Genomic DNA, 362,000 nt, shown 5'->3' with positions numbered 1-362,000 from the left:
CCTGCCCGGCCCCCGGCAACAACCCGCACCCAGGCCACCGGCCCGCAGCGGGCACCACCAAGCCCGTCCGGCGATTGAGGACATCAGTAAGCCGCACCCGCCCACCGGGCAGACGCCACAAACAGAGCCCGTCCGGCGATTGAGGACAAGTAGGAAGCCGCGCCCCCCGCCGGGGCGCAGACGCCCGTCCGGCGTGAGGGCAGAGGGAGCGCGACGAACGTCGCGGAGCGATCCGCCGAGAGGGTGCCGTCACGGGCACCCCGTGCGTGCCGTGGCAATAAGGACGGATTGCCTGATTAAGTTGTGAACGTGTCGGAACGCAGATGGATGTCCGCCCAGGAACCCGATGAATCCGAACCGAGCGACGCCGAGGCGGGCGCGTGGCCCGTCTGGGAGGTCCAGGGCTACGGCACCGTCACCACGGCCGGCGACCCCCTGGTGGGCCCGGCGCGGCGGGAGATCCGGCCACCGTGGGTGGACATCCGGCTGACCTTCGCCGACGGCGCCCGCATCGACGTGCTGGCCGTGGTCCACGAGGGGCGCATCGCCATCGAGGACGCCCAGGCCGACCCCCCGCTGCCGCTGGACGGCTTCGCGGCCCTCGCGGGTGTGATCGAGGCGCCGTTGCAGGACGCGTGCAAGGTGGTGGCGGGGCAGGACGGCCCCCCGGCGCCAGGGCCTTCGCCGGCACCCGAGCCCGCGCCCACGTTCTCACCGACGCCCGCGCCCTCGCCGACACCGACGCCCGCGCCCTCACCGACGCCCACGTTCTCGCCTTCGCCACCACCCGAGCCCGCGCTGGCGCCCGCGCCCACGCCGACGTTCTCGCCGACACCGACACCGACGCCCGCACCCGCACCCGCGCCCGAACCCGAGCCCGCGCTGGCGCCCGCGCCGACACCGACGCCCGCGCCGACACCCATGCCCGGCCCCGAACCACCCGTACTCGACCTACCTGACCCGCTACCCGACCCGCCGGCCCCCGCAGCCGCGCGCGAACCGGAACCCGGGCCCGGGGAAGCCGGCTCCGGGGCGGGCCCCCAGGTCGGCGGACGCCACCGTGCCGGCCCCGCTCGCGGCGGCCCCGGCCACCGCACAGTCGCCGGCATCTACCGCGCGGCCCAGCGCGACGGCCTGGACCCGGTGCTCGCCGTCATGTCCGCCACCGGATTCAGCCGCCGCAAGTCGCTCAGGCTGATCGCGGGCGCCCGCGACGAGGGACACCTGTCACCCCGTCACCACCGCCGCTGACCGGCAGGATCGCGCCAGGACAACGGCGGGGTCACCGCAGGGCCACGCCAGGACCACCGCAAGGCCAGGGCGGGGCCACGACAGAAGCCGCGCAGGGCAACGCCAGGCCCACCGCAGGGCCACGTCAGAACCACGCCAAGGTCACCGAAGGGCCACGCCCACCGCAGGACCGCGGCGAGGACACGTCAGGACCACGGCGAGGTCACCGCGAGGCCACGCCAGGACCACCGCAGGGCCAGGGCGCAGCCCCAACAGAACCCCCGGCAGGATGCCGCCGCACCACCGCCGAACCCCGGCGGCCCGCCGCCGAACCCCCCGCCCCATCAAAGCGCCCGCATCCGCGCCATCTCCGACGTCTGCTGCGCGATCACATCCCCGGCCATCTCCTCGACCAGCACGTTGTTGCCCGACGACAACGCCTCCGTCGCCATCGTGATCGCGCCCTGGTGGTGCGTGATCATCAGCGTCAGGAAGAGCTCGTCGAACGCCTTGCCCTTCGACGCGCGCAGCTGGTCCAGCTGCGCCTCCGTCGCCATGCCCGGCATCGCGCCATGGTCATGTCCTGACGTCTTCTTTGCCCCACCGTTGATTTCCAGCCACCCGGCCATGACGTCGATCTCGGGCTTCTGGGCCGAGGCGATGCGTTCCGCCAGCCGCTTCACGGAGGTCGAAGCTGCTCGCTTCGGGACAAGTTCGGTCATCTTCAGTGCCTGCGTGTGATGCACGATCATCATCTGCGCGTAGGTGAAATCAGCCGAGTTGGGGCTGTCGTCCGGTGCGGCCTTGAGCGCTTCGTCGGGGGACAGGGTCTTCGCCGGTTCACCCGGCCTCCCCGGTGCCACCACCCCAAGTCCCTTGTCCCCTTTGCTCTTTGACGCGCCGGAAGCGTCGTCGTCGCCCGAGTCGCAGGCTCCCAGGGCGAGTACGGCGACGACGACGGCCGTCGCGACGGCGGCCACGCGGGAACGCGGGTTCCTGCGGCGGATCAACACAGCTACCTCCTGCGGCACATGATCTCGAAGAGACGAAGAAGAGACTAGAAGAGACTCCGTACTAACACGCTTCCGCAACCAAGTGATCAAAAACTTTCATTACGTCTCTGTTGCCATCTGTTGAGATGTACATGAGAGGGACGATACTGCCGTCGTCTGTATGCCGTTCAACTCTGAACGGATGAAAGGGAGGACGCAGTGACCTCGTTGCACACCACCCGCGTGCGGCGGAGACGTCTGGGCGTGGCGGCAGCCGCGGCCGGGCTTTTCGCCACCCTGCTCGTAGCAGGACCCGCGGTCGCCACACCCGACCCGGGTGACGCATCCGCTCCGGCGAAGATCTCGGCCGCCGCCGTCGCCGACGCGACGGCCGCGATCAAGAGCGGTGAGATACCCGGCGTGGACGAGATCGTCCACAGCCGCAACATCGAGCACCTGAGCAACACCCCCAAGGACGCGCTCGCCGGGACCAACTCGGACCTCGCGTTCCAGGGCAAGTACGCCTTCGCGGGCAACTACGACGGCTTCCGGATCTTCGACATCAGCAATCCGAAGGCCCCCAAGACCGTCGCGCAGGTCCTCTGCCCCGGTTCCCAGAACGACATCACCGTCTCCGGGGACCTCCTCTTCCTGTCGACCGACTCCTCACGCAGTGACAACTCCTGCTCCAGCGTGACGCAGCCGGCCTCGGAGAAGTCCTCCTGGGAGGGCATGAAGATCTTCGACATCAGCGACAAGCGGAACCCGCAGTACGTCGCCGCCGTCGAGACGGCGTGCGGCTCGCACACCCACACGCTGGTGCCCGAGCGCAAGGACGTGTACATCTACGTCTCCTCGTACTCGCCCAGCGCCAGCTTCCCGGACTGCCAGCCGCCGCACGACGGCATCACCGTCATCAAGGTGCCGCGCAAGGCCCCCGAGAAGTCGTCGATCGTGAACTTCCCGCTGCTCTTCCCGGACGGCGGCAACCCGGGCGGCACCACCAACCCGGGCGTCTCCACGACCTCCGGCTGCCACGACATCACCGTGCTGCCCTCGAAGGACCTGGCCGCCGGCGCCTGCATGGGTGACGGCATCCTCCTCGACATCAAGAACCCGGCGCGGCCGAAGGTCATCGACCGCGTCCAGGACAACGTCAACTTCGCGTTCTGGCACTCGGCCACCTTCAACCAGGACGCCGACAAGGTCGTCTTCACCGACGAGCTGGGCGGCGGCGGCGCCGCCACCTGCAACGAGGCGATCGGCCCGAACAAGGGCGCCGACGGCATCTACGACATCGTGGGCCGCGGCGACCACCGCAAGCTGGTCTTCCGCAGCTACTACAAGATCCCCCGTTACCAGGGCAGCACCGAGAACTGCGTCGCCCACAACGGCTCGATCATCCCGGTCAAGGGCCGCGACATCATGGTCCAGGCGTGGTACCAGGGCGGCATCTCCGTCTGGGACTTCACCAACTCGTCGCGTCCCACGGAGATCGGCTACTTCGAGCGCGGTCCCCTCTCCGCCACCACCAACGCGACCGGCGGTTCCTGGTCCGCGTACTACTACAACGGCTACATCTACTCCAACGACATCGCCAAGGGCTTCGACGTACTGAAGCTCGACGACCGCAGGACGGACCCGGCGAAGCGCGTGCGCGTCGACGAGCTCAACGTCCAGACGCAGCCCGACTACTTCGACGGCCACGGCCACGACCACGACCGCCACGACGACTGAGGTCGCCGCGGGGTGATGCCCCATCCGTTCCGCCGGGCGGTCAGCCGTCCGGCGGAACGCCGAGCTCCCACGCCAGTCCGTACCGCGTGAACAGCTCGCCGCGCAGCCGCCGCCGGGGCATCGGAGCCCCCGGTATCAGGACGGCGAAGACCGCGCCCATCAGCAGGGCGCGCAACAGCGGGTAGTCGCTGTCCACGTCCGGTGAGCCGTACCGCACCACCGTCTCGCGCAGCAGATGCGCGAGACGCTGCTGTTCCGGGCACTGTACGAAGCCCTCGGCCTGGAGGATTCCGGCCATGTGGGCCCGCATCAGGACAGGGCTGTCGACGGCCAGGCCGAGGATCGCGTCGATCGCGCGCGCCAGCAGCTCCGGGCCGTCGTCCGTACGCGGCTCGCGCTCCAGCCCCGCCTCCAGCGTGCGGTGCATCAGCCGGTGGACCGCGGACTGGAAGAGCTGGCGCTTGCTGGGGAAGTAGTACGACACCAGGCCCCGCGCGGTTCCGGCCCGGTCGGCGATGTCGGCCAGCTTCGTGGCCTCGTAACCGTGCTCGGCGACCAACTCCACGGTGGCTTGCAGCAGTCGATCCCGGGATCGCCGACGCAGCTCTTCATTGACCGACGCGCTCCGCGGGGACATGCTGGACTCCTGCGTTGACTGGCTTTCAACCAGTATACTCAGAGCGTCCTGCCGCAGGCCTCTCCGTGCCTGCTCAGCGGGGCTGCCGCCTGCCTTGGGCGACGCGGGGGATCGCCCGAGGCAGACGGCTTTTCCGTACGTACGGCCCGGTCCGGCGCGGAGCGTTCGTACCGTACGGTCCCGCTCGGCGCGGCGTGTTCGTACCGTACGGCCCCGCCCGGCGCCCCCTACACGAGCGGCCCGCAGCCCGCCAGCGCGATCACCGGCCGCAGACCCGAGGGCCGTTCCTCGACCGGCAGATGGTCCACGAAGTGCACCGCGCACCCCAGCCGCGCCGCCCCGCCGTCCGCCGCGCGGTCGTCGCCGACCATCAGGACGTCGTGCGGGTCCTGCCCCAACTCGTCGCACGCCGCCCGGAAGAGCCGCTCGTCGGGCTTCTGCACGCCGTGCTCGAACGACAGCACGTACGCGTCCACGAGGGAGTCCAGGCCGTGGGCCCGGAAGACGGGCCGCAGGTCCCAGCCGATGTTGCTCACCACGGCCACCCCGACCCCGCCCTGCCGCAGCGCGCCGAGCACGGCGCCCGCGTCGGCGTACGGCCGCCACGCCTCCGGCGTCATGTGGCGTTCGTAGAGCGCGTCGTACAGAGAAGGGTCGGGCAGTTCCACCTGACGGGCCAGTCCCGTGTACGCGGCGCGGTGCTCCGCCGCGCTCCGGTCGCGTGTCGCCCACAGCGCGGCGAGGTCCGGCGGGACCCGCTCCGGCGCGGAACCACCCGGCAGCGCCCCGGACACGGCGAGCGCCATGGCGTACCGGCGCACCTCGTCGGGCGGTACGGCGGCGCCCGCCTCGTCGAGCACGGCGCGCAGCCAGGATCCCGCCGATTCGATACGGAAGAGGGTTCCGGAGAAGTCGAAGAGCACACCCTTGAACGTCATGGGCCCGATACTTCCCGGGTCAGCGCCCCCGCGACAAGGCCAGACGCCCGTACGTGGTGATGAACAGTGCGACGAGGCACCCGCCCAGCAGCCAGCCGGCCAGCACGTCCGAACTCCAGTGCACCCCCAGCCACAGGCGTGTCAGACCCACCCCCACCGCGGAGACGACCGCGACGGCCACCGCCGTACCCCACAGCCACCCGTTCGCGCCGGCGCGCCGCAGGAGCCAGAGGAACAGCCCCAGGGTGAAGGTGGCGGTCATCGCGTGCCCGGACGGGAAGGACGCGAAGTGCGCCGAGTCCACGGGGTCGGGCCAGCTGGGGCGTTCACGGCCCACGACGGCCTTGAGGCCCTGCTGGAGGGCGGTGGTCACCACGGCGCCCACGACGACGGCCGCGGCGAGCGGCCGGGCGCCCCGCGACCACAGCACGATCACCGCGACCGCCGTGAGGATCCGCATCGTCCACGGGTCCCACACCCAGTCGGTCAGCACCCGGTTGGTGTGGGTGAGGCCGGGCTCGGCCACCGCCCAGCGGTGCAGCCGGTCGGCGGACGACCGGTCGAAGGAGAGCAGTGGCCCCCACTCCGCCGCCACGAGCGCCGTCAGGACGGCCGAGACGGCGGCGAGGACGGCGGCCGTCCGCGCGGGGGTGACGAGCGGGCGGGGGGCCGGGGGAGCCGGCGCGGGGGAGTGGGTCGGCGGCGAGTGCATGGGGTGATCCTTGCCGACGAAACGGCGCCCAAGCTATCCGAGGGCGCGCAGGGCCGGTACGAAGGCGACCAGCAGGGGGACGGCCGGGACCAGCGTGGCCGTGGCGGTCAGCCACAGGCGGCGGCCGGCGGTCAGCCGGGGGCCCGGCGCCAGCAGCCGGTTGACCCGCTGCGGCAGTTGCGCGTCCGGGGTGGTGCCGGGCCCGAACACGCCCCGGTGCTCGTTCAGTTCGACCAGGGCGAGGGCGGTCGTCCGCCGGCCGAAGCGGCGCGAGGCCATGTCGTCCGCGGCCAGTTCGACCAGCCGGTGCATCTGGTCGCGGAACGCCGCGAACACCGGCACCTGCGGGAAACCGTTCGCCAGCGCGGCCGAGCAGTGCCGCAGCCAGTCGTGCCGGGCGCGCGCGTGCCCCTCCTCGTGGGCCAGTACGGCGTCGAGCTGACGGCCCTTCAGCCGGCGCAGGGCGGCCGTGGTGATGACCAGCCGGGGCCTGGTGCCCGGCAGCCACCAGGCGTCGGGCCGCTCGCCCTCCAGCACGACGAGCGGATCGCGGCCTGACTCCTCGCCGGGCAGGGCGGGGGAGCGGAGGAGCAGTTCCGTACGGTCGTTCCTGCGCCGCGCGCGGGAACGGTGGATCTCCCGGGTCAGCATCGCCGCCGTCCACAGCCCGCCGCCGAACAGCACCACCGCGATCACCGCGGACCACGGGCGGTGGGTGCCGAGCGCGTACGCCTCCATCACGCCGCGCGGGGCGGGGGCGAAGACGTGTCCCCGTACCGCGGCCCAGGCGGCGGCCGCGCTGAAGGTCATGGCGAGGGTGAAGCTCAGCAGCACGGCGGCCACCACGCACTGCCACACCCACAGCGCCACGACGGGCTCGCGCTCCGGCCAGTCGGCGCGGGCCAGGAGCCTCGGGGCGACGACGGCGGCCAGCGCACCGAGCAGCAGCAGCGCCAAGGAGACCATCATGGTCACCAGACTATGAGGGCGGCGCCGCACGGGGGTACGGTCCGGCGGGCCATGTGACTCAGGACACGTTTTGTGAGGGGCGCGGCGAGGAGTGCCGTGCACGGTCCTGTGCGTGGTCCCGTACGCGATGCCGTACGGGGGGCTCAGCCGGTACGGCCCCGCTCACAGCCCCAGCAGCATCGCCAGCATCGCGAGGCCCATCGACAGCCGGCAGACCAGCGTCAACTCCGGCCGCTCGCCCCAGCCGGCGGCCACCGCCCCCGCCGCCCCGCCGGGCGGCCCACCACCCCGGCCGCCCGCCACGCCTGCCGCGCCGGTGACGTCCGCCGCGTCCGCCGGGTCCGGCAGCGGCAGCAGGCGGGCGCCCGCCCACAGGACGTACGCCGTGTAGTAGAGCAGCAGCCCGCCGGTGACCAGCGGCGCCCCGGCCGCCGTGTGGACACCGTGCGCCCCGCCCGGCGTCTGGGCCATCGCCCCCGCCATGTAGACCATCGCGAGCATCCCCAGCAGGTGGTGCGCGTGGTGCGCCGAGCCCCGCGCCCGGACGGCCGTCCCCAGTGCGGCCGCGCCGAACACCGCCGCGTACGCCCACCACACCCACCTCGGCGGTGACAGCACCACCGCCGGGACGGCCATGGCGGCCATCCCGAATCCCATCAGCGCCTCGCCGCCCGCCGTACCGCGCGCCTCACCCGCGACACCGCGCATCCGCAGCAGGCAGTAGCCCCCGGCTCCCGCGCAGAGCGCGACCAGCAGCCAGCCGGCCGTCGCCGGTCCGTGCACCGCGCACCTCCCCCCTTCGACCCACGACCTTCGCCCGGATGCTGCCCGGCACGCTCGGTGCGCAAGCGAGCGCAAAGGGTCATGAGGGGAGCGCGCCGGGCGCGCCCGATACGGCCGGGACTTCCCGCGCGCTTTTCCGCATTCCGCCGGAAACGGAAAGTGGCAAGTAAATGAACTGACAGACCTTCGCATTTTCTTGACGGAATGCATGCACAACGCACCTTGTGCGGGATGGGCAGCCCGACTACCTTGCACAGGCGTGCCCTTGGGGCCGGACGGACTGCCACCGCCCAATAACTCCCCCCACTCCCGAGGGAATCGTGTGTTTCTGGCAGACACCTACCGGGAGGATATCCTCCGTGAGCGTTTCACGACGATCGGTCATCGCGTCCGCGCTGGCCGCATCCGCTTCCGTGGGCGGCGTTCTCGCTGCCCAGCGGGGTGCCATGGCGGCCGAGGCCGCCCCCCTCGCCCCCGCCGCGAGTCCGCCCGGCGACGTCGTCGGGAAAATCACCGTCGGCTATCAGGGATGGTTCGCCTGCGTCGGCGACGGCGCCCCCATCAACAGCTGGTGGCACTGGAGCAGGAATGCCGGCCAGCCCCCGTCGCCGAGCAATACCACCATCAAGTCGTGGCCGGACATGCGGGAGTACAGCCGCGGCTACCGCACGGCATACGCGAACACCAACGACGGACAGCCCGCGACGCTCTTCTCGTCGTACGACCAGCAGACGGTCGACACCCACTTCCGGTGGATGCGGGAGAACAACATCGACACCGCCGCGCTCCAGCGGTTCAACCCGTTCGGCGGCGAGGGCCCCACGCGCGACGTGATGGCACAGCGGGTACGGCAGTCGGCGGAGGCCAACGGCCGGAAGTTCTACATCATGTACGACGTCACCGGCTGGACGAACATGCAGTCGGAGATCAAGCAGGACTGGACGAACAAGATGCGGGCGCACACCGCGTCCAGCGCCTACGCCGTGCAGAACGGCAAGCCGGTCGTCTGCATCTGGGGCTTCGGGTTCAACGACGACGGACGGCCGTTCGCGCCGGGTCCGTGCAAGGACGTCGTCGACTGGTTCAAGGCGCAGGGCTGTTACGTGATCGGCGGCGTGCCCACCCACTGGCGCAGCGGGAACGAGGACTCGCGCCCCGGGTTCGCCGACGTCTACCACGCCTTCAACATGCTCTCGCCCTGGATGGTCGGCCGCATCGGCAACGTGAGCGACACCGACCGTTTCTTCACCTCCGTCAACACCCCGGACCAGGCGGACTGCAACGCCCACGGCATCGACTACCAGCCCTGCGTGCTCCCCGGCGACCTCCAGGAACGCCAGCGCGCACACGGCGACTTCATGTGGCGGCAGTTCTACAACATGGTCCGCGTCGGCGCGCAGGGGATCTACATCTCCATGTACGACGAGTTCAACGAGGGCAACCAGATCGCCAAGACGGCGGAGACCGGCGGACAGGTGCCGGCCGGGTCGGGGATCTACGCGCTCGACGAGGACGGCACGAGCTGCTCGTCCGACTACTACCTCCGGCTGACCGGTGACGGCGGCCGGATGCTGAAGAAGCAGATCGCGCTGACGGCCAACCGGCCGACCCGGCCGCGCGTCTGACGAGGCATCACACACGCCCGCCCGGTCCGCGCGTTCGCGCGTGCCGGGCGGTGCCCTCAAGCGCGCAGGCCGCCGGACGCACCCGGCGGCCTGCGTTCTCCCCGCAGGCGCGGGGTGAACGTGGCGTGGAAGAGCGTCGAGGCGGCGCCCACCGCCGCGGCCTCCGCGCTCAGCACGGACGGCTCGACCTCGACCCGCCGCAGCCGCCTGGCCGTCGGGAACTCGTTGACGGTACGGGTGATCTCGTCCAGGTAGAAGTCGGCGACGTCCGCCGTGAAGAACGGGCCGCCGAGCACGATCAGGTCGATGTCCAGCAGGTCGACCAGCCCGAGCGCCCCGCGCCCCACCGCCTGGGCCACCTCCCGTACGGCCGCGGCCGCCGCCGGATCACCGGCCGCCGCCGCCTCGCCCACGGCCAGGTAGGCGGCCGTACTGCCGGAGCCGGCGCCCCCCGCCGCGAGGGCGGAGCCCCCGGCCGCACCCCGCATCCCGCCCCTCAGCGCCAGATCGGGCACGGACACCGGCGGGTTGCACTCCGGCACCATCTCCGGCCTGCCGTCCTTGTCCACCCGCCCCAGCGCGATGGCGCACAGCTGCCCGAATTCCCCGGCGTTCGAGCTGATCCCCCGGTAGAGGTCACCGTTGAGATAGAGCCCGGTGCCCACCCCCGTACCGAGATACAGGTACGCGAAGTCCCTCGCCCTGCGGTCCCGGCCGATCCACCGCTCCCCGGCCGCCGCGGCGGTCGAGTCCTTCTCCATCAGCACCGGGCACGGGAAGTGGTCCTTGAGCAGGTACAGCAGCGGCAGATCGCCCCACGCGGACATCAGCGGCGGGCCGAGGACCGTGCCCGACGCGATGTCGACCGGCCCCGGCACGGCCACCCCGATCCCGAGGAAGCCGTCTTCGCGCACCGCCCCGCGCGCCTCCGCGAGCGTCTCCCGGCCCAGCGCGGCGACCCGTTCGACGAACTCCGCCGGATCGGTGTCGGCGGTCACCGGCCTGCTGCGGGTGCACACGATCGCCCCGTCCAGGTCGATGACCACCGCGGTCAGGACCTCCGGGTCGATGTGGATGCCGAGCGCGTGCGCGGCCGTGCCCGAGAGCCGTACCGGCGTGCGGGGCTTGCCCGACGTGGCCCGCCGCTGCGCGTCCTCGATGAGGATGCCCCGGTCCAGCAGCGAGCGGGCGATGCGGGACACCGACTGCTGGGTGAGGCCCGTGCGGTGGGCGATCTCGCCGCGGGTGATGGTGCCCGACAGCCGCACGGTCTCGATGACCACACACTCGTTGAACGAGCCGAGGTCGATCTGGTTGACCCCGCTCCACGACAGGTTCGGCGCCGGGCCGTCCGGGGCCCGCTCCGCGCGCAGGTGGCCTGCGACGTTCTCCCGCAGCCACCGCACGGCCGCGCACGGCCGGTCGGCGCGAGTCGCCGCGTACCGCTTCAACTCCGCGGCCAGGTCCAGGTACACGCGGCGGGAGGACTCCGGGTGGCTGGTGCTGTCCAGCGCAATCATGGCGCGCAGGAAGGTCCGCCAGGTGGAGCGTGCCGGTATCCGATGGAGCGTCAGAGGCGCTTCCGGCGGCCCGGTTTCGGTCCCGTCCGGCGGCTCCCAGAGCGTGATGGCGTGCAGCAGCAGATCCGGATGACTGCGGCTCGCCTCCGCGAGATACCCGGCCAGGCCGGCGCCGGGCGGTGAGGCGGAGGTACGGCCGGCCTCGGACACCGGTCCCGCGGAGGCACCGCCCGTCCCGGAACTTGCCGGGGCGGAGGTACGTCCCGCCGCCCCGGACCCCGGCCCGGTGGCGTCCGCCCCGGGACCCGGCCCCGCGGCCAGCACCGCGTCCAGCGCCCGGTCGAGCCCGGCGAGCACGTCGGCGCCGATCACCGTGCCCGTCGCGGCCTGCGGCCCCGCGCCCCGGCCGCCGGCGCCCCGGCGGGTCCCCGCCAGCAGCACGGCCCGCTCCGGGTCCACGTACAGCCCCATCACCCACACGTCGGCGCCGGGCAGCGGCGGCCTGGTCGGTACGGACGGGGCCGGGGCCTCGTCCGGGGTCAGCCGCCAGCGCCGCCGTATCCCCGCGACCGTCGCGTGCGAGAGGCCCAGCTCCCGGGCCACGGCCCGGGACGCGCCGCTGCCGCCGGGCGCCAGCAGCGTACGGGTGACCACCTCCGCCTCGTCCACCGTCGCCGGTCTGCCGGTACGGGGCCGCTGCTCCAGCCCGTCGATCCCCGCGCTCGTCCAGCGCTGCCGCCAGTTGCCGACGGTCTGCCGGGACACCCCGAGCCGCCGCGAGATCTCGGCGTCCCGCAGCCCCTCGGCGGCGAGCAGGACCACACTCGCGCGGGTGGCCAGGGACCCGCCCGCCGCCTCCCAGCGCCGCAGGACGGCCCGGTGCTCGGCGGACAGGGGACCGGCCGCCCGGTCGGCGGGACCGCCGGCCGTCCGCTCGGCCGGACGCGCGTCAGGCACCGGTGTGCTCCGTCCGCCGGCCGTCCCCGCGCACCAGCCGCAGGGTGAGGATCTGGAACGGCCGCAGGGTCAACGCCACGGGCCCGCCGTGCCGCTGACGGACCGTCAGGGTGTCCTCCAGCAGATCGGTCTCGTGCACCGCCGCGACCGGGAAGGCCGCGGTCAGGGTCGTACGGGCCCGGCCGCCGCGCGACTCGTAGAGCCGGACGACCACGTCCCCCGAGCGGTCGTCCGCGAGTTTGACCGCCTCCACCACCACGTCGGGGCCGTCCACGCGGACCAGCGGGGACGCGCCCCGCCCGGCCGGCCCCGGGCGCAGCGGCAGGTTGAGTGCGTACCCCTCGGCGATCGCGTCGCCCACGTCCGCGCCGGGGCGCAGGGTGTGCCGGAAGCGCTGGGGACCCCGGTCCGCGTGCGGGTCCGGGCTGTGGGCGGCGCGCAGCAGGGAGAGCCGTACGGTTGTGGTCGTCCCGGCGTCCGCGCGGGTCGTGCGCGACACGTCGTACCCGTACGTGGAGTCCCCGGCCAGCGCCACCCCCCAGCCGTGCTCGCCGACATGGATCCAGCGGTGCGCCCAGGTCTCGTAACGGGCCGCGTCCCGGGCGGTGTTGTCGTGCGTGGGGCGCTCGACGTGGCCGAACTGGATCTCGCCCCTGCTGTGTTCGGCGTGCACGTCCAGCGGCCAGGACGCCTTGAGGAGGGTGTCCCGCTCCCGCCAGTCGACCTCGGTGTCGAGCGTGAGGACCCGGCTCCCGGCGGCCAGGGACAGCTCCTGCCCGACGGTGGACCGGCCGGTGGACCGTACGACCCTGACCGCCGCCAGGAGGGGGCCGTGCTCGGTGACCTCCACCGAGTCCGCCCCGTCGAGGTCACGGCAGCCGGCCCGGGGCCGCGGGTCCAGGTGCCGGGCGCTCCAGCGTGCCGGGTCGTCGCGGTGCAGCTGGAGGAGGTTGCCGGCGGCCCCGGGGGCGATGGCCTCGCGGCCGGTGGTCAGGTCCAGCGCGGAGCGGACCAGCCCCTCCGCGTCGATGTGGACGCGCAGCAGGCCGTTGTCGAGCGTGTGGCCGCCGCCCTCGGCGGGGGCGACCGTCACGGGCGCGACGTCCCCCTGCGGCAGCCCGGCCGGGCCCTGGCCCAGCGCGGGCGCCTCGGCGAGGACGGCGATCCGCCCGTCCGTCAGCAACTGGCCGCCGTCCGCTGGCCGGTCGCCGTCCAGGACGACGATCTCGCGGCGGGGGAGCGGCCCCGCGTTGAAGACGGAGACCTCGGACACGGACACGGCGTCCGGCGCGCCCACGGCCCGCCGGATCAGGTGCTCCAGCCTGCGGTGGACCTCGCGGTACGTCTGCTCCGCCTCCTGGTGCGCCCAGGCGATCGACGTCCCCGCCAGGACGTCGTGGGACTGGTGCAGCAGGACCTTCCGCCAGAGCGATTCGAGTGCGTCGTACGGATACGGGATGCCGTCCCGCACGGCGGCCGTCGCCGACCACAACTCGGCCTCGCGCAGCAGGGATTCGCTCCGGCGGTTGCCGCGCTTCGTGCGGGCCTGGCCGGTGTACGTGCCCTGGTGGGCGGCCAGGTCCAGTTCGCCGCGCCACACCGGCGCGTCCGGGTACTCGTCCCGCGCGTCGCGGAAGAAGTGCGACGGGGGCACCATCTCGACGCGCGGGGAGCCTTCGAGGTCGGCCAGTCTGCGGGCGCGCTCCAGCATCTCGCGGGTCGGCCCGCCGTCGGCGTCGCCGAAGGGCATCAGCGAGCGGGTGCCGCCGCCCTTGTCGGCGAACGCCTCGACCGCGCCGGCCAGTTCGTCCCCGGTGAGCGCCGCGCCGTACCCGTCCCCGTCCGGCTCCGCGTCGCTGACGCCCGCGGGGGTGAAGTGGCTGAACAGCCGCGTGCCGTCGATCCCCTCCCACCAGAACGTGTGGTGGGGCACGGCGTCCGTGTCCTCGCCGGGCAGTTGGCGGGAGAGGAACCAGCGGGCCCCGGCGAGCGCGGCCACCTGCGGGAAGGCGGCGCTCATCCCGAGGGATCCCGGCAGCCAGACGCCGTCGGTGTCGGCCCCCAGCTCCTCGCGGCAGAAGCGGCGGCCGTGGACGAACTGCCGTACCAGCGCCTCGCCGCCCGGCAGACTTCCGTCCGGCTCCACCCACATCCCGCCGGCCGGCACCCAGTTGCCGTCGGCGACGGCCTTGCGCACCCGCTCGAAGACGTGCGGGTGGTGGTCCCTCATCCAGGCGTATTGCTGCGCGGAGGAGGCCGCGAAGGTCAGCTCCGGATACTCCTCGGCCAGCGCCGCCACGCTGCTGAAGGCGCGGGCGCTCCTGCGGACGCTCTCCCGCGCCGGCCACAGCCGGGCCGCCGGGGGAGGGACGTGGCCCACGGCGGCGACCGTGTGCGCGGAGTCGTACGCGCGGCGGGCGAGGACGGGGGCGAGGACCGCGCGGGCCCGCGCGGCGGTCCCGGGGACGTCCCGGGGGTCCACCGCGTCCACGGCGTCCTCCAGGGCGCGCAGGAGGGCGTGACGGCGCGGCAGTCCGGAAGGGAGCGCGCGCATGAGCCCGTCCAGGACATCGATGTCATGGATGAGCTGCCAGACGTCCTCGTCGCGGACCGCGAGATCGGCGCGCACCAGCCGGTGGAGCGGTTCGTCGCCGACCGTCAGCGGGTCGCCGTAGTGCGTACCGGTGCCCGACGCCGCGTCGATCGGGGGGTTGGCGGCGGCCTCGACCAGCAGATGGACGGGCTCGCCGCCGCTCGCGGCCGTGGAGAGGAGAACGGAGCGGTCGCGCGCGTGCACCCCCTGGAGGGGCGTGCCCAGTTCGTCGTGGACGAGGCCCTCGGCGGACCCCAGGTCCAGGACCGCCTCGACCCGCAGGCCCGCCCAGCGCTCCGGGACGTCCGCGCGCAGCCGGAACCACGTGGTGGACCACGGGCCGCCCCAGGAGTCGCCGACGACGAACGGCGCGTACTCCGCGCGCAGGGCGACCTCGACAGGGACCGGCTCACCGGGGATGTGCCAGGCGTCCACGTCCATGGGAAGCCGGCCGGTATACAGCGCGGGACGCAAACGGTCGGCAAGAAAATGGGCTATTCGCGCCTCACCGGACTTCCTGCGGTCATGCATGGGCGGCCCTCCCTGTCCAGCCAGTAACCGCCATGTAAAACCAAGAGTGTTATCAAGTCAACGGCTTTCGCCTTTCCGTCGCGGTACTGGTGAACAGGGGGCTGCGAGAGGGTGTGTCAGGTAAATAAATTTCCGAGAAGTGAAGTGGACGGAAATTAAGTGGCCTGACGAATGGCCGGACATTTACAGGGAATACGAGCCCCCGCTACGGGTGCAACGCCACGGGATCGGGCCGCGCGCAGGTCGATTCCACCGGGAGCGCGGAGCCCTCCCGGGCGGAGTCGAGCAGTGTCAGCATCACGTCCAGGACATGGCGGGCCACCTCGGCCGACGCCCGGTGCGGCCGGCCCGCGGCGATGGCGTCCGCCAGGTCGGACAGCCCCTCCCCGCGCCCCGCCCCGACCCGGCCCGCCGACACCGGGAGCGTCCGCCACGCGCCGTTCGCGGGATGCAGGTCGACGTCTCCGTCGAAACCGTTGGGGTCGGGGACGGAGAGGGAGCCCTCCGTGCCGTGCACCTCGATGCGCGGCAGCCGCGCGGCGTGGACGTCGAAGCTCATGACGAGGGTGGTGAGCGCGCCGCCCGCGTGCTCCAGGACCCCGGTGACATGGGTGTCCACCTCCACCGCGAACCGCTCGCCCGCCCGGGGCCCGCTCCCGATCTCCCGCTCGGCGCGCGGCCGGGACGCCGCGCCGGTGACCCGTACGACAGGACCGAGCAGGTGCACGAGGGCCGTGAGGTAGTACGGCCCCATGTCGAGCAGCGGGCCGCCGCCCGGCCGGTAGTAGAACTCCGGGTCGGGGTGCCACCGTTCGTGCCCCGCCGTGGTCATGAAGGCGGTCGCGGCGACCGGCCGGCCGATCAGCCCGTCGTCCACCGCCCTGCGCGCGGTCTGGACGCCCGTGCCGAGGACGGTGTCCGGCGCGCAGCCGATCCGCAGCCCGTCGGCCTCCGCCGAGGCGAGCAGCGCGTCGGCCTCCTCGCGGGTGGCGGTGAGCGGCTTCTCGCCGTACACGTGTTTGCCGACGGCGAGCGCGACCCGCGCCACCTCGGCGTGCACCGCGGGGACGGTCAGGTTCAGCACCGCGTCCACGTCGGACCGTACGACCAGCTCCGCGACCGAACCCGCCACCTCCGCGCCCGGCACCCGCGCGGCCGCGGCCCGGGCGCGGCTCGCGTCGAGGTCGGTCACGGCGGTGAGCCGGACGTTCTCCAGCCGCTCCAGGGTGTCCAGATAGGCCCCGCTGATCTTGCCCGCGCCGACCATGCCGATCCTCAGCGGCTCGCCCACAGCAGACCCCTCTCGGTGAGTGCGCGTACCTCGGGTACGTCGAAGTCGTCCGCCTTGTGGCCGATCGTGGAGACGAACACCCGCCCGGCGCCGGCGGTCCTGGTCCAGACGGCGGGCATGGTGACGGCGCGCGGCCGGTCCTCCGCCGCTTCGAAGACGGTGGTCGCCAGGACGTCGACGTCCGGGTCGGTGGCCAGCCAGTACTTCTCCGTGTGGACCCGGAAGTCGCCGAGTCCGGCGATGACCGGATGGTCCGCGCGGTCCCCGGCGAGGGTGACGGTGTGGTCGGAGAACCCGGGCGGGTGCATGAGGAACTGACCGCCCGTCAGCAGGGTGTAGCCGACGTCGCCGCGGAAGGAGTCCACGATCCCGCCGTGCCAGCCCGCCAGCCCCGTCCCGGCGCGCACCGCTGTGACCAGCCCCGCGCTCTGCTCGCGCGTCAGGCTCCCCATCGTCCAGCACTGCACCACCAGGTCGGTGGCGGCGAGGAGTTCGGCGTCGGCGTAGACGTCCAGGGACTCGGAGACCGTCACGTCGAACCCGCGCTGCCGCAGGAAGGGCAGGAAGAGGTCCGTGATCGTCACGGGGTCGTGCCCCTCCCAGCCGCCCCGGACCACCAGGGCCCGCCTGGCGTCGGATGCCTCGTGTGTCACGGTCGTTGCACACTCCCGTCGGTGTTGCGCAGCAGGGCCCAGCGGTCGTGCACCAGGGGCTCGGGCACCGGGTACCGGCGCGCGGCGGCCTCGTCGAAGTCGACGCCGTGACCGGGTGTCTCGTACGGTACGAGGCCGCCGTCCCGCGCGGTGATCGTGCCCGGGAACACCTCGTGGACCGGGGGCTTGAAGACCGCCGCCTCCTGGACGCCGAAGGCGTGGCTGCTGATGTCCAGCGCCAGGGTGGCGGCCTGGGCCACCGGGCTCACGTCGGCGGGGCCGTGCGGAGCGAGCCGTACGCCCCGCAGTTCGCAGTAGGCCGCCAGCTTCCTGGCCGGGGTGAGCCCGCCGAGGGTGGGGACGCGGATCCGGGCGAAGTCGATGGCGGGCCCCTCCAGCAGCGGCAGGAACTGCCCGACGTCGCTGAACAGTTCACCCATCGCGAGCGGTACGGAGGAGGTGGCGCGCAGCCCCGCGAAGTGGGACGCGTCCTCCGGGGCCAGCAGATCCTCCACGAAGTACAGCCCCGCGTCCTCGACGCGCCGCAGGAAGTCCCTGGCCTGGCGCGGGTCGAGCCGCTCGTGCACGTCGTGCAGCAGCTCGACCCCGTCCCCGACGCGCTCCCGCACCCCGGTGAGGACGCCGGGCACGAACCGTACGTACGCGGCGGAGTCCCACGGCACCGAACGGGTGCGCAGCGCCCGGGGGTCGGCGGCGCCGCCCGCCTTCGTGCCGTACGTGTCGGAGCCGGGGACAGCCGCCTGGATCCGGACATGGCGGTAGCCGCGCTCGCGGGCGGCCGTGACCAGGTCCGCGATCTCGGCGGCGTCGGCGCCGTCGACATGGGTGTAGGCCTCGGCGAACGCCCGGACCCGGCCGCCGAACAGCGAGTACAGCGGGGCCCCGAGCCGTTTGGCCTTGAGGTCCCAGAGGGCGACGTCGATGCCGCCCAGCGCGTTCCCGGTGAGGGAACCGCCGCGCCAGTAGGCGCTGTTGAGCAGCAGGCGGTGGAGGTCGTCGATGTCGTCGGGGTCGCGGCCGGTGAGCATCGGGGCCAGATAGTCGTCCAGGACGGATCGCACGGCGAGGGTGCGCTGCGGGTCGCTCGCACACCCCAGGCCGTACAGCCCCGGTTCGTTGGTCTCGACGCGGACGACGAGATGGGGACAGCCGTGCGGGGCCGTCAGGAACGTGCGTACGGCCGTGATGCGGATCTTGGCGCCGCGTTCCTCGACCCAGGGGGCCGGAGCGAGGATCTCGGAGCGGGCATCAGGCTGAGCCATGCGAACTCCAGCGTACAGATAGCAGGATGGTGTACCGCCATCCGAACGTACGGAGCCCTGGATTCGTTTGTCAATCTATTTGTCAACGACTCTACCAAATGGCGTCGGGCGCGTCTTCAGTGCTGACCGAGCCGTTTGAGGAGGGTGCGCAGCGAGTGCGCGGCCTCCGTCACGGCCCTGGCCACCTCCTCCGCGCGGGCGTCGTCCATCCGGCTCTTGGGCGCGGAGCAGCTGATCGCGTCGCCGCCCCCCTGGGCGGTGCCGAGCGCCACCGCCACGCACCGGATGTCCGGCGAGTTCTCGCCGTCGTCCATCGCCCACCCCCGCAGCCGCGCCTCCGCCAGCTGTCCCAGCAGCTCGTCCGGGTCGGTGACGGTGTCCGGGGTCAGCCGCTCCAGCGGCCAGTTGAGCCGCATCTGCACCTCCGACGCCTCGTACTGGGAGAGCATCGCCTTGCCCAGCGCGGTGGCGTGCGCCGGCAGCCGGCGCCCCACCGCCGAATACATCCGCAGCGCGTGCCGCGACTCGCGTTTGGCCAGGTAGACGACGTCCGTCCCGTCCAGCCTGCCCAGGTGTACGGACTCTCCGGTCTCCTCCGCGAGGGCGTCGAGCACCGGTCCCGCGAGGCTCGCCACGTCGTCGCCCTCCAGATAGGCGGTCCCCGTCAGCAGGGCCTTGAGGCCCAGGCTGTACCGGGTCCCCGACGCGTCCAGGTCCACCCAGCGGCGTGCCTCCATCGTGCGCAGGATCGCGTGCAGGCTGCTCTTGGGCACGGCCATCGCACCGGCCATCTCGGCCAGCGAGAGCCGGGCGCCCTCCGCGCCGAGTAGTTCGAGCACCTCAAGCACCCGAGCGGCGGACTTGACCTCTTCGGGCCTGCGCCCGCGCGCTGCTGCTGCCACCGATTCCACGGAACCTCCGCTTCCCGCACCGGCGCCCCTCGGCGATCCGGTCAGCACGAATCCTGACGTGCGTCTTGACGCTATATCACTACGACCATAAATTCAGTCACTCCAACGCCATTCGGCCTTCTGAACGGTTGATTCTTAGGTAGGGGCCATGCGCATACCTTTCACGCGGAATGTCCGGCTCGCGGTGGTCGCCGCGGCCGCCGCCCTCTCACTCACCGGCCTGTCCGCCTGTAGCGGCTCCTCCGGTTCGGGCAGTGACGCGAACTCACTGGAGATGTGGACCTTCAAGCAGTCCCACGTCGGCGCCCTGCGCACCGCGGCCGCCGAGTTCAAGAAGCAGACGGGCATCACCGTCAAGGTCGAGGCCTACACCCCCGACGACGCGTACACCACCAAGGTGCAGAGCGCGGCGAAGACCGGGGACCTGCCGGACGTGCTCGAAGTGCACTCCGACGGAGAGGACCGCGTCCTCGGGGCGGCCGGGATCCTCTCCGACCTCAGCGGTGACTTCAAGGGCGACTGGGCCGGGCGCATCCAGCAGTCCGTGCAGCAGTCGGGACTGGTCACCGCCCAGCGCTTCAAGGACTCGCAGCCGGGCACCGCCAAGGACCACGGCATCAAGGAGGGCCAGCGCTTCAGCGTCCCCCTCACCGTCGGCACCTTCGGCATCGTCTACGCCAACAAGAAGATCCTGGCCGACGTGGGCATCAACAAGGCCCCCGACGACTGGGAGGGCTTCCTCGACGCGCTCCGGGTGACCAAGGACAAGAACCCCGCCACCGGCGGCCTCGCCCTCGGCCTCAAGGTCCAGTCCACCGGGCTGAACTGGGTGCTCCAGCCGCTCGCGTTCAGCCAGCTCGGCCAGTCCGGCTACGAGAGCCTGTTCGGCGAGAACAAGAACGCCGACTTCGCCTCGCCCAACGGCCTCAAGGTCCTCCGGATGTACAACGAGCTGACGCCGTACTGGATGCCGGGCGCCCAGAGCCTCACCATCGACGAGGCCGACCAGGCCTTCGCCCAGGGCAAGGCGGCCTTCGACGTCGGCGGCACCTTCACCCTCGCCTTCCTCCAGCAGAACGGCATGAAGCCGGACGACGTGATCGCCTTCGGGCTGCCCTCCCCGAAGAACGGCGCCATCCCGCACCGCGCGCTCGGCCCGCTCGCCCTCACCGGCCTCAGCCTCACCGCGACGAGCAAGCAGCCCGACAACGCCAAGAAGTGGATGGAGTTCCTCTCCCAGCAGAAGGTCGCCGCGCAGTTCGCGAAGGACGCCTCCGACGTCCCGGCCACCGAGCTGGGCGCCGGCGCCGCCACGGTCCTCGGCCCCACCCTCTCCGCGCTGGTCGACAGCTTCAAGGGCACCCCCCGCACCACGTACGACCCCAGCCGCGGCAACGAGTTCCGCGCCCCGGGCTACGAGCAGGACGACGCCGGCGCGATCCTCGCCGACCTCACCCCGCTCAAGCAGCAGTCCGTGGAGGCGACCGCCAAGAAGCTCCGTGAGCTCAACGCCTCCTACTGGGCGGCGGCGCGGCAGTGACCACAGCTCCCCGACAGACCGTGCCGGGGACGGCGGGGACCGGCGGCGAGAGCCCCCGGCCCCCCGCCGGCGCCCCCGGCACGGGCGGGACCGGGAAGAGCCGGCGCCCGCGCTCGTACGAGACCCTGACTGGGTACCTGTTCGTCGGCCCCGCCGTGATCCTCTTCTGCGTCATGGGCCTGTACACCGTGGGGTACGGTTTCGCGCTCAGCTTCGCCACCTGGAACGGCTTCACCCCGAACTGGACCTGGGTCGGCCTCGACAACTACGCCGACCTGCTCTGGCGCAGCCCCGTCTACGCGCCCCGCGTGCGGCACGCGGCCCTCAACACCCTCTGGGTGATGATCGCCTCGCCCGCCCTGACCGTCGCGGTGTCCTTTCCGCTGGCCGTCCTGCTCAACCGGGTCAGCCGGCTCCAGTCCGTCCTGCGCTCGGTGTACTTCCTGCCGTACGTCACCAGTGGTGTCGCGGTCTTCTTCGCCTGGCAGTACATCCTCCAGCCGGACGGCGCGATCAACTACCTGCTGGACAGCGTCGGCCTGGGCTCCCTCAGCCAGCCGCAGGGCTGGCTCGGCAACCCGTCCACCGCCATGCCGACCATGGTCGCGGTCACGGTGTGGGGCCATGTGCCGGTCGCGATGCTGCTCTACCTGACCGGGCTCCAGGGCATCGACCGCAGCGTGCTGGAGGCCGCGGAGCTGGACGGCGCCGGCTGGTGGCGCACCAACGCCTCCGTCATCTGGCCGCTCGTCCGGCCGATCACGGCCATCGTCATGCTGCTCAACCTGCGGGAGTCCCTCCAGGGCTTCCAGACCTTCCTGGTGATGACGAACGGCGGCCCGGGGGACCACACCAACGTGCTGGGCCTGGAGGCGTACCGCCTCGCGTTCCTCAAGAACCTGGCGCCCACCCTGGGGCTCGCCAGCGCGCTCGGCTGGATCCTGTTCGCCGCCGCCCTGGTCCTCGCCCTGATCAACCTGCGAGCGCTGCGGAGCAAGACATGACCTCGATATCCGTCAAGGCCCGGCCGGGCGCCTCCGACGACAGCCGGGCCCGCACCCGCAGGCGGATCGCCCGCCTGGTGGTCGGCGTTCTGCTGGCGCTCTACGGCCTCGTCAGCGTCTACCCATTCCTGTGGATGGTGTCCGCGGCCTTCAAGGACCAGATCGAGGTCGTACGCGGCGGCCATCTCATCCCGCAGAACCCGACGTTCGACACGCTCGTCGACACCTGGAACAAACTGCACTTCTTCGACTTCTTCCTGAACAGCCTGCTGGTCACGCTCTACACCGTGGTGCTGACCCTGGTGGTCTACGCGGCGGCCGGCTACGCCTTCGCCGTCCTGCGCTTCCCCGGCCGCAGCCTGCTCCAGAAGCTCTTCGTCTCCCTGCTGTTCGTGCCCGGCATCACGGTGATGCTGCCGATCGTGCTGCTGGAGAACAAGATGGGCATCCTCGGCACCCACTTCGGGCTGGTACTGCCGTTCGTCAACGGCGGTGCCCCGCTGTCGATCCTGCTGATGACCGGCGCCTTCCTGGCCGTCCCGCTCGAACTGCGCGACTCCGCGCGGGTCGACGGCGCGAGCGAGCTGCGCATCTTCGCCAGCGTCTATCTGCCCCTGGCCAGACCGGCGTTGATCACCGTCGGGCTGCTGACGGCGATCCCGACCTGGAACGAGTTCCTGCTCACCCGGGTCTCGCTGAACGACCCGTCCACGTACACCCTGCCCCTCGGGCTCCAGACACTCTCGGCGGAGAACGTGCCGCACTACAACAACCTGATGGCCGGCGCCCTCATCGTGGTCATCCCGGTGATCATCCTCTTCCTCAGCCTCCAGCGGTACTTCGTCAACGGACTGGTCGGGGCGGTGAAGGGCTGATGCGTGTCCTGGTCACCGGAGCCGCCGGCCACATCGGGCGGTACGTGCTGGACGAACTCCTCGTCCGGGGCAACGAGATCACCGCCGTCGACCTCGTCCCCGTCGAGGACCCCCGCGTCGCGTGTGTCCACACCGGCGACCTCCAGGACCGCGACCTGGTGCGCAAGGCCATGGACGGCGCCGAGGCGGTGGTCCACCTCGGCGCGATCCCGCACCCCAACAGCGACGACGACGGCGCCCTGTTCGCCACCAACTGCCTCACCGCGCACCGCGTGCTGGACGAAGCGGGCCGCGCCGGGATCCGCCGCGTGGTGGCCGCCTCCAGCCTCTCCGCCGTCGGCCTCGCCTGGTCCCCGGTGCCGCAGTCGCCCCGCTACGTGCCGCTCGACGAGGAACACCCCGTCCTCGTCCAGGACCCGTACGGCCTCTCGAAGATCGTGCTGGAGGAGACGGCCCGCGCCACCCACCGGCGGTACGGCACCGACATCGTCTGCATGCGCTTCCCCTTCACCGGCACCGGCGAACGCCTCACCCGCCAGCTCGCCGCCGTACGGGAGGACCCCGCCGCCCACCGGATGGACCTCTGGGGCTGGCTGGACACCCGGGACGCGGCCGCCGCGATCCGCCGCGCGCTCCACGCCGAGCTGCGCGGCTGCCACATTCTCAACGTCGCCGCACCCGACACGTCATCCCCACTGACGACGGCGGCGCTGATGCAGGAGTACCACCCCGGTGTGCCCGTCCTCGCCGAACTGGACGAGTACACCTCGCTGTTCGACAGCACGGCCTGCGCCCGGCTGCTGGGGTACGTCCCCCGGTTCGGCTGGCGCGCCGGTCCTGCTTCCCCCACCGGAGAGACCATCCCCAGAGGAGACACCTGATGTCTGCCACCCCACGTCGCAGGCTTTCCCCCACCCGCAGGACCTTCCTGGCCGGCGCCGCCGCGGCGGCCGGAGCCACCGTCCTCGGCGCCCCCACCGCAGGGGCCGCCGGGTCCGTGACGGCCGCCGCCGCCGCGCTCAGCACCAACGTCCACATCTTCTACTACCCGTGGTACGGCTCCCCGAAGGTGTACGGCTCCTGGCGCCACTGGCAGCAGGGCAACCTCACCCCGCCGAACGCCGTGTCCTCCGACTTCTACCCGAAGCTCGGGGCGTACGACTCCGGGGACCGCGCCGGAGCCGTCGACCAGCACATGCGGTGGATGCGCGCCGCCGGCACCGGTGTGCTCGTCACCAGCTGGTGGGGGCGCGGCAGTTACGAGGAGTCGCTGTCCCGGGTCGTCCTGGACGCCGCCGCCGCGGCGGGGCTCAAGGTCGCCTGGCACATCGAACCGTACGGAGGCCGCACCGCCGCCTCCGTCGCGGACGACGTCCGCTACCTCGTCAACACGTACGGCGGCCACCCCGCGTACTACCGGGACGCCGCCCACGGCAACCGCAACGCCTTCTACGTCTTCCAGAGCCTCAACATCCCCGACTGGACGGCGATCGAGGCGGTCAAGAGCCTCGGCATCGTGCTCACCCAGACCACCGACACGTCCAAGGCCGCCCACTTCGGCGGGATGTACACGTACGACGGCATCGCCGCCGCCTCGCTGCCCAACTGGAGCGGCGTCGACCGCTTCTGCACGGCGAACGGCCTCGTCTGGTCGCCGTCCTTCGGCCCCGGGTACATCGACGACCGCGCCGTGCCCGGCAACACCACGCCGACCGTCGGGCGCGCCAACGGCACGACGTACGACCGGGTGTGGCAGCACACCCTGACCAGCGGCGCCACCGGCCGGCCGCCGACGTGGGTCAGCATCACCTCGTTCAACGAGTGGCACGAGGGCAGCCAGATCGAGCCCGCCAGCGCCACCCCGCCGTCCGTCCTCCCGTACCAGACGTACAACGGGGCGTACGGCAAGACCGGGGCCGCCGCCGAGACGGCGTACATCGAGCGGACCCAGTACTGGGTCCAGCAGTACGTGGCCCAACGCCCCGCCTGACGCCGCGCACGCCCCTGACCCCGGAGGTCGTCATGTTCCGTCAGAGAGCCGCCCGCGACAGAACCGTCCGGCGCAGATCTCCCCGGACGCTCCCGCTCTTACTGCTCCTGGTCATCGCGCTGATCGCGCCCACCGCCGCGACCGCCGCACCCCGCGCCGCCGGCCCCGACATGTACCCGCACGGTGTCGGTGCCGACCTCGGACCCACCCCGAAGACCCTCGGCGTCACCCCCACCGCGGGCGACGACCCGGCGGGCCTGGTCACCGGCGAGGCGGACGGCAGGACCTACTGGCAGACCGACCACGCGGCCGGCACCGGCCACCTGGACTTCGCCCTCGCCGCCGACTACCTCGCGCGGCTCACCTCCCCGACCGCCGTCTTCAGCGTCACCTACCGCGACACCGGCACGGGCGCCCTGGAACTGCGCCCGGCCGGCGGCGGCACCCCCGCCCGCACCGCCTTCACCGGCACCGGCACCTGGCGGACCAGCACCTTCGACGTCACCGCCGCCGACGCGGAGGCCGGGCCGCTGCGCCTCAGCGGCTCGGACGGGGACAGCGCCCGGGACATCACCGTCGCCGCCGTCCGCGTCGGCACCCCCGGCGCGTCCGTCGCGCTGGGCACCGCCGTACGGTCCGACGGCGTCAGCCCGCGCGCGGGTGACGCCTCGACCGGCCTGGTCACCGGCGAGCGGGACGGGCGCGGCTACTGGCGGACGAACCGGTCCGCGCCCGCCCCCGGCCTCAACTTCTTCTACATGAACGTCGCCGACACGTTCCTCTACCACACCACCGACACCGTCCTCGTCAGCGTCGACTACTTCGACGAGGGCAGCGGAAGTCTCGCCCTGCACTACGACTCACCGGGCGACACCATCCCCGACATGTTCAAGTCCTCCGAGGTCTTCACGTACGGCGACACCAAGACCTGGAAGACCCACACGTTCACGCTCGACGACGCCCTGATGACCAACCGCTCCAACGGCTCCGACTTCCGCATCCACACCGCCGATTCGGCCGTGGAACTGACGGTCGCCGCCGTCCGGATCACCGTCATCCCGGCCGAACTCAAGCCCACCGAGGGCCTGGAACTCCTCATCTCCGAGGCGCGGCGGGTCCACACGGCCGCCCGCGAGGGCACCAGGGACGGCCAGTTCCCGGCCGGCGCCAAGGACACCCTGGCCGCCGCGATCGCCGCCGCCCGGCGGACCGCCGACGGCCAGGACACCACCGAGGCCCAGCTCAAGGCCGCGCTGCTGACCCTCGACACCGCGCTGCGCACCTTCCGCGGCTCGGCGCTGACCACCAACCTCGCCCGTACGGCGAAGGTCACCGCGAGCAGCACCTCGGCGGGTTCGCCGCAGGCGGTGACCGACGGCGACGCGGGCAACGGCTGGACGAGCGGCGAGGACGGCGCGGGTGAATGGCTCCAGGCCGACCTCGGCAAGGCCCTCACGGTCAACGAGGTGAAGATCGCCTGGGGTTCGGCCTTCTCGCCCGACTACACCGTGCGTGTGTCCCGGGACGGCAAGGACTTCACCACCGTCGGCCACAACGGGGCCATCGGCGGCAAGACCATCCGTACCGCCTTCGAGCCGGTGAGCATCCGCTACGTCCGGCTGAACGTGACCGGCTACTCCGCCGGTTCGAAGAGCGTCACGGTCGGTGAGCTGGAGGTCAGGAAGCAGCGCACCGTCCGCCCCGAACCCCGTCTCGTCAAAACCGTCCACCCCGTCGAGTCACCGGTCGTCGCCGACTTCGACGCCCGCGACTACGGCGCCGACCCGAAGGGCGTCAAGGATTCCACCAAGGCGATCCAGCAGGCGCTGTACGACTGCTACGACGCGGGCGGCGGCACGGTCTGGCTGCCGTCGGGGACGTACCGCGTCACCACGTCCGTCGAGGTCCACTCCTTCTGCACGCTGCGCGGCGACCGGCGCGATCCCGATGTGGGCCGGGGGAGTTACGGCACGGTCGTCTCGGCGGACTTCCGGCCCGGCGCGGAGGGGCCCGTCCTCTTCCGGATCGGCGGCAGCGCCGGGGTCATGGGCGTCACCACCTACTACCCCCGGCAGAACGCGGCCGACCCCGTCCCGTACAACTCCACCTTCGAGATCCCCGGCGACGCGTGGATCGGCAACGAGAACTACATGATGGCCACCGTCGCCGACGTGACCATGCTCAACTCGTACCGGGGCGTGGGCGTCAGCACGATGCCCAACGACCAGGGCCTCGCACCGAGCGCCGGACAGGTCCACGAGTCGACCACCCTGCGGAACATCAAGGGCACGGTCCTCTCCGAGGGCTTCCGCGCCTACAACGGCGCCGACGTCGGCACGTGGGAGAACATCACCCTCGACAACGGCTACTGGGCGAAGGCCCCGGCCGCGTACCACCCGCCGAAGCGCGCCGCGCTCGACGCCTGGACCCGCGCCCACGGCACCGGCTTCGTCCTCGGTGACCTGGAGTGGGACCAGTTCTACAAGATCAGGGCGGCCGACTACCGGACCGGCATCCACATCGTGCCGGGCCAGCGGGCCTCGTTCACCGGCACCTTCCTCCAGGCCGACATCCGCCGCACGGACGTCGCCGTGGAGGCGGAGAGCTTCGACTCCCGCTGGGGGCTGTCGTTCGCGGCGAGCACCCTGGAGGGCAGCGAGGCGGCCGTACGGAACAAGGCCCAGGCCTATGTGAAGCTGACCGACACCGACGTGACCGGCGAGGTCTCCGGCATCGTCCACAGGATGGCGGGCGCCGTCCCGCGCTACGAACAGACCGCGCTGCCCAAGCCCGCCCGCGCGGCCCTGTACGACGTGACGAAGGCCCCCTTCGCCGCGCCCGTCGGCCACGGGATCCCGCCCGTGCGCGACGCCACCGCCCGGATCCAGCGGGCCCTGGACCAGGCGGGCCGGGACGGCGGCGGCACGGTCTACCTGCCCGCCGGGTGGTACCGGATCGACAGCCACCTCCGCGTCCCCGCCGGGGTCGAGCTGCGCGGGGCCTCCGCCGTACCGAACCGCGATCTGAACGGCGCGAGCGGCGGCACGGTCCTGATGGCGTACGAGGGCAGGAACACCCCGAGCCCCGACACCGCCACCGCCCTGGTCACCCTCGGCGGGACGAACGCGGGCGTGCGCGGACTGCGCGTCCTGTACCCGGAGAACAACCCCGCCGCGACCGTGCCCGGCGAGGACGGCAGCCCCGTGCCCTACCCGTACGCCGTACGCGGCGCCGGGACCGGCACGTACGCGATCGACCTCGGCCTGCCCAACGCGTGGAACGGTGTCGACATGGCCGCCCACCGCAACGACCGCTTCACCGTGCGCAAGCTGGCGGGCGCGGTCTTCAACCGGGCGATCAGCGTGGGGAAGAGCGACCGGGGCCGGATCGAGGGCGTGCTGAACAACGGCAACGCCGTCGGGCGCGTCGGGTTCGCGCTGCCGAACTGGGTGCTGGAGAGCAACATCTTCCCGCAGGTCATCGACGATCCGATGCGGCTGCGGGCGCAGATCGTGACGGTCGACGGGGCCACCCGTCTGACGGTGTTCAACGCCTTCGCCTACGGCTTCCACCACGGTCTGGTCGTCTCGTCCGGTGACGTACGGGCCTTCAACCTGGGCACCGACAACCTCGGCGCCGACGGCTTCACGGTGAAGGCGGACGGCGAGGACGTCACCGCGGTCAACGTCATGCGCTACAACGGCGCCACCAGCAGCGGAAAGGCGAAGCTCTACAACGTCATGGCCATCAACATGGTCCAGCAGGCGGTGACCGCGACCGCCGAGCCCGCCGGGGCCGGGACCGTACGGCTCGGGGGCAACGAGTCCGAGCCGGGCCGCTACGAGAAGGGCAGCCGGGTGACCGCCACGGCGGTGCCGGCGGCCGGACAGCGGTTCGTCCGGTGGACCGTGAACGGCGAGGAGGTACCCGGCGGCGCCGAGGTCACCCTCGACGTGACCGCCGACCTCGCGGTGACGGCGCACTTCGCGCCGGTGGCCGGGGAGTGAGCGCGCGGCCGTTCCCCGTGCCTCCAGGGGCGGGGAACGGCCGCGTTAGGCTGCGGACGTTCGACCCGCAGCGCAGATACGGAGCACCAGCCCATGGACACCGCACCCGACACCGCACTCCTCACCCACCGGGACGCCACGCCGTCCGACACGGAGACCCTCGTCGCCCTCATAGAGTCGGCGTACCGGGGCGACAGCAGCCGGGCCGGGTGGACCACCGAGGCGGACATCCTCCACGGGCGGCGCACGGACCCGCAGGCGGTGCTCGCGGTGATCGGGTCGACCGCCGGCCGGCTGCTGGTCTTCGAACGGGACGGCGAGACGGTCGCCTGCTGCCAGCTCGAACACCGGGGCGAGGTCGCCTACTTCGGGATGTTCGCGGTCCGGCCCACCGCCCAGGGCGGCGGCCTCGGCAAGCGGGTCATGTCCGACGCCGAGCGGGTGGCCCGGGAGACCTGGGGGGTGACCGAGATGCAGATGACGGTCATCTCGGTGCGCGAGGAGCTGATCGCCTGGTACGAGCGGCGCGGCTACCGCCGTACGGGAAAGAGGACACCGTTCCCGTACGGCGACGACCGCTTCGGCATCCCGCAGCGCGACGACCTGGAGTTCGAGCTGCTGGTCAAGACGCTCGGCTGAGCGCGCGCCCGCAGCACGCCCAGCGTCCGCACGACCCTCAGGGGGTCGGCGTCGAGCCGTACGCGGTCAGGAACCGGTCGCGGAACTGGTCCATCCGCCAGACCGGCGCGTCGGGCCCGGGCTCGATCCCGTCCTGCCAGCCCCAGCCCGAGATCCGGTCGAGCACCTTCGGGTCGTGGGCGACCAGCGCGATCGGCACGTCCCGGCCGAAGGCGTTGTGCGTGACCGCCGGGACGGGCTGGTGGTCGCCGAGGAAGACGAGCACGGTGTTCTTGTCGCCGTACTTGACGACGTAGTCGACGAGGTTGCCCACCGAGTACTCGACGGAGTGCGCGTACTCGGCGCGCACCCGCTTGGGGTCCTTCCACACCTCGGCGCGCGTCTTGCCCTCCGCCTTGATCCCCTCGTACACCGAGCCGTCCCCGACCTGGTCCCAGCCGATGGTCTTCGGCAGCGGCGCCCACGGGTTGTGGCTGGAGACGAGGATGATCTCCGCCATCAGCGGCTCGCGGTCCTTCCTGCCGTGCTCCAGCTTCTCGAAGGCCGACAGGCTGTACTGGTCGGGGATGGGCGACCAGCCGAACTTGGGCCCCTGGTAGCCGAGGTGGTCGGAGTCGTAGACGTGGTCGAGGCCGTAGAACTTCCCCTCGGGCCAGGACTGGGTCACCCCCGGCATGATGCCGACCGTCCGCCAGGCGTCGGTGCGCTTGAAGGCGCTGGTGAGGGACATCCGGTCGCTGGTGGTGATGGAGTCGTACCCCTGCTGGTTCTTGATCCACAGACCCGTGTTGAAGGTGGAGTGGGCGAGCCAGCTGCCGCCGCCGTACGTCGGTGAGGTGAGGAAGGCGCTGCGGGAGGAGAACCCGGCCGCGCGCAGCTTCTCCGTCCCCTTCGTCAGCATGGCCCCGACCTCCGCCGACGTCTGCGGCTCTTCCAGGGCGTTGCGTCCGTAGCTCTCGATGAACGCGAAGATGACGTCCTTGCCGCGCAGCGCGGGAAGGAGCTGGTCGGGCGGGGTGTCCGCGAAGTGGTCGACGGCGGCGGCCCGGGACAGCTCCCGCTCGTCCCGCCAGCTCTCGCCGACCAGCCGCGCGTGATGGTCGACCAGGGCGGCGGTGTTCCTGGCGGCGACGGGCGCGCCGGCGATCTGCGCGCCGAGGGCCGCGCAGGCGATCCAGGCGGTACCGAACACGGCGGTGGTACGGAGTGTCACGCTGCGGTGCCGTGCCAGCAGGCCGCTCAGCCGGACGACCGCCAGCGTCATCAGGACGAGTACGGCCACCACGAGCACGACCACCCCGATCACGGCACCGATCGCGGCGGCCCCGCCGACCGAGTCCCGGACGAACGCCTCGCCGTCGTCGAACAGGACCCAGTCGAGCCGGATGTCGAACGGCCGGTCGAAGTTCGAGTAGAAGCCCATGTCCAGGAAGGTGAGGAGGGTCAGCAGCCCGAGGCCGAACCCGAACAGAACCGCCGCCACCCGCCGGGGCCTCGGCGGCAGGACGACGAGGACGACCGCACCGAGGACGCCTTCCACCGGTATGCGGCCGAACGCGCCGGGGGTGAGGCGGTCGAGGTTGTCGGGCAGCAGCAGGGCGGTGAGCACCAGCAGGGCGGACAGGACGGTGAGGACCCGCGCCACGGCCGGGCGCCGGAACCACCGGCCGCCGTCGCCGCCGCCGGTGCCGTCCGGTGCTGACGGGCCGTCACCGGTGGTGGTCGTGGGGGTGTCCGGCCGCTGACGGGAGTGCGTGAAGAGAGGCAACCCGGGGATCCTTCCGTGCGAGGCCCGCTGAGGGCACGGCGGACCCGGTTCGGAAGTGGGGGCCGCCGTCAGGGGTACGGGCCGCCGGCGGTTTCGGTTCAATCACCACGCACCTGATTCAGGCGGATGTACGCCCCATGCGCCGGATCTCCGGGAAGTCCGTGGTGACACCTGCCAGTCGGAACGCCCGCGCGAGCCGCAACTGCTCCTGCGTGTTGACCACCCAGCCGATCACCCGGATGCCCTCGGCGTGCGCGCGCTCGACGGTCTCCAGCGTGAGCCGGCGGAGGTTCAGGGCCAGCGTGGCCGCGCCCACCGCCTTCGCCCGGTCGACCACGTCCGCGCCCCAGCGGCTGGCGATCAGCACGGTCCGTACGTCCGGTACGAGGGCGGCGATCTCGGCGACCGCCTCGTCGTGGAACGACGACACCTCGACCCGCCCGGCCAGGTCCCGCCGGCGCATCACCCCGGCGAGCGCCCGCGCCGCCGCCGCGTCCTTGATCTCCGCCTGGAGCGGGGACCCCACGGCGTCCAGGACCTCCTCGAAGACGGGAACCCGCTCCCCGTCCCCGGCGTCCAGCTCGCGCAGCTCGGCGAGGGTGTGCCCGGCGATCGCGCCGGTGCCGTCGGTCGTACGGTCCACATCCGTGTCGTGCATGACGACCAGGGCGCCGTCCTTGCTCAGGTGCAGGTCGAGTTCGAGGGCGTCCATGCCGGCCTTCTCGGCATGCAGGAAGGAGCGCAGGGTGTTCTCCGGCTCGACCCCCATCACCCCGCGGTGGCCGATGATCTGGAAATTCACGGTCGTCTCGCTCCCGTCGACGGCCCCGCCGCGCGGCGCGCGGCGCTCACGCGGCACGGCGGCAGCCTAGTGGCCGCGGGACCGGCAGAGGGCCGGCCCGTGCCGCGCCAGTGGCGGGCAGGAAAAACTGCGGCGACCATGGGGGGAGGGCAGGATAATTTCCCTTGGTTGCCTTGTATAGGAGAACTTCGCACATATACGCTGTCTTGACGCAAGATTCTCCTGTGGAGGAAGTGACATGACGGAAATTCTTGAGCAGGACCCCGCTGGGCGCCGCATATTCGGCGATGCCCCGGTGACCGCTCACCCGGCCTGGCCGGAGCTCAAGAGCGCCGTCGAGGAGATCCGCCCCTGGCAGTCCAAGGACGGCTCCGTGGACTTCGGCGCGGAGTACGCGCCGACGCGTACCGAGGCCGGAGCCGCGGTCGACCGGATGATCGCCGCCGTCGAGCAGCTCGCCCCGCTCCTCCCGCACGACGCCGCGTACCACACCGCCCTCGTCGCGGACCTGCGCGGATGGGCCGCCGCCGACTTCGCCGTACCGGACTTCCTGGACTCGCTCCTCGCCTTCCGGCCCGCCGCCGACCGTGTGGACGGCCTCCAGCACCTCGCGGTCTTCCCCATGTACACGCAGAACGGGAATCCGGACCGCAACTTCGAGGCGGTCGTGCTGCGCATGGTCTGGCCCGACTGGCTGGCCGAGCTGGAGCGCACGCGCTACGACAACCCGCTGTTCTGCGGCATCACCTTCGAGGACTTCACCGCCGGGTACGACACGAACTCGGCCGTGTTCTTCCCCGAGACCATCGCCGTGCGCGAGGCCCCCGAGCGTTTCAGCTGGGGCGGCATCTTCTGCGACCGCGAGGCCGCCCGCTTCCGCCGGGTCACCGACGCGGCCGTCGGCGTCCTCGGCGTCGAACTGCCCGACGACATCCGGGAGATGGTCGCCGACCAGGAGCGCTGCCAGCAGGCCTTCGTGCTCTGGGACATGATCCACGACCGCACCCACAGCCACGGCGACCTGCCCTTCGACCCCTTCATGATCAAGCAGCGCCAGCCGTTCTGGATGTACGGCCTCGAAGAGCTGCGCTGCGACCTCACCGCGTTCCGCGAGGCCGTCCAGCTGGAGGCCGACGGCTTCCCGCAGGGCCGTGACGTGCAGTACGCGATCCTCTTCGACCGGATGTTCCGCTTCCCCGTCACGGGAGCGCGCGAGCGCAACTACGACGGCCTCGGCGGCCAGCTGCTCTTCGCCTACCTGCACCAGCACGACGTGGTGCGCTGGACGGACAACACCCTGCGCATCGACTGGGAGCGCGCCCCCGAGGTCACCAAGCGGCTCTGCGCGGAGATCGAGGACCTGTACCGGGCGGGCATCGACCGCCCCAAGCTGGTCCACTGGTTCGCCGCGTACGACCTCGTCTCCGCCTACCTGGCCCCGCACCCCGGATCCCGGTGGGCCAAGGGCCCCGACGCCCTCGACCTGACCCAGCCGCCCCGTAAACTGGTGGACGACGTGCTGCCGGACGAATTCCCGCTCAGCATGTTCTACGAGGCGCTGTCCAAGAAACTGAAGAACGTGATCGCCTCCACCAAGGGGATCACCGCGACGAGCACCGAGCGAGTGGCCGCGTGACCACCCGCGAGCCGGAGGCGACGGTCATGGACGAGGCGACGGTCATGGACGAGAACGGCGAGCCCAACGCGAGCTGGTGGATCGAGGGAAGCGGCAGGCTGGACGGCGCCGTGATCGCCGTGGCCGGGGCCGCGGGCCCGGCGGGCCGCGCCGCCCTGCTGAGGCTGGCCGAGGCCGGCGCGACCGTCGTCGGCTCGGACGCGGACGCCGCGCGCCTCGCCGAGGCGGTCGACGCCGCCCGGTACGCGCACGGCGGGGCCACGGTCACCGGTGACACCGTCGACCTGCTCGACCTCGACGCCACCCGCGTGTGGGCCGAGAAGACCGAGAAGGAGTTCGGCCGGATCGACGGCCTGGTCCACCTGGTCGGCGGCTGGCGCGGCAGCGCCACCTTCGCCGGGACCGACCTGGCCGACTGGGACGTGCTGGAGAAGCTGCTAATCCGTACCGTCCAGCACACCTCCCTCGCCTTCCACGACGGACTCCTGCGCAGCGACCGCGGCCGCTACCTGCTCATCAGCGCCGCCGGCGCGTCCAAGCCCACCGCGGGCAACGCCGCGTACGCCGCCTCCAAGGCCGCCGCCGAGGCGTGGACCCTGGCGCTGGCCGACGCCTTCCGCAAGGCGGGGGGCGACGAAGGGCCGCGTTCGGCGGCTGCCATCCTGGTCATCAAGGCACTGGTGCACGACGCCATGCGCGCCGAGCGCCCGAATGCGAAGTTCGCGGGCTTCACCGACGTCACCGACCTGGCCGAGGCCATCGCCGGTGTCTGGGACAGGCCCGCCCAGGATGTGAACGGAAAGCGCCTGTGGCTGACCCCCGAGTCGTGAAGTCAGGCCGGCCGGACTCCCCCGCGCCGGCCGGCGGTACGGACGCCCGCCGCCACCACGATCCCCAGGTGCGCGGCTTCGCCAGCGACAACTACGCCGGCGCGCACCCGGAGATCCTCGCCGCGCTCGCCCTCGCCAACGGCGGCCACCAGGTCTCCTACGGCGAGGACGACTACACCGGCCACCTCCAGCAGGTCATGCACAGCCACTTCGGCGCGTCGGCGGAGGCGTTCCCCGTCTTCAACGGCACCGGCGCCAACGTCGTGGCGCTCCAGGCGATGACCGAGCGCTGGGGCGCGGTCATCTGCGCAGAGTCCGCCCACATCAACACCGACGAGGGCGGCGCCCCCGAGCGGATGGGCGGCCTCAAGCTGCTGACCGTACCGACCCCGGACGGCAAACTGACGCCGGAGCTCATCGACCGGCAGGCCTTCGGCTTCGACGACGAGCACCGCGCCATGCCCCAGGTCGTGTCGATCACCCAGAGCACCGAGCTGGGCACGCTCTACACCTCCGAGGAGATCCGGGCCCTCTGCGCCCACGCCCACGGTCTCGGCATGAAGGTCCACCTCGACGGCGCCCGGATAGCCAACGCCGCCGCCGCGCTGGACGTCCCGATGCGCACCTTCACCAACGCCGCGGGCGTCGACGTCCTCTCCTTCGGCGGGACGAAGAACGGCATGCTCTTCGGCGAGGCCGTCGTCGTCCTCGACCCCGACGCCGTACGGGCCATGAAGCGGCTGCGCAAGCTGTCCATGCAGCTGTCGTCCAAGATGCGGTTCGTCTCGGTCCAGCTGGAGGCCCTGCTCGCGGGCGACCTCTGGCTGCGCAGCGCCCGCCACAGCAACGCCATGGCCCGGCGGCTCGCCGAGGGCGTGCGCGCGCTGGGCGGGGTCGAGATCCTCTACCCCGTCCAGGCCAACGCGGTGTTCGCGCGCCTCCCGCACGACGTGGGCGTACGGCTCCAGAAGCGCTTCCGCTTCTACTTCTGGGACGAGCAGGCCGGGGACGTCCGCTGGATGTGCTCCTTCGACACCACGGAGGACGACGTGGACCGCTTCCTGTACGCCCTGAAGGAAGAACTCGCCGCATAGGTATGTAGCAATCCGGATATTCAGTGGATGACCGGCTCCGCGTTCCCTAGAGTGACGGGTATGCAGCTGATCCAGCGCAACCCTGATCTCTCCGCCTATCTGGCGGCCGATGAGGCCATCGATCATGACCACCCGCTGGTACGGGAGACGGCGGCGCGTCTCCGTACCGCGGAGGGCGGTGCATACGCATACGCGAAAGCCGCCTACGCGTTCGTCCGCGACGAGATACCGCACTCGTGCGACACGGGGGACCAGCGGGTCACCTGGCGCGCCTCCGACGTGATCGGGCGGCGCACCGGCATCTGCTACGCCAAGTCCCACGCCCTGGCGGCGCTGCTGCGGGCGGAGTCGATCCCCGCCGCGCTCTGCTACCAGGAGTTCGACGTCGTCCACGGGCTGGTCGCGATCCGGCTGCCGGGCCGCGAGCGCTGGGACCGGCAGGACGCGCGCGGCAACAAGCCGGGGGTGGACGCCCACTTCTCGCTCGACCGTGAGCAGCTGGCCTTCGCCCCCGAGCCGCAGTTCGGCGAGAGGGACCACCCGGTCCTGTTCGAGGCCCCGCACCCGGCGATCCTGCGGGCGCTGCGGGCCGCGCCCGACCTCGACCACCTGGTCAGGACGCTGCCTGCCACGCTCGGCTGAGACGGTTCGGGCCCCGGGCCCCAGGGAAACGGGCGGGTGGTCAGGCGGTGGTGGTGGGACGGCCGGTCTCGGCCTCCCGGACCTGGGCCGCCGTCGGAGCCGTACCGCCGAGGTGCGCGGGCACCCACCAGGTGTCGTTCGCGTCCTTGGGGCGTACCGGATAGGCGCGCTGTGCCGCCTCCAGCAGCTCCTGCACCCGGTCCCGCAGCCGCCGCGTGAGGGCGCCCGCGTACTGGTCGGCCGGGGCCGCCATGGGCTCGCCCACCCGCATCGTCACGGGGATGTGGCTGCGCCGGAAGTTGCGCGGCCGGCCCTTGGTCCACAGCCGCTGGGTGCCCCACAGCGCCATCGGGATCAGCGGGACGCCGGCCTCCTGGGCGAGCCGGACGGCGCCCGACTTGAAGCTCTTGAGCGTGAAGGACGGGGAGATCGTGGCCTCGGGGAAGACCCCGATGATCTCCCCGGCGCGCAGCGAGTCCAGCGCGTGCGCGTACGCCGTCTCACCCTGCTCGCGGTCCACCGGGATGTGCTTCATGCCGCGCATCAGCGGACCGGAGATCCGGTGCCGGAAGACCGCTTCCTTCGCCATGAAGCGCACCAGGCGCTTCTGGGGGAGCGTGGTGAGGCCCGCGAAGATGAAGTCCAGATAGCTGATGTGATTGCTGACGAGCACAGCTCCGCCGGTCCGCGGGATGTTCTCCGACCCCTGCGTGTCGATCTTCAGGTCCAGCGCCTTGAACATGGTGCGGGCGGCGCCGATGACCGGCCGATAGACGAGCTCTGCCATCTGGGGTGGACCCTTCTGTTCCGGGGAGGGTTCTCCCGGCGGAAGTTACGCAGCCGTAGGTTTTCGGCAATGCGCCGATCGTGCCCCATACGGGGCGCCGTGGCCAGTCCTGGTCTGCGCACGGGGCGAGATTCTCGTCACGTCGGCGTCACGTCAACGTCGCGTCGGCGTCGCGTCGGCGCACCGCCGCCGTCGTCCGGCGCAGCACCAGGTACATCTCGCAGCCGAGGCAGTAGCCGAACGCGGCGTTGAGGAACGCGGCGGCCAGCGCGCACGCCGTCGCCGCGAGCCCGAGCCACTCCGGGCCCGCGAAGAACCCCACCAGTCCGACCGCGGCGAAGACCAGCCCGACGGCCTGGGCGAAGCGCGGCGGCGCCGGGGACTCGAACTCCACCGCCGGGCCCAGGCGCGGCCTGACGACCGTACGGAACAGCCAGCCGTACGGGGAGCGCCGGACGCCCCCGACCGCGCCCGCCGCGAAGGCGAGCGTCTGCCAGGCGAGAAGGACGCCGCTGCCCGTGACGAGGACCGCGGCGAGTACGACGGTGGTGACGGCCGCCCCGAAGCGCGGCCCCCTGATGTCGAGATCCATGGCCTCAGCATCTCCCGCCCGCGCGCCGGCGCGGTCGCGGAATATTTTGCAGTCGTGTGAACGCTGCCGCTGAGGATGACGACGACAGGACTGATCGTGTGCGCGGCGGTACTCGCCGTGGCGGCCGTGTTCGGGCTGTGGCACCGGCGGGGCGAAGGAAGGCTGAGGATGCGCGGGCGGGACGGCGGGAAGCGGCTCGGCGAGGCCGAGCTGGGCGTGGGGCTGGGGGAGCGGGCGACACTCGTCCAGTTCTCCAGCGCGTTCTGCGCGCCCTGCCGGGCGACCCGGCGCACGCTCGCCGAGGTGGCGGAGATGGTCGACGGGGTCTCCCACGTGGAGATCGACGCCGAGGAACGGCTGGAGCTGGTACGGGAGCTGGGCATCCTCAAGACCCCGACCGTCCTCGTGCTCGACGCGGGCGGCCGTGTCGTCCGCAGGGCCGCCGGGCAGCCGCGCAGGGCGGACGTGATCGCCGCGCTCGGCGAGGCCGTGCGGCCGTGCTCTTGACCGCGTCCCGAGGGGGCGCCCTTGACCGCGACCCGCGCCCTCGGCACCCTGTCGTGGTGCCCCGGGAACTCCTGTTGTACGGACGGGCCCATGTGGACCTGGCCCGTCACGCGAGCGCGCGCTGTCCGGGTGTCTGAGCACCCACGGAACCGCTCCCCTCTACTCCCGGAAGGACGACGCATGACGGCGACGCCCGAGCTCAGCACTCCCCGGACCGCCACCCCCGACCTCTTCCGCTCCGTCTTCCGCCGGCACGCGGCGGGGGTCGCGGTCATCACCGCCCGGGGCGGCGGCCTGTCCGGCGGCCGGCCCGTCGGCTTCACCGCCACCTCGCTCAACTCCGTCGCCGCCGAACCCCCGTTGGTCTCGTTCGGCGTGGCCACGTCGTCGTCCAGCTGGCCGGTGATCGCCGAGACCGACTACCTCGGCGTCCACATACTCGGCGACCACCAGGAGGAGTTGGCCGCCACGTTCGCGCGCAGCGGCGCCGACCGGTTCGCGCCGCCCACGGGGTGGCGCACCGGACCCGAGGGCGTGCCCGTGCTGGACGGCGTGCTGGCCTGGCTGGTCTGCCGTGTCGTGGCCCGCGTCCCGGCCGGCGACCACCGCATCGTGGTGGCCCAGGCCGTCGTCGGCGACCCGGCGGGCGCGGGCCGGCCGCTCGTCTACCACCAGGGCCGCTTCAACACCCTGCGCGACTGAGAGCCCCCTGGGCGTCTCCGCGGGCATCTTCTGAGGTGCGTCGGGAAGGTCACAGTGCACAGCGCTTGCTCACGGGGCAGGCTCTGGATGTACTGACGAGTAATATTTACTCCGGTGCGCCGGTCTCCGGACCGGAAACCGTCCCATAAGGCGCCTATGCTGCGTGCAACAAGGCAGCCCAGAAATGACGATGCGGTAGGAGAGCCGGCGTGAGCCTGAGGATCGTTGTCTGTGTGAAGTACGTGCCCGACGCCACCGGAGACCGGCATTTCGCCGACGACCTGACTCTGGACCGGGACGACGTGGACGGCCTGCTGTCGGAGCTCGACGAGTACGCGGTGGAGCAGGCGCTCCAGATCGCCGGCGAGGCGGACGACGCGGAGGTCACGGTGCTGACCGTCGGCCCCGAGGACGCCAAGGACGCGCTGCGCAAGGCGCTGTCGATGGGCGCCGACAAGGCCGTGCACGTCGAGGACGACGCGCTGCACGGCACGGACGTCCTCGGTACGTCGCTGGTCCTCGCCAGGGCCATCGAGAAGACCGGCTACGACCTGGTCGTCTGCGGGATGGCCTCGACGGACGGCACGATGGGCGTACTGCCCGCGATCCTCGCGGAGCGGCTCGGGGTCCCGCAGGTCACGCTGCTCTCCGAGGTGTCCGTGGGCGGCGGCCAGGTCAAGGGCCGCCGGGACGGCGACACCGCGAGCGAGCTGCTGGAGGCGTCCCTGCCGGCCGTCGTATCGGTGACGGACCAGTCGGGCGAGGCCCGCTACCCGTCCTTCAAGGGGATCATGGCGGCGAAGAAGAAGCCGGTGCAGTCCTTCGACCTGGAGGACCTGGACATCGAGCCCGGTGACGTCGGCCTGGCGGGTGCCTGGACCGTGGTCGACGGGGCCACCCAGCGCCCGGCCCGCACGGCGGGCACGGTCGTCAAGGACGAGGGCGAGGGCGGCAAGCAGCTGGCCGCGTTCCTCGCGGAGCGCAAGTTCATCTGACCCGCCCCGGGGCCGCGGGCCGTGCCGGACGCCGGCCGGGCCCCGGTCGCCCACCCCATCATTCCCGCCCTCTCGCACGCGCAGGAGACCCGCACCATGGCTGAAGTTCTCGTCTATGTCGACCACGTGGACGGCGCCGTCCGCAAGCCCACCCTGGAACTGCTGACCCTGGCCCGCCGCCTGGGCGAGCCCGTCGCCGTCGCCCTCGGCGCGGGCGCCGAGGCCACCGCGGCCGTCCTGGCCGAGCACGGCGCGGTGAGGGTGCTGACGGCCGACGCGCCCGAGTTCGCCGACTACCTCGTGGTCCCCAAGGTCGACGCCCTCCAGGCCGCCCACGACGCCGTCTCGCCCGCCGCGGTGCTCCTGCCGTCGTCGGCCGAGGCGAAGGAGATCGCCGCCCGCCTGGCGGTCCGCATCGGCTCCGGTCTGCTCACCGACGCCGTCGACCTGGAGGCGGGCCCGGAGGGCCCCGTCGCCACCCAGTCGGTCTTCGCCGCCGCCTTCACGACGAAGACGCGCGTCTCCCGGGGCACCCCGGTCATCACCGTCAAGCCGAACTCCGCCCCCGTCGAGGCCGCCCCGGCCGCGGGCACCGTGGAGACGCTGGCCGTCACCTTCGGCGAGAAGTCCACCGGCACGAAGATCGTCTCCCGGTCTCCCCGCGAGTCGACGGGCCGCCCGGAGCTGACCGAGGCCGCGATCGTGGTCTCCGGCGGGCGCGGCGTGAACGGCGCCGAGAACTTCGCCGTCATCGAGGCCCTCGCCGACTCCCTGGGCGCGGCGGTCGGCGCCTCCCGCGCCGCCGTGGACGCCGGCTGGTACCCGCACGCCAACCAGGTCGGCCAGACCGGCAAGTCGGTCTCCCCGCAGCTCTACATCGCCTCCGGCATCTCCGGTGCCATCCAGCACCGCGCGGGCATGCAGACCTCCAAGACCATCGTCGCCGTCAACAAGGACGCCGAGGCGCCGATCTTCGACCTGGTCGACTACGGCGTCGTCGGCGACCTGTTCGACGTCGTGCCGAAGCTGACCGAAGAGGTCAAGGCCCGCAAGGGCTGACACCCGCCGGACGTCTCCCCCGCAGGGCCACGCGGTCGCGCCACCGTGTGGCCCTGCGCCATTCGTGTGGCTGACGGGACACCGTTGACGGGGCTCGACCGCGCCGATTAACTTCGGTGAACTTCCTCTCAACGGAATGTTGATTCCGCAGAGCGGAAAAGTTGGAGCTGTACGGGCGACCCGTACGGGACGGGCACGAGGAAGGCAAGCGGATGGCACAGCAGGAGACGGTGACCACCAGCCTGGCGAGCGCGGTCGGCGAGGACATCGCCGCGCGTCTCGCCCCGGTCGACGCGGACCTCGCCCGCCGCTACCCCGGCGACCCCGGGACCAGACAGCCCGTCCACACCGTCTACGTCCCCGCCGACGCCCTCACCGCCGGCACCGTCCGCTCCTGGGGCGACCAGGCCCTCGCCGCCCTCGACGAACACGCCCCGGACGCCGCCGCGCTGGCCGCCGTCCTCGGCCTCCCGGACGAGCTGGCCGGGCCGGTGCACGAGCGCGTACGGGCCAAGCTGGCGCGCGAACCGGTCGAGGACCTGCGGATCGACTTCGAGGACGGCTACGGACCGCACCCGGACGCCGACGAGGACGCCCACGCGGCCCGCGCCGCCCGGTTGGTCCACGCGGCCTACGCCGACGGCACCGCCGCCCCGTACACCGGCATCCGGATGAAGTGCCTGGAGGAAGCCGTACGCGACCGGGGGATCCGTACCCTCGACATCTTCCTCAGCGGACTGATGGAGGCGGGCGGCCTGCCCGACGGGCTGGTGCTGACCCTGCCCAAGGTCACGTATCCGGAGCAGATCGAGGCGATGGTACGGATCGCCGAGGCGTTCGAGACGGCCCGCGGCCTGTCCCCGGGACGGCTCGGCTTCGAGATCCAGATCGAGACCAGCCAGTCCATCCTCGCCGCCGACGGCACCGCGACCGTGGCCCGGATGATCGACGCGGCCGACGGGCGCGCCACCGGGCTGCACTACGGCACCTTCGACTACAGCGCCTGTATCGGCGTCAGCGCCGCGTACCAGTCGAGCGACCACCCCGCCGCCGACCACGCCAAGGCCGTGATGCAGGTCGCGGCGGCCGGCACCGGCGTACGGGTCTGCGACGGCTCCACCAACGTGCTCCCGGTCGGGCCCACCTCCCAGGTCCACGACGCCTGGCGGCTGCACTACGGCCTCACCCGGCGGGCCCTCGCCCGCGCCTACTACCAGGGCTGGGACATGCACCCGGCCCAGCTCCCGACCCGCTACTCCGCCGTCTACGCCTTCTACCGCGAGGGCATGGCGGCGGCGGCCGCCCGGCTGGTCGCGTACGTCACCAGGGCGGGCGGCGCCGTGCTCGACGAGCCGGCCACGGCCAAGGCGCTCAGCGGCTACCTCCTGCGCGGCCTGGACTGCGGCGCCGTGGACGACGACGAGGTCACCCTCCTCACCGGCCTGGCCCGTCCGGACCTGGAAGCACTGGCGGTCCCGCGCCGCGCGGCCAACGCCCTGTGAGGCGCGGGCGCTTGAGCCCCTGACCGTCCTGCCTACCGGTCCGACGGCGGCGGGATCTCGCCCGAGCCCCGGGCGATCAGCCGGGTCGGCAGCACCACCCTCGACGGGGCATCCGCCGCCCCGTCGAGGCGCTGGAAGAGCCGCTCGGCGGCCGTACGGCCCAGGGTCGCCGCGTCCTGCGCGATGACCGTGACCCCCGGCTCCAGCAGATCCGCCAGCTCGATGTCGTCGAAGCCGACGAGCGCGACCGGCCGGTGGTGCGCGGCCAGGACCCGTACCGCCGTCACCGTCACCCGGTTGTTGCCCGTGAGGATCGCCGTGACCGGCTCGGGCCCGCCGAGCATCGAGGCCACCGCGTCCCGTACCCGGTCGGGCGCGGTCGTGCCGAGCGCCACCCAGTCGTCGTGGATGGCGAGACCCGCGTCCGCCATGGCGGTGCGGTACCCGCGCAGCCGCTCGATCGCCGTGTGGATCCGGGGCTGGTCGCCGATGAAGCCGATACGGCGGTGGCCGTGTGCGATCAGGTGCGCGGCGCCCGATCGGGCGCCGCCGAAGCTGTCGGAAAGGATCACGTCCGCGTCGATGCGCCCGGCGGGGCGGTCCACGAAGACCGTCGCGACCCCGGCCCTGATCTCCGGCTCCAGATAGCGGTGGTCGTCCCCGGCGGGGATCACGATCAGCCCGTCCACCCGGCGCGCGCACAGCGCCAGCACCAACTCCTGCTCCCGGTCCGGGTCCTCGGCGCTGGACCCGTTGATGAGCAGCGCGCCGTGCGCCCGCGCCACCTCTTCCACGGCGCGGTTCAGCGGACCGTAGAACGGGTCGGCCAAATCCTCCAGGACCAGACCGATACTCGCCGTACGCCCTTTACGCAGCACGCGCGCCGAATCGTTGCGCCGGAATCCCAGCGCGTCGATGGATTCCTGCACCCGCCTTTCGGTGTCCGGGGTCACCCCCGGCTCGCCGTTCACCACCCGGGACACCGTCTTGAGTCCCACCCCGGCGCGCGCGGCGACGTCTTTCATGGTGGGCCGATTGCCGTAGCGGTTCTCGGGGCGGCGGGAGGTGTCGGCCACAGTGCGCTGTCCTGTCGTCGTCCGGGTACGAGTGGGTACGCGTCTGCACATCTCCGCGTACACCGGGGCGGATCCGGGTTCGCTGCGGATATGGCCGCCGGTTTGCCATTCAAGGCTGTGGCGACGAGCATAGGCCCTGGACAACGTTGTCAGGTGAATAGAGACTGTTCATCGAAGCGCAGGTCCGGTCATTCCCCGCACGGGCGGGGATACCTCGTCCCCGGGAGATCCGACACCGATGCATATCGACCGCGTTGCCGCACTCGACATCGGCGGCACCAAGATCGCCGGCGCGTTGGTCGACGGCAACGGCAGGATCCTCGTCCGGGCACAGCGGCCGACCCCCGCCCGGGAGGACGGCGAGAGTGTCATGCGTGCCGTCGGGGAAGTCCTCGCGGAGGTCGCGGCCTCGCCGCTCTGGCCGGGGGCCACGGCGATCGGCATCGGCAGCGCGGGCCCGGTGGACGCCTCGGCCGGTACGGTCAGCCCGGTCAACGTGCCGGGCTGGCGCGGGTTCCCGCTGGTGGAGCGGGTACGGGAAGCGACCGGCGGCCTGCCGGTGACGCTGGTCGGCGACGGGGTCGCCATGACCGCGGCGGAGCACTGGCAGGGCGCGGCCCGCGGCTACGACAACGCGCTGTGCATGGTGGTCTCGACCGGGGTGGGCGGCGGGCTCGTCCTCGGCGGCACGCTCCACCCGGGGCCCACCGGCAACTCCGGGCACATCGGCCACATCAGCGTGGACCTGGACGGCGACCTCTGTCCGTGCGGCGGGCGCGGCTGCGTGGAGCGGATCGCCAGCGGTCCCAACATCGCGCGCCGGGCGCTGGAGGGCGGCTGGCAGCCGGGCCCCGACGGGGACACGTCGGCGGCTGCGGTCGCCGCGGCGGCCCGGGCCGGCCACCCCGTCGCGATCGCGTCCTTCGAACGCGCCGCCCAGGCGCTGGCCGCCGGCATCGCCGCGACGGCCACGCTGGTGGAGATCGGCATCGCGGTGGTCGGCGGGGGCGTCGCGAACGCGGGCGAGGTCCTGTTCGCCCCGCTGCGCCGCTCCCTGGGCGACTACGCGACGCTCTCCTTCGTCCGGCAGATCAAGGTGGCCCCGGCCCTCATGGGCACGGACGCGGGCCTCGTGGGCGCGGCGGCGGCCGCCGCGCTGGGCACCCGCGACGGGGAGACGGCGACGGTCAGCGGCTGACGTTCTCGGGCTGATGTTCCCGGGCCGGCGTTCTCGCGCACGCGGGGGCGCGCGAGGACCGGAAGCGGCGGCTCGGCGGGAGACGGCTCAGCGGGTCGTCTGGCACGCCATGCGCCGGCTGCCCCGGAACTTCACGCACAGCTCCGTGTCCCTGCCGGTGTGGTGCGCCGGCCAGGTGTACATCAGCGCCTTGCCCGAGCGCGTGGCCGTTCCCGTGCCGGCGAGCCGGCCGTTCCGGTACAGCGACACCGCACGCGAACCGACGTGCGCCGGCGGATTGGTCCAGATGCCGGTGACCGCGTTCGTGGCGCCCCGGCCGTCCAGCCGGACGCAGATCTGCGGGCCGGAGAAGTGGTGGGTGCACGCGCTGCTGTCGGCCGCCGCGGGTGTCGCGGTCAGCGAGACCGCCACCCCCGCCAGGGCGAGCGCCACGGCGGACCGCCGGGCGGGGGAGCGCGGGGCGAAGGGCGCGGGCGGAACGGGTGGCATGTCGGCTCTCCGGCTCGTACGGCGGGCTGGGCGGGCACACGGGCGCGGGCGGGACCGTTCCCGCGCGGACACGCGCTACGTCGCCGCTTCCGCCGCCGTCGCCTGTGGGGGGACCACCACCAGGAAGAAGTCCGAGTCCAGGTCCATGACCACCTCGGCCGGTGTCCCCTCGTCCCGCCGGGCCCGTGCGAACTCCTCCGCGGGCCAACTGCCACGCGGCCCACCCGCGGGAAATCTCTCCAGCACCGTACGGCGCATCGTGTACCCCCTCGTCACATCGAGTTCCAACGATGTTCCTCGGGATTGTGTTACGCCCGGCACGGACATCGGTTCGTACAGTAGGCCGCTGTCCTGCCGAAACGGAAGCGGAACGGAAACGGACCGGCAACGGCTGGGACACGTCCGGATCTCCGGCAGCCGGTCCTGACGGCCGCTCCGACCACCCCCGGGGTTTCCGTGGCAGGGTGTTGCGGGCAATCCACTGGGGGCTACGGAAGAGGGGGATGCCGTGATTGTCTGGGTCAACGGGGCGTTCGGAGCGGGGAAGACCAGCACCGCACACGAACTGGTCGATCTGATCCCCAACTGCACGCTCTACGACCCCGGGCTCACCGGCGCGGAACTGGCGCGGCTGCTCCCGCAGAAGCGGCTCGCCGACGTCACCGACTTCCAGGACCTGCCGATCTGGCGCCGCCTGGTGGTGGACACCGCGGCGGCCCTGCTGGCGGAGCTGGGCGGGGTGCTGGTCATCCCCATGACGCTCCTGCGCCAGGAGTACCGCGACGAGATCTTCGGGGGACTGGCCGCCCGGCGCATCCCGGTCCGGCATGTGCTACTGGCAACTGACGAAACGATCCTGCGTGGGCGCATTGCGGCCCGGGAGGCCCCGGACGGCGACCGGGAGGCGGCCGAGCGTGACCGTCAGTGGTGCGACGAACACATCGAGCAGTACCGTACCGCCCTGCACTGGCTCACCGCCGACGCCCACGTCGTCGACACCAACACCCGGACGGCCCGCGAGAGCGCCGAATGCCTCGCGGACGCGGTGCTGACCGGCACGGCACGCGCCTGCGCGATCGTGCAGACCCCCGAACCCACCGCCGAGACCCTCGCCGCCGGGGTGCTGCTCTTCGACGAGCGGGATCGGGTGCTGCTCGTGGACCCCACGTACAAGCCCGGCTGGGAGTTCCCCGGCGGTGTGGTGGAGCAGGGCGAGGCGCCCGCGCGGGCCGGCATCCGCGAGGTGGAGGAGGAGATAGGCATCCGGCTCACCGACGTGCCGAGGCTGTTGGTGATGGACTGGGAGCCACCCCGGCCGCCCGGCTACGGCGGACTGCGCCTGCTGTTCGACGGCGGACTGCTGCCCGCCGGGCTGGCCGGTCACGTACGCCTGCCGGGGCCCGAGTTGCGTGACTGGCGCTTCGTCGGGGAGGAGGAGGCGGCCGGTCTGCTGCCGCCCGCCCGCTTCGAGCGGCTGCGCTGGGCGCTGCGGGCCCGCGAGCGGGGGATCGTGCTCAACCTGGAGGACGGCGTTCCCGTCGGCTGACCCGGCCGGTCACCGGGGCGGCGGCACCGGCCCGGCGACCGGCGCCCCGAAACCGGGAGTCGGGTCGCCGTGCCCGTAACAGACCGTGGACGGCCGCAGGGTGAGCAACCGGTCCATCGACTCCTGCGCGCGCTCCCGGTCCACGTGGAAGACCCCGAGGGTGATCCCGTTCACCGACGCCAGGGTGTCCCCGACGAACAGCACACCGTGGGACGGCAGATGGACCGCGATCGAGCCGTCGGTGTGCCCCGGCGTGTGCACCACCCGGGCCCCGTCGCCGAAGCCCAGCTCGTCGCCGTCCTCCACCTCGCGGTCCACGCGGGTGGGCGGCGCGGGCGGCACGGTCAGGCCGTGCTCGTACAGCGGGATCTCCCAGTCGAGCAACACCGGGTCCGGCACCGGCACATCACCCCGGACGACCGGGGCGTCCAGCCGGTGTGCGACGACCTCCGCGCCGTGGCGCCGCGCCAACTCCCCTGCGGAGCCCACGTGGTCGCGATGGCAGTGGGTGAGGACGATACGGCGCAGCGCGCCCGGGTCCTGCCCCAGGCGGGTGACCGCCTCCTCGATCTCCGTCGCGGCACCGCTGTGCCCGGCGTCGATCAGGGTCAGTTCCGTACCGTCGCGCCACACGTACGCCTGGCCGACCGGGAAGCGCAACAGGTGGAGGTGCGGGCGTATTTCGACGAGGTCGATGAGGTCCATGCGACGACCGTAGGCAGCGGGGGGCCGCTCGCGCGCCCTTCTACGCTTCGGGCGATCTTCGCTGTCCGCTGAACCGGCGCACCGCTCGTGGAACCGCCCCACCGCCCCACCGCCCCGCAGGGCCGGCAGGGCGGCCGACGTACGGCTCAACCCCGCTTCGACTCCGCGTAGTTGACCAGGAAGTGCGCCTCGGTGACGGACAGGCGCTCCAACTCCTCCGGCGAGACACTCTCGTTCACCGCGTGGATCTGCGCCGCCGGCTCGCTCAGCCCGATCAGCAGGATCTCGGCGTTCGGATACAGCGCGGCCAGGGTGTTGCAGAGCGGGATGGATCCGCCCTGGCCCGCCGTCTGCATCTCCTGGCCCGGATACCCTGCCCGCATCGCCTCCGCCATCGCGGCGTACGCGGGGCTGGAGGTGTCCGCGCGGAACGCCGAACCCTGCCCGATCTGCTCCACCGCGACCCGCGCACCCCACGGAGTGTGCTTCTCCAGGTGCGCGGTCAGCAGCTTCGTCGCCTCGGCGGTGTCCTGGCCCGGCGGCACCCGCAGGCTGACCGTGGCCCGCGCGCCCGCCTGGATCGAGGGCGTGGCGCCCACGACCGGCGGGGCATCGATCCCGATGACGGTGACGGACGGGCGCGCCCAGATCCGGTCGGAGACCGTCCCGTCGCCGATCAGCTCGACCCCGTCGAGCACCCTGGCGTCCGTACGGAAGTCGGCCTCCGGGTAGTCGAGCCCGTCCCACACGGCGTCCGCCGCGAGCCCTTCCACCCGGGTCGAACCATCCTCGGCGCGCAGCGAATCCAGGACCCGGATCAGCGCCGCGAGCGCGTCGGGGGCCGCGCCGCCGAACTGCCCCGAGTGCAGGTTCCCTTCGAGGGTGTCGACCCGCACGCGCAGGAGGGTCATCCCGCGCAGGGTGGCCGTCACGGTCGGCAGGCCGACCCGGAAGTTGCCCGTGTCGCCGATCACGACGGTGTCGGCGGTCAGCAGCTCCGGGTGCGCCTCCGCGTACCGCTCCAGGCCGCCCGTCCCCTGCTCCTCCGAGCCCTCGGCGATCACCTTGACGGTCACCGGAACCCCGCCGTTCGCCTTGAGGGCGCGCAGGGCCAGCAGGTGCATCAGGAAGCCGCCCTTGCAGTCGGCCGCTCCGCGTCCGTACCAGCGGCCGTCGCGCTCGGTCAGCTCGAACGGCGGGGACAGCCACGCCGCCTCGTCCAGCGGCGGCTGTACGTCGTAGTGGGCGTAGAGCAGCACCGTCGGGGCGCCCTCGGGGCCGGGCAGGACACCGTAGACGGACTGGGTGCCGTCGGGGGTGTCGAGGACCGCGACCTCCTGGAATCCTTCGGTACGGAGCGCGCCGGCGACCCACGCGGCCGCCGCCTCGCACTCGCTCTTCGGGAACACCGCGGGGTCCGCCACCGACCGGAAGGCCACCAGTTCCGCGAGCTCGGCCCGGGCGCGGGGCATCAGCGACGCGACGGTTTCGGCAATCGGATCGGCGGTCATGGGCACGCTCCTCGTGGGTGCGACGTTCTCCGGGGAGGAGGACGTGAGTGGTACGGCGAAGGCACCACAGATCCTCCCACAGCGGTTCCGGGGCCCACGCGCCGTAGGATGCCGTTCGACAACAGGGGCCACCGGTCGGATCAGGAGCAGAAGCACATCGTGAGCAGCGAGAACGCAGACGCCGGAAGCGAGCACGACGAGCCGGTGTGGGATGTCGTCGTGGTCGGAGCAGGGCCGGCGGGAGCGTCGGCGGCCTATGCCGCGGCGGTCGCGGGCCGTCAGGTGCTGCTGCTGGAGAAGGCCGAGTTGCCCCGCTACAAGACCTGCGGGGGAGGCATCATCGGTCCCTCGCGCGACGCGCTGCCCCCGGGCTTCGAGCTTCCGCTCAGGGACCGGGTGCACGCGGTCACCTTCTCCCTCAACGGCAAGCTGGCCAGGACACGCCGGTCGAAGCGGATGCTCTTCGGGCTGATCAACCGCCCCGAGTTCGACGCGAGCCTGGTCGAGCACGCGCAGAAGGCGGGCGCCGTGCTCCGTACGGGAGCGACGGTCTCCCGGGTCGAGCAGCACGGCCCGGCCGTGCCCGACCGCCGTACGGTCGCGGTGGTGCTCTCGGACGGCGAGACGGTGCTGGCGCGGGCCGTGGTCGGCGCCGACGGCAGCGCCAGCCGGATAGGCGCGCACGTCGGGGTGAAGATGGACCAGGTCGACCTGGGCCTGGAGGCGGAGATCCCCGTGCCGGAGACGGTCGCGGAGGACTGGGCGGGACGGGTCCTCATCGACTGGGGCCCGCTGCCGGGGAGTTACGGCTGGGTGTTCCCCAAGGGCGACACGCTCACCGTCGGGGTGATCTCGGCGCGGGGCGAGGGCGCGGCGACCAAGCGGTATCTGGAGGACTTCATCGCCCGGCTCGGTCTCGCCGGGTTCGAGCCGTCCGTCTCGTCCGGGCACCTGACGCGCTGCCGCAGCGAGGACTCGCCGCTGTCGCGCGGCCGGGTGCTGGTGTGCGGGGACGCGGCGGGGCTGCTGGAGCCGTGGACGAGGGAGGGGATCTCCTTCGCCCTGCGGTCGGGGCGGCTCGCGGGGGAGTGGGCGGTCAGGATCTCGGAGTCGCACGACGCCGTGGACGCCCGCAGGCAGGCGCTGAACTACGCGTTCGCGATCAAGGCCGGTCTCGGTGTGGAGATGGGCGTCGGCCGGCGGATGCTCGGCATCTTCGAGCGCCGTCCCGGGTTGCTGCACGCGGCGATCACGGGCCTGCGCCCGGCGTGGAACGCGTTCGCGGACATCGCCCGTGGCTCGACGTCGCTGGCCGGGCTCGTACGGACCCATCCGCTGGCCCGGCGCGCGCTGGACGTCCTGGACCGCAGGCAGGCGGCGGCCGCGGCGGCCGCCGAGGCCGAGGCGGGCACGTCGGAGGCCGGTACCACGGAGACCAAGGCACCGGAGGTGGGCGCTCCGTAGAGCACCGACGCACTCCCGGCCGCCCCGCCCGGTACCGGGTGTCCGGGGGCGGGGCGGCCGAGCCGGCGCCGCCGCGACGGCCTCCGCGCCCGCAGGCAGCGCGTCCTGGTCCCCCCGGACCCCGACGCTCCCAGTGCCACGACGCGACGGACGCCCGCGCCGCGTTGCACCCGCCGTGCGTCGCCGCAGCTACGACTCCGGCCCGCGTCCCGCGTCCGGGGCGCCGTCCCGGTACGGCGCTGTGCCCGCGTCGGGGTCAGGCCGCGGGTACCGAGAGGGCGCGGAGCGCGGGCCCCGGTTCCGCCGCTGTTCGGCGGGCGTTGTTCCGGGCCGGGGCCCGAGGCTCCAGTGTCGGGGGCGGCGGTGGGCCGGGGTCTCGCTCGTACATCCTCGTAGAGAGCAGCCAGCGCGGGCCCCGGTTCCGCCGCCGGGCGGGCGTTGTTCCGGCGCGGCGCCCGTGCCTGTGTCGGGGGCGGCGGTGGGGCCGGGGTCTCGCTCGTACATCCTCGTGGAGGGCACCCAGCGTGGGCCGGTTCCGCCGCCGTTCGGCGGGCGTCGTCGGGCGGTACGGCGGTCGTGCGTGGGGGTCGGGCCGTTGCTACCGGTCTCGGCGGCGGGGCCGAAGCCTCGCGTCGTACGGCGTCGTAGCGGGCGCGCGGCGCCGGGCCCGGTTCTGCCGCCGTTCGGCGGGCGTCCCCGAAGCGGCGGCGTCCCCGTGTCGGGGTCAGGCCGCCGGAGTCGATCCCGGCAGCGGGGTCGGAGTCCCGCGCAGTATCTCCTCGTACCGGGCGCGCAGCGCCGGTCCCGGTTCCGTTGACGTCGCCTCTGCGATCCTCGTCCGCGCCTCTTCGTACGCCGCCAGTGCCGCCGACGGGCACCCCGCGCGGTCGAGTGCCAGTACCAGTAGGTCGGCCAGCGGCTCGCGGAGTGGGTGGGTGGCCACCAGCCGGGTCAGTTCGGCCACGCACTCCCGTGCGCGCCCCCGCTCGATCTCGACCGCCAGCCGTGCCTCCCGTTCGCGCGTCCGCTCCTCCGCCCAGCGTCGGCGTTCCGCCTCCAGGTACGGCCCCGCCAGCCCCTCCGCGTACGCGCCGCGCCACAGCGACTCCGCCCGCGCGGCCAGGTCACCGGCGCTCCGCAGGTCCCCGGAGGCGCGTGCCTCCCCGGCCGTGCGCAGCAGGGCGTGCCGCTCGCGCAGGTCGTCGATGGTCGCGCCGGCGAGGCGGTAGCCCCGGCCGGTCCACGCCAGTTCCGGGGCGGCCCCCGGCTTCCCGGCGCCCGGTCCGAACGCCAGGGCGTGGCGCAGGCCGGAGACGTACTTCTGGACCAACGCCCTCGCCCGCGACGGCGGTTCGGCTCCCCAGACCGCGTCGACGAGCGCGTCGTACGGCATCGCCCCGCCATCCTGGTGCAACAGGACGGCGAGCACGGACCGTTGCAGCGGCGGCCCCAGCGGCACGTCGCCGTCCGGCCGCAAGGCCCTGAGCGGGCCGAGCAGTTCGAACCGTATGCCCGCCGCGCGTATTCCGTCCGTCATGTCCCGAGCGTATCCCGCCGCCCCTCTCGTGACGGTCCGCCCCCACCCGGCCGCCCCGCCGGCCGTACTCCCCGGGGAGTACGGAGGGTCACCTCGCCGGGCTGACGCCCGACCGGGCCGCCGGGGCTAGCGTGGCCGGTATGGAAGACCAGCACACCCGCCGTGACCGGGGCAGGGGCCGCCCGGCGTTCCTCCGCGCCCGGCGGGCCGGCGGGCGGGAGCGGCGCGTGCCCTGGCCCTCCACGCTGGCCCTGGCGGTCCTCGTCGTCGTCGGGACGGTCTTCGCCGGTCGGCACCAGCATCGGACCGGCCTCGACGTCTACGCCTTCCTGCTGCTGCTCGCCGGTCCCGCCCTGCTGCTGTTCCGGCGGCGGCATCCCGTCGTCGCGGTGTACGGAGTGGTGGCCGCCACGCTGGTGTACCTCGGCGCGGGCTATCCGTACGGACCGGTCTTCGTCACCGTCGTCGTCGCCGCGTTTGCCGCCATCGCGGCGGGCCACCGCCACGCGGCCTGGGGGGCCGTCGGCCTGCTCTGGGCGGGCCACGTCCTGCTCACGCACTGGCTGTACCGGTGGCTCCCGCCGGCCGGCGACCACGCCGCGCCCTGGGGACAGGAGGTGGTGATCGCCGCCTGGGTGGCGGCCGTCTGCGCCGCCGCCGAACTGCTCCGGGTGCGCAGGGAGCAGTGGGCCAAGGAGGACGCCGAGCGCGAGGCCGCCGAGCGGCGCAGGACCGACGAGGAGCGGATGCGCATCGCCCGCGAACTGCACGACGTGCTGGCCCACTCCATCTCGGTCATCAACGTCCAGGCGGGCGTCGGGCTCGCCCTGCTCGACGCCGACCCCGAACAGGCCCGCTCGGCCCTCACGACCATCAAGGCGGCCAGCAAGGAGGCGCTGGGCGAGATACGCCAGGTCCTCGACACCCTCAGAACACCCGGCGACGCCCCGCGCGCCCCGGCCCCCGGCCTCGACCGCCTCCCGGAGCTGGTCGAACAGGCCGCAGGCGCCGGTCTCACCGTGGAGGTCCGGCGCGAGGGCGAGGCGGCGCCGCTGCCGCCCGGGACGGATCTGGCGGCCTTCCGGATCATCCAGGAGGCGCTGACCAACGTGGTACGCCACTCCGGCTCCCGTACGGCACGGATCACGCTCGGCTACGAACGCGGGACGTCCGGCCGTGCGCCCCGCCTGCTCCGTATCCGTATCGACGACACGGGACCCGCCACCCACGGCGACGCGGGCGGCGGCGGCAACGGCCTCGTCGGCATGCGGGAGCGGACGGCCGCGCTCGGTGGCACGATCGAGGCGGGCCCGGGCCCGGACGGCGGCTTCCGCGTCCACGCCACGATCCCCCTGACGACCGAGGAGACCCCGTGATCCGCGTCCTGCTCGCCGACGACCAGTCCCTCGTACGGGCCGGATTCCGCGCGCTCCTCGACGCGCAGCCGGACATCGAGGTCGTGGACGAGGCGGCGGACGGCGAGGAGGCCGTGAGCCGGGTGCGCGAACTGCGCCCGGACGTCGTGCTGATGGACATCCGCATGCCACGCCTGGACGGTCTCGCGGCCACGCGCACGATCACCGGCGACCACCGGCTCGACGGGGTGAAGGTGGTCGTGCTGACCACGTTCGAACTCGACGAGTACGTCTTCGAGGCCGTCCGGTCCGGTGCCTCGGGATTCCTCGTCAAGGACACCGAACCGGACGAACTCCTGCGCGCCGTCAGGGCGGTGGTCGCCGGGGACGCGCTGCTCTCGCCGAGGGTGACCCGCCGGCTCATCGCCGAGTTCGCGTCCCGCTCGAAGGCCCCGGCGGACGCCCCGGGTCTCGCTGGGCTCACCGAGCGGGAGCGAGAGGTGATGGCCCTGGTGGGCATCGGCCTGTCCAACGACGAGATCGCCCGGCGGCTGGTCGTCAGCCCGCTCACCGCCAAGACCCACGTGAGCCGGACGATGGTGAAGCTGGGCGCGCGGGACCGGGCCCAACTGGTCGTGCTGGCCTACGAGTCGGGACTCGTACGGCCGGGCTGGCTGGGCTGATCCCCGGAGGGCCGATCTCCGTACGGCTGATTCCCGTACGGCGGATCCTCGTCCGGCGCCGGGTCGTACGGAGTCGGGTCGCCCGGCACCGGGTCGTACGGGGTCGGGTCGTACGGCGCGCGGTCACCCAGCGCCCGGTCGCGCGGGAAGCGCCACAGCACATGCACCACCCGCACCACGAACGTGATGCCCGCGGCCGCCCCCGCCACGCGGGCGAGACCGCCCGGCAGGCCGAAGTACCACACGGGCGCGTACAGACCGCCGTACACGAGGCAGGCGACGAAGCCGGCGCTCACCAGCGCGTAGCCGATCTCGACGGTGGCGGCGTCCCGTTGCGCTCGGCTCTGTGTCCCCATCCGCCGAGTTTCACCGCATGTGCGGCCCCGGGCAAGGGAGTTCACCCGGCGGTTCCGGCCGGGGTCAGGCCTCGCGGGGGTGCGCGGGCCGCGGCCGGTCGCGCAGCAGCCGTACGAACGCGCCGAGCGCGGCCGACTGGATCAGGACCGACAGGATCAACGCGGCGTAGGCGAACGCGGCCGATCCGGCCACCCCGTCACCGAACACTCCGCCGTCCATGAAGAAGACGAAGACGGTCGGCGCGGCGAGGAAGAAGAGCCAGACCCCGGCGAACGACGCGTCCTGGTGCGGGACGAAGAGGGTGTCGGCCGCGACGAACACCGTCACCGCGGCCACCAGGCCGAGGTAGACCTGCGAGGCGCGGTTGCCGAAGGTCAGCCGTGCCAGTCCGGTCAGCCGTCCTGCGTTCATGTCGTTCTCCCTGGTCCCCGTCGATGGGCGACGTGCGTGAAGTGATGCCCTTTCAGGATGCGGCGGACCGAACTGATGTGCCTGAGTACGCCTACTCAGTTGCCGGGAGTACGCCGTGCGCGGAGGCCGGCTCCGCGGGCGCGGACGGCACGTCGCGTGCCGCGTAGCCGATGACGGACGCGGCGGCGGCCAGTACGGCCACCGTGGTCAGGGCGAGCGGCAGCGTGAACCAGTCGGCGAGGAAGCCGATGGCGGGCGGGCTCAGCAGCATGCCGCTGTAGCCGAGCGTGGACGCCGTCGCGACCCCGCCGGGGCCCGCCAGCGCTCCGGCCCGGCCGATGGCCATGGGGAAGATGTTGGCGAGGCCCACACCGGCGACGGCGAAGCCCAGCAGGACGAGCCAGACCGACGGCGCGAGCGCGCCGACCAGCATGCCGACCGCGGCGGTGGCACCGCCGAGGACCAGTGCGCGGGTCTGGCCGAGCCGCTCCTGGAGGAGGGTGCCGGAGAGCCGTCCGGCCGTCATGGCGAGGGCGAAGAGCGAGTATCCGGCCGCCGCGAGGCCGGCGGACGCGTCGAGGTCCTGGGTGAGGTGCAGCGCGCTCCAGTCGGCCATCGCGCCCTCGCCGTACGCCGTGCAGAGCGCGATGACCCCGAAGACGACCACCGCGCGGCGGGTGCGGCGGTCGGGCTTGGCCGGCCCGGCCGCGCGTGCGGATCGTCGCGGGAGGTCCGCTGCCGGGCGGGCGCGCTGTGCCGGCGCCGGGACCGGCGCCGGGTGGCGCAGCAGCGCGGGGCCCGCCACGGCGGTGACGGCCAGGCCGAGCCCGGCCAGGAGGAGCAGGTGGACGGTGGGGGAGAGGCCGCCCGCGAGCAGCCCGCCGAGCCCCGCGCCGGCCATGCCACCGAGGCTGAACGCGGCGTGGAAGCTCGATATCACCGGCCGCCGCAGCGCCGTGACCAGGTCGACGGCCGCGCTGTTCATCGCCACGTTGGTGGAGCCGTAGGCCGCGCCGAAGAGCAGCAGCACGAGGCCGAGGGCGAGCGCCGAGTGGGTCAGCGGGGGCAGGACGATGCTCAGGGAGAGCAGCGTCACGCTGGCGACGGTCACCGGGTGGTTGCCGAAGCGGCGGCAGAGCCGTCCGGTGAGGGTCATGGTCACGACGGCGCCCGCGGACACCCCGAGGAGCGCGAGGCCGAGGTGGCTGGCGGAGGCTCCGGTCTGTTCCTTGATCGCGGGGATCCGGACGACCCAGCCGGCGAACAGGAAGCCGTCCAGGGCGAAGAAGAGGGTGAGGGCGGTACGGAGGGCGGACAGCGAGGACGCGGCGGAGGCGGACGGGGCGGGGGCGGACGAGGCGGGACTCATTTTGTTTCGGAACGGCACAAAAGGAGGATAGGGGCGGTGCCCCGTTCCGTACAAGGCGTTCGCCACCCCTCCGGATCATGGGAGACTCGCCCCCATGAACGGCAAGGCGACCACCCGGGCGAAGCTGGAGAGGGGCCGTGGTGCGCTCGGCCCGGCACTGGAACTGGTCCACACGGGACGGGCGCCCACCCGCGCCGTCCTCACCGCCGAGCTGGGTGTGACCCGTGCCACGGCGGGCGCGGTCGCGGCGGAGCTGGAGGCGCTGGGCCTGATCCGGGTCGATTCGCGCCCCGGGGCGGCGGCGGGTTCCCAGGGCCGTCCCTCGCACCGGCTGTCCGTGGACGACACCGGACCGGTCGTGCTCGCCGCCCAGATCCACGCCGACGGATTCCGGGCCGCGCTGGTCGGGCTCGGCGGCCGCATCGTCGCCACCGCCCCCGCCCGGCGTACGGTCACGGCCGACCCGGCCCAAGTGCTGGGCGAGGTCGTCGAGGTGGGGGCCGGACTGCTGCGCGCCGCCGGGCGGCGCTGCGTGGGCGCGGGACTCGCCGTACCGTCGGCCGTCGCCGAACCCGAGGGTACGGCCCTGAATCCGCTGCACCTCGCGTGGCCGGCCGGTGCCCCGGTCCGCGAGATCTTCGCGGAGCGGGTGGGCGCGGCGGGCATCGAGGGCCCCGCGTTCACGGGCAACGACGTCAACCTCGCCGCCCTCGCCGAACACCGCCACGGCGCCGGGCGCGGCGCCCAGCACCTCCTCTGCGTCGCCACCGGCCACCGGGGGGTGGGCGGCGCGCTCGTCCTCGACGGCCGCCTGCACACGGGCAGTTCGGGCCTCGCCCTCGAAGTGGGCCACTTGACCGTCAACCCCGAGGGCCGCCCCTGCTACTGCGGCGGCAAGGGCTGCCTGGACGTCGAGGCGGACCCGCTGGCCTTCCTCACGGCGGCGGGCCGCGAACCGGGCCCGGAGGTCTCGCTGTTGCAGCAGTCCCGCGACCTGCTCCGCACGGACGGCACGGATCCGACGGTACGAAGAGCCGTGGAGGAGTTGATCGACCGCCTCGGCCTCGGCCTCGCCGGCCTGGTCAACATCCTCAACCCGGACCGCATCATCCTCGGCGGCCTGCACAAGGAACTGCTCGAAGCGGACCCGGACCGCCTGCGCGCCGTGGTGGCGGACCGCAGCCTCTGGGGCCGCAGCGGCGGAGTCCCGATCCTGGCCTGCACCCTGGACCACAACAGCCTGGTCGGCGCGGCGGAAGTGGCCTGGCAGCCGGTCCTGGACGACCCCCTGGCGGCACTGGCGCCGTGAAGTCCCCGGCTTCTGGCGGGAGTCGGGGGTCGTCCCGGCGTGGACACACCCTTCAGCGCGCGGCGTTCGCCGTCAGCGCCGCGCGCTCCGGCTGGGACACGTGGAGCACCTGGAAGCGGTCGCCCACCGCGCGCGGGGTGTCGTGGTCCCACAGGGTGAAGTGGACCAGCTCCCAGCGGCGCGGATCCAGCGCGAGTGCCGCGCACACCACCCCGGCGGCCCCGGACAGCCGCCGGGTCTCCTCGACCGCCTCCGCCAACAGGCCGGGCAGCGGGGCGTCTTCGGGGACGCGGTGACGGCGGCGTACGGCCGTGCGCGCGGCACTCGCGCGCGCCGGGCCCTCCTCGAAGGCGAGACCGGTCCAGTGCTGGACCTCGGGTCGGCCGAAGTCCCTGACGATGCCCTCGAATCCGGCTCCCCGCAGGAAGGCGTTCATGCCGTCCTGCGCGGCCCAGAGGTAGAACGGCGCGTACTGGTTCACCACCGACTGCTCGCCGCGCTCACGCATCAGGTACGCCTTGAGGCCCAGCCCGGGAAACGCGTCGAGCAGATGGCCCTTCGCCGCGACGCGGCGGCGGATGACGCCCATGTCGTAGTCGGCGGGCAGGGTGATCTCGTACTGCATGGCATGCATGCGGGGGGTCCTCCGTGGCGGGGGTCGGAATACGGCTGCGCTACGGGGGCGCGGGCGCCCCGGTCGGGTCAGGCCACAGCGCCGCGGGGCCGGAGCAGCGCGAGCAGCCCCCGCACCCCCGCGTCGAACGCCGCCGGTGACCCCGAGGCGCGGGCCAGCACGTATCCCCCCTGGACCGTCGCGAGGATGGCCGACGCGACCTCCACCGGGTCGCGGCCGGCCGCGAACTCGCCGCTCGCCACGCCCTCTTCGACGATCTCCGCGAGCCGGCCCCGCAGCCAGCCGATCGTCGCGTCGACCGGCGCGCGCAGCGACGCGTCGGCCATGAGGTCCGGGTCCATCGTCAGCCGCCCGACCGGACAGCCGCGCAACACGTCCCGCTCGCGCAGGAGATACGCGGAGATCCGGTCGTACGGCGATCCGCCGCCCGAGAGCACGGCCTCCGCCGCCGCCCGCATGTCGTGCGCGGTCCGCTCGATGGCCGCCAGCGCCAGTTCGGGCTTGCCGGCGAAGTGGTGGTACATGCTGCCCTGCCCCGCGCCCGCCCGCTGCTGGATCGCCCTGGGGCTGGTGCCCACATAGCCCCGGTCCCACAGCAGTTCCCGGGTGGCCTCGATCAGCCGCTCCGAAGTGTCCATGCCCTGAATGTACATACTAGTAGGTACAGAATCCAGCGAGGGGCACGGCCCGCCCCCGGCCGGGGGCGCCGCGCCCCCCGCCGTACTCCGTGAGGTCGCGGTGGACCGATCGGGTGGACCCGGGGCCCGATGGGCCCCGGCCGCCCCGGTCCGCCCCGGTCCGCGCGTCCGTTCAGCCCACCACGGCCGAGCGCGCGGCGTCGGTGGGGCCGTGTTCCCTGATCACCGCGCTGAGTTCCGTCCCCCGGAAGGGGCCGTCCGTCGTCGCGCCGTACACGGGGCGCGGCGGCAGGGCCAGGGCGGCCGGGGGCGCGGGCAGGGTGAACCAGATGCTCTTGCCCAGCTCGCCCTCGGGACGGATGCCCCAGCTCTCGCTGACCGCCGCGATCAGGGCCAGCCCGCGGCCGCCGGTGTCGAGGAGTTTCGCGTCGTTGACCGTAGGCACCCGGGGGTCGTGGTCACTGACCGAGACCGTGAGCCGGTCGAGCAGCAGCGCGATGTCGACGGTGCACATCTTGTCCGGCTGGGCGTGCCGGTGGACGTTGGTCAGCAGCTCGGTGACTCCGAGTGCCGTGGGATCGATCAAGGGATCGAGATGCCAGTAGCGCAATTGCGCGGAGATGATTCTGCGGACCTGACCGATCCGCGACGGCAGGGCCTGGAGCTCCACCGTGCAGTGCCTGCTTGGCTGGCTGATCACGGCTGCGACTCCCCGAATTGAGGTCCGGAAGACGGCGAAGGACCGGATCCAGCAACTGGCTCGCTGCTGTTCCCGCCCGGCGGGGCTGGATCGCAGCGTCACCGCCGGTACACCCTGAGTGAGGGGTGAGACCAGAGTGAACCAGGGGATACGGCTCCGCAACTCGCGGACAGCAGGGGAGGGACCCGCGACCCGGAGGATCCGGGGCGGGTCCGTGGCTCGGCCTCAGCTTTTTCGTACGGTCAGCTCTTCGTACGGGCCGCCCTGCTCACGGCCTCCAGGAACCGGCCCGCCAGCGCCGACGCGTCCGGCCTGCGCCCGCCGCTCCGCTGGCCCATGGTCAGCCGGTAGCGCGTGCCGTTGACGGTCGCGACCGTACTGCCCTTGCCCGCGAACCACGGCCTCGCGGCTCGGACCGCCCGGAGCGGAGCACTGTCGATCACCCGCCCGTAGCTGGTCAGCAGCGCCAGCCTGCCGTCCTGGATGAGCACCTGCCCGGCCCGGGTGAGGGAGCGGGGCCACCGCTCTATCCGTACCCCGCGCGCGCTGAAATCGGGCTCTGCCATGGCCTCTCAGCCCCCTCCGTGCCACTGACCCGAGCATGGTCCTCACCCAGTATGCCGGTCGGTGCCAGAAGCTGGTGCCATGGATACCCAAAGTCATCATTGGCGTAGGTGGTGGCGGTAGCGTGACGGACCGGGGACCGGAGCCGACAACAACCGAGGAACGGCGCGCATGACGGAACAGCACCAGGCCGCACCGGCCGGACGCGCGGGGGCGCCAGGAGACGGGGCGGACACCCGCGTCGTGACCGTCGACGTGGACCGTACCGACCCCCGCTACCGCGCCTGGCTCAAGGAGGCCGTACGGAAGGTCCAGGCCGACGCCAACCGCTCGGCGGACACCCACCTGTTGCGCTTCCCGCTGCCCGAATCGTGGGGCGTGGACCTGTACTTGAAGGACGAGTCGACGCACCCGACCGGCAGCCTCAAGCACCGGCTGGCCCGCTCTCTCTTCCTCTACGGCCTGTGCAACGGCTGGATCAGGCCCGGCAAACCGGTGATCGAGGCCTCCAGCGGCTCGACCGCCGTCTCCGAGGCGTACTTCGCGAAACTGATCGGCGTGCCCTTCATCGCCGTCATGCCGCGCACCACCAGCCACGAGAAGTGCCGGCTCATCGAATTCCACGGCGGGCAGTGCCACTTCGTGGACGACTCACGGACGCTCTACGCGGAGTCGGCGCGCCTCGCCGAGGAGAGCGGCGGCCACTACATGGACCAGTTCACCTACGCGGAGCGGGCCACCGACTGGCGGGGCAACAACAACATCGCCGAATCGATGTTCCAGCAGCTCAGGCTGGAACGCCACCCCGAGCCCGCCTGGATCGTCGCCACGGCCGGCACGGGCGGGACGTCGGCGACCATCGCCCGCTACGTGCACTACATGCAGTACGACACCCGGATCTGTGTGCCCGACCCGGAGAACTCCTGTTTCTTCGACGGCTGGACCCGCGGGGACGCCACCGCGAGCGCCGACCGCGGGTCCCGGATCGAGGGCATCGGCCGCCCCCGGATGGAACCGAGCTTCGTGCCCGGCGCCATCGACCGGATGATGAAGGTCCCGGACGCGGCGAGCGTCGCCGCCGTACGCACCCTGGAGCGGGTCGTCGGGCGGAAGGCCGGCGGCTCCACCGGCACGGGACTGTGGAGCGCGCTGCGGATCGTGGCGGAGATGGTGGCCGGGGGACAGCGGGGGAGCGTGGTCACCCTGCTCTGCGACCCCGGCGACCGCTATCTCGACAAGTACTACTCCGACACCTGGCTCGCCGGACAGGGCCTGGACATCGACCCGTACACGATCACGCTCGACCGGTTCCTGGAGACGGGCGTCTGGCCGGCCTGACCCGGGGACAGCCCTCAGCCGCGCAGCAGGCGGTCGACCGCCCGGCCGAACACCAGCCGTCCGGTCCGCGCGGTGAGCGGGCCGAACGACCGGGGCAGCCGGCGCAGGCTCAGGTCCTCCTCCCAGGACACGGACGACCCGGTGCCCTCCGCCCGTACCCGGATCTCGGCCCACCCGGTCATGACCGTGCCCCGCTTCTCCAGCCGGCAGCGGCCCGGCGCGCCCGCGACGGGAGGCTCCCAGAGGACGACCTCCATCGGATCGTCGAAGCCGACGGCTCCCAGCGCGCTCCGGGCGACGAAGACCGTACCGACCCGGGTGGGTCCGGGCGTGCGGACGGAGATCGTCGTCAGGGGCACCTGGTCCGCGTGCGCGGGCCAGTCGGTGAGCCGCCGCCAGGCCTCCTCGGCGGCGAGCGGTGTGGTGCGGTCGATACGGAACGCGGTCATCCGGATCCGTCCTCCTCCGGCCCTCCGGCCGCGGACGGTTCTCCCGCCGCGGCTTCCCCCGCCGCTGATTCCCCCGCCACCACCAGGCCGGGCAGCACCTCGGCGATCTCCTCCCGGGCCCCCGCCGACAACCCGGCGTCCGTCACCAGCGTGTCGACCTGGTCCAGCGTCGCGAACGAACTGAGCCCCACCGTCCCCCACTTGGTGTGGTCGGCGACCACCACCACCCGGCGCGCGGACCGCACGAACCGCCGGTTGGTCTCCGCCTCGCCCAGATTCGGCGTCGAAAGCCCCGCCTCCACGGAGATGCCGTGCACCCCGAGGAACAGCACGTCGAAGTGGAGCGAGCGGATCGCCTGGTCGGCGATCGGGCCCACCAGCGAGTCCGACGGGGTCCGCACCCCGCCCGTCAGCACGACCGTGGCCGCACCGGGGCGCCGGCCGCCCACCGCCCCCGCCGACTGCGCCGCGTGGAACACGTCGGCCACCCGCACCGAGTTGGTCACCACCGTCAGGTCCGGTACGTCCAGCAGCCGCTGCGCCAGCGCGTAGGTCGTCGTACCACCCGACAGTGCGATCGCGCTGCCGGGCACGGCCAGCGCCGCCGCCGCCCGGGCGATGTCCTCCTTGGCGCTCAGCTCCAGCGCCGACTTGGCTTCAAATCCCGGCTCGTGCGCGCTCGCCTCGACCACCGGGACCGCGCCGCCGTGCACCTTCTCGATCACACCCTGGCGGGCGAGCGCGTCCAGGTCCCTGCGCACGGTCATGTCGGAGACATTGAGCTTGCGCGTCAGCTCGTTGACCCGGACCCCGCCGCGCCGGCGCACCTCGTCCAGGATCACGGCACGACGCTGCTCCGCGAGGAGGTTCTGGTTGTCGCTCACCACGGGAGCAGTCCTTCCGCTTCGGCACGCCTGTTTCATCCTCCCACGCGCCCGTGACCCGCGCGGCGGGGATTGGCGGCGGTGGCGCCCGGGGAGGTTCCCCGTGTCGGCCGAGCCGCCGGCCGATCCCGGCATCCGGAGGGTGAGTGACCGAAGTGCCCCCTGAGACTCCTGTTCCGCACCGTGGCGGACCCGCGCTCGAACTGCTCGTGCACGGTGTCGGTGGCACCACACCGCAGGAGATGCTCGGCGATCCGCGTACGGTCCGGGTCACGGGCGACGACACGGCGGCGGTGTTCCGCCGCGCGGACGACGTGAACGCGGAGGACCGGACCGCCGGGGGCGCGAGGACCGGGGACGCGCAGGCCGGGGACGCGACGGCCGACGGCCGCCCGGTGCCGGAGGCGTACGTCTGGTGCAACCTCACCTCGGGAAACGGCTCACGGGCCCTGTGGCTCTTACTCCTGCCCTTCATGGTCGTCAATCTGGCGCACTGGATGCGCCCGGCGACCAAGGGCCTGATGAAGCTGCAACGGCTGTACGGCGTCCTGGTACGGCTGGTCGCCCTCACCCTCACCGTGCTGCTGACCGCCGCCGCCTCCGAGGTCGCCCTCGACCTCACGGCCTGGCAGTGCGCCGGGTCCGCGCACTGCGTCGCCGACCGGTCCTGGCTCGGGTTCCTCTCCCCGGAGGGGCACGGCTGGTGGGCGCAGCCGGGCCGCCGGCTGGCCCTCGCCTCCCTGGTGCCCACCGCGCTGGTGGGGCTGCTCTGGTACCTCTCCAACCGGACCTGGAGCGCGTACGAGTCCCAGCGCCCGCCCACCGACGCCCGCCCCGGTGGGTTCCCGGAAGCGGAGGCCGACGACACCACGGCGGCGGACACCGCGACGGACGCCCCCACCGACACCGCGACGGACACGGCGGCGGACACCGCACCCGCGTCCCCGCCCGTCCCCGGTTCGGACATCCCCACCATCCGCCCCGCCCTCGGCCGCCCCGGCTTCTGGTACGGCCGCCGCCTCGTCGCCCGCCTCCGCGCCGCCCACACCGCCGCCGGATTCCTCACCGTCGCCACCGCGCTCGTCGGCGCCGCCGCCCACCACGACCGTACGGCGGCCGGCGCCCCCGCCGACCTCCTCGGCCGGCTGCTCCAGGCCGCGCTGCTCGTCTGCGCGGCCGTGGTCGTCCGCGTGGTGTGCAGCAGGGGCCGCAGCGAGCGCCGGCGCGACGCCACCCTCGACCGGGCGCTGGTCACCTGGCTGCCCGCCACCTCCCTCGTGCTGCTGGCCGCCGCGATGCTCTACGCCGGGTGGTCCCGCCCCGGCTGGGTCTCCTCCGGCGCGCTCCCCAGCGACCTCACCTTCCGGGTGATCGTCCTCGCCCAGGTCGCCCTGATCCTCGCCCTGCTGGTCACCGCCTGCGCCCTGCACCGAGGGGCCCCGCACGCCAGGACCGCCCTGTGGGGCCTCGGCGGCCCCGCCGTCGCGATGCTCGCCTGCGGCCTGGCCGGCGTGATGACCGGCGGCATCGCCCAGCGCGTCGCCGACTGGCTCGACCGCGGCGCCACCCCCGGCATGGGCGAGGGCGCGATGGCCGGCCCGCCCGTGCTGCTCAGCTGGCAGGCGGCCGCCATCCCCGTGCTGCTGGTGCTGCTCCTCGTCCCGCTGACGGTCCTCGCCGTCCGTACGGTCCGCGCCGGGCGCCGGCTGGCCCCGGTCGTGGAGGCGGAGTACGGCCACGTGACCGTCGACGCCCTCCGTACCCGCCAGATCGCGGGCGCCCGCGCGCGGGCCGCGCTGACCGACGCGGCCCCCTGGCTCGTCGGCACCCTCTCCGGCGCCGCCCTGCTGCTCGGCGCCGCCGCCGTCGCCGGGTCCTGGCTGAGCGGCGCGGTGCCGGGACAGGCCGCCGAGGGCAGCAACTCCCTGCTGGAGTCCGTCGCCGACACCGCCCAGGCGCTGGGTTCCTGGCTGATAGGGCTCGGCTTCATACTGTTCGTCACCTGGGGCCGCCGCGCCTACCGCGACCCCTCGGCCCGCCGCACGATCGGCATCCTCTGGGACGTCGGTACGTTCTGGCCGCGCGCCGCCCACCCCTTCGCGCCGCCCTGCTACGCCGAGCGGGCCGTGCCCGACCTCACCTGGCGGATCGCGTCCTGGACCGCCCGTACGGGCGGCCGGCTCGTCCTCTGCGGGCACTCGCAGGGCAGCGTGCTCGCCGCCTCCGCCGTCTGGCAGCTGCGGCCCGCCGCCCGCCGCCGCGTGGCGCTGCTGACGTACGGCTCACCGCTGGAGCGTCTCTACGGCCGCTGGTTCCCCGCCTACTTCGGCGCGGGCCCCCTGGCGGGACTGAGCAAGGAGGTGCACTGCTGGCGCAACCTGTGGCGCGCCACGGACCCGATCGGCGGCCCGGTCAGGATCCCGGCGGACGGGGACAGGCCCGAGGTGGACCGCGGACCGCTCAAGGACCCGCTCGCGTACGGCCGTTCGGCGCGCCATCCGCTGCCCGAGCCGATCCTCGGGCACTCCTCCTACCAGACCGACCCGGTCTTCACCGAGGAACGGGACGCGCTGCTCGACCGGTTGCCGCCCGCGCCGCTCCCGCGCCAGGCGTCCCCGTACCAGGAGTCCCGGCGCCGGAAACCCCCGCGCCCTCAGGGCAGTTCGGGCAGGTCGTCCGGGTAGAGGAGGGTCAGGTCGTCCGTGCTGGTCTGCGGCAGCTGGGCGACCCGGCCCGCGTGCCGCTCCACCATCGACTCGAACGTCTGGCGCGCGGTACGGCCGTTGCCGAAGGCAGGACCCTTCGGCAACGCCGTGAAGTACTTGAGCAGCGCCTCGCCCGTGCCCTCGCCGAGCCGGTACTCCTGCTCCTCGGACTGCTGCTCCACGATCCGCAGCAGCTCCTCGGGGACGTAGTCGCTGAAGGTGATGGTCCGTGAGAAACGGGACGCCACACCGGGGTTGACCGACAGGAAACGTTCCATCTCCGCGGTGTACCCGGCGACGATGACGACGACCGCCTCCCGGTGGTCCTCCATCAGCTTCACCAGCGTGTCGATGGCCTCCTTGCCGAAGTCCCGGCCGGAGTCCTCGGGCGACAGCGCGTACGCCTCGTCGATGAAGAGCACGCCGCCCCGCGCCCGGTCGAACGCCTCCTGCGTCCGGATCGCCGTCGAGCCGATGTGCTCCCCGACGAGGTCCACCCGGGACACCTCGACCAGATGGCCGCGCTCCAGCACCCCCAGCGAGTGCAGGATCTCGCCGTACAGCCGCGCCACCGTCGTCTTGCCGGTACCGGGGGAGCCGGTGAAGACCAGGTGGCGGCGCACGGACGCGGCCTTCAGACCGGCCTCCTTGCGGCGCCGGCCGACCTCGATCATGTCGGTGAGCGCCCGGACCTCCCGCTTGACGCTCTCCAGCCCCACCAGCGTGTCCAGCTCCCCGAGGACCGCCTCGGACGCGCGCGGCGGCGTCGCGGGCGGCTCACCGACCGCCGGAGCGGCGGCGGGCTGCGGGGGTACGGTGCCGAGCACGCCGCCGGAGTGCGTCGCGGTCAGGACGGGCAGTGGCTCCACCGGCGGGGTGAGCACCCCGCTCTCGTCGCTCGTGCAGTCCTCCGCGACGGGGCCGTCCTCCGCGAACTCGTACCCGCCGCGCGCGCACCGCTCCGTACGGCAGCGGGTCAGCGTCGAGCGGCAGCCGTCCATCACGTGGAAGCCGTAGCCCCCGCTGCCCGTGACCCGGCAGTTGTGGAACGTCCCCCGCCCCTCGGCGGAGACGTAGAAACCGGCCTCGGCGGGCGAGGTGACCGTGCAGCGCTCGATGGTCGGGTCGGCGCCCTTGGTGACGATGACCCCCGTCTGCACGGAGTCGATCGTGCAGGAGTTCAGCGTGCCGCCGCTGCCGTGGTCCCGGAACCACGCGCCGGTGGACGCCTCCCTGATGCGGCAGTCGTCGAGCTGCGCGGTCGCGCCGTCGCTCACCGACACCGCCGTGTTCCGCACCTGCGAGAGATCGCTGTCGACGACGTCGACCCGCGAGCCCCGGTCGAGGACGAAGAGCGCGTCGGGGACGTCGTGGAGCCGGCACGAGTCGAGCACGGCGGTGGCGCCGTCGCTGATCCAGACCGCCGGGTAGTCGCCCGTACTGTCGTGGATCTCGCACTGGTTGGCGTCGACCCGGGTGCCCGGGTCCCACACGGAGAGGCCGTTGCGGCCGAAGCGCCGGACGGTGGAGCGGGTCAGGGTCAGCACCGAACGCGACCGCAGGTCGATCGCGTTCTCGGGGATGTCGTGGATGTCGCAGTCGGAGAGCGTGAGCACGGCGTCCGTGTCGAGCGTGATGCCGTCGGCCGAGGTGCGGTGCACGGACGAGTCGGTGAGGTGGGCCGTCGCGCGGGAGGCGATCTGGACACCGGTGCCCTTGATCTCGTACACCTCGCAGCCGAACGCCTCCAGGCCGCTGCCCTCGCCGGTGACGGAGAGGCCCGACCCCGAGGTGTGGTGGACACGGCAGCGTTCCAGCCGGGGGTGCGCGCCGCCGCGTACCGAGATGCCGGACTGCCCGGCGGCGACGACCTCGCACTCCTCGAACACCCCGCCGGCCCCGTCGATTATCCCGACGCCGACCCCGGCGGGGTTGTCGACCGTGCAGCGGCGGACGGTGGGGCGGGCCCCGCCGCCCCGTACCTCTATCCCGGCCGCGGAGCGGGTCACCACCCGCAGGTCCAGCAGCTCGGGGGTGCCGTCCTCGACGAGCACGGCGGGCGCGGTCGTGTCCTGGCCCTCGACGTGGAGGTCCTGGATCGTGGCGGAGGCGCGGACGGTCAGCGGTACGCCGTCGACCGGCGCGATCCGCACCGAACCGAGCGAGCCCTCGGGGCCGCGCAGGGTCACCGCGCGCGCCACGATCAGGTTCTCCCGGTAGGTGCCGGGGGCGATGGTGAGTATGTCGCCGTCGGCGGCGGCCTCCAGGGCTGCGGCGAGGGAGGCGTATTCGCCCGTGCGGCGCCGCCAACGCGATGTTCCGGTGTGCGTCACCTGGACCGTGCCCTGTGCCATGGCGCTGTTGTGCCCCCACCTCGTGCGTGTGCCCGTGACGATCCGTTCCGGGGCCCTGCCCCTGGCCCGCCCCGGCCGAGACAGCGGACCGGGAGGCACCACCGTAGCGCGCGCGGAACCGCTGGGTTGACGCAAGCGCGGGTCTCGTCCCGGCCCCGCGGGCCGCGGCACCCGCCGGTGCTCACGCCCCGTGGCGGAGTCTCAACTGCCCGCGCCCGTACGGCCCCAGTCGGGACCGGCCTTCGCCCAGGCCCGGTCGAGCCTGCTGTACCGCCGCCGTACGAGTCTCCACAGGACCAGCCGCCGCAGCAGCTCCACCAGCACCGCGGCCACCAGCGTCGTGGCCGCCCCCGCCATCACGGCGTTGAGCCGTGCCCAGTCGCCGTTCATCGGGCCCTTCACCGGCTTGCCCGCGGGGTCGGTCCAGATGGTGAACGTCGCGCCGGGGGTCACCCGGCGGCCCGGCGCGGTGAGGGTGCCCGTGCGCCGCGTCCCGTCCGCCGCCGACCACGCCGCGAGCACCCGGCTGCCGCCGTCGTGGTCGGTGGCCGACTCGGCGTCGAAGGCGTTGTGGTGGTGCTCCTTCGGCCGGCCGGTGACCACGACGGTCGTCCGGTGCCGCTCCTCGCGTTGCAGGCGCACCGTGTGCTGCAACGAGGAGTTGATCCGTGACCCGCAGATCCAGCCGGTGGCCGGAGTGGCGAGGGCGAGCAGCAGCGCCGCGACCAGCGCCACCCACGCCTCCAGGAGATCGGTGCCCCGGCGCAGGGGATTCTTGCGCCAGCGCCAGAGTCCGACGATCGATCGCACAGTCCCGCACCCCCTTCCGTATCCGTTGTAGCCCGGGACAGCTCGCGTGACGCCCGGCGGACGCGGAGAGAGAGCAAACTCACTTCGATGTCCCATGCACTCAACGCGCTTGCCACGGCCCGGTGTTCCCGGCCGGGGCGGATTCGCGCGAAGGCCGTCGGAAGGGTCCCGCGCGCGATGAAGGACGTGTGCCCCCGGCTCCCCGGCTCCCGGGTGCGGACCGGGAGCGGGGGAATCGGGGGCACGGAGAAGTACGGGTAGGACCTCCACCCTGGTACGTCGTGGTACGGGGCTCGGGGGCGGTCAGTACCCCCGGTTCTGGTACGGCCGGTTGTACGGGTCGTCGTACGGACTGGGCTGCGGAGGCGCGGGCCGCGGGGCCGCGGGACGCATCGCCTCGTACCCGGTGCCGGGCATCGGGCGCTGCTGCTGTTGCTGGGGCGGCGCGCTCTGGTAGCCGCGGGGCGCGCCTGCCTGCTGCGGGATGTACGGCGCCGGCGCGTGTTGCAGCGGGACCGGCTGCTGCGTCGGCATCTGCTGGGGATATCCGCCGTACGCCGGGGAAGGCGCGGAGGGACCCGCGGGGAGGGCCGGCAGGGCGGAGGGCAGAGCCGGCAGATAACTGTTGCCCGTGTCGTAGGCGGAAGGCACTCGGATCGGGGCGATCTGAGGCGTGCCCCGCTCCGCGACCAGGGAGTCGTAGATCGGGGTGTCCGGGAACGACGGCGCGGTGTAGTAACCGCCGCCGTAGGTGGCGCGGGGGGAGGTCATGGAACAAAGTTAAGCCCACCGTGTGCCGGTTGGGGAGTCCGAAAAGATGGTTCTTTCGGGACCTGTGGGTTACTTCGGATCCCCAATGCGAGCGAACTTGGGAAAAACGGTCGCCCAGCCGTGTACGGATCGTGTAAAGGGCAGGTTGGCGGCGGGTTTCCGGTGGGTACCGGCGGGTCCCGGGGGGCCGGAACCGCCTTGCGGGGATTAGGTTTGACGGCAGGGAATCTTCGGGACCCCGACTCGTGATGGGGGCGAGCATGTCCATGCTTAAAGGAGCCAATCTTCCGGTGGCGGCGTCCGCCGTCCGCGTCGAATTGGGATGGCGTTCAGGGGCGGGAACGCCGGACGTCGACGCCTCGGCGTTGCTGCTGGTGACCGGTAAAGTGCGCTCCGACGCGGACTTCGTCTTCTACAACCAGCCCGCGCACGCCTCGGGCGCCGTACGCCACGAGGGCAAGAGGCCCGCCGGGGACGCCGTCACCGACACCCTGGCGGTGGACCTGGCCCGGGTGGAGCCGGAGGTCGAACGGATCGTCCTGGCCGCGTCGTCGGACGGCGGCACCTTCGGGCGGGTACCCGGACTGTACGTACGGGTGCTGGACGCCGCGTCCGGCGCGGAGATCGCGCGGTACGACAGCCAGGACGCCACCGTCGAGACGGCGTTCGTCCTCGGTGAGCTGTACCGGCGTCAGGGGAGCTGGAAGTTCCGGGCGGTGGGCCAGGGGTACGACAGCGGACTCGCCGGTCTGGCCACCGACTTCGGCATCTCGGTCGACGAACCGCGGCGGGCGGCGCCGGCCGCCGCCCCCGCGCCCCCGGCGGCCCCCGCCCCGCCCCCGGCGCCCGCCGCCCCCGTCCGGCTCGGCAAGGTGACCCTGACGAAGGAGGCGCCCTCCGTCTCGCTCACCAAACAGGGCGGCACGTCGGGCACCATGCGCGTCAACCTCAACTGGCAGGTCCGTAAACAGTTCAAGGGCTGGGGAGCCAAACTCGGCCGCGCCGTCGCCGCCCACAGCGATCTCGATCTCGACCTGTGCGCACTCTACGAACTGACCGACGGACGCAAAGGCGTCGTCCAGGCACTCGGCAATGCCTTCGGATCGCTCTCCCGCCCGCCGTACATCCATCTCGACGGCGACGACCGTACGGGCGCGCTCTCCAGCGGCGAGAACCTCACGATCAACCTCGACCACAAGGATCAGCTGCGCCGCGTGGTCATCTTCGTGACCATCTACGAAGGCGCCCGCAGTTTCGCCGATCTCGACGCGACCGTCACTCTCCAGCCGCAGCACGGCGCCCCCGTCGACTTCTCGCTCGGTGAATGCACCGTGCCCTCGACCGTCTGCGCGCTGGCGCTGATCACCAATACGGGATCGGACCTCGTCGTCCAGCGCGAAGCGCGCTTTCTCGTACCGGATCGAGGCGTCAGCCCGCAGCGCACCATCGATTACGCCTATGGCTGGGGCATGAACTGGACACCCGGCAGGAAGTGACCTACGCACCGCCGGCCGGCTACTGCGGCCGGGGCTCGCTCCCGGGACGGGCGTACGTACGCCCCTTCCAGGCCGCGCCCCGGCCCTGGTAGTGCCGCACGGCCGAGTCGACGGTCATCAACAGGTACAGGAGCGCCGTGAAGGGGAGGAGCGGAGCCAGCCACGACGACTGCCGGTAGTACCGCAACATGGGGAGGTACGTCCCCGCCATCACCGCCCACGCCGCGAACCCGAGCCACCCCGCCGCCCCGTCCCCGCCGAACAGCCCGGCGCCCACCGCGACGGGCGGCGCCAGATAGATCACCGCCAGGCCGGCCACCGTACCGAGGAGCAGCAGCGGATTGTGCCGCAGCTGCGCGTACGCGCTGCGCGCCACCATGCGCCAGAGATCGGCCAGCCGGGGATACGGACGGATGCTGTCGACGCGCTCCGCGAGCCCCAGCCAGATCCGCCCGCCGCTGCCCTGGACCGCCTTCGCGAGCGAGACGTCGTCGATGACGGCCTGGCGGATGGACTCCGGCACCCGCGCGCGGACGGCGGCCTCCGTACGGAGGAGGACACAACCGCCCGCGGCGGCGGCCGTCCTGGCGCCGGGACGGTTGATCCAGCGGAACGGGTACAACTGCGCGAAGAAGTAGACGAAGGCCGGGACGACGAGCTTCTCCCACCCGCTCGCCACCCGCAGCCGGGCCATCTGGGAGACCAGGTCCAGCCGGTGGCCGAGGGCGGCGGCGACCAGTTCCCGCAGGCTGTCCGGCTCGTGGGCGATGTCGGCGTCCGTCAGCAGCAGGTACTCGGGATCCTTCGGGCCGCCGCGGGCCAGCGCGATGCCGTGCCGCAGCGCCCAGAGCTTCCCGGTCCAGCCGGGCTCGGGCTCACCCGGCGAGGACACGGTGAGCGGCAGTCCGCCGTACCGGACGGCGAGGTCACGGGCCAGCTCGCCGGTGCCGTCCGTACTGCCGTCGTCGACCAGGAAGATCTCGGCGGCCCCCGGATAGACCTGCGCCAGCAGCGACGGCAGGCTCTCCGGCAGCATGTCCGCCTCGTCCCGGGCGGGCACGACGACGGCGACGGACGGCCAGACGCCCTCGTCCCCTCCGGCCGGGACCGCCGTACCGGATGTGCCCGGCGACGGGGAGGCGCCGGGCGACGCGGAGGCACCGGGCAGGACGGACGGGCCGGGCGACGCGGGTGTGGGCAGCCGCTGGTCCGTCCGCCAGAAGAAACCCTGGCCCAGGGACAGCCAGCCCCACGCGGCCAGCGAACTCAACGCGATCCAGGCAATGGCGCTCATCCGCCGCAGTCTGCACCACAACTCCCGTGCCGCGAGCGCCGTCGACTATGGTGACCGGGTGAAGATCGCGCTCATGGATTCCGGTATCGGCCTGCTCGCCGCCGCCGCCGCGGTACGCCGGCTGCGGCCCGACGCCGATCTCGTCGTCTCCCTGGACCCCGACGGCATGCCCTGGGGCCCCCGTGCCCCGCACGACGTGACCGAACGGGCGCTCGCCGTCGCGCGGGCCGCCGCCGCCCACCGGCCCGACGCCCTGATCGTCGCCTGCAACACCGCCTCCGTGCACTCCCTGCCCGCGCTGCGCGCCGCCCTGGAGCCCGACCTCCCGGTCATCGGCACCGTCCCGGCGATCAAGCCCGCGGCGGTCGGCGGCGGCCCCTTCGCCATCTGGGCCACCCCGGCGACCACCGGCAGCCCCTACCAGCGCGGGCTGATCCGGGACTTCGCCGACTCCGCCGAGGTCACCGAGGTCCCCTGCCCCGGACTCGCGCAGGCCGTCGAGCGGGCCGACGAGGACGCGATCGACCGCGCGGTGGCCGCCGCCGCCGCGCTCACCCCCCGCGGGGTGAGGGCCGTCGTCCTCGGCTGCACCCATTACGAACTGGTCGCCGAGCGCATCCGTACGGCCGTCCAGCAGCCCGACCTGCCCCCGCTCGTCCTCCACGGCTCGGCCGACGCGGTCGCCGCCCAGGCGCTGCGCCGCCTCGGGGACCTCTCCGCCCCGGGAGCCCCGGCGGCCCCGGAAGCCCCCTTCGACCCCCGGCTCACCGTGCTCCTCAGCGGCCGCGAGGGCGATCTTCCCGTCCGCGCGCTCGGCTACGCGGAGGGGCGGCTGCTCGCCGCCGTCACCCAACCGGGCTGACCACGTGTCCGGTGTCACGGATCCGGCGGAGGACTTCCGTCCGCGCGGAACGTGGGTACGCTGCTTGGCATGACGGAGCACCCCCGGCAGGAGGGCGACACCGTGGAACCCCTGCCCGAGATCTGGACCGGCCGTGCCACCAACCGTGCGCAATGGCTGCTCGCCGCGGTGGGACTCGCCTGCATCGCCCTCGGCGTCGTGCTGGCCGTCCAGTCGAACTGGACCTCCGGCTTCGCGGCCCTCCTGATGTCCGTCATCGGCTGTGTCGCCGCCGGGCTGCTCATCCTCTTCGGCACGCTGGCCTTCGTCCATGTGGCGGTCCGCGTCGACGGCGACTGCCTGGAGGTGCGCTGCGGCCACATGGGACTGCCGCGCCGCCGGATCCTGCTCGCCCACGTCGTGGACGCCGACTTCGCCCCCAAGGTCAACCCGCGCCAGTGGGGCGGCTGGGGCTACCGCTGGCGCCCCGAGATGGGCACGGGCGTGGTCGTGCGCAGAGGCGAGGGGCTCGTCCTGCGCCTGGGCGACGGCAGGACCTTCACCGTGACGGTGGACGACGCGGAGGCCGCCGTACGGATCATCCGGAACCGCCTGGTCCTCGGCCGCCCGGGAAGCTCGGCGGCCGGCACCTGATCGGCCCGGCACCCGATCGGGCCACGCGCCTGATCGGCGCGGCACCCCCGTCAGCCCCGCATCCCCCGCTCAGCCCGCCGCCCGGTCCAGCGCCGGCAGCGCGTGCGGTACGAGCCGCCCCGCCGGCCGGGCCGTCGCCAGCCCCGCCAGCAGCCCTGCCCCCGCCGTCACCGGCGCGAAGCTCAGCGCGTTCCCGACGCTCGCCAGGGTCGCCAGCGCCGTCAGGGTCGCCCCCGCCGTCAGGACCACCGGAGTGGAGCAGGGCGAGCGGACCAGTCCGTAGAGCAGCCAGCCGAACACCGCCCCCAAAAGGAGCAGCCCCACCACCCCCTGCTCGGACACCTCCTGCAACGCCGCCGAGTGCGGTTTGCCGTCCGTGTCCAGCGACTGGAGCGCCGTCGGGCTGAGGTCGCCGAACCGGTCGGGCCCCACCCCCAGCAGCGGATGGTCCTTCGCCAGGTCGACCGCCTCGTGCCACAGCTGCACCCGGTTCGTGGTCAGCTGCCCCTCCAGCGAGACGGACAGGCCCTCCGGCAGCCCGCCCTCCGCCACCGCCCACGAGCCGCCCACCACCAGCGCCGCGACCAGCGCGAGCCCGGCCAGCGCCGCCGACCTGCGCCGCATCCGGGCCGCCGCCAGCGAGCAGAGCAGCACCCCGAGCACCGCCACCAGCCCCGCGACTGAGCCCAGCAGCAGGGCGACGACGCCGATCCCCACCGCCAGCAGCCGCAGCGCCACCCGCGACCGGGGGCGCCGCGCCGCCGTGCCCGCACAGCACGCCGCCCCCGCGGCCAGCGCCAACAGCGCCGCGACCGCGCCGGAATCACCCTGCGGGGTGGCGACGGCCACCGCCCCCGCCGGGGTCTCCCGGCCCGAGGCGAGCGCCGCGGCGAGCGCGGCCAGCGCCACCACCGAGGCGGCGGCCACCGGCACCGTGCCCCCGCTGATCCGGCCGCACGCGTACCCCGCGGCGACGGCGAGCACGGCGAGCAGTATCCCCTCGGGCCGGCCCCCGCCGGCCGCCGCGCTGATCACCGCCCACACCGCGCAGGCGCCGAGCACCACGGCGCCCACCACGTCGGGCGCGTTGCCCCGCTCCCGTACGGCGGCGGGCCGTTCTGCCGGTACAGCCATCCCGTCGACCATTCCGTCGACCCCTTCGACCTGTGCGAACCCCGTCCCACAGCAGCCGGATCCGGCCAGGTGGCAAAGGCTGGCGCACACGTTAACGGCAAGAAGGGGGATTTGTGGACACCTTGCGGAGGAACGCTGCCGCACCCGCCCCGGCACACGTCCGCCGGCCCGACCGTCACCCTGACCGGCAGCACGCGGGGACGCACTCCCCTCCACACAGACACCCACCGTAGACTCCGCCCGGTGAGCACCACCATCGCCCCCGTCGAGACGCCGCCGCCCGCCCCCTCCGCCCGGCGCGAGAGGCGACTGGTCAGGCCCGGCGCCGCCGTGCTGTCCGGCCTGATGCTCTACGCGAGCTTCCCGCCCCGCCCCCTGTGGTGGCTGGCCCTGCCGGGCTTCGCCCTGATGGCCTGGAGCCTGCACGGCCGCCGCCCGCGCGCCGGCCTCGGCCTCGGCTACCTCGCGGGCCTGGGGTTCCTGCTCCCGCTGCTGATCTGGACCGGCGCCGAGGTGGGCCCGGGCCCCTGGCTCGCCCTCGCGGCCGTCGAAGCGGTCTTCATCGCCTTCGTCGGCATGGGCGTCGCGGCCGTCTCCCGGCTGCCCGCCTGGCCGGTGTGGGCCGCCGCCGTCTGGATCCTCGGCGAGGCCGTGCGCGCCCGGGTGCCGTTCGGCGGGTTCCCCTGGGGCAAGATCGCCTTCGGCCAGGCGGACAGTGTGTTCCTGCCGCTGGCCGCCGTCGGCGGCACACCGGTGCTCGGCTTCGCCGTCGTCCTGTGCGGCTTCGGCCTGTACGAGGCGGTCCGCCAGGCCCTCGCCTACCGGCGTACCGGACGGCTGCCGCGCCGGGCCGCCGCCGTCGCGGCGGCCACCGTGTTCGTGCCGGTGCTCGGGGCGCTCGCCGCCCTGCCGCTGGTGTCCGACGCGGCCGAGGACGGCACCGCGACCGTCGCCGCCGTCCAGGGCAACGTGCCCCGGGCCGGCCTGGAGTTCAACGCCCAGCGCCGCGCGGTCCTCGACAACCACGTCCGCGAGACCCTCCGGCTCGCCGCCGACGTCAAGGCGGGCAAGGTGCCCCAGCCCGACTTCGTCCTGTGGCCCGAGAACTCCTCGGACATCGACCCGTACCGCAACGAGGACGCCCGCCAGGTCATCGACCAGGCGGCGAAGGCGATCGGGGTGCCGATCTCGGTGGGCGCCGTGATCACCCCGGACACCGGGCCGCTGCGCAACACGCAGATCCTCTGGGACCCGGTGAAGGGCCCGACGGCCACCTACGACAAGCGGCAGATCCAGCCGTTCGGCGAGTACCTGCCCCTGCGCTCCCTGCTCCGATCCATCACCCCCGGGTACGCCGACATGGTCGCCCGCGACTTCGGCCGCGGTTCAAAAACGGGGGTCTTCGACATGGCGGGTACGAAGGTCGGCCTCGCCACCTGCTACGAGGCGGCCTTCGACTGGGCGGTACGGGACACCGTCACCGACGGCGCCCAGCTCATCTCCGTACCGAGCAACAACGCGACCTTCGACCGCAGCCAGATGACGTACCAGCAGCTGGCGATGTCACGGGTGCGTGCCGTCGAGCACAGCAGGACGGTCGTGGTGCCCGTCACCAGCGGGGTCAGCGCGATCATCAGGCCGGACGGGACGATCGTGCGGCAGACGAAGATGTTCACCCCGGACACCCTGGTCGACAAGGTGCCGCTGCGCTCCTCTCTGACCCCCGCCACCCGCCTGGGCACCCTCCCGGAAGGGCTGCTGGCGGCGGTCGCGCTCGGCGGCCTGGGCTGGGTGACGGTTCTGGCGGTACGGGCCCGGCGGGGCGCGGCGGCCGTCTGAGACCCGTCCGGCGCGCACGCGTCCTGGGCGGTGACACGGGCCGGTGAGGCCCGGAAGGAGGGACCCATGGGGAGACACGTGCCGTTCGGGGGAGTGCTGCGCGCCGAGCTGGGAGCGCCGCGGCGGTCGCACCGCCTGGAGAGCAGCCCCCGCTCCCGGGTGTGGCGTGTGGAGCTGGCCGGGGGGCCGGCGGTGGTCAAACAGTTCGTCGAGGGCCCCGGCGCCGCGGAGCGCTACGCGCGCGAGGTGGCCGGGCTGCGGCTCGCCGCCCGCGCCGAGCCGGCCGTGGTGCCCGCCCTGCTGGGCACCGACCCCGACGAGCGCGTCCTGGTCCTCTCGCACGTCGCACACCGGCCGCCGCCGCGTGAATGGATCGTCGGCTACGCGACGGCGCTGGCCCGCCTGCACGCGACCGCCCTCCCGGCGGACGCCGGCCTCCTGCCCGCCTGGAGCGGACCCACGCGGGCCGACGCCGACTCCTTCCTCCACCTGGCCGAGACGCTCGGCGTGACCGTCGCACCCGGCGTCCCGGCCGAACTCGCCGCGCTCGTGGACCGGCTCGCCCGGGCCGGGGGACATGCCCTGCTGCACGGGGACCCGTGTCCCGGCAACGACCTGCACACGGACGACGGCGTGAGGTTCATCGACTTCGAACAGGCGTCCCTGGGCAACGGCCTGGTGGAGCTGGCGTACCTGCGGATCGGGTTCCCCACCTGCTGGTGTGTCACGAAGGCGGCCCCCGCGCTGCTGGACCGCGCCGAGACCGCCTACCGCACCACATGGACGGAGGTGACCGGCACCGACGCCGGCGGCGACCTGACCGACGCGTGCGCCGGCTGGCTCCTGCGCGGCGACGCGCTGGTCGAGCGGGCCCTGCGCGGGACGGCCGACCACCTGGCGAGGCTCCCGGACCACGACTGGACGTGGGGCACGGCGACGGCACGGCAGCGGCTGGCCCACCGGCTCGGTGTGGTCGCGGGGATGACGGCCGGCCGCGACGACCTGCCCGGGCTGCACGCCGTCAGCACGGACCTGCGCCGGGCCGTGCTGGAGCGGTGGCCCTCGGTCCCACCCGTGCCGGCCGACCGCCCGTGAAGCCCTGAGGGGAGGATCCGCTACCGGGCGGGCCCGCCCCGGGTGGTGTCCGGGTCGCCCGGTGTGCCGGGATCGAACCACGTCGGTGCGTCGGCGAGCGCCTGCTTGATCCTCATCAGGGAGAACTCGGAGAGATCGGGCAGCGCGTCCAGCGGGAACCACCCCACGTCCAGCGACTCGTCGTCGTTGACGCGGGCCTCGCCGCCCGTCGCGCGGCAGAGGAACGTGATGTCCATGAACTGGCAGCGGTCCTCGTTGGGATACTGGACCGGCTCAAGACCCTGGACGAGCACCACCCGCTCCGCCCGGCAGCGCACGGCGGTCTCCTCCTCCACCTCGCGCACCACCGCCACCGCGGGCTGCTCGCCCGGCTCGGGGATGCCCCCGACCAGCGACCAGCCACCGGTGTCGGCGCGGCGGGCCAGCAGGACCCTGCCGTCGTCGTCCAGGACCACGGCGCTCACTCCCGGCAGGTAGAGGAGCTGGTGGCCGGCCGAGGCGCGGATCGTACGGATGAAGTCGGGTGTCGCCATGTCAGGAGCCTAACCGCCCCTCCCACCCGCGGCAGGTCGGCCGCCGGGCACTCCGCCTCCGGGGTACGGGTGCGTACGGCGGCGTGAGGGACCGGAGTGGATCGCGAACGCACGATATGCGTCAACGGCTGACACAATAAGGCGAGTTGTGCTCTGTCCTCGTTCGCCGGCACCGGGGCGTGTCCGCGGCGGAAGGTGGTCGGCGTGTTACGCATTCACTTCACCGGTGAGGATCTGACCCGGGTGACGGTCGCCGCCCGATCGGACCCCCTGTGGGACGTCCTGCTCAGCCTCCACATGGTCCAGGAACCCGACCGTTCGCTCGCGTTCGCCGAATGGCGGCGCAGGACACGGGCGTTACGGATGCCGTCCGTGCGCCCGCTCCTCGAACTGGCCCGCCCCTGGGGGTACTCGCCCGACTTCCTGACGCCCGGCCGGGGAGAGGCGGACTTCGCCCACCAGCTGGAGGACGTCCTGTCCACACCGCGCGGCCGGCTCTCCGACGAACTGTCCATCCTGGCCGAGGAGAGCGGGCCCACCCCGTGGATCCGCCGACTCGCCGGCGGGGACCGCCAGGTCATGGCCCGCCTGGGCGACACCCTGACCGCGTACCACCGCGTCGCCCTCGCGCCGTACCAGGAACGGATCCAGGCGCACGCGGAGGCGGACCGGGCCCGGCGGGGCCTCGCGCTGCTGAACGGCGGGGTGGAGCGGCTGCTCGCCGAACTGCACCCCCGCGTCCGGTGGGAGGCGCCGGTGCTCCAGATCCCGGTCTACGCGGACCAGGACGTGTATCTGGAGGGCCGCGGCCTCGTGCTCGTCCCGTCCTTCTTCTGCCGCATCCAGCCCATCACCCTGATGGACCCGGACCGGCCGCCGGTGCTGGTGTACCCGCTCTCGCCGCGCCTGGGCTGGCTGAGGCCGCCGGGGGCGGAGGGGGACCGGGACGGCCTGGACCCGATCGTCGCCCTGGTCGGCCGGACCCGCGCCCATGTGCTGGACGCCGCGGCGGCCGGCGGGACGACCACCGAGCTGGCGGCCCGGGTCGGGGTGGCGCTCCCGGTCATCAGCCGCCAGACGGCCGTCCTGCGGGAGGCGGGGCTGCTGGACACCCGCCGGGAGGGCGGATCCGTCCGGCACCACGTCACCCCGCTGGGCCTCGCGCTCCTCAACGGGGAACTCGCCGCCGACGGAACACTCGGCTGATCCGCGAGCGCCGCCGGCAGGGACGGCCGGGGCCGGAACACCGTGCCAGGATGAGCGGAGGCCGGTCACCCGCGGGACCGGACGACGGCCCCCGCGGCGCCCGGCCCGCTCCACCGCTTCCGCGCCCCACCCCGCACCCCTGGAGGCCAGCATGAGCACCATGTCCGTTCCCGCAGCGGTCCAGCGGGCCCTCGACGCCGCGAACAGCGCCGACACCGAGGCGTTCCTCGACGCCTTCACCCTCGACGGAGCCGTCGACGACTGGGGCCGGGTCTTCGGGGGCCGGGACGCGATCCGCGGCTGGAGCGACAAGGAGTTCATCGGCGTGAACGTCCGCCTCGACGTGACCGGCGTCAACCGATCGGGCGATCGGGTCACGGTCAGCGCGGTGGTGGGCGGCGACGGCTTCAACGGCCCCTCCGACTTCACCTTCGTCGTGGCCGACGACGGCGTGTCACTGATGCGGATCACCGGCTGACCGCCGGCCCCTGCCCCCTCTCTTGGGTGATCACCCGATCACCCGATCACCTGATCGGCCGCGCCGCCCGCTCCTGCGGATCACCGAGCAGGTGGAGACGGCGACCACCGACAGCAAGGGCCGCGTGGTGTCCCGGCGAGCCCCCGCGCCCGCCCGCTCACGCCCCGGCCAGCTCCGCGACCGTCGCGGCGATGGCCGGGGACTGTTCCTCCTGGAGGTAGTGGCGACCCGCGAGGACCGTCGGGGAACCGACCCCCAGCGCGTCCAGTACCGCCCGCAGCCGGGGCAGACCCAGGATCGGGTCGTCGCGGGCCCAGACCACCTGGGCGGGGTACGGGCGCGACGCGAGGCCCTCGTAGTAGAAGGCCTGCTTGGCGTCGGTCAGCTCGAAACCGCGCATGGTCCTCAGGAAGGCGCGCCCCGCGTCCTGCCGCGTGACCAGCGCCAAGTGGGCGTCCACCTCCGCGTCGGTCAGCGACGCGCCGTCGGCGAGACCCACCCGCCGGAAGAACCGCCGGGAGACCGGCGGGCGCAGCACGGGCAGCCAGGCCTCGCCCGCGACGGGCACGGTGAAGGGCCGCATCGACGGGGGCGGCCGGTACGCGGCGACGTCGACCAGGGTGTCGAGCGCCGTCAGGGACAGGACACGCCCGGGCCGGGTGATCGCCCATTCGAAGCCGACCGGCCCGCCGGTGTCATGCACGACCAGATGACACCGGTCGATCCCGAGCGCGTCCATCGCCCGGTCGGTCCACCGGGCGAGACCGCTCCACGAGTAGTCGAACGCGAGCGGCCTGGCCCCCAGACCGGCGCCGGGAAAGTCGGGGGCGACGGCCCGGAACCCCCGCGCCGCCAGCTCCGGCACGAGCTTGCGGTAGAGGAACGAACTGGTGGGCGCGCCGTGCAGACACACCACCGGCGGCCCCTCGCCCCGGTCCAGTGTGAAGCCGCGGATCCCACCGGCGCGGAAGGTATGACCGGAGGCGTGGTGCTGTGCGACCACGTCGTCGGCGGCGCGGGACGCGCGGGACATGGGCGGCCCCTCTCGGAGATCGGGCGACGCGGCGCCCTGCTTTCCCTTTCCCAGTTTACGAGCCGTGCGCGCCCCGCGCCGGTACGCGTCCGCACACCTGCCGGACCCACCGGAATCCCGTGGTTACAATCCGCCCATGAGCGTTGTCGAATCGATCCACGATTCCGCACCCCAGTTCGCGAATTCGCGGGACTTCTACGTCGGATACGGCGACCAAAAGCGTTCCGACGACCCCGAATTCATGATCTACCGCAGTCGTCTCATGAAGCCGCGACGCAATGGAGTGCTCAGATACACCCGTGGCGAGGACGCACTCGACGCGGCGATCGCGCGGGCCCACGCGGAGCTGGACCCCGTCCCGTGGCTGTGGTGGGTCGGGGCGGACAGCTCCGCCGGGCTCGCGGACCACCTCCTCGCCCGGGGCGCCGCGCAGGTCGGCGTGCTGCCGCTGATGGCCGCGGAGATCGACCGGCTCGACATGCCGGCCGCCCCGCCCGGCGTACGGGTCGAGGAGGTCAACGGCGCGCGGGAGCTGGCCGCGTGGGTCGCCTCGTACTCCCCGTCCTTCGGTCTCACGCCCGAACAGGTCCCCGGCAACCAGGCCAACGAGGCCCACCGGGCCGACGCACCGGGCAGCCTGGTCCGGTTCGCCGCCCGGCTCGACGGGCGCGTCGTCGGCACCTCCGCGCTCTTCGACCGGCACGGCGTCGCGGGCGTGTACGTCGTGAGTACGGAACCCGACTGCCGGGGCCGCGGCATCGGCGCGTTCCTGACCCTCGTGGCCCTGCGGGCGGGCCGGGAAAGGGGCCTGCGGATCGGCACGCTCCAGGCCAGCACGGACGGCCAACGGCTGTATTCGCGGATGGGCTTCGAAACCGTCGCGTATTACCGGCAGTTCCAACTGCCCCGGCTCTGAGACACCCCTTCGCGGATATGCCGGAAGGCCGGGATCACAAAGGCCGGGATCACAGCTCCGCGCGTATTCCGGCGATGAGTTGCCGGGTGCGGTGCGCGGATTCCGCGTGCGCGACCATCCGGTCCATCGCCTCCATGTGCGCCGTCACCTCGGCCTGCCCGTCGAGGTACAGCGCCCCCGTCAGGTGCTCGATGTAGACCATGTCCGGCAGTTCGGGGAGATCGAAGCGGAAGAGGGTGAAGGGGCTGTAGGTCCCCGGGTGGTGGCCGGACGCGAACTCCGCCATCTGGAGGGTCACGTGGGGGAGTTCCGAGACTTCCAGCAGCCGGTCGATCTGCGCCCGCATCAGCGCGGGCGAGCCGACGGGCCGGCGCAGCACCGTCTCGTCCAGCACGGCCCAGACGACCGGGGCGTCGGCGCGGGTGAGCAGCGTCTGGCGCTCCAGCCGCAACGCCACCTGGCGCTCGATCCGCGCGGGAGTGCTCGCCAGCCCCAGCGCGTCCGGCGCGAGGATCGCCCGGGCGTACTCCTCGGTCTGGAGCAGACCGGGCACGAAGTGGGGCTCGTACGTACGGATCGTCCTGGCGGCTTCCTCCAGGCTGACGTAACCGCTGAACCAGTCCGGCAGGATGTCGTGGAAATGCTGCCACCAGCCCGGCCGGCTCGCCTCGTCCGCGAGCTGGAGGAACACCGCGATCTCCGGCTCCGGCACACCGTACGCGGGCAGCAGCATCTGGACGTACGGGATCTTGAGCCCGACCTCGGCCGACTCCATCCGGCGGACGGTGGCGGCGGTGACCCGGAGCAACGCACCGGCCTGCTCACGGGTGAGGCCGGCCTTCTCCCGCAGCACACGCAGCCGCCTGCTGAGCACGAGCTGACCGACCGTCGGTGCCGACCGTGGCTCGCTCACACTCCACCCCCCAGCCTCGCGGACGCGCCGCCGGGCAGTCTGCCACAGCAACAGGCCGCTGAGCACGGCTTGTTGGGAGAAAACCCACGAGTGTTTCCGGAGCTTTTCCGGGGACGTTCCGGGGCGGCTCCGGTGTGGTCCCGGGGCGGTTCCCGGTACGGCGCGGGCGTCGCACTTGATCGTCCGGCACGCGCGTGAGCATGCTTCCCCCATGACGTCCCCCATGTCCTCCTCCTCACCCGCCCCCGCTCCCCGGCCCGACTTCCCGCTCGGCGGTACCACCACGATCCCCCGGCTGGGTTTCGGCGCGATGCAGCTGCCGGTCGCGCGGAACGGTTCCCACGACCGGGACGCCGCGCTGGCGGTCGCGCGCCGCGCCGTCGAGCTGGGCGCCCGCCACATCGACACCGCGTCCTTCTACTTCTCCGGCGACGTCCGCGCCAACGACCTCCTGCGCGAGGCGCTGCACCCGTACCCCGCCGGTCTGACGATCGCCACCAAGATCGGCCCGCTGCGGAACCCGGCCGGGGAGATGTACGGGGAGGCCACCGCCGAACAACTGCGTCCCGAGGTGGAGCGCAACCTGCGGGAACTCGGCGTCGACGTGCTGGATCTGGTTTATTTGCGGGTGGGGCGGCTCTCCGCGAAGGGCGGCCCGCCGCTCGGCGACCGATTCGCCGTCCTGGCCGCGCTGCGCGACGAGGGGCTGATCCGCCACCTCGGGGTCAGCAACGTGTCCGCCGGGCAGCTCGCCGAGGCCAGGGCCGTCGCCCCGGTCGCCGCCGTGCAGAACCGCTTCGGTGTGCTCGACCAGGAGGACGCGGCCCTGGTCGACACCTGCGCGGCGGCCGGCATCGCCTACATGCCGTTCTTCGCCCTCGGCGGCAGCCACGGCAGCCTCGCCGACGACCACCTGCGCGCGGTCGCCGAACGCCACGGCGCGACCGCGCACCAGGTGGCGATCGCCTGGGGCCTCGCGCGGTCGCCCTCGATCGTCCAGATCCCGGGCACCGCCTCGCTCGCCCACCTGGAGCAGAACATGGCGGCGTCCGGTCTGGTCCTCGGCCCGGCCGACCTGGAGCTGCTCGGCCGGGCGGGAGGCCGACGCGTCAGCGGACCAGCAGGGTGACGGCCGCGCAGGTGCCCGTCGCCGCGCCGGCGGCCACCAGCGCGGCGGCCACGCAGCGCGTCCTGAGCTGTTCGTAGCGCTCCGTGTACTCGCCGCGCAGCTCGTGGGCGCGCTCCGCGATCCGTACGAGCACCGCCTTGGACACCGCGATCCGGTCGGCGGTGTACACCCGCTCCACGTCCTCGCGCTGCGCGGTGGTCAGCCACGGCAACTGTGCGGTGAACAGGGCCGCCCGCCGGTTGATCTCCTCGATCTCGGCGCTCCACAGGAGGTAGCCCTCCAGCTGGACCAGCCCCCGGACGCTGTCCTCCTCCGGCTTCACCGCTGCTTGTCCCCGGGCGCCACGGTCGTGGAGTCGACGGGCCGGTTGCTCTCCTCCTCCAGGGCCCGGATGGCCGGATGGTGGAGGTCGAAGGCGGGGGACTCGGAGCGGATCTTCGGCAGGGTGAGGAAGTTGTGCCGCGGCGGCGGGCAGGACGTCGCCCACTCCAGCGAGCGGCCGTAGCCCCACGGGTCGTCCTCCTCGATCTTCCTGCCGTACCGGGTGGTCTTCCAGACGTTGTAGAAGAACGGCAGCATCGACAGGCCGAGGACGAACGCGCTGATCGAGGAGACCATGTTGAGCGCGGTGAACCCGTCGGCGGCGAGATAGTCCGCGTACCGGCGGGGCATGCCTTCCGCGCCCAGCCAGTGCTGCACCAGGAACGTGCCGTGGAAACCGCAGAACAGCGTCCAGAAGGTCATCTTGCCGAGCCGTTCGTCCAGCATCTTCCCGGTGAACTTCGGCCACCAGAAGTGGAATCCGGCGAACATAGCGAACACCACGGTGCCGAACACCACGTAATGGAAGTGCGCGACCACGAAATACGAGTCGGAGACGTGGAAGTCCAGCGGCGGCGAGGCGAGGATGATGCCGGTCAGTCCGCCGAAGAGGAAGGTGACCAGGAATCCGACCGACCAGAGCATCGGTGTCTCCAGCGACACCGAGCCCTTCCAGATCGTGCCGATCCAGTTGAAGAACTTCACCCCGGTCGGTACGGCGATCAGGAAGGTCATGAACGAGAAGAACGGCAGCAGCACCCCGCCCGTGACGAACATGTGGTGGGCCCACACCGTGATCGAGAGGCCCGCGATCGAGATGGTCGCCGCCACCAGCCCGATGTAGCCGAAGACCGGCTTGCGGCTGAAGACGGGCAGGATCTCGGTCACGATCCCGAAGAACGGCAGGGCGATGATGTACACCTCGGGATGACCGAAGAACCAGAAGAGGTGCTGCCACAACAGCGCGCCCCCGTTGGCCGGGTCGAAGACGTGCGCGCCGAACTTGCGGTCCGCCTCCAGGGCGAGCAGCGCCGCCGCCAGGACGGGGAAGGCGAACAGCACCAACAGGGCTGTGAGCAGCACGTTCCAGGTGAAGATCGGCATCCGGAACATCGTCATGCCGGGCGCGCGCATGCAGATGATCGTGGTGATGAAGTTGACCGAACCGAGAATCGTGCCGAAGCCCGACAGCGCCAGACCCATGACCCACAGGTCGCCGCCGATGCCCGGCGAGCGGACGATGTCGGTGAGCGGGGAGTAGGCGAACCAGCCGAAGTCGGCGGCGCCGTTGGGCGTGAGGAGACCGCTGACGACGATGAGCGAACCGAAGAGGTACAGCCAGTAGGCGAGTCCGTTGAGCCGGGGGAACGCCACGTCGGGCGCGCCGATCTGGAGCGGCATGATCCAGTTGGTGAATCCGGCGAACAGCGGGGTCGCGAACATCAGCAGCATGATCGTGCCGTGCAGCGTGAACGCCTGGTTGAACTGCTCGTGCGAGACGATCTGGATGCCGGGACGGGCCAGTTCGGCGCGCATGAAGAGCGCCAGCACCCCGCCGACGATGAAAAAGGCGAATGAGGTGATGAGATACAACGAACCGATCGTCTTGTGGTCGGTGGTGGTGAGCCAGCCCACGATGATATTACCGGGCCGTTTGCGCAGGACCGGCATTTCGTTCTGGTAGCTCTCGTCGGCCTCGGCCGACCCTTCCGTACCCATCGTCGTCACTGCGACGCTCTCCTCCGGCTCGACGGTCGCGGGTGGACTCGGCAAGCAGCATGGCGGCGGATTCACCGGGCGGGTGACACCGCCTCATTCCCGGCGCGTCGCATATCGCGTACCGGTACGTCCCGCTCGCCTTGCGGGGGCGCCGAGTTGCCCCGGTGTCCACCGTTCGCGGCCCGCGGTGATTTTCACCCGGGAGAGGGACGTGGGCGGTCCACGACGGACAGCGCCGGGCCCGCCCCGGGCGGGGGCGGGCCCGGCGCTGTCCGTGCGCTGTCCGTACGGTGTCTCAGCCCGCGAGGGCGGCCGCGACGACGGCCTTCGCCTCCTCCTGCACCCGCGCGAGGTGGTCGGGGCCCTGGAAGGACTCCGCGTAGATCTTGTAGACGTCCTCCGTGCCCGACGGGCGCGCGGCGAACCACGCGCTCTCCGTGGTCACCTTGATGCCGCCGATGGCGGCGCCGTTGCCGGGCGCCTCGGTGAGCACCGCGGTGACCGGCTCCCCCGCGAGGGTGTCGGCCGTGACCTGGTCGGGCGAGAGCCGCCCCAGGATCGCCTTCTCCTCGCGGGTGGCGGCGGCGTCGATGCGCGCGTAGGCGGGCTCGCCGAAGCGGGCCGTGAGCGCGCCGTAGTGCTCGGAGGGGGTCTTGCCGGTGACCGCGAGGATCTCGGAGGCGAGCAGCGCGAGGATGATGCCGTCCTTGTCGGTGGTCCACACCGAACCGTCGCGCCGCAGGAACGACGCGCCCGCCGACTCCTCCCCGCCGAAGCCGATCGATCCGTCGGACAGCCCGTCCACGAACCACTTGAAGCCGACCGGGACTTCCACCAGCGGGCGGCCGAGATCGGCGGCGACCCGGTCGATCATCCCGGAGGACACCAGGGTCTTGCCGATGCCCGCGCCGGCCGGCCACCGGTCGCGGTGCGCGTACAGGTAGCCGATGGCCGCCGCCAGGTAGTGGTTGGGGTTCATCAGCCCGGCGTCCGGGGTGACGATGCCGTGCCGGTCGGCGTCGGCGTCGTTGCCGGTGGTGATCGCGAACCGGTCGCGCCCCTCGATGAGCGAGGCCATCGCGTACGGCGACGAGCAGTCCATCCGGATCCTGCCGTCCCAGTCCAGCGTCATGAACCGCCAGGTGGGGTCGGCCAGGGGATTGATCACGGTCAGGTCGATCCGGTGCTGTTCCGCGATCCGGCCCCAGTAGCCGACCGACGCGCCGCCGAGCGGGTCGGCGCCGATCCGTACCCCCGCCGCGCGGACCGCGTCCAGGTCCAGTACGGCGGGCAGGTCGGCCACGTAACCGCCGAGGAAGTCGTAGCGGTCCGTCGTCTCCGCGGCGAGCGCGCGGGTGTACGGCAGGCGCCGTACGTCCTTCAGGCCGGCCGCGATGATCGCGTTGGCGCGGTCCTGGATCCAGCCGGTCGCGTCCGACCCGGCGGGACCGCCGCTGGGCGGGTTGTACTTGAACCCGCCGTCCCGGGGCGGATTGTGCGACGGGGTGACGACCACACCGTCTGCGAGGTGGGAGGCGCGGCCGCGGTTGTACGTGACGATGGCGTGCGACACCGCCGGGGTGGGGGTGTAGCCGTCGGCCGTGTCGAGGAGCAGGGTCACGCCGTTGGCGGCGAACACCTCGACGGCGGTCACCCGGGCGGGCTCGGAGAGCGCGTGGGTGTCGATGCCGAGGAAGAGGGGCCCGTCGGTGCCCTGGTCGGCGCGGTACTCACAGATCGCCTGGCTGGTCGCGGCGATGTGGTCCTCGTTGAACGCGGTGTCGAGCGACGACCCGCGGTGTCCCGAGGTGCCGAACGCCACCCGCTGACCCGGTTCGTCCAGGTCGGGATGGAGGGCGTAGTACGCGGTCACCAGGCGGGCGACATCGGTGAGATCCTCCGGGCGCGCCGGCTGTCCCGCTCGTTCGTGTGCCATGTGCCCACTCCTCCACATCGGTCCCTGCGATCAGACGATCGGTTCATCATCCCGGGTTACCGTGAATAACGACGGGTGACCCGCCGGTCCGCGCACGATACCGGCGGGGGTACGGCACACTCCTCCGCCCTCGCCACGTTCGGTGACGCGGAACGGGGGCAGACGCAGCACCCGGCGCGAACGTGCCGTATTCAAGAAAGGCGGTCGTTGTGCGCAGTGTCGGTGTGGAGGAAGAACTGTTGCTCGTGGACGCCTCGACGGGCGAGCCCCGGGCGCTGTCCGCGGCGGTCCTGGCCTTTGCCTCCCGGGGCAGCAGTGACGCGGACGTGTTCGAACTGGAACTGCACGGTTCCCAGCTGGAGTTCGCGACGCACCCGCAGACGGACATGGGGGAACTGTCGCGGGAGATCCTGCGGTGGCGGGCCGAGGCGGCCGATCACGCGGCGAACGCGGGAGCCGCGGTGGCCGCGCTGGCGACCTCGCCGCTGGTCGTGGGGCCGTCCATCAACCCGGGCGAGCGGTTCGACTGGCTCAAGGAACAGTTCGGGCTGACCGCGCAGGAGCAGATCACCTGCGGCTGCCACGTCCATGTGGCGGTGGAGTCGGACGACGAGGGTGTGGCGGTGCTCGACCGGATCCGGCCGTGGCTGTCGGTCCTGCTCGCGATGAGCGCGAACTCCCCCTTCTGGCAGAGCAACGACACCCGGTACAGCAGTTACCGCAGCCGGGTCTGGGGCCGCTGGCCGTCGGCGGGGCCCGTGGAGGTGTTCGGCTCCGCCGAGCGCTACCACGCCCTGGTCGACGCCATGGTCGGCACCGGTGCCCTGCGCGACACCGGGATGATCTACTTCGACGCCCGGCTCTCGGCGGCCTGGCCGACGGTGGAGATCCGGGTGGCGGACGTCTGCCTGGACGCCTCCACCACGGTGCTGATCGCCACGCTGGTCCGGGCGTTGGTGGAGACGGCGGCCCGCGACTGGCGGGCGGGCAAGCCCGTGGTCGACCCGGGGGTCGGGCTGCTCAGGCTGGCGTCGTGGCGGGCCGGCCGGTCCGGGCTCGACGACGAGCTGATCAACCCGGAGACCATGAAGCCGGAGCGCGCGGAGGCCGTCGTGGCGGCGCTGCTCGCCCACGTCCATGAGGCGCTGGACGACAGCGGCGACCTGATCGCCGCGCAGGAGGAAGTGGCCCAGCTGTTCAAGACCGGCAACGGCGCCCGCGTCCAGCGGGAACTGTTCGAGCAGAGCGGCAGCCTGCGCGAGATGGTCGCGGAGTGCGCCCGGCGCACCTCGGCGGGCCCGGCCTGACCGACCGGGCGGGGCGGGGTGTCCTGGCCGGCCGGTCAGGACACCCCGCCCGGATGGTGGCGCCGGTAGTGGCGCGCCACGCGGGCGCGGTTGCCGCAGCCCGCCGAGCACCACTCCCGGCGCGGATGCGCCCGGACGAAGTACCGCACACAGCCCGGGGCGTGGCAGGCGCGCAGCTCCGCCGCGCCGGGTCCGGTGAACAGCAGTACGGACTCCTCCGCGATCCGTGACAGGGCCCGGGCCTCCGGGCCGTACGACGAGCCGTCGGCGCGCGCCGGCGGCTCGCCCTCGTTCCAGGACAGGTACGACCAGCCGGGCGCGTGGGCGCAGGCGCGGTTCACGGCGGCGACGGCCGCGGCCAGGGACGCGACCGGGGAGACGGCGGCCGGCCGGGTGTCCTCCGTCGCCACGGCGGCCAGCCGCCGCAGCGCGTCGCGCAGCTCGCGGAACCACTCCACGGGCGGCCCGTCCGGGCCGGACACGGCCCCCGCCCCCGTTCGCGGCCCGTCCAGCTCCAGGGGCGGCGAGAAGTACCCCTCCACGGCGCGCAGCCACCTCGCCAGGTCGCCCGCGTCCACCAGCGCGTCGTACACCCCCTCCCGGTCCGCCCAGACGGTGTTCATCAGCTCGACCGGGAGGGGCTCCCCGAGAGGCGGCGGCGGGGCGCCCGGCGGGGCCGCGGCCGGTGGATCCGTGCTCTGCATGTCCTCACCCTAACCAGGGACCTAATGGTTGTCGATCGCCTCATCCATTTGACGTGCCCGGCCGACCGTGGTTCTCTTGACGCGCACCTAATGGTAAGGGTGCATCTCAAGCGTTAGGGGTGGCGGGAATGGGCGGTCCGACCGGTTTCCACGAGGGTGAGCTGGCCGTACAGCGGCGCGCCGGGGTCGGCGGCCCGGCCGCCCGTCTCGCGGGCATGCTGGCCCCGCCCGACCTGAGCGGCGGCGCGGCGACCTTCCTGCGCGACCGCGACCTGGCCGTCCTCACCGCCCGCGACCGCGACGGTCGCCTCTGGACCTCGCCCCTGCCCGGTACCCCCGGCTTCCTCGTCGCGCGGGACCGGTCCCTGGAGGTCCACGCCCTGCCCGCGCCCGGCGACCCGCTCGCGGACCTGGCCGAGGACCAGCAGGTCGGCATGATCGCGATCGACTTCGCCACCCGCCGCCGGCTCCGGATCAACGGCTCCCTGGCCGGGGCCGGCCCGTCCGGCCTCACGGTCGCGGTGGACCAGGCGTACGGCAACTGCCCCCAGTACATCCAGCGCCGCCACCTCCACCGCCCGCCGGGCCGCGCGGGCACCGCTGTCCCCGAGGTGCGGTCGGGCGACTCGCTGGACGCCGAGGGCGTACGGCTGGTCCGGGCGGCCGACACCTTCTTCCTGGGCACGGCCCACCCGACGCGGGGCGCCGACGCCTCCCACCGGGGCGGCACCCCCGGCTTCGTACGGGCCGACGGCGACGGCCTGTGGTGGCCCGACTATCCGGGCAACAACATGTTCAACAGCCTGGGCAACCTGGCGGCCGACAGCACCGCCGCCCTTCTCTTCCTGGACTTCACCACCGGCACGACCCTCCACCTGTCCGGCACCGCGGCCGTCGACTGGACCGCGCCGGGGGTCCCCGGCGACGACGGCGGTACGGGACGGCGGGTGCGCTTCACCCCGCGCCACGTCGTCACGACCGCGGTCCCGGTGCTCGCGGACACGGTCGCCCCGTACCCGCGCAACCCGCCCCTCACCGACACCCCCGACCGGGAGACACCGTGACCACAAGGCCCGTCGCGGCCACCGGCGCCTCCGCACTCCTCCGGGCGTCCCTGCGCCCGCCGGAGACCCCGGCCGCCCCGGCGCGCCGAGGCGGCCGGGGCGGTGGGTGGGGGTGGGCCAGGTGGTGTGAGGGCCGTCAGCGGAAGGGAACGCCGGGGAGCCGGGCCGCGGGGACGGTCAGCACGTCGGGACTCCGGGCAGCCACGCCTCGGGCACGTCGATGAAGATGTTCGAGACATAGCCGCCGTGGTCCGGCAGGTAGGCCCAGCCGTCGTTGGTGATGCCCTCCACCGTGATCCGCTCGCCGTGCACCTGGCACGAGACGGTGACCCGGGTCGGCCCCGGCAGCCGTGACACCTCGCGGGACTGGGTGGTGGGCTGCGCCCGGACCCGTACATCCGTGCCCCAGGTGGGGAAGGACGTGCCCGCCGAGCCGCCGGTCCAGAGGTAGGTGACGGTCACCCAGCCGTTGTCCGCCAGGCCGATGTTGGCGAAGGTGCCGTCCGCGAGATCGATGCCCGCCGGGTTCGCCACCAGCCGGCCCGAACCGTCGCGGCCGCCGTTGTATCCGCTCTCGTACGCCGCCTGCGCCTCCGGCCTGCTCTGCGGCAGGTCCTTGAAGGTCTCCCGGACCGACGACGGGTTCCAGTAGTCGTCCCGGGTGTTCCACGGGCCGACGTCCCAGACCGGCGCCGTCTCGCAGCGCGCGGGGCCACAGACCCGTACGGAGTACTGGCCGCTGCCGTTCGGCGACAGGCCGCGCCGGGACGGCAGGGCGACGAAGTGGTCGCTCGGCTGGATGACATGGCCGTTGGCCGTCGTCCGGCCGACGAGCCCCTCGCGGGTCGCGAAGACCCGGGCGCTGACGGCGGCGGCCGCCCCGGCGGCCCGCGGCTCGGGGCCGCGGTCGGCGGTCAGCCGCAGTCCGTCGACCCGGGCCCGCCCGTCCCCGTCCCACAGGGTGAGGCGGGCCTGGACGGTGGCGACCGTACGGGGCAGGGCCACCGCGGTGGTGCCCGCCGCCTCGCGCCACTCCGTCCAGGCCCCGTCGGCGGACCGCCCCCGGACCTCGACGGTGACCCGCGCGCCGGAGGGGGTACGGGCGGACAGCTCGGCCCTGACCCGGTTGACGGGACGGTCGAGCGTCCTGGGCGCGAGGACCTGCGCGCCGTACCCCCGCTCGCCCGCCGTGGTGGCGGTCGCGGCGGTGTCCGTACGGCGCAGGCCCAACGCGCCTTGTACGAAGCGGACGTTGACGTCGTCGGCGTCGACCCGCGACAGGTCGGCGGACCAGGAGACCGGGCCCCGCGCTACGCGCGTGGATTTTTGGGTGTCGGCCGCCACGGCCGGTGACGTGGTCACCGCCGGGCCCAGCAGGGCGAGTACCGACAGGAGCCCGGTCACCCAGCGGAGTCGCTCTCGTCTGTGACGCATGCGCGCATCTCTCTCGTTCGGAGGTGTCGGAACGTGATGAAGCGGATCTCTTGCGAGTGACGGGGCCGGCGTCGGCGGCAAGTATGCCATGTCCACATCAAGTTGTGGTGCGATTCTCGGACGTGTTCTGGCGCGTTCCTGACGCATGTCCGGGGAATGCCGACCCGGCGGAACCCGTCGTACGGAATTCGCCTCTTCTGTTCAAACGCGCTCTCAATTGATCGTGTGGACCTCAACTGAAGCTCGAAAAAGGGCAGTTGTGGTCCGAAATCACTTCAGCGTTGGGGGAGACTTGCTCAGAAGCAGGAGAACGAGAGCGGGAGCGGCCATGGTCGCCGCCCTGCTCACGGCGGGCCTCACGACGGGCGTGACCGCCGCCGCACCGCCCACCGGCGCCACTCCGGCGGGGGAGGCCCCGCGGACCGGCGGTGGCTCCTCCGTCATCACCCTGGTCACCGGCGACCGGGTCCACGCGGACGCCGGGGGCCGGGTCAGCCGGGTGCGGCCGGCCGAGGGCCGCGACCACATCGCCATGGCGGTACGCCGCTTCGAGGGCAGGACGTACGTCCTGCCGGCCGACGCGGCGCGACTGGTGTCCCAGGGGAAGCTGGACCGCCGGCTCTTCGACATCACCGGACTGCTCGCGGACGGGTACGACGACGCGCACCGTACGACGCTGCCGCTCATCGTGTCGTACACCCGGCAGAAGGCACGGGCGAAGTCCGCCTTCGCGGCGGCCGACGTGTCGGTCCGCCGCAGCCTGCCGGTGCTCTCCGCGGAGGCGGTGACCGTGCCGAAGGCGGCCTCTCCGGAGGTGTGGCAGGCGCTCACCGCCCCCGACACGCGGGGGAGTTCGGCGCGCGTCGCCGGGGCGGGCATCGGGCGCGTCTGGCTCGACGGCAAGCGCGAGGCGAGCCTGGACCGGAGCGTCGCGCGGATCGGCGCGCCGGCCGCCTGGCGGGCCGGGTACGACGGCAAGGGCGTGAAGATCGCCGTACTGGACACCGGCGTCGACGAGACGCACCCCGATCTCCAGGGCACCGAGATCGCGCAGAAGGACTTCTCCGGGGCGGGCAACACCGTCGACCACGTCGGCCACGGCACCCACGTCGCGTCCATCGCGGCGGGCTCCGGGGCCAAGTCCGGCGGCACGTACAAGGGGGTCGCGCCCGGCGCGAAGATCCTCGACGGCAAGGTCCTGGACGACTCCGGCTCGGGTGACGAGTCCGGGATCGTCGCCGGTATGCAGTGGGCCGCCGACCAGGGCGCGAAGGTGGCCAACCTCAGCCTCGGCGGGTACGACTCCCCGGAGGTGGACCCGATCGAGGCGGCGGTGGACAGGCTCTCCGCCGACCGGGGCATCCTCTTCGTCGTCGCGGCGGGCAACGAAGGACCCGGCGCGCGCACCGTCGGTTCCCCCGGCAGCGCCGCCTCGGCCCTCACCGTCGGCGCCGTCGACCACGCCGACAGGCTCGCCGCGTTCTCCAGCACCGGACCGGCGGCCGACGGGACGCTGAAGCCCGACCTCACCGCGCCCGGCGTGGACATCGTCGCGGCCAAGGCGGCCCAGGGCCAGATCGGCGACCCGGCGGCCGACGGATACGTGGCCCTGTCCGGTACGTCCATGGCGACCCCGCACGTGGCGGGAGCCGCCGCGATCCTGGCCCAGGAGCACCCGGACTGGACCGGCGCGCGGATCAAGCAGGCGCTCACCGCCTCCACCGCGCCCGGCGCCGGGCTCTCCGCGTACCAGCAGGGCACCGGCCGGGTGGACGTGGCCCGGGCGGTCACGCAGTCGGTCGTGAGCGACCAGACCTCCGTGAGCTTCGGGGTGGCGCAGTGGCCGCACGCCGACGACACGCCCGGCTCGCGGACGGTCACGTACCGGAACAGCGGCGACACGCCGGTCACCCTCGACCTCGCCGTGGCCGCCACGGGTCCCGACGGCAGGGCGGCCCCGGCCGGCGCCTTCGGCCTGGACACCGCCCGGCTGACCGTGCCGGCGGGCGGCACCGCGGACGCCGTCCTCACCTCGGACACCCGGATCGCGGGACCGGACGGCGCCTACTCCGGCTCCGTCGTCGCGACGGCCACCGAGGGCGGACAGCGTGTGCTCACGTCCTTCGGCGTCCTCCGCGAGGAGGAGTCGTACGACCTCACGCTCAAGTTCCTCGACGCCAAGGGCAGGCCCACGGCCGCCGCGGCGGAGGTCGTCGGGCACACGAACGGCGTATGGGAGTCCCCGTACGACGAGGACGGCGACGGGACCGTGAAGGTCAGGGTCCCCAAGGGCACGTATCTCTTCGACGTGGCGGTGGACGGCCCGAAGACCGACGGGGCTCCGTCCCTCGCGCTGCTCGTGCGGCCGCAGTACGACGTCACGAAGAACGCCACGCTCACCTTCGACGCCCGCAGGGCGAAGCCGGTGAGCATCACACCGCCGGGCAGGGCGAAGGAGCTCTCCGCCTACACGAACTACCTGATGATGGCGGACGCGGACCACATGTTCGGCTCCACCTGGTTCCTGAACAGCTTCCAGGGCGTCTCCACGGCTCAGATCGGCGCGGCGCTCCCCGCCGAGCGGTTCACCGCGCAGCTGGGCTCGCTCTGGCAGCAGGGCAGCACGAACTACCACCTGCTCTACAACCGCGCCGGTTCGGTCTACACCGGGTTCAGCCGCAGGGCGACGACCGGTGAACTCGCCCTGGTGAACCTCAGGATCGGCGCCTCCGCCAAGAAGCGCACGGGCTACGTCAGCTCGTCCTGGAGCGCGAACGGCCTCGGCATAGGCGCCGGGACCGGGTTGTTCGCCCTGCCCACCACGGCGAAGACCTACATCACGGCCCCCAAGGGCTTCACGTGGGACTTCGGCGTGGGCCAGCAGCAGAGCGGGGAGGAGGACGGCGTCCGCCTCGGCTCCGACGACGCGAAGAACTACCGGGCGGGCAAGACGTACACGAAGACCTTCAACGTGGGGGTGTTCAGCCCGCGGGTGGGCCCGTACAGCGGTGAGCGGCAGGACGACTCCATGATCGTCTGCGTGGACGAGTTCACCGACGGGGCCGGGCACTGGGGCCGGTCGGCGGTCACCAAGCAGCGCACGGTGATCACTGCCGACGGCAGGAAGATCCTCGACAAGCGCGAGGATCTCTGTCAGATCGTCGCGAACCTGCCGGCCGCGGCGGCGCGTTACGTCGTCAGCACCGACGCGACCCGCTCCACCGCGCTGGCGGGCGTCACCACCCGCCTCGTCGCCTCCTGGTCGTTCGTCTCCGAGCGGCCGTCCGCCGAGGGCGCGGACCTCCCGCTGTCCACGGTCCGCTTCCTCCCGAAGCTCGACCTGGCCAGCACCGCGGCCGCGGGCAAGAAGTTCACGGTCCCGCTGGCGATCGACGGCCCGGCGGCGGGCAGGGGCTTCAAGTCCCTGTCCGTACAGGTCTCGTACGACGGCGGTACGAAGTGGGCGAAGGCTCCCGTCACCACCGGCAAGGGCGGGAAGAAGAGCCTGACGCTCAGCCACCCGAAGAAGGCCACCTCGGTCTCCTTCAGGGCGAGGCTCACGGACACGAAGGGCTACACGTACGACGTGACCGTCGTGAAGGCCTACCTGCTCACGTAGGCGGCGGACACGGCGGACCGACCAGTACCGCGCCCGGGGGACCGGCAGGACTCCCCGGGCGCGGCGTCATGACCGGCGCGGGCCGCGCCGGAACCGCCCACGTAGGCTTCGGGCGTCAGCAGCCAGGCAGGGAGGAACGACCGTGCGCGTCGCCGTGTTGGACGACTACCAGAACGCCGCTCACCGCTTCGGTGACTGGCGGAGCCTCGACGCCGAGGTCACCTTCCTGCACGAACACCTCGCCGACACCGACGCACTCGTCGAGGCCCTGCGCGGCCACGACGTCGTCGTCGCGATGCGCGAACGCACCCCGTTCACGGAAGAGCGCTTCGCCCGCCTGCCCGACCTGAGGCTGCTCGTCACCACCGGCGCCGCCAACGCGGCCATCGATGTCGCGGCCGCGCACCGCCACGGCGTCACCGTCTGCGGCACGGAGAGCAAGCCGTACGCCACCCCCGAGCTGACCTGGGGCCTCATCCTCTCCCTGATGCGGCACCTCCCCGAGGAGTCCGCCGGGATGCGCCGGGGGGAGTGGCAGCACACCCTCGGCGGCGACCTGCACGGACGTACCCTCGGCGTGGTCGGCCTCGGACGGCTGGGTGCGCGGGTCGCCGCCGTCGGCAACGCCTTCGGCATGCGGGTGACCGCCTGGAGCACTCACCTCGACCCCGCGCACGCCCGCGCGTGCGGCGCCGAACCGGTCGGCAAGGACACGCTGTTCTCGACGGCCGACGTGGTGACCCTGCACTACAAGCTCAGCGCGCGCAGCACCGGCCTCGTCGGCCGCCGCGAGCTGGCGCTCATGAAGCCCGGCGCCTACCTCGTCAACACCTCACGCGGCCCGCTCGTCGACACGGCCGCCCTCGTCGAGGCCCTGCACGAGGGCCGGATCGCCGGGGCCGGCCTCGACGTCTACGACGTGGAGCCCCTGCCGGCCGACGACCCGCTCCGTACCGCGCCGCGGACCGTACTGACCCCGCACCTCGGGTACGTCACCGAGGAGACGTACCGCGTCTTCTACGGCGGCGCGGTGGAGGACATCGCCGCCTACCGGGCGGGGGCGCCGATCCGTACGCTCACCCCCTGACGCGCCCGCGCGCGCGGCGCCTCACGCCCTGCGCGCCGGGATCCGCCCGTGCACCGGCAGCGTCGGCACGTCCACCGGGACGGTCTCCGGGTACTTGAGCCCGCTGCCCGTGTTCAGCACGACCACGTTCTCGCCCCCGTTCAGCCACCCGGAGGCGCGCAGCCGCTCCACGGCGGCGAAGCACGCGGCGCCCTCGGGGCAGACGAAGGCGCCCTCCGCGCGGGCCACCGCCGCCTGCGCGGCCAGCAGTTCCTCGTCGGTCACCGCGATCGCGGTGCCCTCCGTCTCCCGTACGGCGTCCAGGACCAGGAAGTCACCCAGCGCCTTGGGCACGGTGATGCCGAAGGCGACCGTACGGGCGTCCACGGCGGCGACACTCTCGCGGTCACCGCGCGCGAACGCGTCCACGATCGGCGCGCACCCCGTCGCCTGCACCGCGACCAGGCGCGGCAGGTCCCCGGTCAGCCAGCCCAGCTCCCGCATCTCCAGCAGGGCCTTGTGGATGCCGATGATGCCGACCCCGCCGCCGGTCGGGTACAGGATCACGTCCGGCGCCCGCCAGCCCAGCTGCTCGGCGATCTCGTACCCCATGGTCTTCTTGCCTTCGAGGCGGTACGGCTCCTTGAGCGTGGAGACCTCCTGGTAGCCCTCGCGCTCGGCGACCGCCGCGGCCACCAGCTTGCCCGCGTCCCCGATCAGGCCGTCCACCAGGTACAGCTCCGCGCCGGACACCACGCATTCGGTACGGGTGATCTCCGGGGCGTCGACCGGCATCGCGATCAGGCTGCGCATCCCGGCGCGGGCGGCGTAGACGGACCACGCCGCGCCCGCGTTCCCGTTCGTCGGCATCGCGATCCCGGTCACGCCCAGCTCGGCCGCGCGGGAGACACCGACGGCCGCGCCGCGCGCCTTGAAGCTCCCGGTCGGGACGAGCCCCTCGTCCTTCATGCGCAGCCCGGGCACGCCCACGCTCGCGCCGTAGCGCGGCAGATCGAGCATCGGGGTCATGCCCTCGCCGAGGGAGACCACGTGGCGCGCGTCGCGGACGGGCAGCAGCTCGTGGTAGCGCCAGAGATCGGGGGCACGGCCCGCGATCTCCTCGCGGGTCACGGTGGCCCGTACCCGCTCCAGGTCGTAGCGCGCCAGGAGCGGGGCGCCCGCCGCGGACGTCCCCTGGACCACGTCGGGGTCGCTCACCGCGCCGGTCCTGGAGCATTCGAGGCGGTCCAGGGCCGAGAAGAACGGAGCCGGCATGTCGTTCCTTCCACAACGGGTGTCCGGAACGGGCGCGGTCCGGCTTCTTCCCGAGGAGAACGCACGATGATCGTTCCCGTCAAGGCCCGGCCGTACGGTCCCGGGGACCCCGGGGATCTCTCAGAAGGCCAGCAGCGCCAGCGCCCGGCGGGCGTCCTGCGCCGCGCCCGCCGTGTACTCGACGCCGAACGCGTCCGCGCCGAGCGCGGCGATCAACCGCTCCCGCAGCGCGTCCTGCTCGACGGCGTCGTCCGGGTCCGGGATCTGCCCGGCCGCCCGGTACGCGCCCACCGCGGCGCCCAGCAGCCGGGCCGACCGGGCGTGGTCCCCGTCCGCGTCGGCGATGACGGCCGCGTCGGCCGTCACGTACGGCAGCATGTCGGGCCAGTCGGCCGCCAGCGCCTGCGCCCGCACCTCGGCGAACAGGTCCCTGGCCCGGTCCTGGTGGCCCAGGCGCAGCTCCACGTAGCCCAGGTTGTGGTGTTCGACGGCGACCATCCGGAGGTCGCCGATCTCCTCGTGGAGGGTGACGCTCTCCCCGATCAGGACCCGGGCCGATTCGAGGTCGCCGGACATCGTGGCCACACCGGCGAGGAGGTGCGCGGGGCCCGATCCGAGCCGCTTCTCGCCGCTTCCGTCCGCCACCTCGCGGGCCTGCGCGGCCCACCGCCCGGCCTCGGCGAGATCGCCGCCGCGCACCTGGACGCGGGCGAGCATGCAGAGCGCGTCCACCTCGGCCGCGGGGTCGCCCGCCCCGCGCGCCCGGTCCAGTTCGCGCCGGCTCAGCCGCTCCACGACGGCGGTGTCACCCCGCCGGAACGCGTCGCGCGCCTCCTCGTAGAACGTCATGCCCTCCACGCTACTGCGGTCGCGCGGGTACGGCAGGGGCCCGCGCGACCGCCGGGGCACGCCCGTCCGTCAGGTGGCGAGCCCCGCCAGCTCCGACCCGGCGAGCAGGAACGCGCCCACCCCGAAGTCGGCGGTGCTCCCGTACGTCACCGGCTGGCTCGACTCCGGCCGGTCGCCGACCTTCTGCACGTAGCCGAGGAAACCGTCCGGGTGCACGGCGGTGGCGACCATCCCGTTCCAGGCGCGCGCGGCGACCGGCAGGTAGGACGCGCGGGCGACCAGCCCGGTGGCGACGGCGTACGCGGTGCCGTACACGAAGAAGGACGTGCCGCTGGTCTCGGGTCCCGGCAGGTGGGCGGGGTCGGCGAGGTTGACGTTCCAGAAGCCGTCCGCGCGCTGCACCGCGGCCACCGCCGTCACCAACTGCGCGAGGGCGGTGCGGTATTCGGCGACGTGGCGTTCGGAGGACGGCAGGGCCTTGAGCGTCTTGACGTGGCCGCCGGCCACCCAGCCGTTCCCGCGTGACCACACCACCGGCTTGCCGCCCGGTGAGACGATCTTGCCGGGGAGGAACCGGTCGTCGCGGTACCAGAGGCCGGTGGACGCGTCGTACAGACCCGGGCCTCCCCGGACGCGTTTGGTGTGGTGGTAGAGGCTGTACAGCTTCTCCCAGTACTGGGTGTCGCCGCGCAGCCTGCCCAGGCGGGCGAAGGGCGGCATGGCCATGTGCAGGGCGTCGTCCCACCACCAGTCGTCGTTCTTGGCGGGCTGGTCGGTGTACACCATGCGGCGCAGGGACGCCTCGATGGCCGTGAGCTTCTGCGCCGACGGCTCGATCTCGTACAGGTCGAGATAGGCCTGTCCCGCGTTGTGGTTGTCGGCGTGGCGGGTGGTGACCCCGCCGCTCAGTCCGTAGGCGTGTTTCTCCGCCCAGCGCCGCGCGTAGGTGAGGTAGCGGGCCTCACCGGTCAGCCGGTGCACGGCGAGCAGACCGCTGAAGAAGGTGGCGTTGGCCCAGCCGTTGTCACCGGAGTCGCCGTGCGCGCCGATCCACTGGTCGGCGACCCGGAGCAGTACGCCGATGATCGCGGCCCTGGACGGCAGTTGGGGCGAGGGGGCGGCGGGCGCGGGGGCCGCCGCCGCGGTGGGGGCGGGCAGGACGGTCGCGGCCGCGGCGAGCGCGGCGCCGCCGGCGAGCAGGTGTCGTCTATCCATGTGAACGACTCCTTGAGGTGGGGGACCCCCATCTTCAGGTCCGGACCTTTGTGTGTCCATGGTGAGTACGGGTTTTCCACCGGGCGGGCGGAGTTCACGTCCGGGCCGTGAGTTCACGTACGAGAACATCCGGCCCGGGTGAGGGCGTGAGGTCGGCGGGGGAGTCGTCGGAGGAGGTCCGATCAATGGAACTCCAGCCAGGGCGAGAAGGCCGGAAATACTTCTGCGCAACTGCTTGACGGCCGGAAACCTCCGATGTTCACTGCGTGTTGCGCGCATGTCACGTCGCTGCTTCGCGCTGTTCCCCGATCCCCGCCCGGTTCCGCCACCACCCGCCGCATTCCGCACGTTCCCCCGCACCTCCCCCTCGCCGCCCGTGGGAGTGACACACCATGAGAGCCACCCGACTACCCGTCTTCCTCCTTGCCCTCGCCTGTCTGTTCGGCGGTCTCGCCGGTGCGTCGGCCTCCGCGTCGACCACCGACGCCGCGTTCAACTCCTCGACCGGTGCCCTGGACGTGGACTACGCGAGCTATCTCTCCAAACACGACATCGTCTACAACCGGCCCAACACCAGCCCCGTGCAGGGCCTGACGGTCGGCAACGGCAAGACCGGTGCGATGGCCTGGCAGGAGAACGGCCTGACCATGCAGGTCTCCGGGGTCGACACCTCGCAGCAGACCGCGTTCGGCGCCGGCCTGCTCAACCTGCGGACCACCCCCGCGATGGACTCGGGCTACTCCACGTACCAGCAGCGCCTCTCGCTGTACGACGGGACGCTCACCACCAAGTACGACAACAACCGCACCGTCACCGTGATGGGGTCGCCGAACTCCGAGGTCATGGGCGTCCACGTGGAGGACACCCGCGGCGGGATCTCCAACATCTCCCTCGACCTGAGCCTCTGGGACGTCTCCCAGCTGGGCAACAGCGGCGACGTGCCCAACCTCGACACCTGGAAGACGGTGTCGACCTACGCGGACTCCACCGGCGCCGGGCTGAGCCGGGGCCAGGCCGACCCGCAGAACTTCGGCTACACCCTGGCGGCGACCGTCGAGGGCGCGCCGTACACCGCGCAGGTCGTGGACGGCCGCAAGGTGCGGCTCACCATCACCCCGTCGACCAGCTACACCATCTGGTTCACCGCCAGCAGCCGGCTCAACGCGCCGTCGCACAACTCGGTCACCCAGGCCAAGAACGCGCTGAACGCGGTCAAGGGCACGGGATACAACACCACGTACACCAACTACCGCAACTGGTGGCACGCGTTCTGGCAGAAGTCGTTCGTCCAGTACTCCAACGGGTCCAAGGACGCGGACTACATGGAGAACATCTACTACCTGAGCACGTACATGATCGCGGCGGGCGGGTACGGCACCAAGCCCTTCCACTTCATCAACGGGGTCTTCCGGGCCACCGGGGACGCGACGAAGTGGAGCAACGCGTACTGGTACTGGAACCAACGCGACGTCTACAACTCGTTCCTGGCGTCCAACCACAGTGATCTGCTCAACGGGTTCAACCGGTTGTACAGCGACAACTTCAACGCGCTGAAGTCGGCGACCCAGACCAGATACGGCGTGGACGGCATCTGGGTGCCGGAGACGATGGGCTGGGACGGCAACGCGCGCGGCACGGTCAACAGCGACTACACGAAGAACATCTGGTCGACCGGCGCCGAGGCCGCGTACAACATGTTCCTCCAGTACAAGTACACGAACGACGCCAACTACCTGCGGAACACGGCGTATCCGTTCATGCGCGAGGTCGTCAAGTTCTACCAGGCGAAGCTCTCCCGCAACGCGAGCACCGGCCAGTACTACGTCGCGACCTCCAACTCGCACGAAACGTACTGGAACGTGCCCAACGCCATCACCGACCTCGCGGCCGTCCGCATGCTCTTCCCGCTCGCCATCCAGGCGGGATCGCAGCTGGGCCTCGACGCCTCCCTGCGCCCGCAGTGGCAGTCGATCCTCGACAACCTGATCCCGTACCCGGCGGACACCAACACCTACCTGCCGCACACCCCGCCGATCGCCCAGACCCGCAACAACGAGAACGTCGCCTCCGAGCTGATCTGGCCGTACGACCTCACGGGCATCGGCTACCCGGACCAGCAGAAGGCGATCAACACCTGGAACGCGCGGCCCTTCCCGTACGGGAACGTCTGGGCGCCCGACGCCGTGCAGGCGGCCCGGCTGGGCCTGGGGGACCAGACCTACCAGGGCATGAAGACCATGCTGCGGCAGTACCAGAACTACCCGAACGGCATGACGACCAACACCAACGGTGTGTTCGAGTACCTCGGGGTGCACCTGACCGCGATGAACGAGTCGCTGCTCCAGTCGTACAACGACAAGATCCGGGTCTTCCCCGCCGTGCCCACGGACTCGACGTTCGTCGGCAAGTTCAGCCTCCAGGCGAAGGGCGGCTTCACGGTCAGCTCGGAGCGTGAGGGCGGCGAGGTCAAGTACGTCGGTATCAAGAGCCAGTTCGGCAACAGCGCCCGCGTCGTGAACCCCTGGGGCACCCAGCAGGTCCGGGTCCGCCGGGTCTCCGACAACGCGATCATCACCACCGGCACCAGCGCCGAGATCACGTTCGCGACGGCGGCCAACACGGTCTACGTCGTCGAGCGCACCGCCAAGCCGCTGTCCAACTACACCACCACGCGGCTCACCGGCACGGCCAACCAGGGCTCCAAGGCGCTGAGCGGCACGGCCTCCACCCTGGGCATCTCCGGCACGTCGAACCCCATGGTCAACAACACCGCGCTGACCTACGACAGCAACTGGCACCTCACCAGCCCGCGGGGGTACGGCGACTACAACGACGACACCCACCACAGCAACACGGTGGGCGCCGTCGCGCAGTACACCTTCACCGGGACCGGCATCCAGTACCTGTCCGAACGCAACGGGGACATGGGGACGGTGGACGTCTATCTGGACAACGTCCTCCAGGCCACGGTGAATCTGAACGTGTCCGGAGCACGGCAGGTCCAACAGGTGGTCTGGCAGAAGTCCGGACTCTCCTCGGGCACGCACACGTTCAAGGTCATCAACAGGAGCACCCAGGTGGGGATGATCGACGCGCTGCGGATCACTCCGTAGTCCGGATCGTCCCCCGGGCCGGTCCTCCGGCCGGCGGCCCAGGCGCTGTCCCGCAACCGGGACAGCGCCTGGGCGTCGCCTGCCGGCCCGCCCCAGGACGCCCGGACGTCGCGCGCGCCTGGGACACTCACGGCGAGAGCACTTCCCGGCAGGTGCCCGCGCACCACGGACCAGGGACGACCGAGCCGATGGCCCTACTTCACCCGTCCGTCCCGCCCGGCGGACTCCTCCGGCGGCTGCCGCTGCGGCAGATCCTCATGGTCCTCCCGGTCGTGGCGGTCGGCGTCTGGGTCGCCCTCCACTGGCCGCTGATCGTCTCCGGCGGCCGGCAACTGCTCACGGCCGACCGCTCCTGGCTGCTCGCCGCGGTGGCGGCCACCGGGCTCGGCTGGGTGGCCGTGTCCTTCACCCGGCAGGGGACCGTCCTGGAGAGACTGCCCGCCGGACGGCTCCTCGCCACGCAGTTCGCCGCGGGCGCCGCCAACCACCTGCTGCCCGCCGGGCTCGGCGCGGGCGCCGTCAACCTGCGCTTCCTGCGCCGCTGCGGCCTCCCGCTCTCCCGCTCCTCCGCCTCCCTCGCGCTGTACCTGCTGGCCGAGTCCGTCGGGCGTGTCGTCCTCCTGATCGCCCTGCTGACGGCCTTCCCCCGGGCGCTGCGGCTGGACGGCCTCGTCCCGGACGGGGCGGGGGTGCCCCTCGCCCTGACGGCGGGCGCGGTGCTCGTCGCGGCGGCCCTCGCGCTCCTCGCCGTACGGCCCCTGCGCCGCCTCGTCGGCGGCTTCCTGCGCGTCGCGCTGACCGAGGCGCGCGGCCTGCACACCCGGCCGTCCCGCGCGCTGGCCCTGTGGGGCGGCTCGCTCGCCTTCCCCGCCCTCCAGGCGGCCGGACTGGTCACGGTGGCGCTGGCGCTCCACGTGCCCGTACCGGCGGTCCACGTGGCCATCGCCTACCTCGCGGCGAGCGTGGCGGCGGCGGCCGTACCGACACCGGGCGGCATCGGCTCGGTGGACGCCGCCCTGGTCGTCGCGCTGGTCACGGCGGGCGCGTCGGTCGCCGTGGCGACGTCGGCCGTCCTCGGCTTCCGCATCATCACGGTCTGGCTGCCGCTGGTGCCCGGCGCACTGGTACTGGGCCACCTGGTCCGCAGAAAGGTCGTCTGAGGCGGCATTGCCGCCGTCACGCGCGTGACCTGCGGAGCCGCCGTGGCGGACCGTGTCGTTTGGGCGCCCGGGGCGGTGGGTACAGAAGTTCGGTTACGAAGTGTGTCGCCGACGGCCTATCGTGGACCCATGTCCGCTCCCGCGCTGATCCGTATCGTCTCCCGCGACTCGCCCATGGCCCTCGCCCAGGTGGAGCGAGTCCGTGCCGAACTGGGCGTGCTCCACCCCGGCATCGCCACCGAGGTCGTCCCGGTCAAGACCACCGGCGACAAGTGGATGGGCGATCTGTCCCAGGTGGAGGGCAAGGGGGCGTTCACCAAGGAGGTCGACGCGGCCCTGCTGAACGGCGAGGCGGACCTGGCCGTGCACTGCGTGAAGGACGTGCCCGCGGACCGGCCGCTGCCGGCCGGCACCGTCTTCGCCGCGTTCCTGCGCCGGGACGACATCCGCGACGCGCTCGTCCACCCCGGCGGCCTCACGCTCGACGAGCTGCCCGCGGGCACCAGGATCGGTACGTCCTCGGTCCGCCGCGTCGCCCAGCTCGCCGCGTCCCACCCGGACCTGGAGTGCGTGCCGTTCCGCGGCAACGCCAACCGCCGGCTGGAGAAGCTTGCCGCGGGCGAGGCCGACGCGCTCCTGCTCGCCGCCGCCGGCCTCCGCCGCATCGGCCGCGAGGACGTCATCAACGAGATCCTGTCGCCCGAGGCGATGTGCCCCCCGATCGGCGCGGGCATCCTCGCCCTCCAGTGCCGCGAGGGCGACACGGACCTCATCGACACGGTGAGCGACCTCGGCGACCCGGACACCCACCGGGAGGCCACCGCCGAGCGGATGTTCCTCCACGTCCTCCAGGGGCACTGCAACAGCCCGATCGCCGGGTACGCGAAGGCCGGGCGCGGCGGCGAACTCTCGCTGCGGGCCTGCGTGTTCACCCCCGACGGCAAAACGGTCCTCAACGCCCACGAGTGGGCAGGCCGGTTGGATCCGGCGACTCTCGGTACATCCGTGGCGGTAGCGCTCCTGCGGCAGGGCGCGCGCGAGCTGATCGACAGCATCGCGCACTGACCTCCGCACGTCCTGTTGGGCGGTTCCCCACTCCGGGGAGCCGCCCAATTCGCGTGTCAGGACGTCCGTTTGATCGCCGTATGTGGCATGTAACTGACAACACAAGGTCAAATCCTCGTATCGGATCTGTCCGAACGAGGCTCTTCGATGTCACTCTCTGGACGGCTCACCGCGCGTAGACCGTGCGGTGGATCCGCGTGGCACCCACGTGTTGCTCCAGCGCCAGGAAGGCGGCCCACCCCACGGCCGCCGCCGTACCCCCACAAGGGCCGCCGACCGGTGGCCCGACACTCTTGGAGACTGAGTGAGACTCGTAGCTTCCACCCCCCGCAAGAACGCCGTCCGCGTCGCCGCGCTCGTCGCCTCGGCCGCGATGGTGGCCGTCGCCTTCCAGAGCGGCCCGGCCGTCGCCCAGCCCGACGCCGCCCGTGACAGCGGCGCCGTCGCCGTGGCGTTCACCGCCGCCCAGCGTGTGACCGCCATCCAGTCCGCCCAGGCGGACACGGCGAGCGAGGCCAAGACCCTCGGTCTCGGCGCGCAGGAGAAGCTGGTCGTCCGGGACGTCATCAAGGACGCCGACGGCACCGTGCACACCCGGTACGAGCGGACCTTCGCGGGCTTGCCCGTCCTCGGCGGCGACCTCGTCGTCCACGAGAGCCCGGCCGGCAAGCAGACCGTCACCAAGGCGACCTCGGCCAAGATAGCCGTGGCCACCACCGACGCCGCCGTCACCGCCTCCGGCGCCAAGTCGACCGCGCTCAAGGCCGCTTCGGCGGAGAAGACCGCCAAGGCCGAGACGGGCACCGCGCCCCGCAAGGTCGTCTGGGCCGCCAACGGCACGCCCGTCCTCGCCTGGGAGACCGTCGTCAAGGGCTTCCAGCCCGACGGCACCCCGAGCGAACTGCACGTCGTCACCGACGCCGCCACCGGCAAGGAACTGTTCCGCGACGAGGCCATCGAGACCGGCACCGGCACCGGCAAGTACAACGGCACCGTCCCGCTCACGACCACCAAGAGCGGCAGCACGTACAACCTGACCGACGGCGCGCGCGGCGGTCACAAGACGTACGACCTGAACCAGAAGACGTCGGGCACCGGCACCCTCTTCACCGACGCCGACGACGTCTGGAGCGGCGGCCGCCAGACCGCCGCCGTGGACGTCGCCTACGGCGCGGCCGAGACCTGGGACTTCTACAAGAACGTCCTGGGCCGCAACGGCATCAAGAACAACGGTGTCGCGTCCTACTCCCGCGCCCACTACGGCAACAGCTACGTGAACGCGTTCTGGGACGACAGCTGCTTCTGCATGACGTACGGCGACGGCTCGGGCAACGCCAACCCGCTCACGTCGATCGACGTCGCCGCCCACGAGATGAGCCACGGCCTCACCGCGGCCACGGCGAAGCTGACCTACTCGGCGGAGTCCGGCGGTCTCAACGAGGCCACCTCCGACATCTTCGGCACCGCGGTGGAGTTCTACTCCAACACCTCCACCGACCCGGGTGACTACCTCATCGGTGAGAAGATCAACATCAACGGCAACGGCACGCCGCTGCGCTACCAGGACAAGCCGAGCAAGGACGGCGCCTCCAAGGACGCCTGGTCGTCGACGCTGAAGAACCTCGACGTCCACTACTCCTCGGGCCCGGCCAACCACTTCTTCTACCTGCTGGCCGAGGGCAGCGGCGCGAAGACCATCAACGGCGTGAGCTACAACAGCCCCACGTCCAACGGTTCGACGGTCACCGGCATCGGCCGGGACAAGGCCATCCAGATCTGGTACAAGGCGCTCACCACGTACATGACGTCGAGCACCAACTACGCGAAGGCGCGCACCGCGACGCTCAGCGCGGCCGGCGCGCTGTACGGCACGACCAGCGCCGAGTACAAGGCCGTCGGCGCCGCGTGGAGCGCCGTCAACGTCGCGTGATCCGGCGTAGCACCCAGCGGTAGGCGGTTCCCGGGCACGGGTCCCTCGCGTTCGCGACGCGAGGGACCCGTGCCCGGCCGTTTCCGCCGGGCCGCGGGGGGTGGTGAAGGTCCGTCACGCGCCCCCACGGCGAGGTGGCGTGTGCCGGGACGCCGCCCGGCCGCATGATGGGCGGACCTGCCCGTGGGGGGACGCCCAGTGAGAGGAAGACGGCTCCGTGTCCTCGCAGCCCCCCGACCCCCGGCGCTGGAAGGCGCTCGCCGTCTGTCTCGTCGCGGCCTTCATGACCCTGCTCGACGTGTCCATCGTCAACGTCGCGCTGCCGTCGATCCGGGAGGGGCTGGGCGCCCCCGAGTCCGACCTCCAGTGGGTCGTCTCCGGATACGCCCTGGTCTACGGCCTCTTCCTGATCCCCGCGGGCCGCCTCGGCGACGCCCGGGGCAGGCGTCCGGTCTTCATGGTGGGCCTCACCCTCTTCGTCCTCGCGTCGGCGGCCTGCGGCGCCGCGCAGTCCAGCGGGTGGCTGGTGACCGCCCGGCTGATCCAGGGAGCGGCGGGCGGTCTCGTCGCCCCCCAGGTGTCCGCCCTGATCCAGCAGATGTTCTCCGGCCGGGAACGCGGCCGGGCCTTCGGCATGTTCGGCACCGTCGTCGGGATCTCCACCGCCGTCGGCCCCCTGCTCGGCGGGCTCATCATCCAGGCGGCCGGCGCGGACGACGGATGGCGGTGGGTGTTCTACGTCAACCTGCCGCTGGGCGCCGTCTGCCTCCTGCTGGCCCGCCGTCTGCTGCCCGACACCCCGGCGGCGGGCCACGTCCGGGTCCGCGACCTCGACCCGGTCGGCGTGCTGCTGCTCGGGTCGGGGGTGGTGGCTCTCCTCCTGCCCTTCGTGGAGTCGCGCGAGTGGCACGGGAACACCAAGTGGCTGCTGCTGGCGGTCGCCGCCGCACTGCTGGCGGCCTTCGTACGGTGGGAGGCCCACAGCCGGAAGGGCGGCACCCAGCCGGTTCTGAACCTGGCCCTCTTCCGTATCCACTCGTTCTGGCTGGGCTGTCTGATGATCCTGTTCTACTTCGGCGGCTTCACCTCGATCTTCTTCATCACCACGCTCTTCCTCCAGAGCGGACTGCACTACTCGGCGCTCCTGGCCGGACTGACCATCACCCCCTTCGCCCTGGGCTCCGGAGTGTCGGCGGGCATCGGCGGACGGCTGGTCGGCCGCTTCGGCCGGCCGCTGATCGTCGTCGGGCTGACCATGGTGGTGGCCGGACTGGCGCTCACCGTCCTCGCCGTCCATCTGGTCCCCGGCCACCACGCCGGCTGGGCGATGGCCGGGCCCCTGCTGCTCGCCGGACTCGGCAGCGGCCTGGTCATCTCGCCGAACCAGACCCTCACCCTCGCCGAGGTGCCGGTCGCCGGCGCGGGCAGCGCGGGCGGCACACTCCAGACGGGACAGCGGGTGGGCTCCTCGATCGGTATCGCCGCCATCGGCTCCGTCTTCTTCGCGGAGGTCCCCCGGGACGGCTGGGCGTCGGCGTACGACCACGGCCTGATCGTGTCGGTGGCCTTCGCGCTGGCGGCCCTCGTCGTGGCGGTGACCGACGTGATCGTGGGACACCGGAAGAAGAAGGCGGCGGGGTCGTAGGGGAGAGCGGGTCCAGGCGTACGAGCCGCAGGGGTACGGGACACCACGGCCGCGCCCGCCCACGGGCCGGGGATCCGGTACGCGGACGGGCGCGGCCCGTGCGGAACGGCTCGCTACGCGCGGGCGGCCCCGGGCCCGGCCGCCTGCCGGCGGAGCGTCAGGGCCGTACCGGCGAGACCCACGGCGGCGACGGCACACACCACCGCCACCACGGACGCCCCCGGGAACGCGCCCAGACTGCTCGACAGCAGGTCCATGCCGACGACCGCCGAGACGGCCTGCGCGACCACCACCGCCAGGGCCGCCGAGGCACTGGCCACCCAGAGGACCACGGTGTCCCGTACCGCCAGCCACACGGCGCTCACCACGCACACCACGGTGAGTGCGAGGGACAGCACGTCGGCGACGCTCCCGGACCCCAGACGCGTGTAGTCCGTGGGCAGGTGGAGCACCGCGCACATCACCAGCAGCGCCATGGCCGGCCAGCGCAGCACCGACCGCGGGGCGGCGGCGGGCGCGGGGACAGCGGCCTTGCCGGCCCGCCGCTGGGGCCGGACACCCGCCGCCGGGGCGGGGGAGGGCTCCGGGGCAGGGCGGCTGAACGCCGCCGCGATCCCCGCCCGGCGCATCGCCCGCGCCGGAGCGTCCTGCCCGGCCTCCCGGTCCCCGTCGTCACCGGCCTCCGCGGTGTCCGGCTGTACGGCGTCCGTCTCCGCGGGCTCCAGCTCGACGGCGTCCGGCTCTACGGCGTCCGCCTCGACGGCGGTCGGCTCCACGGCGGACGCCGCCGCCCCGCGACGCCCCGCGGACCGGGCGGTCCCGCCCTCGTCGCCGAAGATGCTCACCAGCTCGGCCACGTCCTCGATCGGCCTGCCCACGGCCGCCGCGCGCAGCGTCGTGTCGGCCTCGTCGAACTCGTGCGGAGGCTCGTGCAACAGGGCGACCAGCTGCATGACCTCCTCCAGGGGCCGGGCCACCGCGGCGGCGCGCAGCGCCTCGTCACCGGGGCTGGGCACCTCACCGGTCCGCCGCAACAGACTGACCAGCGCGGCGACCTCCTCCAGCGGCCGGGCGGTCGCGGCCGTCCAGAGCAGCGTCCGTATCGGCTCCTGACCGGGCTCCATGGACAGGGTCTCGGTGTCGGTGAGGCCGGTGAGGGCGGCGAGAGCGGCGGCGTCCGGCGGACGCGGACGGCTCCCGTCGCGCTCCTTGGTCACGGGATCGAGGTGGGGGTCAAGAGACATGGCGCGGCTCCCTCTGCCGAACTCCACGGGCGGGCACACACCCTGGTGGTCACCGTGCGGCCACCTACGGCGCACGCTTTGTTACATGAAATGCCCTGGTGGGGAGATTGCGCCATCCGGGACCGGCATACGAGGGGTTCTCGCCGTCCCGCGCATGGTCAGCGCGGCCGGGCGGCCCTCGTTCCCGGCCGGGTGGCCGACCGGGCGGCCGGCTGGGTGACCGGCCAGGTGACCAGCGTCTCGTCGGGCTGCGGCACCTCGCCGTAGTCCTCGTCCGCGCTGTCGACGCGCAGCCGGTTGACGACGGCCTCCAGCGCGGCGGGCAGCGTGGGATGCCTGCCCCGGTGGCACTGCCCGATGAGGTCGTGGAGGACGGCCTCGGGCAGCAGCGAGGACAGGGAGGGCACCGGGGACGGCGCGGCGTCCGGGGAGGTACGGCCGGAGCCGGCCAGCCTGCGGGACTCCGCGCGCCAGTGGGCCGCGTCCCGGAACTCGGCACGCTGCTGGTGGGCGAGGAACAGACAGAACGCCGCCGTCCGGTTGCCGCCGCCCGCCGCGAACTGCCACCAGAACTGGGCCGCGTCCCGGTGTCCCGTCAGATGGAGCAGGGCGGCGAAGACGACGGCGCCCTGCGGGTCTATCCGGTCGTGGTCGACCAGCTGCGCCAGGCAGCCGGCCGCCTCGGGGGCGTTCAGGACGAGCGCGACGGCCAGGTCCAGGTCGCGGGCGGCCTGTTCGTGCGTCGTGGCACAGCTCCCGGGCGCCCGCACCGGCCCCTCCGCCCGCTCCCGGGCCCGCTCCCCGGCCCGCGCGGCGGCGCGCCGCAGGGCGCTGTCGGTGTCGTAGTCGTCGTACGCGCCCGCGAGGACCTCCGCGTCGTCCAGCAGCACCTGGACCCGGGCGCCTTCCGTTCCCCTCACCGGGCGGGTCCCAACTCCCTGGCCAGCCGTCGCCGTGCGTGCCGTACGTGCGAGCGTACGGTCGGCACCTCGATGCCCAGGTACTCGGCGACCACCTCGTCCGGCACGCGCAGGACGTAGCGCAGCACGACGACGTCGTACTGCCGCTCGGGCAGCCGTGAGATGGCGCCGTACAGGCCGATCTCGTTCTCCAGGACGGTGAACTGATCGGGCGTCCCATGCTGGAGGAGCTTGCGGGCGGCCGCGTCGAACGCCGCGGTGTCGACGAGCGCGGGCGGTCCGTCCTGCGCGTCCTGCCGCCGGGCGACCTCTTCCTTGAGGACCGCCCAGGCGTACTGCGACACGGACTCCTGGAGCAGGACGTGCGGCCAGTTCTCCAGCAGCCGGGCGCACGCCGACTCGACCACGGACTCGGCGGCGGGCCGGGAACCGACCTGGGTGTGGGCGTACCGCAGCCACAGCCGGTGGTGGTGGGCGGCGAAGGCGTCGAACGTCAGGGCCAGTCGGCGGCTGGAAGGGTCCGTGTGCCGGCGTACGCCGGGCGCGGTTGGATCCGGTCCCACCGGGTCGCGCGGATCCGGACGGGCCGGGTCGCGTACCTCCACGCCCAGGGCCCCGTCGCTGTCACGGGCCATCAGGTGCCGCCCTTTCGGTACTTCGCCGTCATGGAGGGGATTTCCTTCCGGGGGTCAGTCAACCGGATGTCTGGGGTGGCAGTGGAGTGGTTCGGCGAAAAATCTTTTTGCGTGTCACCCTCCGCGCAGGGGGAGTTGACGTGTCTCGTACCGTGGTTCCTCCTAGTGGGCGGACGTGGGAAGTGGGGCGTGCGGTGGCGGACGGCGGCGCGGTGGACCTGGAGCTGGACAGGGCGCATTCAGCCCGGATGTACGACTACTACCTGGGCGGTACGACCAACTTCCCGGCCGATCGGGAGGGGGCGGCGCGCGCGATGAGCGCTTTCCCCTCGATCCTGGCGACCGCGCGGATCAACCGGCGTTTCATGCACCGTTCCGTGCGGTTCCTCGCCCGCTCGGGGATGGACCAGTTCCTCGACATAGGCACCGGTATTCCCACGTCACCCAACCTGCACGAGGTGGCACAGGCGGAGGTCCCGCACGCGCGTGTCGTCTACACGGACAACGACCCGATCGTGCTGGCGCACGCCCGCGCACTTCTGCACAGCCATCCGGCCGGGCGTACCGCGTACGTGGAAGCGGACGTCAAGGCGCCCGAGGCACTGCTGGCCGCCGACGAGATCCGTACCACCCTGGACCTCACCCGGCCGGTCGCCCTCAGCCTCAACGCGCTGCTGCACTTCGTGACCGACGACCACGGCGCCCATGGCCTGGTGGACGTCCTCAAGGCCGCGCTGCCCTCCGGCAGCACGCTCGCGATCGCCCACGTGACGACGGAGTTCGACCCCGAGGGCATCGCCCGCCTCACGGAGGCGTACCGCGCCTCCGGTACGCCGGGGCAGGCCCGTACGCGCGAGGAGATAGCCCGCTTCTTCGACGGCTGGGAGCTGCTGGAGCCGGGGATCGTCGCGTCCCACCGGTGGCGCCCCGACCCCGGCGAGGGCCAGGACGGCTCCACCGACAAGGAAGCGGCCTGCTACGTGGGCGTCGCCCGCAAGCCCTGACCAGGGGCGCGGCGTCCGTCAGAGGTCCCGCGCGGCGGATCCGGCGCGCGGGACGGCTCCGCTCCGTTACCGAGTCGTCGCCTTCGGCGCCCGGCCGACGTGTTCCCTTCCCGGCGCGAATGCGGTACCCATGACGGACGCGGACGAGGAGCGGCCGGTGCCCGGGGCGGGGCACCGGTCGCTCCTCTGCCGCCGTGTCCGGATCTCTCCGGTCAGCCGGCGGCTGCCTGGACACCGGCGGCGGGACCGACCAGTTCGTCCAGGACGTCTTCCATGGTGACAAAACCGATGACGGTTCCCCGGTCGCCGGTGACGGCGGCCAGATGCGTGCCGGCGGCGCGCATCGCCGTCATCGTGTCGTCGAGCGGCGTGTCGATCTCGACCCTGACCATGGTGTGCAGGGCGGAGCGCGGGAAGGGCCGCGTCCGGTCGGCCGCGCCGAGGGCGTCCTTGATGTGCAGATAGCCGAGGACGGTACGGTCGGGGCCGGTCACCGGCAGCCGTGAGAAGCCGGACGACGCGGCCGTACGCTCCAGCTGCTGCGGGGTGATCCCGTGGTCCACCATGACGGTCCTGGCCAGCGGCACCATCACCTCGCCGGCCGGCCGGGTGCCCAGCTCCAGGGCGTCCCGCAGCCGCTCGCCGTCCGCCGGGTCCAGCAGCCCCGCCTCGCTGGAGTCCTTGACCAGCCGGGCGAGTTCGTCGTCCGTGAAGACGGACGTCACCTCGTCCTTGGCCTCGACCCCGAGCAGCCGCAGCAGCAGGTTGGCGAACGCGTTGATCCCGAAGACCACCGGCCGCAGCGCCCGGGTGAGCGCGATCAGCGGCGGCGCGAGCAGCAGCGCGGTCGGCGCGGGCGCGGCCAGCGCGATGTTCTTCGGCACCATCTCGCCGATGAGCATGTGCAGATACGTGGCGAGGGTCAGCGCGACCACGAACGCGATCGGGTGGATCAGCGCCTCGGGCACCCCGACCGCCTCGAACGGCGGCTCCAGCAGGTGCGCGATGGCCGGCTCGGCGACCGCGCCCAGCACCAGCGAGGAGATCGTGATGCCGAGCTGGGCGGTGGCCATGGCCGCGGAGAGGTGCTGCAACCCCCACAGTGTGGTCTTGGCGCGCCGGCCGCCCTTGAGCGCCGCCGGTTCGATCTGGCTGCGCCGGACCGAGATCAGGGCGAACTCCGCCCCGACGAAGAACGCGTTCGTCAGGAGCGTCAGCGCGCCGATGGTCAGTTGCAGGCCGGTCATCGGGCGTCCTCCGTCAGCGTGGCGGGGAGCGGTGAGGTGATTCGTACCCGGTCGGCCCGGTGGTGCTCGACCCGCAGGACGGCGAACCGCCAGCCGTCCACGTCCAGCCGGTCGGCCGGCACGGGCAGCCGCTCCAGCCGGGTCGCGAGCAGGCCCGCGAGCGTTTCGTACGGTCCCTCGGGGGCGGTGAAGCCGATCTCGTCCAGCTGGTCGAGCCGCAGGCTGCCGTCGGCCTCCCACACGCTGCGCCCCCCGGGGCCCGCGGCGACGGGGACCAGGCCCGGGGTCTCGTCCGGGTCGTGTTCGTCCCTGACCTCCCCGACGACCTCCTCCACGATGTCCTCGACGGTGGCGACCCCGGCCGTCCCGCCGTACTCGTCTATGACGACCGCCATCGTCCGCGCCTGGCGCAGCCGCCGCAGCAGCCGGTCGACCGGCAGGGAGTCGGGGACGAGCAGCGGCTTCGTCGCCAGCGCGGTGACCGGGGTGCGGTCGCGCAGGCTCTCGTCCAGGGCGAGGACGTCCCGGATGTGGACCGTGCCGATCACCTCGTCCAGGCTGTCCTGGTAGACGGGGAAGCGGGAGAGGCCGGTGGCCAGGGTGAGCCGGGCCGCGTCCGACGCGGTGGCGTGCGCCTCCAGCGCGCGGACGTCCACGCGGGGCGTCATCACGTTCTCCGCCGACAGGTCGGCGAGGTGCAGGGTCCGTACGAACAGCTCGGCGGCGTCCTCCTCGATGGCCCCCTCCCGCGCCGAGTGCCGGGCCAGGGCGACCAGTTCCTCGGGTGTCCGCGCGGAGGCCAGCTCCTCGGCGGGCTCCAGGCCGAAGCGCCGCACCAGCCGGTTGGCGGTGTTGTTGAGGTGGCGGATCAGCGGGCCGAAGGCCGCGGTGAACACGCGCTGCGGTCCGGCCACCACCTTGGCGACAGCCAGCGGGCGGGAGATGGCCCAGTTCTTCGGGACCAGCTCACCGACCACCATCAGGACCACCGTGGACACCATGACGCCGAGCAGGGTGGCGGCGGTGGACACCGCGCCCCCGGGCAGCCCCACGGCCTCCAGGGGACCGCGCAGCAGCACGGCCAGCGACGGTTCGGCGAGCATGCCGATCACCAGGGAGGTCACCGTGATGCCCAGCTGGGCACCGGAGAGCTGGAAGGTCAGGCGCTTGGCGGCGGCCAGGGCGCTCGCGGCCCCGCGCTCACCGGCCTCGGTGGCGCGCTCCAGCTCACCGCGCTCGACGGTGGTGAGGGAGAACTCGGCGGCGACGAACACCGCGCAGGCGAACGTCAGCGCGAGAGCGAGCGACAGCAGAAGCACTTCGGTCACCGTGCCACCTCCGGCCCCTGGTGCGGCGGGACGGGGAGGGCACGGCTCGTACTGGGAGGTTCACCCATGGGGGGACCGCAGCTCCTTACGCTGATCAACGACGCGGGATGGGACGGCCGCGCCGTCCCACGTCGATCAATAGTAAAGGAGTCGCAAAATAATGCAATGTGGCGTCCGGCACGGTCCGGCCGGCCCGGCGAGCGCTACCGGACGTCGGTGAAGTCCGTCCCCACGGTGAGGGTCACGACACCCGGCGACGCCTGCGCCGACTCCCGCGCGGCGACGTCCGGCAGGCGCGAGGCGAGGACCCGGGCCTGGGGGCCGAGGCCGCCGGGGTACTCCACCGACGTCCTGCCCGTGGTCCCGGGCGCGTTGCCGATGGAGGCGACGGTGAAGCCTGCCGTACGGAGGGTCTCGGCCACCGCGGCGGCCCGCCCCGCCGTGCCCGTGCCGTTGAGGACCTGGACGCGGACCGTGCTGGCGTAGACCGGGGTCCTGGCGGCCGCCTCCAGCCTCTTCTTGCTGACCTCCCTGTCCCGGGCCAGGGACGTGAACAGGTCGGACGCCTGCGGGTACTGCCACACGACGTTGGCCCGGTCGGCCGGCACGTCCGCCTCGCGCGGGTAGTTCGGCACGGTCAGGAAGGCCAGCCGGTTCTCCGGGATGCCCTTGATCTCGGAGGCGAGGGCGTACAGCGGCTTGATCCCGGCCAGCGGTTCGTCGGTCGTCAGCGACTTGGTGGCCGAGTCCAGGAATCCGTACAGCGCCTTCGGGCTGGTCAGTTTCTTCTGCGCCTTGGCGGCCACGGCCTCCATGAACTCCTGCTGCCTGCCGATCCGGCCGAGGTCGGAGCCGTCCCCGACGCTGTAGCGCGTCCGGACGTACCCGAGCGCCTTCTCGTCGCGCACGGTCTGGCAGCCGGCCTCCAGGTCCAGGTGCGCCTTCTTGTCGTGGATCGCGGTCCCCGGGCAGACCTCGATGCCGCCCAGCGCGTTGACCATGCCCTTGAAGCCCTGGAAGTCGACCGACATGAAGTGGTCGATGCGCAGCCCGGTGTTGCGCTCCACGGTCCTGATGGTGCAGGCGGCGGCCGCGGCCACGTCCCCGCCGGTCCCGCCGATCGCGAACGCCTCGTTGATCTTGAAGTGGTGGGGGCCGGACTCGCTGCCGTTCCCGCGGTCGCAGGCGGGGATGGTGACCCAGGAGTCGCGCGGCAGGGAGACGACGGTGGCCCAGTCCCGGTTCGCGGCGATGTGCAGCACCATCAGCGTGTCGGACTGCATGGTGGTGAGGTCGCTGCCGTACTTCGCGTTGGCGCCCGTACGCGAGTCCGAGCCCACGACCAGGATGTTCTGCGAGCCGGGACTCGAATTGACCGGCCGGCCGCCGCCGATCTTGCCGTCGATGTCCGCGCCGTGGATGTTGCCGTCGAGCCGCTGGTAGATCCAGGTGCCCGCGCCGCCCGCCCCGAGGGCCCCGACGGCCAGCGCGCCGCAGACCCAGACCGCCACCCGGCCGCGCCGGGTGAGGCGGGTCCGGCCCGCCCCGGCGCCTCTGCGACGACCACTGCTCGCGGCGCCGGGCCGGCGCCTCCTGGTTTCCGTCCCCACCTGGTCCTCCGTGCCCCGCTCCCCGTCCGGTCCGTCCGCCGGGCCGGCCGCCGCCCTCTGGCGACGGACCGACTCTACAGCCGTGTAGAAGCCACCCGTCAGCTTTCCGTGTCGTCCACGGGAGTGCCGCCGGATTCCGTTCCGCCGTCCGTGAGGAGGGCGCGCAGCACCTCCGCGTCGTGGGGGGAGAGGGCCGAGACGAAGCGGGAGAGCACCGCGTCCCGGTCGTTCCGCTCGTCGAGGAGCCTTCGCATCCGCAACGCGGTGAGCCCGGCGCCGTCGGCGACCGGGGTCCAGAGGAAGGACCGGCCCGACCGGGTGCGGGTGACCGCCTGCTTGTCGAGGAGGCGGGTCAGGATCGTGATCACGGTGGTGTACGCGAGGTCGCCGTCGAGGCGCTCCTGCACCCAGGAGGCGGCCACCGGGCCGGTCGCGGACCCGAGGAGGGCGAGCACCTGTGCTTCGAGCTGGCCCTGGCCCCGCCTGCGGGTACGGGACTCCTCCCCCCGTCCGCCGGGCTTCCCGGCGTTCACGGCCCTGCCGACATGTCCGGCCACGAAGATTGGCCTCCTCCCACGGTGCCGCGCCAGGCGACCTGGTGCCGGGGCATCCTAACCAGGGTCACCGGGGCCCGGCCCGGGGTGCGGGGCGGCGGCCCGGCGCCCCCAGGTCGTGCCCGCCAGGACCAGCCCGGCCCCCAGCACGCCGAGCGCGCCCAGGTGCTCACCGCCGAGGGCGATCCCGGTGGCGGCGGCCCACAGCGGCTCCGTACCGAGCAGCAGGCTCACCCGTGACGGCGAGGTGCGCCGTACCGCCCACATCTGTACGAAGAAGGCGGCGAGCGTGCAGAACACCGACAGGAACAGCAGCGCCGCCCAGTCGCCCGGGTCGAAACCGGCGGCCACCGACCAGGGCGAGGGGCCCGTGCCCGGCACCGAGGCCAGGACGGCGAAGACCGCGACCGCGCCGCCGAGCTGAACGGTGGTCAGCGACAGCGCGTCGGCGGTGCGCACCGCCTTGATCCGCGCCATGGCCAGCACATGGACGGTACGGGCGAGCGCGGCCAGCAGCATCAGCAGATCGCCCGCCGACGGCGCGGTGAAGCCGCCGCCCTGGGTCAGCAGCACCACGCCGGCGACCGAGAGCCCGGCGGCGGCCACGAAGGACCCCGGCGGGCGGGTCCGGGTGGCCACGGCCTCCGCGAGCGGCGTGAAGATCATGGTGAGGCTGATGATGAGCCCGGCGTTGGTCGCCGAGGTGTGCACGACGCCGTACGTCTCCAGCAGGAAGATCCCGCTCAGGACCAGCCCCAGCAGCCCCGCGCCGCGCCACTGCGCCGCCGTCAGCGCCCGCAGCCGCCGCCACCCGGCGGCCGCCAGGACGGGCAGGACCACCGCGAAACGCAGCACCAGGACCGCGACGACGGTCGTCGGGGTGGTGACCCCCTTGGCCGCCAGATAGCTGGCCCCCCACACGACCGCGATCGCCAGGACCGGCAGGTCGGTCCGTCATGCCCGGCGGGGTACGAGGGCGGGGGCGGCGATCGAAGAGGTCACGGGGGCGGGTCTCCGGCGGACGGGGGGCGCGGAGACGGCGGCGGCTCACACGGGGACGATCACCGTACCGGTCCGTCCCCACCGCCGGAACCGTCGTGTTCCTCCCGCAGCCCCTCCGGCTCCCGCGCCATCCGCCGCACGAACACGTACTCGTGGTAGATCCGCCCGACCAGCGCCCCGCCGTAGACGACAAAACCCACCCCGACCAGCCACGACTGGAGGACGAGGACCGTGCCGAACGGGCCGTACGTGACGGCGTTGGACGCGATCAGCGGCGAGAACACCAGCCGGGAGAAGCCCCGCAGGCCCAGCAGCCCGAGCGAGGTCGCGACGGACCCGGGGATCAGCGCCCGCCAGCGGACCCGGCCCGCGAGGAGCAGCCGCTGGGACCACCAGAAGAACAGGAACGTCACGACGACGTCGGCGGAGGTCACGAAGATCGTGTCGACGACGGACTGGGCGCGGACCTGCGTGTTGACGAAGGCGACGAGGAACCCGACGAGGACCGCCAGCCACACCACGTGCCGCCACACCTGGTGCCAGCGCGCCGTGGACAGCTCCCAGACCTTCTCGTACCCCGTCTGCACCGCCGACCCGAAGGTCAGGCCGAACACGGCGAGCGCGGCGAGACCGAACGCCGTCGTCCGCTGGAGCGCCTCGCCCGGCTTGCCGAACAGCTGCTCGATCTCGCCCTGCGACGACGCCGAGACGCCGACGCCCTGGGCGAGCCAGCGGGCGAAGCTCTGACCGCTGGCCGGGTCGGCCGCGGCGACGAGGATCAGCAGGGGAACGAGCGTGAGGAAACCGAGCGCGGCGAAGGACATGGCCCGGTGCATCAGTTCCGTCTCGCTGCTGCGGCTCACCGTGAGCGCGACAGGAGAGTCCATGATCCTGCGGTACAGGTCCCGGAGCCGGTGCGCGTGCCTCTCCACACCGAAACGCTTTCGGGTCATATGTCGTCTACTACCCCGGAGCGGGCCGTGTCGCGTCCAGGGCCCCCGGATGGGTGCCGACGACTGGCCACGGTTCGGCCACCCCGCCCAGGGCTACGGTACGACCGCCGCCGGCCCGGGGGGCCGTACGGTCACCGGATCCGTGGGCCGCACGGTCACCGGATCCGGTCGTCGTGGTGGCGGCCGAGCGCCCGTCCGAACCGCTCCGAGAGGGCCGGCATGAGGCTCTCGCCCTCCGCGGGGCGCGGCAGGCCGAAGACGTACCCCGGGAAGTCCAGGTCCTTCTGGACCTCCCAGATCGCGTCGTGCTCCCCGGGCGGCAGCACCCGCGCCGGATCGCCGACGGCCACCCACCCGATCGGGACCGTGGAACCGGCCGGCAGCACCGTGCGCAGATGCACGATCCCGTTGATCCGCACCTCGGAACGCGCCCCGATCCGGGCGCCGTTGAAGACCCGGGTGCCCGTCGCGAGGAAGACCTCGTCCTCGACGGCGCAACCGGTCAGGTACGAGGTGGGCCCGACGAGCACGGCACGCCCCAGCCGCAGCGGATCGCGGCGGACGCCCCGCAGGACCGCGTTCTCCATCACCACGCAGCCCTCGCCCAGCTCCACCGGGCCGCCCTCGGCGGTCAGGACGGCGCCGAAGAGGATCCGGCACCCGGCGCCGACCCGGACGTCGCCGCTCAGCGTCGCGTTCGGGGCGACGTACGCGGACGGATGCACGGTGGGCGACACCCCGTCATGTTCGATGAGCATGCGTCGCATCATGCCCGACCGGACCCCGCTCATCACCGACCGGACCCCACGGGGGGACCCGGACCTGGGCGTTCGCCCGTTCGTGGCACACTGACGGCCGATCCGCCGAAGGAGCCCGCCGTGTCGATGATCCGCAACCTCCGCAGAACCGTGCGCAGGGCCTATCGCCGCACCGTGGACCTGAGCCACCCGGCCCGCTCCCCGCTCGGCAGCGCGGTGGTGAACTGCGTGGTGTACCGCGACGGCGAGCGGCAGCTCGACCACTGCGCGGCGGAGGAGGCGCTGCGGCGCGTCCGCAGGGCCGGTAGCGGCTTCGTCTGGATCGGGCTGCACGAGCCGGACCGCGAGGAGTTCACCGGAGTCGCCGAGCTGTTCGGCCTCCACCGGCTCGCCGTCGAGGACGCGGTCACCGCCCACCACCGGCCCAGGGCGGAGCTGTACGACGAGACGCTGTTCGCCGTCTTCAAGACCGTCAGCTACGTCGAGCACGAGGAACTGACCGCCACCAGTGAGGTGGTCGACACCGGTGAGCTGATGGTCTTCGCGGGGGCCGACTTCGTGATCACCGTACGGCACGGCCGCCACGGCTCGCTGGGCCCGCTCCGGGAGCACCTGGAAGCGTTCCCCGAGCAGCTCGCCAAGGGCCCCGCCGCCGTCCTGCACGCGATAGCGGACCACATGGTCGACGAATACCTCGGCGTCGCGGACGCCATCCAGGACGACATCGACGCGGTCGAGACCGGCGTCTTCTCCGCGCAGGCGGCCCGCGGCGAGGCGGGCCGGATCTACCAGCTCAAGCGGGAACTGCTGGAGCTGAAGCGGGCGGTGGCGCCGCTGGACCGGCCGCTGCGCAAGCTCGCCACCGAGCCGAGCCGGCTGGTCGGTACGGAGATCCAGAAGTACTTCCGGGACGTCTCCGACCACCTGGCGCGCGTCACCGAGCAGATAACCGCCTTCGACGGCCTGCTCGACTCCGTCCTCCAGGCCCACCTCGCGCAGGTGACCGTCGCCCAGAACGAGGACATGCGCAAGATCACGGCCTGGGCCGCGATCATCGCCGTACCGACCATGGTCTGCGGGGTGTACGGCATGAACTTTGAGCACATGCCCGAGCTGCGGTGGACGTACGGCTACCCGCTCGTCGTCGGCGTGATCGCCGCCGTCTGTTTCGGCGTCCACCGCACGTTCCGGCGCAACGGCTGGCTCTGAGGCGCCCTGCACCATCCGGCCCGGGCTCCGGCCGTGCGCGTTGTGCTCACTGCCGCGCCGCCTCCGTCAACCGCGCCTGCGCCCGGCGCAGATGGGTCCGCATGCGCGCGGCGGCCGTCTCGTCGTCGTTCTCGCCCATCGCCTCCAGGATCCGCTCGTGCTCCCGGCAGGTCTCCTCCGCCCACCCCTCGCGGAACGACAGCCGGTACTGATGCGTGTGCGCGTGCAACCGCTCCAGGGTCGAGCGCAGGAACACGTTCCCGCTCAGGAGCGCGATCCGGTCGTGGAACACGGCGTCGTGGTGCAGGTACAGCAGCAGGGTCGACCGGCTCGCGAAGTCGCCCGCCGCGCCCCGCATCTCCGCCAGCTGGTCCGCGAGGTGGAGCAGGTCCGCCGGGGTCACCCGGGAGGCCGCGGCGGAGGCCGCCGCCGGTTCGAGCAGCAGCCGTACCTCGAACAGCTCCCGCAGGCCACGCCCGCTGAGCAGCGCCGCGGCGGTGTACCCCGCCAGCGACCGCTTCACCACCAGGCCGTCCGCCTCCAGCCGCGCGAGCGCCTCCCGCAGCGGGGTCGGTGAGATCTCCAACTCCTGGGCGAGCGTGTTGATGTTGAGCTTCGACCCCGGCTCGATGTCGTGGTCGACGAGCCGCCGCCGGATCGTGTCGTAGGCGGTCTCCGCGAGCGCCTGCCGCCGCGGAGTGGGGGTGACTGCCATCGTGCTGCTCCTGGGTGTCGCCTGTGGTGCCTCGCCGGTGGTTCCTCGCCCACCGATTGTATTTTTTCGTGCGCTCCTGTGCGTTCCTGTCCGCCCGACGGTCCCACTTCGGTAAAGGTCGGTACGAGTATTGACTGTTTTCCGATGCTGGCTACTCTTCTGAAAAGTATACGAAATAACGTTGTCTCGGATCGGACCGGAGCGGGCCCTCCGGGGTCCGCAGGGCGGCGCACGGCGGCCGGAGTCGGCCGTATCACGTGAAGCATCAAGGAGGACGACATGAAGCGCAGAACTGCCCTCACGGCGGCGGCCACCGGTCTGGTGAGCTGTCTGGCGGTCACGGGCTGCTCCACCAGCGGCACGTCCGGGGGTGGCGGCGGTGGCAGTCTGACCTTCATGACCTTCGAGACGCCGGCGCTCACCGCGGCGTTCTGGGACACCTCCATCAAGGAGGCGCAGAAGGCCGTTCCCGAGGTCAGCGTCAAGAAGATCGTGTCGCCGGACGCCGACAGGACCGCGTACGCCAAGCAGTTGCAGGCGTCGGGTCAGTTCCCCGACATCCTCTCGTCCGTCAACCCGAAGGACTTCACGGCGGCCGGGCTCCTCCAGCCGCTCGACCAGAAGTGGCTGGACGACCACTTCACGGACCCGGACGGCAACCGGATCGACGGCAAGTCGTACATCCCGCCGACCAACTCCCAGATCATCCCCATGGTCTTCTACAACAAGAAGATCTTCGCCGAGCACCACCTCGAGGTCCCCACCACGTGGGAGGCGTACCTGAACGTCGTCAAGACCCTCAAGAAGGCCGGTGTCACCCCCGTCGAGATGGCGGGCGGCGAGCCCTGGTCGGCGGCCCTGCCGCTGGCCGGCCTCATCAGCGCCGACGTGCTCGGCGCCGACCCGCAGTGGATCCAGAAGCGCTACAAGGGCGAGGTGAAGTTCACCGACCCCGCGATGACCGGGGCCGTCGGCAAGTACCGGCAGCTCGTCGAGGCCGGGGCCTTCGACAAGGGCGCGCTGAGCGTCAGTTACGCCGACGCCAACAAGCAGTTCCTCGACGGCGGCAGCGCCATGTACCCGATGGGCAGCTGGTTCATCGGCCAGATCCCGGCCGCGGACGCCGCCGACTTCGGTACGTTCCTGCTGCCGAGCAGCACGGGCAAGACGATCGTGCCGTTCAACACCGGTGGTACGACGGCGGTCAGCGCGAAGTCCGCGCACGTCGCCGACGCGACCCGGTTCGCCGAGGCGTGGTCGCTGTCCAAGCCCAACCTCAAGACGCTCATCGAGACCGACGGCGCCTTCCCCATGCTGAAGAACGTCCCCTTCGAGGACTTCGGCGCGAAGGTGACGCCCGTCTACACCGACGCCTTCAAGCTCGTGACCGAGGACAACGCGAAGGTCAGCGCGTTCGGCCAGGTCAACAACGACGACGCGCTGCCGCCCGGTGTGGTCGAGCAGTTCAACGCCCTGTCCCAGAAGCTGTTCACCAGTTCCGACGTCAAGGGGCAGCTCGCCTCGTTCGACGAGAGCTGGGACAAGGCCGCCCAGTAGCGGGAGCCCGCCGGGACGGACGGGCCGGCTCTCGGCACGGCCCGCGATGACATCGTTGTCAGAACCCGTGCCCGGCGGTCGGGCATCCCCCGCAGTTCAGCACCCCCGATTGTCCAGCCCAGCACCCAGCACCCCCGACTCGAAGGAGAGCCGCGATGGGGCAGAAGAGAACAACACGGAGGGCGATCCGCGCACTGCGACGGATACGCGGGTACGCGGTGGTGGCGGCGCTCGCCGTCGCCGCACCGCTGGTCGTCCCCGGTACGGCGGTGGCGGCGGGACCGCCGACCGCCGCACAGCAGTGGGACACACTGAAGGCCAAACTGACCGGCATCAAGGGCGTCTGGACCGACCAGAGTTACGCGGGCGCCGTGTCCAACACCATGCCGAACACCGCCCTGTTGGGCAACGCCGACGTCGGTGTGACCTCGGCGGGCAGCACGGGCGTCAAGACGTTCCTCGTCTCCAAGGGGGACTTCTGGAACGCCAACCCCACACCCCGCCCCGCCCCCATCGGCGGCGTGACCCTCACCGGCACCGCCGCGCAGCCCACCGGGAATCTCGCCCTCGGCGCCCGCGCCACGGCGAGCAGCACCGAGGGGTCCTTCACCCCCGACCGTGCCGTCAACGGCCAGTGGACCAACGGGTACGAGGGCTGGGTGTCCCAGGTCGGCAAGCCGCAGTGGATCACCCTCGACCTCGGCGCCGTCAAGAGCGTCGCCCGCTACGTCGTACGCAACGACAACGCGGCCCGCCCCGGCAACGCCGCCTTCAACACCAAGAACGTGGCCTTCCAGACCAGTTCCGACGGCACCACCTGGAACAGCGTCGACACCGTCACCAACAACACCGCCGACGTGATCGACCGTACGGTCACCGCCGTGTCGACCCGCTACGTCCGGCTGAACATCACCGAGCCCACCCAGAGCACCACACCGGACTCGACACAGAACCCGCGGGCCAGGATCGGACAGATCGAGCTGTACGCGCAGGGCGGCGGCACCACACCCCCGCCCGCCCCGCCGTTCCGCGAGGAACAGAACATCGTGGACGGCACCGTCACCACGTCGATGTCGCTGGGCAACACCCCGGTGTCGATGAAGACCTGGCTCGCCGCCGACCGCAACGTCCTGGTCACCTCGGTCACCTCGACCGGCACCCAGCCGGTGCAGCTCCAGGCGTCCACCTACGCCGGGGCGACCACCCCCAACTCCGCCTACAGCAACTCCGCGGGCGTGGACGGCCAGGTCATGTGGGCCGAGCGCGCCACCGCGTCCGGCAGCCGGTGGGTCTCCCGGGGCGCGCTGGCCACCACGGTCCTCGGCGCGAGCGCCGTCCAGCCCCCGACCGTCTCGGGCGCGACGGCCAGAACCGTCTTCACCCTGCCGGCCGGTGCCACGGTCCGGCTGGTCACCCAGGTCACCGGCGGCGGACAGAACCCGGCCGCCCCGCACAACGACGCGGTGACCCAGGTCCGTACCCACACCACCGCCTCGCTCGCGACGCTGGACACCCAGCGCGCCGACTGGTGGAAGACCTACTGGATGCAGTCCGGTGTCGAGCTGGGCGACGCCGTCCTGGAGAAGTACTACTACGCCGCCCAGTACTTCATCGGAGCGGCCAGCCGGGCCGGGAAGATGGCTCCCGCCCTCTACGGGATCTGGACCACCACCGACAACCCGCAGTTCAACGGCGACTACCACCTGAACTACAACGCGCAGGGACCGTTCTACGGCGTCTACTCCAGCAACCGCCCGGAGCTGTCACTGCCGTTCCACGAGACGATCCTCGCGTACGTGCCCGAGGCGCAGCGCCGCGCCAAGCAGGATCTCAACCGCGTGAAGCCCGATTACATCAGCCGGCGCTTCCCCAGCGGCGGGGTGCCGGCCGGGGTGCTCTTCCCCGTGGGCATCGGCCCGTACGGCACGACCACCGACGACCAGTACCACCAGCAGGTGTCCAACTCCCTCTTCTCCGCCTCGCAGTTCGTCGCGTACTACGAGTACACCCAGGACACCGACTTCCTCAGGAACAAGGCGTACCCCTTCCTGAGCCAGGTCGCGTCGTTCTTCGAGAGCTACCTGGAGCGCGACTCCGCCGGGCGCTACTCGCTGTGGAGCGGACCGCACGAGGGCACGTGGGGCCAGAACTCCTCCGCGGACCTGGGACTGTTGAAGCAGACTCTTTCCACCCTGATCGCCGCCAGCCAGAAGCTGAACGTCGACGCCGGCCGCCGGGCCACCTGGCAGACCATCCTCGACAACCTCCCGGCCCAGCCCACCACGGTGTACAACGGGAAGACGGTCTACTCCCTGGTCAGCCCCGGCACCATGCAGGGGTCCGACACCCGTGACATCCACCCCGGCGACAACACGATCAACCTCGAATTCATCCAGCCCGCCGACCAGCTCGGCATCAACTCCGACCCCGCGAAGCTGCGGACCGGCGTCGACACCGTCGACGCGATGAACTCCTGGGGCCAGGACAACAGCTTCCCCAAGATCTTCGCCCAGGCGGCCCGGGTCGGATACCCGGCGCAGTCGCTCATCGACAGGTTCAAGCAGGTCATCACCTCCCGCATCGCGCCCAACCTGCGGATCGCCGACCCGTCCCACGGCATCGAGAAGTCCGGGGCGACCGAGGCGGTCAACAGCATGCTGATCCAGAGCGACCAGGGGATCATCAGCCTCTTCCCGGTCTGGCCCGCGGGCAAGAACGCGAGCTTCTGGCAGCTGCGCCAGAAGGGCGCGTTCGTCGTGTCGAGCGCGAAGCAGGCCGACCGCGTCGGCTACGTCGACGTCCAGGCCAAGGCCGGCGGCACGCTCAAGCTCAAGAACCCGTGGGGGAGCGGCACGTTCACCGTGACCAACACGAGCGGCGCCGCGGTGCCGTTCACCACGGCGAACGGGGTGATCTCCGTCCAGACGACCGCCGGGCAGACGTACCACATCCTCCCGGCCTGACCCTTCACCGCTTCACCGCTTCACCGCTTCACCAGCAGAACCGCCGGGCCCCGGGAAGCAGTACGCCTCCCGGGGCCCGGTCGTGCGGCCCTCGCGACACCGTGCACACCAGGACGACAAGTCAGCACGCTGAGCAGATACGGACGGGTGTACCGCTGCGAGGATCCAGTCAGGCCCCCCTGGGGCCTGCGCCGGTCGCACCCGGACCGGCGAGGAACAGCGCACGAGGAGCGTTCGATGGGCATCGTCACCACCACCGACGGCACGGACATCTTCCACAAGGACTGGGGCAGCGGACAGCCGGTCGTCTTCAGCCACGGCTGGCCGCTCAACGCCGACGCCTGGGACGGCCAGCTCAAGCTGGTCGCCGACCACGGCTACCGCGCGATAGCGCACGACCGGCGCGGGCACGGCCGGTCCGCCCAGCCCTGGCAGGGCAACGACATGGACACCTACGCCGACGACCTGGCCCAGGTCATCGAGACCCTCGACCTGCACGACGTCGTGCTGGTCGGACACTCCACCGGAGGCGGCGAGGTCACCCGCTACATCGGCAGGCACGGCACCGCGCGCGTCGCCAAGGTCGTCCTCCTCGGAGCCGTACCGCCGCTGATGCTCAAGACGGACAGCAACCCCGGCGGACTCCCCATCGAGGCGTTCGACGCGATCCGCGACGGTGTGCGCACCGACCGCTCGCAGTTCTACCGGGACCTCAGCGTGCCGTTCTACGGCTTCAACCGGGCCGGAGCGGCCGTCTCGCAGGGCGTCAGCGACGCGTTCTGGCTGATGAGCATGCAGGTCGGGCTCAAGGGCGCGCTCGACTGCGTCCGGGCCTTCTCGGAGACCGACTTCACCGAGGACCTCAAGAAGTTCGACGTCCCGACCCTGGTCGCGCACGGCGACGACGACCAGATCGTCCCCATCGACGCGTCCGCCCACCGGACCGCCCAGCTGGTCCAGGACGCCACGCTCAAGGTCTACCCGGGCGCCCCGCACGGTCTGTACGGCGCGTTCGCCGACGCGTTCAACGCCGACCTGCTGGAGTTCCTGGCCCGCTGAGCCGGCGCCGGACAGGCTCCGGCCTCCCGGTACCCGTTCACCCGCCCCGCCGACCCGTGGTGCAGAGGACCGACGCCAGATGACGAACGTACGCATCACCCACGTCGGCGGTCCCACGGCGCTGATCGAGTTCGACGGCTGGCGGCTCCTGACCGACCCCGCGTTCGACGCCCCCGGCCACAAGTACCCCTTCGGCCGGGGGATGTCGGCGCGCAAGACGACCGGGCCGTCGATGGGCGTCGCCGACCTGCCGCCCATCGACGCCGTGCTGCTCAGCCACGACCAGCACCCCGACAACCTCGACACCACCGGGCGCGGGGTGCTCGCGTCCGCCGGCGTCGTCGTCACCACCCGCTCCTGCGCCCGGCGGCTGCGCAGAACGGTCCACGGGCTGCGCCCCTGGGGCACCACGACCCTGGAGGGCCCGGGCCGCCCACCGATCCGGATCACCGCCACGCCCTGCCGGCACGGCCCCCCGCTGTCGGGACCGCTGTCCGGCGAGGTGACCGGCTTCTCCCTGCGCTGGACCGGCCAGCGCCACGGCGAGCTGTGGATCTCCGGCGACACCGTGCTCTACCGGGGGGTACGGGAGATCGCGCGGCGCCTCGACGTCGGTACGGCCCTCCTCCACCTGGGCGGCGCCCGGCACCCCGCGACCGGTCCCGCACGCCACTCCATGACCGCCGCGGACGCCGTACAGCTGTGCCGGCTGCTGCGCCCGCACACCACCGTGCCCGTGCACTACGAGGGCTGGTCGCACTTCCGGCAGGGCCGGATCGCGGTGGCGCGGGAGTTCTCGCACGCGCCACCCGAGGTCCGTACGTCCCTGACCTGGCTCTCGCCGGGGGCCGCCACCCAGATCACCGTATGAACGGATCGCCGTAAAGGCGGATTGCCGTACGGACGGACCGCGTGAACCGACCCGCGTGAACCGACCGGTATGAACCGACCGGCATGAACCGACCCGCCTCAGCGGCGGCCCAGGCGCCGCTCGCCGCTCGCACCCGTCTTGTACGGCAGCCCGTAGTGCGAGAAGACCCGCGGCTCGTCCTCGGCCAGCAGCTCGCCGTCGGCGTCGATCCAGGGCGCCTCCCTGGCCAGCTTCTTGTCCCAGGGAACCTTCAGATAGCCGGGGCCGACCGTCGCGTCGGCCAGCGGCACGAAGACCAGCCGGCGCTTCATGGGCATGCCGATCGTCACGGTCGCGAACGACGGGGCGTCGGTCGCCGTGTCGACGTACACCGCTTCGAGCGTGCCGATCTTCTTCTTGTCGGCGTCGACCACGTCGTGGCCCCGCCATTCCCGGATGTCATCAGCCTCGAACACGAGTGATCCGCCTTCTGTCCAGCGCTCGTCCAGTGGTGCCGCAAAGGTCGTTCCTGTGCCGAATACCCGCTATTCGCGGCCCCGCACCCGCCCGGGAGCCCGGACCGCCCGATCGGGTCTGTCCCCGCCTGCCCGCCGGCCGGCCGGTTACACTGGCCCCAAGACGCCTCAGACCCCGGCTTCCCGCTGTCCCCGGACCCGGGCAGCAGTACTCGTCGCGTCACCGCAGTGGAACCTTGGACCGCACTCAGCAGACAGCCGCTGTGTGATCCCGCTGCTCACCTGTTCCCGGTCGGCAGCAGAAGCACGTCCCTGCGATCTCCCGTCGGAACATCCGCGGCCGTACGTCCCCGCGCATCCACCGAGCCACCCTGCCTGCGGTCATCACGTCGGCACAAGGCGGTCGTGAACGACCCGAAAGGCGAGGCTGCATGTCCGTCCACACCACTGGTGAACCCACCGTCGTGCAACAGCGGGGGGAGAGCGGCACCGCCGGCAGTGACTTCTCCCGGCTCTCCAAGGCGATCACGGCGGCCGGCCTGATGCGTCGCAGGCCCTGGTACTACGCGGTGAGGATGTCGCTCGTCGCCCTGTCGTACGGCGCGGCCTGGGCCGTCTTCGCCGTCGTCGGCGACAGCTGGTGGACGCTGGCCGTGGCCGCGCTCCTCGCGGTCGTCTTCGGCCAGGTCGCGCTCGTCGCCCACGATGTCGGGCACCGCCAGGTGTTCCGGCTGCGCAAGGCCAGCGAGCGCACCGGCCGGATCGCCGGCAACCTGGGCATCGGCATGGGCTACGGCTGGTGGCAGGACAAGCACTCCCGGCACCACGCCAACCCGAACCACGAAGAGCTGGACCCGGACGTCAACCCGGACATCTTCGTGTGGTCCCAGGCACAGGCGCGCGAGGCGACCGGCCTGCCCAAGTTCATCGGCCGCCTCCAGGCGTATCTGTTCTTCCCGCTCCTGACGCTCGAAGGCTTCAACCTGCATGTCGCGGGGGTACGGGCGCTCGCCGACCGCACGCTCAAGCAGCGCAGGAAGGAGGGCTTCCTGCTCTTCGCGCACTTCGCCCTCTACCTGGGCGCGCTGTTCGTCGTGCTGCCCCCGGGCAAGGCCGTGCTGTTCCTCGTCGTGCACCAGTGCCTGTTCGGCCTCTACCTGGGCTCCATCTTCGCGCCCAACCACAAGGGCATGCCCACGCTGACCGGCGCGGACCGCCCCGACTTCCTGCGGCGCCAGGTCCTCACCTCGCGCAACGTGCGCGGCGGCTGGTTCACCGACCTCGTGCTCGGCGGGCTGAACTACCAGATCGAGCACCACCTGTTCCCGAGCATGCCGAGCCCGCACCTGCGCAAGGCGCAGCCGATCGTCGCCCGCTTCTGCCAGGAGCACAACATCGGCTACCTGGAGACCGGGCTGATCAACTCGTACCGGCAGGCGCTCAAGAGCCTGCACGACGCGGGCGCGCCCCTGCGGGCGGCGGCCGCGACGCCGGGGCCCCGGGGCTGACGCCGGGTCCCCGGGCCGGCCGGGTGTGTGTTCCCGGCCGGCTCCGTACGTGGCCGTTCAGCGGTCCTGGAGGACGGAGAGGATGTTGCCCGCCGGGTCCGTGAACCACGCGATGTACGGACCGCCGCCGCGGAAGATGCCCTTCTCGTCCGCCTCCATGCCCGGGTAGCGCTCGAAGACCACACCCCGGGCGGCCAGCGCGTCGACGGCCGCGTCGATGTCGTCCACCGGGAAGTTCAGGACGGTGAAGGTGGCCGGGGTGTGGTGGGGCTTGGGGTAGAGCAGCACCCGGGTGTCCCCGGCCAGACGCAGAGTGAGGAGCCCGTGCTCCTCGCTCGTCTCCAGCCCGAGCGTCTCGTCGTAGAACCGCTTCGCCTTCTCGATGTCGTTCACCGCGAACCCGCTGAACGCCTTGCTGCTGCCGAGCATGACTGCTTCCCTTTCCTCGGTCCTGTGCGATTGTTCTTCCCGGTCCGGCCCGCTGATTGACTACAGTGTCGTAGACCGTCCGCTGTCGCGGGTGGACGAGGAACCGGGAGGAGCGTCCCCATGGGCGACGAGAGCGCGGAACGCCGGCCGGCCGGGGAGCTGGAGGCCGAGGTGCTCGCCGCCCTGTGGGCGGCCGGGGAGCCGCTCACGCCCGGCGGGGTCCGGAAGGCACTCGGCGTACCGCTGGCCCGCACCACCGTCACGACGATTCTGTCACGGCTCCACGAGAAGGGCACCGTCGGCAGGATCCGGTCGGGGCGCGGCTACGCGTACGCCCCGACCGAGGACGCTCCCGGGCTGACCGCCCGCAGGATGCACTCCGAGCTGGCGAAGGACGAGGACCGCGGCGCGGTCCTCGCCCGCTTCGTCTCCCAGCTCAACGACGAGGACGAGCAGCTGCTGCGCGCGCTGCTCGACGACGGGGAAGCCGGCTGATCCCGCCGGCCCCGGCCCCGCCGCCGCCCGTACCCGCGCGGCCGCCCGTACCGCCGATCGCCCGGCCCCGCGCCCCCGTTCAACCACCTCCGCCGATCGGTCCGCCCAACCGCACCGTGTCCGCGGCGGGTTCGCCCGCATTCCACCACGGGCCCGTCGCGCTTTTCCTGACACCCTCCCTGCGGGCGGGCCCCGGCATTGCCCCCGGGTTGATGAGAACCGGAATCGCGCGGTCCATTCTCATGGCGTCCACCGATTCCGCGAGCAGTTCGTATTCGGTGGTGTCGTCGTGCGTGGCGACTCGAATGAGCCGCCCCGCGGCCAAATGTTCACCGACGATATTCTGATGGATCACATCGTCCCGCCAGGCCCGCAGCGTATGCGGAACGTCCGGCACGCCCGGTCCGACCGGAGTGAGCGCGGAGGCGGGGAAATGATCGCTCTCGGGACTCGGGTCGAGCCGCTCGGCGATCCAGGTCGCCCGGTCCCGCAACCACCACAGTGCAAGAGTCAGAGTGGGTGCGCGATAGGTGCCGAGGGGTACGCCGACACGCTCGCCGCCGCAGACCCCGTATGCGGTGACATGGCACAGGAATTCGTCATGCACGGCCGCTCTCCTCGCGCCGTTCTGTGGAGGCCGGAGGCCTGGTCGTTGGTCTTTCGCAGTGACGCTGTACGGTGTGTCGCAGGGCGATTCCCGGGAGAGCCCGTCATTGATCCGTGGTCGCCCAACTTGCCATTATGTTCATTTCTGATGTGCAGTCACCACGTTGTTCTGGCCAGAGTTCGGGTGAATTCCCCGACCCGATGGCCGAAATTCTCGGCCGATCGCCCACGGGTTATATAGCCGATGGGCTATGTTCGCCGAATGCCCATACCGTTCGACGTTCTCGCGGACCCGAGCCGCCGGAGGATTCTCGATCTCCTGCTGGAGCGCCCGCACCTGGTGGGCGAGTTGACCGAACGGCTCGGGCTGAGCCAGCCGGGCACCTCCAAGCACCTGCGGGTGCTGCGGGAGGCCGGGCTCGTCCGGGTCCGGCAGGACGCCCAGCGGCGGTGGTACGCACTCCGGTACGAACCCCTCGCGGAGCTCGACTCCTGGCTCCACCAGTACCGGCACCTGTGGTCCGGCGCGCTCGGCGCGCTCGAACGGCATCTCGACGCGACAGAGGACACCTCCCCATGAACACGACCCCGTGGCCCGACTCCCTCACCACGACCGCCGACGGCAGGTCCGTCCTGCGCATGGAGCGCCGGCTCCCGCACCCCCCGGAGCGCGTCTGGGCGGCGCTCACCGAACCGGCGGGCCTGGGGCAGTGGTTCCCCGCCGAGGTCTCGGTGGAGCCACGCCTCGGCGGGGCGATGACGTTCCGCTTTCCCGGCCCCGGTCCCGGCGCCGAGGGGCCGCGGATGACCGGTGAGGTCACCGGCTTCGACGCGCCCCGCGTCTTCGCGTACACCTGGGGGAGCGAACACCTGAGCTGGACCGTCACCCCGGACGGCGACGGGTCGTCGCTGACGCTCGTGCACACCTTCGACGACCGCGCGGGCGCGGCGAGTTTCGCCTCGGGCTGGCAGTTGTGCGTCGCCGCGCTGGGCCGGCTGCTCGACGGCGAGCCGGGCGCGGTGGGCCGTGACACGGGCGAGCTGCACGAGTCGTACGTGCGCCGGTTCGACCTGGAGCGCGGGGTCACCGAGACCGTGCCGGGCGGCCGGCGGGTGCGGTTCGAGCGGCAGTTGGTCCGGCCCGCCGAGACCGTGTGGGAGATCCTGTCCGCGGGCATCGAGCCGGTGGCGGGGCTGCCCGTGCCGGAGGGCTTCACGGCGGAGAAGGTCCCGGCGGGGCCGGTCACCGAGGTACGGGCGCCGAGGTCGCTCACGTACACCTGGCAGGTGGACGGGACGGTCGACTGGGAGCTGACCGAGGGGACGGGTCACGGCGCCCGCCTCGTGCTCACCCAGACGGGCCCGGAGGACTTCGACACCGCCGGGGCGTTGGCGGCCTGGCAGGCCCGGATCGAGGAGCTGGCGGCGCGGCTGCTGGAGTCCTGAGAGGGGGCGCGGGCCCGGGCCCGGCCTGTACGTGTGTGTGGTGCCGGTCGCGTCAGGTGTGACGCGGTCCCGGTCCGCGCGCCCGGCCGGCGGCGTGCAGGGAGCCGAGCAGGGCGAGGGAGCCGGCGTCCGCGCTGCCCGGCTCGGCGGTGCCGACCAGGAGGTACTGTCCGGGCGCGCCCTGGACGTCGAACGTCTGGTACGTCAGCTCGATCCTGCCGACGTCCGGATGGTTGAACACCTTGGACTTGCGGCCGAGGGCGCCGACGCGGTGATCGCGCCAGAGCGCCGCGAACTCCTCGCTCCCGGCGAGGAGTTCCCCGACCATCCGGGCGGTCCCCGGGTCGTTCCTCCGGTGTCCCGCGCCCAGCCGCAGCGCCTCGACGGTGTCCCGGGCCACGGTGTCCCACTCGGCGAACAGCTCCCGGGCGGCGGGGTCGTGGAACAGGGAGCGCACCATGCGGCGGGGGTCCGCGAGCGGGGAGAGCAGTGCGTCGGCGAGCGCGTTCGAGGCGAGGACGTCCAGGCGGCGGTCGACGACGTACGCGACGGCGGTGGGGAAGTGGTCCATGAGCCCCAGCAGCGCGGGGTCGACCTCGTCGGGGCTGCCGGGCGCCTCCGGTTGCGGTACGAGCCCCGCGAGCCGGTACGCGTGCCAGCGCGCGTCGCCGTCCAGGCGCAGGGCCCGCGCGAGGGCGTCGATCACGGGACCGGACGGGCTTCTCTCCCGGCCCTGCTCCAGGCGGGCGTAGTAGTCGGCGCTGACGCCCGCCAGGACGGCGACCTCCTCGCGGCGCAGCCCGGCGACGCGGCGGGACCCGGAACGGGCCATGCCCACGTCCTCCGGGGTCAGCAGGGCTCGTCGGGCCCGCAGGAACTCGCCCAGTTCATAGCCGCTCATCCACGAATTCTACGTCGGCGGGTCCCGCCGCCCGGGTCCCGCTGTCCGGCTCCCCGGCCCGGTCCCGGCACCCGGTCCCGCCGTCCGGTCCCGGCGTCCAGCCAGGGTGTGGCACACCCAGGAAGTCCCGCCCTGCCTCTCCCGCCCGGTCCGGCGCAGGCTGGTGAGGGCCGGCGGTCCACCGCCGCGCTTCTCCCTCCGCCCCGCCCCACCTTCACCGAACGGGTTCCCATGACTGTCGTGTCCACCACCCCCACCAGCAAGGTCGTCCTGATCACCGGAGCGAGCGGTGGAATCGGCGAGGCCACCGCCCGGCGGCTGGCCGCGGCGGGTCACCGGGTGTTCCTCGGCGCCCGCCGGACCGGGCTCGTCGCCACCGTCGCCCAGGACATCGAGGCCGCCGGGGGAGTCGCGGGACACCACGCCCTGGACGTGACCGACCGCGGCAGCATGGGAGCTTTCGTACGGGCGGCACGGGACCGGTACGGACGGGTCGACGTCCTTGTCAACAACGCGGGGATCATGCCGCTGTCGATGCTGGAGGCCCTGAAGGTCGACGAGTGGGACCGGATGATCGACGTCAATCTGCGCGGGGTGCTGTACGGCATCGCCGCCGTCCTGCCCCTCATGCGGGAGCAGGGCTCCGGTCACATCGTGAACGTCGCCTCGGTCTCCGGTCACCGTGTCGACCCCACCGCGGCCGTCTACAGCGCCACCAAGTTCGCGGTCCGCGCGGTCTCGGAGGGGCTGCGGCAGGAGAGCCGTGACGTACGCGTCACGGTGATCACGCCCGGCCTGGTCACCAGCGACCTGACCGGTGGCATCACCGACACCGCGGTACGGGGCGCGGTCGAGGGGATGATGGAGATCGCGATCCCCGCCTCGGCCGTCGGCGACGCGATCACTTATGCCGTCGGCCGCCCCGCCGACGTCGACGTCAGCGAGATCGTCATCAGGCCCACGGCCCAGGGGTAGAGGACCGCCGCGCGCCGGCCGCCTCGCGGGGCGTCGCCCGCCGCCCCGCGGAGGCCGGTGCCCCGCGGAGGCCGGTGCCGGCCGGCTCAGAGGTCGAACTCGTGCGGCGCCAGGTCCAGCGCGAAGCACGCCTCACGGACGACCGCCTGCTCGTCCTTGTCGAAGTCCCCGTCCGCGCCGCCGATGACGATGCCGATCTGGATGACCGCACGCGCCTCGGCCGGCTTCTTCTTCGCCTTGCCGATCTCCTGGAGAATGCCGACCTTGCCGAACGCGAAGTCCGCCGCGAGCTTGTCCAGGGCGGCGTCGAAGCGGCGCTGGAGGTCCTCCGCCGGGAAGTTCTGGAGCACCTCGTTGCTCGCGATCAGCGACGCGACCCGCTGGCGCTCGGACGGGTCCACCGAGCCGTCCGCCGCGGCGACCAGGGCGCACATCGCCATGCTGGCATCGCGGAACGCGCCGCTCTTGAGGTCGTTCTTCTTCGCCGTGAGCTGCGTCTGCATCGTCGCGGCGGATTCCTTGAAGCGGTCCCACAGAGCCATGGCGCCATCTCTCCTCGTGTGTCGTCTACACCTGTCCCGTCCAACGTCCGGGGCTGCCGGGGCGTGCCCGCCGAACGGGTGATCCGCGCGACGGAGGGCACTGCTTGAAGCTTCAATGACGAGGCGTAGGGTGCGGAAGGGTGCGGGACCGCCCCGTGGGTCCGGCCGGAGACCGCGCACGTCCGTGCGCGCCCACGCCGCCCCGTACACGGAGGAGAAGAGCCGCCGCCATGCCGTACGCAGAACAGTCCCCCCTGGTCGTCCGCTGGTCGCGTGCGGAGGCTGACCGGGACGGCACGCCCCTGCTCGTGGCGCTGCACGGCCGGGGCTCCGACGAGCGGGCCTTCTCCGGGATCGCCCCGTACCTCCCCGGAGACCTCACCGTCGCCTTCGTCCGCGGCCCGATCGCGGAGGGCGGCGGCCACACGTGGTTCACCAGCCGGGGGATCGGACGGCCCGTCGCCGAGTCGATCGCCGACTCCGCCGGACAGGTCCTCGACTGGCTCGACACGGTGGCCGCCCGGCACACCTCGGTGAGCCTGCTCGGCTTCTCCGGGGGCATGGCGATGGCGGGAGGGCTCCTGCTCGCCCGGCCGGAACGTTTCTCCTCCGCCGTGCTGCTCTCCGGCACCCTGCCCTGGGACGCCGGACTGCCCACCGAGCCCGGCCGGCTGGCCGGTGTACGGGTCCTGTGGGGGCGCGACGACGCCGACACCGTGATCCCGGCGGACCTGGTGACCCGTACGGGGGAGTGGCTGCGCGAGAAGTCCGGCGCCGACCTGGCGGAACGGGTCTACCCGGCCCTCGGCCATGCCATCGGCGAAGGCGAACTGAACGACATCCATACTTTCCTGACGGAGGCGGGCGACCGGCCTTCGTGAGCACCGTCATCCCCTGCGTCTGGAGCCTTCCATGCCCACAGATCCCACCCCGCACAACGTCGAGTTCCCCAGCGCCGGCGGCACGGCCTACGGCTATCTCGCCCTGCCGCCCGCCGGACACGGCCCCGGGGTCATCGTCATCCAGGAGTGGTGGGGCCTGACCGACCACATCAAGGACATCGCCGACCGCCTCGCGCGCGAGGGCTTCGTCGCGCTGGCCCCCGACCTCTACGGGCGGACGGTGGCCCACGACTCCGCCGAGGCGCTGCGCCTGATGAACGAACTGCCCACCGCCAAGGGCGTCGAGCTGCTCGAAGGCGCGGTCGGCCACCTGCTCTCCCTGGAGGAGACGCGGGGCGACACGGTCGGGTCCGTCGGCTTCTGCATGGGCGGCGGATTTGTCCTCAGCCTCGCCGCCGCGGACCAACGGGTCTCCGCCGCCGTCCCCTTCTACGGCCTCAACCGCGACGGCGTCCCGGACTTCTCGCACCTCAGGGCGGAGATCCTGGGCCACTACGGGGAGTTGGACGAGAGCGTCCCGCCGTCCTCGCTCGCAGAGGTGGAGGCGGCGATCGTGGAAGGCTCCGGCATCGTCCCGACCTTCCACGTCTACGCCGGGGCGGGCCACGCCTTCTTCAACGACGGCCGCCCCGGGGTGTACCACGCCGAGGCCGCCGAACTGGCCTGGACGCGCACCCTCGACTTCCTGCGCGACCGGCTCGACCCGGCGGTCTGACGACGGGGCTCCGACCCGGATGTGGTGACCTCGCGGGGGTGTTCCCGCGAGGTCACCGCCCGAGCAGCGGGCCGGCCGTCACCGGGCGTCGCGAAACGCCCGCCCCGCAGGGGTGATGGCCGGCCCGCTGCGGTACAGGCCGGTGCTGGGACCGGTGTCGGACGCGGGCAGGCCGAACCACGCCCAGCGCTGGACGTACGGCAGCCCCGCCAGCATCTTCGCCGCCGAGGCGAGGAACGCCGCCTGCTCGTCCTCGGTGGGGAAGCGCGGCGTCGCCTGCGAGAAGTCGGTGAGCGCGAACTCCGTCAGCCAGATGGGCTTCCCGTAGCGCGCGTGGACCGCCTCGATGTACGAGCGCAGCTGGCCGACGGCCGCCTCCGTACGGAAGTCACCCCCGTACCAGTGCAGCGTGATGAAGTCGACGCGGTAGCCCCGGGACTTCGCGCCACTCATGAAACGGTCCAGCCATCCCCCGGCGGTGTCGCCGCCGAAGGCGACCGCGGGGCTGCCCAGGATCTTGCCGTTGTCCTGCAACTTGGGCCACAGGGCGAGCGCCTGATCGACCGTCATGTTCGACTGGGCGCCCATGTCCGGCTCGTTGAAGCCGAGGAGGTACGGTCCCGCCGCGCGCGCCCGCGCCAGATTCGCCGCGTCGACGGAGTCCTTGCCCCAGATCATCGGGACGTACTCGGCGGACCCGGAGCCGACGAAGGAGTGGTCGGTGCCCCAGGTGTAGTACCACCCGGCCCCCGAGTCGCTCAGCGCCTCGGTCGCGCCCCCGTTCCAGTTCCACACCCCCACTCCCTTGCGGGCCGACGCGACCGGGGCGGTCCGGGGCGGCGGGGCCGCCGCACGCCGGGTGGGCTTCGCGGACGCGGTCGGCTTCGGCTTCGCCTTGGGCTTGGCCTTGGGGGAGCGGGACGCCGAGGGAGAGGCGGAGGCCGACCGCCGCGGTGACGCCGAGGGCGACGCGGCGGGGGCGGCGGCGGGCGCGTCCGCGGTGGTCACGGAGGTGTCCTTGGCCGGTGACTCACCGGGCAGGAACGCGACGACGAGCAGGGCCGCCGCGGCCACCGCCCCCGCCGCGAGGCCCGCGGTCAGACCGCGCCTGCGCTGGACGGTCCTGCGGGCGGCCCGGCGGCGCCCGGCGCGCCCGCCCGTACCGCCGGCGCCGGTCCCCCCGCCCTCGCTCCCGACGACCGTGATGTCGTGGGGCGAGGCCGCGTCCGGGTCCAGGCCGGCGGAGGCGGACGCGCTCCAGGAGACCGCCTCGGCGGGCAGCGGCAGCAGGGGAAGCCCGCCCAACAGCCGCTCCACCGGCACCCGTTGGTCGTCCGCCGCGCCGCAGACCGCGCACGCGCGCAGATGCCGGGCGAACCGCTTGCGCCACAGCGGCCCCGGCTCCCCGGACCAGCGGTCGGTCAGGGAGTCCAGCCCGGGGCACCGCTCCTTGCCCGCGTCGGCGGCCAGCGCGCGCACGATGCCCCGGCACACCTCTATCTGCTCGCGGAGCCGCTGCACCCGTACCGCCGCGTGGCGTCCCGACAGCCCGAGAGCCTCGGCCAGTTCGGTACGGCTGACCTCGCCGGTCGTCTCCAGCCACCACAGGGACAGCAGGGTGCGGTCGTCCTCGTCCAGCCAGCGCGTCGCCTCCGCGACCTCGCGCCGCTGGTCGGTGAGGCCCAGGCGCAGGATGGTGACGGAGGCGAAGTCCGAGGACGGGTCGGCGACCTGGTCGGCCGCCTCCAGGGACGCGGTACGGTCCAGGGCCGCCGCGCGGTGCTGCTCACGGTCGCGCACCTGCCGTACCGCGATCGCCACCGCCCAGGAGCGGAACGCGTCGGGGTCGCGCAGGCCCGGCAGCCCCCGCACGATTCTGACCAGCGTCTCCTGGACGACGTCGTCCACGTCGCTGTGGCCGTCGAGCGCCCGCCCCACGATGTTGTAGATCAGCGGCATGCCGGCCGCCACCAGGGCGTCCAGCGCCCGCGGATCACCTCCACGGGCGGCGAGCACCGTGGCACGATCGGGTCCATTGCGGTCACTTCGGTACACGACGCTCCACCTTGTTCTCGTCCGTCACTCAGGAGACGGCGCGGCGCGGTGCCGGACAACAGAAAACCAGGTGGAATCTTCTCGGATTCTCGCGGGGGTACGGGGGCGGGGTCCGGGGGCGCGGAACCCGACCCACCGCGAGCGGGCCGGTGCCGGCCGGGTCAGCGGCGACGGCGGCTCGGCGACCAGCCCGTACCGAGACCCGCGACATGCAGGGCGAGCAGCGTCAGGCCGAGGAGCATCAGGCTCGTCGGGGTGAAGATGGCGTGATCCACCGAGGTCTCGGTGCCGTTGATGATGAAGGCGATCGCGAAGAGCGCCGCAGCTATGAAGCCGAGCATCTGTGTTCTCCCGGTGTTCCGAAGGCCGCCGCGGCGGAACGCCGTGGTTGTGCCGTGGCACCCGGGTGCCCCCGGCCGGGCGGTTCAGTCCTCCGGCGCGTAACAGAATCTGACGTGGTGTCAGCCAGGCTGGTCAGGACGGGCCCGCGCCCTGCCACAGCAGCAGCGCCACATCGATCCCGGCGACCAGGATCGCCGCCCGGAACGGGACTTTGGGCCACCGGCGCCCCAGCACCGACCCGCCCGTCGCGGCCACCAGCGCCCCGGCGACGGCGGCGATCCCGACCGGTCCCGGCCGGCCGGCCGCCAGCAGCACCGTGGCCGCCACCAGCGGGGCGGGCAGGAGGAGCCGTACCGCTGCGGGCCCGAGCCGCTGCGGCCAGCCCCGTACGTCCATGGCCAGGTCGTCGTCGATGTCCGGCAGGACGTTGGCGAGGTGCGCGCCGACCCCCACCAGCGCGGAGGCGGTCACGACCCACCAGGCGGGGACCGGGGTGCCCGGCAGGCCGAGTGTCACGAAGGCGGGCAGGGACGCGAACCCGATCGCGTACGGCAGCCAGGAGAGGACGGTCCGCTTGAGGCGGAGGTTGTACACCCAGGCCGCGCCGACCCCGGCCAGGTGGACCGCCCCGGCGAGCAGCCCGTACGCCAGGGAGAGCGGGACGCACAGGATCAGGGCGGCGCAGGCCGCGGCCCCCACGGTCCGCGCGCCGACCGTCCCGTCCGCCACCGGCTTGTCGGCGCGGCGGGTCGCGGTGTCGCGTGCCGCGTCGACCGCGTCGTTGCTCCAGCCGACCGACAACTGCCCCGCCAGCACGGCGGTGGCGGCGAGCGCGCCGCCGGCGGCGTCCTGGCCCGCGGCCACCGCGAGCCCGGTGACGAGGAGGGTGACCGCCACGGTGGGGCCGGGATGACAGGCCCTCAGCAGCCCGGCCACCACGCCGCGCGCCGACCGGCCCGGCGCGTCACGGGGCGCCTCGCCGACCGGCCCGCGAGCACCCGCCCCGGCCGCGGCCCCGACCTGTGCCTCTGCTCGCTCCATGGCGTCCACCTGCTCATCGTAGGCCGCCCGCAGGCGGGTTGGGGGTGCGTCACCGGAGGGCTGTACGGGTGACGGGTGTCCCGGCCCCGCAGGCGGCCGCCCAGGCGCTTTCGCGGGGCCGTACAGGCGACTTCGGGTGTGGCGTCGCGGAGCGGGGGCAGGAATGGCACGTCCCACATCCCCCAGCCTCGGACCGCAGATGACTCGCATCGCAGCCGTCCATGGAGCCCTGGCTCCGCATCAGCACAGCCAACAAGAGCTCACCGACATGGTCGCGAGGACGTGTCTGCCGGTGGGAGCCGACCGCCGGGTCCTGGACCGGGTGCACCGCGGCGCACGGGTGGAGACGCGTCACACGGCACTGCCTCTGGAGACGTACGGAGATCTCAAGGACTTCGGGGCCAGCAACGACGCCTTCATCGCCACGGCCGTGCCGCTGGGCGCCGAGGTCGTCGGCGCCGCGCTGGACGAGGCGGGCCTGTCCCCCCGCGACGTCGACCTGCTGATGTTCACCTCGGTCACGGGCATCGCGGCGCCCTCCGTGGACGCCCGGCTGGTGGGACTGCTCGGGATGCGGCCCGACGTCAGGAGGGTCCCCATCTTCGGTCTCGGGTGTGTCGCCGGGGCGGCGGGCATCTCGCGGCTCGACGACTACCTGCGGGGGCGCCCCGACGACGTGGCGGTCCTGCTCTCGGTCGAGCTGTGCTCGCTGACCTTGCAGCGTGACGACATGTCGGGCGCCAACCTGGTCGCCTCCGCGCTCTTCGGGGACGGCGCCTCGGCGCTGGTCGCCACCGGCGCCAGGCGCCGGGGCGCGGGGCCGGTCGTCGTCGACACCCGCAGCCACATGTACCCGGACACCCAGGAGGTCATGGGCTGGGACATCACCGGCTCCGGCTTCCGGATCGTGCTGGACGCGGGCGTCCCCGACCTTGTACGGAAGAACCTGGCCCCGGAGGTGGACTCCTTCCTCGCCGACCACGGCCTCACCCGCGACGACATCACCGCCTGGGTGTGCCACCCGGGCGGGCCGAAGGTGCTGGAGGCGATGGAGGACATCCTCGAACTGCCGGACGGCGCGCTGGATCTGACGTGGCGTTCGCTGGCGGCGGCGGGGAACCTGTCGTCGTCCTCCGTGCTGCACGTCCTGCGTGACACGCTGGCCGAGCGCCCGCCGCCGGCCGGCGGCGCGGGACTCGTGATCGCCATGGGACCCGGATTCTGCTCCGAGATGGTCCTGCTGCGCTGGTAGAGGGAAGGGGAGGGACCGACGAGATGATCTGGTACACCGCGCTGATCCTGGCGGTCGGCGCCGAGCGCCTGGCCGAACTGGTCGTCGCCAAAAGGAACTTGCGCTGGAGCCTGGAGCGCGGCGGCGTCGAGCGGGGGCAGGGGCACTATCCGCCGATGGTGGTCCTGCACACCGGTCTGCTGCTCGGCTGCCTCGCCGAAGTGTGGCTGGCCGACCGGCCGTTCGACGCCGTCCTCGGCTGGTCGGCGCTGGCCGTCGCGGTGGCCGCGCAAGGGCTGCGCTGGTGGTGCATCCGCACGCTGGGCCCGCGCTGGAACACCAAGGTGGTGGTCGTCCCCGGGCTGCCGCTGGTGACGGGCGGACCGTACCGGTGGTTCCGCCACCCCAACTACGTGGCGGTGGTGGCCGAAGGGATCGCCCTGCCCCTCGTGCACACCGCCTGGACGACGGCGCTCGTGTTCACCGTGCTCAACGCCTGGCTGCTGACCGTCCGCATACGGTGCGAGAACCGCGCGCTCGACACGGCCGCCGTCGGCGTCCCGACGTGATCGACCTCCTCGTCGTCGGGGGCGGACCCGCGGGGCTGGCGACCGCCGTGCACGCCACCCTCGCCGGGATGGAGACGGTGGTGCTGGAACCGCGCCCCTCCCCGGTCGACAAGGCCTGCGGCGAGGGCGTGATGCCCAGCGGCGTACGGGCGTTGCGCGCCCTCGGTCTCGAACTCCCGCCCGGTCACCCGCTGCGCGGGATCCGCTATGTCCGCGGCCCCCACCACGCCGAGGCGCCGTTCGGCGACGGTACGGGGCTCGGGGTCCGCCGTACGGACCTGCACGCCGCCCTCACCCGGCGCGCCGAGGAGGCCGGCGTCAAGATCGTGACGGACCGCGCCGGCGAGATCGGGCAGAGCGCGGACTCCGTCACGGCGGCCGGGCTGCGGGCCCGCTGGCTGGTGGCGGCGGACGGGCTGCACTCGCCGGTACGGCGCGGACTCGGCCTGGACCTGCCCGACCGCAGGCCCCGGCGGTACGGCCTGCGGCGCCACTACCACGTGAGGCCCTGGACGGACTTCGTGGAGGTGCACTGGTCGGCGGCGGGGGAGGCGTACGTGACCCCGGTCGCCGAGGACGTGGTGGGGGTCGCCGTCCTCAGCAGCCAACGGCGCGGCTACGAGGAGCACGTGGCCGGCTTCCCCGATCTGCTCGCCCGGCTCGACGGACCGCCCGCGACCTCCGTACGCGGGGCGGGCCCCCTGCGGCAGCGGGTGCGCCGGCGCACGGCGGGGCGGGTGCTGCTCGTCGGGGACGCGGCGGGGTACGTCGACGCGCTCACCGGCGAGGGGGTCGCGCTCGCCCTCGCCTCGGCGGAGGCGGCCGTACGGTGCCTGCGGGCGGGCCACCCCGAGCGGTACGAGCGCGAGTGGCGCCGGCTCTCCCGCCGGCACCGGCTGCTGACGGAGGGTCTGGTACGGGTCGCCGGGCGCCCGGCGGGCGCCCGCCTGATCGTCCCGGCGGCGGCCCGCCTGCCGTCGGTCTTCACGGCGGCGGTGCGGGCGTTGCAGTGAGCGGTGCGGGGGTGCGGTGAGTACCCGTTTCCGGTCCTCGCTCGGGGTGCCGGCGGCCGGCTGGTGAATACTGGCCGCATGTCGACCGATGGGGTTCTGCGCGAGGTCAGGTTCTCCGGTCGGGCGGTCACGCTGGCCGGTTCGCTGGGAGTTCCCCGGGGAAGTGGCGGGGCGTCTCCGGGCGTGGTTCTGATCGGTGGGTCGGGATCGTCCGACCGGGACAACGACACGTACTTCCCGCCGATCCGCCGGCACCTGCTGAACGCCGGATTCGCCGTGCTGTCCTACGACAAGCGCGGGGTCGGTGAGTCGTCCGGGGACTGGCGCGCGTCGACCCTGGACGATCTGGCGGCCGATGCGGCCGCCGCGCTGGACTTCCTCCGTGCTCGGCCCGGGGTGCGGGCCGACGCCGTGGGACTGTTCGGCCACAGTGAGGGCGGCTGGGTCGCCCTGCGCGCCGCTGCCGCACGGGACGACGTGCCCTGGGTGGTCACCAACAGCTGTCCGGGGACGACTCCGGCGGCCCAGGAGCGCCACGCACTGGCCAACTCCCTGCGGGCCCGGGCCGCACAGCGGGACACCGAAGGCATCCTGGCCCTCTACGACCGGCTCACAGAAGCGGGCCGCCGCGGCGCCGGCTTCACCGAGGCGACAGAACTCGTCGACTCCGCCGGGAGCCCGTCCGGACTGGCCTCCTACTGGGCCGGGATGGACGAACGGCTCTGGGAGTTCCTCGCACGCAAGCAGGACCACGACCCGGTGCGGGACGCCGCGCGACTCCGCTGCCCGCACCTGGCGATCTTCGGCGGCGCGGACGAACTGGTGCCCGTCGCCGACAGCGCCGGCCTGTTCACCACCACGGCTTGCCACCCCGACCGCGATCCTCACGCGACGCTGACCGTGGAGGTGTTCCCCGGCGCCGACCATCGCGTTCGGACGGGCGAAGGCGCACACCTCGCACCGGGTTATCTCAGCAGACTGGTCCAATGGATCGAGAACCGTGCACCGGCCCCGGCCTCCGGCCGTTCACCTCGGCCCTGACAGGACCTCTCCGCGCCCGGTCAGGGCGACAGGCCCGCCGACTCGTCCGCCGCCTGGACGGTCAGTGCGTTCACCACGTGGGGCAGGACGTGCGCGACATAGTCCTCGATGGTCGCCTCCAGTCCCACGTCGCGTCCCGCCTTCTCCGACAGGTACCAGCGGTGCTCCAGCACCTCGTGGTAGATCTGCGCCGCGTCCATCTCCCCGCGCAGCTCCAGGGGAACCGCCCGCACGGTCGGCCGGAACACGTCGCGGACCCAGCGGTGCGCGAGCACCTCGGGGCGCGCCCCGAGCGGATCCCCCGGTACGTAGTCCTCCTCCCCGGCCATCCAGCTCTCCAGGTCGTTGAGCAGCCGCCGCGCCTGGTTCTCCTCCGCGTCCAGGCCGGTCAGCCGCAGCAGTTGGCGCTGGTGGTGGCCGGCGTCCACGACCTTCGGCAGGAACGTCACCGTGTCCCCGACGGGTGAGCGCTCGATCTGCATCTCGGCCACGTCGAAGCCCAGGTCGTTGAGCCGCCGTATGCGCCGGTCGATGTAGTGCCGCTTGCCCACCGGGTAGACGGACTCGCGGGTCAGCTCGTGCCAGAGGTCCTCGTACCGCTGGACGATCGCCGCGCCGAACGGGATCGGGTCGACGGACGGATGCAGTGCCCCCGACGCCTCCAGGTCCATCAGCTCCCCGGCGATGTTCATCCGGGCCAGCTCGATGTCGTACTCCCGCTGGCCCCGGCTGAGGTTCTGCTGGAGCTGGCCGGTCTCGGCGTCCACCAGGTACGCGGCGTACGCGCCCGCGTCCCGCCGGAACAGCGCGTTGGACAGCGAGCAGTCGCCCCACGCGAAACCGGCCAGGTGCAGCCGTACGAGCAGCACGGCCAGCGCGTCCATGAGCCGCTTCACGGTGGACGGGCGCATCGTCGACTCGAACATCGAGCGGTACGGCAGCGATCCCTTGAGGTGGCGGGTGATCAGCGCCGACTCCAGCGGCTCGCCGTCCGCGTCCACCCGCCCGGTCACCACCGCCAGCGGGTCCACGGCCGGGATACCGAGCCGGTGCAGGTCCCGCAGCAGCCCGAACTCCCGTACCGCCGCCCGCTCGGTGATCTCCTTGACCGCCACCACGTCGGGGCCCGCCGACGCGAAGCGCACGACGTGGCGCGAGATGCCGCGCGGGAGCGCGACGAGGCACTCCGGGGGCCACTCGTCGAGCGGGGCGTTCCAGGGCAGGTCGAGGAGCACGGCGGGCTGCTCCGGATTGGTCGCGCTGATCTGTAGCGCCATCGCGTCTCCCACGGCGGTTGTCGGGCGCGAACCGGACCCGGAACCGCCGGTACCAGTGTGCCGGGCGGTGCGAGCCGTCCCGGCGGCCGGGGGAGCGGTGTGGTGAACATCCGTGCACCCCGGGGTGCCGGTGAGGGTGCACAGGTGTTTACTCTGAGGGGGTGAACGCCTGTGCACCCCCGGGGTGACCGGGCGCCCCGGCCGCCGCACCGCCCGTACGGAGAGACATGTCAGCAGCGATACCCGCACCCGCCCCCGCACCGCACGCCCGCTTCCTGGTGGCGGTGCTCGCCTTCTGCGGGGTCGTCGTCGCCGTCATGCAGACCCTGGTCGTGCCCCTGCTGCCGCACATCCCCCAGCTCACCGGCGCCACCCCGACGGCCGCCAGCTGGCTGGTCACCGTCACCCTGCTCACCGGGGCCGTCTGCACCCCCGTGCTCGGGCGCGTCGGCGACATGTACGGCAAGCGGCGGGTGCTCCTCGCCTCCCTCGGGGTGCTGGTCGCCGGATCCGTCCTGTGCGCGATCAGCTCCCAGATCGCCGTGCTCATCGCGGGCCGCGCCCTCCAGGGCGCGGCGCTCGCGGTCGTCCCGCTCGGCATCAGCATCATGCGCGACGAGCTGCCGCCCGTCCGGGTCCTGCCCTCGATCGGGCTGATGAGTTCGACGCTCGGCATCGGCGCGGCCATCGGTCTGCCGGTCGCCGCGCTGGTGGTGGAGCACTACGACTGGCACACCATGTTCTGGGCGTCGGCCGGGCTGGGGCTGCTGGACCTGGTGCTCGTCCTGCTCGTCGTACCGGAATCGCCGGTGCGCTCGCGCGGGCGCTTCGACGCGCCCGGCGCGCTGGGGCTGTCCGCCGCCCTGGTGAGCCTGCTGCTCGCGGTCACCCAGGGCGGCTCGTGGGGCTGGACGTCCGTCCGCACGCTGGGCCTGCTGGTCCTCGCCATCCTCATCGGACTGGTCTGGGGCGCGTACGAACTCCGTACCACCAGCCCCATGGTCGACCTGCGGGTGTCCTCGAAGCCCGCCGTCCTGCTGACGAACATCGCCGCCCTCCTGATCGGCTTCGCCTTCTACGCCAACTCCCTGTCCACCGCGCAGATGGTGCAGGAGCCGAAGAGCACCGGGTACGGTCTCGGCGCGTCGATCGTCGTCAGCGGACTGTGCCTGCTGCCCGGCGGGCTCTCGATGGTCGCCCTGTCCCCGGTGTCGGCGCGGATCTCCGCGAGGTACGGGCCCAAGACCGCTCTCGCGCTCGCCGCCGCGATCCTGGCCGCCGGCTATGTGGTGCGGTTCTTCACCAGCCACCAGCTCTGGACGATCATCCTCGGCGCGACCGTCGTCTCGGCGGGGACGGCCATCGCCTACTCGGCGCTGCCCGCTCTGGTGATGCGAGCCGTGCCGGTGACGGAGACGGGCGCGGCGAACGGACTCAACACCCTGATGCGGTCGGTCGGGCAGGCGTTCTGTAGCGCGGTGGTCGCCGCGGTGCTGGCCAACGTCACCTTCCAGGCGGCCGGGCGGACCGCCCCCACCCTCCACGCGTATCTGCTCGTCTTCCTCATCGCGGCGGGCGCGGCGCTGCTCGCGCTGGCCGTCACCCTGTGTCTGCCGCGTCAGCGGCCCGCGGCCACCGGTAGCGTCGGGCGGGACAGGGCGCGAGCGACGACGGCGGGCGTCCGTCCTGGCCGCCGGGAGGGCGCATGAACGGGCAGACCGACCACATCACCGGGGGCACCACCGCCGGGGGCGGCACGGGGGAGGGTGGTGGTACGCGTGGGGGCGCCGATACGGGAACGGGCCGCCAGGCGATCGTGCGCGCCGCCCGGCGCGCGTTCGCCTTCCGCCCGTACGCCGAGGTGACCCTGCGGGCGATCGCCGCCGACGCGGGGGTGAGCCCGTCCCTGATCGTCAAGCACTTCGGCACGAAGGAGCGGCTGTTCAACACGGTCGCCGACTTCGGCCCGGCGGCCGACGCCCTGCTGGCCGCACCGCCCGCCTCCCTCGGCCGTCACCTGGTACTGGCCCTGCTGAGCAGCCGCCGCGAGCAGCAGTCCGACCCCTTGCTGCGGGTGGTGTTCTCGCTGGGCAAGGACGACGAACGGACGCTGTTGAAGGAGCGGTTCGACGCCCAGTTCACCCGGCGGCTGGCCGCGCTGCTGCCCGGCGCCGAGGCCGGCCTCCGCGCCGAACTGATCGCCGCGCAGGTCCTCGGCCTCGGGGTGACGCTCAGTCTGTACCGTACGGGCGCGGCGGGGCGGACCACCGACGAGCGGCTGGCGGACCTCTACGCGCCGGGCCTCCAGCGCCTCATCACCCCCGCGTGACGGGGTGAGGGCGGCACCCGCGATACGGGTGCCGCCCTCACGTTGTACGTTCCCGGCGCCGAGGCGTCAGAGGACGTTCCCCGAATCCGCCGGGAAGTCCGGCGGCCAGGGCCCGTCGAACAGTGACTCCCGGCCGTCCATCAGCGCGTACTCCGCCTCGCGCCAGCCCGGAACGCCACCGACGACAAAGCTGTCTCCGTCAGGGTCCAGCAGCCAGGTGTACTCCGCGTCGTCGGGCTCCAGCCCGTGCCGCTCCGCCAGCACCGCGAACGTGTCCGGATCGGCGCGCCGGATGTGCAGGCCGTTGCGGTAGTAGGGCTGGAGAAGCATCAGCGTCACATGGCCGATGCACACCTCGACATGGGTCGAGGTCTTGTCGATCAGCGTCGCTTCACTTTGCAGGAAGAGGTACCGGTGGGACGGGTTGAACCCCACCACCCGGAACAGCCTCCCGGTACGGATGAAATCGGTCATGCCCGAAGCCCTCTCTCGGTCACGGCACCGGCTCCCCGTTGGCCAGCTTGAAGGGGTCGGGGAAGACCCGCTTGCCGCCCATGTGCCACTCGATCGACTTCCAGGTGCGCTGGCCCAGCCTGACCGCGGTGCGCAGCTTGATCATCTCCCAGGCAGTGCCGTAGCCGCTGGACCTGATCAGTTCCCAGTCGTTGCCGCTGATCGTCTCACCGCGCAGGAGGAGCGCGCTGAGCGCCTCGTTCTCGTTGGCGGCGCCGGCGACGCCGTCCAGTGAGACCGACAACTTCACGTTGGGGTTGGACACCGTCCTCTCGACTCCGACCGTCCAGATCGGACGCTCGCCCATCCCCATCTCGCGCGGCAGGTTCGTTCCGTAGGCCTTGTTGTTGAACGTGTCGGCGCCGATCGCCTCCGCCAGCTCGTCCGCGTAGGGGTTGATGCCGAGGACGATGTGGTCCCCGTCCTTCACCAGGTCCTTGAGGATCTTCTCGACGCACTCCTGAGGCGACCCCTGCGCGGCGAGCGCCCGGGCGCCGGAGGCCGCCGGCGCCCTCGAAGAGGCCGATTCACACGCCCTGTACACCGCCTGCATGATCTTGGCGGCGATGCCCGCGACGGCGACCTCGGACAACCGGAGGGAGCGCAGCGCGGCCCACGCGTCGATGAACCCGATTCCGGTCCTGGCGGCACCGTCCATCGCCCGGACGGCGTCCGCGATGGGGCGGATGATCTTGCCCGCGAACAGGCTCGCCACATCCACGACGGCCCAGGCGCACCCGCCCCAGCTTCCGTTCTCACCCCCGGGGGTGAGTTTCTGGGCGCAGCGGATCCAGCTTCCGAAGAGGATGTCGACGGGGTCGACGCCCTGCTGGTACTCCGCGATCGTGATGGTGTGCGTGACCTCGGTGTATACCGTGTCCGTCTTCTGCTCGCCCAGGTACAGGGTGTCCCCGGAGAAGCACGAGTTCTCCCACACCTCCGTGGTGCACAGGTAGAGGTCGAGATCGGCCTTGTAGCCGATCTTCTGGGTCATCGTGCAGTCGCCGTCGTAGAAGAGCTGGTCGAACCAGCCGTCGCAGCCCTCCGTCTTCCTGATGACCTTCGGTTCGCCGACCTGCTCGATGTGGTCGACGACGTAGAACACGCCACCGATCAGTCCGCCGGCCTCGTCCGGGACCGTCCCGGCCTCGATCTGCCCGGTGTTCGCCGCGTTCTCGGCCTGGGTCGCGGCCTCCTGGGCGGACTCGGCGTACTTCTGGGCGTCCTTGGCGGCTTCCTCCGCCGCCGTCGCCGCGGCGTCGGCCCGCTCGGCGGCGGCCCTCGCCGCGCTCGCGGACTCCTCCGCCCGCGCGGCGGCCGCGCGGGCGGCGTCGGCGTCGAGGGCGGCGGCGTCGGCCGAGGTACGGGCGGCCTCGGCGTACCCCTCGGCACGGCCGGCGGCCTGGTCGGCGGCGTCCGCGTCGGCCGTGGCCTGCCGGTCGTACTCGATGGTGCGGGCGAGTGACTGCTGGGCCTTCGCCGCCGCGGTCGCCGCCGCGGCCGCGTAGCTCAGCGCCTCCTTCGAGTAACTGCGGGCGTCCGCGGCGTACTTGGCGGCGGTCGCCGCGTGCTGATAGGCGGACTTGGCGTCGCCCTGTGCCTGGTCGGCGATGACCTGGGCGGCGGCCGCCTCCTCGGCCGCGTTGGCGGCGTGGGCGTCAGCGACGGCCTTCTGCTGCTCGGCGACGGTCTTCGCCGCCTGGCCGGACAGGACCACCAGAGAGGCGGCCGAGTCCGTGGTGACGTACGGCGAGCCGAGCTGGATGGCGTCGTTCGCGGGAGCCGCGACCTGTGACGCCGCGTTCCCGGCGTCCACCGCCGCCTGCGCGGTGACGTAGGCGAATCCCGCGGCCTTCGCCGAGGCGGCGGTGGCCTTGTCGGCCTCGGCCTGGGCGGCGTCCGCCTCGGTCCTGGCCGTCTTCGCGTGCGTCTGGGCGGCGTTGGCCGCCTCGACCGACAACGCGGCCTCGGCCGACGCGTGTGCGGAGGCGTCGATGGCGTCGGCGGCGGCGCTCGTCGCGGTGCGCACCGCGGCGTCCGCCCGCAGCTTCGCCGCCTGCGCCGCGTCCGCTGCCGCCCGGGAGCGCTCGGCGGCGGCCTCCGCGCGGGTCGCCGCCGCGTCGGCGTCCGCCGCCGCCCGGGTGGCCGCGTCGGCGGCGGTACGGGCCCGGCCCGCCGCGGCCTCGGAGTCGTCCGCGTGCCGGTCGGCGTCGTCGGCGGCCGTCCGCGCGGCGTCCGCCGCGTCCCCCGCGTCCAGGGATTCGGCGTAGGCCTGCTTGGCGTCGGCCTTGGCGCGCTCCGCGTCCGCCTTCTGCTGGGCGTCCCACGCGTCGTCGCGCAGTTCCCTGGCCCGGTCCCGGGCGCCCTCGGCGTCCTTCTTCCTGGCCACCGCCGTGGCCTCGGCCGTCTCGGCCCTGCCCTTGGCGCTCTCGGCGTTGGCCGCTTCGGTCTCCGCGGTCTGCCGGTGCCGGGCCGCCTCCGACTTCTTGAGGTCGGCGGTTTCCTTCTCCGACTTCGCCGTGGCCTCTTCGGCCTCGGCCTTCAGCCGCTTGGCGTGCGCGTCGGCCGCCGCCGCCTTGGCGTCCCCCTCCGCGACCAGGGACTCGGCGAGCTTGGCCTCGGCCAGCTCCTTGTCCTTCTTGGCGTTGTCACGGTGCAGCTTGGCCGCGTCGGCGGCCGCCTTGGCCTGGAGTTCGGCCCGGTACGCCGCCTGATTGCGGAACTCCGCCTTGGACTGCGCGGCCTGCGCCAGCGCCCGCTGGGCGACCGTGGCGCTGTCCGCGGCAGCCGCCCGGGTGGCCGCCTCGGCGGTCTCGCCCGCCTTCACCAGCGCCGCGACCGCGGCTGCCGCTCCCTGCGTGACCTGCGCCTTCTGCTGGCCCACCAGCAGACCGCGGCCCCGTGGCGCCCCGTTGGCGTCCGCGATGGCGTACGCCGCCTGTTCGGCGGTGGTGCTGGCGGTCTGGGCGGCCGTCGCGGCCGTCGACTGGCGCTTCAGTTCGGCCAGTTCGGCCAGCGCTCCCGTGCGGGCGGCGCTGAGCCGCTGCGACGCCTTGGTGAACTCCGCCGTCGGGGGAACGGTGCCGTCGTGCGCGGAGACCTTGAACAGCACCTTCTGCGTGGCGGCCGTACCGCACGCGGCAGCGAGCGCGTCCTGTCCGACGGTGTACGCGGGGAAGTTCAGGCACTTGTTCACCCCCAGGTTCTGGAGGGTGGCACTGGCCCGGACGCTGAACTTCCACACCTGCGTGGAGGCGCCGTTGCAGGCCGAGATCTGGATCTTCGTCTGGTTGGTGGCGACGTCGAGGCACTTCTGCGCGTTGACGTTCTGGAGGCTGTAGCCCTCGCCGTAGCCCCCGTTGATCCGCCACTGCTGCGCGGCGGCCGTGCCGCAGGTGACGACCTCGACCGCCGTGCCGTTCGCGGTGCCGGACCCCTGTACGCCCAGGCACTTGCCCGCCGCACCCGGGATCTGGACGGCCATCGGGGCGTAGCCGATCCAGCCGATGCCGCCCGAGGACCAGTAGTCCTGCCAGCGGGTGATGTGGTCGGCGACCCACGCGTGGCCGAGCATCCTGCCCATCGACTCGGAGGCCACGGTCAGCGCCTGGACGGCGTTCTTGTTCGCGGTCAGGATGTCGTTGCGCTTGGCGGCCTGGGAGACGATCTCCTGCTGCCACTCCGCCCCGGCGGTGGCGGACACACCGCCCAGGACCTTCTCGGGGTCCATCGGGTCACGCCACGCGCACGCGGCGAAGCGGGACTTGAGGTCCTCCACCGCGACCCGGTACTCGGCGGTGCCCGGCACCGGCGCCTTGTCCGGGAAGCCGCCCGAGCTGAGGAAGAGGCGCGCGTTGTCCGCGCCGGTCGGCTCCAGGCTCCAGGCCGTCAGGTGCTCGTAGGCGTCCCGCAGGGCGACCTGCCGGTCCCAGTCGGGCGCGGACGGGCTGGGGGCGCTGCCGTACAGCGGTTTGCCCAGCGCCTTGACCGCTTTGACGGTCGCCGCGTCGGCCGGCGGGGTCGCGTCCTCGTAGAAGTCGTCCTCGTGCTTCCAGAACCGGTCGGCGATCCACGTCGTGAGGCCGGTCTGGGTGTGGAAGTCCTGGCCGTCGTCACCGCTGGTCCCGGGCGGCCACTCGAAGTCGACGACGGACTTGAAGCCGCCCGGCGTCTCCAGCCCGGTGATCTTCCAGCTGTCGTGGAGCGCGTCGAGCCGGTCCAGCTCGGCGGACGCGGCATTCTGGTCCGACGCGTACGCGGCGGCGAGCGGAGTGTCCTCCCAGAACTCCCGGTCGGCCAGCTGCCGCAGCCGCTCCGGAGTCTGGTTGAGCGCGTCCTTCGCGGTGGTGGCCATGGCCGGCCCGCCCAGCCGCAGGACGTCGCTCATCAGGCACTGGTCCTGCCGCAACTGCTCGGCGGCGGTGTCCTCGTACCAGTCGTAGTCGGCGGCCAACTCGGTTCGCGGGGGTGTGTAGCCGCTGTTCACACCGGCCCCGGCCAGTACGGCCAGGGCGAGCAGGGGCGGGAGCAGCCGGCCGGTCACACGGGAGAGTCTGAGCAAGGGGGTGGGAGACCCCGTGGGTCTGAGGCGCAAGGGAGTACCAGTTCTGGTCAGGGAGCCGACCGAAAGGCACGGCGGGGCCGGCACGGCTGAGCGGCCTCGCGCCCCCGAACCTGACGGTCACTCAGGAATGGGTCCGAACACAGCGCAAGCCTGGACCTGCGGCTGGATGCTAACCGGAGAGCGGCAGCCCTGGATACCGAATAATCGTCCCTGGTACGGGAGTTGATCCCGCCGCCCGCTCAGCGCCTCAGCAGCAGCTCGGTGTTGCGGTCCGTGGACGTGCCCGCGCCGGCCTTGCCCGCGCCCGGTGCGTTGAACGAGAACTCCCGGTACAGGGACGCGAGTCCGGTCTGCGAGAGGTCGTGGAAGTCCGTGCGGTGCGGGGCCGACGACTCGATGAGCGTGGTGAAGAGGGAGAGGGTGCCGTCGTTGTTGTCGGCGATCTCGATCACCCGGGCGAGCTGCGGGAAGTCGATGTGCGAGGCGGTGGAGATTTCCCAGAAACTCCCGTGCGCCAGCACCGAGTTGCGGTGGCTGTGCCCGTTGACCCAGGCCAGCACGGAGCGGTGCTTCTGGAGCAGCGCGACCACCTCGTCACCGGAGTGCCGGGCCTCGCCGGGCTTCGCGGGGTCGCGGTGGGTGTTGGTCATCGTCCAGCTGTTGTGGTGGCTGAAGACGACGACGTACTGGTCCTTGTGGGCGGTGAGCGTGCGCTCCAGCCAGGTCAGCTGTTCCGTGCCGAGCGACCCGAGGAAGTGGCCTCCCCGGTCCGTGGTGTCCAGGCTGATGCCGGTGACGTTCTCGCCCATGGGGAAGGTGTAGTAGAGCGTGTCGCTGTCCAGGTTCTCCGCCGTGTAGCCGTGTCCCGCCGGACCCGCCCCCGCGCGCGCCGGGTCCAGGTGCGCGGTCAGGTACTCGCGCGGGCCGAACGGCGCCCGGCCCGGATCGGGCGTGATCGCGCGCATCGACCGCGTGGAGGCGCGCAGCAGGTCGACCAGGCCACCGCCGGCCGGGCGGCTGCCGCTCTTCAGGGTCTGCCGGAGAGTGGCCGCCGCGCTGTCGGAGACGCCGTACAGCTTTTTCCCCCCGACCGCGAAGTCCGCGAGGAAGCCGCTCCGGTCGGCCATGGCGCCGCTCGCCAGCGTGTCGTGGTTGCCGACGGTCGAGAACCACGGCATCCGCAGCCCGGGGCTGTTGACCGGGCGGATCGCCGCCGCGAGGAACCCCTCGATCCCTGGGTAGCCGAGCTTCTTGTCCGTGTCCGGGCGGGTGTCCTCCGGGTGCCAGAACAGCCGCTCGCCGGAGTTCTGGGCGCCCTCGTACCGCCGGGGGTCCCCGGTGTTGGGGGTGACCCGGCCCCCGCTCATCACCGTCAGGAACCAGTCCAGCTCCGCCAGCGAGTTGTTGTCGGTGTTGTCGCCGGTCGTCACCGCGAAGGAGAGCGGGGCGCCGGTGGCGGGGCCGTTCCGCAGGGCGTTGATCTGCTCGACCAGCGCGACCGCGCCCGGCACGGTCAGCGCCTCCTGGGGGCGCCACGACGACAGGTCCATGGAGCGCAGGTACTCCGTGCGCACCGGGTGCTGGACGTCCACCAGGTGCAGGTCCGTGAGCTGGACGAACGAGCTGAGGACGGTACGCCGGCCCTCGCGGCCCGACCGGGGGGCGGCGAGGTCGTCCCGTACGACCCTGTGCCAGCCGGGCCCGTCGCCCAGGCGGCGGTACGGCGCGGCCTCGCCGCGCGGCGCGGCCACCGTGTCGAGGGTGGTACGGGCGGGGAGGGGACGCGGGGAGACGGGGACGGGGGCGGCCGGCGGGCGGGGCGCGGGGACGGCCGGGGTGGTCGGCGCGGCCGCCGCGGACGCCTCGCCCGAGCCGCCGCCCGCGCCGAGCGCGAGTCCGATTCCCGCCGAGACGCCGACCGCCCCGGTGGCGGTGAGGAAGGACCGGCGGTCGACCGCGGTGACTGCGGAGCGTATGCGTGACATGGTGCGGTCTCCCCGAGTGCGAACGCATCAGCAAGCGTGCCGGAGGTCGGCCCCCTGGCTACTCCTTGATGGTTGGCACCGGGTGTGGCCTGCGCGTGAACGACGTTCCAACGCTCGACACCCATCACCGCACAGGGATCACCGGCGGTGGCGAACCGTCGCCGGGCCCTCCCGCGCCGTACCGGATCCGGTCACTCCCCGTTCATCGCCGGGGGAAGACGCGCCGCGCGCGGGGCGCCGTGCGCGCCGACCGGACCCCCGGCCGTGCCCGAACGGTCACGACCGCTGTGCTCCAGCCATTTTGTTTTATCTGTTGACGAATTACGGAGGGTGCGCCAGCATCGCAGCGACTTTCCGCAGACATGACCAACTGCCAAAGCCAGTACAGGGAGAGCGACGCATGTCGACCCGTACCGCCCCGCTGCCCGTGCACAACCCGGGAACAGGCGAACTCCTCGGCGAGATCGAGGACAGCACTCCGGAACAGCTCACCGCCGCCCTCGCCACCGCCGAACGCGGCCAGCGCGCCATGGCCGCCCTGCCCGCCCACGAACGGGCCCGACTGCTGCTCCGTACCGCCGACCTGATCGAGGCCGAGGCCGCCGACCTGGCCCGGTTACTCGCCGCGGAGAACGGCAAGCCCCTCTTCCAGACCACCGAGGAGGTCAAGGCGGCGATCCGGATCTTCCGCGGGTACGCCGGCGAGGCCACCCGGCTCTTCGGGCGGCAGATCCCCCTGGACGCCGTGCCGGGCCTGGAGCGCCACCTCGCCGTGACCGTCCGCGAACCGCTGGGCCCCGTCGCCGCCCTGGTGCCGTTCAACTACCCGGTCGAGCTGTACGCGCACAAGGCCGCCGCCGCGCTCGCCGCGGGCAACGCCGTGCTCGTCCACCCGCCCGTACGCTGCCCGCTCGCCCTGGTGCGCATCGCCGAACTGGTCGCCCGCGCCGGCGCCCCCGAAGGCGCCCACCAGCTCCTCACCGGAGGCGTCCACGTCTCCCAGGAGCTGGCCTGCCGGCCCGGCGCCGCCGCCGTCAGCCTCACCGGCAGCACCCACGCCGGCCGTGAGATCGCCCGCCGCGCCGCCGACACCCTCAAGAAGGTCCACCTCGAACTCGGCGGCAACGACGCCCTGATCGTCTGCGACGACGCCGACGTGGAGGCCGCCGCCCAGGCCGTCGTCCTCGGCCGGCTGGCCCGCGGCAACGGCCAGATCTGCTGCGCGGTCAAGCGCGTGTACGTCCAGGACGGCATCCACGACGCGTTCGTGGACGCGCTCCTCGCGGGCGCCGCCAAACTCACCGTCGGCGACCAGCTGGCCGACGGCACCGACGTCGGACCGCTGATCAGCGAGGACGCGGCCGAACGCGTCGAGGCCGCCGTCGCCGCACTCGTCTCCGACGGCGCGCGCAAAGCCGCGGGAGGCGGCCGCCGGGGCGCGTTCAGCGATCCCACCGTGCTCGTCGACGTCCCCGCCGACAGCCCGGCGCTCGCCGCCGAGATCTTCGGCCCGGTCGCGCCCGTCGCCCGGTTCACCGACCCCTTCGACGCCGTACGCATGGCCAACGAGTCCCCGTACGGACTCCAGGCCGCCGTCTTCACCCAGGACATCCGGCGCGCCTTCCAGCTCGCCCACCGGCTCGACGTCGGCGGGGTCGTCATCAACGGCTCCACCGCGCTGCGCGCCGAGAACCTGCCCTTCGGCGGCCCCAAGGACACCGGAGGCTCCGCCGAGGGCCTGCACGACACGGCGCTGGAGTTCACCCGCCAGAAGACCATCGTGGTGATGGAGGCCCTCGGGTGACCAGCACGACCCGTACACCCCCGGCCCCCCGGCCGTCCGCCCCGCCCGCCCTGGAGATCCGCGGGGTGCGCAAGGCGTACGGCGCCACCGAGGTGCTGCACGGCGTCGACCTGACCGGGCACGCCGGTGAGGTCCTCGCCGTGGTCGGCGCCAACGGGGCCGGCAAGTCCACCCTGATCAAGATCCTGGCCGGCGCGGAACGGATGAGCGCCGGTGCACTCCTGCTCGACGGCGAGCACGTCGACCTGCGCTCCCCGCACGACGCCCACCTCCACGGCATCCGTACGGTCCACCAGGAACTGACCCTCGTACCCGAGCTGTCCGTCACCGAGAACCTCCTCATGGGCCACTTCCCGCGCCGGCTCGGCGGCTTCATCGACTGGCGGGCCGCCCATGCCCGCGCCCGGGACCTGCTGGAGTCCATCGGGTACGGCGCCATCGACCCCCGCACCCGGGCGGGCCGCCTCACGGTCGCCAGACAGCAGATGGTCGAGATCGCTAAGGCACTGGTCAGCGAGGGCAGCGAGCCGCGCGTCCTCGTCCTCGACGAGCCCTCCGCCGTCCTGGCGGGCCACGACCTGGAGGCGCTCTTCGCGCTGATCCGCCGCTTACAGCAGCGCGGTGTCCTCATCGTGTACGTCTCCCACCGCCTCGCCGAGGTGACCGAACTCGCCACCTCCATCGTCGTGATCAAGGACGGCCGGGCCGTCGCCACCACCACCCCCGACCGCACCGACGAGAACGAACTCATCCGGCTGATGGCCGGGCGCCGGCCGGGCCAGCTCTACCCGGACCGCCGCCACGACCCGGGCGCACCGCTGCTCACCGTCTCGGGGCTGCACCGCCCGGGGGAGTTCGCCGACATCTCCTTCACCCTGCGCGCGGGTGAGATCACCGGACTGTTCGGCCTGGTCGGCTCCGGGCGCAGCGAACTGGCCCGCTGCGTCTTCGGCGCCGAACCCGCCCGCTCCGGGACCGTCAGGACGGCCGGCGGCACCGCCGACCGCTTCCGCACCCCGCGGGAGGCGATCGCCGCCGGACTCGCCCTCGTCACCGAGGACCGCAAACGCACCGGCCTGGTCCTCGGCCTGTCCACCGCCGAGAACATCGGCCTCACCACCCTGCGCGCCTTCACCAGGGGCCCGCTGCTCGACACCGGCGAACGCGGACGCCGGGTCGAGTCGATGGTGCGGCAACTGGACATCCGGCCCGCGCACTCCGCGAAACTTCCCGTCCGCGCGCTCAGCGGCGGCAACCAGCAGAAGGCCGTTCTCGCCAAATGGCTGCTCACCGGGCCGCGCGTCCTGCTGCTGGACGAGCCGACCCGGGGCGTGGACATGGCCACCCGCGCCGAGATCTACCGGATGCTCGACCGGCTCGCGCGGGAAGGGCTCGCCGTCCTGCTGATCTCCTCCGACCTCACCGAGGTGCTGGGCGCCACCGACCGGGTGCTGGTGATGCACGAGGGCCGGATCGCCGCGGACCTCCCCTCGGACCGTACGACCGAGGACACCGTCCTCGCCCACGCGATCGGACACGCCGCATGACCGACCAACTGACCAAGCCCCCCGAGTCGAACGGTCCCGGCGGCCCGGCGCGGCCGGCCGGGGAGGAAACGCCCGCGCGGCGGACGCCGAGGCTGATCGTCGGGGGGCGCGACCTCACCCTGGAGGCCGGGCTCGCCCTGCTGCTGATCGTGTTCGTCGCGGTCGCGGGCTCCACCACGGACGCCTTCCTCACCGAGGGCAACATCACCAACCTGCTCAAGCAGATGGTCACCACCGGCCTGCTGGCCTACGGCATGCTCACCGTCATCCTCACCGGCGGGATCGACCTGTCCGTCGGCTCGGTGGTCGCCTTCTCCGGCATCGTCGCCGCCGGGCTGTCGTCCGGGCTCCCCGTCCCCCTCGCCATGCTCGTCGGCATCGTCTCGGGGATGGCCTTCGGCATGGTCAACGGGACGCTGGTGGCCCGCTTCCAGCTGGCGCCGTTCGTGGTGACGCTCGCCGCGCTCACCACCATCAGAGGGCTGGCCTTCGTCTATTCGGAGACGCCGGTGGCGCCCGAGAAGGAAGGCTTCTTCGAGCTGGGGTCCGCCGTCCTCGGACCCATCCCAGTCTCCACCCTGATCATGCTCGGGGTCTTCCTGTTCGGCGGGATCTTCCTCAGCCGCACCCCGGCCGGCCGCTCCCTCGTGGCGATCGGCGGCAGCGCGGAGACCGTCCGGCTGGCCGGCATCGGCGTACGCCGCCACATCGTCCTCGCCTACACCATCAGCGGCGCCTGCGCGGGCCTCGCCGGGGTCATCCTCGCCAGCCGCGTCGGCATCGCCCAGCCCAGTGTCGGCACCGCCTTCGAACTCGACGCGATCGCGGCCTGCGTGATCGGCGGCGCGAGCCTGGCCGGCGGCAAGGGCTCCGTACGGGCCACCTTCGCCGGTGTCCTCGTCCTCGCGCTGATCAACAACCTGCTCAACCTCTACGACGTGCAGAGCTTCTGGCAGCAGGTGCTCAAGGGCCTGATCATCGTCGCCGTCATCCTCGTCCAGCGCACCGGAAAGGCACGAACCTCATGATCACGAAGAAAGCGTCCGGGGTCCTGGTGGCCGGAGCGCTCGCCGCGTCCCTCGCCGGCTGCTCCTCCGACGGCGGTACGGGAGGCAAGGGCGACGGTTCGTACACCGTCGGCATCGCCAACTTCACGCTCAGCGGGCCCTACTTCAACGGCATGGACCGGGCCATCAAGGCGCAGGCGGAGAAGAAGGGCGTCGAGACCGTCAGCACCGACGCGGGCGGCGACGCGGCGAAGCTCGCCTCCAACGTCGAGGACCTGCTGAGCAAGGACGTGGACGCCGTGATCGTCTCGGGCGGCCCGCTGGAGTCCGCGCCCGCGGTCCTCAACTCCATCAAGGCCGCGGGCAAGCCCGCCGTCCTGGTCGACCGCAAGTTCCGCACCGGCACGTACAGCAGCTGGATCGGCCCCGACAACGAGGCCATCGGCAAGCAGAACGGCCAGTTCCTCGTGGAGCGGCTCGCCCAGGGCGGCACGGTCGCCCTGGTCAAGGGCGGTCCCGCCGACAACAGCATCGGCCAGGCCCGTACGAACGGCGTGAAGTCGGCGCTGGAGGGCGCCCCCGGCATCAAGATCGTGGAGGCGCCCGACTTCGGCAACTGGAGCTCGGACGGCGGCCTGACCGTCATGGAGAGCCTGCTCGCCTCGCACAGCGACCTCGACGCCGTCTTCTGCGAGAACGACGCCATGTGCCTGGGCGCCCAGCGCGCCATCAAGGACGCCGGCCGGGACAAGGACATCGTGCTGGCCGGCGTGGACGGCCAGGCGGAGGCGCTCAAGGCCATCCTCGACGGCACCAACTACCTGGTCACCGGACTCAACGACGCCGACGTGATCGGCGGCCTCGGTCTCGACAGGACCGTGGACATCCTCGACGGAAAGAAGACCGAGAAGGACACGGTCGTCCCGTCCCCTCGTGTCACCAAGGAGAACGCCCAGAAATACTACGATCCGGAAGGCAATTTCTGATGACCCGCACTCATCGTTACGCGCTGGCGGGCCTGGTCTGCGGCGCGCTTGTCGTTCCCCTCACCCTCGGTACGGCCTCGGCCGCGCCGGACGAGGACGCGACCACCCGGGCGGCGGCCACCCAGGCCGGCGCGCCCGCGGCCGCCGCCCCCAAGGCACCGGCCTGGCAATTGCTGCACTCGGAGAACTTCAGCAAGCCGCTCGACCCGAACCGCACCCCGTGGACCCGCGAGACGTACAGCCAGCCGTTCGACACCATCATGGAGGACAACGGCCAGTGGTACCGCAACGACTACGGCCCCGCCTGGGACACCGCGTTCAACTCCTTCGCCACGTACCGCAAGGAGTTCAAGGTCGGTGACGGCGGCTGGCTCACCGCCTCGCTGTCCGCCCGCGACTGGAACAAGGACGGGCAGATCGAGAAGGCGCCCTCCATCACCAACGGCAGGGCGGGCGGCAAGACCGTCGCCCAGCTCAAGGTGCCCGACCACACCGGCGGCGCCATCTTCCGCCCCACCCAGGCGCTGCCCGACCAGTACCGCATCGAATACCGCCTGAAGACCCTGGACTTCGGCGGGAAGCGCAACGGGACCATCGACTACGGCAACCGGATCAACGGCTACAGCAAGGACGGCTGCAAGACGCAGCACCCCTGGGGCGAGGGCTCCAACAGCCCCGGCTGGGAGGGTGACGCGTCAGCGCCGTACTGCGAGTGGCAGGACGTCCGCGCCGGGAAGTACGGCTACAACGGCTTCCACTACCTGTCGATCGTGGACTTCGCGAACCCCGCCCCCCGCAACAACCACTTCTGGCACTACCGCCGCAAGGTCCTGATGGACTCCTTCGCCCAGCACCCCGACCGGGTGGGCACCGGCACCGGCGGACGGGTCTGCAACTCCGCGACCAACACGTACTACGACTACAAGGACAGCAGCTTCAACACGGTCAACATGTGGATCAGCGGCCTGCCCAACTGGAACCCCGGCAAGGGTGGCCTCGCGGGCAACTCGCAGTGGTTCATGACCAGTTGCTCCGGCGGGGTCGCCGAGCAGCAGCTGTCCTCGGCGGCCGAGCTCCAGCCCGAGCTGATGCCGAACCAGGACTACGTCTTCGCCATCGAGCGGGACGCGACCGGCTACACGCTGGAGGCCAGCGGCAACTTCGCCCGCGCCGGGCAGAAGACGCTGCGGTTCCACCGGCCGTTCATCGTCGACAACAAGCCGATCTGGCACTACAACGTCAAGGCGAGCGAGTACGACGGCCGCTTCAACAACACGCTCACGCAGAACGACAACAACGGAAGCGCCACCTGGCCGAACCAGTGGCCGGCGGGATCCGCGTACCCCGACTCCTTCGTCATCGGGGACCTGTACACCAACGTGTACGAGGGCAGCGCGAGCCTGACCGACATCAAGATGTTCGTGCCCAAGGCGGTGAAGACCGCCAAGAAGTAGCGCGCCGCGCACGCCCGGCCGGCGCGGGCCGGGCGTGCGCCCCGCACCTCACCTCCCCGTCTCCTTCCCGCGCCGTGCCTCCGCCTCCGCGAGGCGCCGCGCGAGATGACGCCGTTCCGCGTCCGTCGGTGCCAGCGCGACCGCCTCGCGGTACGCGTCCACCGCCCCGTCCCACCGGCCGAGCCGGCGCAGCAGATCGGCGCGGGTGGCGTACAGCGGGAAGTAGCCGGCCAGTTCCCCCGCCGAGACCAGGTCCTCCACCAGCGCGAGGCCGTGCGCGGGACCCTCGGACATCGCGACCGCCACCGCGCGGTTCAGCTCCACCACGGGCCCCGGCGACCACCTGGCCAACTCGCGGTAGAGCAGCGCGATCTGGGGCCAGTCCGTGTCCGCCGCGTCGGACGCCGAGGCGTGGCAGGCCGCGACGGCCGCCTGCACCTGGTACGGCCCCGGCCTGCGCCGCAGCAGCGCGTCCTCCAGGACGGACAGCCCCTCGGCGATCCCGTCCCGGTCCCAGAGCGAACGGTCCTGCCGCTCCAGCGGCACCAGCTCCCCGGCGGCGTCGACCCGCGCGGCACGCCGTGCGTCGTGCAGCAGCATGAGCGCGAGCAGGCCCCGTACCTCCGTGTCGTCCGGCAGCAGCCCGGCCAGCACCCGGGTCAACCGGATGGCCTCGGCGGTCAGTTCACGTCGTACGGGCACCGCGCCGGCCGAGGCGCCGTACCCCTCGTTGTAGAGCAGGTACAGCACGCTCAGCACCGCCGCCGTCCGCTCCGGCAGGCGGTCGGCCGACGGCACCCGGAAGGGGATCCGCGCGTTCCGGATCTTGTTCTTCGCCCGGACCAGGCGCTGCGCCATGGTGGACTCGGAGACCAGGAACGCGTGGGCGATCTCCGCCGTGCTCAGCCCCGCGAGCGACCGCAGGGTGAGGGCGACGCGCGCCTCGGGCACCAGCGCGGGGTGGCAGCAGGTGTAGATCAGCCGCAGGCGGTCGTCGGGCAGCGAGCCGTCCCCGTCCACTCCGTCCTCCTGTTCCGCCGGTGCGCCCGCCGGCGCGCGGTCCGCCAGGCCGGCCACTTCCCGTACGGCCCTGGCCTCGGTCCGGGCGCGGCGCAGCCGGTCCAGCGCCCGGTTGCGGGCGGTGGTGGTGAGCCAGGCGCCGGGGCGGCGCGGCACCCCGTCGCGCGGCCAGCGTTCCACCGCCCGCGCGAAGGCGTCCTGCGCGCACTCCTCGGCCAGGTCCCAGTCGCCGGTGAACCGGATCAGGGACGCCACGATCCGGCCCCACTCCTCGGCGTACGCGCGGGCGACCGCGTCGCCCACGGCGTCGCCCACCCCCTCGCTCACTCCGTCACTCCGTCACTCCGTCCAGAACGGCCACACCTCGACCATGCCGAACCGGGCCATCGGGTGCTTCGACGCGATCTCGACCGCCTCGTCCAGATCCGCGCAGTCGATCACGTCGAAGCCGGCCATGTGCTCCTTCGAGTCGGCGAAGGGACCGTCCGTGAGGAGCAGCGAGCCCTCCCGCACCCGTACGGTCGTCACGTCCTCGGCGGGCCGCACCCGGTCACCCATCAGGCGCGCGCCCCGGCCGTCCATCTCGTCCACCCAGGGCTGGGCGTCGAGTTCGGCCGGGTCGTCGATGGTGACGGAGTCGTCCGTGCAGATCAGCAGCAGGTATTTCATGGTTCCTCCTGGGGCGGATGGTGCCTCTGGGTCGTCCTACATCAGTACGACGCGCGTCGCACGACAGGATCGACAGGTCCGCCGGAAAAACTTTTCGGTCCGTACGCATATGCCGTGGGACACCGGGCAGACGCATGTCGACCCGAGTTCGCGGCCCGTCCCCCCGGGCCGCCGAGGTCCTCGGCCCACCGGCCACCCCCTTGCCGGTGCGTGCCCCGGCCCCACCGGCTACCCCCCCTTGCCGGTGGGGCCGCTTCACGCCGTCGTACGCCTCCGGCCCCCGTACGGGTTCAGCCGTCCTGGCCCGTGATCACGACCGGGCCCCCGCCCGGATCCGTCCGGTCGATCCAGTCGGCGGAGACGTACAGCGGACGGTTCGGCAGCGCGCCGCGCCGCAGGCGCTCGCGGTGCAGCACCCGGCCGTCCTGGCTGACGACCAGCGCCGACAAGCGGCCGGCGGGCCGTGCCGTGCGGAGGGCGAAACGGCCGAGCGGCGGGCGCGGGCCCCGGGGGTCGATCCGGTTCGGCGCCACCCACCGCAGGGGCGCGTCGACCTCCACCGCCAGCTGCCGGTCCGGCCACCGCCCGTCGGAGAGGTAGCGCAGCACCGGGCCCGCGACGAGCCGCCCCTCCCGGGCGGCGGTGCCCGCCGGCTCGACGGCGTGCAGCAGGTTGCCGACGGCGAAGACCCCGGCCGTGCCGGTACGGAACACGGTGTCGACGGCGGGGCCCCGCGTGCCCCGGTCCAGCGTGATGCCGCCCAGGCGGACCAGCTCGTGCTCGGGGATCCAGTCGCCGGTGAAGACGACCGTGTCGCAGCCGAGGGTGACCGTCCTGCCGTCGGTGTGCCGCAGCGCGACGCCGGTCAGCCGGCCCCGGCCGAACAGCTCGGTCACTGTCGTGCCCGTCAGGAGCGGTACGCGCCGGTGCAGGCGGGCCCCGAACCCCGCCGGCCAGGAGGACTGAGGGCGCGGCTGGTCGGTGACCATGGCGGCGACCTCCACCCCGGCGTCGCGCAGCGTGCGTACCGCGGAGTAGCTGACGGGCTCGGCCCCGACGACGACGGCGCGGGCGCCGACCGGCTGGTGGTGGAGGTGGACGGCCTGCTGGAGCTCCCCCGTGGTGAACACGCCCGCCGGCCGGGTGCCGGGCACCAGCCGCGCGGCGCGCGGCCGTTCGCGCGCGCCGGTCGCCAGGACGACCGCGCCCGCCGTCAGCCGCTCCAGTCCGTCGCGGCTGGTGGTGTCCACGGTCAGCGGACCGGCCCAGCCGGTCACGGAGACGCCCGTACGGACGAGGGCACCGGCCCCCGCGGCCGTGTCGGACCAGTGGCGGGCGTACGCGGGGCCGCTCATCGGGCGCCGCAGGTCCCGCAGGCCGAACCCGGCGTGGTAGCAGTGCCGGGGGATCCCGCCGGCCTGCTCCTCACGGTCCACGACCTCGACCGCGCCGGCTCCGGTGGCGGCCAGCCGGGCCGCCGCCGCGAGACCCGCCGGGCCCGCGCCGACCACCAGTACGTCGACGGAGCGCTCCCGGCGGACGGCGCCGGGCGGCCCGCCGTTGTCTGCTGTCGCGTTCATGGTCCGGCCTCCGGCCGCAGGGGGGACGCGCCGCCGTCGGACGTGACGGGGGCGCCGGTGGTGTCGGGACGGGGGCTGGGCGTGCCAGGATTTTCGGCGTCGAGCAGCGCGCGTACGGCGGCGCCGCAGTGGAAACCCTGGCACCGGCCGGCCCGTGCGCGGGTGCGCCGCCGCAGTCCGTCGAGCGAGCGGGCCGGGACGGTGGCGGCGAGGGCGTCGCGGATCTCGCCGCGCGAGACCCGCTCGCAGTGGCAGACGAGCCTGCCGTACTCGGGATCGGCGGCGATCAGCTCGGGGCGCTCGTACGGGCGCGGAAAGGTCCGGCCGAGACAGGGCATGGTCACCGGTTCGAGGGTCCGGGGCTCGCCCAGCTTCTCGCCCGCCTCCGCCAGCAGCCCGACCACATGGGCGGCGATCGCCATCGACGCGGTCAGCCCGGTGGAGCGGATCCCGCCCACCGTCACGTACCGCTGCCCCGGGTGGCAGCGGATCCGGTAGTCGTCCTCCCCGGTCGCGGCGCGCAGCCCCGCGTACACGGCCGTCACCTCCTCGTCGAGGAGCGCGGGCACGATCCGCCGCCCCTTCGCCCGCAGGAAGGCGAGCCCCTCGGCCGAGGAGTGGGTGGCGGTCCGGTCGGTCAGGTCCTCGGCGGTCGGGCCGAGCAGGACGTTGCCGTACACCGTCGGCGCCACCAGCACCCCCTTGCCGAGGGCGGTGGGCACCGGCAGCAGGATGTGCCGGACCAGGTCCCGCGCGAACGTGTCGAAGACCATCAGCTGGCCCCGGCGCGGGGTCACGGTGAAGTCGGTGTGGCCGAGCTGCCGGTCGAGGTCGTCCGCGTACAGCCCGGCGGCGTTGATCAGCACGTGCGTACGCAACCGGCCCCGGCCGGTGGTGAGTTCGTGCGGGGACCCGCCGCTCACCCGCTCCACGCGGCAGTTGAGGTGCAGGTCGGCTCCGCCGCGTACCGCCTGGGTGGCGTACGCGAGGGTCGTCGTCCACGGGCAGATGACGCTCTCGCCGGGCACGGTGAGCGCGCCGAGGGCGCCGGGGCCGAGGGCCGGCTCGCGCCGGTAGACCTCCTCGGGCCCGATGACGCGGGTGTCGTGGCAGTCGTTGCGCTCGGCCTTCTCCATGAGCCGGGGCAGGGCGGCCAGTTGCTCGTCGTCCCACGCCACGAGCAGCGCCCCGACCGGCTCGAGTGGGATGCCGCTCTCCTCGGCGTACGCGGCCAGCCGCCGCTGCCCCTCCCGGACCAGCCGGGACTCCAGCGAGCCCGGCACGGCGTCGAAACCGGTGTGCAGAATGGCCGTGTTGGCCTTCGACGTGCCGTCCCCGACGTCGTCGGCCGCGTCCACGAAGGCGATCCGCAGGTCGTACCGCGTCAGTTCGCGGGCGAGGGCCGCGCCGACCACCCCGGCGCCGACGACCACGACGTCGTACACCTCGTCCGGCAGGACCCCCGCAGTGGTGACAGTCATGGTGCTCCAGGCTCAGGGGGCCGCGACGGGCGGGGGAGTACGGTCCACCAGCGCGGCCACGGCCGCGCGGAAGACCCCGAGGCGGCCGGCGGCCTCGGCCGGGCCGATCCGCGGTTCGTAGACGGCCGACGGCTTCCACGGCGGCACCACGTCCGGCAGCGAGAGGCCCGGGTCGAGTCCCAGCCGCGCCAGGGCGCCCACGCCCAGGGCCGTGGCGTCCGGCAGCGCGGACACCTCCACGGGCCGTTGCAGCAGGTCCGCCTGGGTCTGCATCAGCAGCGCCGACCGGGTCAGACCGCCGTCGACCCGCAGCACGGTCAGCGGCACCCCGACATCGGCGGCCACCGCGTCGGCCAGCTCCACGACCTGGGCGGCGATCCCCTCGCACAGGGCGCGGACCAGATGCCCCGCGCCGGTGTCGAGCCCCAGACCGGTCACCGAGCCCCGCAGGTCGCCCCGCCACCACGGCGCGGCCAGCCCGGCGAGCGCCGGGACGAACGTGACCCCGCCGCTGTCCGGCACGGACAGGCCGACCGGATCCAGGTCGCCGGCCCCGGAGATCACCCCGAGATCGGTGAGCCACCGTACGGCGGAGGCGGCCGTGTAGACCTGCCCGTCCAGGCAGTAGCTCGTCCGGCCGCCCAGCCGCCAGGCGACACAGCTGACCAGGCCCGAGGCGCCCCTGCGCGGCCGGTGCCCGGTCTGCGCGAGGAGGAACGCCCCGGTGCCGTAGGTGCACTTGGCGGTGCCCGGCTCCGTCACGTCCTGGGCGAGCAGCGCGGCCTGCTGGTCGACCAGCAGGCCGGTGAGCGGGATCTCGGGCCCGAACGCGGTGGTGGTGCCGACGGGTCCCGCCGCGTCCACGATCCCGGGCATCGCCTCGTCGGCCAGCCCGTACAGCGCCCGTGCCTCCGGCGACCACTCCACACGGTCCAGGTCGAGGAGCTGGGTCCGCCCGGCGGTCGCGGCGTCGGTGACAAAGGCGCCGGTCAACCGGTGGACCAGCCAGGAGTCGCTGGTGGTGACCACGCCCTCGCGGGTGAGCCGGCGCCGGATCCAGGCCATCTTGGGCGCGGCGAAGTACGGGTCGACGGGCAGGCCGGTCAGCTCTCTCAACCGGGCGGCATGCGGGGCCAGTTCGGCGCAGAGCGGCTCCGCCCGCCGGTCCTGCCAGACGATCGCGTCGGTCAGCGGGGCGCCCGTCCCCGGATCCCAGGCCAGGACCGTCTCGCCCTGGTTGGCGAGGCCGACGGCGGCGACGGGCTCACCGGCGTCCGCGAGCGCCCGGCGGCCCGCCTCGACGACGGAGGAGAGGAGCAGGGCCGGGTCCACCTCCACCGTGCCGCCGGGGCCGTAGCGGGGGGCCGCCGGGGCCGATCCCGTACCGATCACACCGCGTTCGGGACAGATGACCAGTGCCTTGGTGGACGACGTGCCCTGGTCGACGGCGAGCACCGGCCGGGAGGAGGGCGCCGGGACGCCGGGGAGGGAGTGCTGGGCCGGGCGCATGTCCCCGTTCTTCGCTCGCAGGAGGTGGTGCGGGTGGTCGTGATCGCTCTGCGAAAGGGTGGTGCAGGTCAGAGACGGCGTCAAGGGCGGCACGGCGGACCGGGGAGCACGGGAACGCGCCCGCGCGCCGGGCGGATCCGTACGAAACTCCCGTGACGCGCGTGACGAGTTGTAAAAAGTCGGTCGAGCGACCGGATTTTGACGGGACGGGACCTACAATGATCGCCGAGCACCGGCAGGGCGCCCTTGAATCGCCCGACCAGCAGCGGATCGCTTCGCACTCCACCGCGCCAGAGGATCCATGACCACCACATGCCTATCCGGGTGTTGCCCGCGCCGCACCCGACACACCCGACGCACGCGTGTTCCGGGTCCACCGGGGCCGGGCTGATGGCGGCCGAGCACATACGCCCCGTCTACCACCCGGCGGGCCACGACAGCGAGTTGCGTGCTGCCGTGCAGGACCTCAAGGCCGGGCGCTGGGTGTCGATGCGCAACCTGCTGGCCGCTACGCCGGGTTGGGGCCTGTGGACCCAGCGGACGCAGGTCCTCGCGGCCGTCGCCGCCGGTTCGGACGCCGTCCAGACCTGGCGCGCCGAGGAACCCACGAATGTCGCCGCGACGGTGATGCACACCCGTGTCGTGGTCGAACGCGCCCTGCGGGCGCACCGGGAGGGGCATCCGCGCACGAAGGAACTGTGGCAGCTGGGGTGGGAGGCGTGCGGCGCCGCGGCCAGGATCGCCCCCGACGACCCGGTGCCGTGGGTGTGCCTGCTCGCGCTGTCCCAACTCGACTCCCGGCAGCGGCTGGAGGAGCACCGGCTCGCGCCGCCGGGCCCGATGCTGTTCCCCGGCCCCTGGGAACTGCTGTCCGAGGCCGACCGGCGCGACCCGTACAACCGCGAGGCGTACCACCGCATGCTCCAGTTCGTGTACGCGCGCCGGGGCTCCCGCTCGCTCGCCGAGGCCGTCAACTTCGCCCAGTGGGCGGCCTCCACGGCGCCGGCGGGCTCGGCCCTGCACGTGCTGCCGCTGTACGTACGGGTGGAGCGCTACCGCCGTGAGAACGGCCAGGAGAAGGCCCTCGACCTGCACTGGGTCACGGAGGACGCCACCCGGGACGCGGCGCGGGCGCTGGACCTGTGGTTCGACCGGGCGGTCCTGGCCGAGGCCTCGCTGCTCGACCTCAGCCATCTCGCGCACGCCCTCTGGGGATCGCTCCAATTCGAGTCCGCGGCGCGGGTGTTCGAGGCGCTCGGACCGTTCTACGCGACCCTTCCCTGGGCCTACCGCGCCCGGGACCCCGGGCAGGCGGAGGAGATGTTCCTCCGCGCCCGGAGCCGGTCGCTCGCCGGTGCCCGCGAGGCCCGGGGCGACCCGCCGGGCTGAGCCGGGGCCCCGGCCGGCGCGGCCGCGTTCCGACCGCACGACTCCGGCGCGCCGACTCCGTGCCGCCGGACCCCGTACTCCTGCATTCCGTACTCCCGCACGCTGTACTCCCGCATTCCGTACCGCCGCACCGCGTTCCGCACCACCCCGTTCGCCCGTACCGGTCCCCTCGTCCCGCTTCATCCCGGAGGTAAATCCCGTGTCCCTTTCCCCGCCGGCCTGGTCGAACTCCGGCCTCGGTCCGCAGAAGGACGAAGAACAACGGCTGCGGGAACTGGGCTACCAGCCGGTCCTCGCCCGCCGCATGGGCGGGTTCGGCAACTTCGCCATCAGCTTCTCGGTCATCTCCATCCTCTCCGGATGCATGACCCTGTACGGCTTCGGCATGAACACCGGCGGTCCGGCGGTGATGCTCTGGGGCTGGGCGGGCGTCGGCCTGTTCGTCCTCTGCGTCGGCATGGCACTCGCCGAGGTGACCAGCGCCTATCCGACCTCCGGCGCCCTCTACTACATGGCCGACCGGCTGGGCGGCCGCAAGTGGGGCTGGTACACCGGGTGGTTGAACCTGCTCGGGCTGCTCGGCGCGATCGCCGGAATCGACTACGGCGCCGCGCTGTTCACCGGGGCCTTCCTCAACCTGCGCTTCGGGTTCGAGCCCACCCCGGGCTGGACCATGGTCATCTTCGTCTGCATCCTGCTGCTGCACGCCGTGCTCAACCTGTTCGGCGTACGGCTGGTCAGTGTGCTCAACTCGGTCAGTGTGTGGTGGCACCTGGGCGGTGTCGCCCTCATCGTCGGCGCCCTGGCGATCGTGCCGTCCCACCACCAGTCGCCCAGCTACGTCTTCACCGAGTTCGTCAACAACACCGGCTGGCACAACTCGCTGTACGTGGCGGCGGTCGGACTGCTCCTCGCGCAGTACACCTTCTGCGGGTACGACGCCTCCGCCCACCTCTCCGAGGAGACCTCGAACGCCTCCGTCACGGCCGCGCGCGGCATCGTGCGCGCCATCTGGGTCTCCTGGATCGCCGGCTTCGCCCTGCTGGCCGGCCTCACCTTCGCCATCCAGGACTACGCCGGCGCCCTGAACAGCTCCACCGGCGTGCCGCCCGCGCAGATCCTCATCGACGCGCTCGGCACGAGCGGCGCCACCGCGATGCTGCTGGTCGTGATCGTCGCGCAGCTGTTCTGCGGCAACGCGGAGGTCGCCGCCGCCAGCCGGATGGTGTTCGCCTTCAGCCGCGACAACGCGCTGCCGGGCTCCGCCCTGTGGCGGCGCGTCAGCAGCCGTACGCAGACCCCCGTCAACGCGGTGTGGCTGTCGGTGGCCGTCGCCTGCGTGCTCGCCCTGCCCTCGCTGTACTCGACGACCGCGTACAACGCCGTCGTCGCGATCAACGTCATCGGCATCACCCCCGCGTACGCCATCCCGATCTACCTGCGGCTGCGCGCGGGCAAGCGCTTTGAGCCCGGGCCGTGGAACCTCGGCCGCTGGAGCAGGCCGGTCGGGTGGATCGCGGTGACGTGGGTGGCCGGGGTGACCGTCCTCTTCTGCCTCCCGCAGGCGAGCCCGGTGACCGTCGACTCCATGAACTACGCGGTGGTCGCGCTCGCCGTCGTGCTCGTGCTCGCCACGGTGTGGTGGTACGTGGCCCGTGGCTCGTACAGCACGCCACAGTCGTACGGGAACGCGCGCGAGCAGTCGGAGATCTCCGAGGGGATCGTCTAGTCGTTCGACTGTTTGACCGTTCGACCGTTTGATTGTTCGACTGTCTGACCTTTTGACCGTGCGCCGAGCGGCCCCGTCCTGAGCAAGGGCGGGGCTGTTCTACGTCGCGCCGCCGTTCTCCCGTACGAACTTCTTCGCCAGCGCGTCTCCGAGCCGGACCGCCTCGTCGTGGTTCTCGATGGGGGAGACCCGGGTGTTCTTGAACAGGATGTACGTCACCCCCGAGGCCACACCGCCCCGCTGGGGGTGCGCCGGGATGCCCAGGCTCTCCGCCGTGGCGTACGAGGCCTCCCCGATGATGCCCACCGGGCCGGTGTCGCCCACCACCGCGTACCGCACCCGCCCGCCGTGCACGACGGCCACCACCCCGCCCCCGCGGATGCCCGACGCCGGGTAGCTCCACAGCTCGCTCGGCGCCGGCACGACGACGAACGGCAGCTTCTCCGAGTTCAGCGGCTTGCCGTCGGACTGGGCGAACGCGGTGCTCTCCTGGAACCAGGGGTCGGTCGTCGTGTTGCAGTGGGCGGTGACCTGCCCGTCGCAGTCGATGTCCATGTCGGCCTTCCAGAACACCGCGCCCGTCGTGCCGCAGACGGGAACCGTGGCCGCCGCGCCCGCGTCGGTGCGGTACTTCCCCTTCGAGACCGGAGCGCAGGCCGTGGTCGCGGCCAGCAGGTCCGCCGCCCGTACCGTGCCCTCCTGGCCCGGCGCCCGCCGCTCGCCGCGCGGCCCGGCCGCCCCCGCCGGGGGGCCGGCGGGGGCGGCGGGGACGGCGGACAGCGCCTCGGCGGGGAGTACGGTCGCGGGCAGGGCGGCGGCCAGCAGGGCGGTACCGACCGTGCCGAGCGCGCGGGTACGACGAGCCATGGGCTGATGCCTTTCCGGGCGTTTCCGGCGTTTCTGGGGTACCTGGTATTCCTGGTATTCCTGGTGGCGAGGCCTCACTCGCCCGGCGGAGGGGGAAGCGGACGGTCGTCGTCCGCTATCCGCTCCGCCAGCAGGGCCGCCAGCCGGTCCAGGAACACCCGCTGACCCGCCACCAGGCGCCGCGCCGCCTCCGGCAGGGCGAACCAGGCCACCCGGTCGATCTCGGGGAACTCGCGCAGGACACCGCTGCCCCGCGGCCACTCCATGGTGAACGTACCGGGCACGGCGAGCGCCGGGTCCAGCTCCCCCTCGACCGCCCAGACCGTCACGATCTTGCCGCCGCGCTGGCGCGACTCGCCCAGCGGCGTCCAGGGCCCCTCGGGCGGCGGCAGGCCCAGCTCCTCCTGGAACTCGCGGCGCGCGGCGGCCTCGGCCGGCTCCTCGGGGCCGTACTCCCCCTTGGGGATCGACCACGCGGCGTCCTCGCGCCCCGCCCAGAACGGGCCGCCCATGTGTCCGAGCAGCACGGCGACACCGGTGTCGGTGACCCGGTGGACGAGAAGTCCCGCGCTGCGCTTGCCCGGCATGCCGTCAAGTCTGCGCGGTCCCGGGCCACTCCGCCCGAACTGATGAGCCGTGCGGGGCACGGCCCGACGCGTGGACGGCCGGGCACGGGGTAGACGCACGGCAGATCGACCCGCCCACGGCTTCGGAAGCCATGGATCCCGCGTCCCCAGGAGACAACATGGCCGGCATGCTCGACCGCATCAAGCAGTTCACCCGCAGCCCGCAGGGGCAGCGCGTCACGGAGCAGGTACGGCGCGCCTCGGCCGACCCGCGGAAGCGGGAGCAGGCGCGCAAGCTGTTCGGCAAGCTGCGCGGACGGCGCTGACGCGCCGGTACGCAGCGAGCAGGGCCCGTCCTCGGATCGAGGACGGGCCCTGTCGTGTGCCGACTGTCAGATCACCGGATCACCGAGATCAGTGGTTCACCGGATCAGTGGTTCACCCGGTCAGTGGTTCACCGGACTACGGGAACGAGGTGATCGTCGACGGGACCGTGCTGGTGCCGGACGTGGCCGACCCCAGACTGTTGATCACGTGGTTGTACTGACCCATCCCACCGAGGGACACGACCAACAGGTCGTGGAACTTCACACCGGGTTTGACCGGCGCCTGGAAGCCGTGCTCCTGGATGATGTTCGGATCCGACGTGTAGTTGCAGTAACTACCCAGACCCCAACCCTCGTGGTTGTTCACGGAGTCGGCCACCTTGTAGGCGGCGTACCCCCTGATCGAACCGTTCTGGATGGCCGCCTGGTTCGGCGCGTCGTACGCCTTCTCGTTCTGGAAGAAGATCGTCTTGCCGTTCTCGCCGTACCACTCCACGTCGTACTTGTTGAAGTGTTCGACGAACAGGCCGGTGGCGAGGACGTCGTCGCCGTTGACCCGCAGACCGTAGTCGGCGCGGTTGGTCTCCCAGCCGACGCCGGCGCCGTGGTCGGCCCGCCAGATCCAGGTGTGGTCGATGATCGTGTCATCGCTGTTGATCACCATGCTGGTGGTGGCCTTGCCCGGACCCGCGCCACCGATGCGGATGAAGACGTCCTGGACGGTGGTCGGGTTCGCGGAGTGGTCCGCCGACGCGCCCTGGGGTCCGACCTCGAGGAGCGTCGGGGAGTTGACGGGACCGGCGTCGATCAGGAAGCCGGCGAGCTTCACGCCGTCCACGTCGGCGACCTTCATCGCGGTCACCCCGTTGTCCGGGATGATCGTGGCGAGACCCAGACCGAGGACGATCGTGTTGGGACGGGTCACGTTGATGGTCTGGTTGACGTGGTAGACACCCGGCGTGAACAGGAGGTTGAGCCCCTGCGCGAGCGCCTGGTTGATGGTCGCGGCGGTCGCGCCCGGCTTGACGACGTAGAACTGGTCGAGCGGCACGGACGTACCCTGCGGCGCGCCGTTGCCCCACGTGGTGCCGCGGGCGTTGGTGCGCTTCGCCGGGGCGAAGACCTTGTAGGTGTTGCCGTCCAGGTACAGGAACGGCTTCTCCCGCGAGGTCGGGGTGTTGTTCAGCGTGGTGTACGGCGGGTTCGGGAAGCCCTGTGCGGGCGCGCCCTCGACACCGGAGAACACCATGTTCCAGACGCCGTTGGTCCAGCCGCCGACGGAGCTGTCACGGGTGTACCACTGCTGCTGGGAGTACGGGCCGACGGTGCCGTCGATCTTGCTGTCGGCGATGTAGCCGCCGCTGGCCCAGCCGTATCCGTTGGGCGCCAGGTTGAGCCCGCCCTTGACGTGCATCCGGCGGAACGGCGCGGCCTGCGCGACGGCCCAGCGGTTGGTGCCGTTGACCGGGTTGACGGCCAGGTTCTCGGCGGAGCGCCAGAAGTTCTGCGTGGCGTTCCCGTTGAACCAGCCGGCGTCCACGGTGATGTCACCGTTGATGTTGGTGTCGTCGGGCGACAGACCGAGGCCGGAGATCGAGGTGTAGAAGCCCAGTTGGGCGTTGAGGCCGTTGTACGTGCCCGGCTTGAACAGGAACTGGTAGCGGCCCGAGCCGAACTGGTCCGACTCCTGCTGCTGGAAGACCTGGTCGAGCCTGCCCTGGATGTTGGGCGTCGACGGATCGAAGACGATCACGTTCGGACCGAGGTCACCGCCGCCCGGCAGCGGGTTGCCCGTGCCGCCGTCGGTGCCGCCGAAGACCTGGAACTCCCAGAGGGAGTAGCCCCAGGGGGTGGCCCGGACGGTGCCGGTCACCCGGACGTAGCGGGCGTTGCCCGTGACGGTGTGGGACTGGACACCACCGGTGCTCGTGGTGGTGGCGTAGGCCTGCGTCCAGGTGGTGCCGTTGGTGGACAGCTCGATCTTGTACGCCTTCGCGTACGCCGTCTCCCAGTTCAGGACCACCGAGTTGACCGCGACGGTCGAGCCGAGGTCGATCTGGATCCACTGGGGGTCGGACGCGGCGCTCGACCAACGGGTGCCGGTGTTGCCGTCGTTGGCGCCCGTGGCGGGGGTTCCGGCGTTCTCCACGCTGGAAGCCGTCACCGGCTTGCCCTGGGAGAGCAGGGTCGGGGCGGCGTCCGCCTTGGTGCTGGGGATGAGGAGCAACAACGAGGCGATCAGGGTGGCGGCGACGGAGACGGCGAGTCCTCGCCGTCGGTCCGGCGTTGATCTCCGGAACGCCGGTACCGGCGAAGCGAGCGGAGGAGCGTGCATGGGCAAGTCTCCTGAGTCATCAGAAAAGGGCAGCACGGGTGCGTGCGTGGGGGCATGCGTGGGGGGGCAGATAGTCGGAGAGCGCTCTCTGGGTAGAGGAGATGCTTCCCCCGTGTTTCGTACACGTCAAGAGTTGTGCGCGAACCGTCCGCTCCGGGTTCCCGTGTCATCAACAAATAACCGGCTAGACGCGCCGATTGTGGGCATCTGCGCCCTGTCGGGGGCGAGTTGAGGAGAGGTCGATTCAGAATCTGACGGCAGGGGGAGGGTGCGCGAAACGGTGTTACGGACGGCTCCCGCGGCATCGCCCGGCGCGGCGCCGAGCGGCTGACGAGGACACGCTCGCGTACGGTCTCGTCCACGGCGAACCGGGCCCCGGCCACGTGCTGATCGACCCGGATGGGTGGCCGGTGCTCCTCGGCATTCGAGGGCCTCAAGCACTTCGACGCCGAGTGGGAGCACGCCTTCAGCCGGGGCCTGTAACACCTGTACCACGCACGCGCGTTCCTCACGCCGCGCGGGACCGGTTGATCCCGGGTCCCCGGCACCCCGGGCGAGCGGGCGGTGATTGCCGATCACGGTGTCCGGGAATCAGGAGGGGGACAGACCGGTCGCCGGACAGGCGTTGGCCGTCCCCGGAGGGGCACGCGCCGGTCCCTCACGAAGGGAGTGGTTTCGATGCGTGCGTACGGGCATGCCCGACGGCGTGCCGCACGTGCCACGTACAGCCTGCCGCGGTCGGACTCGTCCGCCCGCTGGGCGCGGCACCTGACGGCCACCTACCTGAACCGCGGCTGCGGCGAGAAGGTCTCACGGGACCAGGTGGACGACGCGACCCTGGTCGTCTCCGAACTCGTCACGAACGCCACCCGGCACGGCCGGAGCGGCTGCCGTCTCCAACTCAGCGTGGACCGGGGGCGGGTCACGGTCGAGGTGCACGACAACAGTCCCCTGCGACCCCGGTTGTCCCCGGCGGACACGCTGGCCGAGGGAGGCAGAGGGATGACGCTGGTACGTGAACTCTCCCGCCGCCTCTCGGTGTTGGGCGCCCCGGGCGGCGGCAAGACCGTACAGGCGGTCCTCCTCGCCTGCTGACGTGGCCGTTAGCACCCCGCTGTAGCCTCGGCGCCATGAAACCGGGGGAGGGCGAGGACACGCCCTAGAGTCCGGGCCGGGCGGGGCTCACCGCCCGAATTCTGGGCCGCGCTGACGGCGGCCGGCGAACCGCTGGCGGCCCAGGACGGCCCGGACCGGGCCGAGGTGAGGGCGGGGCTGGAGCGCTGCCGCAGCCGGCTCGCCGCCCTCGGTGCGGAATAGGGTCGACGGGCCGGCGTCGACCGATCGACGCACCGATTTCCCGAACCGATTCCCCGAATCGATTTCCGGAACCGATGTCACGAAACGGGTGGCTGGAGCGTCTACGGGGAGAACGGCGTCCCACGAGGGATCGCCCAGCAGCACCACGCCCCGCAGATACGGAGAAATCGTGTTCGCCGCCTATGTAACGGTCACCCTTCTCGGCGCGGTCTTCAACGGTGCCGCCGCCGTCACCTACCTGATCGGCCACGAATACCCGAAGACCCAGGCGGACATGAAGGGCATCCCCCGGAAGTGGGTGCCGGTGCTGGGCCTGCTGCTGGCGGCGGGCACCGTGGGGCTGCTGGCCGGGCTCGCCGTTCCCCTCCTGGGCACCCTCGCCGCCTCCGGCCTGGTGCTGTACTTCATCGGCGCGATCATCGCCCACCTGCGGGTGGGCTCCCGCAACATAGCGGGCGGCATCGTCTTCCTCGCCACCGCGGCCGCCGTCCTGGCCCTGGGCCTGGCCCACCACGGCGGTCGGTGAGCCGGCCTTTCCCGTCCGCGGCCCCACCCCGCCGCCGACCGCCCCGGAGCGGGGACAATGGGCGGGTGACCCACCGCTATCGCGTCCTCGGCGCCACCCGGGCCCTGCGTCCCGACGGGACGGAGGTACGGCTCAGCGGGGCGCGGCTGCGCGCGCTGCTCACCGCCCTCGCGGGGGCCGGGGGGCGTGCGGTCGGCACCGGTGAGCTGGTCGCCCAGGTGTGGGGAGAGGACGAGGAGCGGCCCGCCGACGCGGTGGGCGCGCTGCAAGCGCTGGTCGGGCGGCTCAGGCGGGCCCTGGGCGGCGAGGCCGTGGCCTCCGCGCCGGGCGGCTACCGGCTCGTCGCGGGGCGCGACAGCGTCGACCTCTTCCGCTTCGAGCGGCTGGCCGCCGACGGTGCCGCCGCTCTGCGCGAGGACGACCCCGAGCGCGCCCTGACGCTGCTGGACGAGGGCCTCGCGCTCTGGGACGGGCCCGCCCTCGCGGACCTGCCGGGGCGGGTGTCCGACCCTCTGGCCGTACGGGCGGAACAGCGCCGCGCCGCGGCCCGCCGCGACCGGCTGGCCGCCGAGGTGGCTCGGGGCAGGCCGGAGCGGGCCCTGGCCGGTCTCGCGGCCCTCGCCGCCGGAGCGCCGCTGGACGAGCCCCTGCACGCCCTGCGGATCAGGGCGCTGCGCGCGGCCGGCCGGCCCGCCGAGGCGCTTCAGGCGTACGACGGGGTACGGACCGTCCTCGCCACCCGCCTCGGCACCGACCCGGGCCCCGAACTGCGCGCCCTGCACGCCGAGCTGCTGGCAGGCGACGCACCCCCGAGCCCCGCACCCCGTACCACCCCCAACCCCAACTCCAACCCCCACCCCCACCCCACTCCCCGTACCACCACCCCGGTCGGCAACCTCCGGGCCGGACTCACCTCCTTCCTCGGTCGGGAAGCGGAACTCGCCGCTCTCGGAGCCGAGTTGACCACCGCACGCCTGGTCACCCTGATCGGCGCGGGCGGTGCGGGCAAGACCCGGCTGTCCCTGGAGGTGGCCCGCGCGGCGGCCACCCGCGCGCACCCCCCGAGTCCGGACGGCAGGGCGTGGCCCGATGGTGTGTGGGTCGTCGAGTTGGCGCCCGTGCGGGAGGCCTCGGCCGTGGCCGAGGCGGTCCTGACCGTGCTGGGTGCCCGCCAAACCGCGGTGCAGGGATCGCCCGGGGTACGGGGCACGGCCGCCGTCGCGCCCCCGTCGGACCCCCTCGACCAGTTGGCCGAGCACTGCGGGCAGCGCCGCATGCTCCTCCTGCTGGACAACTGCGAGCACGTGATCGGCGCCGCCGCCGGCCTGGCCGAGGCCCTCCTCACCCGGTGCCCCGGCGTCACCGTCCTCGCCACCAGCCGCGAACCGCTGGGCGTGCCGGGGGAGTCCGTACGCCCCGTCGAGCCGCTGCCCCAGGACGTCGCCCTGCGGCTCCTCGCCGAACGCGGCGCCGCCGGCCGCCCCGGCTTCCGCGTCACCGACGACCCCGACGCCTGCGCCGAGATCTGCCGCAGGCTCGACGGCCTCCCGCTCGCCCTCGAACTGGCCGCCGCCCGCCTGCGGGCGCTCGACCCCCGGCAGATCGCCGACCGGCTGGACGACCGGTTCCGCCTCCTCGGCACCGGCAGCGGCAGCCGCACCGTCCTGCCCCGGCAGCAGACCCTGCGGGCCGTCGTCGACTGGTCCTGGGACCTGCTCGCCGAGGACGAGCGGGCGGTCCTGCGCCGCCTGTCCGTCTTCTCCGGTGGCTGCTCCCTCGCGGAGGCCGAGGCGGTCTGCGCCACCCCCGACACGCTCTCCCTGCTGGCCTCCCTCGTGGACAAGTCCCTCGTCGTCGCCGCCACCGGATCCCGGACCGGCCCGGCCCCCGCCGGCATGCGCTACCGCCTCCTGGAGACCGTCGGCGAGTACGCGGCCGAACGCCTCGCCGAGTCGGGCGAGCGGGAGGCCGTCGAACGCCGCCACCTCGCCGCGTACCGCGAACTGGTCCGTGTCGGGGACCCGGAGCTGCGGGGCCGGGGACAGACCCACTGGCTGGGCGTCTTCGAGCGCGAACACGACAACGTCCGGGCCGCGTTGCGCACCGCCGTGGACCACAAGGAGGAGCAGGAGGCGCTCTGCCTCGTCCTCGCCATGAGCTGGTTCTGGCAGCTGCGCAACCACCGCGCCGACGCCCTCGCCTGGTCCTCCGCCGTCGCCGCCCTCGGCCCCGACCCCTTCGAGGAGCCCGTACGGCCCGCCGTACCGCTGACCGAGCCGTGCACGGCCCTGCCGCCGCCCTGGTCGGAGGACCAGGTGTGGGAAGCCCGCCGGGGGATACGGCTGATCCTCCTCGCCGGCTCCGACGACGGCGCCCTCACCGCGGACGGGCCCGGCCCCCGGTCCCGGCTGCGCGCGATCGTGTCGGCGTACGGCCCCGGGCTGCCGCAGAACTGCCGCCAGCCCGGCACGACCTGGTTCTTCGCCCGGCTGATGACGGGAGACCTCCCCGGCATCACGGAGACGATGGAGGAACTGGTCCTGGCCTCCCGGGCCCAGGGCGACAGCTGGCACCTCGGCCTGGCGCTGATGCTGCGCGCGAAACTCCTCAACGACCGTACGGAGGGTTTGATCCGCTCCGGCCTCGACGCCGACGAGGCACTGGCCCTCTTCGAGCGGGCCGGCGACCTCTACGCCATCGCCGAATCCCTGTCGGCGCGCGCCGAGACCCACGAACGACAGGGCCGGCACGAGGCAGCCGCCACCGACCTCGCACGCGCGATGGAATGCTGCGCACGGATCGGGGCCCACGGCCAGATCCCGCTGTTCAAGGCGCGGTTGGCGTCCGTACGGCTCGACGCGGCCGGCGCCGCCGGAGACCAGGACGCGGCGCGGCGCGCCGAGGAGCTGCTGGTCGAAGCGGTCGAGGAGAACGCCGTGCACTTCGGCCAGACCGCCGGCACGTCCCGGCTGCTGCTGGCCCGGCGCTACGGACGCACCGGCCGCACGGACCTCGCACGCGCGCAGCTGCGCACCCTGGAGGAGGAGAACCCGTACGCCCGCCGGGCCCTCTTCGGTGGCATGGTCGCGGGTCTGCACGGCTGGCTGGACTGCCTGGAAGGGGAATACGACCGCGCCCTGGACCATCTGCGCCTGGCTCTCGCGCGCTTCGACCGGCTGGTGTTCCTGGTCGCGCCGCATCTGATCGTCAGTCAACTCCCCAGCGCGGCCTGGGCCACGGCACGGCTGGGCGAACCGGAGGCCGGGGCGCGGCTGCTGGGCGCCCACGCGCGCCACACCGAACTGCCGGAAGGCATCGGCCTGCACCCCTTTCCGCCGGCCTCCGACACCGAGATCCAGGGGCACGCGGAGGCGGTCGTACGCGCGGCACTGGACGGCCCGGCCTACGCCCGCGCCCACGCCGAGGGCCGCGACCTCACGGTGAAGGAGGCCGCGGCCCTCATCTGACGCGCTGTGCCGCTGCTCCGTCAGGAACCCTGTCGCCCGGGCGGCGCGGACGCCTCGGCGGCGATCCCCGCGTCCGCCAGCCGCTCGCGCGCCTCGGCGAGATCCGCCTCCGTCGGCGCGTCGTCCTGCGAGAGGCTGCGCCGCCAGTACCCGGTGAAGTCGACCGCCCGCCGGCCGAACCCGCGCTCCTCGACCAGATGGCGCCGCAGCGCCCGTACGGCACCGGCCTCACCGCCGAGCCAGGCGTGCGCCGAGCCCTCCGGGAACACCACGTCACGCACCGCCCGTACCAGCGGCCCCCGCGGCCCGGACGGCGCCCGGCCCCGATGCAGCCAGTGCACGGTCACGTCCCCCGCCGTCGCGAACCGCTGCTCCTCCGCCGCGTCCACGACCTCGGCGAAGACCACCGCGCGGGCCCCGGCGGGCAGCGCCTCCACGATCGTGCCGATCGCGGGGAGCGCCGTCTCGTCCCCGGCCAGCAGCAGCCAGTCCGTCGTCCCCAGCGGCAGGGGCGTCGCGAAGTACGCCGAGGGGCCGAACATCCCGAGCACGTCGCCCGGGGCGGCCGACCGCGCCCACCGCGTCGCGGGCCCTGCCTCCCCGGCCCCGAGCCCGGCCCCGAGCCCGGCCCCGAACCCGGCGTCCGCCCCGCTCTCGTCCCTGGTCCCACCCCCGTCGCCATCGTCATCGTCCCCGTGCAGCACGAAATCGACGCAGATCGTGCCCAGGGCCGGGTCGTGCGAGCGGATCGTGTAGCTGCGCGCCCAGGGCCGCTCGGCCTCCGGGATCGCCTGGAAGGCCCCGTACCACCGCATCACGTCCTGCTCCGGGCCAGCCGCCCCGCTCGCGGGCAGCCGGGGGACCCGCTGCCCGGCCCTCGGGAAGTACAGCTTCACCTGCTGGTCGGGGCCCGCCAAAGCGAAATCGCCGAGGTCGGGGCCGCCGAAGGTGACCCGGACCATGCGCGGGGAAAGCCGTACGACACCGGTGACCTCGACGGTCCGTACGGGCAGCGCCCGGGGCGCGGCGGCGGGCGGCCTGTCTGCGTTCTCTGTCATACGGGCCACGCTGGCAGCCCGCGCCGACACGCCGCCGACAGCCTGCCGACACCGGGCCGGTGCCGCGGCTACAGGGCCGCCGCGACCGCGTCGAGGAACCGCGCGTGCGCGCGGTGGCTGCACGGCGCCTCCGGGTTCCACGCCACGATCCGCGCCCGCTCCTCCAGCGCGCGCCAGGCGGGGTGGGACCGCAGGCTCTCGCGCGGAGCCGCGTTCACCCGTACGTCGGCCAGGACGACGTCCGGCTCCAGCGCGGCCGCCTCCGCCCACTCGACCGTGCGCCAGTTGGTCCCCGCGCCCTCCGCCGGGTCGATCAACGACACGCCGAGCTCGGTGAGGTCACGCAGGTCGGGCCAGGTCGACGGCCGTGCCAGGTAGGCCGTTTCGGGTCCCGCCGCGGACAGGGCCAGCACCCGGGGGCCGCCGGCCCGGCCCGTGAGCGTACGGACGGCCGCCTCCGCGTGCGCCAGCTCCGCCTCGGCGGGCCCGTGCGGAGCGTGCAGTGCGCGGGCCAGTTCCGTGAACCGGTCCCTGATCCCGCCGAGGGAACGGTCCTTGCCCACGTCCAGGACCACCACCGGGACCTGCTCCTCCAGGTGTTTGGCCGCCTCGGGGTCGATGCCGTACACCTGCCCGCCCCCGTAGCTGACGGCGACCACCAGATCGGGCTCCGCCGCGACGAGCGCGTCCAGGTCGACGGCGCTGCCCGCGCCGAAGGAGACCAGCCCGGCGAGCGGCAGGTCGCCCGCCTTCGCCGGGTCGGGCGCCTCGCCGTCGTGGTGGGAGCCGAAGATGCCCAGCGGACGCAGCCCGTGGTCCCACAGCGTCGCGCCGGCCTGTATGTACGCGGCCACCCGTGCGGGGTGACCGGGCGTCACGGTCAGGTGGCCACGGTCGTCCGTGAACTCCCAGCTGTTGCTCGAGTCCATGCCTCGCCTCGTTCCGCTCGTGTCGGTGCGGTGTTCGGTATCGGTACAGGACGTCCGTACGGATGTGTGTGCGGTCGCCACCCACTCTCTGCCCATCCGGGAGCCCGCGGACTCCCACCGCGCCTGTCCGTGCTCCCCCATGAGGGAGAATGTGTGTTCGGGCGGCGGTGGGAGCAGCCGCCGCCCGTACGCCCGCCGACCCGTCCCCAGGGAGCGTTCCGATGAAACCCGCCGCTCATGTCCGCAAGACCGCCCTGCCCGGCGTCGGTACCCGCTACGACCTCAACACCGAGGCGGGCGCCCATCTTTCGGTCGTCGTGCACCAGGACGGCCGGCGCATCATCTCCTTCCACGACCCGGAGGACGACGACGCCTGCAAGGACGCGGCCGCCCTCGCGCCGCCCGAGGCGACCGCGCTGTCCGCGCTCCTGACCCCCGACCCCGTCGCCCACCTCCACCAGCACCTGGAGATCGACCTCGTCACGGAGCACATCCCGGTCGGCAAGAGGTCCCCGTACGCGGGCCGCACCCTTGGCGCCACCCAGGCCCGCACCCGCACCGGCGCGTCGATCGTCGCCGTCCTGCGCCGTACCGACGCCTTCCCCTCACCCGCCCCGGACTTCCGCTTCGCCCTCGGCGACACGCTCGTCGTCGTCGGGACGCGCGAAGGCGTCGACGCCGTGGCCGAACTGATCACCGGAGGATGACCGCCCGTGCATGACACCACCCCGCTGCTCATCGAACTCGGCTCCATCATCCTGGGGTTGGGCATCCTCGGCCGGCTCGCCGGACGGATCGGGTTCTCGCCCATCCCGCTCTACCTGCTCGCCGGACTCGCCTTCGGCCACGGCGGTCTGATCCCGCTCGACGCGAGCGAGGAATTCGTCGCCACGGGCGCGGAGATCGGCGTCATCCTGCTGCTGCTCCTGCTGGGCCTGGAGTACAGCGCCTCGGAACTGGTCACCAACCTCAAGACCCAGTACCCCTCGGGGATCGTCGACCTGCTGCTCAACGCCGTGCCCGGCGCCGTCGCCGCGCTGCTCCTCGGCTGGGGCCCGGTCGCGGCCGTGGCGCTGGCCGGAGTCACCTGGATCTCGTCGTCGGGGGTGATCGCCAAGGTCCTCGGCGACCTCGGCAGGCTCGGCAACCGCGAGACCCCCGTCATCCTCGGCGTGCTGGTCATCGAGGACCTCGCGATGGCCGTCTATCTGCCTCTGCTCACGGCCCTGTTGGCCGGACTGAGCCTCGCGGGCGGCTCCGTCACCCTGCTCATCTCGCTCGGCACGGTCGGCGCCGTCCTCTATCTGGCCCTGCGCCACGGCCGGTTGATCAGCCGCGCGGTCTCCTCCGACAACCCGGAGATGCTGCTCCTCGTGGTCCTCGGCCTGACCGTCCTGGTCGCCGGGATCGCCCAGGAACTCCAAGTCTCCGCCGCCGTCGGCGCGTTCCTGGTCGGTATCGCCCTGTCCGGGGAGGTCGCGAAGGGCGCGCACCACCTGCTGGCGCCGCTGCGCGACCTGTTCGCCGCGGTCTTCTTCGTCTTCTTCGGCCTCAACACCGACCCGGCCGCCATCCCGCCCGTCCTGGTCACGGCCCTCGTCCTGGCGCTCGTCACCACCGTGACGAAGATCGGCACCGGCTGGTACGCGGCGCGCCGCGCCGGAGTGCGGACGGCGGGCCGCTGGCGCACCGGCGGCACGCTGGTGGCGCGCGGTGAGTTCTCCATCGTCATCGCCGGGCTCGCGGTCGGCGTGGAGCCCCGCATCGGTCCGCTGGCGACGGCCTACGTCCTCATTCTGGTGATCCTCGGCCCCCTGGCGGCCCGTTGGACGGAACCGCTGGTGCGCAGGGTGACCCGGGGGCGCAAGCCGAAGGACGCGGCGCGGGTGCCGGCGGCGGTCCCGGCACCGGAGATTCCCGGGACACCCGGAGCGCCGGGGACGCCGGAGCAGAGCGGTGGGGTACGGGGCGCGGTCTGAGCCCCGCCGCAGCGCGGTCCGAGCCCCCCCCCGCATCCCCCGTACCCCACCGCGTCACCTCCGCGCCCGCTCTCAGACCCCGACGCCGAAGTCCGACGCGATCCCGGCGAGGCCGCTGGCGTATCCCTGGCCGACCGCGCGGAACTTCCACTCCGCGCCGTTGCGGTACAACTCGCCGAAGATCATGGCGGTTTCGGTGGCCGCGTCCTCGCTGAGGTCGTAGCGGGCCAGCTCCGCGCCGCCCGTCTGGTTGACCACCCGGATGAACGCGTTGCGGACCTGGCCGAAGCTCTGCCCGCGGTTCTCGGCGTCATGGATCGACACCGGGAAGACGATCTTGGTGACGTCGGCCGGCACGGCCGCCAGGTTCACCTTGATGGCCTCGTCGTCGCCCTCGCCCTCACCGGTGAGGTTGTCCCCGGTGTGCTCCACGGACCCGTCCGGGCTGGTGAGGTTGTTGTAGAAGACGAACTGCTGGTCCGAGCCGACCTTGCCCGACTCGCCGACCAGAATGGCGCTCGCGTCCAGGTCGTAGTCGGTGCCGGTCGTGGTCCGGACGTCCCAGCCGAGGCCGACCAGGACGGCTGTCAGCCCCGGTGCCTCCTTGCTGAGCGAGACATTGCCGCCTTTGGACAGGGAAACTCCCACGCTGCTCCTCCTGAGCTGTTCCGAGCCGTGCTGGTGCCGTACCGAAAATCTACAACAGTGTAGAAACGTTCGGGAGCCACCCGGCGGATCGGTCCGGCCGGCCCGCCCGCCCCCACGCCGGCCGACCACTCGCCTCAACGACGGCCGGCCGCTCGCCTCAACGCCGGCCGGCGCGGGTCGGCTCCCGCCGCCCCGTGGCCGAACCACCCGCCGTCCGCGTGATGTTGCGCGCCATCCCGCCGAACACGGTCGCGTGGAAGGGCGAGATGCTCCACCAGTACGCGTGCCCCAGCAGCCCCTGCGGATGGAACAGCGCCCGCTGCCGGTACACCGTCACGCCCTTCTCGTCGCGGTCCGCCCGGAGTTCGAGCCAGGCCAGCCCCGGCAGCCGCATCTCGGCCCGCAGCCGCAGCAGCCGCCCCGGCTCGATCTCCTCCACCCGCCAGAAGTCCAGCGAGTCACCCACCCGCAGGTGCTGCGCGTCCCGCCGGCCCCGGCGCAGGCCCACCCCGCCGACGAGCCGGTCGAGCCGGCCCCGTACCGCCCAGGCCAGCGGGAACGAGTACCACCCGTTGTCCCCGCCGATGCCCTCGATGACCCGCCACAGCGACTCCCGGGGCGCGTCCACGGTGAGTTCGCGCTCGTCCGTGTAGAGGCTGCCGCCGGCCCAGTCGGGGTCGGTGGGCAGCGGATCGCTCGGGGCGCCGGCCACCGAGGCGGACGTCCAGCGGGTCGACACCTGCGCCTCCTGGATACGGCGCAGCGCCAGCTCGGCGGAGCGGTCGAAGGTGAGCGGCCCGCCCGGCGGATCGGGGACGTACCGCGCGATGTCCCTCTCGTGGCACACGACTTCATGCCGCAGCGACTCCGCCAGGGGCCGGGCGATGGACGCCGGCACGGGGGTCACCAGGCCGACCCAGTGGCTCGACAGACGCGGGGTCAGCACCGGTACGGGGAGGATGAGGCGCCGGGGGAGTCCGGCGACGGCCGCGTACCGCTGCATCATGTCCCGGTACGTCAGGACGTCGGCACCGCCGATGTCGAACGCCCGGCTGACGTCGTCGGGCAGGCGCGCGCACCCGACGAGGTAGCGCAGCACGTCGCGTACGGCGATGGGCTGGAGGGACGTCCGTACCCAGCTGGGCGTCACCATCACGGGCAGCCGCTCCGTGAGGTAGCGGAGCATCTCGAACGAGGCCGAGCCGGAGCCGATGATGACGGCGGCGCGCAGGACGGCGGTCGGCACGCCGGAGTCCAGCAGGATACGGCCGACCTCGGCGCGCGAGCGCAGGTGCGGCGACAGCTCGCCCTCGGGCACACCGGCGGGGGTGAGCCCGCCCAGATACACGATCCGCCGCACCCCCGCGGCCTTCGCCTGCTGGGCGAAGGTGCGGGCGGCGCGGCGGTCGGTGGCGGCGAAGTCCTGGCCGGTGCCGAGCGCGTGCACGAGGTAGTAGGCGACGTCGATGCCCTGGAAGGCGGCCCCCAGGGAGTCGGGATCGGTGACATCACCCCGTACGATCTCCGCCCGGCCCGCCCAGGGGTGGTCGCGCAGCTTGTCCGGGGTCCGTGCCAGACAGCGCACCGTGTGCCCGGCGTCGAGCAGCTCGGGCACCAGCCTGCCGCCGATGTAGCCGGTGGCACCGGTCACGAGACAGCGCAGTCCCGGTGCCGCCGGCCCCTGCCTTTCGTCCTGATCAGATACGTCCCTCATAGGGTGAGCGTGTGCCCCGGAGCGGCGATCAGCAACGCGGCGTGCGCCGACCGGCTCTCCCCGTCTTCCGGGCGGTCACACCTTCCGGTACGCGTAGGCCTCGGCGGCGGCCGCCTCCACGGCGTCCAGGTTCCCGCCCGCGGACGAGGTGACCACGGCGGCCACCGCGCCCTCCACGAACGGCGCGTCCAGGAGCCGCGCCCCCGCGGGCAGCTCGTCACCCTCGGCGATGAGCGCCTTCACCGTCAGTACGGAGCTGCCGAGGTCCGCCAGGATCGCGACACCGGAGCCCCGGTCGACCCGCGCCGCGGCGGCGGATATGAGTTCCGAGCTGGTGCCCAGCTCCCCGCCCGGTGTGCCGCCCGCGGCGGCGACCGGGGCGAGGGGGCCGCCGCCCGCCAGGCCCAGGGCCAGTTCCGCGACGGAATCGGCGACCCTCGGGCTGTGCGACACCAGCACGATCCCCACCGGCTTCTCGATGCTCATGCCGTCGCCTCCCACGTCTCGGCGAGGGCCGCGAGGAGCAGGGCGGAGGACGTGGCTCCCGGGTCCTGGTGCCCGACGCTCCGTTCGCCCAGATAGCTGGCCCTGCCCTTGCGCGCCTGGAGCGGTACGGTCGCCAGCGCTCCGGCCTGCGCCGCCTCCGCGCCCGCGGCGAACGACGTGCCGAGCGCCTCCGTCGCGGGCTCCAGCGAGTCCAGCATCGTCTTGTCCCCGGCCTTCGCCCCGCCCAGCTGCGCCACCGCCGCCACCCCGCCGGCCAGCGCCTCGGCGAACTGCGCGGGCGTGACCTCGGCCGCGTCGCCCAGCGCCTTGCCCGTACGGCGCAGCAGCGTGCCGTACAGCGGGCCCGACGCGCCGCCCACCGTGGAGATCAGCTGCCGTCCCGCGAGGGTCAGGACGGCGCCGGGCGCCAGCGGCCCCTCCTTCTCCAGGGTGGCCGTGACGGCCCGGAACCCGCGCTGGAGGTTCGTACCGTGGTCGGCGTCACCGATGGCCGAGTCCAGCTCGGTGAGCCGGTCGGCCTCGCGCTCCACCGCCGCTCCCGCGGTCGTCAGCCAGCGGCGGAAGAAGTCGCCGTCGAGCGTGCGGCCGGATGCCTGATCGGACATGTGAACTCCTCGCGCGCGCGTCGCGTCCGTGGACGCCTTGCCCCGAACCTATAGGCCTGTCTCACCGGCCCCAGCGGAGGCCGGCGGTCTCCACCGGCGCGTCGTACAGGCGCAGCAGCTCGCCGTCGACCTGGCAGAGGGTGACGGAGCAGCCGGCCATGTCCAGGGAGGTCACGTAGTTCCCGACGAGGGTGCGGGCCACGGTGACGTTCCGCTCGGCGAGCACCCGCTGGACCTCCGCGTTGAAGCCGTACAGCTCCAGCAGCGGGGTCGCGCCCATGCCGTTCACCAGGGCCAGTACGGGCCCCTTGGGCCGCAGGTCCTCCAGGACCGCGTCCACGGCGAAGTCGGCGATCTCGCGGGAGGTCATCATCGCGCGCCGCTCGCGCCCCGGCTCCCCGTGGATGCCGATGCCCAGCTCCAGCTCGCCGTCGGGCAGGTCGAAGGTGGGGGTGCCCTTGGCGGGCGTGGTGACCGCGCTCAGGGCGACGCCGAAGGTGCGCGCGCTCTCGTTCACCTGCCGGGCGATCGCCTCGACCCGGTCCAGGGGCGCCCCCTCCTCGGCGGCGGCGCCGGCCAGCTTCTCGACGAACAGCGTGGCGCCCGTACCGCGCCGCCCGGCGGTGAAGAGGCTGTCGGTCACCGCCACGTCGTCGTTGACCAGGACTTTCGCGATCTGGATGCCTTCTTCTTCGGCCAGCTCGGCGGCCATGTCGAAGTTCAGCACGTCACCGGTGTAGTTTTTCACGATGAACAGCACCCCGGCGCCACTGTCCACGGCGGCGGCCGCGCGGACCATCTGGTCGGGTACGGGGGAGGTGAAGACCTCACCGGGACAGGCGGCGGACAGCATGCCGGGCCCGACGAACCCCCCGTGCAACGGCTCGTGCCCGGACCCTCCGCCGGACACCAGCCCCACCTTCCCGGCGACGGGCGCGTCCCCGCGCACGATGACGCGGTTCTCCACGTCGACGGTCAGTTCGGGATGCGCGGCCGCCATCCCGCGCAACGCGTCGGCGACCACGGTCTCGGGCACGTTGATCAGCATCTTCATGTGCTTCTCTCCCAGCTCGGTTGGCGGGCGCGTCCCTGACCGGGCTCCTGCTTGACCCACCCGACAGCCCACCACAGCCCACCACGTTGGCCAGGGTCGCCACACAGCGGCCCTCACACTCCATTATCGATCGAACCCGCCCACACGGCACGACCTGGGAACAGCCCGCCACCGAGCGCGAGAAAACCGACCGCCCCATCGAATGGCCCGCAGCGCGCCATCGCAGCGCCGCGGCGCTGGCATGGTCACGGCCCGCGCGCGTGGACGACGCCTCGGCGAACCTGCCGCTACTGTGCAGTTGATCATCAAAATGGAAGAGGTGGGTCATGTGGGGTAGCAAGCGGATGGCCGCTGTCCTGGTCACGGCAGCTGTGCTGTCCGCGGCCGGCTGCGGGAATTCCGATACGGCGGCGGACAGGACCGACACCGCGGCGGACAAGGCCGACACCCCGGCGGGCAGGACCAAAGGCGCCGGCACCGGCCGGAAGCCGGCGGTCATGACGGAGAAGGAGCTGCGGACGGACCTGGCGGCCGCGGTGGCCGCCGCGGGCCTGAAGCCGCTGGAGCTGCGCCCGAAGACGGAGCGACGCAGATGCCCCACCCTGAGCGGGATGGTGCGGACCACCCGCGTGCCCTCCGACGCCACAGGGGACACGTTGTTCTCCACGCTCAAGGCGCGTCACTGGAAGGAGTTGTTCCGCACCAACGAGGAGGACGTCAAAGGCGGGGCTCTGCGCATAGGCGCCTGGGAGGTCATTCTTCTGACCGGGCACGTCGACGCCGAGGAAGGGGATCCCGACTGGGATCCGTACACCTCCGAATCCTCCCCGATCACCTCACCGTCCTTCACAGGCCTCCTGGTCGACGTCCAGAACTACTGCGACGCACCTCAGGGCACGACCAAGGTCAGCTGACGAGACCCGCGGCCGGCCTCCCCGCCGACGTCCCGGATCCCAGGACGCGGTCCCGGGCCTGGGGCCTGCTTCCGGTGCGTACGGAGCCGTCCCCTCAGGCGGTGACCTCCTTGCCGTCGAACTTGCCTCCGACGCAGGAGTATCCGGTGGACGAGAACCTGTCCGCGCTGACCTCGCCGCCCCCGTAGAGGCACGCGTTCGCCGAGATCGAGGTGGTGGTCGCCCCCGCGGGGGCGGCGAGCAGGGTTCCGGAGGCCAGGACGAGTCCGGCGAGGGCGACGGTGGTACGGGCGAGGAGCACGGTCACGGGTTCACGCTTCCTTGTCTGGACGAAGCAGGCCGGCCCGGCGCCTGCCGGCACAAGGAAGCCTGACGTGGACGCGGCCGGGACGCAACGGCGTACGTGCGTTCGGTATGCCGTCCGCCACGAGAGCGAACACGGGCTGTCGACTCGATGGGGCGGGCGGGTACGCGGCCCCGGCCCGCCGGAGCACGCCCCCGTCGTCGGCGAGCCGGGCCGGCCCGTCGGCCGACGTGCCCGGGTCGGCCGGGCCCGCGACTAAAGGCGCAGGAGTGCCGTTACGGCGACCGCGGCCACCAGGGCCACGGGGAGTGGGGCCCTGCGCCACAGGAGCAGCGGGACGACCGCGAGTCCGGCGATCACGGCGAGGTCCAGGGCGCTCCAGCGGGGGCCCAGGACGTCCACGACGATGAAGCCGGCGAGCAGGGCGGGGGCGGCGAGGGCGATCACCGCCTGGGCGCGTGGGGGCAGGGTGCGCCCGCCGAAGAGGGCGGGGCCGAAGGCCTTGCAGGTGAAGCTGAGGACGGCGACGGCGCCGATGGTGAGCCAGAGAGTCATGGGGTGACCTCTTCGTCGGAGTGGGCGGGCTGCGCTGTCTTTTCCGCCATCTCGGGCCGGCCGGCCGCTTCCGCCGCTTCGGCGCCGTCCCTCTCTCCGGCCTCCTCGGGCCGGGCGGGCGGTGGGGCGGGGGCCCTGAAGAGGGCGACGAGTGCGGCGAGCGCCGCGCCCACCAGGGCGGGTCCGGCGGGCAGGACGACGATGAGGGCGGCCGCGAGTACGGCGCCGAGCAGGGCCGGCAGCCGGTTGATGCGTTCCCGGCGGACTTCGTCGAAGAGGAGCGCGACGAAGAGCGCCGGGGTGAGGACGTCCAGTCCGAGCCGGTGCAGGAGGTCGGGGTCGGGGGACACCACGACGCCCAGGGCGGTGCCCGCGACCCAGGCGGGCCACTGGATCGCGGTGGCGCCGAAAAGCAGGTACCGGTCGAACCGTCCGCCGCCGAGATGGGCGGCGGCCCATGATCCGTCGACCACCGCCTGGCCCTCGAGCGCGCGGCGGAACCGTCCGCCGCGCAGATCGCCGGCGACGGCGATGCCCATGGGGATGAACCGGCTGTTGATCAGAGCCGCGGACGTCACCGCGCTGGCGAGGCCACCGCCGGAGCCCAGGGTCGCCAGCAGCGCGAACTGGGCGGATCCCGAGAACACGATCATCGAACAGATCACGGGTGCGAGAGGGCCCCACCCCTGCGAGGTGCTGATCGCGCCGAAGCTGACGGCGAGGAAGAAGGACGCGGTCGCCAGCCCGGACCCGGTCTTGAGCCCGGAGAGGAAGCTCGCACGCCGCGAGACGGTGGCCTTCGCTGATCGGAGACTGTCCATGATTCCAGCCTAACAGTCAAAAACCTCTATGGTCGTTAGGAGAGGAGTAGAGTGGAGGCGTGATGAGTAAGCAATCGGTTCTCCGTGCCCCTGCCGTCCCGGGAAGCTCTCACGACTCCGGCGCGTCATTCGTGGGCGGCCACCCGGTACTCGACCTCGTCAACACCGTCGCCTGGCGCCTGGACCCCGCCCGCGCCGCCGACCGTGTCCAGGGCGCCGAGGCGTGGGCGCGCTGGGCGGTCGCCACCGGGCTGCTCGCCGCCGGCCGCGCGGACGCGCCGCTCCACCCACAGAAGGCGGACCCCGCGCCCACGGAGGCCGCCGTCGCGGAGCTCATGGACCTGCGCGCCACCCTCTGGCCGGTGCTGGACGCCCTCGTCGACGGCGAGGAGCCACCTGCCGCGGAGTGGGAGGCACTGCGCCGGATCCTGGTGTCGGCCCGCGAGAACGCCCCCCTGCTCCCCGCCTTCCCTCTCCGGTGGCAGTCCGGCACGGACCGCCTGGAGGATCTCCGCGACGCACTGGCGCTGCGGACGGAGGACCTGCTCAGCGGTGACGGCCTGGGCCGGGTCCGGCGGTGCGAGGGTCCCGGATGCGGCTGGTTCTTCCTGGACCGCTCCCGGAGCAGGACCCGGCGCTGGTGCAGCTCGCAGGACTGCGGCAACCGGGACCGCGCCAGGCGCCACTACTCCCGTACCCGGCAGGGCGGATGACCTGACGGCTTCGCCGACGCCCCCCGTACGAACCACCGTTCCGGTCCCGTGAATCCCGGAGGCGGAGAGCACCCCGCGCGCCTCACGCGTAGGCGCGGGCGAGGATCGGGGTGGCCAGGCGCCGGAGCTCGGTGGGCCGTCCCAGGAGCAGCGAGTCGACCGCGGCCCGCCGGTAGAAGAGCTGCGCGTCGTGTTCCTCGGTCATGCCGACCGCACCGTGCAGTTGTACGGCGTCCGTGGCCACGCGGCGCGCCAGCTCGGCCGCGCACGCCAGGGCCCGCAGGGCCGCCAGACGGGCATCCCCGTCCGTGTCGGCGAGCCAGGCCGCCTCCTCGACGAGCAGACGGGTGGCCTCGCGTTCGGTCGCCGCGTCGGCCATACGGAACGCCGGCGCCTGCTGGGAAGCGAGGGACCGCCCGAACTGGCGCCGCGTCCGCAGGTACCCGCTCGTCTCCGCCAGCGCCGCGCCCGCCAGACCCAACAGGTAGGCCGCGTGCCTGATACGGGAGCGCAGCAGCGCCCCGGCCCAGACCGCACCGGCTTCGGGGCCGCCGAGGTCGACGGTGTCGGCCACTGGCACGCCGTCGAAGTCGACCTGGTAGAAGTCCCCCCGTCCCATGTCGTCGTGACGGTGCCAGGAGACGGCCCCGTGGTCGGCGGGCACCAGGAGCAGCGCGGTCTCCCCACCGGGGCCGGTGCCGGCCAGCAGCAGCCACCGGACGTCCGGCGCGAAGGCGACAAAACGGCGCACGGCTCGCACCCGGCCCGGCTCCGTCGTGACGTCGACGGGCCCGGGACGGTCCGGCTCGTCGCCGGCCTCGGCACGGACGGCGAGGGCGGCGGCCTCGCCGTCCGCCAGGCGCGCGACGATGTCCGTCCGGTGGGCGGCGGTGGCGATGTCCACGGCGGCGGCGGTGTCCGCCCACGGGCTCTGGTACAGGGCCCCGCCGATGTGCTGGGCGAGGACGACCTGGTCCACCAGCCCGGAGCCCGGAGTGAGCGCCGGAGTGAGCCGCAGGGCGCCCAGGTCGCACAGCGTCCGCCAGACGGCCTCCCTGGCGTCGGCCGACGCCTCGTCCACGCGGGCTTCGAAGCCGGCACCCAGTTCGCGTTGGCCCATCCGGCGCAGATCGGTGACGAGTTCACTGTCGAAGAGCGAGGCGAAGGTCTGTTCGGTCCGTGTCTGTCGCTCGCTCGGGGTGAGATCCATGGAGTCTGTCCTTTACGCGATCGTGGGGGCCGGTGCGGGGACGGTGCGGGGCCGGTGCGGGGACGGTGGGGACCGTGCTCTCAGGACAGCAGCCGCAGACCCTCCGAGGCGATGAGGTAGCGCATGATCTCCGAGGTGCCGGCGGACAACGTGATCCCGGTTCCCTCACGGTGGGCCGCCTCGCGCGTACCGGTGGCACCGGACGCGTCCCACGCGCTGAGGGTCGCCTCCAGGCCGCCGGCCTCCAGCCCGTACGCGCTGATCCGCTTGAACAACTCGGTGGCGTACAGCTTCGACATGGCCGTGGAGACGCCGTCCAGGTCACCGGCCCGGATCTGGGAGATCACCCGCCAGGCCATGAGGTGCGCGGCACGCGCGTGGGCGTCGAGCTCCACCAGTTTCTGCTGGTGGGCCGGGTCGTCCAGGGAGCCGTCCGCCGCGGCACGGCGGAGGATCTCGTCGAGCAGGCGGCGGGCCTTCGCCTGGAACTCCAGGCCGGTGCGCTCCACGGGCAGGACCTCGTTGAGAACCTGCCACCCGCCGTCGACCTCTCCCACCACGTCGTCGCGGGACAGCCGTATGCCGTCGAGCGTCACGTCGCAGAACTGCTCGTCCGTCAGGTTGGGAACGGTCCGGACCTGTACACCCGGGGTGCGCAGCGGCACCAGGAAGAGGGTGATGCCGTGGAACGCGACCTCGGACTCGGTCGTACGGGCCGCGCACAGGGCGAAGTCGGCGAACTGGGTCTTGAGGCTGTAGACCTTGCGACCGTGGAGCCGCCAGCCGTCGCCGTCGGGCTCGGCCCTGGTCCGCAGCGCCGCCAGGTCGGAACCGGCCTGCGGCTCGGTGTAGAGGACGGCCGCGTTCTGCTCCCCGGACGCCAGCGCGGGCAGCAGAGCGGCCCTCTGCGCCTCGGTGCCGGCCATCATCAGCACCGATCCGACGATGTCGATACTGACGATGTGGACCAGGTCGGGAACCCGGGCGCGGATCAGCTCCTCGGTGAGGATCGACTTCTCCACCACGCCGCGCCCCAGACCCCCGTACTCCTCGGGCCAGTTGACGGCCAGCCAGCGCTTCTCGCCCAGCCAGCGGTAGACGTCCAGGTTTCCGGGCTCCTCGCGGGGCGGGAGACGGCGCACGGCGTCGGCGGCCTTGCGCACGCGGTCCTCGGCGAGGAAGGCACGGACCTCCCGGCGGAACTCCTCTTGTTCTTCGGTGAACGCGAAGCGCATCGTCAGCCTCCCGAGACGCGGGTCAGGGCGAGGTCCAGTGCCTCGCGCACAGTGGCGCCGAGCGTGTCGGCGTGCGGCCGCTGGAGCAGGGTGTAATGCGACCCCGGCACCTCGTGGCGGTCGACCCGGCCGGCCAGGGCGTCCCAGCCGTCGGCGTACGCGGCGCCACCCTCGGCGGCGACGCACTGGTGCAGGACACCGTCGAAGGCGGGCACCGGCGAGGTCAGTCCCGCACGGACCGTGTCCAGATAGGCCGATATCTTCTGCCGCAGGTCCTGGCGCATGCCCGCGGGGACGAATCCTGTGGACTCCAGCAGGCGGACGACCGCGCTCTCCCGTTCGGCGTCGGAGGGCAGCGAGGCGAGGAAGGCGGCGTCGGGTTCGTCCTGCGGCCGGCCGGCGAGACCGGCGATGTCGTGGACGAACCCGGCCAGAATGTCCGCGTGGGGCGGCGGCTCCGGCAGGGCCGGCGGTACGGCGCAGTCGAGCAGCACCACCAGGGGTACCCGCTCGTCCTGTTCGCGCAGGAGGCCGGCCATGGCCAGCGCGACGGTGCCGCCGAGCGACCAGCCGGCCAGCAGGTACGGCCCGGTGGGGCGCACCGCCCGGATGCCGTCGACGTAGCGGCGGGCCATGCCGTCGACGGTCGTGGCCGCCTCCTCGCCGTGCAGGCCGGCCGCCTCGACGGCGTACAGCGGCTGGTCGTCCCCCAGGGAACGGGCCAGCGCGAAGAAGGGCACCGCGGAACCGCCGGACGCGTGCACGCAGAACAGCGGGGGACGCTCGCCGCCGGTGGTGATCGGCACCACCCACGGGGGCACCGCGCCCGCCGCGCCGGACGCCGGGTCCTCGGCCCGCTCCGCGGGCGTCGCGGCGCCGGTGCGTTCGTCGAGGAGCGCCGCGATGTCGCGCATCCGCGGAGCGGTCAGGATCTCCCGGGCGTCGAGCGGCACGCCGAAGTCGTTCCGCAGGCGCGACAGGAGCCGCAACATGTTCAGTGAGGTGCCCCCGACCTCGAAGAAGCTGGCGGCCGGACCGACGGAACCGGGGCGCAGTTCCAGGATGTCCTCGACCACCGGGATGAGCGTGCGCTCCGTCGCCGTGGCGGGCCGCGCCGGTGCGGCGGCGCCGCCGCGGGCCGCGCCCGCCTCCGGCAGCCGGGACCGGTCTAGTTTCCCGTTGTTCGTCAGCGGCAGCGCGTCGAGGCCGATCACGACGGCGGGGACCATGTGCGGCGGCAGCTCGTCCGCCAGGTGGCGGCGCACCGTGTCGTCGGTGGCGTCCGCCGGCGCGGCCGGGCCCACCACGTAGGCGACGAGCTGCGGGCTGCCCCCCTCCGTGAGCGGCGCGGCCACCACGACCGCCTGGGTGATCCCGGGGTGCGCGCGCAGCACGTGCTCGACCTCACCGGGCTCGATGCGCAGTCCGCGGATCTTGATCTGGCCGTCGGCGCGGCCGGCGAACTCCAGGACACCGTCCGGCCGGCGGCGCGCCAGGTCCCCGGTCCGGTACATGCGCTCCCCGGGCGGCCCGAAGGGATCGGGCACAAAGCGCTCCGCGGTGAGCCCCGGTCGTCCCAGGTACCCGCGGGCCAGTCCGGCGCCCGCCACGTAGAGCTCTCCGGCCACCCCGTCGGGCGCGGGACGCCCCCGCGGGTCCAGGACGTAGGCGCGGTGGTTGGCCATCGCGGTGCCGATGGGCGGGGTCGTGGGGTACGGGCCGGGCGGGCAGCGGAAGTCGACGCAGGCGACGGTCGCCTCGGTCGGCCCGTACCCGTTGTGGAACTGCCGGCCGTCGCGGTTCCAGGCCGTGACGAGGTCGCCGGGGAAGGGCTCCAGCCCTACGAACAGGGCGCGCAGCCCCGGCAGTTCGGCGGGGTCGAGCATGGCCAGCACCGTGGGGGGCAGGTCGCTGACGGTGACCCGGTGCTCGCGCATCAGCCTGGTCAGGAGGGCCGGGTCGAGCAACTCGTCCTTGGCGGCGGTGACCACCCCGGCTCCGTTGCCGAGCGCGGCGTGGATGTCGAAGACGCTGACGTCGAAGGCGGGATTGGCGAACTGGAGCAGCCGGTCCTCGGGCGTCAGGGAGAACAGGTCGCGGCAGGAGGTGACGAAGTTGACCGCGCTGCGGTGGCTGATCTGCACGCCTTTGGGCTTGCCGGTGGAGCCCGAGGTGTAGATGACGTAGGCGAGGTTGTCGGGGGAGGCCGCGCGGACCGGGGGAAGGGGCGGGAGCGCCGCGCCGGTGGTGTCCGCGTCGTCCAGGGCGAGTACGGGGACGCCCACGGCGTCGCGGAGTTCCGCGCTCAGCGTCTCACCGGTGCCGACGAGGAGGGTGGCTCCGGCGTCCCGGATCTGGAACGCCAGCCGGGCCGCGGGGTTGGCCGGGTCGAGCGGCAGCCAGGCGCCGCCCGCCTTGAGCACGCCCAACTGGGCGACGGGCAGGGCCGGGCCGCGGGGGAGGAGGACGGCGACCAGGGTCTCGGGGCCGGCTCCGTGTCGTTCGCGCAGGGTACGGGCCAGCCGGTCGGCCGCCTCGTCCAGTTCGCCGTACGTGAGTTCCGTGGCTCCGTGCACGACGGCGACCTGCCCCGGGTCGCGCCGGGCGTGCCGCTCGAACAGTTCGTGCAGCAGCATGCCGTCCGTTTCGTGCGGGGCCGCTTCCGGGTTGTGGGCCAGGGCCGCCCGCGACTCCTCGGCATCGAGAAGGACGAGGTCACCCATGGCGCGGTCCGGGTCCTCGGTCATCTGCGCCAGGACGGTGACGTAGTGATCGGCCAGTGCGCGCACGCGCGCGTCGTCGAAGAGGTCGGTGGCGTACTCGATCCGGACGACCGCGCTGTCGTCGGCCTGCTCCTCGACCTGGAAGGCGATGTCGAACCGGGCCGTCCCGCCTTCGACGCGGATCCGCTCGGCGTGCAGCCCCTCGAAGGCGGGGGCGGCGGCGCCGCTGTGGGGCCGGAGAGTGAACGACACCTGGAAAAGGGGGTTCCGGCTGGGATCCCGGTCCGCGCGGATCGCGTCGACGATCTTCCCGAAGGGCGCGTCCTGATGGGTGAGCGCACCGGTGGCGCTCGCGTCGGCGCGGGCGACGAGGTCACGCACGGAGGGATCGCCGGACACATCGGTACGCAGCACCACGCTGTTCGCGAAGTGGCCGAGCAGCGGCTCCAGTTCGCTTCGGGTACGGCCGCCGAGCTCCGTGCCGACGACCAGGTCGTCCTGCCCGGAGTAGCGCTGGAGCACCACCAGGAAGGCGGCGTACAGCACCCCCAGCGGGGTGGCGTGCTCCTCGGCCGCCAGCTCCCGCGCGCGGACGTACGTGGCGGCGTCCACCGGGCGTTCGTGGGTACGGCCGTGCCAGGTGCGCTCGCCGGGACGCGGCCGGTCGGCCGGGAAGTCGAGGAGGGGCAGGTCGGCGAGGCGTTCCGTCCAGTGGGCCAGGTGCTCGTCCAGCCGGTCGCCGCTGAGCGCGGCACGCTGCCAGACGGCGTAGTCGGCGTACTGCACGGGGAGCGGAGGCAGCCCGGGACTCTCGTTCCGCAGGAACGCGTTGTACAGAGCGGCGAGTTCGGCGCCCAGCGCGCCCAGCGACCAGTCGTCGAGGACGATGCGGTGGGCGCCGAGCACGAGAAGGTGCTCGTCGTCGGCGAGGCGGATCAGTTCGGTCCGTACCAGCAGGTCCGCCGTGAGGTCGAACGGGGCGTCGAGCACCTCGCGCAGGCGCGTGCGGCAGGCGGCCTCCCGCTCGTCCCCGGGCAGCCCGCGCAGGTTGGCGCAGGGTACCGGGACACGCTCGGGAGCCGGCGGCACCACTTGGCGGGGCACCCCGTGCGCGACCGCGAAGCGGGTGCGCAGCGCCTCGTGACGGGTCACCAGCGCGGTCACGGCACTGCCCAGGGCGTCGGAGTCGAGGTCGCCCGTCAGCCGCAGGACCAGGGGGACGTGGTGGATCCGGAGTCCCGGCGTGACCCGGTCGAGGAACCAGAGGTACTCCTGGTTGAAGGACAGGGGTGTCCGCCCGTCGCGCGGGACCGGCGCCAGCGGCGTGTGCGCGGCCTCGCGCGTACGGGCCCGCTCGCGCCGCATGCGCAGGAGCTTCTCCTTCACGTCCGACAGGGGCGCTCCGGAGGACTCTGACGCTCCGGGGGGACGTGACGCTCCGGGGGACTGGGTGCGGGTGCGCGCGTCGTTGACGTCGTCCACCGTCTCACGCTCCTTCTCGGTCTTCGGCGCCCGGCAGGCGGGCCGCCTCCTCGTCGGACAGGCCGTCCCCTCCGGCCGGCGGTGCCTCGCCGCGCCGGCCGGAGATCCCTGCGGCGGTCACCGGTGCCGCCGCGCTCACCGGCCGTTCTCCGCGATCTCGCGCAGACCGCGCGGCCGCGTGTCCCGCCAGACGCGCTCGATGTGCTCCAGGCAGCGCTCCTTGGTGCCGCTGCCGCCGCCGTCCAGCGGCACTGCGGTCCAGCCGGCTGGGAGCGGACGTCGGGCGGGCCAGACGGAGTACTGCTCCTCGTCGTTGACGACGACGGAGTAGGTCTCCTCGGTCTGCTGGGTCATGGCTGCCACCTTTCGCGGGCAACGGTGCGGACTCTCGCCCGGGGCGAGGGGACTGAGATCGATGCAAGCACGGGGGCGGGGCCGGTACGGAGCCTCCGGACCCAAGTGCAGCGTGGTGTTGACACCGGCGGGGTACGGCGTCCAGGGGACCGGGCCCGTGACCGGACCCGGCCCCGCTCACCGCACCGAGCGGGCGCTCACCGCACCGAGCGGGCGGCCTCGGCCACCGCGCCGGGGCTGAGCCCCGCACGGCCGAGCAGGTACGTGTGAGAGCCGGACTCGGAGACGAAGGTGTCCTCCACACCCACCCGCGCGACACGGACCCCGCGGGGCCCGAGCGCCTCGGCGACCGCCCCTCCCAGGCCGCCGCCGCGCCAGTGCTCCTCCACCGTCACCACGGCGCGCGCGTCCGCCAGGGCCGCCGTGTCCAGCGGTTTCACCGTGTGCATGTTGAGGACCGCGGCCTCCAGCCCCTCGGCGGCCAGGACGTCCGCGGCCTCCAGCGCGTAGCGCACCGGGTAGGGGCCGCAGGCGACCAGGGTGATGTCCGCGCCGGCGCGCAGGAGTTGGGCCCGGCCCAGGCGCGGCGGCTGCGCCGCGGTCTCCAGGGCGGGGGTCGCGGCCCGGCCGAGCCGTACGTACAGCGGACCGGGCAGCTCCATGCCCTGGTGCAGCACGCTCTCCACCGCGTCGGCGTCCGCCGGCACGGCCACGGTCATCCCGGGGAACAGCCGCATGACGGCCAGATCCTCCAGGCAGTGGTGGGTCGGCCCGAGATGGCCGGCGGAGAGCCCGGCATGGGTGGCCACGATGCGGACGGGCAGTCCGGCGTACGCGATGTCTATCTTCACCGCCTCCACGGCACGGGTGCTGGCGAAGGCGGCCATGGTGTTGACGAAGGGGACCATGCCGGAGCGGGCCAGTCCCGCGGCCACCCCCATCATGTTCTGTTCGGCGATGCCCAGATTGACGTAACGCGCGGACGCCGGGCCGAAGTCGACGCCGGAGAACAGCCCGGTGTCGCTGTCCAGGCAGACGACCCGTTCGTCCTCCAGCATCAGGCGCACCAGCGCGTCGCGGTACGTCTCGCGGCCGGAACGCGTCACCTCGGCCGGCGCGGTCATGAGGCCCCCTGCCCGGTGCCGCGGAGGGACCGCACCGCGCGGGCGTGCGCCTGCGGGGTGAGTTTCGCGAAGTGGCTCTTGGTCTGGCCCTCGATGGCCGGGACGCCGCGCCCCTTGCGCGTGTGCGCGATGACGACCGTGGGCCGCCCTTTCTCCGGAGGCGCCGACAGCACCTCGGTCAGGGCGCCGACGTCGTGTCCGTCGGCCTCCCGGACCGTCCAGCCGAAACCGCGCCACCGGTCGGCCAGCGGTTCCAGGCGGACGACGCTCTCCGTGTCGCCGCTGATCTGGAGGCCGTTGCGGTCGACGACGGCGGTCAGCCCGTCGAGTCCCAGGGACGCGGCCACCATCGCCGCCTCCCAGACGGACCCCTCCTGGAGCTCGCCGTCGCCGGTGAGGACCACGCAGCGCCGGTCGGACCCGGCCAGCCGGGCCGCCTGGGCGAAGCCGACGCCCAGGGGCAGACCGTGCCCCAGCGACCCCGTCGCCGCCTCCACACCGGGGACGACGGTGGTGGGATGCGCGAGGAAGCCGCTGCCGGGCGTTCCGTACGAGGCGAGGGCCTCGTCGGTGAGGAACCCGCATTCGGCGAGTACGGCGTACAGACCGGCCGCGCCGTGTCCCTTGCTCAGGACGAAGATGTCGCGGCCGGGGTCGTCGGGCCGCTCCGGGAAGACCCGGAGGACACGGCGGTAGAGGGTGAGCAGGATCTCCACCTCCGACAGGGAACCGCCCGCGTGCGCTCCGTCCGGGGTGGCGCACAGGCGCAGCACGCGTTCGCGTACGCGCAGCGCCGCCGCCGTCAGGTCGTCGGGGGCCGGTCCGGGAAGGGAGGGCGCGTGGGCCACGGAAAGGGTCATGTACGGCTCCTGGTGAGTTCCTGGTCGGTGGCGAGCCGCCGCAGCGCGTGGGTCAGCACCGAGACGCCCTTGAGGTACTCGTCGATCTCGATGTGCTCGTCGTCGGCGTGGTCCAGGCGGCTGTCCCCGGGCCCGTAGGTGGCCATCGGGACGTCCCAGGCCTCGGCCAGCGTGTTCATGTCCGACGTGGCGGTCTTGACCTTCTGGGAGAGCTCGCCCCCGTGCGCCCGGACGGCCGCGGACAGCGCCCGCACGACCGGGTCGCGCCGGGTGGTGCGTACGGCGGACACCGCCTGGAGCTCGGTCAGTTCACCGTACGGCGTACGGTCCCGGAGCGCCCGCAGGAGCGCGTCGGTGTCGAAGCCGGGCGGGATCCGCACGTCGAACTCCGCCTCGGCCGCGGCGGGGTCACCGCGCAGGGTGACGATGGTGGCGCCCGGCCGGCCGAAGGAGCCGTGGCCGCTGTCGGGACCGAGCAGGTCCAGCAGTGTGTACCAGCACTCCGCCGCCAGTTCGGCCGCCTTGGGCGCCGGATTGCTCGGATGTGTCGGGGGCCGGGTGACGCGGTAACGGAGGTCGAGCTTGCCCTTGTAACCGAGGACGACGGTGGACCAGCCACTCGGTTCCCCGACGACGAGGGCGTCGGGCGGCCGGTGCGTTTCCCGGACCGCGACGGCCCCCCTGGAACCCGGTGTCTCCTCCTCGACCGCCCCGACGACCGTCACGCTGCCGGGGAAGCGCGGCCCGAGGGCCGCACCGGCGTGGATCATCGCGGCGAAGGGCGCCTTGGCGTCCACCGCTCCGCGCCCGTACAGCCGCCCGTCCGAGAGGCGCACCGGGATCTGCCCGCTGACGGTGTCGATGTGGCCCAGCAGCATGAGGCGGGGGCCGTCCCCGGTGCCGATGACGCCGACGGCGTTGCCGGCCGCGTCGGTCCCGGCCCGGTAGCCGAGGCCCCGCATGACGGCGACCGCCTCCGCCGCCACCGGCCCTTCCTCCCCCGACGGCGAGGGGATCCGCAGGAAGCGCCGCAGGGTGTCCACCGCGGGATGGTCCGGCGGTACGTGCCCACCCGGGGCGCGGGCGGGAACGGTCACCGGCCCGCTCCCGCCAGCACGACCCGGGTGGACCCGATGGCCCGAAGCGGGTTGAGCACCCGGCCGTCGGCGATGACCACGCGCGAGACCCCGTTGCGCAGGGCCTCCCGTGCGGCGACCAGCTTCATCGACATGCCGCCTCCCAGACGGGGCACCGCCCCGTCGCCCCTCACCGTGTAGACAGGAATGACCGAGGCGTCGTCCTGGGGGTCCTCCAGCACGCCCGGGGCCCCGGTGAGCATCACCAGGGACCGGGCGTCGAGTCCGGCGGCCACGGCGGCGGCGACCCGGTCGGCGTCCGCGTTGACCGGCCGCCCGTCCTCCGCCAGCGCCGGCGGAGAGATGACGGGGGTGACCCCCGCGTCCAGGAGCCGGACGAGCAGGGCGGTGTCCACCTCGGTGACGACCCCGCTGTGGTTGTCCCGTACCACGACCAGCCGTCCGTCCACCCGCGCCCGGTGCGCCCTCTTGCGCCGGGCACGCAGCAGGCCGGCGTCCAGGCCCGTCATCCCGAGGGCCGTGACACCGCGCCGGACCAGTTCGCCCAGCAGCCGCGGTTTGGCGCGGCCGGCCAGCGCCAGGGTGACGATGTCCAGCGCCTCCTCGTCCGTGTAGCGGGTGGTGACGCCGTCCGGCGAGGTCATCGTCCGTAACGGGGTGCCCATCTCACGGGCCACGTCCTCGATGTCGGCGGAGCCTCCGTGCACGACCACGACTCTGCCGCCCGCGTGCACCAGGTCGGCGACGTCGGAGCAGAAGGCCGCCGGGTCGACCGCGGCGTTCCCGCCGCATTTGACCACCGTGATGTCACTCATGCTGTCCCTCTCTGAGCGGCGCCTCCGCGGTGGAGGCACGCCACTGTCGTGATGGGCCGGCGTGGTTCAGGCCGGGTGGAGCCCGGTGAATTCGAGGCCGAGCCGCTCGGGCCAGCCGAAGCGCACGTTCAGGCACTGCACGGCGTTGCCCGCGCCGCCCTTGACCAGGTTGTCGAGAGCGCCGACGAGTACCGCGTCGGCGCCGTCGGCGGCGAAGCCCACGTCGCAGTAGTTGCTGCCGCTGAGGATCTTCGGTTCCGGCAGGCGGTAGCCTCCGCGCCGCTGCGCGACGACACGGACGAACGGCTCGTCGGCGTAGGCGTCCCGGTAGGCCGTCCGCAGAGCACGCTCGTCCACCCCGTTCTCCAAGGTCACGCGGGCGACGACCTGGACTCCGCGTACGGCCTCGACGCCGGTCGCCGTCATCTTCACGGACAGGCCGGTGGCCTGCTCCATCTCGGCGCTGTGCCGGTGCGAGGTGGGGGCGAACACGCGCAGCGCGCCGCTGCGTTCGGCGTGCAGGTTCGTCGAGCCGGCCGCGGCCCCCGATCCGCTGGACCCGGTCCTGGCGTCCAGCGTCACGGGCTGCTTCACCAGTCCCGCGCGGGCTGCGGGCCCCAGGGCCAGGATGCCCGCCGCGGCCATGCAGCCGGGCACGCTGATGAGGTCCGCGTGGCGCAGTTCGGCACGGTGGAGCTCGGGCAGACCGGTGACGAACCGCTCCAGCAGGGCGGGTTCCGAGTGCTCGGTGCCGTAGTGGCGGGCGTAGACGGCGGGGTCGCGCAACCGGAAGTCCCCGGACAGGTCGACGAGGACGTCGGCCCGTCGCAGGTACTCCCGCATCCGGCCCATGGTCTCCCGGTGCGGGGTCGCCAGCATCAGGACGTCGTAGTGCTCCAGGTCCTCCGGTGACGAGAAGGTCAGCTCGGTCAGGCCGCGCAGATTGGGGTGGACGCCGTCCACCCGCTTTCCCGCGAACCGGTTCGAAACGGTGGCCACCGGGGACAGGCGGGGGTGACCGACGAGGAGGCGCAGCAACTCCCCGCCGATGTAACCCGACCCGCCCACCACCCCGACCCGGATCACGCGGCCGCTCCCCGCGCGCCGAGGGCCCGGGTCGTTTCCGGGCGCCCTGCCAGATAGGCCACGATCTCCCCGGCGACGTCGAGGGTCCGCCCCAGACTCTCCTGGAGCCCGGTGAACTCGAAACCGTGGTTGACCTCCAGCACGAACGGCCGTCCGTCGGCGTCCTCCACGATGTCCACGCCCGCGATCTCGGCGCCGACGGCGCCGGCCGCCTCGACGGCCAGCCGGTCCAGCTCGGGAGTGAGGGCACAGGCCCGCGCGGTGCCCCCCAGATGGACGTTGGTACGCCACTCCGGACCCGAGCGGTGGGCCGCGGCGACGGCGCGGCCCCCGATGACGGCGACCCGCAGATCGCGTCCTCGCTTGTCCACCATCTCCTGCGCGTAGACGATGTGGGACGTCGGATGCGGCAGGGCGGAGACGTACTCCAGGACGAGCCGGGCGGTGGCCTCGTCGGCGACGGGGGTCACCAACCGCCCCCAGGAACCGACCAGCGGCTTCAGGACCGCCGGATACCCCACCTCGGACAGCGCGTCCAGGCCGGCCTCGGGAGTCAGGGCCAGGGCCGTGCGCGGGGTCGCCACGCCGGCCCGGGCCAGGGCGGCCGACGTCTGCCACTTGTCACCGCACAGTTCCGTCGCGCGGGCGCTGTTGACGACGGTGCCGCGCGTGGCTTCGATACCGCGGGCCGCGTAGAGGGCGCGGGCGTAGCCGATCTCGCGGTTGAGCGCGAGGTCCCAATCCGGCCGGCGCGCGTCCAGAGCGCACGTGAGGGTGCGGCTGTCCACCACGGTGACCGCGACCGACTGCCTCTCCGCGGCGGCCAGCAGGAGCTTCTCGTCGGAACGTATCCGGGAGGCGACGAGCGCCAGGCGTACTGCCGAGTCCGGCACGGTTATTCGCCCCAGTCCTCTTCGATCTCGGGTGCCAGTGCCAGCCGCAGCGGGCTGACGCCGACGACCTCCAGTTCGCTGTGGCAGTCCCCGCACTCGACGATCTCGCTGACCGCCGAGACGTTCGGCGCGGATATTCCGATGTTGCATTCCGGGCATGAAGCCATGTTCGCTCTCCGTCCTTTTCGGAAGGTGCGGAAGACCGGACCCGCCGGTCTTCCTCGGAACATTCTTCCGCCCCGGTCCCGGCTGTGGAATGCGCACCAGGTGGAACAATCAATGCCGCCCTCAACACAGTGACGACACCGGGTAAGCCGTCGTGCGCACCTGACGGCCCGGAGGACTGCGATGCGCCGGCCCGGGCATACCATCCGTTCGATGCGTAAGTCCCGTCGCCGAACCGTGGAGGGTTTATGACGCAGGAAGAGAACGCCGGTAAGCCGATGCTGGCCTTGTGGAGTGTTCCGCGGAGCCGGTCCACGGCCTTTTTCCGGGTGATGGGGGAGCGCGGCGACGTGGGCGTCGTACACGAACCGTTCTCCTACCTGGCCGAGTTCGGCCGGTGCGAGGTGGCGGGGCGGGAGGCGGCCACGGAGGCGGAACTCGTGGCGGCGCTGCGGGACGCGAACCGCGAGCGCCGTGTCTTCTTCAAGGACACCACCGACGAGCGGTACCCCGGAGTACTGGCCGACCGGGACTTCCTCGCACGCGACGCGGTGCACACGTTCCTGATCCGGCATCCGGAGAAGACCATCGCCTCGTACCACGCCCTGAACCCGGACGTCCGGCTCCACCAGATCGGGTTCGAGGCCGTGTACGAGCTGTACGAAGCGGTACGGGAGGCGACCGGGCGCGCTCCCATGGTCATCGACGGCGACCGGTTCGCGGAGCAGCCGGAGGAGACCGTCCGGGCCTACTGCCGGGCGGTGGGCCTGGCCCACAAGGCCGAGGCCCTCACCTGGAACAGCGGGGAGCGCGACGAGTGGACGCCGTCGGCCCGCTGGCACCGCGACGCGAGTGCCAGCAGCGGCGTGCACACCAGGGAGAACGCCTACGCGGTCGACGTGAAGAACGACGAGCGGCTGGCCGGCTACCTCCGCCACCATCTGCCGTTCTACGAGAAGCTGCTGGCGGAGGCGCTGCCCGCGCGGCCGTGACGTGAGGGCAGCCGCAGCGGCGCACACGGCTGAACCGACCGCGCGTCCCCGGACGCCGGTCGGTTCAGTCTGTGGTCACGGTGGACACGCCCCCGACCCGCCGGCGCGCTCCCGGCCGGCGGGGGCTCAGGCGGCCTGCATGAGACCCGCCCGGTAGGCGAACGCCACCAGCTGGGCCCGGTCGTGGATGGCGAGCTTGGTGCGCATGCGGTAGATGTGCGTCCGTACGGTGGTCAGCTCGATGCACAGCTTCTGCGCGATGTGCTCCATGGTGCGCCCGCGCGCCATGAGCCTCAGCACCTCACGCTCGCGCGAGGTGAGCGACTCCGCCGATTGCCGCAGCCGTTCGTCGAAGTGCCCGTTGTTCAGGCGGAACCACTCGATCAGGCGCTGGGCGAGCTGGGGCGCGAGGGACATGTGGCCCTTCGCCGCGGCGTGCACGGCGGCGACGACCTCGTGGCGGGTGGCGTTCTCCGCCAGCACGCCGTTGACGCCGGCGTGGATGATCCTGGTGAGCATCTCGTCGTCCACCCCCAGGGTGAACGCGATGACGCGCGGTGCCGCGCCGTGTTCGTCCTGGCGGAGCCGCTGGATGAGACCGGCGCCGGAGAGGCTGAACAGGTCCAGTTCCGTGATGACGACATGGGGATGGGCGGTACGCACCAGCGAGACGGCGTCCCTGCCGCTGTCGGTCGCGCCGACGACCTCCATACCGGGTTCATTGCGGATGAAGCCGCATATCGCGTCCCGCATGATGGGGAGGCGGCCGCAGACGAGAATGCGCTGCATCGGGTCGGGCCGGCCCTGCGGATTTGCCGAAGGGTTCAAGTAGGGGTTCCCGGAGCGGATTCTCTGTGGTGCTCCCGCCCCGTTCGTCGCGTGGTCGTGAAGTCCTAAGTGCACAGCGGTCGAGGTGCCCAACGCGGTTTCCCTTGTTCGTCACTTTGAATTTCGGTGTGCTGGACGTCGGTGTGCCTCAGGCAGCGCTCGCAGGCATCCCCCAACTGTATTTTCCCGTGCCGGTCATTCGGTGCTTCGGTGCTTCGGTGCTTCGGCAGGAGAAAGGACAGCCTGTCGTCTTTCCCGGTGAGCAGTGGACAAACACGCGCGTGGTGTCGGGTCCATGATCTTTTCGAAGTGGCCCGGTCCCACACCGCGTTCATGCCGTGCGGGCGGCGTTCATTCCCAGCTCACGGCCTATTCCGGGGCGGACGGCCGGACTTCGCGCCGGACGGCGCGTCCCTGCGGGGGTAAGCGCCGCGTTGACCCGTGCCATCACCGTGCTCCCCGGCCCCCGGGCAGAAGCGCGGTCCTGTTGCTGGTCCGCCCCGCCGCCACGGCCTAGCGTCCTGATCGGACCTACTTCTCGCGGCCTCGGGCCGCGCGTGACGGGAGCGAGTCGGGATGACAGCGACCACACACAAGCAGGCGGGCGGCGACCGCCCGGCCCACGAGAACACCCGGAGCACGCGGCCGTCGCCCGGCGGCGGACGGCCGCGTGACGAGGACGGCGGCGCGTGAGCGCCCCCGTGAGGCAGTCCCTCACCATCGCCGACGTGGTCGAGACGACCCGCCGCCTCATCCGCTTCGACACCACCAACCCGCCCGGCGGGACCGCCGCCTGCACCAGGTGGTTACGGGACCAGCTCGCCGACGCCGGGCTGCACACCCGCATCGTGGCCGGCGACCAGGACCGGCCCAACCTGGTGGCCCGGCTGGAGGGACGGGGCGAGGCACCGCCCCTGGTGCTGCACGCCCACACCGATGTCGTGCCCACCGCGGGGCAGCCCTGGAGCCGGCCCGCCTTCAGCGGCGACCTGGTCCCCGACGGCCGCGGCGGCCAGGAGGTCTGGGGTCGCGGCGCGGTCGACATGAAGGGACCACTGGCGATGATGACGGCGGCCCTGCACCGCCTGAGTACGGGCCACGAGCGGCCGGCCGGGGACATCGTGCTGGCCGTGGTCAGCGACGAGGAGTCCGGCAGCGCCGCGGGTGCCTCGTACCTGCTCCGTGAACACCCCGAGCTGTTCGCCGGAGCCCGCTACGCGATCGGCGAGGAGGGCGGGGCCGGGCTCGACCTGGACGGCGCGCTGCGCGTCCACCCCGTCGTCGTGGCGGAGAAGCGGGCCTGCTGGCTGCGCGTCACCCTGCGGGGACCCGCCGGACACGGCTCGCGGGTCGCCGGCCCCGACACCGCCGTACGACAGCTGACCCGGCTGCTGTCGGCCCTGGAGCCCGGCGGACTGCCGCCGGTCGTCACCCCGGTGGTCGAGCGCCTCCTCGCGGCACTGCACAGCCGGCTGTCCGGCCCGGCGGCCTCCGCGATCGCGCGCCTGCGGGACAACCCCGCGGACCCGGCGGCCCTGGACGCCCTGCCCGCCCGCGACGCCCAGTACTTCCGCTCGGCCGTCCGCCACTCGGTCAATCCCACGGTTCTGCGGGGAGGCACCACCACCAACGTCCTGCCGGCCGAGATCACCGTCGAACTCGACGGACGCCTCCTGCCCGGCTCGTACCCGCCGGAACGATTTGTCACGGACCTCTCGGAGCTGGTCGGCCTTCCCCTCGACGCGGAGGTCCTGGTGCTCGGGGAGGAGATGCCGGAACCGGCCTTCGACGACTTCTACGACACCCTGGCCGGCATCCTCGCCGAGAAGGACCCCGGCGGCGTGCCGGTCCCGATGCTGACCACGGCCTCGACGGACGCCCGTCTCTTCGCCCGGCTCGGCATCACCTGCTTCGGCTGGACCCCGCTGCTCCTGCCGCCCGGCGCCCCGCACCGCTGGCTGCTGCACACCTCGGACGAACGGGTCCCGGCCGACGCGCTGCGGTTCGGAGCGGACTGCTTCGAGACGCTGCTGAGGCGATACCGGTGAGCGGCCGCGTCCTCACCGTCACCGGGACGGGCCCGGAGGCCCGCCGCTGGGCGGACCGGGTCGCCGCGCTGACGAGAAGGGCCTTCTCGGACACCGGGGAGATCGCCGGACTGCCGCGCCCCGACGGGGCCCGCGACGAGGCAGCGCCACTCCTCGGCGAACTCGCCGCCGGCGGCGCGCTGTGGATCGCCCTCGACCCCTCGGCTGGCGTCACCGGGGCGATGCGGGTGACCAGGCCGGACACCGGGGCCTGGTGCGTCCACCGGGTGGTCGTGAACCCCGCCCTGCGCGGCGGCGGGGTCGGCCGCCTCCTGCTGTCGGCGCTGGACCGGGCCGCGGCCGGCCTCGGCATACCCGCGATCCGCCTCAACGCGGTCGTCGAACGCGGACTGCCCCCGCTCTACGCCCACTTGGGCTTCCGCGTCACCGGACTGGAACCGGGGCCCGGCAAACCGCTGAGCGAACTGGTGATGGAACGCCGCCCCGGCTCCCCGGCCACCCCGGCGCCCCTCGCCGAGGAGTGGATCTGGCCCGCACCACGGCCCACCGTCAACTGGTTCACCCTGGCGGGAGAGGTGTACGCGGTCACCGGCCACCACCGCGGTGTCGCCGACGCGGCCCGCGGCGCGGCCGACGCGCTGGCCGCGCACCTCGGGCCGGACGCACCGGTCCGGTACGCGGGCACCGATGCCCACCTGGCCCCCCAGTCGGCGGACCGCTCCTGCGACCCCCCGGGCCCCGGAGGCCTGCCGCTCGACGCGCACATCACCCGGTACGCCGGGCCCCGTGAACGCGTCCCGGCGCATGTCATGCCCCGCACCGCCGACCCGTGGCGGTTCGCGGTCTGGCGCTACAACCCCGGCCGCGAGGCCCTGATCGCGCCCCGCCCGCCCGTGCCACCCGTACCGCTCGTACCGCCCGTGCCACCCGCACCGCTCGTGCCATCCGCCCGTGCCATCCGCCCGTGAGGAGATGATCCCGTGACCGCAGACCCGACGGCACCGGCGGCCGAACACGCCCCGCCCGCCGCCCTACCGACGCAGGTGGACCTGCGACCCCACCTGGACAACACCGGCATCACCCGGCCCGACGACCTCGGTGCCGGAGCCTTCAACGTCTGGTCGAACACCTTCCCCGCGCAGCACCTCCCGCCGGCCCGCGCGGACGGCACGGTCGATGTCGGCGGAGTGCCCTTCCGGTTCCCCGCGCAGGCCAAGGGACCGGACAACCTGCGCTGCGCCGGGCAGCGACTGGACGTACCGAAGGGCCGGTACGACTGGATCTACCTGCTGGCCGCGGGGGAACGCCGTACGGAGGACGTCCTGCACCTCCACTTCGCCGACGGCACCACCGACCCCGAATGGCTGCGGGTCCCCGACTTCTGGCCGCAGACTCCGGCCCACTTCGGGTTCACGTCGGGCATCACCTTCCCCGTCATGCACTACCCGCGGCACATCCAGCGCGACATGGGCCCGTCCCTGTGGCGGGTCCGCGTCCCCGTGCCGCGTGAGACCGAACTCGCCGGGATCCGCCTCCCCCACAACCCGGCGATCCACGTCTTCGCCCTCACGCTGTCGGGTACGGGCACCGCCACCCGGACCGGGACGGAGGTGGCGTGATGCGCGTCGTCCTGGAGCGCGTCACCCCGTGGCGCCACGACCTCGCCGGGTGCCTGCACGCCTGCGCCGGCACCCTCCTCGCCCAGGGCGGCCACTCCCCGCTCGACGCCCTCGGCTCCGGATGGCACTTCCAGTATCGCGAAGGCGGCTTCCGCCGCGAGGAGTACTACCTCCCCCTGGCCCAGGACCAGTCCCTCTTCGGCGCCCTGGCCCCGTACCACCCGGTGGACAGCGCCTGGCACCTGCCCCTGGACGCCGACGACGGATGGCGCCAGGTGCGCGAGGCGGTGCTCGGGGGCACACCGGTGGCGGTGGCCGTCGACAACTACTACCTGCCGTTCCGTCCCGCCCACCAGGACGTGCACGCCAACCATCTGATCATCGTGTACGGCTTCGACGACGAGCGCGGCACCGCCAGGGTCATGGACACCGTCCCGCCCCGCTTCGACGGCGACATCTCCCAGTCGGTCCTGCGCGCCGCCCGCGGTTCCGGCAACCGCGGAGAGCACGAGCGGGACATGTTCTTCGCCGACCAGGACATCTCCCACCGGTGGCTCGAACCCCGCCTGGGAGAGCCCGTACCGGTCCCCGACCGGTCCGCCGTCACGGCCTCGCTCCGCGCCAACCACCGGGGATTCACGACCGGCGACACCGGACCGTACTACTCCGGACTGCCCGGGATGGCCGCCTTCCTCACCGACGTCGAGACCCGGTACAGCGCCGCCGAGCCCGTGGCGGACGAGCTGTTCATCGTGGCCGGCGCGGCCCTGGCGACCACCGCGCTGCACGCCGAATGGCTCCGTACGACGGGGGTACGGCTCTCCGCCCCCGCCCTGACGGAACTGGGCCGGGACGTCGAACGCCTCGCCCACCACTGGACCGCGGTACGCATCATGTCCGCCCTCACCCGCGGGCACGAGGTGCCCCCGGACCGTCTGGCCCGGCGCCACCGTGACCTGCTGCTCGATCACGGACGTGTGCTGTCGGCCATGAGTGACCTGTTGGAGGAACGGTGACCGCAGCCGTCGACTCGCGCCTGGCCATGCTCGGAGGGCCGCGCGGCATTCCCCGCGGCCGGCGCATCCCGCCCTGGCCCCGTGTCACACCCGACGACGAGGCAGCCGTCCTGCGCAGCCTGCGCAGCGGCGCGTTCACCGCGGCGGCCGCGGGAGAGGAGGAGATCCCGGCCCTGGAACGGGAATGGGCGCGGTACGTCGGCACCGGGCACGCGCTGGCCGTCAGCAACGGCACCGCCGCGCTCTCCCTGGCCCTCGCCGCCGCCGGGGTACGGCCCGGCGACGAGGTGGTCGTACCGGCACTGAGCTTCGTCGCCAGCGGCATCGCCCCGCTCCACATCGGGGCGACCCCCGTGTTCGCCGACATCGACCCCGAGACGTTCAACGCCGACGCCGCCTCCGTGGCCGCCGCTCTCAGCCCCCGTACCCGGGCTGTTGTCGTGGTCCACCTCCACGGCCTGCCCGCGGACATGGACGAGATCCTGGCCGTCACCAGGCCGCTGGGCATCCCCGTCGTCGAGGACGCCGCGCAGGCCCACGGCGCGACCTACCACGGGGCCCGGGTCGGCTCGCTCGGCCTGGTCAACTCCTTCAGCCTCAACGTCAGCAAGAACCTCGCGACCTGCGGAGAAGGGGGCCTGGTCAACACCGACGACCCGGACGCGCACCGACGCGCCCTGGCGCTGCGCCAGTTCGGCGAAGTCATCGAGAGCGGCAAGCCGCGCCCGTACGTCTCGCACACCCTGGGCTGGAACCACAAGCCCAACGCACTCCAGTGCGCCTTCACCCGCAGCCAGCTGAGCCGCTTCCCGGACGAGGCGGCGGCCCGCGACGCCAACGTGCGCGCCTTCCTGGACCGGCTGCGCGACCTGCCCGGCCTGTCGGTGCCGGGCGTCCCCGCCGACCGCACCCACGCCTGGCACATCCTCCGCTTCCGCCTCGACCCGGAGGCCTTCGGGCTGCCCGCCGGCATGGCGGGGCCGTTGCGGGCCGCCGCCGTCCGGGCTCTGCGCGCCGAGGGTGTTCCGGCGGCCATGTACCAGCACCTCCCCCTGCCCGCGCAGCCCGTGTTCCGCCGGCCGGCGAGCACCGTCGGCTACCCGCCGGACGCGCTACGGGCCGTACAGGGGTGGAGCCCTCACGACACCCCGCACACCTGCCGGGTGATCGAGAGTTCCTTCGTCATCCAGAAGGCACACCTGCACCCCGGCGCGGGGCCCCTGCTGGACCTGTACGCCCAGGCCGTACGGAAGGTCTGGGAGGAGAGGGACGTCCTGGTCCGCTACGCCCGGGACCTGCCCTACCAGGCGCCCTGGGAGCAGAAGGACGAGGCACCGTGGTGAGCGCCGGCGGCACGCGCCGTACCGAGACGGACCCCGCCCTCCCGGAGAGCCGCCCGCGAACCGCTCCACCGCCCGCCGGCCCGCCGCGGATCGCCGACGACACCGCTCTGGCGGCCGCTCTGGCGACCGGAGCCGGGCACGTCCTGCTCGGTCTGCGGGCCCAGCACGCCGGCGCCGCACCGCGCGACCTGGCCCGCATCGGTGACGCGGGGGCGCAGCGCCACCTCGCCGACGCCCTGCGCCACCACCGCCCGGCCGACACGGTGCTGTCCGAGGAGGGCACGGACGACCCTGGCCGGCCGGGGGCCTCCCGGGTCTGGATCATCGACCCCCTGGACGGTACGCGGGAGTTCTCCGAAGCCCGAGCGGGGCGGAGCGACTGGGCGGTCCACGTGGCGCTGTGGGAGGAGGGACGGCTGACCGCGGCCGCGGTCGCCCTCCCCGCCCGGGACACCGTCCTCACCACGGCGCCGGCGCCGAAGACCCCGCCCCGCGACGGGCGCCGGGCCGGCGGACCCGGCCCGGGGCGGGGGCCGCGTCTCGCGGTCAGCCGCAGCCGGCCACCCGCGCTCATCGCCCCCCTCGCCCGGCTCCTGGACGCCCGGCTGGTCCCCATGGGATCGGCCGGGGTGAAGATCGCGGCGGTGATCGAAGGGGCGGCCGACGCCTACGTCCACGCCGGCGGCCAGTACGAGTGGGACTCCGCCGCACCGGTGGCCGTCGCCGTCGCCCGGGGACTCCACGCCTCCCGTATCGACGGCTCACCCTTGCGCTACAACCGAGCGCACCCGTGGCTGCCCGATCTCGTCGTCTGCCACCCCGTGGACCGCGACCGGATCCTCGCCGCGCTCGCCGACGTGTCACCCTCTGCGACGGAGACGCCCTCATGACCGATACCGAGCCCCGTACCGCCGACGCGGGCGTGTCCGGAGGAACGCCCCCGACCCTGGCAACGCCCCCGACCGGAGGAACGCCCCCGATCCGAGCAACGCCCCCGACCCGGGCAGCGATCACGACCGACGCCGCGGGGGCGGCCCCGCCCCGGCCGGCTGCCGCCACCGTGTGGCTGACGGGCCTGCCCAGCTCGGGCAAGTCCACGCTCGCCCGTGCGCTGGCCGGCCGGCTGCGCGCCGAGGGCCGGCGGGTGGAGGTCCTGGACGGCGACGAGATACGTACCTTCCTGTCGGCCGGGCTCGGCTTTGGCCGGCGGGATCGCGACACGCACGTCCGGCGGGTGGGCTTCGTCGCCGAACTGCTCGCCCGCAACGGCGTGCTGGCCCTGGTCCCGGTCATCGCGCCGTACGCGGACGGCCGGGAAGCGGTCCGCCGACGACACGCCGCGTCGGCCACACCGTACGTGGAGATCCACGTCGCCACGCCCGTGGAGGTGTGCTCCGTGCGCGACGTGAAGGGTCTCTACGCCCAGCAGGCGGCGGGAGAGATCTCGGGACTCACCGGCGTGGACGACCCGTACGAGGAACCGGCTGCCCCGGAGCTGCGCGTCCCGGCGCAGCACCTGACCGTGGCCGAGTCCGTGGCAGCCATCCACGCCCATCTCGACGAAAGGGGTCTGGTATGACCACGACCGCGCGCCCCCTCGCCACGGGCACCGCAGCCGACCGCCTTCCCACGCACCTGGACACACTGGAGTCCGAATCCGTCCACATCTTCCGTGAGGTGGCGGGCGAGTTCGAGCGGCCGGTGATGCTCTTCTCCGGCGGCAAGGACTCGATCGTCATGCTGCACCTGGCGCTCAAGGCGTTCGCGCCCGCGCCGGTGCCGTTCACGCTGCTGCACGTGGACACCGGGCACAACTTCCCCGAGGTGCTGGCCTACCGGGACCGTACGGTCGCCGCGCACGGCCTGCGCCTGCACGTCGCCTCCGTACAGGAGTACATCGACGCGGGCACCCTGCGCGAACGCCCCGACGGCACCCGCAACCCGCTGCAAACGGTCCCGCTCACCGAAGCCATCCGGCATCACCGCTTCGACGCGGTCTTCGGCGGCGGACGCCGCGACGAGGAGAAGGCCCGCGCCAAGGAGCGGGTGTTCTCCCTGCGCGACGAGTTCTCCCAGTGGGACCCGCGCCGCCAGCGCCCCGAGCTGTGGAACCTCTACAACGGCCGCCACGCCCCCGGCGAACACGTCCGCGTCTTCCCGCTCTCCAACTGGACCGAGCTGGACGTCTGGCAGTACATCGGCCGGGAGGGAATCGAACTCCCGGACATCTACTTCGCCCACGAGCGACCGGTGTTCAAGCGGTCGGGGATGTGGCTCACCTCCGGTGCGTGGGGAGGGCCCACGGAGTCCGAGCGGGTCGAGACCCGGCTCATCCGCTACCGGACCGTCGGTGACATGTCCTGCACCGGCGCCGTCGACTCCGACGCGACGTCGCTCGCGGCCGTGATCGCGGAGATCGCCGCCTCCCGGCTCACCGAGCGGGGTGCCACGCGTGCCGACGACAAGCTCTCCGAGGCCGCCATGGAAGACCGCAAGAGGGAAGGGTACTTCTAGCCATGACCGTACCTACCGCACCGACCGCACCGACCGTACCCATCGCACCGACCGCACCTGCCGCACCCACCGTGGCCGACCCCGCGGACCACGCCACCGGGACGCTGCTGCGTTTCGCGACGGCGGGCTCGGTGGACGACGGCAAGTCCACCCTGGTGGGCCGGCTGCTGCACGACTCCAAGTCCGTCCTGGCGGACCAGTTGGAGGCGATCGAGCACGTCTCCCGGGAGCGGGGGCAGCAGGCGCCCGACCTCGCCCTGCTCACCGACGGACTCCGGGCGGAGCGCGAGCAGGGCATCACCATCGACGTCGCCTACCGCTACTTCGCCACCCCCCGGCGCCGGTTCATCCTCGCCGACACCCCCGGCCATGTGCAGTACACCCGGAACATGGTGACCGGCGCCTCCACCGCGAACCTGACGGTGATCCTTGTCGACGCACGCAACGGGGTGGTCGAGCAGACCCGCCGGCACGCCGCCATCTCGGCCCTGCTGCGCGTTTCGCACGTCGTGCTCGCCGTCAACAAGATGGACCTGGTCGGCTACCGCGAGGAGGTGTTCGCGGCGATCACCGAGGAGTTCGCGGCCTATGCCGGTGCGCTCGGCATCCCTGAGGTGACCGCCATCCCCATCTCGGCGCTCGCCGGGGACAACGTGGTGGAACTCTCCGCCGCCATGGGCTGGTACAGCGGCCCCACCGTGCTGGAACACCTGGAGACGGTGCCCGTCGACACGGACACGGAGGCATGCGGCGCCCGGTTCCCCGTGCAGTACGTCATCCGCCCCGGGACGCCCGGCCTGCCGGACTACCGGGGATACGCCGGGCAGATAGCGGCCGGTTCCTTCCGGGTGGGGGAGAGGGTCGTCGTCCTGCCCTCGGGCACCACCACCACGATCGCCGGGATCGACCTCCTGGGCGAGCCCGTCGACGTGGCGTCGGCACCCCGCTCGGTGACGCTCCTCCTGGACGACGACGTCGACCTCGCGCGAGGCGACCTCGTCGTGCCCGCCGACGGAGTCCCGCCCCTCACGCGGGACGTCAGGGCGACGGTCTGCCACGTGGCCGACCGCCCCCTGACGGCCGGTCAGCGTGTCCTGCTGAAACACACCACCAGGACCGTCAAGGGCGTGGTCGACGACATCACCTCCCGGCTCGACCTGGACGACCTGCCCCGGAACCACCGCCCCGACCGCCTCGTGGCCAACGAGATCGGTCGGGTACGGATCAGGGTCGCCGAACCGCTCGCCCTTGACCACTACGCGGACTCGCGGCGTACGGGCTCGTTCCTCCTGATCGATCCCGGGGACGGCACGACGCTCGCCGCGGGGATGTCCGGCCCGTGAAGCCCGTGAGCGCCTGGTACAGAGTTGCTGCGTGGTTACGACCATAAGCCGACCGGTCCGCGATGCCACGGCCGTTTCGGCCCCGCGTGAACTCGCCATAAGGATGCCCGGCGTACTGGTCTCGCGGCTCGCACGCGAGACCAGTACGTACACGGAGCGGACACCGTGCCACCCCGGCACGCCCGGACGGAACACCACACGGCACTTCACGCTGCCGGCATCCGGCGTCCTGCTTGTCACCACCTCGTCTTCGGCGAGGTCGACGCTGGCACGCCGGGCGTGAACGGACTGCGCCGTCACGACGGCGAGCGCACCGATCGTGGCCAGCCGGACGAATCTCGTCACGTTCTGCTCGGTCTCCCCCAGGCCGGCCGCCAACCTGTCACCGAACGCACCTTCCCTACCGGCCGGTAACACGCCCTGCCCCTGAAGTGTCCAGTCCGACGGGGGCCCGTGTACGGCCGGCCCCGAATGCGCCCTGGTCGAAGCGGGCCTGTCCGAGGGGCATGGGACCATCCTCGCCGTGGCTCATCACATGGACGACGTGGACTGGTGCGGCCTGTTCCACGCGAGGGGACCGGCCGGGGACACGCCGCGGCATCTGGCGGCGCTCATTGGTGAGGGTGATGACCGGGCTTTCGTCGACGGGTACGCGCACCTGTGGTCGGTGACTCTTCGCCGCGAGGGCAAGGCGTGGCCCGTGACGGCACCTACCGCGATGATCGCCGCCACCTTCCTGGACGATGCGTCGCTGTGGCCCGACGATCCCTCGATGACGGATGCGATGCTCGCCTACCTGTACGCGGTCGGGACAGCCGCAGACCTCGGCGACGGGGCTGAGGAGATCCGCGCACAGGTCGAAGGCCTCGCGCCGCAGCTGCGGGCGTGGACCGGCGACTACCTGTCAGCCGATGCCGACGCCCGAACCCTGATGTGGCAGAACGACACCGGCCTTGGCGAACTCGTCCTCGACCAGGCGGCGCTCGCCTGCTTCGACCTGGCGCCCACGCTCCTTCGGCGGGCGCTGCCTCACCTCGCGTCGGCTCGCCCCTTGAGCAGGACGTCCGCCGCCGCGGCCGTCGGTTCACTCGCCCGCAATCCCTCGGCCTCAGCGCGACGTCCAGCACTGCGACAGCAGTTGACGTCGACGGCCCAGGCCGCCGGCTCCGCGCACGAGAGGGCGACGATCGTGGTCGCCGTCGGTGACCTGGGCGGGGACACCCGCATCCAAGCTGGGCCACCGAACCGTCGAAGCGGGCGGGACCACACCGCACGCCCCGATCTGAAGCTCACCGCCGCCTCAACCCGGGTCACCTTCCGGGCGGTGCTTGGGCGACCGATCCACAAGTCGAGTCCACATCCAGTGTGACGGGCCCGAAAGCTCCGCCGCGAGGGAAGGACCGAGTGGCAGGGCCGGGACCCGGAAGCACCGACCTCCGCCCGGGCCAAGATCAAGTGGCAGAAGCCCGGCGTCGATCAGGGTCGCCTCTACCGCGCGGGACAGCCGCCCCCGCAGGCGTCGGCGGAAAACCGGGCTCCCGAACCAGTCCGTAACGATGCCCGGGGCGGACAGCCGTGGGGCGGTGCGATTGGTGTGACCTCTGCGGTGCCGCCCGCGCCTTGCCGTCCCCGACCGGGAATACCGACAATGCCCTGGCGGGCTCTGTGCCGGGGCGGAGGCCGACCCGATGTACTGGTGGGTTCCGCGATCTGCCCCGTAAGGTGCGTGGCATGCACGCGGTCATCACGGTCCAGGGTGAAGGCGAGTCCCACACCCACGAGTTACGCAACTGGCTGAGTCAGGACCCCCTGTTGCGCGGCCGGATCCGGGCGGGCGGCAACGAGGAATTGCCGCCCGGTGCCATGGGCGTCGCGGCCGACGCGCTGATCGCCCTTCTGGCACCCGGCGGGGTGGCCGCAGTATTCGCCGGAGCGGTCGTCGCCTGGGCACAGACCCGGCGAGGCAGTCAGACCATCACCATCACCCGGCCCGACGGCACGGAGATCACGGTCTCCTCGGAGCATGTCCGTGGGCTCGACGCCCAGCAATCGGCTGATTTGGCAAGGCAGTTGGCCGCAGAGGTGACAGCTTTGCCGGCCGAGCCCGACAACACCGCGCCGCCGGCCCTGTGATCGAACCGGCCGGGAGCCGACACGGTGGAGATCTTGCCAAGCCTGGAGCACATGCCATTCTTCTCGGCACGGGCTCGCACATCTCCGATTCTTCCCTGCCCGCTCTCCCGTCGGTCGATACCACGCTCGACGACCTCCAGCACGCGCTGGGCGAAGCATGCGGAATGCCCGACGATCGCGTCCATCGGGTTCCCGCCCACGCCAGCAGTTCGGCCATCGTCGCCGCCGTCGAGCAGGTCGTGGCCGAGGCAACCGGTCCGGTCCTGCTGCACTACGCGGGCCACGGACTGCTGGGCCCTGGCGACGAGTTGTACTTGGCCACCTATGCGAGCCGGTCCACCCATCAGATCGCCGACGCCATCGCCTACCACATCCTCAAGGGTCTCCTCAGCGCCGCCACGGGGGGCAGCGCCGTCATCCTCGACTGCTGCTTCTCGGGCCGGGCGTCGCTTCCCGGTGGCGGGCGCGGGGTCAACCCGTTCACCGCCGCACGGCCCCGCGGCAGCTTCCTGCTCAGCTCCGCCTCGTACTACGACCTGTCGTACGCGCCAATGGGCGAGCGGCACACCCGCTTCACCGGTCACCTGCTGGGCCTGCTGGAGAACGGCGAGCCCTCCGGCCCGCCGTTGCTCACCCTGGACCACGTTCACGCCGCCCTCGACCGGAGGATGCAGGACGAGCCCGCCCGCCCGCACCGCGAGAGCGAGGGAACACTCGGCAACCTGGTACTCGCCCCCAACCGGGCATACCGCGCCGACCCCGGTCCGCAGGACGCTCCTCCGGCCGATGTGCCCTGCCCGTATCCGGGCATGGAACCCTTCCGCCCCGAGGACAGCGGATACTTCCACGGCCGCGCCGCGCTCACCGAAGACCTGCTGACCGCGGCTCGGGCATCCGACCCAGAGCCACTGGTCCTGGTCGGCGCGTCCGGCGTCGGCAAGTCGTCCCTGCTGCGCGCCGGGCTCATCGCCCGCCTGGAAGCCGGCGGCGAACCCTGGCCCGTACTCCTGCTGTCCGCACCCGGGCCGTCCCCCTTGCGCCAACTGACCGAGCTCTGGGCCGGATACACCGGGCGGCCACCGGACGAGGTCCGCAGCATCCTGGACGAGGGCGGACTGCCGGCACCCCTCCCCGGACGGCGGTCCTGCCGGCTGCTGGTTGTCGACCAGTTCGAGGAGGTCTTCACCCGGTGTCAGGACCAGCAGGAGCGAACCCGCTTCATCTCCGTCCTCACCGAACCCCGGCCACAAGGGCCGCGCGTCGTGCTGAGTCTGCGCGCCGACCACTACGGCAGTTGCCTCGAACACCCCGGCCTCGTCGCTGCTCTGGCCCGCACCCAGCTGGCCGTGCCGCCGATGAGTACGGACGAACTGCGGGCCGCCGTGGAACACCCCGCGCAGGCCGCCGGCCTGACCCTCCAGACCGGCCTCACCGACCGGCTGCTCCACGACCTGCGCCAAGGCGGACGGGCCGGCCTGCCGTTCCTCGCGCACGCCCTTCGCGAAACCTGGCGGCGCCGCAGCGGCGCCATGCTGACCCTCACCGGATACCAGGCCACCGGCGGGATCTGGCAGGCCGTCACCACCACCACCGAGGACCTGTACCAAGCCCTCGACGAGGCCGGACAAGTCGCGCTGCGCGCACTGCTGCTGCGCATGGTGCACGTCGCGGCCGACGGCTCCGGGGACTCCGTACGCCTCAGCATCGCCACCAGCACACTCCTGCTGGGGCACCAGGACGAGGATCTGCTCGACCGACTGGTCGCCACACGGCTGGTCACCATCGACCACAAGAGCGCGCAGGTAGCTCATGAGGCACTGCTGCACGCCTGGCCACGCCTGCGGCGCTGGATCGACGAGGACCGGTCCGAGCTGATTCTGCGTCAGCAGATCGCCGACGACGCCGACGCATGGGCGGCGGCCGGATACGATCAGGCATTCCTGTACCGGGGCACCCGGCTCCGCAGCGCACTGGAACTGCTGGAGCGGCACCCCCTGTCACGTGACCTGGACGCGGAGTTCCTGGCGAAAAGCGTGACCGCCGAAGGCGCGGAACACGCCCGGGACGCACAGCGCCTCAGGCGGCTGAAGGTGGCACTCGGCGGGATCGCACTGGCCCTGTGCCTGGCGGTGACAGCCGCAGTGGTCGCGGTCGAGCAGCGCGGTACGGCCGATTCACAGCGGCGTCTGGCCACCTACCGGGCGTTGCGAGCAGAGGCCGAGAACCTGGGCACGACCGACCCGCGGACATCGCTGAGCCTCGGCATCGCGGCGTACCGGCTCCAGCCGTCGGCGGATGCCCGCTCGGAGCTCTTCGACACTCTCGTGCAGACACCATTCGCGGGTCGCACCAGCCTAGGGTTCGCGGACCCGGTCGAACTCAGCCCGGACGGTAAGACCCTGGCCGCCGGGCATGGCCAAGGGGGCGTCCAACTCCTGGACGTCCGTGTCCCCGGCAAGCCGAAGCGGCTCGCGGATCTCGATGCCTGCCAGGAAGAGGCCTCCGCCGTCGCGTTCAGCCCCGGGCTTCGCGCGCTGGCGGTCATCTGCGAGAACGGCCTCATCGGCCTGTGGAAACTGAGGGGGACCACGTCGCCGGAGAGGAGCGCCTCCCTGCACGTGACCACACTGCCCGGGAAGGCCGAGGCGATACGGTTCAGCCCCGACGGCCGGACCCTCGGCGCGGTGGGGTGGGGAGAGACCAAAGAGGACCACGGAGCCGTGGTTCTGTGGGACGTGCAGAACGTCTCGCAGCCCCGCCGGCTCGGCATCCAGCCCGGCACCTACGACAAGCAGAAGATCGAGTTCAGCGCCGACGGCAAGACACTCGCCACAGGCGGCGGCGCGCTCATATCGTCCGGGGATTACCCGGACAAGGACTCGATCATAGACACGGGAGGAGTGACTCTGTGGGACATCACCGACCCGGCCCGCCTGAGGAAACTGACCCGCTTCGAGGGAAATGACGAGACGTTCGCGTTCAGCCCTGACGGCCGGGCGCTGGTCTTGACGGATTACGTTTCAATTGAGCTCTGGGACGTAGCGACACCCGCCAAACCGCGTCGCGTGAACAGCTGGAACGGACAGAAGGCGTTTGTCACGGACCTCGCCTTCCGTGCGGACGGCGACGTGCTGGCGACCGGCAACTCCGACGACACCGTGAACGTCTGGAACGTGTCCGACCCGGCGAATCCCTTGAAGGCGGGGACACTGAGTCACCACAACGATGACGTCGAATCACTGGCCTTCAGCACGGACGGGCGACAGTTGGTCAGCGCGGCGCACGACGAAGTCGTTCACTGGCAGGCCACTGACCGCGGCCCGCGGGTGGTCAGCGCGCTGGGTCAGGAAGGCAACGTCTCGGCGATCGCCATCAGTCCCGACGGACGTCTTCTCGCTGCCGGCGGTGGGTGGGAAGTCGTGGAGTTGTGGGACCTCGGCGACCCGCTCAAGCCGAAGCACATCGCCACGCTGCGAGGCCACACCAAGTGGGTCCGGTCCCTTTCCTTCGCTCCGGACGGGAAAGCGCTGGCCACCGGTGACGACGGCGGTGACTTGCTGTTCTGGGACCTCACCGACCCCGCCCGCCCCCGCATGGCCGCAACCGTGAACCGCCCGCAACCGATCATTTCCCTGGCATTCTTGTCAGGCCCCAGGACCCTGCTCGTCACCGACGACACAGACTCCAACACCGTGTGGAGCGCCGAAGACCTCGCCCGCCCCCGTCAGCGAAAAGATATCTCCAATGCCGGGCTTACGGTCCCGTCACTGATGAGCCCGGACGGCAACCTGTTCGCCCTGAGGACCAAGACTGGTACGGCTCTGTGGAACGGCAAAGCCGCCACGAAGCCAGTCGATCTGCCCTGGAGCGACAGCTCTGCCGCTTTCGCTCCCGACAGTCGAATGCTCGCGACTGGCAGCCACAACGAGACGCTGCTGCTGTGGGACATCCGCGATCCCGGACATCCTCAGGAGATCGCCAGATCGACCGAAAAGGACGTCGGCCTTCTGGTGGAATTCCACCCAAGGGGAAATCTCCTCGCCGGAATTGTCGACGGAGACATAGTGCTGTGGTCGCTCGGCGAACGAGGCCAGCCTCACCGGGCCGCGAGACTCACCCAGCTCGCAAGAGGTGCCCGTATTGCCGGTTTTACCCCTGACGGGCACCTGCTCGGCTCGGACGGAACGAACGTCCTCCTGTGGGACCTCAACGACCTCCCCGAAATCAGCGCCGACACCATCGGGCGGGCCTGCGCCCTCGCCGACGGAGGTCTCACCGAAGAAGAATGGGAAGAGTACGTACCGGGCTTGCCTTTCCAGCAGACCTGCCCGCGATGACGAGGACCTGCCGGTCCCGCGGGGTCACAGCCACGACGAACACGGTCAGGGCCCCCTGAGTGCATGGGGCGGCGTCGATCGGCAAGGACGGCGGCCCCCTCCGATTGAGTCGATGGATCGATGGTCGGGAGTGGCTGCGTCAGATCGCAGATCTGAGCTTGGACCGGATCCGGAAAGACGACCCGTCCTTCCCTCCTGAACCACTGGAACCCCCTCGCTGTGCGAGCATGAAAGACGCCAGGACCGCTAGGTCGTCCACAGCGTTTTTCCTGGGGCTTCAATTCCGGGCACTGTGCCTTCAGTTCCCGGACGACCGCTTTCACGAAGTATTCGCGTTGATCAGGTTGCCGACGTTGTAAAAGGCCGCCCCCTTCGGTGCCGGTGCCGTGGGTGGTCAGGCGGTGAAGCCGCCGTCGATGTTGAGGCTGGCTCCTGTGACGAACGCGGCCTCGGGGTCGGCGAGGCAGAACGTCAGGGCGGCGATCTCTTCCGGCGTGCCGAAGCGGTCCAGGGCCATCCAGCCGAGCAGGGCCGCCGCGTTGGGGCCGTCGGCCGGGTTGCCCTCGGTGTCGGTGGGGCCCGGCTGGATGTTGTTGACCGTGATGCCGCGCGTACCGATGAGCAGTGCCTCCCGGGGGGTCGCCAGGACCGTCTCGATCCGCTCGTCGGCGTCGCCGAAGGGCACGCCGACGACCTCGCGCACATAGGAGTAGAACGACGAGTCCGGCTCGAAGTCGACCCCCAGGCGCGGGACGCGGGACACGGCCACGTACGTGCTCTCCAGCCCGACGCGCTCGTCGTCCGCGAGCAGGACACGCTCCAGGTGCCAGACCGGCTCGCCGGTCCGTACCCCCACGTCGGCCGCCAGAGCCGCGGGGCAGGGAAAGCGGTCGAGCCCGATCAGATTCCGCCCCGGCCTGCGGTTCTGGCGGCGTACGCCCTCGGTGCAACTGGCGAGCGACAGCGGCTGTTCGAGCTTCGGGCCCGCGACGACGCTGCCGCGCCCCTGCCGCCGACGACGCGCCCTCATTGGGGTGACCTCCCGAGCCGGGGTCCCCCGGACGAGTAGACCTTGCTCCCGTGAATCAATTGGCCAATTGGTGCTTCGAGAACCGCCGCAGAGTGGTGGGAGCCTGGCTGCTGGCCCTGGTGGTCCTCCTCGGGATCAGCCAGTCGATCGGCAGCTCGTACAACGAGAGCGTCAGCCTGCCCGGTACGGACTCCCAGGCGGCGGTGTCGCTCCTCAAGAAGAGCTTCCCCTCGGCGTCCGGTGAGAACGACCAAGTGGTCATCGAGGCGCGGAACGGCACCACCGTACGCTCCACCGCGGTCAAGGACCCGGTGACCGCCGCGCTCGCCAAGGTGGCCGCCGTCCCCGGTGTCGCGTCGGTCATCAGCCCGTACAGCAAGCTGGGCGCGGGGCAGATCAGCCGGGACGGCACCGTGGCGTTCGCCCGGGTGACCTGGTCGAAGGTGGCCGCGGACGTCACCAAGACCGACGCCAGGCATCTGATCGACGCCGCGAAGACCGCCGACGGTCCCGACGTCCACATCTCGCTGGGTGGCCAGTCCATCTCCAACGAGGAGGCGTCGGGCCCCGGCCTGTCCATCGCCGTCGGCGTGGTCGCCGCGCTGGTCATCCTGCTGATCGTCTTCGGGGGAGCGCTCTTCTCCTCCCTGATGCCGCTGATCACCGCGATCGTCGCCCTGTTCATCGGCCACGCGATCATCAGCCTGCTGTCCCACGTGATGGACACACCGAGCGTCTCCAGCGACCTCGCGATCCTCATCGGCCTCGGTGTGGGCATCGACTACGGCCTGTTCATCATCAGCCGGCACCGCAGCGCGGTGACATCGGGGCTCGGTTACCGGGCGGCGGCCGAGCAGGCCGTGAACACCTCCGGGCGTACGGTGCTGTTCGCGGGCATCACGGTGTGCATCGCGCTGCTGGGGCAGTTCGCGCTGGGGGTCGACTTCCTGTACGGGCTGTCCGCCGCCTCGGCGATCACGGTCGCGCTGACCATGGCGACCTCACTGACGTTCCTGCCCGCGATGCTCGGGTTCCTCGGTGAGAAGGTCCTCTCCCGCCGGGAGCGCGCCGCTCTTGAGGAGAAAGGTCCCCTCTCCACCGACGCCTCGGGCTTCTGGCTGCGGTGGGCGAGGTTCATCGAGGTACGCCGGTGGCTCGTGGCCGCGACCTCCCTGGCCGTCGTGGTGGTGGTCGCCCTGCCGCTCTTCAGCCTCCGCCTCGGCTCGTCCGGCGCCGCCGCCGATCCGACCTCCTCCACCACACACCAGGCGTTCAACGCCCTCGCGAGGGGCTTCGGGCCGGGGTTCAACGGTCCGTTCCAGCTGGTCAGCGCGGTCTCGTCGGCGGACGACAAGAAGGCGTTCGCGCGCTTCCTCGCCGACGCCGCCCGCACCCCCGGCGTGGCCCGGGTGACCCCTCCGGTGACCTCCCCGAACGGTGAGGCCGCCCTGGCGATCCTCTACCCGACGACCGCTCCGGGCGAGAAGGCGACCGTCACCCTGGTCTCCACCATCCGCCACCTGGCGCCCAGGGCCGAAGGGCCGGGGCACCCCGCCGTCCATGTCGGCGGCGCCACCCCCAGCAACATCGACTTCTCGCGTGTGCTGAGCGACAAACTGCCCCTGTTCATCGCCGTCGTCGTCATCCTGGCGTTCGTGCTCCTGGTGATGGTCTTCCGCAGTCTGCTGATCCCACTGGTGGCGGCCGTCATGAACCTCCTCTCCGTGGGGGCCGCGCTCGGTGCCCTGACCGCCGTGTTCACCTGGGGATGGGGCAGTTCGGCCTTCGGCCTGCCGACCACCGGACCCATCGACGCCTTCATCCCCGTCCTGCTGTTCTCGGTGCTGTTCGGGCTCTCGATGGACTACGAGGTGTATCTGGTGAGCCGGATGCAGGAGGAGTGGCACCACCAACGCCGCACCGCGCGCGGGGACACGGCGGACCTCAGGACCGGAGCCGTACGCGACAACCACGAGGCGGTGACCCTCGGCCAGGCCAAGAGCGGCCGGATCATCGCGGCGGCCGCGAGCATCATGATCCTGGTCTTCGGCTCCTTCCTCATCGGCGACAGCTTCGTCCTCAAGGAGTTCGGCTTCGGGCTGGGCTTCGCGGTCCTCGTGGACGCCCTGATCATCCGGGGCCTGCTCGTCCCCGCCCTCATGCACCTCATCGGCCCCGTCAACTGGGCGCTCCCCGCCCGCCTCGGCCGTATCGTGCCCGACCTCTCCGTGGAGCGAACGCCGGACCACCGATGACCGCGCGGGCCCCTACGACGTCGTGGACCGGCGGGGGGACGGCCCCGACGGGGTCCGGACCAGGAGGAACGCGGAACGGCGGCGCAGGGTGAAGCCGATGGACTCGTAGAGCCGAATGGCGTCGGTGTTGGCGGCGGACGCGTGCATGAACGGTGTTTCGCCGCGCTCCCGGATGCCCGCCGCGACCGCGCGGACCAGCCGGGTGGCGAGCCCCTGGCCCCGGTGCGCGGGGTGGGTGCAGACCGCGCTGATCTCCCGCCACCCGGGCGGGTGGAGCCGTTCGCCGGCCATCGCGACGAGCCGGCCCTCGCGGCGGATGCCGAGGTAGGTGCCGAGTTCGATCGTACGGGGCAGGAAAGGGCCCGGTTCGGTACGGGCGATCAGGTCGAGGATCTCCGGTACGTCGGCCGGGGTGAGGCGGACCGCTTCGGCGTCGGGCTCGGCGCGCAGGGACGTGTCGACCAGTTGGACGCCCTGTCCCCGCCGGACGGCCTCCCACCCGTCGGGAAGGTGCGTCGCGCCGCTGACCGGGGCGAGGGTGCCGGGACCGACCAGCGCGACGAGGTCGTCCCAGGCGCGGGGGTCGGTCGAGTCGGAGAGCGCGGTGAACGGGGAGACGTTCGTGGGATAGCGGGCGGCGCGGCCCACCCGCTCGGCGAAGGGGGAGTGCGGGCCGGTGAGCGAGGCCCAGGCGGGGTTGTCGAGGAGGTGCGGCGCCGGGGCGCTGCCGGGCTCGTGCCGCGGCTCGGGCAGCGGCTGGCTCTGGGACGGGTGGACGCTGGTGGACATGACGGTGCCGATCTCCTCGCGGGGGTGCTGATCTCCTTGGGGCCCGGCCGCCCGGGGCCCGCGGCCTGGACCTGGTGAGTGGTACGGGGGCGCTCCCGCCGGGCTCAGCCGACGCGCGGCCCGAGAGCGAACCGGTCGGCGGCCGGCGCCCCGCCGACCAGGTCGGCGGCGAGCTCCCCGATGACCGGGGCGAACTTGAACCCGTGCCCGGAGAAGCCGGCCAGCACGGTCAGGGGTCCCGCCCGGTCGATGACGAAGTGGTGGTCGGGGGTGGTGGTGTAGAGGCAGGTGCTCGCCACCGGCGCCGTGGCGTCCACGCCCGGCAGCCATTGCTCGGCGTACCGCTGGACCTCGGCGAGGGAGTGAGCGACGACGGTACGGTCCCGGTGGTCCGGGTCGACGACCTGGCCGACCCCGTGGAACCCGACCTTGACCCCGTCGTCGCTGCCGAGTCCGTAGATCCCGCCCTCGTCCTCGAGCCCGGCCCCCGGGTGGTGGATGAAGCTCGGCCAGTCGAGCGCGTCCGGTGCCGGGAAGTGCGCGGGCTGCTCCTGGGTGACCCGCATCGGCGGCAGGCCGGACACGAGCCCGGACAGCCGGCCCGGCGCCCAGCCGCCGACCGCGACGACCACCGAGTCGGCGGTGAACGCCTCCTCGCCGTCGGTCACGATCTCGGCGCGCCCGCCCCGTACCGACAGACTCGTCACCTTCACACCGTGCCGGACGCGGGCGCCGTGCTGCCGGGCGGCCTGCTGGAACGCCGCGACCGCGCGGTCGGCGTGCACCCGTCCTGCCTCGGGATGGAACAGCGCGGTGGTGTCGGCCCGCAGCCCCGGCCACCGCTCGGCGGCCTGCGCCGGGGTGAGGAACTCCGAGGGCCGGCCGGCCGCGCGGAGGACGTCGTGGAGCGCGGAGGTCGCGGCGGCCGGGCCGTGGTCGACGGCGCCGGTCAGCTCCAGCACCCGGCGTCCGGTCTCCTCTTCGAGGCGCCGCCACAGCGGCAGGGCCCGTACCGCCAGCGAGACGTAGAACGGGTCCGCGTAGGCCAGGCGGAAGATCCGCGAGCTGCCGTGCGAACTGCCCCGGTCGTGCCCGGGCCCGAACTGCTCGAAGAGCGTGACCTGTTCACCCCGGGCGGCCAGGTGCCAGGCCGCCGAGGAGCCCATGACCCCTCCTCCGACGACGATGTGATGAACCACGGGGTCGACTTCCTTTCCGGACAGCGAAGAGGGCGAACGAATATGACGATCCGTCAAATGTGGGTGGGAGCGGCCGGTTCGCGCGCGGGCAGGTCGAGTCCGAGGTTCTCCCGCAGCGTGGTGCCCGTGTAGTCGGCGGCGACGATCTTCCGCTTGAGCAGCTCGTGCAGGGGAGCCGGCCGGGTGTCATGGTGGGTACGGGCCTGCCGGACCGGATCCGGACGGCGTCCGGGCAGGCGAGGGCGGCGCGAGGACGACGCGACGACGCCGAGGGGAATCGCCGGACGGAAACGCCGAGGGGTCAGCGACAGAGCGCGGTGTGGGTCCGGCACAGGTCCACATGCCGGCGCCTGGTCCGGACCAGGGGCGCGATCGCGGCGCGGGCCGGCCCGGAAAGGGCGGACCTGACGTGCGATGCCTTCACGGTGACTCCCCATCGGTCCTGGTGCGAGCAGGAAGAACGTACGTGGCGGGTGGGCGGGCTTGTCAAGAGCGAGTCTCACGGGACGGGACACGTGACGCGGGACGGGACGGGACACGCCACGCCGGTCGAACCTCCCCCGTCACGCCCCGGGTTCGTCCAGCAGGCCCAGCTCGCGGAGCCAGGTGTCGTCGAACACCTTGGAGAGATAGTTGCGGCCCGAATCCGGCAGCAGCGCGACCACCAGATCCTCCGGCGTCAGTTCCGCCGCCACCCGCAGCGCGGCGGCCACGGCGGTCCCGGCGGAGCCGCCGACCAGCAGGCCCTCCTCGCGCGCCAGCCGCCGCGCCGTCCGCAGGGAGTCACGGTCGCTGATCCGCTCGAACCGGTCCACGACCTCCGGGTGGTAGGACTCCGGCCAGGTGTCGTCCACCGTCTCCGGGTGGCGGAAGTGGCCGATGCTCTCGACGTAGTACGGGCTTCCGTCGCCGCCCGAGTAGACCGAGGACTCCGGGTCGGCGCCGACCACGGTCACGCGGCCGCCGCTCACCTCCTTGAGGAACTCGCCGGTCCCGGTGATGGTGCCGCCGGTGCCGACGCCGGAGACCAGGTGGGTGATCCGTCCGTCGGTCTGCCGCCAGATCTCCGGCCCCGTGGTGCGGTAATGCGCAAGCGGATTGGCCGGGTTGTCGTACTGGTTGGCCAGCCAGCCCCCCGGCGTCTCGGCGGCGACCCGGGTGGCCACGGAGTGCACATGATCCGGATGCTCGCGCGGTACGTCGCTGGGGCAGACGACGACCTCGGCACCGTACGCGCGCAGGACGGCGACCTTCTCCGCGCTGCTCTTCTCCGGGATCGCGAAGACGCACCGGTAGCCGCGCTGGGCGGCGACCATGGCCAGGCCGACGCCCGTGTTGCCCGAGGTGCCCTCGACGATCGTGCCGCCGGGCAGCAACTCGCCCGCCTCCTCGGCCGCTTCGACCATCGCCAGCGCGATGCGGTCCTTCACGCTGCCGCCGGGGTTGACGTACTCCAGTTTCACGCAGACCGGCGCGACCGCCCCGTCGGTGACGCGGTTGAGGCGCACGAGCGGGGTGTTGCCGACCGCGTCGGTGAGGGAGGCGTGGACGTCCAATGCGGTGCTCCTTGCGTGCGGCTCTGTCGCCGGTTCCGGGGTGTCCACGGGCGCGCCCCGGGCAGGCCGGGACGGACGAGGAGACGGACCGGGCCCGGGGTGATCACCCGGCCACGGTAGCCGGGCCGGACGGATCCCATCGTTTCACTCGTATGAAACGTCGGCCGGGACATCGGCGGTCGGGCCGGGCGGCGAGGGCAGGGCACGGCGGGCCGGGAGGAGCGCGAGGAGCCCTGCCGGCGCTTCCGGGCGGCATTGTTCCCAGCGGGACGACCGGTTAACGTGAAATCCGATCACCCGCTCCGGCGGGGGGGGCTTTGGGCCCGGTACGGCCGGGGCCCGGCGATCGACCCGACAAGTGCGAGGCGAGGTGAACGGTATGCGGACGCGACGTCCCGGCGCACGCGACCGCCGCGTGCCGCACCACGGCGGGTCCTTCGAACTCGGCGTCGCCCGGCGCCACGTCGACCTGCTGCGCGTGAACAGCGCGCTGTGTACGAGGACGTCTCCAGGCCGCTGAGCGCGCGCGCCGCCAGGGCGTGTCCGCGAAGTGGTGTCTGGCTCGCGACGCCTGGCACGCCCTCCGGGCGGACGACCTACTTCGGGGATACGCCCCCGTGTTATCCGGCGCCACGACCTGATCGCGCCCCGCCTCGCACTTGCCTGCCCCTCGCCGGCCACCGCCGTGTCCGCCGGGACCGGTTCGTACTCGACCTGACGCACAGTGGCCCCGCCGTCCGCCGGGCGGCGGCCTCCCGGCCGCCGTCACCGTGGCCCTCCGGCTGGTACGGCACCAGGCCCTCACCCCTGCGGCAAACGGAGGCCCACCACTCGCCGATCCCGCACCTCCCCGCCGCACTCGCCCACCCCCACGGCCTCTGCCGACCCGCCCCGTTCCCGGACCACTCCACCCGGAGGTACTCCCCATGACCGACCCCGACGACGGTCGTCCGCCTCTTCCCCGCCTGCACCTCGCCCTGGAGGTCGACGGCGACGGCGCCCACCCCGCCGCCTGGCGCCACTCGGGGCGGCCGCCCGGCGCCGTCCTGACCCCCCGGGCGCTCCGGGACGTGGTCGCCGCCGCCGAGGACGCCGGCTTCGGCCTCGTCACGTTCGCCGACTCACCGCTGCCGCCCGGCGCGGACCCGGACGCCTCCCCGTACCAGGCCCCCAACGACGGCACCCGGCCGGCCGGCCGCATCGAGGCCGGAACCCGCGCCGCCCACGTCTCCGTCCTCACCGACCGGATCGGCCTCGCACCCGTCCTGCACGTCGCCCCCACGGAACCGTTCCACCTCGCCACCCAGCTCGCGAGCCTGGACCACGCCTCCCACGGCCGGGCCGGCTGGGTGGTCGGCGCGGCCGCCGGCGAGGCCGCCCTCGCCACCGTCGGACGGGCGCCGCTCTCCGCCGGGGAACTGCGCCGGGAGACCGCCGACGTCATCGACACCGCCCGCGCCCTGTGGGACTCGTGGGAGGACGACGCGGTCGTCAAGGACGTCGCGACCGGCCGTTTCCTGGACGCGGACCGGGTGCGTCACATCGACTTCGAGGGCGCGTCCTTCACCGTCAAGGGCCCCCTGATCACCCCGCGTCCGCCGCAGGGCCAGGTCGTCGTCCTGGCCCCGGACGCCCTGGAGGCCGACAGCCGCGCCGACGTGGTCCTGGTGGCGCGTCCCGACGTCGCCGCCGTCGCGGCCCGCGCGGCCACGGCCAGGGAGGCCGGCGCGCCGCTGGTGTTCGCCGAGGTGGAGGTGGTCCTCGACGCCGGCCTCCCGGCCGCCGACCGGCTCGCCGTACTGGACGAGGCAGCCCCCTGGCCCGGGTCCGGGCGGCTGCGCCACGTCGGCTCCCCGGAGGCCCTGGTCGGCCTGCTCCGCCACCTGGCCGAGTCGGTCGACGGGGTGAGGCTGCACCCCGCCGTCCTCGCCACCGACCTGCCGGTCCTGGTCGAGCGCGTCCTGCCGGAGCTGTCCGCCGCGGGCCTGTCGCGCGCCCCCCGCCCCGGCGCCACCCTGCGCGACACCCTCGGCCTTCCCCGTCCCGCCAACCGCTTCGCCGCCCCCGCGGCCACCCACGCCTGAGGTGAGTGCCATGCCGGAAACCCCTCCCCAGCTCCACCTCGGCGTCTTCTTCACCGGCGTCGGCCCGCAGTTGATCTGGACCGACCCGGACGCCCTCTCCCACACGGAGATCGACACGTTCGTCCGGATCGCGCGGACCCTCGAACGCGGCCTGTTCGACGCGTTCTTCCTCGGTGAGGGCCTGCGCGTACGGGAGAACCGCGGCCGGGTCTTCGACCTCGACGTCGCCGGCCGCCCCGACGCGATCACCCAGCTCTCCGCGCTCGCCGCCGTCACCGAGCGGATCGGCCTGGTGGCCACCCAGAACACCACGTACAACTATCCGGCCGACCTGGCCCGCCGCCTGGCGAGCCTGGACCTGCTGTCCGAGGGCCGGGCCGGCTGGAACATCGTCACCACCGACAACGCCTGGACGGGCGCCAACTTCCGCCACGGCGGCTGGCTGGAACACGAACGCCGTTACGAGCGGGCCGGGGAGTTCGTGGAGGCGGCCAAGGCGCTGTGGTCGTCCTGGGCCCCGGACGCCGTCGCGCCCGACGGACGGGCCGCGGGCTGGGCCCGTCCCGGCTCCGTCACCCCGGTCGAGCGGGACAGCGACCTCGTACGGCTGCGCGCCACGGCCACCGTGCCGGGCAGCCGCCAGGGCCGTCCCGTGCTCTTCCAGGCCGGGGACTCGGACGGCGGCCGCGAACTGGCCGCCCGCCACGCCGACGTGGTCTTCTCCGCCAACACCGAGTACGGCAAGGCCGTCGCGTACGCCGCCGACCTGCGCGAACGGCTGGCCCGCCACGGCCGCACACCGGATTCGCTGCGGATCCTGCCGGGCGCGAGCGTCATCCTCGGCGACACACCGGCCGAGGCGGAGGAGAAGGCCCGCTGGGTACGGCGCGAACAGGTCAACGGACCCCGGGCGATCGCCTTCCTGGAGCAGTACTGGGGCACCGACCTCTCCGCCTACGACCCGGACGGACCGCTGCCCGACATCGAGCCCAGCGAGGACGAACTCGACCCCTCCCGGGGCACGATCGCGCTCTCCCACCGCAGCGGCAAGCTGGCCCTGATCCGGAAGTGGCGCGACCTCACGGCCGAACGCGGCCTGTCGATCCGCGAGTTGGTCCTGGAGGTGTCCCCGGGCCACCCGTCCTTCGTCGGCACCCCCTCGACCGTCGCCGACGAGTGGACCCGCTACGTCCGCACGCGCGCGGTCGACGGCTTCAACCTCCTGCCGCACCTGCTGCCCGCCTCGCTGACGGACATCGTCGACAAGCTCGTCCCGGAACTCCAGGAACGGGGTGTCTACCGGACCGCGTACGAGGGCACCACTCTGCGCGAACACCTCGATCTGCCGCCGGTGCCCGCCGTCCCGGGCACCTGACCCCGCGGCCCGCGAGGTCCGCGACGCCCCCCCCGACAGGCGTACGGCAGGAGCCAGGCGTACGGCGGACGTGTGCCCCGTACCCGGATCAGGCCCTGCCGTGCGCCTGCTGCGACTGCCGCGACAGCGAGTCGATGACCACCGCGGCGAGCAGCACACCCCCGGTGATCATGAGCTGTACGGCCGACTGGATCCCCAGCAGCGCCATGCCCGAGGCGATCGACTGGATGACCAGGATGCCGAGCAGCGCCGACCAGGTCGTCCCCCGTCCGCCGTACAGGCTGGCGCCCCCGACGACCGCCGCGGCGATCGCGTTCATCAGCAGCATGACGGAGCCCGACGTCTGGTTCGCCGCGGTGATCCGGGAGGCCAGGAACAGGCCGCCGACCGCCGCCATCGTCCCGGACACCATGAAGACCGAGACACGCACCAGCACCACGTGGACCCCGGTGCGCCGGGTCGCCTCGATGCCGCCGCCGATCGCGTACACCTTCCGTCCGTACGGCGTACGGCGGAGCAGGACGTCCAGTGCCGCGATCAGGACGAGGAAGAGGAGAAGGGCCAGCGGCAGCCCCTGGAACCGGTTGAGCACGGCGGCGGCGCCGAACGCGACCACCGCCACCACCGCCGTCCGCACCCCGGTCTCGGCGAGCCTCCTGGGGGCCATCCCGGCGCCCTTGCGACGCTGCCGGTCCCGCCAGGACACCAGGAGGAACGCGGCGGTGCCGAAGGCCGCGAGCCCGTACGCGGCCCCGTCGTCGTGGAAGTAATAGCTGGTCAGCTGGGCGACGAAGCCCTGGTCGTCGAGGTTGATCGTGGCGCTCGTGCCCAGGATGTAGAGCATGAGGCCGCTCCACCCCAGCAGCCCGGCGAGCGTCACCACGAACGCCGGTACGCCGACCCTGGCCACGACGTATCCCTGGAAGGCGCCGACGGCCGTCCCGACGAGCACGGCGACCACCACCGCCACCCACTCGGTCACCCCGTGGAGCACGTTCTGCACCGCGAACACGGCCGCCGCGAGGCCGCTGACCGAACCGGCCGACAGGTCGATGTCCCCGATCAGCAGGACGAAGACGATCCCGACCGCGATCAGTCCGGTGCCGACGATGTCCACACTGAGGTTGGACAGGTTGCGGGGCGACAGGAAGCGGGAGTTGAGGCTCTGGAAGACGATCCAGATCACGACGAGGCCGACCACCGCCGGGACCGAGCCGAGTTCGCCGCCGCCGAGTCTGCGGCCGAACGCCCGGGCGAGGCGCGAGAGGGCCGTGACGAACGTACTCAGGACTCGTCCCTCCCCACGCCCGGCGGGCGGCGGGTCACGGCGCTGCGCGTCGCGCCGGTCATGGACGCGAGGATCTGCTCCTGGGAGGTGGTGCCCACGTCGAAGGAGCCGTTGTTCCGGCCGAGGTGCAGCACCGCCACCCGGTCGGCGACCGCCTTGATGTCCCCCATGTTGTGACTGATGATCAGCACCCCGAGGCCCTGGTCCCGCAGCCGCTCGACCAGGTCCAGGACCCGGACGGTCTGCTGGATGCCGAGGGCGGCGGTGGGCTCGTCCAGGAGGAGCATCTTCGGCGCGCCGAGCAGCGAGCGGGTGAGGGCGACGGTACGGCGCTCCCCTCCGGACAGCGAGGCGACCCGGACGCGCACATGGGGGACGTGCAGGGGCAGCGTCGTCTCCAGCAGTTCGCGGGTACGGCGTTCCATCTCGACCTCGTCGAGGATGCCCCACCTGCTGATCTCCCGGCCGAGGAACAGGTTGCCGACGATGTCGAGGTTGTCGCAGAGCGCGAGATCCTGGAACACGGTCGCGATGCCCAGGTCCTTGGCGTCGTGGGGGCGTCTGATCCGTACCGGCCGCCCCTCCCACTCGATCACTCCCGAGTCGGCGGGGTCGACGCCCGCGATCACCTTCACGAGCGTGGACTTGCCCGCGCCGTTGTCGCCCATCAGCGCGACGACCTCACCGGCCCGGACCTCCAGCTCGACGTCCGTGAGCGCCTGCACGGCGCCGTAGCGCTTGGAGACGCCTCGCACGGCCAGCAGGGGCGCGGCGGTCACGGTCACCAACTCCCTCCTCGCGCCGTTACGTGGTGAGTCCGGCCTTGTCGCACGCTGACGCGAACCTCGGAGAGCAGATCTGGCCGATCGAGTACATGCCGTCCTTGACGAGGGTGGTCCTGATGTTGCCGACGGTCACCGTGATCCCGTCGAGCAGGACGGCCGGGATGTCCTGGGTGGTGGGGCTGTTCACCCGGTCGGGGGCCCGCTTGCCGAGCTTCTGGCCCCGGCCCAGGGTGAGGGCCATCTCGGCGGCGGCGTCGGCCTCGGGCGCGAACGGCTTGTACACCGTCATGTACTGGTCGCCGACGACGATGCGCTGTACGGCGGACAGCTCGGCGTCCTGTCCGGTGACGGGCGGCAGCGGCCTGACGACGTTCGCCCTGAGGGACGCGATGACCCCGGCGGCGAGACCGTCGTTGGCGGCGTACACCCCGTCGACGTGGTCGGCGCCGAGGGCGCCGATCGCGCCCGACATGTTGCTGTTGGCGACTTCCGGCTTCCAGCCCTCGGTGTCGTACGACTTCCCGATGCGCACCTTGCCGCGCAGGACGGAGAGGGCGCCCCGCTTGAACAGGTTCGCGTTGGGGTCCGCGGACGGATCGCCGTTCATCATCACGATCTGGCGGCCGGCCGCGTGCGGGCCGAGGGCCTTGAGCAGGGCCGTGCCCTGGAGCCTGCCGACCTGCTCGCCGTCGAAGGAGACGTAGCCGGAGATCGGGCCCTCGCTCAGCCGGTCGTACGAGATGACCGGGATGTTCGCCGCTTTCACCTCCTTGACCGAGGAGGTCAGCGCCTTGGCGTCGACGGGGGTGAGGATCAGCGCGTCGACCCCCTCGGTGATCATGGAGTCCACCTGCTGCTGCTGGGCCGCCACGTCGCCCCGCGCGTTGCCGTACCTGACCCGGCAGTTGCCGCACAGCTCCTTGACCCGGTGCTCGATCAGCGGCCGGTCGAACTTCTCCCAGCGGGAGGCACGGCTGTCCGGGAGCAGCAGGCCGATCGTCACCCCGCTGTCACTCGAACCGCTGCCCCCTCCGCCCCCGCCGCTGCCGCCGCAGGCGGCGAGGGCGAGGCCCGCGACCGCCAGCGAGACGGCGAGGGTGACGGTGGTGGGACGGAGCCCGGTACGTGCTGCGGTACGGAACACCCGGAGTTCCTCCTCGCCCGTTCGACGGCGCCCTCCTGACCCGGGACCGGAGGCGGTACGGGCAGGTCGGACGCGGCCTACCCTGCCACGGGCCCGGCGTCCGGGCCCGGCGCCTCGCGTGGCGGCACCGTGATTTCACTCCACACCTGTTTGCCGCCGCTCACCGGCACCGAACCCCAGGCCGCCGACATCGCCTCGACCAGCAGGATGCCGCGCCCGCCGGTGGACTCCCAGTCGACGATCACCGGTTTGGCGGGCGCCCGCGGGGACCCGTCGGTCACGGCGATCCGCAGCCGGTCGGCGGCCAGCGCGAGATCGAGGCGCACCGACCCCTGCGTGTGCACCAACGCGTTGGTGACCATCTCGGAGACGACGAGGAGCACCACGTCGGCCTCCTCGGACAGGCCCCAGGCGCGCAGGGTCCGCGCCGTGAAGCGCCGCGCGTGCATGACCGCGTCCGGCAGCCGCCACACCGTCCAGCTGGCCCGGACGGGCCGTACCTTCATCCCGTCGTAGCGCATCAGCAGCAGCGCCACGTCGTCGTCCCGGCGCCCGCCGCCGCCGAGCATCGTGTCGGCCATCCGGCCGGGATCGGACGTGTCGGCGGAGCCGAGCACCTCGCACATCCGGCGCATGCCGTCCTCCAGATGGAGAATCTGGGACTCGACCAGGCCGTCGGTCAGCAGGGCGAGGACCGTGCCCGGGTCCAGCCCGAGCGTGGTCATGGGGAACTCCGCGTCCGCGAGGACACCCAGCGGGGGCCCGCCCTCGGTCGTCATCTCCTCCGTGGAGCCGTCCGGGTGACGCAGCAGCGGCGGGAGGTGCCCCGCCCGTACGAACCAGGCGTCGCCCTCCTCCATGTCCAGCTCGACGTAGCAGCAGGTGGCGAACAGGTCGGTCTCCATGCCGACGAGCAGCCGGTTGGCGTGCGAGACGACCACGTCCGGCGGGTGGCCCTCGACGGCGTACGCCCTGATCGCCGTACGCATCTGGCCCATGATCGTCGCGGCGGCGGCGCTGTGTCCCTGCACGTCGCCGATGACCAGGGCGACCCGCCCCTCGGAGAGCGGGATCACGTCGTACCAGTCGCCGCCCACGGCGAGTCCCGCCATCGCGGGGAGGTAGCGGGCGACGGCCACCCCGCCGGCCAGCGCCGGGAGCCTGCGGGGCAGCAGGCTGCGCTGGAGCGTGGTGGCGAGTTCGTGCTCGGCGTCGAAGGCGCGGGCGCGCTTGAGCGCCTGCCCCACCAGGCCCGCCGTGGCGGTGAGCAGCGACCGCTCCTCGGGGCGGAACTCGTGCGGCTCGTCCCAGCCCACCAGGCACGCGCCGACCACCCGCCCCTCGGCGGGGAGCGGCAGGACGGCGAGCCCGCCGGGGCCCACCTCCGCGAGACCGCCCTCGCTCGCGGGGCCCTCCGGCCACAGGCTGACCCGGCCCTCGCGCAGCGTGTCCGCCAGCGTGGGAAGGGACCGGATCGGCAGGTCGGGCCACTCGGAACGCCACTCGGACCGCCAGACGTCCGGCCACGCGGAGGGCTCCGGGGGATCGAGCGCGAGGACGACCAGCCGGTCCGACTCGATCTCGGCGAACGCCATCCGGTCGGCGCCCAGCGGGCCGCGCAGCGCGGAGACCAGCACCCGGCCCACGTCCCGGACGCTCTTCGCGCCCGCCAGCGCCGAGGCGAGGCGCTGCACGCGCGACACCTCGTCGGCGCTGGGCCGCAGCGCGTGCGCGTCGGCGACCACGCCCACCACCCGGTCCGGCCGGCCGGAGCTGTCGGCCACCACCCGGCAGCGCAGTTGGAGCCAGCGCAGCTCACCGGTGATCCGGCGGACGCGGAACTCCAATTCCCGGCTGCCCGAGGTCACCTTGCCCGGCTCCATCAGGGACATCAGCGCGGGCAGGTCGTCGGGGACGGAGTGCGCCAGCAGGGTCTCCACGCGCCCGTCGAAGTCGTCCGGTGCCATGTCGACCAGTTCGAGGACCCGGGCGTCCGCCTCGATCCGCCCGGTGCCGAGGACGAGGCTGAACTTCCCGATCCGCAGGGCGTCGGGAGGGGCGGCGGGCAGGACCGGCGGCGGCGGGCGGCCGGCGGTCAGGACACTGCCCGGCTCCCCGTGCGCTTCGAGCCGCGCGGCGACCTGGTCGGCGTACACCTCCAGGAAATCGCGCCGCTCGACGTCAAAGCCCTCTTCGTCGTCGTCCACCACCAGCAGGCAGCCCAGCCGCCAGGGCAGCGCGCCCAGCGAGATGTCGACCGGGAGGGTCCGCTGTCCGGTCTCGCCGTACGCGGCGAGGTCGCCGGGGCCGAGCCAGAGGGGGTGCCCGGAGCAGTACGCGTCGGTGACCGGCGACCTGCTCGACAGGGCGTACAGGTCCGGCAGCGGGATCCGGTCGCGCAGCCGCCCGGACGACTGGGCCAGCCGCAGCGCCCTGCCGCCCGCGTCCAGGACATAGACGGCGACGAGCGCGGCGCCGGCGAACGCCAGCATCTGCCCGGCGACGGCCTCCTGCTCGTCCGTGCCCGGCGGCAGACCGCTGCCGGCCCCGCCTGCCGGGTCCGCCCACAGCCTCGGGACTTCGACCTCGGTGCCACCATCACCGGACATTCCGCAGTATCACCTACGTCCCATCATCCACTCGCGGCGTACGTGGGGGCCAGTCCGGCGGCGGCGCCGCCCCGTACGGGGACGGTCGTCGTCCGTACGGCCCGGGGCGTCGTCGTGCCGGGTACCACCAGTTTTGCCGCTGTCCCGCGCGAGCGCCATCACCGCGACGCCACGACCTGCCCGCGCGGAGCCGCCGTCTCCGCGACGCTACGTCGCCGTAGGGGACTTCGCCGTACGGGCCGGCAGCGCGGCGAGGTCGTGCACCTCGGCCTCCGCGCGCCGCGCCGGGACACCGGCCGCGATCAGCGTCGCCGTCGCCGTCGCCGTACCGTCGTCCCGCCAGGCCTCCGCGCCGACGCTCTCGATGAGCGACAGCGCCATGGCCTCCAGGGCCGTACTGAGGACGCGCGGCGGCACATGCGCGGGGAGCGCGCCGACGGCCTGTCCCCGCTCCAGGATGCTCGTGACCCTCTCGCGCGCGGGGGCGAGCACTTCCGAGACCCGCTCGACGCCCAGGTCGCGCCGGGCCAGCCCGATCAGCATCCGGTAGCGGTCACCCACCGGCCAGATGCCGAGGACGAACCGGGCCAGCGCCCGCTCGGGCGGGTCGTCCGGCGACACGGCCGCCTCCACCGCCTCGCCGAGGACCCGCGACACCTCCTGGGCCACGGCCTCCAGCAGCGCGGGGCGCCCGGGGAAGTGCCCGAAGACGGTCCGGCGTACGACTCCGGTGGCCCGGGCGACCTCTTCCAGCGTCGCGTCGGGGTTGCGGCTCAGTTCGACCTGGGCGACGGCCAGGATGCGTGCCCGGTTGGCACGGGCGTTGCGGCGCTGGGGCTCGGGGGCGGTCTTCGTCATGGGAGATCCAGTCTGCACATCGGCGGGCAGGGCCGCAATCGTCGGCGCGCGCCCCGGCGCGAGGCGTGGGACACGTTATTTGCACACCGATGGGCAAGAAGCTAACGTGCACATCGCTGAGCAAATAAGAGCCTCGCTCCCTGAAGGAAGCCGCCATGCCCCTCCTCGCCCCGACCCCGGTCGACCAGATGCGCACGCCCTACTCCAAGCGGTGGTGGGCGCTCCTGGTGCTGTGCCTGAGTCTCCTGATCATCGTGATGGCCAACACCGCGCTCATCGTGGCCGCGCCCGACATGACCCGGGACCTCGGCCTGGACAGCAGCGGACTCCAGTGGGTCATCGACGCGTACACCGTTCCCTACGCGGCGCTGATGCTGCTCCTGGGCGCGATAGGCGACAAGTACAGCCGCCGGGGCGCGCTGGTGGCCGGCCTCCTCGTCTTCGCGGCGGGCGCCGTGACGGGGAGTCTGGCGGACTCCACCGGGGCCGTGATCGCGTCCCGGGCCGTGATGGGCGTCGGAGCCGCGGTCATCATGCCGGCGACCCTCTCCCTCCTGGTGGCGACCTTCCCGCGCGAGGAACGGGCCCGGGCGATCACCGCCTGGACCGCCACCTCCGGTCTCGGCGTCGCCTTCGGGCCGCTCATCGCGGGATGGCTGCTGGAGGACCACGCGTGGGGCTCGACGTTCCTCATCAACGTGCCCATCGCGCTGGCGGCGGTCGTGGGCGCCTTCGTCCTGGTCCCCCCGTCCCGCGCCCGTGACATGGGCCGGATCGACGTCGTCGGCGGCCTGTTGTCCATCGTCGCCGTCGGAGCGCTGGTGTACGCGGTCATCGAGGGGCCGCACTTCGGCTGGGGTGCGGGCCCGGTCGCCGCGGCCGTCGTCGCGGGACTGGGGATCGCCGGCTTCGTCCTCTGGGAACTGCGCCATCCGCACCCGGTGCTCGACGTGCGCAGGTTCCGGGACCGCGCGTTCAGCGGATCGACGATCGCCGTCCTGATGTTCTTCCTGGGCACGTTCGGCGCCCTCTACTACATGACCCAGCACCTCCAGTTCGTCCTGGGCTACAGCCCCCTCGAAACCGGCGTCCGCATGCTGCCGCTCGCCGGAGGCGTGTGTGTCGCCGCGGCGGTGAGCGGGCGCGTGACCCCACTGCTCGGCATGCGGACGACGGTGGTCACGGGCATGGCCGTCGGCACGGTCGGCGTGCTGCTCCTGACCCGTATCGACGCGGGTGCCACGTACGGCGACTTCCTCGCCCCGTTCATCCTGCTCGGCTTCGCCGTCGGACTGAGCGTCGCGCCCTGCACGGACACCATCATGGGCTCCTTCCCCGAGGACCAACTGGGCGTGGGCGGAGGCGTCAACGACACCGCCCTCGAACTGGGCGGCTCGCTGGGCATCGCCATCCTCGGCTCCCTGCTGGCGACTTCGTACCGCGACAACCTGACGGACGCGGTGGGCACGGCACTTCCCCCGGAGCCCCTGGACGTCGCCCGCGACTCCCTCGGCGGAGCCCTCGCCGTGGCCCAGGACCTGGCCCACGACCCCCGGGCGACCCCGGCCCAGGCCGAGAACCTCGTCGCGGCGGCCCACACGGCGTTCTCCGACGCGATCGCCACGACCAGCCTGGTCGGCGGCATCATCATGGCGGCGGGCACGATGATCGTCCTGGCCCTCCTCCCGAACCGCAAGCACACCAAGGCCCTTGACGAGGCTCCCGAGGCCGACCACGCGAAGACGCCGGCGGCGTAAGGACCAGCTGCCGCCATGGGGCCCGGAAGGTCAGGCAGTGCCCCGCGCCGCTTCGCCGTTGGAGCTGTCGGGCCGTGTGGTTCCGGAGTGGTAACGCTCCCGCGCGAAGCGGCGCAGCGCGTCGTCAAGCCGTTCGGGGCTGATGGACAGCGCCCCCGCGCCGAAGCGGACGCTGGCCACGTGGAGCCTGACATCGGTCAACTGGGCTCCCAACCGCCAGTAACCGCGATAGCGGGACGCTTCCTCTCGGTTCAGCCATACGACGAGGGTGTCGTAAGCCTTTTTCTTGGCCGCGGTGGCGACGGGGCCCACGGCATTGACGTGTTCCCAGGGAATGATCAGCTGGCGGGCGCCTGAGCTCAGGGAGAGGGCCCGATCGTCGATTCGCACGGTGAGAGGCTTGCGCGGCAGGAGCGTCAAACAGATCAAGATCACTAGTGTGTAGACCACGACGGCTCCGAACATTCGGGAGGCGGCTTGGTGGTCGGCAAGCGGGCCCACGACTCCGACAATGAGGCCTACGTACACCAGGGCTGTTGCACCGATCGCCCCGAGGGTACGCAGGCCGACGAAGCTGCCCTCGTAATGGGCTGCGTGTTCGTCGTCCTGAATGACTCCGTGTTCCGGGCGTGGACTGTCGTCCCATACGTCTTCGGTGTGCTGTCGGATCGCTGCCTCGACCTGCTTGCGGGAGATTCCGAGGGACACGAGGTCGCAGACGAGTTCGCCGCCCAGGCGGGCTTCAACGCGTCCGAGGATCTTGCGAAGACCTGTGGCGGGCGACGGCGAACCCGGCTCACGTGTGGTGAGGAACAGGACACCGGTCGTAGGCGTGTTACGCAGCCAGGACATGACTCCCACGCGCTCCACTCGGTCCCATGACCAGTGACGCCTCCTGTGCGCGGTCGTGTGTGTGATGCCGTCGGCGCCGATGACCAGGCTCCCGGAACACCTCAGGAGCAATGCCGGTACCAGCGGGGGAAGCAGGAGCACCAGCGTCCACAGGGCCAGGCCGACGGTTTCCCATCCGTACGGGTACGCGGGGACGGTGGTGAGGATGATCAGACAGGGGGCCAGGGCGGCGCCTGCCAGGACGAGGGTGAGCAGGCCGAGGCGTACGCGGCGGGTTTTGCCACGCAGTTCAGTGGGTGGCCGATCGGGCTCAGGTGCGGCATATTTCGGGCGTTGCGCGGCGTGCGTAGGCGTCCACACCCCTCTGGGGGCGAACTTGTTGAGGGCTTGGTCGACGTCTCTTGGCGCGCAGTTGAGCCGGTCGAGAACGGAGAGACGTATGGTGTCACGGCCCTCTCGTCTGTGGGCTCTTCGGGCCGACCAGGAAAGCTGGGACGGTGTGCCTTCCCGCAACCGGACGTTAAGACAGAAACGCCCGCGTCCGCGACGGCGCGTAGGCTCCCACTCGACTCCGGCCCTGACGATCCGGTGCCAGGGGTAGTGAGTCAGGCCGTTGTTTCCGGCCCGCACCTGGATGCCGTCCTCGGAGATGCGCAGTCCGTACGGGCGGAGCAGGCGGCGGTGTCCGAGCCATCCGATGCACACCGCCGCGAGGACGCTGTAGGCGACGACGGCATCGGAGGGGTCCTCGACAGGTTCCTGGGCCTTGCTGGCCTTGTACGCGTAGAAGAGATCGCCGGTGGATATGCCCCAGGTGGCGAAAACCAGCACGGTCAGCACCAGGACCAGGACGAACATGGCGCAACCGCCGGGGCGTTTGGCGAAGTCCGCGGAGTTGTCCGCCGGCGGTGCCGGTGTCTCTTGGGGAGGTGTCCGATGTGGCAGGGGGCGGGCGTCGTGGGGTGGTGAGTACTGTGCGTTCACGGCGAGAGGCACCGCGCCTGCGGTGTTGCTCGCCTTCATGCTCGGCCTCGGCCGGTCACGCTGGATCAGGTTTCGGCGGACGTGGTGGAAGGCCGTGCCGGCATCCAGCAGTGCGGGTCCGTCCGGCACCCCGTGGTTGAGGACGCTGAGCAGCTCGCCGGTGAAAGCGGTGTGAGGTTCCTCCGGATAGCTGAGGGCGGCCTCCGTCGGTGGTGAAGCGGCGAGGAGGAAGGTGCCCTCGGCCGCGGCCTTCTCCACGAGTTCGCCGCGGTCCCCCATTGCGGTGATGCGGCCGGCGTAGCAGCAGTCCAGAATGACAACGCGCAATCTGGCGCGGGACTTCTGTATCTCCCGGCGCATGTGCTTGTACTCGATGCCGGTCCACATGGTGTGGGGTCGGCTGCCCGGGACGGTGAGGAAGAGTTCGTCCCCGTCGGCATCGATCTGGCCGTGACCCGAGTAGTAGATGAGCAGGGCGTCGGTGGCCTCCTGCGCGGCGTTCTGGACCGCGCTGAGCACCTGGTGTGCATGGGCGGGATTGGACAGGACGAGGCAGTGTTCCTCGGGCAGGTTCCACGACCGGGGGCCGGTCAGCAGGTTCCGCAGGTCGGTCAGGTTGCGTTCGATGTTGGGAATGTTGTTCAGATGGTCGTAGGTGCTGACCCCGATGAGGACCGCGCGGCTTCCGGACGGGCTGGGCATCGACATCGCGGTCGCCTACGCGCTCGGGTCCTCGCCCGTGCTGTCGGGAGACGCGGGTGGCGGGGTGACGGCCGCTGCCGAGCACAGGTCGACGATGCGTCGCACTTGCTCCGCGTCGTCACCGCTGATCTCGACGTCTGTCTGACCCACACGCAGCGTGACACGGCCCGGTCGTGGCCGGGAGTGTCTCCAGGCTGCCACGGCAACAGCCAAGGACGAAGCCGACCAGGCGTTTTCCAGGATCACTTCGATCAGCTCCAGCCCCACTCCCATCTCACCTGGTCTACTGGTGCCGACGAGTCGGATGCGGGCGGAACGCAATTCGTCGTCAACAGTCAACGACCGGTAGAGAGAGCGCAGCTCGCCTTGTTCACCGTTTACGCGTACGTCGACCTGCATCAATCCCCCAGAAGAGTGCCTGCTTCCCATCCTGGCATCCTTCGGCGCACGGCAACGGAGGCTTCGTGATACCTGCCATGAGGTTGCGTCCCGCGTTTCGGGTGGCGGGGGTTGCGCTGCTCCTGCTCACCGTTGGGTGTGGCGGAGCGTCAGGGGCGCCCGGGGCAGGGGCGGGGGCCGGGTGGCGGGACTGGGTGGTCGGCGCCGGTGGGGCGGGGCCCTCGGGGAGGTGTCTGGCCAGTGAGCGGTTGCTCGTGTGTCCCGTGGCCGCGGCCGGTTTTGTGGGCCGCTCCGTCTCTACCGGTGAGGTCGTGTGGAGCGTCGGTGCGGACGGGGCGGAGGGCAGGAGTGCCGGGGCCGTGGTGGACGGGGAGCGTGCCGTCGCCGCCGGTGGACGTACGCTCCGGGCCGTCGATCCGGCCGACGGCCGCGTCGCGTGGACCAAGGCGCTCCCCGCGGGACGTACCTTCGGGCCGCCGGCCGCGGCCGGCGGCGTCGTCTACGCGGCCGCGTACGGCGCGACCGCCGCCGAGCCCCACACGCTGTTCGCGTACCGCGCCTCCGACGGAGCCCCCCTCTGGCAGCGGGACACCACCGGGACCACGCCCTTCGCGCGCGGCGGCCGGGTCCTCACCGTCGAGTCCGGCGCCCGCGCCGTCGCACGGGACGGGCGGACGGGCGAGGTGGTCGCCACGTCCGACCCCGCCCACCCCTGCCCGTCCCTGATCGGCGCGCCGGGCTATCTGATCTGCGCGGAGAGCGGCTCCGCGGCCGGCGACACCTTCCCGCCCGTCGTCCGGGTCGACCCCGCCACGCTCGGGTTCGCCGGCACGCTCTGGCGGCCGGGGGACAAACCGTACGGCGGCGTGATCACCCCGGACGGCGTCCTGGTGCTGCGTACGGTCAACGCCGAGGACTCGTCCAGCGGCGGCTGGATCGCCCTGGACCTCAGGACCGGCGGGACCCTGTGGAGGACCAGCGGCCCCGAGGACGGCGGAACGAACGACGACGTCGTCCTCGCCGGCTCCCGGGCCGTGTGGATCGCCGGGGGACGACTGGTCTCCGTCGACCCGCGCAAGGGGCCTTACGCCACCGGCGCCGGCGCACCACGCCGCTCCCGGGTGTACGCGGAGGCCGCGGACGGCAGATCGCCGCGGCTCACGGCGTACGGCACCCACCTCGTCCTCCAGACAGGAACGCGCCCCGCTCTCCGCTCGGTCACGGCTCCCTAGATGGGAGTCCGGGCAGGTCCAGCTCCAGGAGGGGCGCGTACTGCTGGCCTCCGTAGTGGTCGCTGTCCCTCAGGTCGCCCTGGACCACGGGGCGGGGGAGGGAGACCTTCACGGCCAGGGCCGACGGGTGGTTCACGATCAGGATGTCGTCCTCGTCGGTCCCGAACAGGCCCGCGAACAAAGCGGCGTTGAGTACGCCCGTACCGACCAGGGCGGTGTAGGCGCGCCGGTCGTGGCACATGAAGTCGAACGTGAGGGTGAACGGGCCCGCGTTCTTCGAGCGGACCAGGGAGCAGTAGTCGAGCAGGGTGGCCATCGGTGTCACAGCTCCTCGGTGACGGTGCGGAAGAGTTCGGTGGGGGTCACGCCGGTGGCGACGTGGTTCAGGGTGAAGCGGTACAGGGCGCCCCGGTCGGTCTCCGGCGGCGAGTGGGGATAGGCGAGGGTGCTGACCAGCCCGTCGTACTCGGGGATGGGCAGATGGCTGCTGGCGTGGGCCACGAAGGTCGCGACGGCGTGGGCGGTGGACTGCTCCGGGGCGGTCACCGTGATGAGGACGCCCAGTTCCCGGGGGTGCGGGGCGGCGGGCTCCGATCCCGCGAGTACGGCTCCGGCGCCGTAGAGGCGGTAGTCGATGTCGACGGTCCCGGGGTCCACCTCGCCGCCGAAGACATCGAGGATCTTTGCCTCGAAGTACTTCTTCGCGAGCGGCAGCAGCTCGGGAAGGCGCTCGATGACCACCCGGTCGCGCACCCCGCCGATGATGACCGTCTGGTAGCCGACCAGTTCGGCGCCCTCCAGCTTGTTGGTGTAGCCGTCGGCCTCCAGGTAGCGGGCCCCCCGCACCCGTACGGTCCGCTCGTCCACCGCCTCGTAGGTGGCGTCGGTGGTGTCGAGCGTGCCGGACGGCTCCACGACACGGAACGGGTCCGCGTTCTCGTACAGGGTGTGCGCCGCCACCGAGCGCGGGGTGAGGCGGGAGCCCTCGGCGAGCGTCGTCACGTCGAAGTGGTCGTCACGCAGGTGGACCAGGAGCCCGTTGGCCGACGGCGGGACGGCGCAGGCGGCGCCGCACTCGATCGTCTTGGCCATGTGCCAGGTCAGCCCCGGGTCCGCGCCGTACAGATGCGGTACGGCGGCGAAGAGCGCGGTGTCGCTCGCGCGCCCGGCCAGGATGACGTCACAGCCGTCGCGCAGGGCCGCCTGGATGGGTTCCACGCCCATCATCGCGACGGTGTGCCCCCGGGCGAACAGGTCGCGGTCGATGGCCGGCGCGTTCGCGAGGGGACGGATCCGGCCGGCGTCGTGGAGTGCCTGGAGACGCGCGGGGCTCTGGTCGGCGTAGATGAGGCCGAGCTTGAAGTGGAGTCCCTCGTCGGCCGCGATCGCCCGCGCGAGAGCGGCCACCCCGTCGACACCGACGTCACGGCCGCTGGTGCCGCAGGAGCCGATGATCAGCGGTACGCCGAGTTCGGCGCGGGCCCTGAGCAGCAGGCGCAGGTCGCGGGCGACGGCCTGGGACGAGAGCTTCGGGACGCCCGAACCGAGCGCGGACGGGCCGCTGTCCGTGGACCCGGCGTCGCACGCGATGACGTGCGGGCGGGCGTCGACACCCCGCCGGAACGCGTCGGCGTCGAAACCGGCGCCCAGGGCCCCGGTGGGGGCGAGGATGCGGAATTCCATGACGATGAGTCCTTGTCTGTATGTGCCGGTGTCTGTGCGTGCCGATGTCCGCACGCGGCGGTGTCTGTACGTGCCGTACCGGCCGTCGTCATCCGGGTGAATCGGCCGGTACGGCCCCGACCCGCGCCGCCCCGGCCGGGTTCCGGCGGACCAGGAGGGTGAAGACCACGAAGGTGACCGCGCCGAGGACCGCCGCGTTCAGGAACATGTAGCGCCAGTCCGTCAGGTCGACCGTGACCCCGAGCAGCGCGGGGCCGAACGCCATGCCGGAGGCGGAGGCCACGGTGTAGAGACCGGTGTAGGTGCCCAGGGCCCGGCTGTCCGGGGCCAGGTTCCAGAGCGCGACCAGCGCGTTGACCGCGAACACGGCGTAGCCGGTCGACGCCAGCGCCATCGAGACCACCGTGACGGCCGGTGTGGGGAAGGGGACCCCGGCCAGCAGTCCCACGACGAACAGGCCGACGCCGTACCGGATCGCGCGGATCTGGCCCAGCCGGCCGGAGACGTACGCGACCGGGACGACGGCGCAGAGGAAGGCGACCGCGCCGGGCAGCGCCAGCCCCCCGGCCTCACCGCGCGACAGCCCCAGGACCTCGGTGCCGTACGGGGTGAGCAGGGACCGCAGGGCCGACCACATCCCGGCGAAGCAGAAGATGCCGAGCATCAGGAGGGCCCTGGCGCCGGTGGGCGCGCGGACCAGGTCCTTGACGACCGCCCACGGCGAGGGGAGGTCCCCGGGCGGGGCGGGCGCTCCGGCGCCCGTGGGGATCCCGGCCGGACCGGGCAGGACGGCTCCGGCGTGGTGGCGGCCGAGGAACGTCCAGGCCAGGCCGAGCATGACCAGCATCAGGACCGGGGGGATCGCGAACGCCAGGGTCGTACTCCGGTCGACGACCAGCAGGCTGATGAGGGACGAGACGACGATGGTCAGACTGACGCCGGCCTTGACGAACCCCTGCGCCTTGCTGCGGTCCGCCGGCGCCACATAGTCGGAGACCAGCGTCTCGGTGACGCCCTTGAACGCGTTGGCGATCGCGGCGAAGCCGACCACACACGCGAGGAGGACCGGCAGGCTGCCCGCCCGGGGGATGAGCGCGAACGGTACGGCGGCGAGGGACGCGCCGACGAGAATGATCGGCCACCGGCCGCGCCGTCCCCGCGCGTGGCGGTCGGAGAGGTGGCCCGTCCAGGGCTGGATGAAGACGCCCAGGAGGTTGTCCAGGCCCATGAACAGGCCCACCAGACCGGCGGAGGTCAGGTAGTGGCGCAGTTGGGTGGGGACCTGGGCGTCGTAGAAGTTCCACACCGACTCCTGGGCGAACACCGCGAGGGTGACCCACAGGACCGGACCGCCGCGCATCCGGCCGGGGGCGGTAAGCGGCGCGGGGGTGAGGGGAGTGACCACACCGGAGGAGGAGGCGGACGGCGCTGGCGCATCGTGGTGCATCATGGCGGCTCCTTGCCATATGCTATAGCAAAAGTGAGATCCGTCGGCCGCCGTACCCGGGCGATCCGGACACGCGGGGGCGGGGGGCGCCGGGGAGGCGCGGAAGAGGTGGTGCAGGGGGTGAGGGGGGATCAGCCCGCCGACAGCTGGAGGAGTGCTTCCCTGTGGTGGTGCGAGGCGAGCAGCTCGGCGCGCTCCTCGTCCCGGTCGAGCAGCGCGTCGAGGAGCGACCGGTGTTCGCGGTACCGGCGGCGGAACGCCTCGGCGCGCTCCGGGGCGAGCCGGACGGTGAGGTCGAGCCGTTCGTCGTCGCTGAACGCGCGGGCCTGGGCCAGCAGACCTTCCAGTACGGAGTTGCCGGCGGCGGCCTCGACCTGGTGGTGGAACCGCCGCAGCAGGCGGAAGACGGTGACGAGCAGATCGGCCACCACGGCGTCGGGGCCGTGTGCGGTCAGGGTCCGCTCGATGTCGGCGACCAGCGCGTCGGTCCTGTCGAGCAGCCCCGTCAGCTCGGCGAGCCGCGCCTCGGTGGCGTTGCGGGCGGCCAGCCGGGCCATGAGGGCGGAGAGCCGGACCTCGGCCTCCACGATCTCGGCACGCGCGGCGGCCGAGTGGTCGGCGATCCGCAGGGCGCGCGGGCCGACCCGTTCGACGACCCGTTCGTGGACGAGCTGGCGCAGGGCCTCCCGTACCGGAGTGGGACTCACCCCCAGACGGGCGGCGAGATCCCGTTCGGTGATCTTCTCGCCGGGCCGCAGCGCGCCCTCCCGGATGCCGTCCCGCAGCCGCCGGTAGGCCTGGTCGGCCAGGGACGTCGTCTCCACGGGGCCGAGGGTGTCCTTGCTCATGAAGGAAAGAGTGAGGGCGCTATAGCAAACAGTCAATAGATTCGTTGCGGGTTGTTTTCCGGGGTGTTGCGAGAGCGGCGGACGCGCCCGCGAGGCGCGCCCGGCTTGCGGTGGCATCGCCGCGTTTGTCCGTACGCGCTACCGTTGATCAAGGGCATGACGGCACCACGAGTCCCGCCCCGGGAGGTGGGTCTGGGTGTCTTCCGTTCGCCACGGCGGCAAGATGGGCGTCTTCGTCGTCCTGCTCGTGTTCGTCGTCCTGCTCACCCTCGCGCAGGTCCCGGCCTCGCACCACGGCGTGATCAGGCTGGGCGGCTTCTCCGTCCTGGCCCCGCTCGTGGCGAGCGCGCTGCTCTCGTTCCGGCAGACCCTCGTCATCTGCGGCGCGACCCTCGTCGGCATCTTCATCGTCTACGGCGGCATCGTCGACCATCTGCCCGCCGGCCAGCGGATCGTGACCATCACCCTGGTGGCCGCGGCCACCTCGGTCAGCATTCTGGTGTCCCGCATCCGGCTGGACCGGGAGGAGCGCATCAGGCGGCTCATGTTCGCCCGGGACCGGCTGACGCTGCTCACCGACGCGGGGGTACGGGTCGGCTCGACGCTCGACACCGCCCGTACGGCCCAGGAGCTGGCCGACGTGGCCGTCCCCCGGTTCGCCGACCTCGCCGTGGTCGACCTCTTCGACACGGTGCTGCACGGCGACGAACCACCCCCCTTGCCCGAGTCCGGGCCGATCACCCTCCGGCGGGTGGCCCGCAGCACCGTGGGCGACCCGGAGCCGGAGACCGCGTGGGAGCCCGGCGAGCTGAACGCGTACCCGCCCGACTCGGTGCCCGGACGCTCCCTCGCGCTCGGCCGCCCGATCCGGGCCGGCATCGACAGCAGGAGCGACGCGGCCGGCTGGCTCGGCACGACGGCCGGGCCCCGGCCGGGGGCGCGGGCCCTGGGCCACCGCCCGCCCTCCGGCATCGCCGTACCCCTGCGGGCGCGGGGGGTCACCCTGGGCGTGGCGGTGTTCGTACGGGACGCGCGCCCGGACCCGTTCGACGACGACGACCTGCTGCTGGCCGAGGAGATCGGCGCGCGGGCGGCCGTGTGCGTCGACAACGCCCGCCGCTACAGCCGCGAGCACCGGACCTCGCTCAAGCTCCAGCAGAGCCTGCTGCCGAAGCGGCTGCCCGATCTGGCCGCCGTGGAGACCGCGACCCGCTATCTGCCCGCGGGCTCGGTGTCGGAGATGGGCGGCGACTGGTTCGACGTCATCCGGCTCTCCGGCTCCCGCGTCGGGCTCGTGGTGGGTGACGTCCTGGGACACGGCCTCCAGGCCTCCGCCACCATGGGCCGCCTGCGGTCCGCCGTACGGACCCTCGCCGACATGGACCTGGCCCCCGATGAGCTGCTCACCCATCTGGACGACGTCCTCGGGCCGCTGCGGGCCGAGTCGGACGAGGGCGACACGGCCGGCGCCACCGGTGCCACCTGCCTGTACGCGATCTACGACCCGGTCTCGCTCACCTGCACCGTCGCCCGTGCCGGGCACCCGGCTCCGGTGCTGGTGCTCCCCGACGGCAGCGCCGACTTCGTCGACGTCCCGGAGGGGCCGCCGCTGGGGACGGGAGGGCTGCCGTTCGAGGCCACCGAGCTGCGGATCCCGGAGAACAGCCTGCTCGCCCTCTACACCAACGGCCTCCTGTCGGCGCCCCGGAAGAACGACGGCCATGACCCCCGGGACGCCCTCAGGTCCGCCCTGGCGCACCCGCACGCCTCGCTCGACGCCACCTGCGAAGCCGTACTCCGGGCGATGCTGGACGGGGGCCCGGCGGACGACATCGCGCTCCTCCTGGCCCGTACCCACGCGCTGGACGCCGCCCAGGTCGCCACCTGGGAGGTGTCGGCCGATCCCCGGGCCGTGGGCAGCGCCAGGGAGTTCGCCATCGGCCGGCTGGAGGCCTGGGGGCTGACGGACGCCGCCTTCACGCTCGAACTCGTCGTCAGCGAACTGGTCACCAACGCCATCCGGTACGGGAACGGGCCCATCCAGCTCCGGCTCATCCGGGAGGACACGCTGATCTGCGAGGTGTCCGACCGCAGCAGCGTCTCCCCGCACCTGCGCCGGGCCCGCGGCGACGAGGAGAACGGGCGGGGTCTGTTCATCATCGCCCAGCTGACGGAGCGCTGGGGCACGCGGTACACGCGGGCGGGCAAGACGATCTGGGCCGAGATCCCGCTCTGAACGGGCCGGCCGCGCCGCGCGGTCCGGCCGGAGCCGGTCCGCTGGAGCCGCCCCCGGGTCCCGCGCGCCGGAGTCCAGGCCCGGTCCTGGCGTCTGGACATTCCGTCCGGGCTGGAATTACAGTCCAGCCCATGGGCGAGATGCCGGACCAGGACGACCCCCGGGTACGCCTGTGGTCACCGGTGTGCCAGGCGGTGGCGCTGCTCCTGGGCCCCTACGCCGAGGTGGTGCTCCACGACGTCCGCGCGGACACGGTCCTGGGCGTCTGGAACCCGATGACCGACCGGGGCCCCGGAAGCCCCTCGCTGCTCGGTGAGCTGGACCGGCTCGACCCGTCCGCCCGCGACGTGTTCGGACCGTACGAGAAGCTGCTCGCCGACGGGCGGCGCCTGTCCTCGGTCAGCGCGGTCCTGCGCGACCCGGACGGCGAGCCGTCGGCCGTGCTCTGCGTCAACCTCGACCGCACCCCCCTGGAGCAGGCCGCCGCCGTCCTCGCCGGATTCGCCGCCCCCGTGGCGCCGCGCCCCGGGCCGCTGTTCGAACAGGACTGGACCGAACGCCTCCGGCACACCGTCGGTACGTTCGTCCGCACCCGGGGCCGTCCCGTCGACCGGCTCAGCCGCGAGGACCGCCTCGCCCTGGTCGGCGCACTCGACGGGGACGGGATCTTCGCGGTGCGCCGGGCCGTCCCCGCCGTCGCGGACACCCTCAGGACATCGCGTTCCACCGTCTACTCCCTGCTCGCCGAGCACCGAGCGCAGAGGACCCGCCCATGACCCGGCTGCCCGACTTCCGGCTCGAAACGTACTTCTCCCGCTGGGAGTTCACCGCCCGTCACCACCTGACCGCCTCCGACGCGCAGACCATGCCGATGGGCGAACTGCTGAGCCTGGCCGACGACGAGGACCGGCACGCCTGGGACACCCTGTCCCTCGGCTACACGGAGACCTTCGGCGATCCCGGCCTGCGCCGGGCGATCGCGGCGACATACACGCACGCGGACGCCGACGACGTGATCTGCTTCGCCGGCGCGGAGGAGGGCCTCTATCTGGCCATGCACGCGCTGCTGGGCCCCGACGACCACGCCGTGGTCGTCACGCCGAACTACCAGGCCGCCGAGACCGTACCGCTGTCGCTGTGCGAGGTCACCGGAGTGGCCCTGGACCCCGCGCGGGACTGGGCGCTGGACCTCGACCGGGTGGCGGCGGCGATCCGGCCCCGGACCCGGGTCGTCTCCGTCAACTTCCCGAACAACCCCACCGGGAAGGTCGTCGACCCGGCCGACTTCGCCCGGCTCGCGGCGCTCTGCGACGAGCGGGGGATCCACCTGTTCAGCGACGAGGTCTACCGGGGCCTGGAGCGCGACGCGTCCCGCAGGCTGCCGCAGGCGGCGGACCTCTCGGAGCGCGCCCTGTCCCTCAACGTCACCTCGAAGTCCCTCGGCCTGCCCGGACTGCGGATCGGCTGGATCGTCTGCCGCGACCGGGAGCTGCGCTCCCGCCTGGAGCGGGCCAAGCACTACACCACCATCTGCAACTCCGCCCCCGCCGAGATCCTCGCCCGGATCGCGATCAAGGCGAGCGCGCCCATCCTGGCCCGCAACCGCGCCGTCATCGACGCGAACCTGCCGTTGTTCGAGGCGTTCTTCGCGGGGTTCCCCGACCTCTTCGAGTGGCGGGCGCCCGACGGTGGCTGTGTGGCCTACCCGCGCTACCTCGGAGCGGACGGGGTCGAGGAGTTCTGCGCCCGCCTCGTCCAGGAGGCCGGAGTCCTGCTGCTGCCCGCGAGCATCTACCGCTCCGCACTCACCGCCACCCCGGCCGACCGCTTCCGCGTCGGCGTCGGCCGGGCCGACCCGGCACCGGCGCTGGACGCCTTCTCGGCCTGGCTGCGCCACCGCCGCTGAACTTCCCGGCCCGAGCCGGCGGATCACCGACGAAGGTCTACGACTCCGGCCCGCCCCCCGGTACGTTGGCCTCCGCCCGCCCCACCGCCGCACACCACCAGGGGAGTTGCCCGTGTCCCGCATCAACCGGCCACGCACCGGCCGCCGTTCGTACGCGGCCACCGTGGTCGCCGCCGTCACGCTCGCGGCGTCGATCGCCCTCACCGCCCCCGCGTCGGCCCATGTGCAGGTCGAGGCGGCCGGTGCCCGCGCCCTCGACAAGAACGTCTCCCTGCGCTTCACCGCGGCGACCGAGTCCGACACGGCGGGGATCACCGCCCTCGAGGTGATCCTGCCCGACGGGATCGTCCCGGCCGACATCACCTACGCCGGAGGTCCCGAGGGCTGGAAACTCACCCCCACGGCCGGCGGGTACACCGTCTCGGGACCCGAGATGGCGGTGGGCCAGCCCGCCGCCTACGCGGTGACCGTACGGCAGCTCCCGTACCTCAAGACCCTGGCCTTCAAGACCCTCCAGACGTACGGCGACGGCCGCGTGGACCGGTGGGTCGAGCCGGCCAAGCCCTCGGGCGCGCACGACGCCAAACACGGCAAGCCCGCCCCGGTCCTGGTCCTCGCCCCCGCCGCGCCCGGCGCCGAGCCGGCCGCCGGCACCACCGGCACCGCACCCGCGCCGAGCGGCCCGGGGGAGATCCCGGGGGCGTCGTCACGCTCCGACGCGTCCAAGAAGACGAACACCGGCGCGAACCCGGCGCTGATCATCGGCTTCGTGGTGGTCGTGGTGGCCCTGGTCGGCGGCACGTGGTGGTTCAGGCGTCGCGGCGGAGCGAGCAGGACCTGACGGAGGGGTCTCTGACGAAGGGGCACGCGTGACGGAAGGGCGCCTGTCGATTCGTCAGACCGGCCGGTATGGGGGCAATAAGTGATTCGTTTCACAGAGGCATCCGGATCCGGGCAGGCATGGCACGGCGTGCCGCGGGCATGCGCCCTCCAGCCCCCGGGTGGCCCCCCTGCCGCCGCCGAGGCCCGACGAAGTGGAGAGTTACCGTGCTGATGGCTCACCCCGCGATACTCCGGAACCTGGTGGAGCGGTACGAGGAACTCCAGGTCGCCGGCGCAGCGAAGGACACCCTGGAGACCCGGCGTCGGCTCGAGGACGTCACCTACACCCTGTGCGTCTCCACCGGGACGCGGACGATCGAGGACGCGCTCAGAGTCGCCGAGGAGCAGCTGGCCGCGGCGCTGGACCCGGCCGAGGCGGACGTACGGCTCACGGCCTGAGGCCCGCGGGACGAGGGCCGGGGCGCGGGCACCGGCCCGTGGCCCGGCCGGTCAGGCCGACTTCTCGTGGCGCCCGCGGTCGCCGTCCGGCCGCTCGCGCGGTACCAGCGTCGGGTTGACGTTGCCGAGGACGGTCTCCCGGCTGACCACCACCCGGGCCACGTCGTCCCGGCTCGGCACCTCGTACATCACGTTGAGCAGGACCTCTTCGAGGATCGCGCGCGCCGCCCTGGCGCCCGTGCGGCGCAGGAGCGCCTGCTCGGCGATCGCGGCGACGGCCCCCTCGGTGAACTCCAGCTCCACCCCGTCCAGGGCGAAGAGCTTCTGGTACTGCCGGATGAGCGCGTTGCGCGGCTCGGTCAGGATCCGGGTCAACGCGGGCCGGTCCAGCGGCTGTACGGTCGTCACCACCGGCAACCGCCCCACGAACTCGGGGATCAGGCCGAACTTCAGCAGATCCTCGGGCATGACGTCCGCGAAGGCGTCCTCCCCCTCGCGCTCCTCCCGCGTGCGGACGGAACCGCCGAACCCGATGCCCCGGTGGGCGGCCCGCTGCTCGATGATCCGCTCCAGGCCGGAGAACGCGCCGCCCACGATGAACAGCACGCTGCCCGTGTCGATCTGGATGAACTCCTGGTGCGGGTGCTTGCGCCCGCCCTGCGGCGGCACGCTGGCGGTCGTGCCCTCCAGGATCTTCAGCAGGGCCTGCTGGACGCCCTCGCCCGACACGTCACGGGTGATCGACGGGTTCTCGCTCTTACGGGTGATCTTGTCGATCTCGTCGATGTAGACGATGCCCGTCTCGGCCCTCTCCACGTCGAAGTCGGCCGCCTGGAGCAGTTTGAGCAGGATCGTCTCGACGTCCTCCCCGACGTAGCCGGCCTCGGTCAGCGCCGTCGCGTCGGCGATCACGAACGGGACGTCGAGCATCCGCGCGAGGGTCTGCACCAGATACGTCTTGCCGCACCCCGTCGGGCCGATCAGCAGGATGTTGGACTTGCCCAGCTCGACCGGCTCGTCCCCGGCGGTCTCCCGGGCCTCCGCGCCGGCCCTCGGCCGGATCCGTTTGTAATGGTTGTAGACCGCGACGGCGAGCGCCTTCTTGGCGCCCTCCTGCCCGATGACGTACTCCTCCAGGAAGGCGTGGATCTCGCGCGGCTTCGGCGACTCCCACGGACCGGCCGACGCGACCTGGTCGCGCTCCTCCTCGATCAGCTCGTTGCAGAGCCCCACGCACTCGTCGCAGATGCACAGCGGGCTCGGGCCCGCGATCAGCTTTCTGACCTGCTTCTGGTTCTTCCCGCAGAACGTGCATTTCAGCAGGTCGCCGCTGTCCCCGATGGGTGCCACTGCGAAACGTCTCCTCACCGGACCTACGGAACCGGACGCGCGAAACCGGACATTCACATGGTGAGATCACATGACGTCACCATCTGAATGGCCACGGTATCTTGATGCCGAACGGACGGCAACGCCGTGCCAATCGCGCCGGTACGGCCGGGATGAGAGAGGGCGATGAGTCGGCTCAGCAGGGTGGAGCTGCGGGAGCGCAATCGCGCCAGGGTACTCGCCGCGGCCGGGGACGAATTCGCCGAACGGGGCTTCCGTGACGCCAAGGTGGACGGGATCGCGGAGCGCGCCGGCCTCACCCGGGGCGCCGTCTACTCCAACTTCCCCGGCAAACGGGCCCTTTACTTCGAGGTGCTGGCGGACCTCGCCGAACACGCCCCGGACCCGCCCGCCCCGGACAGGGGAGCCGGACCGGGCGGCGGTACGGGTACGTCTCCGCCGACCGCCCGTGAGGCGCTGGGCGCCTTCGCCCGCGCCTGGCTCGCCCGGCTGCCCCTCGCCGACACGGACGAGAAGCACGGCGCGGCCCGGCTCGGCATGGACGTCCTGCCCGAGGTGCTTGCCGAGGAGTGGATCCGGCGGCCGTTCGCGCAGCTCATGAAGTTGGACGCGATCCTGCTCGGCCTCGCCCTGGAGCGGCTGGGACCGCCCGGCGCGCCGCCCGGCAGCCGGGTGCGCGTCGCCGAGGCCGTCCTCACCGCCCTGCACGGCGCGAGCCAACTGGCCGCCGCCGCGCCGGGGTTCATCGAACCGTTCAACGTCGTCAGCGCCTGCGAGCAGCTTGCCGGGCTGGACCTGGGCGGCTGGTGGCCGCCCTCGCACGTCCTCACCCCCGCACTCCCCGCCGACCAGCCGTGGGCCCCGCCGCGCACCCTGGACGCCGTGCGCCGCGCACCCGCCCGCCTCGCGGGCGACGGCGTGCTGGCCATCCTCGGACTGCACCGGCTCGAAGCCGTCGAGGAGGCGGTACGGGCAGCTCCCGCCGGCGCCGAGGTCACCGCCGTCCTGGTCACCGGCGACCCCGACGAACTGGCCCCCCTGGCCCGGCTCGCCGTGGCCGACCTGTGCGGCCCCCTGCGCCACGCCTTCCCGGCGTCCGCCTGGCCCCGGCTCCAGGTGGTGGTCGACACGTCGGGCGCGGTCGCCTCGGCGGCGGGCCTGTCGTCCGTCAGCGACGCGACGGAGGCCGCCGTCCGCGTCGAGGCGAGCCGGATCGTCGCCCGCGCGGAGGGCCGCGGCGCGTGCCACGCGGTCGCGTCGGCGGGCGTGGCGCCGATGTCCTGAGACCCGCCCCGGTTCCGGGGTCAGACCCGCCCGGTGCTGAACGGACGGTCCCGGCGCGCCTCGTGCAGGACCGAGCCCCACCAGTGGAGCTGGTCGAGGAGGATCGCGGCGGCCCGGGCGGGACCTTCGGGCTCCTTGAGGGTGCCCTCGGGGCCGAAGAGCTCGAAGTAGCGCGGGAAGGACACGTAGTCGCGGACGGTGTGGGCGTGCAACTCGTTGAAGACCTGGCGCAGTTGCTCGATCGCCAGCAGCCCGCCGCTCGCCCCGCTGTACCCGACGAAACCGATCGGCTTCGCCTGCCACTGCGTGTAGTGCCAGTCGATGGCGGCCTTCAGCGAGGCGGGGAAACTGCGGTTGTAGTCCGGCGTGACGACCACGACGGCGTCCGCCTCGCCCAGCTCCCGGGTCAGGGCCTCCATACCGGCGGGCCGGGTCGGCTCCGGGTCGAGCGCGGGCGGCACGGGCGGCAGTCCGAGCGTCAGCGGGAAGTCCGCCAGATCGACCGGCCGTACCGTGAACCGCCCGTGCAGCGCGGCCTGTTCGAGGAACCAGTCCGTCACCACGGGACCGAACCGGCCCTCCCTGACACTGCCGGTGATCACGGCGAGACGGAGATTCTTCTGGGGCATGGCTGTGCTCCTCGTCGAAGGGCCTGAAAGGTTGTCCTTCACCCTGCGGGCCCCGGCGCGAGCGAGGAAGGCCGGGCGGAGAGTGGTAGCGAGAGGGCCACGCTCCGGACGGCCCGTGCTGTTACGTTCGAACGGTGAGCGACAACGAGCTGGGCCTGTTCCTCCGCAGCCGCCGTGAAGGAATCACCCCCGGCGAGGCGGGGCTCCCGGCCGGCCCCCGCCGGCGCACACCGGGCCTGCGCAGGGCCGAACTGGCCACGCTCGCCGGGGTCAGTGTCGAGTACGTGACCCGCCTGGAGCAGGGACGCGACCGCAGGCCGTCCGCGCAGGTGCTCGCGGCGCTCGCCGCCGTCCTGCGCCTGTCCATGAGCGAGCGGGTCCACCTCCACCGCCTCGGCAAGGGCGCGGAGGGCGGCTTCACCTGCATGGGCGGCGCCTCGCCCGTCCGTACCGTACGGCCCACCGTGCGCGCCCTGCTCGCCACCCTGGAACCCGCCCCCGCCGTCCTCCTCAACCGGCTGAGCGACATCGTCGCCCGCACGGCGGCGTACGAACGGCTGGCGGGCCCCGCCGGACTGCTCGACGGCGACCCCGCCAACCTCGCCCGCTTCGTCTTCGCCGACGAGCGGGCCCGTACCGTCTATCCGGACTGGGACCTGGTCGCCGACGAACAGGTCGCCGCGCTCAAGCAGGGCCCGTTCCGCGCGGACCCCCATGTGGCCGCTCTCGCCGACGAGTTGACGGTCACGGCGGGCGCGGCCTTCGGCGGGCGGGTGGAGACCGTCCCCGGCCTGCCGAGGAGCAACGGCGTCACCCGCCTCGTCCACCCGGAGGCCGGTGAACTGCGGCTGGCGTACGAAGTCCTCGACCTCGCCGCCGACGACGACCAGCGCCTTGTCGTCCACCTGCCCGCCGACGAGGCCACGGCCGCCGCGCTCGACCGGCTCACCGGCCGCCGCCCCGGCGCGCTGCGCGCGGTGAGCGGCTGATCCCGCCCGGCCGGCTCCCGCTACCGTCCCGGAGTGCCGTGAGCCAGACCCCCCTTTGCGGACACGCCCTGGAAGTGGTCCGGTGACAGCCCCAAGTGCTCGCGCAGCGTGGTGCCTTCGTACTCCGTGCGGTACACGCCCCACTCCTGGAGCAGCGGTACGACCTGGTCGGCGAAGGAGTCCAGGCCGCCCGGTGTCAGGTGCGGGACGAGGATGAACCCGTCGCTCCCGTCGGACTGCACGAACTCGTTGATCGCGGTGGCGACGGTCTCCGGGGTGCCGACGAAGGACTGCCGGCTGGAGACCTCGATGATCAGGTCGCGGATCGACAGCTTCTTCGCCTCGGCGATCTTCCGGTACCGGCGCGCGACGGCGAGCGGGTCGCCGTGCTGCCGTACGCCGGCCCGCCCGCGGGCGACCGTGTGCTCACCCGGGTCCGGATCGACGTCGGGCAGGGGCCCGTCGGGGTCGTACGCACTCAGGTCCCGGTTCCACACCTGCTCCAGGAGCTTGATCGCGGTCTGCCCGCTGACCTGCTGACGGCGGACCAGCGCGGCCTTCTCCTCAGCGTCCGCCGGGGTGTCGCCGAGGACGAACGTGACCCCCGGGAGGATCTTCAGCTCGTCGCGGGAGCGGCCGTGGCGCGCCAGCCTGCCCTTGACGTCCGCGTAGAACGCCTGGCCCGCCTCCAGCGTGTCGTACCGGGTGAAGATGGCGTCGGCGTCGGCCGCCGCGAACTCCCGCCCCTCCTCCGAGTCCCCGGCCTGGAAGATCACCGGGCGCCCCTGCGGGCTGCGCGGCACGTTGAACCGTCCGGTGATGTCGAACTGCTCGCTGTGGTGGTCGAACCGCCCGGCCAGCGGGTCGCCGGTATAGACGCCCGACTCCTTGTCTGCCACGATCTCGTCGCCGCGCCAGGAGCCGAACAGCACCTTCGCCGCCGCCAGGAACTCCTTGGCGCGCGCGTACCGGGCGTCCTGCGGCAGGAAGCCGCCGCGCCGGAAGTTCTCGCCGGTGAACGCGTCCCACGAGGTGACCACGTTCCAGGCGGCGCGCCCGCCCGACAGGTGGTCGAGGCTGGCGAACTGCCGGGCCACCTCGTAGGGCTCGTTGAACGTCGAGTTGATCGTGCCGGCCAGCCCGAGCCGGTCGGTGACGGCGGCCAGCGCGCTCAGCACGGTGAAGGTGTCGGGGCGGCCGACGACGTCCAAGTCGTAGATGAGGCCGCTCTGTTCACGCAGCCTCAGCCCCTCCGCGAGGAAGAGGAAGTCGAACTTGGCGCGCTCCGCGGTCCTCGCCAGGTGCACGAAGGAGCTGAAGTCGATCTGGCTGCCCGCGCCGGGATCGGCCCAGACCGTGGTGTGGTTGACGCCGGGGAAGTGCGCGGCGAGGTGGATCCGCTTGAGAGGCTTGTCGGGCTCGCTCATCTCAGTCCTCGATGCTCGGGGGTCGGCGGCGGGTCGGGCGGTGCGGGAGAGGCGGACTCGGGCACGGAGACGCGCCGCTTGCGGGGAGAGGCGTTCCGCCGGGGTCGTACACCCCCCGCCCCCGGTCCAACCGGAGGCGATTTCCCCCTGTTCCCGCGAGTGTTGCGTCCGCGTGTACATCGTGTGGCACGGCACCCGGGCCGAAAATCAGGAGCCGTTCGCCCGCCGTCGGGGCAGGATGCCCTCTGTGCATCACGTCCTGTACGGACTCGCCGCCAACGTGGCGCTGCCCCCGGAGCTGGTCGACCGGCTGATCGCCGTCGCGGACGCCGCGACCGCCGGGGTGCTCGCCGGTCGCGACGACCTCACCCACGAGCAGGCGGTCGCACTGGTCGCCCGGGACCCGGACACCGCTCAACAGCTCGCCCACGCGGGTCTGTTGACCGCCGCCGACATCGATCCCGCGACACACCCGGACGCCGCTCTCACCCTGCTCGACCGGCGGGCGGGCGACCCGGAATGGGCGCGCCTCCTCGTGAGGGATCCGCTCGTCCGGAACCGGCAGAGCCTGGCCGCCTGCGCCGGCCTCCCGCCCGACGTAATGGAGACCCTGGCCGCGGACCCGGACGTACGGGTCGTCGCGGAGCTGGCCTTCTGGACGACACCGGACAGGGCGGCCGCCCTCGCACGGCACCCCCACGCCGAGGTACGCCGGTCCGTGGCGGCCAACGAGGCGGCGCCTCCTGCCGTGTTGGCGGCCCTGCTCACCGGCGAGGGGCTGCCGCCGGCCCGGTGGTGCCTGGTGTGCGACCGGGAGGACACGCCGTTCGTCCACCCCCGGGAGTGTCCGCGGCCCGACTGCGACCTGCTGCCGGGGGAGTCCTGCGACGGCTCCCACGACTCCACCGTGCACGGGACGCGCCAGCAGGCGCTGCGGAACCCGGCCACACCGACCCATGCCGTCGTCGGCTTCGCCGGCCATCCCTCGACGCCGCTCCGGTGGGACCTCGCGGCCCGGCCCGACCTCCCGCGGGAGGTGTCGGCGCGCCTCGCCGCGGACCCCTCTCCCCGCGTCCGGGCCGACCTCGCCGAGAATCCCGCGATCGGTGCCACGCTGATCCGGGCCATGGCGGACGACCCCGACCACGACGTACGGCGCAGGCTGGCCCGCAACCCGCACGTGCCGCTCGACGTACTCGCCCGCCTGGCCGGCACGACCCGGATCGGCTCGGCTCTCCTGCCACGGGTCGCCGCCGCCACTCCGCACGAGGTCGGGGAGTGGGCGCGGTCGGCGGATCCGGAGGTACGGACGCTCCTGGCCCAGCGCCGTGACCTGCCGGCGGAGATCCGCGACGCGCTGGCCGCCGACCCCGACGCGAAAGTCGTCAAGTCCGTCGCCCCGCACCCCGGTCTCTCCGACGGCCGGCTGCGCGCCATGGTCGGCCGGCACGGAGTCCGGGTCCTCGCCGCGGTGGCGGCCAACCCGGACGCGACACCGGCGCTGCTGGCGGACCTGACCCGGCACCGGCCGCCCGTGCAGAAGGCGCTCCGGGCGGTCGCACGGCATCCCCGGGCGACGGCTCCGGCTCTGCTCGCGTGCCTGGCCGACCGGGACGCGGGGCCCCTGGCCGCCGGCCACCCGGCGCTCCCGCCGCCGGTCATCGCGGAGCTGCTGACGGACACCGACCCGCGGAGGGCGGAAGCGGCGGCGGCCAACCCCTCACTGCCGCCCGCCGTGATGTCGGAACTGCTGGCCGTGCTGTAGCCGGGCACGCCTGCCCCCGCCGCGTGGGTGCTTACGCCAGAGCCCACCAGGACGTCCACCCGCTCGCTCCGGCGGACCAGACGGCGCCGCAGCGTCGCCTCCACCTGGAAACCGCGGTGGCCACCCCGCGGCCACGGGCGGCCGGATCGGTCCAGAAGCCGATCTCCGCGACGCCGCCGGGCTGGAGCCCGGGGCCGACCCGGGCCAGGGGACGGCCTGTTGCCGGGTCCTCGGCCACGAACTCCGCGCGCCGCCCTGCTGGCCGCCCTCGCCCTGGTCACGGCCTCGATGCCGGCCCTCGGGCTGTACGGCGGCACGCCCCCGGTCCTGCTGACGGCCGTCGCCGTCCGGGGAGTCGCCTTCGGCGGCGCGCCGGTACGCGTTCCCGGCGTGCCGCCGGCCGGCCGACGCCTCCGCGCGGGTGGCGGCGCCGGCCGGTCCGTCCTGACGAAGGACCGCGCCAGGGTCAGGGCTTGGGCAGGGCGCAGCCCGGGAGGCTCAGGTTGATCGTGGTGCCCGTGCCGACGCACGGCACGATCTGGTAGGTCTCCTGGGCGTAGTTGATGCCCTGGCGCACCGTGACGTTGCCGTTCTGGTCGACCTCGCACGGGTTGTTGTCCGTGCAGCGCCCACCGCTCTCGTTACCGGTGTTGTTGACGGCCACGACCTTGCCCGTGGTGTTGTCGATGACGGGGGAGCCCGACGTGCCACCGATCGTGTTGCAGGCCGAGGTGTAGCGGACCGAGTCCTTCCAGGTCCACTGCCCCTCCTTGAGCTGGTACGCGAAGCCGTCCACGTTGCAGGTGTAGATGCGCTTCCAGTACCCGGAGACGACCTTGATGGCGGTGCCCTGCACCGGGCGCGTCGTGTTCAGGTCCAGCGCGGTGATCGCGTACCGGCTCTGTATCTGCGCGTAGGTGCTGGTGAGTTGGTACAGCGACACGTCCGTGTCGGTCATCGTCGCGTAGGCGATCTTGCTGGCCCGCAGGGTCGCCACGCCGGTGCCGGCGGCGTTCAGGAGGGTGAAGGAGCGGGTCGACGGCTGGTTGACGATGACCTGGCCGGCGGCCGGGAAACCGCTCTCGATGCAGTGCCCGTTCGACAGGACCAGGGCGAAGTCGTTGGGCTGCGATCCCGGCGTACGGACCACGGATCCCGAGCAGTTGCTGAGCGCGACCGTTCCGGCGTAGCTCACGGCCTTGACGGCCACGCCCGTCCCGCCGGCGGTCGTGGTGCCGGACGGGGCGGTGGGGGAAGTCTTCGCCGGCGCGACCGCGTCCAGGCCGGTGGCCGTCGCGGGTGCCGCTCCCGCTCCGAGGAGCAGGACGGCGAGAAGCGCGCCGAGGAGAGGCTTTCTCATGGTGGGGGGTCCCCTCTGTGACCGGAGTATGTGGTTGTCATGAGCATTGTTGACGCAGGGGCCCCACCGGGCAACCACGCCTCACCGCGCACCGCGCACCGCGCACGGCCACGCCGTGTCCCCGCGTGGGACGAGGACGGACGGGTAGGCTCCCGCGCATGGATCTGGAGTGGGAACAACTGGTGGTGGACGCCGCGGATCCGGTGGCGCTGGGCCGCTGGTGGGCCGGGGCGCTCGGCTGGGTCGTGGTGGAGGACACGCCGGAGGAGTACGAGATCCGCGCCGCCCCCGACCGGCTGCCGGGCCTGCTGTTCACGCCGGTCACGGAGGCGAAGACCGCCAAGAACCGGCTGCATCTCGACTTCCGCCCGGCCGACCGGGACGCCGAGGTCGCCCGCCTGCTGGCCCTCGGCGCGCGCCACGCCGACGTGGGGCAGACGGGGGACGAGCCCTGGGTCGTCCTGGCGGACCCGGAGGGCAACGAGTTCTGCGTCCTCGGGCCCCGGCGCGTCTGACACGGGGGAGGGAACGGGGAGTTGATCCCCGTCCCCTCCGCCCGGCGGGCCTCACGCGCGCGCGTCGGCCCGCGTCGCGTCAGCCCACGAAGATCTCGATCACCGACCAGAGCGCCAGCCCCAGCATGCACAGACCGCCGATCCGCTGCACCGTCCTGAGCGGGACCCGCTTCGCGATGAAACGGCCGGCGAGCAGCGCGAGGGCGGAGACGGACATCAGCGCGACGGCGGAGCCGATCGCGGTGGACCACGTGCCGTTGGTGGCCGCCAGGTTGGCGGTGGTGATCTGGGTGAGGTCGCCGAACTCGCTGATGAACACGGCCATGAACGCGGTCGTGTAGACGGGCCAGAAGCCGGTCACGGTCTTCGAGTCCGCCTCGTCCTCGTCGTCACCGCCTCCGCTGCGCAGCAACACGAACGCCCCGAAGGCGAAGAGCACCGCGGACACCAGCTTGACGATCCAGTCGGGCAGCATCCCGATGAGGCTGCCCGCCCCGACGGCGATGGCGACATGCACGATGAAGGCGCTCGACGTACCGAACCAGACGTAGAGCGGACGCATGCGCGTGCCCATCGCCAGGGACGCGAACATGGTTTTGTCGGGAAGCTCCGCGAGGAAGATCAGCCCGAAGGCGGTGAGGATCGCCAGGGGGTCGAGATGCATGCCGGGTGGCTTTCTCTGGGGGCCGGACCCGGATCTTCGCGACGTGCCTGAGGCAACCGGAGGACCACTCGGCCCGGCACGTCGGTGCACCCACGAGGTCCGTGGATGCGTCAGTGCCTGACCGAAGGTCTCGCCCGCCCGCCTGGATCACACGGGCCCTGCCACCGGGAACCCGGAGGTTCCAGTGTGTCGACGACAGGTTTTCGGGGCTACTCCCCTTCGCAGTCGTCCACGATACCCCACCCCCTCCGGCGCTCCACGCGCGGGGGACGGGAGAGCGGACCGGGGGACGGGGGAGCAGATCGGGGACGGCGCGGGGGATCGGGAGGCGGCCCCGCAGATCGGGAAGCGGCCCCGCGCGACCGGGAGACGGCCCGGCTCACCGCCCGCCGCTCACTCCCGGTCGATGCCGGTGATGAAGGGCTGCCCGAGGGGCGCGGTCTCGAGGGTGAAGCCCGCCTTCTCCAGCGCGCCGGTCGCGAGGCGCCTGGCCTCCGCCTCCGCGCCGTTGGAATCGTCGGCCGTGACCTCCAGGCGGAGGGTGAAGCGCGACTCCTCGGTGTCCACGGAGAGCAGGTCCAGATCCTCGGCCGCGCCGAAGTCCGTCCCCTGCGGATCCGCGGACCGCAGGGCCCGGAGAAGGACGGCCTCGGCGTCGTCGGTCAGCTCCGCGTGGAGCGTCCCGGGGATCGTCACTACGTAAGTGGTCATATTCATTATCTATCCCGCCTCGGGCCGCCCACTCCCGATGACTTCGCCCGGCCCCGGCCCACGGGCGCCGGGACGCCTCTCTCCGCCGGTCACAGCGCTGCGGCCGGCGGAGAGAGGCGGAAAGAGAAGTCTGTCCGGCCGGGTCAGCGCATCGGGTCGTCGCCCATGCCCTTGCGGTCCCGCCGCCCGTCCGTCCCCTTGTCGTCCCGCCCGGGGTCGTACTCGATCTGCTCCTTGCGGACGTCGGAGCTCACTTCCCGCTCCTCGGTGACCTTCTCGGTCTCCAGGCGCACCCGCTCGACCGCGACGGTCTCCTTCCGTACGACCGGCTGCTCGGCGTGCAGCGTCACCCGGGTCTCCGCCTCACCGATGTTGGGGCGCGTGGCGGCGTCCGAGGCGGGGTCGATCGGCTCGTGGATGACCCGTACCTCCTCGTGGCTGATCGGTACGGAGGTGGTGACGTTCTCGGTCACCACGACCTTGCGCAGCCGCGCCGTGCCCACCTCGCGTTCCACGGTGCCGACGTGCAGCTCCTCCTCCGATCGGATCATCTCCGGGTGGTGGAGGTCGGCGGAGGCGGCGGGCGCCTTGTCCGGGTCGTACTCCTGGTGGCTGCCGGCGGTGCCGGCCGCCGCGGCCGCCGCCCCGGCCGTCCCCATGGCGGCGGTACCGGTGCCCGTGGCGGCACCCGTCGTGCCGGTCGCGCTCGTCATGTCCGCCGTGTCCGTGCCGGCGGACGCCCCCGACTCCGGCGCGTCCCCCGTGCCCATCCCCGTGCCCGTACCGCTCTCCGCCCCCATTCCGCCGCCGGAGAGGCCGTAGTGCTCGTACAGCGCCCGCTCCTGCGCGGGATCCAGATGCTCGTCCGCGTCCAGGCGCGGGGCGTCCTTGACCGTCTCCTTGGTGTGCGGGACATGGAGGTCCTCGCCCATCCGGCGGCCGCCGGACAGCGGGACGAGACTCTCCTTCATCCCGAACATGCCGGTCTTCACCGTCACCCATTCGGGCCGGCCCGTGACGTCGTCGACATAGACCTGGCCCACATTGCCGATCTTGTCGCCCTCTTTGCCGTACACGGTCAGGCCGCTCAGCTCACTGGGGCTGTTGAACACGCCGTCGGCTGACATCAGCGATCACTCCTCGCTCGGGGAATTGCGCGTCCGTGGGGCCGGGCCCCTCCGGGGCAGTCGCGCGTACCTCTCCATCGCGCCCCCGTACGCCACCGGAGGCAACCGGTGGCGGACGGGGGAGAGGCCGGGGACCGCCGTGGGAGGCCGCCCGCCCGGTCCTCACCGCGTAAGGCGCAGGTGAAAGTCCTATCCGCCATTCGGGTGAATGGATCGCCCGGCGCGCCGGATCCGCGCAAGTCGGAGATGCTGGACTGCTGAGCGACTCGGCGGGCCGCCGAGCGGTCGCCGAGCGACCGGATCCCGCAACCGAACGTACGGAGAGCGCGAGCATGTCGGTGAATCGTGTCGGGCTCGTGGTCCATCAAGGCCGTGAAACGGCCGTCGAAGCGGCGGACACCGTGCACGCCTGGTGCGACGCCCACGACGTCCCCTGCAAGGAGATCGACGTCTGGAAGGCGAACGAACCGCGCCACGGCGGGCAGGAGGAGGCCTCCGCCGCCGGCCACCCCGACCTGGTGGTGACGCTCGGCGGCGACGGTACGTTCCTGCGCGGCGCCCGTATCGCCGCCAAGAGCGACGCGGCGGTGCTCGGTGTCGACCTGGGGCGCGTCGGTTTCCTCACGGAGGTCCCCGCCGACCAGATCGCCCAGGCCCTCGACGCGGTGCACGACGGGCGCGCCACCTACGAGGACCGGATGACGCTCACCCTGCGCGCCTCGCGCGCCCTGGAGATCCCCTCCGCGATGGAGGCGCTGCTGCGCTACGGGCGCCGCCCCACGCTGCCGCCGCCCGACGTCCGGCTCGACACCACCGAGGAGGAGGGCTGGGGCATGGCCCTGGACGTCGTCGCGATCAACGACGTCGTGCTGGAGAAGCTCGCCAGGGACCGCCAGGTCAGCCTCGGTGTCTACATCGCGGGCCGGCTCCTCGCCTCGTACTCGGCGGACGCCGTCATCGTGGCGACGCCGACCGGCTCGACCGCGTACAGTTTCGCGGCCGGCGGGCCGGTCCTCTCGCCGCACATGGACGCCGTCGTCTTCACTCCGGTGGCCCCGCACATGACGTTCGGCCGTACGGTCGTGGCCGCGCCCGACGAGCCGGTCGCCCTGCGCGTGCTGCCGCACTCGGGGGAGGCGGCCCTCAGCATCGACGGGCAGCTCCAGGGGGTGCTGGAGCCGGGCGACTGGGTCGGGGTGTACGGCGCCGAGTACCGTCTGCGCCTGGTCCGGCTGGGTCCCACCGACTTCTACGGCCGTCTGCGGGACCGTTTCCGCCTCACCGACGCGCCCGCCTCGGCGGTGGACGGGCAGGCCCCGCCGCTGTTCCGCCCCGACAGCCCGGTGCCCGACGACCTGGCCCACCTCCGGCTGCCGCCGGCGCCGGGACCGCCCGGACAGGCCTGACCGGGTGCCGCTCACCCGAACGGGGCGGGGCGCCGCCCGCGTGAGCCCCGTATCGAAGGCATGATCAGGACATGGCTCGAAACCGCAAGGGCCGACGTGGACAGGAGCGGGACACCTATGGCGACGCGCGCGGCACTGTTCGATGTCGACGGAACCCTCGTCGACACCAATTACCTCCATGTGACCACCTGGTGGGAGGCGTTCCGCGAGGCCGGGCACACGGTGCGGATGGCCGCGATCCACCGCGCGATCGGCCTCGGTTCCGGCGATCTGATCGCCCATCTGCTCGGTGACGAGCGGGACGTGGACCAGGACGCGCGGATCAAGGCCGCGCACACGGCGCTGTACGCCACGTACCACGACCGGCTGCCCGTGCTCGACGGGGCGCGGGACCTGCTCGGGTCGCTGGCCGACCGGGGGTGGGCCATCGTGCTCGCCACCTCCGCGGGCGGCGCGGAGCTGGCGGCCCTGCGGCGCGCGATCGGCGCCGACGACGTCATCGCGGGGGTGGCGAGCGCGGACGACGCGGCGGCCGGGAAACCCGCGCCCGATCCGGTGCTCAGGGCGCTGGACCTCGCCGGGGTGCCCGCCGACCGGGCGCTGTTCGTGGGGGACACCGTCTGGGACATGGAGACGGCGACGAAGGCCGGCGTGCGCCCGCTCGCCGTACTGACCGGCGGAGTTCCGCGGGCCGCGCTCCAGGCGGGCGGGGCCGAGGCGGTCTTCGTCAACCCGCTCGACGTGCTGGCCAACCTCGACACCGGACTCTTCGCGGACCTCGAAGCCCGCTGACGGCCGGGGCCGTTCGGGGCCGTCCGACGGCCGGTACCGTACGAGCGCGGTCCCGGCCGCGCGGTACGACCTCCAGCTGTGCCGTACGACCCCGGTCCCGGCCGCGCGGTACGAGCCCGGTCCCCAGCCGTCCGTACGACCCCGGTCTCGGCGCCGTGCCGTACGACCCCGTCTCAGCCGCCGGGTGACGGCGCCTCACGCGTGCGGGTCCACTCCCGCAGCTGTTCGGCCGTCCAGGTGTTGATCACCCGGTCGGCCGGCACGCCGCACTCCTCCGCCCGCGCACAGCCCAGGAGTTGCCAGTCGAGCTGTCCGGGCGCGTGCGCGTCGGTGTCGACGGCGAAGAAGACGCCGGCCGCGACCGCCTCGCGCAGCAGCCGGCGGGGCGGATCCAGCCGCTCCGGCCTGCTGTTGATCTCCACCGCCGTGCCCGACTCGGCGCAGGCGGCGAACACGGCCGCCGCGTCGAACTCCGACTCCGGCCGGCTCCCGCCCGTACCGCCGTCCCTGCTCCTGCGGCGCTCACGGCCCGTCAACAGCCGCCCGGTGCAGTGCCCGAGAACGTCCGTCAGCGGATTGCGGACGGCGGCGACCATGCGCCGGGTCATCGGCGCCGATTCCATCCGCAGCTTCGAATGGACGGACGCCACGACCAGGTCCAGCCGTTCGAGCAGCTCCGGTTCCTGGTCCAGGGAGCCGTCCGGCAGGATGTCGCACTCGATGCCGGTGAGCAGCCGGAACGGCGCCCAGCCCGCGTTCAGTTCGTCGATGACGTCCAGCTGCTCCCGCAGCCGTTCCGGGGACAGGCCCCGGGCGACCGTCAGCCGGGGCGAGTGGTCGGTGAGGACGGCCCACTCGTGCCCGAGCGCGGCGGCCGTACGGCCCATCAGCTCGATGGGGCTCCCGCCGTCCGACCAGTCCGAGTGGAGATGGCAGTCGCCGCGCAGCGCGGCCCGCAACTCCTGGCCGCGCTCGGCGAGAGGCCCTCCCGCCGTCTCCTCCAGCCCGCGCAGATACTCCGGTACGGCCCCGGCCACCGCCGCCTCGACGACCTGGGCCGTCTTCGGCCCGATGCCCGGCACCCGGGACAGCGTGCCGGCGGCGGCGCTCCGGGCGGCCTCGCCGGGTGCCAGGCCCGCCACGGCGGCGGACGCCGTACGGAACGCCTTCACGCGGTACGTCTCCGCCCGTGACCGCTCCAGGAGAAAGGCGATCCTGTCGAGAGCCTCCACCGGATCCATGCGCGCCCCCACTGGGTCGGTTCGCCTGCCGCCCATTCTCCGTGCGGAGCCCATGACGTGCATCTCGCGGGGGTCTGTCCGCGCGGGCTGGGGGTAGCCGAACACGCACCACACGACACGCGGGACAAGGGGAGAAGGACATGACGTCGACAGCGGAGGAAAAAGCGGTGACGGAAGCGGATGTGGACGTGTACGAGGACGGGCGCGAGGAGACCGCCAACGAGCGGGCGGACCGTCAGTGGTCCGAACTGATCCAGGAGGTACGGGTCGCGCAGACCGGCGTACAGATCATGTTCGGGTTCCTGCTGACGGTGGTCTTCACCCCGCGCTTCGCCACGCTCGCCGGAGCGGACAAGAACATCTACCTGATCACCGTCGTCCTCGGCGCGGCCGCGACCGGTGCGCTGATAGGACCGGTCGCCTTCCACCGGGTCGTATCCGGCCGCCGCATGAAGCCCCGCGCGGTGACGTGGGCGTCCAGACTGACCGTCACCGGCCTGTGCCTGCTGCTCGCCACGCTGGTGTCCGCGCTGCTGCTGATCCTCCGGGTGGCGACCCACAACCACTTCGTCCCGTGGATCGTGTCGGGGATCGTCGCCTGGTACCTGCTGTGCTGGTTCGTGCTGCCGCTCTGGGCGAGCCACCGGCACGGGTCGGAGCGCGACTCCTGACCCTGCCCGGACGGATCCGGACATGATGAGACCCCGCGAGCGGAGGACGCTGCGGGGTCTCACACTGCGGTCCTGACCGGACCCGTCGTCACCGCCCGACGGCGGGACGACACGCGCGGCCCCTGCCGTACGGAGCCCGGCCGACGCGCCCGGAGGGGGCGCTGCCGTGGGCTCCATGCCTCATGGCCGGGATGGTCGCCGTCCAGGCCGCCGGATGGTGGCGGTGGAAGTTCTGAACGGCGTCCGGCATGGCGACAGGGGCAGAGCGGGCCGGGTCAGGGCTGATCCGGTCGTGCCGCATGGTGGAGCGGTGGATCAGCCCTGCGCGGTACGACGCTTGCGCGCGGCCCACATGATGCCGGCACCGGCGACCAGGACAACAGCGGCCGCGCCCGCGATGATGGGCGTGGAGCTGGAGGAACCGGTCTCGGCGAGGTTGTCACCGGCCGGGCTCGGCTGCGACGACGGAACGGACGCCGGCGACGAGCTGGTGGGCTCCTCGGTCGGGATCGGGGTCGTCGTGCCGGGCGCCGTGGTCGACGGGGTCTCCGAAGGAGTCTCCGTGACCGGCGGCGGCGTCTGCGTGGGCGTCGGCGTCGGGGTGGGCTCCTCGTCGCCGGGGCAGACCTCGGAGGTCTTGGTCTGGTCGACGTTGTACTGGTCGCCGTCCGCGGCCTTCACCACGAGGTGGAGCTCGACAGGCTTGGAGTGCTTGGCGATCTCCAGCGTCTTGCTGAACTTGTCGCCGAACTTCTCGCTGATGAGCGACGCGCCGTCCGCGGTGAGGGACACCTCGTTGACGGGGTTGTCGCCGTGGCCGTAGGCCTTCAGGTCCACGGTCACCGACGAGCAGGAAACGGTCCAGTTCGGCGTGTGCGCGGCGGCCGTGCCGGCCGAGAGACCGACTCCCAGCACACTCGCTGCCGCGACCGCTATGAGTGCGCCGGGGCGCCTCAACGATCTGTTGAATACAGTCACAGAATCCTCCGCGATAAACCGCGCCGTCCATATTGACGGCGCGCGCGCACAGTACCGCCATCAACCCGGAGGTTCTCAACCGCCCCACCCAACTCTCGGCCTCCGCGCGCCTCGTGCGGGAGGGAGAAGGGTGTATGGGCCCCATAAGGCCCGTCGGCGGCCGCGTCACGCCGGGCGGTGGGGAGAAAGGCCCCGCCGTCGCGCCCGGCTGGCATATTCGTGTCGTTACCCCTGATGGAGCCCATGACCCCAAGGAATCCACCGTCCGGCTGAGGTGCTTCCCTTCCCTCAGACAACGGTGATTCTTGGGAGTTTGAGTAAAGATTTCGTCAACAAAGGCGCGCCGGTTTCCCGTTGCTCGGATTAGGACCGATTTGTACGCCACCGCCGCGGCGTGTTGTCCCGGAGCCACTGACGCGCCGCGGCGAGTCGCGGATGCCGCTCCCGCTGCTCCCGCGACGCGCGGTCCAGCTCCTCCATCAACCGCTGGGACCGGTTCCGCATGTCCAGTTCGTCCAGGATCCGATCGATCTCCGTCAGGAGGGCGCCATGGAGCTGCCACTGCCGGGGATGCCGCTGAACGCCCGTCAGCAACAGCTGCGCAAGGTGCTCCCGGCTCGTGGCCGCCGCCGCGAGATCCTCCGCCAGCCGGTTCTCCGCCATCTCCGCGCTCTCGCTCACCTGTGTGGTCACCAGGACGGCGAAGCTCACGACGGCGTCCGCGACATGGCCGAGCAGCTCCTGGAGCGCGAACCCCACCTCGGAGGTGAACAGCGGTTCCTCCGTACGGTTCTTGGCCAGGTCGGTCATGGTCCTGGCCAGCACCCGCAGGACGACCGTGCAGATCTCCAGCGTGTCGAGTCCGGTACGGAGCACCACCCGGTTGAGCAGCCCCTCCTTGACACGGGGGTTGAGCCGGAGACTGTCCTCCGCCTGGCGCAGCGCCGCGTCCACCTCGCTGATGTCGTGGTCGAGGCGGCGCGCCTCGTGGAGCCGGCCCGCGGCCCGCGCGACCGGCGTCGGCTCCGTCAGCCCTTCCCCGATGCCCAGGAGTAGTTGGCGCAGCCGGCGGGCCAGGCCCTCCAGGGACTCTCCCGCGCTGGCGACCCACACCGGCGGTACGAACAGGACGTTGAACAGCAGCCCCACCACCGCCCCGATCAGCGTGTCCAGCACCCGGTCCCAGGCGGTGTTCGCCACCTGGGTCACCCCGAGCACCAGCATGGCGCTGATCGCGACCTCCGGCACGAACTCGCCCGCCCGGACGATACGTCCGACCACCAGCGAGGCCAGGATGATCAGGCCGAGGCTCCACCACGTCAGCCCGACCAGCGCGCTGAAACCGATGGCGACCAGGACACCGGCCACCACGGAGTTCACCCTGCGGACGCCGGTGGTGAGGGTGGAGTACAGGGTGACCTGGACGACGAGCAGGGCGGTCAGCGGCGCGGTGAGCGGCGCGGCCTCGTTGCTCAGGCGCAGGGCGACGACGTAGGCGATCGTGGCGGCGACGGTCGAGCGCAGGGTCTGGGCGACGGCCGGCTCGCGCCGCCGCTTCACCAGCTCGGCGACCGGCGCTCTCACGGTGTTTCGGACATCAGGCACGCAGTGTCCCTTTCCGGCCGGGGAGTCGAGACCCGCCGGCGCCACCCGTTCGAGGGGGACCCGCTCAGCGGCTTCCTGGGGGACGTGCTCAGCGGCGCGGCGGCTCCTCGCCCCCGCGCCGGCCGCCGTCGCCGGGCTCCGGCTCGTCCTCGGCCGGCGGCTGGTAGGCCTCCTCGCCGTGTCCGCCCAGCTGATGCGGGTAGAGCCGCTCGCCATGGCCGGGGAACCGGTCGGAGGAGTCCGTGTTCTCCTCGATGTGGGCCTGGTGGTCCGGCTTCACCGGCTGCTCGGAGGGCTTCGGCGGCGGCCCCATCCGGGAGCGCAGCCGGGCCCCGTACCAGAATCCGCCGAGAAGGATGATCACGACGATCAGGCCCACCACAAACGCGATGACCTTCGTCCCGACCCCGCTGGCCGCCAGGTCGACAAAATCACCGGCGTGGACGGGGCTCGCGTGGTGCGTGTTCGGTGGGTTCATGGTCATCCGCGTACCCCATGTCGGTGACGTCAGACGGGCGATTCGGCCGGAGGCCGCGCATTCTTCACCCGGAGGAACGAATTCCGGACACACCCCGGCGCCTTCCCGGCCCTGACCCCCTCCGGTGCTTTCATGGCCGGATGCCGGAGCAGCAGGGTGCGGAGGTGAGCTCCATGGCGCGCGGGATCGTGCTCGTCGCGGAGTTGGCCCTCTGGTGGGGAGGCCTGCTCGTGCTCTGGCTGATGCTCATCGGTCCCGTCGAGCCCCTGGAGTGGGCGGTCGGCGGCTCCGCCGCGCTGCTCGGCGCCGCCGCGGCCCTCGGCGCCCGCCGGGCGGTGACCGACCGGTGAACGGCTGGCTCCTCGCCGCGATCGTCCTGCTCCTGGGCGGTACGGCCCCGGCGATCCTCGGCGTCGCCACCGGACCCGTCAGGCGCCGGGTCCTCGCCCAGAACCTCGCCACCCTCACCGGCTGCCTCGTCCTGCTCCTGCTGGCGCAGGGGTACGGGCGCTCCGCCTACCTGGACTCCGCGCTGGTCCTCGCCGTCCTCGGCCCCGCCGGCACGCTGATCTACGCCCGGCTCTTCGCGGAGGAGCTGGTCGCCGACCCGCCGCGCGGCCGCGCCTCCGACGTCCTCGCCGTCGTCGCGTCGGCCGCGGTCGTCGTACCGCTGTGCGTGGTCACCGACCCCGGCAGGGCCACGGTGAAACTCCTCGTGATCGGGACGCTGCTGGTGGCGGGCAACCTGATCTCCTCCCGGGCCCTGCGGCACAGCCCGCCGCCCGTGCCCCCGGCCACCGAAGGGGCCGCCGGCCATGGATGACGTACTGATCGTCGTCACCCTCCTGCTCGTCGCCGGGGCCGCCACCGCGGCCGTCGTGGTCCGCGACCCCGCCCGCCAGGCGCTCGTCCTGTCGCTGCTCGGCCTCACCCTCGCCCTGCTGTTCACCGTCCTCCAGGCCCCGGACGTGGCGCTGTCCCAGCTCGCCGTCGGCTCGGCGCTGACCCCGCTCCTGCTGCTTCTCTCCGTACGGAAGATCCGGCGGCGCGGCCTCCCGCGCCCCGCGGAGCCGTCCCCCTCCGGGTCGCCGGCGCCGGCCGGCGCACGCGACCCGAGGGGGACGGCGTGAGCCGCCGGCTGCGGATGTGGGTGCTGGCGCTCGGCGCCGCCGGGGTCGCCGTCCTGCTCGTCACCGCCTACCTCGAACTCCCCGGATTCGGCGGCGACTCCCACCCCTACGGCGACCGCGCGGTGGCCGCCTCCCTGGCCCACCGCACCGCGAACGTCATTTCCTCCGTCAACTTCGACCAGCGCGGCTTCGACACGCTGGGGGAGGAGAGCATCCTCTTCGCCGCCGTCCTCGGCACCGTCGTGCTGCTGCGCCAGACCCGCGACGAACGCCAGGTCGAGCCCGCCCCCGCCCAGGTCGCCGCCTTCGTACGCCGGTACGCGCTCTACGCGCTGCCCGTCACGCTCCTGGTCGGCCTGTACATCGTCGCCCACGGCCAGCTCAGCCCCGGCGGCGGCTTCCAGGGCGGGGTGGTCGTCGCGACCGCGCTGCACCTGCTCTACATCGCCGTCGACTACCGCGCCCTGGAACGGGTCAGGCCCATCTGGCTGTTCGCCCTCGGCGACGCGATCGGCGAGAGCGCGTACGCCCTGCTGGGCCTCGCCGGGCTCGTCTGGGGAACCGCGTTCCTCGCCAACTTCGTACCGCTCGGCACCTTCAACACCCTGTCCTCCGGAGGGACCGTCCCGCTCCTGAACGCGGCCATCGGCGTGGAGGTCGCCTGCGCGGTGGTCGTGCTGCTCGCCCGCTTCCTGGACCAGGCCGTCGAGATCGAGAAGGCCGGGTGAGGGGGACCGATGTCCGTACTGCCGTACCTGGTGGCCGCGTGGATCTTCCTCGTGGGCTGCTACGGGCTCGCCACCAGCCGCAATCTCCTCCACGCGGTCGGCTGTCTGGCGGTGTGCCAGTCGTCCACGTACGTCCTGCTGCTCGCCGTCGGCTACCGCGACGACGGCACCGCCCCCGTCTTCTCCGACCTGGCACCGGGCTCCCGCCCGGTCGTCGACCCCGTCGTCCAGGCCCTCGCCCTCACGGACGTCGTGGTCGGCGCCACCCTCACCGCGCTGCTGCTCGCCCTGGTCATCCAGGTCTCCAAGCGGCACGGCACGGTGGATCCCGACGAACTGTCCGAGCTGCGCGGGTGAACCAGCTCCTGCCGCTGATCGTGGCGTCGCCGCTGCTGGGAGCCGCCCTCCTCGTCGCGACCGGCCGGCGGCTCCGCCGGATCGTCGCCGAGACCGTGGGGTGCGCCGTCGCCGCGGGCACCGCCGGCCTCGCCGTCTACCTCCTCGCGGCGTCCTCCTCCTCGCGCCCCCTGGTCGAATGGGCCGGCGGATGGACCCCGCGGCACGGGCACAGCGTGGGCATCGTGCTCGTCGGGGACAGGATCGCCCTCGGGCTCGCCACCCTGATCTCCCTGCTGGTCGTCGCCGTACTGGCCTACTCCTGGCGGTACTTCGAAGAGCCGCCGCAGCAGCAGACCGGGACGTTCCCGGCGCTGGTACTGCTCTTCCAGGCCGGCATGTGCGGATTCGTGCTCACCGGCGACCTGTTCAACGCCTTCGTCTTCTTCGAGCTGATGAGCGTCGTCGCCTACGCCCTGACCGGCTACCGCGTCGAGGAGGCCAAGGCCGTCCAGGGCGCGCTCACCTTCGGCATCGTCAACTCGCTGGGCGCGTACGTCACTCTGACCGGCCTCGTGCTGCTGTACGCGCGCACCGGCGAGCTGGGCATGCGGCAGATCGGCGCGCGGCTCGACGCGAGGGGCGGCCCCGACGCGCTGGTCCTCGTGGCCTTCGCCCTCGTCCTGACCGGACTGCTCGTCAAAGCCGCCGCCGTCCCCTTCCACTTCTGGCTCCCCGACGCCCACGCCGTCGCGCCCACCCCGGTCTGCATGCTGCTGTCCGGCGTGATGGTCGAGCTGGGCGTGTACGGCGTGGGGCGCGTGTACTGGACCGTCTTCGCCGGGCCCGGCGGCGTGGCGTCCTCCGACGCGGAACGCGCCCTGGTCACGCTGGGCACCGCGTCCGCCCTGGTCGGAGCCGTCATGTGCTGGCAACAGCGCCACCTCAAACGGCTGCTGGCCTACTCGACCGTCGCCCACACCGGCCTGTTCCTGGTCGGCCTCGGCCTGCTCGGCCCCGACTCGACGACCGGCGTCACCCTCTACGTCCTCGCCCACGCCGGGGTGAAGGCGGCCCTGTTCGGCTGCGTCGGCATCCTGCTGGACCGGTACGGCAGCGTCGACGAGCACGAACTCCACGGCAGGGCGCGCCGGCTCCCGCTGGTGGCGGGGCTGTTCACGGCGGGCGGCCTGGCCCTCGCCGGACTGCCCCCGTTCGGTACGGCCCTGGGCAAGGCGCTCACCGAGGAGGCGGCGGGCACCCCGCTGACCGTCCTCTTCGTCGGCGTGTCGGCGCTCACCGGGGGAGCGGTGCTGCGCGTGGCGGCCGGGGTCTTCGGCGGCTGGGGACCCCGGCCCGTCGGCGACGAGACGTACGAGACCGATGGGGAGGGGGAGAAACCGGAGACCAGCGGGACCTTCGGACGTGTCCCCGACACCATGGTGGCGGTGCCGGCCGTCCTGCTGCTCGGCGCTCTGGTCGTGGGTGTCGTCCCGGCCCTCGCGACCCGGGTCGGCCTCGCCGTGGACGAGGCGCTGCCCGGTACGGCGTCGGTCGCGCCGGAATGGACGACCACGGGCGTGCTGCTGGGGCTCCTCTCGGCCGTCCTCGCCGCGGCCGTCGGCACGTACGCGGTCCTCCGTCCCCCGGGCGCCGCGGCGCGTGACTGGACCGCGCCGCTGCGCCGCCTCCACTCCGGGCACATCGGGGACTATGTCGCCTGGCTGCTGGTGGGCATGGCGCTGCTCGGCGCGCTCACCTTTCCCGGCTACCTGGCGAGTTGAGCCGGGCGCGGCCCGGAGGAACCGGCGCCGGGTCCCGAGCCTTGGCCGGCGCCGGACGGGAGAGGTTTTGGTGCCGGGTTCGAGGGCCGGTACGGGGCCCCGATCAGGGCCGGGACCGAGGACGCGCCGAATTGCGGGCGACCGGGAGATGACCCAGTCGGCGATCGGTGAGACACTGGTCCTCTCGCAGACGCATGCCGCTCACGGCTGCTCTCGCGCACCCTCACCCAGCTCCGTACGGGGACGCCCACCGACCGGTGGGCGATCAGTGAGTGATCATTGACCGGCCACGCCGACCACAGGCGACGTGTGGCCGTGCCCGACGGGGAATGATGAGGGGGACAGCTTGCCAGCGGGTCGACCGGCATTCAGGCCGCGCGTCCGCTCGACTATCCGAACGGTTGTGCATGCCTTCTTCACCGTCGCGCCAGGATCCGTCGCAGGAACCGGCCGCCGAGGGCGCGCTGAACGCGCGCCCACAGCACCACGACATCTTTCTCGAGCCCCGCTACACCGTCGAACTGGCGCCGCTCCCGGAGGACGAGATGGACGGCGAGAGCGAGAGCTTCTTCGTCAGACCCCCCGTCCCGGTCCGCCGCCGCACCTCCGCCCCGCGTCGTTCGTAGGAGCCGGGCTGATGAGCGGCGCGGAATCGGGTAGGCGGTCGGGCATGGATCTCCCGAAGGACGGCGACCGTCCTCTGCTCGACGGCCTCACCGTGGACGACCGCCGCCCGGAGCAGCCCGTGCTGCTCGACGGGCAGGGGCGGGCCGTCCGGACGTGGCGTGAGAACTACCCGTACGACCGCAAGGTGGGGCGGGCGGAGTACGACAGGACCAAGCGGGTCCTCCAGATCGAGCTGCTCAAGCTCCAGCGCTGGGTCAAGGACACCGGCCAGCGCGTCGTCGTGGTGTGCGAGGGACGGGACGCGGCCGGCAAGGGCGGCACGATCCAGCGGTTCACCGAGCGGCTCAACCCCCGTGGCGCCCGCGTGGTCGCCCTGGAGAAGCCCACGGAACGCGAAGCCGGCCAGTGGTACTTCCAGCGGTACGTCGCCCACCTCCCGTCCGCCGGGGAGATCGTCTTCTTCGACCGCTCCTGGTACAACCGGGCGGGCGTGGAGCGCGTGATGGGCTTCTGCACGCCTGGTGAGTACGAACAATTCCTCCAGCAGGCCCCGCTGTTCGAACGGATGATCACCGAGGACGGCATCCTGCTGGTGAAGTTCTGGTTCTCGGTCTCCCGCGCGGAACAGCGCACCCGGTTCGCGATACGGCAGATCGATCCGGTACGGCAGTGGAAGCTGTCGCCGACCGACCTCGCCTCGCTGGACCTCTGGGACGAGTACACCGCCGCCAAGATCGACATGTTCCGGGCGACCGACACGGCGGCGGCGCCCTGGACGGTCGTGAAGAGCAACGACAAGAAGCGCGGCCGGCTGGAGGCGATGCGCAGCCTGCTCCGGCGCTTCGACTACGCGAACAAGGACGAGAAGGTGGTCGGGGAGCCGGACCCGCTGATCGTGGGCCCGGCGGACACCCTGCTGGAGCCGGGGGAGGAGAGCACGGATCTCTCGCCCACCCCGCTCGCCGACCGCATAGAGGGACCGGGCGACCATCCGTCCGAATGATCCGACGGCGGGATCGGGGCCCGGGGCAGGACGTCCCGGGCCCCGGGCCGTGTCCGGTCAGAAGACCCCGGACGCCTCCGGCCACGTGATCCGGTAGTACTTCAGCTCCTCGTCCTCCGACACCAGGCGCATCCCGGCCGCGCTCATCACGTGGTGCGACGCGACGTTGTCCAGGTCCGCGTCGCCGTCCACCCGCGTGATGCCCCGCGACCGCGCGAAACGGAGCAGCTCGCGCAGCGCCTCGGAGGCGTACCCCCGGCCCTGCGCCGAGGGGATCAGGCCGTAGCCGATCGTGACCGTACGGTCCTCGTCGGGGGCTCCGTGGAAGCCGAGGCCACCCACCGCCCGGCCGTCCTCGCGGCGGCGGATCTCGTACGCGCCGAACGGCTGCGGATCCCCGGTGATCGCGCAGGTCGTCAGGAAACGCCTGGCCCCGACCATGTCCCCGTCCGCGGGATAGCCCGGCGCCCACCGGTCCCCGTCGTCCGGCTCCCCCGCCGCCACCCGCTCGGCCTCCAGGACACTCAACGGATGCAGTACCAGCCGCTCTGTCACAAGATCGTCCATGACAGGGAGGAGTATCACGGGACCGCGCGGTGTGTCACCGGCGCATCCGGGCGTCAACAGGGCGTCAACGCGGGGCGGGAGACCGCCAGGGTCCTGTCAGGCCTCCGGCCGCGCGAGCCGTACGGGCCGCGGAGGAGCACCCTGGAAGGGAGGCCGGTTCCCGGCCCCGCGAGAACCGAAGAGGTGCATCATGACTTTCCCCTTGCGCAACCGCGTCGCACTGGGGCTGGGCGCCGGGTTGATCGTGTCCCAACTGGCCCTTTACGTACGGAGGTTGCGTACCACCGCGGCGGCCGACGCGGGGTATCTGCGACGCCTCCACGACACCGCCGAGCTGTCGCAGGCCGCCGGTGCTCCCGACGCCGTGGTCGACCAGGTCGGCCGCCAGCTGGCCGACACGCTGGCCCTGCGGGGCTGGCGCTTCGAGTACGGCAACCTCATGGGCCATCCCGCGCGGCTGACGCAGGACGGTGAGGTGGTCGTGGACCGGCAGCCGTGGGACCTGGAGCGGCGTGGCTGGCCGGAGGGCGAGATCGAACTGCGCGCGGCGGCCAACGGCCACTACTGCGGGCGGTTCATGATCCTGCCCGCGCCCGGGAGCGTACCGTCCCGGCAGGTACGGCTGGTCGCCGTGACGCTCGCGGACCACGCGGGGGCGGCGCTGGACACCGCGAGGCCAGTGGCCGACCGCTGACGGGCGGAGGCGGTGGTTCCGGGGCGACCGCGGCCCCACCCGGCGTAAGGAATCTGTCAAAGCCGGCGCGGCGGCCGTAAGGGACCCGTCAACGGCCCGCCGCGCCTTCCGGAACCCGGGTTGTCTGTGGATCCATGGGACACGGCAGACGCGGCAGGCTGCGGATCTATCTGGGTGCGGCGCCCGGGGTCGGCAAGACGTACGCGATGCTCTCCGAGGCCCACCGCCGGGTCGAGCGCGGTACGGACTGTGTGGTGGCCCTGGTCGAGCACCATGGCAGGCCGCGTACGGAAGTGATGCTGCACGGCCTGGAGGAGATCGGGCGCCGGGACCTGGAGTACCGGGGCACGGTCTTCACCGAGATGGACGTCGACGCCGTCCTGGAGCGCGATCCGGCCGTCGCGCTGGTCGACGAGATGGCCCACTCCAACGTCCCGGGCTCCCGCAACGCCAAGCGCTGGCAGGACATCGAGCAGCTGCTCGACGCGGGGATCGACGTGGTGTCGACCGCCAACATCCAGCATCTGGAGTCGCTGGGTGACGTGGTCGAGTCGATAACGGGGGTACGGCAGCGGGAGACCGTACCGGACGAGGTGGTGCGGCGGGCGGACCAGATCGAGCTGGTCGACATGTCCCCGCAGGCGTTGCGGCGCCGCATGGCCCACGGCAACATCTACCAGCCGGACAAACTCGACGCGGCCCTGTCGAACTACTTCCGGCCCGGGAACCTGACCGCGCTGCGTGAGCTGGCGCTGCTGTGGGTGGCGGACCGGGTGGACGAATACCTCCAGGTGTACCGGGGCGAGCACAACATCCGGTCCACCTGGCAGGCGCGCGAGCGGATCGTCGTGGGGATCACGGGCGGGCCCGAGGGCCGTACGCTCATCCGCCGCGCGGCCCGCCTTGCCGAGAAGGGCGCGGGCGGTGAGGTGCTGGCGGTGTACATCGCGCGCAGCGACGGGCTGACCTCCGCCTCCCCGAAGGAACTGACCGTCCAGCGCACCCTGGCCGAGGATCTCGGCGGCACGTTCCACCACGTCGTCGGGGACGACGTGCCGCACGCGCTGCTCGACTTCGCGCGCGGGGTCAACGCCACGCAGATCGTGCTGGGCTCCAGCCGCCGCAAGACCTGGCAGTACGTGTTCGGCCCCGGCGTCGGCACGACCGTGGCCCGGGAGTCGGGCCCCGACCTCGACGTCCACATCGTCACGCACGGCGAGGTCGCGAAGGGGCGCGGGCTTCCGGCCGCCCGCGGGGCACGGCTCGGCCGCTCCAGGATCATCTGGGGATGGCTGGCGGGAGTGGGGGGACCGGCCCTGCTCACCCTGCTCCTCAACCAGGTGGCGCCTGAGGTGGGCCTCGCCAACGACATGCTGCTGTTCCTCGCCCTGACCGTGGCCGCGGCCCTGCTCGGCGGGCTGGTCCCGGCGCTGGCGTCGGCCGCCTTCGGCTCGCTGCTGCTCAACTACTACTTCACGCCACCGCTGCACCGGCTGACCGTCGCCAGCCCGAAGAACATCGTCGCCATCGTCATCTTCGTGGCGGTCGCGGTGTCGGTGGCGTCGGTGGTGGACCTGGCGGCCCGCCGTACGCACCAGGCGGCGCGGTTGCGGGCGGAGTCGGAGATTCTGTCGTTCCTGGCGGGCAGTGTGCTGCGCGGGGAGACGACACTCGACGCGCTGCTGGAGCGGGTACGGGAGACCTTCGCGATGGAGTCGGTGGCGCTGCTGGAGCGGGAGAGCGAGATCGCCCCGTGGACCTGCGCGGGCCGGGTGGGCACCACCCGCCGGGTGGACCGTCCCGAGGACGCGGACGTGGACATGCCGGTGGGGGACCACATGGCGCTGGCGCTCTCGGGGCGGGTGCTGCCGGCCGAGGACCGGCGGGTCCTGGCCGCCTTCGCGGCCCAGGCGGCGGTCGTCCTGGACCGGCAGCGGCTGGTGGGGGAGGCGGAGCACGCGCGGGCCCTGGCGGAGGGCAACCGGATCCGTACGGCGCTGCTGGCGGCGGTCAGCCACGACCTCCGTACCCCCCTGGCCGGGATCAAGGCGTCGGTCACCTCGCTGCGCTCCGACGACGTCGAGTGGTCCGAGGAGGACCGGGCCGAACTGCTGGAGGGCATCGAGAACGGCGCCGACCGCCTCGACAACCTGGTGGGGAACCTGCTGGACATGTCCCGGCTCCAGACCGGAACCGTCACCCCCCTGATCCGCGAGATCGACCTCGACGAGGTCGTCCCGATGGCGCTGGGCGGGGTCCCCGACGGCAGTGTGGTCCTGGACGTTCCGGAGGACCTGCCGATGGTGGCCGTCGACCCGGGCCTCCTGGAGCGGGCGGTCGCCAACATCGTGGAGAACGCCGTCAAGTACAGCCCCGACGGGGTACGGGTGCTGGTCACGGCGGGGACCATCGCCGGGCGGGTGGAACTGCGGGTGGTGGACCGGGGCCCGGGGGTCCCCGACGATGCCAAGGACCGGATCTTTGAACCCTTCCAGCGCCATGGCGACGCCCCGCGCGGCGCCGGGGTCGGCCTCGGTCTCGCGGTCGCCCGCGGCTTCGCCGAGGCCATGGGCGGCACCCTCGCCGCCGAGGACACCCCCGGCGGCGGCATGACCATGGTCCTCACCCTGCGCCCGGCGGCCGACCACCGTCCCGCACTTCCGGACCTCCCGGCGACCGCGGTGTCGTGAGGGCACCCCTCGGCGGCCGGAACCGGCACCCGCCGCCGCGCCACCCGGTCCCGGCTGTCCGAAGGGCCCTCACGTCTCGGGCAGTTCCACGATCACCAGTGTGCCCCGGCTTCCGGGGCGGACCGTGTGGGCGGTTCCCGCCGCCACCACGAACAGCTCGCCCGCCCGCACCGTCACGTCCGTGCCGCCCACCTCCAGTTCCAGCCGGCCGTCGAGGACCAGCAGCGCCTCGGCGGCCTCGTGGCTCTCCTCCCCGACCGGTGAACCGTCCATGCGCAGTACCTTCACGCAGGCCGGCCCGACCGTGCCCAGCAGGCGAGAGCTCCAGGCCCGCGGCAGGCCGGCCGCCGTCTCCGCGAGATTGACCGTGCTCATGACGCACCCCTCCCCGCGGACCCGCTCGGTCGTGCCGAGACGGGCCCGCACCCAAAGATCAGTGGATGCCGTGCAAGCTACCCGGCCAGGAGGAACAACTGGTCGACCGTCCGGCAAAGCCCGTGGCCCGGCCAGGAGCGGCATACCGGAAGGCGTACCGGAAGTTAAGCGCCGGGCGCCGCCGCCGACCCCGCCTTCGCCTTCGCGCCCCCGGCGCGCTGCGGCGCCGGCCAGCTGTGGACCGGGGCGCCGGTCGCGCTGAGCTTCAGGTAGTGGCGGGCCGTCGCGGTGTCCGACCCGAGCACGCGATGGGCCCGGCGCTGCCAGTGGGCCCCCGAGCGCCCCGCCCGTACCCGCGCCTCCACCACCCCGAGCCACCGCTGTACCTCGCTGTCCGCGACCCCGGCTCCCGCCAGCCCCGCGGCGGCCTGCGGCAGCAGCGCCCCCACCAGGTCACGGGCGGTCACGCGGAGGGGCGCCCCCGAGCCGGACGGCCACCACAGGCGGGCCGCCATGCCGTCGCGGGCCGCGGTGTAGAAGTTCTCCCGCGCGAGCGCGAAGGGGAGTTCGCCGCGGGGTTCGCGTGCGGCACGGTCGAGGACCAGCCCGGTCAGCAGCGCGGTGTTGGCCACCATGTCGGCGGGCGTCGGGCCCGACGGCAGCGCGCGCAGCTCGATCCGCAGGTGCCCGGCCCCGGCCGGGTCGTACACCAGGCGGTTCCACCACCACAGGGTGCCCAGATGCAGCCGCAGCTCCTCCAGCGCCGGCAGACCGCCGGGCCGGTCGGGCCGCGACCAGGGCCCCTCCGAGTTGAACGGCATCAGCGGCTCGTACCGGCTCACCGACTCCTCGATCAGTTCCCGTACGTCCCCGCCGAGCCAGTCCTGGCCGAAACCGGAACGCCGGTCCGCCGGAACGACCCGGCGCCGGTGCTGGCCGAAGGCCTGCTCGTACCAGGGGATCCGGGTCTCGTCCCACACCCGTCTGCCCATCAGCAGCGGCGAGTTGGCGGCGATGGCGAGGACGGGCGCCGTCATGAGCTGGGCGGCGTTGTGGACCCGGGTGAACTCCTCGGGCCGTACGGTGAGATGGACCTGCCAGGAACTGGCGGCGCCCTGCGCGCAGATGGTGTCGGAGCGCATCCGGTACCGCTGCTCACCGCTGACGCGCAGTCCGCGCCGTTCCCTCCCCAGCGCCTCGTCCAGCAGGGCGTACCGGCGCCTGGCGGACACGTTGCGCCGCGTCAGGTCGCGGGGACGTAACGTCGGCAGGATCCCGGAGCAGTACGGCTCGGCTCCGTACCCGGCACCCGCCTCGCGCACCACGTCCAGGAGGGCCGTGGCCTCGTCGTGGAGTGCGGAGAAGGGACGGGAGCGGAGGGGAACGGGGGTGAGGTTGGCCTCCAGGTTGTAGCGGTTGACCTCCAGGACGAGGCGGGGGTCGGCGGCCGCCGCGCGCACCTCCTCGTTCCGGGGGACGGGGACACCGTCCGGTGTCACCAGGAACATCTCCAGCTCGGCGCCGATCGTCCTCTCCTCGTCGCCGAAGCCGGGAGAGGAGAGGAGCTGGTCGAGGAGACCGAGCGAGGCGCGCAACCGCGCCGCGAACCGTGCGGCGTCCTCGTCGGTGAATTCGCCTTGTGGAAGATCGCGTCCCATGGCCTGCTCCCGGCTGTCGTCATGGGCCGGGCACGCGGCTGGTACCGCGACCGGCCGTCGTCTCGGGTCATGCACCCCCTCAAGGCTGCGGGAGGTGTGGCCGCCCGGGCAAGGCGCCATTTTTGCCCATCCCCCTCAGCCGCACGGGGAGATTCCCCGTGCGGCATGTCGTCGGCGGCGGCGGCGGACCGGCCGCCGTGCGCGCGAGAGACGTGAGAGAGCTGCGAGGCAGGGGGTGTGGCGGAGCCAATCGGGGGCAGACGAGTGCCCGGGTGCCCGGAAGCGGGTGTCCGACTCCTTTGATCCGCCCCCCCAAGGGCCGTACCGGTTCCTGCCCACCGGTACCGAGGTCAACGTCAGAAAGGCGAACGGAAGCCATGACCCGCCGCGAGTCGACTCAGCGCGCAGCCACGACGGCGTACGGACAGTTGCTGGAGAAGGTCCGGTACGACGGCGTCTACCCCACCCGCCGGCGCGCCGAGGAAGCCCTGCGAGCCGTGGTCCCCGTCCTCGGGCGGCAGCTGACGGAACAGGGCCGCGCCCTGCTCGCCGCCCGCCTCCCGGCCGAGGTCTCCGAACTCCTCGTCGCCGAGGCGTCCGCGCCCGCCGTGGAGCCCCTGACCGACCGGGACTTCGTCGAAGCCGTCGCCGCCCGGACCGGCTCCTCCTACGCCGTCGCCTGCTGGGACACCGAGACCGTTCTCACCAACCTCGCCACCCTCACCGGCCCCGCCTTCCTCCCGCGCCTCCTGGGCCAGCTCCCGTCCAGCTACGCCCCGTTGTTCGGACAGAGTTCGCGCGCCCAGGCCGCCTGAGACGACGCGTCGCCACGGAACCGGCGGTTTCCCGGCGCGAAACGCCGGGCCTCTCCTACTGTTGAGGACGAACGAGCAGTGCTCTTCTGATCCGGCACGCGGTCCCCCGGCATCGTGTGTCCTCACGGACGGAGAACGATGCGCGCCCTTTCAACGACCTGGCGGCGACTGCGCGTGAGGGTGACGGCCGCGGTCGCCCTGCCTCTCGTCCTGGTGGCGGCGGGCCCGGCTTCGGCCGCTCCGCCCTACGACCCGAGCATCGGCCGCACCCCGTACCAGCCCGGCCCCATGCTGGTGAATCCGGGGGCGGGGGGAAACACCGCCAACTCGTACGGCTTCAACCTGGTGCGGGTCGACGGTCTCGACAATCCGGCCTACTACGAACTGCGCGACAGCTACACCGTGAAGCTCTACTTCAACTACCGGGGCTCGACCGACTCCGCGACCAAGGCGAAGGAGGAGCGTTGGGTGAAGGGGCTGGACGACGTCATGTCGACCATGGTCCTGGAGACCAACAAATGGGTGGGCGGACGGCTGCGCTACGAGCCCTACGACGACGACACGTGGCCCGGCTCCCGCCCCTCGGACGAGATCGCCCTCGTCTTCGACACCATTCCCGCGACCGGCATCGCCAGTCCGTCGACCGCCCTGGACGACCGGGGAGCGATCTACAACGGCGGTCTGATCCGCCTCACGGCCTCGGACGCCTGGACCCGTCTGGTCGAGGGCAGCGAGACCGGCGACCGGTGGTCCCGCTACGCGATGGCGATCCCGGTGATGCACGAGATCGGCCACACCCTCGGCCTGGCCCACTACAACACGCCCTTCCGCGGCTACAACACCCTGATGTCCTCCGTACGGGTCGCGGACGACGTCTCCAGCTGGAACGACGTGTGGACCCCGGGGGACAAGGCCGGGCTGATGAACATGGCCGGCTGGCGCGACCGGGCCACCACGTGCGCGCACACCGGTTCGTGCAACCAGATCTGGCAGAAGGGCGACGGCCTCGCCTGGCCGCCGCAGCCACCGGACCACACCTACGACCGCGTGCCCTGACAGGCCCGTACCACGGGCGTCGGCGGGGCCCGCGGTCACACTCCGGCCGCCGTCACATCTCCGAGAACCGGCCGGTGTCCAGTTCCCCCGCGTCGAGCGGCAGCCGCAGGGCGTTGCGCCTGCTCGCCGCCGCCAGCTCCTGTTGCAGGGGCGGGGGCGGCACCGTCAGCACCGGGCACGCCGCGTGGGCCACGCAGTACCGCGCCACCGAGGGGAACAGCGCGCGGTGCAGCAGGCCCCGGTGTCCCGTACCGACGACCAGCAGGTCGTCCTCGCGCGAGGCGATCTCGACCAGCGCCCGCCCGGGAGCGCCACGGCTGACGAGTCCGTCCAGCGGGACGTCGGGCCCGGCGTTCCCGAAGGCGTTCCGCAGGGCGGTGGCCAGCTCCAGGCCCGCCGCGCGGCGGCAGGCCTCCAGCAGCGGGACGGAGGGGAGATAGCCGTGCTGGGTGAATTCGGCGGGCGGCGGGTCCCAGGCCAGTACGGCCCACAGCTGCCCTCCCGTCCCGCGGGCCTCGGCGGCGGCCCGGTGCAGGGCCGCGAGACTGCCCAGCGACCCGTTCACCCCCACCACCACACGCCGGTCGTTCGACGGGGGCCCGCCCGATGGGTGCATGGGACTCACACTCCTCGCCGGCGCCGCGTGCGCCGGGGTACCCCTCCATTGAACCGCCGTCCGGTACGGGTCCGCGAGGCGGCGGCCCTTTCCCGACGCGTCGCCGACGGGTCCGCCCTCTCGCGGGCCTCACTCACCGCAGCGGGAACGGCACACCCCGCTCGGCCTCGGGGCGGGGGCCGAGGATCCGGCGCTCGCTCTCCTCGATGGCCAGGTCGTTGATGCTGGCCTCCCGGCGGGTCATCAGGCCGTTCTCGTCGAACTCCCACAGCTCGTTGCCGTAGCTGCGCCACCACTGGCCCGCCGCGTCATGGCTCTCGTACTGGAAACGCACGGCGATGTGGTCGCCGTCGAACGCCCACAGCTCCTTGCGCAGCGCGTAGTCCAGCTCGTGCGCCCACTTCGCCGTCAGGAACTCCACGATGGCGGGGCGGCCGGTGACGAACGTGTCGCGGTTGCGCCACCGCGAATCCTCCGTGTAGGCGAGCGAGACCCGCTCGGGATCGCGGGTGTTCCACGCGTCCTCGGCGGCCTGGACCTTCTGCCTGGCGGTGTCGGGGGTGAAGGGGGGAAACGGCGGTCGGGCGGTCATGGCGGCGTCCTCGGGGAGGTGGGGCGGGCGGCCGGAGTGGGGTCTGCGCAACCGGGGAGAACCAACGTTCTCCCTTCCGCTGATACCGTAGAGAACGCTGGTTCTCGGGTCAAGGAGTGAGGGATCGGGTGAAGGACGCGGCGGCTGCCAGGTCGCGGGCGCTGGACGCCGCCGAGCAGCTGTTCTACGGCCGGGGCATCCAGACCGTCGGCATGGACGACATCCGTGGCGCCTCGGGCGTGTCGCTGAAGCGGCTCTACCAGCTCTTCCCCGCCAAGGAGCAGTTGGTCGAGGCCTACCTGGAGCGGCGGGACCTCGTCTGGCGGCGGCGGCTCGCCGACCGCGTGGACCGGGAGAGCGATCCCGGCGCGCGCGTCCTGGCCGTCTTCGACCACCTCCACACCTGGTTCGGCGAGCCCGGTTTCCGGGGCTGCGCCTGGATCAACGCGTACGGGGAGCTGGGCGCCACCTCCCCGCGCGTGGCCGCCCAGGCCCGCGCGCACAAGACGGCCTTCCTCCGCTACCTGGAGGGGCTGGTGGCCGACGCGGGACTGCCCGCGCGCACGGCCGGCCAGCTGCTGCTCCTCGCCGAGGGCGCCATGGTGACGGCCGGCGTCTTCGGGACGCCCGACTCCGCCCTCCAGGCGCGGGAGGCGGCGGCTCTGCTGGTGGGGGCGGCGGACGGCTGAATGCGGTGGGGTGCCCCGCGTCCCGTCTGAGTACGGTGGACCGGCCCGCTTCCCCACCGACAGGAGCCGCGCCCTCCATGAAGATCATCGCCGCCGACGTCCTCGTCACCAGCCCCGGCCGCAACTTCGTCACCCTCCGCCTCACCACCGAGGACGGCGTCACGGGACTGGGCGACGGCACCCTGAACGGGCGGGAGCTGGCGGTCGAGAGCTACCTGCGTGCCCATGTCGCACCCCTGCTGATCGGCCGGGACGCCGGGCGGATCGAGGACACCTGGCAGTACCTGTACCGGGGTGCCTACTGGCGCCGGGGCCCCGTCACGATGGCCGCCGTCGCGGCCGTGGACACCGCGCTGTGGGACATCAAGGCGAAGACGGCGGGCATGCCGCTCTACCAACTCCTCGGCGGCGCCTCCCGGTCGGGCGCCCTCGCCTACGGGCACGCCTCGGGCCGGGACGTACCGGAGATCCTCGACTCCGTACGCGCCCACCTGGAGCGGGGTTACCGCGCCGTCCGGATCCAGTCCGGGATCCCGGGACTCGACTCGGTGTACGGCGTGGACGGGGCGGCGGCGGAGGCGCCGGCGGCGGTCGGCGGCCACCCGAGGCCCTACGTGGAGGTCTGGGACACCCCCGCCTACCTGCGGCACATGCCCGGGGTCTTCGAGGCGGTCCGGGCGGAGTTCGGCCCCGCGCTGCCCCTCCTGCACGACGGGCACCACCGGATGACACCGATCCAGGCCGCGCGGCTGGGCAAGGACCTGGAGCCGTACGACCTGCTCTGGCTGGAGGACGTGACACCGGCCGAGGACCCCACCGCGCTGCGGCTCGTCAGGCAGCACACCACCACCCCGCTGGCCCTCGGCGAGGTCTTCAACTCCCTGCACGACTACGGGCCGTTGCTGAGTGAGCGGCTGATCGACTACGTACGGTCGGCGGTCACGCACGTCGGGGGTGTCACCGCGATGCGCAAGCTGCTCGACCTCGCCGCGGTGTACGGCGTCAAGTCCGGCATCCACGGCCCCGCCGACATCTCTCCCGTCGGGATGGCGGCGGCGATCCATCTGGACCTGGCCGTCCACAACTTCGGCATCCAGGAGTACGCGCCGCACTCCGCGCGGACCCTGGAGGTCTTCCGGCCGTCCTACCGGTTCGCCGGCGGACTGCTGCACCCGTCCGACGCGCCGGGCCTCGGGGTGGAGTTCGACGACGAGACCGCCGCCCGCTTCCCGTACGAACCGGCCTACCTGCCCGTCAACCGGCTGGGCGACGGGACGGTCCACGACTGGTAGGGCGCGGCCGGTCCCTCAGCCCGCCGCCGGTGTCCGTCCCGACGCCAGGACCGCCCGCAGGCCGGCGTGGTCGAGGGCGGTGCGGTCGGCGTACCGCAGCGCGAAGTCGGCGACGGCCCGGTCGAAGGTGTCGGCGCGGCCGAGGTAGGCCGCGATGGCGATCCGGTCGCCCGACCTGGCGTGCGCGCGGGCCAGGGCCGTACCGCACAGCCGTGCGTGGTCCAGCAGGAGCGCCGGTGTCAGGTCGCCGACCCTGCTCGCGCCCTGCACGTCGCGGAGCTGGCGCCAGTAGAAGTGGCGGCCCTCCGGTCCCGTCACCCAGCCGAGGAAGGGGTCGGCCGCCGCCTGGAGCAGCCGCTGGCCCGCGACCACCCGGTGCCCCTGGTGTTCGTACGCGCCGCGCGGCAGCGGCGGGTCGAGAGCGGAGCGCCCGGCCTCCTTGATCCGGAGGAACAGCGGGTCCGCGGAGTCGCGGCCCTCCAGCAGGACCAGATGACAGCGGATGCCGACCCCGCCGACGCCGACGACCTGCCGGGCCGCGTCCACGAAACGGAACCGGTCCAGGAGCACCCGGCGGTCCTCGGGGAGGGTGCTGCGGTAGCCGATGAAGATCCGGCGCAGGGCCGCCGCGTCGATGCGGCCCACCGGCTCCAGCACGGGCGGGTCGGGCGTGATCCGGCGCCGGCCGCCCGGCGTGTCGGTCAGCTTCTCCAGGGCGCGCAGGCTCGTCCGGTGGCGTGCGGCGGACGGGTCCGAGGCGGCGGAGGCTGCGGAGGGATCCGGTGAGGGGGAGGGCTCGGTGGGGTCGGTGAGGTCCGCCGGTCCCTCGGCGCCCGCCTCCGCGACGCCGCTCTGCCCGGCCCGTACGAGCGCCGACAGGTCCGCGGTGTCCAGGTGGCGGTACCAGACGTCGAGTTCGCCGAGGTCCGCCAGCCTCCGCATCCAGGTGCGGTACGCCTCCACGGCGGCCAGGGCGGCCTCCTGCGCCCGGCCGTCCGGCTGTCCGTTGTCGCGGGCCGCGACCGCGATGCTCGCCGCGAGCCGTTTCACGTCCCATTCGAACGGCCCCGGCAGCGTCTCGTCGAAGTTGTTGAGGTCGAAGAGGAGCGTGCGTGCGGGAGACGCGGTGAAGCCGAAGTTCAGCAGGTGGGCGTCCCCGCACAGTTGAACGGTCAGACCCGTGCGGGGACTGTGCGCCAGATCGGCGGCCATCACGGCGGCGGCCCCGCGCAGAAAGGCGAACGGGGAGGCGGCCATGCGCGCGTAGTGCAGGGGCAGCAGCTCGGGGATCCGCCCGCTGTTCCGGCTCGCCAGCACCGCGAGCGGATCGGGCCGGTGGGCGGGCGGGATCCACAGGCCGTGCGAGGAGCGGGACGCGTGGTGGCGTGCTGCACGGCCGGTCAGCGCCCGGTCGGCGGGAGTGGTCATGGCGCCCCTCTCGCTCGCGGTTCGGTCGTGACACGCTCCCGCCCGGTCCTGACAGGGCCGTGTCGGGGACTCCGTACGAGCATCACGCGACAGCGGCCCGGCAGCCCGGCGTGACGGCCGTTCGGGTGACCTTCCGGGTGACCGCTCGGCCGTCCGTTCGGGCCGCCGGGAACCCGGATTGTTCGCGGAACGCGCCCGACCGCTCCGCCGTGCGTGGCATGCTCGATAAGCGCTCTTACCGAAGCCGCGACCGCGCGTCGGTGACGGCGTGTCCTGGGCCCATGGGGGAGGTCGAATGGATCGGTACGGAGAATCGGGGGGTACGCCCCCGGCGGGCCTCACGGGACAGGCGCGGCGCGCCCGGCGCCGCGAGCGCCTGCTGTCCACCGCCCTCGCGCTGTTCACCACACGCGGCTTCGCGGCCACGTCCATCGAACGGATCTGCGGCGCCGCCCATGTGTCCATCCGGGCGTTCTACGAGGAGTTCGAGAGCCGCGAGGCCCTGCTGATCGCCCTGCACAACGACATCGCCCGGGCCGGTATGGAAGCCGCGCTGGTGGTCCTCGGGGACCCCGCCGTCGGGTCCGCCTCCACCCGTGCCAGGGTCACGGCCCTGTGCCGCGCCTACATCGCGACCGTCACCGCGGACCCCGCCGCCACCCGGGTCGCGTTCGTCGAGGTCATCGGGGCCGGGCCCGCGGTGGAGGAACACCGGCTGCTCTGGCGCAGCCTGTGGACCGACTTCTTCATGGGCGAGGCGGACCGTGCCGTCGGGCGCGGCGAGGCCGTGCCCCGCGACTACACCCTCGCGGTGGTCGCCCTCATCGGCGCGATCAACGAACTCGTCGCGCACTGGGCGCGCAACCACGCCGCGCTCTCCCGCGACCGGCTCACCGACGAGATGATCCACCACGTTCTCGCCACGCTCGGCACCCCCGCGTACGAAGGGAAGTGACTCGATGGCCGGTCTCTGGCACGAGGTGCTGCGCACGATGTCCCAGCCCGGGGCGTCCCCGGACGACGACCTGCTCGCGCGCGCCGCGGCGGACATCGCCCTGCGCGACCACCCCCATCCGCCCGCCGACGCCGAGGTGGTCCTGGAGATCGCCCGTACCGAATTCGCGGCGGTCCTCACGTACCGCCAGGCGCGGGCGGCCCTCGACAGCGCGCGCCGGCCCCCGGAGAGCGGCACCACCCCCTGACCAGGGCCCTCCCACGGCGGTGCCGGGGTGGTCGCGCGGCGCGGGAGTGCCGCCGCGGGGGCTAGCCTGGGCGGACCATGAACCGTTTGACGACACCCTGGGGCGAGTTCGGCCTCACCCGATTTCCCGAGCATCCCCGCGAGACGCTGCGCGCGTGGGACAGCGCCGACGAGTACCTGCTGCGGCACCTCGCGGGAACGGAAGGTCCACAGGCCGGGCCGGATTCCCAGGCCGGGGCGGACACCGGCCCGAGTCCCGGGGCCACGGACCTCTCCGGTGCGGTGGTGGTCGTGGGGGACCGCTGGGGCGCCCTGACCACCGCCCTCGCCGCCCAACGGCGGGGGAGCGCCACGACAGGACCCCTCGTACAGATCACCGACTCGTACCTGACCCAGCAGGCGACGCTGGCCAATCTGCGCCGCGGCGGCGCGGCTGCGGACGAGGTACGGCTCCTCTCCGCCAGGGACACCCCGCCGGAGCGCGTCGACGTCCTGCTGATCCGGGTGCCCAGGAGCCTCGCGCAGCTGGAGGACCAGCTGCACCGGCTCGCCCCCGCCGTCCACCCGGACACCGTGGTGGTGGGTACGGGACGGGTCACCGAGATCCACACCTCGACGCTCAAGCTGTTCGACCAGATCCTCGGCCCGACCACCACCTCGCTGGCGGTCAGGAAGGCGCGGCTGATCCACACCGTGCCCTCGCCGGGCCGGGTACGGACGCCGTCGCCCTGGCCGCACAGCTACGCCCTGCCCGACGGGCTCGGCACCGTGTCCGGCCGTACGGTCGTCAATCACGCGGGCATCTTCTGCGCGGAGCGCCTCGACGTCGGCACCCGCTTCCTGCTGCACCACCTGCCGCGCCGCGAGGGCGCCGACCACGTGCTCGACCTCGGCTGCGGCAACGGTGTGGTCGGTACGGCGATGGCCCTGGCCAATCCCGGGGCGCGGGTGACCTTCATCGACGAGTCGTACTCCGCCGTGGCGTCGGCGGAGGCGACCTTCCGCAAGAACGTCGACGCCGGAACCGAGGCGGCTTTCCTCCTCGGTGACGTCCTGTCGGACGTCCCCGCCGAGTCGGTCGACCTGGTGCTGAACAATCCGCCGTTCCACACGCACCAGTCGACGACCGACGCGACGGCCTGGCGCATGTTCAGCGGATCGCGCGCCGCGCTGCGCCCCGGCGGCGAACTGTGGGTCATCGGCAACCGGCACCTCGGCTACCACACCAAGCTGAAGCGGCTCTTCGGCAACTGCGAGGTCGTGACGAGCGACCCGAAGTTCGTGATCCTGCGGTCCGTCAAGAACTGACCGACGGGCGCCGGGTGGCCGGCCGGCCGTGATGCCGCCCCGATCCGGTCAGCCGGTCGCGGTGCCGAGCGGGCCGCCGTCGGCAAAGGCCAGCCGCGCGAAGTTCTCGCCGATGCGGCGGTGTCCCGCCGGGTCGGGGTGGACGCCGTCGGGCAGCGGGAACTCGGCGTGGTCCTTCTCGCCGTACAGCTCACGGCCGTCGAGGTAGTGCAGGTGCGGGTCGTCGGCCGCCCGCCGGGCGACGATCCGGGCGAGTTCGTCGCGGATGACGTTGAGCGTCAGGCGCCCGGCGGCGCGTTCGGCCGGGTCGCCGGTGGCCCTGAACCGCAGGGTGCCGCCGTCGAGGTCGGGGGCGAGGGGACCGGGGGTGTCCTCCTGGACCGGGCACAGGAGGGCGGACACGACCAGCAGCGGCGTGGCCGGATGCCCCTCGCGGACGGTGTCGAGGAAGCCGTCGACCGCCGGGGCGAAGGCGCGCAGGCGCATCACGTCGGCGTTGACGATGTTGATGCCGATCTTGAGGCTGATCAGGTCCGCGGGGGTGTCCCGTATCGCCCGGGCGGTGAACGGGTCGAGCAGCGCGCTGCCGCCGAACCCCAGATTGACCAGCTCCACCCCGCCGGCGGCAGCGGCCAGGGCCGGCCACGTGCCGGTCGGGTGGGCGGCGTTCGAGCCGTGGCTGATGGAACTGCCGTGATGCAGCCACACGCTCCGCCGGCCGGCCGGCGCCGGCTCGACCGGGGCGTCGGTGCGCAGGGCGATCAGCTCGGTCGTCTCCGTGTGCGGAAGCCAGATCTCGACGTCCTTGTCGCGCGCGGGCAGACCGGTGAACCGGGCGGTGCCGGGAGGCCCCTCGGTCAGTTCGGCGGACTGGGTCATCATGTCGACCGTCGTGCGGACGTTCCCGCCCGGCACGGTGGCCTGGGCGGCGAGACGGCCGTCGACCAGCAGGTCGTACACGCCGTCCGCGGGGGGCGGGAACCCACGGTAGGCGCGCTTGGTGGGCAGGGTGTCCAGTTCGACGGTGGTGGCGCGGGTACGGAAGACCAGGCGCACGCCGGACGGCTGGGCCTCGGCCAGGGCCAGTTGGTCGTCGGGTATCTGCCGGCGGGCCCGGGCGGGCAGCCGGTGCGGGAGCAGGCCGTGCGCGGTCCGCTCCAGATCGAGGAAGCCGCGCAGGAGGTCCGCGGTCACGGGGGTGATGACCCGGTCGGGCGTGGTGGTCGTCTCGTGGTCGTCGCTCATCGTTCCAGCCTGTTGGTCAAGAGGGGTGGGAGGTCCGGGTACGGAGCAGCGCGTCGAGGGAGTCCAGGGTCCAGGCCCAGGACTCCTGCGGGTCGACGGCGGTGTGGCTGAAGCCGCCCGCCATCTCCAGGCTGACGTAGCCGTGGAAGACGCTGCCCAGCATCCGGACCGCGTGGGTCTGGTCGGGCTCCGCCAGGTCGTAGCCGCGCAGGATCGCGCGGGTCATCTGCGCGTGCCGTACCCCGGCGTTGGCGGCGGCCGTCTCGGGATCGAGCCGGAGGCGGGCGGCGTCGTACCGGCCCGGGTGCTCGCGGGCGTAGTCGCGGTACGCGTCGGCGAAGGCGGCCAGGGCGTCCCTGCCCGCCCGTCCGGCGACCGCGGCGGAGACCCGGTCGGCCAGTTCCTCCAGCGCGAACAGGGCGATCCTCGTGCTGAGATCCTGCGAGTTCTTCAGGTGCGAGTACAGACTCGCGACCTTGACGTCGAACCGCCGGGCGAGCGCCGAGACGGTCACCGCGTCAAAGCCGACCTCGTCGGCCAGTTCCGCCCCCGCCCGCGTCAGACGCTCCGGGGTCAGCCCTGCTCGAACCATCATCTTCCTCCCGATCGACGACAACCATCATGCATTTGCCTAACACCTTTAGGCAAATCTGCCGGTCGTCATGCCGGAAGGCGAGGTGCGTTCCCTCAGAGCGTGGCGAGCGAGACCTCGGTCGACTTGATGAGCGCCACTACGTAGGTGCCGACCACCAGGCCGAGATCCGTGACGGCGTCCGTCGTGACGGCGGAGGTGAGGACGCCGCCCTCGACCGCGACCTTGACGCCCGACAGGGCGCCGCCCGACGTGATCTCGGTGATGGTGCCCGGGAGGTGGTTCCGGATGCTCAGCCCCTCGACCGTCCCGGTCGCCAGCGCGACCTCGGTGGACTTCGCCAGGACGCGTACGGGGGTGCCCGGCGCGAGCCCCAGCTCCGTCACCGCCTCCTGTGTGACGGCGGCGGTGATCTCCTGCCCGCCCGCCAGCCGCACCTTGACCGCGGCCATGACCTCTCCGGGGGAGACGGCCGTGACGGTTCCGGAAAGCTGGTTCCGGATGCTCAAGCTCATGGGATGCGCCTCACAGAGGGGTGATATGCGAGTTTTGTCCATCAAAGGTCCCCGCACTCTACTCACACCCGGCGTCGGCGCGGCGACACCGGGTGGCCTGTGCCTTCCTCCGACGGAACTCGCATCTGCCAGAGAGATCCCACCAAAGAATTGTGAATGCCAGGGAAAACGGCCTATCTTGTCGCACATGCAGTCCTACACAATCGGTCAGGCGGCGCGGCTTCTCGGGGTGAGTCCCGACACCGCGCGCCGCTGGGCCGATGCGGGCCGGGTCGCCACCCATCGAGACGAGGGCGGCCGCCGGCTCATCGACGGCAAAGATCTCGCGGCGTTCTCCGTCGAGGTCGCGCAGGGCGGTGCCGGCGAGGACGACGTGTCGTACACCTCGGCCCGCAACGCGTTCCCCGGGATCGTCACCGCCATCAAACTCGGCGATGTCGCGGCCCAGGTGGAGATCCAGGCCGGCCCGCACCGGCTGGTCTCCCTGCTGACCCGGGAGGGTGTCGAGGAGCTGGGACTGGAGGTCGGCATGCAGGCCACCGCCCGCGTGAAGTCCACCAGCGTGCACATCGACCGCGCCTGACCGTTCGGCCTCGCGATCCGTCACCCTTCCTGATCTTCCCGCTCTTCCCTTTCCTGCTTTTCCTGTTCCTGCTCTTCCTGATTCCTCCCGCACCAGGTCCGTTCCGCGCCACGTCCGTCGCGCGCCAGGTCCGTTCCGTCCCTGTGGACCACAGGGACGCACCGCCAAGGAGCCCCCGCCCTCATGACCTTCACCTTCACCCGCCGTCGCGCCGCCGCCGCGCTCGTGACCGCCGCCTTCCTCGTCCCCCTGACCGCCTGCGGCGGTGACGACGACGGCGACAAGAAGCCCGAAGCCGCCGCGACGACGTCCGGGACGCCCGCCTCGGCGGACCTGACCGTGCTGGCCGCGTCGTCGCTCACCGACGTGTTCAAGACGGCCGGTGCCGCCTACGAGTCGTCGCACCCCGGCACGAAGGTGACGTTCTCCTTCGCCGGTTCGCAGGAACTCGCCGCCCAGGTCAAGCAGGGCGCCCCCGCCGACGCGCTGGTCACCGCCGACACCAAGACCATCGACGGGCTCAAGTCCGACACCGGCACCCCCACGATCATCGCCAAGAACCGGCTGGTGATCGCCACGGGTGAGGGCAACCCGGACAAGGTCGAGAACCTCAAGGACCTCGCCGACCCCAAGCTCAAGGTCGTGCTGGCCGCGCCCGAGGTGCCGGTCGGCCGCTACAGCGAGCAGGTGCTCGACGCCCAGAAGATCGACGTCAAGCCGGTCTCCCAGGAGCCGAACGTCCGCGCCGTGCTGAGCAAGGTCGAGCTGGGCGAGGCCGACGCGGGCATCGTCTACAAGACCGACGCCGAGACCGCGCCCGACAAGGTCGACGCCATCGAGATCCCGGACGCGCAGAACGCGATCGCGCAGTACCCGGCGGCCACGCTCAAGATGTCCAAGCACGCCGAGGCCGCCGCCGCGTTCGTGGCGTGGCTCAGCGGTCCCGAGGCCCAGAAGATCCTCCAGGACGCCGGGTTCCAGAAGCCGTGACCCCTCCCGACGGGGGGCGGACCGCCTCCGGGGGCGCCCGGTGAACCGGGCGTTCCCGGGCGGGCGCCTCCGCCCCCGCGGCGCTCCCCTCACGCTGCTCCTGCCGGCGCTGGCCGCGATCGCGTTCCTGCTCCTGCCCCTGGTCGGGATCCTCGCCCGTACGGAGTGGAGCAGGCTCGGCACGCACCTGAGCGAACCCGACACGGTCGAGGCGCTGAAGCTCTCGCTGATCGTGTCCTTCTGGTCCCTCGGGCTGTCGCTGCTGTTCGGGGTTCCGCTGGCCTGGCTGCTCGCCCGGGTGCGGTTCCCCGGCAAGACCCTGGTGCGCTCCCTGGTCCTGCTGCCCATGGTGCTGCCGCCCACCGTCGGCGGCGTCGCGCTGCTGCTCGGCTTCGGCCGGCGGGGGCTGCTCGGGCCCTGGCTGGAGGACAGTTTCGGCATCACGCTGCCGTTCCACACCTCCGGCGCGGTCCTCGCCGCGACATTCGTGGCGATGCCCTTCCTCATCATCAGCCTCGAAGGCGCCCTCGCCGGTCTGCGGCCCGCCTACGAGGAGACCGCCGCGTCGCTGGGCGCCTCGCCGGTACGGGTGTTCCTCACCGTCACCCTCCCCATGGTCGCGCCCGGGCTGGCCGCGGGCGCCGCGCTGACCTGGGCGCGGGCGCTCGGCGAGTTCGGCGCGACGATCACGTTCGCCGGCAACCTGCCCGGCACCACCCAGACCCTCCCGCTCCGGGTCTACCTGCTGCTCCAGGACGACCCGGAGGCGGCGACCTCCGTCTCCCTGCTGCTGCTCGCCATCGCCATGGCCGTCCTGATCGCCCTCCGCGGCCGCTGGACAGGCGGCGGCACCCGCGAACGCGCCACCCACGAGTCCCCCACCCCGGACGACGCCCCGGCCGACCCGGCCCCCGAGCCCGGCGCGGGGAACCCGCACGATCCGTCCGATGCCCAGGTCGGGCGGGACCCGCACGGTGCGCACCGCCCGGACGGGCGCCTCCTCCGTGCGCGCGGCAAGCGGGCCGTACCGGATCCCGTACCGGATCCCCAGGCGCCTACCGCAGGTGCGTGGCGGCTGCGGGCCGAGGTCACCGGGTTCACCCGCCTCAGCCTCGACGCCGAGCCCGGGACCACCATCGCCGTCGTCGGGCCCAACGGTGCGGGCAAGACCACCCTCCTGCGCGCCCTCCTCGGGCTCACCCCCCGCTCCCACGCCACGCTGCGTCTCGGCGACCTGGACGTCACCGCCCTCGCCCCGCACCGGCGCGACGTCGCCTGGGTGCCGCAGAACGGCGCGCTCTTCCCGCACCTCAACGCCCTCGCCAACACCGCCTACGGCCTGCGCGCCCACGGCGTGCGCCGCGCCGAAGCGCGCCGGGCCGCCCAGGAGTGGCTCGACCGGCTCGGCGTCGGCCATCTCGCGCGCCGCCGCCCCCACCAGCTCTCCGGCGGCCAGGCCCAGCGGGTCGCCCTGGCCCGCGCGCTCGCCGCCCGGCCCCGCCTGCTGCTCCTCGACGAACCGCTGGCCGCCCTCGACCAGACCACCCGGGCGCAGGTACGGCACACCCTCCGCCGCCACCTCGACGGCTTCGGCGGCGTCTGCCTCATCGTGACCCACGACCCCGTCGAAGCCGTCTCCCTGGCCGACCGGGTCCTCGTACTCGAAGCGGGACGCGCCCTCCAGGACGCCCCGCCCGCCGAGGTCACCCGGAACCCGCGCTCGCCCTGGGTCGCCAGGATGCTCGGCCTCAACGCCTGGCCGGGCACGTTCGGCCCCGAGGGCCTGGTCCTCGGCGGCGGCGGACGCCTCGTCGTCGCCGACCCCCTGGCCCCCGGCACGGCCGCCGTCGCGATCATCGCCCCCGAAGCCGTCTCCGTACACCGGGACCGCCCGGCCGGCAGCCCCCGCAACGTCTGGCCGGGCACCGTACGGGAGATCACCGCCCTCGGCAGCCGGCTACGGATCCTGATCACCTCGCCCGAGGCACCCGACCTGGTCGCCGAGATCACCCCGGGGGCCGCCGCCGAACTCGGCCTCGCCGACGGCGCCGCCGTCTGGACCAGCGTCAAGGCCACCGAGGTCACCCTGGTGCCCCGGTGAGGGCCGACCGGTCGGAATCCGGCCGGTCCCGCCGGGAATCCGGCCGGTCCAGGGGGTGGCGGGGGGCTCCGGGCCTGGCAGGGTGGAGGGGCGGAAGAGAGCAGGGGAGCACACGATGTTGCTGCGACAACTGGAGTATCTGGTCGCCCTCGCACGGGAACGGCACTTCGCCCGCGCGGCGGCGTCCTGCTACGTGTCCCAGCCGTCGCTCTCCGCGGCGATCCGCAAACTCGAACGCGAGCTGGACGTCCCCATCGTCCGGCGCGGCCGCCGCTTCGAAGGACTGACGCCCGAGGGCGAGCGGGTCCTCCTCTGGGCCCACCGGATCCTCGCCGAGCGCGACGCGCTGCGCCACGAACTGTCCGCGATGCACGGCGGCCTGGCCGGCACCCTGCGCATGGGCGCCATCCCCACCGCGCTCACCGCCGCCTCCCTGCTCACCACCCCGTTCGTCGAACGGCACCCGCAGGCCCGCGTCTCGCTCGACTCCCTCTCCTCCCGGGACATCAACCAGCGGCTCGCCGAGTTCGAACTCGACATCGCCGTCACGTACTTGGACGACGACAGCCTCTCCCACGTCCGCAGGACCCCGCTGTACGAGGAGCGTTACCTCCTCCTCACCCCGCAGGACGGCCCCATGGCCGGACAGGATGTCGTGCGGTGGGCCCAGATCGCCGCGCTGCCGCTGTGCCTCCTCTCCCCCCAGATGCGCAACCGCCGCATCATGGACGAGTACTTCGCCGCCGACGGCGCGCCCGACGTGACGCCCGCCATCGAGACGGATTCCGTGGCCGCGCTCTACGCGCACCTGACGGCGGGTCACTGGTCCAGCGTCATCTCGCACGCCTGGCTGCACATGTTCGGCGTGCCCGACGGCATGCGCGTGGTGCCCCTGGAGAGGCCCGCGCACGGCCCGCGCGTCGGCCTGGTCATCGCCGACCGCACGCCCGAACCGGTCCTGGCCAGGGCCTTGTTGCAGATCGCCAGGGAAGCGGGTGTACGGGAAGCGCTCGACGGTCTCCTGGACACCTACCTGCGCCCGGCGGGACCACCGGCCGACGGGCCGCGCCGCGACCGCGGATAGCCGTTGCCTATCCCGGCATAGACACTTTCGCTTTGCCGTCGTCGCTGGTCAGGAGGATGCTCTTAGACATCTTCCCGCACCGAACGATGAGGAGCCGCCATCATGGCAAAGGTGCTGTGTGTGCTGTACGACGACCCGATCGACGGGTACCCGAAGACGTACGCGCGTGACGACATCCCGAAGATCGAGAGCTACCCCGGCGGTCAGACGGCGCCCACTCCTCAGGGAATCGACTTCACCCCCGGTCACCTCCTCGGCAGTGTCTCCGGCGAACTGGGCCTGCGCGGCTACCTGGAGTCCCAGGGCCACACCCTGGTCGTCACCTCCGACAAGGACCGCGACGGTTCGGTCTTCGACCAGGAGCTCGTCGACGCGGACATCGTCATCTCGCAGCCGTTCTGGCCGGCGTACCTGACGGCCGAGCGCATCGCGAAGGCCAAGAACCTGAAGCTCGCCATCACGGCCGGCATCGGTTCCGACCACGTCGACCTCGACGCGGCCATCGCCAAGGGTGTGACCGTCGCCGAGGTCACGTACTGCAACAGCATCAGCGTCGCCGAGCACGTCGTGATGATGACGCTGGGCCTGGTACGCAACTACCTGCCGTCCAACAAGATCGTGCTGGACGGCGGCTGGAACATCGCCGACGCCGTCGCCCGCTCGTACGACCTGGAGGGCATGCAGGTCGGCACCGTCGCCGCCGGCCGCATCGGCCTCGCGGTGCTGCGCCGCCTCGCCCCCTTCGACGTCGGCCTGCACTACACCGACCGCCACCGTCTCCCGGAGGCCGTCGAGCAGGAGCTGAACCTGACCTGGCACGAGAGCGCCGAGGCCATGGTCCCGCACTGCGACGTCGTCACCATCAACGCGCCCCTTCACCCGGAGACCGAGGGCCTGTTCGGCGACGAGCTGCTCTCCAAGATGAAGCGCGGCACGTACCTCATCAACACCGCGCGGGCGAAGATCACCGACCGCGACGCGATCGTACGCGCCCTGGAGAGCGGCCAGCTCGCCGGCTACGCGGGCGACGTGTGGTACCCGCAGCCCGCCCCGGCCGACCACCCCTGGCGGACCATGCCGAACCACGGCATGACCCCGCACATCTCGGGCTCCTCGCTCTCCGCCCAGGCCCGCTACGCCGCGGGTACGCGCGAGATCCTGGAGAACTTCTTCGCGGGCACGCCCCAGCGCGACGAGTACCTGATCGTCGACGGCGGCGCCCTCGCCGGTGTGGGAGCGCACTCCTACTCCGTCAAGAAGTAGGTCCTCCCCGGAGACACCCTCCTTGGAGCAAGTCCTCCAAGGAGGTGTGGACATGACGAAGCGTCAGCATGCCGCCCGCCCCTTCGCACGAGTGGCGGTCGCGCGTGACCGGCTCTTCGTACAGCTGAACTTCCGCGTACAGCTGAGCTCGAACCCCGCTACCCCGGCCGCGCCCTCGGTCGGGGCAGCGGCGTGTGGGGCCCCGGCCGAGGGCGCGGTGTGTTGGTCTCCCGCGCGTCGCCCGGGTGATCGCAGCCGTAAGCTCGCGTCCCCCCGTACGTCACTGAACTCCCCTACGCTCCTCCTCGGTTGACATGCCCCACACATGCGCTCCAGGAGGATCAGGGACTATGGCAAAGCTCCTTCGTACGACGGTGGCCGCCGGCGCCGTCGCGCTGCTCGCCCTCGTCACCACCTCGGCCCAGGCGGCCGACACCGGTCAGCTGCCGTACTCCTCCACCACCGGGGTCGGTGTGCACAACGCCTACGTCAAGACGACGTTCCCGTACTTCGCCGACGCCCTGGACTCGGGCGCGGGGATGCTCGAACTCGACGTGTGGACCAACGTGTTCGGTGCCTCCTGGCGCGTGTCGCACGACAGCCCGGTCAGCAACAACAACTGCGCGAACGCCACCACCGTCGCGCAGCTGCGGACCAACACCCAGAACCGCGACCTGGGCGGCTGCCTCACCGACCTCAGAACGTGGCACAACGCCAACCCCGGCCACCGCCCCATCGTCCTCAAGGTCGAGATGAAGGACGGCTTCCTGGGCTCGGCGGGCCGCGGCCCCGCCGCCTTCGACGCGCTCGTCAGCAGCAAGCTCGGCGACGCCGTCTACCGCCCGGGCGACCTGGTCGGCAGCCGCGCCACTCTCGACGAGGCGTCCCAGGCCGGCGCCTGGCCCACCCGCGCGCAGCTGGCGGGCAAGTTCATCATCGAGCTGATCCCCGGCACGGTCGAGGAGCAGAACCCCTTCGACACGCTGTGGACCGACCGGGAGTACGCCACCCACCTCCGCGACCTCAAGGCGGCCGGCCGGCTGGGCGAGGCCACGGCCTTCCCCGCCGTGCACAACGTCGCGGCCGGCGACCCGCGCACCCGCTACGCGGACGCCTCGATCCGCCCGTGGTTCGTCTTCTTCGACGGTGACGCCTCCGCGTGGGTCGCGGGCGGCATCGACACCGCCTGGTACAACCAGCGCCACTACTTCGTCCTGATGACGGACGCCCACAACGTGGCGCCCGCCATCGACGGCTCCAACCCCACCGAGCAGCAGGCCCGGGATCGGCTGTCCCTGCTGGCGGGTAAGAACGCCAGCCTGATCTCCGCGGACTGGCGCTCGCTTCCGACGGTTCTCTCGTCGGTCGTCCCGCGCGGCACCGCTCAGTAGCCGCGCGGCCCGGGACCGGCCGTCACCGGTCCCGGGCCCTCACTCTCCCCGGCCGGCCGCTCGTGGACCGGCGGACCGCTCACCCCGGCCGGCCCCTCGTCGCCGGCGGACCGCTCATTCGTGGCTGTGGGCGGCCAGCACGGTCTCCACCGTGTCGGCGTCCGCCGCCCGCTTGTCCTCGCGGTACCGGACCACCCGCGCGAACCGCAGCGTCACCCCCGCCGGATAGCGGGACGACCGCTGGAGCCCGTCGTACGCGATCTCGACGACCAGCTCGGGCCGTACGGTCACGGTGAAGCCGTCGTCCCGCACCGCCAGCTCGCGCAGCCGGCCGGTCTGCCACTCCAGCATCACGTCCGTCAGCCCCTTGAACGTCTTGCCGAGCATGACGAACGACCCGTCCTCCCGGCGCGCCCCCAGGTGCAGGTTCGACAGCTTCCCGGTGCGCCGGCCGTGCCCCCACTCGGCGGCCAGCACGACGAGGTCCAGCGTGTGGACCGGCTTGACCTTCACCCACCCCGCCCCACGCCTGCCCGCGCTGTACGGGGTGTCCAGCGCCTTCACCACAACCCCCTCGTGGCCCCGCGCCATGGTGTCCGCCAGGAACGCCTCGGCGTCCCCGGCCCGCGCCTGCGCGGTGTCCCCGCCGCGCCCCTCCGTACCCGGCACCACGATCCTCCGTACCCGCATCGGCTCGGGGACCAGCCGCGCCAGCGCCTCGTGGCGTTCCGCGAACGTCAGGTCGAGGAGATCCTCGCCGTCGAGCGACAGGATGTCGAAGAAGACGGGGGAGACCGGCACCGCCGTCGCCGCGGTCGCCACGTCCGTCCGTGACCCGACCCGGCTCGCGATCTCCTGGAACGGCCGGGGCCTGCCCCGCTCGTCCAGCGCGATGACCTCCCCGTCCAGCACAAAACCGTCGCCGTCCAGCGTGGCCGCGATGTCCACCACCTCGGGCAGCCGGTCGGTGATGTCGTCGAGCGTGCGGGTGAAGATCCGTACCGTCCCGCCGTCGCGGTGCACCTGCACCCGGATCCCGTCCAGCTTCTCCTCCACGGCGCACGCCCCGAACCGGCCGATCGCCTCGGCCACGTCCGCCGCGCTCTGCGCCAGCATCGGCAGCACCGGCCGGCCCACGGTCAGCAGGAACTCCTCCAGCACGTGCGGGCCCTCCGCCAGCAGCCGCTCCGCCACGTGCTGGAGCGAACCGGCCAGCATCACGGCCCGCCGCACGGCGCCCGCCGCCGCGCCCGAGGTCTCGGCCAGCGCCTCCACGGCGACCGCGTCCAGCGCGCCCTGCCGTACCTCGCCGGAGATCAGCCCCACGAGGAAGCGCTGCTCCTCCCCGGTGGCCGCCCCCAGCAGCTCCTGCACCAGCCGCCGCCGCTCGGCCTGCGAGCCGGGCCCGGACACGGCCGCGAGGGCGGTGAAGGTGTCGTCGACGTGGTGGACGGTGAGGGTGGCCCGGCCGGCCGGCGGCGGCGGGTCCTTGAGCGCGTTCCAGCCGATCCCGATCCGGCCCTGGGGGAGCCGTCCGGCCAGGTAGGGGATGACGACGGGCACGTCCTGGGGACCGGCCGTACGGAAGAGTCCGGCCAGCAGGGAGATCTTCCGGGAGCGCGCCGAGGTCTCGGCGACCTCCCGGGAGACGCGGGCGAGCGGTGCCAGCAGCATGCTGCCATCGTGCTACGCCGAGCGCGCGTCCGCCCGGCGAAACGGAAGGCGCCGTCCTCCGGGCCGCCCCGGATTCTCCGTGACCGGCCGGCGGACCGAGGCGATCGGCCCGCGGGACGCCGTGATCGGCCGGCGCGACGCCGTGATCAGTCTGCGCGACCTCGTGATCGGCCCGCGCGACGTTGTGGTCGGCGCGCGGGGCGGCGTGACACGGTTCCGTCACACGGCCCGTCCCCGTACACACCACTCGGCCGGGCGGCCATACTGGGGTACGGGCCGGGGAGGGCGCGGCGAGGCGACGGGGGCGACAGCACGCGATGGCGGACACCAGGCTGATCCAGGGCCGGTACCGGCTGCTCGAACTGATCGGGCGCGGGGGCATGGGCGAGGTGTGGCGCGCGCGTGACGAGTCGCTCGGGCGGCGCGTCGCGGTCAAGTGCCTCAAGCCGGTGGGTCCCCCGCAGGGCGACGCCGCCGGGCGGGTCATGCGCGAGCGGTTCCGGCGCGAGGCCAGGGTCGCGGCGGCGCTCCAGCACCGCGGGGTCACGGTCGTCCACGACTTCGGTGAACACGACGGTGTGCTCTACCTGGTGATGGAGCTGCTGGAGGGCCGGGACCTGGGCCAGCTCCTGGAGGACAACAAGCGCGGTCCGCTGCCGGTGGCCGAGGTCGTCGACATCGCGGAGCAGGTCGCGGACGCCCTCGCGTACACTCATGAACAGGGCATCATCCACCGCGACTTGAAGCCCGCGAACATCATGCGGCTCACCGACGGCACGGTGAAGATCTGCGACTTCGGCATTGCCAGGCTGGGCCGCGACCTCGAACAGACCTCCCAACTCACCGGTACGGGCGTCGCGATGGGGACGCCGCACTACATGTCGCCGGAGCAGATCGGCGCGGGCGACATAGACCACCGCTCCGACCTGTACTCGCTGGGCTGTGTGCTGTACGAACTCGCCACGGGGGCACCGCCGTTCGACCTGGAGGACGCCTGGTCGGTGCTCGTTGGGCACCGGGACACCGTGCCCGAGCCGCCGCGCGCGCACCGGCCCGAACTGCCCGTGTTCTTCGAGCGGATCGTCCTCGACCTGCTGGCGAAGACCCCGGACGAACGGCCGGCGGACGCGGGCGACCTGCGGCGGCGGCTCGGCGCGGGAAGCGGCGGACAGGGCCTCGCGGTGGCGTACGCACCGGGCGCCGGGCACGACCGCGGACGGGGGCGGCACAGCCTCGGGTACGGGACGGGTCAGGCGTACGACTCCGGCCCCCGGCTCCCCGGCGAGGCCCCGCTGCCGTCCTGGACCCGGGGCATGACCACCGGGCACAAGGCGACCGGGACGACCGTCCTGCCGTCGCCGCTGCCCGACCCCACGACCCTGACCGGCGGATGGACCGGCCCGGCCGGCCCGCACCCCGCGCTCCTCACCGGCCGGACGTACGAGCCCCACGCCCTGGGCCCGTCGCCCGAGCGCCTCGCCGTCCTGGCCGGCCGCCACGACGCCGGGGTGCGCCTGGGCCGCGCGGGCCGCTGGGCGGAGGCCGAGGAGACCCACCGCGACGTCGCCGCCGAACGCGCCCAGGCCCTCGGGCCCGACCACCCCGACACCCTCGCCAGCCGGTACGAGATCGGGCTCGCCCTGAGCGGTACGGGACGCACTGCGGAGGCGCTGCGCGAGTTCGGGAGTGTCACGGAGGGCCGCGAGCGCGCGCTCGGCCCCGACCATCCCGACACCCTCGCGGCGCGCCAGGAGACGGCGTACGCGCTGGGGCGGCTCGGCCGGCACTTCGAGGCCCACGACCTGTACGCCTCGGTGCTCGCCGCCCACGAACGCGCGAAGGGCGACGAGCACCCGGACACCCTGCGGTGCCGTCACCACCTGGCGGGCAACCTGAGCAGGCTGGGCCGGCTGGAGGACGCGTACCAGCTCGCCAGGGAGGTGGTACGGGTCCGGGCCCGCGTCCTCGGCACCACGCACCCCGACACGCTCGCCACGCGCTGCGAAGTGGCCCGCACCCTGGGGCTGTTGGGGCGCTGGGCGGAAGCGCTCGGCAGCTACCGCGAGGTCGAGGCGGCGCGGGCGCGGGCCCTCGGTCCCGACCACGCGGACACCCTCGCGGCGCGCTACGAGGTCGGCATCTGCCTGGGCCGCCTCGGGCGCGACACGGAGGCGCTGGCGCTCTACCGCGCGCTGGTGGACGACCTCAGGCGGGTGAGCGGCGGGGCCGACCCGGAGACGCTGCGGGCGCGGCACGGCGTCGGGGTGAACCTCGGGCGGCTCGCGCGCTGGGAGGAGGCGCTGCGGGAGGCCCGGGAGGTCTGGGCGATCCGCGAGCGGGTCCTCGGCCCCGACCACCCCGACACGCTGGTGAGCCGCCGGGAGGTCGCCGTCGGCCTGGGCTGGCTGGGTCGCTGGGAGGACGCGCTGGCCGGTTACCGTCAGGTCGCCGTCGCCCGGGAACGCGTCCTGGGCGCGTCCCACCCGGACACCCTGACCAGCCGCGGCGACGAGGCGCACTGCCTGGAACAGCTGGGCAGGAACGCCGAGGCGGCGGAGCTGTACCGCCGTGTGGCCGTCCTGCGCGGCGAACGCCTGGACCCCCGCGCGTGAACCGGGAGGCGGGGGGCGCGTATCACCCCGCGGTGGTGCGAAAACGCGCCATTGAATCGCGGTGGATGACCCTCTACGGTTTTTGACATGGCGAATCAGATCGCGGCCGGTCCTGATCTCCTTGCCTATGTGCGGGAATTCTCGCTCAGGGAGGACGAGATCCTGCGCGAGCTGCGCCGTACGACCGCGGAGCTGCCCGCCGGTGAAGCGATGCAGGTCATGGCCGAGGAGGGACAGTTCCTCGCGTTCCTGGTCGCGGCGACCGGGGTCACGGACGTGCTGGAGATCGGCACCTTCACCGGATACAGCACGCTGTGCATGGCGCGCGCCCTTCCGCCGCACGGCCGGCTGGTCACCTGTGACATCAGTGAAAGGTGGCCCGAGATCGGTGCCGCGTATTGGCGGCGGGCGGGAATGTCCGGGCGCATCGATGTGCGTATCGGTGACGCGGCGAAAACGCTGGAGGACATGCTCGCCGACGGTTTGTCCGGCCGCTTCGGCCTGGTTTTCATCGACGCCGACAAAGCGAATTATCCGCGGTACTACGAACTGGCCCTGCGGCTCGTGCGGCCGGGCGGGCTCGTGGTGGTGGACAACACGCTCTTCTTCGGCCGGGTCATCGACCTCCTCGCCGTGGACGCGGACACCGCCGGTGTCCGCGAGCTGAACGCCAGGATCCGGGACGACCGGCGGGTGGACCTCTGCATGCTCCCGATGGCGGACGGCATCACTCTCGTCCGCCGGAGGTGACCGCCGCCCCGCCGCCGAGGTCCGGAGCGATCAGCCGGACCGTCGTGGGGGCGTCCCGCCGCTCCGGGACGAGGTGCAGCAGCTGGACGTCCGCGCCGGGAGCGTCCGGGACCGCGCCCCGGCAGTCACACGGCCGCTCGTCGAAACCCGCGAACCGGTAGGCGATCTCCATCATCCGGTTGCGGTCGGTGGCCCGGAAGTCCGCCAGCAGGTGGACACCGGCCCGGGCGGCCTGGTCCGCCAGCCAGTTCAGGATGACCGTGCCGGTGCCGAACGCCACCACCCGGCACGAGGTGGCGAGCAGCTTGAGGTGCCACGCCTCCGCGTACTTCCTGAGCAGCAGCACACCCACCGCGCCGTGCGGCCCGAAGCGGTCGGAGACCGTCGTGACCAGGACCTCGTAGCCGGGCCGGGCGAGGAGGGGGCGCAGCACGGCGTCCGGGTAGTGGACCCCGGTCGCGTTCATCTGGCTGGTGCGCAGCGTCAGTTCCTCGACCCGTGACAGCTCGTCCTCCGTGGCCCGCCCGATGCGCGTCACCAGGTCCAGCGAGCGGAGGAAGTCGTCGTGCGAGCCGGTGAACCGGGCCTGTTCCTCCGTGCGCCGGAAGCCGGCCTGGTACCTCTTCCTCCGCTCTCGCGCGTCGGCGGTCACCCGCCCCGGGCTGAACTCGGGCAGGCCGAGCAGCGTCGCGGCGTCCTCCGCCCGGTAGCAGCGCACCTCCGGGAGGTGGTGGGCGACCTCCGCCCGCTCCGCCGGCTGGTCGTCGATGAAGGCGACGGTGCCGGGGGCGAAGTCCAGCCGGTCGGTGATACGGCGGACGGCGTCGGACTTGCGCCCCCAGCCGATCTCCGGCACGACGAAGTAGCCGGCGACGCCGAGCGCCTCCAGCCGGGCCCAGGCGAGGTCGTGGTCGTTCCTGCTGCACACCGACTGGAGCACGCCGCGCGCGTCCAGCCCGGCGACCACCGCGCGGACCGCTTCGGACAGGACGACCTCCTCGTCCTCCAGCAGCGTGCCCTGCCACAGTGTGTTGTCGAGATCCCAGACCAGGCACTTCACGGCCACGGGCGGGACCGCCGGGGCGGTGTCGCTCAACTTCGGCTCCCTTTGCGGAGGTTACGGGTGAGGTCGCCGGGCGAGATCACGGCCGGGATCACGGCCGGCCGAGCGCGTGGTCGGCGAGGATCAGCTGGCACATCTCGTTGCTGCCCTCGATGATTTCCATCAGCTTGGCGTCGCGGTACGCCCGCGCGACGGCGTGCCCGTCCCGGGCCCCTGCCGACGCGAGCACCTGGACGGCCGCCGCCGCGCCCCTGGCCGCGTGCCCGGCGCTGACGTACTTCGCCAGCACGACGGCGGTGACCAGGTCGGCGGCTTTCTCGTCCCAGCGACGGCTGGCGTACTCGCAGGCCCGGGTGGCGACCTGCTCGGCGGCCCACAGGTCGGCCAGGTGCCGGGCGACGAGCTGGTGGCGCCCCAGCGCCCGGCCGAACTGCTGCCGGGACCGGGCGTGGCCGACGGCCGCCGCCACGCAGGCCCGCAGGATCCCCACACACCCCCAGGCGACGGAGATCCGGCCGTAGGCCAGAGCCGTCGTCACGAGCAGGGGCAGCGGCTGCCGCCCGCCACCGAGCAGGCTGCCGGGCGGCAGCCGCACCGCGTCGAACCGGACGTCCGCGTGCCCGGCCGCCCGGCAGCCCAGGGGATCGGCGACCCGCCGCACCGTGACCCCCGGGGCGGTCCTGGGCACCACCGCCACCGCAGCCCCCTCGTCCATCCGCGCGACGACCAGGAAGAGATCGGCGTACTCCGCCGCGGTCACCCACGACTTGCGGCCGGTCAGCGACAGGCCGTCCCCGTCGGCGGTGACCGTGGTCGCGACGGCCGACAGGTCACTGCCCGCCTCCGGTTCGCTGAAGGCCACCGCCGCCGTGCCGCCCGAGGCCAGCCGCGGCAGCAGGTCCGCCGCCTGCGCCGGGTCACCGAGCCGCTCGACGGCCCACGCGGCCATGCCCTGCGAGGTCATGACGCTCCGCAGCGAACCGCACAGACTGCCCACGTGGGCGGTGAACTCGCCGCTGTCCGCGCTGCTCCACCCCGGTCCGCCGTACCGCGCCGGGACCTGCGCGGTGAGGTGCCCGGCCGCCCCCAGTTTCCGTACGACGTCCTCGGGCAGCCGGCCCGCCCTGTCCCAGCCGGACGCCCGGTCGCCGACCAGCCCGGTGACCGCCGAGGCCGCCGCGGCGACGGCTTCACGCACCGGGGCCGCCGGGGGCCGGCCGCTGCCGGAGCCGTTCGACCAGCGCGGACATCCGGAGCACCGTACGGAAGTTCTCCATCCGCAGGTCGCCGCCGCGGATGGAGACGCCGTACGTCCTCTCCAGGTGCACCACCATCTCCATGGCGAAGAGCGAGGACAGCCCACCGGAGCCGAAGACGTCCGTGTCGGCCGTCCAGGCCCGCCCCGTACGGTTCGCCAGGAACCGCAGCAGGTCCGCCTGGACGACGCCGGGGTCGCCGACGGGTTCCGGCGCCTGCCGGTCGGATGACGTGGTCATGCTTGTTCTCCCTCATACTCGTAGAAGCCGCGCCCGCTCTTGCGGCCGAGGTGGCCGGCCCGCACCATCTCCAGCAGCAGGTCGCAGGGGCGGCACCCTTCGTCGCCGGTCCTGCGGTGCAGCACCCACAGCGAGTCGGCCAGGTTGTCCAGCCCGATGAGGTCGGCGGTGCGCAGCGGGCCCGTCGGATGACCGAGGCACCCCTGCATGAGCCGGTCGACCGACTCGGCGCTCGCCGTCCCCGCCGCCACCACCCGGACCGCGTCGTTGATCATGGGGTGCAGGATCCGGCTGGTGACAAAACCGGGCGCGTCGTTGACCACGATCGGCTGCCTGCCCAGCGCCGCGAGCAGGGCCCGCAGCGCGTCCAGGGTCGCCTCGCCGGTGTGCGTACCCCGGATGACCTCGACCGTCCGGATCAGGTAGGGCGGGTTCATGAAGTGGGTGCCGATCAGATCCCCCGGCCGTACGGTCGCCCGGGCCAGCTCGTCGATGGGGATCGCCGACGTGTTCGAGATGATCGGCGTGCCCGGCGCGACCAGCGCGGACACGTCCCCGAGGACCTTCGCCTTGGCGTCGGCGTCCTCCGTGACCGCCTCGATCACCGCGGTGGGGGCCATGTCGCCGCCCGTCACCAGGTCGGCGAGCGACAGGCCCGTGACCAGGGCGCCGGGAACGGCCCCGTCCGGCAGCGCGCCCAACAGCCGCGCCGTCCGCACCAGGTGACCGATCCGCGCCGGAGCGTCGGCCAGCCGGCGCCGGTCCAGGTCGACCAGCGACACCGCCATCCCGTGCCCGACCGCCAGCGCGGCGATGCCCGACCCCATCACCCCGGCTCCCAGCACCGCCAGTCGCGGCCCGGCGCCGGGCGTACCGCTCTCCGCTGTCATGTCGCCTCTCCTTCGGTCCCCGCCCGTCGTCGCCGGCACTCACTCCTCCGCGCGGCTCATCTCGGTCAGGGCGGGTCGCGGGGCCGCCGAGCCGTCCGTGGCTTCCGTGTAGAACTGCCTCGCCCACTGCCGGTACCGGCCGATCGGACCGTCGCCCTGGGCGAGCTTCGGCCGCTCGACGTGCTCCTGGTGGTGCCACATCAGCAGGTCGGCGCCGGTGTCGACGCGCGCCACCCGCTGGAGGACCGTGCTGAGGAGCCGGGCGGCGGGCATCGCCGCCGCGCGCCCGATCCGCTCCGGCACCCCGGGGACGCCCGTCAGCTCCAGCTTCGTACCGAACCGGAGCTGGATGCGTCCCGGGCCGGTCGCCGTCGCGTGGAGCATCACGTAGAGGTGGCCCGCGCCCCGGGGCAGGGCCGTCTGCGCCGCGATGGTGGCCAGCCCGATCACCGTGAGCGAGTACGACTGGCGGAACCCGCGCATCATCGTGCCGCGCGCCGTCGCGGTGACCGTACTGACCGGTTCCCCGGCCACCGGTACGCCCTCGATGTCGAGGCCCTTGAGACCGTGCAGGGCCGGCAGGTGCCCCCAGTCGAACGCGTTCTCGATGACGTCCTGCGGGTGACCGGCGAGGTCGAAGGTGTCGTGGCTGAACGGCTGCCGGTCGTCCAGGGGGAGGACCGGGACCTCCCACCGCGGGGGCAGCCCGAGGGCGTGCCACCACACGTAGACCGCGCCGTTGGCCTCGCACACCGGGTACTGCGCCAGTGACGCCTTCGGCGGCGGCCTGTCGTACCCCGTACGCACACAGGCACCGGCCGGGTCGAACGCGAAGCGGTGGAAGGGGCAGACGAGGTTCTCGCCCTCGACCGACCCGCCGACACCCAGATGCGCGCCCAGGTGGGGGCAGCGGGGCCGGACGGCCCGCAGCACGCCCCTGGCCGTCCGGTACAGGACGACCTCCGCGCCCGCGAGCGGACGGGTGACGACGGACCCGCGCCGCACCTCGTCGGTGAAGGCCAGGCAGAACCAGCCGTCCGGGTAGGGAAGGTACGGCGCGCGCAGGGTGTCGGCCGGGGCCGCGCCGGGCACGCCGACCCGCCGGGCGGAGAGAAGCCGCTTCACCAGCGGCTTCAGGTGAGGCTTCACGGCATCACTCCTGGTGGGGCACCGGGCAGGCGGTGACGCCCGGCTGCGTGGACGGCGGGGCCGAGGGCTGACCGGACGCCGGGGCGGGCGGCTGCGTGGACGGCTGTGCGGACGGCTGCTCGGAGACCGGGCGCGGTACGGCCGTACGGAGTCCGGCCCCGCCTCCCGCCGGCCGCTCACCCAGCCGCAGACTCAGCCCGCGCGAACTCAGGCTGGTCTCCACCTTCGGCCGGAACGGCTCCTCGCCGACCGGCGACACCTCCCAGCGGGCGACGATCGCGGTGAGCGCCAGGATCGCCTCGCTCAGCGCGAACTGGTCCCCGATGCACTTGCGGGCACCGGCGCCGAACGGGATGTAGGCAGCCCGGTCGGGCGGGGCCCCGAGCCAGCGGTCCGGGTCGAACCGGTCGGGATCGGCGTAGAGGTCGGCCCTGCGGTGCAGGAGGTACGGGCTCAGCACGATGGTGCTGCCGCCCTTGAGCCGTACCCCGCCGAGTTCGGCGTCCTCCCTCAGGACGCGGGTCATCATCCAGGCGGGCGGATACAGCCGCAGCGCCTCGGTCACCACGCGGGTGGCCAGCCCGAGCGAGGGCAGGTGCGCGGGATCGAGCCTCTCCCCGTTCAGTACGGTGTCGGTCTCGGCCTGGAGGCGCTGCTGGACGTCCGGGTGCGTGGCCAGCAGGTGCAGCGCCCAGGCCAGGGTGATGGCCGTGGTCTCCATCCCGCCGAGGAAGAACGTGAGGGCCTCGTCCGCCAGTTCGGCGTCGCTCAGCTGCTTCTGGCCGTCCTGGCTCTCCTCGTCGACCGCCGCGACCAGCGTGGAGAGCAGGTCGGCGTGGTCGGTCGGATCCGCGCGCCGCTCGGCGATGATCTCCGAGATGGTGGCCGCCAGCCGCTCACGGGCCCGGTCGTACCGGCGTTTCTGCCGGGTCGGCACCCGGCGCAGCAGAGCGGGCGTCATCATCCGGCGGAAGAACGCGCTGACGATGGTGGCGGTGTCGGCCAGGGCCTGCCGCATGGTCTCCGCCGGCAGCGCACCGCTGAAGATCGTCTCCATCGTGCCCCGCGTCGTCAGCGTCATCATCTCCTGGGTGATGTCCAGGACGTCGCCGTCGCGCCAGGTTCCCGTCTTCAGTTCGGCCGCCCTCGCGAACACCGCCCCGTACCCGGGCAGCCGGGAGGGGTGGAACGCCGGCTGGCACAGCCGCCGTTGCCGCCGGTGCAGGGGGTACGCGCAGGTGGACAGGCCGTCGCCGATGACCTCGCGGATCCGGTCGTAGATCGGGCCGCCCTTGTCGAAGACGCGGTCGTTCAGGAACACCTGACGGGTCAGGGCCGGATCGCAGATCATCACGGCGGTGCTGGGGCCCAGCCGGACCCGGACCATCTGCCGGTACCCGGACAGCGACATGACGAACGCCAGCGGATCGCGGAGCAGGGGCAGCGCGTGGCCCAGCAGCGGCAGGGCCCGCGGAGCGAGCGGGACGGACGCGGCGGTCGCCGTACTCGTGTCAGCCATGGACAACTTCCTTCTGTCGGTGAGTGACCGGCCGTCGGCGAGCGACCGGCCGCCGCGCCGACGGATCGCGGGTGATCTCCAGCAGCGCCGTGGTCCACCGGAAACCGACCCCGAAACTGACGACGAGGACCCGGTCACCGGCTCGTAACGTGCCGGTACGGAACGACCGGTCGAGGGCGAGCAGGATGTCGGACGGACCGGCGTGCCCGAGATGCCGGCCGTAGGTCCAACTGGTGTCGTCGGCACGGAGACCGAGCGGTGACCCGCTGAGCAGCAGGTCGAGCACGACCGACCCGATCGCGATGGGCACCACGTGCGAGACGTCCGCCGCCTTCAGCCCGGCCTCGTCGAGAACGGTCTCGACGCAGCGGTGGGTCGCCCGTCGCAGTACGTCGATGTGGGGCAGGAACCCGGTCTCCTCGACGGGGAACCGCCGGGCGGCGCCGGTGTACCCCTGCCGGGCCCTGGTCTGCGCCTCCAGTTGCGGTTCCGTGGCGTGGGCGGTCGCCACGAGGCGGGCGAAACCCGTCCCCCGGGTGAGGACGGCGGCGGCGCCCGCGTCCCCCGCCACATAACCCAACTCCCTCGCATAGCCCCACCGTTCGTCCGGGAACCGGACACCGGTCGTGACCAGCGCGGCCTTCGCGTCCGGCCGGGCGGTGAGGTGTTCGGCGGCGGTGACGAGCGCGGCGGCCCCGCCGTCACTGGCGCCACCGACCTCGATCCAGGCGGTGTCCCGCCCCCCGAGCACCCGCGTCAGATAGGCCGCGGGCGTGTAGTGGTCCCCGTCCTGGAACCCGGCGTGCGCGAGCAGGCTCAGGTCGGCACCGACGACGTCCGCGTGGCGCAGCGCCTTGAGCGCCGCCCGGGCCGCCATCTGCGTCGCCGTGCTGTCCGTCGAGACGGCGGCCGAGGTGAATCCGTTGAGCGCCAGCAGGGAGGGAGGCCCGGTGGCCGGGCCGTCCCACGGGTCCTGTTCGGGCTTGACGGGCGGTACCCAGGCACCCGTCCCGGCGATCGTGATGTCCTGCCACAACACTGCTGTCTCCTCGGTCGTCACAGAAGGGGTCGTCACAGAAGGGGCGGCTTGTCACAGAAGGGGCGACCGGGGAACGCGGGCGCCGGGCCTGAGCACCTCCCCGCTGTGGTCCGGCGCGTGCGCGCCGACCCCGGTGATCCGGGCCAGCACCCGGCCGTCGCCGGTCACGGCGGTCAGGGCCCCGGTGGCGAAGTCGTGGTGCAGGCGGATCACCGGGTTCTCCGCGCTGAGCCGGCAGTCGTCGCCCGGCCCGCCGAGATCGACCTCGTCGAGACCGGCCATCGGGCCGAACGGGGGCGGGCGCTCACCGCGCGGCGGCAGCAGCAACAGCTGCGCCATCGCGTCCAGCAGGAGCGCCGGTACGGTCATCCCCGCCAGGGCCGGGGCCCAGGCGGCGTGGTCGAGTGCGAACCCGGCGCTGCTCCCGTCCGGCCCGAGGGCGTAGTCGCGGGTGCCGGCGAACGGGCCGGTGAGCGAGATCGGCGGGTCGGGGGAGTAGACCGGCATCGCGAAATCCGGTTCGGGTTCGTAGGACGAGGAGTCGGGGGGCCGGGGGAGCGTACGGAAGCGGTCCGCCAGCACGACCGTCGTCTCGCACAGCAGGTCGTCGAAGCGCAGTACCTTGCCGTTCCTGCCCAGGCGGTGGGCGGTCATCCTGACGGCCACCTCGGCGCGGTCCCGGCCCCGGCTCGTGACCCGGGCCTCCACCGCGACGGTGCGCGGCGGCCCGGCGAGCCTGACCGTGACCGACGTGCGGCAGACGAGGCCGCGGAACCCGGTGACCACGAGGCCGGGGCAGAGGGGCGCGGCCGCGGCGGCCGCGGCCTCCAGGACGAACGTGCCCGGCAGGGTGTACTCCCCGTTGACCCGGTGGTGGCGCATCCACCGGCCGTCCCGCTCGGCCAGGGTGCGCGGGTCCCAGGTCTTGGTGTAGACGGCCCAGGTGTCGCCCCGGTGCAGGACACCGTCGAGCAGCGGTGTGGTCAGCGCCGGATCCGGCGGGGCGGGCGGCGGCGCGTCCGGGGCCGGTACGGGGGGCTCGGCGGTGGAACCGTACGTGCTGATCCCGCGCCGGGCCAGCAGGACCCGTTCCTCCTCGCGGATGAAGAACACCACCCCGCCGGCCGGCGGCCGGGCCAGGGCGGAGAGGAACTGCGCGCGGCCCTGCGCGGTGCTGATGTACGCGTCCATCCGGTTGCGTTCGAGAGTCTCCCGCATGGTGGCGCTGCTGGCGACGCCGACCTCCCGCCAGCCGCTCCAGAGGATCGCGAACTCCTGGTGGCCGTCCGGGCCGTGGCGCTGGGCCCAGGCGCTCGCGTACGCCAGGTACTCGTTGACGGCGCAGTAGTCGGGGTCACCGGGCGCGGGAGCGAGGGTCGCCAGGGTGCTGAAGTTGCACCAGATCCGGGGCGGCCGCCCGGCCAGGGCCCGTTTGAGGTTGCGGTAGCCGGCCGCCTTGGTGGCCCGGACCGCCCGGAAGTCGGCCAGGGTCTTGGCGTGCAGCGCCCGCGAACGCAGATCGAGGACGGTGTTGACGAGCAGGTCGATCCGTCCGTGCCGGTCGAGGACCTCGTGGACGACGGCGGCGGTGCCCACGGCGTCGAGGACGTCGCACACCCGGTGGTGGACCCGGTCCGGGCCGCACAGCTCCGTCAGCCGTTCCACCGTACGGCGCACGTCCAGGCGCGCCTGGGCCTTCTCGTACGTGGCCCGCAGCTCACCCACCGACGCGCCGGGGCGTTCGCGGCGTTCGGCGGCGATGAACGCGGCCTGGGGCGGCAGCGCGTCGCCGCTCTCCGCCGGCGGGGTGCGGCCCACGACGTACAGGTGGGGCCGGTCGGTGGTGCGCGCGAGCGCCTGGAGGAGTTCGGGGGTGATCCCCCGGGCGCCGCCGAAGGCGACCACGACCGCGCCGGGCGGCAGCGGGGCGTCCCCCTCCGGGGGCGGCGCCGTGTCGTCGTCGGCGACGGCGAGCGTGGACCAGGCACCGCCGCGACACGCCAGCGTGTGGGCCGGCGCCTCGGCGGCGCCCGCCCGCGCCAGCTGTTCGAGGGCGGTCGCCGCGTCCGGCGCGTCGGTGAGCAGGAGCACCCCGCCGCACTGCGGGACCTCGGCGCGTACGGAGCGGACGAGGCCGGAGAACAGTCCGCTCAGCGGGGGTGGCAGGTCGTCCGGCAGCTCCCCGAGCAGGACCCCGCCGAGCGAGCCGCCGGAGCGCAGTGCGGGCAGCGCCGCCTGGAGTGTGGTGAACGTGAGGTCCTGGAGCTCTTCCATCCGGAGGGCGTCGGCGTCGTCGCTCCCGCTGCCGGGGGCGGGCAGCCGGGACAGGAGCCGGATGTGGCGGGGGACGAACGGCAGGCCGGCCAGGGCGCGGGGGGCCTCCTCGGCCGGGACGTGGGTGGCGGCCGTGCACCCCGGCCGGGGTGACCAGACGGCGACGTCCCGGCCGGTGACCGCCGCGGCGAGATCCGGCACGTCGGTGAGCACGACGGTGCCCGGCGACAGCGACGGCGCGGCCGGGCCTCCCCGGGGCGGGGGCGCTGGCACGGAGACGAGACGAAAGGTCTGCCGACGGCCGGCGAACGCCCCGGAGGGCCCGGGCGCGCTGTGTCCGGCCCCGGTCCGGTCGGGTGAGCCGCGTTGTGCCCTGGTCAGGTCAGGTGCGCCGCGTTCGGGCGCGGTCGGGTCGGGTTCAACGCGTTCCGCCACGGTCCGGGCGGGGTCGGGGCGTTGGGCCGCCGTCCGGTCGGGTGCGCAGCCCTCCGCCAGGGTCCGGTTGGGTGAGCCGCGTTGTGCCCTGGTCAGGTCAGGTGCGCCGCGTTCGGGCGCGGTCGGGTCGGGTTCAACGCGTTCCGGCACGGTCCGGGCGGGGTCGGGGCGTTGGGCCACTGTGCGGGCGGGGGCGCGGCCTTCCGCCACGGTCCCGTCGAGGCCGGGGCGTTGGGCCACCGTGCGGTCGGAGGCGCTGTGTTTGGGCGCGGTCGGGGTGGGGTCACCGCGTTCCGCCACGGTCCGGTCGGGGTCGCTCTGTTCGGGTGCGGGCCGGTCAGGAGTGAGGTCGCCCGGTTCCGTTCGGTCGGCAGCCAGGTCTCCGGACCCGTTGCGTAACGGCTCCGCCTCCTCCCGGTCCTGGCCGCGGTGAGGCGGGCCGGTCGGCCGGGTGAACCGGATCGGTGGCGAGCCGGGGGCGGCCGGCGTCACGACGGTGTCCGTTCCGGTGACGACGGCCCGGACGACCGTCAGCAGGGCGTCCAGCGACAGGTACGTGTGTCCCGCGCCCGCCAGCACGGGAAGGGAGTGCGCGGGCGCGCCCGCGGACCCGGAACCGGAACCCGCGCCCGCGCCCGCGCCGTCGAGCGCGGTCGAGAGCGTCCCGAGCACGGGCAGGTGGTGCTCCAGCGCGGTGGAGAGCCGCGTGACCGCCAGGACGGCGGCGCCCTCCGCGATGGTCCGGCCCTCCGGCACCAGCCCGGCGAGGTGCCGGTCCCAGCCGCTGATCGGCCGCAGGCACACCGCCCCGACGAGCGCGAGGTCGCAGGCCCGGTGCCGGAGCTGACGCAGCGCCAGGTCGACCGCCGTGTGCGCGGAGTCCCGCTGGGCGTAGAGGCTGGTCCCCATGCCCCGGAAGTCGTAGTAGTTGGCGGCCCGGCCCGACAGGATGCAGGAGACCGCCCCGGTGAAGTCGTCCTCGTTCAGGCCGCCGGGGATCACCCCCTCGGACGCGGCCATCCCCTTCGCGAGGTATTCGCGCAGCTTCTCCGCCTGCGCGGGGTCGGGCAGGAGGTCGAACGCGGAGGCGCACTCGGCGGCGTGCACCCGCAGCGCGGCCCGCGTGTTGTGCGTGGTCGGCAGTGTCGCTCCCACCATCACCGCCGTGGTGGGCCGCAGGCCGGTGCCCGCCTCGCCGAGATCGTCCAGCAGCGGGCGGAGGGCCTGGAGCACCATCAGGTGGGCGGCGTCCATGTGCCGCATCGTCAGCGGCGGGATGCGCACCTCACGCGGGGACGGCAAGGGGTACGGCGTACCGAAGCCGGCCTCCGGGAATGGGCCGTCACCCCGCAGCCAGGCGGGCACCCGGGCGCGGTCCAGACCGGGCAGGTGGGTGTTCCACCCCACGACGACCAGGTCCTCCGTGCCGGCGGCCGCGTCACCGCCCTGTCTCCGCGCGGGGGCCGCCGCCGGCACCCGGTCGGACAGGACCACGTGCGCGTCGGCCCCTCCGAGGCCGAACGACGACACCCCGACCACCCGGGGCCGCGCGTCGTCCGCCGGCCAGGGCGCGTCCTCGACGGGTACGGTCAACCGCGCGCCGTCCTCCAGCAGGGGATGCGGATCGGTGACCACGGGCTGGCCGGGGACCGCCCCGCGATCGAGAGCGACGAGCGCGTGCGCGACCGAGACCAGGCCCGCCAGCACACCGGTGTGCCCGAAGACCTGCTTGTTCGACGTCAGCAGGCACGCCCGCCGCCGGGGCCCCAACCGGGAGAGCAGCGAGCGCAGTTCGATCTCGTCGCCCACCGGCGTACCGGTGCCGTGGGCCACGACCCAGTCCACGTCGTCGGCCTCGACGCCCGCGTCGGCCCAGGCCCGGGAGATCGCCAGTTCCTGCCCCCGGGTGGCCGGGGCGTGGATGCCCTTGCCCCGGCCGTCGGCGGCGAGCCCGGTGCCCCGTACGACACCGAGGATCCGGTCGCCGTCCGCCACGGCGCGCGCGTACGACTTCAGGGCGAGCGTGACGGCGCCCTCGCCGATGATGGTCCCGTCGGCCGCCCGGTCGAAGGGGCGGATCCGGCCGCTCATGGAGATGCCCTGGGCCCGGCAGAAGAGGGTGAACCCGATCGGCTCGATGATCGATGTACCCCCGACGAGCGCCACGTCGCAGGAGCCCTCGCGCAGGGCCTTGACCGCCGCGTCCAGGGCGAACAGCCCGCTGGCGCAAGCTGCGTCGAGGGTCAGGTGCTGCGCCTCGGCGGGGATCAGGCCGCGCAGCGCGTTGCGGGAGACGGACGCGGGCAGGTAGTCCCGCGGGTTGCCGCCGTCGCCCCCGTAGTGCGCGCCGATGGCGTGGTCGGCCAGCTCGGCCAGCCACTCGCCGTCCCCGCCGGCGGGGATCGCCTCGCGCACCATGCGCCGGTACTCGTCCCCGAGCACGACCCCCTGGGGGCCGAGCCCCGTCTGGTCGTGGATGCCGGTGGTCGCGGCGAGCCAGCGGTCCGCCGGGCGCGTCCGTACCCCGGCCAGGGCCTGGACGGCGCAGTGCCGCAGCCAGCGCGTGGTGCGCGGCCACCCGGGGTGGCCGGCGTTCCCGTCCGGTTCGGTGAGCGAGGCGGGGTCGGGGACGAAGTCGTGGAGGTACCCGGCCTCGCGGACGTAGAAGGCGTCGGTGTCCTCGCGGGTGGGTGCCCAGAAGTGCTTGAGGTCGAAGGCGGACGGTTCGCTGGAGATCAGGGCGCCCTCCCGCAACCGGTCCCAGAACTCCGCCGTGTTGTTCGCGCCGGGCAGGGCCAGTCCGAGCCCGACCACCGCGACGGCTCCGGGATCGTGCTCCGGCGCCCGGTCCGGTTCCGGCTCCGGGGACGTGATGGTTGCGGGTGCCGCTGCCGGTGCAGGAGTGGGCGCGGACGCGGCTGCCGACGTCGGCGCCGGGCCGGGCGCCGCATAGGCGGCCACCGGTCGTTCGGGCGCGGGCAGATCCACCGCGGGCGGAGTACTCACCACGGGCGGTGCGGTCACCACGGGCGGTGCGGTCACCGAGGCGGCCGGGACCGGCCGGCGCCGGGCGGGCACGGTCACCCGGTCCGCCAGCCTGCTGTGCAGCCGCAGGCCCTGCATCCCGCCGATGCTGATGCCCCCGTCGGCGACGACGGTCTGCCCGGTGATGAAAGCGGTGTCCTCGTGGAGCAGGTGGACGATCAGCCTGGCCGCCTCGGGCGTCGAGAGCGTACGGCTCATCAGCTCGCTGTTCTCGGCCGGGCCGCCCGGCACCGCCGCGGGGCCGTCCAGATTGACGAGGATCTCGCTCACGACGGAGCCCAGCAGTACGGTGTTGACCCGGATGCCCTCGCCGACCAGTTCGAGCGCCAGGTAGCGGACCAGCGACTCCAGGGCCGCCTTGGTGACCCCGCCGGGGCCGTACCCCTGAACCGGCTGGCGCGCCCCGACGCTGGACAGGCAGAGGATGCTCGCGCCCCTCCTGCCCGCCATCAGCTCGGCCGCGCGGCGCGAACAGTGGTAGGCCCCCATCACATTGGTGGACCACGCCCGTTGCCAGTAGGTGTCGTCGACGTCGAACAGGGGCAGGAACGCCCCGCCCGCCGCGTTGTTGATCAGGAAGTCCAGGCCGCCGTGCCGCTCCTGGATCAGATCGAACATCCGGTCGATCTCGCTCGTCTTGGCCACCGAGGCACGGATGAACTCGCAGCTGTGACCGGCTTCTTCCAGTTCCGTACGCAGCGACTCCGCCTGCTCCACCGAGTGGAAGTAGTTGACGATCACGTGGGCGCCGCTCCCCGCCAGGCGGCGGACGATGTCCGCGCCCAGGCTCTTCGCGGCGCCGGTGACGAGGGCGACCCGGCCCCGCAGGCTGTCGGTGGAGGGCGCGGCGGAGGTCGCGGTGGGGGCCAGGGTGGCGGCCGGAGGGGAGGCCGGGGGAGACAGCGGGCTGGAGGTCGGGGCGGAGGTCACAGCCCGGCCGCCTCTCTCCGGGCCCGCACGACGGCCTCCGCGATGCGGCGCAGCGTGCCCAGGGTCAGCAGCGAGGAGTTCGCCCGCAGACCGGGCAGGTCGTACCGGTCGGACACCCGCCCGAGCAGGGCGACCTGCTTGAGCGACTCCACCCCCAGCTCCGACTCCAGGCCGTCGTCCTCCCCGAGCAGATCCGGCGGATAGCCGAGGAAATCGCCGTACAGCATCCGCAACTCCGCCAGCACCGTGGAGTACTCCAGTCCGGCGGACGCGGGAGCGGGAGCGGAAGTGGGCGCGGATGGTACGGGGACGGGCTCGACGGGGGCCGGGGAGGACACCGGCGCCCTGGGCGTCGGTACGACGGCCTGGTACGACAGCGCTGCGCCGGGGAGCGACGGAGCCGGTCCGGCGGCCGTGAGCACGCCCACCCGCTCGGCGGCGGCGGGTTCCCCGCCCGACGGCACCGGCAGGCGCGCGCGGAACGGGCCCCCGCCCCCGTCGGGCTCGGCGGCCAGCGCCCGGACGGCTGCGATCGGATCACTCTCGCTCAGCGGTACGACACACCGCACGCCCGGGATCGACGCCTCGACGAACTTGGTGACGACGGGCCACTCCCCGCACTCCACGAAGACGTCGGCGCCCGCCGCGTGCAGGTCACGGATCGTGTGCAGCATCCGGACCCGGGCGGTGAGCGCCCCGGCCACCAGGTCGACCGGGTCGTCGTCGCCGACGTCCCGCCCCAGCCACGGGGAGCACACCCGCCGGCGCCCGGCACCGTACGGAACCCGCGGAGCGGTCGCCCGCAGGTCCCGCGCGGCCTGCGCCATGGCGGGCGTGTGGGTCGGGTGCGGGACGTCCAGGCGGAAGCTCGGCCAGCCGAGCGCGTCGGCGACCCGCTCCACGTGCTCGATCAGCGCTTCCGGGCCGCTGATGACGCTCTGACGGGGGGCGTTCTCGCAGGCGAGGACGAGGTCGGGGTGGCCGGCCAGGCCGGCGAGCGACTCCGCCCTGCGGCCGTCCACGCCGACCGCGAGCATCTTTCCCTGCCAGCCCTGCCGGGTCAGCACCTGCGACCGGGCCACGGCCAGGCGCACGGCGTCCTCCACGGACAGGTGTCCCGCGGCGGCCAGGGCCCACAGTTCACCGATGCTCTGCCCGACGATCGCGACGGGCCGGATGCCCTCGGCGATCAGCATGTCGTGCGTCGCGATACTGACGGCGAAGATCTCCAGGTATTGCACCTCGGGCCCGCGCCGGTCGCTCGTCCCGTTGTCCTTGATCAACCGGGTGCTGATGTCGGGCAGTCCCGCTTCCCGGGCCGCCTTGTCGATACGGGACAGCGTTTCGCGCACTGTCGCATAGCGGTCGTGCAGATCGCCCAGGACGCCCCCGCGGGGGGCCGCGACCGTGCCGGGCACGACAAAGACTGAATCCACCACGTGCCTCACTCTTTCCGAACGGCGGGTCCGGAGAATGCGACCCTGGTTTCTCCTTATTGATTGCCATTCCCTCAATTGCGCAATCCCGGACACGCGCCTCGGATCCGGCCTAAATTCACGAGGGCTGTTATGTGCCAGTCATGCCCACTGCTTTTCGGTACGTGTCCACTGCCCCCGAAAAAATGTGAGGTTGGTCCGCAATTATCCATTTTGATCCGCCTGTAATGGGGGTGTTCGGGCCGGATTCTCACCCCCACCGCGACGGAAATTCGTGGCCGGGACCGATAAGGCGATGAGTCGCGCTGCACAAGAATTCATTAAAGTAATGAGCGTATTGTGTGTCACCGGGGGAGTGGCGGTACGGCCCGGCCGGGAGGTCGGCCGGGGCCCTGGCCCCGCGGTCGTCCGCGTGTTACCAAGAGCCATGCCCGCACTCGCGTCGTACGACGTCGTCATCGTGGGCGGTGGCCACAACGGACTGGTCGCCGCCGCCTACCTCGCCCGCGCCGGCCGCTCCGTCCTCGTGCTGGAACGCCTGGGGAACACCGGCGGCGCCGCCGTCTCCACGCGCCCCTTCGCCGGGGTGGACGCCCGCCTCTCCCGCTACTCCTACCTGGTCTCCCTGCTGCCGGACAAGATCGTCCGGGAGCTGGGGCTGCGCTTCGCCGTCCGCAAACGCACTGTTTCCTCGTACACCCCGAAGGGCGACAGCGGTCTGCTGGTGGGCGAGGGGCGCACCCGCGTGTCCCTCGCCGCGCTCACCGGCGGCGACGCCGAGTACGCCGCCTGGCAGGAGTTCTACGGCATGACGGCGCGGCTCGCCCGGCGCGTCTTCCCGACGCTCACCGAGCCGCTGCCCTCCCGCGAGGAGCTGCGCGCGCGGATCGACGACAAGACGGCCTGGCGCGCGCTGTTCGAGGAGCCCGTGGGCGTCGCGATCGAGGAGCGGTTCTCCGACGACCTCGTCCGGGGCGTGGTGCTGACCGACGCGCTGATCGGGACCTTCGCCGACGCCCACGACCCCTCCCTCGTCCAGAACCGCTGCTTCCTCTACCACGTGATCGGCGGCGGCACCGGCGACTGGGACGTGCCCGTCGGCGGGATGGGCGCCCTCACCGACGCGCTGGCCGCCGCCGCGCGGACCGCCGGCGCCGAGATCCTCACGGGCCACGAGGCGACCCGGATCGACACCGACGGGACGCGCGCCGAGGTCGCGTACCGTACGGACGACGGCGACGGTACGGTCGCGGCCGCCCAGGTCCTCGTGAACGCCTCGCCGCAGGCCCTCGCCGCGCTCCTCGGCGAGGAACCGCCCCCGCCCGCCGAAGGCGCCCAGCTCAAGGTCAACATGCTGCTGCGCAGGCTGCCGCGCCTCCGCGACGCGTCCGTGGACCCGCGCGAGGCGTTCGCCGGGACCTTCCACATCGCCGAGGGATACGGGCAGTTGGCGACGGCGTACCAGGAGGCCGCCTCAGGCCGGACGCCCGCCGCGCCGCCGTCCGAGATCTACTGCCACTCGCTGACCGACCCGTCCATCCTCGGCCCGGGCCTCGCGGCGGCCGGGTTCCAGACCCTGACCCTGTTCGGACTGCACACCCCCGCGCGGCTGTTCGCGGACGACAACGACGCCGTAGGCGCGGAGCTGCTCGCCGCCACCCTCGCCCAGCTCGACGCGCACCTCGCGGAGCCGATCGCCGACTGCCTCGCCGTGGACGAGGACGGGCGTCCCTGTATCGAGGCGAAGACCCCGCTCGACCTGGAACGCGAACTGCGGCTCCCCGGCGGCCACATCTTCCACCGGGACCTCTCCTTCCCCTACGCGGAGGCCGGCGGCGGCCGCTGGGGCGTGGAGACCGCGCACGCGAACGTGCTGCTGTGCGGGGCGGGCGCAGTCCGGGGCGGCGGAGTCAGCGGCGTCCCCGGCCACAACGCCGCGATGGCGGCGCTGGGCAGGTAGGGGCCCGGCGCCCGGGGGGTCGGGGTCGGCGCGCGGTGGGTGGGGGCGGGGCGGTCGTACGAGTGGGCCGGGCGCGGTCCTCAGTCCTCCGACGCCACCCACCCCACCGCCTCGATCCCCGCCGCGTCCCCCTCCCGCGCCTCGTCGAAGACCACCCGCCCGCCGTCCCCGACCCGCAGCCCGTCCACGTACACACCCCTCCCGGAGTGCGGCCGGCCGGTGTCGTACCGCCAGCGCAGCCGGACCTCACCACCGCGCCAGGCCGTCAGATCGGCCGTCACCCGGTGCCACACGCGGCCCGACCAGCCCCCGACCGCGCCCCCCGGGTGCGCCCGGGGCTCCCGGGAGTCCCGGACACCGGTCCGTACGGTCGTGAAGGGCACCGGCCGCCAACCCGCTCCGCCGTCCGCGGACGCCTCCAGGAACGCCACGTCCGCGCCGGGCTCGGCGTCCCACCACAGGTCGGCCTCCAGCACGGCCGGTCCGCCGGCGAGCCGCAGCGGCGGCAGGGTGAGCGTGGCCGGGGCCCCGGCCTCCGCCGGATCGCGGAACCACGCCGTGCCGCCCCCCGCGGACCTGACCGGGACCGCCCGCGCCAGCAGGTTCGCCGCCGCGACCCTCGGCGCGCTCCCGGAACGCCACCCGCGCACCGGATGCACGGCGTTGCTGAGGAGGACGAGGAACGTGTCGGTCGTCGGGTCGAGGACCAGGCTCGTACCGGTGAAGCCGGTGTGCCCCGCCGAGCCCGGGGTGGCCATGGCGCCCATGTACCAGTGCTGGTGGAGCTCGAACCCCAGACCGTGGGCGTGCCCGGGGAACGCCGTGTTGAAGTCCGTGAACATCAACCGCACCGACTCGGGCCGCAGGATCCGCGCCCGGCCGTACGCGCCGCCGTTGAGGAGCGTACGGGCGAGGACCGCCAGGTCCCAGGCGCGCGAGAACACCCCGGCGTGGCCCGCGACCCCGCCGAGGCTGTACGCGTTCTCGTCGTGCACCTCGCCCCGGACCAGCCCCCGGTCGAGCCCCGACCACGGCGGACGGGAGTCCTCCGTGGCGGCGATCTCCGGCTTCCACGAGGCGGGCGGGTTGTAGCGCGTGCGGTGCATCCCGAGCGGAGCGGTGATCTCGTCGCGGAGCAGGACGTCCAGCGTGCGAGCGGTGATCTTCTCCAGGATCAGCTGGAGGGTGATCAGGTTGAGGTCGGAGTACAGGTAGGCGCTGCCCGGCGGACGGGCCGGGGACTCGTCCCACAGGATCCGGAGCCTGCCCTCCCGCGTCGGCGCCCCGTACAGCGGGACCCACGCCCGCAGGCCGGAGGTGTGCGTGAGCAGCTGACCCACCGTGATGTCCGTCTTGCCCCCGGCCCCGAACTCCGGCAGATACGCGGCGACCCGCGCGCCCAGGTCCAGTTCCCCGCTCTCGACCCGCCGGACCGCCAGGATCGCGGTGAACAGCTTCGACACGGACGCGAGGTCGTAGACCGTGTCCCGGGCCGTCGCGATCCGCTGATCCGCCGGGAACTCCACCCCGGTGCCGGTCCTCTCGTCGTACGCCCGGTAGCGCACCGCCGCCCCGAGGGCCCGGTGCAGCGCCACCGTCCCGCCGCGCCCGGCGAGGACGACGGCGCCCGCGTACCAGGGGTGGACGGGGGAGGGGCCGAGGAACGCGGTCGCGTCCGCGACCAGCCGCTCCAGCGGCGCCGCGAGCAGCCCGGCCCGCTCCGGCGAACCGTGCCGCAGGGTGGTCCGCCGCCGCAGCCGGGACGGGACGGCGCCCCAGGCGCCCCCAGCGTCCTCCGCCATGCGGCAGCCTCCTTCACCCTCCCCGAGAGGGACAACAGCGGTGAGGCAATGAAACCCCCGCGTGGCGTACGGCGCAGCCCGCCGCGCGGCCCCCCGCCGCCTCTGGCAGCGTGACGCGCATGAGGACGGGCACCGGCATCCGGGCACTGACGTCCCGGTGGACCGTGGTGGTGCCGCTGATCGCGGTGGTCGCCCTGGTGTTCAGCTGGGGGCGCCACGTCCCGCCGTACGCGGTCGGGCTGATCGCCCTCTGCCTGGCCGGCGCCGTGCTCGCCGCCGTCCACCACGCCGAGGTGGTCGCCCACCGCGTCGGTGAGCCGTTCGGCTCGCTCGTCCTCGCCGTCGCGGTGACGATCATCGAGGTCGCGCTGATCGTCACCCTGATGATCGACGGAGGCCCCAAGACCGCCACCCTCGCCCGGGACACCGTCTTCGCCGCCGTCATGATCACCTGCAACGGCATCCTCGGCCTCTGCCTGCTCGTCGGGGCGCTGCGCAGCAGGACCGCCGTGTTCAACGCGCAGGGCACCGGCGCCGCGCTCGCCACCGTCGCGACCCTGGCGACGCTCACCCTGGTCTTCCCGACCTTCACCACCAGCCGCCCGGGCCCCCAGTTCTCCACCGAGCAGCTGGCCTTCGCGGCGGTCGCCTCCCTGCTCCTGTATGGGCTGTTCGTCGCCGTACAGACCGTGCGCCACCGCGACTACTTCCTGCCCGTCACCCAGGAGGGTGAGCTCAAGGAGGAGGACACGCACGCCCCGCTGCCCACCCGCCGTGAGACCAGCGTGAGCCTGGTGCTGCTCCTCGTGGCGCTGATCGCCGTCGTCGGGGACGCGAAGGCCGTCTCGCCCACCGTCGAGTCCGGGGTGGAGTCGGCCGGGCTCCCGCACGCCGTCGTCGGGGTCGTGATCGCCCTGCTGGTGCTGCTGCCGGAGACCATCGCCGCCGTACGGGCCGCACGCCACGAGCGCGTCCAGACCAGCCTCAACCTGGCGCTCGGATCCGCGATGGCGAGCATCGGGCTGACCGTCCCCGCGATCGCGTTCGCGACGATCTGGCTGGACGGGCCGCTGGTGCTCGGGCTCAACGCCGTCCACATGGTCCTGCTCGCCCTGACCGTCGTGGTCGGCGCGCTGACCGTGGCGCCCGGCCGGGCCACGCTGCTCCAGGGCGGGGTCCACCTGGGGATCTTCGCCGCGTTCGTGTTCCTGGCGATCAGCCCGTGAGCCCGGGGACGGGGCCGGCACACGCGCCGGGGACGGGCCCGGCACACGAGCCCGGCATCCCCCTCAGTCCCGCAGATCCACGATCCGCTTGATCTTCCCCACCGAACGCTCCAGCGTCTCCGGATCCACGATCTCCACCGTCACCGACACCCCGACGCCGTCCTTCACGGCCGCCGCGATCGCCCGCGCCGCGTCCTCCCGGACTTCGGGACCGGCCTGGGCGCGCGCCTCGGCCCGTACCGTCAGCGCGTCCATCCGCCCCTCGCGGGTCAGCCGCAGCTGGAAGTGCGGGGCGACCCCCGGCGTACGGAGCACGATCTCCTCGATCTGGGTGGGGAAGAGGTTCACCCCGCGCAGGATCACCATGTCGTCGGTCCGGCCGGTCACCTTCTCCATCCGGCGGAACGTCCGCGCCGTCCCGGGCAGCAGCCGGGTGAGATCCCGCGTGCGGTAGCGGACGACCGGCATCGCCTCCTTCGTCAGCGACGTGAAGACCAGCTCGCCCTCCTCGCCGTCCGGCAGCACCTCGCCGGTGAACGGGTCCACGACCTCCGGGTAGAAGTGGTCCTCCGAGATGTGCAGCCCGTCCTTGGTCTCCACGCATTCGAAGGACACGCCGGGACCCATCACCTCGGACAGGCCATAGATGTCGACCGCGTCGATCGCGAACCGTTCCTCGATCTCCCGCCGCATCTCCTCCGTCCACGGCTCCGCGCCGAAGACGCCCACCCGCAGGGAGGTCGTCCGGGGATCGACACCCTGGCGCTCGAACTCGTCGAGCAGCGTCAGCATGTACGACGGGGTCACCATGATGATCTCGGGCTCGAAGTCCTGGATCAGCCGGACCTGGCGGGCGGTCATGCCGCCGGACGCGGGAATGACCGTACAACCGAGCCGCTCGGCGCCGTAGTGCGCGCCGAGGCCGCCGGTGAACAGCCCGTACCCGTACGCCACATGGACCCGGTGCCCGGGGCGCCCGCCGGCCGCCCGGATCGCGCGGGCGACCAGGTCCGCCCACGTGTCCAGGTCCTTCTCGGTGTACCCGACGACGGTGGGCCGTCCCGTGGTGCCGCTGGAGGCGTGGATCCGCCGTACCTCGGACCGCTCGACGGCGAACATCCCGAAGGGGTAGTTGTCCCGCAGATCGGCCTTGGCGGTGAAGGGGAAGCGCGCCAGGTCGGCGAGCGAGTGACAGTCATCCGGCCGCAGGCCCGCCTTGTCGAAGGCCCGCCGGTAGAAGGGGACCCGGTCGTACGCGTGCCGCAGGGTGGCCCGCAGGCGCGCCAGCTGGAGTACGGCCAGCTCCTCGCGGCCGAGCTGTTCCGCCGCGTCCAGCAGAGGTGTCATGGCGTTGTTCTCCCCGGTCGGAATCCGGACGACCGATCATCCGGTGGACGACCGATCATTCGGTCGACCGGTCCCTGGGCCAGTAATCCAGGACGGCTCCCGGCCGTCAAGGGGTGTGTTCACCCGGCGCGGAACGCCATTGGCACGATCGGCCGGGGACGGGGAGGATCGGACCATGCCCACCTTCAGCGCGTACGACGGGACGGAACTCGCCTACCACCTGGTGGGGGAGGGCGAGCCGCTGGTGTGCCTGCCCGGCGGTCCCATGCGGGCCTCGGAATACCTCGGCGACCTGGGAGGGCTCGCCGCGTACCGGCGGCTGGTCCTGCTCGACCTGCGGGGCACCGGCGGCTCCGCGGTCCCGGCGGACCACGCGACGTACCGCTGCGACCGGCAGGTCGACGACGTCGAGGCCCTCCGCGTCCACCTGGGCCTGGAGCGGATGGACCTGCTTGCCCACTCGGCGTCCGGGAGCCTGGCCGCGCTCTACGCGGTGCGCCACCCGGAGCGGGTGCGCTCGCTGACGCTGGTGGCGCCCGTCGTCCCGGCGGCCGGGATCGAGCCGACGGGGGAGGACCAGCGGGAGGCGATGGCGCTGCGTGCCGCCGAGCCGTGGTACGAGGCGGGCCGCGCGGCCTTCGAGGAGATCGCGGCCGGCCGGGAGTCGCCCTGGGCGTGGGCGGCGGTCACGCCCTTCAACTACGGACGCTGGGACGACGCGGCGCGGGCCTTCTCCGCTACCTCGGACGGGCAGATCAACCAGGAGGCCGCCGCCCGGTACGCCGCGGAGGGCGCCTTCGACCCGGCCGCGACGCGGGCCGCGCTGCGCACGCTGGACGTACCGGTGCTGGTGCTGGCAGGGGAGCTGGACGGCGGTCCGCGCCCGGAGCGGGCGCGTGAGCTGGCGGAACTGTTCCCGGACGCCCGGATGGCGGTGGTCCGGGGCGCGGCGCACTTCCCCTGGGTGGACGAACCGGGCGCGTTCGTCCGTACGGTGGCGGCCTTCCTGGACCCGGAGGTGCACAGTGTCGACGTGGCCGGGGTACGGCTCGCCTACCGCACGTGGGGCGAGCCGGACGCGCCCCCGGTGGTGCTCCTGCACGGCAGGTGCGGCACCAGCCGGGACTGGACGGAGATCGCGGAGGAGCTCGCGCGCGACCGCTGGGTGATCGCCCCCGACCTCGGCGGGCACGGTCTGAGCGACTGGCCGGGCGGGTACGGGCTGGCGCGCTACCGCGACGAACTGCGCGGCTTCCTCGCCGCGCTCGGGCTGACCGGGGTGGACGTCGTCGCGCACTCGATGGGCGGCTTCGCGGCGTCCCTGCTGGCGCAGGAGGCGCCGGAGCTGTTCGGCCGGCTCGTCCTGGAGGAGAGCCCGCCGCTCCTGCCCCTGGACCCGCCGCGCCCGCCGGCCGTGCGGGAGGAGGGCGAACTCGACTACGACTGGCCGCTCGTGCCCGCCGTGGACGCGGAGCTGAACACCCCGGACCCGGCGTGGCGGGACGGGCTCGGCCGGATCACCGTGCCGACGCTGGTGATCGCGGGCGGACCTGACAGCCCGGTCGCGCAGGAGAAGTTCACATGGCTGGCGGAGCGGGTGCCGGGGGCCCGGCTGGTCACGATCGACGCGGGACACCTGGTCCACCGCACGCGCCCGGCCGAATTCCTGGCGGCGCTGCGGGAGTTCGGCATCTGACGGGGTCCGTGCGGTCCGGGGCCGCGGTCCCCGCGCCGTTCCTTCGTGGCCTGTCCGGGACCGGCGGTGGTCGATAGTCTGGCCCGGGACGACGCAGCGGGAGGAGCAGGACGTGGCCGAGAGCACCACCACCCATCAGCCGCTCACGGGCTGGAACAAGCCGGAGCTGGACCTGAGCAACGCGGACTGGCGGTCGGGCAGCCAGGGCAGGGGTGATGTCCAGATCGCCTTCGTCGAGGGCTTCATCGCGATGCGCAACAGCGGCAAGCCGGAAAGCCCTTCGCTCATTTTCAGCCCCGCGGAATGGCGGGCCTTCGTGATCAACGCACGCGAGGGGGAGTTCGACCTCACCTGACCGGGTGCGGTACGGAGGAGGAGACCCCGGGAGCGGGCGCGGCGCCCCGCGCCCGCGGTCCGCACCACCCATCCCGTCCGCATCACCCGCCCCACCGGTTCGGTGCGGCCGGAACGCGCCTTCCCGAGTCCTCCCGGAGAACGCTCTCCAGGGCTCCGCCCGTGTTCCCGCCTGGCTCCACCGGGGTGTCGTGAACCCGTACCATGGTGGGATGTCCTTCCTCCGCCGCCGCAGCGCCGCCACACCCGCGGGCCCGGATTTCGATGTCCTGGCCATGGATCCGGGTGACTGGCCCGGAAACCTCGGGGCCGGTCTGCTGCCCGCCCCCGACGGCAGCTGCCAGGGTGTCTTCCTGCGCTACGACCTGTTCGGTGGCCGCGGCCCCGCGATGATCATCGGCAACCTCCCCGAGGGCTCCCCGGCCCGGGAGCTGCTGGACGGCCAGATCCCGTTCGAGGTGGCCCAGCTGCTGCTGGCGCTGGAGAACGAGGAGCCCGTCGAGGTCGTCGGTGTCGAAGACATGCCGGTCATGCAGGGCGACAACCTCATGATCGTGCGCCGCCTCAAGCTGTCCGAAAGCCGCATCTCCTGCGTCCAGTTCGACCGGAGCGACAACGTCCTCGTGACGATCGCCAGCTGGGACCGGCCGATCACCGACGACCTCTACGCGCTGCTCAAGCCGCTCCCCGCAGAGCTGTTCCAGCAGGGCTGAGCGCCGCCCTCCGCCCTCGGGCGCCCTCCTCCGCGCCACCCCTTCCCACGCCCGCCGTTATCAGCTCCGCCCCGCACGCGGAGCTGATTTGTCATGTCTATTGCCAAATCAGTCATCGGACTTTTACCGTGCTGGCCATGACTCCAGGGATGAGCCGCAGAACCACCATCAAGTCCGCACTGGGAGCAACAGGCGCTATCGCACTGGGAGTTCCGGCAATGGCCGGAACCGCAGCCGCCGCCGACCCCTCCGATGATTTGACGCTCTGGTACCAGACCCCCGCCGCCGACTGGGAGCGGGAATCCCTGCCCATCGGCAGCGGAGCCCTCGGCGCGAGTGTGTTCGGGACACTCGCCACCGAGCGGCTCACGTTCAACGAGAAGACGCTGTGGACCGGCGGCCCCGGCGCCGCCGGCGGCTACGACCACGGAAACTGGACCGAGCCCAGGCCGGGCGTCCTCGCCTCCGTCCAGCAGCGTCTGGACACCGAGGGCAGACTCACCCCCGAAGCCGTCGTCGCCGAACTGGGCCAGCCCAAGCACGGCTTCGGCTCCTACCAGGTCTTCGGCGACCTGGAATTCGCGGTGCCCGGCGCGCCGGCCGCCCCCGACGCCTCGTACCGGCGCTCCCTCGACCTCTCCACCGCCCTCGCCGCCGTCTCGTACACGCACCAAGGCGTCGCGTACACCCGGGAGTTCTTCGCCTCCTACCCCGGCAAGGTCATCGCGGGACGGTTCACCGCGGACCAGCCGGGCAAGGTCGCCTTCACCCTCCGCTACACCTCGCCGCGCCAGGACTTCACCGCCACCGCGAGCGGCGACCGCCTGACCGTGAAGGGCGCGCTCCAGGACAACGGGCTGCGCTTTGAAGCGCAGATACGGGTACGGACCGAGGGCGGCAGCGTCCGGGCCGGGACGGACGGCACCCTCACCGTCACCGGCGCCACCAGGGCGTGGTTCGTCCTCGCCGCCGGCACCGACTACGCCGACACCTACCCGCGCTACCGGGGCAGCGACCCGCACGCCGCCGTCACCGGCTCCGTGGACGCGGCCGCCCGCCGCTCGTACACCGATCTGCGCGCCCGCCATGTCGCCGACCACCGCGCGCTGTTCGACCGGGTCTCGCTCGACATCGGCCAGGCGCTCCCCGACCTGCCCACCGACCGGCTGCTGGCCGGCTACACCGGCGGGACGACCCCCGCCGACAGGGCGCTCGAAGCGCTCTTCTTCCAGTACGGGCGCTATCTGCTGATCGCCTCCTCCCGCGCCGGCTCGCTGCCCGCGAACCTCCAGGGCGTGTGGAACAACGTGACCAACCCGCCCTGGTCGGCGGACTACCACGTCAACATCAACCTCCAGATGAACTACTGGCTCGCCGAGGTCACCAACCTCGCCGAGACCACCGCCCCGTACGACCGCTACGTCGAGTCCATGCGCGCCCCCGGCCGCCGCAGCGCCCAGGAGATCTTCGGGTCGGGCGGCTGGGTCGTGCAGAACGAGACCAATCCGTACGGCTTCACCGGCGTCCACAACTGGGCCACGTCCTTCTGGTTCCCGGAGGCCGCCGCCTGGCTCACCCAGCAGCTGTACGACCACTACCGCTTCAACGGCTCCACCGAGTACCTGCGCACCACCGCCTACCCGGTGATGAAGGAGGCGGCGGAGTTCTGGCTCGCCAACCTCCGTACCGACCCCCGGGACGGCACGCTGGTCGTCACCCCCAGCTACTCGCCGGAACAGGGCGACTTCACGGCGGGCGCCGCCATGTCCCAGCAGATCGTCCACGACCTGCTCACCAACACCCTGGAGGCCGCCAGGACCCTCGGCGACGCCCCCGCCTTCCGCACCCGGCTCCAGGACACGCTCGCCGACCTCGACCCCGGCCTGCGCGTCGGCTCCTGGGGGCAGCTCCAGGAGTGGAAGACCGACCTGGACAGCCCCACCAACGACCACCGCCACGTCTCGCACCTCTTCGCGCTCCACCCCGGCCGGCAGATCCAGGCGGGCAGCGAGTGGGCCGAGGCCGCCAAGGTCTCCCTGACCGCGCGCGGCGACGGCGGGACCGGCTGGTCCAAGGCGTGGAAGATCAACTTCTGGGCGCGCCTGCGGGACGGGAACCACGCCCACAAGATGCTCTCCGAGCAGCTCAAGAGCTCCACCCTGCCCAACCTCTGGGACACCCATCCGCCGTTCCAGATCGACGGCAATTTCGGTGCCACCTCCGGGATCGCCGAGATGCTCGTACAGAGCCAGCACGGGCCGATCGAGATCCTGCCCGCCCTCCCCGCGTCCTGGCCGGACGGCAGCGTCACCGGCCTGCGGGCCCGCGGCGGCGCCACGCTCGACGTCGTCTGGGCCGGCGGCCGGGCCACCCGGGTCACGCTGCGCGCGAGCCGTACGGGCGAGCTGACCGTACGCAGCACCCTGCTGCCGGGCGGCGAGCGCAGGTTCCGGGCGACGGCGGGCAGGACGTACGTCTTCCACGCCTGACGCCCCGCTCCACCCGCTCCCCCCTGTCCCCGGCCGCCGCGCGTGGCCGGGGACAGGCGGGCCGGAGCGGCACCCGCCGACCTGCGAAACGCCGCCCCCGCGCGCAAAATGGATGGACGTATGGGGGCCTGCGCACCGGCCGGCCGTCCGCCCGCTGCCGGACCTTCATCGAGCGAAGGGACAGCATGGACAACAACGCTCTGACGCCCGACGTCCTGCGGGAACTGCGCACCCCACGCCCCTATCCCGCGGTGTCCCTGACGATGCCCACGCACCGCCACGACCCCTACCACGACCAGGACACGGTACGGCTGCGCAACCTCCTCGCCGAGGCGTGGCGCAGGCTGGAGACCGAGCCGGGTCTCGACCGCGCGGCCAGGACCGCCGTCAAGAGCCGGATCGGCCGGGCCGTCGCCGAGGTGGACCTGCGGCAGACGCTCGACGGACTGCTGATCCTCGCCGACACCCTGGACTACCGGATCTGGTACCTGCCCCGCGAGGTCCCCGAGCAGGTCGTCCTCGGCGACACCTACCTCACCCGGAACCTGGTGGCCGCCACCGCCCAGTCACGCCCGTACTGGGCGCTGAGCGTCGCGGCCGACCGCGCGACGCTCTGGGACGGATCCGGCGACACGCTCCACGAGCACCGCGACGACGGATTCCCGATGACCCCGTCCGAGGACACCTGGGACCCCGAACGCGAGGAGCGCGTCGGCGACCCGGGCGCCTTCCGCGACGAGGAGACCCGGCAGTTCCTGCGGTCGGCCGACCGGGCCATGGGGTCGGTGCTGGCCCGCCACCCCCGGCCGCTGTACGTCGTCGGCCTCGCGCCCGTCCTCGCCCTGCTGGAGGACGCGGGCGGCGCCGCGCATTGCGCGGTCGGCCGGCTCGTCAAGGGCGGCCTGGCGGACGGGCCCGCGTCGCTCCTGCGGCAGGAGATCGAGCCCGTGCGGCAGGCGCACGACCGGCGGGAGCAGCGCGAGCTGTTCGACAAGCTCGACGCGGCCAAGGGACGCAGGACCTTCGCGGCGGGCCTCGACGAGGTCTGGGAGTCGGTACGGGAGAAGCGCGCCGAGGTGATCGCGGTGGAGGACCACTACCGCCAGTCCGTCCGGATCAGCGAAGGGCACCTGGTGCCGGTGGAGGACCCCGGCGGGCAGGGTCCCGGCGTGCGCGTCCAGGACGACATCGTCGACGAACTGGTCGAGTCGGCCCTCGACGGGGGCGCCGAGGTGGTGTTCCTGCCCGACGACGCGCTCGCCGGGCAGGACAGGATCGCGGCCGTCCTGCGCTACTGAGGTACGGCGTTCGAGGAGGGCGCAAGGAGGGGCAAGAGGCAGGACACGGGACCGGGCGCCGTCGGACCCCCACAGGCTGACGGCGCCCGGCGTTTCTGTGGCCCGGCGGTCAGTGGCCCGACGCGCGCGCCGACGGCCGCACGGTGACGTCGGACGCCTTCACATAGGCGACCCGGTGTCCGTACTGGATCTCGTAGTACTGCTCCGTGCCCCGCACCACCTGGTGCCCCGCGGTCGCGAAGGTCGTCGCGTACAGGTACTCACCGGGCACCTTGCCGCCGACCACGTACCGCTGCCCGGCGAGCAGCTTGTACGGCAGCGGGGACACGGCCTGGACGGGGACCCCCGCCGGATACGCGGACGCCTCCGGGTAGGCGCGCCCGTACACCGCCACCTCCGCGAGACCGTCCTTCGGCGTCAGCACCGACGCCTTGGCCCCCACCGCCGTCGGCTTCTCGCGGGGGTTCTCGAACCACGCCTTCTGGCCGAGGTACCAGACCGCCGTCCAGTCGCCCTGGCGCCCGGCGACCGCGAACTGCTGGCCCGTCGAGGCCCGCGCGCCGACGTCGTTCACCCCGGTCGTGGAGTCCTGGCCGCCGGGCCGCAGCCCGATGTCCTTCACCAGCGGCGCGTTCGCGTCCGGCGCGGTGCGCAGCCGTACCGCCCCCGAGCCGTGCGGCGCGCAGGCGTCACCGGCCGTCACGCACCCGGTGTACGACGGCTGGTGGGCGGCGTAGTCCGGGCGGATCGTCACCACACCCGCGTCCGCGCCCGCCGTCGCCTTGAACGGCTTGCCCAGCAGCTGGAAGTAGTGCGCCCAGTCCCAGTAGGGACCGGGGTCCGTGTGCATCCCCGGCACGGTCGAGGCCGTCGGCCCCGGGACGGTGTCGTGCCCCAGGATGTGCTGCCGGTCCAGCGGGATGTCGTACTTCTCCGCCAGGTACGCCACCAGCCGGGCCGACGTGCGGTACATCGCCTCCGTGTACCAGGCGTCCGGCGCGACCAGGAAGCCCTCGTGCTCCAGGCCCACGGACTTCGCGTTCGTGTACCAGTTGCCCGCGTGCCACGCGACGTCCTTCACCGGCACGTGCTGGGCGATGTGCCCGTCCGACGAGCGCAGCGTGTAGTGCCAGGACACGTACGTCGGGTCCTGCACCAGCTTGAGGGTGGTGTCCCAGGAGCCCTCGGTGTCGTGGATGACGATGGAGTCGACCGCCTGCGACGCGGGCCGGTCGGCCTTGTCGTGGTTGCCGTAGTCGCCCTCGCCGAACTCCTGGTACGGCGCCGGGATCCACTCGCAGGCGACCGTGCGCGGGCACTCCGTCCCGGCCGCGCCGGTCCTGCGCAGTCCGAGCGCCGGCAGCTGGGACGTGTCCGGCGCGACCGAGGGCACCGCGCGCAGCGCCACCCGCTGCCCGTTGTCCGTGGTGCGCCGCTCGCCGTCCCTGATCACCGCGAACACGTCGTTCGCGTACGTCGCGGCGGTCGCGGAGTCGTCGGCCCCGGAGAACCGCGCGACCGCGCCGTACCAGTCGCCCGGATCGCCGCCGAGCGGCTTGCCCAGCTCCCGCTGGGCGGCGGCCAGCAGCGCCGCGCCCCCCTCGATGTTCGCGGCGGGGCTCTCCCGCAGGTCCTTCGCGGGCAGCCCGGTGAGGCGGGCCGCCCGGTCCAGGGTGCGCAGCCGCGCGGGCAGCTCCGACGTCCCGGGCACCTCGGTCCCGGCAGCGGAGGCGGCCACCTCGACCGGGCGCGCCGAGTCGCCGCGCGCGTCCTCCGTACCGTCGGAGTGGTGCGGCGCGTCGGCGAGCGCGGTCCGCGCGTCGGTCAGGTGCATCGGCCCGTAGCCGCCCGTGACGCTCGGCGCGCCGCTGTGGGTGTCCCAGCGGGACTGGAGGTACGCGACACCGAGGAGCACGCTCCCCGGCACGTCGTACCGCGCGGCGGCGGCCTCGAACTGGGTCTGCAACGTATCGGATCCGGGCCGTTCCGCGGTGGCGGAGGGCGCGGCCGACACCAGCGGCAGGAGCAGCGCGGCCGCCGCCAGGACACCTCCTGCTCCGAGCGTGCGTCCGCGTACGTTCCTGGGTCGTGGGGGGAGGGAACGGGGCAATGCGGCCTCCAGTGACGGGTGGTGCGCGAGATGCCGGTACCTCTGGCTCGCTCCAGGGGTATCGGCTTCCGGACGATCCGTCAATCAGGCGCCACGGCAAGGATTTCGCACGTCAGCTCGTGTGCCGGGAGGTTTCGTGATGGTGGCGCCCGGGCCTGCGGCGCGTCAGTGGAATGAACCAATGACCGTATACGGAACACCGCCGCGCGCCCCGTCTGTCGGTACGGGGCGCGCGGCGGTGCGGCTCTCCGGCCGTCCCCGGGTCAGCGGGTCCCGACCGCCGCGCGCACGGCCCGGCGGGCCATCGCGCAGTCGTCGTGCAGGCGCCTGAGCAGCAACCGCTGCTCCTCGCCCGTCGGGAGGCCGCTCCGCTCGGCGGACGCGGCCGGCGACGCGCCCCCGGCGGGGGGCTGCGTCTCCCGCATGGCGCGCTGCACGGCCGTCTCGTACATCCGGATCTCCCGGGTCAGGACGAGCATCAGGTTGACGAGGAAGGCGTCCCGGGCCGCCGGTCCCGGGGCCTGGGCGAGCTGGCTGATCTGCCGGCGCGCCGCCGGGGCGTCCCCGAGCACCGCCCACAGCGTCGCGAGGTCGTACCCGGGCAGGTACCAGCCGGCGTGCTCCCAGTCGACGAGCACCGGGCCCGCCGGGGAGAGCAGGATGTTGGAGAGCAGCGCGTCGCCGTGGCAGAACTGGCCCGCGCCCTGCCGGCCGGCCGCCAGGCCGCGCAGCAGCTTCTGGAGATCACCCAGGTCCCGGTCGGTGAACAGACCCAGCTCGTGGTAGCGGGCGATCCGTGAGGCGTAGTCGAGGGGGGCGTCGAACATGCCGGGCGGCGGCCGCCAGGTGTTGAGCCGGGCGATCGCGCCGAGCGCGGCCCGTACGTCGGCCCGGGGCGGAGCCTCCACGGGGTGGCGGGCCAGCGCCGCCGCGCGGCCGGGCATCCGCTCGACGACCAGCGTGCAGTTGTCGGGGTCGGCGGCGATGAGGCGCGGTACGCGTACCGGCGGCCGGTGCCGCACGAACGCGCGATAAGCGGCTATTTCGTGGCGGAACCGCTCCGCCCAGACGGGCGAGTGGTCCAGGAGGCACTTGGCGACCGCGGTGGTGCGCCCGGTGGATCCGACGAGCAGGACGGACCGCCCGCTGCGCCGCAGGACCTGCACCGGATTGAACTCCGGACAGATCCGGTGCACCGAAGCGATCGCCTTTCGCAGCTGCGCGCCCTGGGGGCCGGACAAGTCGAGTCTCCCGCTGAGCGGTTGTTTGACCGCCCCGGCCCAGCGCCGGGGAGCGTTCGTGGGGTCGAGGTACGGTCCGCTGCCGGGCGCGACCGTACGCGTCGACCGGGGCGGGGCGGACACGGAGGACGATGCTGTGTACATGGGCGGACAGATCCCTTCGTGTGCCGGCTGAGGAGCGTGCGCCTCCCGTCCCGGCGGCCGGTCCGCACCCTGGGGAGTACGGCCGGCTGCCGGGCCGGGGTGGCGCGTTCCTACCCGACACCCGCGCGCGGGTGGCCCGCCATCTGGCGCACCCTGGCGAACCCTGGCGAATGGTCGCCATCCCTCTGCCGGTATCTGACGGGGGGTTACTGTCGAAGCCGGCCGAGAACCTGGGGGCTTGACGTGAGCGGCGAACCCAACACCCGTCTGTCGGATCTGTTCGGCCTGGCCGGCTGGTCCAAGGGCGAACTCGCGAGGCTGGTGAACCGGCAGGCGGCGGCCATGGGCCACCCCCAACTGGCCACGGACACCTCGCGCGTACGGCGCTGGATCGACATGGGGGAGACCCCGCGCGATCCCGTGCCGCGGGTGCTGGCAGCGCTGTTCACCGAGCGGCTCGGTCGTGTCGTGACCATCGAGGACCTCGGCTTTGAACGGTCCGGGCGCACGGGGAAACGACAGGACGCCGGGAGCGCGGAGAACCCCGACGGCCTGCCGTGGGCGCCCGAACGGACGGCGGCGGTCCTCACCGAATTCACGGGAATGGACCTCATGCTCAACCGACGCGGCCTGGTGGGCGCGGGCGCCGCGCTCGCCACCGGCTCCGCACTCAGCAGTGCCATGCACGACTGGCTGCATCACGATCCCGTCCTCTCCTCCGACGCCCCCCGGCTCAACGCTCCCCTGCACGCCGACCCCGCTGGGTTCGACCGCTACGAGGCCGCCCCCATCGGGTCGCAGGAGATCGAGGCGCTGGAACGCTCCGTGGAGGTGTTCCGTGCCTGGGACGCCTCCCACGGCGGCGGACTCCAGCGCAAGGCCGTGGTGGGCCAGCTCAACGAGGTGGGCGGCATGCTCGCCTACCGTCACCCCGACCATCTCCAGCGGCGCCTGTGGGGCGTCGCCGCCAACCTCGCCGTCCTCGCGGGCTGGATGTCCCACGACGTCGGCCTCGAACCCACCGCCCAGAAGTACTTCGTCATCGCCACCCACGCGGCCCGTGAGGGGGGCGACCGGCCCCGCGCGGGCGAGGCCCTCTCCCGAGCCGCCCGCCAGATGATCCATCTGGGCCGGCCCGACGACGCCCTCGATCTGGTCAAGCTCGCCAGGTCGGGGTCGGGGGAGGAGGCGCTGCCCCGTACCCGCGCCATGCTCCACACCATCGAGGCGTGGGCGCAGGCGTCCCTGGGACGCGGGCAGGCCATGCGCCGCACCCTGGGCGAGGCGGAGGATCTCTTCGTCTCGGACAAGGGGGACGTGGAGCCGCCCGGCTGGATGCAGATGTTCGACGAGGCCGACCTGCACGGGATGGAGGCACTGGCCTTCCGTACCCTCGCCGAACACGACCCGTCCGCGGCGGTCACCGCCCAGCGCCATGCCAGGAGGGCGCTGGACCTGCGGGTCAACGGCCGGCAGCGGTCGAAGATCTTCGACCACATCTCGCTGGCCTCCGCGTGCTTCATCGCGGACGATCCGGAGCAGGCGGCGACCTACGCCCGGCTGGCCCTCGTGTCGATAAGGGAGACCTCCTCCCTCCGCACCTGGGACCGGCTCCGGGAGATGTACCGGCTCACCGGCCAGTACGCGGACTACGCGAAGGTCCAGGATCTACGGGAGGAGATCGAACTCTCCATGCCGAAGAAGAGCCGGCAGAAGCCGTCCGTGCTCGGCCCGGCCAGGAAGACGTACGGATCCGTCTAGGCCGTCCGTCCGCCGGACGATCCGTGCGGTCCGTCCGCCGGTCCGTCCGACCTGGCGACCATCACACAGGCGTCGTCGGTGCGTTCGGCCCCGCCGAGCTCCGCGACGATCGTCTCCGCGCACTCCCGCGCCGAGCGGGCCCGGGTCAGCAGGGGCGCCAGCGCGAGGAGGTGATTCCGCCGTGCTTCCGTTCCGGCACGGCCCGCCCCGTCGGTGTGCAGGACGAGCACGTCACCGGGGAGGAGGTGGACGTCGGCCTGTTCGTACGCGGCGCCCGACGTCGCCCCCAGCAGCACGCCGTCCGGCGGTGTGAGCGCGCGCCCCGTCCCGTCGCGGAACAGCAACGGGGCGGGGTTCGCCGCCTGTGCCCAGACGAAGGTGCCGGTGGCCGGCCGGTAGCGGGCGCAGAGCGCGCTGCCGAGCGCGGGTTGCCGTGACGTCTCCAGGAGTTGGTTGAGGTGTCCGAGGAGGGCGCCCGGCTCGATGCCCGCCACGGCCATCCCGCGCAGGGCCCCGAGGAGCATCGCCAGGGTGGAGGCGGCGGCCACGCCCTGCCCCGGGAGGTCCCCGACCGTCACCAGGGTGTCCCCGCCGGGCAGGTCGAGGGCGTCGTACCAGTCACCCCGGGCCGTGGGCGACGACGCGGCGGGGAGATGGCGGGCGGCCAGGTCCAGCGCGGCCGGCCCGCTCCGCGCCAGCTCCAACGAGCCGCCCCGCGCGGGGAGTACGGCCTCCTGCAACTCGGCGACCAGCCGCTGTTCTGCCTGTGCGAGGTGCTGCCGCCGCCGGACCGAGTCGCGGGTGTCGCGGACCAGCCGCTCGCTGTGGCGCAGAGTGCTGACGTCGCGCAGGACCGCCCACATGGAGGCGGTGCAGCCGCCCGGGTCGAGGACCGGTTCGCCCCTCATGTGCAGGGTACGGATCCGGCCCCGGGCGGTGAGGACCCGGAACTCCCCGTCGATGGGCCGCCCGTCGATCAGACAGGCCGTCACCATCGCGGTGAGCAGGGCCTGGTCCTCGGGGAACAGCAGCGACGGCAGTTCGTCGAGCGACAGCGGGCCGGCCTCGCGCGGGCGTCCGAAGATCTCGTACAGCTCGTCCGACCAGGTGACCTCGTCGGTGAGGAGGTTCCACTCGGCGCTGCCGACCCGGCCGGTGAGCGGAGCGGGACGCGCGGCGGGCTGCCGGGCGGTCCGCCCCTGGGCGGGGACGCCGTCCCTGACCCCGTCGGTCAGATCCGGCCTGCCGGCCCTGAGCTGGTCCAAGTGGGCACCGAGATCGTCCAGTTGGTGCACGGCCAGATCGCAGAGCGCGCGCTGCCAGCGCCGGAGGGTGTCGTCGTCGTCCGCCTCGGCCGAGGCGTCCCGGCGTACGGCGTCCACGTCCCCGCGCAGCCTGCGGGTCTGCGTGATCAGGGCCTCGACCGAGCCCCGCTCGGGAGGCTGTGGGGCGGGACGGTCCGCGAACAGAGGGGACGGCATCTCGAACTCCGATGGGGCGGCGGCACTGCCTGGTCCGGATGGTGGACCATTAAGACTGTCGCACAGGCGCGGGAGGCCCGTGGGCCGATTCGCCACACTCGACGGGGTCATGCGGGAGGCATATGCCACCGGCTGCACATCGGGAGGCTTCGGACAGGCCGCCGACCGCGCGGGCCCGCCGATCCGGCAGCCCTGCGACACCCCCCTCAGGTGACCGGCAGGCGGTGGAGCGCCACCAGCAGGCGCCAGATCCGGGTGGCGATGCCCTCCGGGGTGTCCTCGATCAGCCCGTGCAGCCAGTCCGCCAGCACCCCCGCGAAGACCGCCGCCACCGCCGACGCGATCAGCTCCGGGGCGGGCGCGCCCGCGAGCGCCCGCTCCGCCCTGCTGCGCTCGCGCAGTTGACGGTGGAGCAGTTCGCCCAGCGGGCCGCCGCCCCCCGGCCTCAGCAGGGTCCGGTACAGCGCCGCGTGCGGGGTGAGGCCGGCGAAGAACGCGGTGAGCGGGGGCGGTGGCGTCCGCGGATCCGGAGCGCCCCGCCACGCGTGCAGGGCGTCCACGGCATCCCGTACGACCTCCGCGCAGGCGTCGACCGCCAGCGCCTGGAGATCCGGGTAGTGCAGGTAGAACGTCGCCCGGCCGAGCCCCGCCCGCCGGGCCAGCGCGGCGACCCCGATCTCCTCCAGCGGGCCCTCCGCGCACGCGTCGAGCAGCGCCCGCCGCAGCCTGGCGCGGGTCCTGGCCGTCCGCGGATCGCCCCCGTCGCCGGGCGGGACGGCGGTCATCCGGCCGCCAGGACGACGGCCAGGGCGACCGCGCCGGGCAGCGCCTGGACGGCGAGGATGCGCCGGTTCGCGGTGAGGCCGCCGTACAGGCCCGCGACCGTCACGCAGACCGTGAAGAAGACCTGCACGCGGAAACCGGTCGGGTCGGAGGCGATCAGTCCCCATATGAGTCCGGCGGCCAGGAAGCCGTTGTAGAGACCCTGGTTGGCCGCGAGGGCGGCCGTCGCCCTGGCCATGTCCGCGTCGAAGCCGGAGAGTTCACGGCCCGGCCGGCGCTCCCACAGGAACATCTCCAGCACCAGGATGTAGACGTGGAGCGCGGCCAACAGGCCGACCAGGACGTTCGCGGCTGTCTGCATGACGGGATCCCCCGGGAGAAGACTTCTGGACAGGTGTCCCGGAAGTCTAGACACCTGTCCATGAGCCCGCGTCCCCGCCCCCTCCTCGCGGCGCCCCTCGTGCGGCACCCCCTCCTTGCGATGGCTCATCGCAAGAGTTACAGTATCTAACAGAAGTGAGAGGGTGTTCGCATCGTCATCCGGTCCACCCCGAGGGAGCCCCCATGTCCGCCGCCGCATCCGTCACCGCCGGTCCCACCCGTACCGCCCACACCGTGCTCGGCGCCGGCGCCGCCGGGACCGCGCTCGCCGCCGAACTCGCCCGCCGCGGCCACGCCGTACGCCTGGTGGACCGGTCCGGCACGGGCCCCGCCCCCGACGGCGTCGAACGCCTCGCCGCCGACGCGAGCACCCCCGAGGGAGCCCTGGCCGCCGTGGCGGGCGCCGATGTCGTCCACCACTGCCTCAACGTCGCCTATCACCTCCAGGTCGAGGTGATGCCCCGCATTCAGCGGGCCGTCCTGGCCGCCGTGGAGACGACGGGCGCGCGCCTCGTCGTCCTCGACACGCTCTACCCGTACGGCGAGACGCACGGCGAGGTCATGACGGAGGAGACCCCCTGGCGGGCCACCTCGCGCAAGGGCCGGATGCGGGCGGAGCTGGACAGGATCTACCTGGAGGCCCACCGCGAGGGCCGCGCCCGGGTCGTCCTCGGCCGCTCCGCCGACTTCGTCGGCCCCGGCGTCCTCAACTCGACCCTCGGCGGCGCGGTCTTCCCGGCGGCGCTGACCGGCGGAGAGGTCCCGGGCATCGGCGACATCGACCTGCCCCACAGCTACACGAACATCGAGGACGTGGCCGCGGGCCTGGCGACCCTCGGCGAACACCCCGAGGGGGACGGCCGGGTCTGGCACCTGCCCACCGCGCCCGCCGCGACCACCCGGGAGATTCTTACCCTGATCGGGGAGCGGCTGGGCGCCCCGCTCACGATCGTCCCGCTTCCCGAGCCGCGCCCGTTCGGCCCGTTCGACGAGGTCTTCATGGCGGAGTACGAGGAGATGTTCTACCAGCACACCGAGCCGCAGATCATGGACTCGTCCGCCTTCGAGAACGCCTTCGGCGTCAGGCCGGTCCCGCTGCCCCGGACGGTGGACAGCACCCTCGCCTGGTACCGCGAACTGCTCGCCCCGGCGCGGGTGTGAACGAGCGCCCGCCCCGAGGGGACGGAGAGCGGGTGCGAATGAGCCGGGGCCCCCAGGGAAGCGCGTCCCTGGAGGCCCCGGCCAGCATTCCCCGTCGGGGGCGCTTGGAGTTAACGCGGTCAGTCTGGCCCGCGTCCGATCAGGTACGGCGGTGCCGCGCCGCGCTCACCAGATGGACTCCACCCATTCGGGGTGGTCGATGAACGGGTTCCGGTTGCGCTGGTACGACGTGTATATGACGTCGTTGCGGCGCTTCTCGAACGTGTCCGGCGGGTCCTGGTCGTTCCACCGCTTGAGCACGGACAGCTTCCCCATCAGGGGGTTGGAGCCGTTGTTGACCCTGTCGTTGGCCTCCAGGTCGGCCCACGCGTCGTCACCCTCGTACCGCACGGCCATGTACAGGATCATCCGGGCCACGTCGCCCTTCACGGCGTTGCGCGGCTCGAAGGAGTCGGAGTCGGTGTAGTTGCCCGGCGCGCCCGCCACCGCGCTGCCGCCCAGGTCGAAGTCCTTGTTGCCGCGTGTCGAGTTCACCCCGACCTCGCTCGGCCGCAGGTGGTGGATGTCGGTGCCGGGTCCGGCCGACGTACCGAAGCCGCCGTGGGACTGGGCCCAGACGTGCTCGCGGTTCCAGTCACCCGCGTTGCCGCCGTTGCTCGCCTTGGACTGGGACTTCCCGGTGTAGAGCAGGATGACGTTCGACTTGTTCGCCGGGTCCTCGTCGGTGACCTTGAGGGCCTCCCACACCGCCGCGTAAGAGATCTTCGTCTGGTTCTTGATGATCGCGTGCAGCGCCGTCCTCAGCTGCGGCCCGGTCTTGCCGAGCGCGCTCTGGTAGTACGTGTCGTCGAGCGCGGCCCGCGGGGTCGCGGCGGGGGCCGCGGCGGCGGTGGTGGCGAGCACCGCGGTGGCGGCGCAGAGGGCCAGCAGCGTGCGCCTGACGGTGTGTCGGCGACGAACCATGTGGGGGTTTCCCTTCGGGCGGGACCACCACGGCGCACGATTCACAGGGTCGGGAGTGGCACTGTGGTGGTCGTGCGGAACGGTTCAGCGGGAGCCTTCCACAGGACCTGTGGACCTGGAGTGAACGCACCGTGTTGGTCATGTGCAGGTCAAATCTATGAGCCGGGTGGGGTGGGAGGGTGTCTTGTGGCGGCCCGTCAGGAAGAGGAGCCGTGACCGGGTGCCCGGTTGTGCCGGGTCTGCGGCCATATCGCTGGGGGGCGGCCCCGGATGCGCCGAACTTTGGTCCATACCTATCCCTTGACGGCCCCACCTCCTCTCCCTTAAATCAAGTATTGAAATAAGCGCCCGAGACGGCATCCCCGATCTTCACACCTCTCGGCGTCCGGAATGTCATGCGCATGCCCCCCACATGAAGTGAAGTGATGACCTGTGCGAACCCCCTTGCGGCGCCGGATGGCGCTCTACGGCCTTGCTCTCCTGTGTTGCGCGAGCGCCGTCGCGGCCGGCCCCGCGGCCACCGCGGCCCCCGCACCGGTACCGGCCGCCGCCGCGGCGGTGACGTTCAACGACGACTTCAACGGCCCCGCCGGCTCCGGCGTGGACGGCAGCAAGTGGCAGTTGGAGACCGGCGACAACGTCAACAACCACGAGCGGCAGTACTACACCTCGGGCACCAACAACGCCGCCCTCGACGGCGCCGGCAACCTGGTCATCCAGGCCCGCAAGGAGAACCCCAACAACTACCAGTGCTGGTACGGCCGGTGTGAGTACACCTCGGCACGGCTGAACACCGCCAACAAGTTCAGCGCGCAGTACGGGCGCGTCGAGTCCCGCATCAAGATCCCGCGCGGCCAGGGCATCTGGCCCGCCTTCTGGATGCTCGGCAACGGGGGCGGCGGCTGGCCCGCCCAGGGCGAGATCGACATCATGGAGAACGTCGGCTTCGAGCCCAGCACCGTCCACGGCACGCTGCACGGCCCCGGCTACTCCGGTTCCGAGGGCATCGGCGCGGGCTACACCCTGCCGGGCGGCCAGCAGTTCGCCGACGCGTTCCACACCTTCGCGATCGACTGGGCCCCGAACTCCATCACCTGGTCCGTGGACGGCAACGTCTACCAGCGCAGGACGCCCGCCGACCTCGGCGGCGACGCCTGGGTCTTCAACAAGTCCTTCTTCATGATCCTGAACCTGGCGGTCGGCGGCTACTGGCCCGGTGACCCCAACGGGAGCACGGTCTTCCCCCAGTACATGGTCATCGACTACGTCCGCGTCACCACCAGCGACACCGGCACCCCCGGCACGGGCAAGGCGATCAGGGGCCTCGGCGGCAAGTGCGTGGACGTCGCGGCGGCGAGTTCCGCCAACGGCACGCCGGTCCAGCTGTACGACTGCAACGGTTCGGCCGCGCAGCAGTGGACGGTCGGTAGCGACGGGACGATCCGCGCGCTCGGCAAGTGCCTCGACGTCAAGGACGGCAGCGTCGCCGACGGCGCGCAGCTCCAGATCTGGGACTGCACCGGCGCCAACAACCAGAAATGGGCCACACCCGCCGCGCTGGACATCGTGAACATCCAGGCGAACAAGTGCCTGGACGTGCCGAGCGCCAACCAGGCCAACGGCACCCGTCTCCAGATCTACACCTGCAACGGCTCCGCCGCGCAGAAGTGGACGGTGAACGCCTCATGACGCGCGTACGGAAGTTCCTCAAGCCCCTTGCCGTCCTGGCGGCCCTGCCGCTCGCGGTGGGCGCCTCGATCGTGAGCACCTCCACCCCCGCCGCGGCGGCGACCGGCACGATCACGGGGCTCGGCGGCAAGTGCGTCGACGTGGCGGCGGCGAGTTCCGCCAACGGCACCGCCGTTCAGCTGTACGACTGCAACGGTTCGGCCGCGCAGCAGTGGACGGTCGGCACCGACGGGACGATCCGCGCGCTCGGCAAGTGCCTCGACGTCAAGGACGGCAGCGTCGCCAACGGCGGCCAGCTCCAGATCTGGGACTGCACCGGCGCCAACAACCAGAAGTGGTCCGTCTCCGCGGCCCGCGACATCGTGAGCACCCAGGCGAACAAGTGCCTGGACGCCACCGGCAACAGCTCGGCCAACGGCACCCGGCTCCAGATCTGGACCTGCACGGGCACCGCCAACCAGAAGTGGACCGCGCCCGCGGCCGGCGGCGGTGGCGGCGACACCCCGCCCCCCGCGCCCGGTGCCATGGCGGTCGCGCCGTACCTCTACAACGGCTGGGGCAACCCGCCCAGCCCGGTCACGATCATGAACGCGACCGGCGTCAAGTGGTTCACCCTGGCGTTCGTGCTCAGCAACGGCTACTGCAACCCGCAGTGGGACGGCGGCCGTCCGCTCACCGGTGGCGTCGACCAGCAGACGGTCAACGCGGTGCGCGCCGCGGGCGGTGACATCGTCCCGTCGTTCGGCGGTTACAGCGGCAACAAGCTGGAGAGCTCCTGCTCCAGCGCGGGCGAGCTGGCGGCGGCGTACCAGAAGGTCATCAACGCCTACAGCCTCAAGGCGATCGACATCGACCTGGAGGCCGCCGCGTACGACAACCCGACCGTCCAGCAGCGGACGATCGACGCGCTCAAGACCGTCAAGGCCAACAACCCGGGCATCAAGGTCTACGTCACCATCGGTACCGGCATCAACGGTCCCGACACCAGCCTGATCAACCGGGGCGCGGCGGCCGGCCTGACCGTCGACAGCTGGACGATCATGCCCTTCGACTTCGGCGGGGCCGGCCAGAACATGGGCACCCTCACGCTCCGCGCGGCCGAGGGCCTCAAGACCGCGGTCAAGAACGCGTACGGGTACAGCGACGACACGACGTACCGCCGGATCGGCATCTCCTCGATGAACGGCATCACCGACGTCAACGAGACGGTGACCGTGGCGGACTTCCGTACGATCCTCGCCTACGCCCAGCAGCACCACCTCGCGCGGCTGACCTTCTGGTCCGCCAACCGCGACCGGCCGTGCCCCGGGGCGTACCCGAACAACGACACCTGCTCCGGTGTGAGCCAGCAGGCGTGGGAATTCACCCGCACGTTCGCCCAGTACGCCGGCTGAGCCACTAAGGAGCACCAGTGAACTCACGCACCGAGGGCGGCGGGATCCTCCGCCGCCGGACGGGACCGTCGGTGACGACGCTTCTCGTCGCGGCCGCGTCCCTCTGCACGGCGCTCGTCGCGCTGCCCGCCCAGGCAGCGCCGTCGAGCGCCCCGCAGACGGCACCGCGGGCGGCCAAGGCCGCCGCGGCCCTGCCCACCGGCTGGGTCAACGTCGTCAACAAGGGCAGCGGCAAGTGTGTCGACGCGGCCGCCGCCGGCACGGCCAACGGCACCGCCGTCCAGCAGTACGCCTGCAACGGCACCACCGCCCAGAACTGGAGCCTGACGGACACCGGGAACGGCCGTGTCAGGGTCGGCAACCGCAACGCCGCCAACCAGGTCTGGGACGTCAAGGACGTCTCCACCGCCGACAGCGCCGCCATCCAGCTGTGGCTGTACAGCAGCGGCCTCAACCAGCAGTGGCAGCCTGTGGAAGAGGCGGACGGGGCCTACCACTTCGTGAACGGCAACAGCGGCAAGTGCCTCGACGTGCCCGCCGCCTCCACCGCCGACGGCGTGGTCCTCGGGCAGTACACCTGCAACGGGTCCGCCGCCCAGTCCTTCCGGCTGACCGCGGCCGACACCCCGCCGCCCGCCGGCACCCCGGACCTCGGCCCCAACGTCCAGGTCTTCGACCCGTCGATGCCGGCCGCGACGATCCAGAGCCGGGTGGACGCGGTCTTCCGCCAGCAGGAGACCAACCAGTTCGGCACCCAGCGCCAGGCGTTCCTCTTCCGCCCCGGCAACTACAACAACGTCAACGTCAACGTCGGCTTCTACACCCAGGTCGCCGGCCTGGGCCTGAGCCCCGACGACGTCAACATCGGCGGCACGGTGCACGTGGAGGCCGACTGGTTCCCGCCGCAGAACGCCACCCAGAACTTCTGGCGCAGCGCCGAGAACCTCTCCGTCACCCCGCCCTCGGGCACCGACCGCTGGGCCGTCTCGCAGGCCGCCCCGTACCGCCGTATGCACGTGCGCGGCAACCTCGCGCTGGACGACGGCGGCTGGGCCAGCGGCGGCTTCATGGCCGACAGCAAGGTCGACGGCCAGGTCCGCTCCGGTACGCAGCAGCAATGGCTGTCCCGCAACACCGAGTGGGGCAGCTGGACCGGGCAGAACTGGAACATGGTGTTCGTCGGCGCGCGGAACGCGCCCGCCGGCACCTTCCCCAACCCGCCCTACACCACGGTCGCGACCACCCCGCAGATCCGTGAGAAGCCCTTCCTGTACGTGGACGCGGCGGGCGCCTACAAGGTGTTCGTCCCCGCCCTGCGCAACAACTCGTCCGGCACCACCTGGGGCGCCGGCGCCCCCGCCGGTACGTCCCTCCCGCTGGACCAGTTCTACATCGCCAAGCCCGGCGCGAGCGCCGCGGACATGAACGCGGCCCTCGCCGCGGGCAAGAACCTGCTGGTCACACCAGGTGTCTACCACCTGAACCAGACCCTCAGGGTCACCCGCCCCGACACGGTCGTCCTCGGTCTCGGCCTCGCCACTCTCATCCCGGACAACGGCATCACCGCCGTCTCCGTCTCGGACGTCGACGGCGTGAAGGTCGCGGGTCTGCTCATCGACGCGGGCCCGGTCAACTCGCAGCGCCTGATGGAGGTCGGCGCCGACGGCTCGAACGTGAGCCACGCGGCCAACCCGACCTCGCTGCACGACGTGTTCTTCCGGATCGGCGGCGCGGGCGTCGGCAAGGCGACCACCAGCCTGGTGGTCAACAGCCGCAACGTCATCGGTGACCACATGTGGATCTGGCGAGCCGACCACGGCAGTGGGGTCGGCTGGACCACCAACACCGCGGACACCGGCCTGATCGTCAACGGCGCCGACGTCACCATGTACGGCCTGTTCGTCGAGCACTACCAGAAGCACCAGACCATCTGGAACGGCAACGGCGGCAAGACGTACTTCTACCAGAACGAAATGCCCTACGACCCGCCCAACCAGGCGGCCTGGATGAACGGGAGCACCCAGGGGTACGCCGCCTACAAGGTGGCGAACACCGTGACGAGCCACGAGGCGTACGGGCTCGGCAGCTACTGCTTCTTCAACGTCAACAACGGGGTGACCGCGGAGCACGCCTTCGAGGTCCCCAACAACGTCAACGTGAAGTTCAAGAACATGGTGACCGTGTCGCTCGGCGGTGTCGGGACCATCCGGCACGTGATCAACGACAGGGGCGGCCCGTCGAACTCGTCCACGAACGTGGCGAACCTCGTCAGCTACCCGTAACACCGCACCACCTGACGCACCACCTGTCACAGCACCCAAGGGAGGCCCCGGGCGACCCGCGCGAGCGGACGCCCGGGGCCTTCCCGCTGCCTTCCCGCCGCCCTCCGTCCGGCCCCCGCCGACGGGCGCCGATGCCCTGCGGACATCACCATCGACACAAGAGGTCTTGGACGGATCCCCGCCCCCCGGGCGATCGTGGAGGAGCCGGCCACACTCCGGGGCCGGGCTTTGGGAGGCACAACATGTCAGTCACCAAGGTGTTCCTCACGGGCGCCACCGGCTACGTCGGCCGGCCCACCGTCGCCGCACTGCTCCGGCGGGGCATCACCGTCACCGCGCTCGCCCGCAGCGAGCACTCCGCGCGGACCCTGTCCGGCCTGGGGGCGGAACCGGTACGGGGCACCCTCACCGACACCGCCGTCCTGCGCGAGGCCGCGTCCCGCGCGGACGGCGTGATCCACCTGGGCTCCGACCCCGGCCCCGGCGGCGACGAGGTCGACCGCGCCGCCGCCGAGGCCCTCCTCGACGGGGTCGGCGCGGGACCGTACGTCCACACCGGCGGGGCCTGGGTGTACGGCGACACCGACGGGGTCGCCGACGAGGACGCGCCCCAGAAGCCGCCGGCCCTCACCGCGTGGCGCCGGGCCAACGAGGACCTGGTCCTGGCCCGCGCGACGACCGGGGGTCACCCCGTGCTCGTCATGCCGGGCGTGGTCTACGGCCACGGCGCCGGACTCATCGACATGTTCTACACCGCCCCGGCGCGCGAGCGCGGCGCGGCGCCGGTGATCGGCGACGGCCGCAACCACTGGGGCGTGGTCCACGTCGACGACATCGCGGAGCTGTACGCGCTGGCGCTCGGCGCGCCCGCCGGGTCGGTGTACGTGGGCGTCAGCGAAGAGTCACCGACCCAGGCCGACGTCGCGGCCGCCGCCGCGGAGGCCGCCGGACACCCCGGCCGCACGGAATCCCTGACCCTGGAGGCGGGCCTGGAGCGGATGGGGCCGATCGCCGAGGCCTTCGCCCTGGACCAGCGGTTGACCAGCGCCCGGGCCCGCAGGGACACCGGCTGGCAGCCGCGTCACGTGGACGACGTACTGACGGAGATCGCGCGGCCCACCCCGGCCTGAGCGGGCGGGCCCCGGCGTCACCACCGCCGGGGCCCGTTCTCACGCCAGGGGTTCGACTTCCAGGAACCGCCGCCTGCGGGGACCCCGGTACAGCAGCGCCTCCCACCCCAGGCGCCCCAGCTCCGCCGCCGCGCAGCCGCCCAGCGCCCGCTCCTCGTCCTGGGCGGCCCCGCCACCCGGCGGACCCACCCACTCCACCCGCACGGTCCCCGGCCGCTCGCCCTCCCGCACGTGGAAGCCCGTCGCCACCCGCCGCCCCGCCGCGTCCACCGCCGACGGCGTGATCCCCGCCGCCTCCAGCACGAGCGCCACGGCCCGCACCGGCCGCCGCCGCTCCCACGCCGCCGGTACGGCCACGGGGTCCCCGGACCCGGTGTGCGTCAGCCGCCGGATCTGGAGCAGCCCCTCCAAGGCGACCCGCACCTCGGCGGCCCGCACCTGGGGCGCCGCATTGGACAACAGCCCGTCGCCCGTCGCCGCCTCGAACCCGCCGTCGTCCCCCGCCATCGCCCGCGCCCCTCGGTCCCGTCGCCGTGTGCCGTCCCGGAGACTGTGCCACGGCGCGGGGGAGCGCGGGCGCGGCTCAGTTCGCGCCCTGCACCCGCCGGCGGAGGTTGGTCAGCGCGTAGTGCTGGCGGGACTTCACCGTCCCGGGCGGTATGCCCAGGATGCACGCCGTCTCCTGCACGGTCCGGCCGCAGAGGTACGTGTGCACCAGCACCTCGCGGTGCTCCACCGACAACTGCCGCAACAGGTACGTCGCGTCGACCGCCGCGAGCACGGAGTCCGCGTGGTCCCGCTGCGCCATGTCCTGGTGGTCGGTGCCCACCGTCTCGTACCGGTGGGGGGCGCTGCGCATGCGGTCGATGACCAGGTTGCGCGCGACCGTGAGCAGCCAGCCGCGGACGGAACCGTCCGTGCTGTACAGCCGCTCCGTGTGGCGCCAGGCGCGGATCATGGTCTCCTGGACGACGTCCTCGGCGAGCTGCCGGTCGCTCAGCAGCTTCTCGGCGTACGCGAGCAGCGCCTTCCCGTGGTCTGCCACCAGTACGTGGAGGAGCTGTTCCTGGCCGGCCTGTGAGGAGGCCTTCGGTGCCGTGATGGGCTTCATGTCCTGGTTCCTGAGGGGAATCGTGCCGGCTCCGGGCGGGAGCGCCACCGAGCCTAGGCAGGACCCTGTGCCGAAAAAGTGACGGAAACCCTCGGCCCCCGGCGTCGGACCCTCGGCGTCGGACCCCCGGCGTCAGGCCCCGGTGTCAGCCCCCCGGCGTCAGACCTTCGGCTTCAGACCCTCAGCGCCGGTGAGTCACGGTGCGACGGCTCACCGAGGCGGTGGAGCCTGTCCCGGACCGCCTCGGCGTCGGGATGGTCGAACCCGTCGAAGATCTCCAGCGCCCGCCCCCACGCCGAGGCGGCCCGTACCGGAGCCCCCAGCGCCGCCTGGGTGTCACCGATGTGCACGAGCGTGTCCGCCTCCAGCGGGCAGTCGCGCAGCTCGCGGTACAGGTCCAGGGCGTGCCCGTACGAGGCCAGGGCCTGCTGGTGATGGCGCAGGTGGTGATGGGCGTACCCCAGGCTGTCCCAGGCCGCCGCCTCGCCGTTGCGGTCCCCGATCTCCTGGTGCAGCGCCAGGGACCGGCGGCACTGGACGAGCGCCTTCTCGTACTCGCCGAGCAGGATGTACGTCCAGCCGACCTCGTTGGAGATGCTGCCGAGCCCGGCGGTGTGGGACGCCTCCCGGTAGAGCTCGGCCGCCTGCCGGTAGTGCTCCAGGGCCTGGAGGTGGCGGCCGAGCCGGTTGGACTGGAACGCCAGGTACCGATGGGTCCTGCCCATGCCGACCGGGTCGTTCAGCTCGCCGTACAGCTCCAGCGCCCGCGACAGCTGGGCCCGGGCCTCGTCGTGGCGCTTCAGCCGCCCGCTGACAAAACCGAGGACCTGGTGCGCGTGCGCCTGCCCGTACACGTCACCGAGCCGCTGCGCCGCCGTCACCGCGAAGGTCTGCATGGTCAGCTGCTCCTGCCAGCGTCCGCGCCGGTCGAGGAACAGCTCCAGGATCGCCGCCAGCCGCCAGCAGTGGCCGGTCGAGCCGTACCGGGCGTCCTGCTCGACGGACGAGAGCAGGACGGAGCGCTCCCTCTCGATCCAGTCCGCGGCCTCCCGCGCGTCGGCGAAGGCGAGCGGACCGGAGCCGGGCGCGGCCGGCGGCAGCGGGAAACGCTCCCGGTGGGGCGCCATCGACGTGTCGGCGGCCAGCGCGGTGTGCAGGTAGTGGTCCTGCATCCGGCGGCGGGCGGCGGACCGGTCGTTCTTTGAATCGTGCGCGTGCGCCAGCTCGGCGCCGTACGCCCGCAGCAGTTCGTGCGAGGCGAAGCGGCCCGGGGTCTCCTCGGTGAGCAGCTGCGCGCGCACCAGCTCGGCCAGCGAAGGCCGTACCTCCGGCTCCCGCAGGCCGGCCAGGCTCGCCGCCGCGGCCGTGGAGCAGCAGGGCCCCGGATGCAGGGCGAGCAGCCGGAACAGCCGCGCGGCGGCGGGGGAGAGGGTGCGGTACGACCAGGAGAAGACGCTGCGCGCGTCCGTGACGGGGTCCCCGCCGGCGAAGGCGTCGAGACTGCCGTGGCCGCGGCGCAGCTCGGCGGCGATGGCGGAGAGCGAGAAACCGGGGTGGACGGCGGCGCGGGCGCTGACGATGGCCAGGGCCAGCGGAAGACGACCGCAGAGGGCGACGATCTCGTCGGCGGCGCCGGGCTCGGCGGTGAGCCGGTCCGCGCCCAGGCGCCGGGCCAGGAACTCCCGCGCCTCGGGGATGGTCAGCACGTCCAGGGTGACGGGGCGCGCGCCGTCGGCGGCTATCAGCCCGTGGAGCTGGTTGCGGCTGGTGACGATGGCCAGACAGCCGGGCGCCCCCGGCAGCAGGGGACGTACCTGCTCGGTGTCCCTGGCGTTGTCCAGCAGGACGAGCACCCGGCGGCCCGCGAGGAGACTGCGGTAGAGCGCGGCCTGCGCGTCCAGACCGGTGGGGATGCGGTTCGGGTGCACCCCGAAGGCGTCGAGGAAGGTACGTATCGCGTCGGCCGGGTCCATGACCGGGCCGGTCGGGTCGAAGCCGCGCAGATTGACGTAGAGCTGCCCGTCCGGGAAGCGGTGGGCGACTTCGTGGGCCCAGCGCACGGCGAGCGTGGTCTTGCCGACCCCGGCCATGCCCCCGATGGCGCTGATCACCACGGCGGCCGGCTGCCCGCCCTCGCGCTCGCCCTCGTCGGGCAGCAGGGCGTGGCTCCTGGCCAGCTCGGAGCGGCGGCCGGTGAACGCGGACAGGTCGGCGGGCAGCTGCGCGGGCCGCACCTTGGGCGCGTACGTCCGCTCCCCGGCGCCCTCCTCGGGACCGGCCGGGTCGTCGTGCCGCCCGTCGGGGGTCTCTTTGGCCGGTACGGAGTCGTCGGCGTCCCCGCCGGAGTCCTCGGCCGGGGGCACGGGGGGCGGTCCGGCCGGCACGCTCTGCCGCAGGACCTGCTGCTGGGCGGCCCGCAGCTCGGGGCCGGGGTCCAGTCCCAGCTCGTCGGCGAGCCGGGACCGTACCGCCTGGTAGACGCCGAGGGCCTCGGCCTGGTGGCCGGTCGCCGCGAGGACGACGATCAGCCGGGCCTGGAGCACCTCGTCCAGCTGGTGGTGGGCGGCGGCGTGCCGGAGCGTGATCAGCACGCGTCCGGTGAGGCTCGGACCGGTCTCCAGCGCCCTCTCCGCGGCTTCCTTCACCACGGCGAGGTGTTCGCGGTCGACGGCGGCGAAGACGGGGTGCGCCTGGATCCGCGGGGGAATCCCGGTGGCCGTCGGGCCACGCCAGAGGCCGAGGGCCTCGATGAGCAGTTCGGTGGCGCCTGCCGGGTCCCCGGCCTCGGACGCCTGCCTGGCCTCGTCGCGCAGGGCGCGGAAACGCAGCAGGTCCACCGCGTCGGGGTCGACGTCCAGGCGGTATCCGCCGGAGCCCCGCACCAGCCGCCGGGAGGCCGCGCGGGTCGGCAGATCGGGCTCCAGGAGGCGGCGCAGCGCGCCCACGTGCCGGTGCACCACGTTCACCGCGCTGTCCGGAGGGTCCTGCCCCCACAGCACGTCGAGGATCTCGTGGACGGCCACCGGTTGTCCGGCCTGGGCGAGCAGCAGCGCGAGCAGGGCCCGCTGCTTCGGAGGGCCCAGTTCCAGCTCGGTTCCGTGACGCCAGGCTCTCACCGGCCCCAAAACTGTGAAACGCACAGTCGGCGAGTCTAGGCGGTCACTCCGCCCGGCGACGGCCCGGCGCACCCGTGGAACGGCAACGGGTCCGGTCCCGGGGTGAGTTGGCCGCGCGATAGATGCACGCAACAACTATTAACCGGATCCCGGTGCCCGTCCCGGTGACTGTACGGAGGCGACAAGAGACCCCGACCGGACGGGGGACGCCGATCGGGGTCGAATGAGGGGAGGGTGCGGATGGTGGTCGCCTCGCGGCGATGGGCTCCATGGGGCTTCAGCCGAACGATCTTCCCCATGGGCGATTCTCAAATGGGGCCCGGGGACACTGTTCCATCCGCATCCTCAGTGTGTTCAACGGCGGGCCCCCCGGAGAATGTTCCCGCCGCCTCCCGGACGGTGATCAGGACGGGAACTCGTCCTCGGGCACCTCGCTGGTCGTCGCGTTGCCACCGATCGACTTCTCCAGGGAGAAGGTCAGGATCGTGTACTGCGTGCCGCCGGAGACCTGGCGGGTGTGGAAATCCGCCGTGTCGTCGAACTTCTGGAACGAGCAGTCACGGGTGAAGGACCGCTTCGACGCGCTCCAGTCCGTGCCGGAGGCGAAGTACACCGTGTACCGGCCGTCGGCGACACGCCGGACGCTGGCGTCGCTGCCCTTCCGTATGTACACGGTGAAGTTCGTCCGCCGTCCCTCGGTCAGGGTGACCACCGCGTCGGACGAGGTGCCGTTCTTGATGACGAGCCGGCCCAGGCCCCCCTGCCGCCGGTCCTTCACGAGGGTGTTGTTGCCGAGGCGCCGGTGCTTGGCCTTTTCCGTACGGGGCAGCTTGAGGTCCACGGCGTAACCGAGCGTGGTCAGCGCGGCGTCGGCCTCCCGTACGGACGCCAGCGCGTCGTCCGAGCGCAGGGTGATCCGCGGCGAGGTGGCGCAGCGCCCGCCGCCCGATTGCGCGTCGACGAGGCTGGCGCCCAGGTCACGCACGGCGCCGGCGAGATCGCTGTGGGCGCTCCAGGCGTCGTCGGGCGCCCGCTCCAGGTCGAGCCGCCCGGCGGCGGTGTCCGCGGCGGTGCCGGCGGTGTCGAGCGCGGTGTCGAGGGCGTCGCCCTCGGCCGCGCGGTCCACTTTGCGGAGGGCGGTGTCGAGCGGGGCGACGATCTTGGCGAGGGCGTGGCGGTAGGCGGTGGGGTCGACGGGGGTGGGGGTGGGCGCGGGGGTGGTGGCCGCGGTGGCCGGGGTCTTGGGGTCCGCGCCGCCGTCCCGGCCCCCGCCTCCGTTCCCGTCCCCGGAACACGCCGTCAACGGCAGCGCGAGTGCCAGCACCGCACCGAGCGCGGTGGCGCTCCTTCTCCCCGCCCCGCGTGCACGTAAAAGCTTCACCCTGGTGCCCCCCGTCCCCCTGCGGCACCCGGTCCAGTGCCGTACACACAGCCTTGAAACAGCTTGATACCCAGGGCCTGCCCCCGCGATACCTCCCTGCTGGCGTCCGCGCGGGACCGGCCGTACGGTGAAGGTGCACTGACTCGAAGTGACCTGTGCGGTCGGACGGGCGGCGGCGATATGGCGAACAACGAAGAGCGGACCGGCGGGCTGATCTGCGGCCATCTCGCGGAGGTGGACGAGGTGACGCCCGACAGCGAGGACAGCTGCCTGGATTGTGTGGCGCTGGGGGACAGCTGGGTGCACCTGCGGGAGTGCCAGACGTGCGGGCACATCGGCTGCTGCGACTCGTCGAAGAACAAGCACGCGACGGCGCACTATGAGGCGACCGGGCATCCGCTGATCCGGTCCTACGAGCCGGGGGAGGGGTGGTGGTGGTGCTACGAGGACGAGATTGTGTTTGAGGTGGAGGGGATTGCGCCGGTGCGGTGAGGAGGGGGCGGGGGCGGGTGCGGGTTACTGATTGTCCTCAATCGCCGGACGGGCTTGATTTTGCCCACTGCGGCCCGGCCCTTATCTGCGGGTCGGTTGCCGGGGGCCGGGCAGGGGTCGTGTCCTGCACTGCATGTTTTACGTCGCGTGCGACCGGTCGTATTGATTGACGTTCGCCATGCGACACAAAACACGCTTTACGTTCC

General features: G+C 72.7%; 305 protein-coding genes and 2 pseudogenes. 149 read left to right on the top strand and 158 right to left on the bottom strand.

Features of this window, described 5'->3' with window-relative positions:
- The first annotated feature begins 309 nt into the window (after positions 1 to 309).
- Positions 310 to 1,251, top strand: a complete 942-nt coding sequence (locus ACIODU_RS18700) for a DUF6214 family protein (protein WP_401768722.1) — start codon at positions 310 to 312, stop codon at positions 1,249 to 1,251.
- Positions 1,252 to 1,574: 323 nt separating this feature from the next.
- Here ACIODU_RS18700 and ACIODU_RS18695 read toward each other — a convergent pair whose 3' ends face one another.
- On the bottom strand, positions 1,575 to 2,243 hold the full coding sequence (locus ACIODU_RS18695) for a DUF305 domain-containing protein (protein ID WP_401768720.1): 669 nt from the start codon (positions 2,241 to 2,243) through the stop codon (positions 1,575 to 1,577).
- A 198-nt stretch (positions 2,244 to 2,441) separates the two neighbouring features.
- On the opposite strand from ACIODU_RS18695, the gene ACIODU_RS18690 reads away from it, so the two are divergent.
- The gene (locus ACIODU_RS18690) at positions 2,442 to 3,959 is read left to right on the top strand and encodes an LVIVD repeat-containing protein (RefSeq protein WP_401768717.1); all 1,518 of its coding nucleotides are present in this window, start codon (positions 2,442 to 2,444) and stop codon (positions 3,957 to 3,959) included.
- Positions 3,960 to 3,999: 40 nt separating this feature from the next.
- On the opposite strand, the gene ACIODU_RS18685 is transcribed toward ACIODU_RS18690, so the two are convergent.
- The 5 genes from ACIODU_RS18685 to ACIODU_RS18665 all read right to left on the bottom strand — a co-directional run bounded on the left by ACIODU_RS18685 (position 4,000) and on the right by ACIODU_RS18665 (position 7,998).
- Positions 4,000 to 4,596, bottom strand: a complete 597-nt coding sequence (locus tag ACIODU_RS18685) for a helix-turn-helix domain-containing protein (RefSeq protein ID WP_356423244.1) — start codon at positions 4,594 to 4,596, stop codon at positions 4,000 to 4,002.
- Positions 4,597 to 4,823: 227 nt separating this feature from the next.
- A complete protein-coding gene (locus tag ACIODU_RS18680) occupies positions 4,824 to 5,534 on the bottom strand; it encodes an HAD-IA family hydrolase (RefSeq protein WP_356423241.1) in 711 nt (236 codons plus the stop codon).
- Positions 5,535 to 5,553: 19 nt separating this feature from the next.
- Positions 5,554 to 6,246 carry a phosphatase PAP2 family protein gene (locus ACIODU_RS18675; RefSeq protein ID WP_401768715.1) on the bottom strand — a complete coding sequence of 231 codons (693 nt, stop codon included), beginning with the start codon at positions 6,244 to 6,246 and terminating at the stop codon, positions 5,554 to 5,556.
- A gap of 33 nt (positions 6,247 to 6,279) precedes the next feature.
- On the bottom strand, positions 6,280 to 7,215 hold the full coding sequence (locus tag ACIODU_RS18670) for a M56 family metallopeptidase (protein ID WP_356423236.1): 936 nt from the start codon (positions 7,213 to 7,215) through the stop codon (positions 6,280 to 6,282).
- A 162-nt stretch (positions 7,216 to 7,377) separates the two neighbouring features.
- Positions 7,378 to 7,998 (bottom strand): DUF5134 domain-containing protein, encoded by a 621-nt coding sequence (locus ACIODU_RS18665; RefSeq protein WP_401768713.1) that lies wholly within the window; start codon positions 7,996 to 7,998, stop codon positions 7,378 to 7,380.
- Between the two features lie 359 nt (positions 7,999 to 8,357).
- On the opposite strand from ACIODU_RS18665, the gene ACIODU_RS18660 reads away from it, so the two are divergent.
- A complete protein-coding gene (locus ACIODU_RS18660; RefSeq protein ID WP_356423231.1) occupies positions 8,358 to 9,623 on the top strand; it encodes a glycoside hydrolase family 71/99-like protein in 1,266 nt (421 codons plus the stop codon).
- 56 nt (positions 9,624 to 9,679) lie between these two features.
- Here ACIODU_RS18660 and ACIODU_RS18655 read toward each other — a convergent pair whose 3' ends face one another.
- The 6 genes from ACIODU_RS18655 to ACIODU_RS18630 form a co-directional block, all read right to left on the bottom strand.
- On the bottom strand, positions 9,680 to 12,100 hold the full coding sequence (locus ACIODU_RS18655) for an ROK family protein (protein ID WP_401768711.1): 2,421 nt from the start codon (positions 12,098 to 12,100) through the stop codon (positions 9,680 to 9,682).
- Complete coding sequence (locus tag ACIODU_RS18650) at positions 12,093 to 15,224, bottom strand: alpha-mannosidase (RefSeq protein WP_401768709.1); 3,132 nt, start codon at positions 15,222 to 15,224, stop codon at positions 12,093 to 12,095. The genes ACIODU_RS18655 and ACIODU_RS18650 overlap by 8 nt, the downstream gene beginning before the upstream one ends.
- Before the next feature lie 205 nt (positions 15,225 to 15,429).
- Positions 15,430 to 16,515 carry a Gfo/Idh/MocA family protein gene (locus ACIODU_RS18645; RefSeq protein WP_401768708.1) on the bottom strand — a complete coding sequence of 362 codons (1,086 nt, stop codon included), beginning with the start codon at positions 16,513 to 16,515 and terminating at the stop codon, positions 15,430 to 15,432.
- Entirely contained in the window at positions 16,500 to 17,168 is a 669-nt protein-coding gene (locus ACIODU_RS18640; protein WP_401768707.1) for a ThuA domain-containing protein, read from the bottom strand. Before ACIODU_RS18640 ends, ACIODU_RS18645 begins: the two co-directional genes overlap by 16 nt.
- Positions 17,165 to 18,451, bottom strand: a complete 1,287-nt coding sequence (locus tag ACIODU_RS18635; protein ID WP_401768705.1) for an enolase C-terminal domain-like protein — start codon at positions 18,449 to 18,451, stop codon at positions 17,165 to 17,167. The genes ACIODU_RS18640 and ACIODU_RS18635 overlap by 4 nt, the downstream gene beginning before the upstream one ends.
- 116 nt (positions 18,452 to 18,567) lie before the next feature.
- Positions 18,568 to 19,353 (bottom strand): IclR family transcriptional regulator, encoded by a 786-nt coding sequence (locus ACIODU_RS18630; protein WP_345943782.1) that lies wholly within the window; start codon positions 19,351 to 19,353, stop codon positions 18,568 to 18,570.
- A gap of 157 nt (positions 19,354 to 19,510) precedes the next feature.
- Here ACIODU_RS18630 and ACIODU_RS18625 point away from each other — a divergent pair, with 157 nt between their 5' ends.
- The 7 genes from ACIODU_RS18625 to ACIODU_RS18595 all read left to right on the top strand — a co-directional run bounded on the left by ACIODU_RS18625 (position 19,511) and on the right by ACIODU_RS18595 (position 29,417).
- Positions 19,511 to 20,902, top strand: coding sequence for an ABC transporter substrate-binding protein (locus tag ACIODU_RS18625; protein ID WP_401768703.1), 1,392 nt, complete (start codon positions 19,511 to 19,513; stop codon positions 20,900 to 20,902).
- Positions 20,899 to 21,906 (top strand): carbohydrate ABC transporter permease, encoded by a 1,008-nt coding sequence (locus tag ACIODU_RS18620; protein WP_401768701.1) that lies wholly within the window; start codon positions 20,899 to 20,901, stop codon positions 21,904 to 21,906. The genes ACIODU_RS18625 and ACIODU_RS18620 overlap by 4 nt, the downstream gene beginning before the upstream one ends.
- On the top strand, positions 21,903 to 22,781 hold the full coding sequence (locus tag ACIODU_RS18615; protein WP_401768699.1) for a carbohydrate ABC transporter permease: 879 nt from the start codon (positions 21,903 to 21,905) through the stop codon (positions 22,779 to 22,781). The genes ACIODU_RS18620 and ACIODU_RS18615 overlap by 4 nt, the downstream gene beginning before the upstream one ends.
- Positions 22,781 to 23,662: an NAD(P)-dependent oxidoreductase gene (locus ACIODU_RS18610; protein WP_356423205.1), complete on the top strand. Its 882-nt coding sequence runs from the start codon at positions 22,781 to 22,783 to the stop codon at positions 23,660 to 23,662. Before ACIODU_RS18615 ends, ACIODU_RS18610 begins: the two co-directional genes overlap by 1 nt.
- Positions 23,662 to 24,771: a glycoside hydrolase family 99 protein gene (locus ACIODU_RS18605; protein ID WP_356423202.1), complete on the top strand. Its 1,110-nt coding sequence runs from the start codon at positions 23,662 to 23,664 to the stop codon at positions 24,769 to 24,771. Before ACIODU_RS18610 ends, ACIODU_RS18605 begins: the two co-directional genes overlap by 1 nt.
- Positions 24,772 to 24,803: 32 nt before the next feature.
- Positions 24,804 to 28,778 carry a glycosyl hydrolase family 28-related protein gene (locus ACIODU_RS18600; protein ID WP_401768696.1) on the top strand — a complete coding sequence of 1,325 codons (3,975 nt, stop codon included), beginning with the start codon at positions 24,804 to 24,806 and terminating at the stop codon, positions 28,776 to 28,778.
- A 93-nt stretch (positions 28,779 to 28,871) separates the two neighbouring features.
- The gene (locus tag ACIODU_RS18595) at positions 28,872 to 29,417 is read left to right on the top strand and encodes a GNAT family N-acetyltransferase (RefSeq protein WP_401768693.1); all 546 of its coding nucleotides are present in this window, start codon (positions 28,872 to 28,874) and stop codon (positions 29,415 to 29,417) included.
- A gap of 37 nt (positions 29,418 to 29,454) precedes the next feature.
- Here the strand turns inward: ACIODU_RS18595 and ACIODU_RS18590 are convergent, their stop codons facing one another.
- Complete coding sequence (locus tag ACIODU_RS18590; protein ID WP_401768690.1) at positions 29,455 to 31,185, bottom strand: sulfatase; 1,731 nt, start codon at positions 31,183 to 31,185, stop codon at positions 29,455 to 29,457.
- Between the two features lie 118 nt (positions 31,186 to 31,303).
- The gene (locus ACIODU_RS18585) at positions 31,304 to 31,954 is read right to left on the bottom strand and encodes a glycerophosphodiester phosphodiesterase (protein ID WP_401768748.1); all 651 of its coding nucleotides are present in this window, start codon (positions 31,952 to 31,954) and stop codon (positions 31,304 to 31,306) included.
- Positions 31,955 to 32,225: 271 nt separating this feature from the next.
- On the opposite strand from ACIODU_RS18585, the gene ACIODU_RS18580 reads away from it, so the two are divergent.
- Genes ACIODU_RS18580 through ACIODU_RS18565 form a run of 4 tightly spaced genes read left to right on the top strand, consistent with a single transcriptional unit; the run spans position 32,226 to position 36,189 of the window.
- Positions 32,226 to 33,623, top strand: a complete 1,398-nt coding sequence (locus tag ACIODU_RS18580) for a DUF6421 family protein (RefSeq protein WP_401768688.1) — start codon at positions 32,226 to 32,228, stop codon at positions 33,621 to 33,623.
- Positions 33,624 to 33,667: 44 nt separating this feature from the next.
- Entirely contained in the window at positions 33,668 to 34,453 is a 786-nt protein-coding gene (locus ACIODU_RS18575; RefSeq protein ID WP_356423281.1) for an SDR family NAD(P)-dependent oxidoreductase, read from the top strand.
- Positions 34,432 to 35,547, top strand: a complete 1,116-nt coding sequence (locus ACIODU_RS18570; protein WP_356423189.1) for a low specificity L-threonine aldolase — start codon at positions 34,432 to 34,434, stop codon at positions 35,545 to 35,547. The genes ACIODU_RS18575 and ACIODU_RS18570 overlap by 22 nt, the downstream gene beginning before the upstream one ends.
- 60 nt (positions 35,548 to 35,607) lie before the next feature.
- Positions 35,608 to 36,189, top strand: a complete 582-nt coding sequence (locus ACIODU_RS18565) for a transglutaminase family protein (protein WP_356423187.1) — start codon at positions 35,608 to 35,610, stop codon at positions 36,187 to 36,189.
- Positions 36,190 to 36,229: 40 nt separating this feature from the next.
- Here ACIODU_RS18565 and ACIODU_RS18560 read toward each other — a convergent pair whose 3' ends face one another.
- Entirely contained in the window at positions 36,230 to 36,976 is a 747-nt protein-coding gene (locus ACIODU_RS18560; protein ID WP_356423184.1) for a lysophospholipid acyltransferase family protein, read from the bottom strand.
- Positions 36,977 to 37,124: 148 nt separating this feature from the next.
- Entirely contained in the window at positions 37,125 to 37,568 is a 444-nt protein-coding gene (locus ACIODU_RS18555; RefSeq protein WP_401768685.1) for a DUF4395 domain-containing protein, read from the bottom strand.
- Between the two features lie 75 nt (positions 37,569 to 37,643).
- On the opposite strand from ACIODU_RS18555, the gene ACIODU_RS18550 reads away from it, so the two are divergent.
- From ACIODU_RS18550 to ACIODU_RS18530, 5 genes are all read left to right on the top strand, one after another.
- Positions 37,644 to 38,075, top strand: coding sequence for a TlpA family protein disulfide reductase (locus ACIODU_RS18550; RefSeq protein ID WP_401768683.1), 432 nt, complete (start codon positions 37,644 to 37,646; stop codon positions 38,073 to 38,075).
- A gap of 180 nt (positions 38,076 to 38,255) precedes the next feature.
- The gene (locus ACIODU_RS18545; protein ID WP_356423175.1) at positions 38,256 to 38,777 is read left to right on the top strand and encodes a flavin reductase family protein; all 522 of its coding nucleotides are present in this window, start codon (positions 38,256 to 38,258) and stop codon (positions 38,775 to 38,777) included.
- A gap of 209 nt (positions 38,778 to 38,986) precedes the next feature.
- The gene (locus ACIODU_RS18540; RefSeq protein ID WP_356423172.1) at positions 38,987 to 39,772 is read left to right on the top strand and encodes an electron transfer flavoprotein subunit beta/FixA family protein; all 786 of its coding nucleotides are present in this window, start codon (positions 38,987 to 38,989) and stop codon (positions 39,770 to 39,772) included.
- Positions 39,773 to 39,868: 96 nt separating this feature from the next.
- A complete protein-coding gene (locus ACIODU_RS18535) occupies positions 39,869 to 40,831 on the top strand; it encodes an electron transfer flavoprotein subunit alpha/FixB family protein (protein WP_356423169.1) in 963 nt (320 codons plus the stop codon).
- Positions 40,832 to 41,043: 212 nt separating this feature from the next.
- On the top strand, positions 41,044 to 42,333 hold the full coding sequence (locus ACIODU_RS18530) for a DUF6986 family protein (RefSeq protein ID WP_401768680.1): 1,290 nt from the start codon (positions 41,044 to 41,046) through the stop codon (positions 42,331 to 42,333).
- A 32-nt stretch (positions 42,334 to 42,365) separates the two neighbouring features.
- On the opposite strand, the gene ACIODU_RS18525 is transcribed toward ACIODU_RS18530, so the two are convergent.
- Positions 42,366 to 43,358, bottom strand: coding sequence for a LacI family DNA-binding transcriptional regulator (locus ACIODU_RS18525; RefSeq protein ID WP_401768746.1), 993 nt, complete (start codon positions 43,356 to 43,358; stop codon positions 42,366 to 42,368).
- A 289-nt stretch (positions 43,359 to 43,647) separates the two neighbouring features.
- Between ACIODU_RS18525 and ACIODU_RS18520 the strand changes: the two genes are divergently transcribed.
- A complete protein-coding gene (locus ACIODU_RS18520) occupies positions 43,648 to 44,607 on the top strand; it encodes an ROK family protein (protein WP_401768678.1) in 960 nt (319 codons plus the stop codon).
- Between the two features lie 87 nt (positions 44,608 to 44,694).
- On the opposite strand, the gene ACIODU_RS18515 is transcribed toward ACIODU_RS18520, so the two are convergent.
- Both ACIODU_RS18515 and ACIODU_RS18510 read right to left on the bottom strand, forming a co-directional pair.
- Entirely contained in the window at positions 44,695 to 45,096 is a 402-nt protein-coding gene (locus tag ACIODU_RS18515; protein ID WP_401768677.1) for a hypothetical protein, read from the bottom strand.
- 75 nt (positions 45,097 to 45,171) lie between these two features.
- Positions 45,172 to 45,354: a hypothetical protein gene (locus ACIODU_RS18510; RefSeq protein WP_356423278.1), complete on the bottom strand. Its 183-nt coding sequence runs from the start codon at positions 45,352 to 45,354 to the stop codon at positions 45,172 to 45,174.
- Positions 45,355 to 45,604: 250 nt separating this feature from the next.
- Between ACIODU_RS18510 and ACIODU_RS18505 the strand changes: the two genes are divergently transcribed.
- Positions 45,605 to 46,642: an NUDIX domain-containing protein gene (locus ACIODU_RS18505; protein ID WP_401768674.1), complete on the top strand. Its 1,038-nt coding sequence runs from the start codon at positions 45,605 to 45,607 to the stop codon at positions 46,640 to 46,642.
- A gap of 9 nt (positions 46,643 to 46,651) precedes the next feature.
- Here the strand turns inward: ACIODU_RS18505 and ACIODU_RS18500 are convergent, their stop codons facing one another.
- On the bottom strand, positions 46,652 to 47,347 hold the full coding sequence (locus ACIODU_RS18500) for an MBL fold metallo-hydrolase (protein WP_401768672.1): 696 nt from the start codon (positions 47,345 to 47,347) through the stop codon (positions 46,652 to 46,654).
- 146 nt (positions 47,348 to 47,493) lie between these two features.
- Positions 47,494 to 48,858, bottom strand: coding sequence for a dipeptidase (locus ACIODU_RS18495; protein WP_356423153.1), 1,365 nt, complete (start codon positions 48,856 to 48,858; stop codon positions 47,494 to 47,496).
- A 159-nt stretch (positions 48,859 to 49,017) separates the two neighbouring features.
- Here ACIODU_RS18495 and ACIODU_RS18490 point away from each other — a divergent pair, with 159 nt between their 5' ends.
- On the top strand, positions 49,018 to 50,322 hold the full coding sequence (locus ACIODU_RS18490) for a geranylgeranyl reductase family protein (RefSeq protein ID WP_356423150.1): 1,305 nt from the start codon (positions 49,018 to 49,020) through the stop codon (positions 50,320 to 50,322).
- Positions 50,323 to 51,046: 724 nt separating this feature from the next.
- On the opposite strand, the gene ACIODU_RS18485 is transcribed toward ACIODU_RS18490, so the two are convergent.
- A complete protein-coding gene (locus ACIODU_RS18485; RefSeq protein WP_401768668.1) occupies positions 51,047 to 51,859 on the bottom strand; it encodes a BTAD domain-containing putative transcriptional regulator in 813 nt (270 codons plus the stop codon).
- Between the two features lie 140 nt (positions 51,860 to 51,999).
- Between ACIODU_RS18485 and ACIODU_RS18480 the strand changes: the two genes are divergently transcribed.
- On the top strand, positions 52,000 to 53,235 hold the full coding sequence (locus ACIODU_RS18480; RefSeq protein WP_401768666.1) for a sensor histidine kinase: 1,236 nt from the start codon (positions 52,000 to 52,002) through the stop codon (positions 53,233 to 53,235).
- A complete protein-coding gene (locus ACIODU_RS18475; protein WP_401768665.1) occupies positions 53,232 to 53,897 on the top strand; it encodes a response regulator in 666 nt (221 codons plus the stop codon). The genes ACIODU_RS18480 and ACIODU_RS18475 overlap by 4 nt, the downstream gene beginning before the upstream one ends.
- Here ACIODU_RS18475 and ACIODU_RS18470 read toward each other — a convergent pair.
- The 3 genes from ACIODU_RS18470 to ACIODU_RS18460 all read right to left on the bottom strand — a co-directional run bounded on the left by ACIODU_RS18470 (position 53,858) and on the right by ACIODU_RS18460 (position 56,034).
- Positions 53,858 to 54,253, bottom strand: coding sequence for a DUF6332 family protein (locus ACIODU_RS18470; protein WP_401768663.1), 396 nt, complete (start codon positions 54,251 to 54,253; stop codon positions 53,858 to 53,860). The two genes, ACIODU_RS18475 and ACIODU_RS18470, sit on opposite strands and share 40 nt — an antisense overlap.
- A 64-nt stretch (positions 54,254 to 54,317) precedes the next feature.
- Complete coding sequence (locus ACIODU_RS18465; protein WP_401768660.1) at positions 54,318 to 54,665, bottom strand: SCO4225 family membrane protein; 348 nt, start codon at positions 54,663 to 54,665, stop codon at positions 54,318 to 54,320.
- A gap of 91 nt (positions 54,666 to 54,756) precedes the next feature.
- A complete protein-coding gene (locus tag ACIODU_RS18460; protein ID WP_401768657.1) occupies positions 54,757 to 56,034 on the bottom strand; it encodes an MFS transporter in 1,278 nt (425 codons plus the stop codon).
- A gap of 94 nt (positions 56,035 to 56,128) precedes the next feature.
- Between ACIODU_RS18460 and ACIODU_RS18455 the strand changes: the two genes are divergently transcribed.
- On the top strand, positions 56,129 to 57,343 hold the full coding sequence (locus tag ACIODU_RS18455; RefSeq protein WP_356423131.1) for an ROK family protein: 1,215 nt from the start codon (positions 56,129 to 56,131) through the stop codon (positions 57,341 to 57,343).
- A 52-nt stretch (positions 57,344 to 57,395) separates the two neighbouring features.
- On the opposite strand, the gene ACIODU_RS18450 is transcribed toward ACIODU_RS18455, so the two are convergent.
- The 4 genes from ACIODU_RS18450 to ACIODU_RS18435 all read right to left on the bottom strand — a co-directional run bounded on the left by ACIODU_RS18450 (position 57,396) and on the right by ACIODU_RS18435 (position 59,881).
- Positions 57,396 to 57,977: a DUF4865 family protein gene (locus tag ACIODU_RS18450; protein ID WP_401768654.1), complete on the bottom strand. Its 582-nt coding sequence runs from the start codon at positions 57,975 to 57,977 to the stop codon at positions 57,396 to 57,398.
- A 68-nt stretch (positions 57,978 to 58,045) separates the two neighbouring features.
- Positions 58,046 to 58,630 (bottom strand): TetR/AcrR family transcriptional regulator, encoded by a 585-nt coding sequence (locus tag ACIODU_RS18445; protein ID WP_401768652.1) that lies wholly within the window; start codon positions 58,628 to 58,630, stop codon positions 58,046 to 58,048.
- A gap of 157 nt (positions 58,631 to 58,787) precedes the next feature.
- Positions 58,788 to 59,315 carry an ATP-binding protein gene (locus ACIODU_RS18440; protein WP_401768650.1) on the bottom strand — a complete coding sequence of 176 codons (528 nt, stop codon included), beginning with the start codon at positions 59,313 to 59,315 and terminating at the stop codon, positions 58,788 to 58,790.
- A 242-nt stretch (positions 59,316 to 59,557) separates the two neighbouring features.
- Complete coding sequence (locus tag ACIODU_RS18435) at positions 59,558 to 59,881, bottom strand: hypothetical protein (RefSeq protein ID WP_356423123.1); 324 nt, start codon at positions 59,879 to 59,881, stop codon at positions 59,558 to 59,560.
- A gap of 169 nt (positions 59,882 to 60,050) precedes the next feature.
- Between ACIODU_RS18435 and ACIODU_RS18430 the strand changes: the two genes are divergently transcribed.
- Positions 60,051 to 61,217, top strand: coding sequence for a PLP-dependent cysteine synthase family protein (locus ACIODU_RS18430; protein ID WP_401768648.1), 1,167 nt, complete (start codon positions 60,051 to 60,053; stop codon positions 61,215 to 61,217).
- A gap of 14 nt (positions 61,218 to 61,231) precedes the next feature.
- Here the strand turns inward: ACIODU_RS18430 and ACIODU_RS18425 are convergent, their stop codons facing one another.
- Both ACIODU_RS18425 and ACIODU_RS18420 read right to left on the bottom strand, forming a co-directional pair.
- Positions 61,232 to 61,666 carry an SRPBCC family protein gene (locus tag ACIODU_RS18425; protein WP_356423120.1) on the bottom strand — a complete coding sequence of 145 codons (435 nt, stop codon included), beginning with the start codon at positions 61,664 to 61,666 and terminating at the stop codon, positions 61,232 to 61,234.
- On the bottom strand, positions 61,663 to 62,550 hold the full coding sequence (locus tag ACIODU_RS18420; RefSeq protein ID WP_356423117.1) for a DeoR/GlpR family DNA-binding transcription regulator: 888 nt from the start codon (positions 62,548 to 62,550) through the stop codon (positions 61,663 to 61,665). The genes ACIODU_RS18425 and ACIODU_RS18420 overlap by 4 nt, the downstream gene beginning before the upstream one ends.
- Positions 62,551 to 62,705: 155 nt before the next feature.
- Here ACIODU_RS18420 and ACIODU_RS18415 point away from each other — a divergent pair, with 155 nt between their 5' ends.
- A complete protein-coding gene (locus ACIODU_RS18415; protein ID WP_401768744.1) occupies positions 62,706 to 65,234 on the top strand; it encodes a hypothetical protein in 2,529 nt (842 codons plus the stop codon).
- Here the strand turns inward: ACIODU_RS18415 and ACIODU_RS18410 are convergent.
- From ACIODU_RS18410 to ACIODU_RS18400, 3 genes are all read right to left on the bottom strand, one after another.
- Positions 65,204 to 67,609, bottom strand: coding sequence for a right-handed parallel beta-helix repeat-containing protein (locus ACIODU_RS18410; RefSeq protein WP_401768646.1), 2,406 nt, complete (start codon positions 67,607 to 67,609; stop codon positions 65,204 to 65,206). The two genes, ACIODU_RS18415 and ACIODU_RS18410, sit on opposite strands and share 31 nt — an antisense overlap.
- A gap of 201 nt (positions 67,610 to 67,810) precedes the next feature.
- A complete protein-coding gene (locus tag ACIODU_RS18405; RefSeq protein WP_356423111.1) occupies positions 67,811 to 68,419 on the bottom strand; it encodes a hypothetical protein in 609 nt (202 codons plus the stop codon).
- Positions 68,420 to 68,722: 303 nt separating this feature from the next.
- Entirely contained in the window at positions 68,723 to 69,190 is a 468-nt protein-coding gene (locus ACIODU_RS18400; RefSeq protein ID WP_356423108.1) for a DUF6643 family protein, read from the bottom strand.
- 260 nt (positions 69,191 to 69,450) lie between these two features.
- Between ACIODU_RS18400 and ACIODU_RS18395 the strand changes: the two genes are divergently transcribed.
- Positions 69,451 to 70,686: a TerD family protein gene (locus tag ACIODU_RS18395; RefSeq protein WP_401768643.1), complete on the top strand. Its 1,236-nt coding sequence runs from the start codon at positions 69,451 to 69,453 to the stop codon at positions 70,684 to 70,686.
- Positions 70,687 to 70,705: 19 nt separating this feature from the next.
- Here ACIODU_RS18395 and ACIODU_RS18390 read toward each other — a convergent pair whose 3' ends face one another.
- The gene (locus ACIODU_RS18390; protein ID WP_401768641.1) at positions 70,706 to 71,980 is read right to left on the bottom strand and encodes a glycosyltransferase; all 1,275 of its coding nucleotides are present in this window, start codon (positions 71,978 to 71,980) and stop codon (positions 70,706 to 70,708) included.
- Positions 71,981 to 72,038: 58 nt separating this feature from the next.
- Here ACIODU_RS18390 and ACIODU_RS18385 point away from each other — a divergent pair, with 58 nt between their 5' ends.
- Both ACIODU_RS18385 and ACIODU_RS18380 read left to right on the top strand, forming a co-directional pair.
- On the top strand, positions 72,039 to 72,842 hold the full coding sequence (locus ACIODU_RS18385; RefSeq protein ID WP_356423269.1) for an aspartate/glutamate racemase family protein: 804 nt from the start codon (positions 72,039 to 72,041) through the stop codon (positions 72,840 to 72,842).
- Between the two features lie 69 nt (positions 72,843 to 72,911).
- On the top strand, positions 72,912 to 73,475 hold the full coding sequence (locus ACIODU_RS18380; protein ID WP_401768640.1) for a hypothetical protein: 564 nt from the start codon (positions 72,912 to 72,914) through the stop codon (positions 73,473 to 73,475).
- Between the two features lie 69 nt (positions 73,476 to 73,544).
- Here the strand turns inward: ACIODU_RS18380 and ACIODU_RS18375 are convergent, their stop codons facing one another.
- On the bottom strand, positions 73,545 to 74,609 hold the full coding sequence (locus tag ACIODU_RS18375) for an O-antigen ligase family protein (RefSeq protein ID WP_356423097.1): 1,065 nt from the start codon (positions 74,607 to 74,609) through the stop codon (positions 73,545 to 73,547).
- Positions 74,610 to 74,852: 243 nt separating this feature from the next.
- On the opposite strand from ACIODU_RS18375, the gene lnt reads away from it, so the two are divergent.
- Both lnt and ACIODU_RS18365 read left to right on the top strand, forming a co-directional pair.
- Positions 74,853 to 76,448, top strand: coding sequence for an apolipoprotein N-acyltransferase (gene lnt, locus ACIODU_RS18370; RefSeq protein ID WP_401768638.1), 1,596 nt, complete (start codon positions 74,853 to 74,855; stop codon positions 76,446 to 76,448).
- A gap of 66 nt (positions 76,449 to 76,514) precedes the next feature.
- The gene (locus ACIODU_RS18365) at positions 76,515 to 77,543 is read left to right on the top strand and encodes an aminoglycoside phosphotransferase family protein (RefSeq protein ID WP_401768637.1); all 1,029 of its coding nucleotides are present in this window, start codon (positions 76,515 to 76,517) and stop codon (positions 77,541 to 77,543) included.
- A gap of 20 nt (positions 77,544 to 77,563) precedes the next feature.
- Here the strand turns inward: ACIODU_RS18365 and ACIODU_RS18360 are convergent, their stop codons facing one another.
- Positions 77,564 to 78,076, bottom strand: a complete 513-nt coding sequence (locus tag ACIODU_RS18360; protein ID WP_401768635.1) for an NUDIX hydrolase — start codon at positions 78,074 to 78,076, stop codon at positions 77,564 to 77,566.
- 204 nt (positions 78,077 to 78,280) lie between these two features.
- Between ACIODU_RS18360 and ACIODU_RS18355 the strand changes: the two genes are divergently transcribed.
- Positions 78,281 to 79,282, top strand: coding sequence for an ArsR family transcriptional regulator (locus ACIODU_RS18355; protein WP_356423087.1), 1,002 nt, complete (start codon positions 78,281 to 78,283; stop codon positions 79,280 to 79,282).
- Positions 79,283 to 79,433: 151 nt separating this feature from the next.
- Positions 79,434 to 79,760, top strand: a complete 327-nt coding sequence (locus ACIODU_RS18350; protein WP_356423084.1) for a nuclear transport factor 2 family protein — start codon at positions 79,434 to 79,436, stop codon at positions 79,758 to 79,760.
- 157 nt (positions 79,761 to 79,917) lie between these two features.
- Here the strand turns inward: ACIODU_RS18350 and ACIODU_RS18345 are convergent, their stop codons facing one another.
- Positions 79,918 to 80,793, bottom strand: coding sequence for an alpha/beta fold hydrolase (locus ACIODU_RS18345; protein WP_401768633.1), 876 nt, complete (start codon positions 80,791 to 80,793; stop codon positions 79,918 to 79,920).
- Positions 80,794 to 80,929: 136 nt separating this feature from the next.
- Here ACIODU_RS18345 and ACIODU_RS18340 point away from each other — a divergent pair, with 136 nt between their 5' ends.
- Complete coding sequence (locus tag ACIODU_RS18340; protein ID WP_401768630.1) at positions 80,930 to 81,709, top strand: GNAT family N-acetyltransferase; 780 nt, start codon at positions 80,930 to 80,932, stop codon at positions 81,707 to 81,709.
- Positions 81,710 to 81,758: 49 nt separating this feature from the next.
- On the opposite strand, the gene ACIODU_RS18335 is transcribed toward ACIODU_RS18340, so the two are convergent.
- Positions 81,759 to 82,622: a helix-turn-helix domain-containing protein gene (locus tag ACIODU_RS18335; RefSeq protein WP_401768628.1), complete on the bottom strand. Its 864-nt coding sequence runs from the start codon at positions 82,620 to 82,622 to the stop codon at positions 81,759 to 81,761.
- A 211-nt stretch (positions 82,623 to 82,833) separates the two neighbouring features.
- On the opposite strand from ACIODU_RS18335, the gene ACIODU_RS18330 reads away from it, so the two are divergent.
- Positions 82,834 to 83,751, top strand: a complete 918-nt coding sequence (locus ACIODU_RS18330) for an aldo/keto reductase (RefSeq protein WP_401768626.1) — start codon at positions 82,834 to 82,836, stop codon at positions 83,749 to 83,751.
- Here the strand turns inward: ACIODU_RS18330 and ACIODU_RS18325 are convergent.
- The 3 genes from ACIODU_RS18325 to pgm form a co-directional block, all read right to left on the bottom strand.
- Positions 83,732 to 84,073: a hypothetical protein gene (locus ACIODU_RS18325; protein WP_356423070.1), complete on the bottom strand. Its 342-nt coding sequence runs from the start codon at positions 84,071 to 84,073 to the stop codon at positions 83,732 to 83,734. The genes ACIODU_RS18330 and ACIODU_RS18325 overlap by 20 nt on opposite strands.
- Positions 84,070 to 85,791, bottom strand: a complete 1,722-nt coding sequence (gene ctaD, locus ACIODU_RS18320) for a cytochrome c oxidase subunit I (RefSeq protein ID WP_401768742.1) — start codon at positions 85,789 to 85,791, stop codon at positions 84,070 to 84,072. The genes ACIODU_RS18325 and ctaD overlap by 4 nt, the downstream gene beginning before the upstream one ends.
- 295 nt (positions 85,792 to 86,086) lie before the next feature.
- Positions 86,087 to 87,727: a phosphoglucomutase (alpha-D-glucose-1,6-bisphosphate-dependent) gene (pgm, locus tag ACIODU_RS18315; RefSeq protein WP_401768624.1), complete on the bottom strand. Its 1,641-nt coding sequence runs from the start codon at positions 87,725 to 87,727 to the stop codon at positions 86,087 to 86,089.
- A gap of 209 nt (positions 87,728 to 87,936) precedes the next feature.
- Here pgm and ACIODU_RS18310 point away from each other — a divergent pair, with 209 nt between their 5' ends.
- Entirely contained in the window at positions 87,937 to 89,034 is a 1,098-nt protein-coding gene (locus ACIODU_RS18310; RefSeq protein WP_401768623.1) for a glutamate--cysteine ligase, read from the top strand.
- Positions 89,035 to 89,069: 35 nt separating this feature from the next.
- Here ACIODU_RS18310 and ACIODU_RS18305 read toward each other — a convergent pair whose 3' ends face one another.
- The gene (locus ACIODU_RS18305; RefSeq protein ID WP_401768621.1) at positions 89,070 to 89,738 is read right to left on the bottom strand and encodes a CGNR zinc finger domain-containing protein; all 669 of its coding nucleotides are present in this window, start codon (positions 89,736 to 89,738) and stop codon (positions 89,070 to 89,072) included.
- A gap of 128 nt (positions 89,739 to 89,866) precedes the next feature.
- On the opposite strand from ACIODU_RS18305, the gene ACIODU_RS18300 reads away from it, so the two are divergent.
- A complete protein-coding gene (locus tag ACIODU_RS18300) occupies positions 89,867 to 90,802 on the top strand; it encodes a pyridoxamine 5'-phosphate oxidase family protein (protein WP_401768618.1) in 936 nt (311 codons plus the stop codon).
- 177 nt (positions 90,803 to 90,979) lie between these two features.
- Here ACIODU_RS18300 and ACIODU_RS18295 read toward each other — a convergent pair whose 3' ends face one another.
- Positions 90,980 to 92,236 carry a hypothetical protein gene (locus tag ACIODU_RS18295; RefSeq protein WP_401768615.1) on the bottom strand — a complete coding sequence of 419 codons (1,257 nt, stop codon included), beginning with the start codon at positions 92,234 to 92,236 and terminating at the stop codon, positions 90,980 to 90,982.
- 328 nt (positions 92,237 to 92,564) lie between these two features.
- On the opposite strand from ACIODU_RS18295, the gene ACIODU_RS18290 reads away from it, so the two are divergent.
- Positions 92,565 to 95,855 (top strand): S8 family peptidase, encoded by a 3,291-nt coding sequence (locus tag ACIODU_RS18290; protein ID WP_401768613.1) that lies wholly within the window; start codon positions 92,565 to 92,567, stop codon positions 95,853 to 95,855.
- A gap of 142 nt (positions 95,856 to 95,997) precedes the next feature.
- Complete coding sequence (locus tag ACIODU_RS18285) at positions 95,998 to 96,942, top strand: D-2-hydroxyacid dehydrogenase family protein (protein WP_401768612.1); 945 nt, start codon at positions 95,998 to 96,000, stop codon at positions 96,940 to 96,942.
- 21 nt (positions 96,943 to 96,963) lie between these two features.
- Here the strand turns inward: ACIODU_RS18285 and ACIODU_RS18280 are convergent, their stop codons facing one another.
- The 3 genes from ACIODU_RS18280 to ACIODU_RS18270 form a co-directional block, all read right to left on the bottom strand.
- A complete protein-coding gene (locus tag ACIODU_RS18280; protein WP_401768610.1) occupies positions 96,964 to 98,196 on the bottom strand; it encodes a threonine synthase in 1,233 nt (410 codons plus the stop codon).
- Between the two features lie 120 nt (positions 98,197 to 98,316).
- The gene (locus ACIODU_RS18275) at positions 98,317 to 99,045 is read right to left on the bottom strand and encodes a hypothetical protein (RefSeq protein ID WP_401768608.1); all 729 of its coding nucleotides are present in this window, start codon (positions 99,043 to 99,045) and stop codon (positions 98,317 to 98,319) included.
- A gap of 69 nt (positions 99,046 to 99,114) precedes the next feature.
- Positions 99,115 to 100,260, bottom strand: a complete 1,146-nt coding sequence (locus ACIODU_RS18270; RefSeq protein WP_401768606.1) for a glycoside hydrolase family 88 protein — start codon at positions 100,258 to 100,260, stop codon at positions 99,115 to 99,117.
- Between the two features lie 392 nt (positions 100,261 to 100,652).
- Here ACIODU_RS18270 and ACIODU_RS18265 point away from each other — a divergent pair, with 392 nt between their 5' ends.
- The 5 genes from ACIODU_RS18265 (at position 100,653) to ACIODU_RS18245 (ending at position 109,173) form a co-directional block, all read left to right on the top strand.
- The gene (locus ACIODU_RS18265; RefSeq protein ID WP_401768604.1) at positions 100,653 to 103,373 is read left to right on the top strand and encodes a glycosyl hydrolase family 95 catalytic domain-containing protein; all 2,721 of its coding nucleotides are present in this window, start codon (positions 100,653 to 100,655) and stop codon (positions 103,371 to 103,373) included.
- A gap of 188 nt (positions 103,374 to 103,561) precedes the next feature.
- Entirely contained in the window at positions 103,562 to 104,533 is a 972-nt protein-coding gene (locus ACIODU_RS18260; protein ID WP_401768601.1) for a YbhN family protein, read from the top strand.
- A 129-nt stretch (positions 104,534 to 104,662) separates the two neighbouring features.
- Positions 104,663 to 105,598, top strand: a complete 936-nt coding sequence (hemC, locus tag ACIODU_RS18255) for a hydroxymethylbilane synthase (protein WP_401768598.1) — start codon at positions 104,663 to 104,665, stop codon at positions 105,596 to 105,598.
- Between the two features lie 304 nt (positions 105,599 to 105,902).
- The gene (locus ACIODU_RS18250) at positions 105,903 to 107,528 is read left to right on the top strand and encodes a M4 family metallopeptidase (RefSeq protein ID WP_356423031.1); all 1,626 of its coding nucleotides are present in this window, start codon (positions 105,903 to 105,905) and stop codon (positions 107,526 to 107,528) included.
- Positions 107,529 to 107,745: 217 nt separating this feature from the next.
- Positions 107,746 to 109,173: an MFS transporter gene (locus ACIODU_RS18245; protein WP_401768596.1), complete on the top strand. Its 1,428-nt coding sequence runs from the start codon at positions 107,746 to 107,748 to the stop codon at positions 109,171 to 109,173.
- A 113-nt stretch (positions 109,174 to 109,286) separates the two neighbouring features.
- Here the strand turns inward: ACIODU_RS18245 and ACIODU_RS18240 are convergent, their stop codons facing one another.
- From ACIODU_RS18240 to ACIODU_RS18230, 3 genes are all read right to left on the bottom strand, one after another.
- A complete protein-coding gene (locus tag ACIODU_RS18240; protein ID WP_401768594.1) occupies positions 109,287 to 110,417 on the bottom strand; it encodes a hypothetical protein in 1,131 nt (376 codons plus the stop codon).
- A 158-nt stretch (positions 110,418 to 110,575) separates the two neighbouring features.
- Positions 110,576 to 111,337, bottom strand: a complete 762-nt coding sequence (locus tag ACIODU_RS18235; RefSeq protein WP_401768592.1) for a hypothetical protein — start codon at positions 111,335 to 111,337, stop codon at positions 110,576 to 110,578.
- A complete protein-coding gene (locus ACIODU_RS18230) occupies positions 111,334 to 111,972 on the bottom strand; it encodes a sigma-70 family RNA polymerase sigma factor (protein WP_401768589.1) in 639 nt (212 codons plus the stop codon). Before ACIODU_RS18230 ends, ACIODU_RS18235 begins: the two co-directional genes overlap by 4 nt.
- Before the next feature lie 182 nt (positions 111,973 to 112,154).
- Between ACIODU_RS18230 and ACIODU_RS18225 the strand changes: the two genes are divergently transcribed.
- The gene (locus ACIODU_RS18225; protein ID WP_356423018.1) at positions 112,155 to 112,976 is read left to right on the top strand and encodes an SAM-dependent methyltransferase; all 822 of its coding nucleotides are present in this window, start codon (positions 112,155 to 112,157) and stop codon (positions 112,974 to 112,976) included.
- A 212-nt stretch (positions 112,977 to 113,188) separates the two neighbouring features.
- On the opposite strand, the gene ACIODU_RS18220 is transcribed toward ACIODU_RS18225, so the two are convergent.
- From ACIODU_RS18220 to ACIODU_RS18190, 7 genes are all read right to left on the bottom strand, one after another.
- Positions 113,189 to 114,223 (bottom strand): hemolysin family protein, encoded by a 1,035-nt coding sequence (locus tag ACIODU_RS18220; RefSeq protein ID WP_401768587.1) that lies wholly within the window; start codon positions 114,221 to 114,223, stop codon positions 113,189 to 113,191.
- The gene (locus ACIODU_RS18215) at positions 114,220 to 115,551 is read right to left on the bottom strand and encodes a hemolysin family protein (protein ID WP_401768585.1); all 1,332 of its coding nucleotides are present in this window, start codon (positions 115,549 to 115,551) and stop codon (positions 114,220 to 114,222) included. The genes ACIODU_RS18220 and ACIODU_RS18215 overlap by 4 nt, the downstream gene beginning before the upstream one ends.
- 203 nt (positions 115,552 to 115,754) lie before the next feature.
- The gene (locus ACIODU_RS18210) at positions 115,755 to 117,062 is read right to left on the bottom strand and encodes an LCP family protein (RefSeq protein WP_356423266.1); all 1,308 of its coding nucleotides are present in this window, start codon (positions 117,060 to 117,062) and stop codon (positions 115,755 to 115,757) included.
- A gap of 197 nt (positions 117,063 to 117,259) precedes the next feature.
- The gene (locus ACIODU_RS18205) at positions 117,260 to 117,694 is read right to left on the bottom strand and encodes a BlaI/MecI/CopY family transcriptional regulator (protein ID WP_356423263.1); all 435 of its coding nucleotides are present in this window, start codon (positions 117,692 to 117,694) and stop codon (positions 117,260 to 117,262) included.
- 78 nt (positions 117,695 to 117,772) lie between these two features.
- Complete coding sequence (locus ACIODU_RS18200; RefSeq protein WP_401768739.1) at positions 117,773 to 118,660, bottom strand: DMT family transporter; 888 nt, start codon at positions 118,658 to 118,660, stop codon at positions 117,773 to 117,775.
- A gap of 116 nt (positions 118,661 to 118,776) precedes the next feature.
- Positions 118,777 to 119,604 (bottom strand): YhjD/YihY/BrkB family envelope integrity protein, encoded by an 828-nt coding sequence (locus ACIODU_RS18195; RefSeq protein ID WP_401768583.1) that lies wholly within the window; start codon positions 119,602 to 119,604, stop codon positions 118,777 to 118,779.
- Positions 119,605 to 119,825: 221 nt separating this feature from the next.
- Positions 119,826 to 120,428 (bottom strand): gamma carbonic anhydrase family protein, encoded by a 603-nt coding sequence (locus ACIODU_RS18190; protein ID WP_401768581.1) that lies wholly within the window; start codon positions 120,426 to 120,428, stop codon positions 119,826 to 119,828.
- Between the two features lie 126 nt (positions 120,429 to 120,554).
- On the opposite strand from ACIODU_RS18190, the gene ACIODU_RS18185 reads away from it, so the two are divergent.
- Positions 120,555 to 121,637, top strand: coding sequence for a magnesium and cobalt transport protein CorA (locus ACIODU_RS18185; RefSeq protein WP_356423260.1), 1,083 nt, complete (start codon positions 120,555 to 120,557; stop codon positions 121,635 to 121,637).
- 46 nt (positions 121,638 to 121,683) lie between these two features.
- Here ACIODU_RS18185 and ACIODU_RS18180 read toward each other — a convergent pair whose 3' ends face one another.
- Positions 121,684 to 122,352: a GntR family transcriptional regulator gene (locus tag ACIODU_RS18180; RefSeq protein WP_356423003.1), complete on the bottom strand. Its 669-nt coding sequence runs from the start codon at positions 122,350 to 122,352 to the stop codon at positions 121,684 to 121,686.
- A gap of 279 nt (positions 122,353 to 122,631) precedes the next feature.
- On the opposite strand from ACIODU_RS18180, the gene ACIODU_RS18175 reads away from it, so the two are divergent.
- The 4 genes from ACIODU_RS18175 to ACIODU_RS18160 all read left to right on the top strand — a co-directional run bounded on the left by ACIODU_RS18175 (position 122,632) and on the right by ACIODU_RS18160 (position 128,802).
- Positions 122,632 to 123,909, top strand: a complete 1,278-nt coding sequence (locus tag ACIODU_RS18175; protein WP_356423000.1) for an extracellular solute-binding protein — start codon at positions 122,632 to 122,634, stop codon at positions 123,907 to 123,909.
- A gap of 155 nt (positions 123,910 to 124,064) precedes the next feature.
- Entirely contained in the window at positions 124,065 to 126,872 is a 2,808-nt protein-coding gene (locus ACIODU_RS18170) for a discoidin domain-containing protein (RefSeq protein WP_401768578.1), read from the top strand.
- Positions 126,873 to 127,109: 237 nt separating this feature from the next.
- On the top strand, positions 127,110 to 127,931 hold the full coding sequence (locus ACIODU_RS18165) for an alpha/beta hydrolase (protein WP_356422994.1): 822 nt from the start codon (positions 127,110 to 127,112) through the stop codon (positions 127,929 to 127,931).
- Between the two features lie 79 nt (positions 127,932 to 128,010).
- Complete coding sequence (locus tag ACIODU_RS18160) at positions 128,011 to 128,802, top strand: MBL fold metallo-hydrolase (RefSeq protein ID WP_401768576.1); 792 nt, start codon at positions 128,011 to 128,013, stop codon at positions 128,800 to 128,802.
- Between the two features lie 98 nt (positions 128,803 to 128,900).
- On the opposite strand, the gene ACIODU_RS18155 is transcribed toward ACIODU_RS18160, so the two are convergent.
- A complete protein-coding gene (locus ACIODU_RS18155) occupies positions 128,901 to 129,257 on the bottom strand; it encodes a PRC-barrel domain-containing protein (RefSeq protein WP_161310011.1) in 357 nt (118 codons plus the stop codon).
- A gap of 431 nt (positions 129,258 to 129,688) precedes the next feature.
- Here ACIODU_RS18155 and ACIODU_RS18150 point away from each other — a divergent pair, with 431 nt between their 5' ends.
- Positions 129,689 to 130,765 carry a fatty acid desaturase family protein gene (locus ACIODU_RS18150; RefSeq protein WP_401768573.1) on the top strand — a complete coding sequence of 359 codons (1,077 nt, stop codon included), beginning with the start codon at positions 129,689 to 129,691 and terminating at the stop codon, positions 130,763 to 130,765.
- Positions 130,766 to 130,822: 57 nt separating this feature from the next.
- Here the strand turns inward: ACIODU_RS18150 and ACIODU_RS18145 are convergent, their stop codons facing one another.
- Positions 130,823 to 131,194 (bottom strand): VOC family protein, encoded by a 372-nt coding sequence (locus ACIODU_RS18145; protein ID WP_401768570.1) that lies wholly within the window; start codon positions 131,192 to 131,194, stop codon positions 130,823 to 130,825.
- 120 nt (positions 131,195 to 131,314) lie between these two features.
- Between ACIODU_RS18145 and ACIODU_RS18140 the strand changes: the two genes are divergently transcribed.
- Positions 131,315 to 131,689, top strand: a complete 375-nt coding sequence (locus ACIODU_RS18140) for a BlaI/MecI/CopY family transcriptional regulator (protein ID WP_401768568.1) — start codon at positions 131,315 to 131,317, stop codon at positions 131,687 to 131,689.
- 199 nt (positions 131,690 to 131,888) lie between these two features.
- Here ACIODU_RS18140 and ACIODU_RS18135 read toward each other — a convergent pair.
- Positions 131,889 to 132,296: pseudogene (locus ACIODU_RS18135) on the bottom strand (hypothetical protein); the annotation flags it as partial.
- 261 nt (positions 132,297 to 132,557) lie between these two features.
- On the opposite strand from ACIODU_RS18135, the gene ACIODU_RS18130 reads away from it, so the two are divergent.
- Both ACIODU_RS18130 and ACIODU_RS18125 read left to right on the top strand, forming a co-directional pair.
- Positions 132,558 to 132,875, top strand: coding sequence for a metalloregulator ArsR/SmtB family transcription factor (locus ACIODU_RS18130; protein WP_327238077.1), 318 nt, complete (start codon positions 132,558 to 132,560; stop codon positions 132,873 to 132,875).
- Positions 132,872 to 133,741, top strand: coding sequence for an SRPBCC family protein (locus tag ACIODU_RS18125; protein ID WP_401768566.1), 870 nt, complete (start codon positions 132,872 to 132,874; stop codon positions 133,739 to 133,741). Before ACIODU_RS18130 ends, ACIODU_RS18125 begins: the two co-directional genes overlap by 4 nt.
- 52 nt (positions 133,742 to 133,793) lie before the next feature.
- Here the strand turns inward: ACIODU_RS18125 and ACIODU_RS18120 are convergent, their stop codons facing one another.
- Positions 133,794 to 134,642 carry a helix-turn-helix transcriptional regulator gene (locus ACIODU_RS18120; protein ID WP_401768563.1) on the bottom strand — a complete coding sequence of 283 codons (849 nt, stop codon included), beginning with the start codon at positions 134,640 to 134,642 and terminating at the stop codon, positions 133,794 to 133,796.
- 231 nt (positions 134,643 to 134,873) lie between these two features.
- On the opposite strand from ACIODU_RS18120, the gene ACIODU_RS18115 reads away from it, so the two are divergent.
- Entirely contained in the window at positions 134,874 to 135,617 is a 744-nt protein-coding gene (locus ACIODU_RS18115; RefSeq protein WP_401768561.1) for an SDR family oxidoreductase, read from the top strand.
- 86 nt (positions 135,618 to 135,703) lie between these two features.
- Here ACIODU_RS18115 and ACIODU_RS18110 read toward each other — a convergent pair whose 3' ends face one another.
- Entirely contained in the window at positions 135,704 to 136,159 is a 456-nt protein-coding gene (locus ACIODU_RS18110) for a tellurite resistance TerB family protein (protein ID WP_401768559.1), read from the bottom strand.
- Between the two features lie 230 nt (positions 136,160 to 136,389).
- On the opposite strand from ACIODU_RS18110, the gene ACIODU_RS18105 reads away from it, so the two are divergent.
- Positions 136,390 to 137,040 (top strand): alpha/beta hydrolase, encoded by a 651-nt coding sequence (locus ACIODU_RS18105; protein ID WP_401768557.1) that lies wholly within the window; start codon positions 136,390 to 136,392, stop codon positions 137,038 to 137,040.
- 31 nt (positions 137,041 to 137,071) lie between these two features.
- Positions 137,072 to 137,776: a dienelactone hydrolase family protein gene (locus tag ACIODU_RS18100; RefSeq protein WP_401768555.1), complete on the top strand. Its 705-nt coding sequence runs from the start codon at positions 137,072 to 137,074 to the stop codon at positions 137,774 to 137,776.
- 78 nt (positions 137,777 to 137,854) lie between these two features.
- Here the strand turns inward: ACIODU_RS18100 and ACIODU_RS18095 are convergent, their stop codons facing one another.
- The 3 genes from ACIODU_RS18095 to ACIODU_RS18085 form a co-directional block, all read right to left on the bottom strand.
- Positions 137,855 to 139,792, bottom strand: a complete 1,938-nt coding sequence (locus tag ACIODU_RS18095; RefSeq protein ID WP_401768553.1) for a sigma-70 family RNA polymerase sigma factor — start codon at positions 139,790 to 139,792, stop codon at positions 137,855 to 137,857.
- A 200-nt stretch (positions 139,793 to 139,992) separates the two neighbouring features.
- A complete protein-coding gene (locus ACIODU_RS18090) occupies positions 139,993 to 140,172 on the bottom strand; it encodes a hypothetical protein (RefSeq protein WP_161308173.1) in 180 nt (59 codons plus the stop codon).
- A gap of 133 nt (positions 140,173 to 140,305) precedes the next feature.
- Complete coding sequence (locus ACIODU_RS18085) at positions 140,306 to 141,214, bottom strand: UbiA family prenyltransferase (protein ID WP_401768550.1); 909 nt, start codon at positions 141,212 to 141,214, stop codon at positions 140,306 to 140,308.
- Between the two features lie 199 nt (positions 141,215 to 141,413).
- Between ACIODU_RS18085 and ACIODU_RS18080 the strand changes: the two genes are divergently transcribed.
- From ACIODU_RS18080 to ACIODU_RS18065, 4 genes are all read left to right on the top strand, one after another.
- The gene (locus ACIODU_RS18080) at positions 141,414 to 142,466 is read left to right on the top strand and encodes a type III polyketide synthase (protein WP_401768548.1); all 1,053 of its coding nucleotides are present in this window, start codon (positions 141,414 to 141,416) and stop codon (positions 142,464 to 142,466) included.
- A gap of 23 nt (positions 142,467 to 142,489) precedes the next feature.
- Positions 142,490 to 143,014 carry an isoprenylcysteine carboxyl methyltransferase family protein gene (locus ACIODU_RS18075; RefSeq protein WP_401768545.1) on the top strand — a complete coding sequence of 175 codons (525 nt, stop codon included), beginning with the start codon at positions 142,490 to 142,492 and terminating at the stop codon, positions 143,012 to 143,014.
- Positions 143,011 to 144,027, top strand: coding sequence for an NAD(P)/FAD-dependent oxidoreductase (locus ACIODU_RS18070; protein ID WP_401768544.1), 1,017 nt, complete (start codon positions 143,011 to 143,013; stop codon positions 144,025 to 144,027). Before ACIODU_RS18075 ends, ACIODU_RS18070 begins: the two co-directional genes overlap by 4 nt.
- 78 nt (positions 144,028 to 144,105) lie before the next feature.
- On the top strand, positions 144,106 to 145,068 hold the full coding sequence (locus ACIODU_RS18065) for an alpha/beta hydrolase family protein (RefSeq protein WP_401768542.1): 963 nt from the start codon (positions 144,106 to 144,108) through the stop codon (positions 145,066 to 145,068).
- 20 nt (positions 145,069 to 145,088) lie between these two features.
- On the opposite strand, the gene ACIODU_RS18060 is transcribed toward ACIODU_RS18065, so the two are convergent.
- Positions 145,089 to 146,345 carry a DUF4032 domain-containing protein gene (locus ACIODU_RS18060; RefSeq protein ID WP_356422948.1) on the bottom strand — a complete coding sequence of 419 codons (1,257 nt, stop codon included), beginning with the start codon at positions 146,343 to 146,345 and terminating at the stop codon, positions 145,089 to 145,091.
- Positions 146,346 to 146,572: 227 nt separating this feature from the next.
- On the opposite strand from ACIODU_RS18060, the gene ACIODU_RS18055 reads away from it, so the two are divergent.
- Both ACIODU_RS18055 and ACIODU_RS18050 read left to right on the top strand, forming a co-directional pair.
- Positions 146,573 to 148,054: an MFS transporter gene (locus ACIODU_RS18055; protein ID WP_401768538.1), complete on the top strand. Its 1,482-nt coding sequence runs from the start codon at positions 146,573 to 146,575 to the stop codon at positions 148,052 to 148,054.
- Entirely contained in the window at positions 148,051 to 148,674 is a 624-nt protein-coding gene (locus tag ACIODU_RS18050; protein WP_401768535.1) for a TetR family transcriptional regulator, read from the top strand. The genes ACIODU_RS18055 and ACIODU_RS18050 overlap by 4 nt, the downstream gene beginning before the upstream one ends.
- Before the next feature lie 66 nt (positions 148,675 to 148,740).
- On the opposite strand, the gene ACIODU_RS18045 is transcribed toward ACIODU_RS18050, so the two are convergent.
- From ACIODU_RS18045 to ACIODU_RS18035, 3 genes are all read right to left on the bottom strand, one after another.
- Positions 148,741 to 149,148 carry a hypothetical protein gene (locus ACIODU_RS18045; protein WP_356422940.1) on the bottom strand — a complete coding sequence of 136 codons (408 nt, stop codon included), beginning with the start codon at positions 149,146 to 149,148 and terminating at the stop codon, positions 148,741 to 148,743.
- A gap of 19 nt (positions 149,149 to 149,167) precedes the next feature.
- The gene (locus ACIODU_RS18040; RefSeq protein ID WP_401768532.1) at positions 149,168 to 153,730 is read right to left on the bottom strand and encodes a polymorphic toxin type 27 domain-containing protein; all 4,563 of its coding nucleotides are present in this window, start codon (positions 153,728 to 153,730) and stop codon (positions 149,168 to 149,170) included.
- 260 nt (positions 153,731 to 153,990) lie between these two features.
- Positions 153,991 to 155,736 carry a TIGR03767 family metallophosphoesterase gene (locus ACIODU_RS18035; RefSeq protein WP_401768529.1) on the bottom strand — a complete coding sequence of 582 codons (1,746 nt, stop codon included), beginning with the start codon at positions 155,734 to 155,736 and terminating at the stop codon, positions 153,991 to 153,993.
- A gap of 400 nt (positions 155,737 to 156,136) precedes the next feature.
- On the opposite strand from ACIODU_RS18035, the gene ACIODU_RS18030 reads away from it, so the two are divergent.
- The 5 genes from ACIODU_RS18030 to ACIODU_RS18010 are packed head-to-tail and all read left to right on the top strand — an operon-like array spanning position 156,137 to position 162,534.
- Positions 156,137 to 157,540: an aldehyde dehydrogenase family protein gene (locus ACIODU_RS18030; RefSeq protein WP_401768527.1), complete on the top strand. Its 1,404-nt coding sequence runs from the start codon at positions 156,137 to 156,139 to the stop codon at positions 157,538 to 157,540.
- Positions 157,537 to 159,087 carry a sugar ABC transporter ATP-binding protein gene (locus ACIODU_RS18025; RefSeq protein WP_401768524.1) on the top strand — a complete coding sequence of 517 codons (1,551 nt, stop codon included), beginning with the start codon at positions 157,537 to 157,539 and terminating at the stop codon, positions 159,085 to 159,087. The genes ACIODU_RS18030 and ACIODU_RS18025 overlap by 4 nt, the downstream gene beginning before the upstream one ends.
- Positions 159,084 to 160,115 carry an ABC transporter permease gene (locus ACIODU_RS18020; protein WP_401768522.1) on the top strand — a complete coding sequence of 344 codons (1,032 nt, stop codon included), beginning with the start codon at positions 159,084 to 159,086 and terminating at the stop codon, positions 160,113 to 160,115. Before ACIODU_RS18025 ends, ACIODU_RS18020 begins: the two co-directional genes overlap by 4 nt.
- Positions 160,112 to 161,080, top strand: a complete 969-nt coding sequence (locus tag ACIODU_RS18015) for a substrate-binding domain-containing protein (RefSeq protein ID WP_356422925.1) — start codon at positions 160,112 to 160,114, stop codon at positions 161,078 to 161,080. Before ACIODU_RS18020 ends, ACIODU_RS18015 begins: the two co-directional genes overlap by 4 nt.
- The gene (locus ACIODU_RS18010) at positions 161,080 to 162,534 is read left to right on the top strand and encodes a mucin-5B (RefSeq protein ID WP_401768521.1); all 1,455 of its coding nucleotides are present in this window, start codon (positions 161,080 to 161,082) and stop codon (positions 162,532 to 162,534) included. The genes ACIODU_RS18015 and ACIODU_RS18010 overlap by 1 nt, the downstream gene beginning before the upstream one ends.
- 48 nt (positions 162,535 to 162,582) lie before the next feature.
- Here ACIODU_RS18010 and ACIODU_RS18005 read toward each other — a convergent pair whose 3' ends face one another.
- The 5 genes from ACIODU_RS18005 to ACIODU_RS17985 form a co-directional block, all read right to left on the bottom strand.
- Positions 162,583 to 163,881: an RNA polymerase sigma factor gene (locus ACIODU_RS18005; RefSeq protein WP_401768519.1), complete on the bottom strand. Its 1,299-nt coding sequence runs from the start codon at positions 163,879 to 163,881 to the stop codon at positions 162,583 to 162,585.
- 12 nt (positions 163,882 to 163,893) lie between these two features.
- Positions 163,894 to 164,223, bottom strand: a complete 330-nt coding sequence (locus ACIODU_RS18000; protein WP_327238099.1) for a YciI family protein — start codon at positions 164,221 to 164,223, stop codon at positions 163,894 to 163,896.
- A 290-nt stretch (positions 164,224 to 164,513) separates the two neighbouring features.
- Positions 164,514 to 165,803: an NAD(P)/FAD-dependent oxidoreductase gene (locus ACIODU_RS17995; RefSeq protein WP_401768517.1), complete on the bottom strand. Its 1,290-nt coding sequence runs from the start codon at positions 165,801 to 165,803 to the stop codon at positions 164,514 to 164,516.
- On the bottom strand, positions 165,800 to 167,284 hold the full coding sequence (locus ACIODU_RS17990) for an FAD-dependent oxidoreductase (RefSeq protein ID WP_401768515.1): 1,485 nt from the start codon (positions 167,282 to 167,284) through the stop codon (positions 165,800 to 165,802). The genes ACIODU_RS17995 and ACIODU_RS17990 overlap by 4 nt, the downstream gene beginning before the upstream one ends.
- A gap of 12 nt (positions 167,285 to 167,296) precedes the next feature.
- Positions 167,297 to 168,793, bottom strand: a complete 1,497-nt coding sequence (locus ACIODU_RS17985; RefSeq protein WP_401768737.1) for an FGGY family carbohydrate kinase — start codon at positions 168,791 to 168,793, stop codon at positions 167,297 to 167,299.
- Positions 168,794 to 169,183: 390 nt separating this feature from the next.
- Here ACIODU_RS17985 and ACIODU_RS17980 point away from each other — a divergent pair, with 390 nt between their 5' ends.
- Together ACIODU_RS17980 and ACIODU_RS17975 are read left to right on the top strand one after the other, a co-directional pair.
- Positions 169,184 to 170,182 (top strand): hypothetical protein, encoded by a 999-nt coding sequence (locus ACIODU_RS17980; RefSeq protein ID WP_356422912.1) that lies wholly within the window; start codon positions 169,184 to 169,186, stop codon positions 170,180 to 170,182.
- A gap of 199 nt (positions 170,183 to 170,381) precedes the next feature.
- On the top strand, positions 170,382 to 171,911 hold the full coding sequence (locus tag ACIODU_RS17975; RefSeq protein ID WP_356422909.1) for an amino acid permease: 1,530 nt from the start codon (positions 170,382 to 170,384) through the stop codon (positions 171,909 to 171,911).
- 99 nt (positions 171,912 to 172,010) lie between these two features.
- Here the strand turns inward: ACIODU_RS17975 and ACIODU_RS17970 are convergent, their stop codons facing one another.
- Together ACIODU_RS17970 and ACIODU_RS17965 are read right to left on the bottom strand one after the other, a co-directional pair.
- Entirely contained in the window at positions 172,011 to 172,778 is a 768-nt protein-coding gene (locus ACIODU_RS17970) for a glycoside hydrolase family 75 protein (protein ID WP_401768512.1), read from the bottom strand.
- Positions 172,779 to 172,852: 74 nt separating this feature from the next.
- Entirely contained in the window at positions 172,853 to 173,365 is a 513-nt protein-coding gene (locus ACIODU_RS17965) for an NUDIX domain-containing protein (RefSeq protein ID WP_401768510.1), read from the bottom strand.
- A 158-nt stretch (positions 173,366 to 173,523) separates the two neighbouring features.
- Between ACIODU_RS17965 and ACIODU_RS17960 the strand changes: the two genes are divergently transcribed.
- Complete coding sequence (locus ACIODU_RS17960; protein ID WP_202532907.1) at positions 173,524 to 173,670, top strand: hypothetical protein; 147 nt, start codon at positions 173,524 to 173,526, stop codon at positions 173,668 to 173,670.
- Positions 173,671 to 173,806: 136 nt separating this feature from the next.
- On the opposite strand, the gene ACIODU_RS17955 is transcribed toward ACIODU_RS17960, so the two are convergent.
- Positions 173,807 to 176,005 carry a discoidin domain-containing protein gene (locus ACIODU_RS17955; protein WP_356422900.1) on the bottom strand — a complete coding sequence of 733 codons (2,199 nt, stop codon included), beginning with the start codon at positions 176,003 to 176,005 and terminating at the stop codon, positions 173,807 to 173,809.
- 678 nt (positions 176,006 to 176,683) lie between these two features.
- On the opposite strand from ACIODU_RS17955, the gene ACIODU_RS17950 reads away from it, so the two are divergent.
- From ACIODU_RS17950 to ACIODU_RS17940, 3 genes are all read left to right on the top strand, one after another.
- The gene (locus ACIODU_RS17950) at positions 176,684 to 177,100 is read left to right on the top strand and encodes an ATP-binding protein (RefSeq protein ID WP_401768507.1); all 417 of its coding nucleotides are present in this window, start codon (positions 176,684 to 176,686) and stop codon (positions 177,098 to 177,100) included.
- Between the two features lie 391 nt (positions 177,101 to 177,491).
- Positions 177,492 to 177,848 (top strand): DoxX family protein, encoded by a 357-nt coding sequence (locus ACIODU_RS17945; RefSeq protein WP_356422894.1) that lies wholly within the window; start codon positions 177,492 to 177,494, stop codon positions 177,846 to 177,848.
- Positions 177,849 to 177,913: 65 nt separating this feature from the next.
- On the top strand, positions 177,914 to 181,315 hold the full coding sequence (locus ACIODU_RS17940; protein WP_401768505.1) for a BTAD domain-containing putative transcriptional regulator: 3,402 nt from the start codon (positions 177,914 to 177,916) through the stop codon (positions 181,313 to 181,315).
- 20 nt (positions 181,316 to 181,335) lie between these two features.
- Here the strand turns inward: ACIODU_RS17940 and ACIODU_RS17935 are convergent, their stop codons facing one another.
- Both ACIODU_RS17935 and ACIODU_RS17930 read right to left on the bottom strand, forming a co-directional pair.
- Positions 181,336 to 182,373, bottom strand: a complete 1,038-nt coding sequence (locus ACIODU_RS17935; protein ID WP_401768503.1) for a siderophore-interacting protein — start codon at positions 182,371 to 182,373, stop codon at positions 181,336 to 181,338.
- 68 nt (positions 182,374 to 182,441) lie between these two features.
- Positions 182,442 to 183,302: an ABC transporter substrate-binding protein gene (locus tag ACIODU_RS17930; protein ID WP_401768501.1), complete on the bottom strand. Its 861-nt coding sequence runs from the start codon at positions 183,300 to 183,302 to the stop codon at positions 182,442 to 182,444.
- 221 nt (positions 183,303 to 183,523) lie between these two features.
- Between ACIODU_RS17930 and ACIODU_RS17925 the strand changes: the two genes are divergently transcribed.
- Positions 183,524 to 184,009 carry a TrkA C-terminal domain-containing protein gene (locus ACIODU_RS17925; protein WP_356422882.1) on the top strand — a complete coding sequence of 162 codons (486 nt, stop codon included), beginning with the start codon at positions 183,524 to 183,526 and terminating at the stop codon, positions 184,007 to 184,009.
- Positions 184,010 to 184,015: 6 nt separating this feature from the next.
- Positions 184,016 to 185,281 carry a cation:proton antiporter gene (locus ACIODU_RS17920; RefSeq protein WP_401768499.1) on the top strand — a complete coding sequence of 422 codons (1,266 nt, stop codon included), beginning with the start codon at positions 184,016 to 184,018 and terminating at the stop codon, positions 185,279 to 185,281.
- A gap of 72 nt (positions 185,282 to 185,353) precedes the next feature.
- On the opposite strand, the gene ACIODU_RS17915 is transcribed toward ACIODU_RS17920, so the two are convergent.
- From ACIODU_RS17915 to dhaK, 5 genes are all read right to left on the bottom strand, one after another.
- Positions 185,354 to 185,929 (bottom strand): TerD family protein, encoded by a 576-nt coding sequence (locus tag ACIODU_RS17915; RefSeq protein ID WP_401768497.1) that lies wholly within the window; start codon positions 185,927 to 185,929, stop codon positions 185,354 to 185,356.
- A gap of 157 nt (positions 185,930 to 186,086) precedes the next feature.
- Positions 186,087 to 187,643, bottom strand: a complete 1,557-nt coding sequence (locus ACIODU_RS17910) for an SDR family oxidoreductase (protein WP_401768495.1) — start codon at positions 187,641 to 187,643, stop codon at positions 186,087 to 186,089.
- A gap of 75 nt (positions 187,644 to 187,718) precedes the next feature.
- A complete protein-coding gene (locus ACIODU_RS17905) occupies positions 187,719 to 188,129 on the bottom strand; it encodes a PTS fructose transporter subunit IIA (RefSeq protein ID WP_356422872.1) in 411 nt (136 codons plus the stop codon).
- Positions 188,126 to 188,755: a dihydroxyacetone kinase subunit DhaL gene (dhaL, locus tag ACIODU_RS17900; RefSeq protein WP_401768492.1), complete on the bottom strand. Its 630-nt coding sequence runs from the start codon at positions 188,753 to 188,755 to the stop codon at positions 188,126 to 188,128. The genes ACIODU_RS17905 and dhaL overlap by 4 nt, the downstream gene beginning before the upstream one ends.
- 61 nt (positions 188,756 to 188,816) lie before the next feature.
- On the bottom strand, positions 188,817 to 189,809 hold the full coding sequence (gene dhaK, locus ACIODU_RS17895; protein WP_356422866.1) for a dihydroxyacetone kinase subunit DhaK: 993 nt from the start codon (positions 189,807 to 189,809) through the stop codon (positions 188,817 to 188,819).
- Between the two features lie 326 nt (positions 189,810 to 190,135).
- Here dhaK and ACIODU_RS17890 point away from each other — a divergent pair, with 326 nt between their 5' ends.
- Positions 190,136 to 190,723 carry a hypothetical protein gene (locus ACIODU_RS17890; RefSeq protein WP_401768490.1) on the top strand — a complete coding sequence of 196 codons (588 nt, stop codon included), beginning with the start codon at positions 190,136 to 190,138 and terminating at the stop codon, positions 190,721 to 190,723.
- A 94-nt stretch (positions 190,724 to 190,817) separates the two neighbouring features.
- On the opposite strand, the gene ACIODU_RS17885 is transcribed toward ACIODU_RS17890, so the two are convergent.
- The 3 genes from ACIODU_RS17885 to ACIODU_RS17875 all read right to left on the bottom strand — a co-directional run bounded on the left by ACIODU_RS17885 (position 190,818) and on the right by ACIODU_RS17875 (position 192,403).
- Positions 190,818 to 191,030, bottom strand: coding sequence for a hypothetical protein (locus ACIODU_RS17885; protein WP_401768489.1), 213 nt, complete (start codon positions 191,028 to 191,030; stop codon positions 190,818 to 190,820).
- Between the two features lie 252 nt (positions 191,031 to 191,282).
- Positions 191,283 to 191,582 carry an AzlD domain-containing protein gene (locus ACIODU_RS17880; protein ID WP_401768487.1) on the bottom strand — a complete coding sequence of 100 codons (300 nt, stop codon included), beginning with the start codon at positions 191,580 to 191,582 and terminating at the stop codon, positions 191,283 to 191,285.
- Positions 191,579 to 192,403, bottom strand: a complete 825-nt coding sequence (locus ACIODU_RS17875; RefSeq protein ID WP_401768485.1) for an AzlC family ABC transporter permease — start codon at positions 192,401 to 192,403, stop codon at positions 191,579 to 191,581. Before ACIODU_RS17875 ends, ACIODU_RS17880 begins: the two co-directional genes overlap by 4 nt.
- A gap of 62 nt (positions 192,404 to 192,465) precedes the next feature.
- Here ACIODU_RS17875 and ACIODU_RS17870 point away from each other — a divergent pair, with 62 nt between their 5' ends.
- The gene (locus ACIODU_RS17870) at positions 192,466 to 193,116 is read left to right on the top strand and encodes a CGNR zinc finger domain-containing protein (protein ID WP_401768483.1); all 651 of its coding nucleotides are present in this window, start codon (positions 192,466 to 192,468) and stop codon (positions 193,114 to 193,116) included.
- Positions 193,117 to 193,198: 82 nt separating this feature from the next.
- Here the strand turns inward: ACIODU_RS17870 and ACIODU_RS17865 are convergent, their stop codons facing one another.
- The 11 genes from ACIODU_RS17865 to lysW all read right to left on the bottom strand — a co-directional run bounded on the left by ACIODU_RS17865 (position 193,199) and on the right by lysW (position 206,162).
- Positions 193,199 to 194,326 carry an acyl-CoA dehydrogenase family protein gene (locus ACIODU_RS17865; RefSeq protein ID WP_401768481.1) on the bottom strand — a complete coding sequence of 376 codons (1,128 nt, stop codon included), beginning with the start codon at positions 194,324 to 194,326 and terminating at the stop codon, positions 193,199 to 193,201.
- Positions 194,327 to 194,406: 80 nt separating this feature from the next.
- A complete protein-coding gene (locus tag ACIODU_RS17860) occupies positions 194,407 to 195,561 on the bottom strand; it encodes an acyl-CoA dehydrogenase family protein (RefSeq protein ID WP_356422846.1) in 1,155 nt (384 codons plus the stop codon).
- A gap of 2 nt (positions 195,562 to 195,563) precedes the next feature.
- A complete protein-coding gene (locus tag ACIODU_RS17855) occupies positions 195,564 to 199,670 on the bottom strand; it encodes an amino acid adenylation domain-containing protein (RefSeq protein ID WP_401768478.1) in 4,107 nt (1,368 codons plus the stop codon).
- A gap of 231 nt (positions 199,671 to 199,901) precedes the next feature.
- A complete protein-coding gene (locus tag ACIODU_RS17850) occupies positions 199,902 to 200,120 on the bottom strand; it encodes an MbtH family protein (protein WP_401768476.1) in 219 nt (72 codons plus the stop codon).
- Between the two features lie 197 nt (positions 200,121 to 200,317).
- Positions 200,318 to 201,244 carry a transketolase C-terminal domain-containing protein gene (locus ACIODU_RS17845; RefSeq protein WP_356422836.1) on the bottom strand — a complete coding sequence of 309 codons (927 nt, stop codon included), beginning with the start codon at positions 201,242 to 201,244 and terminating at the stop codon, positions 200,318 to 200,320.
- On the bottom strand, positions 201,241 to 202,104 hold the full coding sequence (locus ACIODU_RS17840; RefSeq protein ID WP_356422834.1) for a transketolase: 864 nt from the start codon (positions 202,102 to 202,104) through the stop codon (positions 201,241 to 201,243). Before ACIODU_RS17840 ends, ACIODU_RS17845 begins: the two co-directional genes overlap by 4 nt.
- The gene (locus tag ACIODU_RS17835; protein WP_356422831.1) at positions 202,101 to 203,201 is read right to left on the bottom strand and encodes a M20/M25/M40 family metallo-hydrolase; all 1,101 of its coding nucleotides are present in this window, start codon (positions 203,199 to 203,201) and stop codon (positions 202,101 to 202,103) included. The genes ACIODU_RS17840 and ACIODU_RS17835 overlap by 4 nt, the downstream gene beginning before the upstream one ends.
- Complete coding sequence (locus ACIODU_RS17830) at positions 203,198 to 204,016, bottom strand: [LysW]-aminoadipate kinase (protein WP_356422828.1); 819 nt, start codon at positions 204,014 to 204,016, stop codon at positions 203,198 to 203,200. The genes ACIODU_RS17835 and ACIODU_RS17830 overlap by 4 nt, the downstream gene beginning before the upstream one ends.
- Positions 204,017 to 204,082: 66 nt before the next feature.
- Positions 204,083 to 205,102, bottom strand: coding sequence for an N-acetyl-gamma-glutamyl-phosphate reductase (gene argC, locus ACIODU_RS17825; protein WP_401768473.1), 1,020 nt, complete (start codon positions 205,100 to 205,102; stop codon positions 204,083 to 204,085).
- On the bottom strand, positions 205,099 to 205,995 hold the full coding sequence (locus tag ACIODU_RS17820) for a RimK family alpha-L-glutamate ligase (protein WP_401768471.1): 897 nt from the start codon (positions 205,993 to 205,995) through the stop codon (positions 205,099 to 205,101). Before ACIODU_RS17820 ends, argC begins: the two co-directional genes overlap by 4 nt.
- Positions 205,996 to 205,997: 2 nt before the next feature.
- The gene (lysW, locus tag ACIODU_RS17815; protein WP_356422820.1) at positions 205,998 to 206,162 is read right to left on the bottom strand and encodes a lysine biosynthesis protein LysW; all 165 of its coding nucleotides are present in this window, start codon (positions 206,160 to 206,162) and stop codon (positions 205,998 to 206,000) included.
- A 246-nt stretch (positions 206,163 to 206,408) separates the two neighbouring features.
- On the opposite strand from lysW, the gene ACIODU_RS17810 reads away from it, so the two are divergent.
- On the top strand, positions 206,409 to 207,152 hold the full coding sequence (locus ACIODU_RS17810) for a sulfotransferase family protein (RefSeq protein ID WP_401768469.1): 744 nt from the start codon (positions 206,409 to 206,411) through the stop codon (positions 207,150 to 207,152).
- Between the two features lie 126 nt (positions 207,153 to 207,278).
- Here the strand turns inward: ACIODU_RS17810 and ACIODU_RS17805 are convergent, their stop codons facing one another.
- The gene (locus ACIODU_RS17805; protein WP_356422815.1) at positions 207,279 to 207,980 is read right to left on the bottom strand and encodes a response regulator transcription factor; all 702 of its coding nucleotides are present in this window, start codon (positions 207,978 to 207,980) and stop codon (positions 207,279 to 207,281) included.
- A 689-nt stretch (positions 207,981 to 208,669) separates the two neighbouring features.
- On the opposite strand from ACIODU_RS17805, the gene ACIODU_RS17800 reads away from it, so the two are divergent.
- The 12 genes from ACIODU_RS17800 (at position 208,670) to ACIODU_RS17745 (ending at position 224,333) form a co-directional block, all read left to right on the top strand.
- Positions 208,670 to 210,028 (top strand): M20/M25/M40 family metallo-hydrolase, encoded by a 1,359-nt coding sequence (locus ACIODU_RS17800; RefSeq protein ID WP_401768467.1) that lies wholly within the window; start codon positions 208,670 to 208,672, stop codon positions 210,026 to 210,028.
- Positions 210,025 to 210,996 carry a GNAT family N-acetyltransferase gene (locus ACIODU_RS17795; protein WP_401768465.1) on the top strand — a complete coding sequence of 324 codons (972 nt, stop codon included), beginning with the start codon at positions 210,025 to 210,027 and terminating at the stop codon, positions 210,994 to 210,996. The genes ACIODU_RS17800 and ACIODU_RS17795 overlap by 4 nt, the downstream gene beginning before the upstream one ends.
- 12 nt (positions 210,997 to 211,008) lie before the next feature.
- Positions 211,009 to 211,647 (top strand): hypothetical protein, encoded by a 639-nt coding sequence (locus ACIODU_RS17790; RefSeq protein ID WP_401768463.1) that lies wholly within the window; start codon positions 211,009 to 211,011, stop codon positions 211,645 to 211,647.
- Positions 211,647 to 212,663 (top strand): BtrH N-terminal domain-containing protein, encoded by a 1,017-nt coding sequence (locus tag ACIODU_RS17785; RefSeq protein ID WP_356422803.1) that lies wholly within the window; start codon positions 211,647 to 211,649, stop codon positions 212,661 to 212,663. Before ACIODU_RS17790 ends, ACIODU_RS17785 begins: the two co-directional genes overlap by 1 nt.
- On the top strand, positions 212,660 to 214,006 hold the full coding sequence (locus ACIODU_RS17780; protein WP_356422801.1) for a DegT/DnrJ/EryC1/StrS family aminotransferase: 1,347 nt from the start codon (positions 212,660 to 212,662) through the stop codon (positions 214,004 to 214,006). Before ACIODU_RS17785 ends, ACIODU_RS17780 begins: the two co-directional genes overlap by 4 nt.
- Positions 214,000 to 214,896, top strand: a complete 897-nt coding sequence (locus ACIODU_RS17775) for a 3'(2'),5'-bisphosphate nucleotidase CysQ (protein ID WP_401768461.1) — start codon at positions 214,000 to 214,002, stop codon at positions 214,894 to 214,896. The genes ACIODU_RS17780 and ACIODU_RS17775 overlap by 7 nt, the downstream gene beginning before the upstream one ends.
- 56 nt (positions 214,897 to 214,952) lie before the next feature.
- Positions 214,953 to 215,585 carry an adenylyl-sulfate kinase gene (gene cysC / locus ACIODU_RS17770; RefSeq protein ID WP_401768734.1) on the top strand — a complete coding sequence of 211 codons (633 nt, stop codon included), beginning with the start codon at positions 214,953 to 214,955 and terminating at the stop codon, positions 215,583 to 215,585.
- A complete protein-coding gene (cysD, locus tag ACIODU_RS17765) occupies positions 215,582 to 216,520 on the top strand; it encodes a sulfate adenylyltransferase subunit CysD (RefSeq protein ID WP_401768459.1) in 939 nt (312 codons plus the stop codon). The genes cysC and cysD overlap by 4 nt, the downstream gene beginning before the upstream one ends.
- 2 nt (positions 216,521 to 216,522) lie before the next feature.
- A complete protein-coding gene (locus ACIODU_RS17760) occupies positions 216,523 to 217,863 on the top strand; it encodes a sulfate adenylyltransferase subunit 1 (protein ID WP_401768457.1) in 1,341 nt (446 codons plus the stop codon).
- A gap of 535 nt (positions 217,864 to 218,398) precedes the next feature.
- Positions 218,399 to 219,232 carry a hypothetical protein gene (locus tag ACIODU_RS17755; RefSeq protein ID WP_401768455.1) on the top strand — a complete coding sequence of 278 codons (834 nt, stop codon included), beginning with the start codon at positions 218,399 to 218,401 and terminating at the stop codon, positions 219,230 to 219,232.
- Between the two features lie 362 nt (positions 219,233 to 219,594).
- On the top strand, positions 219,595 to 219,996 hold the full coding sequence (locus ACIODU_RS17750; RefSeq protein ID WP_401768453.1) for a hypothetical protein: 402 nt from the start codon (positions 219,595 to 219,597) through the stop codon (positions 219,994 to 219,996).
- Entirely contained in the window at positions 219,993 to 224,333 is a 4,341-nt protein-coding gene (locus ACIODU_RS17745; RefSeq protein WP_401768451.1) for a hypothetical protein, read from the top strand. The genes ACIODU_RS17750 and ACIODU_RS17745 overlap by 4 nt, the downstream gene beginning before the upstream one ends.
- A gap of 394 nt (positions 224,334 to 224,727) precedes the next feature.
- Here the strand turns inward: ACIODU_RS17745 and ACIODU_RS17740 are convergent, their stop codons facing one another.
- Positions 224,728 to 225,423 (bottom strand): SDR family oxidoreductase, encoded by a 696-nt coding sequence (locus ACIODU_RS17740; protein WP_401768732.1) that lies wholly within the window; start codon positions 225,421 to 225,423, stop codon positions 224,728 to 224,730.
- Here ACIODU_RS17740 and ACIODU_RS17735 point away from each other — a divergent pair.
- Complete coding sequence (locus tag ACIODU_RS17735) at positions 225,414 to 227,618, top strand: MMPL family transporter (RefSeq protein ID WP_401768449.1); 2,205 nt, start codon at positions 225,414 to 225,416, stop codon at positions 227,616 to 227,618. The genes ACIODU_RS17740 and ACIODU_RS17735 overlap by 10 nt on opposite strands.
- A gap of 12 nt (positions 227,619 to 227,630) precedes the next feature.
- On the opposite strand, the gene ACIODU_RS17730 is transcribed toward ACIODU_RS17735, so the two are convergent.
- The 4 genes and pseudogenes from ACIODU_RS17730 to ACIODU_RS17715 all read right to left on the bottom strand — a co-directional run.
- Positions 227,631 to 228,407, bottom strand: coding sequence for a GNAT family N-acetyltransferase (locus ACIODU_RS17730; RefSeq protein WP_401768447.1), 777 nt, complete (start codon positions 228,405 to 228,407; stop codon positions 227,631 to 227,633).
- A gap of 104 nt (positions 228,408 to 228,511) precedes the next feature.
- The gene (locus tag ACIODU_RS17725) at positions 228,512 to 229,606 is read right to left on the bottom strand and encodes an FAD-dependent oxidoreductase (RefSeq protein ID WP_401768445.1); all 1,095 of its coding nucleotides are present in this window, start codon (positions 229,604 to 229,606) and stop codon (positions 228,512 to 228,514) included.
- Positions 229,607 to 229,659: 53 nt separating this feature from the next.
- Entirely contained in the window at positions 229,660 to 229,938 is a 279-nt protein-coding gene (locus tag ACIODU_RS17720) for a hypothetical protein (RefSeq protein WP_401768443.1), read from the bottom strand.
- A 237-nt stretch (positions 229,939 to 230,175) separates the two neighbouring features.
- A pseudogene (locus tag ACIODU_RS17715) lies at positions 230,176 to 231,162 on the bottom strand (PLP-dependent cysteine synthase family protein); the annotation flags it as partial.
- A 379-nt stretch (positions 231,163 to 231,541) separates the two neighbouring features.
- Here ACIODU_RS17715 and ACIODU_RS17710 point away from each other — a divergent pair.
- The 3 genes from ACIODU_RS17710 to ACIODU_RS17700 all read left to right on the top strand — a co-directional run bounded on the left by ACIODU_RS17710 (position 231,542) and on the right by ACIODU_RS17700 (position 234,621).
- Complete coding sequence (locus ACIODU_RS17710; RefSeq protein WP_356422782.1) at positions 231,542 to 231,682, top strand: putative leader peptide; 141 nt, start codon at positions 231,542 to 231,544, stop codon at positions 231,680 to 231,682.
- A 406-nt stretch (positions 231,683 to 232,088) separates the two neighbouring features.
- The gene (locus tag ACIODU_RS17705; RefSeq protein ID WP_401768441.1) at positions 232,089 to 233,246 is read left to right on the top strand and encodes an LLM class flavin-dependent oxidoreductase; all 1,158 of its coding nucleotides are present in this window, start codon (positions 232,089 to 232,091) and stop codon (positions 233,244 to 233,246) included.
- A gap of 10 nt (positions 233,247 to 233,256) precedes the next feature.
- A complete protein-coding gene (locus ACIODU_RS17700) occupies positions 233,257 to 234,621 on the top strand; it encodes an NtaA/DmoA family FMN-dependent monooxygenase (RefSeq protein ID WP_401768439.1) in 1,365 nt (454 codons plus the stop codon).
- Between the two features lie 88 nt (positions 234,622 to 234,709).
- Here ACIODU_RS17700 and ACIODU_RS17695 read toward each other — a convergent pair whose 3' ends face one another.
- The 5 genes from ACIODU_RS17695 to ACIODU_RS17675 form a co-directional block, all read right to left on the bottom strand.
- Complete coding sequence (locus ACIODU_RS17695) at positions 234,710 to 235,909, bottom strand: sugar ABC transporter permease (protein ID WP_401768730.1); 1,200 nt, start codon at positions 235,907 to 235,909, stop codon at positions 234,710 to 234,712.
- Positions 235,906 to 236,697, bottom strand: a complete 792-nt coding sequence (locus ACIODU_RS17690; RefSeq protein ID WP_401768437.1) for an ATP-binding cassette domain-containing protein — start codon at positions 236,695 to 236,697, stop codon at positions 235,906 to 235,908. Before ACIODU_RS17690 ends, ACIODU_RS17695 begins: the two co-directional genes overlap by 4 nt.
- Positions 236,698 to 236,713: 16 nt before the next feature.
- Positions 236,714 to 237,838 carry a sugar ABC transporter substrate-binding protein gene (locus ACIODU_RS17685; RefSeq protein ID WP_401768435.1) on the bottom strand — a complete coding sequence of 375 codons (1,125 nt, stop codon included), beginning with the start codon at positions 237,836 to 237,838 and terminating at the stop codon, positions 236,714 to 236,716.
- 77 nt (positions 237,839 to 237,915) lie between these two features.
- Positions 237,916 to 240,447 carry a SpoIIE family protein phosphatase gene (locus ACIODU_RS17680; RefSeq protein ID WP_401768433.1) on the bottom strand — a complete coding sequence of 844 codons (2,532 nt, stop codon included), beginning with the start codon at positions 240,445 to 240,447 and terminating at the stop codon, positions 237,916 to 237,918.
- 207 nt (positions 240,448 to 240,654) lie between these two features.
- Positions 240,655 to 241,305 (bottom strand): TetR/AcrR family transcriptional regulator, encoded by a 651-nt coding sequence (locus tag ACIODU_RS17675; RefSeq protein WP_401768431.1) that lies wholly within the window; start codon positions 241,303 to 241,305, stop codon positions 240,655 to 240,657.
- A gap of 155 nt (positions 241,306 to 241,460) precedes the next feature.
- On the opposite strand from ACIODU_RS17675, the gene ACIODU_RS17670 reads away from it, so the two are divergent.
- The gene (locus ACIODU_RS17670; protein ID WP_401768429.1) at positions 241,461 to 243,062 is read left to right on the top strand and encodes an MFS transporter; all 1,602 of its coding nucleotides are present in this window, start codon (positions 241,461 to 241,463) and stop codon (positions 243,060 to 243,062) included.
- A 30-nt stretch (positions 243,063 to 243,092) separates the two neighbouring features.
- On the opposite strand, the gene ACIODU_RS17665 is transcribed toward ACIODU_RS17670, so the two are convergent.
- Positions 243,093 to 245,606, bottom strand: coding sequence for a caspase family protein (locus ACIODU_RS17665; RefSeq protein ID WP_401768427.1), 2,514 nt, complete (start codon positions 245,604 to 245,606; stop codon positions 243,093 to 243,095).
- A 9-nt stretch (positions 245,607 to 245,615) separates the two neighbouring features.
- Complete coding sequence (locus ACIODU_RS17660) at positions 245,616 to 245,999, bottom strand: hypothetical protein (protein ID WP_401768425.1); 384 nt, start codon at positions 245,997 to 245,999, stop codon at positions 245,616 to 245,618.
- Positions 246,000 to 246,076: 77 nt separating this feature from the next.
- Between ACIODU_RS17660 and ACIODU_RS17655 the strand changes: the two genes are divergently transcribed.
- Complete coding sequence (locus ACIODU_RS17655) at positions 246,077 to 247,231, top strand: PQQ-binding-like beta-propeller repeat protein (RefSeq protein WP_401768423.1); 1,155 nt, start codon at positions 246,077 to 246,079, stop codon at positions 247,229 to 247,231.
- Here ACIODU_RS17655 and ACIODU_RS17650 read toward each other — a convergent pair.
- The 4 genes from ACIODU_RS17650 to ACIODU_RS17635 form a co-directional block, all read right to left on the bottom strand.
- Complete coding sequence (locus tag ACIODU_RS17650) at positions 247,218 to 247,547, bottom strand: DUF4387 domain-containing protein (protein WP_401768421.1); 330 nt, start codon at positions 247,545 to 247,547, stop codon at positions 247,218 to 247,220. The two genes, ACIODU_RS17655 and ACIODU_RS17650, sit on opposite strands and share 14 nt — an antisense overlap.
- A 5-nt stretch (positions 247,548 to 247,552) precedes the next feature.
- A complete protein-coding gene (locus ACIODU_RS17645) occupies positions 247,553 to 248,914 on the bottom strand; it encodes an acyclic terpene utilization AtuA family protein (RefSeq protein WP_401768419.1) in 1,362 nt (453 codons plus the stop codon).
- An 88-nt stretch (positions 248,915 to 249,002) separates the two neighbouring features.
- Complete coding sequence (locus ACIODU_RS17640; RefSeq protein WP_401768417.1) at positions 249,003 to 250,364, bottom strand: MFS transporter; 1,362 nt, start codon at positions 250,362 to 250,364, stop codon at positions 249,003 to 249,005.
- Positions 250,365 to 250,492: 128 nt separating this feature from the next.
- Positions 250,493 to 251,209 (bottom strand): GntR family transcriptional regulator, encoded by a 717-nt coding sequence (locus ACIODU_RS17635; protein WP_401768415.1) that lies wholly within the window; start codon positions 251,207 to 251,209, stop codon positions 250,493 to 250,495.
- 196 nt (positions 251,210 to 251,405) lie between these two features.
- Between ACIODU_RS17635 and ACIODU_RS17630 the strand changes: the two genes are divergently transcribed.
- The 5 genes from ACIODU_RS17630 (at position 251,406) to ACIODU_RS17610 (ending at position 256,632) form a co-directional block, all read left to right on the top strand.
- Complete coding sequence (locus ACIODU_RS17630) at positions 251,406 to 253,445, top strand: SpoIIE family protein phosphatase (protein WP_401768414.1); 2,040 nt, start codon at positions 251,406 to 251,408, stop codon at positions 253,443 to 253,445.
- Positions 253,446 to 253,576: 131 nt separating this feature from the next.
- Positions 253,577 to 254,221 carry a transcriptional regulator gene (locus ACIODU_RS17625; RefSeq protein ID WP_401768412.1) on the top strand — a complete coding sequence of 215 codons (645 nt, stop codon included), beginning with the start codon at positions 253,577 to 253,579 and terminating at the stop codon, positions 254,219 to 254,221.
- A complete protein-coding gene (locus ACIODU_RS17620; RefSeq protein WP_401768410.1) occupies positions 254,218 to 255,351 on the top strand; it encodes an aminotransferase class I/II-fold pyridoxal phosphate-dependent enzyme in 1,134 nt (377 codons plus the stop codon). Before ACIODU_RS17625 ends, ACIODU_RS17620 begins: the two co-directional genes overlap by 4 nt.
- 112 nt (positions 255,352 to 255,463) lie before the next feature.
- Complete coding sequence (locus ACIODU_RS17615; RefSeq protein WP_356427176.1) at positions 255,464 to 256,192, top strand: DUF1775 domain-containing protein; 729 nt, start codon at positions 255,464 to 255,466, stop codon at positions 256,190 to 256,192.
- 206 nt (positions 256,193 to 256,398) lie between these two features.
- Positions 256,399 to 256,632, top strand: a complete 234-nt coding sequence (locus ACIODU_RS17610; protein ID WP_356427173.1) for a DUF5133 domain-containing protein — start codon at positions 256,399 to 256,401, stop codon at positions 256,630 to 256,632.
- A 51-nt stretch (positions 256,633 to 256,683) separates the two neighbouring features.
- On the opposite strand, the gene clpX is transcribed toward ACIODU_RS17610, so the two are convergent.
- Complete coding sequence (gene clpX, locus ACIODU_RS17605; protein ID WP_356427170.1) at positions 256,684 to 257,982, bottom strand: ATP-dependent Clp protease ATP-binding subunit ClpX; 1,299 nt, start codon at positions 257,980 to 257,982, stop codon at positions 256,684 to 256,686.
- Between the two features lie 165 nt (positions 257,983 to 258,147).
- Here clpX and ACIODU_RS17600 point away from each other — a divergent pair, with 165 nt between their 5' ends.
- Entirely contained in the window at positions 258,148 to 259,266 is a 1,119-nt protein-coding gene (locus ACIODU_RS17600) for a TetR/AcrR family transcriptional regulator (RefSeq protein WP_401768407.1), read from the top strand.
- A gap of 20 nt (positions 259,267 to 259,286) precedes the next feature.
- Here the strand turns inward: ACIODU_RS17600 and ACIODU_RS17595 are convergent, their stop codons facing one another.
- A complete protein-coding gene (locus ACIODU_RS17595; RefSeq protein ID WP_401768405.1) occupies positions 259,287 to 259,895 on the bottom strand; it encodes an NADPH-dependent FMN reductase in 609 nt (202 codons plus the stop codon).
- Between the two features lie 134 nt (positions 259,896 to 260,029).
- Between ACIODU_RS17595 and ACIODU_RS17590 the strand changes: the two genes are divergently transcribed.
- Positions 260,030 to 260,884, top strand: coding sequence for a helix-turn-helix domain-containing protein (locus ACIODU_RS17590; protein ID WP_401768403.1), 855 nt, complete (start codon positions 260,030 to 260,032; stop codon positions 260,882 to 260,884).
- 20 nt (positions 260,885 to 260,904) lie between these two features.
- Here ACIODU_RS17590 and ACIODU_RS17585 read toward each other — a convergent pair whose 3' ends face one another.
- Positions 260,905 to 262,311, bottom strand: coding sequence for an NtaA/DmoA family FMN-dependent monooxygenase (locus ACIODU_RS17585; RefSeq protein ID WP_401768401.1), 1,407 nt, complete (start codon positions 262,309 to 262,311; stop codon positions 260,905 to 260,907).
- Positions 262,312 to 262,558: 247 nt separating this feature from the next.
- Between ACIODU_RS17585 and ACIODU_RS17580 the strand changes: the two genes are divergently transcribed.
- Positions 262,559 to 264,076 (top strand): hypothetical protein, encoded by a 1,518-nt coding sequence (locus tag ACIODU_RS17580; RefSeq protein ID WP_401768399.1) that lies wholly within the window; start codon positions 262,559 to 262,561, stop codon positions 264,074 to 264,076.
- Between the two features lie 466 nt (positions 264,077 to 264,542).
- Here the strand turns inward: ACIODU_RS17580 and ACIODU_RS17575 are convergent, their stop codons facing one another.
- Positions 264,543 to 265,436 carry a serine protease gene (locus tag ACIODU_RS17575; RefSeq protein ID WP_356427154.1) on the bottom strand — a complete coding sequence of 298 codons (894 nt, stop codon included), beginning with the start codon at positions 265,434 to 265,436 and terminating at the stop codon, positions 264,543 to 264,545.
- A gap of 158 nt (positions 265,437 to 265,594) precedes the next feature.
- On the opposite strand from ACIODU_RS17575, the gene ACIODU_RS17570 reads away from it, so the two are divergent.
- Positions 265,595 to 265,951 carry a VOC family protein gene (locus tag ACIODU_RS17570; protein ID WP_401768396.1) on the top strand — a complete coding sequence of 119 codons (357 nt, stop codon included), beginning with the start codon at positions 265,595 to 265,597 and terminating at the stop codon, positions 265,949 to 265,951.
- Between the two features lie 79 nt (positions 265,952 to 266,030).
- Here ACIODU_RS17570 and ACIODU_RS17565 read toward each other — a convergent pair whose 3' ends face one another.
- From ACIODU_RS17565 to ACIODU_RS17555, 3 genes are all read right to left on the bottom strand, one after another.
- Positions 266,031 to 266,615 (bottom strand): TMEM165/GDT1 family protein, encoded by a 585-nt coding sequence (locus ACIODU_RS17565; protein WP_356427148.1) that lies wholly within the window; start codon positions 266,613 to 266,615, stop codon positions 266,031 to 266,033.
- A gap of 393 nt (positions 266,616 to 267,008) precedes the next feature.
- A complete protein-coding gene (locus tag ACIODU_RS17560) occupies positions 267,009 to 267,326 on the bottom strand; it encodes a hypothetical protein (protein ID WP_356427145.1) in 318 nt (105 codons plus the stop codon).
- A 143-nt stretch (positions 267,327 to 267,469) separates the two neighbouring features.
- On the bottom strand, positions 267,470 to 268,453 hold the full coding sequence (locus tag ACIODU_RS17555; protein ID WP_401768394.1) for a DUF2382 domain-containing protein: 984 nt from the start codon (positions 268,451 to 268,453) through the stop codon (positions 267,470 to 267,472).
- A gap of 332 nt (positions 268,454 to 268,785) precedes the next feature.
- Between ACIODU_RS17555 and ACIODU_RS17550 the strand changes: the two genes are divergently transcribed.
- Both ACIODU_RS17550 and ACIODU_RS17545 read left to right on the top strand, forming a co-directional pair.
- Positions 268,786 to 269,859 (top strand): NAD(+)/NADH kinase, encoded by a 1,074-nt coding sequence (locus tag ACIODU_RS17550; RefSeq protein WP_356427140.1) that lies wholly within the window; start codon positions 268,786 to 268,788, stop codon positions 269,857 to 269,859.
- Positions 269,860 to 269,976: 117 nt separating this feature from the next.
- Positions 269,977 to 270,651 (top strand): HAD family hydrolase, encoded by a 675-nt coding sequence (locus tag ACIODU_RS17545; RefSeq protein ID WP_356427137.1) that lies wholly within the window; start codon positions 269,977 to 269,979, stop codon positions 270,649 to 270,651.
- A gap of 173 nt (positions 270,652 to 270,824) precedes the next feature.
- Here ACIODU_RS17545 and ACIODU_RS17540 read toward each other — a convergent pair whose 3' ends face one another.
- Entirely contained in the window at positions 270,825 to 271,892 is a 1,068-nt protein-coding gene (locus ACIODU_RS17540; RefSeq protein ID WP_401768391.1) for a PHP domain-containing protein, read from the bottom strand.
- A gap of 140 nt (positions 271,893 to 272,032) precedes the next feature.
- On the opposite strand from ACIODU_RS17540, the gene ACIODU_RS17535 reads away from it, so the two are divergent.
- Complete coding sequence (locus tag ACIODU_RS17535; protein ID WP_356427132.1) at positions 272,033 to 272,563, top strand: DUF6328 family protein; 531 nt, start codon at positions 272,033 to 272,035, stop codon at positions 272,561 to 272,563.
- Between the two features lie 315 nt (positions 272,564 to 272,878).
- On the opposite strand, the gene ACIODU_RS17530 is transcribed toward ACIODU_RS17535, so the two are convergent.
- From ACIODU_RS17530 to ACIODU_RS17520, 3 genes are all read right to left on the bottom strand, one after another.
- Entirely contained in the window at positions 272,879 to 273,541 is a 663-nt protein-coding gene (locus ACIODU_RS17530) for an LAETG motif-containing sortase-dependent surface protein (RefSeq protein WP_401768389.1), read from the bottom strand.
- A 363-nt stretch (positions 273,542 to 273,904) separates the two neighbouring features.
- Entirely contained in the window at positions 273,905 to 275,146 is a 1,242-nt protein-coding gene (locus tag ACIODU_RS17525) for an aromatic acid exporter family protein (protein WP_356427127.1), read from the bottom strand.
- A gap of 88 nt (positions 275,147 to 275,234) precedes the next feature.
- Complete coding sequence (locus ACIODU_RS17520) at positions 275,235 to 275,624, bottom strand: DUF6479 family protein (RefSeq protein WP_356427124.1); 390 nt, start codon at positions 275,622 to 275,624, stop codon at positions 275,235 to 275,237.
- 140 nt (positions 275,625 to 275,764) lie between these two features.
- Here ACIODU_RS17520 and ACIODU_RS17515 point away from each other — a divergent pair, with 140 nt between their 5' ends.
- The 8 genes from ACIODU_RS17515 (at position 275,765) to ppk2 (ending at position 281,232) form a co-directional block, all read left to right on the top strand.
- Positions 275,765 to 275,974 (top strand): hypothetical protein, encoded by a 210-nt coding sequence (locus ACIODU_RS17515; RefSeq protein ID WP_356427237.1) that lies wholly within the window; start codon positions 275,765 to 275,767, stop codon positions 275,972 to 275,974.
- Positions 275,971 to 276,447, top strand: coding sequence for a monovalent cation/H+ antiporter complex subunit F (locus ACIODU_RS17510; protein ID WP_401768386.1), 477 nt, complete (start codon positions 275,971 to 275,973; stop codon positions 276,445 to 276,447). Before ACIODU_RS17515 ends, ACIODU_RS17510 begins: the two co-directional genes overlap by 4 nt.
- Positions 276,440 to 276,754, top strand: coding sequence for a Na(+)/H(+) antiporter subunit B (locus ACIODU_RS17505; RefSeq protein WP_401768384.1), 315 nt, complete (start codon positions 276,440 to 276,442; stop codon positions 276,752 to 276,754). Before ACIODU_RS17510 ends, ACIODU_RS17505 begins: the two co-directional genes overlap by 8 nt.
- Positions 276,751 to 277,482, top strand: coding sequence for an MnhB domain-containing protein (locus ACIODU_RS17500; protein WP_356427115.1), 732 nt, complete (start codon positions 276,751 to 276,753; stop codon positions 277,480 to 277,482). The genes ACIODU_RS17505 and ACIODU_RS17500 overlap by 4 nt, the downstream gene beginning before the upstream one ends.
- A 9-nt stretch (positions 277,483 to 277,491) precedes the next feature.
- Complete coding sequence (locus tag ACIODU_RS17495; RefSeq protein ID WP_161307122.1) at positions 277,492 to 277,839, top strand: sodium:proton antiporter; 348 nt, start codon at positions 277,492 to 277,494, stop codon at positions 277,837 to 277,839.
- Complete coding sequence (locus tag ACIODU_RS17490) at positions 277,836 to 279,602, top strand: complex I subunit 5 family protein (protein WP_401768381.1); 1,767 nt, start codon at positions 277,836 to 277,838, stop codon at positions 279,600 to 279,602. Before ACIODU_RS17495 ends, ACIODU_RS17490 begins: the two co-directional genes overlap by 4 nt.
- 407 nt (positions 279,603 to 280,009) lie before the next feature.
- Positions 280,010 to 280,228: a hypothetical protein gene (locus ACIODU_RS17485; protein WP_356427109.1), complete on the top strand. Its 219-nt coding sequence runs from the start codon at positions 280,010 to 280,012 to the stop codon at positions 280,226 to 280,228.
- 44 nt (positions 280,229 to 280,272) lie between these two features.
- The gene (gene ppk2 / locus ACIODU_RS17480) at positions 280,273 to 281,232 is read left to right on the top strand and encodes a polyphosphate kinase 2 (RefSeq protein ID WP_356427106.1); all 960 of its coding nucleotides are present in this window, start codon (positions 280,273 to 280,275) and stop codon (positions 281,230 to 281,232) included.
- Positions 281,233 to 281,289: 57 nt separating this feature from the next.
- Here ppk2 and ACIODU_RS17475 read toward each other — a convergent pair whose 3' ends face one another.
- The gene (locus ACIODU_RS17475; protein ID WP_401768379.1) at positions 281,290 to 281,799 is read right to left on the bottom strand and encodes a GNAT family N-acetyltransferase; all 510 of its coding nucleotides are present in this window, start codon (positions 281,797 to 281,799) and stop codon (positions 281,290 to 281,292) included.
- A gap of 190 nt (positions 281,800 to 281,989) precedes the next feature.
- Between ACIODU_RS17475 and ACIODU_RS17470 the strand changes: the two genes are divergently transcribed.
- Both ACIODU_RS17470 and ACIODU_RS17465 read left to right on the top strand, forming a co-directional pair.
- Positions 281,990 to 282,493, top strand: a complete 504-nt coding sequence (locus tag ACIODU_RS17470; RefSeq protein ID WP_401768377.1) for a hypothetical protein — start codon at positions 281,990 to 281,992, stop codon at positions 282,491 to 282,493.
- Positions 282,494 to 282,627: 134 nt separating this feature from the next.
- Entirely contained in the window at positions 282,628 to 285,183 is a 2,556-nt protein-coding gene (locus tag ACIODU_RS17465) for an ATP-binding protein (RefSeq protein WP_401768375.1), read from the top strand.
- Between the two features lie 69 nt (positions 285,184 to 285,252).
- Here ACIODU_RS17465 and ACIODU_RS17460 read toward each other — a convergent pair whose 3' ends face one another.
- Together ACIODU_RS17460 and ACIODU_RS17455 are read right to left on the bottom strand one after the other, a co-directional pair.
- Entirely contained in the window at positions 285,253 to 285,558 is a 306-nt protein-coding gene (locus tag ACIODU_RS17460; protein WP_356427095.1) for a cupin domain-containing protein, read from the bottom strand.
- Positions 285,559 to 285,722: 164 nt separating this feature from the next.
- A complete protein-coding gene (locus ACIODU_RS17455; RefSeq protein WP_401768372.1) occupies positions 285,723 to 287,216 on the bottom strand; it encodes a glutamate-cysteine ligase family protein in 1,494 nt (497 codons plus the stop codon).
- A gap of 377 nt (positions 287,217 to 287,593) precedes the next feature.
- On the opposite strand from ACIODU_RS17455, the gene ACIODU_RS17450 reads away from it, so the two are divergent.
- A complete protein-coding gene (locus ACIODU_RS17450) occupies positions 287,594 to 288,031 on the top strand; it encodes a DUF2267 domain-containing protein (protein WP_356427088.1) in 438 nt (145 codons plus the stop codon).
- Between the two features lie 138 nt (positions 288,032 to 288,169).
- The gene (locus ACIODU_RS17445; protein ID WP_401768370.1) at positions 288,170 to 289,087 is read left to right on the top strand and encodes a hypothetical protein; all 918 of its coding nucleotides are present in this window, start codon (positions 288,170 to 288,172) and stop codon (positions 289,085 to 289,087) included.
- 52 nt (positions 289,088 to 289,139) lie between these two features.
- Here ACIODU_RS17445 and ACIODU_RS17440 read toward each other — a convergent pair whose 3' ends face one another.
- Both ACIODU_RS17440 and ACIODU_RS17435 read right to left on the bottom strand, forming a co-directional pair.
- Positions 289,140 to 289,703: a universal stress protein gene (locus ACIODU_RS17440; protein ID WP_401768369.1), complete on the bottom strand. Its 564-nt coding sequence runs from the start codon at positions 289,701 to 289,703 to the stop codon at positions 289,140 to 289,142.
- Positions 289,704 to 289,836: 133 nt separating this feature from the next.
- Positions 289,837 to 290,295: a nuclear transport factor 2 family protein gene (locus tag ACIODU_RS17435; RefSeq protein ID WP_356427080.1), complete on the bottom strand. Its 459-nt coding sequence runs from the start codon at positions 290,293 to 290,295 to the stop codon at positions 289,837 to 289,839.
- A 128-nt stretch (positions 290,296 to 290,423) separates the two neighbouring features.
- Between ACIODU_RS17435 and ACIODU_RS17430 the strand changes: the two genes are divergently transcribed.
- Together ACIODU_RS17430 and manD are read left to right on the top strand one after the other, a co-directional pair.
- Positions 290,424 to 290,984, top strand: coding sequence for a TetR/AcrR family transcriptional regulator (locus tag ACIODU_RS17430; protein WP_401768367.1), 561 nt, complete (start codon positions 290,424 to 290,426; stop codon positions 290,982 to 290,984).
- A 77-nt stretch (positions 290,985 to 291,061) separates the two neighbouring features.
- The gene (gene manD / locus ACIODU_RS17425; RefSeq protein WP_356427074.1) at positions 291,062 to 292,276 is read left to right on the top strand and encodes a D-mannonate dehydratase ManD; all 1,215 of its coding nucleotides are present in this window, start codon (positions 291,062 to 291,064) and stop codon (positions 292,274 to 292,276) included.
- Between the two features lie 15 nt (positions 292,277 to 292,291).
- Here manD and ACIODU_RS17420 read toward each other — a convergent pair whose 3' ends face one another.
- Positions 292,292 to 293,704, bottom strand: a complete 1,413-nt coding sequence (locus ACIODU_RS17420; protein WP_401768365.1) for a DUF2252 domain-containing protein — start codon at positions 293,702 to 293,704, stop codon at positions 292,292 to 292,294.
- A 295-nt stretch (positions 293,705 to 293,999) separates the two neighbouring features.
- On the opposite strand from ACIODU_RS17420, the gene ACIODU_RS17415 reads away from it, so the two are divergent.
- The 3 genes from ACIODU_RS17415 to ACIODU_RS17405 all read left to right on the top strand — a co-directional run bounded on the left by ACIODU_RS17415 (position 294,000) and on the right by ACIODU_RS17405 (position 296,213).
- Positions 294,000 to 294,659, top strand: a complete 660-nt coding sequence (locus ACIODU_RS17415; RefSeq protein WP_401768363.1) for a TetR/AcrR family transcriptional regulator — start codon at positions 294,000 to 294,002, stop codon at positions 294,657 to 294,659.
- A gap of 4 nt (positions 294,660 to 294,663) precedes the next feature.
- Complete coding sequence (locus tag ACIODU_RS17410; RefSeq protein WP_356427066.1) at positions 294,664 to 294,906, top strand: hypothetical protein; 243 nt, start codon at positions 294,664 to 294,666, stop codon at positions 294,904 to 294,906.
- Positions 294,907 to 294,983: 77 nt separating this feature from the next.
- The gene (locus ACIODU_RS17405) at positions 294,984 to 296,213 is read left to right on the top strand and encodes a methyltransferase (RefSeq protein WP_401768360.1); all 1,230 of its coding nucleotides are present in this window, start codon (positions 294,984 to 294,986) and stop codon (positions 296,211 to 296,213) included.
- Positions 296,214 to 296,261: 48 nt separating this feature from the next.
- On the opposite strand, the gene ACIODU_RS17400 is transcribed toward ACIODU_RS17405, so the two are convergent.
- The 3 genes from ACIODU_RS17400 to ACIODU_RS17390 form a co-directional block, all read right to left on the bottom strand.
- On the bottom strand, positions 296,262 to 297,458 hold the full coding sequence (locus tag ACIODU_RS17400) for a GDSL-type esterase/lipase family protein (RefSeq protein ID WP_401768358.1): 1,197 nt from the start codon (positions 297,456 to 297,458) through the stop codon (positions 296,262 to 296,264).
- Between the two features lie 16 nt (positions 297,459 to 297,474).
- Positions 297,475 to 298,050: a TetR/AcrR family transcriptional regulator gene (locus ACIODU_RS17395; RefSeq protein WP_401768729.1), complete on the bottom strand. Its 576-nt coding sequence runs from the start codon at positions 298,048 to 298,050 to the stop codon at positions 297,475 to 297,477.
- 95 nt (positions 298,051 to 298,145) lie between these two features.
- Positions 298,146 to 298,565 (bottom strand): molybdopterin-binding protein, encoded by a 420-nt coding sequence (locus ACIODU_RS17390; RefSeq protein ID WP_401768356.1) that lies wholly within the window; start codon positions 298,563 to 298,565, stop codon positions 298,146 to 298,148.
- Between the two features lie 187 nt (positions 298,566 to 298,752).
- Between ACIODU_RS17390 and ACIODU_RS17385 the strand changes: the two genes are divergently transcribed.
- The 6 genes from ACIODU_RS17385 to ACIODU_RS17360 all read left to right on the top strand — a co-directional run bounded on the left by ACIODU_RS17385 (position 298,753) and on the right by ACIODU_RS17360 (position 305,977).
- Complete coding sequence (locus tag ACIODU_RS17385) at positions 298,753 to 299,148, top strand: helix-turn-helix transcriptional regulator (RefSeq protein ID WP_356427055.1); 396 nt, start codon at positions 298,753 to 298,755, stop codon at positions 299,146 to 299,148.
- Positions 299,149 to 299,331: 183 nt separating this feature from the next.
- On the top strand, positions 299,332 to 300,138 hold the full coding sequence (gene modA / locus ACIODU_RS17380; RefSeq protein ID WP_401768354.1) for a molybdate ABC transporter substrate-binding protein: 807 nt from the start codon (positions 299,332 to 299,334) through the stop codon (positions 300,136 to 300,138).
- A gap of 40 nt (positions 300,139 to 300,178) precedes the next feature.
- Positions 300,179 to 302,239: an ABC transporter permease gene (locus tag ACIODU_RS17375; RefSeq protein ID WP_401768352.1), complete on the top strand. Its 2,061-nt coding sequence runs from the start codon at positions 300,179 to 300,181 to the stop codon at positions 302,237 to 302,239.
- A gap of 115 nt (positions 302,240 to 302,354) precedes the next feature.
- Positions 302,355 to 303,323, top strand: coding sequence for a LysR family transcriptional regulator (locus tag ACIODU_RS17370; RefSeq protein ID WP_401768350.1), 969 nt, complete (start codon positions 302,355 to 302,357; stop codon positions 303,321 to 303,323).
- 102 nt (positions 303,324 to 303,425) lie between these two features.
- Complete coding sequence (locus tag ACIODU_RS17365; RefSeq protein ID WP_161310431.1) at positions 303,426 to 304,586, top strand: NAD-dependent formate dehydrogenase; 1,161 nt, start codon at positions 303,426 to 303,428, stop codon at positions 304,584 to 304,586.
- Positions 304,587 to 304,936: 350 nt separating this feature from the next.
- Positions 304,937 to 305,977 carry a phosphatidylinositol-specific phospholipase C domain-containing protein gene (locus ACIODU_RS17360; protein ID WP_401768348.1) on the top strand — a complete coding sequence of 347 codons (1,041 nt, stop codon included), beginning with the start codon at positions 304,937 to 304,939 and terminating at the stop codon, positions 305,975 to 305,977.
- 114 nt (positions 305,978 to 306,091) lie between these two features.
- On the opposite strand, the gene ACIODU_RS17355 is transcribed toward ACIODU_RS17360, so the two are convergent.
- Positions 306,092 to 307,651 carry an ATP-dependent DNA ligase gene (locus ACIODU_RS17355; RefSeq protein ID WP_401768346.1) on the bottom strand — a complete coding sequence of 520 codons (1,560 nt, stop codon included), beginning with the start codon at positions 307,649 to 307,651 and terminating at the stop codon, positions 306,092 to 306,094.
- Between the two features lie 317 nt (positions 307,652 to 307,968).
- Between ACIODU_RS17355 and ACIODU_RS17350 the strand changes: the two genes are divergently transcribed.
- Both ACIODU_RS17350 and ACIODU_RS17345 read left to right on the top strand, forming a co-directional pair.
- Positions 307,969 to 310,263: a tetratricopeptide repeat protein gene (locus tag ACIODU_RS17350; protein WP_401768344.1), complete on the top strand. Its 2,295-nt coding sequence runs from the start codon at positions 307,969 to 307,971 to the stop codon at positions 310,261 to 310,263.
- 87 nt (positions 310,264 to 310,350) lie between these two features.
- Positions 310,351 to 311,013 (top strand): O-methyltransferase, encoded by a 663-nt coding sequence (locus ACIODU_RS17345; protein ID WP_401768342.1) that lies wholly within the window; start codon positions 310,351 to 310,353, stop codon positions 311,011 to 311,013.
- Here ACIODU_RS17345 and ACIODU_RS17340 read toward each other — a convergent pair.
- Genes ACIODU_RS17340 through ACIODU_RS17300 form a run of 9 tightly spaced genes read right to left on the bottom strand, consistent with a single transcriptional unit; the run spans position 310,991 to position 326,292 of the window.
- Positions 310,991 to 312,109 (bottom strand): HAD-IIIC family phosphatase, encoded by a 1,119-nt coding sequence (locus ACIODU_RS17340; RefSeq protein WP_401768340.1) that lies wholly within the window; start codon positions 312,107 to 312,109, stop codon positions 310,991 to 310,993. The two genes, ACIODU_RS17345 and ACIODU_RS17340, sit on opposite strands and share 23 nt — an antisense overlap.
- A 58-nt stretch (positions 312,110 to 312,167) precedes the next feature.
- Positions 312,168 to 313,274, bottom strand: coding sequence for an acyl-CoA dehydrogenase family protein (locus tag ACIODU_RS17335; RefSeq protein ID WP_401768338.1), 1,107 nt, complete (start codon positions 313,272 to 313,274; stop codon positions 312,168 to 312,170).
- Entirely contained in the window at positions 313,267 to 313,572 is a 306-nt protein-coding gene (locus ACIODU_RS17330) for an acyl carrier protein (RefSeq protein ID WP_401768336.1), read from the bottom strand. The genes ACIODU_RS17335 and ACIODU_RS17330 overlap by 8 nt, the downstream gene beginning before the upstream one ends.
- Positions 313,569 to 314,462, bottom strand: coding sequence for a 3-hydroxyacyl-CoA dehydrogenase family protein (locus ACIODU_RS17325; protein WP_401768334.1), 894 nt, complete (start codon positions 314,460 to 314,462; stop codon positions 313,569 to 313,571). The genes ACIODU_RS17330 and ACIODU_RS17325 overlap by 4 nt, the downstream gene beginning before the upstream one ends.
- A 39-nt stretch (positions 314,463 to 314,501) precedes the next feature.
- Positions 314,502 to 315,611 (bottom strand): Rieske 2Fe-2S domain-containing protein, encoded by a 1,110-nt coding sequence (locus ACIODU_RS17320; protein WP_401768332.1) that lies wholly within the window; start codon positions 315,609 to 315,611, stop codon positions 314,502 to 314,504.
- A gap of 4 nt (positions 315,612 to 315,615) precedes the next feature.
- Positions 315,616 to 317,130, bottom strand: a complete 1,515-nt coding sequence (locus tag ACIODU_RS17315; RefSeq protein WP_401768330.1) for a cytochrome P450 — start codon at positions 317,128 to 317,130, stop codon at positions 315,616 to 315,618.
- Positions 317,123 to 318,169: a 3-oxoacyl-[acyl-carrier-protein] synthase III C-terminal domain-containing protein gene (locus ACIODU_RS17310; protein ID WP_401768328.1), complete on the bottom strand. Its 1,047-nt coding sequence runs from the start codon at positions 318,167 to 318,169 to the stop codon at positions 317,123 to 317,125. The genes ACIODU_RS17315 and ACIODU_RS17310 overlap by 8 nt, the downstream gene beginning before the upstream one ends.
- Before the next feature lie 51 nt (positions 318,170 to 318,220).
- Positions 318,221 to 324,853 (bottom strand): SDR family oxidoreductase, encoded by a 6,633-nt coding sequence (locus ACIODU_RS17305; RefSeq protein ID WP_401768326.1) that lies wholly within the window; start codon positions 324,851 to 324,853, stop codon positions 318,221 to 318,223.
- Complete coding sequence (locus ACIODU_RS17300) at positions 324,850 to 326,292, bottom strand: acyltransferase domain-containing protein (RefSeq protein ID WP_401768324.1); 1,443 nt, start codon at positions 326,290 to 326,292, stop codon at positions 324,850 to 324,852. Before ACIODU_RS17300 ends, ACIODU_RS17305 begins: the two co-directional genes overlap by 4 nt.
- A 424-nt stretch (positions 326,293 to 326,716) precedes the next feature.
- Between ACIODU_RS17300 and ACIODU_RS17295 the strand changes: the two genes are divergently transcribed.
- Positions 326,717 to 328,249 (top strand): phytoene desaturase family protein, encoded by a 1,533-nt coding sequence (locus ACIODU_RS17295; RefSeq protein WP_401768322.1) that lies wholly within the window; start codon positions 326,717 to 326,719, stop codon positions 328,247 to 328,249.
- Between the two features lie 80 nt (positions 328,250 to 328,329).
- On the opposite strand, the gene ACIODU_RS17290 is transcribed toward ACIODU_RS17295, so the two are convergent.
- Positions 328,330 to 330,051, bottom strand: coding sequence for a serine hydrolase (locus ACIODU_RS17290; RefSeq protein ID WP_401768320.1), 1,722 nt, complete (start codon positions 330,049 to 330,051; stop codon positions 328,330 to 328,332).
- Positions 330,052 to 330,170: 119 nt separating this feature from the next.
- Here ACIODU_RS17290 and ACIODU_RS17285 point away from each other — a divergent pair, with 119 nt between their 5' ends.
- Complete coding sequence (locus ACIODU_RS17285; RefSeq protein WP_401768318.1) at positions 330,171 to 331,277, top strand: calcium:proton antiporter; 1,107 nt, start codon at positions 330,171 to 330,173, stop codon at positions 331,275 to 331,277.
- 63 nt (positions 331,278 to 331,340) lie between these two features.
- Here the strand turns inward: ACIODU_RS17285 and paaK are convergent, their stop codons facing one another.
- A complete protein-coding gene (gene paaK, locus ACIODU_RS17280) occupies positions 331,341 to 332,624 on the bottom strand; it encodes a phenylacetate--CoA ligase PaaK (protein WP_401768316.1) in 1,284 nt (427 codons plus the stop codon).
- A 175-nt stretch (positions 332,625 to 332,799) separates the two neighbouring features.
- Between paaK and ACIODU_RS17275 the strand changes: the two genes are divergently transcribed.
- From ACIODU_RS17275 to ACIODU_RS17255, 5 genes are all read left to right on the top strand, one after another.
- Complete coding sequence (locus tag ACIODU_RS17275) at positions 332,800 to 334,320, top strand: alpha/beta fold hydrolase (protein WP_401768314.1); 1,521 nt, start codon at positions 332,800 to 332,802, stop codon at positions 334,318 to 334,320.
- Positions 334,321 to 334,432: 112 nt separating this feature from the next.
- Positions 334,433 to 334,675: a DUF397 domain-containing protein gene (locus ACIODU_RS17270; RefSeq protein ID WP_161307048.1), complete on the top strand. Its 243-nt coding sequence runs from the start codon at positions 334,433 to 334,435 to the stop codon at positions 334,673 to 334,675.
- 211 nt (positions 334,676 to 334,886) lie between these two features.
- Positions 334,887 to 335,387 carry a hypothetical protein gene (locus ACIODU_RS17265; RefSeq protein ID WP_161307049.1) on the top strand — a complete coding sequence of 167 codons (501 nt, stop codon included), beginning with the start codon at positions 334,887 to 334,889 and terminating at the stop codon, positions 335,385 to 335,387.
- A gap of 218 nt (positions 335,388 to 335,605) precedes the next feature.
- On the top strand, positions 335,606 to 337,876 hold the full coding sequence (locus tag ACIODU_RS17260) for a glycosyl hydrolase family 95 catalytic domain-containing protein (RefSeq protein WP_401768312.1): 2,271 nt from the start codon (positions 335,606 to 335,608) through the stop codon (positions 337,874 to 337,876).
- Positions 337,877 to 338,061: 185 nt separating this feature from the next.
- A complete protein-coding gene (locus tag ACIODU_RS17255) occupies positions 338,062 to 339,174 on the top strand; it encodes a chemotaxis protein (protein WP_356426998.1) in 1,113 nt (370 codons plus the stop codon).
- Between the two features lie 109 nt (positions 339,175 to 339,283).
- Here ACIODU_RS17255 and ACIODU_RS17250 read toward each other — a convergent pair whose 3' ends face one another.
- The gene (locus ACIODU_RS17250; RefSeq protein WP_401768310.1) at positions 339,284 to 341,284 is read right to left on the bottom strand and encodes an N-acetylmuramoyl-L-alanine amidase; all 2,001 of its coding nucleotides are present in this window, start codon (positions 341,282 to 341,284) and stop codon (positions 339,284 to 339,286) included.
- Between the two features lie 263 nt (positions 341,285 to 341,547).
- Positions 341,548 to 342,669: an aminoglycoside phosphotransferase family protein gene (locus tag ACIODU_RS17245; protein ID WP_401768308.1), complete on the bottom strand. Its 1,122-nt coding sequence runs from the start codon at positions 342,667 to 342,669 to the stop codon at positions 341,548 to 341,550.
- 243 nt (positions 342,670 to 342,912) lie between these two features.
- Between ACIODU_RS17245 and ACIODU_RS17240 the strand changes: the two genes are divergently transcribed.
- Positions 342,913 to 344,430, top strand: a complete 1,518-nt coding sequence (locus tag ACIODU_RS17240) for a hypothetical protein (RefSeq protein ID WP_401768306.1) — start codon at positions 342,913 to 342,915, stop codon at positions 344,428 to 344,430.
- On the opposite strand, the gene ACIODU_RS17235 is transcribed toward ACIODU_RS17240, so the two are convergent.
- The 3 genes from ACIODU_RS17235 to ACIODU_RS17225 all read right to left on the bottom strand — a co-directional run bounded on the left by ACIODU_RS17235 (position 344,427) and on the right by ACIODU_RS17225 (position 347,055).
- Entirely contained in the window at positions 344,427 to 345,911 is a 1,485-nt protein-coding gene (locus tag ACIODU_RS17235; protein WP_401768304.1) for a PP2C family protein-serine/threonine phosphatase, read from the bottom strand. The genes ACIODU_RS17240 and ACIODU_RS17235 overlap by 4 nt on opposite strands.
- Positions 345,912 to 346,117: 206 nt before the next feature.
- The gene (locus ACIODU_RS17230) at positions 346,118 to 346,696 is read right to left on the bottom strand and encodes a TetR/AcrR family transcriptional regulator (protein ID WP_401768302.1); all 579 of its coding nucleotides are present in this window, start codon (positions 346,694 to 346,696) and stop codon (positions 346,118 to 346,120) included.
- Entirely contained in the window at positions 346,693 to 347,055 is a 363-nt protein-coding gene (locus tag ACIODU_RS17225; protein ID WP_401768301.1) for a DUF1304 domain-containing protein, read from the bottom strand. Before ACIODU_RS17225 ends, ACIODU_RS17230 begins: the two co-directional genes overlap by 4 nt.
- Positions 347,056 to 347,258: 203 nt before the next feature.
- On the opposite strand from ACIODU_RS17225, the gene ACIODU_RS17220 reads away from it, so the two are divergent.
- A complete protein-coding gene (locus tag ACIODU_RS17220) occupies positions 347,259 to 348,236 on the top strand; it encodes an NAD-dependent epimerase/dehydratase family protein (protein ID WP_401768299.1) in 978 nt (325 codons plus the stop codon).
- A gap of 165 nt (positions 348,237 to 348,401) precedes the next feature.
- Here the strand turns inward: ACIODU_RS17220 and ACIODU_RS17215 are convergent, their stop codons facing one another.
- Positions 348,402 to 349,199 carry an endonuclease I family protein gene (locus ACIODU_RS17215; protein WP_401768297.1) on the bottom strand — a complete coding sequence of 266 codons (798 nt, stop codon included), beginning with the start codon at positions 349,197 to 349,199 and terminating at the stop codon, positions 348,402 to 348,404.
- Between the two features lie 456 nt (positions 349,200 to 349,655).
- On the opposite strand from ACIODU_RS17215, the gene ACIODU_RS17210 reads away from it, so the two are divergent.
- From ACIODU_RS17210 to ACIODU_RS17195, 4 genes are all read left to right on the top strand, one after another.
- Entirely contained in the window at positions 349,656 to 350,888 is a 1,233-nt protein-coding gene (locus ACIODU_RS17210) for a lectin (RefSeq protein WP_401768726.1), read from the top strand.
- Positions 350,885 to 352,282, top strand: a complete 1,398-nt coding sequence (locus ACIODU_RS17205) for a ricin-type beta-trefoil lectin domain protein (RefSeq protein WP_356426978.1) — start codon at positions 350,885 to 350,887, stop codon at positions 352,280 to 352,282. The genes ACIODU_RS17210 and ACIODU_RS17205 overlap by 4 nt, the downstream gene beginning before the upstream one ends.
- Before the next feature lie 122 nt (positions 352,283 to 352,404).
- Positions 352,405 to 354,564 (top strand): RICIN domain-containing protein, encoded by a 2,160-nt coding sequence (locus ACIODU_RS17200; protein ID WP_401768724.1) that lies wholly within the window; start codon positions 352,405 to 352,407, stop codon positions 354,562 to 354,564.
- A 242-nt stretch (positions 354,565 to 354,806) separates the two neighbouring features.
- Complete coding sequence (locus ACIODU_RS17195) at positions 354,807 to 355,694, top strand: NAD-dependent epimerase/dehydratase family protein (protein WP_401768295.1); 888 nt, start codon at positions 354,807 to 354,809, stop codon at positions 355,692 to 355,694.
- A gap of 39 nt (positions 355,695 to 355,733) precedes the next feature.
- Here ACIODU_RS17195 and ACIODU_RS17190 read toward each other — a convergent pair whose 3' ends face one another.
- From ACIODU_RS17190 to ACIODU_RS17175, 4 genes are all read right to left on the bottom strand, one after another.
- Entirely contained in the window at positions 355,734 to 356,201 is a 468-nt protein-coding gene (locus tag ACIODU_RS17190; protein ID WP_401768293.1) for a hypothetical protein, read from the bottom strand.
- 76 nt (positions 356,202 to 356,277) lie between these two features.
- Entirely contained in the window at positions 356,278 to 356,805 is a 528-nt protein-coding gene (locus tag ACIODU_RS17185; RefSeq protein WP_356426970.1) for a sigma-70 family RNA polymerase sigma factor, read from the bottom strand.
- 173 nt (positions 356,806 to 356,978) lie between these two features.
- On the bottom strand, positions 356,979 to 359,921 hold the full coding sequence (locus tag ACIODU_RS17180; RefSeq protein ID WP_401768291.1) for an AfsR/SARP family transcriptional regulator: 2,943 nt from the start codon (positions 359,919 to 359,921) through the stop codon (positions 356,979 to 356,981).
- Between the two features lie 403 nt (positions 359,922 to 360,324).
- Positions 360,325 to 361,302 (bottom strand): hypothetical protein, encoded by a 978-nt coding sequence (locus ACIODU_RS17175; RefSeq protein ID WP_401768289.1) that lies wholly within the window; start codon positions 361,300 to 361,302, stop codon positions 360,325 to 360,327.
- A 180-nt stretch (positions 361,303 to 361,482) separates the two neighbouring features.
- Between ACIODU_RS17175 and ACIODU_RS17170 the strand changes: the two genes are divergently transcribed.
- Positions 361,483 to 361,794, top strand: a complete 312-nt coding sequence (locus ACIODU_RS17170) for a UBP-type zinc finger domain-containing protein (RefSeq protein WP_356426961.1) — start codon at positions 361,483 to 361,485, stop codon at positions 361,792 to 361,794.
- The last annotated feature ends 206 nt before the right edge of the window (positions 361,795 to 362,000 follow it).

Source organism: Streptomyces sp. NPDC088261 (assembly GCF_044740805.1).
In the GTDB taxonomy this organism is placed as follows: Bacteria; Actinomycetota; Actinomycetes; order Streptomycetales; family Streptomycetaceae; genus Streptomyces.
This window is presented reverse-complemented; position numbering and strand designations above follow the sequence as displayed.

Coding starts and splice junctions, on each gene's coding strand:
- ACIODU_RS18685 (WP_356423244.1), bottom strand. CDS start 4,596: ATGTCCCCGCGGAGCGCGTCGGTCAATGAAGAGCTGCGTCGGCGATCC.
- ACIODU_RS18680 (WP_356423241.1), bottom strand. CDS start 5,534: ATGACGTTCAAGGGTGTGCTCTTCGACTTCTCCGGAACCCTCTTCCGT.
- ACIODU_RS18675 (WP_401768715.1), bottom strand. CDS start 6,246: ATGCACTCGCCGCCGACCCACTCCCCCGCGCCGGCTCCCCCGGCCCCC.
- ACIODU_RS18670 (WP_356423236.1), bottom strand. CDS start 7,215: ATGATGGTCTCCTTGGCGCTGCTGCTGCTCGGTGCGCTGGCCGCCGTC.
- ACIODU_RS18650 (WP_401768709.1), bottom strand. CDS start 15,224: ATGCATGACCGCAGGAAGTCCGGTGAGGCGCGAATAGCCCATTTTCTT.
- ACIODU_RS18635 (WP_401768705.1), bottom strand. CDS start 18,451: ATGGCTCAGCCTGATGCCCGCTCCGAGATCCTCGCTCCGGCCCCCTGG.
- ACIODU_RS18625 (WP_401768703.1), top strand. CDS start 19,511: ATGCGCATACCTTTCACGCGGAATGTCCGGCTCGCGGTGGTCGCCGCG.
- ACIODU_RS18615 (WP_401768699.1), top strand. CDS start 21,903: ATGACCTCGATATCCGTCAAGGCCCGGCCGGGCGCCTCCGACGACAGC.
- ACIODU_RS18610 (WP_356423205.1), top strand. CDS start 22,781: ATGCGTGTCCTGGTCACCGGAGCCGCCGGCCACATCGGGCGGTACGTG.
- ACIODU_RS18605 (WP_356423202.1), top strand. CDS start 23,662: ATGTCTGCCACCCCACGTCGCAGGCTTTCCCCCACCCGCAGGACCTTC.
- ACIODU_RS18600 (WP_401768696.1), top strand. CDS start 24,804: ATGTTCCGTCAGAGAGCCGCCCGCGACAGAACCGTCCGGCGCAGATCT.
- ACIODU_RS18595 (WP_401768693.1), top strand. CDS start 28,872: ATGGACACCGCACCCGACACCGCACTCCTCACCCACCGGGACGCCACG.
- ACIODU_RS18585 (WP_401768748.1), bottom strand. CDS start 31,954: ATGGGGGTCGAGCCGGAGAACACCCTGCGCTCCTTCCTGCATGCCGAG.
- ACIODU_RS18580 (WP_401768688.1), top strand. CDS start 32,226: ATGACGGAAATTCTTGAGCAGGACCCCGCTGGGCGCCGCATATTCGGC.
- ACIODU_RS18575 (WP_356423281.1), top strand. CDS start 33,668: ATGGACGAGAACGGCGAGCCCAACGCGAGCTGGTGGATCGAGGGAAGC.
- ACIODU_RS18565 (WP_356423187.1), top strand. CDS start 35,608: ATGCAGCTGATCCAGCGCAACCCTGATCTCTCCGCCTATCTGGCGGCC.
- ACIODU_RS18560 (WP_356423184.1), bottom strand. CDS start 36,976: ATGGCAGAGCTCGTCTATCGGCCGGTCATCGGCGCCGCCCGCACCATG.
- ACIODU_RS18555 (WP_401768685.1), bottom strand. CDS start 37,568: ATGGATCTCGACATCAGGGGGCCGCGCTTCGGGGCGGCCGTCACCACC.
- ACIODU_RS18550 (WP_401768683.1), top strand. CDS start 37,644: ATGACGACGACAGGACTGATCGTGTGCGCGGCGGTACTCGCCGTGGCG.
- ACIODU_RS18545 (WP_356423175.1), top strand. CDS start 38,256: ATGACGGCGACGCCCGAGCTCAGCACTCCCCGGACCGCCACCCCCGAC.
- ACIODU_RS18535 (WP_356423169.1), top strand. CDS start 39,869: ATGGCTGAAGTTCTCGTCTATGTCGACCACGTGGACGGCGCCGTCCGC.
- ACIODU_RS18530 (WP_401768680.1), top strand. CDS start 41,044: ATGGCACAGCAGGAGACGGTGACCACCAGCCTGGCGAGCGCGGTCGGC.
- ACIODU_RS18525 (WP_401768746.1), bottom strand. CDS start 43,358: ATGAAAGACGTCGCCGCGCGCGCCGGGGTGGGACTCAAGACGGTGTCC.
- ACIODU_RS18520 (WP_401768678.1), top strand. CDS start 43,648: ATGCATATCGACCGCGTTGCCGCACTCGACATCGGCGGCACCAAGATC.
- ACIODU_RS18515 (WP_401768677.1), bottom strand. CDS start 45,096: ATGCCACCCGTTCCGCCCGCGCCCTTCGCCCCGCGCTCCCCCGCCCGG.
- ACIODU_RS18510 (WP_356423278.1), bottom strand. CDS start 45,354: ATGCGCCGTACGGTGCTGGAGAGATTTCCCGCGGGTGGGCCGCGTGGC.
- ACIODU_RS18500 (WP_401768672.1), bottom strand. CDS start 47,347: ATGGACCTCATCGACCTCGTCGAAATACGCCCGCACCTCCACCTGTTG.
- ACIODU_RS18495 (WP_356423153.1), bottom strand. CDS start 48,858: ATGACCGCCGATCCGATTGCCGAAACCGTCGCGTCGCTGATGCCCCGC.
- ACIODU_RS18485 (WP_401768668.1), bottom strand. CDS start 51,859: ATGACGGACGGAATACGCGCGGCGGGCATACGGTTCGAACTGCTCGGC.
- ACIODU_RS18480 (WP_401768666.1), top strand. CDS start 52,000: ATGGAAGACCAGCACACCCGCCGTGACCGGGGCAGGGGCCGCCCGGCG.
- ACIODU_RS18470 (WP_401768663.1), bottom strand. CDS start 54,253: ATGGGGACACAGAGCCGAGCGCAACGGGACGCCGCCACCGTCGAGATC.
- ACIODU_RS18465 (WP_401768660.1), bottom strand. CDS start 54,665: ATGAACGCAGGACGGCTGACCGGACTGGCACGGCTGACCTTCGGCAAC.
- ACIODU_RS18460 (WP_401768657.1), bottom strand. CDS start 56,034: ATGAGTCCCGCCTCGTCCGCCCCCGCCCCGTCCGCCTCCGCCGCGTCC.
- ACIODU_RS18455 (WP_356423131.1), top strand. CDS start 56,129: ATGAACGGCAAGGCGACCACCCGGGCGAAGCTGGAGAGGGGCCGTGGT.
- ACIODU_RS18450 (WP_401768654.1), bottom strand. CDS start 57,977: ATGCATGCCATGCAGTACGAGATCACCCTGCCCGCCGACTACGACATG.
- ACIODU_RS18445 (WP_401768652.1), bottom strand. CDS start 58,630: ATGTACATTCAGGGCATGGACACTTCGGAGCGGCTGATCGAGGCCACC.
- ACIODU_RS18435 (WP_356423123.1), bottom strand. CDS start 59,881: ATGGCAGAGCCCGATTTCAGCGCGCGCGGGGTACGGATAGAGCGGTGG.
- ACIODU_RS18430 (WP_401768648.1), top strand. CDS start 60,051: ATGACGGAACAGCACCAGGCCGCACCGGCCGGACGCGCGGGGGCGCCA.
- ACIODU_RS18425 (WP_356423120.1), bottom strand. CDS start 61,666: ATGACCGCGTTCCGTATCGACCGCACCACACCGCTCGCCGCCGAGGAG.
- ACIODU_RS18410 (WP_401768646.1), bottom strand. CDS start 67,609: ATGGCACAGGGCACGGTCCAGGTGACGCACACCGGAACATCGCGTTGG.
- ACIODU_RS18400 (WP_356423108.1), bottom strand. CDS start 69,190: ATGACCTCCCCCCGCGCCACCTACGGCGGCGGTTACTACACCGCGCCG.
- ACIODU_RS18395 (WP_401768643.1), top strand. CDS start 69,451: ATGTCCATGCTTAAAGGAGCCAATCTTCCGGTGGCGGCGTCCGCCGTC.
- ACIODU_RS18390 (WP_401768641.1), bottom strand. CDS start 71,980: ATGAGCGCCATTGCCTGGATCGCGTTGAGTTCGCTGGCCGCGTGGGGC.
- ACIODU_RS18380 (WP_401768640.1), top strand. CDS start 72,912: ATGACGGAGCACCCCCGGCAGGAGGGCGACACCGTGGAACCCCTGCCC.
- ACIODU_RS18375 (WP_356423097.1), bottom strand. CDS start 74,609: ATGGCTGTACCGGCAGAACGGCCCGCCGCCGTACGGGAGCGGGGCAAC.
- ACIODU_RS18365 (WP_401768637.1), top strand. CDS start 76,515: ATGGGGAGACACGTGCCGTTCGGGGGAGTGCTGCGCGCCGAGCTGGGA.
- ACIODU_RS18360 (WP_401768635.1), bottom strand. CDS start 78,076: ATGGCGACACCCGACTTCATCCGTACGATCCGCGCCTCGGCCGGCCAC.
- ACIODU_RS18350 (WP_356423084.1), top strand. CDS start 79,434: ATGAGCACCATGTCCGTTCCCGCAGCGGTCCAGCGGGCCCTCGACGCC.
- ACIODU_RS18345 (WP_401768633.1), bottom strand. CDS start 80,793: ATGTCCCGCGCGTCCCGCGCCGCCGACGACGTGGTCGCACAGCACCAC.
- ACIODU_RS18340 (WP_401768630.1), top strand. CDS start 80,930: ATGAGCGTTGTCGAATCGATCCACGATTCCGCACCCCAGTTCGCGAAT.
- ACIODU_RS18330 (WP_401768626.1), top strand. CDS start 82,834: ATGACGTCCCCCATGTCCTCCTCCTCACCCGCCCCCGCTCCCCGGCCC.
- ctaD (WP_401768742.1), bottom strand. CDS start 85,791: ATGGGTACGGAAGGGTCGGCCGAGGCCGACGAGAGCTACCAGAACGAA.
- pgm (WP_401768624.1), bottom strand. CDS start 87,727: ATGGCACACGAACGAGCGGGACAGCCGGCGCGCCCGGAGGATCTCACC.
- ACIODU_RS18305 (WP_401768621.1), bottom strand. CDS start 89,738: ATGCAGAGCACGGATCCACCGGCCGCGGCCCCGCCGGGCGCCCCGCCG.
- ACIODU_RS18300 (WP_401768618.1), top strand. CDS start 89,867: ATGGGCGGTCCGACCGGTTTCCACGAGGGTGAGCTGGCCGTACAGCGG.
- ACIODU_RS18295 (WP_401768615.1), bottom strand. CDS start 92,236: ATGCGTCACAGACGAGAGCGACTCCGCTGGGTGACCGGGCTCCTGTCG.
- ACIODU_RS18290 (WP_401768613.1), top strand. CDS start 92,565: ATGGTCGCCGCCCTGCTCACGGCGGGCCTCACGACGGGCGTGACCGCC.
- ACIODU_RS18280 (WP_401768610.1), bottom strand. CDS start 98,196: ATGCCGGCTCCGTTCTTCTCGGCCCTGGACCGCCTCGAATGCTCCAGG.
- ACIODU_RS18275 (WP_401768608.1), bottom strand. CDS start 99,045: ATGACGTTCTACGAGGAGGCGCGCGACGCGTTCCGGCGGGGTGACACC.
- ACIODU_RS18270 (WP_401768606.1), bottom strand. CDS start 100,260: ATGGATAGACGACACCTGCTCGCCGGCGGCGCCGCGCTCGCCGCGGCC.
- ACIODU_RS18265 (WP_401768604.1), top strand. CDS start 100,653: ATGAGAGCCACCCGACTACCCGTCTTCCTCCTTGCCCTCGCCTGTCTG.
- ACIODU_RS18260 (WP_401768601.1), top strand. CDS start 103,562: ATGGCCCTACTTCACCCGTCCGTCCCGCCCGGCGGACTCCTCCGGCGG.
- hemC (WP_401768598.1), top strand. CDS start 104,663: ATGTCCGCTCCCGCGCTGATCCGTATCGTCTCCCGCGACTCGCCCATG.
- ACIODU_RS18240 (WP_401768594.1), bottom strand. CDS start 110,417: ATGTCTCTTGACCCCCACCTCGATCCCGTGACCAAGGAGCGCGACGGG.
- ACIODU_RS18230 (WP_401768589.1), bottom strand. CDS start 111,972: ATGGCCCGTGACAGCGACGGGGCCCTGGGCGTGGAGGTACGCGACCCG.
- ACIODU_RS18220 (WP_401768587.1), bottom strand. CDS start 114,223: ATGACCGGCCTGCAACTGACCATCGGCGCGCTGACGCTCCTGACGAAC.
- ACIODU_RS18195 (WP_401768583.1), bottom strand. CDS start 119,604: ATGGACTCTCCTGTCGCGCTCACGGTGAGCCGCAGCAGCGAGACGGAA.
- ACIODU_RS18190 (WP_401768581.1), bottom strand. CDS start 120,428: ATGCTCATCGAACATGACGGGGTGTCGCCCACCGTGCATCCGTCCGCG.
- ACIODU_RS18185 (WP_356423260.1), top strand. CDS start 120,555: ATGATCCGCAACCTCCGCAGAACCGTGCGCAGGGCCTATCGCCGCACC.
- ACIODU_RS18180 (WP_356423003.1), bottom strand. CDS start 122,352: ATGGCAGTCACCCCCACTCCGCGGCGGCAGGCGCTCGCGGAGACCGCC.
- ACIODU_RS18175 (WP_356423000.1), top strand. CDS start 122,632: ATGAAGCGCAGAACTGCCCTCACGGCGGCGGCCACCGGTCTGGTGAGC.
- ACIODU_RS18170 (WP_401768578.1), top strand. CDS start 124,065: ATGGGGCAGAAGAGAACAACACGGAGGGCGATCCGCGCACTGCGACGG.
- ACIODU_RS18165 (WP_356422994.1), top strand. CDS start 127,110: ATGGGCATCGTCACCACCACCGACGGCACGGACATCTTCCACAAGGAC.
- ACIODU_RS18160 (WP_401768576.1), top strand. CDS start 128,011: ATGACGAACGTACGCATCACCCACGTCGGCGGTCCCACGGCGCTGATC.
- ACIODU_RS18150 (WP_401768573.1), top strand. CDS start 129,689: ATGTCCGTCCACACCACTGGTGAACCCACCGTCGTGCAACAGCGGGGG.
- ACIODU_RS18145 (WP_401768570.1), bottom strand. CDS start 131,194: ATGCTCGGCAGCAGCAAGGCGTTCAGCGGGTTCGCGGTGAACGACATC.
- ACIODU_RS18140 (WP_401768568.1), top strand. CDS start 131,315: ATGGGCGACGAGAGCGCGGAACGCCGGCCGGCCGGGGAGCTGGAGGCC.
- ACIODU_RS18130 (WP_327238077.1), top strand. CDS start 132,558: ATGCCCATACCGTTCGACGTTCTCGCGGACCCGAGCCGCCGGAGGATT.
- ACIODU_RS18125 (WP_401768566.1), top strand. CDS start 132,872: ATGAACACGACCCCGTGGCCCGACTCCCTCACCACGACCGCCGACGGC.
- ACIODU_RS18120 (WP_401768563.1), bottom strand. CDS start 134,642: ATGAGCGGCTATGAACTGGGCGAGTTCCTGCGGGCCCGACGAGCCCTG.
- ACIODU_RS18115 (WP_401768561.1), top strand. CDS start 134,874: ATGACTGTCGTGTCCACCACCCCCACCAGCAAGGTCGTCCTGATCACC.
- ACIODU_RS18110 (WP_401768559.1), bottom strand. CDS start 136,159: ATGGCTCTGTGGGACCGCTTCAAGGAATCCGCCGCGACGATGCAGACG.
- ACIODU_RS18105 (WP_401768557.1), top strand. CDS start 136,390: ATGCCGTACGCAGAACAGTCCCCCCTGGTCGTCCGCTGGTCGCGTGCG.
- ACIODU_RS18100 (WP_401768555.1), top strand. CDS start 137,072: ATGCCCACAGATCCCACCCCGCACAACGTCGAGTTCCCCAGCGCCGGC.
- ACIODU_RS18090 (WP_161308173.1), bottom strand. CDS start 140,172: ATGCTCGGCTTCATAGCTGCGGCGCTCTTCGCGATCGCCTTCATCATC.
- ACIODU_RS18085 (WP_401768550.1), bottom strand. CDS start 141,214: ATGGAGCGAGCAGAGGCACAGGTCGGGGCCGCGGCCGGGGCGGGTGCT.
- ACIODU_RS18080 (WP_401768548.1), top strand. CDS start 141,414: ATGACTCGCATCGCAGCCGTCCATGGAGCCCTGGCTCCGCATCAGCAC.
- ACIODU_RS18075 (WP_401768545.1), top strand. CDS start 142,490: ATGATCTGGTACACCGCGCTGATCCTGGCGGTCGGCGCCGAGCGCCTG.
- ACIODU_RS18065 (WP_401768542.1), top strand. CDS start 144,106: ATGTCGACCGATGGGGTTCTGCGCGAGGTCAGGTTCTCCGGTCGGGCG.
- ACIODU_RS18060 (WP_356422948.1), bottom strand. CDS start 146,345: ATGGCGCTACAGATCAGCGCGACCAATCCGGAGCAGCCCGCCGTGCTC.
- ACIODU_RS18055 (WP_401768538.1), top strand. CDS start 146,573: ATGTCAGCAGCGATACCCGCACCCGCCCCCGCACCGCACGCCCGCTTC.
- ACIODU_RS18050 (WP_401768535.1), top strand. CDS start 148,051: ATGAACGGGCAGACCGACCACATCACCGGGGGCACCACCGCCGGGGGC.
- ACIODU_RS18045 (WP_356422940.1), bottom strand. CDS start 149,148: ATGACCGATTTCATCCGTACCGGGAGGCTGTTCCGGGTGGTGGGGTTC.
- ACIODU_RS18035 (WP_401768529.1), bottom strand. CDS start 155,736: ATGTCACGCATACGCTCCGCAGTCACCGCGGTCGACCGCCGGTCCTTC.
- ACIODU_RS18030 (WP_401768527.1), top strand. CDS start 156,137: ATGTCGACCCGTACCGCCCCGCTGCCCGTGCACAACCCGGGAACAGGC.
- ACIODU_RS18020 (WP_401768522.1), top strand. CDS start 159,084: ATGACCGACCAACTGACCAAGCCCCCCGAGTCGAACGGTCCCGGCGGC.
- ACIODU_RS18015 (WP_356422925.1), top strand. CDS start 160,112: ATGATCACGAAGAAAGCGTCCGGGGTCCTGGTGGCCGGAGCGCTCGCC.
- ACIODU_RS18010 (WP_401768521.1), top strand. CDS start 161,080: ATGACCCGCACTCATCGTTACGCGCTGGCGGGCCTGGTCTGCGGCGCG.
- ACIODU_RS18000 (WP_327238099.1), bottom strand. CDS start 164,223: ATGAAATACCTGCTGCTGATCTGCACGGACGACTCCGTCACCATCGAC.
- ACIODU_RS17995 (WP_401768517.1), bottom strand. CDS start 165,803: ATGAACGCGACAGCAGACAACGGCGGGCCGCCCGGCGCCGTCCGCCGG.
- ACIODU_RS17990 (WP_401768515.1), bottom strand. CDS start 167,284: ATGACTGTCACCACTGCGGGGGTCCTGCCGGACGAGGTGTACGACGTC.
- ACIODU_RS17985 (WP_401768737.1), bottom strand. CDS start 168,793: ATGCGCCCGGCCCAGCACTCCCTCCCCGGCGTCCCGGCGCCCTCCTCC.
- ACIODU_RS17980 (WP_356422912.1), top strand. CDS start 169,184: ATGGCGGCCGAGCACATACGCCCCGTCTACCACCCGGCGGGCCACGAC.
- ACIODU_RS17970 (WP_401768512.1), bottom strand. CDS start 172,778: ATGGCTCGTCGTACCCGCGCGCTCGGCACGGTCGGTACCGCCCTGCTG.
- ACIODU_RS17965 (WP_401768510.1), bottom strand. CDS start 173,365: ATGCCGGGCAAGCGCAGCGCGGGACTTCTCGTCCACCGGGTCACCGAC.
- ACIODU_RS17960 (WP_202532907.1), top strand. CDS start 173,524: ATGGCCGGCATGCTCGACCGCATCAAGCAGTTCACCCGCAGCCCGCAG.
- ACIODU_RS17955 (WP_356422900.1), bottom strand. CDS start 176,005: ATGCACGCTCCTCCGCTCGCTTCGCCGGTACCGGCGTTCCGGAGATCA.
- ACIODU_RS17950 (WP_401768507.1), top strand. CDS start 176,684: ATGCGTGCGTACGGGCATGCCCGACGGCGTGCCGCACGTGCCACGTAC.
- ACIODU_RS17935 (WP_401768503.1), bottom strand. CDS start 182,373: ATGACAGAGAACGCAGACAGGCCGCCCGCCGCCGCGCCCCGGGCGCTG.
- ACIODU_RS17930 (WP_401768501.1), bottom strand. CDS start 183,302: ATGGACTCGAGCAACAGCTGGGAGTTCACGGACGACCGTGGCCACCTG.
- ACIODU_RS17925 (WP_356422882.1), top strand. CDS start 183,524: ATGAAACCCGCCGCTCATGTCCGCAAGACCGCCCTGCCCGGCGTCGGT.
- ACIODU_RS17910 (WP_401768495.1), bottom strand. CDS start 187,643: ATGAGGGACGTATCTGATCAGGACGAAAGGCAGGGGCCGGCGGCACCG.
- ACIODU_RS17905 (WP_356422872.1), bottom strand. CDS start 188,129: ATGAGCATCGAGAAGCCGGTGGGGATCGTGCTGGTGTCGCACAGCCCG.
- dhaL (WP_401768492.1), bottom strand. CDS start 188,755: ATGTCCGATCAGGCATCCGGCCGCACGCTCGACGGCGACTTCTTCCGC.
- dhaK (WP_356422866.1), bottom strand. CDS start 189,809: ATGAAGATGCTGATCAACGTGCCCGAGACCGTGGTCGCCGACGCGTTG.
- ACIODU_RS17890 (WP_401768490.1), top strand. CDS start 190,136: ATGTGGGGTAGCAAGCGGATGGCCGCTGTCCTGGTCACGGCAGCTGTG.
- ACIODU_RS17880 (WP_401768487.1), bottom strand. CDS start 191,582: ATGACTCTCTGGCTCACCATCGGCGCCGTCGCCGTCCTCAGCTTCACC.
- ACIODU_RS17875 (WP_401768485.1), bottom strand. CDS start 192,403: ATGGACAGTCTCCGATCAGCGAAGGCCACCGTCTCGCGGCGTGCGAGC.
- ACIODU_RS17870 (WP_401768483.1), top strand. CDS start 192,466: ATGAGTAAGCAATCGGTTCTCCGTGCCCCTGCCGTCCCGGGAAGCTCT.
- ACIODU_RS17865 (WP_401768481.1), bottom strand. CDS start 194,326: ATGGATCTCACCCCGAGCGAGCGACAGACACGGACCGAACAGACCTTC.
- ACIODU_RS17860 (WP_356422846.1), bottom strand. CDS start 195,561: ATGCGCTTCGCGTTCACCGAAGAACAAGAGGAGTTCCGCCGGGAGGTC.
- ACIODU_RS17850 (WP_401768476.1), bottom strand. CDS start 200,120: ATGACCCAGCAGACCGAGGAGACCTACTCCGTCGTCGTCAACGACGAG.
- ACIODU_RS17845 (WP_356422836.1), bottom strand. CDS start 201,244: ATGACCGCGCCGGCCGAGGTGACGCGTTCCGGCCGCGAGACGTACCGC.
- ACIODU_RS17840 (WP_356422834.1), bottom strand. CDS start 202,104: ATGACCCTTTCCGTGGCCCACGCGCCCTCCCTTCCCGGACCGGCCCCC.
- ACIODU_RS17830 (WP_356422828.1), bottom strand. CDS start 204,016: ATGAGTGACATCACGGTGGTCAAATGCGGCGGGAACGCCGCGGTCGAC.
- lysW (WP_356422820.1), bottom strand. CDS start 206,162: ATGGCTTCATGCCCGGAATGCAACATCGGAATATCCGCGCCGAACGTC.
- ACIODU_RS17810 (WP_401768469.1), top strand. CDS start 206,409: ATGACGCAGGAAGAGAACGCCGGTAAGCCGATGCTGGCCTTGTGGAGT.
- ACIODU_RS17785 (WP_356422803.1), top strand. CDS start 211,647: ATGCGCGTCGTCCTGGAGCGCGTCACCCCGTGGCGCCACGACCTCGCC.
- cysD (WP_401768459.1), top strand. CDS start 215,582: ATGACCACGACCGCGCGCCCCCTCGCCACGGGCACCGCAGCCGACCGC.
- ACIODU_RS17760 (WP_401768457.1), top strand. CDS start 216,523: ATGACCGTACCTACCGCACCGACCGCACCGACCGTACCCATCGCACCG.
- ACIODU_RS17755 (WP_401768455.1), top strand. CDS start 218,399: ATGGACGACGTGGACTGGTGCGGCCTGTTCCACGCGAGGGGACCGGCC.
- ACIODU_RS17750 (WP_401768453.1), top strand. CDS start 219,595: ATGCACGCGGTCATCACGGTCCAGGGTGAAGGCGAGTCCCACACCCAC.
- ACIODU_RS17730 (WP_401768447.1), bottom strand. CDS start 228,407: ATGTCCACCAGCGTCCACCCGTCCCAGAGCCAGCCGCTGCCCGAGCCG.
- ACIODU_RS17710 (WP_356422782.1), top strand. CDS start 231,542: ATGCGGACGCGACGTCCCGGCGCACGCGACCGCCGCGTGCCGCACCAC.
- ACIODU_RS17705 (WP_401768441.1), top strand. CDS start 232,089: ATGACCGACCCCGACGACGGTCGTCCGCCTCTTCCCCGCCTGCACCTC.
- ACIODU_RS17700 (WP_401768439.1), top strand. CDS start 233,257: ATGCCGGAAACCCCTCCCCAGCTCCACCTCGGCGTCTTCTTCACCGGC.
- ACIODU_RS17680 (WP_401768433.1), bottom strand. CDS start 240,447: ATGTCCGGTGATGGTGGCACCGAGGTCGAAGTCCCGAGGCTGTGGGCG.
- ACIODU_RS17675 (WP_401768431.1), bottom strand. CDS start 241,305: ATGACGAAGACCGCCCCCGAGCCCCAGCGCCGCAACGCCCGTGCCAAC.
- ACIODU_RS17670 (WP_401768429.1), top strand. CDS start 241,461: ATGCCCCTCCTCGCCCCGACCCCGGTCGACCAGATGCGCACGCCCTAC.
- ACIODU_RS17665 (WP_401768427.1), bottom strand. CDS start 245,606: ATGTCGATGCCCAGCCCGTCCGGAAGCCGCGCGGTCCTCATCGGGGTC.
- ACIODU_RS17660 (WP_401768425.1), bottom strand. CDS start 245,999: ATGCAGGTCGACGTACGCGTAAACGGTGAACAAGGCGAGCTGCGCTCT.
- ACIODU_RS17655 (WP_401768423.1), top strand. CDS start 246,077: ATGAGGTTGCGTCCCGCGTTTCGGGTGGCGGGGGTTGCGCTGCTCCTG.
- ACIODU_RS17650 (WP_401768421.1), bottom strand. CDS start 247,547: ATGGCCACCCTGCTCGACTACTGCTCCCTGGTCCGCTCGAAGAACGCG.
- ACIODU_RS17645 (WP_401768419.1), bottom strand. CDS start 248,914: ATGGAATTCCGCATCCTCGCCCCCACCGGGGCCCTGGGCGCCGGTTTC.
- ACIODU_RS17640 (WP_401768417.1), bottom strand. CDS start 250,364: ATGATGCACCACGATGCGCCAGCGCCGTCCGCCTCCTCCTCCGGTGTG.
- ACIODU_RS17635 (WP_401768415.1), bottom strand. CDS start 251,209: ATGAGCAAGGACACCCTCGGCCCCGTGGAGACGACGTCCCTGGCCGAC.
- ACIODU_RS17625 (WP_401768412.1), top strand. CDS start 253,577: ATGGGCGAGATGCCGGACCAGGACGACCCCCGGGTACGCCTGTGGTCA.
- ACIODU_RS17620 (WP_401768410.1), top strand. CDS start 254,218: ATGACCCGGCTGCCCGACTTCCGGCTCGAAACGTACTTCTCCCGCTGG.
- ACIODU_RS17600 (WP_401768407.1), top strand. CDS start 258,148: ATGAGTCGGCTCAGCAGGGTGGAGCTGCGGGAGCGCAATCGCGCCAGG.
- ACIODU_RS17595 (WP_401768405.1), bottom strand. CDS start 259,895: ATGCCCCAGAAGAATCTCCGTCTCGCCGTGATCACCGGCAGTGTCAGG.
- ACIODU_RS17585 (WP_401768401.1), bottom strand. CDS start 262,311: ATGAGCGAGCCCGACAAGCCTCTCAAGCGGATCCACCTCGCCGCGCAC.
- ACIODU_RS17575 (WP_356427154.1), bottom strand. CDS start 265,436: ATGAGAAAGCCTCTCCTCGGCGCGCTTCTCGCCGTCCTGCTCCTCGGA.
- ACIODU_RS17570 (WP_401768396.1), top strand. CDS start 265,595: ATGGATCTGGAGTGGGAACAACTGGTGGTGGACGCCGCGGATCCGGTG.
- ACIODU_RS17565 (WP_356427148.1), bottom strand. CDS start 266,615: ATGCATCTCGACCCCCTGGCGATCCTCACCGCCTTCGGGCTGATCTTC.
- ACIODU_RS17560 (WP_356427145.1), bottom strand. CDS start 267,326: ATGACCACTTACGTAGTGACGATCCCCGGGACGCTCCACGCGGAGCTG.
- ACIODU_RS17555 (WP_401768394.1), bottom strand. CDS start 268,453: ATGTCAGCCGACGGCGTGTTCAACAGCCCCAGTGAGCTGAGCGGCCTG.
- ACIODU_RS17550 (WP_356427140.1), top strand. CDS start 268,786: ATGTCGGTGAATCGTGTCGGGCTCGTGGTCCATCAAGGCCGTGAAACG.
- ACIODU_RS17545 (WP_356427137.1), top strand. CDS start 269,977: ATGGCGACGCGCGCGGCACTGTTCGATGTCGACGGAACCCTCGTCGAC.
- ACIODU_RS17540 (WP_401768391.1), bottom strand. CDS start 271,892: ATGGATCCGGTGGAGGCTCTCGACAGGATCGCCTTTCTCCTGGAGCGG.
- ACIODU_RS17535 (WP_356427132.1), top strand. CDS start 272,033: ATGACGTCGACAGCGGAGGAAAAAGCGGTGACGGAAGCGGATGTGGAC.
- ACIODU_RS17520 (WP_356427124.1), bottom strand. CDS start 275,624: ATGAACCCACCGAACACGCACCACGCGAGCCCCGTCCACGCCGGTGAT.
- ACIODU_RS17515 (WP_356427237.1), top strand. CDS start 275,765: ATGCCGGAGCAGCAGGGTGCGGAGGTGAGCTCCATGGCGCGCGGGATC.
- ACIODU_RS17505 (WP_401768384.1), top strand. CDS start 276,440: ATGGATGACGTACTGATCGTCGTCACCCTCCTGCTCGTCGCCGGGGCC.
- ACIODU_RS17495 (WP_161307122.1), top strand. CDS start 277,492: ATGTCCGTACTGCCGTACCTGGTGGCCGCGTGGATCTTCCTCGTGGGC.
- ACIODU_RS17485 (WP_356427109.1), top strand. CDS start 280,010: ATGCCTTCTTCACCGTCGCGCCAGGATCCGTCGCAGGAACCGGCCGCC.
- ppk2 (WP_356427106.1), top strand. CDS start 280,273: ATGGATCTCCCGAAGGACGGCGACCGTCCTCTGCTCGACGGCCTCACC.
- ACIODU_RS17475 (WP_401768379.1), bottom strand. CDS start 281,799: ATGGACGATCTTGTGACAGAGCGGCTGGTACTGCATCCGTTGAGTGTC.
- ACIODU_RS17470 (WP_401768377.1), top strand. CDS start 281,990: ATGACTTTCCCCTTGCGCAACCGCGTCGCACTGGGGCTGGGCGCCGGG.
- ACIODU_RS17465 (WP_401768375.1), top strand. CDS start 282,628: ATGGGACACGGCAGACGCGGCAGGCTGCGGATCTATCTGGGTGCGGCG.
- ACIODU_RS17460 (WP_356427095.1), bottom strand. CDS start 285,558: ATGAGCACGGTCAATCTCGCGGAGACGGCGGCCGGCCTGCCGCGGGCC.
- ACIODU_RS17455 (WP_401768372.1), bottom strand. CDS start 287,216: ATGGGACGCGATCTTCCACAAGGCGAATTCACCGACGAGGACGCCGCA.
- ACIODU_RS17450 (WP_356427088.1), top strand. CDS start 287,594: ATGACCCGCCGCGAGTCGACTCAGCGCGCAGCCACGACGGCGTACGGA.
- ACIODU_RS17445 (WP_401768370.1), top strand. CDS start 288,170: ATGCGCGCCCTTTCAACGACCTGGCGGCGACTGCGCGTGAGGGTGACG.
- ACIODU_RS17440 (WP_401768369.1), bottom strand. CDS start 289,703: ATGCACCCATCGGGCGGGCCCCCGTCGAACGACCGGCGTGTGGTGGTG.
- ACIODU_RS17435 (WP_356427080.1), bottom strand. CDS start 290,295: ATGACCGCCCGACCGCCGTTTCCCCCCTTCACCCCCGACACCGCCAGG.
- manD (WP_356427074.1), top strand. CDS start 291,062: ATGAAGATCATCGCCGCCGACGTCCTCGTCACCAGCCCCGGCCGCAAC.
- ACIODU_RS17420 (WP_401768365.1), bottom strand. CDS start 293,704: ATGACCACTCCCGCCGACCGGGCGCTGACCGGCCGTGCAGCACGCCAC.
- ACIODU_RS17415 (WP_401768363.1), top strand. CDS start 294,000: ATGGATCGGTACGGAGAATCGGGGGGTACGCCCCCGGCGGGCCTCACG.
- ACIODU_RS17410 (WP_356427066.1), top strand. CDS start 294,664: ATGGCCGGTCTCTGGCACGAGGTGCTGCGCACGATGTCCCAGCCCGGG.
- ACIODU_RS17405 (WP_401768360.1), top strand. CDS start 294,984: ATGAACCGTTTGACGACACCCTGGGGCGAGTTCGGCCTCACCCGATTT.
- ACIODU_RS17400 (WP_401768358.1), bottom strand. CDS start 297,458: ATGAGCGACGACCACGAGACGACCACCACGCCCGACCGGGTCATCACC.
- ACIODU_RS17395 (WP_401768729.1), bottom strand. CDS start 298,050: ATGGTTCGAGCAGGGCTGACCCCGGAGCGTCTGACGCGGGCGGGGGCG.
- ACIODU_RS17390 (WP_401768356.1), bottom strand. CDS start 298,565: ATGAGCTTGAGCATCCGGAACCAGCTTTCCGGAACCGTCACGGCCGTC.
- ACIODU_RS17385 (WP_356427055.1), top strand. CDS start 298,753: ATGCAGTCCTACACAATCGGTCAGGCGGCGCGGCTTCTCGGGGTGAGT.
- modA (WP_401768354.1), top strand. CDS start 299,332: ATGACCTTCACCTTCACCCGCCGTCGCGCCGCCGCCGCGCTCGTGACC.
- ACIODU_RS17370 (WP_401768350.1), top strand. CDS start 302,355: ATGTTGCTGCGACAACTGGAGTATCTGGTCGCCCTCGCACGGGAACGG.
- ACIODU_RS17365 (WP_161310431.1), top strand. CDS start 303,426: ATGGCAAAGGTGCTGTGTGTGCTGTACGACGACCCGATCGACGGGTAC.
- ACIODU_RS17360 (WP_401768348.1), top strand. CDS start 304,937: ATGGCAAAGCTCCTTCGTACGACGGTGGCCGCCGGCGCCGTCGCGCTG.
- ACIODU_RS17355 (WP_401768346.1), bottom strand. CDS start 307,651: ATGCTGCTGGCACCGCTCGCCCGCGTCTCCCGGGAGGTCGCCGAGACC.
- ACIODU_RS17350 (WP_401768344.1), top strand. CDS start 307,969: ATGGCGGACACCAGGCTGATCCAGGGCCGGTACCGGCTGCTCGAACTG.
- ACIODU_RS17345 (WP_401768342.1), top strand. CDS start 310,351: ATGGCGAATCAGATCGCGGCCGGTCCTGATCTCCTTGCCTATGTGCGG.
- ACIODU_RS17330 (WP_401768336.1), bottom strand. CDS start 313,572: ATGACCACGTCATCCGACCGGCAGGCGCCGGAACCCGTCGGCGACCCC.
- ACIODU_RS17325 (WP_401768334.1), bottom strand. CDS start 314,462: ATGACAGCGGAGAGCGGTACGCCCGGCGCCGGGCCGCGACTGGCGGTG.
- ACIODU_RS17315 (WP_401768330.1), bottom strand. CDS start 317,130: ATGGCTGACACGAGTACGGCGACCGCCGCGTCCGTCCCGCTCGCTCCG.
- ACIODU_RS17295 (WP_401768322.1), top strand. CDS start 326,717: ATGCCCGCACTCGCGTCGTACGACGTCGTCATCGTGGGCGGTGGCCAC.
- ACIODU_RS17290 (WP_401768320.1), bottom strand. CDS start 330,051: ATGGCGGAGGACGCTGGGGGCGCCTGGGGCGCCGTCCCGTCCCGGCTG.
- ACIODU_RS17285 (WP_401768318.1), top strand. CDS start 330,171: ATGAGGACGGGCACCGGCATCCGGGCACTGACGTCCCGGTGGACCGTG.
- paaK (WP_401768316.1), bottom strand. CDS start 332,624: ATGACACCTCTGCTGGACGCGGCGGAACAGCTCGGCCGCGAGGAGCTG.
- ACIODU_RS17275 (WP_401768314.1), top strand. CDS start 332,800: ATGCCCACCTTCAGCGCGTACGACGGGACGGAACTCGCCTACCACCTG.
- ACIODU_RS17265 (WP_161307049.1), top strand. CDS start 334,887: ATGTCCTTCCTCCGCCGCCGCAGCGCCGCCACACCCGCGGGCCCGGAT.
- ACIODU_RS17260 (WP_401768312.1), top strand. CDS start 335,606: ATGGCCGGAACCGCAGCCGCCGCCGACCCCTCCGATGATTTGACGCTC.
- ACIODU_RS17255 (WP_356426998.1), top strand. CDS start 338,062: ATGGACAACAACGCTCTGACGCCCGACGTCCTGCGGGAACTGCGCACC.
- ACIODU_RS17245 (WP_401768308.1), bottom strand. CDS start 342,669: ATGTACACAGCATCGTCCTCCGTGTCCGCCCCGCCCCGGTCGACGCGT.
- ACIODU_RS17235 (WP_401768304.1), bottom strand. CDS start 345,911: ATGCCGTCCCCTCTGTTCGCGGACCGTCCCGCCCCACAGCCTCCCGAG.
- ACIODU_RS17230 (WP_401768302.1), bottom strand. CDS start 346,696: ATGACCGCCGTCCCGCCCGGCGACGGGGGCGATCCGCGGACGGCCAGG.
- ACIODU_RS17225 (WP_401768301.1), bottom strand. CDS start 347,055: ATGCAGACAGCCGCGAACGTCCTGGTCGGCCTGTTGGCCGCGCTCCAC.
- ACIODU_RS17220 (WP_401768299.1), top strand. CDS start 347,259: ATGTCCGCCGCCGCATCCGTCACCGCCGGTCCCACCCGTACCGCCCAC.
- ACIODU_RS17215 (WP_401768297.1), bottom strand. CDS start 349,199: ATGGTTCGTCGCCGACACACCGTCAGGCGCACGCTGCTGGCCCTCTGC.
- ACIODU_RS17210 (WP_401768726.1), top strand. CDS start 349,656: ATGGCGCTCTACGGCCTTGCTCTCCTGTGTTGCGCGAGCGCCGTCGCG.
- ACIODU_RS17205 (WP_356426978.1), top strand. CDS start 350,885: ATGACGCGCGTACGGAAGTTCCTCAAGCCCCTTGCCGTCCTGGCGGCC.
- ACIODU_RS17195 (WP_401768295.1), top strand. CDS start 354,807: ATGTCAGTCACCAAGGTGTTCCTCACGGGCGCCACCGGCTACGTCGGC.
- ACIODU_RS17190 (WP_401768293.1), bottom strand. CDS start 356,201: ATGGCGGGGGACGACGGCGGGTTCGAGGCGGCGACGGGCGACGGGCTG.
- ACIODU_RS17185 (WP_356426970.1), bottom strand. CDS start 356,805: ATGAAGCCCATCACGGCACCGAAGGCCTCCTCACAGGCCGGCCAGGAA.
- ACIODU_RS17170 (WP_356426961.1), top strand. CDS start 361,483: ATGGCGAACAACGAAGAGCGGACCGGCGGGCTGATCTGCGGCCATCTC.